369 protein-coding genes, 6 tRNA genes, 3 rRNA genes, 1 other RNA gene, 23 pseudogenes and 1 riboswitch (1 of these 403 cut by a window edge) are annotated in these 461,373 nt (G+C 59.2%); of the genes and pseudogenes, 194 read left to right on the forward strand and 208 right to left on the reverse strand.

From position 1 onward, the window contains the following. Positions 1-221: the start of a DUF1853 family protein gene (locus BLT55_RS04165; protein WP_055000895.1), read on the reverse strand. Its footprint begins 763 nt before the window's first position; only the first 221 of its 984 coding nucleotides appear in the window; the start codon lies at positions 219-221; the stop codon falls past the left edge of the window. A gap of 188 nt (positions 222-409) precedes the next feature. Here BLT55_RS04165 and BLT55_RS04170 point away from each other — a divergent pair, with 188 nt between their 5' ends. The 16 genes from BLT55_RS04170 (at position 410) to BLT55_RS04245 (ending at position 17,903) form a co-directional block, all read left to right on the forward strand. Next, entirely contained in the window at positions 410-1,300 is an 891-nt protein-coding gene (locus BLT55_RS04170; protein ID WP_003382947.1) for an NAD(+) kinase, read from the forward strand. After that, positions 1,300-2,271, forward strand: coding sequence for a metallophosphoesterase (locus tag BLT55_RS04175; RefSeq protein ID WP_055000891.1), 972 nt, complete (start codon positions 1,300-1,302; stop codon positions 2,269-2,271). Before BLT55_RS04170 ends, BLT55_RS04175 begins: the two co-directional genes overlap by 1 nt. Further along, positions 2,268-3,140, forward strand: a complete 873-nt coding sequence (locus tag BLT55_RS04180; protein ID WP_055000890.1) for a rhomboid family intramembrane serine protease — start codon at positions 2,268-2,270, stop codon at positions 3,138-3,140. Before BLT55_RS04175 ends, BLT55_RS04180 begins: the two co-directional genes overlap by 4 nt. A 28-nt stretch (positions 3,141-3,168) precedes the next feature. After that, entirely contained in the window at positions 3,169-3,429 is a 261-nt protein-coding gene (locus BLT55_RS04185) for a YeaC family protein (RefSeq protein WP_003368468.1), read from the forward strand. After that, positions 3,426-4,259: a DUF2797 domain-containing protein gene (locus BLT55_RS04190; protein WP_055000889.1), complete on the forward strand. Its 834-nt coding sequence runs from the start codon at positions 3,426-3,428 to the stop codon at positions 4,257-4,259. Before BLT55_RS04185 ends, BLT55_RS04190 begins: the two co-directional genes overlap by 4 nt. 12 nt (positions 4,260-4,271) lie before the next feature. Beyond that, entirely contained in the window at positions 4,272-6,938 is a 2,667-nt protein-coding gene (pepN, locus tag BLT55_RS04195; protein WP_055000888.1) for an aminopeptidase N, read from the forward strand. A 262-nt stretch (positions 6,939-7,200) separates the two neighbouring features. Further along, complete coding sequence (locus BLT55_RS04200; RefSeq protein WP_054079539.1) at positions 7,201-7,851, forward strand: YjfI family protein; 651 nt, start codon at positions 7,201-7,203, stop codon at positions 7,849-7,851. 26 nt (positions 7,852-7,877) lie between these two features. Continuing rightward, on the forward strand, positions 7,878-8,585 hold the full coding sequence (locus BLT55_RS04205) for a PspA/IM30 family protein (RefSeq protein ID WP_055000887.1): 708 nt from the start codon (positions 7,878-7,880) through the stop codon (positions 8,583-8,585). 18 nt (positions 8,586-8,603) lie between these two features. Beyond that, on the forward strand, positions 8,604-9,158 hold the full coding sequence (locus tag BLT55_RS04210) for a rhomboid family intramembrane serine protease (RefSeq protein ID WP_055000886.1): 555 nt from the start codon (positions 8,604-8,606) through the stop codon (positions 9,156-9,158). A gap of 79 nt (positions 9,159-9,237) precedes the next feature. Then, positions 9,238-9,903, forward strand: a complete 666-nt coding sequence (locus tag BLT55_RS04215; RefSeq protein ID WP_007250277.1) for a DUF2491 family protein — start codon at positions 9,238-9,240, stop codon at positions 9,901-9,903. A gap of 13 nt (positions 9,904-9,916) precedes the next feature. Continuing rightward, positions 9,917-10,342 (forward strand): DUF350 domain-containing protein, encoded by a 426-nt coding sequence (locus tag BLT55_RS04220; RefSeq protein WP_007250278.1) that lies wholly within the window; start codon positions 9,917-9,919, stop codon positions 10,340-10,342. Between the two features lie 27 nt (positions 10,343-10,369). After that, positions 10,370-11,116 (forward strand): DUF1190 domain-containing protein, encoded by a 747-nt coding sequence (locus tag BLT55_RS04225; protein WP_055000885.1) that lies wholly within the window; start codon positions 10,370-10,372, stop codon positions 11,114-11,116. Positions 11,117-11,127: 11 nt separating this feature from the next. Beyond that, on the forward strand, positions 11,128-12,285 hold the full coding sequence (locus tag BLT55_RS04230; protein WP_055000884.1) for a glutathionylspermidine synthase family protein: 1,158 nt from the start codon (positions 11,128-11,130) through the stop codon (positions 12,283-12,285). Between the two features lie 556 nt (positions 12,286-12,841). Then, a complete protein-coding gene (locus BLT55_RS04235; RefSeq protein ID WP_055000883.1) occupies positions 12,842-14,197 on the forward strand; it encodes a DUF1329 domain-containing protein in 1,356 nt (451 codons plus the stop codon). Between the two features lie 239 nt (positions 14,198-14,436). Further along, a complete protein-coding gene (locus tag BLT55_RS04240) occupies positions 14,437-15,486 on the forward strand; it encodes a WD40/YVTN/BNR-like repeat-containing protein (RefSeq protein WP_074800090.1) in 1,050 nt (349 codons plus the stop codon). Positions 15,487-15,512: 26 nt separating this feature from the next. Further along, positions 15,513-17,903, forward strand: coding sequence for an efflux RND transporter permease subunit (locus BLT55_RS04245; RefSeq protein ID WP_055000882.1), 2,391 nt, complete (start codon positions 15,513-15,515; stop codon positions 17,901-17,903). A 55-nt stretch (positions 17,904-17,958) separates the two neighbouring features. Here the strand turns inward: BLT55_RS04245 and BLT55_RS04250 are convergent, their stop codons facing one another. After that, complete coding sequence (locus tag BLT55_RS04250; protein ID WP_042913134.1) at positions 17,959-18,669, reverse strand: FadR/GntR family transcriptional regulator; 711 nt, start codon at positions 18,667-18,669, stop codon at positions 17,959-17,961. A gap of 106 nt (positions 18,670-18,775) precedes the next feature. Then, positions 18,776-20,518, reverse strand: coding sequence for an IlvD/Edd family dehydratase (locus BLT55_RS04255; RefSeq protein WP_007250285.1), 1,743 nt, complete (start codon positions 20,516-20,518; stop codon positions 18,776-18,778). A gap of 213 nt (positions 20,519-20,731) precedes the next feature. On the opposite strand from BLT55_RS04255, the gene BLT55_RS04260 reads away from it, so the two are divergent. The 5 genes from BLT55_RS04260 to BLT55_RS30780 all read left to right on the forward strand — a co-directional run bounded on the left by BLT55_RS04260 (position 20,732) and on the right by BLT55_RS30780 (position 25,423). Beyond that, entirely contained in the window at positions 20,732-22,039 is a 1,308-nt protein-coding gene (locus BLT55_RS04260; protein ID WP_007250286.1) for an MFS transporter, read from the forward strand. 92 nt (positions 22,040-22,131) lie between these two features. Continuing rightward, the gene (araD1, locus tag BLT55_RS04265; protein ID WP_055000881.1) at positions 22,132-23,124 is read left to right on the forward strand and encodes an AraD1 family protein; all 993 of its coding nucleotides are present in this window, start codon (positions 22,132-22,134) and stop codon (positions 23,122-23,124) included. Positions 23,125-23,528: 404 nt separating this feature from the next. After that, positions 23,529-23,813, forward strand: a complete 285-nt coding sequence (locus tag BLT55_RS04270; protein ID WP_042913190.1) for a DUF5629 family protein — start codon at positions 23,529-23,531, stop codon at positions 23,811-23,813. Positions 23,814-23,891: 78 nt separating this feature from the next. Further along, entirely contained in the window at positions 23,892-25,064 is a 1,173-nt protein-coding gene (locus BLT55_RS04275) for a lactonase family protein (RefSeq protein ID WP_055000880.1), read from the forward strand. A 176-nt stretch (positions 25,065-25,240) separates the two neighbouring features. Beyond that, positions 25,241-25,423, forward strand: a complete 183-nt coding sequence (locus BLT55_RS30780) for a hypothetical protein (RefSeq protein WP_055000879.1) — start codon at positions 25,241-25,243, stop codon at positions 25,421-25,423. A 287-nt stretch (positions 25,424-25,710) separates the two neighbouring features. On the opposite strand, the gene BLT55_RS04290 is transcribed toward BLT55_RS30780, so the two are convergent. The 10 genes from BLT55_RS04290 to BLT55_RS04335 all read right to left on the reverse strand — a co-directional run bounded on the left by BLT55_RS04290 (position 25,711) and on the right by BLT55_RS04335 (position 38,832). Beyond that, a complete protein-coding gene (locus tag BLT55_RS04290; RefSeq protein WP_055000878.1) occupies positions 25,711-29,355 on the reverse strand; it encodes an AAA family ATPase in 3,645 nt (1,214 codons plus the stop codon). Beyond that, positions 29,352-30,596, reverse strand: coding sequence for an exonuclease SbcCD subunit D C-terminal domain-containing protein (locus BLT55_RS04295; RefSeq protein WP_055000877.1), 1,245 nt, complete (start codon positions 30,594-30,596; stop codon positions 29,352-29,354). Before BLT55_RS04295 ends, BLT55_RS04290 begins: the two co-directional genes overlap by 4 nt. Positions 30,597-30,638: 42 nt before the next feature. Beyond that, the gene (locus BLT55_RS04300) at positions 30,639-32,297 is read right to left on the reverse strand and encodes a BatD family protein (protein WP_055000876.1); all 1,659 of its coding nucleotides are present in this window, start codon (positions 32,295-32,297) and stop codon (positions 30,639-30,641) included. After that, the gene (locus BLT55_RS04305) at positions 32,294-34,009 is read right to left on the reverse strand and encodes a VWA domain-containing protein (protein WP_074800097.1); all 1,716 of its coding nucleotides are present in this window, start codon (positions 34,007-34,009) and stop codon (positions 32,294-32,296) included. Before BLT55_RS04305 ends, BLT55_RS04300 begins: the two co-directional genes overlap by 4 nt. Beyond that, positions 34,006-35,067, reverse strand: a complete 1,062-nt coding sequence (locus BLT55_RS04310; RefSeq protein ID WP_054999054.1) for a vWA domain-containing protein — start codon at positions 35,065-35,067, stop codon at positions 34,006-34,008. Before BLT55_RS04310 ends, BLT55_RS04305 begins: the two co-directional genes overlap by 4 nt. Further along, entirely contained in the window at positions 35,060-35,554 is a 495-nt protein-coding gene (locus tag BLT55_RS04315; protein WP_054999053.1) for a DUF4381 domain-containing protein, read from the reverse strand. The genes BLT55_RS04310 and BLT55_RS04315 overlap by 8 nt, the downstream gene beginning before the upstream one ends. After that, positions 35,551-36,495, reverse strand: a complete 945-nt coding sequence (locus tag BLT55_RS04320; RefSeq protein WP_042913137.1) for a DUF58 domain-containing protein — start codon at positions 36,493-36,495, stop codon at positions 35,551-35,553. The genes BLT55_RS04315 and BLT55_RS04320 overlap by 4 nt, the downstream gene beginning before the upstream one ends. 4 nt (positions 36,496-36,499) lie before the next feature. After that, positions 36,500-37,459: an AAA family ATPase gene (locus BLT55_RS04325; protein ID WP_054999052.1), complete on the reverse strand. Its 960-nt coding sequence runs from the start codon at positions 37,457-37,459 to the stop codon at positions 36,500-36,502. A gap of 201 nt (positions 37,460-37,660) precedes the next feature. Continuing rightward, on the reverse strand, positions 37,661-38,425 hold the full coding sequence (locus tag BLT55_RS04330; RefSeq protein WP_054999056.1) for an amidohydrolase family protein: 765 nt from the start codon (positions 38,423-38,425) through the stop codon (positions 37,661-37,663). A gap of 47 nt (positions 38,426-38,472) precedes the next feature. Continuing rightward, positions 38,473-38,832 carry a hypothetical protein gene (locus tag BLT55_RS04335; RefSeq protein ID WP_054999051.1) on the reverse strand — a complete coding sequence of 120 codons (360 nt, stop codon included), beginning with the start codon at positions 38,830-38,832 and terminating at the stop codon, positions 38,473-38,475. A 353-nt stretch (positions 38,833-39,185) separates the two neighbouring features. Between BLT55_RS04335 and BLT55_RS04340 the strand changes: the two genes are divergently transcribed. Next, positions 39,186-44,042 (forward strand): NAD-glutamate dehydrogenase, encoded by a 4,857-nt coding sequence (locus tag BLT55_RS04340; protein WP_054999050.1) that lies wholly within the window; start codon positions 39,186-39,188, stop codon positions 44,040-44,042. An 85-nt stretch (positions 44,043-44,127) separates the two neighbouring features. Here the strand turns inward: BLT55_RS04340 and mntP are convergent, their stop codons facing one another. Both mntP and acnB read right to left on the reverse strand, forming a co-directional pair. After that, positions 44,128-44,700, reverse strand: a complete 573-nt coding sequence (gene mntP, locus BLT55_RS04345; protein ID WP_024676966.1) for a manganese efflux pump MntP — start codon at positions 44,698-44,700, stop codon at positions 44,128-44,130. Between the two features lie 6 nt (positions 44,701-44,706). Further along, positions 44,707-44,872: riboswitch (yybP-ykoY riboswitch) on the reverse strand. A gap of 106 nt (positions 44,873-44,978) precedes the next feature. Then, positions 44,979-47,579: a bifunctional aconitate hydratase 2/2-methylisocitrate dehydratase gene (acnB, locus tag BLT55_RS04350; protein WP_054999049.1), complete on the reverse strand. Its 2,601-nt coding sequence runs from the start codon at positions 47,577-47,579 to the stop codon at positions 44,979-44,981. Between the two features lie 402 nt (positions 47,580-47,981). On the opposite strand from acnB, the gene BLT55_RS04355 reads away from it, so the two are divergent. The 5 genes and pseudogenes from BLT55_RS04355 to BLT55_RS04375 all read left to right on the forward strand — a co-directional run bounded on the left by BLT55_RS04355 (position 47,982) and on the right by BLT55_RS04375 (position 52,713). Continuing rightward, a complete protein-coding gene (locus BLT55_RS04355; protein WP_054999048.1) occupies positions 47,982-48,452 on the forward strand; it encodes a DUF1289 domain-containing protein in 471 nt (156 codons plus the stop codon). A 95-nt stretch (positions 48,453-48,547) separates the two neighbouring features. Then, positions 48,548-49,171 (forward strand): MiaE family protein, encoded by a 624-nt coding sequence (locus BLT55_RS04360; RefSeq protein ID WP_007250304.1) that lies wholly within the window; start codon positions 48,548-48,550, stop codon positions 49,169-49,171. A gap of 149 nt (positions 49,172-49,320) precedes the next feature. Beyond that, entirely contained in the window at positions 49,321-49,809 is a 489-nt protein-coding gene (locus tag BLT55_RS04365) for a MarR family winged helix-turn-helix transcriptional regulator (protein WP_054999047.1), read from the forward strand. Between the two features lie 98 nt (positions 49,810-49,907). After that, a pseudogene (locus tag BLT55_RS04370) lies at positions 49,908-51,111 on the forward strand (EmrA/EmrK family multidrug efflux transporter periplasmic adaptor subunit). 18 nt (positions 51,112-51,129) lie between these two features. Next, the gene (locus BLT55_RS04375; RefSeq protein ID WP_223862748.1) at positions 51,130-52,713 is read left to right on the forward strand and encodes a DHA2 family efflux MFS transporter permease subunit; all 1,584 of its coding nucleotides are present in this window, start codon (positions 51,130-51,132) and stop codon (positions 52,711-52,713) included. A gap of 513 nt (positions 52,714-53,226) precedes the next feature. On the opposite strand, the gene lpxH is transcribed toward BLT55_RS04375, so the two are convergent. Both lpxH and BLT55_RS04390 read right to left on the reverse strand, forming a co-directional pair. Next, positions 53,227-53,973, reverse strand: a complete 747-nt coding sequence (gene lpxH / locus BLT55_RS04385; RefSeq protein WP_054999493.1) for a UDP-2,3-diacylglucosamine diphosphatase — start codon at positions 53,971-53,973, stop codon at positions 53,227-53,229. After that, complete coding sequence (locus BLT55_RS04390; protein WP_007250309.1) at positions 53,970-54,473, reverse strand: peptidylprolyl isomerase; 504 nt, start codon at positions 54,471-54,473, stop codon at positions 53,970-53,972. The genes lpxH and BLT55_RS04390 overlap by 4 nt, the downstream gene beginning before the upstream one ends. Before the next feature lie 207 nt (positions 54,474-54,680). Here BLT55_RS04390 and BLT55_RS04395 point away from each other — a divergent pair, with 207 nt between their 5' ends. Further along, positions 54,681-56,375 (forward strand): glutamine--tRNA ligase/YqeY domain fusion protein, encoded by a 1,695-nt coding sequence (locus BLT55_RS04395; RefSeq protein WP_054999494.1) that lies wholly within the window; start codon positions 54,681-54,683, stop codon positions 56,373-56,375. Positions 56,376-56,400: 25 nt separating this feature from the next. Next, entirely contained in the window at positions 56,401-57,783 is a 1,383-nt protein-coding gene (gene cysS / locus BLT55_RS04400) for a cysteine--tRNA ligase (RefSeq protein ID WP_054999495.1), read from the forward strand. Between the two features lie 280 nt (positions 57,784-58,063). Here cysS and BLT55_RS04405 read toward each other — a convergent pair whose 3' ends face one another. After that, positions 58,064-59,917, reverse strand: a complete 1,854-nt coding sequence (locus tag BLT55_RS04405) for a sigma-54-dependent Fis family transcriptional regulator (RefSeq protein WP_054999496.1) — start codon at positions 59,915-59,917, stop codon at positions 58,064-58,066. Between the two features lie 300 nt (positions 59,918-60,217). On the opposite strand from BLT55_RS04405, the gene BLT55_RS04410 reads away from it, so the two are divergent. The 6 genes from BLT55_RS04410 to BLT55_RS04435 all read left to right on the forward strand — a co-directional run bounded on the left by BLT55_RS04410 (position 60,218) and on the right by BLT55_RS04435 (position 66,241). Beyond that, on the forward strand, positions 60,218-61,312 hold the full coding sequence (locus tag BLT55_RS04410) for an ABC transporter ATP-binding protein (RefSeq protein ID WP_054999497.1): 1,095 nt from the start codon (positions 60,218-60,220) through the stop codon (positions 61,310-61,312). Continuing rightward, entirely contained in the window at positions 61,312-62,427 is a 1,116-nt protein-coding gene (locus tag BLT55_RS04415) for an ABC transporter ATP-binding protein (RefSeq protein ID WP_054999498.1), read from the forward strand. The genes BLT55_RS04410 and BLT55_RS04415 overlap by 1 nt, the downstream gene beginning before the upstream one ends. Then, complete coding sequence (locus BLT55_RS04420) at positions 62,420-63,286, forward strand: carbohydrate ABC transporter permease (protein ID WP_002552729.1); 867 nt, start codon at positions 62,420-62,422, stop codon at positions 63,284-63,286. The genes BLT55_RS04415 and BLT55_RS04420 overlap by 8 nt, the downstream gene beginning before the upstream one ends. A 10-nt stretch (positions 63,287-63,296) precedes the next feature. Then, positions 63,297-64,097, forward strand: coding sequence for a carbohydrate ABC transporter permease (locus BLT55_RS04425; RefSeq protein ID WP_003376266.1), 801 nt, complete (start codon positions 63,297-63,299; stop codon positions 64,095-64,097). Between the two features lie 12 nt (positions 64,098-64,109). Continuing rightward, on the forward strand, positions 64,110-64,382 hold the full coding sequence (locus BLT55_RS04430; protein ID WP_054999499.1) for a DUF2160 domain-containing protein: 273 nt from the start codon (positions 64,110-64,112) through the stop codon (positions 64,380-64,382). 86 nt (positions 64,383-64,468) lie between these two features. After that, positions 64,469-66,241 (forward strand): ABC transporter substrate-binding protein, encoded by a 1,773-nt coding sequence (locus BLT55_RS04435; RefSeq protein WP_054999500.1) that lies wholly within the window; start codon positions 64,469-64,471, stop codon positions 66,239-66,241. 62 nt (positions 66,242-66,303) lie between these two features. On the opposite strand, the gene folD is transcribed toward BLT55_RS04435, so the two are convergent. Beyond that, positions 66,304-67,158 carry a bifunctional methylenetetrahydrofolate dehydrogenase/methenyltetrahydrofolate cyclohydrolase FolD gene (gene folD / locus BLT55_RS04440; RefSeq protein WP_054999501.1) on the reverse strand — a complete coding sequence of 285 codons (855 nt, stop codon included), beginning with the start codon at positions 67,156-67,158 and terminating at the stop codon, positions 66,304-66,306. A gap of 293 nt (positions 67,159-67,451) precedes the next feature. On the opposite strand from folD, the gene BLT55_RS04445 reads away from it, so the two are divergent. The 3 genes from BLT55_RS04445 (at position 67,452) to BLT55_RS04455 (ending at position 67,796) form a co-directional block, all read left to right on the forward strand. Next, positions 67,452-67,528 (forward strand) — tRNA-Arg (locus tag BLT55_RS04445). A 51-nt stretch (positions 67,529-67,579) separates the two neighbouring features. Next, positions 67,580-67,655 (forward strand) — tRNA-His (locus BLT55_RS04450). A 56-nt stretch (positions 67,656-67,711) separates the two neighbouring features. Continuing rightward, positions 67,712-67,796, forward strand: a tRNA-Leu gene (locus BLT55_RS04455). A 174-nt stretch (positions 67,797-67,970) separates the two neighbouring features. On the opposite strand, the pseudogene BLT55_RS04460 reads toward BLT55_RS04455, so the two are convergent. Continuing rightward, positions 67,971-69,679 (reverse strand): annotated as a pseudogene (locus tag BLT55_RS04460) (rhamnan synthesis F family protein). A gap of 50 nt (positions 69,680-69,729) precedes the next feature. Beyond that, positions 69,730-70,209, reverse strand: a complete 480-nt coding sequence (locus tag BLT55_RS04465) for a hypothetical protein (protein ID WP_054999502.1) — start codon at positions 70,207-70,209, stop codon at positions 69,730-69,732. A gap of 916 nt (positions 70,210-71,125) precedes the next feature. On the opposite strand from BLT55_RS04465, the gene BLT55_RS04470 reads away from it, so the two are divergent. The 4 genes from BLT55_RS04470 (at position 71,126) to clpX (ending at position 76,403) form a co-directional block, all read left to right on the forward strand. Further along, entirely contained in the window at positions 71,126-72,550 is a 1,425-nt protein-coding gene (locus BLT55_RS04470) for an IS1182-like element ISPsy6 family transposase (protein WP_055001182.1), read from the forward strand. A 419-nt stretch (positions 72,551-72,969) separates the two neighbouring features. Then, positions 72,970-74,280: a trigger factor gene (tig, locus tag BLT55_RS04480; RefSeq protein ID WP_055001258.1), complete on the forward strand. Its 1,311-nt coding sequence runs from the start codon at positions 72,970-72,972 to the stop codon at positions 74,278-74,280. A 91-nt stretch (positions 74,281-74,371) separates the two neighbouring features. Continuing rightward, a complete protein-coding gene (gene clpP / locus BLT55_RS04485; RefSeq protein ID WP_002552734.1) occupies positions 74,372-75,013 on the forward strand; it encodes an ATP-dependent Clp endopeptidase proteolytic subunit ClpP in 642 nt (213 codons plus the stop codon). Between the two features lie 106 nt (positions 75,014-75,119). Continuing rightward, positions 75,120-76,403 (forward strand): ATP-dependent Clp protease ATP-binding subunit ClpX, encoded by a 1,284-nt coding sequence (gene clpX / locus BLT55_RS04490; protein ID WP_002552735.1) that lies wholly within the window; start codon positions 75,120-75,122, stop codon positions 76,401-76,403. A gap of 146 nt (positions 76,404-76,549) precedes the next feature. Here the strand turns inward: clpX and BLT55_RS04495 are convergent, their stop codons facing one another. After that, a complete protein-coding gene (locus tag BLT55_RS04495) occupies positions 76,550-77,974 on the reverse strand; it encodes an IS1182-like element ISPsy6 family transposase (protein WP_055001182.1) in 1,425 nt (474 codons plus the stop codon). A gap of 246 nt (positions 77,975-78,220) precedes the next feature. Between BLT55_RS04495 and lon the strand changes: the two genes are divergently transcribed. The 3 genes from lon (at position 78,221) to BLT55_RS04510 (ending at position 83,126) form a co-directional block, all read left to right on the forward strand. Further along, positions 78,221-80,617 carry an endopeptidase La gene (lon, locus tag BLT55_RS04500; protein WP_007250321.1) on the forward strand — a complete coding sequence of 799 codons (2,397 nt, stop codon included), beginning with the start codon at positions 78,221-78,223 and terminating at the stop codon, positions 80,615-80,617. Positions 80,618-80,763: 146 nt separating this feature from the next. Then, complete coding sequence (locus BLT55_RS04505) at positions 80,764-81,036, forward strand: HU family DNA-binding protein (RefSeq protein WP_002552737.1); 273 nt, start codon at positions 80,764-80,766, stop codon at positions 81,034-81,036. A gap of 206 nt (positions 81,037-81,242) precedes the next feature. After that, positions 81,243-83,126, forward strand: coding sequence for a SurA N-terminal domain-containing protein (locus tag BLT55_RS04510; protein ID WP_055000207.1), 1,884 nt, complete (start codon positions 81,243-81,245; stop codon positions 83,124-83,126). 93 nt (positions 83,127-83,219) lie between these two features. Here the strand turns inward: BLT55_RS04510 and fabI are convergent, their stop codons facing one another. From fabI to gloB, 8 genes are all read right to left on the reverse strand, one after another. Next, positions 83,220-84,014 (reverse strand): enoyl-ACP reductase FabI, encoded by a 795-nt coding sequence (gene fabI, locus BLT55_RS04515; RefSeq protein WP_005770759.1) that lies wholly within the window; start codon positions 84,012-84,014, stop codon positions 83,220-83,222. Positions 84,015-84,038: 24 nt separating this feature from the next. Next, positions 84,039-85,649 (reverse strand): ABC transporter ATP-binding protein, encoded by a 1,611-nt coding sequence (locus BLT55_RS04520; protein WP_055000208.1) that lies wholly within the window; start codon positions 85,647-85,649, stop codon positions 84,039-84,041. Between the two features lies 1 nt (position 85,650). Next, complete coding sequence (locus BLT55_RS04525; RefSeq protein WP_054079532.1) at positions 85,651-86,670, reverse strand: ABC transporter permease; 1,020 nt, start codon at positions 86,668-86,670, stop codon at positions 85,651-85,653. A gap of 1 nt (position 86,671) precedes the next feature. After that, positions 86,672-87,745, reverse strand: a complete 1,074-nt coding sequence (locus tag BLT55_RS04530) for a microcin C ABC transporter permease YejB (RefSeq protein ID WP_055000209.1) — start codon at positions 87,743-87,745, stop codon at positions 86,672-86,674. A gap of 1 nt (position 87,746) precedes the next feature. Further along, positions 87,747-89,603 (reverse strand): extracellular solute-binding protein, encoded by a 1,857-nt coding sequence (locus BLT55_RS04535; protein WP_055000210.1) that lies wholly within the window; start codon positions 89,601-89,603, stop codon positions 87,747-87,749. After that, positions 89,600-91,429, reverse strand: coding sequence for an extracellular solute-binding protein (locus BLT55_RS04540; protein ID WP_055000211.1), 1,830 nt, complete (start codon positions 91,427-91,429; stop codon positions 89,600-89,602). Before BLT55_RS04540 ends, BLT55_RS04535 begins: the two co-directional genes overlap by 4 nt. Before the next feature lie 137 nt (positions 91,430-91,566). Further along, positions 91,567-93,174 carry a LysM peptidoglycan-binding domain-containing protein gene (locus tag BLT55_RS04545; protein ID WP_055000212.1) on the reverse strand — a complete coding sequence of 536 codons (1,608 nt, stop codon included), beginning with the start codon at positions 93,172-93,174 and terminating at the stop codon, positions 91,567-91,569. Between the two features lie 99 nt (positions 93,175-93,273). Continuing rightward, entirely contained in the window at positions 93,274-94,053 is a 780-nt protein-coding gene (gloB, locus tag BLT55_RS04550; RefSeq protein WP_055000213.1) for a hydroxyacylglutathione hydrolase, read from the reverse strand. Positions 94,054-94,134: 81 nt separating this feature from the next. Between gloB and BLT55_RS04555 the strand changes: the two genes are divergently transcribed. The 4 genes from BLT55_RS04555 to BLT55_RS04570 all read left to right on the forward strand — a co-directional run bounded on the left by BLT55_RS04555 (position 94,135) and on the right by BLT55_RS04570 (position 96,853). Further along, positions 94,135-94,899 carry a methyltransferase domain-containing protein gene (locus tag BLT55_RS04555; RefSeq protein WP_055000214.1) on the forward strand — a complete coding sequence of 255 codons (765 nt, stop codon included), beginning with the start codon at positions 94,135-94,137 and terminating at the stop codon, positions 94,897-94,899. A gap of 69 nt (positions 94,900-94,968) precedes the next feature. Continuing rightward, the gene (gene rnhA, locus BLT55_RS04560) at positions 94,969-95,421 is read left to right on the forward strand and encodes a ribonuclease HI (RefSeq protein WP_007250330.1); all 453 of its coding nucleotides are present in this window, start codon (positions 94,969-94,971) and stop codon (positions 95,419-95,421) included. A gap of 73 nt (positions 95,422-95,494) precedes the next feature. Next, a complete protein-coding gene (dnaQ, locus tag BLT55_RS04565) occupies positions 95,495-96,274 on the forward strand; it encodes a DNA polymerase III subunit epsilon (protein WP_054079530.1) in 780 nt (259 codons plus the stop codon). Between the two features lie 21 nt (positions 96,275-96,295). Next, positions 96,296-96,853: a GNAT family N-acetyltransferase gene (locus BLT55_RS04570; RefSeq protein ID WP_055000215.1), complete on the forward strand. Its 558-nt coding sequence runs from the start codon at positions 96,296-96,298 to the stop codon at positions 96,851-96,853. Between the two features lie 32 nt (positions 96,854-96,885). On the opposite strand, the gene BLT55_RS04575 is transcribed toward BLT55_RS04570, so the two are convergent. Further along, a complete protein-coding gene (locus BLT55_RS04575) occupies positions 96,886-97,101 on the reverse strand; it encodes a hypothetical protein (RefSeq protein ID WP_007250352.1) in 216 nt (71 codons plus the stop codon). Positions 97,102-97,310: 209 nt separating this feature from the next. Here BLT55_RS04575 and BLT55_RS04580 point away from each other — a divergent pair, with 209 nt between their 5' ends. From BLT55_RS04580 to BLT55_RS04595, 4 genes and pseudogenes are all read left to right on the forward strand, one after another. Next, a complete protein-coding gene (locus BLT55_RS04580) occupies positions 97,311-97,880 on the forward strand; it encodes an NADPH-dependent FMN reductase (RefSeq protein WP_055000216.1) in 570 nt (189 codons plus the stop codon). 127 nt (positions 97,881-98,007) lie between these two features. Then, positions 98,008-102,564 carry a dermonecrotic toxin domain-containing protein gene (locus BLT55_RS04585; RefSeq protein WP_074800107.1) on the forward strand — a complete coding sequence of 1,519 codons (4,557 nt, stop codon included), beginning with the start codon at positions 98,008-98,010 and terminating at the stop codon, positions 102,562-102,564. 68 nt (positions 102,565-102,632) lie between these two features. Continuing rightward, complete coding sequence (locus tag BLT55_RS04590; RefSeq protein WP_055001182.1) at positions 102,633-104,057, forward strand: IS1182-like element ISPsy6 family transposase; 1,425 nt, start codon at positions 102,633-102,635, stop codon at positions 104,055-104,057. A gap of 98 nt (positions 104,058-104,155) precedes the next feature. Beyond that, positions 104,156-104,824, forward strand: a pseudogene (locus BLT55_RS04595) (dermonecrotic toxin domain-containing protein); the annotation flags it as partial. A 41-nt stretch (positions 104,825-104,865) separates the two neighbouring features. Here BLT55_RS04595 and BLT55_RS04600 read toward each other — a convergent pair. Both BLT55_RS04600 and BLT55_RS04605 read right to left on the reverse strand, forming a co-directional pair. After that, positions 104,866-106,017, reverse strand: a complete 1,152-nt coding sequence (locus BLT55_RS04600; RefSeq protein WP_055001184.1) for an acyl-CoA dehydrogenase family protein — start codon at positions 106,015-106,017, stop codon at positions 104,866-104,868. A 3-nt stretch (positions 106,018-106,020) separates the two neighbouring features. Beyond that, complete coding sequence (locus BLT55_RS04605; RefSeq protein WP_055001185.1) at positions 106,021-107,118, reverse strand: enoyl-CoA hydratase/isomerase family protein; 1,098 nt, start codon at positions 107,116-107,118, stop codon at positions 106,021-106,023. Between the two features lie 278 nt (positions 107,119-107,396). Between BLT55_RS04605 and BLT55_RS04610 the strand changes: the two genes are divergently transcribed. Both BLT55_RS04610 and BLT55_RS04615 read left to right on the forward strand, forming a co-directional pair. Then, positions 107,397-109,076, forward strand: a complete 1,680-nt coding sequence (locus BLT55_RS04610) for an MFS transporter (protein ID WP_055001186.1) — start codon at positions 107,397-107,399, stop codon at positions 109,074-109,076. After that, positions 109,073-110,236, forward strand: a complete 1,164-nt coding sequence (locus BLT55_RS04615) for an HlyD family secretion protein (protein WP_055001187.1) — start codon at positions 109,073-109,075, stop codon at positions 110,234-110,236. Before BLT55_RS04610 ends, BLT55_RS04615 begins: the two co-directional genes overlap by 4 nt. A gap of 531 nt (positions 110,237-110,767) precedes the next feature. Here BLT55_RS04615 and BLT55_RS04620 read toward each other — a convergent pair. The 9 genes and pseudogenes from BLT55_RS04620 to BLT55_RS04670 form a co-directional block, all read right to left on the reverse strand. Next, the gene (locus BLT55_RS04620; protein ID WP_055001188.1) at positions 110,768-112,384 is read right to left on the reverse strand and encodes an inorganic phosphate transporter; all 1,617 of its coding nucleotides are present in this window, start codon (positions 112,382-112,384) and stop codon (positions 110,768-110,770) included. A gap of 149 nt (positions 112,385-112,533) precedes the next feature. Further along, complete coding sequence (locus BLT55_RS04625) at positions 112,534-113,550, reverse strand: transporter (protein ID WP_024647110.1); 1,017 nt, start codon at positions 113,548-113,550, stop codon at positions 112,534-112,536. A gap of 162 nt (positions 113,551-113,712) precedes the next feature. Further along, positions 113,713-114,534, reverse strand: a complete 822-nt coding sequence (locus BLT55_RS04630; RefSeq protein WP_055001189.1) for an aldo/keto reductase — start codon at positions 114,532-114,534, stop codon at positions 113,713-113,715. 100 nt (positions 114,535-114,634) lie between these two features. Beyond that, positions 114,635-116,266, reverse strand: coding sequence for a methyl-accepting chemotaxis protein (locus tag BLT55_RS04635; RefSeq protein WP_074800110.1), 1,632 nt, complete (start codon positions 116,264-116,266; stop codon positions 114,635-114,637). Between the two features lie 364 nt (positions 116,267-116,630). Next, on the reverse strand, positions 116,631-117,239 hold the full coding sequence (locus BLT55_RS04640; protein WP_055001190.1) for a TetR/AcrR family transcriptional regulator: 609 nt from the start codon (positions 117,237-117,239) through the stop codon (positions 116,631-116,633). A gap of 178 nt (positions 117,240-117,417) precedes the next feature. After that, positions 117,418-120,284 (reverse strand): annotated as a pseudogene (locus BLT55_RS30800) (PAS domain-containing hybrid sensor histidine kinase/response regulator). Positions 120,285-120,690: 406 nt separating this feature from the next. Next, the gene (locus tag BLT55_RS04660; protein WP_055001191.1) at positions 120,691-121,374 is read right to left on the reverse strand and encodes a hypothetical protein; all 684 of its coding nucleotides are present in this window, start codon (positions 121,372-121,374) and stop codon (positions 120,691-120,693) included. After that, positions 121,371-122,105, reverse strand: a pseudogene (locus BLT55_RS04665) (hypothetical protein); the annotation flags it as partial. The pseudogene BLT55_RS04665 and the gene BLT55_RS04660, both read right to left, overlap by 4 nt. Before the next feature lie 350 nt (positions 122,106-122,455). Then, positions 122,456-124,972: pseudogene (locus BLT55_RS04670) on the reverse strand (toxin VasX); the annotation flags it as partial. 542 nt (positions 124,973-125,514) lie between these two features. On the opposite strand from BLT55_RS04670, the gene BLT55_RS04680 reads away from it, so the two are divergent. Beyond that, positions 125,515-126,147, forward strand: a complete 633-nt coding sequence (locus tag BLT55_RS04680) for a TetR/AcrR family transcriptional regulator (RefSeq protein WP_055002032.1) — start codon at positions 125,515-125,517, stop codon at positions 126,145-126,147. Positions 126,148-126,204: 57 nt separating this feature from the next. Here the strand turns inward: BLT55_RS04680 and BLT55_RS04685 are convergent, their stop codons facing one another. Together BLT55_RS04685 and BLT55_RS04690 are read right to left on the reverse strand one after the other, a co-directional pair. Next, entirely contained in the window at positions 126,205-128,895 is a 2,691-nt protein-coding gene (locus BLT55_RS04685) for a beta-glucosidase (protein ID WP_055002031.1), read from the reverse strand. Positions 128,896-128,954: 59 nt separating this feature from the next. Beyond that, the gene (locus tag BLT55_RS04690; RefSeq protein WP_054079527.1) at positions 128,955-129,203 is read right to left on the reverse strand and encodes a hypothetical protein; all 249 of its coding nucleotides are present in this window, start codon (positions 129,201-129,203) and stop codon (positions 128,955-128,957) included. Between the two features lie 451 nt (positions 129,204-129,654). On the opposite strand from BLT55_RS04690, the pseudogene BLT55_RS31625 reads away from it, so the two are divergent. Further along, positions 129,655-129,810, forward strand: a pseudogene (locus BLT55_RS31625) (IS91 family transposase); the annotation flags it as partial. A gap of 188 nt (positions 129,811-129,998) precedes the next feature. Here BLT55_RS31625 and BLT55_RS04695 read toward each other — a convergent pair. The 4 genes and pseudogenes from BLT55_RS04695 to BLT55_RS04710 form a co-directional block, all read right to left on the reverse strand. Beyond that, positions 129,999-130,670 carry a type III effector HopF2 gene (locus tag BLT55_RS04695; RefSeq protein WP_235810139.1) on the reverse strand — a complete coding sequence of 224 codons (672 nt, stop codon included), beginning with the start codon at positions 130,668-130,670 and terminating at the stop codon, positions 129,999-130,001. Between the two features lie 85 nt (positions 130,671-130,755). Further along, positions 130,756-130,944 (reverse strand): annotated as a pseudogene (locus tag BLT55_RS33865) (type III effector HopF2); the annotation flags it as partial. 12 nt (positions 130,945-130,956) lie between these two features. Continuing rightward, on the reverse strand, positions 130,957-131,352 hold the full coding sequence (locus BLT55_RS04705) for a CesT family type III secretion system chaperone (RefSeq protein WP_054999060.1): 396 nt from the start codon (positions 131,350-131,352) through the stop codon (positions 130,957-130,959). A 221-nt stretch (positions 131,353-131,573) separates the two neighbouring features. Then, entirely contained in the window at positions 131,574-133,742 is a 2,169-nt protein-coding gene (locus BLT55_RS04710; RefSeq protein WP_054999061.1) for a TonB-dependent siderophore receptor, read from the reverse strand. Between the two features lie 507 nt (positions 133,743-134,249). On the opposite strand from BLT55_RS04710, the gene BLT55_RS04715 reads away from it, so the two are divergent. From BLT55_RS04715 to BLT55_RS04735, 5 genes are all read left to right on the forward strand, one after another. Next, the gene (locus tag BLT55_RS04715; RefSeq protein WP_054999062.1) at positions 134,250-135,788 is read left to right on the forward strand and encodes a cryptochrome/photolyase family protein; all 1,539 of its coding nucleotides are present in this window, start codon (positions 134,250-134,252) and stop codon (positions 135,786-135,788) included. Beyond that, positions 135,785-135,928, forward strand: coding sequence for a DUF2256 domain-containing protein (locus BLT55_RS04720; protein WP_074800116.1), 144 nt, complete (start codon positions 135,785-135,787; stop codon positions 135,926-135,928). The genes BLT55_RS04715 and BLT55_RS04720 overlap by 4 nt, the downstream gene beginning before the upstream one ends. Before the next feature lie 146 nt (positions 135,929-136,074). Further along, positions 136,075-136,503: a DUF2231 domain-containing protein gene (locus BLT55_RS04725; protein WP_007251122.1), complete on the forward strand. Its 429-nt coding sequence runs from the start codon at positions 136,075-136,077 to the stop codon at positions 136,501-136,503. Further along, complete coding sequence (locus tag BLT55_RS04730; protein WP_054999063.1) at positions 136,500-137,792, forward strand: PQQ-dependent sugar dehydrogenase; 1,293 nt, start codon at positions 136,500-136,502, stop codon at positions 137,790-137,792. The genes BLT55_RS04725 and BLT55_RS04730 overlap by 4 nt, the downstream gene beginning before the upstream one ends. A gap of 331 nt (positions 137,793-138,123) precedes the next feature. Then, the gene (locus BLT55_RS04735; protein WP_054999064.1) at positions 138,124-139,323 is read left to right on the forward strand and encodes an MFS transporter; all 1,200 of its coding nucleotides are present in this window, start codon (positions 138,124-138,126) and stop codon (positions 139,321-139,323) included. Between the two features lie 13 nt (positions 139,324-139,336). Here BLT55_RS04735 and BLT55_RS04740 read toward each other — a convergent pair whose 3' ends face one another. Continuing rightward, positions 139,337-140,977 carry a methyl-accepting chemotaxis protein gene (locus BLT55_RS04740; protein WP_054999065.1) on the reverse strand — a complete coding sequence of 547 codons (1,641 nt, stop codon included), beginning with the start codon at positions 140,975-140,977 and terminating at the stop codon, positions 139,337-139,339. Between the two features lie 605 nt (positions 140,978-141,582). On the opposite strand from BLT55_RS04740, the pseudogene BLT55_RS34650 reads away from it, so the two are divergent. Both BLT55_RS34650 and BLT55_RS34655 read left to right on the forward strand, forming a co-directional pair. Next, positions 141,583-142,476: pseudogene (locus BLT55_RS34650) on the forward strand (methyl-accepting chemotaxis protein); the annotation flags it as partial. A gap of 201 nt (positions 142,477-142,677) precedes the next feature. After that, positions 142,678-143,382: a methyl-accepting chemotaxis protein gene (locus BLT55_RS34655; RefSeq protein ID WP_371745372.1), complete on the forward strand. Its 705-nt coding sequence runs from the start codon at positions 142,678-142,680 to the stop codon at positions 143,380-143,382. Between the two features lie 29 nt (positions 143,383-143,411). Here BLT55_RS34655 and BLT55_RS04750 read toward each other — a convergent pair whose 3' ends face one another. Further along, positions 143,412-144,344, reverse strand: a complete 933-nt coding sequence (locus BLT55_RS04750; protein ID WP_054999066.1) for a DMT family transporter — start codon at positions 144,342-144,344, stop codon at positions 143,412-143,414. 74 nt (positions 144,345-144,418) lie between these two features. Between BLT55_RS04750 and BLT55_RS04755 the strand changes: the two genes are divergently transcribed. Next, entirely contained in the window at positions 144,419-145,273 is an 855-nt protein-coding gene (locus BLT55_RS04755) for a LysR family transcriptional regulator (protein WP_054999067.1), read from the forward strand. A gap of 52 nt (positions 145,274-145,325) precedes the next feature. Here the strand turns inward: BLT55_RS04755 and BLT55_RS04760 are convergent, their stop codons facing one another. Further along, positions 145,326-146,342 (reverse strand): 1-aminocyclopropane-1-carboxylate deaminase, encoded by a 1,017-nt coding sequence (locus tag BLT55_RS04760; protein ID WP_054999068.1) that lies wholly within the window; start codon positions 146,340-146,342, stop codon positions 145,326-145,328. Positions 146,343-146,527: 185 nt separating this feature from the next. Between BLT55_RS04760 and BLT55_RS04765 the strand changes: the two genes are divergently transcribed. Both BLT55_RS04765 and BLT55_RS04770 read left to right on the forward strand, forming a co-directional pair. Then, positions 146,528-147,034, forward strand: coding sequence for an Lrp/AsnC family transcriptional regulator (locus BLT55_RS04765; protein ID WP_007251130.1), 507 nt, complete (start codon positions 146,528-146,530; stop codon positions 147,032-147,034). 146 nt (positions 147,035-147,180) lie between these two features. Next, positions 147,181-148,089: a DUF808 domain-containing protein gene (locus BLT55_RS04770; protein WP_054999069.1), complete on the forward strand. Its 909-nt coding sequence runs from the start codon at positions 147,181-147,183 to the stop codon at positions 148,087-148,089. Positions 148,090-148,270: 181 nt separating this feature from the next. Here the strand turns inward: BLT55_RS04770 and BLT55_RS04775 are convergent, their stop codons facing one another. The 6 genes from BLT55_RS04775 to puuE all read right to left on the reverse strand — a co-directional run bounded on the left by BLT55_RS04775 (position 148,271) and on the right by puuE (position 153,974). Next, complete coding sequence (locus BLT55_RS04775; protein ID WP_054999070.1) at positions 148,271-149,056, reverse strand: outer membrane protein OmpK; 786 nt, start codon at positions 149,054-149,056, stop codon at positions 148,271-148,273. Positions 149,057-149,421: 365 nt separating this feature from the next. Continuing rightward, positions 149,422-150,699, reverse strand: a complete 1,278-nt coding sequence (locus tag BLT55_RS04780; RefSeq protein WP_054999071.1) for a urate hydroxylase PuuD — start codon at positions 150,697-150,699, stop codon at positions 149,422-149,424. 5 nt (positions 150,700-150,704) lie between these two features. Further along, on the reverse strand, positions 150,705-151,217 hold the full coding sequence (locus tag BLT55_RS04785; RefSeq protein WP_054999072.1) for an ureidoglycolate lyase: 513 nt from the start codon (positions 151,215-151,217) through the stop codon (positions 150,705-150,707). A gap of 278 nt (positions 151,218-151,495) precedes the next feature. Next, a complete protein-coding gene (gene alc / locus BLT55_RS04790; protein WP_054999073.1) occupies positions 151,496-152,491 on the reverse strand; it encodes an allantoicase in 996 nt (331 codons plus the stop codon). A 26-nt stretch (positions 152,492-152,517) separates the two neighbouring features. Continuing rightward, positions 152,518-153,048, reverse strand: coding sequence for a 2-oxo-4-hydroxy-4-carboxy-5-ureidoimidazoline decarboxylase (uraD, locus tag BLT55_RS04795; RefSeq protein WP_054999074.1), 531 nt, complete (start codon positions 153,046-153,048; stop codon positions 152,518-152,520). Next, complete coding sequence (gene puuE / locus BLT55_RS04800; protein WP_007251137.1) at positions 153,045-153,974, reverse strand: allantoinase PuuE; 930 nt, start codon at positions 153,972-153,974, stop codon at positions 153,045-153,047. Before puuE ends, uraD begins: the two co-directional genes overlap by 4 nt. 369 nt (positions 153,975-154,343) lie before the next feature. On the opposite strand from puuE, the gene uraH reads away from it, so the two are divergent. Both uraH and BLT55_RS04810 read left to right on the forward strand, forming a co-directional pair. Further along, positions 154,344-154,697 carry a hydroxyisourate hydrolase gene (gene uraH / locus BLT55_RS04805; protein WP_055001349.1) on the forward strand — a complete coding sequence of 118 codons (354 nt, stop codon included), beginning with the start codon at positions 154,344-154,346 and terminating at the stop codon, positions 154,695-154,697. Positions 154,698-154,821: 124 nt separating this feature from the next. After that, a complete protein-coding gene (locus tag BLT55_RS04810; protein WP_055001348.1) occupies positions 154,822-155,571 on the forward strand; it encodes a GntR family transcriptional regulator in 750 nt (249 codons plus the stop codon). Between the two features lie 196 nt (positions 155,572-155,767). Here BLT55_RS04810 and guaD read toward each other — a convergent pair whose 3' ends face one another. From guaD to xdhA, 4 genes and pseudogenes are all read right to left on the reverse strand, one after another. Continuing rightward, positions 155,768-157,081 (reverse strand): guanine deaminase, encoded by a 1,314-nt coding sequence (gene guaD, locus BLT55_RS04815; RefSeq protein WP_055001347.1) that lies wholly within the window; start codon positions 157,079-157,081, stop codon positions 155,768-155,770. A gap of 26 nt (positions 157,082-157,107) precedes the next feature. Continuing rightward, a complete protein-coding gene (gene xdhC / locus BLT55_RS04820) occupies positions 157,108-157,947 on the reverse strand; it encodes a xanthine dehydrogenase accessory protein XdhC (RefSeq protein WP_055001346.1) in 840 nt (279 codons plus the stop codon). Next, a pseudogene (gene xdhB, locus BLT55_RS04825) lies at positions 157,940-160,318 on the reverse strand (xanthine dehydrogenase molybdopterin binding subunit). Before xdhB ends, xdhC begins: the two are co-directional and overlap by 8 nt. Then, positions 160,311-161,765: a xanthine dehydrogenase small subunit gene (gene xdhA, locus BLT55_RS04830; protein ID WP_055001345.1), complete on the reverse strand. Its 1,455-nt coding sequence runs from the start codon at positions 161,763-161,765 to the stop codon at positions 160,311-160,313. The pseudogene xdhB and the gene xdhA overlap by 8 nt, the downstream one beginning before the upstream one ends. 275 nt (positions 161,766-162,040) lie before the next feature. Here xdhA and BLT55_RS04835 point away from each other — a divergent pair, with 275 nt between their 5' ends. From BLT55_RS04835 to BLT55_RS04855, 5 genes are all read left to right on the forward strand, one after another. Continuing rightward, positions 162,041-162,700, forward strand: coding sequence for a GntR family transcriptional regulator (locus BLT55_RS04835; protein WP_055001344.1), 660 nt, complete (start codon positions 162,041-162,043; stop codon positions 162,698-162,700). A gap of 4 nt (positions 162,701-162,704) precedes the next feature. Continuing rightward, the gene (smc, locus tag BLT55_RS04840; RefSeq protein ID WP_074800118.1) at positions 162,705-166,193 is read left to right on the forward strand and encodes a chromosome segregation protein SMC; all 3,489 of its coding nucleotides are present in this window, start codon (positions 162,705-162,707) and stop codon (positions 166,191-166,193) included. A 251-nt stretch (positions 166,194-166,444) separates the two neighbouring features. Further along, positions 166,445-167,311, forward strand: a complete 867-nt coding sequence (zipA, locus tag BLT55_RS04845) for a cell division protein ZipA (RefSeq protein WP_007251146.1) — start codon at positions 166,445-166,447, stop codon at positions 167,309-167,311. Positions 167,312-167,442: 131 nt separating this feature from the next. After that, on the forward strand, positions 167,443-169,806 hold the full coding sequence (gene ligA / locus BLT55_RS04850) for an NAD-dependent DNA ligase LigA (RefSeq protein WP_054998775.1): 2,364 nt from the start codon (positions 167,443-167,445) through the stop codon (positions 169,804-169,806). 442 nt (positions 169,807-170,248) lie between these two features. Beyond that, positions 170,249-171,415, forward strand: a complete 1,167-nt coding sequence (locus BLT55_RS04855; RefSeq protein ID WP_054998777.1) for a zinc-binding metallopeptidase family protein — start codon at positions 170,249-170,251, stop codon at positions 171,413-171,415. 68 nt (positions 171,416-171,483) lie between these two features. On the opposite strand, the gene BLT55_RS04860 is transcribed toward BLT55_RS04855, so the two are convergent. Next, positions 171,484-171,972: a GNAT family N-acetyltransferase gene (locus BLT55_RS04860; RefSeq protein WP_054998774.1), complete on the reverse strand. Its 489-nt coding sequence runs from the start codon at positions 171,970-171,972 to the stop codon at positions 171,484-171,486. Positions 171,973-172,197: 225 nt separating this feature from the next. On the opposite strand from BLT55_RS04860, the gene ffs reads away from it, so the two are divergent. After that, an RNA gene (gene ffs, locus BLT55_RS04865) (signal recognition particle sRNA small type) lies at positions 172,198-172,294 on the forward strand. 259 nt (positions 172,295-172,553) lie between these two features. Continuing rightward, positions 172,554-173,679: pseudogene (locus BLT55_RS04870) on the forward strand (mechanosensitive ion channel family protein). A 9-nt stretch (positions 173,680-173,688) separates the two neighbouring features. Here BLT55_RS04870 and BLT55_RS04875 read toward each other — a convergent pair. Next, a complete protein-coding gene (locus BLT55_RS04875; RefSeq protein WP_054998773.1) occupies positions 173,689-175,371 on the reverse strand; it encodes an acid phosphatase in 1,683 nt (560 codons plus the stop codon). Positions 175,372-175,463: 92 nt separating this feature from the next. After that, complete coding sequence (locus tag BLT55_RS04880) at positions 175,464-176,258, reverse strand: substrate-binding periplasmic protein (RefSeq protein ID WP_054086732.1); 795 nt, start codon at positions 176,256-176,258, stop codon at positions 175,464-175,466. Positions 176,259-176,358: 100 nt separating this feature from the next. On the opposite strand from BLT55_RS04880, the gene dnaX reads away from it, so the two are divergent. Both dnaX and BLT55_RS04890 read left to right on the forward strand, forming a co-directional pair. Next, the gene (gene dnaX, locus BLT55_RS04885; RefSeq protein ID WP_074800121.1) at positions 176,359-178,518 is read left to right on the forward strand and encodes a DNA polymerase III subunit gamma/tau; all 2,160 of its coding nucleotides are present in this window, start codon (positions 176,359-176,361) and stop codon (positions 178,516-178,518) included. A 61-nt stretch (positions 178,519-178,579) separates the two neighbouring features. After that, positions 178,580-178,906: a YbaB/EbfC family nucleoid-associated protein gene (locus tag BLT55_RS04890; RefSeq protein WP_002552818.1), complete on the forward strand. Its 327-nt coding sequence runs from the start codon at positions 178,580-178,582 to the stop codon at positions 178,904-178,906. A 1,470-nt stretch (positions 178,907-180,376) separates the two neighbouring features. Here the strand turns inward: BLT55_RS04890 and BLT55_RS04905 are convergent. The 5 genes from BLT55_RS04905 to BLT55_RS04925 form a co-directional block, all read right to left on the reverse strand. Beyond that, positions 180,377-181,846, reverse strand: coding sequence for an aldehyde dehydrogenase family protein (locus BLT55_RS04905; RefSeq protein ID WP_055000761.1), 1,470 nt, complete (start codon positions 181,844-181,846; stop codon positions 180,377-180,379). Positions 181,847-182,001: 155 nt separating this feature from the next. Then, positions 182,002-182,859 carry a GNAT family N-acetyltransferase gene (locus BLT55_RS04910; protein ID WP_074800124.1) on the reverse strand — a complete coding sequence of 286 codons (858 nt, stop codon included), beginning with the start codon at positions 182,857-182,859 and terminating at the stop codon, positions 182,002-182,004. A gap of 29 nt (positions 182,860-182,888) precedes the next feature. Next, positions 182,889-184,073: an NAD(P)/FAD-dependent oxidoreductase gene (locus BLT55_RS04915; RefSeq protein WP_055000763.1), complete on the reverse strand. Its 1,185-nt coding sequence runs from the start codon at positions 184,071-184,073 to the stop codon at positions 182,889-182,891. Between the two features lie 19 nt (positions 184,074-184,092). Further along, positions 184,093-184,485 carry a RidA family protein gene (locus BLT55_RS04920; protein ID WP_055000764.1) on the reverse strand — a complete coding sequence of 131 codons (393 nt, stop codon included), beginning with the start codon at positions 184,483-184,485 and terminating at the stop codon, positions 184,093-184,095. Further along, entirely contained in the window at positions 184,475-185,611 is a 1,137-nt protein-coding gene (locus tag BLT55_RS04925; protein ID WP_055000765.1) for a DSD1 family PLP-dependent enzyme, read from the reverse strand. The genes BLT55_RS04920 and BLT55_RS04925 overlap by 11 nt, the downstream gene beginning before the upstream one ends. A 96-nt stretch (positions 185,612-185,707) precedes the next feature. Here BLT55_RS04925 and BLT55_RS04930 point away from each other — a divergent pair, with 96 nt between their 5' ends. Then, on the forward strand, positions 185,708-186,592 hold the full coding sequence (locus tag BLT55_RS04930) for a LysR family transcriptional regulator (RefSeq protein ID WP_055000766.1): 885 nt from the start codon (positions 185,708-185,710) through the stop codon (positions 186,590-186,592). Positions 186,593-186,701: 109 nt separating this feature from the next. Then, positions 186,702-187,304 carry a recombination mediator RecR gene (recR, locus tag BLT55_RS04935; protein ID WP_054080169.1) on the forward strand — a complete coding sequence of 201 codons (603 nt, stop codon included), beginning with the start codon at positions 186,702-186,704 and terminating at the stop codon, positions 187,302-187,304. A gap of 6 nt (positions 187,305-187,310) precedes the next feature. Here recR and BLT55_RS04940 read toward each other — a convergent pair whose 3' ends face one another. Together BLT55_RS04940 and fliK are read right to left on the reverse strand one after the other, a co-directional pair. Then, a complete protein-coding gene (locus BLT55_RS04940; RefSeq protein WP_055000767.1) occupies positions 187,311-187,634 on the reverse strand; it encodes an EscU/YscU/HrcU family type III secretion system export apparatus switch protein in 324 nt (107 codons plus the stop codon). Then, positions 187,634-189,268: a flagellar hook-length control protein FliK gene (gene fliK / locus BLT55_RS04945; protein ID WP_055000768.1), complete on the reverse strand. Its 1,635-nt coding sequence runs from the start codon at positions 189,266-189,268 to the stop codon at positions 187,634-187,636. The genes BLT55_RS04940 and fliK overlap by 1 nt, the downstream gene beginning before the upstream one ends. 190 nt (positions 189,269-189,458) lie before the next feature. On the opposite strand from fliK, the gene ccmA reads away from it, so the two are divergent. The 10 genes from ccmA to BLT55_RS04995 are packed head-to-tail and all read left to right on the forward strand — an operon-like array spanning position 189,459 to position 196,832. Then, positions 189,459-190,100 carry a cytochrome c biogenesis heme-transporting ATPase CcmA gene (ccmA, locus tag BLT55_RS04950; protein ID WP_055000769.1) on the forward strand — a complete coding sequence of 214 codons (642 nt, stop codon included), beginning with the start codon at positions 189,459-189,461 and terminating at the stop codon, positions 190,098-190,100. Continuing rightward, positions 190,097-190,768 (forward strand): heme exporter protein CcmB, encoded by a 672-nt coding sequence (gene ccmB, locus BLT55_RS04955; protein WP_055000770.1) that lies wholly within the window; start codon positions 190,097-190,099, stop codon positions 190,766-190,768. The genes ccmA and ccmB overlap by 4 nt, the downstream gene beginning before the upstream one ends. Positions 190,769-190,822: 54 nt before the next feature. Beyond that, positions 190,823-191,623: a heme ABC transporter permease gene (locus tag BLT55_RS04960; RefSeq protein ID WP_055000771.1), complete on the forward strand. Its 801-nt coding sequence runs from the start codon at positions 190,823-190,825 to the stop codon at positions 191,621-191,623. Then, the gene (gene ccmD, locus BLT55_RS04965; RefSeq protein WP_007251169.1) at positions 191,620-191,796 is read left to right on the forward strand and encodes a heme exporter protein CcmD; all 177 of its coding nucleotides are present in this window, start codon (positions 191,620-191,622) and stop codon (positions 191,794-191,796) included. The genes BLT55_RS04960 and ccmD overlap by 4 nt, the downstream gene beginning before the upstream one ends. Further along, the gene (gene ccmE / locus BLT55_RS04970) at positions 191,793-192,266 is read left to right on the forward strand and encodes a cytochrome c maturation protein CcmE (RefSeq protein ID WP_055000772.1); all 474 of its coding nucleotides are present in this window, start codon (positions 191,793-191,795) and stop codon (positions 192,264-192,266) included. The genes ccmD and ccmE overlap by 4 nt, the downstream gene beginning before the upstream one ends. Then, positions 192,263-194,236, forward strand: a complete 1,974-nt coding sequence (locus tag BLT55_RS04975) for a heme lyase CcmF/NrfE family subunit (RefSeq protein WP_055000773.1) — start codon at positions 192,263-192,265, stop codon at positions 194,234-194,236. Before ccmE ends, BLT55_RS04975 begins: the two co-directional genes overlap by 4 nt. Then, on the forward strand, positions 194,233-194,769 hold the full coding sequence (locus BLT55_RS04980) for a DsbE family thiol:disulfide interchange protein (RefSeq protein WP_055000774.1): 537 nt from the start codon (positions 194,233-194,235) through the stop codon (positions 194,767-194,769). Before BLT55_RS04975 ends, BLT55_RS04980 begins: the two co-directional genes overlap by 4 nt. Then, complete coding sequence (locus BLT55_RS04985; protein WP_007251173.1) at positions 194,766-195,236, forward strand: cytochrome c-type biogenesis protein; 471 nt, start codon at positions 194,766-194,768, stop codon at positions 195,234-195,236. The genes BLT55_RS04980 and BLT55_RS04985 overlap by 4 nt, the downstream gene beginning before the upstream one ends. Further along, entirely contained in the window at positions 195,233-196,414 is a 1,182-nt protein-coding gene (gene ccmI / locus BLT55_RS04990; protein WP_055000775.1) for a c-type cytochrome biogenesis protein CcmI, read from the forward strand. Before BLT55_RS04985 ends, ccmI begins: the two co-directional genes overlap by 4 nt. Positions 196,415-196,424: 10 nt before the next feature. Beyond that, a complete protein-coding gene (locus BLT55_RS04995; protein WP_055000776.1) occupies positions 196,425-196,832 on the forward strand; it encodes a hypothetical protein in 408 nt (135 codons plus the stop codon). A 61-nt stretch (positions 196,833-196,893) separates the two neighbouring features. Here BLT55_RS04995 and BLT55_RS05000 read toward each other — a convergent pair whose 3' ends face one another. Both BLT55_RS05000 and BLT55_RS05005 read right to left on the reverse strand, forming a co-directional pair. Next, positions 196,894-197,892: a sulfate ABC transporter substrate-binding protein gene (locus BLT55_RS05000; protein ID WP_055000777.1), complete on the reverse strand. Its 999-nt coding sequence runs from the start codon at positions 197,890-197,892 to the stop codon at positions 196,894-196,896. A 98-nt stretch (positions 197,893-197,990) separates the two neighbouring features. Continuing rightward, on the reverse strand, positions 197,991-198,824 hold the full coding sequence (locus BLT55_RS05005; RefSeq protein ID WP_007251176.1) for an ion transporter: 834 nt from the start codon (positions 198,822-198,824) through the stop codon (positions 197,991-197,993). A 295-nt stretch (positions 198,825-199,119) separates the two neighbouring features. On the opposite strand from BLT55_RS05005, the gene BLT55_RS05010 reads away from it, so the two are divergent. Further along, positions 199,120-199,668, forward strand: a complete 549-nt coding sequence (locus tag BLT55_RS05010; protein WP_055000778.1) for a GNAT family N-acetyltransferase — start codon at positions 199,120-199,122, stop codon at positions 199,666-199,668. 379 nt (positions 199,669-200,047) lie between these two features. Here the strand turns inward: BLT55_RS05010 and BLT55_RS05015 are convergent, their stop codons facing one another. The 5 genes from BLT55_RS05015 to BLT55_RS05035 are packed head-to-tail and all read right to left on the reverse strand — an operon-like array spanning position 200,048 to position 204,984. Then, positions 200,048-201,481: an efflux transporter outer membrane subunit gene (locus BLT55_RS05015; RefSeq protein WP_055000779.1), complete on the reverse strand. Its 1,434-nt coding sequence runs from the start codon at positions 201,479-201,481 to the stop codon at positions 200,048-200,050. After that, positions 201,478-202,362 carry an efflux RND transporter periplasmic adaptor subunit gene (locus tag BLT55_RS05020; RefSeq protein ID WP_055000780.1) on the reverse strand — a complete coding sequence of 295 codons (885 nt, stop codon included), beginning with the start codon at positions 202,360-202,362 and terminating at the stop codon, positions 201,478-201,480. The genes BLT55_RS05015 and BLT55_RS05020 overlap by 4 nt, the downstream gene beginning before the upstream one ends. Beyond that, positions 202,359-202,568: a DUF1656 domain-containing protein gene (locus BLT55_RS05025; protein WP_007251180.1), complete on the reverse strand. Its 210-nt coding sequence runs from the start codon at positions 202,566-202,568 to the stop codon at positions 202,359-202,361. The genes BLT55_RS05020 and BLT55_RS05025 overlap by 4 nt, the downstream gene beginning before the upstream one ends. Further along, the gene (locus BLT55_RS05030) at positions 202,565-204,535 is read right to left on the reverse strand and encodes an FUSC family protein (protein ID WP_055000781.1); all 1,971 of its coding nucleotides are present in this window, start codon (positions 204,533-204,535) and stop codon (positions 202,565-202,567) included. The genes BLT55_RS05025 and BLT55_RS05030 overlap by 4 nt, the downstream gene beginning before the upstream one ends. After that, positions 204,532-204,984, reverse strand: coding sequence for a MarR family winged helix-turn-helix transcriptional regulator (locus BLT55_RS05035; protein WP_055000782.1), 453 nt, complete (start codon positions 204,982-204,984; stop codon positions 204,532-204,534). The genes BLT55_RS05030 and BLT55_RS05035 overlap by 4 nt, the downstream gene beginning before the upstream one ends. A gap of 552 nt (positions 204,985-205,536) precedes the next feature. Between BLT55_RS05035 and BLT55_RS05045 the strand changes: the two are divergent. Further along, a pseudogene (locus BLT55_RS05045) lies at positions 205,537-206,205 on the forward strand (polysaccharide lyase family 7 protein). Between the two features lie 19 nt (positions 206,206-206,224). Here the strand turns inward: BLT55_RS05045 and BLT55_RS05050 are convergent. Further along, a complete protein-coding gene (locus tag BLT55_RS05050) occupies positions 206,225-207,613 on the reverse strand; it encodes a heavy metal sensor histidine kinase (protein WP_055000784.1) in 1,389 nt (462 codons plus the stop codon). Then, a complete protein-coding gene (locus BLT55_RS05055; protein ID WP_055000785.1) occupies positions 207,592-208,287 on the reverse strand; it encodes a heavy metal response regulator transcription factor in 696 nt (231 codons plus the stop codon). The genes BLT55_RS05050 and BLT55_RS05055 overlap by 22 nt, the downstream gene beginning before the upstream one ends. 170 nt (positions 208,288-208,457) lie before the next feature. Here BLT55_RS05055 and BLT55_RS05060 point away from each other — a divergent pair, with 170 nt between their 5' ends. The 3 genes from BLT55_RS05060 to BLT55_RS05070 all read left to right on the forward strand — a co-directional run bounded on the left by BLT55_RS05060 (position 208,458) and on the right by BLT55_RS05070 (position 210,535). Next, positions 208,458-209,063 carry a hypothetical protein gene (locus tag BLT55_RS05060; protein WP_007251187.1) on the forward strand — a complete coding sequence of 202 codons (606 nt, stop codon included), beginning with the start codon at positions 208,458-208,460 and terminating at the stop codon, positions 209,061-209,063. 84 nt (positions 209,064-209,147) lie between these two features. Beyond that, complete coding sequence (locus BLT55_RS05065) at positions 209,148-209,768, forward strand: cytochrome b/b6 domain-containing protein (RefSeq protein WP_007251188.1); 621 nt, start codon at positions 209,148-209,150, stop codon at positions 209,766-209,768. Then, positions 209,765-210,535 (forward strand): molybdopterin-dependent oxidoreductase, encoded by a 771-nt coding sequence (locus tag BLT55_RS05070; protein WP_055000786.1) that lies wholly within the window; start codon positions 209,765-209,767, stop codon positions 210,533-210,535. Before BLT55_RS05065 ends, BLT55_RS05070 begins: the two co-directional genes overlap by 4 nt. A gap of 244 nt (positions 210,536-210,779) precedes the next feature. Here BLT55_RS05070 and efeO (BLT55_RS05075) read toward each other — a convergent pair whose 3' ends face one another. Genes efeO (BLT55_RS05075) through efeU form a run of 4 tightly spaced genes read right to left on the reverse strand, consistent with a single transcriptional unit; the run spans position 210,780 to position 215,052 of the window. Further along, on the reverse strand, positions 210,780-211,604 hold the full coding sequence (gene efeO / locus BLT55_RS05075; RefSeq protein WP_055001931.1) for an iron uptake system protein EfeO: 825 nt from the start codon (positions 211,602-211,604) through the stop codon (positions 210,780-210,782). 29 nt (positions 211,605-211,633) lie between these two features. After that, on the reverse strand, positions 211,634-212,956 hold the full coding sequence (gene efeB, locus BLT55_RS05080) for an iron uptake transporter deferrochelatase/peroxidase subunit (RefSeq protein ID WP_055001930.1): 1,323 nt from the start codon (positions 212,954-212,956) through the stop codon (positions 211,634-211,636). Positions 212,957-212,980: 24 nt separating this feature from the next. Then, positions 212,981-214,189 (reverse strand): iron uptake system protein EfeO, encoded by a 1,209-nt coding sequence (efeO, locus tag BLT55_RS05085; RefSeq protein WP_055001929.1) that lies wholly within the window; start codon positions 214,187-214,189, stop codon positions 212,981-212,983. An 8-nt stretch (positions 214,190-214,197) separates the two neighbouring features. Next, the gene (gene efeU, locus BLT55_RS05090; protein WP_055001928.1) at positions 214,198-215,052 is read right to left on the reverse strand and encodes an iron uptake transporter permease EfeU; all 855 of its coding nucleotides are present in this window, start codon (positions 215,050-215,052) and stop codon (positions 214,198-214,200) included. Between the two features lie 277 nt (positions 215,053-215,329). Here efeU and BLT55_RS05095 point away from each other — a divergent pair, with 277 nt between their 5' ends. Then, the gene (locus BLT55_RS05095) at positions 215,330-216,028 is read left to right on the forward strand and encodes a DNA-3-methyladenine glycosylase family protein (RefSeq protein WP_074800127.1); all 699 of its coding nucleotides are present in this window, start codon (positions 215,330-215,332) and stop codon (positions 216,026-216,028) included. A 70-nt stretch (positions 216,029-216,098) separates the two neighbouring features. Continuing rightward, positions 216,099-217,175: a bifunctional DNA-binding transcriptional regulator/O6-methylguanine-DNA methyltransferase Ada gene (gene ada, locus BLT55_RS05100; RefSeq protein WP_055001927.1), complete on the forward strand. Its 1,077-nt coding sequence runs from the start codon at positions 216,099-216,101 to the stop codon at positions 217,173-217,175. Here ada and ampC read toward each other — a convergent pair. Next, entirely contained in the window at positions 217,168-218,319 is a 1,152-nt protein-coding gene (ampC, locus tag BLT55_RS05105; protein ID WP_055001926.1) for a class C beta-lactamase, read from the reverse strand. The genes ada and ampC overlap by 8 nt on opposite strands. 142 nt (positions 218,320-218,461) lie before the next feature. Here ampC and BLT55_RS05110 point away from each other — a divergent pair, with 142 nt between their 5' ends. Both BLT55_RS05110 and zapE read left to right on the forward strand, forming a co-directional pair. Continuing rightward, on the forward strand, positions 218,462-219,907 hold the full coding sequence (locus BLT55_RS05110) for a SulP family inorganic anion transporter (RefSeq protein ID WP_055001925.1): 1,446 nt from the start codon (positions 218,462-218,464) through the stop codon (positions 219,905-219,907). A 54-nt stretch (positions 219,908-219,961) separates the two neighbouring features. After that, complete coding sequence (gene zapE, locus BLT55_RS05115; protein WP_055001924.1) at positions 219,962-221,077, forward strand: cell division protein ZapE; 1,116 nt, start codon at positions 219,962-219,964, stop codon at positions 221,075-221,077. 3 nt (positions 221,078-221,080) lie between these two features. Here the strand turns inward: zapE and rarD are convergent, their stop codons facing one another. Beyond that, entirely contained in the window at positions 221,081-221,965 is an 885-nt protein-coding gene (rarD, locus tag BLT55_RS05120) for an EamA family transporter RarD (protein WP_055001923.1), read from the reverse strand. A gap of 272 nt (positions 221,966-222,237) precedes the next feature. On the opposite strand from rarD, the gene BLT55_RS05125 reads away from it, so the two are divergent. Further along, positions 222,238-223,389 (forward strand): MFS transporter, encoded by a 1,152-nt coding sequence (locus BLT55_RS05125; protein ID WP_055001922.1) that lies wholly within the window; start codon positions 222,238-222,240, stop codon positions 223,387-223,389. Between the two features lie 6 nt (positions 223,390-223,395). Here BLT55_RS05125 and BLT55_RS05130 read toward each other — a convergent pair whose 3' ends face one another. The 4 genes from BLT55_RS05130 to BLT55_RS05145 all read right to left on the reverse strand — a co-directional run bounded on the left by BLT55_RS05130 (position 223,396) and on the right by BLT55_RS05145 (position 226,900). After that, positions 223,396-224,229 carry a PhzF family phenazine biosynthesis protein gene (locus tag BLT55_RS05130; protein ID WP_055001921.1) on the reverse strand — a complete coding sequence of 278 codons (834 nt, stop codon included), beginning with the start codon at positions 224,227-224,229 and terminating at the stop codon, positions 223,396-223,398. Between the two features lie 101 nt (positions 224,230-224,330). Then, positions 224,331-225,011: a retron system putative HNH endonuclease gene (locus BLT55_RS05135; RefSeq protein ID WP_082438216.1), complete on the reverse strand. Its 681-nt coding sequence runs from the start codon at positions 225,009-225,011 to the stop codon at positions 224,331-224,333. Positions 225,012-225,016: 5 nt separating this feature from the next. Then, positions 225,017-226,342, reverse strand: a complete 1,326-nt coding sequence (locus tag BLT55_RS05140) for an AAA family ATPase (protein WP_055001920.1) — start codon at positions 226,340-226,342, stop codon at positions 225,017-225,019. A 75-nt stretch (positions 226,343-226,417) separates the two neighbouring features. Next, positions 226,418-226,900 (reverse strand): multidrug/biocide efflux PACE transporter, encoded by a 483-nt coding sequence (locus tag BLT55_RS05145; RefSeq protein WP_080378190.1) that lies wholly within the window; start codon positions 226,898-226,900, stop codon positions 226,418-226,420. Positions 226,901-226,999: 99 nt separating this feature from the next. Here BLT55_RS05145 and BLT55_RS05150 point away from each other — a divergent pair, with 99 nt between their 5' ends. After that, the gene (locus BLT55_RS05150; protein ID WP_007251206.1) at positions 227,000-227,884 is read left to right on the forward strand and encodes a LysR family transcriptional regulator; all 885 of its coding nucleotides are present in this window, start codon (positions 227,000-227,002) and stop codon (positions 227,882-227,884) included. A 77-nt stretch (positions 227,885-227,961) separates the two neighbouring features. Beyond that, entirely contained in the window at positions 227,962-228,186 is a 225-nt protein-coding gene (locus BLT55_RS05155) for a DUF6434 domain-containing protein (RefSeq protein WP_055001919.1), read from the forward strand. Positions 228,187-228,227: 41 nt separating this feature from the next. Here the strand turns inward: BLT55_RS05155 and BLT55_RS05160 are convergent, their stop codons facing one another. Further along, on the reverse strand, positions 228,228-228,794 hold the full coding sequence (locus BLT55_RS05160; protein ID WP_055001918.1) for an ankyrin repeat domain-containing protein: 567 nt from the start codon (positions 228,792-228,794) through the stop codon (positions 228,228-228,230). A gap of 60 nt (positions 228,795-228,854) precedes the next feature. Next, entirely contained in the window at positions 228,855-230,360 is a 1,506-nt protein-coding gene (gene katB, locus BLT55_RS05165) for a catalase KatB (protein WP_055001917.1), read from the reverse strand. Between the two features lie 662 nt (positions 230,361-231,022). On the opposite strand from katB, the gene BLT55_RS05170 reads away from it, so the two are divergent. The 4 genes and pseudogenes from BLT55_RS05170 to BLT55_RS05180 all read left to right on the forward strand — a co-directional run bounded on the left by BLT55_RS05170 (position 231,023) and on the right by BLT55_RS05180 (position 234,581). Then, complete coding sequence (locus tag BLT55_RS05170; RefSeq protein WP_055001916.1) at positions 231,023-231,733, forward strand: GNAT family N-acetyltransferase; 711 nt, start codon at positions 231,023-231,025, stop codon at positions 231,731-231,733. Between the two features lie 210 nt (positions 231,734-231,943). Beyond that, positions 231,944-232,726: pseudogene (locus BLT55_RS34660) on the forward strand (MCP four helix bundle domain-containing protein); the annotation flags it as partial. A 261-nt stretch (positions 232,727-232,987) separates the two neighbouring features. Further along, positions 232,988-233,584: pseudogene (locus BLT55_RS34665) on the forward strand (methyl-accepting chemotaxis protein); the annotation flags it as partial. Between the two features lie 139 nt (positions 233,585-233,723). Further along, positions 233,724-234,581: a CAP domain-containing protein gene (locus BLT55_RS05180; protein WP_055001914.1), complete on the forward strand. Its 858-nt coding sequence runs from the start codon at positions 233,724-233,726 to the stop codon at positions 234,579-234,581. 4 nt (positions 234,582-234,585) lie between these two features. Here the strand turns inward: BLT55_RS05180 and BLT55_RS05185 are convergent, their stop codons facing one another. The 3 genes from BLT55_RS05185 to BLT55_RS05195 all read right to left on the reverse strand — a co-directional run bounded on the left by BLT55_RS05185 (position 234,586) and on the right by BLT55_RS05195 (position 237,554). Beyond that, positions 234,586-235,014 carry a nuclear transport factor 2 family protein gene (locus tag BLT55_RS05185; protein WP_055001913.1) on the reverse strand — a complete coding sequence of 143 codons (429 nt, stop codon included), beginning with the start codon at positions 235,012-235,014 and terminating at the stop codon, positions 234,586-234,588. Between the two features lie 158 nt (positions 235,015-235,172). Beyond that, the gene (locus BLT55_RS05190; protein WP_055001912.1) at positions 235,173-236,801 is read right to left on the reverse strand and encodes a methyl-accepting chemotaxis protein; all 1,629 of its coding nucleotides are present in this window, start codon (positions 236,799-236,801) and stop codon (positions 235,173-235,175) included. 135 nt (positions 236,802-236,936) lie between these two features. Continuing rightward, the gene (locus tag BLT55_RS05195) at positions 236,937-237,554 is read right to left on the reverse strand and encodes a TetR/AcrR family transcriptional regulator (protein ID WP_055001911.1); all 618 of its coding nucleotides are present in this window, start codon (positions 237,552-237,554) and stop codon (positions 236,937-236,939) included. Between the two features lie 196 nt (positions 237,555-237,750). Between BLT55_RS05195 and BLT55_RS05200 the strand changes: the two are divergent. Then, a pseudogene (locus BLT55_RS05200) lies at positions 237,751-238,375 on the forward strand (DUF3237 domain-containing protein). Positions 238,376-238,435: 60 nt separating this feature from the next. Here BLT55_RS05200 and BLT55_RS05205 read toward each other — a convergent pair. After that, the gene (locus BLT55_RS05205; protein WP_162234999.1) at positions 238,436-240,502 is read right to left on the reverse strand and encodes a TonB-dependent siderophore receptor; all 2,067 of its coding nucleotides are present in this window, start codon (positions 240,500-240,502) and stop codon (positions 238,436-238,438) included. Positions 240,503-240,764: 262 nt separating this feature from the next. Beyond that, positions 240,765-241,709, reverse strand: a complete 945-nt coding sequence (locus tag BLT55_RS05210; RefSeq protein ID WP_055001909.1) for an alpha/beta hydrolase — start codon at positions 241,707-241,709, stop codon at positions 240,765-240,767. Positions 241,710-242,093: 384 nt separating this feature from the next. Here BLT55_RS05210 and BLT55_RS05215 point away from each other — a divergent pair, with 384 nt between their 5' ends. The 3 genes from BLT55_RS05215 (at position 242,094) to BLT55_RS05225 (ending at position 245,668) form a co-directional block, all read left to right on the forward strand. Next, positions 242,094-242,576: a GNAT family N-acetyltransferase gene (locus tag BLT55_RS05215; protein WP_054086661.1), complete on the forward strand. Its 483-nt coding sequence runs from the start codon at positions 242,094-242,096 to the stop codon at positions 242,574-242,576. Positions 242,577-242,979: 403 nt separating this feature from the next. Next, positions 242,980-243,246 (forward strand): DUF1652 domain-containing protein, encoded by a 267-nt coding sequence (locus BLT55_RS05220; protein ID WP_055001908.1) that lies wholly within the window; start codon positions 242,980-242,982, stop codon positions 243,244-243,246. Positions 243,247-244,237: 991 nt separating this feature from the next. Further along, positions 244,238-245,668 carry a pyridine nucleotide-disulfide oxidoreductase gene (locus tag BLT55_RS05225; protein ID WP_223862767.1) on the forward strand — a complete coding sequence of 477 codons (1,431 nt, stop codon included), beginning with the start codon at positions 244,238-244,240 and terminating at the stop codon, positions 245,666-245,668. 14 nt (positions 245,669-245,682) lie between these two features. On the opposite strand, the gene csrA is transcribed toward BLT55_RS05225, so the two are convergent. From csrA to BLT55_RS05240, 3 genes are all read right to left on the reverse strand, one after another. Continuing rightward, positions 245,683-245,871: a carbon storage regulator CsrA gene (gene csrA / locus BLT55_RS05230; RefSeq protein WP_002554157.1), complete on the reverse strand. Its 189-nt coding sequence runs from the start codon at positions 245,869-245,871 to the stop codon at positions 245,683-245,685. A 523-nt stretch (positions 245,872-246,394) separates the two neighbouring features. Next, complete coding sequence (locus BLT55_RS05235) at positions 246,395-247,747, reverse strand: GntP family permease (protein WP_007251225.1); 1,353 nt, start codon at positions 247,745-247,747, stop codon at positions 246,395-246,397. A gap of 241 nt (positions 247,748-247,988) precedes the next feature. Next, positions 247,989-248,477 (reverse strand): gluconokinase, encoded by a 489-nt coding sequence (locus tag BLT55_RS05240; protein ID WP_055000327.1) that lies wholly within the window; start codon positions 248,475-248,477, stop codon positions 247,989-247,991. Between the two features lie 282 nt (positions 248,478-248,759). Here BLT55_RS05240 and gntR point away from each other — a divergent pair, with 282 nt between their 5' ends. The 3 genes from gntR to BLT55_RS05255 all read left to right on the forward strand — a co-directional run bounded on the left by gntR (position 248,760) and on the right by BLT55_RS05255 (position 252,443). Further along, positions 248,760-249,776: an HTH-type transcriptional regulator GntR gene (gene gntR, locus BLT55_RS05245; RefSeq protein ID WP_055000311.1), complete on the forward strand. Its 1,017-nt coding sequence runs from the start codon at positions 248,760-248,762 to the stop codon at positions 249,774-249,776. A gap of 328 nt (positions 249,777-250,104) precedes the next feature. Then, positions 250,105-251,076 (forward strand): WD40 repeat domain-containing protein, encoded by a 972-nt coding sequence (locus BLT55_RS05250; RefSeq protein WP_042913626.1) that lies wholly within the window; start codon positions 250,105-250,107, stop codon positions 251,074-251,076. 158 nt (positions 251,077-251,234) lie between these two features. Next, positions 251,235-252,443 carry an acetate and sugar kinases/Hsc70/actin family protein gene (locus BLT55_RS05255; RefSeq protein WP_055000312.1) on the forward strand — a complete coding sequence of 403 codons (1,209 nt, stop codon included), beginning with the start codon at positions 251,235-251,237 and terminating at the stop codon, positions 252,441-252,443. Positions 252,444-252,562: 119 nt separating this feature from the next. Here the strand turns inward: BLT55_RS05255 and BLT55_RS05260 are convergent, their stop codons facing one another. The 5 genes from BLT55_RS05260 to glcD all read right to left on the reverse strand — a co-directional run bounded on the left by BLT55_RS05260 (position 252,563) and on the right by glcD (position 259,115). Further along, positions 252,563-254,749 carry a malate synthase G gene (locus BLT55_RS05260; RefSeq protein ID WP_055000313.1) on the reverse strand — a complete coding sequence of 729 codons (2,187 nt, stop codon included), beginning with the start codon at positions 254,747-254,749 and terminating at the stop codon, positions 252,563-252,565. 128 nt (positions 254,750-254,877) lie between these two features. Next, positions 254,878-255,285, reverse strand: a complete 408-nt coding sequence (locus tag BLT55_RS05265) for a heme-binding protein (RefSeq protein WP_055000314.1) — start codon at positions 255,283-255,285, stop codon at positions 254,878-254,880. Positions 255,286-255,321: 36 nt separating this feature from the next. Beyond that, complete coding sequence (gene glcF / locus BLT55_RS05270; RefSeq protein WP_055000315.1) at positions 255,322-256,554, reverse strand: glycolate oxidase subunit GlcF; 1,233 nt, start codon at positions 256,552-256,554, stop codon at positions 255,322-255,324. 3 nt (positions 256,555-256,557) lie between these two features. Next, entirely contained in the window at positions 256,558-257,616 is a 1,059-nt protein-coding gene (gene glcE, locus BLT55_RS05275) for a glycolate oxidase subunit GlcE (protein WP_055000316.1), read from the reverse strand. Next, positions 257,616-259,115, reverse strand: coding sequence for a glycolate oxidase subunit GlcD (gene glcD, locus BLT55_RS05280; protein ID WP_055000317.1), 1,500 nt, complete (start codon positions 259,113-259,115; stop codon positions 257,616-257,618). Before glcD ends, glcE begins: the two co-directional genes overlap by 1 nt. Before the next feature lie 137 nt (positions 259,116-259,252). Between glcD and BLT55_RS34670 the strand changes: the two are divergent. The 3 genes and pseudogenes from BLT55_RS34670 to BLT55_RS05295 all read left to right on the forward strand — a co-directional run. After that, positions 259,253-259,379: pseudogene (locus BLT55_RS34670) on the forward strand (glutathione S-transferase N-terminal domain-containing protein); the annotation flags it as partial. A gap of 299 nt (positions 259,380-259,678) precedes the next feature. Beyond that, positions 259,679-260,770 carry a 4-hydroxyphenylpyruvate dioxygenase gene (gene hppD, locus BLT55_RS05290; protein WP_055000319.1) on the forward strand — a complete coding sequence of 364 codons (1,092 nt, stop codon included), beginning with the start codon at positions 259,679-259,681 and terminating at the stop codon, positions 260,768-260,770. Between the two features lie 72 nt (positions 260,771-260,842). Further along, positions 260,843-261,931 (forward strand): DUF3616 domain-containing protein, encoded by a 1,089-nt coding sequence (locus tag BLT55_RS05295; protein ID WP_055000320.1) that lies wholly within the window; start codon positions 260,843-260,845, stop codon positions 261,929-261,931. A 32-nt stretch (positions 261,932-261,963) separates the two neighbouring features. Here BLT55_RS05295 and BLT55_RS05300 read toward each other — a convergent pair. Beyond that, positions 261,964-262,605 (reverse strand): annotated as a pseudogene (locus BLT55_RS05300) (IclR family transcriptional regulator); the annotation flags it as partial. On the opposite strand from BLT55_RS05300, the pseudogene hmgA reads away from it, so the two are divergent. After that, a pseudogene (hmgA, locus tag BLT55_RS05305) lies at positions 262,516-263,724 on the forward strand (homogentisate 1,2-dioxygenase); the annotation flags it as partial. The pseudogenes BLT55_RS05300 and hmgA overlap by 90 nt on opposite strands. Beyond that, positions 263,724-265,019: a fumarylacetoacetase gene (fahA, locus tag BLT55_RS05310; protein WP_055000321.1), complete on the forward strand. Its 1,296-nt coding sequence runs from the start codon at positions 263,724-263,726 to the stop codon at positions 265,017-265,019. The pseudogene hmgA and the gene fahA, both read left to right, overlap by 1 nt. A gap of 18 nt (positions 265,020-265,037) precedes the next feature. Here fahA and BLT55_RS05315 read toward each other — a convergent pair whose 3' ends face one another. Next, entirely contained in the window at positions 265,038-265,652 is a 615-nt protein-coding gene (locus BLT55_RS05315; RefSeq protein WP_055000322.1) for a TetR/AcrR family transcriptional regulator, read from the reverse strand. 194 nt (positions 265,653-265,846) lie between these two features. Here BLT55_RS05315 and BLT55_RS05320 point away from each other — a divergent pair. Beyond that, positions 265,847-266,934: pseudogene (locus tag BLT55_RS05320) on the forward strand (MBL fold metallo-hydrolase). Positions 266,935-267,047: 113 nt separating this feature from the next. Further along, complete coding sequence (locus BLT55_RS05325; RefSeq protein ID WP_055000324.1) at positions 267,048-267,983, forward strand: LysR family transcriptional regulator; 936 nt, start codon at positions 267,048-267,050, stop codon at positions 267,981-267,983. A 282-nt stretch (positions 267,984-268,265) separates the two neighbouring features. Here BLT55_RS05325 and BLT55_RS05335 read toward each other — a convergent pair whose 3' ends face one another. From BLT55_RS05335 to BLT55_RS05365, 6 genes are all read right to left on the reverse strand, one after another. After that, on the reverse strand, positions 268,266-268,415 hold the full coding sequence (locus tag BLT55_RS05335) for a hypothetical protein (RefSeq protein WP_074800137.1): 150 nt from the start codon (positions 268,413-268,415) through the stop codon (positions 268,266-268,268). Between the two features lie 120 nt (positions 268,416-268,535). Beyond that, entirely contained in the window at positions 268,536-269,213 is a 678-nt protein-coding gene (locus BLT55_RS05340; RefSeq protein ID WP_055000325.1) for a type 1 glutamine amidotransferase domain-containing protein, read from the reverse strand. A gap of 167 nt (positions 269,214-269,380) precedes the next feature. Then, positions 269,381-270,598 (reverse strand): aldose 1-epimerase family protein, encoded by a 1,218-nt coding sequence (locus BLT55_RS05345; RefSeq protein WP_055000326.1) that lies wholly within the window; start codon positions 270,596-270,598, stop codon positions 269,381-269,383. 460 nt (positions 270,599-271,058) lie between these two features. After that, on the reverse strand, positions 271,059-271,355 hold the full coding sequence (locus tag BLT55_RS05355; protein ID WP_054079398.1) for a DUF7693 family protein: 297 nt from the start codon (positions 271,353-271,355) through the stop codon (positions 271,059-271,061). Positions 271,356-271,448: 93 nt separating this feature from the next. Then, positions 271,449-272,369 (reverse strand): EthD domain-containing protein, encoded by a 921-nt coding sequence (locus BLT55_RS05360; protein WP_055000412.1) that lies wholly within the window; start codon positions 272,367-272,369, stop codon positions 271,449-271,451. 50 nt (positions 272,370-272,419) lie between these two features. Next, the gene (locus tag BLT55_RS05365; RefSeq protein WP_055000413.1) at positions 272,420-273,595 is read right to left on the reverse strand and encodes a TDT family transporter; all 1,176 of its coding nucleotides are present in this window, start codon (positions 273,593-273,595) and stop codon (positions 272,420-272,422) included. A gap of 137 nt (positions 273,596-273,732) precedes the next feature. Here BLT55_RS05365 and BLT55_RS05370 point away from each other — a divergent pair, with 137 nt between their 5' ends. After that, positions 273,733-274,686: a LysR family transcriptional regulator gene (locus BLT55_RS05370; RefSeq protein WP_055000414.1), complete on the forward strand. Its 954-nt coding sequence runs from the start codon at positions 273,733-273,735 to the stop codon at positions 274,684-274,686. Here BLT55_RS05370 and BLT55_RS05375 read toward each other — a convergent pair. The 11 genes from BLT55_RS05375 to BLT55_RS05425 form a co-directional block, all read right to left on the reverse strand. After that, positions 274,620-276,035, reverse strand: a complete 1,416-nt coding sequence (locus BLT55_RS05375; protein WP_055000415.1) for a lipid II flippase MurJ — start codon at positions 276,033-276,035, stop codon at positions 274,620-274,622. The genes BLT55_RS05370 and BLT55_RS05375 overlap by 67 nt on opposite strands. A 15-nt stretch (positions 276,036-276,050) precedes the next feature. Next, positions 276,051-276,872, reverse strand: a complete 822-nt coding sequence (locus BLT55_RS05380) for an acyltransferase (protein WP_055000416.1) — start codon at positions 276,870-276,872, stop codon at positions 276,051-276,053. Then, on the reverse strand, positions 276,869-278,296 hold the full coding sequence (locus BLT55_RS05385; RefSeq protein ID WP_055000417.1) for an O-antigen ligase family protein: 1,428 nt from the start codon (positions 278,294-278,296) through the stop codon (positions 276,869-276,871). Before BLT55_RS05385 ends, BLT55_RS05380 begins: the two co-directional genes overlap by 4 nt. After that, the gene (locus tag BLT55_RS05390; RefSeq protein WP_055000418.1) at positions 278,296-279,396 is read right to left on the reverse strand and encodes a glycosyltransferase family 4 protein; all 1,101 of its coding nucleotides are present in this window, start codon (positions 279,394-279,396) and stop codon (positions 278,296-278,298) included. Before BLT55_RS05390 ends, BLT55_RS05385 begins: the two co-directional genes overlap by 1 nt. After that, positions 279,387-280,604 (reverse strand): glycosyltransferase family 4 protein, encoded by a 1,218-nt coding sequence (locus BLT55_RS05395; protein WP_007251257.1) that lies wholly within the window; start codon positions 280,602-280,604, stop codon positions 279,387-279,389. The genes BLT55_RS05390 and BLT55_RS05395 overlap by 10 nt, the downstream gene beginning before the upstream one ends. Positions 280,605-280,607: 3 nt before the next feature. Beyond that, complete coding sequence (locus BLT55_RS05400) at positions 280,608-281,921, reverse strand: cellulase family glycosylhydrolase (protein ID WP_055000419.1); 1,314 nt, start codon at positions 281,919-281,921, stop codon at positions 280,608-280,610. 1 nt (position 281,922) lies between these two features. Further along, positions 281,923-283,101 (reverse strand): glycosyltransferase, encoded by a 1,179-nt coding sequence (locus BLT55_RS05405; RefSeq protein WP_055000420.1) that lies wholly within the window; start codon positions 283,099-283,101, stop codon positions 281,923-281,925. Next, the gene (locus BLT55_RS05410) at positions 283,101-285,092 is read right to left on the reverse strand and encodes a GumC family protein (protein ID WP_007251260.1); all 1,992 of its coding nucleotides are present in this window, start codon (positions 285,090-285,092) and stop codon (positions 283,101-283,103) included. Before BLT55_RS05410 ends, BLT55_RS05405 begins: the two co-directional genes overlap by 1 nt. Before the next feature lie 17 nt (positions 285,093-285,109). Continuing rightward, positions 285,110-285,886 carry a polysaccharide biosynthesis/export family protein gene (locus tag BLT55_RS05415; protein WP_055000421.1) on the reverse strand — a complete coding sequence of 259 codons (777 nt, stop codon included), beginning with the start codon at positions 285,884-285,886 and terminating at the stop codon, positions 285,110-285,112. A gap of 72 nt (positions 285,887-285,958) precedes the next feature. Continuing rightward, the gene (locus BLT55_RS05420) at positions 285,959-287,416 is read right to left on the reverse strand and encodes a mannose-1-phosphate guanylyltransferase/mannose-6-phosphate isomerase (protein ID WP_055000422.1); all 1,458 of its coding nucleotides are present in this window, start codon (positions 287,414-287,416) and stop codon (positions 285,959-285,961) included. Further along, positions 287,416-288,852 (reverse strand): undecaprenyl-phosphate glucose phosphotransferase, encoded by a 1,437-nt coding sequence (locus BLT55_RS05425; protein WP_055000423.1) that lies wholly within the window; start codon positions 288,850-288,852, stop codon positions 287,416-287,418. Before BLT55_RS05425 ends, BLT55_RS05420 begins: the two co-directional genes overlap by 1 nt. Before the next feature lie 473 nt (positions 288,853-289,325). Here BLT55_RS05425 and BLT55_RS05435 point away from each other — a divergent pair. Next, positions 289,326-290,566 (forward strand): IS3 family transposase gene (locus BLT55_RS05435; protein ID WP_167359962.1). Its coding sequence is split into 2 segments (ribosomal slippage): positions 289,326-289,677 and positions 289,677-290,566, totalling 1,242 coding nucleotides; the frame shifts between segments, so codons are not numbered across the junction. Positions 290,567-290,694: 128 nt separating this feature from the next. Beyond that, positions 290,695-291,615, forward strand: coding sequence for a lipid kinase YegS (gene yegS / locus BLT55_RS05440; RefSeq protein WP_042913632.1), 921 nt, complete (start codon positions 290,695-290,697; stop codon positions 291,613-291,615). Here the strand turns inward: yegS and BLT55_RS05445 are convergent. Further along, entirely contained in the window at positions 291,599-292,261 is a 663-nt protein-coding gene (locus BLT55_RS05445) for a response regulator (protein WP_055001319.1), read from the reverse strand. The two genes, yegS and BLT55_RS05445, sit on opposite strands and share 17 nt — an antisense overlap. Before the next feature lie 213 nt (positions 292,262-292,474). After that, a complete protein-coding gene (locus tag BLT55_RS05450; RefSeq protein ID WP_055001318.1) occupies positions 292,475-292,906 on the reverse strand; it encodes a hypothetical protein in 432 nt (143 codons plus the stop codon). A 570-nt stretch (positions 292,907-293,476) separates the two neighbouring features. Between BLT55_RS05450 and BLT55_RS05455 the strand changes: the two genes are divergently transcribed. Both BLT55_RS05455 and BLT55_RS05460 read left to right on the forward strand, forming a co-directional pair. Continuing rightward, complete coding sequence (locus BLT55_RS05455; protein ID WP_007251267.1) at positions 293,477-294,403, forward strand: chemotaxis protein CheV; 927 nt, start codon at positions 293,477-293,479, stop codon at positions 294,401-294,403. 100 nt (positions 294,404-294,503) lie between these two features. Then, positions 294,504-295,313 (forward strand): MOSC domain-containing protein, encoded by an 810-nt coding sequence (locus tag BLT55_RS05460; RefSeq protein ID WP_055001317.1) that lies wholly within the window; start codon positions 294,504-294,506, stop codon positions 295,311-295,313. Positions 295,314-295,371: 58 nt separating this feature from the next. Here BLT55_RS05460 and BLT55_RS05465 read toward each other — a convergent pair whose 3' ends face one another. Beyond that, positions 295,372-297,300: a transglycosylase SLT domain-containing protein gene (locus BLT55_RS05465; RefSeq protein ID WP_055001316.1), complete on the reverse strand. Its 1,929-nt coding sequence runs from the start codon at positions 297,298-297,300 to the stop codon at positions 295,372-295,374. 204 nt (positions 297,301-297,504) lie between these two features. Between BLT55_RS05465 and BLT55_RS05470 the strand changes: the two genes are divergently transcribed. Beyond that, entirely contained in the window at positions 297,505-299,415 is a 1,911-nt protein-coding gene (locus tag BLT55_RS05470; RefSeq protein WP_055001320.1) for an ATP-binding cassette domain-containing protein, read from the forward strand. Between the two features lie 68 nt (positions 299,416-299,483). Here BLT55_RS05470 and BLT55_RS05475 read toward each other — a convergent pair whose 3' ends face one another. Beyond that, complete coding sequence (locus BLT55_RS05475; protein WP_007251271.1) at positions 299,484-299,945, reverse strand: universal stress protein; 462 nt, start codon at positions 299,943-299,945, stop codon at positions 299,484-299,486. Positions 299,946-300,128: 183 nt separating this feature from the next. Between BLT55_RS05475 and BLT55_RS05480 the strand changes: the two genes are divergently transcribed. The 8 genes from BLT55_RS05480 (at position 300,129) to BLT55_RS05525 (ending at position 309,133) form a co-directional block, all read left to right on the forward strand. Beyond that, entirely contained in the window at positions 300,129-300,566 is a 438-nt protein-coding gene (locus tag BLT55_RS05480; protein ID WP_055001315.1) for a hypothetical protein, read from the forward strand. 855 nt (positions 300,567-301,421) lie between these two features. Then, entirely contained in the window at positions 301,422-301,622 is a 201-nt protein-coding gene (locus tag BLT55_RS33405; RefSeq protein WP_167359951.1) for a hypothetical protein, read from the forward strand. A gap of 157 nt (positions 301,623-301,779) precedes the next feature. Continuing rightward, positions 301,780-303,945: a fatty acid oxidation complex subunit alpha FadB gene (gene fadB / locus BLT55_RS05500; protein WP_055001546.1), complete on the forward strand. Its 2,166-nt coding sequence runs from the start codon at positions 301,780-301,782 to the stop codon at positions 303,943-303,945. 4 nt (positions 303,946-303,949) lie between these two features. Continuing rightward, positions 303,950-305,125 (forward strand): acetyl-CoA C-acyltransferase FadA, encoded by a 1,176-nt coding sequence (fadA, locus tag BLT55_RS05505; protein ID WP_055001547.1) that lies wholly within the window; start codon positions 303,950-303,952, stop codon positions 305,123-305,125. Between the two features lie 104 nt (positions 305,126-305,229). Continuing rightward, complete coding sequence (locus tag BLT55_RS05510) at positions 305,230-305,466, forward strand: DUF1653 domain-containing protein (RefSeq protein ID WP_055001548.1); 237 nt, start codon at positions 305,230-305,232, stop codon at positions 305,464-305,466. Positions 305,467-305,579: 113 nt separating this feature from the next. Beyond that, positions 305,580-308,192: a type I DNA topoisomerase gene (gene topA / locus BLT55_RS05515; protein ID WP_055001549.1), complete on the forward strand. Its 2,613-nt coding sequence runs from the start codon at positions 305,580-305,582 to the stop codon at positions 308,190-308,192. Positions 308,193-308,313: 121 nt separating this feature from the next. Continuing rightward, a complete protein-coding gene (locus BLT55_RS05520; protein ID WP_055001550.1) occupies positions 308,314-308,835 on the forward strand; it encodes a DUF6586 family protein in 522 nt (173 codons plus the stop codon). A gap of 64 nt (positions 308,836-308,899) precedes the next feature. Then, complete coding sequence (locus BLT55_RS05525) at positions 308,900-309,133, forward strand: hypothetical protein (protein ID WP_002554102.1); 234 nt, start codon at positions 308,900-308,902, stop codon at positions 309,131-309,133. 14 nt (positions 309,134-309,147) lie between these two features. Here BLT55_RS05525 and sulA read toward each other — a convergent pair whose 3' ends face one another. Both sulA and lexA read right to left on the reverse strand, forming a co-directional pair. Beyond that, complete coding sequence (gene sulA, locus BLT55_RS05530; protein WP_007251281.1) at positions 309,148-309,618, reverse strand: SOS-induced cell division inhibitor SulA; 471 nt, start codon at positions 309,616-309,618, stop codon at positions 309,148-309,150. Between the two features lie 9 nt (positions 309,619-309,627). Beyond that, on the reverse strand, positions 309,628-310,236 hold the full coding sequence (lexA, locus tag BLT55_RS05535; protein WP_007251282.1) for a transcriptional repressor LexA: 609 nt from the start codon (positions 310,234-310,236) through the stop codon (positions 309,628-309,630). Between the two features lie 257 nt (positions 310,237-310,493). On the opposite strand from lexA, the gene psrA reads away from it, so the two are divergent. The 3 genes from psrA (at position 310,494) to BLT55_RS05555 (ending at position 313,061) form a co-directional block, all read left to right on the forward strand. Then, complete coding sequence (psrA, locus tag BLT55_RS05545; RefSeq protein WP_055001551.1) at positions 310,494-311,210, forward strand: transcriptional regulator PsrA; 717 nt, start codon at positions 310,494-310,496, stop codon at positions 311,208-311,210. A 90-nt stretch (positions 311,211-311,300) separates the two neighbouring features. Then, entirely contained in the window at positions 311,301-312,311 is a 1,011-nt protein-coding gene (gene nagZ / locus BLT55_RS05550) for a beta-N-acetylhexosaminidase (protein ID WP_007251284.1), read from the forward strand. A gap of 9 nt (positions 312,312-312,320) precedes the next feature. Continuing rightward, positions 312,321-313,061, forward strand: a complete 741-nt coding sequence (locus tag BLT55_RS05555) for an S-methyl-5'-thioinosine phosphorylase (RefSeq protein WP_007251285.1) — start codon at positions 312,321-312,323, stop codon at positions 313,059-313,061. Between the two features lies 1 nt (position 313,062). On the opposite strand, the gene BLT55_RS05560 is transcribed toward BLT55_RS05555, so the two are convergent. After that, positions 313,063-313,602: a cytochrome b gene (locus tag BLT55_RS05560; RefSeq protein WP_055001552.1), complete on the reverse strand. Its 540-nt coding sequence runs from the start codon at positions 313,600-313,602 to the stop codon at positions 313,063-313,065. 204 nt (positions 313,603-313,806) lie between these two features. On the opposite strand from BLT55_RS05560, the gene BLT55_RS05565 reads away from it, so the two are divergent. Genes BLT55_RS05565 through BLT55_RS05575 form a run of 3 tightly spaced genes read left to right on the forward strand, consistent with a single transcriptional unit; the run spans position 313,807 to position 316,834 of the window. Continuing rightward, positions 313,807-314,592 carry an endonuclease/exonuclease/phosphatase family protein gene (locus BLT55_RS05565; RefSeq protein WP_055001553.1) on the forward strand — a complete coding sequence of 262 codons (786 nt, stop codon included), beginning with the start codon at positions 313,807-313,809 and terminating at the stop codon, positions 314,590-314,592. Beyond that, a complete protein-coding gene (clsB, locus tag BLT55_RS05570) occupies positions 314,589-315,839 on the forward strand; it encodes a cardiolipin synthase ClsB (RefSeq protein ID WP_054080151.1) in 1,251 nt (416 codons plus the stop codon). Before BLT55_RS05565 ends, clsB begins: the two co-directional genes overlap by 4 nt. Continuing rightward, entirely contained in the window at positions 315,836-316,834 is a 999-nt protein-coding gene (locus tag BLT55_RS05575; RefSeq protein ID WP_055001554.1) for a lysylphosphatidylglycerol synthase domain-containing protein, read from the forward strand. Before clsB ends, BLT55_RS05575 begins: the two co-directional genes overlap by 4 nt. Before the next feature lie 53 nt (positions 316,835-316,887). Here the strand turns inward: BLT55_RS05575 and BLT55_RS05580 are convergent, their stop codons facing one another. Further along, positions 316,888-317,778 (reverse strand): MurR/RpiR family transcriptional regulator, encoded by an 891-nt coding sequence (locus tag BLT55_RS05580; protein WP_055001555.1) that lies wholly within the window; start codon positions 317,776-317,778, stop codon positions 316,888-316,890. A 271-nt stretch (positions 317,779-318,049) separates the two neighbouring features. Here BLT55_RS05580 and BLT55_RS05585 point away from each other — a divergent pair, with 271 nt between their 5' ends. The 12 genes from BLT55_RS05585 to BLT55_RS05645 all read left to right on the forward strand — a co-directional run bounded on the left by BLT55_RS05585 (position 318,050) and on the right by BLT55_RS05645 (position 333,943). Next, positions 318,050-319,987 (forward strand): bifunctional 5-dehydro-2-deoxygluconokinase/5-dehydro-2-deoxyphosphogluconate aldolase, encoded by a 1,938-nt coding sequence (locus tag BLT55_RS05585; protein WP_055001556.1) that lies wholly within the window; start codon positions 318,050-318,052, stop codon positions 319,985-319,987. Between the two features lie 60 nt (positions 319,988-320,047). Next, on the forward strand, positions 320,048-320,953 hold the full coding sequence (gene iolE, locus BLT55_RS05590) for a myo-inosose-2 dehydratase (RefSeq protein WP_007251292.1): 906 nt from the start codon (positions 320,048-320,050) through the stop codon (positions 320,951-320,953). Positions 320,954-320,966: 13 nt separating this feature from the next. Further along, a complete protein-coding gene (gene iolB / locus BLT55_RS05595) occupies positions 320,967-321,776 on the forward strand; it encodes a 5-deoxy-glucuronate isomerase (protein ID WP_055001557.1) in 810 nt (269 codons plus the stop codon). A gap of 27 nt (positions 321,777-321,803) precedes the next feature. Beyond that, positions 321,804-323,306 carry a CoA-acylating methylmalonate-semialdehyde dehydrogenase gene (locus BLT55_RS05600; RefSeq protein WP_055001558.1) on the forward strand — a complete coding sequence of 501 codons (1,503 nt, stop codon included), beginning with the start codon at positions 321,804-321,806 and terminating at the stop codon, positions 323,304-323,306. 34 nt (positions 323,307-323,340) lie between these two features. Further along, positions 323,341-324,171: a TIM barrel protein gene (locus BLT55_RS05605; RefSeq protein WP_055001559.1), complete on the forward strand. Its 831-nt coding sequence runs from the start codon at positions 323,341-323,343 to the stop codon at positions 324,169-324,171. A gap of 63 nt (positions 324,172-324,234) precedes the next feature. Next, positions 324,235-326,172, forward strand: coding sequence for a 3D-(3,5/4)-trihydroxycyclohexane-1,2-dione acylhydrolase (decyclizing) (iolD, locus tag BLT55_RS05610; protein WP_055001560.1), 1,938 nt, complete (start codon positions 324,235-324,237; stop codon positions 326,170-326,172). A 67-nt stretch (positions 326,173-326,239) separates the two neighbouring features. Next, entirely contained in the window at positions 326,240-327,250 is a 1,011-nt protein-coding gene (iolG, locus tag BLT55_RS05615) for a bifunctional inositol 2-dehydrogenase/D-chiro-inositol 1-dehydrogenase (protein ID WP_055001561.1), read from the forward strand. A 53-nt stretch (positions 327,251-327,303) separates the two neighbouring features. After that, positions 327,304-328,164, forward strand: a complete 861-nt coding sequence (locus tag BLT55_RS05620) for a sugar phosphate isomerase/epimerase family protein (protein ID WP_003349149.1) — start codon at positions 327,304-327,306, stop codon at positions 328,162-328,164. A 65-nt stretch (positions 328,165-328,229) separates the two neighbouring features. Continuing rightward, positions 328,230-329,249, forward strand: a complete 1,020-nt coding sequence (locus tag BLT55_RS05625; protein WP_007251298.1) for a Gfo/Idh/MocA family protein — start codon at positions 328,230-328,232, stop codon at positions 329,247-329,249. A 1,064-nt stretch (positions 329,250-330,313) separates the two neighbouring features. Continuing rightward, the gene (locus tag BLT55_RS05635) at positions 330,314-331,243 is read left to right on the forward strand and encodes a sugar ABC transporter substrate-binding protein (RefSeq protein ID WP_054999435.1); all 930 of its coding nucleotides are present in this window, start codon (positions 330,314-330,316) and stop codon (positions 331,241-331,243) included. Positions 331,244-331,310: 67 nt separating this feature from the next. Next, positions 331,311-332,858: a sugar ABC transporter ATP-binding protein gene (locus tag BLT55_RS05640; protein WP_054999437.1), complete on the forward strand. Its 1,548-nt coding sequence runs from the start codon at positions 331,311-331,313 to the stop codon at positions 332,856-332,858. A gap of 59 nt (positions 332,859-332,917) precedes the next feature. Next, on the forward strand, positions 332,918-333,943 hold the full coding sequence (locus BLT55_RS05645; protein WP_054999436.1) for an ABC transporter permease: 1,026 nt from the start codon (positions 332,918-332,920) through the stop codon (positions 333,941-333,943). A 130-nt stretch (positions 333,944-334,073) separates the two neighbouring features. On the opposite strand, the gene BLT55_RS05650 is transcribed toward BLT55_RS05645, so the two are convergent. Further along, positions 334,074-335,498 (reverse strand): IS1182-like element ISPsy6 family transposase, encoded by a 1,425-nt coding sequence (locus BLT55_RS05650; protein ID WP_055001182.1) that lies wholly within the window; start codon positions 335,496-335,498, stop codon positions 334,074-334,076. Between the two features lie 358 nt (positions 335,499-335,856). On the opposite strand from BLT55_RS05650, the gene BLT55_RS05655 reads away from it, so the two are divergent. The 3 genes from BLT55_RS05655 to BLT55_RS05665 all read left to right on the forward strand — a co-directional run bounded on the left by BLT55_RS05655 (position 335,857) and on the right by BLT55_RS05665 (position 339,795). After that, entirely contained in the window at positions 335,857-336,261 is a 405-nt protein-coding gene (locus BLT55_RS05655) for a TraR/DksA family transcriptional regulator (protein WP_002554078.1), read from the forward strand. Positions 336,262-336,824: 563 nt separating this feature from the next. After that, positions 336,825-338,054, forward strand: coding sequence for a methyl-accepting chemotaxis protein (locus BLT55_RS05660; protein WP_397389528.1), 1,230 nt, complete (start codon positions 336,825-336,827; stop codon positions 338,052-338,054). A gap of 256 nt (positions 338,055-338,310) precedes the next feature. Next, positions 338,311-339,795: a T6SS phospholipase effector Tle1-like catalytic domain-containing protein gene (locus BLT55_RS05665; RefSeq protein ID WP_054998568.1), complete on the forward strand. Its 1,485-nt coding sequence runs from the start codon at positions 338,311-338,313 to the stop codon at positions 339,793-339,795. A gap of 19 nt (positions 339,796-339,814) precedes the next feature. Here the strand turns inward: BLT55_RS05665 and BLT55_RS05670 are convergent, their stop codons facing one another. Then, positions 339,815-340,054 carry a DUF2789 domain-containing protein gene (locus BLT55_RS05670; RefSeq protein ID WP_054998569.1) on the reverse strand — a complete coding sequence of 80 codons (240 nt, stop codon included), beginning with the start codon at positions 340,052-340,054 and terminating at the stop codon, positions 339,815-339,817. 444 nt (positions 340,055-340,498) lie between these two features. Here BLT55_RS05670 and BLT55_RS05675 point away from each other — a divergent pair, with 444 nt between their 5' ends. Continuing rightward, positions 340,499-340,966: a hypothetical protein gene (locus tag BLT55_RS05675; protein WP_054080147.1), complete on the forward strand. Its 468-nt coding sequence runs from the start codon at positions 340,499-340,501 to the stop codon at positions 340,964-340,966. A 17-nt stretch (positions 340,967-340,983) separates the two neighbouring features. On the opposite strand, the gene BLT55_RS05680 is transcribed toward BLT55_RS05675, so the two are convergent. The 7 genes from BLT55_RS05680 to BLT55_RS05710 form a co-directional block, all read right to left on the reverse strand. Next, on the reverse strand, positions 340,984-341,364 hold the full coding sequence (locus BLT55_RS05680; protein WP_007251307.1) for a Na+/H+ antiporter subunit G: 381 nt from the start codon (positions 341,362-341,364) through the stop codon (positions 340,984-340,986). After that, complete coding sequence (locus BLT55_RS05685; RefSeq protein WP_054998570.1) at positions 341,361-341,639, reverse strand: K+/H+ antiporter subunit F; 279 nt, start codon at positions 341,637-341,639, stop codon at positions 341,361-341,363. The genes BLT55_RS05680 and BLT55_RS05685 overlap by 4 nt, the downstream gene beginning before the upstream one ends. Continuing rightward, entirely contained in the window at positions 341,636-342,124 is a 489-nt protein-coding gene (locus BLT55_RS05690; RefSeq protein ID WP_054998571.1) for a Na+/H+ antiporter subunit E, read from the reverse strand. The genes BLT55_RS05685 and BLT55_RS05690 overlap by 4 nt, the downstream gene beginning before the upstream one ends. Continuing rightward, a complete protein-coding gene (locus BLT55_RS05695) occupies positions 342,121-343,806 on the reverse strand; it encodes a monovalent cation/H+ antiporter subunit D (RefSeq protein ID WP_007251309.1) in 1,686 nt (561 codons plus the stop codon). The genes BLT55_RS05690 and BLT55_RS05695 overlap by 4 nt, the downstream gene beginning before the upstream one ends. After that, positions 343,803-344,147, reverse strand: a complete 345-nt coding sequence (locus BLT55_RS05700; RefSeq protein ID WP_007251310.1) for a Na+/H+ antiporter subunit C — start codon at positions 344,145-344,147, stop codon at positions 343,803-343,805. The genes BLT55_RS05695 and BLT55_RS05700 overlap by 4 nt, the downstream gene beginning before the upstream one ends. Beyond that, positions 344,147-347,065: a monovalent cation/H+ antiporter subunit A gene (locus tag BLT55_RS05705; protein WP_054998572.1), complete on the reverse strand. Its 2,919-nt coding sequence runs from the start codon at positions 347,063-347,065 to the stop codon at positions 344,147-344,149. Before BLT55_RS05705 ends, BLT55_RS05700 begins: the two co-directional genes overlap by 1 nt. 162 nt (positions 347,066-347,227) lie before the next feature. Further along, positions 347,228-348,151 carry a DMT family transporter gene (locus BLT55_RS05710; protein WP_054998573.1) on the reverse strand — a complete coding sequence of 308 codons (924 nt, stop codon included), beginning with the start codon at positions 348,149-348,151 and terminating at the stop codon, positions 347,228-347,230. Between the two features lie 111 nt (positions 348,152-348,262). On the opposite strand from BLT55_RS05710, the gene BLT55_RS05715 reads away from it, so the two are divergent. Further along, the gene (locus BLT55_RS05715) at positions 348,263-348,832 is read left to right on the forward strand and encodes a helix-turn-helix domain-containing protein (protein ID WP_054998574.1); all 570 of its coding nucleotides are present in this window, start codon (positions 348,263-348,265) and stop codon (positions 348,830-348,832) included. Between the two features lie 43 nt (positions 348,833-348,875). After that, complete coding sequence (locus BLT55_RS05720; protein WP_054998575.1) at positions 348,876-350,288, forward strand: FAD/NAD(P)-binding protein; 1,413 nt, start codon at positions 348,876-348,878, stop codon at positions 350,286-350,288. A gap of 408 nt (positions 350,289-350,696) precedes the next feature. Here BLT55_RS05720 and BLT55_RS05730 read toward each other — a convergent pair whose 3' ends face one another. Beyond that, positions 350,697-351,803 carry a sigma-54 interaction domain-containing protein gene (locus tag BLT55_RS05730; RefSeq protein WP_054080145.1) on the reverse strand — a complete coding sequence of 369 codons (1,107 nt, stop codon included), beginning with the start codon at positions 351,801-351,803 and terminating at the stop codon, positions 350,697-350,699. After that, complete coding sequence (ssuD, locus tag BLT55_RS05735; protein WP_054998576.1) at positions 351,803-352,942, reverse strand: FMNH2-dependent alkanesulfonate monooxygenase; 1,140 nt, start codon at positions 352,940-352,942, stop codon at positions 351,803-351,805. The genes BLT55_RS05730 and ssuD overlap by 1 nt, the downstream gene beginning before the upstream one ends. Before the next feature lie 289 nt (positions 352,943-353,231). Between ssuD and ku the strand changes: the two genes are divergently transcribed. Together ku and ligD are read left to right on the forward strand one after the other, a co-directional pair. Next, positions 353,232-354,143 (forward strand): non-homologous end joining protein Ku, encoded by a 912-nt coding sequence (gene ku / locus BLT55_RS05740; protein ID WP_054998577.1) that lies wholly within the window; start codon positions 353,232-353,234, stop codon positions 354,141-354,143. Positions 354,144-354,194: 51 nt separating this feature from the next. Continuing rightward, positions 354,195-356,822 (forward strand): DNA ligase D, encoded by a 2,628-nt coding sequence (gene ligD / locus BLT55_RS05745; protein ID WP_074800147.1) that lies wholly within the window; start codon positions 354,195-354,197, stop codon positions 356,820-356,822. Between the two features lie 76 nt (positions 356,823-356,898). On the opposite strand, the gene pssA is transcribed toward ligD, so the two are convergent. Continuing rightward, positions 356,899-358,242 (reverse strand): CDP-diacylglycerol--serine O-phosphatidyltransferase, encoded by a 1,344-nt coding sequence (gene pssA, locus BLT55_RS05750; RefSeq protein ID WP_054998578.1) that lies wholly within the window; start codon positions 358,240-358,242, stop codon positions 356,899-356,901. A 217-nt stretch (positions 358,243-358,459) separates the two neighbouring features. After that, positions 358,460-359,602, reverse strand: coding sequence for a glycerophosphodiester phosphodiesterase (locus BLT55_RS05755; RefSeq protein WP_054998579.1), 1,143 nt, complete (start codon positions 359,600-359,602; stop codon positions 358,460-358,462). 247 nt (positions 359,603-359,849) lie between these two features. Here BLT55_RS05755 and BLT55_RS05760 point away from each other — a divergent pair, with 247 nt between their 5' ends. Both BLT55_RS05760 and BLT55_RS05765 read left to right on the forward strand, forming a co-directional pair. Then, positions 359,850-360,782, forward strand: a complete 933-nt coding sequence (locus BLT55_RS05760; RefSeq protein ID WP_054998580.1) for a 2-hydroxyacid dehydrogenase — start codon at positions 359,850-359,852, stop codon at positions 360,780-360,782. A gap of 95 nt (positions 360,783-360,877) precedes the next feature. After that, positions 360,878-360,991, forward strand: a pseudogene (locus tag BLT55_RS05765) (antibiotic biosynthesis monooxygenase family protein); the annotation flags it as partial. Between the two features lie 2 nt (positions 360,992-360,993). On the opposite strand, the gene BLT55_RS05770 reads toward BLT55_RS05765, so the two are convergent. The 3 genes from BLT55_RS05770 to BLT55_RS05780 form a co-directional block, all read right to left on the reverse strand. Beyond that, complete coding sequence (locus BLT55_RS05770) at positions 360,994-362,412, reverse strand: short-chain fatty acid transporter (RefSeq protein ID WP_054998581.1); 1,419 nt, start codon at positions 362,410-362,412, stop codon at positions 360,994-360,996. Positions 362,413-362,575: 163 nt separating this feature from the next. Next, on the reverse strand, positions 362,576-363,232 hold the full coding sequence (locus BLT55_RS05775; protein ID WP_007251323.1) for a CoA transferase subunit B: 657 nt from the start codon (positions 363,230-363,232) through the stop codon (positions 362,576-362,578). Between the two features lie 45 nt (positions 363,233-363,277). After that, complete coding sequence (locus tag BLT55_RS05780; protein ID WP_054998582.1) at positions 363,278-363,979, reverse strand: CoA transferase subunit A; 702 nt, start codon at positions 363,977-363,979, stop codon at positions 363,278-363,280. A 129-nt stretch (positions 363,980-364,108) separates the two neighbouring features. Here BLT55_RS05780 and BLT55_RS05785 point away from each other — a divergent pair, with 129 nt between their 5' ends. The 3 genes from BLT55_RS05785 to BLT55_RS05795 all read left to right on the forward strand — a co-directional run bounded on the left by BLT55_RS05785 (position 364,109) and on the right by BLT55_RS05795 (position 366,100). Then, a complete protein-coding gene (locus tag BLT55_RS05785) occupies positions 364,109-364,999 on the forward strand; it encodes a LysR family transcriptional regulator (RefSeq protein WP_054998583.1) in 891 nt (296 codons plus the stop codon). Positions 365,000-365,087: 88 nt separating this feature from the next. Beyond that, positions 365,088-365,369, forward strand: a complete 282-nt coding sequence (locus BLT55_RS05790) for a hypothetical protein (protein ID WP_054086573.1) — start codon at positions 365,088-365,090, stop codon at positions 365,367-365,369. 122 nt (positions 365,370-365,491) lie between these two features. Next, positions 365,492-366,100, forward strand: a complete 609-nt coding sequence (locus BLT55_RS05795) for a LysE family translocator (protein ID WP_054998584.1) — start codon at positions 365,492-365,494, stop codon at positions 366,098-366,100. An 18-nt stretch (positions 366,101-366,118) separates the two neighbouring features. Here BLT55_RS05795 and ssuE read toward each other — a convergent pair whose 3' ends face one another. The 13 genes from ssuE to BLT55_RS05860 all read right to left on the reverse strand — a co-directional run bounded on the left by ssuE (position 366,119) and on the right by BLT55_RS05860 (position 381,010). Further along, positions 366,119-366,700, reverse strand: coding sequence for an NADPH-dependent FMN reductase (ssuE, locus tag BLT55_RS05800; RefSeq protein WP_007251328.1), 582 nt, complete (start codon positions 366,698-366,700; stop codon positions 366,119-366,121). Positions 366,701-366,950: 250 nt separating this feature from the next. Next, the gene (locus tag BLT55_RS05805) at positions 366,951-368,039 is read right to left on the reverse strand and encodes a polysaccharide biosynthesis/export family protein (protein ID WP_054998585.1); all 1,089 of its coding nucleotides are present in this window, start codon (positions 368,037-368,039) and stop codon (positions 366,951-366,953) included. Between the two features lie 107 nt (positions 368,040-368,146). Beyond that, a complete protein-coding gene (locus BLT55_RS05810) occupies positions 368,147-369,556 on the reverse strand; it encodes an undecaprenyl-phosphate glucose phosphotransferase (protein ID WP_054998586.1) in 1,410 nt (469 codons plus the stop codon). Between the two features lie 11 nt (positions 369,557-369,567). Next, positions 369,568-370,797, reverse strand: coding sequence for a glycosyltransferase family 4 protein (locus tag BLT55_RS05815; protein ID WP_054998587.1), 1,230 nt, complete (start codon positions 370,795-370,797; stop codon positions 369,568-369,570). Next, a complete protein-coding gene (locus BLT55_RS05820; protein ID WP_054998588.1) occupies positions 370,794-371,885 on the reverse strand; it encodes a glycosyltransferase family 4 protein in 1,092 nt (363 codons plus the stop codon). Before BLT55_RS05820 ends, BLT55_RS05815 begins: the two co-directional genes overlap by 4 nt. A 1-nt stretch (position 371,886) precedes the next feature. Then, positions 371,887-373,098, reverse strand: coding sequence for a glycosyltransferase family 4 protein (locus BLT55_RS05825; RefSeq protein ID WP_054998589.1), 1,212 nt, complete (start codon positions 373,096-373,098; stop codon positions 371,887-371,889). Continuing rightward, positions 373,095-374,096, reverse strand: coding sequence for a glycosyltransferase (locus tag BLT55_RS05830; RefSeq protein WP_054998590.1), 1,002 nt, complete (start codon positions 374,094-374,096; stop codon positions 373,095-373,097). The genes BLT55_RS05825 and BLT55_RS05830 overlap by 4 nt, the downstream gene beginning before the upstream one ends. A gap of 81 nt (positions 374,097-374,177) precedes the next feature. Further along, complete coding sequence (rfaH, locus tag BLT55_RS05835) at positions 374,178-374,708, reverse strand: transcription/translation regulatory transformer protein RfaH (RefSeq protein WP_054998591.1); 531 nt, start codon at positions 374,706-374,708, stop codon at positions 374,178-374,180. A 62-nt stretch (positions 374,709-374,770) separates the two neighbouring features. Beyond that, positions 374,771-376,987: a polysaccharide biosynthesis tyrosine autokinase gene (locus BLT55_RS05840; RefSeq protein WP_054998592.1), complete on the reverse strand. Its 2,217-nt coding sequence runs from the start codon at positions 376,985-376,987 to the stop codon at positions 374,771-374,773. Then, positions 376,988-377,440 (reverse strand): low molecular weight protein-tyrosine-phosphatase, encoded by a 453-nt coding sequence (locus tag BLT55_RS05845; protein ID WP_054998593.1) that lies wholly within the window; start codon positions 377,438-377,440, stop codon positions 376,988-376,990. After that, positions 377,430-378,365: a glycosyltransferase family 2 protein gene (locus tag BLT55_RS05850; protein WP_054998594.1), complete on the reverse strand. Its 936-nt coding sequence runs from the start codon at positions 378,363-378,365 to the stop codon at positions 377,430-377,432. Before BLT55_RS05850 ends, BLT55_RS05845 begins: the two co-directional genes overlap by 11 nt. Before the next feature lie 3 nt (positions 378,366-378,368). After that, the gene (locus tag BLT55_RS05855; RefSeq protein ID WP_054998595.1) at positions 378,369-379,883 is read right to left on the reverse strand and encodes a lipopolysaccharide biosynthesis protein; all 1,515 of its coding nucleotides are present in this window, start codon (positions 379,881-379,883) and stop codon (positions 378,369-378,371) included. A 5-nt stretch (positions 379,884-379,888) separates the two neighbouring features. After that, on the reverse strand, positions 379,889-381,010 hold the full coding sequence (locus BLT55_RS05860; protein WP_054998596.1) for a DegT/DnrJ/EryC1/StrS family aminotransferase: 1,122 nt from the start codon (positions 381,008-381,010) through the stop codon (positions 379,889-379,891). A 711-nt stretch (positions 381,011-381,721) separates the two neighbouring features. Between BLT55_RS05860 and BLT55_RS05865 the strand changes: the two genes are divergently transcribed. Both BLT55_RS05865 and BLT55_RS05870 read left to right on the forward strand, forming a co-directional pair. Further along, positions 381,722-382,915 (forward strand): cysteine desulfurase family protein, encoded by a 1,194-nt coding sequence (locus BLT55_RS05865; protein WP_054998597.1) that lies wholly within the window; start codon positions 381,722-381,724, stop codon positions 382,913-382,915. Positions 382,916-382,972: 57 nt separating this feature from the next. Beyond that, on the forward strand, positions 382,973-384,781 hold the full coding sequence (locus BLT55_RS05870) for an aminopeptidase P family protein (RefSeq protein ID WP_054998598.1): 1,809 nt from the start codon (positions 382,973-382,975) through the stop codon (positions 384,779-384,781). Positions 384,782-384,808: 27 nt separating this feature from the next. On the opposite strand, the gene BLT55_RS05875 is transcribed toward BLT55_RS05870, so the two are convergent. Together BLT55_RS05875 and rhtA are read right to left on the reverse strand one after the other, a co-directional pair. Beyond that, positions 384,809-385,123: a hypothetical protein gene (locus BLT55_RS05875; protein WP_007251341.1), complete on the reverse strand. Its 315-nt coding sequence runs from the start codon at positions 385,121-385,123 to the stop codon at positions 384,809-384,811. Between the two features lie 166 nt (positions 385,124-385,289). Further along, positions 385,290-386,177, reverse strand: coding sequence for a threonine/homoserine exporter RhtA (gene rhtA / locus BLT55_RS05880; RefSeq protein ID WP_054998599.1), 888 nt, complete (start codon positions 386,175-386,177; stop codon positions 385,290-385,292). Positions 386,178-386,828: 651 nt separating this feature from the next. On the opposite strand from rhtA, the gene BLT55_RS05885 reads away from it, so the two are divergent. The 7 genes from BLT55_RS05885 (at position 386,829) to BLT55_RS33875 (ending at position 393,017) form a co-directional block, all read left to right on the forward strand. Beyond that, positions 386,829-388,367: ribosomal RNA gene (locus BLT55_RS05885) — 16S ribosomal RNA — on the forward strand. A 96-nt stretch (positions 388,368-388,463) separates the two neighbouring features. After that, a tRNA-Ile gene (locus tag BLT55_RS05890) sits at positions 388,464-388,540 on the forward strand. Positions 388,541-388,584: 44 nt separating this feature from the next. Continuing rightward, positions 388,585-388,660, forward strand: a tRNA-Ala gene (locus BLT55_RS05895). 241 nt (positions 388,661-388,901) lie between these two features. Further along, positions 388,902-391,793 (forward strand): 23S ribosomal RNA (locus BLT55_RS05900). A gap of 162 nt (positions 391,794-391,955) precedes the next feature. Further along, positions 391,956-392,071: ribosomal RNA gene (rrf, locus tag BLT55_RS05905) — 5S ribosomal RNA — on the forward strand. The 16S, 23S and 5S rRNA genes sit together here with 2 tRNA genes alongside, the layout of an rRNA operon. Positions 392,072-392,240: 169 nt before the next feature. Then, the gene (locus tag BLT55_RS33870) at positions 392,241-392,609 is read left to right on the forward strand and encodes a class I SAM-dependent methyltransferase (RefSeq protein WP_223862869.1); all 369 of its coding nucleotides are present in this window, start codon (positions 392,241-392,243) and stop codon (positions 392,607-392,609) included. Positions 392,610-392,624: 15 nt separating this feature from the next. After that, a complete protein-coding gene (locus BLT55_RS33875; protein WP_223862868.1) occupies positions 392,625-393,017 on the forward strand; it encodes a hypothetical protein in 393 nt (130 codons plus the stop codon). Between the two features lie 136 nt (positions 393,018-393,153). Here the strand turns inward: BLT55_RS33875 and BLT55_RS05915 are convergent, their stop codons facing one another. Together BLT55_RS05915 and queD are read right to left on the reverse strand one after the other, a co-directional pair. Further along, positions 393,154-394,578 carry an IS1182-like element ISPsy6 family transposase gene (locus BLT55_RS05915; RefSeq protein WP_055001182.1) on the reverse strand — a complete coding sequence of 475 codons (1,425 nt, stop codon included), beginning with the start codon at positions 394,576-394,578 and terminating at the stop codon, positions 393,154-393,156. Between the two features lie 109 nt (positions 394,579-394,687). Next, complete coding sequence (queD, locus tag BLT55_RS05920; protein ID WP_054085213.1) at positions 394,688-395,044, reverse strand: 6-carboxytetrahydropterin synthase QueD; 357 nt, start codon at positions 395,042-395,044, stop codon at positions 394,688-394,690. Positions 395,045-395,262: 218 nt separating this feature from the next. Here queD and BLT55_RS05930 point away from each other — a divergent pair, with 218 nt between their 5' ends. From BLT55_RS05930 to BLT55_RS05955, 7 genes and pseudogenes are all read left to right on the forward strand, one after another. After that, positions 395,263-395,571, forward strand: a complete 309-nt coding sequence (locus BLT55_RS05930) for a PepSY domain-containing protein (RefSeq protein WP_054998748.1) — start codon at positions 395,263-395,265, stop codon at positions 395,569-395,571. Further along, a complete protein-coding gene (locus BLT55_RS05935; RefSeq protein WP_007249109.1) occupies positions 395,571-395,879 on the forward strand; it encodes a PepSY domain-containing protein in 309 nt (102 codons plus the stop codon). The genes BLT55_RS05930 and BLT55_RS05935 overlap by 1 nt, the downstream gene beginning before the upstream one ends. After that, positions 395,879-396,547 (forward strand): response regulator transcription factor, encoded by a 669-nt coding sequence (locus BLT55_RS05940; protein ID WP_054998749.1) that lies wholly within the window; start codon positions 395,879-395,881, stop codon positions 396,545-396,547. Before BLT55_RS05935 ends, BLT55_RS05940 begins: the two co-directional genes overlap by 1 nt. After that, positions 396,544-397,863 (forward strand): sensor histidine kinase, encoded by a 1,320-nt coding sequence (locus tag BLT55_RS05945; RefSeq protein ID WP_054998750.1) that lies wholly within the window; start codon positions 396,544-396,546, stop codon positions 397,861-397,863. The genes BLT55_RS05940 and BLT55_RS05945 overlap by 4 nt, the downstream gene beginning before the upstream one ends. 227 nt (positions 397,864-398,090) lie before the next feature. After that, positions 398,091-398,822, forward strand: a pseudogene (locus BLT55_RS34675) (cache domain-containing protein); the annotation flags it as partial. A gap of 102 nt (positions 398,823-398,924) precedes the next feature. Then, on the forward strand, positions 398,925-399,680 hold the full coding sequence (locus BLT55_RS34680; protein WP_397389530.1) for a methyl-accepting chemotaxis protein: 756 nt from the start codon (positions 398,925-398,927) through the stop codon (positions 399,678-399,680). A gap of 157 nt (positions 399,681-399,837) precedes the next feature. Then, positions 399,838-400,902 carry an AI-2E family transporter gene (locus BLT55_RS05955; protein WP_007249114.1) on the forward strand — a complete coding sequence of 355 codons (1,065 nt, stop codon included), beginning with the start codon at positions 399,838-399,840 and terminating at the stop codon, positions 400,900-400,902. 116 nt (positions 400,903-401,018) lie between these two features. On the opposite strand, the pseudogene BLT55_RS05960 reads toward BLT55_RS05955, so the two are convergent. Further along, a pseudogene (locus tag BLT55_RS05960) lies at positions 401,019-401,941 on the reverse strand (alpha/beta fold hydrolase). Between the two features lie 119 nt (positions 401,942-402,060). Here BLT55_RS05960 and BLT55_RS05965 point away from each other — a divergent pair. Then, entirely contained in the window at positions 402,061-403,017 is a 957-nt protein-coding gene (locus BLT55_RS05965; protein WP_054998752.1) for an AraC family transcriptional regulator, read from the forward strand. A gap of 67 nt (positions 403,018-403,084) precedes the next feature. Here BLT55_RS05965 and nuoN read toward each other — a convergent pair whose 3' ends face one another. The 24 genes from nuoN to BLT55_RS31700 all read right to left on the reverse strand — a co-directional run bounded on the left by nuoN (position 403,085) and on the right by BLT55_RS31700 (position 428,984). Continuing rightward, entirely contained in the window at positions 403,085-404,554 is a 1,470-nt protein-coding gene (gene nuoN / locus BLT55_RS05970; protein WP_054085184.1) for an NADH-quinone oxidoreductase subunit NuoN, read from the reverse strand. Between the two features lie 7 nt (positions 404,555-404,561). Next, positions 404,562-406,094, reverse strand: a complete 1,533-nt coding sequence (nuoM, locus tag BLT55_RS05975; RefSeq protein ID WP_054998753.1) for an NADH-quinone oxidoreductase subunit M — start codon at positions 406,092-406,094, stop codon at positions 404,562-404,564. Between the two features lie 39 nt (positions 406,095-406,133). After that, entirely contained in the window at positions 406,134-407,987 is a 1,854-nt protein-coding gene (gene nuoL, locus BLT55_RS05980; protein WP_054998754.1) for an NADH-quinone oxidoreductase subunit L, read from the reverse strand. Continuing rightward, positions 407,984-408,292, reverse strand: a complete 309-nt coding sequence (gene nuoK, locus BLT55_RS05985; protein ID WP_003380111.1) for an NADH-quinone oxidoreductase subunit NuoK — start codon at positions 408,290-408,292, stop codon at positions 407,984-407,986. The genes nuoL and nuoK overlap by 4 nt, the downstream gene beginning before the upstream one ends. After that, positions 408,289-408,798 carry an NADH-quinone oxidoreductase subunit J gene (nuoJ, locus tag BLT55_RS05990; protein ID WP_054998755.1) on the reverse strand — a complete coding sequence of 170 codons (510 nt, stop codon included), beginning with the start codon at positions 408,796-408,798 and terminating at the stop codon, positions 408,289-408,291. Before nuoJ ends, nuoK begins: the two co-directional genes overlap by 4 nt. 10 nt (positions 408,799-408,808) lie before the next feature. Continuing rightward, positions 408,809-409,357 carry an NADH-quinone oxidoreductase subunit NuoI gene (gene nuoI, locus BLT55_RS05995; protein ID WP_054998756.1) on the reverse strand — a complete coding sequence of 183 codons (549 nt, stop codon included), beginning with the start codon at positions 409,355-409,357 and terminating at the stop codon, positions 408,809-408,811. A gap of 11 nt (positions 409,358-409,368) precedes the next feature. After that, on the reverse strand, positions 409,369-410,376 hold the full coding sequence (gene nuoH / locus BLT55_RS06000) for an NADH-quinone oxidoreductase subunit NuoH (RefSeq protein WP_054998757.1): 1,008 nt from the start codon (positions 410,374-410,376) through the stop codon (positions 409,369-409,371). Continuing rightward, positions 410,373-413,090 (reverse strand): NADH-quinone oxidoreductase subunit NuoG, encoded by a 2,718-nt coding sequence (nuoG, locus tag BLT55_RS06005; RefSeq protein ID WP_054998758.1) that lies wholly within the window; start codon positions 413,088-413,090, stop codon positions 410,373-410,375. The genes nuoH and nuoG overlap by 4 nt, the downstream gene beginning before the upstream one ends. A 121-nt stretch (positions 413,091-413,211) precedes the next feature. Beyond that, positions 413,212-414,570 carry an NADH-quinone oxidoreductase subunit NuoF gene (gene nuoF, locus BLT55_RS06010; protein WP_054998759.1) on the reverse strand — a complete coding sequence of 453 codons (1,359 nt, stop codon included), beginning with the start codon at positions 414,568-414,570 and terminating at the stop codon, positions 413,212-413,214. Further along, the gene (gene nuoE, locus BLT55_RS06015) at positions 414,567-415,064 is read right to left on the reverse strand and encodes an NADH-quinone oxidoreductase subunit NuoE (RefSeq protein ID WP_007249124.1); all 498 of its coding nucleotides are present in this window, start codon (positions 415,062-415,064) and stop codon (positions 414,567-414,569) included. The genes nuoF and nuoE overlap by 4 nt, the downstream gene beginning before the upstream one ends. Positions 415,065-415,066: 2 nt before the next feature. Further along, positions 415,067-416,848, reverse strand: a complete 1,782-nt coding sequence (gene nuoC / locus BLT55_RS06020) for an NADH-quinone oxidoreductase subunit C/D (RefSeq protein WP_054998760.1) — start codon at positions 416,846-416,848, stop codon at positions 415,067-415,069. A gap of 74 nt (positions 416,849-416,922) precedes the next feature. Continuing rightward, the gene (locus BLT55_RS06025) at positions 416,923-417,597 is read right to left on the reverse strand and encodes a NuoB/complex I 20 kDa subunit family protein (RefSeq protein ID WP_004884656.1); all 675 of its coding nucleotides are present in this window, start codon (positions 417,595-417,597) and stop codon (positions 416,923-416,925) included. A gap of 10 nt (positions 417,598-417,607) precedes the next feature. After that, complete coding sequence (locus BLT55_RS06030) at positions 417,608-418,021, reverse strand: NADH-quinone oxidoreductase subunit A (protein ID WP_002554011.1); 414 nt, start codon at positions 418,019-418,021, stop codon at positions 417,608-417,610. 458 nt (positions 418,022-418,479) lie between these two features. After that, on the reverse strand, positions 418,480-419,805 hold the full coding sequence (aceA, locus tag BLT55_RS06035; protein WP_054998761.1) for an isocitrate lyase: 1,326 nt from the start codon (positions 419,803-419,805) through the stop codon (positions 418,480-418,482). 277 nt (positions 419,806-420,082) lie between these two features. Continuing rightward, positions 420,083-420,820, reverse strand: a complete 738-nt coding sequence (locus BLT55_RS06040; protein ID WP_174518598.1) for a secretin N-terminal domain-containing protein — start codon at positions 420,818-420,820, stop codon at positions 420,083-420,085. Positions 420,821-420,911: 91 nt separating this feature from the next. Continuing rightward, a protein-coding gene (locus BLT55_RS06045; RefSeq protein WP_244158994.1) for an IS3 family transposase occupies positions 420,912-422,152 on the reverse strand; the annotation gives its coding sequence in 2 pieces (ribosomal slippage) (positions 420,912-421,801 and positions 421,801-422,152; 1,242 coding nt in all). A gap of 166 nt (positions 422,153-422,318) precedes the next feature. Continuing rightward, complete coding sequence (locus BLT55_RS06055; RefSeq protein ID WP_055000845.1) at positions 422,319-422,741, reverse strand: GNAT family N-acetyltransferase; 423 nt, start codon at positions 422,739-422,741, stop codon at positions 422,319-422,321. Beyond that, positions 422,734-423,900: a ribosomal protein uL16 3-hydroxylase gene (locus tag BLT55_RS06060; RefSeq protein ID WP_007249129.1), complete on the reverse strand. Its 1,167-nt coding sequence runs from the start codon at positions 423,898-423,900 to the stop codon at positions 422,734-422,736. The genes BLT55_RS06055 and BLT55_RS06060 overlap by 8 nt, the downstream gene beginning before the upstream one ends. Before the next feature lie 60 nt (positions 423,901-423,960). Beyond that, positions 423,961-425,331 (reverse strand): adenylosuccinate lyase, encoded by a 1,371-nt coding sequence (purB, locus tag BLT55_RS06065; RefSeq protein WP_055000844.1) that lies wholly within the window; start codon positions 425,329-425,331, stop codon positions 423,961-423,963. Positions 425,332-425,462: 131 nt separating this feature from the next. Next, positions 425,463-426,083, reverse strand: coding sequence for a high frequency lysogenization protein HflD (gene hflD / locus BLT55_RS06070; protein ID WP_055000843.1), 621 nt, complete (start codon positions 426,081-426,083; stop codon positions 425,463-425,465). Then, a complete protein-coding gene (gene mnmA / locus BLT55_RS06075; RefSeq protein WP_055000842.1) occupies positions 426,083-427,213 on the reverse strand; it encodes a tRNA 2-thiouridine(34) synthase MnmA in 1,131 nt (376 codons plus the stop codon). The genes hflD and mnmA overlap by 1 nt, the downstream gene beginning before the upstream one ends. A 60-nt stretch (positions 427,214-427,273) precedes the next feature. Further along, positions 427,274-427,720, reverse strand: coding sequence for an NUDIX hydrolase (locus BLT55_RS06080; RefSeq protein WP_055000841.1), 447 nt, complete (start codon positions 427,718-427,720; stop codon positions 427,274-427,276). Between the two features lie 61 nt (positions 427,721-427,781). Continuing rightward, positions 427,782-428,687 carry a LysR family transcriptional regulator gene (locus BLT55_RS06085; RefSeq protein WP_055000840.1) on the reverse strand — a complete coding sequence of 302 codons (906 nt, stop codon included), beginning with the start codon at positions 428,685-428,687 and terminating at the stop codon, positions 427,782-427,784. A 114-nt stretch (positions 428,688-428,801) separates the two neighbouring features. Beyond that, positions 428,802-428,984, reverse strand: coding sequence for a hypothetical protein (locus BLT55_RS31700; protein WP_139206377.1), 183 nt, complete (start codon positions 428,982-428,984; stop codon positions 428,802-428,804). A gap of 1 nt (position 428,985) precedes the next feature. Here BLT55_RS31700 and BLT55_RS06090 point away from each other — a divergent pair, with 1 nt between their 5' ends. Further along, positions 428,986-429,867 (forward strand): alpha/beta fold hydrolase, encoded by an 882-nt coding sequence (locus BLT55_RS06090; RefSeq protein WP_055000848.1) that lies wholly within the window; start codon positions 428,986-428,988, stop codon positions 429,865-429,867. 151 nt (positions 429,868-430,018) lie between these two features. On the opposite strand, the gene BLT55_RS06095 is transcribed toward BLT55_RS06090, so the two are convergent. Together BLT55_RS06095 and BLT55_RS06100 are read right to left on the reverse strand one after the other, a co-directional pair. After that, positions 430,019-432,241: an NADP-dependent isocitrate dehydrogenase gene (locus BLT55_RS06095; protein ID WP_055000839.1), complete on the reverse strand. Its 2,223-nt coding sequence runs from the start codon at positions 432,239-432,241 to the stop codon at positions 430,019-430,021. Between the two features lie 615 nt (positions 432,242-432,856). After that, entirely contained in the window at positions 432,857-433,162 is a 306-nt protein-coding gene (locus tag BLT55_RS06100) for a cold shock domain-containing protein (protein WP_055000838.1), read from the reverse strand. Between the two features lie 220 nt (positions 433,163-433,382). Here BLT55_RS06100 and clpS point away from each other — a divergent pair, with 220 nt between their 5' ends. Both clpS and clpA read left to right on the forward strand, forming a co-directional pair. Beyond that, positions 433,383-433,745, forward strand: a complete 363-nt coding sequence (clpS, locus tag BLT55_RS06105; protein ID WP_055000837.1) for an ATP-dependent Clp protease adapter ClpS — start codon at positions 433,383-433,385, stop codon at positions 433,743-433,745. 30 nt (positions 433,746-433,775) lie between these two features. Continuing rightward, positions 433,776-436,049, forward strand: a complete 2,274-nt coding sequence (gene clpA / locus BLT55_RS06110; protein ID WP_055000836.1) for an ATP-dependent Clp protease ATP-binding subunit ClpA — start codon at positions 433,776-433,778, stop codon at positions 436,047-436,049. Between the two features lie 116 nt (positions 436,050-436,165). Here the strand turns inward: clpA and infA are convergent, their stop codons facing one another. The 3 genes from infA to aat form a co-directional block, all read right to left on the reverse strand. Next, positions 436,166-436,384: a translation initiation factor IF-1 gene (gene infA / locus BLT55_RS06115; protein ID WP_002553999.1), complete on the reverse strand. Its 219-nt coding sequence runs from the start codon at positions 436,382-436,384 to the stop codon at positions 436,166-436,168. Between the two features lie 101 nt (positions 436,385-436,485). After that, entirely contained in the window at positions 436,486-437,193 is a 708-nt protein-coding gene (locus tag BLT55_RS06120; protein WP_055000835.1) for an arginyltransferase, read from the reverse strand. Positions 437,194-437,244: 51 nt separating this feature from the next. Next, entirely contained in the window at positions 437,245-437,934 is a 690-nt protein-coding gene (aat, locus tag BLT55_RS06125) for a leucyl/phenylalanyl-tRNA--protein transferase (RefSeq protein WP_055000834.1), read from the reverse strand. Positions 437,935-438,401: 467 nt separating this feature from the next. Here aat and ftsK point away from each other — a divergent pair, with 467 nt between their 5' ends. The 6 genes from ftsK (at position 438,402) to cysG (ending at position 445,913) form a co-directional block, all read left to right on the forward strand. Next, positions 438,402-440,807, forward strand: coding sequence for a DNA translocase FtsK (gene ftsK, locus BLT55_RS06135; protein WP_055000833.1), 2,406 nt, complete (start codon positions 438,402-438,404; stop codon positions 440,805-440,807). Between the two features lie 75 nt (positions 440,808-440,882). Continuing rightward, on the forward strand, positions 440,883-441,506 hold the full coding sequence (lolA, locus tag BLT55_RS06140; protein WP_007249145.1) for an outer membrane lipoprotein periplasmic chaperone LolA: 624 nt from the start codon (positions 440,883-440,885) through the stop codon (positions 441,504-441,506). 18 nt (positions 441,507-441,524) lie between these two features. Continuing rightward, positions 441,525-442,847, forward strand: coding sequence for a replication-associated recombination protein A (locus BLT55_RS06145; protein WP_055000832.1), 1,323 nt, complete (start codon positions 441,525-441,527; stop codon positions 442,845-442,847). Next, entirely contained in the window at positions 442,847-443,221 is a 375-nt protein-coding gene (gene crcB / locus BLT55_RS06150) for a fluoride efflux transporter CrcB (RefSeq protein WP_054085161.1), read from the forward strand. The genes BLT55_RS06145 and crcB overlap by 1 nt, the downstream gene beginning before the upstream one ends. 16 nt (positions 443,222-443,237) lie before the next feature. After that, complete coding sequence (serS, locus tag BLT55_RS06155) at positions 443,238-444,518, forward strand: serine--tRNA ligase (protein WP_055000831.1); 1,281 nt, start codon at positions 443,238-443,240, stop codon at positions 444,516-444,518. After that, a complete protein-coding gene (cysG, locus tag BLT55_RS06160) occupies positions 444,519-445,913 on the forward strand; it encodes a siroheme synthase CysG (RefSeq protein ID WP_054080034.1) in 1,395 nt (464 codons plus the stop codon). It abuts the gene before it with no gap. Between the two features lie 53 nt (positions 445,914-445,966). Here cysG and BLT55_RS06165 read toward each other — a convergent pair whose 3' ends face one another. From BLT55_RS06165 to tusD, 6 genes are all read right to left on the reverse strand, one after another. After that, the gene (locus BLT55_RS06165) at positions 445,967-446,965 is read right to left on the reverse strand and encodes a glutathione S-transferase family protein (RefSeq protein WP_055000830.1); all 999 of its coding nucleotides are present in this window, start codon (positions 446,963-446,965) and stop codon (positions 445,967-445,969) included. A gap of 108 nt (positions 446,966-447,073) precedes the next feature. Next, positions 447,074-448,075 carry a glycosyl transferase family protein gene (locus BLT55_RS06170; protein ID WP_055000829.1) on the reverse strand — a complete coding sequence of 334 codons (1,002 nt, stop codon included), beginning with the start codon at positions 448,073-448,075 and terminating at the stop codon, positions 447,074-447,076. Next, positions 448,072-448,407, reverse strand: coding sequence for a TusE/DsrC/DsvC family sulfur relay protein (locus BLT55_RS06175; protein ID WP_055000828.1), 336 nt, complete (start codon positions 448,405-448,407; stop codon positions 448,072-448,074). Before BLT55_RS06175 ends, BLT55_RS06170 begins: the two co-directional genes overlap by 4 nt. Then, positions 448,404-448,703: a sulfurtransferase complex subunit TusB gene (gene tusB, locus BLT55_RS06180; protein WP_055000827.1), complete on the reverse strand. Its 300-nt coding sequence runs from the start codon at positions 448,701-448,703 to the stop codon at positions 448,404-448,406. Before tusB ends, BLT55_RS06175 begins: the two co-directional genes overlap by 4 nt. Further along, positions 448,703-449,065, reverse strand: a complete 363-nt coding sequence (tusC, locus tag BLT55_RS06185) for a sulfurtransferase complex subunit TusC (RefSeq protein ID WP_055000826.1) — start codon at positions 449,063-449,065, stop codon at positions 448,703-448,705. The genes tusB and tusC overlap by 1 nt, the downstream gene beginning before the upstream one ends. 1 nt (position 449,066) lies before the next feature. Next, the gene (gene tusD, locus BLT55_RS06190; RefSeq protein WP_055000847.1) at positions 449,067-449,459 is read right to left on the reverse strand and encodes a sulfurtransferase complex subunit TusD; all 393 of its coding nucleotides are present in this window, start codon (positions 449,457-449,459) and stop codon (positions 449,067-449,069) included. A gap of 262 nt (positions 449,460-449,721) precedes the next feature. Here tusD and BLT55_RS06195 point away from each other — a divergent pair, with 262 nt between their 5' ends. Continuing rightward, on the forward strand, positions 449,722-450,501 hold the full coding sequence (locus BLT55_RS06195; protein ID WP_055000825.1) for a substrate-binding domain-containing protein: 780 nt from the start codon (positions 449,722-449,724) through the stop codon (positions 450,499-450,501). Here the strand turns inward: BLT55_RS06195 and BLT55_RS06200 are convergent. The 7 genes from BLT55_RS06200 to BLT55_RS06230 all read right to left on the reverse strand — a co-directional run bounded on the left by BLT55_RS06200 (position 450,487) and on the right by BLT55_RS06230 (position 459,391). Beyond that, positions 450,487-451,395 (reverse strand): LysR family transcriptional regulator, encoded by a 909-nt coding sequence (locus tag BLT55_RS06200; RefSeq protein ID WP_055000824.1) that lies wholly within the window; start codon positions 451,393-451,395, stop codon positions 450,487-450,489. The genes BLT55_RS06195 and BLT55_RS06200 overlap by 15 nt on opposite strands. Positions 451,396-451,470: 75 nt before the next feature. After that, complete coding sequence (locus BLT55_RS06205; RefSeq protein ID WP_055000823.1) at positions 451,471-453,663, reverse strand: DEAD/DEAH box helicase; 2,193 nt, start codon at positions 453,661-453,663, stop codon at positions 451,471-451,473. A gap of 43 nt (positions 453,664-453,706) precedes the next feature. Further along, the gene (locus BLT55_RS06210; protein ID WP_055000822.1) at positions 453,707-455,002 is read right to left on the reverse strand and encodes an ATP-binding protein; all 1,296 of its coding nucleotides are present in this window, start codon (positions 455,000-455,002) and stop codon (positions 453,707-453,709) included. After that, a complete protein-coding gene (locus BLT55_RS06215) occupies positions 454,999-456,723 on the reverse strand; it encodes a tellurite resistance TerB family protein (protein ID WP_244158995.1) in 1,725 nt (574 codons plus the stop codon). The genes BLT55_RS06210 and BLT55_RS06215 overlap by 4 nt, the downstream gene beginning before the upstream one ends. Before the next feature lie 64 nt (positions 456,724-456,787). Further along, positions 456,788-458,212, reverse strand: a complete 1,425-nt coding sequence (locus tag BLT55_RS06220) for an IS1182-like element ISPsy6 family transposase (protein WP_055001182.1) — start codon at positions 458,210-458,212, stop codon at positions 456,788-456,790. Further along, positions 458,193-459,038 carry a TerB N-terminal domain-containing protein gene (locus BLT55_RS33880; RefSeq protein WP_244158996.1) on the reverse strand — a complete coding sequence of 282 codons (846 nt, stop codon included), beginning with the start codon at positions 459,036-459,038 and terminating at the stop codon, positions 458,193-458,195. Before BLT55_RS33880 ends, BLT55_RS06220 begins: the two co-directional genes overlap by 20 nt. Positions 459,039-459,303: 265 nt before the next feature. Continuing rightward, positions 459,304-459,391: transfer RNA gene (locus BLT55_RS06230), tRNA-Ser, on the reverse strand. Positions 459,392-459,512: 121 nt separating this feature from the next. On the opposite strand from BLT55_RS06230, the gene BLT55_RS06235 reads away from it, so the two are divergent. After that, the gene (locus tag BLT55_RS06235) at positions 459,513-460,184 is read left to right on the forward strand and encodes a Bax inhibitor-1/YccA family protein (RefSeq protein ID WP_055001382.1); all 672 of its coding nucleotides are present in this window, start codon (positions 459,513-459,515) and stop codon (positions 460,182-460,184) included. A gap of 465 nt (positions 460,185-460,649) precedes the next feature. Then, a pseudogene (locus tag BLT55_RS06240) lies at positions 460,650-461,333 on the forward strand (matrixin family metalloprotease); the annotation flags it as partial. Positions 461,334-461,373 lie beyond the last annotated feature (40 nt).

Raw genomic sequence — 461,373 nt, forward strand, 5'->3', positions numbered from 1 at the left:
GCCAGCCATTCTTCAAGCGGCCTGCTGTCCTGATCGAGCTGAAAGAGAAAATCCGCCAGTTCCTGCGGCGCTTGCACCCAGTCACTGCCCGCCAGCGGATGACGCTGCGGCCAGGGCGTAGCATCGAGCATGGGCGGCGCCAGAATCACCCAGGCAAGGTCGCGCACTTCCGGGTGTCGCAATTGACGGGGCAGGTCGGTGAGGCTGGAGAATAGAGTCATGTGCCGAGGATAGCGTGAGTTGGGGGGCAGCAGGATGTCGATGTGTCTGGGCGTTTCTGCGTCACCTGGCTGATTGACACGCCTGGCCGTGCGGATTTTCATGTGATCTTCACTCGTCGGTTTGCCGCTGCCGGGCGGTTTCGCCCATAATCGCCTTTTAAGTCGCCTCGAACCGCAGCAGGAGCCCCATGGAGCAATTTCGCAATATCGGCATCATCGGCCGCCTGGGCAGTGTTCAGGTGCTCGACACCGTTCGCCGACTCAAGAGATTCCTGCTGGATCGGCATCTGCACGTCATTCTCGAAGAGACGATTGCCGAAGTGTTGCCGGGTCACGGTCTGCAGACCTCGTCGCGCAAGATGCTCGGTGAAGTCTGCGACATGGTCATTGTGGTCGGTGGCGATGGCAGCCTGTTGGGCGCAGCGCGGGCGCTGGCTCGGCATAACGTCCCGGTGCTGGGCATCAACCGCGGCAGTCTGGGGTTTCTGACCGACATTCGTCCTGACGAACTGGAGGTCAAGTGCGCCGAGGTGCTCGATGGGCATTATCTGGTCGAAAACCGCTTTCTGCTGCAAGCCGAAGTTCGTCGGCACGGCGAGGCCATCGGCCAGGGCGACGCGCTCAATGACGTGGTGCTGCACCCTGGCAAGTCGACGCGGATGATCGAATTCGAAATCTACATCGACGGCCAGTTCGTGTGCAGCCAGAAGGCCGACGGCCTGATCGTGGCCACGCCGACCGGTTCGACGGCTTATGCGCTGTCAGCGGGCGGGCCGATCATGCACCCCAAGCTCGACGCCATTGTCATCGTGCCGATGTACCCGCACACGCTGTCCGGTCGGCCCATCGTGGTGGACGGCAACAGCGAGCTGAAAATCGTGGTGTCCAAGGACATGACCATTTACCCGCAGGTATCTTGTGACGGGCAGAATCACTTCACTTGCGCGCCGGGCGACACCATCACGGTCAGCAAGAAGCCGCAGAAGCTGCGCTTGATTCATCCGTTGGATCATAACTATTACGAAGTCTGCCGCACCAAGCTCGGCTGGGGCAGCAGGCTCGGCGGCGGGGGCGATTAATGCTCGATCCGGCGCGTGGCTACGATCTGATCGGTGACGTGCACGGGTGTGCCCATACCCTCGAGCAGTTGCTGGAGCTTCTCGGTTATCGCTTTCAGGCCGGCGTGTGGCGCCACCCTGAGCGCGTCGCGATTTTTCTCGGTGACATCATCGACCGGGGCCCGTTGATCCGCGAGTCGCTGCATATCGTGCGCGATATGGTTCAGGCCGGTCAGGCCCTGTGCCTGATGGGCAACCACGAATTCAACGCGCTGGGCTGGGTCACGCCGGCCTTGCCTGAAAGCGGCCACTCGTTCGTGCGCGAGCACACGCCGCGCCACGCCCGGTTGATCGGCGAAACGCTGGCGCAGTTCGAGCGTTACCCGGACGAGTGGAACGAGTTCGTCAACTGGTTCTATGAATTGCCGCTGTACATGGACGCCGGACGTTTTCGGGTGGTGCACGCCTGTTGGGATGCGCCCTTGATCGACCCGCTGCGCAGCCTTTACAGCGACGGCTGCATCGACAGGCGCTTCGTTCAGGCTTCGGCAATGCCCGGCAGTTTTGCCAGTAACGTCTTCAACCGCTTGCTGCGCGGCACCGACATGCGCTTGCCGCACGGGTTGACGCTGACCGGCGGTGACGGCCTGACTCGCGAGTTTTTCCGCACCAAGTTCTGGGAAGATGACCCGCAGACCTACGGCGATGTGGTGTTCCAGCCCGATGCGCTGCCCGAGGGCGTGGCCAAGACGCCGTTGTCCACATCCGAAAAGAACGCGTTGCTGCGCTACGGCATCAATGAGCCGCTACTGTTTGTCGGCCATTACTGGCGCAGCGGCATCCCGGCGCCCATCCGGCCGAATCTGGCCTGCCTGGATTACAGCGCCGTGCTTTACGGCAAACTGGTCGCCTACCGGCTGGATCAGGAAACACAGGTCGATCCGGATAAATTCGTCTGGGTCGATGTTCAGCGTCCCGAGGTTTCACAATGAGTTCCGTTGCCGTTCTGCGTTTGCCGCTGACCACTGATCTGAGCGGGTTCGTCCGTCTGTTGCAACGCTTGCAGATCCCTCATCGGGTCAGCGAAGAAGTTGGTGAACAAGTGCTCTGGGTGCCTGACAGCGGGCGACTGGTCGACGATGTGCGTGAGTTGTATGCGCGCTTTCCGGACGGTGACGAGCATTTTCAGCCGATCGATGCCGGCCAGGCGCCCAAGTACAAGCCGCCGGGGCTGGTCGAACAATTGCGCAGCAGCCCGGTGACCGCGTTGGTGCTGCTGGTCACGTTGCTGGTGGCCGGCCTGACGCTGCTGGGTGACAACCTGGACGCCTTTCGCTGGCTGACCTTTCAGGATTTCCGGATCAGCGGCGAATACGCGACGTTCCTGCCGTTGTCGGAAAGTCTGGCGTCCGGGCAATGGTGGCGCATCGTTTCGCCGATGCTGATCCACTTCGGCATCCTGCACCTGGCCATGAACGGCATGTGGTTCTGGGAGCTGGGCCGGCGCATCGAAATTCGTCAGGGCAGCCTGTCTTTGCTGTTGCTGACCCTGCTGTTTTCGGCGGTTTCCAACTACGTGCAATATCTGTTCAGCGGCCCAAGCCTGTTCGGTGGATTGTCTGGCGTGCTGTACGGGTTGCTCGGCCACTGCTGGATCTTCCAGCTGCTGGCGCCTAACCCGGTTTATCGTCTGCCACGGGGTGTGCTGATCATGATGCTCATCTGGCTGGCGCTGTGCCTGTCAGGGCTGGTAAGCATGCTCGGCTTCGGCGAAATCGCCAACGGCGCGCATGTCGGCGGGCTGATCATCGGTTGTGTCACGGGCCTGCTGGGTGGTGCGCTGGCGCGCCGCAAGGCCTAGAATCACTGGCTACTTTCTGGAGTGCCCCATGTCGTCTTTTATTGAAATGATCGAAAACATCACCCCGGATATCTACGAGAGCCTGAAGCTGGCTGTGGAGATCGGCAAATGGTCCGATGGTCGCAAGCTGACTCAGGAACAGCGTGAACTGTCGTTGCAGGCGCTGATCGCCTGGGAAGCGCAGAATCTTCCGGAAGACCAGCGCACCGGCTACATGGGGCCGCAGGAATGCGCCTCCAAGTCGGCGCCGGTGCCCAATATCCTGTTCAAATCGGATGCTATTCATTGATCGAAATTGGTCGCGGAGCCGTTAATAAAATGTTGGCGCGTCAGGATGACGCGTCGTTCGTGCAATACGCTTTTCGCCTGGGCGACACCGAGATTGCGGTCAACCCGCTGATCGGCAAGACGCTGCGTCTGGAGTTTCTGGGCGCCATTCATTGCAGCCATTGCGGGCGCAAGACCAAGTCCAGCTATAGTCAGGGGTATTGCTACCCGTGCATGCTCAAGCTGGCGCAGTGCGATCTGTGCATCATGAGCCCGGAACGCTGCCATCACGATCAGGGTACGTGCCGCGATCCGTCGTGGGGCGAGCAATTCTGCATGACTGATCACATTGTCTATCTGGCCAACTCGTCAGGCGTGAAAGTCGGTATCACCCGTGCCTCTCAGCTGCCGACCCGCTGGCTGGATCAGGGTGCCAGTCAGGCCTTGCCGATCATTCGCGTGGCGACCCGCCAGCAGTCCGGCTTTGTCGAAGACCTGTTGCGCAGCCAGGTGGCGGACCGCACTAATTGGCGCGCCTTGCTCAAGGGCGACGCTCAGCCTGTCGATCTCAAAGCCATTCGCCAGGAACTGTTCGACAGCTGTGGCGCCGGGCTGCTCGGATTGCAAGAACGATTCGGTCTGCAGGCCATCCAACTGTTACATGAAGCCGAGCCTGTCGAGTTTCGTTACCCGGTCGAGGCGTACCCGACCAAGATCGTCAGCTTCAACCTGGACAAGAACCCGATTGCCGAGGGCACGCTGCTGGGAATCAAGGGCCAATACCTGATTTTCGACACTGGCGTGATCAATATTCGCAAGTACACGGCCTATCAACTGGCCGTGCATCAGTAAAAGGATCCCCGCATGCGCACCGAACAACCGAAAATGATCTACCTGAAGGATTATCAGGCTCCCGAATACCTTATCGACGAGACCAACCTGACCTTCGAGCTGTTCGACGACCACTCGCTGGTGCATGCGCAACTGGTCATGCGCCGCAACCCCGAGCGTGGTGCAGGCCTGCCGCCGCTGGTGCTGGACGGTCAGCACCTGGAACTGGTTTCGGTGAAACTGAGCGATGTCGAGCTGAGCGCTGCGGATTATCAACTGACCGAAGATCATCTGACGCTGCATCCACAGGCTGAAAGCTTCACGGTCGACAGCACCGTGCGCATCCACCCGGAAAGCAACACCGCACTGGAAGGCCTGTACAAGTCCAGCGGCATGTTCTGCACCCAGTGCGAGGCCGAAGGTTTCCGCAAGATTACCTACTACCTCGACCGCCCTGACGTGATGAGCACGTTCACCACCACGCTCAGCGCCGACAAGCAGAACTTCCCGATCCTGCTGTCCAACGGCAACCCGATTGCCAGCGGCGAAGAAGAGGGCGGACGGCACTGGGCGACCTGGGAAGACCCGTTCATGAAACCGGCTTACCTGTTCGCGCTGGTGGCCGGTGATCTGTGGTGCATCGAAGACACCTTCACTACCATGAGCCAGCGGCAAGTGACCCTGCGCATCTACGTCGAGCCGGAAAACGTCGACAAGTGCCAGCACGCCATGACCAGCCTGAAAAAATCCATGCGCTGGGACGAAGAGGTCTACGGTCGCGAGTACGACCTGGATATCTTCATGATCGTCGCGGTCAACGACTTCAACATGGGTGCGATGGAGAACAAGGGCCTCAACATTTTCAACTCCAGCGCCGTGCTGGCCCGTGCCGAAACCGCGACCGACGCCGCGCACCAGCGTGTCGAAGCCATCGTTGCCCACGAATACTTCCACAACTGGTCGGGCAACCGCGTGACCTGCCGTGACTGGTTCCAGTTGTCGCTCAAGGAAGGGTTCACGGTCTATCGCGACGCCGGTTTCTCTGCTGACATGAACTCGGCCACGGTCAAGCGCATTCAGGACGTTGCTTACCTGCGCACCCACCAGTTTGCCGAAGATGCCGGCCCGATGGCCCATGCCGTGCGCCCGGACAGCTTCATCGAAATCTCCAACTTCTACACCCTGACCGTGTATGAAAAGGGTTCGGAAGTCGTCGGCATGCTCCATACCCTGCTGGGTGCTCAGGGCTTCCGTAAAGGCAGCGACCTGTATTTCGAGCGCCACGACGGCCAGGCAGTGACCTGCGATGATTTCATCAAGGCCATGGAAGATGCCAATGGTGTCGACCTGACCCAGTTCAAGCGCTGGTATAGCCAGGCAGGCACGCCGCGTTTGGCGGTCAGCGAGTCGTATGATGCCGCAGCGAAAACCTACAGCCTGACCTTCCGCCAGAGCTGCCCGAGCACACCGGGCCAGCCCGGCGATCAGAAGCAGCCGTTCGTGATCCCGGTCGAACTCGGCCTGCTGGACAGCAAAGGCGGCGAGATTGCCTTGCGTCTGGCGGACGAAGCATCCGCCACCGGCACCACGCGGGTGCTGGCGGTGACCGAAGCCGAGCAGACGTTCACCTTTGTTGACGTCGCTGAACAGCCGCTGCCTTCGCTGCTGCGTGGCTTCTCGGCACCGGTCAGGCTGAGCTTCCCGTATGACCGCGATCAACTGATGTTCCTGATGCAGCACGACAGCGACGGCTTCAACCGCTGGGATGCCGGTCAGCAACTGTCGGTTCAGGTCTTGCAGGAGCTGATCGGTCAGCACCAGCAGGGTCAGCCACTGGTCATGGATCAGCGTCTGATCATGGCGCTGGGCACGTTTCTGGCAGACGAGCAACTGGATCAGGCCATGGTCGCGGAAATGCTCTCGCTGCCGGGCGAGGCTTATCTGGCCGAGATCAGCGAAGTGGCCGATGTCGATGCCATTCACGCCGCTCGCGAATTTGCCCGTAAACAACTGGCCGATGCGTTGTTCGACAGCCTGCTGGCCCGTTATCAGGCGAATCGTGAGCTTTCCAAAGCGACGCCTTACGTTGCTGAGTCCGCGCACTTTGCCCGTCGCGCGCTGCAGAACATCGCACTGTCTTACCTGATGCTCAGCGGCAAACCTGAAGTGCTGGCGGCGACCATCGACCAGTTCGACACCAGCGACAACATGACCGAGCGCCTGACGGCGCTGGCCGTGCTGGTCAATTCGCCGTTCACCGAAGAGCGTGACAAGGCGCTCGCGGTGTTTGCCGAAAACTTCAAGGGCAACGCGCTGGTCATGGATCAGTGGTTCAGCGTTCAGGCAGCCAGCACCCAGCCGGGCGGCTTGCAACGCGTGCAGGAACTGATGAAACATCCTGCTTTCAGCATCAAGAACCCGAACAAGGTCCGCGCCCTGATCGGTGCCTTCGCCGGGCAGAACCTGATCAACTTCCATGCGGCGGACGGCTCTGGCTATCGCTTCCTGGCGGACCTGGTCATCGAACTGAACGCCCTGAACCCGCAGATCGCCTCGCGCCAACTGGCCCCTTTGACCCGCTGGCGCAAATACGACAGCGCGCGTCAGACGCTGATGAAAGCCGAGCTGGAACGCATTCTTGCGTCCGGCAAACTGTCAGCAGATGTGTATGAAGTGGTGAGCAAAAGCCTGGCTGAATGAGGGCTGATGCTGTGCTGAGTGCGTAATGGGTACTCATGAGAAAGGCGCTATCTGCTGATGTGGGTAGCGCCTTTTTTTGTGTTTTTTGCATCGATTCATTCGGTGTCTGATGATCAGTCTTCGTGGACAAGTCCACTCCTACAGGGGCTCATACGCACAGGTTGTCCTGGAAAAAAATCTCACATGTGATGCATATCTATCTTCAAATACATCTGCTACGTTGCTCGTCTGATCAACGGCCTGCAGCAAGAGGGAAGCGCCAATGCCTCGTAAAAATCAGGGCGACGCAACTGTCCCGGCCAAGACGACCAAAAGCTCCACCGATTACATGCGTGAAATGCGTCTGCGACTCAAAGACGCCGGTCTGGTCAAGCGGGAATTCTGGATCCGGCCCGAGAATGTCGATGCCCTGCGTGGTATCGAAAAAGCGTTAAGACAGCCCTTTCTGGGCGAGAGGATCAAATTGGAGGATTTCATGACCGAGAACACCCACTGGACCATCAGCTCACTGCAGAAGGCTCTTTCCGAACTTGAGCTGGTGACGAACGGGAAGATCGAGCTCGACGTGACCGAAGGCGATGCATCGGGCATCAAGCTGACTATGGCCGATTATGGCGACCTGCCCATCTACATCGCCGTGGAAGGCGAGCAGATTCTGGCCGACGCGACCCTGATCGAAGTGAACAAGGTCAAGAACGTGCAGGCCTTCAACGATGTGGTACTGCGCAGCCGCGATCTGTTTCCACTGTCCTCGATCGGCATTGAAAAGCTGGGTGGCGATCAGGAAGTCTATTGCCTGTTCGGCGCACTGAGCGCCGCCTCGTCGCTCACCGTCATCGTGCAGGAAATTCTCACCCTCGCGGACAATGTGATCCGTGCGGCCGACGCTTTTGAAGATCATTTCATCTACTGAACAGCGCTGTCAGGCGGAGAATATTCATGACTACGAGTATCTGGAAAAAACTGGTAACCGCCGTTCGTGGTGGCGCTTCCGAAGTGGGCGAGTCGATCGCCGATGCCAACGCCATCCGCATCCTGGATCAGGAAATCCGTGACGCTGAGAACGCACTGGTCAAGGCCCGTGACGGGCTGATTACCATCAAGGCCAAGCACAAGTTGTCGGCACAACGCCTTGAAGAACATGCGACCAGCATTGCCAACTGGGAAGGCCGTGCCATGCAGGCCCTGAACAAGGGCGAAGAAGCCCTGGCGGTCGAATGTGCGAACAAGATTGCCGAGATCGAAGCCCTGCGTGATCAGGAGCAGGAACTGGCCGACCAGTTCAACAAGCAGGTTGGTCTGCTCCAGGAGCAGGTGATCAAGGCCGAGTCGCGGATCAAGAGCCTCAAGCAGCAGGTCGAGATGGCCAAGGCTCGCGAAACCGTGCAACGCGCCCGGGTCGCAACGGCCACTGCAACCGGTGGCGCCAGTGGAGCCGTGGAAACCGCAGTCGGTTCGCTGGCGCGCCTCAAGCAGCGTCAGGACGAACAGGACGCCAAGCTGGAAGCGGCTGAAGAGCTGGCCAGCCAGTCCAGCGGCAGCGATCTTGAGCGTCGCCTGCAGGATGCCGGCATCGGTGCCAAAAGTGGCGGTGCGGAAGATGTGCTGGCGCGCTTGAAAGCCAAAAACCTGACGCCTGCCCAGTAAGCCCGGCGAGGGCGGGTGATGGAGTTTTCAACACGACTCAAAGTCATCCTTGCCCTGTCGGCCGTGCTGATTGTGGTGCAGGTCATCAACTCGATTACCGGCAATGGTCTTGTTCATTTCGGTATCATGCCGCGCAACCTGACCGGGTTGCGCGGCATTGTTTTTGCGCCTTTTCTGCACGGTTCGATTCAGCACTTGCTCAGCAACCTGTTGCCGTTCATTGTGCTGAGCTGGCTGGTGGCCACCGAAGGGGTCAGGCGTTACGCGTGGGTCGCCGGGCTGATTTGCCTGTTGGGTGGCGCGCTGGTCTGGACCTTCGGCCGCAGCAATATTCACGTCGGCGCAAGCGGTCTGATCTTCGGTTTGTGGGCCTATTTGCTGGCTCGCGCCTGGTATCAACGCAGCGTCGCCAGCCTGTTGCTGGCCCTGATCGCGCTGGCAGGCTATGGCGGATTGATTTTTGGCTTCGTTCCGGTGGCTGGTGTTTCGTTTGAATCACACATCGCCGGGGCGTTTGCCGGTATTTGCGTGGCGTGGCTGATGCACTCCAGAGCATTGCTGGCACAGAAGTAAACCAGTCTTTCAAACAATGTGTTTATTCCGGGTGAGGACGTTTTTCATAGCGCCCCGGTCGTCTTCAAGGAAATCAGTTATGAGTTGGTTCAAACGTGCCATGGGTCTGGAAGCACCCAAGGCATCCGGTCGTGATGGCGAACAACCCGCTGGCACCGTCAGCCCGCTGGGGCTGGCATCTGGCCGTATGCTGTGCCTGGACAGTTCGTTGAAACTGTTGCTCGACGGTCATTCGGAAGTGGTCGTCCCGGCGGATGAAAAAGTCTGGGCCGTGGGCCGTGTCGATCTTGGCCAGTCGATGACGCTGCATCGTTTCTACCTCGATAACGAGGACTACTTCCTGCAAGTGGTCAGCAACGGCCCGAACCCGGAAGACGTGCAGGACATTATCCTGTTCGGCTATTACAGTGCCGTGCCGATCACCAGCAAGGATGAATTGCTGCGCCTGACCGGCCCGTCCTCGAAGATCGGCCTGCCGACCTACGAGCACGATGGCGAAGTATTCGAACGGCAGTGGGGCACGTCGCCTGGCCAGACCGAACTGACGCCGCTGGATGAAGACATCGTCAGCCCTGACGCTGCTTACCGGATCAAACACCTGAGCATGCTGTACGCCCGCGACACCGGCCTGATCAACCGCCGTGAGTTTCTGCTGTTTTCGGTCGAAGAAGACGAAGAGGGCAGCATCACACTCACCACGGCGGTTGGCATAACGCTGCAATCCACTGATATCAACGTTCTTTGACAAGGAAATCCTCATGATCGACGCGCTGCGTATGTCGCTCAATGCCACTGCCGTGTTCGGCTTCGTCATGTACATCCTGGTGGCGGCGATTCTGTTCGCCCTGTTCCAGTTCATCTACAGCAGGATCACGCCGCACAAGGAGTTCGCGCTGATCCGTGAAAACAACAGCGCAGCGGCAGTCGCTCTGGGTGGCTCGCTGATCGGCTTCGCGTTGCCGGCCAGCAACATCATCAGTTACAGCATCAGCATTCTGGACGTGGTGGTCTGGGCGGTGATTGCTGCCGTGGTGCAACTGCTGGCGTTCGGCGTCACCAGTGTGGTGCTCAAGGGCCTGTCGACCCGCATCGCCAGGGGCGAACTGGCAGCGGCTATCTATTCGGCCAGCGTCGCGATCAGCGTCGGTCTTCTCAATGCGGCCTGCATGACCCCGTCGGTCTGACGGCAGCTTTGAACAAGGAGACTCATGATGAGACGTAGTTCAGTAAAGCTGGTGCTCGCCAGTACACTTCCCTTGGCGCTTGCCGGGTGTGGTCCGTCTGAAAACAAGCAGAATTTTGAAGCGAAGGCCAATTTCAAGTCGGTGCAGGAATGCGTCGAAGCCAAAGTGCCGGTAGACGTGTGTTCGGATGCCTACATGCAGGCGCTGTCCGACCATCGGCGCATTGCGCCGACCTACGATGACAAGGCCTCCTGTGACGCGGACTTCGTGCCGGATTACTGCCAGGTCACCTCCGATGGCAAGTACATGCCGAAGCTCGGCGGCTTCGAACTGGGCTTCTCCGGGCAGGTGCCCAAAGAGGCGCTGGACCGGGCCAATCAGGAAGTTGCGCAGTCGGCCCCGGCAGGTATGAGCGGCACCACCGGGCTGATGGCCGGCCTGCTGATCGGCAATCTGCTCAGCAATGGTTTCGGTGGCGGCAGCCGTTATTATTCGCAGCCCATTTATCAGACGCGCGATGATCGCGGTGGCTATTACAGCTCTTCGCTGCCCAGCCAGATCGACCGCGGCAAGACCTTCGGTCGTTCGACCCAGGCGCAATCCAGCCCGGATCGCAGCTACGGCAAGAGCACGCTGGGACGCAACCTGGGCAACTCGGGTTCTGGTTCATCGTCGGTGTCATCGACCATTTCGCGTGGCGGCTTCGGCAGTCAGGCTGCGGCACGCAGCGGCTGGGGCGGCAAGAGCAGCGGCAGCGGCAGTTTCGGAGGCTGACGGAACGGTCCATGAAGAAGATCAGCATCGAGGAACGTCCGGACTGGCGCGCTACTGCCGAACGTGAAGGCTTCAACTTCCACACCATTGACGGCGAGCGCTATTGGGATGAACGTGGTTATTACCTGTTCACCGAACAGCAGATTACCCGCGATCTTGAAGCGCCGACTCAGGCGCTTCACCAGATGTGCATGGACGCCGTGGCGCGGGTAGTGGACAGCGAGGAACTGCTGCACCAACTGGCGATTCCGGAAGCGTTCTTCGATGTGATTCAGACGTCATGGAAACAGGGGCATCCGCATCTCTATGCACGCTTCGACTTTGCCTACGATGGCACGGGCCCGGCGAAGATGTACGAGATCAATGCCGATACGCCGACCAGCCTGATGGAGGCCGGGGCGTTTCAACTGCTCTGGCTGGAAGATCAGATGGCGCGCGGGGTGTTGCCTGCGCATGCCACCCAGTTCAATTCGATTGCCGAGGACCTGGTTCGCGCATTCGCCGAATTTCCGGGGCAATGCCCGTTTTATTTTTCGGCCATGTCCGGTTCGGTCGAAGACCGTGGCACCACCGATTTTCTGCGGCGCATGGCTGCCCATGTCGGCATTGAGGCCAGGCACATCGACATCGAAGACATCGGGCTCGATGCCGAAGGGCGTTTCGTCGACCTGGAAGGGCGCTGGATCGAGCGCTTGTTCAAGCTGCATGCGTGGGAACACATCTTTCACGAGGAATTCGGCAAGCATGTGCCCGCCAGCGGCACCCAGTTCGTCGAGCCTGCCTGGAAAGCGATTCTCAGCAATAAAGGCATATTGCCGTTGTTGTGGCAGTTCAACGAAGGGCATCCGAACCTGCTGCCTGCGCGTGTCGATCAGGAGACTGACCGACCGGTACCCAAAGGCTGGGTGCGCAAACCGTATTTTTCCCGCGAAGGTGCCAACATCGAGATGCGCACGCCGGGCGATCAGGTTATTGCAGTCGATGGGCCGTATACCGATGCACCGTACATTCTTCAGGCGTACTCGCCACTTCCGAAGTTCGGCGACAGCTACACACTGATCGGCTCCTGGGTTATCGGTGATCTGGCATCCGGTATCGGCATTCGCGAAGATGACAGCCTGATCACCAAAGACACCAGCCGCTTCCTGCCACACGTTGTCATCGACTGAGGGATTGCCTGTCAAGGTGTTACTTGCAGTCTGCCAGTAACACCTCTGCTGTTACCGTCCGTTTTAATGACCCTGTTTGATGGTTTCCTTATCAAGTGTGTGTCTGACAATCCAACAGGCCTGGCAAGGGTATTTTTCGGTAAAACAGTGTGACTGACTGTTTGCCATGAGGGGCGCCCTATAGTGTGCCCAATAACGACTTTAATCTGTCCCTTTTCATAGATTGGCACTCGCGTTGCACTGTCATTATTACTGTAGACGCTGTTTGAAAAAAATACAGTTCGCGTTACATCTTTCTATTTGCACTCTGTTTAATGCGATGAGCTGTGTGAAGTCGTTTCCTACGGGTCTGGTTTTCACGTCTTACAACTTATGCCTGCGATCAAACAGGATGAAGTGGGGGAGTCACTGTGCACTGAATATTGTGTTTTGGCACTACAACAGGCTGACAATCGCCGTGTGCGTTGTCTCGATAATAAAAAGCCGTTTTCAACGGAAACACTATTAGCCACGACGTCAGACTGTTGTGGCGAGCCAGTCATGCAAGGAGAGCAGCATGCTCATGAAACATCTGATGGGGATCGCGTTAGCGATGGGGCTTGCGATCAACACCAGTCAAGGGGCCGACGTTCGGTTACCTGAAGGTCCGTTAACTCCTTTGGGTGGCGAGAGGGCGGCAAACGCCTCCGGAACCATACCGGCCTGGAAAGGTGGAATCACCCGGCCGCCGCAGGGGTATGAAGGCTCCGGCAGGCGCCATGTCGATCCTTATGTCGGCGACAAGCCTGTGTTCACCATCACCCGTGCCACTCTGGATCAGCACCGTGAGCACCTGACGCCGGGGCAGGTCGCGATGTTTGAAACCTATCCCGCCAGCTATCGCATGCCGATCTACCCGACCCGACGTTCCGCATCAGCCCCGCAGTGGGTCTACGACAACACCCGTCGAAACGCCGGCACAGCACGGCTGATCAGCGGCGGTAACGGGTTTGTCGATGCGTATGGCGGCATTCCGTTTCCCGTACCGAAAAAAGGGATTCAGGCGGTGTGGAACCATATCGCCCGTTATCGTGGACATTACGTAGTAAGACGCGCATCCGAAGCCGTCGTGCAGCGTAACGGAAACTTCAGCCTTACCCACTCTCGGCAAGAAGTGTTATTTCGCTTTTATGATCCTCACGGCAGTTTTGCCGGCCTCGATAATGTGCTGTTCTATTACTTGTCGCGTTCCCACAGCCCGGCACATCTGTCAGGTTACGCCGTGCTGGTGCATGAAACACTTGATCAGGTGCAGGAGCCGCGTCTGGCCTGGGCGTACAGTGCCGGGCAACCGCGCGTGCGCCGCGCCCCGAGTCTCGCTTACGACATGCCAATGCCGACGTCCGATGGTTTGCGCACGGCAGACGACACTGACATGTTCAATGGCTCGCCGGATCGTTACGACTGGAAGTTGCTGGGCAAGCGCGAGATTTACATTCCCTACAATAACTATCGACTGTCCAGCCCTGATATCACGTATCGGCAATTACTGCAGCCTGGTCATCTCAACCCGGCTTATACCCGGCATGAGCTGCACCGGGTCTGGGTGGTGGAAGGGACGCTCAGGCCCTCATCGCGGCATGTGTACGCGCGGCGCACGCTGTATCTGGACGAAGACAGCTGGCAGGCGGCAATCGTCGATCAGTATGACGGGCGCGACCAGTTGTGGCGGGTCTCCATGGCCTACCTGAAAAACTACTACGAGTTGCCGACCGTCTGGTCGGCGCTGGATGTCTTCCATGACTTGCAGGCTCGGCGTTACCACGTACAGAACCTGGACAATCAGGAACCGCACACCAGTGACTTCTCCCAGCCGGTGCCCGGCGTCAGTGCTTTCAAGCCTGCTGCGCTGCGCCGTCAAGGTGTGCGTTGATCCGCAGGCATCGACAGGTCTCGGAGTCCGTTGCGGCGTTTTCGTATCAGGCCGGCTGATGACTCATCAATCACGTCTGCGTGCTTAACAAAAGATAACGACATGTCGATTGTCAGGCATTTGCAAAACTGCCTAGGATGGCCGTGCTTCCAAAAAAGCAGGGCCAGACGGCTCGCGGGCTTTCCCGGTTGATGCAAACGGGGCGAATCGTGCCCGATAACAATAAAGGGGAGAACTTCATGCGTGAGCCTTTCCAGCGGCGCACCCGGTTATGTGCGGTCATGTCACTGACCCTTCTGATGGGCTGCCCGCTTGCAGCCACGTTGGCGCTTGCATCCGATCCGGTGCCCACAGCTGCGAACGTTGCAGACACCTCCGGTTACGCCATCGAATCGGCTAAAGCCGCGCGCGGTCTGTTGCTGGATGTCGCCCATGCGGGTGCCCGGCTGGTCGTGGTGGGCGATCACGGGCACATTCTGTATTCCGACGATCAGGGCAAGACCTGGCGTCAGGCCAGAGTGCCCACCCGGCAATTATTGACCGCCGTGTTTTTCGTCGATGAGCAGCACGGCTGGGCGGTGGGCCATGACGCGCAGATTCTGGTCAGCAGCGACGGCGGCAAAAGCTGGAGCAAACAGTTCGAAGATTTGAAGCGCGAAGCGCCGCTGCTGGATGCCTGGTTCAAGGACCTCGACAACGGCTTGGCCATCGGTGCCTATGGGGCGTTGCTGAGCACGCACGACGGTGGCCAGCATTGGCAAGACATCAGCGACCGGCTGGACAACGAAGACCAGTACCACCTGAATGGCATCGCTCAGGTAAAGGATGCGGGTCTGTTCATCGTCGGCGAGGCGGGCAGCATGTTTCGCTCCAGCGACGAAGGGCAAACCTGGGAAAAGCTTGAGGGCCCTTATCAGGGCTCATTGTTTGGTGTGACCGGCACGGCGCAGCCTTCGACATTGCTGGCCTATGGTCTGCGCGGCAACCTGTTTCGCTCCAGCGATTTTGGCGACACTTGGCAGCCGATCGAACTCAAGGGCACACGCGGGCCTGTGGAATTCGGTCTGGCCAGCGCCACGCTGCTGGCCGATGGCTCGCTGGTGCTGGTCGGCAATGGCGGCAGCGTGATGCGCAGCACCGACGATGGCGAAACCTTCGAGGTGTTCAATCGTCCTGACCGCATCTCGCTGGCGGGCGTGACCGCCAATCTGCAAGGCAACCTGATACTGGTCGGACAGGGTGGCGTGCGGATGACTTCGCCCACGGGCAGCGAAACGAGCCAACAATAAGACCTTTCAGGGCGGGACATCCAGGCATGAGCAATCTTCAACACCCAGCACATTCAGATGAAAAGGCAACCTTTCTCGAACGCCTGATTTTCAATCATCGTCCGGCGGTGATCATTCTGTGCCTGCTGACGAGTGTCTTTCTGTTCTGGCAGGCCTTGCAGGTACGGCCTTCCACCAGCTTCGAAAAAATGATTCCGCTGTCGCATCCGTTCATTCAGAACATGATGAAGCATCGCAACGATCTGGCGAACCTGGGCAACACCGTGCGCATCTCCGTCGAGGCGGTGGACGGTGATATTTTCTCGCAAAAGTACATGGAGACCCTGCGGCAGATCAGTGACGAGGTGTTTTACATTCCCGGCGTCGACCGTTCCGGGCTCAAGTCGTTGTGGAGCCCCAGTGTGCGCTGGACCGAAGTGACCGAGGAGGGTTTCGCCGGCGGCGAGGTCATTCCGCAGAGTTACGACGGCTCGGAAGCCAGTCTCGATCAGCTGCGCAACAATGTGCTCAAGTCCGGGCAAGTCGGGCGGCTGGTGGCCAACGACTTCAAGTCGAGCATCATCGATGTGCCGTTGCAGGAGGCCTACCCGGACCCTGCCGATCAGGGCAAATTGCTAGCGCTCGACTACCAGCAGTTCTCGCATCAGCTTGAAGAAAAGATTCGCGATAAATACCAGGCGCAAAACCCGGATATCAAAATACACATTGTCGGTTTCGCCAAGAAGGTCGGCGACCTGATCGATGGCCTGTTCATGGTGGTGATGTTCTTCGGCATCGCGTTCCTGATCACCCTGGTGCTGCTGATCTGGTTCACCCGCTGCATTCGCAGCACCGTCGCAGTGCTGAGCACTACGCTGATCGCGGTGATCTGGCAGTTGGGACTGATGCACGTGGTGGGTTTCGGTATCGATCCGTATTCGATGCTGGTGCCGTTTCTGATCTTCGCCATCGGTATTTCCCACGGTGTGCAGAAAATCAACGGCATCGCCCTGCAGTCCGGCGAGGCGGACAATGCGCTGACAGCTGCACGTCGTACGTTCCGCCAGCTGTTTCTGCCGGGCATGATCGCCATTCTGGCCGACGCGGTCGGGTTCATCACCTTGCTGATCATCGACATCGGCGTGATCCGTGAACTGGCCATTGGTGCGTCCATTGGCGTGGCGGTAATCGTGTTCACCAACCTGATTTTGCTGCCGGTGGCGATTTCCTACGTGGGCATCAGTAAAAGGGCAGTCAGCCGGAGCAAACAGGATGCGGTCTCCGAGCATCCTTTCTGGCGTCTGCTGTCGAATTTTGCCAGCGCCAAAGTTGCACCGGTCTCGATTGCACTGGCAGTGCTGGCCTTCGGAGGCGGTCTTTGGTACAGCCAGAGCCTGAAGATCGGCGACCTCGATCAGGGCGCGCCGGAGTTGCGCCCCGACTCGCGCTACAACAAGGACAACGCGTTCATTATCAATCACTACTCGACCAGTTCCGACGTGCTGGTGGTGATGGTCAAGACGCCGCCCGAGGGCTGTTCGGCGTATCCGACCCTGTCGGCGATCAACGAGCTGGCCTGGAAGATGGAAAACACCCAGGGCGTGCAGTCGGCCATCTCGCTGGTGACCGTCTCCAAACAGGTCATCAAGGGCATGAACGAGGGCAACTTGAAATGGGAAAGCCTGTCGCGCAACAAGGACGTGCTGAACAACTCCATCGCCCGGGCTGACGGGCTGTACAACACGGATTGCTCGTTGGCCCCGCTGCTGGTGTTCCTCAATGACCACAAGGCCGAAACCCTCGACCGCGCCGTGCATGCGGTGCAGGATTTCGCCAGACAGAACGACAAACCGGACATGCAATTCCTGCTGGCTGCCGGCAACGCCGGGATCGAAGCGGCGACCAACGAAGTCATCAAACAGTCCGAGCTGATCATTCTAGTGCTGGTTTACATCTGCGTAGCGGCGATGTGCATGATCACCTTCCGTTCCTGGGCCGCAACCCTGTGCATCGTCCTGCCGCTGGTGCTGACGTCGGTGCTGGGTAACGCCCTGATGGCGTTCATGGGCATCGGTGTCAAAGTGGCGACCTTGCCGGTGGTGGCATTGGGGGTCGGCATCGGCGTCGACTACGGCATCTACATCTATAGCCGCCTGGAAAGCTTCCTGCGTGCCGGGTTACCGTTGCAGGAAGCCTATTACGAAACTCTGAAATCCACCGGCAAAGCCGTGCTGTTCACTGGCCTGTGCCTGGCCATCGGCGTGTGCACCTGGATCTTTTCGGCGATCAAGTTCCAGGCCGACATGGGCCTGATGCTGACCTTCATGCTGCTGTGGAACATGTTCGGCGCACTGTGGCTGCTGCCCGCGCTGGCGCGGTTCCTGATCAAACCGGAGAAGATGGCAGGGAAGGTGGGCAATTCACTGTTTTCGCATTGAGCCTGTCGAGCGTGGAGACCTGCGTTTCCGCGCTGCAGCGGGCGCATCGAGAGTCCTAGCCGCCCAACACCACACTCAACGCATTGCGCGCGTCATCCAGTTGCACCAGCGAGGCATGCCGTGCGCCGAGGGCGTCGCGGTTCTGGATGGCAGTGAGGATGGCTTTATGGCGGGGCATGGCCAGTTCGTGCAGGTTGGGGCGTTTGTTGGAGTATTTGAGTGCTTCACGCAAAGCCAGTGACAGCATGTTGCACAAATGCGCCAGCAAGTCGTTGTGCGTGGCATCGGCAATGCGGCTGTGGAAGTCGAGGTCCGGCTGCAGCAGGTCTTCCGGCGTCGGTGCCGCTTCCATGCGCAGGTAGGCTTCGTGAATCGATTCGATTTCTTCGTCGGTGGCGTGTTGCGCGGCCAGTGCCGCAACCGCCGGTTCGATCACCGCGCGCACGCTGGTCAGCAGGTTGAAGAATTCATTCTGCGGCGAACTCTGCATCACCCAATGCAATACATCCGGGTCCAGCAGGTGCCATTCGCGACGGGCCTTGACCACTGTGCCGACGCGCGGCCGCGAGTAGACCAGCCCTTTGGCGACCAGAACCCGCGTGGCTTCACGCAGGACCGGGCGGCTGACGGCATATTCTTCGCAGAGCAGCGCCTCGGCAGGCAACTTTTCGTCAGGTTTGAAACGGCCGGATACGATCTGCATGCCCAGTTCCTGGACGATGCGGGCGTGCATGCTTTTTCGGTCGGAGGGCTTTCGATAATCCATGGGAACGCTGGTCGGTTCTGACTGTGATTGCCGGGCATCATACCATCGCGTAACGATTACGGCGGTCGCCACAACAGGCGACCGTCGCTTCTTTTAGTGCAACTAACTAGTGCGAATGGCGGGGCACTTCGGAACCTCTGCACCCGACCAGAAAGTCGAAATCGCAGCCCTGATCGGCCTGCATCACTTTATCGACGTACAACTGGCGATAGCCGCCCAGCAGCAATTGTGGCGGTGCCTGCCAGTCGGCCAGGCGTGCGGCCAGTTCAGCTTCCGGGATATCCAGGTGCAAGCGGCCGCTGGCGCAGTCGAGCTCGATCCAGTCGCCTTCCTGAACCACGGCGAGCGGACCACCGGCTGCGGCTTCCGGCGCGACGTGCAGCACCACCGTGCCATACGCCGTGCCGCTCATGCGTGCGTCGGAAATGCGCACCATGTCAGTCACACCCTGAGCGAGCAGTTTGGCCGGCAAGCCCATGTTGCCGACCTCGGCCATGCCTGGATAACCCTTGGGACCGCAGTTTTTGAGGACCATCACCGAGCTGGCGTCGATGTCCAGATCCGGATCGTTGATCCGCGATTTGTACATCTCGAAATTCTCGAACACCACCGCACGGCCACGATGCTGCATTAACGCCGGCGTGGCAGCCGATGGCTTGAGCACAGCGCCCAGCGGCGCGAGGTTGCCGCGCAGCACGCAGATACCGCCGTCGGCGCGGATCGGATTGTCCAGCGCACGGATTACCTGATCTTCGCCATAGATCGGTGAGTTGCAGGTGTTCTCGCCAATGCTTTTGCCATTGACCGTCAACGCATCCGGGTTGGGCAGCAATTTGGCTTCGTTCATGCGACGCAGCACGGCGGGCAGACCACCGGCGTAATAGAACTCTTCCATCAGAAAGCGCCCGGACGGTTGCAGGTCGACGATGGTCGGCATGCCGCGGCCCATGCGCGTCCAGTCGTCCAGGTCCAGATCGACACCGATGCGTCCGGCAATGGCTTTGAGGTGGATAACCGCATTGGTCGAACCGCCGATGGCCGCGTTGACCCGGATGGCGTTTTCAAACGCGGCCTTGGTGAGAATCTTCGACAGGCGCAGGTCTTCGCGGACCATGTCCACCGCACGCATGCCGGACATGTGCGCCAGCACGTAACGGCGCGAATCCACTGCCGGAATGGCCGCGTTGTGTGGCAACGAAGTGCCCAGCGCTTCGGCCATGCACGCCATGGTCGAGGCCGTGCCCATGGTGTTGCAGGTGCCTGCCGAGCGCGACATGCCGGCTTCGGCGGAGAGGAATTCGTCCAGGCTGATGGTCCCGGCTTTGTAGGATTCGTGCATCTGCCAGACGATGGTGCCGGCACCGATGTCCTTGCCTTCGTGTTTGCCGTTGAGCATCGGCCCGCCGGTCACGACGATGGCCGGGACGTCGCAACTGGCAGCGCCCATCAACAAGGCAGGCGTGGTCTTGTCGCAACCGGTCAGCAATACAACGCCATCGATGGGGTTGCCGCGAATGGCTTCTTCGACGTCCATGCTGGCCAGGTTACGGGTGAACATCGCGGTGGGGCGCAGGTTGGATTCACCGTTGGAAAACACCGGGAACTCGACCGGCCAGCCACCTGCTTCAATCACGCCACGTTTGACGTGCTCGGCAATCTGCCGGAAATGCGCGTTGCAAGGGGTCAGCTCCGACCAGGTGTTGCAGATGCCGATGATCGGCTTGCCCTGAAACTGATGGTCGGCAATGCCCTGGTTCTTCATCCAGCTACGGTACATGAAGCCATTCTTGTCGGCAGTGCCAAACCACTGGGCAGAACGGAGGGTCGGTTTTTTATCGGAGTCAGACATGATCGGCTCTCTTATTGTAAGACTTAATGGCGATACTGCTGGCTAAGGTAAGCCTAAAAAACGCGCATTGGAAGAGTTGGCAGTTCAAATAGTATTACTATATAGTCAATTTTAGACGAGGGATCATCCTGACGCATGTGCAGCGTTACAAGCACCCCGGCACAGAGGCGGTCCCCGCAGGTTCCATAACAAAAACAATGGGAGACCGCCTACATGAGCCAGGAACTGCGGCTTATACGCCGCATCACGTTCAAACTGATTCCTTTCCTGATCCTGCTGTACCTGATCGCTTATGTGGACCGTTCTGCCGTGGGCTTCGCCAAGCTGCACATGGGCGCGGACATCGGTATCGGCGACGCCGCCTACGGGCTGGGTGCCGGGCTGTTTTTCATCGGTTACTTCCTGCTGGAGATCCCCAGCAATCTGATGCTCGAGCGCTTCGGTGCGCGTCGCTGGTTCGCGCGGATCATGATCACTTGGGGCGCGATCACCATCGGCATGGCGTTTGTGCAGGGGCCGCACAGTTTTTATGTGATGCGCTTCCTGCTCGGCGCGGCTGAAGCGGGCTTCTTTCCAGGCGTGCTGTACTACATCACCCAATGGTTTCCGGTTCGCCATCGCGGCAAGATCCTGGGGCTTTTTATCCTCTCGCAACCCATCGCCATGATGATCACCGGGCCCGTCTCCGGCGGTTTGCTGGGCATGGACGGCGTGCTCGGTCTGCATGGCTGGCAGTGGTTGTTCATCGTCATCGGCACTCCGGCGATTCTGCTCACTTGGCCGGTACTGCGCTGGTTGCCGGATGGCCCGCAGCAGGTCAACTGGATGGATCAGGCCGAGAAAGACTGGCTGACCGGGGAACTGAAAAAGGACCTGGAAGAATACGGCCAGACCCGCCACGGCAACCCGTTGCATGCCCTGAAGGACAAACGCGTGTTGCTGCTGGCGCTGTTCTACCTGCCGGTGACCCTGAGCATTTACGGCCTGGGCCTGTGGTTGCCGACCCTGATCAAGCAGTTTGGCGGCAGCGACCTGACCACCGGCTTCGTGTCTTCGGTGCCTTACATTTTCGGCATCATCGGCCTGCTCATCGTGCCGCGCAGCTCCGACCGCCTTAACGACCGTTACGGACACTTGGCGGTGCTTTACGTGCTTGGTGCCATCGGCCTGTTTTGCAGTGCCTGGCTGACTGTACCGGTGGCACAACTGGCTGCATTGTGTGTCGTGGCTTTTGCGCTGTTCTCGTGCACTGCCGTGTTCTGGACCTTGCCGGGACGTTTTTTTGCAGGTGCCAGCGCAGCGGCAGGTATCGCGCTGATCAATTCGGTCGGCAATCTGGGCGGTTATATCGGACCGTTCGTGATTGGTGCGTTGAAGGAAATGACCGGCAGCCTGGCGTCGGGCCTGTATTTTCTGTCCGGCGTGATGGTGTTCGGCCTGATGTTGACCGGCATCGTTTATCACGTGCTGGAGCGTAAACATGTGTTGCCGGCTTCTGATTTTGCGGCGAGTGCCAGATGAGGCAGTTGCGAGCTTCAAGCCACAAGCCACGAGCGACAAGAAACAGCGAGATGTCTTGCAGCCTCTAGCCATACAACAAAAAGGAGAATTTCATGCGGTTAGTACAGTTTGAATTGAGCAACGGTCAGCGTCGGGTCGGGCTGGTTGACGGTGATCAGGTGCATGAAGTGCAGGGTGTCGAGAGCGTTCGTGAGCTCGCTCTGGCGGCTATCGAGGCGGGTTCGGGGCTGGCTCGTCAGGTCGAGCAGCGTGGTGTTGGCGAGACGCACGACTACGTGCAATTGCTCAAGGATCTGCGGATTCTGCCGCCGCTCGACCATCCTGATCCGGCGCATTTGCTGGTCAGTGGCACCGGGCTGACTCACCTTGGCAGCGCGTCGGCGCGGGACAAGATGCATCAGCAGTCCGGCGATGAAGCGTCGATGACCGACACCATGCGCATTTTCAAATGGGGCGTCGAAGGCGGCAAGCCAGCGGCGGGGCAGACCGGTGTGCAGCCGGAGTGGTTCTATAAAGGTGACGGCAGCATCGTCGTGCGTCCGGGGCATTCGTTTTCACTGCCGCCGTTTGCCGAAGATGGCGGGGAAGAGCCGGAACTGAGCGGCCTCTATGTGATTGGCCATGACCGTAAGCCGTATCGCCTTGGGTTCGCCATCGGCAACGAATACTCCGACCACGTCATGGAGCGCCGCAATTACCTGTACCTGGCGCACTCGAAACTGCGCGCCTGCTCGTTTGGGCCGGAGCTGCGCGTGGGCGATTTGCCACAGAGCCTGTCGGGCACCAGCCGGATCTGGCGTGACGGCAAAATCCTGTGGGAAAAAGAATTCCTCAGCGGCGAGGCGAACATGTGCCACAGCCTGGAAAACCTTGAGTACCACCACTTCAAATACGCCCAGTTCCTCAGGCCGGGTGACGTGCACGTGCACTTCTTCGGCACCGCAACCCTGTCCTTCGCGGATGGCGTGCGCACACAGCCGGGTGATCGCTTCGAAGTCAGCCAGACTGAATTCGGCCAGCCGCTGGTCAACGGCCTTGCGCCGAGCGAAGTGGTGTTTCAACCGGGCGGGATTGGCAAGCTTTAACGGTGTTTTAGGCGCTACATTTTCGGCGACTACACCCGCCCTTTCGCGAACAAGTTCGCACACAGATACTCCCATCGTGGGAGTGAGCTTGCTCACGAAGAGGCCGGTGCAATCTCTGAGATCTACAGATCACTGCTAATCAGCCTTCGCGAGCAAGCTCCCACAGCACTCCCATCGTGGGAGTGAGCTTGCTCACGAAGAGGCCAGTGCAATCTCTGAGATCTACAGATCACTGCTAATCAGCCTTCGCGAGCAAGCTCGCTCCCACGGCCTTCGGCCAGAATCAAGAGCGGACTTGTACAACGATGAGTGCTCTGCGTCCGCTCTTCACCGTGGGACGTCGATCACCGGTGTATCTCATCCCGCCTTTTGCCCTATCATTCGCGCTTTTGCAGGCCGATCTAATGACCACAACACCCGCCACACTGCTCGCCGCCCTTGAAACGACCACCATGCTCGAAATCGACGGGCTGCACGCCTGGGACTTTTCGCTGGCCGATGAACTGAACATCGAATGCATGGACGGCCGCGAGCGCAAGGTATGGCGCTTCAGCAAAGCCCAGGTCGAAGCTGCAACCTTCGACGAATCCCTGCAAAGCTGGGTCGTCAGCGATGGCAATGCCGATCACCGCATCATCTGCCTGGACGCTTTTACTCCGTCTGATGAAGATGATTCAGGGCAGGATTGATTAAATTCGGGTGGGCGCTGTCATAGACCTGACGTGCCGTAACAGGCATCAATAACCTCAACAAAAAGGGATGCCCCCATGCCCCATAAATTTTTGCCGTGGCTGGCGATTGCCAGTGCCATGAGCGCATTCACCCTGCAGGCCCAACCCATGCCCGATACTGAATTACTGATGGGTTCCTACACGCAAGGCAAGAGTGAAGGGATCTACCGTTTTGGCTTCAACAGCGAAACCGGGATGATCGATGCCAAACCGCTACAGGTCATCAAGTCCGACAACCCATCCTGGCTGACGCTTTCCAAAGACCAGCGTTATCTGTTCGCGGTCAACGAGAACGGGCCAGGCCAGAAAGACGTCGTCGGCAAGGTCAGCAGCTTTGCTATCGACCCGAAAACCCGTCAGATCACGCCAGTCAATCAGGTGCAGAGCCGCGGTGAAGAACCGACGCACTCCAGCCTGAGTTACGACGGCCGCTACCTGTTCGTTGCCAACTACGCAGTGAACCCCGACCCTGGCGGCGCGCTGACGGTGGTGCCGGTAGGCAAGGACGGCACGTTGAGCGAAGCCGTTCAGGTTCTGCCGCTTGGCCCCGGAAGCAAGGTCAACAGTGAGCGGCAGATGTCGTCACATGTGCATCTGGCCGTGCCGACCCCGGATAACAAGTACGTGGTGAGTGCCGATCTGGGAGCCGACAAGCTGTTCGTGTATCGCTACGACGCGAGCCAGGCCAAACCACTGCAGCCAGCCAAGGTGCCGTTCGTGCAGTTGCCAGGCGGCTCGGGGCCACGCCATACCCTCTTCAGTGCTGATGGTAAACATGCCTGGCTGGTGCTGGAAATGACGGCGCAGGTCGCGGTGTTTGACTACCATGACGGCGCGTTCAAGCAGACCCAATTGGTCGATATGAAGAACAAAGGTGTGGAGGAGAAAAACGGTGGAGGCGCTTTGCACACCTCACCGGATGGCAAATTTCTGTATGTGACCAATCGGGGTGATGCGAACCAGGTCGTGGTGTTCCGGATCGATCAGGCCAGCGGCCAACTGGAAGAAATTCAGCGTCGCTCCCTGGAAGGCAAGGAGCCTCGCGAGTTTGCCTTTGATCCGACCGGCAAGTTCATACTGTTCGCCAATCAGAAGAGCAATCAGATTGTGACGGTGCGCCGTGATCCGCAAAGCGGAATGATCGGTGACACGGTGCAGAAATTTGATGCAGATTCACCTTCTTACCTGCGTTTTCTGACTGACAAGTAAGCCACCCCGGCTCCAGCCCTTAAAACACAAGGGCTGGAGCTGTTATCATTCTTGATGATATGGGTTAGTGCTACAAAAGATTTCTGCTGAACCTCCCTCGGGCGTAAGTTTGAGTCACGGCCAAGACGGCCAGGACATCAAATCAACGTACAGACAAACAATGAGGGGTGACCGACATGAACTTCAATCTTTTCTCCATCATCGCTGCATCCGCTATCTCGGCAAGCGTCGCTCTTCCGGCCAGCGCCAGCGTCGAAGTGAACGACAAAAAAACGCATACCACCCAGACCTACACCACCAAATACTTGCAACAGAGCGCCAATTTCTACGCCGCGCTGGATCATAAATCTCGCCAGTAAATAGTCAGCAGTCACGCTTTCGCGAGCATGTTCGCCTACACAGGTCCGTGCGACTTACTGCCCATTGCGCGGCAGGCCATGCACGGAATGTCAGGTGAGCTTGTTCGCGAAAGCACTGACGGTTACAGCACATCAAGATCGGACGCAGAGCGTCCAGAACGGCATGCCGACGCGGAGCGTCTCACGATAGTCAGGATTATCGTTCCGCACGCTCCAGCGTGGGAATGCCCTGGGTGACGCTCCGCGTCACAGATCTGCGCCGCGCCGCACATGGATTCGCAGGTCTGTCAGCTACCCACTTCTATTGTGCTCAACCCGTTGCCCTGTCGACGCACTCTGATTTGCACCGGAATTCGTTCCTGCATTTCCTGTACGTGGGAGATCACGCCGACTTTGCGGCCCTGTGCCTGCAAGCCGTCAAGGGCGTCGATCGCCAGTTGCAGCGATTCCGGGTCGAGGCTGCCGAAGCCTTCGTCGATGAACAGCGATTCGATGCGCAAGGTGCTGGAGGCCATCGACGCCAGGCCCAGTGCCAGGGCCAGCGAGACGAGGAAGGTTTCCCCGCCTGACAGCGAATGCACCGAGCGCAGTTCGTCGCCCATTTCGGTGTCCATGACCAGCAGGCCAAGCATGCTGCCGCCGCGTTTCAGGCGGTAGCGGCGCACCAGTTGCCTGAGTTGTGCGTTGGCGTGATGGACCAGCAGGTCGAGGTTGTAGGCCTGGGCGATTTTGCGAAACCTGTCGCCCTCGGCCGAGCCGATCAGCGCTGCCAGTCGTGCCCAGCGCACGTACTCGCTGTTGGCTTCGCTGATGCGCGTTTGCAGTTCACTGTTGGCCGTCCTGCGGCGTTGGTCTTCGCTGAGTTCTGCGCGCAGGTCGGCACACTGCTGTTCGCTCTGCGCCAGGTGTTCCTGAGCCTGTTGCAGTTCGGTCGACAGTTGTTGGTCGTCGCTCAAATCGCTGTGCTGCGCCTGATGCTGTTGCAGGCGTTGATCACGTTCCTGCAGCAACACTTTGTCCTGCTCCAGGGCTTTTTCCGCTGCGTGTAATTGCTGGCGGAGCTGCTCGACGTGCGCGTCATCGTAAGCCAGCAAGGTATCGAGCGCAGCGTCATCCAGTTCTGGATGCTGCCCGCGCCACTCGCTGATCTGCACCTCGAGTTCCGTCCGCTCATCCTGCAACGCTTGTTGCTGTTGCTGGCCGGATTTGAGCTCGGCAGCCAGCTGAATCAACTGACGTTGAGTGGCCTGAAGCGTCTGCGTTGCCGATGTCTCGTTCTGACGGGCCTGCTCGATGGCATTTTCCAGCGCCTGTTGCCATTGCTCGGCTGTGGCATGCTCGCCCAGCAGGTCCGCCAGTACCTGCTGACGGGCGTGTTGTTGCTTGCCGAGCCGAGTGACTTCAAGGGCCAGTTCGGTCTGGCGTTGCAGGCGGGCTTGCTGTTCGATCTGTTCCTTCTCGATCTTCTGCTGGCGTTCGCGCTGTTCCTGCTGCTCTTCGCTTTGCTGCTCCAGCTGATCCAGCCGCTGCGTCACTTGCTGCTCGAGCTGCATGACCGTAGCCGATGCGTCATTGCGCAGGCCTTCGAGCACCTGCGGCGAAACCAGCGGCTTGAATGCAGCCAGTTCTTCTTCCAGCCGCTGCTGATCGGCTTCCAGTTGCTTGAGCTGGTCGGCTACGTGGCGCGTGGCGGTCTGGCTGGTTTCGGTTGCAGTCTGGAGCTGCTGCTGCAAGCGAGCCGCGTCTTTCTGCAGGGTCAGCAAGGCCTCTTGGCGTTGCTCGTCGCGGGCGATGACGTCGTTCAACTGGCTCAACTGCTGGCTCAGCCAGGCGTCACGCTTGTCTGCATCGCGATCCAGCAATTGAGCGGCGAGCGGATGAGCCTCAAGGTCAGGTGCCAAGGCCTGGTGACGCTGAATCATTTGATCGTGCTGGCGCAGCAGTTCTTTCTGCCGGGCGATCACGCCGCCGACCTGTTCACGCAACTGATTGCGCTGCTCGGTCAGCAGGTCCATAGCCTTCTGCGCGCTGGCCTGCTCGTTGTCGTCGTGCCGAGTGAGGCTTTCGAGCAGCGCTTCCGGCTGATGCCAGGGGTGTTCGACGCTGCCGCACACCGGGCAGGGCTGGTCATCCTGCAACTGCACGCGCAGTTCCTCGACACTGGCACTGCGCGCCAGACGCTGACGTTCCAGCAGTTGCCGGGTGACGCTCAGGGTCTGCTCGGCGACGGCCAGTTCGTCGCGAACGCGGATGCCTTCGCTGTTGAGCTGGTCGCGTTGCTGCTGGGCGCTTTGCTGTTGCTGCGCCAGATCAGCGAGCTGACGGTCGACGTCCTGCTGGCTGGCCCACAGGCGGGTCAGCCCTTCGAATGCGCGCTGTTGCTTGCGATTGTCCTGCAGCAGGCTGCCGAGAATCTGCACCTGCTCGGTCACCGCTTCGACTTCGCAATCGGATTCCCGGTAGAGCAATTCCAGTGCGTTGCGCTGCTCGGTCAGTTGTTGATCGGCTTCGCTGGCGCGCTGTTGCAGGGCAGGCAGTTCCTGCTGCCCATGTTTGAGCCGGTTGGCGATCAGGGTCAGTGATTTCAAACGGTCACGCCACGCGCTCCACGCCTGGGCCAGCGGGGCCAGTTCGCTGCTGTGTTGCAGTTGTTCGGCGATACGCTCAAGGCGTTGCGCAACCTGTTGCTGCTGGTCGAGCAAGGTTTGCAGGCTGGCCTGGCCCTGAGTGCACAGCTGCCCGGTGTGATGATGCAGATCGGTGGCTTTGGCCAGCTCCTCGGCCAGATGGTTCAGGGTGTTCTGCGCGTCAAACGCCTGCTGCAACATCGGCTTTGCGCTGCCGTGCGCTTGCTGGGCCGTCAACAGGCTGGCTTGTGCATCTGTGCGGCGGGTTTCCAGTTGTTGCTGCTGGTTCTGCAACGATGTCTGCTGTTGCTGGTGTTGGCTGATTTGCTCGGCCAGCGGGGTGAGCTGGGCAATCAGCGTGGCCTTGCGGGTAAAGCGATGGCGCTGCGGGCCAAGGCGTTCCAATTGCGCAAGCGTCTGCCGCTGAACGCTCTGCTCGTCCCAGGTCTGCTGCGCACGGGTCAGGCTTTCTTGAGCCGCAAGTCGTTCATCACGCAGGCGGTGCAGCTCGATCAGCCATTGCTGCTTGAGCTCCAGTTGCCGTTGTTGTGCCTGACGGGCTTTGAGCTGCTGCTGAGCATCATTGAAGCGTTGTTCAAGTTCGGCCAGTTGTTCCGGGGCCAGCGGGACGATATGACTGGCCTGCGCAGTCAGGGTTTTCAGCGCTTCTTCAGCTTCTTTGCTCTTGCTGTAGGCGCGCCGACCGAGCTGGCTGTAGATCGCGGTGTTGGTCAGCTTTTCCAGCAGCTCGCTGCGTTCCTTGTCATCCGCCTTGAGGAAGGCGCTGAACTCGCTCTGGGCGAGCATCACGGCGCGGGTGAACTGTTCGAAGTTCAGGCCCAGACGGCTTTCGACCAGTTGTTCGAATTCACGCTTGCTCTGGTTGCTGAGGATCTGCTCGCTGTCCAGGTCGGTGAGAATCTGGCGGCTGGCCTGGAGCTTTTTAGTGGCGTTGTCGCGCGCGCGATTGGTTTCCCAGCGCGCACGATAGCGGCGCTGGTCGATACCGATGAAATCCACCTCGGCGTAACCACTGCCGGTGCCGCGTCGCAGCAGGGTGCGCGGGTCGCTGGTGGAGATGTCACCGTCGATGTCCGGCACCTTGGACTGGCCGATATTGCTCAGCCGCGGAATCGCGCCGAACAGCGCCAGACACAAGGCGTCGAGCAAGGTACTTTTACCCGCGCCGGTCGGGCCGGTAATGGCGAACAGCCCGGCGCTGGCCAGCGGCTCAGCGGTAAAATCCAGTTCGAACGGGCCTGCCAGCGAGGCGAGGTTTTTCAGGCGAATGGCCAGAATTTTCATGACTGTTCGCTCTCCTGCTGGACTTCACGCAACAGCGTGGCGAAGTCGGTAAGGGTCTGTTCGTCCACCTCGCTGCCATAATTGTCCAGCCAGGCACGACTGAACAGTTCCTGCGGGCTGAGCTGGTCCAGCTCGATCAATGCCGTGTCGCCGTCACTGCCGTCGGCGCTGCCTTTGCCGGCGTACTCAGCGCCAATGCGCACCAGCCGCACGGCTTTGCCTTGCAGGGCGGTCTCGATCTGGTTGCGCAGGTCCGGTTGCGGCTCGTCCAGACGCACGCGTACTTCCAGCCAGGGTTGACGATCCGGGTCAGCGAGCAGGTCGACGTCGGGCAGCGCCTTCAGTTGCACCAGCAATTCGGCCAGCGGTACAGGCCCGAAGCGTTGCAGGTTGACGGCGCGGGGGATCAGCAAGGGCTCGACGCTGGTCAGGGCTTCGCCGTCGCAATTGATTTCCAGAATCTGGTGCTGATAGCCGATTTCCGAAAACGACAGCGGGATGGGCGAGCCGCTGTAACGAATGCGCTCTTCGCCATTGACCCGTTGCGGCTTGTGCAAATGGCCCAGCGCGACATAGGTGATGCTCGGTCCGAATAGGCTGGCAGGCAGGGCTTCGGCGTTACCGATGATCAGACTGCGTTCGGAATCTTCCGAAACCGATCCGCCGGCCATGTGCGCGTGGCTGATGGCGATCAGGGCCTGACCCGGCTGGCGCTTGAGATTGGCGGCCTCGATGAGTAATTCATGCACCCGGCCGATACCGCGCAGGTAATCATCGCCCAGGGTCGGGCCGGTCACTTCGGCGGGGCGCAGGAAGGGCAGCGCCAGGCACCAGGCTTTAATGTCGCCATGGGCGTCGGGCAGTGGCAGCAGCAGGCGCTCGACATCCAGCACGCCGTCGTTCAGCCACATCACTCTGCCCAGCGCATGGGTGCGCAAGCGACGCATCAGCGGGGCAGGCAATTCGATGCGCGAGCCCGAGTCATGGTTGCCGGCAATCATCACGATGGTCAGTAACGGTTGTTGCTCGTGGGCGTTGACGATGAAGTCGTACAGGCGTTCCTGAGCTTTGACCGGCGGGTTGACGGTGTCGAAGATGTCGCCCGCGATCAGCAGCACATCAGGCTGTCGTTCGGCCAGACGGGCCAGCAGCCAGGTCAGAAAGCAGGCGTGTTCGAAATCCCGCTCCTGACCGTGCAGGTTCTGACCCAGGTGCCAGTCAGAGGTGTGAAACAGACGCATTGGTTTACCTTGTCGTGAAGAGGGAATGCCTGCGCTGCATCCTCACTTGGGATACAGCGGCGGCAACCCGGCATCGCCTGCCGGGTCTTGAATACGTTCGGCGGCGGGCAGTTTGCGCACGGCGCGCCACAGGTCCTGGCCCAGCCACAGTTTGCCGGTCTCGCTGTACAGTGCACCGTTCAGACCGTCCAGCGCATCGGACAGCGGCACGAAGCGTGCGGCCATTTCAGCCAGGGTTTCCGGCTGCTGACGGGCCCAGGCATCGAGTGCCTGGCGAGTGCCTTGCGGGTCATTGGCCATGCAGGCACGCTTGAGGTCGTCCAGCACGGTACGCGGGCTTGGCCCGGTCTGCACGGTCCGGGCGATTGCCGGTTGTCCGCGGGCGCGCCACCACAGGCCGAAACCCAGCAGCGTGGTGCAGGCAAACAGCAGGGTGCTCGCCTGCCATGGCCAGACGGGCGGACCGATCACGGTCATGCCGCTCATGTCATTGTTGACCGGCGTGTCTACCGCCAGACCGGGATTGCTGTTGATCTGCAAGGTGCGCGCGGGCAGGCTGGTGTGTTCCAGATAATCTTCGCGGGTATTCCACCAGGTCACTTCGACCGCGGGCAGGTCAATAGCCCCGGCACGCGCGGGCACCAGCGCTTCGCGTTCCTCACGGGTACCGATCAGGCCGCGCTCGCTGGGCAGGTTGCGCAGTTGCGGCTGGTCCGGATAACGCCGCAGGCCGGGCACGTCGGTGGCAGGCAGCGGCGGCAATTGCGCACCGGCCAAGCCTTCGGCCTTGAGGGTCAGGGTACGCGTCAGTGAATCGCCGACCTGAGTGCTGCCGGGCTCCGGGCTCCAGTTCTCTTCAAGGTTGATACTGCGCGCCGGCAGCCAAGGGGCATCGGCTGGATAGCTGGCGGGTTTGGGCTTGACGGTCAGCGTCACTTCGGCGGATTTGATCCGCACCGATTTGCCCGGCTGCGGGCCGAACGGATTGGCTTCCTGGCCTTGCGAGCCTTCGGCAGGCGTCTGTACCAGTGTCGCGCTAAACACTTGCGCCGGCAGGGTCAGCGCGCCGCTCTGCTGCGGGTAAATCGCGTAGCGCGTTTCGATCACGCCATGGCGCACGCCGTTGATCAGCTTTTCGTAGGTACGCGGGTCGCCCAGTTTTTCGACCCGCGCGTCCGGCACTTGCAGCGGGCTCAGGCTGCTGTCGTCGAACAGCGACACCGAATGGTAGACGCGCAGGGTCAGAACAGCCTGCGCCTGAACATAGACGCTGTCCTGATCCAGGCTCGATTCAATGAAGATGGGGGCCTGTTGATTGCTCGGCTCTTTGGCCTCGCTCTGCACGACCTGCAAGGTCAGTGGCTGGCTTTTCAGATCGCCCAGTTGCAGGGCCGGAATCACCACGCTGCCGGTTGCCCGCGGCAGCAGGGTGACGATCCAGCGCGTGGTCGCCTGGCTGTTGCCGTCCAGGGTTCTCAGGCTGTTGAGCTGACGCGTGTCGCGCACCTCGAAGCTGCCCTCCAGTACGCTCATGTCCGGCTTGCCGAACTGGGTGACGTCATCGGTTTCCAGTGTCAGTTCGACGGTTTCACCCGCGCTCAGGCGTGTGCGATCGACGCTGGCCGTCAGTTGTGCAGCCTGCAATGACAGCGCGACCAGGCCCAGGAGCAGGCCGGTCAATAGGGTGTACACGCGACTCATCGGGTCTTTTCCTGATGTTGCTGTTCGTAGCGGAACTTGCGCCGCAGCAGTTCGCCCGGATCGTCCGGAATCTGTCGCAGCCATTGTTCCAGTTCCTGACGCCGCTCTCCGGTGATCGCACCGTCAGCGGGCTGGATCGGCGGGCGAGTGGTTGGTTCATCGTCCGTCGGGTCAGCCGCCGTCGTCTGACCACGGGTGTCCGGTGGCAGGCTTTCACTGGTGCCTGTCTGACCGGACCGCGACGGGTTCTGATCAGCGGGCGCTGCGCTGCTGTTAGGGTCCTGCGAAGCTTGCTGACCTTCCTCGCCCTGATCCGCCTTGCTTTGCTCGTCCTGCGCCGGTTTCTGGACATTGGCCTGATCCAGCAGGCGTTGCACTAGTTCCCGGTTGCTCAGCGCGGCGGTGAGGTCTGGCTGGCGATCCAGCGCCTGCTCGTAGGCATCCAGTGCGGCCTCCAGTTCGCCACTGCGAGCCAGGGCATTGCCACGATTGTAGTGATCCGCCGCGCTGTTGCCCTCGGCGAAGCGCTGCGCGGCGCTGGCGTAGTCGCCAGCCTGATAAAGTGCCACGCCTTTCCAGCGTGAATCTTCAAAGCGCTGCGCGGCCTCGGCCGGTCGATGGTGTTCCAGCAGGCGCTGGCCCTGTTGATCGGGGCGCAGCCACAGGTCCTGGAATTCGAACGCCTGGCTGGTTTGCGGCACCATGAATAGCAACGGCAGGCACAACAACCAGCCACGCCGCCCGCCGAGAGCGGCGATCAGCAGCAGCGGTAGCAGGAACCAGTGGCCCTGATCGGCCCAACTGTCGAGCTGCACGATCTGGCCATCATTGCGCAGTTGCCGAGGAGCGGCCAGCAGTCCGAGGCTGTTCAGGTCTTCATCATCGGTGCGTACCTGACGGTAGTTGCCGCCGACCTGATCGGCAAAGTCGCTGAGGCTGCCGCTGTCCAGGCGTGGCACCAGAATCGCGCCCTGATCATCTTTGAGCAGGCTGCCGTTTTCCTGAGTGACTGGCGCGCCCTCGGCGGTGCCGACGCCGAGGATCAACAGCGGCGGCGATTGGCCGCGCAACGCTTCGCGGATGCCCTGACGCTCCTGTTCGCTCAGCGACGAGGTGATCAGCAGAATTCGGCCCTGTCCCAGCGCGCCCTGTTTAAGCAGGTGCAGTGCTTTGTGCACGGCCAGATCGGCGCGCTGGCCGGTCAACGGCATGATCGACGGCCTGACGGCTTCCAGCAGGTTATGGCTGGTGACCAGATCATCGGAAAGCGGCACCAGCGTGTGCGCGCTGCCGGCATAGACGACGACCGCCGTCTGCGCGTCGCTGCGTTTTTGCAACAGGTCCAGCAGTTTGCGCCGGGCCTGTTCCAGACGCGTGGGCGGCGTATCGGTGGCGAGCATTTGCGGGGTGAGTTCAAGTATCACCACCAGCGGGTCGACCGGTTTCTGGCTGATCTGTTCGACGCGCTGCCAGCTCGGGCCGAGCAGCGCAAGCAATGCCAGCAGCCAGGCCAGCCCCAGCGCGAGCCACGGCAGTTTGCTGTTGCCGCCGCGTCCACCATTGAGCAGCACGGCATGAAAGTGGGTCGGCAGCAGCATCTGCCAGCGCCCGGCGCGTTTCTGCCGGTGCCAGAGTCGCCAGATCAGCAGCGCCAGCAAGGGCACGATGAGCAACCATAACGGGCGGAACCAGTACGGCCAGAGCGCAGTCATCCGCGTGACCTCCAGAGTCGCCCGAAGCGCTCGCGCCAGCGAATGGCACGCAGCCGGGCGAGCAGGCGCTGCACCGCGTTGTTTGGCCACAACTCGCGCAATACCAGCAGGACACTGAGCAGCAGGGCGGCGCCCAGCGGCCATTGATAAAGCACCTGCGCCGGACGCGCCTGAGTGGGTTGTTGCGCGACGGGCTCCAGTGCGTCCATGGCGGTGCGGATCTTGTCCAGCTCGGCACCGTCGCGGGCGCGGAAGTACTGACCGCCGCTGAGGCTGGCGATGTCTTTGAGCGTCGGTTCATCGAGATCGAGGCTCGGGTTGAGGCCCAGCACGCCTTGAAGGGCGTTTTTATCCGGGTCCGAGCCGATACCGACGGTGTAGATTTTCACACCTTCGTCAGCGGCCAGGCGCGCGGCGGTGATCGGATCGATCTGCCCGCCGTTGTTGGCGCCGTCGGTGACCAGCACCAGCACCCGACTGTTGGCCGGGCGCATGCGCAGGCGTTTGAGCGCCAGGCCGATGGCATCGCCAATAGCGGTGTTCTTGCCCGCGATGCCTATTTTCGCCTCGTCGAGCCAGACCCGCACGGTGCGCCGGTCATAGGTCAGCGGTGCCTGAAGAAAGGCCTGAGTGCCGAACAGGATCAGGCCGACCCGGTCGCCTTTGCGGCCTTCGAGAAAGTCGCCTAGCAGTTGCTGAACCAGCACCAGTCGGCTGACTTCATCGTTTTTCCACTGCATGTCCGGGTAATCCATCGAGCCGGACACATCGACCGCCACCAGCAGATCGCGCCCGCTGGCCGCCACTGGCAGCGGTTCGCCGAGCCATTGCGGGCGCGCGCAGGCGATCAGCAACAGCAGCCAGATCAGAATCACCGGTGCCCGCTGACGCCAGATCGGCAGGTTGGTCTTGGCGCGACGTCCGCTCAGGCCTTCGAGTTCACTGAGGAAGCTGACCTTGAGCGCCGGTTCGCCGCTGTCGGCGACCGGCAGCAGAATCCGCATCAGCCACGGCAAGGGCAGCAGAACGAAGACCCAGGGCCAGGCGAACTCAAACATGCTTGCGAATCCAGGTGTCGACCGCCTGGGTCAGCCCGCTGATGGCCTTGTCGTCCAGTTTGCACTCGGGCTTGTAGGCGCCTTCGACCAGAATCATCCAGCGCGTCAGGCCGGCGGCGGGGCAGCGGTTATCCAGAAACGCCAGCCATTTCCGGCCATTGAGCGTGTGGCTCTGGCTGTGCGGGTAGTGGTTGCGGCACAGGCGCTTGAGCAGGCCGTTGATCTGTTGCAGCCAGGCACCGGCCGGCGCACCGTCATAGGGTTTGGGCAGGCTGGCCAGCTCCGCCAGAGCGGCGAGGCGTACCGGGTCCAGGGGTTGTTCGCTGCGGCTCTGGCTGGCCTTGACCGGTAACAGCACGCGCAGTCGCCACATGCCCCAGGCCGCCAGCGGAATCAGCAACAACAGCAGCCACCAACCGGGAGCGGGCGGCCAGAAGCCGACTGCCTCGGGGGCAATCAGCGGCTGAAGCTGATCCAGCGGGTTCATTTGCGTTTCACCGGGCTCTGGATGTTCAGGTACTCACGCAGTTGTTCGACCAGTTCGGCCTGAGTGCTCAACGGCAAGAGCAACACCCGCAGCTTCTGCGCCAGCAGCTCCCAGCGCGCAGAGCGCTCTTCGCCCTGTTGCCGGTAGGCCCGGCGCAATTCGGGGTTGAGGGTGTCGAGTTCCAGTTGCGCGTCGCGCTCGGCAAAGCGCAGCAGGCCGGCGGCGGGCAGGGCACGGTCAAGCGGGTCGGAGAGTGGCAGCAATAACAGATCACTGTGGCGCGACAGCAGGCTCAACTGTTGTTCGGCAGCATCGGACAGCGCGCGTTCGTCACACAGCACGATCACCAGGCTGCCGGGGCGCAGCACTTCCCGAGCCCGACGCAACGCAGTACCGAAGGCATCGCGGTCCGCCGGGATTTCGGTGTGCAGTGACTGATTAACCCGCACCAGGCGGTTGAGCAGTTGCAGCAGGCTCTGTTTGCTGCGCCGTGGCTTGATTTCGTAATGCTCGTTGTCGCCGAACACCAGCCCGCCGACCCGGTCGTTGTGCTCCAGCGCGGCCCAGCCGATCAATGCGGCAGCCTGAGCCGCCAGCACGGATTTGAACATCAGCCCGGAGCCGAAAAACAGCCGACGGCTCTGCTCCACCAGAATGAAGATGGGGCGTTCGCGCTCTTCATGGAACAGCTTGGTGTGCGGTTCCTGGGTGCGGGCGGTGACGCGCCAGTCGATGCTGCGCACGTCGTCGCCGGCCTGATAAACCCGCACCTGATCGAAATCCACACCACGCCCGCGCAGTTTGGAGTGGTGCAGGCCGATCAACGGACTGCGTCGACTCGGGGTTGAAAACAGTTGCACTTCCCGCACCCGATGACGCATCTCGATCAGCTCGCTGAGGCTGACACGAATGCCCGGCTGGGGGATCAGGAAGGGCTGCATGGGGTCAGGCGACGGCCACGACGTCAAGGATGCGCTGAATCACGCGGTCCTGATCGATTCCGGCGGCTTCGGCCTCGAATGACAGAATGACCCGGTGACGCAACACATCGAACAGCACCGCCTGAATGTCCTCGGGGCTGACGAAGTCGCGTCCGGCCAGCCAGGCATGGGCGCGGGCGCAGCGGTCCAGCGAAATGGAGCCGCGCGGGCTGGCACCGTAGGCGATCCACTCGGCCAGTTCGGGGTCGAACTTGGCCGGGGTGCGGGTTGCCATGACCAGCTGTACCAGGTATTCCTCGACCGCATCGGCCATGTACAGGCCCAGGATTTCCTTGCGTGCGGCGAAAATCGCCTGCTGGCTGACGCGGCGTTCGGGCTTGGTTTCGCCGTTGAGCGCTTCGCCGCGTGCCTGCTGGAGGATCTTGCGTTCGACCGCCGCGTCCGGGAAGCCGATTTTGACGTGCATCAGAAAACGGTCGAGCTGGGCTTCGGGCAGCGGGTAGGTGCCTTCCTGTTCGATAGGGTTCTGGGTCGCCATGACCAGAAACAGCGGCGACAGGTCGTAGGTACTGCGCCCGACGCTGACTTGGCGTTCGGCCATGGCTTCAAGTAACGCCGACTGCACTTTGGCCGGCGCGCGGTTGATTTCGTCAGCCAGCACCAGGTTGTGGAAGATCGGCCCTTGCTGGAACACGAAGCTGCCGGTTTCCGGGCGGTAGATTTCGGTGCCGGTGATGTCGGCAGGCAGCAGGTCGGGCGTGAACTGGATACGGTGAAACTGCGCTTCGATACCTTCAGAGAGTTCCTTGATGGCTTTGGTCTTGGCCAGACCGGGCGCGCCCTCGACCAGCATATGGCCGTCGGCGAGCAGGGCGATCAGCAGGCGTTCGATCAGCTTTTCCTGGCCAAGGATTTGCGTTGAAAGAAATGTTCGCAGCGCTATCAGCGCTTCACGATGTTCCATCGGTGACGGTTCCTGGCAGGGTAATCAGCTGTGTCTGGTGACCGCTGAGCTTGGGGCGTTACTTTAATCCATCCGGGCCGGTATCGACTAACGGCTGGAGCAATTTTTATTGCAATCAAGGACGCGTAGGTCAGTTATTAGGGAATTGTCCTACATGCTGTGTCTGCGTTTATGTAGGACTCGCATCTCGGGTGAGCGCATTCACGCTGTTTTCAGGTGCTCAAGGCGATAAAACTGTGCTGCATTCGCCCACAGCGCCTGACGCGCGCCGTGCTCACCCAGCGCATCGATCAGCAAATCGATGTCGTCAGCCTGGAACGGACGCGGTGCGCGGGTCGACGGCAGGTCGGTGCCGAACATCAATGCGTTCGGATTGGCGGCGTGGATATCCCTGAGCGCCTCGCGGACCGGGAAGTCGACACGTCCGAACCCGCAGGCTTTGACCTTGGCGCCACGCTCTGCCAGGCGCAGCACCGCAGGCAAACCTTCGGCGCTCAATCCCAGATGATCGATGCTGATGGCGGGCAGTGTGTGCAGGCGCGTCTCGATTACGCCCAGCTCTCGCGAGTCGATGTACAGCTCCGAATGCCAGCCAAGCCGTTCATGAACACGCATGGCCAGCGCTTCCAGCTGATCGAGCTGCTCCGACCCGCCGCGCTTGAGGTTGAAGCGCAGTGCTCGCACGCCGCCAGCATTCAGCGCGTCGAGCTCTTCATCGGCGACGCTTGCAGGGAGCTGGGTGACGCCGACAAAGCTTGGGCCCAGTCTGGCGAGGGCGTCCAGCAGGTAGCTTTGATCGAAGCCTTGAAAGGAACCGGAGACCACGGCACCGCCGACAATGCCCAAGGGCTTGACCAGCGAAAGGTACGCATCGACGCCGAACGGCTCGGGCAAAAAGCCGTTATTGGCGATCAACGGGAAGTGCGGGTCGATGATGTGGCAGTGGGCGTCGAAGATAGCGGTCATGATCATCTCCTCGGGGGCGAAGCGCTCACTCTACCGGCTTTTGTCCCTCAGGCGATTTCGCTGACGTACTCGCCGACGTTTTTCATGATGATTTGTAACGTTCTGTGAACCTCGGCCAGATCGTCCGCGTCTGTGGTGTGGACAATCTCAAAGTGCGCATGGCCGTTCAGTTGCTTCGCGTCCGCCGGGTCGATCTCTACCAGCAGACGCTGGGCGCTGACGGTCACTTTCAGACGGGACACGGTATGCGAGGTGTCATCGCCGATCGTGATCTCCACCTCGTTTTCATCCGGAAAGCGGGTCAGGGAAAACAGGTCGCCGCCCGCTCCGTGGCAGCAGAGCAGCGCCATGTTGTCGTATTCGTCGTCGCATGCGTTGGCAATGAGTGTGGCGGTCTTGATCTGCATAGGGTTTCCAGTGCTGTGGGGAAGCGTGGAGTGGATTTTGCCAGATTTGTCGTTCGGGGCTGGCAGCCTGGCGCGGATTCTACCGCGAGCTGATGACCGAATATGTCGCAGCCTCGTAAGCAGTGTGCGCTCAGCTCTCGTTAAGCTGCATGAAAGACGAGTGGTGTAGGGTGTATCCCCTGCGTACAGGTTTTTTTACCTGGAATTCAAATGTGACTACCCTGACACAGCAGGCGTTAGTACTTTAGCTTTACACTCGATCAGGTGGTGTCCGCGCAATTGAGTGCGAGGGCAGCCCGGTCACAACACCTTCTTCAAGCCTCCCCAATAAAAGCCAAAGCGGAGTACCACAGATGGCGTTCTTCACCGCAGCCAGCAAGGCCGACTTCCAGCATCAACTGCAAGCGGCACTGGCTCAGCACATCAGCGAACAGGCACTGCCACAAGTGGCGCTGTTCGCCGAGCAATTCTTCGGCATCATTTCTCTGGACGAGCTCACCCAGCGTCGCCTGTCCGATCTGGCAGGCTGCACCTTGTCTGCCTGGCGTCTGCTGGAGCGTTTCGAACACGCTCACCCGCAGGTGCGGGTTTACAACCCCGATTACGAGCGTCACGGATGGCAATCGACTCACACTGCCGTTGAAGTGCTGCATCACGACCTGCCGTTTCTGGTCGACTCCGTCCGTACCGAACTGAACCGCCGCGGCTACAGCATTCACACCCTGCAAACCACCGTGCTCTGCGTGCGCCGTGGCGTAAATGGCGAGCTGCTGGAGCTGCTGCCCAAAGGCACCAGCGGCGAAGACGTGCTGCAAGAGTCGTTGATGTATCTGGAGATCGACCGCTGCGCCAGTGCCAGCGAGTTGAACGTGCTGGCTCGCGAGCTGGAGCAGGTACTCGGTGAAGTACGCGTTGCGGTCGAAGATTTCGCGCCGATGAAAGCGCGTCTGCATGATCTGCTGGCGAGCATCGATGCCAACGAATCCAATACCGATGCGGAAGAGAAGGCCGAGATCAAGGTCTTCCTGCAATGGCTGGTGGACAATCACTTTACCTTCCTCGGTTACGAAGAATTCGAAGTGCGCACGGACGCCAATGGCGGTCAGCTGGTGTACGACGAATCGTCGTTCCTGGGCCTGACCCGATTGCTGCGTCCCGGCCTCACCCACGAAGACCTGCACATCGAAGACTACGCAGTGAAATACCTGCAGGAGCCGGTGCTGCTGTCGTTCGCCAAAGCTGCGCACCCAAGCCGCGTGCACCGTCCGGCGTACCCGGATTACGTGTCGATCCGGCAGATAGATGCGTCCGGCAAAGTCATCAAGGAATGCCGTTTCATGGGCCTCTACACCTCGTCGGTGTATGGCGAGAGCGTGCGGCAGATTCCGTACATTCGCCGCAAGGTCGCGGAGGTCGAGCGCCGTTCCGGCTTCGATGCCAAGGCGCACCTGGGCAAGGAGCTGGCGCAGGTGGTCGAAGTGCTGCCCCGCGACGACTTGTTCCAGACGCCGGTGGACGAGTTGTTCACCACCGTCATGTCCATCGTGCAGATTCAGGAGCGCAACAAGATCCGTGTGTTCCTGCGCAAAGACCCGTACGGCCGCTTCTGCTATTGCCTGGCCTATGTGCCGCGTGATGTCTATTCCACCGAAGTGCGGCAGAAGATCCAGCAGGTGCTGATGGATCGCCTGAAGGCCAGCGACTGCGAATTCTGGACCTTCTTCTCCGAGTCGGTACTGGCGCGGGTGCAGCTGATTCTACGGGTCGACCCGAAGATCAATCTGGACATCGACGTGGTCCAGCTGGAAAACGAAGTCATTCAGGCCTGCCGTTCGTGGAAAGACGATTACGCCAGCCTGGTGGTGGAAAGCTTCGGCGAAGCGCAAGGCACCAACGTGCTGGCCGACTTCCCGAAAGGCTTCCCGGCCGGTTATCGCGAGCGTTTCGCGGCGCATTCGGCCGTGGTCGACATGCAGCACGTGCTGAGCCTGAGCGAAAGCAATCCGCTGGTGATGAGCTTTTACCAACCACTGTCCGGCGGCCGCCAGCAATTGCATTGCAAGCTGTATCACGCCGACACGCCACTGGCGCTGTCCGACGTGTTGCCGATTCTGGAAAACCTCGGCCTGCGCGTGCTGGGTGAGTTCCCTTATCGCCTGCACCATGCCAATGGCCGCGAGTTCTGGATTCACGACTTCGCCTTTACCTACGGCGAAGGGCTGAATCTCGACATTCAGCAGCTCAACGACACCTTGCAGGACGCCTTCGTGCACATCGTGCGCGGCGATGCCGAAAACGATGCTTTCAACCGTCTGGTGCTGACGGCTGGCCTGCCTTGGCGCGATGTCGCGCTGCTGCGAGCCTATGCGCGTTACCTGAAGCAGATTCGTCTGGGCTTCGATCTGGGTTACATCGCGACCACGCTGAACAACCACACGGACATCGCCCGCGAGCTGACGCGTCTGTTCAAGACCCGTTTCTATCTGGCCCGCAAGCTGGGTTCCGACGATCTGGACGACAAGCAACTGCGTCTGGAACAGGCGATTCTGACCGCGCTGGACGACGTTCAGGTACTCAACGAAGACCGCATCCTGCGTCGTTATCTGGACCTGATCAAAGCCACGCTGCGCACCAACTTCTATCAGGCCGACGCCAATGGCCAGAGCAAGAGCTACTTCAGCTTCAAGTTCAACCCGCGCCTGATTCCCGAACTGCCCAAGCCGGTGCCGAAGTTCGAGATCTTCGTCTACTCGCCGCGCGTTGAAGGCGTGCATCTGCGCTTCGGCAACGTAGCGCGTGGCGGCCTGCGCTGGTCGGACCGCGAGGAAGACTTCCGTACCGAAGTGCTCGGCCTGGTCAAAGCTCAACAGGTGAAAAACTCTGTCATCGTGCCGGTCGGTGCCAAAGGCGGTTTCGTGCCGCGTCGCCTGCCGACCAACGGCAATCGTGATGAAATACAGGCTGAGGCCATCGCCTGCTACCGGATCTTCATCTCGGGCCTGTTGGACATCACCGACAACCTCAAGGAAGGCGTGCTGGTGCCGCCGGTCAACGTGGTGCGCCACGATGACGACGATCCGTATCTGGTCGTGGCTGCCGACAAAGGCACTGCAACCTTCTCCGATATCGCCAACGGCATTGCCATCGACTACGGCTTCTGGCTGGGAGATGCGTTCGCCTCCGGCGGCTCGGCCGGTTATGACCACAAGAAGATGGGCATTACCGCCAAGGGCGCGTGGGTAGGCGTGCAGCGTCACTTCCGCGAGCGCGACATCAATGTGCAGCAGGACAGCATCAGCGTGATCGGTATCGGCGACATGGCCGGTGACGTATTCGGCAACGGCTTGCTGATGTCTGACAAGCTGCAACTGGTCGCAGCGTTCAACCATCTGCACATTTTCATTGATCCGAACCCGGACCCGGCCACCAGCTTTGCCGAGCGCGAGCGCCTGTTCAATCTGCCGCGTTCGTCGTGGACCGATTACGACACCTGCATCATGTCCGCTGGCGGCGGAATCTTCCCGCGCAGCCTTAAGAGCATCGCCATCACCGAGCAGATGAAGACGCGCTTCGACATCAAGGCTGACAAGCTGACGCCGACCGAACTGCTGCACGCGCTGCTCAAAGCGCCTGTCGATCTGTTGTGGAACGGCGGCATCGGCACGTACGTCAAGTCCAGCGAAGAATCGCATGCCGACGTGGGTGACAAGGCCAACGATGCGCTGCGCGTCGACGGTAACGAGTTGCGCTGCAAGGTGGTGGGCGAGGGCGGCAACCTAGGCATGACCCAGCTGGGCCGTGTCGAGTTCGGCCTCAATGGCGGCGCGACCAACACCGACTTCATCGACAACGCGGGCGGTGTTGATTGCTCCGACCATGAAGTGAACATCAAGATCCTGCTCAACGAAGTGGTGCAGGCCGGTGACATGACCGAAAAGCAGCGCAACCAGCTGCTCGAAAGCATGACCGACGAAGTGGGCCACCTGGTGCTCGGCAACAACTACAAGCAGACCCAGGCGCTGTCACTGGCTGCGCGCCGCGCCTACGAGCGGATTGCCGAATACAAGCGTCTGATGAACGATCTCGAAGCGCGCGGCAAGCTGGATCGCGCCATCGAGTTCCTGCCGGCCGAAGACCAGATTGCCGAGCGGGTTGCGGCCAAACAAGGCTTGAGCCGTGCCGAGCTGTCGGTGCTGATCTCGTACAGCAAGATAGACCTCAAGGAAGCCTTGCTGGAATCCCGCGTGCCGGATGATGATTATCTGGCGCGTGACATGGAAACCGCGTTCCCGCCGTCGCTGGGTGCCAGGTTCTCCACGGCCATGCGCGGTCACCGTCTGAAGCGTGAAATCGTCAGCACCCAGATCGCCAACGATCTGGTCAACCACATGGGCATCACCTTCGTGCAGCGGCTCAAAGAGTCGACCGGCATGAGTGCTGCGGCGGTGGCCGGTGCCTACGTGATCGTGCGCGACATCTTCCACCTGCCGCACTGGTTCCGTCAGATCGAAGCACTGGACTACAAGGTTTCGGCTGAAATCCAGCTGGCATTGATGGATGAACTGATGCGCCTGGGTCGGCGTGCCACACGCTGGTTCCTGCGCAGCCGTCGCAACGAGCTGGATGCCGGTCGTGACGTGGCGCACTTCGGTCCGCACCTCGCTGCGCTGGGTCTCAAGCTCGACGAGTTGCTGGAAGGCCCGACCCGCGAGGTCTGGCAGACGCGCTATCAGGCCTACGTCGAAGCCGGTGTACCGGAATTGCTGGCGCGCATGGTCGCCGGAACGACGCACCTGTATACGCTGCTGCCGATCATCGAAGCCTCCGACGTCACCGGGCAAAATGCTGCCGATGTGGCCAAGGCGTACTTCGCGGTAGGCAGCGCGCTGGACATCACCTGGTACTTGCAGCAGATCAGCAGCCTGCCGGTGGAGAACAACTGGCAAGCCCTGGCGCGTGAAGCGTTCCGTGACGACGTCGACTGGCAGCAGCGGGCGATCACTGTTTCGGTTCTGCAAATGGCTGATGGCCCGTCGGATATCGAAGCGCGTTTGGCCCTGTGGCTGGAGCAACATTCGCTGATGGTCGAGCGCTGGCGTGCCATGCTGGTCGATATCCGTGCAGCGAGCGGTACCGACTACGCGATGTACGCAGTCGCCAACCGCGAGTTGCTGGACCTGGCCATGAGCGGGCAGGGCATTACGGTCTGATCCGCTTGTAACCGGTAGACCCCTTAAAAAACCGCATCGAGAGATGCGGTTTTTTTGTGCGCGTTTACAGGTCGCAGGCCGTTGATCAGGCCGCCGCAGACAAGTGCTCGTAAAGAATCGTTGCGCCGACCACGATCAGCACGATGCCGCCAACGATTTCAGCACGCTTGCCGACCATCGTGCCGAGTACCCGGCCCAGCATCACACCGATAGTAACCATAACGGTCGTGGCCAGGCCGATAGCCAGCGCAGCGACCATGATATTGACGTCGACAAACGCCAGGCCCACGCCAACCGCCAGTGCATCGATACTGGTGGCGAAGGCGGTCACGGCAAGAATCCAGAAGGAGTGTGAGCCGGGTTTTTCCTGCTCCTCAGCGTCGTCATGCTTGAGGCCGTTGTAGATCATGTGCAGGCCGAGCACCAGCAACAGCGTGAAGGCTATCCAGTGGTCCCAGCTCTCGGCGAAGCGCGCAGCCACCTGGCCGATGCCCCAGCCGATGACCGGTGTGATGGTTTCGATGGCACCGAATATCAGGCCGGTACGTAACGCTTCGATAAAGCGCGGTTTGTGCAGGCTTGCTCCTTTACCAAGGGCCGCAGCAAAAGCGTCCGTGGACATGGCAAGCGCAAGAAAGAGGAGGGAAATCGGGTTCACGGTTATATCCAGTCGGGCTATGAGTCAACGACGCAACCACACGCCCGACTTTAGGCATGGATGCATCGTTGGTCTCGCCAACCAGAAGGTGTTCGTACCACGGCATGCTGCCGAGAATGTTGATACGAACGCTCTGTGACCGGAGTCACGAGCAGGCTACTCCCCAACAAGGGCGGCTACTATAGCCATTTGAGTGTAAAAAATACATGCAGTGGTGCTTTGAGATCAAAAAAAACCCCATCACGAAGATGGGGGTCTTTTAACGCGTTGCGCTGTGATTACACTTGCAGCGCCGGGATGTTGGCGTTTGCAGCGGCTTCACGGAACTCGGCGATCTGATCGAAGCTCAGGTAGCGGTACACGTCCGCTGCCATGGTGTCGATCTGGTTGGCGTAGCCCATGTACTCTTCGACGGTCGGCAGGCGACCCAGAATCGACGCAACGGACGCCAGTTCGGCCGAGGCCAGGTAGACGTTCGCGCCGTCACCCAGACGGTTCGGGAAGTTACGGGTCGAGGTCGACACAACGGTCGAGTTCGGTTCTACACGTGCCTGGTTACCCATACACAGCGAGCAGCCCGGCATTTCCATACGTGCGCCAGCCTTGCCGTAGATGCCGTAGTAGCCTTCTTCGGTCAACTGGTGCGCGTCCATCTTGGTCGGCGGCGACAGCCACAGACGTGTCGGCAACTGGCCCTTGACCTGTTCCAGCAACTTGCCCGCAGCGCGGAAGTGGCCGATGTTGGTCATGCACGAACCGATGAACACTTCGTCGATTTTCTCGCCCTGTACCGACGACAGCAGGCGCGCATCGTCCGGGTCGTTCGGCGCGCAGAGCACAGGCTCTTTGACGTCGGCCAGATCGATTTCGATGATTTCAGCGTACTCGGCGTCTGCGTCGGCTTCCAGCAGCTCCGGATTGGCGATCCAGGCTTCCATCGCCTGAGCACGGCGCTCCAGCGTGCGCGGATCGCCGTAACCCTGTTCGATCATCCAGCGGAGCAGGGTGATGTTCGAGTTCAGGTATTCGATGATCGGCTCTTTGGCCAGCTTGATGGTGCAACCGGCAGCCGAACGTTCGGCCGATGCGTCGGACAGCTCGAAAGCCTGCTCGATGCTCAGGTTATCAAGGCCTTCGATCTCCAGAATGCGGCCGGAGAAGGCGTTCTTCTTGCCTTTCTTCTCTACGGTCAGCAGGCCGGCCTGAATCGCGTAGTAAGGAATGGCGTGAACCAGGTCGCGCAGGGTAATGCCGGGTTGCAGCTTGCCCTTGAAGCGGACCAGGATCGACTCTGGCATGTCCAGCGGCATGACGCCGGTGGCCGCGGCGAACGCGACCAGACCGGAACCGGCAGGGAACGAGATGCCGATCGGGAAGCGGGTGTGCGAGTCGCCACCGGTGCCGACGGTGTCCGGCAGCAGCATGCGGTTCAGCCAGCTGTGGATGATGCCGTCGCCCGGACGCAGCGATACGCCGCCACGGGTCATGATGAAGTCAGGCAGCGTGTGATGCGTCTTGACGTCGATCGGCTTCGGATAGGCTGCGGTGTGGCAGAACGACTGCATGACCAGATCGGTCGAGAAACCCAGGCAGGCCAGGTCTTTCAGCTCGTCGCGGGTCATCGGGCCAGTGGTGTCCTGGGAACCGACGGTGGTCATTTTCGGTTCGCAATAGGTGCCCGGACGGATACCTGCGACGCCGCACGCCTTGCCGACCATCTTCTGCGCCAGGGTGAAACCCTTGGTGCTTTCGGCTGGCTGGTCAGGGGTTTTGAACAGGTCGAATGCTGGCAGGCCCAGTTCGGCGCGCGCCTTGCTGGTCAGGCCGCGGCCAATGATCAACGGAATACGGCCGCCAGCGCGGACTTCGTCGAGCAGCACCGGGGTCTTCATTTCGAAGGTGGTGATGATTTCGTCGCTGTCGTGCTTGCAGACTTTGCCCGCATACGGGTAAACGTCGATCACGTCGCCCATGTTGATGTTCGAGACATCGAATTCGATGGGCAGAGCGCCCGCATCTTCCATGGTGTTGTAGAAGATCGGCGCGATCTTGCTGCCGAAGCAGAAGCCACCGGCACGCTTGTTCGGCACGTAAGGAATGTCGTCGCCGAAGAACCACAGCACCGAGTTGGTTGCCGATTTACGCGACGAACCGGTACCGACCACGTCACCGACGTAGGCGATAGGGAAGCCCTGGCCGCGCATTTCTTCGATCTGCTTCATGGGGCCGATGGAGCCCTGCACGTCAGGAACGATGCCGTCGCGGGCCATTTTCAGCATGGCGAGGGCGTGCAGCGGGATGTCCGGACGCGACCAGGCATCGGGTGCCGGGGACAGGTCGTCGGTGTTGGTTTCGCCAGTGACTTTAAAGACGCGCAGGCTGATTTTCTCGGCCAGGGTCGGGCGCTTCTTGAACCACTCGCCGTCAGCCCAGGATTGCAACACGGCTTTGGCGTGAGCGTTGCCGGTTTTGGCTTTTTCGGCCACGTCGTGGAATGCGTCGAACATCAGCAGGGTGTGCTTGAGCTGTTCGGCAGCAACGGGCGCCAGGGTGGCATCGTCGAGCAGTTCAACCAGCGTGACGATGTTGTAGCCGCCCTGCATGGTACCCAGCAGTTCGGTTGCACGTTTTTTGTCGATCAGGGGAGAAGTGGCTTCGCCCTTGGCCAGGGCAGACAGAAAACCGGCCTTGACGTAGGCAGCTTCGTCAACGCCTGGTGGAATGCGGTTGGTGATCAGGTCGACAAGGAAAGCTTCTTCGCCAGCCGGGGGATTTTTCAGCAGCTCGACCAGGCCTGCGGTTTGCTCGGCGTTAAGCGGCTGGGGCACGATGCCCTGGGCGGCACGCTCTTCGATGTGTTTACGGTAGGCTTCAAGCACAGTATTAACCCTCATCAGTGGTCCCAAATGGGTGTCCGGGACGCTCATCCAGAAATCGTCCGCGCCCACGCAAGGCTTATTGAACCTTGTTGGCAGGGTGTCGGCGATTCCTAACAGAAGCTGTTTTCAAAGTTTTACGCCTGCAGAACGGAGGGAGGGACGGTCGACACGGCCATTCGTGATGAGGGAATGGCCTGTCGACGCCGCAATGCGGGGTTAACCTGACTGTGCTCGTGACGCTTTGAAAACAGCTTCCAACGGACATTGGCGCCTTAAAAGGCTCGCTCATTCTACGCCAAAACTTCGCTAAAGGTAAGTTAGCCCCTACATCTTCGGGGGTGAACTTGCTTAGACAAAGGGCTAACATAAGCGCCTGTTTCGCCTTCCCCAGTCCTGCCTGACATGCCCGATTACATCATCAAGACACCTTGCGTCGGCCTTTGCTCCACTGTTTACGGGGATCTGGTCTGCCGTGGCTGCAAGCGATTCCACCACGAGGTCATCCACTGGAACGGCTACAACGAAGACGAAAAAAGAGCCGTCTGGCTGCGTCTGGAGCAATTGCTGGTCCAGGTGATGACCGCCAAGCTCGAAATCTTCGATGCCGACAAGCTGCGCATGCAGCTCACCCAGCGCAAGATCCGCTTCGTGCCGCATCAGTCCGAGTATTGCTGGGCTTATCAATTGATTGCACGCGGCGCGCGGGTCATCAGCCAGGTCGAGGCCTACGGTTTCGTGCTGTTGCCGGAGTTTCGTGACTGGACATTGCCGGAGCTGCGCGATGAAATCGATCGTGAGTTCTTCCTGCTGTCCGAGGCCCACTACCAGCGCTACATCGCACCAGGCTTTCTGAAAGATGCATTCGGCGCCTGACCCGGTTTGCTCCGCAGGCGGATGCATTTGTGTCGCGAGTCCCCGGTGCTGCTCGTATAATGCCGGGCCTTGTCTCTCCGTCATTCTGTGAGCTTATGTACCCGATCCCCGAAATCGAAGCCTTTCTGCTCTGCCGCACGCCCGACAGTTGGGTTCAGGCTGCACTGCGCAACCTGGACGTTCTGCTGATCGACCATGCGAACAACGAGAAGAAGGCTGCCGGGGCGGCATTTCAGTTCATGTTCCAGTACAATGATAAATTCGACCTGCTGAGCAAGATGTCGCGCCTGGCCCGCGAAGAGTTGCGCCATTTCGAGCAGGTGATCAGCATCATCCGCAAGCGCCAGATTCCGATGGTCAATATCAGCTCGTCGCGCTATGCCGGGGCGCTGCGCAAGCGGGTGCGCAACCATAATCCGTATCGGCTGACTGACGCGCTGATCGTCGGCGCGATTGTCGAGGCGCGTTCCTGCGAGCGTTTTGCTGCGTTGGTGCCGCATCTGGATGAGGAACTGGCCAAGTTTTATGGCGGTCTGCTCAAATCCGAGGCGCGGCATTTTCAGGATTACCTGAAGCTCGCTTACAGCTACGGCGACAAGGCTGATGTGGATGCCAAGATCGAAGAAATCCGCCTGGCCGAGCGCGAGCTGATCGAAAGCCCGGACGAAGAATTCCGTTTTCACAGTGGCGTGCCTGCTGACGTACCTGCCGCCGCCTGACGCTCGTCACGCTTAAAAAAAAACGACCGCCTCACCAGCGGTCGTTTTTTTATGGGCTTTTAGTAAGCAAGCTAATAAATGTTTTGACAATGGCTGTCTAGGCAGTAATATTTTGCAATCACTGCCTAAGCAGCTATCCGGGTGACCTCTTGAAACATTTCAGCCCCGAAAATTTCGACTCCACGCTGATCGGGTTGCTGGTCGGCCGTACCAATGCGCTCAAAGACCGTACGCTGGACAAGTACCTGTTGCCCTATGACGTGACGTTCGCGCAGTTCAAGGTGCTGATCATCATTGCCCAGTTCGCCACCGATACGCCGGTCGAACTGTGTCGGCACCTGTCTCTGGACAGCGGTTCGATGACTCGCATGCTGGATCGTCTGGAGCAAAAAGAGCTGATCGTGCGTGCGCGCTCGGCGACGGATCGTCGTCAGGTGCGCCTCGCGCTGACCGAGCAGGGGCAGAAACTTTCCGATCTGTTGCCGCAGATCGGGGCCGATGCCATGAACGAGATCTTTGCTCCGCTGAATGCGGAGGAGGTTGCGAGCCTGCAACGGATTCTTACCAAAGTGCTGGTGGCCGCTGATGACCACATCACGCTCACTCGCCTGAGCTTCAACCCCAAAGCCAAAGGCTGAACGGCTCGACAGGCGAGCGGGCGCCAGCCTGCTCGCCGGCCACTGCCCTGAACGGGCGTTGGCAACTGTCCGCCGTCGCTGACTAGAAGGTAATTGTCATGGCCACTGCCGCCACTGAAAACACAGCGCAACTGTCGCAACAGAAAGACGCCAACCCCGGCAAGCGCAAGTTTCTGCTGATCGGACTTGCGATCATCGTCGTGCTGTGCGGCCTGGGTATCTGGGCCTGGTACGAGATTTACGGGCAATGGAGCGAAGAGACTGACGACGCGTATGTGAACGGCAATGTGGTCGAAATCACGCCGTTGGTTACCGGGACTGTGATCAGTATTGGTGCCGATGATGGCGATCTGGTCCAGGAAGGGCAGGTGCTGCTCAAGTTCGATCCGAGTGACGCCGAGGTTTCGCTGCAAAGCGCCGAGGCTGGCCAAGGTCGTGCGTCAGGTGCGTGGCCTTTACAGCAATGTCGATGGCATGAAAGCGCAACTGGCCGCACAGCGAACTGCGGTGCAGACCGCCCAGGACAACTACAACCGACGCCGCAGCCTGGCTGCGGGCGGGGCGATTTCTCAGGAAGAGCTGTCTCATGCCCGTGACAGCCTGACCAGTGCGCAAAGTGCCTTGAACAGCCTTCAACAGCAGTTGAGCACCAGTGTCGCACTGGTCGACGACACCGTTGTTTCTTCGCATCCCGACGTCAAGGCCGCCGCCGCTCAACTGCGTCAGGCTTACCTGGCTAATGCCCGCTCCACACTGGTAGCGCCGGTTACCGGTTATGTGGCCAAACGCACCGTGCAACTGGGGCAGCGGATTCAGCCAGGCACTGCGACGATGGCGGTCATTCCACTGGATCAGCTGTGGATCGACGCCAACTTCAAGGAAACCCAGCTGGGCAAGATGCGCATCGGTCAGCCGGTGGAAATCAGCTCCGACCTGTATGGCAGCGACGTGAAATTCAGCGGCACCATCGACAGCCTGGGTGCCGGCACCGGCAGTGCCTTCGCGCTGTTGCCGGCACAGAATGCGACCGGCAACTGGATCATGATCGTCCAGCGTGTGCCGGTCCGCGTGCACATCAACCCTGAAGAGCTGGCGCAGCACCCTTTGCGTATCGGTCTGTCGACCACCGTCGAGGTCAATCTGCATGACCAGAGTGGCCCGGTACTGGCGCAGCAGCCGCGCAAACAGGCGGCGTTGAGTACTCGGGTTTATGCCGAGCAACTGGCCGACGCCGATGCGCTGATCAACCAACTGATTCACCAGAACAGTGCTTCCGGCGGCAAGACGTCCGCGCAGCGCTGAACCGCCAATCCGTGAGCCTTGGCCAAGCGGCCGGGGTGCCGCACTCGTTTTCAGGGATTTGCGATGAGTAACAACGCCCCCGCTTCCTTTACGCCGCCGAGCCTGCTGTTGTGCACCATCGGCCTGTCGCTGGCGACCTTCATGCAGGTGCTCGACACCACCATCGCCAACGTGGCGCTGCCGACCATCGCCGGTAACCTGGGGGTCAGTTCCGAGCAGAGTACCTGGGTGATCACCTCCTTCGCGGTCAGCAACGCGATTGCCTTGCCGCTGACCGGCTGGCTCAGCCGGCGCTTTGGTGAGGTCAAACTGTTCCTGTGGGCGACCATCCTGTTCGTGATAGCTTCGTTTTTGTGCGGTATTTCTCAATCGATGCCTGAACTGGTGGGCTTTCGAGCACTGCAGGGAATGGTGGCCGGGCCTCTGTACCCAATGAGCCAGACACTGCTGATTGCGGTTTATCCACCTGCAAAACGGGGTATGGCGCTGGCGTTGCTGGCGATGGTCACAGTGGTTGCGCCTATTGCCGGGCCGATCCTCGGCGGCTGGATCACTGACAGCTACAGTTGGCCGTGGATCTTCTTCATCAATATTCCCATCGGTCTGTTTGCCGTGCTGGTGGTGCGCTCGCAAATGGCCAAAAGGCCGGTCAGTACTGCTCGCCAACCGCTGGACTACATCGGCTTGCTGGCGTTGATCGTCGGTGTCGGGTCGCTGCAAGTGGTGCTCGACAAAGGTAATGATCTGGACTGGTTCGAATCGAACTTCATCCTGGGTGGCTCGATGATTTCCCTGGTTTCGCTGACGTTCTTCGTCATCTGGGAAATGACCGACAAGCACCCGATCGTCAACCTGAGGCTGTTTGCTTACCGCAACTTCCGGATCGGTACGCTGGTCATGATCGGTGGCTATTCCGGTTTCTTCGGCATCAACCTGATTTTGCCACAGTGGTTGCAGACCCAGATGGGTTACACCGCTACCTGGGCCGGTCTGGCGGTTGCGCCGATCGGCATCCTGCCCGTGCTGATGTCGCCATTTGTCGGCAAGTACGCGCACAAGTTCGACCTGCGCCTGCTGGCGGGGCTGGCTTTTCTGGCGATGGGGCTGAGTTGCTTCATGCGTGCTGGCTTCAACACCGACGTGGATTTCGAGCATGTGGCGATGGTGCAACTGTTCATGGGGATTGGTGTGGCGCTGTTCTTCATGCCGACCTTGAGCATTCTGCTCTCCGACCTGCCGCCGGAGCAGATCGCCGATGGTTCGGGTCTGGCAACCTTTCTGCGCACCTTGGGCGGCAGCTTCGCGGCGTCGCTGACCACCTGGATCTGGATCCGCCGCGCCAACCAGCATCATGCCTACCTGAGCGAAAACATAAGCACCTTCGACCCGACAACCCGCCACGCCCTCGACAGCCTGGGCGGCGCCAGCCCACAGGCCTACGCCCAACTGGAACGCACCCTCAACGCCCAGGCCTACATGATGTCCACGGTGGACTACTTCTACCTGCTGGGCTGGATATTCGTAGGATTGATACTAGTGGTCTGGCTGGCCAAACCCCCGTTCGCCGCCAAGGCCGGGCCGGCGGCGGGGGGAGGGCATTGATAAGGGATTTCTCCCTTGGCAACGAGGTGGCATGCGGTTCATGACGCTCGGGGCCACAAATCTTCCATGCGACGCGACGTTGTGTCTTGCCCATTGCTTGCGACGCAGTGCTTTAGATGTGCTTCTCGATCGCGATGGCACTGATGACGCCAATTGCGACGTAAGTGACGGCTGAGCCCTGACACTGAGCCGGTGGATGCGAGGCAGGACGCCGAGCAAGCTGCACCGGGCCATGGATGGCCCGGTGCGGCGGCCCCCGGATCAGTGTCAGGGCGAAGGAACCCGACGAAGTCGGGCCGGAAACGGAGCCAGGGGGTTTGCCTACTTTGGCCCCATCAAAGTAGGTCGCCGAGGGGCGAAAAGGTGCCCTGAGTCGTAAACAAACAGCGCTGACATCGCAGAACCGCTGTGCGACGCAGAGCGTGGGAACGAGAGTCAATGCCCTGTTTGCGGGGGTTGTACCGACCTCTTCGCGAACAAGTTCGCTCCCACAAAAGCACGGCGTTCGGGCCGTCAGTTCAGCAACGCAACCGTCTCCGGCACAAAATCGAATGAGCTCAGGTTCAAGCCCTGTTCATCGACCTGCAGCACCCAGCCCTGACGGTCCCAGTCACCCAGCACGATGCGTTTTGCCGACTGGTCGCCAATCTGCAATTTGTGAATCGCCGGGCGGTGAGTGTGGCCGTGGACCAGCGTACGCACGCCGAACTGCTGCATGATCCTCGGCACTTCCTCCGGAGTCACGTCGACAATATCGTTGGCCTTCATGCGCGTCTGGGCGCGGCTTTCGTTGCGCAACTTGCGCGCCAGCTTATGGCGAGTGCTCAACGGCAGATGACGCAATATGAACAACGTCAGCGGATGGCGCAGGTAACGGCGCATCCGCATATAACCTTCATCGCGAGTGCACAAGCTGTCGCCGTGCATCAACAGTACCGGCTTACCATTCAACTGCACGACGCTGGGGTCGCTCAACAGCGTACAACCTGCTGCCTTGCAGAAACCCTTGCCAATCATGAAGTCACGGTTGCCGTGCATCAGAAAAATTCGTGTGCCGCTGTCGCTCAGTTCGCGCAGGGCCTTGCAGATCGAAAGCTGGAACGGCGACATGGCGTCGTCACCGATCCAGGCTTCAAAGAAGTCCCCGAGGATATACAACGCTTCGGCCGTACGCGCACGGCCAGCGAGGAGAGTCAGAAACGCCCGGCTAATGTCCGGGCGCTCCTGCTCAAGGTGCAGATCGGAGATCAGCAGTATCACTCAATGATCTCGGCTTTCTCGATGATCACATCTTCTACAGGTACATCCTGGTGACCGGATTTGCTGGAAGTCGCGACGCCTTTGATCTTGTCGACCACGTCAGTGCCTTCGATCACTTCGGCGAATACCGCATAGCCCCAGCCCTGAGTGGTCTTGGCGCTGTGGTTCAGGAAGGCGTTGTCAGCCACGTTGATGAAGAACTGCGCAGAAGCCGAATGCGGCTCCATGGTCCGGGCCATGGCGACGCTGTATTTCTTGTTCGGCAGGCCGTTGTCAGCTTCGTTCTGGATGCTTGGGCGCTTGTCTTTCTTTTCTTTCATGCCTGGCTCGAAACCACCGCCCTGAATCATGAAGTTACCGATCACACGGTGAAAAACGGTGTTTTCATAGTGGCCGGCGTTAACGTATTCGATGAAGTTGGCTACCGTCAGGGGGGCTTTTTCTGCGTTCAATTGCAGAACGATGTCGCCGTGGTTGGTGGTCAGCTTTACTTTGGACATTGGAAAGTCGCTCTCTAGGCAGGTATGAATGGTCGCAGTATGACCCTGACGCGCAGTTTACAGGCGAGGTTACATTTTTCCCCGCTTTTGCAGCTTTTATACAGTCAAATACGCAGTCTGTTGTCAGGGGCTTGACCGCTTCGGCTATGATAAGCGCTTTGATTTAGTCGGCCTACCCCGGCCGCGCACTGTATGCCCAAGGATCTTATGAGCAAGCCGACTCCAGAACCCGCTGCCAACTCCAAGGCAGGCCCAGCCGTACCGACCAATTTCCTGCGTCCGATCGTGCAGGCCGACCTGGATTCGGGCAAACACAGCAAAATCATCACGCGCTTTCCGCCGGAGCCCAACGGCTACCTGCACATTGGTCATGCCAAGTCGATCTGCGTGAATTTCGGTCTGGCCAAGGAGTTCGGTGGTGATACGCACCTGCGTTTCGATGACACCAACCCGGCCAAGGAAGACCAAGAATACATCGACGCCATCATGAGCGACGTCAAGTGGCTGGGCTTCGAGTGGGCCGGTGAAGTGCGTTACGCCTCGCAGTATTTCGATCAGTTGCACGACTGGGCGGTCGAGCTGATCAAGGCGGGCAAGGCCTATGTGGACGATCTGACCCCCGAGCAGGCCCGCGAATACCGCGGCACCCTGACCGAGCCAGGCAAGAACAGCCCGTTCCGTGAGCGCAGCGTCGAGGAGAACATCGACCTGTTCGCGCGCATGAAGGCTGGCGAATTCGAAGATGGCGCTCGCGTACTTCGCGCCAAAATCGACATGGCCTCGCCGAACATGAATCTGCGTGATCCGATCATCTACCGTATCCGTCATGCGCATCACCACCAGACCGGCGATAAATGGTGCATTTACCCGATCTATGACTTCACCCACGGCCAGTCGGATGCCATCGAGGGAATTACTCACTCGATCTGCACCCTGGAGTTCGAAAGCCATCGTCCGCTGTATGACTGGTTCCTCGATAACCTGCCGGTGCCGTGCAAGCCGCGCCAGTACGAGTTCTCGCGCCTGAACCTGAACTACACCATCACCAGCAAGCGCAAGCTCAAGCAACTGGTTGACGAAAAGCACGTCAACGGCTGGGATGACCCGCGCATGTCGACGTTGTCGGGTTTCCGCCGTCGTGGCTACACGCCGAAGTCGATTCGCAATTTCTGCGAAATGATCGGCACCAACCGTTCCGACGGCGTGGTCGATTTCGGCATGCTCGAATTCAGCATTCGTGACGACCTGGACCACAGCGCCCCGCGTGCCATGTGCGTGCTGCGTCCGTTGAAAGTCATGATCACCAATTATCCGGAAGGCCAGGTCGAGAAGCTGGAGCTGCCGCGCCACCCGAAAGAAGATCTGGGCGTGCGCGAGCTGCCGTTTTCGCGGGAAATCTATATCGACCGCGACGATTACATGGAAGAGCCGCCAAAAGGTTACAAGCGTCTGGAGCCGAATGGCGAAGTGCGTCTGCGTGGCAGCTATGTGATTCGTGCCGACGAAGCGATCAAGGATGCCGACGGCAACATCGTCGAACTGCGTTGCTCCTATGACCCGGACACGCTGGGCAAGAACCCGGAAGGCCGCAAGGTCAAGGGCGTCGTGCACTGGGTGCCAGCGGCAGAAAGCGTTGAATGCGAAGTGCGTTTGTACGATCGCCTGTTCCGTTCCCCGAACCCGGAGAAAGCCGAAGACGGTGCCAGCTTTCTGGACAACATCAACCCCGATTCCCTGCAAGTACTGACCGGTTGTCGTGCCGAGCCTTCATTGGGGCAAGCGCAACCGGAAGACCGTTTCCAGTTCGAACGCGAAGGTTATTTCTGCGCGGACATCAAGGACTCGAAACCGGGTCAACCCGTCTTCAACCGCACGGTGACGCTGCGGGATTCCTGGACCTGATGCTGTACGTTTGAGGGGGGAGCCAGTGCTTTCTATCTACAACACGCTCACCAAGAGCAAACAAGTTTTCAAGCCGCTGGATGGCAACAAGGTGCGCATGTATGTCTGCGGGATGACCGTGTATGACTACTGCCACCTGGGCCACGGCCGCAGCATGGTTGCGTTCGATCTGGTGACCCGCTGGTTGCGCTTTAGCGGTTACGAGTTGACCTATGTGCGCAATATCACCGACATTGACGACAAGATCATCAATCGTGCGCGGGACAACGGTGAGTCGTTCGACGCACTGACGGCCCGCATGATCGATGCCATGCATGAGGACGAGGCGCGCCTCAATATCCTCAAGCCCGACATGGAGCCGCGTGCCACCGATCACATTCCCGGCATGCACGCGATGATCCAGACGTTGATCGACAAGGGCTATGCGTATGCGCCGGGTAACGGCGACGTGTATTACCGGGTCGGCAAGTTTCAGGGTTACGGCAAACTGTCGCGCAAGAAGATCGAAGACCTGCGCATCGGCGCGCGCATCGAAGTGGACGAGTCCAAGGAAGATCCGCTGGACTTCGTGCTCTGGAAAGGCGTCAAGCCCGGCGAGCCGAGCTGGGAGTCGCCGTGGGGCGCCGGGCGTCCGGGCTGGCACATCGAATGCTCGGTGATGTCCACCTGCTGCCTGGGTGACACCTTCGACATTCACGGCGGCGGCAGCGATCTCGAGTTTCCGCATCATGAAAACGAAATCGCCCAGAGCGAAGCGGCCACTGGCAAGACCTACGCCAATGCCTGGTTGCACTGCGGAATGATTCGCATCAATGGCGAGAAGATGTCCAAGTCCTTGAACAACTTCTTCACCATTCGCGATGTGCTGGAGAAATACCACCCGGAAGTGGTGCGTTACCTGTTGGTGTCGAGCCACTACCGCAGCGCGATCAACTACTCCGAAGACAGCCTGCGTGAGTCCAAGGCCGCACTGGAGCGCTTCTATCATGCGCTCAAGGGGTTGCCAGTTGCCGAACCAGCGGGTGGAGAGGCGTTCGTCGAGCGTTTCAGCGCTGCAATGAATGACGACTTCGGCACGCCTGAAGCCTGTGCTGTGCTGTTCGAGATGGTCCGCGATATCAACCGTCTGCGTGAATCCGACGTTGCGGCAGCGGCGGGTCTGGCGGCGCGTTTGAAGCAACTGGCCAGCGTGCTCGGCGTGTTGCAGTTGGAAGCCGACGACTTTTTGCGCGCAGGCGCGGAAGGGCGGGTCGATGCAGCAGAGGTAGAAGCGCTGATTCAGGCGCGTCTGGCAGCGCGTGCAGCCAAAGACTGGGCCGAGTCCGACCGAATCCGCAACCAGATCACCGCCATGGGCGTGCTTCTGGAAGACGGCAAAGGCGGCACGACCTGGCGTCTGGCGGACTGATAAACACAGGCTGAGCCCGGAAAAACCGGGCGACGCTTCGCTTGTCCGCGAACTGCCGATTTTTGTAGGAGCGGACTTGTCCGCGAACTGCCGGGAACCGGCAGCAAAACCTATGCATACGGTACATCAGACGGTACCGGGGTGAACGGTTTCAGGGCCGTTTCGCAGCCCATCGCGGACAAGCGAAGCGTCGCCCGGTCCGGCTCCTACACCCTCCGGGCAGAAGCCTGTTTTGCGGCCTTTTCAGGACCGTTGCATAGCGCAGGGCATTGGCACGAGACTAAACAATCCGCTGTTCCCGCAACCGCTTATACAGCGTGTTGCGGCTCACGCCCAACTGCTTCGCCAGCAGTGAAATATTTCCGCCAGCCGCCTGCAACTGGTGGCTCAGGTTTTCCGTCGATGGCTGTCTGCATGGCAACGGACCGGCCTCCAAAGGCCCCCGGCATTCCTCATCCATACTCATATCCAGCAGAAAATCTGCCGGCAAGTGTTCGGTACTGATCGGCTGTTCATCCGCCAATGCCAGCGCCACCTGAATCACGCTGTTGAGCTGGCGAATATTGCCCGGCCAAGGGTGATGTTCAAACAGCTCGAGCACTTCTCTGGAAAACCCCGTCCGTTGATGTGCGTCGCGGTGCCGCTCCCAGATACGCTGGATCAAGGCATGTTTATCAGTGCGTTCGCGTAAGGGTGGCAGCTCGATGCTCAGGCCGCTGACCCGGTAATAAAGATCCTGACGAAAGTGCCCCGCCTGCACCTGCTCGCGCAAACTGCGATTGGTGGCAGATATCAGGCGTATGTCCACCGGATACAATTCGCTGCTGCCCAACGGCTGAACGCAGCGTTCCTGCAACACGCGCAACAATCGCGCCTGCACCGGCATCGGCATGTCGCCGACTTCGTCGAGAAACAGCGTGCCTTTGTCGGCCTTGCGGATCAGGCCGATGCTGCCTTTCTGGTTGGCGCCGGTAAACGCGCCCCTTTCATAGCCGAACAGCTCGGCCTCGACCAGTTCGGCGGGGATCGCTGCGCAATTGACGGCGATCAACGGTTGACTGGCGCGTGAGCTGGACTGATGCAGCGCCTTGACGAACACTTCCTTACCCACCCCGGTCTCACCGTGAATCAACAACGGGATGTCTTTTTCCAGCAAACGCCGGGCTTGCAGCACGGCTTTTTCAACGTTCGCGTCGCCCAGGCTGATTGCTTCCAGATCTAGACTTCGCGGCACCACAGCAGGCTGAACAGACTGAACGCTGTACAGCTTGAGCGGCTTGCGGGTCGGACGCTTGAGCAAACATTGAAAGCGATTGTTGCCAAATGCATGCAGCGCGAACGGCCGCGCCTCCGTCTCGCTGAGCAATTGCAGGATCGGGCACTTGAACAGCGTTTCGATATTGACGCCTGAAAGCCTGGTCCCCAGCAAATTGTCGGCACGTCGGTTGGCACACACAATCCGGCCGCTCTCATCGAAAATCAGCAGGCCCGCCCACTGGCTGTCGAGGTTGTTCAGGCCGGTGTTGAAGATCAACTGGAAGTGGGTGTCGCGGAACTGATCGAGGATCAGGCGGTTTTCCACCGACTGACTCATCATCTTGACCATGCCCAACGTGTGCGAGGGCGGCAGGAAGCTGTCGCTGGACACATCCAGCACGGCGATGATGCGTCGGTCGGCATCGAAGATCGGCGAAGCAGAACCGGTCATGAAGCGGTTGGCCTTGAGAAAGTGTTCATCCGGCTCGATATGGATCGCCTGTTCGCAAGCCAGCGCTGTGCCGATGGCGTTGGTGCCGGTGCCGCATTCGCTCCAACTGGCCCCGGCCATGAAGCCTTGGGTTTGCGAAGCTTCGACGAAACGCTGATTGCCCCACGACCTGAGTAACTGGCCTTGGGGGTCAGCCAGCATGATCAGGCAATTCGAGTTGCTGAGGATGTTTTCATAGACCGGCAACACCTCCTGATGGGTGGTTTGCACCAGCCCGTGATGGCGTTCCAGCAGCCGGGAGACCTTTGCGCCGGGCAGTTGGCCAAACGACGGACGTGTCTGATGGCTGAGACCGAAGTCCCGGCAGCGAGTCCATGAATCCTGAATGATGATGTCGTGAGCAAGCGAAGCGCTGGATTGAGACATGAGGATGCCTGCGAAGATGACGTGTTGTTTTTGTTTTTAGGTCCCGTCAGCGTGACCATCCTTGCCCGCAACGTCCGTCCAGTGTCGTTCAGAATTGCTCAAAGTCAATGTTCATTTTGTTCAGTTGTTCAATATTTTCTGTTCAGTTTTGTTCAACTGCGAAATGGCTTTGGTCACCTGGATACGGGCGAACGCTCTGTTTCGGGCCTTGGCTCGAATATCGTTGATCTGGCACGAATGTCGCTATTGGCAAAGAGCCACGCATTCACCCTGAAGAAAAAAACAACAAAAGGGCACGCCATGTCACTCACGCTGGAGCATGTCAGTCGCGCCGTCGATGGCCAGATCTGGATCGACGACGCTTCCCTGAGCTTTGAGCCGGGATCATTCAACGTTCTGCTGGGGCGAACCCTGTCCGGCAAGACCAGCCTGATGCGCCTGATGGCCGGGCTGGACAAGCCCGATACCGGACGCGTGCTGATGAACGGCGTCGATGTCACACAACGACCGGTTCGTCTGCGCAACGTCTCGATGGTTTATCAGCAGTTCATCAATTACCCGAGCATGACGGTGTTTGAAAACATCGCATCGCCACTGCGCCAGGCGGGTCTGTCCAGGGACGTGATCCACAGCCGCGTGCAGGAAACGGCGAAGATGCTGCGTATCGAGAAATACCTGCAACGCCACCCGCTCGAATTGTCTGGCGGACAGCAACAGCGCACGGCGATGGCCAGGGCGCTGGTCAAAGATGCCGAGCTGATTCTGTTCGATGAGCCGCTGGTCAACCTCGACTACAAGCTGCGCGAAGAACTGCGTCAGGAGATGCGCGAACTGTTTGCAGCTCGTCACACCATCGCCATTTACGCCACCACCGAGCCCAACGAAGCGCTGGCGCTGGGCGGCACCACCACCATCCTGCACGAAGGCCGGGTGGTGCAGAGTGGCAAGACCCCTGAGGTTTACCACCGGCCCGCCACAGTGCTGGCGGCCGAGCTGTTCTCCGAGCCGCCGATCAACCTGATGCCGGGGCGCATTGAAGGCAATGAGGTCAGTTTCGCCAACTTCGTGCATTTCCCGCTCAATGTCGACCTGCGTGCAGTCGGCGACGGTGAGTACCGCTTTGGCGTGCGGCCCAGTCATCTGAGTCTGGTGCCTTCCAATGATGACGATCTGGAACTGGCGGTCACGGTCGAGCTGGCGGAAATTAGCGGCTCGGAAACCTTCCTGCATGTGCGCAACGAGTTGTTCTCGCTGGTCCTGCATTTGCCCGGCGTGCATGCCTACGACGTTGACGCATCGATTCGGGTGTACATCCCGACTCATAAATTATTTGTATTCGATCAGCAGGGCGGCCTGATTCAGGCGCCGGGCCTGCGTGTGGCGAGGGTTGCCTGATGGCCGAGATTCGCTTGCAGAACCTGGCGCACAGTTACAGCGCCAACCCTGGCCCCGAGGATTACGCGATCCGGGAAATGAGCCACATCTGGGAGCAGGGTGGTGCTTACGCGCTGCTCGGACCGTCCGGTTGCGGCAAGTCGACATTGCTCAACATCATCTCGGGATTGCTCAGCCCGTCTCAAGGGCAGGTGCTGTTCGATTCCAAAGTGGTCAACGAGCTGCCGCCAGAGCGCCGCAACATCGCGCAGGTTTTCCAGTTTCCGGTGATCTACGACACCATGACCGTGTTCGACAACCTGGCCTTCCCGCTGCGTAATCAGGGCATGGACGAGGCGCGGATTCTCACTAAGGTCAACGAAATTGCCGATGTGCTGGACCTGCAACCGCTGCTGAAAAAGAAGGCGCGCAACCTCTCGGCGGACGAAAAGCAGAAGGTCTCGATGGGCCGCGGTCTGGTGCGCGATGACGTGTCGGCGATCCTTTTCGACGAACCGCTGACGGTCATCGACCCGCACTTGAAGTGGAAGCTGCGCCGCAAGCTCAAGCAGATTCACGAGCAGTTCAACATCACCATGGTCTACGTCACCCACGACCAACTGGAGGCTTCGACCTTCGCCGACAAGATCGCGGTCATGTATGGCGGACAGATCGTGCAGTTCGGCACACCTCGCGAGCTGTTTGAAAAGCCTTCGCACACCTTTGTCGGTTATTTCATCGGCAGCCCGGGCATGAACCTGATCGACGTCACGCCGCAACCGGGTGGTGTCGGTTTTGCCGACATTCGCCTGCCGCTGCCTGAGTCTCTGCAGCAAAAGCTCGCCAATACCTCGTGGAAAAGTTTAAAAGTCGGCATTCGCCCCGAGTTTGTGCACGTCTGGGACGTGCCTTATGACGATGCGATGTGTGCTGACGTGACCTACGTCGAGGACCTGGGAACGTACAAGATCATCACCCTGAAACTGGCCGGCCAGTTGCTGAAAGTCCGTCTGCAGGAAGACAAGCCGGTGCCGCAAGGTCAGGCCTGGGTCAGTTTTCCGGGGCAGTGGCTGATGCTGTATGCCGACGATTACCTGCTTGAAGCCGGTCCTGCGAGTGAGGTGCCCCATGCGTAAGGTGCAGAACAACAAGGCCTGGTGGCTGGTGATGCCGGTGTTTCTGCTGGTGGCATTCAGCGCCATCATTCCGATGATGACCGTGGTCAACTATTCGGTGCAGGACATCTTCGACCAGTCCAGCCGCTATTTCGTGGGCACCGACTGGTTCAGGCAGGTCTTGCAGGACCCGCGCCTGCACGATTCGCTGTTGCGCCAGTTCATCTACTCGGGCTGCGTGCTGCTGATCGAGATCCCGCTGGGCATCGCGATTGCCCTGACCATGCCCACCAAAGGCCGCTGGTCGTCGTTGTGCCTGATCGTGATGACCATTCCGCTGCTGATCCCGTGGAACGTGGTCGGCACCATCTGGCAGATCTTCGGCCGTGGCGACATCGGTTTGCTGGGGTACACGCTGAACAACGTGCTGGGCATCAACTACAACTATGCCGCCAATGCCTCGGACGCGTGGGTAACGGTGCTGGTCATCGATGTCTGGCACTGGACTTCGCTGGTCGCGTTGCTCTGCTATTCGGGGCTGCGCGCCATTCCGGACGTGTACTACCAGGCGGCGCGGATCGATCGTGCGTCCGGCTGGGCCATCTTCCGGCATATCCAGTTGCCAAAAATGAAGAGCGTGTTGTTGATCGCGGTGATGCTGCGTTTCATGGACAGCTTCATGATCTACACCGAGCCCTTCGTACTGACCGGCGGCGGACCGGGCAACTCGACGACCTTCCTCAGCCAGACACTGACGACAATGGCTTTGGGCCAGTTCGACCTGGGCCCGGCGGCGGCGTTCTCGCTGGTGTATTTCCTGATCATTCTGTTGGTGTCATGGGTGTTCTACACCGCCATGACTCACAGCGAAAAGAATTAAGGGGCTGGTCATGAGTCTGCGCAAAATCATACCGCTGTGGATTTACCTGTTGTTCCTGCTAGTGCCGATCTACTGGCTGGTCAACATGTCGTTCAAGACCAATACCGAGATTCTCGGTGGCCTGACGCTGTGGCCGCAGGATTTCACCCTGGCCAACTACAAGGTGATTTTCACCGACGAGAGTTGGTACAGCGGCTACCTTAATTCGCTGTATTACGTGTGCCTGAACACGGTGATATCGCTGAGCGTTGCATTGCCGGCAGCCTACGCGTTTTCACGCTACCGTTTTCTCGGCGACAAGCACCTGTTTTTCTGGCTGCTGACCAATCGCATGGCGCCACCGGCGGTGTTTCTGCTGCCGTTTTTCCAGCTGTACTCGTCCATCGGGCTGTTTGATACACACATTGCCGTCGCCTTGGCGCACTGCCTGTTCAACGTCCCGCTGGCGGTGTGGATTCTGGAAGGCTTCATGTCTGGCGTTCCCAAGGAAATCGATGAAACGGCCTACATCGACGGTTACAGTTTTCCGAAATTTTTCGTGAAGATTTTCATCCCGCTGATTGGCTCGGGGATCGGTGTCACAGCGTTTTTCTGCTTCATGTTTTCCTGGGTCGAGCTGTTACTGGCGCGCACCCTGACATCGGTCAATGCCAAACCGATTGCCGCGGTGATGACCCGTACGGTCTCCGCGTCCGGCATCGATTGGGGGGTGCTGGCAGCGGCGGGGGTGTTGACCATCCTGCCGGGCATGCTGGTGATCTGGTTTGTTCGCAACCACGTGGTCAAGGGCTTTGCTCTTGGTCGTGTCTGAGGAGTCGAGAAAATGGAGTGGATGTCCTGGACACTGCCGACTGCGGCGTTCTTCATCAGTATCGGATTGCTGCTGGTGGGCATGACCGTGTGGGAATTGCGCTCGGCGAGCATCGAGCGCCGTGGCCTTCTGCCGATTGTCACCACGCGTGGCGACCGCTTGTTCATTGGCCTTCTGGGCAGCGCCTACCTGCATTTGTTGGTCATTGGCGTGACTGACTGGAATATCTGGGTCGCTTCAGGGATTTCCCTGGTGTGGCTTTTGGTGGTGATGCGTTGGGGTTAGGCGGCGGTCGGGCGTGATCAGCAACGTGATCCGCTCGGCAGTATTCGAAAAAGCGGGACTACATAAAAGCAACACTGGAGATGACTATGTTCAATAAGAAAAACAAGCTGCAACATAGCGTGACGCTGGCAACCATGATCATGCTCAGCGGGTTGAGTGTGTCGGCATGGGCGGATCAGTACGAGGATGCGGCGAAGAAGTGGGCGGCCAGCGAATTCAAGCCAAGCACGCTTTCCGATGCCGAGCAATTGAAAGAGCTGGAGTGGTTCATCAAGGCGGCCGAGCCGTTCCGAGGTATGGACATCAAGGTGGTGTCGGAAACCCTGACCACCCACGAGTACGAGTCGAAAACCCTGGCCAAGGCGTTCACCGAAATCACCGGTATCAAAGTCACCCACGACCTGCTGCAGGAGGGTGATGTCATCGAGAAGCTGCAAACCGCCATGCAGTCGGACAAGAGCATCTATGACGGCTGGGTCAATGACTCGGACCTGATCGGTACGCACTTTCGTTACGGCAAGGCCATGTCTCTGACCGACCTGATGGCCAGCCCTGAAGGCAGCAAAGTCACGTCTCCAACCCTGGATTTGAAAGACTTCATCGGCACCTCGTTCACCACCGCGCCGGACGGCAAGCTCTATCAGCTGCCCGACCAGCAATTCGCCAACCTGTACTGGTTCCGGGCCGACTGGTTCGAACGTCCTGACCTGAAGAAAAAATTCAAAGACAAATACGGTTACGAGCTGGGCGTTCCGGTCAACTGGTCGGCTTATGAAGACATCGCCAAATTCTTCAGCGAAGACGTCAAGGAAATCGACGGCAAGAAAGTCTTTGGTCACATGGATTACGGCAAGAAGGACCCATCACTGGGCTGGCGTTTCACCGATGCGTGGTTCTCCATGGCAGGCAGCGGCGACAAGGGCCTGCCTAACGGCCTGCCGGTGGACGAGTGGGGCATCCGCGTCGAGGATTGCCATCCGGTCGGTTCCAGCATCACCCGCGGTGGCGACACCAACGGCCCGGCTGCGGTGTTCGCCACTCAGAAATACATCGACTGGCTGAAAGCCTATGCACCGCCGGAAGCGGCAGGCATGACCTTCTCTGAATCCGGCCCGGTGCCTTCGCAGGGTAACGTTGCGCAGCAGATTTTCTGGTACACCGCCTTCACCGCTGACATGACCAAACCGGGGCTGCCGGTCATGAACGCTGATGGCACGCCGAAATGGCGCATGGCGCCTTCGCCTAAAGGGCCGTACTGGAAAGAAGGCATGAAGCTCGGCTATCAGGACGTGGGTTCGTGGACCTTCCTGAAGTCTTCCGATGAGAAAAAACGTCTGGCGGCCTGGCTGTATGCGCAGTTCGTGACGTCGAAAAGCGTTTCGTTGAAGAAAACCATCGTCGGCCTGACGCCGATTCGCGAGTCGGATATCAACTCCAAGGAGATGACCGCACTGGCACCGAAACTGGGTGGTCTGGTGGAGTTCTATCGCAGCCCGACGCGCATTCAGTGGTCGCCAACTGGCACCAACGTGCCTGACTATCCGAAGCTGGCGCAACTGTGGTGGAGCCACGTTGCCGAAGCGGTCACTGGCGAAAAAACGGCGCAGCAGGCGCTGGACGGTCTGGCCAAGGATCAGGATGCAATCATGACGCGCATCGAGCGTTCCAAGGTTCAGAATGAAAGCAAGTGTGCGCCGAAGATGAATCCTGAAACGTCGGCTGAAGAGTGGTATTCCAAAGCCGAGCAAAGCGGCGGCAAGTTCCTCGCGCCACAACGCAAGCTGGCCAACGAAAAACCAAAAGGTGAAACCATCGCCTACGCCGACCTGCTGAAAAGCTGGGAAGCGGCCAAGAAGTAAGGCTTTTCGGGAATAAAAAAACGGCACCTCAGGTGCCGTTTTTCATTGGGGCAACAGGTTGATCAGTCGTGCAGGGTTTCTGCCGCGTACAGCGTGTTTTCCAGCAGGCATGCGCGGGTCATCGGCCCGACGCCGCCTGGAACCGGGGTAATCCAGCCGGCGCGGGGCAGGGCAGTCTCGTAAACCACGTCGCCGACCAGCTTGCCATCGTCCTGTCGATTGATGCCGACGTCGATCACGATGGCGCCCGGCTTGATCCATTCGCCTTTGACCAGGCCCGGTTTACCGGCGGCAACCACCACCAGATCGGCACGGCTCACATGGCCCGCCAGATCCTTGGTGAAGCGGTGGGTCACGGTGACGGTGCAGCCCGCCAGCAGCAATTCCATCGCCATCGGGCGGCCGACAATGTTCGAAGCGCCGACCACCACGGCATCCAGGCCATACAGATCGACACCGGTGCTTTCCAGCAGGGTAATGATGCCTTTTGGCGTGCACGGTCGCAGCAGCGGAATACGCTGGGCCAGACGGCCGACGTTATAAGGGTGGAAACCGTCCACGTCCTTGTCCGGGCGGATGCGCTCCAGCAGCAGTGACGCGTCCAGGTGCGCAGGCAAAGGCAACTGCAACAGGATGCCGTCGACAGCCGGGTCTTCATTGAGGCGGTCGATCAGGTCGGTCAGCGCAACCTGGGTGGTGTCGGCGGGCAGGTCGTAGGCCTGGGAGATAAAGCCGACTTCCTCGCAATCCTTGCGTTTGTGCGAAACGTAAACCTGAGAGGCGGGGTCGCTGCCCACCAGAATCACCGCGAGGCCCGGCGTACGCAAGCCTTGCTGGCTACGTTCGGCGACACGTTTGGCGATCTGCTGGCGCAGGCTGGCGGCGATCGCTTTGCCGTCGATTAGTTTTGCAGTCATGACGCGTGATTAACCATCGAGAGGAAATAAAATGAGCGCGCATTCTCGCATGACATGGCGCGAGGGCAAAGGCGCATGCGGCGGTTATTCAGCTAACTCCTTTATCTAGCTGAATTTTTTTCAGAAAAAGGTTGACGACCCCAGGGGCCGTCTATAAGATTCGTCGCACTTGCCGGGCAGAGCCCAGCACTGGTTAAGCTAGCACTGGTTGATTCGGTCAGGCAGAGTTGCAAATCAGCTCGGTGTGATTGATAGCCTTTTAGTTTGTTATCGCAAGAATACGAATTATATAAGTGCCCGTAGCTCAGCTGGATAGAGCATCCGCCTTCTAAGCGGATGGTCGCAGGTTCGAGTCCTGCCGGGTGCGCCATTAAAGGCAGCTTTGGCACAGCAAGTAAGTTTTACCGTCACATGCAATATGGTGGGCGTAGCTCAGTTGGTAGAGCACAGGATTGTGACTCCTGCGGTCGTGGGTTCGAACCCCATCGTCCACCCCATATTAAAAAGGGCGCCAGATTCATAGTCTGGCGCCTTTGCTTTAACAGTTTGAAATGCGGATGTGGTGGAATTGGTAGACACACTGGATTTAGGTTCCAGCGCCGCAAGGTGTGAGAGTTCGAGTCTCTCCGTCCGCACCAGATATACTTTCGCCGGGCTCCATTGAGAGCCGCGAAAGCCCGGAAAAGCCCGCCTTGTGCGGGCTTTTTGTTGTGTTGAATTTCTCAGCTGCATCGCGGTGACCCCTCCGCTCCAGCCAGAGCGACGCAGGTCGCGGGCACAACAAGGCTCTGTGCCGCGGCCAACGCATGGCGCTATTCGTATTCGTTGAGCTGGGGGATGAGCGAGGTGTCATAAGACGCTGCGCTCAGCGTTGCTTTTATATGCTGCAGGTTCTGCTGGCTGGCTTTTTTTACCACTTCAAACTTCAGGAAAGGGAAGCCATCGTTCAGCAATTCTTCCCATTTGAAAATGGTGGCATTGTTTTCCCCTGCTTTCTGGAAAATACAGTCCGTCTCAAGTCCGGAGGCTTGAAGTCTGCTGGTGAACGTTATTTCGTAATCGCGAATGACTTTGCTCTTGTCGTTATGGTTGATCACCGTTGACCAGAAGTCTTTGAATGCCTTCGACTGAATGGTTTTCTCGCGAAACACCAAAAAAAGCTTTGCAGGTGTCGAGCATGTTCAATGTTTTCAACCAGTCCGATGACGTCAGCAGTGCTGGAGCGGATTTTCCTCATGAGCTCCGGCCCGCCAATGCCGACAGGACCAATGATGCTGTCGTTGGTCAGGGTGATTTCTTTGCAGTTCTGTAACCAGCTGTTTGCTTTGATGACGTGCGCCCATGCTGCAAAATCAAACCCGGTATTTTGTCTGGCAACAATGTTTGAGCAGGCGCTCGCCAGATGTTCGGGTATCACCACGTCGCTGACGTCGGAGGCCACTATCAAAAATACCGACAGTCCGCCGCTGGCAAGTTCTGTTGCATAGTGGCCTACATGCGGTTTTATGTGCCCATTAGCGCTGTGCGTGATCAGCAATGCAACGCGCTCGGCGGGCGCTGAAGTTTTAAGCACAGTCAGGGTCGCTGATTCTACTTTCTCATCCCATCGAAGAGGTTCGGCCCGCTGCAGGGGAGCACCGGCTTGCATGCCGGTTTCCAGGTAGTGCTTCAGTGGGTTTCCAGAGCAGCCTGTGGCTTTTATATAAGCTGCGGCATCGAACCTGGGCGACGGGTTCAGGCCTTCATGGCCGTGCTTGATGAAATGCGCCAAGGGTTCCTGAAGACCGATTTGGTCCTTGTATTTTGTTGAATAATATTCAGGTTCAAAAAAAGGGTTTGGCTCATACCCCAGGCGACTGCCTGTCTCCGAGTAATGAAACAGACAGTTCTTGTGGTGTGATCTGGACTCGGGATGGCAATCCATATACCAGTCGGAGCGGAAGAAAAGGCTGGCCCATCGGCCCTCGGCACATCCGCTTGACAGGAAATGCTCGGCCGGATCAAGGCCGGCGTTTGACACGTCCGGATACTGGCTCAGATAAAAGTCAGGATCAAAAATACCGAGATTGAGCAATTGCTTTTTTTCTACGGAAATATCCTGGTATTTGCGGCCCTCGGCGTGGCCGTAATCCAGATAATGCTGCGCTGGATGCAGGCCTGTTGAGGCTAGATCGGGGTTCAGACGCAGGTATTCTGCTGCAGAGAAATCAAAAGGAAGGGACTTCATAACACTCCTTTGGTTGTAATGTGTTGTCGGGAGTTGCACAGGTCGTACCCGGCTTTGCAGGGCGTGAAGGGTGCAGTTGGTGCTGAAATAGCCCGACAAATGAGCATCCTGATCTGCTGCCCAAGGCTTTGATGGCAGGCAAGCAGCCCTTGCAGTCGAAAGAGTAAGCCCATGAGTAAGCTGAGTAAGGGCTCGGAAAATTGAGCCGGGCAGGACAGGCTTAATGTGGCGTTGAGTTGCGTAGTCGATGATCTGAATATCTTCGAGTCGGGGCGTCACGAGCGGGGTGCTCATGCTCGCGACACTGTTGGTTGCGATTTCAACGCTGGCAGCAACGTTGCTGGTTATTCAATAACCAGCAGAACCTTGGTTTGGCACAGCGTGGATGAGGTCGTGCCAGGGATCTCAATGACAACGCTGTACCCCCCGGACTCCAGTGGCGACAAATCTGCCTTGAGCGCAAAACCTGTTTTCAACAATTTTTCATTGTTGAAAACCTTCACCAGGTCTGGGCGATCGACAATGACAGGGTCTTTGAATGTGGTGGGGGTACCTTTGTAGCCGGACAGGCGAAGTCTGATTTCCTTTGGAGCGTCCTGGTTGGCGGTATCGATTGCCCATCCGCTGAATTCCACCAGGCCTCGCGGTACATAAACGCTCGCGCCTGTCTTTCCGGCAATTGAGTCAATGGCGCATTTATCGGATGAGTAATAAGTAGTCTTGGCGGTTGCTGCGTTTCCCTGGCTTCCTTCTTTTTCATTGCATCCCGTAAGTGTTGCTGAGGTAATCGCGAGAAAAGTAAGTGCAGCCATTATCTTGTACATGGTTTTTCCTGGGGAATGACGCGGTGTATAGGGCATAGACTTCTTGACTATTCAAACGTTCGGAAGTGCTGTCGGCGCGACGCGAAAATTATGCGGCTCATCGGTAGCGAAGCGTTCGTACATGCAGCAGAAAGCGGCGAAATCAGGGTGTTGATTATGGAGTGGATAACCGTGCAGTACAAGGGCGCAGCAGCGCCTTGGCGGCGGCGCTGGCCCTGGTCGAGCATCACGTCGACTCGCGGGTAGCGGGTCGCCGGCCCTGCATAGCGTCCTGCGTGTTCTAAAACAAGGCTGCGTAACAGTGCGAACGAACGTCTTGCTGATGCGGGCGTGATACGAATGAAATGATGTTTCTGCAACTATTAATGTTTTTTTAGTAAGCGGTTTGCAGAGGGGCAGGTCGCACATTTTTGCCTTTGAAGTTGTGCTGCTTTTTTACAGTTTGAGGTGTGCTGGCTGCAGCGTTCAGCGAATATAAGTTGGCTCGACTGTCAAGTGTTCCCTGGGCGGAGAGGTCATTGATCGCCCACTGGGGTTGTTTTCGGTGCAGGGCTCCAGCCGGCGGGTTGCTGAAGTTATTCGTATGGAAAATGTCAGCCCTGTCAAATGCTTGCAATGGGTGGCGCGCCACGGCCACGTTGTGTACGATGCGCGCCGGGCCGGATCAGGCTCGAAGCTGCCCGGCGGATCGAATCAGTCGCGCAAAAGTGCATCGATTCCAGGCTTCGAGCCTGAAGCTTTGCATGGCAGGTCGATGGAGATTCTTTCGTACTCTCCTTTGGTCATTACACATGCGATTGCGAGTGAAGGCTCGGGTTGCAAGAAAGGCCGCTTTGCAGACTGTGTGAAAACCTAGCAATCTGCGCAGCGCTCAAAGAAAATGCTCCTTATCGAAAGATACAGAGCATTTTTCATTATGGCCTACATCCAAGGTGAGTCCCGCAGCCAGACCAGCCTATTCCCGGTCTCGCTGGAAGAGTTGATCCCCGAGGATCACCTCGTTCGTGTCATTGACCTGTACGTTGCCAGGCTCGATCTGGTGCAACTGGGCTTCGATAAAGCGATTCCAAAAAGCACGGGGCGCCCTGCTTATGATCCCGCCGATCAGCTAAAACTCTACCTCTACGGCTATTTTCAGCGGATTCGCTCATCGCGACGTCTTGAAGCCGAGTGTCAGCGCAACATCGAAGTGATGTGGCTGATCAACCGGCTCAAGCCCGACTTCAAGACCATCGCCGATTTTCGCAAGAACAATAAACCCGCCTTCATCGCGACCTGCCGTGCTTTCGTTCGGTTTTGTCGCACGGCAGGCTTGATCGCCGGTGAGTTGGTGGCCATCGACGGCAGCAAGTTTCAGGCGGTCGCATCCTCACGGCGTCATGTGAATTTGAAGCAGCTCAAGCGCCAGGAAGAAAAACTGGATAAGCGCATCGCTCAGTATCTGGCCGAGCTGGATGAGGCCGACAAGGCTGAAACCACAGATTCAATTGATCGCAGCGCAATCAAGGTAGCCCTGGCACAGCTTGAGGCTCGACAACAGGATAATCAGAGTTGCCAGGCACTGATGCGTTCGATGGGCATCGAGCAGTTCAACACCCATGAAAGCGATGCCCGAATGATGCGCACGGCCAAAGGGCCACGTGTGGCCTACAACGTGCAAACCGTCGTGGACGCCGAGCATTGCCTGATTTTGCATCATGAGGTCACCCAAGATGGCGATGACCGAAAGCAACTGGAGCCGATGGCCAAGGCCGCCAAAGCAGAGTTACAGCAAGATGATCTGACGGTCACTGCCGATGCCGGCTACTCCAATGGCAAGCAGTTTCAGGCCTGCGAGGATGCTTCGATTACGGCCTATGTACCGCCCAATCGTTCGAAAAACCCTGGCAGTCAGGAAGAGCAGCTCTTTGAGCGAAAAGACTTTATCTATGAGACCGGACACGATCGTTTCCAGTGTCCGGCAGGCAAATGGTTAACGCTAAAACAGCACAACAAAGGTGATCGGATCTATCAGGCTGAGGTCGATGACTGCGCCAACTGCGCGCTGAAAACGCAATGCACTCGAGCCCGGCGCCGTTATGTCTCACGACATGCCCATGAAGAGGCTTTCGAGCGGATGGAGCAAAGAATGCAGGCGCATCCTGAGATGATGGCCAACCGAAGATCCATCGTTGAGCACCCCTTCGGCAACCTCAAGCAATGGCTATTTGGTAATGGCCGTTTCTTGCTGCGACAACTGGAGGGTACAAAAGCTGAAATGGCCTTGGCGGTGAATGCCTATAACCTGAAACGAGCGATTAAAGTGCTCGGTGTGCGCCATCTGATGGCTTTGATGGGCTGAGCGGACATTTTTTTCGTCTGCTGCCAATACAAAAAAAACGCCCCGAACAAGTCGGGGCGTTTGCTTGGGCCTTCATCAGTGTGTTTTCACACAGTCTGTTTGAGCGGTTTTTTTGTTTCAGCGTATTCGCTCTACCGTCTCGCTGATCGGCTGGCTTCTCGCCGTCGGTCGAGTGGGGCGTGCTACGTGGACGGAGTCGGTCGTCTCCGGTGCTGATGCTTCCTTATATAGAAGCCGTGCCAGACGCGTCGCCGAGGGTGCAGGGCTTTTTTCTTCCTGGCACCGCAGTGCTCCGCTTTCGTCCTATAAATCCACCCTTTTTCAGTAGGGTGACTTCTTGAGTATGACCCACTAGAATGCATGCCCTTGATTCTGGGGTCGGAAACGGCCGGCTAACGTCTGTGCAACGAGGAATATCCATGCAAGTTTCTGTTGAAAACACTTCCGCTCTTGAGCGCCGCATGACCATTGGCGTGCCCGCCGAACGCATCGAGACTGAAGTCAACAAGCGTCTGCAGCAGACCGCGCGCAAAGCCAAGATCCCGGGCTTTCGCCCAGGCAAAGTGCCGATGAGCGTCATCCGTCAGCGTTACGAAGACGGTGCACGACAGGAAGCGCTGGGCGATCTGATTCAGGCGACCTTCTACGAAGCTGTGGTCGAGCAAAAGCTGAACCCGGCCGGTGCGCCTGCTGTAGAGCCAAAGTCCTTCGAGAAAGGCAAAGATCTGGAATACGTGGCTACTTTCGAAGTATTCCCGGAATTCACCGTCGCCGGTTTCGAGACCATCGCGGTAGAGCGTCTGTCCGCCGAGGTGGCTGACAGCGATCTGGACAACATGCTGGAAGTGCTGCGCAAGCAGAACGTTCGCTTCGAAGTCACCGATCGCGCCGCTCAGAACGAAGATCAGTTGAACATCGATTTCGTGGGCAAGGTCGACGGCGAAGTCTTCGCTGGCGGTTCTGCCACTGCAACCCAGCTGGTTCTGGGTTCCGGCCGCATGATCCCGGGCTTCGAAGACGGTCTGGTCGGCGCCAAGGCCGGTGAAGAGCGCGTTTTGAACGTAACCTTCCCTGAGGACTATCAGAACCTCGAGCTGGCTGGTAAAGCAGCCGAGTTCACCGTGACCGTCAATACCGTTTCCGAGCCAAAGCTGCCTGAGCTGAACGAAGAGTTCTTCAAGCAGTTCGGCATCAAGGAAACCGGCATCGAAGGCTTCCGCGCCGAAGTTCGCAAGAACATGGAGCGCGAGCTGCGTCAGGCGATCAAGTCCAAGGTCAAGAATCAGGTGATGGACGGTCTGCTGGCTGCCAACCCGATCGAAGTGCCTAAAGCGCTGCTGGAAAACGAAGTCAATCGTCTGCGCGTTCAGGCCGTTCAGCAGTTTGGTGGCAACATCAAGCCTGACCAGTTGCCGGCCGAGCTGTTCGAAGAGCAAGCCAAGCGTCGTGTCGAGCTGGGCCTGATCGTTGCCGAGGTCGTCAAGCAGTTCGATCTCAAGCCTGATGACGCTCGCGTACGCGAGATGATCCAGGAAATGGCTTCCGCTTATCAGGAGCCAGAGCAGGTTGTGGCCTGGTACTACAAGAACGAGCAGCAAATGAACGAAGTACGTTCTGTTGTGCTTGAAGAGCAAGTTGTAGATACTGTTTTGCAGAAAGCTAGCGTGACCGACAAATCGGTCTCCTACGAAGAAGCTGTCAAGCCGGTGGAAGCTCCAAAAGCCGACTGATTTCTCTTTTCGTGCGAAAACACCCACAAGCCAGCCTTCGCGCTGGCTTGTGCGTATTCAAGACTCGACTATTTGGGAGTGAATGCAGGACATGTCCCGCAATTCTTATATTCAGCAGAACTCTGACATCCAGGCCGCTGGCGGCCTGGTCCCGATGGTTATCGAGCAGTCCGCCCGTGGCGAACGCGCCTATGACATCTATTCGCGCCTTCTCAAGGAGCGAGTCATCTTTATGGTTGGTCCGGTAGAGGACTACATGGCCAACCTTATCGCGGCGCAACTGCTTTTCCTTGAAGCGGAAAACCCGGACAAGGATATCCATCTCTACATCAACTCACCGGGCGGTTCGGTGACTGCGGGCATGTCGATCTACGACACCATGCAGTTCATCAAACCCGACGTTTCGACCATCTGTATCGGTCAGGCGTGCAGCATGGGTGCCTTCCTGCTGGCGGGTGGTGCAGAAGGCAAGCGTCATTGCCTGCCCAACTCGCGGATGATGATTCACCAACCGCTGGGCGGTTTCCAGGGTCAGGCGTCGGACATCGACATCCATGCCAAGGAAATCCTGCACATCCGTCACCGCCTGAACTCGTTGTTGGCGCATCACACCGGTCAGAGCCTCGAGACCATCGAGCGCGACACCGAACGTGACAACTTCATGAGCGCAGAGCGCGCGGCTGAATACGGCCTCATCGACTCCGTGATCAACAAGCGTCAAATGCCTGCCTAAGCGGCTCAAAATGTAGGGGGTCGGCACAACCGACCGCCTGCGGACTTGAAAAAGCCCGCAAGAGCCTTCATCTTGTGTTGCAAGCCTACCGGATTGGATCGATCGAATGACTGACACCCGCAACGGCGAGGACAACGGCAAATTGCTCTATTGCTCCTTCTGTGGCAAAAGCCAGCATGAAGTGCGCAAATTGATTGCCGGCCCCTCGGTCTTTATCTGCGACGAGTGCGTCGACCTGTGCAATGACATCATCCGCGAGGAGGTGCAGGAAGCCCAGGCCGAAAGCAGCGCGCATAAATTGCCTTCGCCTAAAGAAATCAGCGGCATCCTTGACCAGTACGTCATCGGTCAGGAACGTGCCAAAAAGGTTCTCGCAGTAGCGGTGTACAACCACTACAAGCGTCTGAACCAGCGTGACAAGAAAAACGACGATGTCGAGCTCGGCAAGAGCAATATCCTGCTGATCGGCCCGACGGGTTCCGGCAAGACGCTGTTGGCCGAAACGCTGGCTCGTCTGCTCAATGTCCCGTTCACCATCGCTGACGCCACCACCCTGACCGAAGCCGGTTACGTGGGTGAGGACGTCGAAAACATCATCCAGAAGCTGTTGCAGAAATGCGATTACGATGTCGAGAAGGCCCAGATGGGTATTGTCTACATCGATGAAATCGACAAGATTTCGCGCAAATCCGACAACCCTTCAATCACTCGTGACGTGTCCGGCGAAGGCGTGCAACAAGCCTTGCTGAAACTGATCGAGGGCACCGTGGCTTCCGTGCCTCCTCAGGGCGGGCGCAAGCACCCACAGCAGGAATTCCTGCAAGTGGACACACGTAACATTCTCTTTATCTGCGGTGGCGCCTTCTCGGGCCTGGAAAAGGTCATTCAGAACCGTTCCACCCGTGGCGGCATCGGCTTCAACGCTGAAGTTCGCAGTAAGGAGGAGGGCAAGAAGGTGGGCGAGTCCCTGCGTGAAGTCGAACCTGACGATCTGGTCAAGTTCGGTCTGATCCCGGAGTTCGTGGGTCGTCTGCCGGTGCTTGCAACGCTCGACGAATTGGATGAGGCTGCTCTGATCCAGATCCTCACCGAGCCGAAGAACGCGCTGACCAAGCAGTACGCCAAGCTGTTCGAGATGGAAGGCGTGGACCTCGAATTCCGCACCGATGCGCTGAAATCGGTTGCCCGTCGTGCGCTCGAGCGCAAGACCGGTGCTCGTGGTCTGCGTTCGATCCTCGAAGGCGTTCTGCTCGACACCATGTACGAGATCCCGTCGCAAAGCGATGTGAGCAAGGTGGTGATCGACGAGAGCGTGATCGATGGAACGTCCAAGCCGTTGCTGATCTACGAAAACAGCGAGCCGCCCGCCAAGGTTGCTCCTGACGCGTAAACCACGGTGTGTGTTTGCGTGTGAAGTGACACAAAAGGGGGCCTTTGACAGACTGTGTGAAAACACACTGATGAAGGCCCAAGCAAACGCCCCGACTTGTTCGGGGCGTTTTTTTTGTATTGGCAGCAGACGAAAAAAATGTCCGCTCAGCCCATCAAAGCCATCAGATGGCGCACACCGAGCACTTTAATCGCTCGTTTCAGGTTATAGGCATTCACCGCCAAGGCCATTTCAGCTTTTGTACCCTCCAGTTGTCGCAGCAAGAAACGGCCATTACCAAATAGCCATTGCTTGAGGTTGCCGAAGGGGTGCTCAACGATGGATCTTCGGTTGGCCATCATCTCAGGATGCGCCTGCATTCTTTGCTCCATCCGCTCGAAAGCCTCTTCATGGGCATGTCGTGAGACATAACGGCGCCGGGCTCGAGTGCATTGCGTTTTCAGCGCGCAGTTGGCGCAGTCATCGACCTCAGCCTGATAGATCCGATCACCTTTGTTGTGCTGTTTTAGCGTTAACCATTTGCCTGCCGGACACTGGAAACGATCGTGTCCGGTCTCATAGATAAAGTCTTTTCGCTCAAAGAGCTGCTCTTCCTGACTGCCAGGGTTTTTCGAACGATTGGGCGGTACATAGGCCGTAATCGAAGCATCCTCGCAGGCCTGAAACTGCTTGCCATTGGAGTAGCCGGCATCGGCAGTGACCGTCAGATCATCTTGCTGTAACTCTGCTTTGGCGGCCTTGGCCATCGGCTCCAGTTGCTTTCGGTCATCGCCATCTTGGGTGACCTCATGATGCAAAATCAGGCAATGCTCGGCGTCCACGACGGTTTGCACGTTGTAGGCCACACGTGGCCCTTTGGCCGTGCGCATCATTCGGGCATCGCTTTCATGGGTGTTGAACTGCTCGATGCCCATCGAACGCATCAGTGCCTGGCAACTCTGATTATCCTGTTGTCGAGCCTCAAGCTGTGCCAGGGCTACCTTGATTGCGCTGCGATCAATTGAATCTGTGGTTTCAGCCTTGTCGGCCTCATCCAGCTCGGCCAGATACTGAGCGATGCGCTTATCCAGTTTTTCTTCCTGGCGCTTGAGCTGCTTCAAATTCACATGACGCCGTGAGGATGCGACCGCCTGAAACTTGCTGCCGTCGATGGCCACCAACTCACCGGCGATCAAGCCTGCCGTGCGACAAAACCGAACGAAAGCACGGCAGGTCGCGATGAAGGCGGGTTTATTGTTCTTGCGAAAATCGGCGATGGTCTTGAAGTCGGGCTTGAGCCGGTTGATCAGCCACATCACTTCGATGTTGCGCTGACACTCGGCTTCAAGACGTCGCGATGAGCGAATCCGCTGAAAATAGCCGTAGAGGTAGAGTTTTAGCTGATCGGCGGGATCATAAGCAGGGCGCCCCGTGCTTTTTGGAATCGCTTTATCGAAGCCCAGTTGCACCAGATCGAGCCTGGCAACGTACAGGTCAATGACACGAACGAGGTGATCCTCGGGGATCAACTCTTCCAGCGAGACCGGGAATAGGCTGGTCTGGCTGCGGGACTCACCTTGGATGTAGGCCATAACGAAAAATGCTCTGTATCTTTCGATACGGAGCATTTTCTTTGAGCGCTGCGCAGATTGCTAGGTTTTCACACAGTCTGTTTGAGGTCCCCTTTTGCATTTTTAGCCAGTTCATTCGTCTTGTATGAAGAATCTGATCTTGGCGGGTCACCTCACTAGAGCTTGTTTTTTTTGAACGCTACCCCCATCTTGGCTTCAAGCTAATTCCATCTGTCCCGGCCGATTGGCCGCTGTAGAGGCGAAATCATGAAGACCACTATTGAATTGCCTCTTTTGCCATTGCGTGATGTCGTGGTTTATCCGCATATGGTTATCCCGCTGTTCGTGGGGCGCGAGAAGTCTATCGAAGCCCTTGAAGCGGCAATGACAGGCGACAAGCAGATCCTGCTGCTCGCGCAAAGAAACCCGGCTGACGACGACCCTGACGAAAAGGCGTTGTACAGCGTAGGTACCATTGCCACGGTCCTGCAGTTGCTCAAACTGCCCGATGGCACCGTCAAGGTGCTGGTAGAGGGCGAGCAGCGCGGTTCGGTCGAGCGCTTCATCGAAGTCGATGGTCATTACCGTGCCGATGTGGCGCTGATCGACGAAGTCGACGCGCCGGATCGTGAATCCGAAGTGTTCGTACGCAGCCTGCTGGCTCAATTCGAGCAATACGTGCAGTTGGGCAAAAAGGTTCCTGCAGAGGTCCTGTCGTCGCTTAACAGCATCGACGAGCCCGGTCGCCTGGTAGACACCATGGCGGCGCACATGGCGCTGAAGATCGAGCAGAAGCAGGAAATCCTCGAGATTATCGACCTGTCGGCTCGTGTCGAGCACGTGCTGGCCTTGCTGGACGCTGAAATCGACCTGTTGCAGGTTGAAAAGCGCATTCGCGGTCGTGTCAAAAAACAAATGGAGCGCAGCCAGCGCGAGTACTACCTGAATGAGCAGATGAAGGCCATTCAGAAAGAACTGGGCGATGGCGACGAAGGCCATAACGAAATCGAAGAGCTGAAAAAGCGCATTGATGCTGCCGGTCTGCCGAAAGACGCACTGACCAAGGCGACGGCTGAGCTGAACAAGCTCAAACAGATGTCGCCGATGTCTGCCGAAGCGACCGTGGTGCGCACCTACATCGACTGGCTGGTGCAAGTGCCGTGGAAGGCACAGAGCAAAGTGCGCCTGGACCTGGCGCGTGCCGAGGCGATTCTCGACGCCGACCATTACGGTCTCGACGAGGTCAAGGAGCGCATCCTCGAATACCTCGCCGTGCAGAAGCGCGTGAAGAAAATTCGCGGTCCTGTGCTGTGCCTGGTCGGGCCACCCGGTGTAGGTAAAACCTCGCTGGCGGAGTCCATTGCCAGTGCGACCAACCGCAAATTCGTGCGCATGGCGCTCGGTGGCGTACGCGATGAAGCGGAAATTCGTGGTCATCGCCGTACGTATATCGGTTCGATGCCAGGAAGATTGATACAAAAGATGACAAAGGTGGGCGTCCGCAACCCGCTGTTCCTCCTCGACGAAATCGACAAGATGGGCAGCGACATGCGTGGCGATCCGGCCTCGGCGCTGCTGGAAGTGCTTGACCCCGAGCAGAACCACAATTTCAACGATCACTACCTGGAAGTCGACTATGACCTCTCGGACGTGATGTTCCTCTGCACCTCGAACTCGATGAACATCCCGCCAGCGTTGCTGGACCGGATGGAAGTCATTCGGTTGCCGGGCTACACCGAAGACGAAAAGATCAACATCGCCGTCAAGTACCTCTCGCCCAAGCAGATTCAGGCGAACGGCCTGAAGAAGGGCGAGATCCAGTTCGACGAGGAAGCGATCCGCGACATCATTCGCTATTACACCCGTGAAGCGGGCGTGCGCGGGCTTGAGCGGCAGATTGCCAAGGTCTGCCGCAAGGCAGTCAAAGAACACACGATGGAAAAACGTTTCTCCGTGCACGTCACGGCGGAGATGCTTGAGCACTTCCTGGGTGTGCGCAAATTCCGCTACGGCCTTGCCGAGCAGCAGGATCAGATCGGTCAGGTGACCGGGCTGGCGTGGACGCAGGTGGGCGGCGAATTGTTGACCATCGAAGCGGCTGTCGTATCGGGCAAGGGCCAGTTGATCAAGACCGGTTCGCTGGGCGATGTGATGGTCGAGTCCATCACGGCAGCGCAGACCGTGGTGCGTAGCAGGGCCCGCAGTCTGGGCATTCCGGCCGATTTCCACGAGAAGCACGACACGCATATTCACATGCCTGAGGGGGCGACTCCGAAGGACGGTCCGAGTGCCGGCGTGGGGATGTGTACAGCTCTGGTATCGGCGCTGACTCAGATTCCGGTGCGTGCGGATGTGGCAATGACCGGTGAAATCACCTTGCGCGGACAAGTGCTGGCGATTGGTGGTTTGAAGGAAAAATTGCTGGCGGCGCATCGCGGCGGCATCAAAACGGTGATCATTCCGGAAGAAAATGTACGCGATTTGAAGGAGATTCCTGACAACATCAAACAGGATCTGCAGATCAAGCCCGTTAAATGGATTGACGAAGTCCTGCAAATTGCGCTGCAATACGCGCCGGAGCCGTTGCCGGAAACAGCAACCGATCTGGTTGCAAAGGACGAAAAACGCGAGACTGACTCTAAGGACAGAATTAGCACGCATTAAGACTGGACAGGCTTCCTTGACAGCTTTTTAGAGCCCTTGTTATAAAGCGGCTCTTTAAAGCAAGCACCAGCAAGCCTTCCTGCGCTCGTTTTGCTTAACACCTAAAACTTAAAAACGTACTCAAAATAGAGATAAGGGGACTTAGAGTGAACAAGTCGGAACTGATTGATGCTATCGCTGCATCTGCTGATATCCCGAAAGCTGCTGCTGGCCGTGCGCTGGACGCAGTGATCGAATCCGTCACTGGCGCTCTGAAGGCTGGCGACTCGGTTGTTTTGGTTGGCTTTGGTACGTTCTCCGTTACTGATCGTCCTGCTCGCATCGGTCGTAATCCTCAGACCGGTAAAACGCTGGAAATCGCTGCTGCTAAAAAACCAGGTTTCAAAGCCGGTAAAGCCCTCAAAGAAGCTGTCAACTAAGCCTCTCGATGCCTTTGCCCGCTGGGTCGGACCAAGTCTGATCCAGTAGCGGAGCGGTGGTGCATTCGGTTGCAACACCGAAGGGTTCGAGCCCTCCCGCTCCGTCAGTTACGAGAAGGCGCATCCTCGGATGCGCCTTTCTTCTATCCGCTTTCTACCCACGCTCCGCGGTTGGTTAGTCAGTACCACCGTTTTGGGGGACGCAAATGCTGCAGAACATCAGGGACAATTCACAAGGCTGGATTGCCAAAACCATTATCGGAATCATCATCGCGTTGATGGCCTTCACCGGCATCGAGGCGTTGTTTACCGCTACCAGCAACAAGCAGAACGCAGCTGAAGTCAACGGCGAGGACATCTCTCAGAGCGAGTTGAGCCAGGCCGTCGACATGCAGCGTCGTCAGTTGGCTCAACAGCTCTCGCAGCAGTTGGGCAAGGATTTCGATCCTGCCATGCTCGATGAAAAGCTGCTGCGTGAATCGGCGCTCAAAGGCCTGATCGATCGCAAGCTGCTGCTGCAAGGTGCAGCGGACGCCAAATTCTCGTTTTCCGAAGCAGCGCTGGATCAGCAACTGTTGCAGACGCCTGAATTTCAGGTCGATGGCAAATTCAGCGCCGACCGCTTCGATCAGGTGATTCGTCAGCTCGGTTACAGCCGTCTGCAGTTCCGCCAGATGCTGGGCCAGGAAATGCTCATCGGTCAGGTGCGTGCGGGTGTTGCGGGCAGTGCCTTCGTAACCGACGCACAGGTTGAAGCCTTTGCCCGTCTGGAAAAACAGACGCGGGATTTCGCTTCGCTGACCCTGCCGGCCGACCCGGCGGCAGTGAAAGTGACCGACGATGAAGTCAAGGCTCACTACGACCAGCATGCCAAGGAGTTCATGAGCCCTGAGCAAGTCGTGCTTGATTACATCGAGTTGAAGAAATCGTCTTTCTTCGACAAGGTTCAGGTCAAGGATGAGGATTTGCAGGCGGCGTATCAGAAAGAAATCGCCAACCTCGCTGAGCAGCGTCGTGCAGCGCACATTCTGATCGAAGTGAACGACAAGCTGAACGAAGAGCAGGCCAAGGCGAAGATTGAAGAAATTCAACAGCGTCTGGCCAAGGGTGAAGACTTCGCTGCGCTGGCCAAGGAGTACTCGCAGGACCCTGGCTCGTCGAACAAGGGCGGTGATCTGGGGTACGCGGGCAAAGGCGTTTACGACCCGGCTTTTGAAGACGCGTTGTATGCGTTGAACAAGGACCAGGTTTCGCAGCCGGTACGTACCGACTTCGGCTGGCACCTGATCAAGCTGTTGGGCGTTGAAGCACCGTCGGTGCCGACCTTCGCCAGCCTCAAGGACAAGCTGACCAACGACCTCAAGTCGCAGCAGGTCGAGCAGAAGTTCGTCGAAGTGACCAAGCAGCTGGAAGATTCGGCATTCGAATCGTCCGACCTGAATCAGCCGGCTCAGGATCTGGGCCTCAAGGTTCAGACTACTGCGCCATTCGGTCGTGAAGGCGGTGAAGGCCTGACGGCCAACCGTGCGGTCATCCAGGCGGCATTCAGCCCGGAAGTGCTGGAAGAAGGCTCCAACAGCAACACGCTGGAGCTGGACCCGGAAACGGTCGTGGTTGTGCGCGCCAAAGAGCATCTGCAACCGCAACAGTTGCCGCTTGAGAGCGTTGCCAGCTCGATTCGCGCGCAACTCGTCAAGGAGCATGCTTCGGCGGCGGCCAAGGCCAAGGGCGAAGCACTGCTGGCCGGTCTGCGCGATGGCAAGATTCCGTTGGCTGCCAAACAGCAAGGTCAGGACTGGAAAGTCATGGAAGCGGTCACTCGCAGTCAGGAAGGGGTTGACCCTCAGGTTCTGCAGACGCTGTTCCGCATGCCCAAGCCGAATGGCAAGGACAAGCCGGAATTCGCCAGCATTACTGCAGCGGATGGCAGCTTAGTGATTGTCCGTCTCAATGGTGTGAATCAGGCAACCGCGCCGACTGATGCGGAAAAGGCGCAATATCGCCGTTTCCTCGCGTCGCGTGCCGGTCAGCAGGATTTCGCAGCGTACCGTGCACAGCTGGAAAGCAAGGCGAAGATCGAGAAGTTCTAAGCTCGAAACCCGCGCAAAAAGAAGGCCGCTCACTGAGCGGCCTTCTTTTTGAGTGCTGGAAAGTGCCGCTCGCGAGGAGCGGCGCTTGCCGTCTTACTCGTCCATGCTGCCCATCGCGGTGGTGTTGAAACCGCCGTCGACGTACATGATCTCACCGCTGATGCCCGACGCGAGGTCCGAGCACAGGAACGCGCCGGCATTGCCGACTTCGTCGATGGTCACGTTGCGGCGCAGAGGGGTCTGCGCTTCGTTGGCTGCCAGCATCTTGCGGAAGTTCTTGATACCCGAAGCGGCCAGGGTGCGGATCGGACCTGCCGACACGGCGTTGACGCGTGTGCCTTCCGGGCCGAGGCTGCCGGCCAGGTAACGAACGCCGGCCTCGAGGCTGGCCTTGGCCATGCCCATGACGTTGTAGTTGGGCATGGTGCGCTCTGCGCCCAGGTAAGACAGGGTCAGCAGGCTGCCATTGCGGCCTTTCATCATTTCGCGACCGGCCTTGGCCAGCGCCACGAAGCTGTAAGCGCTGATGTCGTGCGCGATGCGGAAGCCTTCGCGGGTGGTGGCGTTGGTGAAGTCGCCGTCCAGCTGGTCGCCCGGAGCGAAGCCAACCGAGTGAACGATGACGTCCAGGCCGTCCCACTTTTTGCTCAGTTCTTCAAAGACCTTGTTGATCTCTTCGTCGCTGGCCACATCGCAAGGGAAGCACAGCTCAGGGCCTGAACCCCAGCCTGCGGCGAACTCTTCGACGCGACCCTTGAGTTTGTCGTTCTGGTAGGTGAAAGCAAGTTCAGCACCTTCACGATGCATGGCGGCGGCGATACCGGATGCGATGGACAGTTTACTGGCGACACCGACGATCAGGACGCGCTTACCGGCGAGAAAACCCATGTGTTGTTCCTCTTCAGGTTCAGGTTAATCGACAGCTACGGGGGCCAGAAAAGCGGCCTCCAGCAGCTGCTGTGTATAAGGATGTTGCGGTGCCGCGAAGATTTCCTGCGCGGCACCCTGTTCGACCACTTGGCCTTGCTTGACCACCATCAACTGGTGGCTCAGCGCTTTGACGACAGCCAGGTCATGGCTGATGAACAAATACGTCAGGTTGTACTTGGTTTGCAGCGAGCGAAGCAGCTCGACTACCTGGCGCTGCACTGTCCGGTCGAGGGCCGACGTCGGCTCGTCCAGCAGAATCAGCTCCGGCTTCAACACCAGTGCCCGGGCAATGGCGATCCGCTGACGTTGACCACCGGAGAACTCGTGGGGGTAGCGGTGCCGGGTATCCGGGTCCAGACCTACTTCCCTGAGCGCTTCGATGATCGCTGTCTGTTGTTCGTCAGCTGTGCCCATGCCATGGATGCGCAGGCCTTCGCCGACGATTTCCCCCACCGACATACGCGGACTCAAACTGCCGAACGGGTCCTGGAAAACCACCTGCATCTGCCTGCGCAGCGGACGAATCTGCTGTTGCGACAGGGAGTCTAGCGGGTTGCCTTTGAAACGTATGGTGCCCTGGCTGCCGATCAGTCTGAGAATCGCCAGCCCCAGCGTCGATTTGCCCGAGCCGCTTTCGCCCACGATACCCAGCGTCTGGCCCTGAGGCAGGCTGAAGCGAATGCCGTCGACCGCCTTGACGTGATCGACGGTGCGCTTGAGCAGGCCCTTCTTGATCGGGAACCAGACTTTCAGGTCCTCGACTTCGAGCAGCGGAGCACCGGCCGGGTTGGTCGAAGGACCGCCGCTGGGCTCTGCGCTGAGCAGAACTTTGGTATACGGGTGCTGCGGCGAACGGAACAATTCTTCGCACGATGCCTGTTCGACGATGCAACCGCGCTGCATGACACATACTCGGTTGGCTATTTGCCTGACGACGTTCAGATCATGGCTGATCAGCAGCAGTGCCATGCCCAGTCGCGCCTGCAAATGCTTGAGCAGTTCAAGGATTTTCAGCTGCACCGTGACGTCCAGCGCAGTGGTCGGTTCATCGGCGATCAGCAGCTCGGGCTCGTTGGCCAGGGCCATGGCGATCATCACACGCTGACGCTGGCCGCCTGACAGCTCGTGTGGCAGGGCTTTGAGTCGTTTGCAGGGCTCGGGGATGCCGACCAGTTCCAGCAGCTCCAGCGTGCGCTCAGTGGCCGCTTTGCCGGTCAGGCCTTTGTGCAGGCCCAGCACTTCGTTGATCTGTTTTTCCACTGAGTGCAACGGATTCAGCGAGGTCATCGGCTCCTGAAAGATCATGGCAATGCGGTTGCCACGGATCGAACGCAGTGTCTTCTCTTCGACGGTCAGCAGGTCTTCACCCGCGTAGCGAATGGTGCCGCTCGGGTGGCTGGCGATCGGGTAGGGCAGCAGGCGCAGGATCGAGTGCGCGGTCACGGATTTGCCCGAACCGCTTTCGCCCACCAGTGCCAGGGTTTCGCCACGGCGGATGTCGAAGCTGATGTTCTCGACTACCCGCTGCCGCGCTTCGCCCGTCACGAACTCGACTGCCAGATCGCGGATTTCGATCAGATTGTCATTGTTCATCTTATTTCCTTGGGTCGAATGCATCGCGGGCGGACTCGCCGATGAATACCAGCAGGCTCAGCATGATGGCCAGCACCGCGAAGGCACTGATGCCCAGCCACGGCGCCTGCAGGTTGGATTTGCCTTGCGCCACCAGTTCGCCCAGCGACGGCGAGCCGGCTGGCAAGCCGAAGCCGAGGAAATCCAGCGCGGTCAGCGTGCCGATGGCGCCAGTCAGAATGAACGGTAGAAAGGTCATGGTCGAGACCATTGCATTGGGCAGAATGTGGCGGAACATGATCGCGCCATTTTCCATGCCCAGCGCCCGTGCAGCACGCACGTATTCCAGATTGCGGCCGCGCAGGAACTCGGCGCGCACCACGTCGACCAGGCTCATCCACGAGAACAGCAGCATGATGCCCAGCAGCCACCAGAAGTTGGGCTGCACAAAACTGGCCAGAATGATCAGCAGGTAGAGCACCGGCAGGCCGGACCAGACTTCCAGAAAACGCTGGCCCAGCAAGTCGACCCAGCCGCCATAAAAGCCCTGCAGGGCACCGGCGATCACGCCGATGATCGAGCTGAGAATGGTCAGGGTCAGGGCGAACAGCACGGAAATCCGGAAGCCGTAGATGACCCGCGCCAGCACGTCACGGCCCTGATCGTCGGTGCCCAGCAGGTTGTCTCGCGACGGCGGGGCGGGGGCAGGGACTTTCAGGTCGTAATTGATGCTCTGGTAGCTGAACGGGATCGGTGCCCACAAGGTCCAGCCGTCTTTCGCAGCGAGCAGTTCCTTGATGTAAGGGCTCTTGTAATTGGCTTCCAGTGGAAATTCGCCACCAAAGGTGGTTTCCGGGTAACGCTCGAACACCGGGAAGTACCAGTGGCCGTCATAGCGCACGGCCAGCGGTTTATCGTTGGCGATCAACTCGGCGCCCAGGCTGAGGCCGAACAGGATGAGGAACAGCCACAACGACCACCAGCCACGGCGGTTGGCCTTGAAGCGTTCGAAGCGGCGGCGATTGAGAGGAGACAGCTTCATATCAATGCTTCCTGCTTTCAAAGTCGATGCGCGGGTCAACCAGGGTATAGGTGATGTCGCCGATCAGCTTCACCACCAGCCCCAGCAGGGTGAAGATGAACAACGTGCCGAACACCACCGGGTAGTCGCGGTTGATCGCAGCCTCAAAGCTCATCAGGCCCAGGCCGTCCAGCGAGAAGATCACTTCCACCAGCAGCGAACCGGTAAAGAAGATGCCGATGAACGCTGACGGGAAACCGGCGATCACCAGCAGCATGGCGTTGCGGAACACATGACCGTACAGCACCTTGTGATTGCTCAGGCCCTTGGCCTTGGCAGTCGTCACGTACTGCTTGCTGATTTCGTCGAGAAAGCTGTTCTTGGTCAGCAGGGTCATGGTGGCGAAGTTGCCGATTACCAGCGCGGTGACAGGCAGCACCAGGTGCCAGAAGTAATCGAAGATCTTGCCCAGCGTGCTCAGCTCCTCGTAGTTGTTCGAGGTCAGCCCGCGCAACGGGAACCAGTTGAAATAGCTGCCACCGGCAACCACCACGATCAACAGAATCGCGAACAGGAACGCCGGGATGGCGTAGCCGACGATGATTGCCGAGCTGGTCCAGACATCGAACTGGCTGCCGTGGCGCGTTGCCTTGGCGATCCCCAGCGGGATCGACACCAGGTACATGATCAGCGTGCTCCATAACCCGAGGGAAATGGACACCGGCATTTTTTCGACAATCAGGTCGATGACCTTGGCATCACGAAAAAAGCTGTCGCCGAAATCCAGCGTGGCGTAGTTCTTGATCATGATCCACAGACGTTCCGGTGCCGACTTGTCGAAACCGTACATGCGTTCGATTTCCTTGATCAACGCCGGGTCCAGACCTTGCGCGCCGCGATAGTTGGAGCCCGCCACCGAGACTTCTGCGCCGCCACCGGCAATCCGGCTGGTGGCGCCGTCGAAGCCTTCGATCTTGGCGATCATCTGTTCCACCGGCCCGCCGGGGGCCGCCTGAATGATGACAAAGTTGATGATCAGGATGCCGAGCAGGGTCGGAATGATCAGCAGCAGCCGCCGCAGAATATAAGCCAGCATGTTATTGCTCCGCGTTCGCAGGCTTGGCCTGATCAGAGGCTGACGGGGTTGCGATCACCGGCTTGACGTCCGGTTTCGCCCACCAGGTCATCAAGCCGATATCCGACAGCGCTTTGGCCTTGGGGTGATCGAGATGGTTCCAGTAAGCCACCCGCCAGGTCTTGATGTGCCAGTTGGGGGCCACATAGAAACCCCACAGCAATACCCGGTCAAGGGCTTTGGTGTAAGTGATCAGACTGGCGCGGGAGTCGGCGTTGATCAGGCCATTCACCAGCGTATCGACAGCCGGGTCTTTCAAACCGATGACGTTGCGGCTGCCCGGATTATCAGCGCTGGAGGAGTCGAAATAGACGCGTTGCTCGTTGCCGGGCGAGCTGGATTGCGGAAAGCTGCTGACGATCATGTCGTAGTCCCGCGAACGCAGGCGGTTGATGTATTGCGACACGTCCGCCCGGCGAATCACCAGTTCGATGCCCAGATCACTCAGGTTGCGCTTGTACGGCAGCAGAATGCGCTCGAACTCGGTCTGCGCGATCAGGAACTCCAGCTTCACCGGATTGCCCTGCGTATCGACCATCTTGTCGCTGACCACTTTCCAGCCGGCTTCCTGCAATAACTGAAAGGCGCGGCGCTGCTGCGGGCGGATCATGCCGCTGCCGTCGGTGACCGGCAACTCGAAGGGCTCGGTGAATACCCGGTCCGGGATCTTGCCGCGCAACGGTTCGAGGATTTTCAGTTCCTCGGCAGACGGCAGGCCGCTGGAGGCCATCTCCGAGTTGTCGAAGTAACTCTTGGTGCGGCTGTAGGCGCCGTTGAACAGTTGTTTGTTGGTCCACTCGAAGTCCAGCAGCAAGGTCAACGCTTCACGCACCCGCACGTCCTGAAACACCGGTTTGCGCAGATTGAACACAAAACCCTGCATGCCGGTCGGGTTGCCGTTGGGCAACTCTTCCTTGATCAGTCGACCATCCTTGACGGCGGGCGTGTCGTAAGCCGTTGCCCAATTCTTGGCGCTGGTCTCAATCCAGTAATCGAACTGCCCGGCCTTGCCGGCTTCCAGCGCGACGGTGTTGTCGCGGTAATAGTCAGTGGTCAGCACGTCGAAATTGTAAAAGCCCTTGTTGATCGGCAGGTCCTTGGCCCAGTAATCCTTGACCCGCTCGTAGCGCACCGAGCGTCCGGCTTTGACATCGACCACCTTGTACGGTCCGCTGCCCAGCGGAAATTCCAGGTTGCCCTTGCTGAAGTCGCGGTCCGCCCAGAAATGCTTGGGCAGCACCGGCAACTGGCCGAGGATCAGTGGCATTTCGCGGCTGCCCTTGTGCTTGAACTTGAACAGCACCCGCAGCGTGTCTTCGACGATGACCTGATCGACGTCGGCATAGTAGCCCTTGTACATGGGGGAGCCATGTTCCATCAGGGTTTTGAAGCTGAATTCGACATCTTCGGCGCGGATCGGGTGGCCGTCATGAAAGCGCGCCTCGGGGCGCAGATAGAAGCGTACCCAGCTGTTGTCCGGCGCTTTCTCTATTTTGCCGGCCACCAGCCCGTATTCGCTGAACGGTTCGTCCAGGCTGGCGCGGGCCAGGGTGTCGTAGATCAGGCCGATGTCATCTGCCGGCACGCCCTTGTTGATGAACGGGTTGAGGCTGTCGAAGCCGCCGAAGCCCGCTTGCCGAAACGTGCCGCCTTTGGGCGCATCCGGGTTGACGTAGTCGAAATGCTTGAAGTCGGCCGGGTATTTTGGCGCTTCGTCGTACAGGGTCACGGCATGCTGCGGTGCAGCGTGCACCGCGCAGGCCAGGCTGGCCAGCAGCAGGGCAGCTGCCTGCGAGCGCAGAGAGTGCAATCGGTTCATCGGGGCTTCTCCAGAGTCTTGAGCCACCACGCGCGCAGCCCCAGGGTGTAGGGCGGGGTAGTGACCATGGCGAATCGGTTGCGATAGGCAAGCCGGTGATTGTTCAGGTACCAGTTGGGAATGCTGTAGTGCTGGGACAGCAGCACGCGGTCCAGCGCACGGGCGGCGGCGACTTGCTCATCGCGGGTCTGCGCGGCCAGCAGTTTGTTCAGCAGCGCATCGACCGCCGGGTTGGCGATGCCGGCGTAGTTCTTGCTGCCGTTGATCGTGGCCTGGCTGGAGTGGAAGTACTGCCACTGCTCAAGGCCGGGGCTCAGCGTCTGTTGTAGGGTCATGAGAATCATGTCGAAGTCGAAACGGTCCAGACGCTGCTTGTACTGCGCGCGATCAACGGTGCGCAGACCGGCATCGATGCCCAGGCGACGCAGGTCTTCGATGTAGGGTTGCAGGATGCGTTCAAGGTTGGGGTTGACCAGCAGAATCTCGAACCGCAGCGGCTGCTTTTCAGCGTTGAGCAAACCGCGATCGGTCAGTGTCCAGCCTGCATCGGTCAGCAGCGTAAGGGCTTTGCGCAGCGTTTCGCGCGGGATGCCGCCGCTATCGGTCTTCGACGGCGTGAACGGCTGGGTGAACAGGCTGGCGGGCAGTTGATCGCGGTAAGGCGCCAGCAGCAGCCATTCGGCGCCGGTCGGCAGGCCCGTCGCGGAAAACTCGCTATTGGGGTAGTAGCTGGTCGAGCGGTCATACGCGCCGCTGAACAGCGTGCGGTTGGTCCATTCGAAGTTGAACAGCAGGCCCAGGGCTTCACGCACCCTGATATCGGCGAATGCGGCCCGCCGGGTGTTCATGAACAGGCCCTGGGTCTGGGTCGGTATCCGGTGCGGGATCTGCGCCTTGATCACCTCGCCGTTGGTGACGGCCGGAAAGTTGTAGCCCGTCGCCCAGTTTTTGGCTTGATGTTCGATGTAGATATCGAACTCGCCGGCTTTGAAGGCCTCGAACGCCACGTCGCTGTCGCGGTAGAACTCCACTTCGACGCGGTCGAAATTGTATTTGCCGCGATTGACCGCCAGGTCCTTGCCCCAGTAATCCTTGACGCGCTCGAACACCAGTTGGCGTCCAGGCTGGACACGGGTAATGCGATACGGGCCACTGCCCAGCGGCGGTTCGAAGGTGGTGGCCTTGAAATCGCGGTCTTTCCAGTAATGCTGGGGCAGTACCGGCATTTCGCCCAGGCGCAGGATCAGCAGCGGGTTGCCGGAGCGCTTGAAGACAAACCGGATGCGATGCCGGTTGAGAATGTCGACGCGCTGCACTTCCTGTAAAGCGGTGCGGTATTGGGGGTGACCGTCCTTGAGCAACGTCCGGTAGGAAAACGCCACGTCGTAGGCCGTGATCGGTTTGCCATCATGAAAGTGCGCCTGTGGACGGAGGTTGAACACCACCCAGCTACGGTTTTCGCTGTATTCCACCGACTGTGCGATCAGACCGTAGCTGGAGGTCGGTTCATCGCCGGACGGGTCGTACTGGCCGGTGCCTACCATCAACGGCTCGTTGAGCTCGTTGACGCCGTATTGCAGGAAATTCCCCGTTGAAATCGGGCTGCTGCCTTTGAAGGTGTAAGGGTTGAGCGTGTCGAATGTGCCAAATGCCATCATTCGCAAGGTGCCACCTTTCTGCGCCTCGGGATTGACCCAGTCGAAATGAGTGAAACTGGCCGGGTACTTGAGCACGCCAAACTGCGCATAACCATGGCTTTCGGTTATGGCTGCGTTGGCGCAGAAGCTCAAGGCCAGACTGACGATTAGCAGGAAGGGACGTATCACGATCCAGGCGACTTGGGCTTTCGGGTCGCTAACAGTAACAGCTTGTCCTTGCAGGAAAAAGACTACAGGCGAGGGCGTTGCAACGAGTGTGAGGGCCGCCCGCCCCGAGCTGATTCGAGGGCAAGCGGCCGACGTCATCAATGCGGCAGGTAGACGGTCAGGGTCTGACCGGGCTTGAGGGCCTGGCCGCTGCGTGGATTCCAGCGCTTGAGATGTTGCATCTCGACGTTGAAGCGCTTGGCAACCAGGTACATCGAGTCGCCTTTCTGAATCTTGTATTGCATGGACTTCTTGTCACCGTCCTTTGTGCTGGCGCTGGCAACGGCCTTGCTGCCGGTTTTGCTGGCACTCTTGCTGGTGGTGTCCTGCATGACCAGTGTCTGACCGACGCTGAGTTTTTTGCCGGACAGCTTGTTCCAGCGTTGCAGGTCTTCGACGTCAACCTTGTTGGCCTGAGCGATGGTGGTCAGGTTGTCGCCGCTGCGGACTTTGTAGCTGCGTGTACGTGATGGCTTGTCGTTGCTGGCCAGTGCTTCAAACACCGGCTGCGAGGTTTCCATGCCCGGTCTGACCGGAATGCTCAGTGACTGACCGACTTTCAGGCGATTGCCTGCCAGTTTGTTATTGCCCTTCAGCGAACTGACCGTGACCTGATAACGGCTGGCCAGACTTTCGAGCGTATCGCCTCGGCGCACCCGGTAAGGCTGCCAGGCGACCAGCTCTTCCTGTTTCATGGTCGACAGGCTGGCCGTCAGCAGTTGCGCCTTGGACGTCGGCACCAGCAGATGCTGAGGCCCGTCGATGGTCAGGCGCTTCTTGTAGGCCGGGTTGAGCTGGATCAGCTCGTCTTCGTCGATGTCGGCGGCGCTGGCGACCTTGGACAGATCAACGCGCTTGTTGAGCTCGACCACTTCGAAATAAGGCCGGTTGGCAATCGGATTGAGGTTGACGCCATACGCCTCTGGCGAAAGCACGACCTGTGACAGGGCCAGCAGCTTGGGCACATAGTCACGGGTTTCCTGCGGCAGCGGCAGGTTCCAGTAGTCGGTCGGCAGGTTGAGCTTGTCGTTGCGCTCGATCGCACGGCTGACCGTGCCTTCGCCCGCATTGTAAGCGGCCAGAGCCAGCAGCCAGTCGCCGTTGAACATGTCATGCAGACGGGTCAGGTAATCCAGTGCGGCAACGGTCGAGGCCTGAATGTCGCGTCGTCCGTCATAAAAACTGGTCTGCCGCAGGTTGAAGTAGCGGCCGGTAGAGGGGATGAACTGCCACAGGCCAACGGCCTGGCTGCGGGACACCGCCATCGGGTTGTAGGCGCTTTCGATCACCGGGAGCAGGGCCAGCTCCAGCGGCATGTTGCGTTCTTCAAGGCGCTCGACGATGTAATGCATGTACAGGCTGCCGCGCTCGCCAGCGTTTTCCAGAAAGGAAGGGTTGTTGGCGAACCACAGACGCTGCTGGTCGATACGTGGGTTTTGATCGTTGCCTTGCTGCAATTGAAAGCCCTGGCGCATGCGCTCCCAGACATCCTGGGGCGGCGCCAGCGGGGTCGTGGGCTTGTGGGTCAGGAAAATCGGTTTTTGCTTGATTCCGGCGGCCAGGTTCTGCGTGCGGTGACTGCTGGCAGAGTCGACACTGGCGGTGCTCTGGCAACCGGCCAGAAGCGCACTCGCGGTGACGGCCATGGCCTGAGCCAACCGAGTCAATGCGTCCGGATGTGAAGGCTTGCTGATAGATGACGACATTGTTCGGGGGGTACATCCAGACGAAAATGTCGGGCGATTCTAGGAAGCAGCCCGCCGCTGGTCAACCATTCAGAATTTTATTGCGGTTTCACGGTCACTTCAGAACTTATCTTTCCAGGCCCTCAAGCAAGCAAAGACCGCACTCTGCGAGGTGTTTTGCGCGCCGTTCCGTTCGTCCGCTTTTTCTTTAACGGATGTTTCGTGGGTGCGCAGGAACGGGTTCGTGCGTTTTTCCAGGCCCAGCGTGGACGGCAGGCTGATGCGGTTTTCGGCACGCAGGCGGGTGACTTCCGCCAGGCGTTCGGCGATGTCCCGGTTGTCCGGTTCGACCGTCCGAGCAAAGCGCAGGTTGCTCAGTGTGTACTCGTGAGCGCAGTAGATCGACGTGCTGTCCGGCAACCCGGCCAGGCGTTGCAGCGAGTCGTGCATCTGCTGCGGTGTGCCTTCGAACAGGCGTCCGCAGCCCGCGGCAAACAGGGTGTCGCCGCTGAACAGCAGCGGTGTCGTGGCGTCTTCATGATAGAACGCAATGTGGCCCAGCGTATGGCCGGGCACGGCATGGACCACAAACTCGAGCCCGAGCACGTTCAGCCGGTCATGGTCGGCCAGTTCCACGTCGCGTGCCGGAATGTTTTCCGTGGCCGGGCCATGCACACGTGCCTGAGTGACCTGCTTGAGCTGCACCACGCCACCGACGTGGTCGTTATGGTGATGAGTGATCAGGATGTCGCTGAGCCGATACTCCGGATGCTGCGCCAGCCAGTCCAGGACCGGTTGCGCGTCGCCCGGATCGACCACCGCGCAGCGCTGGCTCGAAAGGTCTTGTAACAACCATATGTAGTTGTCATTGAAAGCGGGAAGGGCGTGTATCTGTATCATGGCGCAGTTCGCATAGCGGCGGACAATGGTGCATCTTAGAGTCAGTTGCCGCTGTAGGCGAGCACCTCTGGAGGAGAACTCATGACCGATGAAGCGTTCGCTCAGGCTGATCCTGAGTGGCTTGCATTGATCCGCGCTGCCCGTGAATGGCTTTCAGGGCCATTGGGACAGCTTCTGCTAGAAGAGGAGCGACGGGTGCTCGACGAGGAACTCGGGCGTTATTTCGGCGGCTATCTGGTGCATTACGGACCGTCGGCGGAGACGCCGCCGGTCGCGCCGCAGGTACAGCGCAACGTCAGGCTCGGCGCACCGCTGCCGGGTGTCGAGATTGTCTGTGAAGAACAGGCCTGGCCCTTGAGCGAGCACGCGGCCGATGTGGTGGTGTTGCAGCACGGCCTGGATTTCTGTTTGTCGCCCCACGGCCTGCTGCGTGAAGCCGCCAGCAGCGTGCGCCCCGGTGGGCATTTGCTGATCATCGGGATCAACCCCTGGAGCACCTGGGGAGTGCGGCACGTTTTTGCGCGTGACGCGCTGCGCAAGGCCCGCTGCATTTCGCCTTCGCGGGTTGCCGACTGGCTGAATCTGCTGGGCTTCGCGCTGGAGAAACGGCGCTTCGGATGCTATCGTCCGCCCCTTGCTTCAGCAGCATGGCAGTCACGCCTGGCAGGCCTCGAAAGCCTCGGCGACGGACGTCGGAGCCCCGGCGGCGGCTTCTATCTTCTGGTTGCGCGCAAGCTGGTGGTGGGGCTGCGGCCCGTGCGTCAGGTGCGCCGCGACCCGATCGGCAAACTGATTCCCATGCCGATGGCCAAGGTCAGTCGCAACGCTCTGGATCCGGAGCCCTGACGATAGAGCGCAAGCCCCGACGGCTGCGCGTGTCCTGTAACGAAGCCCATCATTGTGGAAAAGACTGTAATGAGTGATAGCGTTGAACTCTTCACCGACGGCGCCTGCAAAGGCAATCCTGGTCCCGGCGGCTGGGGAGCCTTGCTGGTCTGCAAAGGGGTCGAGAAAGAACTGTGGGGTGGCGAAGCCAATACCACCAACAACCGTATGGAGCTGACCGGCGCCATTCGCGGGCTCGAAGAACTCAAGCGTCCCTGTGAAGTCACGCTGGTCACCGACTCGCAATACGTCATGAAAGGCATCACCGAATGGATGCCCAACTGGAAGAAGCGCGGCTGGAAAACGGCCGCCAAGGAGCCGGTCAAGAACGCCGACCTCTGGCAATTGCTGGATGAGCAGGTCAGCCGTCATACCGTCAAATGGCAGTGGGTGCGCGGTCACATCGGCCACCCCGGCAACGAGCGTGCCGATCAGTTGGCCAACCGTGGTGTCGATGAAGTGCGCGGCATCAAACACGGCTGATCCCCGTCGGGGTTGCAGGCTTGCAGTGGCTGCGACGTGCTAAGATCGCGGCCTGTAGATGAGGCAAGAGTCAATGGCAGTGCAAAACCTGGATAACAGATCGATCGTACTCGATACCGAGACCACCGGTATGCCGGTCACCGATGGCCACCGCATCATCGAGATCGGTTGTGTCGAGTTGATCGGCCGCCGCCTGACCGGGCGGCATTTTCACGTGTATCTGCAACCCGACCGTGAAAGTGACGAAGGCGCAATCGGCGTTCACGGTATCACCAATGAGTTTCTGGTCGGCAAGCCCCGGTTTGCCGAAGTCGCCGATGAGTTCTTCGAGTTCATCAAAGGCGCGCAGCTGATCATTCATAACGCGGCGTTCGACGTTGGCTTCATCAACAACGAATTCGCGTTGATGGGTGCGCAGGACAAGGCAGACATCACCCGCCACTGCTCGATTCTCGACACCCTGATGATGGCCCGCGAGCGTCATCCAGGTCAGCGCAACAGCCTCGATGCGCTGTGCAAACGCTACGGCGTCGACAACTCGGGCCGCGAACTGCACGGCGCGTTGCTCGACTCCGAGATTCTGGCGGAAGTCTATCTGGCCATGACGGGCGGGCAGACCAGCCTGTCGCTGGCCGGCAATGCCTCTGACGGTAACGGTTCGGGCGAGGGCGGCAGCAGTCGTGGCAGTGAAATTCGCCGGTTGCCGGCGGATCGCCTGCCTTGCCGCGTCATTCGTGCCAGTGAAAGTGAACTGGCCGAGCACGAAGTGCGTATGAACACGATCGCCAAGGCTAGCGGGGCACCTGCGCTATGGGTTCAGATGCTGGAAGCCGAGGCGCAGGCCTCTTCCTGACGGTAATCGGCGAGTGTTGACATGAACCTGGCAAATCCTGCCTTGAGCATCCGGGTGGCAGACGAGTGCTTCGAGGACTACATCCTCAACAGCGAATTCACCTTCACGGTGTCCGGCTTTGCCCAGGCGCGGATCGGTGAAAGTGTCGAGTCGTGGCAGGTCGAACCGGTCGAGCCGTACCGCAAGAACTACGGCATCGACTCTCAGGAGTTCGCCGATCATCGCGATGCGGCGTCCAGCTCGGTCATGGTGGCCTGGCTGGACGGACGTGCGGTCGGGCACATCGTCATGAGCACGCACTGGAGCGGCTTTGCCTATATTGATGAACTGGCCGTGGATGAGTCGGCGCGGCGCCATGGTGTGGCCCGATCGCTGCTCGATGTGGCGCAGTTCTGGAGTCGCAAGCGCAATCTGCCCGGTATCGTTCTGGAAACCCAGAACAACAACCTGGCGGCCTGTCGTTTATACGAACGTTGCGGCTACGTGGTAGGCGGGGTGGACCACATGCGCTATCGAGGCATTGATCCACACACTCGTGAAACCGCTATCTTCTGGTACCTGATCTTTCCCGCTGCATGATGCGGGCGGGCCCAAGACAAGGAAAGCATTGATTACCCGGGAATACGGGTCATCTGCACGCCGGACCCGACCAACTCGAAACTGTCCCCACCCAGATGCCTGACCCGGTCACCGATCGCCAATCTGTAGGTGATCACCGGCTGACCGCTCTGTGCCTCATCCGGCTGCGATTCCTGGAACTCATGCACCGGGTAGACGCGACCTTCGACGTCTCTGGCATGAAATTGTCCGACGAGAACTGAAGCCATTTGCTCACTAACCTCTGAAACTGAATATAACTGCTGGTTTACAAAACTATCGAGGTTTGTAGACCACTGATCTATAGGGGAGTTTGCCCGAAGCGAAAAAATAATCGGGGCTGCGGGATAGTACTCGGGAATTGACCGGAGCGGGGGGCGTCTAAACCTTGCTTCTGTTCCCCACCCAACTTTCCCTTGAATCAGAGGACGATATTTTCATGAGCCAGGTTCATACCATTGCCGTATTGGTCGGCAGTCTGCGAAAAGACTCCATCAACCGCAAGATCGCGCTTGCTCTGGCAGATCTGGCACCTGCCAGCCTGAAATTGAACATCGTCGAGATCGGCGACTTGCCGCTGTACAACGAAGATATCGACGGCGCCTCACCGCCGCCAGCGTATAGCACCTTTCGCGAGCAGCTTGGCGCGGCCGACGGCGTCTTGTTTATCACCCCGGAATATAACCGCTCGGTACCGGGTGCATTGAAGAACGCCATCGATGTGGGCTCGCGTCCGTATGGCAAGAGCGCCTTCAGTGGCAAGCCGGGCGCTGTGATCAGTGCTTCGCCAGGCGCTGTCGGCGGCTTTGGTGCCAACCATCACTTGCGTCAGTCACTGGTGTTTCTGGACGTGTTGTGTCTGCAACAGCCTGAAGCCTATCTGGGCGGTGCCGGGAGCTTTTTCGACGAGGCTGGTGTGCTGTCCGAGAAAACCCGACCGTTTTTACAGACCTTCATCGACGCGTTCGCCGCCTGGGTCGAAAAGAACGCCCGGGTAGCGGCCAACTGAGCCGATACTGCTAAGCTGCTTTATGTAACGCAGTTGCCGCAGGTTATCGCAATAAGCTGTTTCCTTTTGTCCTCACCCATGCGCTCAGGTTTCGTGTGCAGTGAGGCTGGACCAAGGGAAACAGCAAATGTCAGACACACCTCCGTATTTTTTCAGCGACACCCTGCGTGCGCGCTTTGCCCTGGATATTCAGGACGCCGTCGAGCAGACGCGCATCAGTCTCAGTCAGGGCCAGTGGCTGCTTGGCTTGACGAGCGAACCTGCTACTCCAGATTTCTCAGCGCCAAAGCCTGAGGTCTACAGGCTGGTCACGAGCGATGGTTCGGCGGTCAATGCCGAACTGGCGGGCGCCTTGCTGTTCAGCAGTCAGGATGCAGGCGACACAGCGGTCTTTTTAAGCACTCTGACGTTCGGAATCGAGCGATTCGAGCAGCGCGCTGCGTTGCTCGCCGTCCTGCAACAGCGGTTCGATGAAATCGGTACTCAGGTCACGATCAATGCCGAGCTGGTGGAGGGGCCCCTGTTCGAAGCGCGAACCCTCTCGATCATGCGCCAACAGGCCGGGCATCTTGAGGGCCTCTGGTCACAGTTGCATGACCTTCCTGATCTGCGGATGGCAGCGGGCGTGGCTTTTCAGGCGGGTCTGACCCGGCGAGGGGCGGGAGAGGGCATTGATGTCTTCAGCCATCTTCTGCAAATCGTCGACAGCAGGCCGCTCACTGATCGGGTACTGACAGCCGTCGTGGGCGCCCAGTATCTGGCGGATTCGGCGCTGGATGCAATCGTTTCCGAGCGCTTGCCGCCCGGCCTTTTCCATCAGTTCATGGATCATGAGGGCCGCGAGCTGGCTGATGCGGAGGCCAGCCTGTTCCGGCAAGCACTGAGCGGTGCAGTCAGCGACATCGGTACTGTTTACGAACTGTTACTGGCGGACTACTGGACGTCGGCGCAGGCGGATGGCCGGACCCGGCGTGAATCGGTGATTTATGCGCTGGCCGAGTGTTTTCGTCAACATTTGCTGGCCAGCCGTGCAGACGGCTCGCTTGGCGATGCCGAATACCATCGCCTGCTTGACCTGTTGCCCTCGCATCGAGTCGCAAGCGATCCACAATCGATCAGGGGGCGACGGTTGTCAGCAATCGTAGCCGGTCAGGAACCCGTCAAGCTGGTCGGGCTTTTGTTGATCGACTTCCCGGCAGATGCGTCGTCTGGCATGTACCTGTATTCATCCCTTTCAGGTCTCAGTCATTTTGACGGTTCGGAGCAGTTGGTGGCCTTTCTGGCCAGTGACCCTGATCGCGCCGCGCTACTGTTTTACTCATCGTTGAACGATCACGTCACCGTCAGAACGCCAGGCAGTGTCGAGCTGTATCAAGAGCTGACCACGGCAGATTTTTTCAGCGAGTGCATGGATTCGCTGATTGCGCTGCAGCAACGCAATTTGCGCCATGTGCTGGGGCTACCTGCCATCGGTTTCGAAAAGACACCGGTGCGCATTGATGACGCCCTGGATATACGGGCTTATCTGGATGGTCGGCTGTTGAGCCTGCAAGACCCGGGGCGCTGGCGTTCTTCGCCGGTCGCCTTCGATCAGCTCTGGGGCGCATCCGCCGCAGCGGCGCAAAGTGCGGTGCGCATCAGCCACGAGGCGTCCGATACCTGGCTTGGCAAACTGAAAAAAATCGAAACGTTACTGGCGCGTCAGGATGCTTTGCACGTTGGGGTGGACGGCTGCATGCTGCACGCGCTGAACCGCTATCTGGCACAAGTTGACGGACCGCGCCTGGATGCTCAGGCGCTTTGGGTTACCGGGACCGCTGGCGATGAACAGCCATTGCCTCTGCTGTCAGTTGCACTCGAGCGGGCCTGTGGTCATGTGCAGACAGCGCGTTCTACCGGGCAGGTGCTTGAAGGGCTGGCAGCACCGATGTCAGACCGACCGGTGCGGCGTTTGCCTGTGTCTTTGCTCGAACAGATACTCACCTGTGTACTGACGGACTTTCCAGCGCGTTTCGAGCGGCAAGTGGGTGAGTTTTTCGTAAAATCGAGCCGCTATATGAACATGGCGGTGCACCCAGGCGTGTTATGCAGTCTGATCCGCGAGTACGCATTGCGTCTCGAGCTGCTGATGGAACAGCGCATCGCCACGTTGCCGGAGTCGACGCTGCAGAGCGTTCAGCAAGTGCTCGACAGGCCGCTGCGATCCATGCGTGCTGCGCTCGGCGAAGCGCGCGTGGAAGCCTATACCCTGTCGATCAGTTACGACGCGCACATGCCTTCCATCATGTTGCCCAACACCTTCGTGGTGGGCGGCCCGCTCGATCCGGTCCTGTGGTCGTTGGGCCGAGGCCTGACGCTGTTCGAAAACGTCGCGACGCTTGAGCAATATGTTCTTTCTCATTTGCTCGGCAGCACGGAAGGCGCACCACTGTCCGGCCTTCTGACCCCTGCGGACCAACAGGCGCTGCTCGCTTATTTCGGGCGAGTTCAAGCGCCGGAGGTCAAGCTGACCCTGCAGCGGATCGACGGGCATTTCATCAAGGCCTTGCAGCATCAGGAAGTCGAGCGTCAACAGCTTACCGCCGCTGACCTTTACCGGCAGGCAGTGACCTGGCAGTTGCCATCGAGCACTTTCACTTATCTGCTAAGTGCCGCCGAGCGCGACGACCGCAACCGTCAGGCGTTGAGCAATCTGGGTGTTGCCATTCAGTTCATTATCTACAAGGCGGTGGTACCCGTCTGGATCAGCGAGGCGCCGATGCTCGATCAGGTTTCTCTCGTCGAGGCCATGCGTCGGTTCTATGTCATCTGTGTCGGTAGAAAGGACTTTCTATTCGATATCCCCGGCCTTTACGAGTACTCGCTGGCACAACTGATCGCCCGCCTCAAAGCGGACTTTCCCGAGCAATACCTTGACCCCGAAGCGATCCAGGTCACGCTGACCCATTATGTTCCCGTGCCTGTCGCCCCGGGCCAGGTGCCTGCGTCGATACCTGCGGCGACTCAAAGAATCAATGAAAATCTGGTCGAGTTTGCGGCGAAGCGCTTCATGTCCAGGCAAGACGGCGTCATTTCACTGGCTTCTGCGGACGGTCGGCCCCTGCCTGCAACGCTGACACCGCTCTACATCCGCAGCCTGGCCGAGTCGCTGGATGTCGCCGCAGGTTATCGGGTGTTGCTGACGTCGGCGCTGGCGCAGACCTCCCCGACCTATCTTGAGCGCAAGCAGCTGTTCACCGAACAGATGCCAGCGCTGGACACCTTGCGGGCACTGGTCCTCAAGCTCAGGAACGAGCTGTCCGATCAGGCCTACCGTTTCATCGAAGGCGTACTGAATATGCCCGATGGAGTCGCACGTCTTCCGGTTCAGGGAGTGAAGGTGGTGCTCAGTCCGTTGCAACTGCTCCCGGCCACGCAAGGCTGGGCCCCGGCCGTGGTGGCGAACACTTACCTGATCGGACCTGCCGAGCCATACGTTGGCCCATGGATACTCTACACGCTGATGCATGACGAGTTTGTTTTCAGGGAATACCCGCATCAGGCCGCGTTGCTTGAAGACATTCGAACCTCCGTCAGTCTTCAGGCCTTCATTCTCAGTCGGATCGATCCCGAGGTTCGTAAGATCTATGACAACGGTGGGTTCGTGGAGCCGCACGTGCCGTTCAGCGTCGAGTCTTCGTTCGACGTGCCCTGGGAGAGACCTCCGTCGGTCAGCCTGAGTGTCGAGGCTTTTGAGGGCAATGCTACCGAGTTGCTGTTCAACGGCGCTTTGGATGCGTTGAAGCTGGAGGTTCGGCAGCAGAGTGTCACCAATGCCGAGCACCGACGCAGCGCCTCGCAATACCTGTTCAGCATGGGCGCCGAGCAGATCATGACACTCATGCCGGGGCGGCTGGGTGTGCTTATCGGAGTATGGCAAAGCCAGACGTTATTGAACTCGTCGGCGGTGTCGGCCGGGGAACAACGTTGGGGCAAGGCGTTTTCAGAGTTCATGGCGGCGCTGAGCGTAATGATTTCCGCCCGGCAAAACCCGCGTGCGCTGGTCGCCCAACTGGATGAGGAGGTGGGTACGCTGGCGGAAGAGGCTGCGTCTGATGACTCGGATGAAAATAACCCGTCACCGCTGGAGTTTTCATGGGGCAACAGTTCGCTGAGTCAGCAGGTACGGGCCCGGTTGCGCGAGTTCGAATTCCACACTGTCGCGCTGAACACACTGTCGCGCGATGAGTTGATGAATACCTACAACGATCTGGTGACCGGTAGCACCTATGCCGCTGTTGAGGGCAAAGTGTATGAGTTGCGCTCTGATGCGGAAGGCTGGTTCATCGTTGCTCATGGCAAAACCGGACCGTCTGTGCGCCTTGACGAAAACCAGCGCTGGAGACTCGATATTCATAGCGGGCTGAAGGGCGGCGGCGGGATGGTCACCCGCTTGTACCGCGATATCGTGGATGACGATGTCGATGAAGCAATGGTCGTCAATGCCAGAGGGATGTCAGAGATTCGCCGTATCTACCGGGAAATGGCGCAGTCGATCGAAGAGGCGCACGCTCAGGCGCAGCGCTATCTGGAAAACTGCCTGGCCAATCTTGCCCTTCGCTCGCCCGAAGGCGCGGTCGACGCACGGGTGGAGCGCATTCTTGCTGAATTTTTCAGCGAAAAGACACCGGATCAGACTGTGTGAAAACCTAGCAATCTGCGCAGCGCTCAAAGAAAATGCTCCGTATCGAAAGATACAGAGCATTTTTCGTTATGGCCTACATCCAAGGTGAGTCCCGCAGCCAGACCAGCCTATTCCCGGTCTCGCTGGAAGAGTTGATCCCCGAGGATCACCTCGTTCGTGTCATTGACCTGTACGTTGCCAGGCTCGATCTGGTGCAACTGGGCTTCGATAAAGCGATTCCAAAAAGCACGGGGCGCCCTGCTTATGATCCCGCCGATCAGCTAAAACTCTACCTCTACGGCTATTTTCAGCGGATTCGCTCATCGCGACGTCTTGAAGCCGAGTGTCAGCGCAACATCGAAGTGATGTGGCTGATCAACCGGCTCAAGCCCGACTTCAAGACCATCGCCGATTTTCGCAAGAACAATAAACCCGCCTTCATCGCGACCTGCCGTGCTTTCGTTCGGTTTTGTCGCACGGCAGGCTTGATCGCCGGTGAGTTGGTGGCCATCGACGGCAGCAAGTTTCAGGCGGTCGCATCCTCACGGCGTCATGTGAATTTGAAGCAGCTCAAGCGCCAGGAAGAAAAACTGGATAAGCGCATCGCTCAGTATCTGGCCGAGCTGGATGAGGCCGACAAGGCTGAAACCACAGATTCAATTGATCGCAGCGCAATCAAGGTAGCCCTGGCACAGCTTGAGGCTCGACAACAGGATAATCAGAGTTGCCAGGCACTGATGCGTTCGATGGGCATCGAGCAGTTCAACACCCATGAAAGCGATGCCCGAATGATGCGCACGGCCAAAGGGCCACGTGTGGCCTACAACGTGCAAACCGTCGTGGACGCCGAGCATTGCCTGATTTTGCATCATGAGGTCACCCAAGATGGCGATGACCGAAAGCAACTGGAGCCGATGGCCAAGGCCGCCAAAGCAGAGTTACAGCAAGATGATCTGACGGTCACTGCCGATGCCGGCTACTCCAATGGCAAGCAGTTTCAGGCCTGCGAGGATGCTTCGATTACGGCCTATGTACCGCCCAATCGTTCGAAAAACCCTGGCAGTCAGGAAGAGCAGCTCTTTGAGCGAAAAGACTTTATCTATGAGACCGGACACGATCGTTTCCAGTGTCCGGCAGGCAAATGGTTAACGCTAAAACAGCACAACAAAGGTGATCGGATCTATCAGGCTGAGGTCGATGACTGCGCCAACTGCGCGCTGAAAACGCAATGCACTCGAGCCCGGCGCCGTTATGTCTCACGACATGCCCATGAAGAGGCTTTCGAGCGGATGGAGCAAAGAATGCAGGCGCATCCTGAGATGATGGCCAACCGAAGATCCATCGTTGAGCACCCCTTCGGCAACCTCAAGCAATGGCTATTTGGTAATGGCCGTTTCTTGCTGCGACAACTGGAGGGTACAAAAGCTGAAATGGCCTTGGCGGTGAATGCCTATAACCTGAAACGAGCGATTAAAGTGCTCGGTGTGCGCCATCTGATGGCTTTGATGGGCTGAGCGGACATTTTTTTCGTCTGCGCCAATACAAAAAAAACGCCCCGAACAAGTCGGGGCGTTTGCTTGGGCCTTCATCAGTGTGTTTTCACACAGTCTGGGATGTCGGTCTTTACGAAATGACCAGAACACCAGTCACCGACGTCTATCAGGCGCTAATGGACCCGTCTCTGTCACCGATAGACTCGCCGCGCTATGTCGTGGGAATCAATCGGATTGGCCATGAGTCGACCAGCGGTTTTGTCATCCCGGCTGACCCCCACCAGAGGATTTTCCTGACCGAACTGTTCTTCCACGCCCCGGAGTATCGATTCAAGATCAGTGCGATGCGCTCGGGTGAATTCAGGTTCGGCAGCCATTATCGCGCCGCCATCCTGCTTCATGAGCTGTCTCATCTCGCGCTCGACACCGCTGATATTGCCTATGTCGACTCTCAGGCGCCGTATCTGGACCTGCTGGATGACGCATCGGAGCATCGCAAAAAGCTCATAAGCCAGCAGGTGACGCTCCAGCAGAAAACCTTGTCCTACAACACCGATCGCAGCCAGTTGTTCAGCAAGCTCGAAGATGGAGAGATTCGTGATCTGCGAAGGAGGGATGGCGATGGCAAGCAGTCGATTCTGCGCGTTACCGGCAAGCCGACACTGGATCAGGCCAAGGACGTGTTTTATTCCGACGTGCAGAAACGAGCGAAAATCATGCTCAAAAACGCCGATTCACTGACGTTGCTGGTTACGTTGCTGGGGCGAGTTCGATTCATGCGACGCTGAAAGCGTACCCCGGCGACAGACGTCGTCGGGGTGATCGCGCTTCATACCAGATAGTGGCGCAGTTCGCGGGCAATCAACAGGCGCTGGATTTCGCTGGAACCCTCGTATATCTGAGTAATACGGGCATCGCGGTAATAGCGTTCGACGGGGTAATCCTCCAGATAGCCATAGCCGCCATGAATCTGGATCGCCTTGGAGCACACCCATTCAGCCATCTCTGAAGCGAACAGTTTGGCCTGGGAGGCTTCCGACAGGCACGGCTGCCCGGCGCTGCGCAGACGCGCGGCGTGCAGGGTCAGCAGTCGGGCGGCATTGATCCGGGTGTGCATGTCGGCCAGCAGGTTGGCAATGCTCTGGTGCTCGATGATCGGCTTGTCGAACTGCACGCGTTCCCGCGCATAGGCCAGCGCCGCTTCAAAGGCGGCACGCGCGATGCCTAGCGCCTGAGCGGCGATGCCGATGCGGCCGCCTTCCAGGTTGGAAAGGGCGATGGACAGCCCTTTGCCGCGCTCGCCCAGCAGGTTGGCTGCAGGAATACGGCAGTCATTGAGCGTCACCGCACAGGTGTCAGACGCCCGAATGCCCATTTTGTGTTCGCTGCGGTCGACGGTGAAACCGGGGTTTTCAGTGGGCACCAGAAACGTGGAAAGGCCCTTTTTGCCCAGTTGAGGATCGGTCACGGCAAACACAATCGCCAATTCGGCGCGTTTGCCATTGCTGACGAACTGCTTGGCGCCATTGATGACCCATTCATCGCCCTGCAACTCGGCGCGCGTGCGCAGATTATGCGCTTCGGAGCCCGCATGCGGTTCAGTCAGGCAGAAGCAGCCGATTGCCCGACCGCTCGCGAGTTTTTCCAGCCAGGTGTGTTTCTGCTCGTCGGTCCCGAAGTTGAGGATCGGCCCGCAGCCCACCGAACTGTGCACGCTCATCAGCGTGCCGGTGGCGGCGTCGGCGGCGGAAATTTCCTCGACCGCCAGTGCGTAGGCCACGTAGTCGATATACGTGCCGCCCCATTGTTCCGGGACGACCATGCCCAGCAGGCCCAGTTCGCCGAGCTTTGCCACCAGCGCGTCGTCGATCCAGCCAGCCTTTTCCCAGGCCTGCGCGTGCGGGGCGATTTCGTTACGGGCAAACTCGCGCGCCATGTCACGAATCATGACCTGCTCTTCACTCAGTTCCAGATCGTGCATGGCTCAACCCTCCATGCCGCTGAAGAAACTGTCGACGTGCGCGGCACTGACGTCCTGCGCGCTGCGATGCTTCCATTGCGGCTTCTTGTCTTTATCGATAATCAGGGCCCGTATGCCTTCGATCAGGTCTCCGCGCTCGAACCACTGGCGGTCGAGATGCAGTTCCATGGCGAAACAGGCCTGTAGCGGCAGATGACGCCCGCGGCGCAGCATCTCCAAAGTGACTGCCATGGCCAGTGGCGAGTGCTTTTGCATGCGGGAGGCGGTGTCCAGCGCCCACTGGCGGGTGTCGCCGATGGCTACTTCCTGCAATTGTTCGAGTATGCCGGGGATGTCCCGTCGGCCGAAGAAATGATCGATGGCCGAACGCAGGGCTTCCAGCGGCGGCTCAGGCAGGCGCTGGGTCGCCAGTTTGGCCAGTGCGCCTTGCAGGTCCTTGAGGGGAGTCGATTTCCATTTCAGATGATCGAGCATGTGGTCAAGCCGCGGCAGTTGCTCGCTGTTGGTCGACCAGTTGGCCAGACCGCAATACAGCGCGTCGGCCGCGCCGATCTGTGATCCGGTGACGCCTAGCCACGTGCCGAGTTCGCCGGGCAGTCGCGACAGGAAATAACTGCCGCCCACGTCCGGAAAATAACCGATGGCGACTTCGGGCATGCCGATACGGCTGCGTTCGGTGACCAGACGCAGGTCCGCGCCCTGAACCAGCCCCATGCCGCCGCCGAGCACCAGGCCGTCCATCAACGCCAGAACCGGCTTGCGGTAGCGGTGAATGCTCAGGTCGAGCGCGTATTCTTCGGCAAAGAAAGTGTAATGCAGGTCCTGACCACTCTGGTGGCCTTCATACAGCGAGCGGATGTCGCCCCCGGCACAGAACGCCTTGTCGCCCGCGCCACGCAAAACCACTGCGTAGACCGACGGATCATCAGCCCAGCTGTCGAGCTGGCGTTGCAGCGTGCGAACCATGTCCAGATCGATGGCGTTCAAGCCTTCGGGGCGATTCAGGGTCAAATGGCCGATGTGATTGCGCACCTCGATAGCCACTGCATTACGGCTGGTGGGCTGCCGGACCGAGCGGGCGGATGAAACCTGTGAACTCATTCTGAACTCCTTGTTCGATTGCGCTTTCTTCTTGTTCTGGCGTTTGTCGCAGTGTCGCGGCATCGCAGCAGATCCTAGCAGCGCAAATGTGCAAAGCAAAACTGCGTTTAAGCATAACCAGAAGTTTCAAATAGCCATCATTTTTCAATGTTCGCCGACTGTATACGCGCTTGCACAGGAATCATTGCGAGCGGATGAGTATTCTCATGCTTGGCAGTGTCACACGAGGGCATTCCACAGGTCCTGACCATGCCAGACTTCTTCCATGAACGCGCTTCATGAGCGATAAATACGCGCCACGCGAATGGGCGGCCCACGAGCGCCCGACCATGCCGGGCTCGCCGTCGACGCCGCTGCATTCCACTGCGCTGCGCTGGGCGTTTGCGCTAGTCGGGGTGATCGTCGCGTTGACCGGCGGCCTCGGCAACGCGCTGGTCATCGCCAACCTGCCTTATCTGCAAGGTGCGCTGGGTGCGACGTCGCAGGACATCGCCTGGCTACCGGCCGCCTATATCATGACCAATGTGTCGATGAACCTCTTGCTGGTGAAGTTTCGTCAGCAATTCGGCTTGCGCGCGTTCACCGAGCTGTTTCTGGTGCTTTATTCGCTGGTGACGCTGGCGCATTTGTTCGTTAATGACATCGATTCAGCCATCGCCGTGCGGGCCGCGCATGGCATGGTTGGCGCTGCGCTCAGTACGCTGGGGCTGTATTACATGATTCAGGCCTTTCCGCAGAAATGGCGGCTCAAGGCATTGGTGCTCGGGCTGGGCACCGCTCAATTGGCCACGCCGCTGGCCCGACTGGTGTCCGAGGATCTGCTGCAAATTGCCCAGTGGCGGGGCCTTTACCTGTTTGAACTGGGGATGGCGCTGCTCTCGCTGGGTTGCGTGCTGCTCTTGAAATTGCCGCCAGGTGATCGCTTCAAGGCGTTCGAGAAGCTGGATTTTCGGACCTTCGGACTGCTGGCATCCGGTTTTGCGTTGCTCTGCGCGGTCTTGTCGCTGGGGCGTATCGAGTGGTGGCTGGAGGCGCCGTGGATCGGCATCGCCTCGGCGGCGTCGATTGCGCTGATCTGCGCCGGGCTGGCCATCGAACACAACCGCAGCAACCCTTTGCTGATCACTCGCTGGCTGGGCAGCGGGGCGATCCTGCGCCTCGGGTTGGCGGTCATCCTCTTTCGCGTAGTGCTGTCCGAACAGTCGGTAGGTGCCGTCGGGTTTCTGCAGGCGCTGAACATGGGCAGTCAGCAACTGCATACGCTGTATCTGGTGATGTTGCTGGGCAGCGTTGCAGGCCTGGCGGTCAGTGCGCTGACCATCAATCCCGCGCACCTGATCAAGCCGCTGTTGATTGCACTGGCAATGATGGCGGTGGGTGCCTGGATGGACAGCCACTCGACCAACCTGACACGGCAATCGAACATGTACCTCAGCCAGTTTCTGCTGGCCTTTGGCGGAACGTTTTTCCTCGGGCCGACGCTGGTGCTGGGCATCAGTGGGGTGCTGGCCAACCCGCGCAACATGGTGAGTTTCTCTGTGCTGTTCGGGATCGCTCAGAACATCGGCGGCCTGATCGGGTCTGCTGCACTGGGCACCTTTCAGGTCGTGCGCGAAAAATTTCATTCCAGCCACATCGTCGAGCACCTGACGCTGATCGACCCGTTGGTGCAGGCTCGGCTGCAAAGCTACAGCGCCAGTTACGGCTCAGTCATCGCCGACCCGACACTGCGCAACAGTCAGGGGATCCGCGCGATGGCCGCGGCGGCGACACGGGAAGCCAATGTGCTGGCCTATAACGACGTGTTCATGCTGATTGCGTTGATTGCCGTGCTGACCATGATCTGGATTTCACTGCGCATGCTGTGGCTGAAAATGACCACCCAACATCAGGCGCTGGCCCTGGTTGCACCTGCCGCTGCGCCTTCCGTACCCCATTCCGGCGTTAGATCTTCATGACTGAATCCACTACCCCCGACACTGAAGCACCTCGCAGCTCGTCTTCACCGGCCCCGGCACCGTTGAAGTCGCCGGTCACCAGCCGACCGCGCTCGGCGCGCAAGCGCATCGTCTCCTCGGTGATTTTCGGGGCTGTTGCGCTGGTCGGTGTGCTGGTGGTGCTGTACGCATGGCAATTGCCGCCCTTTGGCAGCCCGATCGAGAGCACTGAAAACGCCCAGGTGAAAGGCCAGACCACACTGATCGGCCCGCAACTCAGTGGTTATGTCTATGACGTGCCGGTGCAGGACTTCCAGTTCGTCAAGGCAGGCGACTTGCTGGTCCGTCTGGATGACCGCATCTATCGCCAGCGCCTGGATCAGGCCGAGGCGCAACTGGCGGTGCAAAAGGCCTCGCTGGCCAATAACCTGCAACAGCGTCGCAGCGCCGAGGCGACGATCGGTCAGCGTCAGGCCGAGTTGCAGAACAGCATGGCGCAGAGCCGCAAGAGCGCCGCCGACCTGCGTCGTAACAAGGCGCTGGTGACCGATGGCTCGGTGTCCAAAAGCGAGCTGGACGTGACCGAAGCTGCCGATGCCCAGGCCAACGCGGCGGTTGCACAAGCCAAAGCGGTATTGCTGATCGCCCGTGAGGACCTGCAAACGGTGATCGTCAATCGCGGCTCGCTGGAAGCGTCGGTCGCCAATGCGCAAGCGGCTTTCGAACTGGCACGCATCGACCTGGACAACACCCGCATCGTCGCGCCGCGTGACGGGCAGCTGGGGCAAATCGGCGTGCGTCTGGGCGCCTACGTCAATTCCGGTGCGCAACTGATGGCGCTGGTGCCGGAGCAACGCTGGATCGTCGCCAACATGAAAGAAACCCAAATGGCCAACGTTCGCCTCGGCCAGCCAGTGAGTTTCACCGTGGACGCGCTGGACGGTCGCGAAATGCACGGTCATGTACAAAGGATATCGCCTGCTGCGGGCTCGGAGTTCAGCCTGCTGCCCGCCGACAACGCGACCGGCAACTTCGTGAAAATCTCCCAGCGCATCCCGGTGCGCATCGTCGTCGACGCCGACAAGCCGATGCTCGATCATCTACGGCCGGGAATGTCAGTGGTGGTGAGTATTGATACCAGTGCCGAGGGCGATGTACCGCCGGACCCAGCGGCACGGTGATTCCCGTAACAATGTTCACTTTGTGACGCTCTGCGTCACAAATCTTCGATGCGTCCGCGAAGGCGGTAGTTCAGACGATGTATTTTTCGGAGAATGTATCGGCCCTTTCGCGGACAAGTCCGCTCCCACGGAGGCTGCGCTTTGCTGACAGCTCCCGGCAGATCGCGGACCAGTCCACGAAAGGCATCTGGCCCCTTGTCGGAGCGGACCGGGCGACGCTTCGTTTGTCCGCGAAGGCGGTGGTTCAGACGATATATTTTCGGGGAATGTATCGGCCCTTTCGCGTACAAGTTCGCTCCCACGGAGGCTGCGCTTTGCTGACAGCCCCCGGCAGATCGCGGACCAGTCCACGAAAGGCATCTGGCCCCTTGTCGGAGCGGACCGGGCGACGCTTCGTTTGTCCGCGAAGGCGGTAGTTCAGACGATGTATTTTTCGGAGAATGTATCGGCCCTTTCGCGGACAAGTCCGCTCCCACGGAGGCTGCGCTTTGCTCCCGCGGCCTTCGGCCGACATTACCCCCACAATAGACCTCAAAACAGCTTGCTGAACACCCAGTACAACGAGCCCGACAGCAGAATGGCCGCAGGCAGGGTCAGCACCCAGGCGGTGGCCAGGTTACGCAACGTGCGCATTTGCAAGCCAGAGCCATTGGCGACCATCGACCCCGCCACGCCGGAGGACAGCACGTGGGTGGTGGACACCGGCAAGCCGTACATGTCCGCCGCGCCAATGGTGAACATTGCCACGACTTCTGCCGACGCGCCCTGTGCGTAAGTCATATGGGTCTTGCCGATCCGCTCACCGACGGTCACCACGATACGCTTCCAGCCCACCATGGTGCCCAGCCCGAGCGCGATGGCGACCACAATCTTGACCCAAGTCGGAATGAAGCGCGTGGCACTGTCGATCTGCCCTTTGAAGGCTTCAAGCTTGGTTTTGGTGTCAGCGTCGAAATCACCCACCTTGTTTTTTTCCATCACCCGGATGGTTTCCGAGGTCAGGTACATGTCGTTACGCACGTTGGTCACGGCTTCTGCCGGCACCTTCGACAGCGAACCATAGCTGGCCACCTCGTTGCCGATCTTGCCGGCCATCACGGCCAGCGCCGGGATAAGCTCCGGGCTGGCCTGTTTGCTGACCAGGTAATCGGACAGCGTCTTGCGCGGGTCAGCCGGTGCCGGTTGAGAGACGTTGCGGATCAGCGCCTGCTGGGTGACTTCCGCCACGGCCGCGAACTGGGTGGACTGTTCGGCAGGCATGGTGCGGTTCAGCGCATAGGCCATCGGCAGGGTGCCGACCAGAATCAGCATGATCAGGCCCATGCCTTTCTGCCCGTCGTTGGAGCCGTGGGCGAACGACACGCCGGTGCAGGTCACAATCAACATGGCGCGAATCCACAACGGCGGCGGAGCGTTGCCCTCGGGTGCCTTGTACAGCGCGCGGTTCTTGATGAACATACGCATGGCCAGCAACAGCAGGGCGGCGCAGCCGAAGCCGACCAAGGGCGAGAGCAGCAGCGAGTAGCCGATCTTGGTGGCCTGTGACCAATCCACACCGCTGGTGCCGTCACGCCCGTGCATCAAGGCGTTGGCAATGCCGACACCGATGATCGAGCCGATCAGTGTGTGTGACGAAGAGGCGGGCAGGCCCAGCCACCAGGTGCCGAGGTTCCAGATGATGGCGGCGATCAGCAGCGCGAAGATCATCGCAAAGCCTGCCGATGAGCCGGTCTGTAGAATCAGTTCCACCGGCAGCAGGGCGATGATGCCGAACGCCACCGCGCCGCTGGACACCATGACACCCAGGAAATTGAAGAAACCCGACCAGACCACCGCAAAACCGGGTGGCAGGGAGTGGGTATAGATCACCGTTGCGACGGCGTTGGCGGTGTCATGAAAGCCGTTGACGAATTCGAAGCCCAACGCGATCAGCAGCGCCACACCCAGCAACACGAAGGGCGTCCAGGTGGTGACCACCGTGCCCATGTCGTCTACGTCCTGTTTGAGGCTGTAGCCAGTGAACAGCAGGCCCGAAACGAGTATCACGAAGAAAAGAATCATGGTGATCCGGCTGGGCTTGCGGCCGAATTGAGTGGCCGACAGGCTCGCCCGGCCGCCGGCATCGGGAGAAAGTGCATTGGTAGCCATGTGTGCAATCCTGGGTTGAAAGATTACTGACATGGTCATTGCAAAATGTGACAGAGATGCGACAAGTCACGAATGATCGCCCGCTTGTGGCGGTTTTCTGACAACCGGCGCAGCGTTGCAGCCGGTGCAAGAAATGCGCTTACGTTGACTTAATAGTCGCCGCGTTTACGGAAGGCCCAGCGCCCCGCGACCAGTGTGAAGGTCGCCACCAGTGCAACCAGAATCCAGAAGCCTTCAGGGTCCGAGGCCAATGGCACGCCGCCGACGTTCATGCCGAAAAAGCCCGCAACGATGTTGATCGGCAGCGCCAGCACCGTCACCACGGTCAGGGTGAACAGGGTGCGACTGCTCTGTTCATTGAGATTGGCGGCGATTTCTTCCTGCAACAGTTTGATGCGTTCGCCCAGGGCCGTGAGGTCGTTGATCACTAGCGACGATTCTTCGATGGACTGGCGCAGCGCCTGTGCATCCTGCTCGCGCAGCCACTGCGGCGGGCGATGCAGAAGGCGCATCAGCGAGCCCGGTTCCAGCGCCAGCAGGCGTTGCAGGCGCACCAGTACCCGGCGCATGGCACCGAGTTCGGAGCGGTTGTTGCTCAGACGTTGTGACAGCAACTGGTCTTCGATACGGTCGACATTGACGCTGGTCTTGCGCAGGAACTGGGTCAGAACTTCGCCCTGATCGCTGAGCAGATGCGCCAGCAACTCGATGGGCGAATCGAACTGCTCGCCATGCTTGACTGCCGAGCGCAGTTTGTCCACCGAGCGCAGCGGTTGCAGCCGCGCAGTGATCAGCAGGCGCTGGCGAGCGCAGACCCACAGTGTCGAGATATCGGTCGACAGGCGGTTGAAGTCGAACACCACATCGTTGACCACCGCCAGCAAGGTGGCGTCGACGTGTTCGATACGCGTCGACCGCGAGCCTTCATGCAGCGCCTCGAAGAATTCCTCCGGCAGATCCAGCGTGGTTTTCATCCAGCGCTCGCAGGCAGCGTGCGAGAGGTTCAGGTGCAGCCAGATAAAGTCATTTTCATCCGGCGGGTTTTGCAGGTAGTCCAGTGCGGCGGTCGCGCCGATTTCCTGACCGCTTTCACCGTGACGAAAGCGGAAGCCATAGAGCAGGCCGAAGAGGTCGGAATCCTGATGGTGCACAATGCTGTGATTCATGGCTGTCCACATGCTGCCCGGCCCGAACGGCGAGGCGATTGGCGCATGATGACAACGGGTTATTTCATATTTGTGACAGCTTGTTGCCGAGTATTTCCTCACCTGGCGTAATGCTGGCCGCGTTCAGCGTCCATTCAGTTGCCTGAGCCTGACCGCAAGCGGTCAAACCATCGCCAGTGGCTGCTTGCGTGTAGGCGCCGGCCACGCCAGGTCGATGTCGGCCAGGTCTTGCTCGGTCAATCGGATCTGCTCGGCCGCAATGTTCAGCCGAATGTGTTCCGGGTTGGTCGCCTTGGGGATGGCAATCATGTTGTCCTGACGCAACACCCAGGCCAGAGATATCTGCGCCGGGGTCGCATTGTGGCGTCGGGCGGTTTCATGCAGGGCAGGGTGGTAAAGCATGTCGCCAGCCTGGCCGATCGGGCAGTACGCCATCAGCGGAAGATGGCGGTCTGCACTCCACAACATCAGGTCGAACTCGATGCCACGCTGTTCCGGGTTGTACAGTACCTGATTGGTGGCGCAGCGCGGGTTGTTGAGCTCGATCATGTCCGGCACGTCGAAATTCGACACCCCCCAGGCGCCGATCTTGCCGGCTTCGCGCAGGCGCTCGAAGGCCTCGACGGTTTCGGTCAACGGGTACTGACCCGGCCAGTGCAGCAGATACAGGTCGATGTAATCGGTATTCATCCGTCGCAGGCTGGCCTCGCAGGCGGTCGGAATTCCGCTGCGGCTGGCGTTGTGCGGGTAGACCTTGCTGACCACGAACACCTTGCCACGTTGCCCGGCGATGGCCTGCCCGACGATTTCTTCGGCGGCGCCATCGGCGTACATCTCGGCAGTGTCGATCAGGGTCAGGCCCAGTTCGATGCCCAGACACAGCCCGGCGATTTCTGCCGAGCGCAGATGACCTTTTTCACCCATGTGCCAAGTGCCCTGACCCAACACTGGTACCGTGTTGCCTGCCAATTCCAGTGTGCGCATGTGACCCCCGCAGATAAATGATCAATATGTGAGCGGTTAAGCAAACAGGTCTCAGGCAACAGGAGGCGCACTAGGTTCCATGCGCCCACGGGAATAACGACTAAACCCTGAACTGTTTCAGCAGCGTGGTCAGTTCTTCGCTCAACCCTTTCAGATGCAGACTGGCGGAGGTCGACTGCTCGGCAGCCAGCGCAGTGCTCTGGGATAGCTGTGCCGCCTGCGTGACGTTCTGGTTGATGTCGTCCACTACATGCGACTGTTGCAGCGTGGCGCTGGCAATCGAGGCGTTCAGGCTGTTGAGGTTGCGCAGGGCTTGACTGATCGAGGTCAGGCTTTGCCCGGCCTGATTGGCCTGTTCGATGGTCAGTTGCGATGAGCGGCTACTGTCGCCGATGACCTTGACCGCTGCATCGGAATGCTTTTGCAGGCGCTCGATCATGGCCTGGATTTCTGCAGTCGACTTCTGCGTGCGCTGAGCCAGCAGGCGCACTTCATCGGCCACCACGGCAAAGCCGCGGCCCTGTTCGCCTGCGCGCGCGGCTTCAATGGCAGCGTTGAGTGCCAGCAGGTTGGTCTGCTCGGCAATTGAGCTGATCACCTCCAGTACGCTGCCGATCTGTGTGCTTTCGCTGGCCAGACTCTGCATCACGTCCACCGCCTGGCCGATGGTCCCGGAGAGGTGTTCGATCTGGCGCAGGCTGTTATCGATGTTGACCTGACCCTGGCGCGCCTGCGATTCGGCATCGCGCATTTCGCTGGCGGCGTGCTCGGCATTCTTGGCGACGTCTTGCACGCCATAAGTCACTTCGTTGACCGCCGTGGCCACCAGGTCCATTTGCTGCGATTGCTGCTGGCTGCGGTTCTGCGCCTGCTCTGCGTTGCCGCCCAGTTCGCCTGCCGCCTGGCCCAGCGCCACGGACGAGTTCTGCAACAGGCCGACCACGTTGCGCAGCTTGGCAATGAAGCCGTTGAAATGCGTGCCCAGCTCGGTGATTTCGTCTTTGCCGTGGGTTTGCAGGGTGCGGGTCAGATCACTTTCGCCGCTGGCGATGTTCGCCATGGCATCGACCGCCGCTCTCAGGGGCCGGACGATGCTGCGCACGATCATGACGAGCAGCAGCACCATCACCGCCACGATACCTGCAATGAAGATCCCGGCATTCCATAACTGGGCCTTGAACTCTGCCGCCACGTCATCCACGTACACGCCGGAGCCGAGAATCCAGCCCCATGGCTGAAACAGTTGCACGTAAGAGGTCTTTTTCACCGGCTCGCTGGCGCCTGGCTTCGGCCAGCGATAATCGACCATGCCAGCGCCTTTGCTTTTGACAATGGTGACCATTTCGTTGAACACCGCAAAGCCGTCCGGGTCACGGATAGCCGAGAGGTTCTGCCCTTCGAGTTTGGAATTGGTGGGGTGCATGATCATGACCGGCTGCAGGTCATTGATCCAGAAGTAGTCGCTCTGGCTGTAGCGCAGGCTTTTTATCTCTTTCAGCGCCTGCTGCTGGGCCGCTTCGCGGGTCATGCTGCCTGCCGCTTCAAGCCCCTGATAGAAGGTCAGGATGCCGCTGGCTGTCTGCACCACATGCATGGTTTTTTCAGCCTTTGCCCGATATAGATCTTCATGAGTCTGCCGGAGCAGGACCGCTGCGAGGACCAGAAGCATCAGCACAGAAACGATAAGAATCAGCCACAAGCGGCGGCTGATGGACAAACTGCGCATATTCATGATCTTCACCCTATCCGTTATTTTTCTTCTTGGCGGCTGACCGGCGCAAAGCCGGACCGCAGAGCCTTTCAAGCATCTCGGCGCGTTGGCGGGAAACATGAGATCAAGATCACATTTTTTATCGGAACAGGCAGGTATGGCGAATGGCTTACACCAAGAGACGCCATTGGCGCTATCGACTCACCTGCTGTCCATGTAGGATCCAATTCAACAGCTGCAGCGAAGGAACGCCGCAGTGATCAGGGAGGATCGACCATTGCCAGGAGGCTACTGACAGGATGTCGGAATGGTCATGTTGCAAAACCACCCGCTTCGGCGGGTTTTTTGCGTCTGCAGGAAAGCGGGTTGCTCGGCGGTTGTCTGTTCAGTGATCCGGCTCGCAGCCCTTGAGCACCAGCCTGAGAATGGTCTGCGTGGCCGCTTCATAATCCGCGTCCTCCAGCTTCGCCTTGCCGGTAACCGTCGCAATCTGCCAATCGAAGTCGGCGTAGGTCTGGGTTGCGGCCCAGATAGTGAACATCAGATGGTGAGGATCGATCGGGGCGATCTGCCCGCTGTCGATCCAGGCCTGTATGCACGCGATGTTGTGCCGGGCCTGGTCATTGAGTTGTTCGATCTGTTCAGGCGTGAGGTGCGGAGCGCCGTGCATGATTTCGCTGGCGAAGACTTTCGAGGCGAAGGGCAGCTCACGGGATATCTGGATTTTCGAGCGGATGTAACGGCTGAGCACCTCGGCCGGGATGCCGTCGGGGTTGAAGGGCGTCGACGCTTGCAAAATGGGCTCGATGATACTTTCCAGCACCTCGCGATAGAGGTTTTCCTTGGACTTGAAGTAGTAGTAGACGTTGGGCTTGGGCACACCGGCCTTGGCGGCGATGTCGCTGGTCTTGCTGGCAGCGAAACCCTTGTCGGCGAATTCCTCGCTGGCGGCACGCAGGATGAGTTCTTTGTTGCGCTCGCGGATACTGCTCATGACCCGGTTATTCCCTTGCCTGCATGGCGGTCGCGCATGTTAGCACCGGCTCTGCGCAGCGCTCAATGCACACGCGCAGGGCGGGGTTGCTGCCTGCCGGATCCGCTCATTTTCGACTGTTTCCACGGTATCAAGCGGCATGCGCTCACCTCCATCGGGCATGAGCGCCGCCAGTGGGTCAGGCGTTCATCAGTTCCTGCACGCGGGACGCCAGCACATCAATCGCAAACGGCTTGGTCAGCACGCGCATGCCCGGCCCGAGCTGCTCGTCGCCAATCGCCGCATTCTCTGCGTAACCGGTGATGAACAAAGTCTTCAGGTACGGGCGGACTTCGCGACCGGCATCGGCCATCTGCCGTCCGTTCATGCCGCCCGGCAGGCCGACGTCGGTGATCAGCAGGTCGATATGGACATCCGAGCGCAGCAGTTTCAGGCCGGCCAGGCTGTCGGCGGCTTCGATCAGCGTATAGCCGAGATCACCCAGCGCATCCGTGAGCAGCATGCGCACGGTGGGTTCGTCGTCGACGATCAGAATGTTTTCTCCGGACCGGGTGAACTCGACCGGCGCTTTGTCGACAGCGCTTTCATCCTTCACCGCCGCACCGTTGTAGCGTGGCAGATAGATGGTTATCGCCGTGCCCTTGCCCACCTCCGACTGGATACGTACCTGCCCGCCAGATTGATTGGCGAAGCCGTAGATCATCGAAAGACCGAGGCCTGTGCCCTGGCCGATGGGTTTGGTGGTGAAGAAGGGGTCGAATGCCTTGGCGATGACTTCCGGCGGCATGCCGGTGCCGGTGTCGGTCACACACAACGACAAATACTGCCCCGCCGGCATGTCGTGGACCTGCGCTGCACCGCCCTCGATCACTCGGTTGCCGGCCTCGATGGTGATGCGCCCGCCATCCGGCATCGCGTCGCGGGCATTGATGCACAGGTTCAGCAGTGCATTTTCCAACTGACTGGCATCAACCAGCGTAGGCCAGAGCCCGAGGGTGCCGACGGTCTCGACCAGGATGCTGGGCCCCACGGTGCGCTGGATCAGATCCGTCATTCCGCTCATCAACCGGTTCACATCGGTTGGCTGCGGGTCCAGGGTCTGGCGACGAGAGAAGGCCAGCAGCCGGTGTGTAATGCCGCAGCGCGCTTTGCCGCGCCCTGAGCGGTGACGATGTATTTGTCCACTTCGCTCCAGCGGCCTTGTTCGATCCGCGTGCCCATCAGTTCCAGCGCGCCGGAAATGCCCGCCAGCGAGTTGTTGAAGTCGTGGGCGAGACCGCCGGTCAATTGCCCGACCGCTTCCATTTTCTGTGACTGACGCAGTTTCTCTTCAGCCTGCATGAGCTCGGCGGTGCGGGCGGCCACGCGTTGTTCAAGCGTGTCGTTGAGCGAGCGCAGTGCGGCGGTGGCGCGGTCTCGTTCGGCTGCGATGGTGCGTCGTTCGTCAACGTTGATAAGCACGCCCGGGAAGCTCAGCGGTGTGCCGTCGACAGCCCGGTCGACGCGACCGTTCGCCTCGATCCAGTAGTAAGGGCCGTCGCCGCGGCGCACCCGATACTGATGGGCGTACACGCGGCCGTCGCGGATGACCGCGTTGATCGCATCGATCAGGCCCGGCCTGTCCTCGGGGTGCACGGTGGCAATGACGTGTTCCAGGTTCAGCCCTTCGCGGCCTAGCGCAGGGTCAAGGCCAAGCGCTCTGGCGAATGCTTCGTCGACCGTAAAGCGATCAGTCGGCAGGTCCCAGTGCCAGGTGCCGATGATCGCACCCGCCGCCAGGGCAAGCTGAACGCGGTCGACGTTCTCGCGCGCCAGCGCCTCGCTGGTGCGCAGGCGTTCCTCGGCGTCCCGTCGCGCCGTGACATCACTGAAGATGACCGCAATCTGTCGTTCCGCCGGATCACCGACCCGCACGGCCTTGACTTCGAACCAGCGCTCGAACGCTTTGGCATAGTTCTCGAAGCTGGCAGGTTCGCCGGTCTTTGCCACGTGGCCATAGGCTTCGAACCAGAAGCGTTCCAGGTCCGGTGCGAACTCGGTCACCCATTTGCCGCGCAGGTCGACGCCTGCCTGGCGTTCGAACGCAGGGTTGGCTTCGATGAAGCGATAGTCCACCGGGCTGTCGTCGGCGTTGAATTTGACCTCGATGATGGCAAACGCGGCTTCGATGGTCTCCAGCATGGCTCTGGAGCGTTCTTCGCTCCGGCGCAGCGCGGTTTCGGCCTTGCGCATCTGTGACATGTCGAGCATCGCGCCGATCATGCGCACGGCCTTGCCTTCGTCATCGCGGATCACATGGCCACGGTCCAGAACATCGGCGTACGACCCGTCCAGACGGCGGAAACGGTATTCATCGCTCCACGCCGTGCCGCTGCCATCGATCACCGCATGGATAGAGGCGTCAATGCGTGCCCGATCATCGGCGTGAATCTGGGCAATCCACCATTCGCTCGAGGTGTCCAGCGTGGCAAGCGGGTGGCCATAAGCCTGTTCCAGCGCGTCATTCCAGAGCACGTGGTTGGCGGCAAAATCCCAGTCCCATATCGCATCGTTGGTCGCTTTGGCGGCTAACCGGTATCGTTCCTGAGCTTCCTCGGTCGCGCGGCCCGCCAAGTGCTCTTTGGTCCGGTCGCGCAGGATTTTCACGAAACCAAGATGTTCGTTGCTGTCACCGTACAGGGGCATCATTTCGCCTGACGCCCAGAAAAGCTGACCGTCCTTGCGCAGATGCCAGCGCTCGTCTGCGGCATGGCCCGCGTGCAGAGCGACGTGCATTTCATGCTCGATCTGACCGCTGGCCCGATCTGCGGGCGTGAAAAAACGCTCGGCAGACTGACCGAGCATTTCCGCGGCGGTCCAGCCCAGAATATGCTTGGCCCCCGGGTTCCAGTCAGTGATGACGCCCACAGGGTTCGTCAGAATCATGGCAAAGTCCACCGCGCTTTCGAAGACTGCGCGATGGCGTGCTTCTTGGCTGGGGTCAGGCTCGCTATCGATGCCGGATTCTTCAAGAGCCTTTTGCAAGCGCGCAACCTGCGCTTGCAACTCTTCTCGGGTCAGGTATTTCAGAGCGCCTCCGGCTCACACGGGTAAATCGTATTGCAGGCTGTGGCGTGTCCACGACCTGCGTTGCGCAATGAAATCAGGATTGTCGAGGTCTGCGTTTGCTTTCCGTTGGACGCAGTTTAAAGCGTGTTGCGGTTCCGATCAGGTAAAGATGCTTGCTATTGCGATCACCATACAATGCCACTTGAGCACTGTGCTATGGATCGAAACCCCAAACGACCAAGGGGCGGCAAATTCAGTGTTTTTGCCAGTCCGTTGCGAAAACCGCTGTGATTCAGTTGGAAAATCACAGCCAGAGTTCGTCAGTAGCCATCGGCTTTTGGTCAGGTTTCTTTAGGAACGTGCTGCTCGAAGACCTGACCGATATCTGGATGATAGAAACCGGTCAGCCTTTCCAGGCTTTTTCGCTGAACCCAGCAGTAGAGGGAAGTACGGTGTGGAGGAAGTTCAGGTATTTGTTGAACAGCACGTCATGCTGGAATCGGGCCTCGAAACCCAGCGTGATGTCGGTACGGTGAGTGACGATCATCAGACGCTTGCGGTCGACGGTGACGAAGTTGTACTCGCCCCATGGCAGGCTGTGTTCGTGGTGGATCGGGTTTTCCCAGTTTAAGAGTTTGATGGCTGCGACAAACGCGATGGCCACCGGGCCGACCAGGAAGAGTAGCGAGCCGGTGATCAGGGCGACGAGAACGAACAGCATGATGACGAACAAAGCGATGCCTTTGAACAGGCCGGACGCGAAGTCGGGGTAGTGGAGGTAATACTCGACAGAGGCCCGGTCGGTCTTGATGGTGTAGTGGTAGATGGTTTTTTGGCGGATGAGCAGGCCTGTGTAGTAAGCAAGATTTCCCGCAAGCGTCAATAGTATAGTAATGAGAAAGTTAGGGCTTTCTAAAATGCGATTCCAGCCTCCCCAAATAAGAAATAAGCCGACGATTAAATGAATGGCGGTAAATCCAAGCTGTGTGAACATGATCTCTTTAGGTGACCTCGCAAGCGTTTTGATTTTCCAGTTTAGAATGTCGTTGCCTTTTGAAAGATCCAAGGCTTTTTCTTGCTGCGTCATACGGGTGTACTCTCTGCGACTTCCAGGGTCAGGGTGCCAATCCTGCTTGATGCCTTTACCTCGAGTTCCACTGCAGCCAAGCCATCAATGGCGATATCGCCTCTTGTGCCAAGCTCCATCTGAAACAGATAGCTTCTATCATCCTCGCCAGTCTTGAAAAGACTGGCCGGGTACCAGAATTGCAGCTCAAGATACGTTGCGTCCTTGTCGAGCGGCACCCAGGTTTCCCAGATGATGTCTTCGTCTTCAGGTGGCATCCGGGGGAAAGTGAAATCTTCACTCGCTTTGCCAGCAGGCTTGTTAGTGAGCGTTCCGAAGTGTTCGACGTTCCTGAATTGCCCACGGTCTAGAAAACTCTCATGTAGCGGGTGGTCTATTTTTTTCACAGGTAATACGCCCCATGGCCGTTTGCTGCTAATGACGTTGAAATGCACGGAGTGTCCACGTACCAGATTGGGCAAGCGCACTTGTACTGCTGCGCCATTTTGTACCGCCACGCTGTAGTAATCGCCCTTGCCAAGATAACGATTTTCATAATGCACGGTGCCTTTGACATGTATCTGCGGAGATAGTTGGATTTCCATCAGTGCGCGTATTTCTTAGCTCTCACCGTTGGTAGTTTCGGTATAGCGATAGTCTATAGTTCTGGACCAGCAGCACTTGCGTAGCCACCAGCCAACACTGTCTTGCTTAAAGTAATTGAGCGCCATCGTAGTAAAAAGATAAATTAAGGAGGCGCTGATTTATTCGATTTTTCGTCCCTGCAACGCTCTGGAGGCCTTGATTTATCTGGGGGCAACAGCTGGGTTTTAGAATAAATCAGCGTCTCCTTAAGCCTGTTACTAGTAGCGCTACGCTGAACCACGGATTCACAACGATAAATGTAAGAGTGCTAGCAGGAAAAAAACCTGCGATCAACTGAGCGGCTGACCCTATTCCCATTAAGCCTACAGAGATGATCTTTAAGGAGGCGCTGATTTATTCGATTTTTCGTCCCTGCAACGCTCTGGAGGCCTTGATTTATCTGGGGGCAACAGCTGGGTTTTAGAATAAATCAGCGTCTCCTTAAATCCAGCCAGTTTTTTTCTTCTGACGTTTTAACCCCCGCTGAATCATCCAAGATGTCAAATATTTCTAATATAGCCGCCGCTATCCCTAACGCCCCCATCGCTATCATTGAGCCTCTGAACCCACTTATCGCTTCGCCCCATACAACATTGCCCTTCGCCTTCCAGTACCCCGCCGACTTGTCGAGAATCCCGACATTCTTGCCATCGATCAGTACCGGCTTCGCATCCTTGATCACGTTCCACGGTGCCTCGACAAACACCGCCATCAACAGGTTGAAGCTGTACCCCAAACCGTAAGTAACCTTGCCGATATCCTTCACACTGAAATCGCCATCCGTGGTCAGATCACGATACGTCAGGGCAGTGTTGATGAAGTTGAGCATGATCACGCCCCAGGTGATCGAGCCTGCAATACCGCCCAGGTTGTCGAGCCAGCGTTTGGCCTGGGCGAGCCAGTCTTTGGTTATCGCTTTGCCGGTCTGGGTGTATTGGCGAATCTCGTTCTGCAACTGTTTTGCGTACTCGTTGTTCTGGAAGTCGAGCAGGGTGGGCAGGCTCAGTTCGTGCGCGCGCAGTTTCTGTTGATGGGCCGCCAGGTCGCGCGCGATGCTTTTTCGGGATTTGTAGGCAGTTGGGTACTGCCAGCTGCGGCGCGTATCACGGATCTGTTGGTCGAGCACCCGCCACTGGCGTAGCCACTGTTTCAATTGGGTAATGACGTGTTGATTGATCGCGATGTGCGCCGGCGAGTCGAGCAGCACCTGGCCGATCAGCAGCGTACGAATCAGTGCGACGATGTTTTGCTGTTTGCCCATCGCGAGGCGGCTGTCGATGGGCACCCAGGCCAGCAGGATGCTTTCGAGTGTCGCTTTGCCTGTGCCGCGAGCCAGTTCGCCGAGGGCTTTGAAGGTGTCTTGAACCGGCTGTTTCAGCGCCTTCATCCACGGCTTGTCGGCAAAGCCCTGATGATTCAGCGCGCTGTTGAGTTCGCCGATGCGGGTGGCCAGATTGGTGACGTCGCCGAGGCCGTTCAACAGTGCATCGGCTTCCTGATGCAGGGCATGTTTCAGCGCGGGCGAAAAGCCGTAGCTCAAGGTGCCGAACAGGCTGCTGGTGTTGGCTTCCTGCTCGGCGAGCCAGGCCGTGGCCGCGTCATCCTGGGCGTAGATGATTTGCAGGTTGAGCATGATCATCTGCAAATACAGCAGGTTTTTCGGGTTTGTGGTGTCGATGAACAGTTTGAGCGGTTCAGTGCCCAAGTGGGTCGCCCAGTGCTGGAAATCGCTTTGCGTATCACGCACCTGTTGCAGGAGTTTGTCTCCGGTCGGCAGGTGCTGCAACAGGTACTGACGCGCACCGCTCAGATCGACTTCGCGCCGCCATTTGTGGCGATCTTTCCACGCCTGCGCGCCCTCATCGGTCGGCGCGCTGCCGTAACGCGTGTGAATCGTCCTGCGCATGTCCGGGCTCTTGAACACGTCCGGCAGCAACAGCAGGCCTCCGGGGACGGTGTTGCCGCCGATCTGCGCCTCTTCAAAATCGCATTGCTCAAAGTAAGCTTCAATCTCGCTCAAATACTGGTGTGTGAGCAGCGCATCGCCACGCACCGAGGCGGGCAGTTTCTCCGGTTCGCCTTCTGCGCCGCACAGCGTGGTGACGGTCTGGGCGATCTGGATCTTGTGTTCGTGTTCGGCTTGCCAGCTGCGATAAGCCGCCTGATCGGTGGCCAGTTGCATGCCCAGGTCGTTGAAAACGGCGAGCGGGTCGTCTAGGGCGATGAACAGCGAACTGTCCTGATCGTCGACGCTGCCCCGCCAGAAAACGTCGGCGCCGAGCGGTGAAAACAGTGATGCGGCCTCGTCGCTTGATGAGGGTTGTAGAGTCGGAATCGCCGAATCTGCAAAGCGCCCATCCTCAACCACCTTGCCTTCGTCGATATCCGCGACCGCCTCGGCGATGCGATCCAGCGGCAGGGTGTCGGGCTCGGCCATGGTGATGCAATAGCGTTTCAGGTCCAGCGCCTTCATCCACAGCGCACGGCTTGGCGGGTTGGAGCGCATGTGCTCGCAAAGGCGCCATGTCCACTGCACGGGGGAAAAGGCGATGTGCAGGCGGTTATCGCGCGGGTAGAGCAGAAAGGGCTGACCGTCGCCGGTGCCGTTTCGCTGGTCGCTGCCGATGTGCGCGTCGGTCCAGACGATGCGGCTCAGATGGCCGTCGATGGCTGAGACCTTGTATTCATGCAGCATATCAGCCGTTTCGTCGAACACGTAAACGTAACCGTCGTACAGCTGGCGCAGGTTGTAACTGCGTGTTTTCAAGGTTGGCAGGCGTGTCCACTTGCCATCTTTGGACAGTGGCCTGAGCTTTTCGGGCGCGACGTCGTAACGCGAGCGATCCAGCGCATAGCGCACCGGCACGATGGCGATGTTCGGACCTCGGAAAGGGCAAAGACTGGTGGCAGTGGCGGGTGTTTTGGGGAAAAGGGTCGCCAGTCGCTGTTGGCGGGTGCCGTGTTTTTCGGTCATGCGAGGTGCTCTCTGCGCAGAAAACGGGTCATTTCGCCCGAGATAAGTGAGAGCTACGTTCCAAAATACGTGCCGCAAATGATTTTATTGTTTTAAAACAAAGACATAGCGAACAAGTGCGAAGAAGATGATCAGTTTCAAGCAAAAAAGCCCTGAATAGCGCGCAGACGTATGCGCACCTGTGCGCAAGTGCCGTTTATCTCCGTAGGGCGTGAGATGTATGTCGTTGCCTGTTTTTGCCAGGCTGGTGCATGCGCAGCATTTTGCGCATCAAAGCGTGCGGTCGTTAACACTTCTCATTGGCCAAGGACAGACGACGCAGAGCGTCAGGAACGGCATGCCAACGCATTGGCACGATAAGCGTTGTTCCGGCCACCTTTCTTCGCGCGCCGACTTTTCGTACAGAGCCTGGGACGGCTACGTGCTACGATTTCATATTGGCAAAGACGCGATATGGCCTCTCTGTCTGCCTGAGATCCAGAGTCTGAAGGCGGTTAACGAGGAGAAGGAATGATGACCCTGATGCGAACAGTACGACCCCTATGTCTGTGAAGTCCGATGCACCTCTGCCAGCCAAGCGTCGAATCCCCAAAGGCGATCTGCGCAAGGTCGAGATCATCAACGCTGCCATGATCATTTTTGCCCGTGATGGATACGCGGGTGCTTCATTGACGAATATCGCCAAAGTTGCAGGTATCTCACAGGTAGGCTTGTTGCATCACTTTCCAAACAAGTTGGCCCTGTTGCAGGCCGTTCTCGAGCATCGAGACCAGTATGTCGCGTCCCGATTGCAGGAGGCGGATCAAGACGGCTCATTGCAAGGTTTTGTGTCGTTCCTGAAGTTGGTCATGAGTTTCAGCATCGAGGACGCCGCAGTCAGCCAGGCGCTGATGATCATCAACACTGAAAGCCTGTCGGTCACTCACCCGGCGCACCGCTGGTTCAGCGAGCGTTTCGGGATTGTTCACGGTCATCTTCAGGCTCATCTGAGTTCGCTGATGCAAGCAGGTGCCATCCGGGCGGACATCGATGTGAAGCAGATCAGTATCGAGATTGCTTCGATGATGGACGGTATGCAGATTCAGTGGCTCAGGTCGCCGGGAGACGTGCCGATCGAAGGGGCGTTTGCGAGGTTTCTGGAGCGGCTGGAGCGGGATCTGACAAGCATCGATTGAAGGCCATGCAATCGGTGGTCTTTCGACCACCGATCACTGCTATTAAGCGGTTACAGCTTAATAAGCCTGTTCTGGCTTGACCTGCACTGCGTTGCGCAGCGGTATCGGCAGGGGGTTGGAATCGCGAGTGGTCAACTGCTCGGGGTAAAGTGCTACCACCGTGCGGTCGAGGGTCAGACTTTCCGAATCCTTGCCCACCAGCACTTTGAACTTGCCGGGGTCAACCTTCCAGCTCACCGAATCGGCCGAGTAATAAGCGAACGAGCGTGAGTCCAGCGCAATTGTGACTGTCTTGCTTTCGCCCGGCTTCAGGTAAACCTTGGAAAAGCCTTTCAGCTCTTTCTCCGGACGATCAACCTGAGGCTTTGACGGCTGCACATACAGTTGCGCCACTTCAAAACCGGCTTTGTCGCCCGTATTGGTGACCGTGAAACTGGCCTGGATGGTCGCGCCCGGTGCCAGTACGTTGCTCGACAGCTTCAGATCGCTGTACGCATACGTGGTGTAGGAAAGCCCGAAGCCGAATGGGTAAAGCGGCTTGGTGTGTTTCTTGTCGTAACCGCGGTAGCCCAGGTACAGGCCTTCGCTGTAAGTCATTTCAGTCGGCGGGTTAGGGCTGCTGAAGTAGTACGGCACCGGGTTTGAAAACGACGCGTAGCTCGGGTTGTCCTGCGCCTTCTTATCCAGCGTGATAGGCAGCTTGCCCGACGGGTTGACCTTGCCGTACAGAATCTCGGCCAAGGCCTGGCCACCTTGCTGACCCGGGAACCAGGCGTGCAGAGAGGCGGCGACCTTGTCGGCCCATGGCTGCATGTCCATACCACCACCGCCATGCATGACGACGATGGTTTTCGGGTTGGCTTTCTGAATGAAGCTGATCAGCTCGGACTGGAATTGTGGCAGTTCGAACGGATGGTCGAGCGACTCGCCTTCGTATTCGAAGTTGCTGCCTGCGGCTACCACGACAGCGTCGTAATCGGCCAGGTTTTTCGGTGGACGCAACGACGCCCAGCTCATCTGCACGCCGTTCATGCCGCCCAGTACCGGGGTGAAGTTACCCTTCATCCGGCGATATTCCAGACGCACGTTGTACTCGGTGCCGGCCTTGAGATTTGCCGTCTTGACGGTGCGCGGCACGACCGGAATCAGGTCGAACGAGACTTGCGCGCCGTCATCTTCAAGCACCAGCTCATCGTTGATCCAGAGTTTGTAAGGCCCGTCGGCACGCACCTTGAACACATGGGCGCCGGAGATCGTCGGTTTGATCTTGCTGGTGAAACGGGCAGAGAACGCACCCGGCGCAGGGGTATAACCGCTGACCGTGCTGGCACCGTTATCGGTCATGTTGGTACTGGTGATCCAGTCCAGATTGACACCCGGTTCGATGCGGGTTGCCACCGGATCGCCCGACAACGAGGTATTGGCATAATACTCGGCTTTCACACCGGTATTGCTGATCGCCTGTTTGTCGGTACCGGGCTGATACCACACGGACGACTTTGGATTCAGGCTCATCTGTGGCAGGTAGTCGACATTCGACGCGCTTGAGGCCAATTGCTTGAGCCCGCTCACTTCAGTGACGTAGCTGGCCGGTGCGGAGTACGCGGTGCCGAACGGCGCGGTGGGCGGCTGCACGGCCATGTCACCGATGACAGCAATCTTTGCGTTTCCTGGCAACGGCAACAGCGGCTTTTGACCGTCGACGGGTTCATTGCGCAGCAGCACGATGGCTTCCCGGGCAACGTTCAGTGCGGCCAATTGGCCGTATTCACGATGTTCGAGTGGTTGCGCCTTGTTGATGCCTTTGTCAAAGCCGTAGCTGACCAGTGCCCGCAGGTTTCTGCGCACTTTGTCGTCGATCACGTTCTGATGCAACTGACCGTTCCAGACATAAGGCAGCAGCTTGGCTTCGGTAAACTGGAGCCCGCTCGGCATGTCGATATCGGTGCCTGCCCAGGCACCCTTGAAGGCGTCCTGAACCGAGTTGAAATCGCTCATGACGTTGCCCTGAAAACCCCATTGGCCTTTCAGGATGTCAGTGATGAGGTGATGGTTTTCACACGCGTATTCGCCGTTGATCTTGTTGTAGCCGCACATGATCGACGCGATATTGGCGTTCTTGACCAGCGATTCGAAGCCGGGCAGGTACAGCTCCTGCATCGCGCGTTCATCGATCTTCACATCCAGATAGTGCCGATTCGCTTCCTGCTCGTTCATCAGGTAATGCTTGGCCGCGGCCTGCACGCCCTGCACCTGAATACCGTTGGTGACCGCAGGCGCCAGGACCGCGCCGAGGAACGGATCTTCACCACTCATGTACTCGGCTGACCGCCCGTTGAACGGCGTACGGTACAGATTGATGGCGGGTGAAAGCATTTGCTGGCCGCCCTCGATGCGGGTTTCATAACCAATGGCCAGGCCGAATTCCTTGGCGCGGTTGATGCTCCAGGTGGCTGCGAGGGCGGAGGGCGAAGGATATTGCGCGCCGAACGTCTTGCCGCCGACCAGTACACCCATTGCCGAGTCATAGGCGACCGTGCCTTGCAGGTTGAATTTATCCAGCTTGGGGATCATTCGCCCATCGTCGACGCGCGAGAAGTTGATCTTCTCCGACTGCGTCATGTTATCGAGCATAGCGCCTACGCGCGCCTCGACTTCGTTGCCGGTCATCGGCGTCACGGCAAGCACGGTGCTCGCCTGGGCCACACTGAGCGCGAGTACGCTCAAGCTTAAGCCTTGTTTGATCATGGACACGGAGCTATTCCTTACGTAAGGCCTTGGAGAAGTGGGGTGCAACAACGACCGGCTCAACGCTTTTCATTGCCGGCGGGGGCGTCTGCCGTCTCGATCGGGGCATCGACAATGGTCTGAGCGCCGCCGGGTGTTTTTTGAGCGGCGCTATCAGCCCCGGTGATGCGCTCGCGCTGGGTATCGACCTGCACGCGGCGCTCGCTGGATGTCTCGGGCAGAGGGTTATCCTTGTCAGCGGCGGACACGGAAAAGGCGCTGAGGCAAGTCAGCAAGGTGGCAACAACAGGCAGCAAGCGTCTGGCCATCGGGACAATCTCCGAATAGAAGTGTGAGGCACATGGGTAGGTCCGCCAGCAGCTCAGGACAGTTAGCGGATAGTTTCAAATACAGGTGATGAGCAAAAACTACAGAGGAATAAAAATACACGAATGCGATTTTAAATAGCTGAAAATTGATTTTTTGTGATCTTGATTTGTTTGCTAAATTCGATTTAATTTAATGGTTTTTTGTTTTTTACCGCAATAAGTCACCATCTTTATTGGTTTAAAAGAAATTATTATTCTTTTATCAAAACAGAGTGTTCGCTCTGTTTTTGCGGTTAATTGTCCTTTGCAGACGAGCGCGCACCGCGGATGAGCGCAAGTATGGCCAGCCCTTGAATACCGGCGGCCAGCGTCAATGTCAGCACGCGGGCCACCTGCTGAGGGGGAACTCGACCTGTACAATCAGCCCGAGCGATATCGCAGCGGCCAGGTTGCGCAGATGAGCAAAGGATTTTTAAACCGTGATCCGTTCAGCTGCGTGCTGTGCGGAGCGCGGATGGTTTATACCGGGGCGGTGGTGGGTCTGACAGTGCAGGGCTTGGTCAACAATGCCCAAAACATCGCGCAATTGAGGTACGTGCGGGACTGATGCGGGAGAGGTGCACCTGACATTCACGAAACACCCAGCCTCAGCGCCACGTTGGTATCACGCCGAGGGGCCTTTTCGTATGGGCATCATTGAAATTCCTATACATCAAGCAGACGACTGTCGATTGGACAGGTCATCGCCTTTTCCTGCACCGTGGTGTCCACGATCACCCGCGACCTCCAACGCAGCTATCCATCAGACCGAGAATAGTTGTTAAGGTGAACGTCGGTATGGCCGCTTGAAAGCGCTGTTGCGTAGTAATCTTCGAATGATCGGTAAACTGGCACGATTCCGCCGCCGTAGTCGTGTGTGGCGTACCACATCGACGGATTCCCATAGCCCAGTGATTCTATGACAGGTCGAGCCTCCTTAAAATAGTTGACCATGTCTTCGATCGTTCCATACTCTGCTCTTTCGGCGTTATGAGCCGCGCGCCGCTGACCTATTCGTCCCTGCTGGAAGCTGGAGCGGATCTCCGCAATTTCCTTGGCCCGGCTCAGGTTGGAGAGTTCAACCAATAATATATTGAGCGATTGATAGTGGCTTCCTTGAACGTTGCTTGCTGTTGTCTCTGTCAAGGCAATAGACCGAGTTGCCGGTACTGTTGCGGCATGCCCAAAGGAATGACCGATCTCACTGTCTGGCACGATCCTTATCGTGACACCCCCTTCGCCCGCAACGGTGTTCATTCTTTTTCTGAACGTGCTTGATGCTTTGTAGATCTCTTCTGCCATTGTCAGCAGATGGTCGATGCGCGGATCTTTGTCAGGATTTCTTACTTGCGCAATAACATTGCGCCAGCGGGTATCCGTTGTCCTGCGAAGCGGCGTTTCCGAGTTCAGGCCTAGGGAGACGCTGATTTATTCTAAAACCCAGCTGTTGCCCCCAGATAAATCAAGGCCTCCAGAGCGTTGCAGGGACGAAAAATCGAATAAATCAGCGTCTCCCTAGGTTTCGCATCTGGTCAGAGCGATCAAGAAAATCATCTCGTGCCTCGGCGGAAAGTTGATACGCCGAGGTCAGGGTTTGGCCGCTTACACTGTGCGCCGGTGTGAACGAACCCGATACGTGTCGAGGGCTGACTGGCGGACTGTATACATAATGGGAGCCGGAAGTGCCACAAACATTACCCATAGACAATACCTCTCAATCAAAGCCGAACGATTTTTTAATGTCAGCTGCTATGCCTAGCAAGTTCTCAAATATCTCTCGCATCTGGACGTTATCAACCTCCACCAAAGGGGTGCGCGCATGTAACTCGCCAATTTTTTTACTGTTCAAACCCAGTGTAAAAAAAGGCGTTCTAAAACTGAAACTGTTGAGATAAAGCATGCTCATCAACGCATCGGCATTGGTTTCGTGGAGCTGACCGATTTCGGCCACGAAATACACCCAGCGAAATGTGTCTTGGTAAATTTTGATTGAGACGCCGGTCTTGAATTCAAAACAATAAATTTCGTGCTCATGTTTTTTCTCAGGAAAACCAGGCATGCCATAGTCTTTTGCGAGCCCGTCGATTAAGCGGTCAAATGAGTTTTTCATGGAGTCCCCTTAGACAGTGATCCCGATGAGTGGTACGACACCCTATCTAAGTTCCAACCGTTTCATGTATCGGCATTATTGAAATTCCTGTACATGAACTCGCTGAGCGTTGCAGCAATGAACAACTGCCATGGCTGGGCGCTATGGCTAAAGTGTTTGGGGTGTAGGCGAGACACTGTTCACGTCGCTACCGAGCCTGCCCGGTAGCGACGTGTTTCCAGTCAAAAACTGTACTTCGCCGTCAACGCATAGCTGCGCGGGTTGCCGTAGGTATCAGTCGAACCCCAGACGCTGCTGCTGCCTATCGCGGTGTAGTACACGCGGTCGAAGATGTTGTTGGCGTTCAGTTGCAGATCCAGGTGCTTGCTGACCTGATAACCGGCCATCAGATCGGCGACTGCGTAGCTGCCCTGTTCCAGACGATAGCTGCTGTCGGTAAGGGCGATGTCGTGGTACATGCGGCTCTGCCAGTAAACGTTGCCGCCGACACGCATTTTTTCCAGAGCGCCCTGCAGGCGATAGACCGTCGAGAGCTTGAACAGATGCTCGGGGGTGTCGGTGTTAAAGCGCTGATTTTCTTTCGTCGGATCGAAGTCCTTGAGGTAGTGGGTACGGGCGTAGGTATAGCCTGCGCCGACCTGCCAGTTCTCGGTCAGTGCGCCTTGCAGTTCCAGTTCGATACCCTGGCTGCGCACCAGTCCGGCGGCGTCGTAACACGTCAGTACCGCGCAGCCCTGCTGGGTGGACGCCTGCGTTGCGAGGTTTTTCTGGTCGATCTGAAACACCGCCAGGCTGGCGTTGAGCGCGCCGTTGAAGTACTCGCCCTTGATACCGACTTCATAATTCTCGCCCACCACCGGGTCGAGCACTTTGCCGGACAGGTCCTGATAGTTCTGCGGGTTGAAGATGTCGGTGTAACTGGCGTACACGGAATGCTGCTCATCCAGTTTGTAGATCAGGCCCGCGTAGCGTGTCAGGTTGCGGGTGACTTTGAAGTCTTCGTCGCCCGAGCGGTCGTCGTAGTCGTACCAGTCCAGACGGCCGCCAAGAATCAGCGTCAGCGGATCGGCGAGGCTCAGGCGGGTGGTGAGGTACACCGCATCCTGCGTGGCGATGTTATGGATTTTGCCATCGCGAACGAAGTCCGGCTTCGGCGCACCGATGGGCAGGCCGGTATCGTAAGGGCTGTATTCCTTGCTGGTCTTGTCATAGACGCGCCTGCTGGTGCCGACCACCACTTCATGGGTGCGGCCAAAGGCTTCGACCGGGCCGCTGGCATAGACATCGAACGCGGTCTGCTGTTCATCCGCCTTTGACTGATAGGCCGTGGTCTCCAGCGGGCCGTTGTAGCGAGAGAGATAGGTGCCCGAAAACAGGCCGTCCAGCGAGGAACTGGAGCCTGCGACGCGCAGTTTCCAGTCGTTGTCGAAGCGATGCTCCAGCTCACCGAACACCGTGTCGATCTGGATTTTCTTGTTTTCCCAGTCGGAACCGGGATAGGTCGAGCGCGACAGGTTCAAGTGGTGGCCATCCGTGCCCAGCGGCAGACCGCCCCAGAACAGGTTGGTCTGGTCTTCCTGACGCGACAGGCCAAAGGTCGCCGTGGTCGCATCCGTCAGGTCCGCTTCGACCACGCCGTAGAACACGCCATGGTCACTTTTTTCCTTGTCGCGGAAGCTGTTCGCGTCCTGATAAGAACCTACGATCCGTCCGCGCACCGTGCGGCTGCCGTTCAACGGGCCGGAAGCATCAAAGACGCCGCGGTAATCGTCCCAGCTTCCAACTGTGCCGGTAAGGCTGACCTGCGTAGTGGCGGTAGGGCGTTTGCGCACCATGTTGATCGCTGCCGAGGGATTGCCCGCGCCGGTGATCAGACCGGTCGCGCCACGAATCACTTCCACGTGATCGAACATGGCCAGGTTCGGCTGCACGCCTGCGGTGTAGCCCGAGTACGAGGCGGGCAGGCCGTCGTACATGATGTTGTCGATATCGAAACCGCGTGACGTGTAGGTTTGACGGCCGGGCCCGCTGGATTGATCGAGAAACAGACCGGGCGTGTACCTGACCACATCGTTGATGCTGGTCATGGCCTGATCGTCCATACGCTGCCGAGTGACAACGGTCACCGACTGTGGGGTTTCACGAATGCTCAGCGGCAATTTCGTCGCCGTCTGCATGGGCCCCGTGGTGTAGGACTCGCTGCCCTCGGTGGTCGAGCCCAACTGATCGCTGCTGATTTGCGTAGCGCCCAGTTCCATCGTCGTGACTGGCGCGGCTTCGGCGTCTTGTACTTGCGCGGCGTAGGCCGTTTGAGAGGTTGCGAGCCAGATGCCCATTGTCAGCAGGGCTGGGGTGAAAAGAAAACGGCTTTGCGATTGTTGCCCCGGCATGAACCCGACACTCCCTGAAGCCGTCCGTGGCTGGATGATAATAATGTTGATAACTGTTCGCATTAGTGTGACAGGTTGTTTCAGCCAGAAAAAGACACTTCGGCCAAATAGTTGACAAAATTTTCACATTTGAAGCGCGCGTGCATTCAGGTGGCTGCGAACAAAGGTCTGGTCAGGGAGGCGCAGAAGGCGGCCTCAAAACCCGGGTTCCGGGAGGTTTTGTCTTGCAGAGGGTGTTTCGCATGTCACGCAAGAGCGGGCCATGGCATGTGAGCCATCAAAAACCGCTATGAAAATCTTGTACATGAAATTACATTGGTACAAGTTTTTGGCTGTGGCTGTGGCTGTGGCTGTGGCTGCTGGGTAGCGTGCTCCGGTTTACACGCCTGCATGCGTCAGCATTAGCCCGTCGACGCTTCAAACATTTCATCGGACAGATCCCATGGCAAGCATTCTTACCGTCGCGCCTCTTCAGTTGCTTGTCCAAGCCGTGCGGAGCATCAGTCAATGACCCAAACCCATCGCCTCCACCTCGTTCTCGGCGACCAGCTCTCCTTCGACCTCGCCTCCCTGCAAGACCTGAACCCCGAGCACAACACGGTCTTGCTGGTCGAGGTGATGGACGAGGCGAGTCATGTGCCGCATCATCCGCAGAAAATCGCGTTGATCTTCAGTGCCATGCGTCATTTTGCCGAGGCGTTGCGCGAGCGTGGAGTTCGGGTGCAGTACGTGACGCTCGATGATCCGGAAAACACAGGTTCGGTGCCCGGCGAATTGCGTCGTTGGCAGGCCTTGTTGAACGCTGACGAGTTGCACGTTACCGAGTGCGGTGATTGGCGGCTGGAGCAGTCTATCAAGGACTGCGGCTTGCCGATCCACTGGCATGTCGACACGCGTTTTCTTTGTTCCCGTGAAGAGTTCTCATCGTGGGCGCACGGCAAGAAGCAACTGCGCATGGAGTTTTTTTACCGCGAGATGCGCCGCAAGAGCAGGCTGCTGTTGAATGGCGACGGCACGCCGGTCGGGGGAGCATGGAATTTCGATGCGGAAAATCGCAAGGCGCTGCCCAAGGGCATGGCGGCGCCTTATCCGATGCGTTTTTCCGCGGATGCCATCACGCGCGATGTGCTGGTCCTGGTGGGGGAGCGCTTCGCCAGCCATTACGGTTCGCTGGAGGCCTTCGACTATCCGGTCACACACGTCGATGCTCAGGCGCTGTGGGAATACTTCCTGGATTTCGGCCTGGCAGGGTTTGGCGATTATCAGGACGCCATGGCCACTGATGAGCCCTTTCTGTTTCATGCGCGGATCAGTGCCGCGTTGAACATCGGTCTGCTGGACCTGCGCCAGATTTGCAGCGACGTCGAGTCGGCGTATTGGTCGGGCAGGGTGGCGCTGAATGCCGCCGAAGGTTTTATCCGTCAGTTGATTGGCTGGCGCGAGTATGTGCGCGGCGTTTACTGGCTGAAGATGCCTGATTATGCGAGCGGTAATCTGTTCGGCAACAGTCGACCGCTCCCGGAGTTTTACTGGACCGGCGAAACAAAGATGAACTGTATGAGCCAGGCGATTGGCCAGAGCCTGAAGCATGCCTACGCCCACCACATTCAGCGCCTGATGGTGACTGGCAACTTTGCCTTGCTCGCCGGTATCGTGCCGGAGCAGATCTGCGAGTGGTATCTGGCGATCTACATGGACGCCTTCGACTGGGTCGAGTTGCCCAATACGCTGGGCATGGTCATGCACGCCGACGGCGGTTATCTGGGCTCCAAGCCTTATTGTGCCAGCGGCCAGTACATAAAGCGCATGTCCGATTATTGCCGTGGCTGTGCGTACAAAGTGACTGAAAGCACGACCGACGATGCCTGTCCATTCAACGCGCTGTACTGGCATTTTCTGATGCGCCATGGTGACCTTTTGCGTCGCAATCAGCGCATGGCGATTATCTATAAAAATCTCGACCGTATGGCGGAGCCCAAGCAACAGGCATTGTGGGCGCGGGGCGAGCATCTGCTGGCCAGACTGGATGCTGGAGAGGCGCTTTGAAAAAGAGTGAGCTGCCGGTCAAAACCTGCGTGGTGTGCGGGCTGCCGTTCACTTGGCGCAAGAAGTGGGCGCGTTGCTGGGACGAGGTTCGCTACTGCTCGGAACGGTGCCGTCGGAACAAGTCGTCGGTCAGCCCGTAACGCTTTCAAAATATTTCGAAATGAAAAGCGCTGAACTATCGGTTCAGCAACATGATCCTTCCTTATGCGCAGTCAGCGTGACCCCGACAGGCCAGTGCATTCGCACTGAGTATCGATCCAGGGTCGCCGAACGATAAGGAGCTGTCATGACCGTTACCACCCATCCCGTCTACCGCTGCACGCCGGGCCCGCTACACGCGACCTTGCTGGCAGGCACTGTCCCGTTGTTTCTCGGCGGATTGCTGAGTGATATCGCTTACTACCAGACCTTTCAGATTCAATGGAGCAACTTTGCGGCCTGGTTGATTGCCGGGGGCCTGTTGTTCTGCGGGCTGGCGCTGCTGTTTGCGCTGGCAAATCTGATCCGTGCCACTCACAAGGCAGGGCGTCCCGTGGCGTACTTCCTGCTGTTGCTGGCGACTTTTTTGCTGGGGCTGGTCAACGCGTTCGAACACGCCAAAGATGCCTGGGCGGTCATGCCGTCGGGCCTGATTCTGTCAGTCATCGTTACTGTTCTGGCCTGCGTTGCGACGTGGACCGGGCTGACCAGCCTGCGTTCCGGAGGTGCAGAATGAGACATATCCACGCACTGACTGCATTGAGCATGGCGCTGTTGTTGAGCGCATGTGGTGGCGAGGCGGACAGCACCCAGGCACGCGGCCCGGACCCTAAGCTGCCCGAGCCGCAACGTGGCCTGTTGCCCAGCATGAAAATCGCCGACCCGGTTGCCTGGGGCGATCAGAAGCCGACTGTGCCTGAAGGTTTCAGCATTACGGCGATTGCCACCGATCTGAGTATTCCGCGTCAGTCCATCGTGCTGCCGAACGGCGACATCATCATTGCTGAAGGGCGCGGCGGTAGTGCTGCCAAGCTCAAACCCAAGGATGTGATCGCGAGTGTCATCAAGGCGCAGGGCAACACCAAAGTCAAAGGTGGCAATCGCCTGACGCTGTTGCGTGACGCGGATGGTGACGGCAAGTATGAATTGAAGACCGTCTTTGCTGAAAACCTCAATGCACCTTATGGCTTGGCGTTTGCGAACGGCAAACTGTATGTCGCCAATCAGGATGCGCTGGTCAGCTTCGATTATCAGGACGGCCAGACCAAGGCGAGCGGCGAGCCGGTCAAGGTGACTGACCTGCCGTCGGCAATCAACCACCACTGGACCAAAGCGCTGACCGTCAGCCCTGATGGACGCTTCCTGTACGTCGGCATCGGTTCGAACAGTAACGTGACCGAGCGCGGCATGGAAGTCGAGATCGATCGCGCGATGGTCTGGCAGATCGACGCTGCGTCGGGCGCTCACAAACCGTATGCGACTGGCCTGCGTAACTCGACTGCTCTGGCTATTCAGCCGGGCACCGGGCAGTTGTGGACGGTGGTCAACGAGCGTGACGAACTGGGGCCTGACCTGGTTCCGGATTATCTGACCTCGGTGAAAGAGGGGGCCTTCTACGGTTGGCCTTACAGCTATTGGGGCCAGAACGTGGACACCCGTGCCCAGCCGCAAAATCCAGCCAAAGTCGCGGCGGCGATCAAGCCTGATTACAGCCTGGGCTCACACGTTGCCGCGCTGGGCGTGTCGTTCTCCATTCCGGCCATGGGTGATAAGTTTGCCGACGGCGTCTTTGTCGGTGAGCACGGCAGCTGGAACCGCGACAACCCGGTCGGCTACAAGGTGATCTTCGTTCCGTTCACCAATGGCCGCCCCGCAGGTGAGCCGGTGGACTTCGCGACAGGCTTCCGCGGTGCTGACGGCAAGACTCGCGGTCGGCCAGTGGGTGTCACGGTTGACCCGCGCGGTGCACTGATCATCGCTGACGACCTGGCTAACACCGTCTGGAGAGTGACCCGTAATAAATAACCGGGCTTACGTTGTTCTCGACTATCATGCGACGCTCTGCGTCGCATGCCGGTCCAGACGTTCTGCGTGCTCTTTTGCGACGCAGAGCGTTGCGAGCTGCATTCCACACGCTGGAGCGTGCGGAACGATAATCTCAACTATCGTGCGACGCTCCGCGTCGCATGCCTTTCCGGACGCTCCGCGTCCTCTTTTGCGAAGCAGACCATCGCGAGCTGCATTCTCCACACGTTCTACAAGGTGGATTCAGCACCCGCTTACACGTTAGGGTTGTTCGCACCCATGCACTGGCCAAACCGGCCCGTTGCCGAAAAACCTGAATTCTGGAACTGCTGTGAGTCGCTTTGAAACTGCTGCAAACCTCGAAACCCGGCCCGCTTCATGGTGGGCCGTCGGCAGCGTATCGCTCGGATCGTTTGCCACCGTCACCACTGAATTTCTCCCCGTAGGGCTGTTGCCCGATATCGCTCGTGATCTTGAAACGACGGTCAGCCACGCTGGCTTGATGATGGCTGTACGCGGGCTTCTCGCAGCGATTTCTGCGCCTTCCTGTATCGCCCTGTTTAGCCATGTCGACCGCAAACGTCTATTGCTCGGCCTCTTGTCGATATTGCTGGCCTCCAACCTGATCGTGGCGTTCTCGGAACAGTTCTGGCTGACCCTGGCTGCCACGGTGTTGCTCGGCTTCGCATTGGGAGGGTTCTGGACGATTGCCGGCTCGCTCGGGCCTCGATTGAGGCCGGGCAGGGAGGGCGTGAAGGCAACGGCCTATGTCCTCGCGGGCGTCTCGATTGGCACAGTCGCCGGGATACCTGCCGGCACCTTGATCGGCGAGGCCTTTGGCTGGCGCACCGCGTTCGAAACGGCGGCGGTCGTGACAGTGATGGTGGGCATGCTGATTACAACGCTGCTGCCTGCGTTGCCGGGCGAGCGTTCTGCCGGTCTCAGCCAGATGCTTTCGCTGGCAGGCGAGCAAAAGATCCGCTGCATGTTCGCTGCCGCATTGCTGATCTATGTCGGGCACTTCGCGGCCTACACCTACCTTGCCCCCTTCGTGCAGGACGCCGCAAACATAAAAGGTCAGGCGCTGGGATTGTTGCTGTTTGCTTTCGGCCTCGCGGCGGTTGCAGGCAATCTGGCGGGCGGTGCGATGGCGGCCAGAAATGCGCCGTCCTCGGTTTTGATCATGACCTTGCTGATGCTGGGGTCATTGACTGCCTTGCTGCTGTTCGTCGGTATTCCCTGGCTGCTCTGGCCCGTCATTCTGGTTTGGGGATTTGCTTTCGGGATGATTCCGATCACCACGCAAATATGGTGTTTCGACGCCTCGAACGGACGTGTGGAAGGGGTTCAGGCGCTGCTGGTCTGTGTGGTGAACCTGTCGATTGGCGGCGGTGCCTTCATCGGCGGGCTAGTGTCCGAAGGTGCAGGCTTCAGCGCTGCGATAGTGACCGGCGCGGTGTGTGCCGCGCTGTCTGTGGCGACGGTGGGCATGTCGCTGCGTAGGTCAAAGCGAGTCACCTGCGCAGGTTGAGACAGTCCAGCCATCAGCCCGCTTTGAAAAACGCCACTTTCTGCGTCAGGCGGTCCGCGAGCAGTGCCAGGTCTTCGCTGGCGGTTGCAACTTGCTGAGAGCCACTGGCCGACTTGAGTGTCGAGTCATGGATGCTGTTGATATTCATCGCCACCTCTTCGGCCACCGAGCTTTGCTGGATTGAAGCGCTGGCGATCTGCGCGTTCATGTGGTTGATCGCGCCGACCTCCTTGCTGATTTTCGACAGAGCGCTCTGCGCATTACGCGTCTGCGCCACGGCCTTGTTGACCAGTTCGCAACTGTCACGCATGTTCTGCGCGGCGGTTTCCGTGCCGCCCTGAAGCGTGCTGATCATCGCTTGAATTTCCTGAGTCGACTGCTGGGTACGGGTTGCCAGGGAGCGCACTTCATCGGCCACCACGGCAAAGCCCCGACCGTGCTCTCCCGCGCGGGCCGCTTCGATGGCAGCGTTGAGGGCCAGCAGGTTGGTCTGCGAAGCAATCGAGTTGATCACTTCGATGACCGTCTCGATCTGCTCGCCATGCCTGGACACTTGTTCCACCGTGTTGGTCGTCTCGACCAGCGTCGCCGCCAGTTGTTCGATGGCGGCGGTCGTGCCTTCCACCAGACTGTTGCCGGTTTCCACCTCGGTGTCGGCCAGACGCGCTGCATCTGCTGCCTGGGCCGCATAGCCGGAGACTTCATTGACCGTGGCGGCCATTTGACTGATGGCGGTCGCGACCTGTTCGGCTTCGCGGGTCTGCACCATCACCTGCGCATTGTTGGTCGAGGACGCCGCCGACAGCACGGTCGATGACTGGCTGACTTCCTGCGCGGCCATTCGCACCTGGGTGATTGTCTCGGAAAGACGGCCCAGCGCGGTTTTCAGCACGCCCATCACACTGTCGGGGTGCTCCGTTGAGATGTTCTGCTGCAGATCACCATCGGCCAGACGCCTGATGGCCTGGGCAACGTCGAACGGTTCTGCCCCCAGGGTTTTTTTGACAAAGCGGATGATGAATACCGACAGCACGATACTCAGCAGCACGGCAAATGCAGTGGCCAGCAGCATCAGGCCACGGAACTGGCTGGCGGTGGCCTGCACGTCATCGAGTTGCGCCCTGATCGCAGCTTCTTCATGGTCGATGAGCGCGTTGACCCGTTTCAGCCACTCGCTGTAATCACCGGAAACCTGACGCAGTAACAACGCCTGAGCGCCGGCAATGTCACCCGCCCGACGCAGTTCAATCACGCTTTTGGTGGACGCCAGCGTCTGCTGCTCGATTTCCTTGATGCTGCGCAGCAACTGACGCTCTTCGCCCGTCACGCCCGGCTTGGTGAACAGCTGGTCCATTGGCACGGCCGAGTCGACGTAGTCTTTTTCAAGCCGGGTCATTTCTGCGAGGTGGGTAGCCACGTCCTGATCATTGTTGACCAGCACCGCGTCACGCAGAGCAATCGCCCGGTTGTGCACGCTGCCGCGAAAGTTGATTGCATAGCGCTGAACCTTCGCGGCATTTTCTCCGACGTCCTCCAGCGTGCTGTCGATAAAACCCACGCGCTGGATACCCACTGCGGTGATCAAAATTAGTAGCGACACCACGGCAGCAAATCCCAGGCCGATACGAGTTGCCAGAGAAACCGGTTTTTTCATGAGATAAGCTCGTGAAGGAATAAGCAAGGGGCGCCAGGATCATGGCGTCAGACTAATAGCGGAAAGCCAGACAGTATGCTTGAGCGGCGAGCCTGCCAAATAGATATTTACACACCATTGGATAGAGAGGCGTTATTGCAGGATTGAGCGGGCTGTACGACGGTGCCTCGGCATGACCCTCGTGCTCAGTCTCCAACCTCAAAGGGCAGGGCAGGTTTTACCCGGCATGCGCCAAATGACCCATCTGTCGACAGGCTTTCGAGCTTCACAGTACAAAGTGGCACACCACCGGTCATCCGAAACACAATGTTTCATATCGGTTAAATAAATCTTAATGATGCCGCCATCGCCCCTGAATACGGGGTGCTTGCAGCGTGCCACATTAGTTCCCCGGCCATTCAACTGAATATAACTATCAAGTTAACCCCCTCAGCGCCGATTCACGGGCATTCCGGAAAATCAAAGGCATACACGTCATGAGCGCAAAATGGTTGGATAACTTGAAGGTCAGCAAGAAGCTAGGGCTAGGCTTTGCCGCTATTTTGCTGGGTGTACTGACGGTCGCAGCCATCGGCTATTCCAGCACTAACCTGCTGATCGAGCGCATGGGCAAAAGCAGCAAGGTTGCCGAAATCAAGGCTGATGTGCTGAGTGCCCGCATCGCTGCCCAAGCCTACGCGACAGGCCCGAGCCCGGCTGGCGTGCAGACTTACGCAAGCGCACTGGACACGCTGAATCGCAGCGTCGATGAGGGCCTGGGGCTGTTCGTGGTATCGAGCAACCTGGAAAAACTGCGCGCCATCAAGGAGCAGGTAGGGGGCCTGAAGCAGACCTTCGAACAGTTGGTCGGCATCAATCAGAAGGTCGATGACGCGCTGAAACCGATCATCAAGGTTTCCGATGATGTCAGCGGGACCTTCGAGAACCTGTTGAACAAGACCATTGACGACACCCTGCGCGCGCCGGACGAAACCGGTATCAAGCAAGTCAAGATCGCTGGCGACCTGCGTAACGGCATGACCAACTTTCGCCTGGTGTTTCGGCGCTACTTGAGTATCCCGTCTGCCGATAACCGTCAGGCCACGTATAACGCGGCGGACGCACTGATCGCTCAGGTCGCTGCCGCGCGCAGTGAGCTGCCCAGCCAGGCAAATGCCGCTGTGGATGCCGCGCTGAACGCGCTCAAGCAGTACAAAATATTGATGACCTCGATCTCGGACATGCTGCAGCAAACCGATCAGATCCGTAACAGTCTGCAACAGCAATCCATCGCGACTGCAGCCCGTGCCGACGATCTGGCAGCCCAGCAGGTGATCAGTGCCAAAAAAGAACAGAACACCGCTGTCATGCAGTTGCTGAGTGTCGCGGTGGTCGTACTGCTGATCGGCATCTTCGCTGCGTTCCTGATTACCCGTCAGATCACCGTTCCACTGAACGAAACGGTCATCGCGGCGCGCCGGATCGCCGATGGTGATCTGACCCAGGACACTCACACGACCCGTCAGGACGAACTGGGTCTGTTGCAGAACACCATGCAGCACATGACCGTTTCCCTGCGCGGCCTGATCGGCGGCATCGGCAACGGTGTGACCCAGATCGCCACCGCCGCCGAGGAGTTGTCTGCAGTCAGCGAACAGACCAGCGCCGGTGTCACCCTGCAAAAAAACGAAGTGGATCAAGTCGCGACGGCCATGAACCAGATGTCGTCCACGGTGCAGGAAGTGGCGCGCAACACCGAAGATGCCTCACGGGCCGCCAAGCAGGCCAGCGAACGCGCCGCCCATGGCAGCAGCGTGGTGCAGCACGCCACGCGGGAAATCGGCCAACTGGCCGGTGAAGTGAAACAACTGGGTGAGGCCATGCAACGCCTGACCGAAGACAGCGGCAAGATTGGCAGCGTGATCGACGTGATCAAAGCGGTCGCCGAACAGACCAACCTGCTCGCCCTCAATGCTGCCATCGAGGCCGCGCGTGCGGGTGAGCAGGGTCGCGGGTTTGCCGTGGTGGCCGACGAAGTGCGCTCGCTGGCCCAGCGCACCCAGAACTCCACCACTGAAATCGAAGCACTGATCCTGACCCTGCAACAGGGCACGGGTGCCGCTTCGGGCCTGATGGACGCCAGCCTGCAACGCACCGAAGGCACCGTGATACTCGCTCGCCAGGCGGAGCAGGCGCTGGTGGAAATCAATCAGTCGATCGGTACGATCGAGCAGATGAGCCAGCAGATCTCTGCCGCCGCCGAGCAGCAGAGTGCGGTGACCGACGAAATCAACCGCAGCGTGCTCAGCGTTCGCGACATTGCTGACCAGTCTGCCTCGGCAACCGAGCAGAGCGCAGCGTCGACGGTGGAACTGGCTCGTCTGGGCAGCAATCTGCAGAGCATGGTCGCGCGTTTCAGGATTTAAACGTTTGCTCAGCGTGCCTCGTGATGCATTCACGAGGCACGCTGCCGCGCCTCCGCCCGCACAACCATCCACACCCCGAGGCCAGACACCGCCATGCCAAACGCGATCTGCCAGGACAGCGGTTCGTCGAACATCGCCCAGGCCCAGAGCATGGTCACAGGAGGGCTGAGGTACAGAACGCTGGCGACCCGGGTGGCCGTCGCGCGGCTCAGGCAGGTCCAGTACAGCCCGTAACCTCCCAGCGTCGCCAACCCTACCGTCCACAACACGCTCAGTGCAAAGCCGCTGCTGGGAATCGGTGCCAGACTGCCCTGTGTCCCCTGAATAATGGCGAATGCGACGCTTGAGACACAGCATTGCAGCCACAGATTGGGAAGCAGGTCCATCGCTGGTGATGCGCTGGAGCGTTTTTGCCACAACGTCGCGATGGCCAGCGAGAACATCCCCAGCAAGGGCAGGCCGTAGGCCCATAAAGGCGCATCACCCCAGGCCAGTGCGCTGTGAGTGACCAGCACCACGCCGACCAGACCCACCAGCAGTCCCGCCCAGATTTTCCAGCTCAGTCGCTGCCCGAGAAATACCGCAGCCAGCAGCGCCATGCCCAGCGGCAGCAGATCGGCCAACAGTGCCGCGAGCCCTGCCGGTACGCCCAGCGCAATACCTTGTGTGACGCCTGCCACGTAGCCGGTCATTGCCAGCAGACCAATGCCGGCATTTTTGAGCAGCAGGGCAGGCGCGATCCTTATCAGTTGGCGTGCCACGAAGGGCAGCAGAATCAAGGTGACCACCACACAGCGCCAGAACACCACCAGCAACGGCGGCGCATAGTCCAGAGAAAAACGCGCGCCGACGAAGCCGGAACTCCAGGTCAGCAGCAATGCCGCCTCGAGTAAGGGCAGAGGAATGGCCTGGTGCCAGGCAGGCCGCGATACGTTCGGGGAGATCGACAGGTAATGATTCATCGACACACGCTAAGTGATCGGCGTAATCTAATAAATCAAAATTATATGCATTAGTTATTCAGGAATACTAAAGAATGACGGCGATACTCGACATCGAACTGGTGCGCACCTTTCATGCCGTGGCGCGAATCGGTAAGTTTTCCGCCGCGGCAGAGCAGTTGCACAGAAGCGCTGCGGCGGTAAGCGTGCATATTCAGCGGCTTGAGGCCGTGGCAGGCGGGCGTCTGCTCAATCGCGACAATCAGGCGGTGTCCTTGACGGCGCTGGGCAAGCGATTGCTTTTGTCCACGTCCGAGTTGCTGTCCATCCATGACCGGGTGCTGGCCGACCTGCATGGCACCCATCTGGCGGGGCGCATCACGCTAGGCGTTCCGGACGAATACGCGGTGCATGTCATCCGCGACATCCTGCCAGTGTTCGCGGCGGCCTGGCCCAACGTCGTGCTGGAATTGAAAACCGCGCCCAGCCTCACCCTGCGCGAGCAGGTACTGCGCGGCAAGCTACAGGCAGCGGTCATCGCCCAGCCCAAAGGGCAACTAACGGCTGAAACAGTGTTTCTGGTCTCCACCAGGCCCGTCTGGGTCGGGCCAGCAAACACCATGCTGGCGTCGACAGACCCACTGCCGCTTGCCATGCATGCCGCGCAATGTCCCTATCGTGAAGCGATGGTGGAGACATTCAAACAGGATGGCCGCAAAACCCGCGTGGTACTGGAGAGCCCGTCCAATCAGGCGGTCAAAGCCTGCGTGGAAGCGGGGCTGGCGATCAGTCTCATTGATCGAAGCGGAGTGACAGACGCCATGCAGATCCTCAGTGACCTGCCTGAAATAGCCGAGCACGAGATCGTCTTTTTGCGAGCGCCTGCGTCACAGACCGACGAGGCGGTGAGTCTGCTGGCGCAGGCGATGCAGAAGCATTTTCGGGTTTAGTCACGGAGCCGGTTTTGCTGCAACTGTGTCTCAGGCTTACCACGCCGACGCCTCAACCATCCTTGAACAAAAAGCTGTACGCATTCAGCGCCGGAACGCCGCCCAGGTGGGCGTAGAGCACTTTCGAGCCTTCCGGAAATTCGCCGTTACGCACCATGTCGATCATGCCGTGCATGGATTTTCCTTCGTAGACCGGGTCGGTCAATACACCCTCGAGCCGCGCGCAAAGGCGGATGGCTTCCAGTGTACCGTCGTTGGGCAGGCCGTATTCGGGGTAGGCGTATCGGGTGTCGAGTACGACGTCTTCGGCAGTGATTTCGCGGCCGAGGTCGACCAGTCTGGCGGTGTTCTGGGCGATGCGCAGCACTTGCTCGCGGGTCTTGTCCGGTTTGGCTGAGGCATCGATGCCGATCACCCGTTGTGCACGGCCATCGGCGGCGAAGCCCACCAGCATGCCGGCATGGGTACTGCCGGTGACCGAGCAGACGACGATGTAGTCGAACTTGAAGCCCAACTCTTCTTCCTGCTGACGGACCTCGTCGGCAAAGCGCACAAAACCCAGTCCGCCGTAGGGATGTTCCGAACAACCGGCCGGAATCGGGAACGGTTTGCCGCCGCTTTCAACGACATCGGCCATGGCTTTTTCCCAGCTTGGACGAATGCCGATATCGAAGCCTGCCGAGTCCAGTCGGACGTCGGCGCCCATGATGCGTGACATCTCGATGTTGCCAACCCGGTCGTACAGCGCATCGGAGTAGTTGACCCAGTTTTCCTGCACCAGCACGCACTTCATGCACAGGTGCGCCGCCACGGCCGCGACCTGACGGGTCTGGTTGGACTGGATGCCGCCGATGGACACCAGCGTGTCGTACCCGCCCTCGATGGCTTCAGGCACCAGGTATTCCAGTTTGCGGGTCTTGTTGCCGCCAAAGGCCAGACCGCTGTTGCAGTCTTCACGCTTGGCATACAACTCGACCTTGCCACCCAGGTGCTCGCTCAGGCGTTTCAGCGGGGTAATGGGCGAGGGGCCGAAGGTCAGAGGGTAGCGTTTGAACTGGCTCAGGTTCATGTCGGGTCTCCGTTGAGAAGGGGCTCGTGCGTTAAAGGTCAGGTGTCAGGCGCAACTCGACGTGCCTGAGATGGCTCCTATCATAGAAAATCGCTCGATAATCGTGGTTGCAAAGAATTGTCTATTTGCAAAATCAGCGTTAGTGTCCGGGTATCAAAGCGAACTTTTATTTTGTGAAATTGACTATGAAAGCAATAAATGAACGCACTAAAAAGCCTGGTGCTGATACGGCACCGCTGCTGGACAGAATCGACCGCGCCATCCTCAAAACACTGCAGCGCGATGCTTCCATCTCCAATGTGGCACTCGCGGAAAAGGTCAAGCTGAGCCCGCCGGCCTGTTTGAGACGTGTCGAACGGTTAAAAGAAACGGGCGTTATCAAGGGCGTTGTCGCGCTGCTGAACGGCGAGGTGCTGGAGGCGGGGATGGTGGTGCTGATCGGCGTCGTGCTGGACCGCTCGACGCCGGACTCGTTTGCGCAATTCGAGGCGGCGGCGCAGAACGTTTCCGGTTGCATGGAGTTTCATGTGGTCACCGGCGAGTTCGACTATTTCATGCTGTTGCGCACTAAAGACAGCCAGAGTTTCAACCGCCTGCATGCCGAACAGTTGCTGTATTTACCCGGCGTCAGACAGATCCGCTCGTTCATGGGCCTGCGTCAGGTGTTGTCGACCACGCATTTGCCGATCTGATCATTGCTCAACGTGTCTGCGATGGAGCTTGTGGCGTCAAACGTTCGTGATTGCTGAAGGTCAGAGTTGTCTGGTGCAACACGATTGACCCTTGGCGTGTGTTTCAATAAACGCCGTTGTTTTTTATTTGCTCAAGGATTTTCATTTTGGCTGCTGGAAGCTTGCTTACTCTGCTTGACGATATTGCGACCCTGCTGGATGACGTGGCGCTGGCCACCAAGAAAACCGCTGGCGTGCTGGGTGATGACCTGGCGCTCAATGCCCAGCAGGTCACCGGCGTCACCGCTGATCATGAGCTGCCGGTGGTCTGGGCGGTGGCCAAAGGATCGCTGCTCAACAAGGCGATTCTGGTGCCGGCGGCGTTACTGATCAGCGCGTTTGCGCCTTGGGCTATTCTGCCGCTGTTGATGGTCGGCGGTGCGTTTCTATGTTTCGAGGGCTTCGAGAAAATCGCCCATAAATGGCTGCACCCTGAAACCGGCGAAGAGCACGACCAGCGCAAGCAGGCCGCTACGGATGCGTCAGTGGACAGGGTTGCGTTCGAAAAAGAGCGCATCAAGGGCGCGATTCGTACGGACTTCATTTTGTCGGCAGAAATCATCGTGCTGGCGCTGGGCGTGGTCTCGGCCCGGCCCTTCATGGATCAGGTCGGCGTGCTGGTCATCGTCGCGGTCCTGATTACCGTCGGCGTCTATGGACTGGTGGCGGGTATCGTCAAGCTCGATGATTTGGGCCTGTACCTGAAAAGGACCGCAAGTTCGGCGGCGCAAAAGATTGGCGGTGCTCTGCTGTGGCTGGCGCCGGTATTGATGAAAGTCCTGTCGATCGTCGGTACCGCGGCCATGTTCATGGTCGGGGGCGGGATTCTGGTTCACGGCCTGTCGTTCGCCCACCATTGGGTCGAAGGCGTGACCGAGGCAGCATCTGCTGCTGTAGGTGGCCTGTCTATGATCGTCCCGACCCTGATCGATGCCATCGCCGGGATTATCGCTGGCGCGGTGCTGGTGCTGATCGTGACGCTGGTAAGCAAGATCTGGAAAGCGGCGAGGGAGTGATTGCGGCTGCTTTTTGATCGCGATGGCATGAGCGCCGCAGATTGCGACGCTCTGCGTCCTCTTGCGACGCAGAGCGTCGAGAACTGCATGCCGACGCGAAGCATCGGCATGATAGTCATCTCAAGACCTGTGTATAACGCGGAGTGCGGGAACGATCGTCATCACCCACATCATTACGCGCTTAGAAAAACACTTTTACCAGCAAACTCGCGGTGTTCTGATCGGTATCGAAAGAGCGGGTGTCCTTGATGCCGTACTTGTTGGTCCAGTAGTCGTATTCGATGCCTACATACAGCTGACGCTCAGGGTAATTCAGTGCCTTGCCCAGGTCGTACTTGATCTGGGGGTTGAAGTGCAGGTTGGAATGGTAAGTACCACGTGAATTCTTGTCGTTGTCCACGACCCAGTCCATGAAGCCGTCGATCAGTACGTCCGATTTGCCGACAGGAATGGTGTAGGACCAGACCGGAGTGATCTGCCATACGCCATCACCCGGACGATTGCCTTCAGTCTGACGCTGATAGAAGTTCAGCTGGAAATAGTCGAAACCCGGAATCTTCAAATCGAACGCCGGACCGATCAGGTACGACTCGTTATCGCCTTCGCCAAACTCGTAAGTTGCCGCAATCAGCACATCAGTGATCGGGCCGAATTCAAACTTCTGACCGAAGATCTTGCCCAGCGACAACCGTGGCGAGAACTCGCCGTAGTACGTGTTATCGCCAGCCGTGGCGTCTTTCTTACCGTTATAGAAAATCTTGTCGACGAAAAAGAAGTTGTCGCCGTACTTCCAGCTGTCCGCATGCTCGAACGTGAACGTCTGCTGATTCTCTGGATTGACAGTGAAGTCTCGTCCATTGAGATAGGTCAGGCTATTGCTCTGCCACTGGAAGATATCCTCTGCCATGGCGGGTGCGGTGGACAGCAGACTGCTGGCCAGTAACACACTGGAAAACGTACGGTTCATGCGGTGAGCCCCTTGGTATGGATCGTGATTTTGCAGACCGGCGTTCTATGAATGACGCCTTGTCTGTCGTTGCAATTATTTGTCTGTCTGGTCAGCTTTGTGTTGTTAGCAAGAGCTGCGCCAATCAGTGAAAAAAGTTTAACCAATCGTGAAACCGGCACTGACGGGTCGGTTTCAAGTCAAATTTCGAGCGGATAGGATCCCGAATGCTCAGTTAGCCCGTTGGCTGCCCGCTCAGACTTGACGATGAGGAAAATCAGAAGGCGGGTTGGCAGCGGCGGCGGAGAATACTGACTCGCGTCGCCGTGCTCAAGTGCTCCAGAGCAGGGCGTCTGGAGCGAAAACAGGGCAAGTGCCCCGTGGTGTCAGTTGATGTGTGCGCCTTGATCGATCCAGGCACCCACGAGGTCACGTTCCTGTTGGGTCATCTGGGTAATGTTGCCCAGCGGCATGATCGGGGCCGTGATCGCCTGGGCCTTGATGCGCGGCGCCTGTTGCTGAATCTGTTCGGGCGTATCGAACATCACGCCTGCCGGGGCGACGCTGAACAGTTGGCTGGTCGGCGTGGCCGAGTGACAGACCGAGCAACGCTGCTGGATCACGTCGTGCACTTTGCTGAAATCCGCGCCCGCCAGTTTGGCAGGCTCTGCCTGGGCAGGCGGCGCCACCGGCTCGGGCGGTTTCTCGTCGGCCCGGTGCCCGCCGACAGCGGTACCCGGCAGCGGTTGATAGACGATCTTCGCAGGAGGTTGCGCCGGGCCGGTGACGTAAGCCAGACACATCATGCCCAGCGCGGCGACCGGCAGGGTCCAGGCAAATCGATGGCTGTCATGCCGGGTATTGAAATAGTGCCGCACCAGCACCGCCAGCAGCGCGATACCCGCCAGAATCAGCCAGTTGTATTCGCTGCCGTAGGTGCTCGGAAAGTGGTTGCTGATCATGATGAACAGCACCGGCAGCGTGAAGTAGTTGTTGTGCCGCGAGCGCAGCAGGCCTTTGGCGGGCAGGCTCGGGTCCGGGGTGCGATTTTCGGCGATGGCGGCGACCAGTGCGCGCTGGGCCGGCATGATGATGCGGAACACGTTGCCGACCATGATGGTGCCCATGATCGCGCCGACATGCAGGTACGCACCGCGCCCGCTGAATATTTTGCTGAAGCCGTAAGCAGCCGCCACCAGCAGCACGAACAGCACAACGCCCAACAGGGCAGGGCGCTTTCCTAATGGCGAGTCGCACAGAAAGCTGTAGATGAACCAGCCGACGAACAGCGAACCGAGGCCGATATGCACGCCTTCAGCGCCGCTCAGGCTGCTGCCCGGTGTCAGCAGGTACAGCGTCGGGTTGGCGTAAAACACCACGCACAGCAGCGCGACCCCGGACAGCCAGGTCGAATAGGCTTCCCATTTGAACCAGTGCAGGTTCTCCGGCATGGTCGGCGGCGCGAGCTTGTATTTTTCCAGGTGATAAATGCCACCGCCATGGATTGCCCACAGATCCCCCGACAGCCCTTCGCGCGGGTTGCTGCGGTTGAGGTTGTTTTCCAGCCAGACAAAGTAGAACGATGCGCCGATCCAGGCGACACCCACAATCATGTGAATCCAGCGCACGCCGAGATTCAGCCATTCCATCAGATGTGCCAGCACGGTGTTTACCCTTCCAGTGGGTTGGGATCGAGAACCAGCAACTGGTTCTCGGCAAAATAATGTTCGTCGCAGTTGTTACCGGAGCCGCTGCGATCAACCACCAGGAAGTCATCCTGTTTTTCGATGGTCAGCACCGGATGATGCCAGACGCCGCGATGATAGTTGACACCCTGCCTGCCGTTGGAAACGAAGGCGCGGGTCAGGGCCGATTCAGGTGCATCGCCCACTGGGGCGACCACGATCAGAAACGGATGACCAAGCAGCGGAATGAACGCCTGACTGCCCAGCGGATGACGCTCCAGCATGCCGATAGTCAGGGGCATCGGCAGTGCTTCGGCGCGGAAAATGCTGATGATTGCCTTGTCATCCGGTTGTGCGGTGTCGACTTCGGCCAGGCGATGAAAACGCATGGTCGAGCCGTTGTTGATCATGAAGTAATCGCTGCCATCGGTTTCAATGACATCACCGAAAGGGGCAAAGGCTTCCTTGGTCAGCGGCTCGATTGTCAGTGTGCGCATGCGGATTCTTCTTTAATGGTTTCAGGGTTTATCGCATTCGTCGCTGCCTGGAATGCGGTGCTCGCCTGCTTCTGCCGTCCGGCCAGAATCAAAAGCGGACTTGTGCATAACGCCGAGTGTGGGAGTGAGCTTGCTCACGAAGACGGTGGTCCAGACGACCCACTTTCAGGGGCTGTACTGGCCCCTTCGCGAACAAGTTCGCTCCCACGGCCTTCGGCCAGAATCAAAATCAGGCCTGTAGATGGGCGCGGAGCGTGGTGACGAGAGTTTAGGTGTCTTTATCTGGACACCTTACCCAACACCCGCAACCTGCTCACGCCACCGTCCGGAAACACGTTCAGGCGGATGTGGGTGATCGGGCCGATGGCTTTTACCTGCTCGGCGAACTCGTGTTCGGCGTGCATGGTGAGTTTCTGGCTTGGCAGCAGTTCGCGCCAGAACAGGCTCTGGGTCTCGATCTGGCTGTCGGTGCCGCCTTTGACGAATGCGCCCTGTATCGAGCAGCTGTCCGGGTAGTTGCCCTTGAAGTGCAGGGTGTCGACGATGACTTTCTCGACTTCGCCCTGATGCCCCAGCGCCACGATCACCCAGTCATTGCCCGGTGTGCGACGGCGCGCGGTTTCCCAGCCATCGCCCATGTTCACGCCACGGCCAGGGTTGAGGATGTTGCTCATGCTGCCGTAATGCTCGTCTGAACAGGCAATCGAGCGGCCGCCATTGAGTGCTGCGACCAGATCGATCTGCTCGCTTTCGCTGACTTTCGACCAGTCGCGGTGTGGCACGCCATACACCCGCAGGCGCGCGACGCCGCCGTCCGGATAAATATTGAAGCGCAGATGGCTGAACGGCTGGTCGTGGCTGATCTCATGGTAGTGATGGGTGTTGCCTTTCAACTCCACTGACGACAGCACTTCGGTCCACGCCGTATTTTCGTCCGGCTCGCCCGATGCCAGAAAGCAGGCTTCCAACGATGCGGAAGGCGGGAAGTTGCCAGTAAAGAAGGAAGTGTCGATGTCCACGCCCTTGAGGGTGCCGGCCACGCCGAGTTGAATCACTGCGCTGTCGTAACCTTCGAAACGCTTGCGCCGCGACTCCCAGCCGTCCATCCACTTGCCGTTGTCATCGAACACGCCTTCTTTCCAGACCGCAGGCGTTGGCTGGAACAAGCGGTTGGCATCGGCGAACCAGTCATCGGTGACCGACAGGATCTTGGTCCCTAAGCGCGCGTCGGCCAGGTTGACGAACTTCTCGAACGGTGCGGCGTAAACTTTCATGCTTTTTGTCTGCCTTCTGAATTCGGTTATGCCTGCGACGCGTGCAGCGCCTGGAGACGAAACAGTGCGATCTTGTTGATCTCGGCCAGGGCGCAAGCGAACTCGGCCTCGGGCGAGTGGTGGATGCGTTGTTCGAACGCGGCCAGAATCTTGTGTCTGTCGCTGCCCTTGACCGCCATAATGAACGGAAAGCCGAAGCGGGCCTTGTAAGCCTCGTTCAGCCCGGTGAAGCGCTGAAATTCCTCAGGCGTGCAGAGGTGGATGCCGGCACCCGCCTGTTCATCGGTGCTGGCCTGAGTCAGTTCACCCTGAACGGCAGCTCTGCCTGCCAGGTCCGGGTGAGCATTGATCAATGCCAGTTGTTGCTCGTGAGTGGCCTTGAGCAAAATGTCGCTCATGCGCGCGTGCAAGGTTTCGAGCTGATCCAGTTCGGGGCCTGCGCCTTGGTCAAATGCCCGTTCTGCGATCCACGGTGAGTGCTCGTAGATATCGGCGAAGGTCGCAACAAATTCGTCGCGGCTCAGCCTCGAGGGCTTCGGATTCTGCAACCCGCTCATTGCGCTGCCTCGCCGGTGAATGGGTGTTCAGTGTGCCAGTGCCGGGCAATGTCGACCCGGCGAGTGAACCACACCTGTTCATGGCTTTTGGCGTACTCAATGAAACGTTTGAGCGCGGCAAGGCGGGCAGGGCGACCAATCAGGCGGCAATGCAGGCCAATCGAAAGCATCTTCGGCGCGTCTTCGCCTTCGGCATACAGCACGTCGAAAGCGTCTTTCAGGTACTGGAAAAACTGCTCGCCGTTGTTGAAGCCCTGCACCTGGGTAAAGCGCATGTCGTTGGTGTCCAGCGTGTACGGGATCACCAGATGCGGCTTGCCGGTCGGGTTGTTCGGTTCCCAGTACGGCAGGTCGTCGTCGTAAGTGTCGCAATCATAGAGAAAGCCGCCTTCCTCCATGACCAGCCGGCGCGTGTTAGGTCCGGTGCGCCCGGTGTACCAGCCCAGCGGGCGTTCGCCACTGATTTCGGTGAGAATCTGAATCGCGCGGCGCATGTGCTCGCGCTCTTCGGCTTCGTCCATGTTCTGGTAATCGATCCAGCGGTAGCCGTGGCTGCAGATTTCGTGTCCGTCGGCGACCATGGCGCGGATCACGTCCGGATGACGTTGCGCAGCCATGGCGACGGCGAAGATGGTCAGCGGAATGTCGAACTGTTTGAACAGCTTGAGAATGCGCCACACACCGGCACGGCTGCCGTACTCGTACAGCGACTCCATGCTCATGTTGCGCTGGCCTTGCAGTGGCTGCGCGGCGACCATCTCGGAGAGAAAGGCTTCAGATTCCTTATCGCCGTGCAGAATATTGCGCTCGCCGCCTTCCTCGTAATTGAGCACGAACGACAAGGCAATGCGCGCATTGCCCGGCCAGCGTGGATGAGGCGGGTGGCTGCCGTAACCGATCAGGTCGCGTGGGTAGTCAGCACTCACTGCAAGCTTCCTTATGTGCGTGATATCAGGTGCATTGCGAGAAGCAGGCAAGGCACTGCAAAGTAAAGATTGTATACAATTTGATTTGCGGGTTGTAACCCTGAACTTTTCTTCATCGAATGCGATTGTTGCTCATGAGTGAAGCAAGAAACCTGCCTGACTGGTCAGTTAAAGCAAAAAAACCTGATGCTTTTCCTTGGCTTCAATGAAATCGACGATTTGGCGCTGCGCCGCGCGTAACTGGATAGCCCGCGATGATTTTATTGTGTACAGGTTTTTGCAAAGGTGTCTTAATCGGTCGCGATGGCGCACTGCCGGGCACCTGATTGGTGCGCTGATGTGATCACTCGGATACAAAGGGGCGAAGTTTTGGGAAAATTGACTACACACGTGCTGGACTCGGCTCGCGGCTGCCCCGGCGCTTCTATTCGCGTTGACTTGTATCGGGTGCAGGATCAGCAATTGCTGCACATTCTCAGCGCAGTCACCAACAGCGATGGGCGCTGTGATGCGCCTCTGCTGCAAGGCGACGACTATCAGTCTGGCGTGTATCAGCTGCACTTTCAGGCAGGCGATTATTACCGTGCACGAGGCGTGGCGTTGAACGAGCCGGCGTTTCTCGATGAAGTGGTGCTGCGCTTCGGTATTGATGCAGGTCAGGAACACTTTCATGTGCCGCTGTTAATCTCGCCGTACAGCTACTCGACGTACAGAGGCAGCTGATTCTCTTGCCCGCCCCACACTGCGGGCTTTTTTTCGCGTGCGTTTCGTCCAGACCTGCTTCCTGTTGCACCCCGTGTACAATGCGTCAGCCCCAAGGCCGCCCTCTATCCGCGCACGAGTATTCATGAACGATCAGTCCCTGCCTCTCAAGAAACAGCCGCGCAGCCTCGACAGCGTCCGCAGCGTGACCCAGGACGATATCGTTTACGAGCATATTTTCGATGCGATTCTGGAGCAGCGTCTGGCACCGGGCACCAAATTGAGTGAAGAGGCGCTGGGTGAGATTTTCGGGGTCAGCCGCACCATTATTCGCCGCGCGCTGTCGCGGCTGGGTCACGAAGGGGTCGTGCTGTTACGCCCCAATCGCGGTGCAGTGGTCGCCAGCCCCAGTGTCGAAGAGGCGCGCCAGGTGTTCTTCGCCCGGCGTATGGTCGAGCGGGCCATCACCGAACTGGCCGTCGAACACGCCAGCGCCGAACAACTGGCCGAGCTGCGGCAGATGGTCAGCGACGAGCGCGACAGCTTCGCCCGAGGGGACCGGGGTGCGGGCATTCGTCTGTCCGGGGAGTTTCATCTGCAACTGGCGGTGGCTGCAAAAAATGCACCGCTGATCAGCTTCCAGCGTAGCCTGGTGTCGCAGACTTCACTGATTATTGCCCAGTACGAAACCGGCAATCGCACGCACTGTTCCTACGATGAGCACAGCCAGCTGATCGACGCCATCGAAGCTCGCGATGCGCCGCTGGCCGTCGAGCTGATGATGCACCATATGGACCACATCGACAGCAAACTCAACCTCGACGAAGACAGCGCCTCGGCTGATTTGCATGCCGTGTTCTCGCACGTGCCGGGCAAGAAAAAGCCGGCGCGTTGAGGCGGCTCATCCATCCAGCTATCGTGCCGAGATTCTGTGTCAGTATGCCACCTCAACTATCGTGCGACGCTCCGCGTCGTCATGCCGTTCCGGACGCTCTGCGTCCTTTTTGCGACGCAGAGCGTCACGACCTGCATTCCCCACGCGTAGGGATCGATAAGTCACTATCGTCCACTGGCGCGCGCGAGACGAGGGTTCAGCCCCGCTCATGCACCAGCCGCCCCCCCGACCAAGTCTGTTTCACCGTCCGGTCGTCGCCAATCGTCATCAGCACAAACAGTATCTCTTCAATGCCCTTCGCCTGTTTCAGTCGATACGACAGCAACGGTGTGGCGTCGTAATCAAGCACAAGAAAATCGGCCTCGTTGCCGGGTTTGAGGCTGCCGACCTTGTCTTCCAGGCGCAACGCCCGCGCGCCACCCAAGGTAGCCAGATACAGCGATTTGAACGGGTTCAGGCGTGCGCCCTGCATCTGCATGACTTTGTAGGCTTCGTTCAGCGTCTGCAGAATCGAAAAGCTGGTGCCGCCGCCCACATCGGTGCCCAGGCCGACGTTGATCTTGTGCTTCTCGGCCATCGGCAGGTTGAACAGGCCGCTGCCCAGAAACAGATTGGAGGTCGGGCAGAAGGCGATGGTCGAGCCGGTTTGCGCCAGCCGCGCGCATTGTTCGTCGCACAAGTGCACGCCATGGGCGAACACCGAGCGCTCGCTCAACAGGTTGAAGTGGTCGTAGACGTCCAGATAGTGCTTGCGTTCGGGGAACAGCGCCTTGACCCACTCGATTTCCTGAAGGTTTTCGCTGATGTGGGTTTGCATGTACAAACCAGGGTATTCAGTCAACAACTGGCCCGCCAGGCCTAGCTGTTCCGGGCTGCTGGTCGGCGCGAAGCGCGGGGTCACGGCGTAGCTCAGGCGACCCTGGCCATGCCAGCGCTCGATCAGCGCCTTGCTGTCGGCATAGCCGGATTCGGGTGTGTCGATAAGATAGTCCGGCGCGTTGCGGTCCATCATCACCTTGCCGGCGATCATGCGCAGATCAAGCGCCTGCGCCGCACTGAAAAACGCCTCCACTGACTCTTTGTGCACGCTGCCGAACACCAGCGCCGTGGTGGTGCCGTTGCGCAGCAATTCCTTGATGAAGATACCCGCCACCTCGGCAGAATGCTCGGGGTCGGCGAACTGGCTTTCGCAGGGGAAGGTGTAAGTGTTCAGCCAGTCCAGCAATTGCTCGCCATACGCGCCGATCATGCCGGTTTGCGGCAGGTGAATGTGCGTGTCGATGAAGCCCGGCGTGATCAGCGCGTCCTGATACTCGATCAGCTCCACGTCACTGCCCAGGCTGCCCAGCAGGTCGGCGGCATGGCCCAGCGCAACGATCTTGCCATCCTCGACAAGCAGAAGGCCGTCGGCGAAATATTCATAAGACGCTTCAATTGCCACTTCAGCCGGGTCGGCAATGCTGTGAACGATGGCGGCGCGGTAGGCCTTACGGTTGGAAACTGAACTCATGGCATTCTCGTTGTGACTGACTGCGGCTATTGCGACTGGCTGCGGCGTGAGGCAGGCAGCAGTCTGGCGATAGGTTTGGCATTGGCGCTCTGTTGGCCAAAGCTGACGTTGTAAGTGGCGATGACCTCGGCGGCGATGGACACCGCGATCTCGACGGGCAGTTTGCCTTTGACCTCGGCCAGGCCCATCGGGCAACGCATACGTTGCAGCAGGCTGGCGTCGAACCCGCGTTCACGCAAGCGGTGTTCGAACTTGACCCGCTTGGTTTTCGAGCCGATCAGCCCGAAATAGCCGAAGTCCCCGCGCTTGAGGATCGCGGCAGTCAGTTCCAGGTCGAGTTGATGGTTGTGCGTCATGACGATGCAGTAAGTGCCGACGGGCAACTGCGCAACCTCATCGACCGGTTCGTCATTAAGGATCTTCAACACGCCTTCCGGCATTGTTTCGGGGAATTCGTGTTCACGGCTGTCGATCCAGCGTACCCGGCAGGGCAGGCTGGCCAACAGTGGCACCAGCGCGCGGCCGACATGGCCGGCACCGAATACCGCGATGTGCGCAACAGGCTCGCCCATCGGCTCGAACAGCAGCACGTTGACGCCGCCACAACACTGACCAAGGCTTGCGCCCAGACTGAAGCGTTCCAGCCGCGTCTGCCGGGTGCCGCTGGCGAGCATCTCGCGGGCGATTTCCATGGCTTTGTATTCCAGATGGCCACCGCCGATGGTGTCGTAGATGCGTTCGGCGCAGACGACCATTTTCGAGCCGGCGTTGCGCGGTGTAGAGCCCAGCTCTTCGATGATCGTCACCAGAATGCCGGGTTCACTGCGGGCCTGAAGCTCGGCCAGAGCGCTGATCCAGTTATTCATAGGGGTGAGCCTTTGCCGTGTGCAACTGACGCATCTGTTCACAGCCCCACAACACCTTTTCCGGCGTCGCCGGAGCGTCGATGTTCGGCTGATGACGATAATCACCGAGGCTCGCCACGGCGTCCTTGATCGCGCACCACGCCGCGATGCCGAGCATGAACGGCGGCTCGCCCACGGCCTTGGAATGGAACACCGTGTCTTCCGGGTTCTTGCGGTTTTCCACCAGCTTGACGCGCAAGTCCAGCGGCATGTCAGCCACCGCCGGGATCTTGTACGACGCCGGACCGCTGGTCATCAGCTTGCCTTTGTCGTTCCACACCAGCTCTTCGGTGGTCAGCCAGCCCGCGCCCTGAATGTAGCCGCCTTCGACCTGGCCGATGTCGATCGCCGGGTTCAGCGACGCGCCGACATCGTGCAGGATGTCGGTGCGCAAGGTCTTGTATTCACCGGTCAGGGTATCGACGATCACCTCGACGCAGGCTGCACCGAACGCGTAGTAGTAGAACGGTCTACCGCGCGCCTGGCTGCGGTCATAGAAAATCTTCGGCGTCTTGTAGTAGCCGGTGCTGGACAGCGACACCTGACCCATCCACGCCTGTTGAGCCAGCTCGGCAAAGGGCAAAACAATCTCACCGATCCGCACATGACCGTTGCGAAATTCAACCTCGGTTTCTGCCACTGCGTAATGCCGCGCGGCAAAATCAACCAGACGCCGCTTGAGGATTTCCGCGGCATTCTGCGCTGCCTTGCCATTCAGGTCAGTGCCGCTGGACGCCGCCGTCGGCGAAGTATTCGGCACTTTGTCAGTGTTGGTGGCGGTGATCTGGATACGCTCGATATCAACTTGAAACACTTCTGCCACGACCTGCGCGACCTTGGTGTTCAAACCCTGGCCCATCTCGGTGCCGCCATGGTTCAGATGGATGCTGCCGTCGGTGTAGATGTGAATCAGCGCGCCGGCCTGATTGAGAAAGCTGGCGGTGAACGAAATGCCGAACTTGACCGGCGTCAGTGCCAGGCCTTTTTTCAGGATCGGACTGCTGGCATTGAAGGCCCGAATGGCTTCGCGGCGCTCGGCGTACTGGCTGCTCTGCTCCAGGTCTGCGGTCATTTCTTCCAGCAGATTGTGCTCGACCGTCTGGTAGTAATGCGTGACGTTGCGCTCGGTCTTGCCGTAGTAGTTGGCCTTGCGCACCGCAAGCGGGTCCTTGCCGAGAAAACGGGCGATACAGTCCATGACTTCTTCGATGGCAACCATGCCTTGCGGCCCGCCAAAGCCGCGATAGGCGGTGTTGGACGCCGTGTGAGTCTTGCAGCGATGGCCATTGATCGTCGCTTCGCCCAGGTAATAGGCGTTGTCGGCATGGAACATCGCACGGTCGACAATCGAGGCCGACAGGTCTGGCGAATAGCCGCAGTTGGCGGCTAGATCCAGTTCGATGCCTTGCAACCGCCCATCGTCATCAAAGCCCACGTCGTACTCGATATAGAACGGGTGGCGTTTGCCGGTCATCTGCATGTCTTCGAAGCGTTGCAGGCGCATTTTGGTCGGCTGACCGGTCAGGCGCGCAATCACTGCGCACAGGCAGGCCGGGCTGGCCGCTTGGGTTTCCTTGCCACCGAAACCACCGCCCATGCGCCGCATATCGACCACGATGCGGTTCATCGGTACGTTCAGCACCTCGGCCACCAGCTTCTGGATTTCCGTGGGGTTCTGGGTCGAGCAATAGACAATCATGCCGCCGTCCTCAGTCGGCATGACCGAGGAGATCTGGGTTTCCATGTAGAAATGTTCCTGGCCGCCAATGTGCAGGTTGCCCTGCAAACGGTGGGTCGCACCTTGCAGAGCCGTCGCCGAATCGCCGCGCTTGTGGGTGTGGCTGTCGAGCACGAAATGCTTCTGACGCAGGGCCTGAACCACGTCCAGCACTGGCTCCAGGTCTTCGTATTCGATGATTGCCGCCATTGCCGCCTAGCGCGCAACGTCCAGATCCCGCGCGGCCACGGCAAGCACCGGCTGGCCGACGAATTCCACTTTGTCGATGGCCAGCAGCGGATCGCCCGGTAACAGCGGTCCGATGTCTTTCAGGCCGGGGATATCCTCGTGGGTGATCGCGATGCTTACGCCGGCGAAGGCGAAGCAGGGCGAGGTGTCGATGCTGATGATCCGTGCATGGGCGCGGTCCGACAGTCGTGCGTACACATGCAACTGATTGGGAAATTCCAGGCGGTCGTCGATATACACCGCTTCGCCGGAGACGTGCTTGTCGGCGCTGTCGTGCTTGACGCTGCGTCCCACGCCAGTGCTCAAACCCTGTTGAAACACAGCCAGCATGTCGGCCTGGGTCAGTGGGATTTTGTGCTCAGACATAGTCGGTCACCCGCGTTGCAACGGCTGGCTGCTGCACTTCGATGAAGTATTTGCGCAGCAGGTTTTGTGCGCTCAGCAACCGGTATTCCTTGCTGGCGCGGAAGTCCGACAGCGGGGTGAAATCGTCGCTCAGGGCCGCGCAGGCCTGCTCGACGGTTTCGTTGTTCCACGGTTCGCCGAGCAAGGCCCGCTCGCAGGCCGCCGCACGTTTCGGAATCGCCGCCATGCCGCCAAACGCGACACGCGCCTCGCGGATCACGCCGTCTTCGATCGTCAGGCAAAACGCCGCACAGACCGCCGAAATGTCGTCGTCCAGGCGCTTGGAAACTTTGTAGGCGCGAAAAGTCTGCTGAGGGTTGGCGGTCGGCACGATGATCTTTTCGATGAACTCGCTTTCCTGTCGGGCGGTGACCTTGTAATCGATGAAGTAATCTTCCAGCGCCAGGGTACGCCGGGTAGCGCCTTTGCGCAGCACGATCTGTGCGCCGAGGGCGATCAGCAGAGGCGGGGATTCGCCAATCGGCGAGGCGTTGCCAATGTTGCCGCCCAGCGTGCCCTGATTGCGAATCTGCAACGAAGCGAAGCGCTGCAACAATTCGCCGAAGTCCGGGTATTCAGCCTTCAGCGCGGCGTAGCAATCGGTCAGCGGTGTGGCGGCACCGATCTCCAGGCGGTCATCGAAGCGCTCGACGCGCTTCATGTCGGCGATATGCCCGACGTAAATCATGGCGGGCAGCGCTTTGTGGAATTGCGTGACTTCCAGCGCCAGATCGGTGCCGCCGGCCAGCAGCCGGGCGTGAGGGTTGGCCTGATACAGGTCGGCAAGATCGGCCACGGTCAGCGGAATCAGACAGTGTTTTTCACCGTCGTTGAGTTCGCCGGTCTGCTCCGGCGTGATTGCACGCAGGCGCTCGATGGTTTGCGCCTGGCGCTGATCGAACTGGTCAGGCACGCGCAGGGCGCAGGACTGTTCGGCAGCGGCCAGAATCGGTCGATAACCGGTGCAGCGGCACAGATTGCCCGCCAGCGCTTCATGGGCCTGATGCGCGTCGGCGTCGCTGCTGTTCTTTTGCAGGGCGAACAGCGACATCACGAAGCCCGGGGTGCAGAAGCCGCATTGCGAGCCATGACACTCGACCATGGCTTTCTGCACGCTGTGCAACTGGCCTTGATGTTTGAGGTCTTCAACGCTGATCAATTGCTTGCCGTGCAGCGACGCCACAAAGGTCAGGCAGGAATTGAGGCTGCGATAACGCAACTGTTGCTGGCCGTGCGCGTCGCTGTGCAGCTCGCCGACGACCACCGTGCACGCGCCACAGTCACCGCTGGCGCAACCTTCCTTGGTACCGGGCTTATGTGCCTGCTCACGCAGGTAAGTCAGCACGGTCATGTTCGGGTTCAGGGCGCGCTCGGTTTTTAGCTCTTGGTTCAAAAGGAACTGAATCACGGCGCAAAGCCCTCACACTTATTGTCATCAGACATGTCGATGAATCTATCAGCTCTGCTTAGGGGGTCAATTTGTTTCTGACCTGAAAGTCAGGAAAACGGATTTTTCGTCAATCTGCCGATCAAAGGCAGCGTGGTTCTTGCATCGTCCGCCGGGCGATGTTCAAGGTTTTGCTCATTTCATGCCAGTTTCCGCGTTTATGGCCCTGCGCCACTCATGCCGGTTGCGATACACTTCGCGGCTAGCAGCAAAACTGGTTTTTTTGAAGGATAGTCATGACGTTCAAGGCACCGGACAGCCTCGCTGAGCAAATTGCTCATCACCTTGCCGAGCGGATCATTCGCGGTGAGCTCAAGCCTGGAGAGCGAATCCAGGAGCAGAAAGTCACGCAGGCGTTGAACGTCAGCCGTGGCTCCGTGCGCGAAGCATTATTGATTCTGGAACGCCGTCATCTGGTGGTGATTCTGGCGCGTCGTGGCGCGCAGGTGACGGTGCTCAACGCGCACAACGTCACCAGCCTGTGCACGTTGATGAGCGAGTTGTACATTCTGCTGGCCAAGGCTGTGGGCGAACGCTGGCAGAGCGAAGAGGATCTCGCCCCGTTTCGGCAGATCCAGCAGCGCCTGCAGGCCAGCTTCGAGCAGCAGGACGTCAGGCTGTTCGTTGAAGAAAGCTTCAACGTGATGCGCGCGGCCTATCCGTTCGCCAACAACCCGTACCTGGAGGAAACCGTCGAGAATCTGCAGCCTTCGATGAGTCGCAGCTACTTTCTCGCGCTTGAACAGCGCAAGGCCGAAATGAGCGAATACCTGGTGCTGTTCGGCGACTTGCTGGCGGCTGTCATAGCGCGCGATCTGGCGCAGATCCGCGTGGTAGTGGCTAATTATTGCCAGCGCAGCTGTCAGCTCGTGCTGTCCGCTTTGGCAGCGAGCTGACGCCATGCGCCTGAAGTGCATCAAGCTGGCGGGGTTCAAATCTTTCGTCGACCCCACCACGGTGAACTTCCCCAGCAACATGGCGGCTGTCGTCGGCCCTAACGGGTGCGGCAAATCCAACATCATCGACGCCGTGCGCTGGGTCATGGGCGAGAGCTCGGCCAAGAACCTGCGTGGCGAGTCGATGACCGATGTCATCTTCAATGGCTCGACCAGCCGCAAGCCGGTCAGCCAGGCGAGCATCGAGCTGGTGTTCGACAACTCCGACGGCACGCTGGTGGGCGAGTACGCGGCCTACGCGGAAATTTCGATTCGCCGCAAAGTGACGCGCGACAGCCAGAACAGCTATTACCTCAATGGCACCAAATGCCGTCGCCGCGACATTACCGACATCTTCCTCGGCACCGGCCTGGGGCCGCGCAGCTATTCGATCATCGAGCAGGGCATGATCTCCAAGCTGATCGAAGCCAAGCCCGAGGATCTGCGCAACTTCATCGAAGAAGCCGCCGGGATCTCCAAGTACAAGGAACGACGCCGGGAGACCGAAAACCGCATCCGCCGCACCCACGAAAACCTCGCGCGCCTGACCGACCTTCGCGAAGAGCTGGAGCGTCAGCTGGAGCGCCTGCACCGCCAGGCTCAGGCCGCCGAGAAGTATCAGGAGTACAAGGCCGAGGAGCGTCAGCTCAAGGCACAGCTGTCGGCCTTGCGCTGGCAGGCGCTGAACGAGCAGGTCGGTCAGCGTGAGGCGGTGATCGGCAATCAGGAAGTCGGCTTCGAAGCGTTGGTGGCCGATCAGCGCAGTGCCGATGCCAGCATCGAGCGGCTGCGCGACGGCCATCATGATTTGTCCGAACGTTTCAATCTGGTGCAGGGGCGCTTCTATTCGGTCGGCGGCGACATTGCCCGCGTCGAGCAGAGCATCCAGCACGGCCAGCAACGCCTGCGTCAGTTGCAGGACGATCTGCGCGAAGCCGAGCGCGCCCGCCTGGAAACCGAATCGCACCTGGGCCACGACACCACCTTGCTCGCGACCCTCGGCGAAGAGCTGGAAATGCTCGAGCCCGAGCAGGAAATGACCAGTGCTGCCGCCGAAGAATCAGCCATCGCGCTGGAAGACGCCGAAGCCGCCATGCAGGGCTGGCAGGAAAAGTGGGACGCCTTCAATCAGCAATCTGCCGAGCCGCAGCGCCAGGCACAAGTTCAGCAATCGCGCATTCAGCAACTCGAACAGAGCATCGAGCGACTGGCCGAGCGCCAGCGACGTCTGGCCGAGGAGCGGCAGTTGCTGGCGGCCGACCCGGAAGACGCGGCCATTCTTGAACTGAGTGAAGACCTTGCCACCCGCGACCTGACCCTTGAAGAGCTGCACATGGGCGAAGAGCAGGCGGTCGAGCGTCTGGAACAATTGCGCGAGGCGCTGCAAAACGCCAGTCAGGCGCAGCAGCAGGCGCAAGGCGAGCTGCAGCGGCTCAATGGCCGACTGGCCTCGCTGGAGGCCCTGCAACAGGCGGCGCTCGATCCGGATACCGGCACTGCCGAATGGCTGCGCGATCAGCAGCTGACCGAGCGCCCGCGTCTGGCCGAGGGGCTGAGTGTCGAGGCTGGCTGGGAGCTGGCGGTGGAAACGGTTTTAGGGGCCGATTTGCAGGCGGTATTAGTCGATGACTTTGACGGGCTCGATCTGGCCGGTTTCCAGCAGGGCGATCTGCGTTTGCTGAGCGCCGGTGCTGACACGGTTCGCGTGCCGGGCAGCTTGCTGGAAAAGGTCGAAAGTACGGTCGATCTGTCGGCCTGGCTGGGTCAGGTGTTTCCGGTTGAGAACCTCGACGAAGCGTTGGCGCGGCGCACGCACTTGAGCGCCGGGCAAAGTCTGATCAGCCGTGATGGCTATTGGGTCGGTCGGCATTTTTTACGTGTCAGGCGCGCCAGCGAAGCACAGAGCGGCGTGTTGGCGCGTGGCCAGGAATTGCAGCGGTTGGGGCTGGAACGCGACGAGCGCGAAGCGACCCTGGCAACGCTGGAAGAACAGTTGCTGAGCCTGCGCGAGCAACAGTCGCAGCAGGAAGATGCCCGCGAGCAACTGCGCCGTCGGGTGCAGGACGAAACCCGTCAGCAAAGCGAGCTCAAGGCGCAATTGTCGGCGGCCAAAGTGAAGGTCGAACAGTTGACCCTGCGCCGCGCGCGTCTGGACGAAGAGCTGGCCGAACTGGCCGAACAGCGTGCCGCCGAGCACGAACAGCTCGGCGAGTCGCGCCTGCAATTGCAGGACGCGCTGGACGCCATGGCGCAAGACACCGAGCAGCGCGAAGTGCTGCAGGCGCAACGCGACTCGTTGCGCGAGCGTCTGGACCGGATACGCCAGGATGCCCGTCAGCACAAGGACCACAGCCATCAACTGGCGGTGCGCCTGGGCTCGATCAAAGCACAATACGATTCGACACGTCAGGCGCTCGAGCGCCTGCGCATGCAGTCCGAAAGGCTGACGGAAAAACGCGAACAGCTCAGCCTCAATCTGGAGGAGGGCGAGGCACCGCTCGAAGAGCTGCGCCTCAAGCTGGAAGAGCTGCTGGAGCGGCGCATGGTGGTCGACGACGAAATGCGCATCGCCAAGAACGCGCTGGAAGACGCCGACCGCGAGCTGCGCGAGGCAGAGAAGCGCCGCACCCAGGCTGAGCAGCAAGCGCAACTGCTGCGCGGCCAGCTGGAACAGCAACGGCTCGAATGGCAGTCGCTGACCGTACGCCGCACCGCCTTGCAGGATCAGTTGCAGGAAGACGGCTACGACTTGCACGGCGTGCTCGCCACGCTGACCCCGGAGGCCAGCGAGCAGGCCGCCGAGCAGCAACTGGAAAGCATCGCCGGGCGTATTCAGCGTCTGGGCGCGATCAACCTTGCGGCCATCGACGAATACCAGCAGCAGTCCGAGCGCAAACGTTATCTGGACGCGCAGGACGCCGACCTTGTGGAAGCGCTCGATACCCTGGAAAACGTGATCCGCAAGATCGACAAGGAAACCCGAAACCGCTTCAAAGATACCTTCGATCAGATAAATAGCGGAATTCAGGCACTTTTTCCGAAAGTTTTCGGTGGAGGCTCTGCTTATTTGGAACTGACGGGCGAAGATCTACTCGATACAGGGGTGACAATCATGGCGCGCCCCCCCGGCAAGAAGAACAGCACCATCCACTTGCTGTCCGGTGGGGAGAAAGCCCTGACTGCGCTGGCGCTGGTTTTTGCCATTTTCAAGCTTAATCCTGCGCCGTTCTGCATGCTCGATGAGGTGGATGCGCCGCTGGATGATGCCAACGTGGGCCGTTATGCGCGTTTGGTGAAAGAAATGTCACAAACGGTGCAGTTCATCTACATCACCCACAACAAGATCGCCATGGAAATGGCTGATCAACTGATGGGGGTGACGATGCACGAGCCCGGTTGTTCGCGGCTCGTGGCTGTGGATGTGGAAGAGGCCATGGCGCTGGTGGATGCCTGAGCGAATGTCGACAAGCGCGGCGAAAACCGCGTGAAAAAGCCGGAAAATGTCACGGTTGTGCGCCAGATGGCACTTCGGGTAGCAAAGAGACGTAACAGACGGTGTAAAGTTGCCTTTGGTCGTGCTAGTTTAGTGACCACTTTTTTATTTTTGCGTGGGCAAAATGCCAGTCAGAACATAGACTTGGCACCACGTTTTAAAGGGGTTTAGGCCCTTATTTTCAGATTTCTTCATTAGAGGCACTGGATTACATGGAAATCGGTCTGCGCGAGTGGCTGATCGTCATCGGCATAATAGTCATCGCCGGTATTCTTTTTGATGGCTGGCGCCGTATGCGCGGCAGCAAAGGTAAATTGAAATTCAGGCTGGATCGAAGCTTTTCCAACCTTCCCGAGGAAGAAGAGCCAACGTCGGCCGAGGTGCTGGGGCCGCCCCGTGTGCTGGATACCCACAAAGAGCCGCAGCTGGACGAGCACGACCTGCCGTCGATGAGCGCCAGCCCGCGCGACAACAAGCGCGGCAGCGAAAAACGTGGTGGCAGCGACAAGAAGCGCAAGGATGAACCGCAGCAGGGCGACCTGAATCTGGACATCGACGGCCCGAGCCTGTTCACGGGGCGTGACGATGATTTCCCGGACGACAAGCCAGCCCAGCGCATTACCGAAGACAAGGATCTGCCTCCGGTCGAAGAAGTGCTAGTCATCAGCGTGATCTCGCGCAGCGAAGGCGGCTTCAAGGGCCCTGCGCTGTTGCAGAACATTTTGGAAAGCGGCCTGCGTTTCGGCGAAATGGACATCTTCCATCGTCACGAAAGCATGGCAGGCAATGGCGAAGTACTGTTCTCGATGGCCAACGCCGTCAAGCCGGGCGTGTTCGATCTCGACGATATCGATCATTTCAGCACCCGTGCCGTGAGCTTCTTCCTCGGCCTGCCAGGTCCGCGTCATCCGAAGCAGGCATTCGATGTCATGGTGGCCGCAGCACGCAAGCTGGCTCACGAGCTGGATGGCGAACTGAAAGATGATCAGCGCAGTGTCATGACCGCGCAGACCATCGAGCACTATCGCCAGCGCATCGTTGAATTCGAGCGCCGTGCGCTGACCCAGCGTCGCGGATAAGCGCTTTCTTGCGCCGCTCCCTGACTGAAATCGCGCCCTGGCGCGCTTTCAAGGGGAGCCGGAGCGCAGCAGAACAGAACCAACAGATGAGCAGCCTCGGCTGCTTTTTTGCTTTTTGAGAGAACACCCTTATGAAGGCCGTCGAAACCCGAATCCTCGAACTGCGTGCAGAGCTGGATCAGCACAACTACCGCTATCACGTTCTGGATGAGCCAAGCATCCCGGATGTCGAGTACGACCGCCTGTTCCACGAGCTCAAGGCCCTTGAGGCAGAAAACCCGCATCTGGTCACGCCGGATTCGCCGACCCAGCGGGTCGGCAGCGCCGCGTTGTCGGCGTTCACTCAGGTGCGTCACGAAATGCCGATGCTCAGCCTGGGCAACGCCTTCGAAGAAAACGACCTGCGCGAGTTCGACCGCCGGGTGACCGAGGGGCTGGACTTGCCTGCTGGCGATCTGTTCGGCGCGGGCAGCACGGTCGAGTACAGTTGCGAACCCAAGCTGGACGGTCTGGCGGTCAGCCTGCTGTATCGCGACGGGGCGCTGGTGCGCGGCGCCACGCGAGGGGACGGCACGACCGGCGAAGACATCAGCGTCAATGTGCGCACGGTGCGCAACATTCCGCTCAAGCTGCAAGGCAAGGGCTGGCCGGAGGTGCTGGAAGTGCGCGGCGAAGTGTTCATGTCCAAGGCCGGTTTCGAGCGGCTCAACGCCAGCCAGCTGGAAGTCGGTGGCAAGACCTTTGCCAACCCGCGTAACGCAGCGGCTGGCAGCCTGCGCCAACTGGACTCGAAGATCACCGCCAACCGCCCGCTGGAATTCTGCTGCTACGGTCTGGGTCAGACCTCGGCAGAAATCGCCGACACTCACATCGGCGTGCTGAACGCGCTGAAGAAGTGGGGCATGCCAGTCAGTCGCGAGCTGAAACTGGCGAATGGCGTCGAGGAGTGTCTGGCCTATTACAAAGACATTGGCGAACGACGCCTGTCGCTCAGCTACGAGATCGATGGCGTGGTGTTCAAGGTCAACAGCCTGGCCGCTCAGCGCGAGCTGGGTTTTCGTGCCCGTGAGCCGCGCTGGGCGATTGCGCACAAATTCCCGGCCATGGAAGAACTGACCGAACTGCTGGACGTTGAGTTTCAGGTAGGCCGCACCGGTGCCGTGACGCCGGTTGCGCGTCTCAAGCCGGTCAAGGTGGCCGGCGTCATGGTCGCCAACGCCACGCTGCACAACATGGACGAAGTGGCGCGGCTGGGGCTGATGATCGGCGATACCGTGATCATTCGTCGCGCTGGCGATGTGATTCCGCAGGTGGTGCAGGTGGTTGCCGAGCGCCGTCCGCAAACCGCGAAGCCGGTCGAAGTGCCGCAGACCTGCCCGGTGTGCGGCTCGCAGGTCGAGCGCACGCAGTTGGTCAAGCGCAGCAAGGGCAAGGAAACCATCAGCGAAGGCGCGGTGTACCGCTGCGTCGGGCGTCTGGCCTGCGGCGCGCAACTGAAACAGGCGATCATTCATTACGTGTCGCGTCGTGCCATGGACATCGAAGGCCTGGGCGACAAAACCATCGAGCAACTGGTCGATGAAAAGCTCATCGGCTCGCCTGCCGACCTGTACACGCTGAAATACGAACAGATCATCGATCTGGAAGGCTTCGCCGAAATCTCCAGCAACAAGCTGCTCAAGGCCATCGCCGACAGCAAACAGCCGACGCTGGCGCGCTTCATCTATGCGCTGGGCATCCCCGACGTCGGCGAAGAAACGGCCAAGGTGCTGGCGCGCTCGCTGGCGTCGCTGGATCGCGTGAAACAGGCATTGCCGGAAGTACTGACTTACCTGCCGGACATCGGTCTGGAAGTCGCCTACGAGATTCACAGCTTTTTCGAGGACGAGCACAACCGTAACGTTATTGACGCGCTGCTGGGCGAGTGCGGTCTGCAACTTCAGGATCAGGGCGAGCTGGGGGCCGAGTTTGCCGCCAGCACCACGCTGGAGGGGCTGATCGACAAGCTGCACATTCCATCGGTAGGGCCGGGCGCTGCGCAGAAGCTGGCCGAAAAGTTCGATACGCTGGAAGCCATCATCAGCGCCGACTGGCTGGACATGCGCCAGGCGCTGCCCGAGAAACAGGCCAAATCGGTCCGCGACTTCTTCGACGCCAACGCCAACGCCGAGCGCGCCCGCGCTATCGAAGCCCAATTGAAAGACTTCGGCATGCACTGGCGCAGCGAGAAAAAGGCCGTCGAAGGCTTGCCACTGGCGGGCCAGACCTGGGTGCTGACCGGAACGCTGGAACGCATGAGCCGCGACGTCGCCAAGGAAAAGCTCGAAAGCCTGGGTGCCAAGGTGTCCGGCTCGGTATCGGCCAAGACCCACACCGTCGTCGCAGGGCCCGGTGCTGGCTCGAAACTGACCAAAGCCAACGAACTGGGCCTGACCGTGCTGGATGAAGAGGCACTGCTCAAACGCCTGACCGAGCTGGGCGTGGCGGTTGATTGAGCAAGGCCGGTGGTGTATCACCGCTGAGCGCATGGTATAGGCACGAAAATTTCACCCAAGGCATTCGTAAGCTGGAGCGCTCTTTGTTATACACAAATCCTGAAGAGCCCTTGAGCGCGGCTTTCAGGCTTTTCCCCGCACGCGTGGGAGCGGACTTGTCCGCGAAAGGGCCGGTAAAGTCACCGGACATGTATCGTCTGAACTACCGCATTCGCGAACAAGCGAAGCGTCGGCCGATTCGCTCCCACGGCCTTCGGCCAGAATCTAAAGCAGGCTTGTGTATAACGCTGAGCGTTGGAACGATGATCTCAACTATCGTGCAATGCACCGTTTTAGCCCATAAAATCGCCGTCAACCCGGTCCGCGCATGCCGCCCGATAATATTTTGAACCCCTGAACCATCGGTATGATCTAGTCCATGCAAGGTCAACGGGAGATCACCATGTATCGCTTTTTCGAGCAATTGAGTTCACGCATTACCGCCCCATTTGGCGGCGAAACCAAACGTAACAGCAAGGTCTGGCAGTGCACCTGTGGCCAGTCGGTGTTTTTCCCCAATTCCCAATGCCTTGCCTGTTCGGCAGCGCTGGGCTACCTGCCAGAGCAGGGGCGGGTCGCGACACTCGAAGCGGGTCCGGCGCCGACCACCTGGCGCCTCAGTGACGAGCCGGGCGCAGGGCTGTATCGACGTTGCGCCAACCTCGATACACCTGCGGCCTGCAACTGGCTGTTCCCGGAGCACAATGCGGGTGAGTTCTGCGTCGCGTGCAGCCTGAATCGCACCATTCCCGACCTGTCGATTGCCGAAAACGGCGAGCGCTGGCGCAAGGTCGAAACGGCCAAGCGTCGTCTGGTCGCACAACTGATCTCCCTAGGGTTGCAAGTCATCCCCAAGAGCGTTGACGAAGAGACCGGCCTGGCCTTCGATTTTGTCGGCGTCGATCTGGAAGGCAAGCTGCCGACCACTGGCCACGCCAACGGCCTGATCACCCTGAACATCGAAGAAGCCGACGATGCGCACCGCGAAGCAATGCGTGTGCAGATGCACGAACCCTATCGCACCTTGCTCGGCCACTTCCGCCATGAAGTCGGCCACTACTATTGGGATCGGTTGATCGCCGATACCCGCTGGCAGGAGGGCTATCGCAACCTGTTCGGCGACGAGCGTGCCAGCTACGCCGATGCGCTCGATCACCACTACAAGAACGGTGCGCCCGACAACTGGCAGGAAAGCTTCGTCAGCGCATATGCCACCATGCACCCGTGGGAAGACTGGGCCGAAACCTGGGCTCACTACCTGCACATGATGGACGCGGTCGATACCGCGCTGGGTTTTGGCATGAGCGCCCGCGACATGGAACTCGACTATCAGCCATTCCCGCTGGATGTCCTCTACGATCCACAGCACCCCGGTGGGCCGGCCTTCCTGTCGTTCGTCAACGCCTGGATCGAGCTGGCCAGCATGCTCAACGAACTATCACGCAGCATGGGTCAGCCGGATTTCTACCCGTTTGTGCTGCCACCTGCAGTGATTGCCAAACTGCACTTCATCCATCTGGTGATTCAGGATACAGGCGGCAAGGCTGACGAAGTCTTGCAGGCTCAGTAACCGGTCGAGCGCCTGACACTCTGACGTGTCAGGCGCTTGTTCAATCTCCGCGTCACAGCTTCACAATCTCAAAGCGTCAGCACCAATCTGCGCTCGAAACCGATTCGCCCGCGGTACGCCTCTCCGGTATCCATCCAGCCCTGACCCGTATACAGCCCGATGGCAGCGCTGTTGTCTGCGTCCACCGATAACATCATGTGCGTGATGTCCGGCCATTTCAGCCTGAGTGCTGCCGGCAGTGCTTGCAGGCACGCCTTGCCCAGCCCTTTGCCCTGTTGGCGGTGATCGATCTGCAGCGCATGCAGCGTCGCCGCCAGTTCTTTCCCTGCCCAGTGTGGCAGGCAGTCGCCACGCTTGAGCAGGAAAAAGCCGACCGGTTTTTCATCCGCCAGAAGCACAAAGCCCCGCACGTTCGGACTGGGGTTGACCAGAAGGGTATTGAGCGCGGTATAGATGTCGCCGGAGAACTGCGTCTGTTCCCGCGTGACCTCCAGTTGGTCCAGTTGCTGGCGCTGGGTGTGGGTAAGGTCTTCGTAGCCGACCAATCGAGTCTGCATGAGCGACCTGCTGGCTGATGATTGTTGAGGCGGGCAGGGTACCTGATCGGCGCCGGGTGTTTCGAGGAATTGCCGCGCCACCGGCGAACGTCGACTCCCGTTTCAGCCCCTGCACACAAGTGCTTGAGCCCTATCGAAATTTTTATCCGGGGCAACGGTTGTAAACTCGCGCAAGACCGGTACAATGGCGCGGCTCGCCACTGGCGAGTGTCGTTATGGTGACCCCATCGGTCCCCCCGCAACGATTACCCGTGAACCTGGTCAGATCCGGAAGGAAGCAGCCACAGCGGGAACATTGTGTGCCGGGGTGTGGCTGGTGGGGGCACCACCTTAACGAGTCTTCAGTCGGTCCTCGACGCAGCAGCACCTTCAAATATTGCTCATTTTCTAACACTGTATGTTGTATTGCGTCTTCTGGCGTCCAATCAGAAGCCAAATCAAACTGAACCCTCACCCCCACACACCACCTAACCCCCTTACGCGTCGCTTGAAACCGTTTTACGGCAAGGGGCAATTCAGGTCGCTGCGGGTGTCACAGGCTTTTCGGTCAGGCGTCTCGCAGCATTGGAGCCGGGGGCCGGATGGAACAGGACATCATCAGATTTTTTACAGACTCACAATTTCTGGGCATTTCGCTCGCTAACTGGCTACTCGCTGTCTTTGCTTCGACCATCAGCTTTGTGCTGGTGCGGGGTGTTATCGGCTTTGTGCTGAGAAAGATGCGTGCGCGACCCGCTGCGCCGAGTACGCACATGAGCTATATCGTGGTGCAGGTGTTGTCGGGCACCAGTAACACCTTGTTGCTGCTGGCATCGATTTTGATCGGGGTCGGCATGCTCGATCTGCCCGAGCGTTGGCTTGGGCGGGTCAGCAGCCTGTGGTTCGTGGTCGCAGCCTTGCAGGTCGGATTGTGGGCGAACCGAGCGATTGCGCTGGCGCTGCAGCGCTACTTCGTTCGACACAACACCAGCGGGACTTTTCAGGGCAGTGCCCTCGCGACGTTGACTCTGTGGGGGGGCGAAGGTGTTGCTGTGGGCCACCGTGGTCATGGCGATGCTGTCGAACGTCGGGGTCAATATCACGGCGTTCGTCGCCAGTCTCGGCGTGGGCGGCATCGCGGTGGCGCTGGCCGTGCAGAACATTCTTGGCGATGTGTTCGCGTCGTTGTCGATTGCCGTGGACAAGCCATTCGAGATCGGCGATTTCATTGTCGTCGGCGAGCTGGCGGGCACTGTGGAGCATATCGGTCTGAAGACCACCCGCATTCGCAGTCTGGGCGGCGAGCAGATTGTAATGGCCAACGCGGACATGATCAGCAACACCATCCAGAACTACAAACGCCTGCAAGAGCGGCGCATCGTTTTCGATTTCAGGCTGACCTATGACTGCTCGGTCGATCAGGTGCGGGAAGTGCCGAAGAAGGTCGAGCAGATCATCAATGCGCAGAAACTGGCGCGCTTCGACCGTTCGCATTTTCGGGGTTTTGGCGAGACATCACTGGAGTTCGAGACTGTCTTCATCGTTCTCGACCCCAGCTACAACGTCTATATGGATGTGCAGCAGGCCATCAATCTCGAGATCATGGAAGCCTTTGCCGAGATGGACGTGCGCTTCGCGTTCCCGTCGCGCACGGTGTACGTGGCGTCCTTGCCACCCGTGAAGACCTCACGGCACACCGCGCTGGAAGCTGCCGACGCCAATGCGTAAGCAGTAGTATCAGGCTGGAAAATGCAGCGCGTTGGTCAGGTCGCCCATGGGCGCCTGGCCGCGCGCGACCATGGCGTCGTCGCGGCGCTTCAGGCCGTCGAGTTTTTCCAGGCCATGGACGCGGGTGATCAGGCGCAGGATCGAGGCGGTGTCATAAACCGTGTGGTCGACCTTGCCCTTGCGGGCGAACGGTGAGATGACCAGCGCCGGAATACGTGTGCCGGGGCCGAAGCGGTCGCCTTTCGGCGGTGCGACGTGGTCCCACCAGCCGCCGTTTTCGTCCACGGTGACGACAATCACCATGTTGTCCCACTGCGCGCTGTTGCGCAGCACCTTGATGACCCGGTCGATGTGTCGGTCACCCGAGGCCACGTCGGCATAACCGGCGTGCATGTTCAGGTTGCCCTGGGGTTTGTAGAAAGTCACCGCTGGCAGCTTGCCCGCCTCGGCATCGGCGAGGAAGCGGTTGGTGCTGGACTCGTCACCCAGGCCGCCGTCGCGCAGGCGTTTTTTACGCTCGGTCGGGTTCTGCGGGCCTTGCTGCTTGAAGTAGTTGAACGGCTGGTGATGGTACTGAAAGTTGGGGATTTTCGGGATGCCGGTCGAGTCCTTGAACTCGTCGAGCGTCACCTGCCAGGCGCCGGCGTACCAGGCCCATTCGACACCCTTTTTCGACAGCTTGTCACCGATGTGCTCGTGGCTCTGTGGCACCAGCACGTTGGCCAGGTCAGGTTTCGAGTAATCAGGGTTTTGCGGATCGCGCAGCCAGGTTGGCCAGTACGGTGGGGCCATGGTGTTGACCGCGTAACCATCCGGCGTGATCGCGCTGGGGCCGAATTGCGGCGGACCTTCCATGGCGCTGGCGGGCGACTTGTCCAGCGGTTTGAGGCGCGGGTCCAGCGGGTTCATGCTCTGCAACGAGGCGATCTGGGATTTTGCAGGCGAATCGGCGGCGTTCGGATAGACCGGCGCAGTGGCCGAGATCAGGTATTGATGGTTGAGGAACGAGCCGCCGAATGCGCCCTGAAAGAAGTTGTCACACAGCACGAACTCTCTGGCGACGTCCCACAGGCGCAACGAGTACTGGCTTTGCGCGTAGTTGCCCATGGTCAGCCCGCCCGCATCGGCCCAGGCCACGAAGCGGTCGTTCTTGCCGTCGTTGATCTGCATCTGGTTCTGGTAGAACACGTGCCAGAGGTCGCGGGTGACCAGGCTCATCGGCAGGTCTTCGGCATTCGGGCCTTTGAGCGGGAAGGGCGCGTTGGGCAGGTTTTCCTGAAACTGCACGCCGACCGGATAGGTCACGCCGTCAACCGTCTGAGGCCCGACCTGCAACACGCCGCCCCAGGCTGGCGGCAGCTTGTCCAGCATCGAACCGTCGCGGTCGCGCTGCTGATACTCGGCAGGCCTGAGTGAAGACAGCGGTTTCTGCACGCCGGGGAAGTCACCGAACAGGTTATTGAAGCTGCGGTTTTCGGCGTAGATCACGACCACCGTTTTCACGTTTTCCCGCAGGGCCCGGTCGAGCGCCGGTCCGCTGAGATGATGCCGTTCCGGTTCGGCGGGGGGCCGTTCGTGAGCTGACACGTAGCCACTGAGGGTGACGCCCGCGCCCAGCGCTGCCATCCCGCCGAGAAAGCGACGACGGCTGGGGTTCTCGTTATTGTCTTCGTCGTCCGGTCTGTCGCTCATCGCCTGATACGTGCCTGAGTTTATGTGTTACCAAAGATCTCAGGCGAGCGTAACGGCGCAACATGACGGTATTACTACAGCCCGGATGAAGGTCAGGGCACTGGCAACGCAGTGTAATGATCGATGATTTGCTGAAGTTCGCCTGACAATTGCATCTGCACCAATGTACGCAGGACGGCGCCTGTCGGCAGGTCTGCATTGTTGCGAATCATGCACGCGGCAGGCTGTTCCGAGACCAGTGAGATGGGCTTGAGTCGCTTGTCGACTGGCAGGCTCCTATTGACCCAGTCGAGGATCAACTGGTTGGTCACGGCGTAGTTGTAGCGTCCGGCCATCAGCTTGCCCAGCGTCTGCGTCTGTGTGCGGGCGTCTTCACGCACCAATTGATGGCTGTCGAACAGGTGCTGCAGGGCCGGATAGTTGTAGCCCAGCACCGTGCCGACAGTTTCGTTGTCGAACTGCTCGGGATACGGCCCGGCAGCCGTCTGCGCAGACGCCACCAGCCAGTCGCGCTGGTAAAGGATCGGCGAGCTCCACAGGTAATCGCCGGACAGATCCGGATACCATGCCTGGGCGCTGTAACAATGCATGTCCACTTCGCCGCGTTCCAGCGCTTGCTGAATACGCAGGCGCGGCATGACATGGTATTCGGCTTCGCGGCCGACCTGACGCGCGATGCTTTGCATGATGTCGAACAGGATGCCGGCGCGCGGCTCATGGTTGACGATCTGCATCATCGGCATGGTCCAGCCTTCGTTCACCGCAAAGCGTAGCGGCGGCGGTGCGGCATTGCCCGCGCAGGCGCATAGCAACAGCACCGGCGCCGCGATCCCACGCAGCCGCCGAGGCATTGCAAAAGCACGAATACAGCGCGTCAATACGTTCATTTGCACAGCGTAGACATAATAGAGACGGACACCAGATGCAATTTTGCCCCTGCTCGGCTAGCATTGGCGGTCTTCCGCTTACCAGTCGCGACGGTTTTCAATGAGTTATCAGGTCCTTGCACGTAAATGGCGTCCGCGCTCGTTCCGCGAAATGGTCGGCCAGGCTCATGTGCTCAAGGCCCTGATCAACGCGCTGGACAGCCAGCGCCTGCACCACGCCTACTTGTTCACCGGTACGCGGGGCGTCGGCAAAACCACGATTGCGCGGATCATCGCCAAGTGCCTGAACTGCGAAACCGGCATTACCTCGACACCCTGCGGCACCTGCTCGGTGTGCAAGGAGATCGACGAAGGGCGTTTTGTCGACCTGATCGAGATCGACGCCGCCAGCCGCACCAAGGTCGAAGACACCCGTGAGTTGCTGGACAACGTGCAGTACGCGCCCAGTCGCGGCCGCTTCAAGGTCTACCTGATCGACGAAGTGCATATGCTCTCCAGCCACTCGTTCAACGCCTTGCTCAAGACGCTCGAAGAGCCGCCGCCCTACGTCAAGTTCATCCTTGCGACCACCGACCCGCAAAAACTGCCGGCGACCATCCTGTCGCGCTGCTTGCAGTTTTCGCTGAAAAACATGACGCCCGAGCGTGTTGTCGAACACCTGACCCATGTGCTGGGCGTCGAGAACGTGCCGTTCGAAGACGACGCGCTGTGGCTGTTGGGCCGCGCTGCCGACGGTTCGATGCGCGATGCCATGAGCCTGACCGATCAGGCGATTGCCTTCGGCGAAGGCAAGGTCATGGCCGCCGATGTACGTGCCATGCTCGGTACGCTGGATCATGGTCAGGTCTTCGATGTGCTGACCGCGCTGCTGGAAGGTGATGCGCGCGGTGTGCTGGAGGCCGTGCGCCATCTGGCCGAGCAGGGCCCTGACTGGAACGGCGTGCTCTCGGAAATACTCAACGTGCTGCACCGTGTGGCGATTGCCCAGGCATTGCCCGAAGGGGTCGACAACGGGCATGGCGACCGCGACCGGGTGTTGGCCCTGGCGCAGGCGCTGCCTGCCGAAGATGTGCAGTTCTATTACCAGATGGGCCTGATCGGTCGTCGTGATCTGCCGTTGGCGCCTGACCCGCGTGGCGGTTTCGAGATGGTTCTGTTGCGTATGCTGGCGTTCCGTCCGGCCGATAGCGAAGACGCGCCCAGGCAGCCACTAAAGCCGGTGGGGATCAGCCAGGCCACGGTTGATTCCCGAAAAGCAGTGGCTGATGCGACACCTGTTGCATCGGCGCCGCCGATAGCGCCGGTGATGGCCGCTCCCGATCCGGCTTTTGAAGCGGTGCCGCCTGCGCAGGCGGCGGCTATAAAGTCCGAGCCCGAGCCCAAGCCGGTGTCAGCGCCAGAAGCAAAGCCCGAGCCGGTCGAAGAAGTCGATCTGCCGTGGAATGAACCCAAAGCGTCGGTTGCCGAAAAAGCGCCCGACGCAGCGCCCGAAGTCGAGCCCGAGGCAGAGCCGGTCGCCGAGCCGGTACTGGAAACCGTTTCCGAGCAGCCCGACCTCACGCCGATGCCGACCCCTGCGCTCGCCAGCCCGGTGCCGGATGCGCCGGAGGCCGAGCCTTCGCCGGTCGAGGAACAGCAAGTCACGCCTGCGATGCTCGAAGCGATTCCGGATTCAGCCTACCTGTCAGCGCCTATGGATCGCGATGACGAGCCGCCAGCGGACGACGATTACGTCGAGCCGGATATCGACATCGATCCGGCCTCCTACAGCTATCTGGACGAACTGGCACACGAAAGTGTCGTGGAACTGGAAGCGGTCGAGCCCGAACCGGCGCCCGCTGCCATGCCGGCCACGGGGCTCGCTGCCGAGTGGCTGGAAGTGTTTCCAAAATTGCCGATCTCCGGCATGACCGGCAGTATTGCGGCAAACTGCACGCTGATGGCGGTCGATGGCGACAACTGGCTGCTGCACCTCGATCCGGCGCACAGTGCGCTGTTCAACTCGACGCAGCAGCGCCGTCTGAACGATGCGTTGAACCAGTACCATGGGCGCACGATCAATCTGAGTATCGAGCTGATCAAGTCCGAGCAGGAAACCCCGGCGCAGGCCGCGTCGCGCTTGCGTGCCGAACGCCAGCGCCAGGCTGAAGCCTCGATTCAGGCTGATCCGTACATCCAGCAGATGCTGCAACAATTTGGCGCGGTGATCCGCGAAGACACTATCAAACCAGTGGATGCGCCCGAAGTGCAGCCTCAATGACCCAGGATTTGGCGCCCTTGGCGCCGTGCAAACGAACCATCCATTTTCGAGGAGATATCCCATGATGAAAGGTGGCATGGCTGGCCTGATGAAGCAGGCGCAGCAAATGCAGGAAAAAATGGCCAAGATGCAGGAAGAACTGGCAAACGCGGAAGTCACCGGTCAATCGGGCGCAGGCTTGGTGAGCGTCGTGATGACCGGTCGTCACGACGTCAAGCGCATCAATCTGGATGACAGCCTGATGCAGGAAGACAAGGAAGTGCTGGAAGACCTGATCGCCGCCGCCGTCAACGACGCCGTGCGCAAGATCGAACAGGCCAGCCAGGACAAGACCGCCTCCATGACCGCCGGCATGCAACTGCCACCGGGCATGAAACTGCCGTTCTGACGGTAGTTGCGCGATGATCAATGCCAGGCCAGGTGCCTGGCATTTTTCTGCGTGCGTCTCTCATATACACATCGAACTCGTGCCAATGCGCTGACACTCTGTGCCGTTACGCCGGTCTCAACTATCGTGCGACGCCCCGCGTCCTCTTTGCGACGCGGAGCGTCGCGACCTGCTTGCCCACGCTGGAGCGTAGGGAACGATAAACGACTATCCGTGCTGCAGCACAATGGCATGCCTTGCTCGTAATCACTGCACATAAACGAAAGCGCTTTTTTATCACGATGTCACTGGCGACGGAGAGTGCGACGTAAGTGACGGCTGAGTCCTGACACTGATCCGGGGGATGCGAGGCAGGACGCCGAGCAAGCCGCACCGGGCCAAGGATGGCCCGTTGCGGCGGCCCCCGGATCAGTGACAGGGCGAAGGAACCCGACGAAGTCGGGCCGGAAACGGAGCTGGGACTTTGCCTACTTTGGTCCCTCAAAGTAGGGCGCCGTAAGGGCGCAAAGGTGCTTCGAGCCATAACCAAACAGCATTGACATCGCAAAACCGCTGTTTAACGCAGAGCGTCACGAAATGCATAGTCCGTGCGAAAGATAATATGTTTAAGACGAAGCATTTTCGGCGACTCTACCGGCCCCTTCGCGAACAAGTTCGCTCCCACGGCCTTCGGCCAGAATCAAAAGCGGATTTGTGCATGACGCTGGGCGCTCTCCTACTGCCTCCGGCCAGAATCCCAGGCAGACTTGTGTACAACGATAAGCGACTATCCGTGCTGCGGCACACTGTCATGCCTTGCTCAAAATCACTGCACATAAACGGAAAGCGCTTTTTTATCACGATGGCACTGACGACGCAGAGTGCGACGTAAGTGACGGCTGAGTCCTGACACTGATCCGGGGGATGCGAGGCAGGACGCCGAGCAAGCCGCACCGGGCCAAGGATGGCCCGTTGCGGCGGCCCCCGGATTAGTGACAGGGCGAAGGAACCCGACGAAGTCGGGCCGGAAACGGAGCTGGGACTTTGCCTACTTTGGTCCCTCAAAGTAGGGCGCCGTAAGGGCGCAAAGGTGCTTCGAGCCATAACCAAACAGCATTGACATCGCAAAACCGCTGTTTAACGCAGAGCGTCACGAAATGCATAGTCTGTGCGAAAGATAATATGTTTAAGACGAAGCATTTTCGGCGACTCTACCGGCCCCGTCGCGAACAAGTTCGCTCCCACGGCCTTCGGCCAGAATCAAAAGCGGATTTGTGCATGACGCTGGGCGCTCTCCCACTGCCTCCGGCCTGTGTGAGCGGACCGGGCGACGCTTCGCTTGTCCGCGAAGGCGTGGTTTCGGCACTGGAGCTTTTGTGGATGCACCGGCCCTTTCGCGAACAAGCTCGCTCCCACGCCCTCCGGGCAGAAGCATGAAAGTCCTGTTTTACGTACTCATCCAGGCTGTATAGCTATGAGCGCAGGCGTGCATCAGCCAGCCGGACCAAACCCCACAATCGCCTTGATCTCCAGATACTCCTCGAACCCATGCACGCCATACTCGCGGCCATTGCCTGAGCGCTTGTAGCCGCCAAACGGCGCCATCGGGTTCCAGGCAGGATAGTTCAGGTGCACCTGGCCGGCACGGATGCGCGACGCAACCGCGCGGGCCTGTTGCAGATCCTGGCCCTGAACGTGGGCGCCCAGCCCGTAAACCGTGTCGTTGGCAATCGCGATCGCTTCATCGACCGTGTCGTAGGCGATCAGGCACAGCACTGGACCAAAAATCTCCTCCCGGGCGATACGCATCGATGAATCCACCTCGGAAAACACAGTCGGCCGGGTATAGAAACCCTGCTCGTGACCCGGCACACGGCCCGGTCCGCCGCAGACCAGTTTCGCGCCTTCGCTAAGACCGGCGTCGATCATCGCCTGCACACGATGAAACTGCGCCTCGTTGGCGATAGGGCCCAGGACAGTGTCTTCCGATTGCGGATCACCGACGATGATCGTCCTGGCCGTCTCGGCAGCCAGCGCTTCGACCTCTGCCAGGCGGTTTCTCGGCACGATCATGCGCGTCGGTGCGCTGCATGACTGGCCGACGTTGCGCAAGGCAGCCATCACACCGGGCGGTACTGCTTTGGCGAAGTCGGCGTCGGGCAGCAGAATGTTCGGTGATTTGCCGCCCAGTTCCTGAGTGACACGCTTCACGGTCGGCGCTGCGGCCTGCGCGGCCAATGCCCCCGCACGGTTGGAACCGGTGATCGAGATCATGTCGATATCAGGGTGCGCAGCCATCGCGCCACCCACTTCTGCACCGCTGCCATTGACCAGATTGAACACCCCCGGCGGCAGGCCGGCGTCATGCACCAGTTGCGCGAACAGCAGGGCGCTCAACGGCGACAACTCGCTGGGCTTGAGCACCACCGTGCAGCCCGCCGCGATGGCCGGCGCGACTTTGGCGGTGATTTGATACAGCGGCCAGTTCCACGGCGTGATCAGCCCGCAAACGCCAATAGGTTCGCGATTGATCGCTGTGCCGTTTTCCACGGTCTGGAAGCGATACGTTGTCAGCAGATCACGCGCAACCCGCACGTGTTCGGCTGCGAGCGGCACCTGCATGGCGCGGGCAGAGCTGATAGCGGCGCCCATTTCCAGCGAGATCGCCTGGGCCAGTTCTTCCTTGCGCTCGATGATCAGCTCATGAATCCGGCCGATGACCTGCGCGCGTGCCTCAGGCGAGGTGCCGGACCAGCTCGCAAAAGCTGCCCGCGCTGCTGCCACTGCGCGGTCGACATCGGCGGCTGAACCACTGGCGACATGCGCCACGATCCCCTCGGTTGCCGGGTTGACCACCGCGATACTGGCCGGCTCGAGCGGCGCGCACCACTGACCGTCAATGTAGAATTTCTGCGCCGTGTTCGGATCAACGCGATGGCTGTTCAAGGACTGAGTGGTCATCCAGCGGGCTCCCCGGAGCGATAATGATTTGATGCCCATACGCTAACAAAGCGGTCTGGATAAAAAGCGCTGATCTGCCGGGCTGCAAAGAATAATCTGCTGTATGCCGCGCGCTGACGTTGCGGACCTGTTTCGGCACGCCATCCGGCCTGATTTCAGCCGATGGCCTGCGTCACCAGCGCGAACTGCTGCACTTCCGGGTTCGCTGGCGGAGGCGTGCCCAGAACCATGCGCGGCGCGCGGTCGACACAGGGCAAACCCAGGCTTTCCAGCCATGACGCCAGCCCGCAGTCGGCCAGAATGTCGAAGCGCACGAACTGCCCGGGTATGAGTTGCAACAGGTGGCTAATCATTTGCCTGGCTTGCCCGAGATTCCGCGCAACCAGTGGCCCGATGATATGCCCGCGACCGAAGCGTCGCAGCAGGGCGACACCTTGCAAGTGACCGTCATGCTCGATGCCGACCGCCTGTTCGGCGTCACGCAGCAGATCGGTCAGCACGACCGTGCGGTCCAGGCCGCTGCCTGCGTTGGCCAGCCGGATCAGTTGCGGATGGTCGGCAGAATCCAGCGTGCGAATCTGCAAACCGGCACACGGCATTTCAGTCTCGGGCAGTTTGGCAATGCCCTGATGTTGCTGAATCCGCGCGAAATCGACGAAGCCAAGGCTCCGGTAAAGTGGTGCGCCCAGCTCTGTGGCATTGAGGATCGGCGTGCGTGGCGCGGTGGCTTCCAGACACAGATTCATCAGGCGACGACCGATGCCTTTGCCCTGATGCTCGTCGCTGACAATCACCAGACCAATCGACGACCAGTCGCCCTGATGACAGGTGAAGGCGACGCCCACCAGTTGTCCGTCACACTCGGCGACAAAGCCTTCGGAGGTGCGCTGAACCATCGCCCAGTCCTCTTCGCGATGTGGCCATTTCAGATGAACCGAGAGGGCGTGGGCGGCAGGAATGTCTGCAGCTTCTACAGGACGATATTGATAGCGGGTATCGGAAGTCGTGGGCATGGCGCCTCCTTGGGAATGAATGGTGGGGCTCATATCAACTTGCCTGCACTCATCAGGCTGGAGACAAACGGCATCTCGATGGCGGCAGGGTCGGTAAAGCGGCGAATATCGAACGGGCTGATCAGGGTGCGGGTGCTGCCGGTGCTGATCAGTTCGGCCATCACGTCGCCGACGCCGGGGCCCAGCTGGAAACCGTGGCCACAGAAACCGAAGGCGTAGAACAGACCGTCGACTTTGCCGCTGCGGCCCATGATCGGCAGGGAATCCGGCGTGTAGCTTTCAATGCCGCTCCAGACCCGAATGATGTTGAGCTTCTCGGCACCGGGTAGCAGACGGCTCATCTGCTTCATTTGATTGATCAGGCTTTCCGGCTTGAAATAAGCACGCCGGTTGACCATGTCCGGCTTGTTGCGATTGCCGCCGCCAATGATGATGTTGCCGCGCGGAATCTGCCGGAAATAGATCACTTCTTCTTTGATTTTGGTGAATACCCCGATCACGGTGGGCAGGGCGTAAGGCACCGGTTCGGTCACCGACATCTGTGGCCCGTTGGGTTCCAGCGGAACCGGCTCGCCGAACTGTTCGGCCAGTTTCGCTGCCCAGGCTCCAGCCGTGATTAGTAGTTGCTCGGCCACGAACACTTGGCCGTCGGTGGTGGTGACGTGAAACTCGCCACCGACCTTCTGTAGTTCGGCCACTTCAGTGCGCTCTTCGATTCTTGCCCCGGCGCGAATCGCCGCACGGGCGAAGGCGGGCGCTGCCAGCCGCGGGTTGGCGTGTCCATCGTGGGGCGCATAAGAACCGCCTTTGACCTCCGGGCCGAGAAACGGAAAGCGCTCATGCAAGGCCTTGCCCCGAATCACCTGTAAATCCAGTTCGCGGGCTTCTGGCGCAGCGGCGTAGGCTTCCAGTTCGGCGATCTCGTCTTCGCGATAGCACACGCGCATGTGGCCGCTGGGAATGAACTCCAGGTCTTCGCCGATCAGTTCCGGCAGGCGCTTCCACAACGCCCAGGAGCGATTGGACAGTTCCAGCTGACCGAGAAACCGTCCCTGACGGCGCACGTTGCCGAAGTTGACGCCGCTGGCGTACTGGCCGATCTGGTCACGTTCCAGCAGGGTCACCGAGCGGCCGTGCTGGCGCAGGAAAAACGCCGATGACGAGCCCATGAAGCCGCCGCCGATGATCAGAACGTCGCTTTTTTGTGGGGGCATGAAGTGCTCCCGATAATAATCATCTTGCGCCGCGCGCCAGGGCTTCGATTTCAATCAGATAGCCGTGGTGCAATTCCGGAACCGGCACCACGGCGCGGGCCGGGCGATGCTCGCCCAGATAACCCGCATAGATCCGGTCGAAAGCGGGCCAGTGCTGGATGCCTGCGACGTAGACCGTCACTTTGAGCAGGTCATCTGTGTCGCCGCCTGCTGCGCCCAGTATCGCGACCAGATTGTCCAGCGCGATGGCCGCCTGTACCTCGAACGGCTCGTCAACGCTGTGGCTGCCATCGGCGCGTACCGGCAATTGCCCGGACACATGCAAAATGCCCTGATGCAGCACCGCCTGGGAATAATGCCCGCCCGGCGCGGCGGCGGAGGGTGTGCGAATCAGCTCGATATCACCAGCCATGCAGACGACTCCAGGTATGGACAGTGCCTTCGGCGTCGCAGGCGTGGTAGTCCGGAAATTGTGCGCCCGTCGCGCACGCGTGGTTGGGCAGAATGCGCAGACGGCTGCCGATGGGGAAGCGGCCCGTGATGTCGCTGCTGTCGCCAGCAGCCAGGGTGATGATGCCGTGCTCCTGATTGGCGCCGGTCACCCGTGCGCCGTCGATCCACTCGCCGGTCTCGGTGCAGACCTGGCCGTAACCGAAATCCTGGCGCTGGCGCTGGGTGCCGCGATCCCGGCTCATGGCCATCCAGCCGGCGTCGACGATGATCCAGCCCTTGTCCTGCTGATGACCGATCACCGTGGTCAGCACGCTCAAGGCCAGCTCGTCTGAACGGCACACGCCGATGTTGTGCATCACCAGGTCGAAGAACACATACACGCCCGCGCGCACTTCGGAGACGCCTTCCAGGTTCTGTGCGGACAACGCAGTCGGCGTCGAGCCGATGCTGACGTCAGGGCAGGGCAGCCCGGCGTCGCGAATGCGTTCGGCGGCGCTGACGCAAAGTACACGCTCCTGCTCGGCCAATGCCTGCAAGGCTTCCGGGGTGTCGAGGTCGTAGCTGGAGCCAGCGTGGGTCATCACGCCGCGCAGTTGCATGCCACCGTCGACGAGGGTTTTCGCCACGTCGATGAGCGCGCTGTCTTCCACAGCCAGCCCCGAGCGGTGGCCATCGCAATCGATTTCGATCCACACCTCGAAGCGTTCGTCATGCTGTTGGCCGAAGGCCACGATGGCCTGCGCTGCGACCACGCTATCGGTCAGGATGCTCAGGCGGCAGCCGTTACGTCGCAGCCTGAACGCTTGATCCAGTTTGCCGGGCGCGATGGCGACCGCGTAGAACACGTCTTCGATGCCCTCGGCGAAGCAGTGCTCGGCTTCTTTCAGGGTCGAGACCGTCACACCCCTGGCACCCGCAGCAATTTGCGCCTGAATGACCGGCAGCGACTTGCTGGTCTTGACGTGCGGGCGCAAGCGCACGCCCAGCTCATTCATGCGCTGCTGCATGCGCTGGATATTGCGCTGCATGCGTGGCACATCCAGCAGCGCCACGGGCGTATCGAGAGAGAACAAAGAGGCTGACATGAGCACGGCTCGCATGGCTGAGTACGAAAGCCACTCTACGGGTTGATGATAAAGCTGTGGTTCAATGGTTTGTCATCAATCCTTAAGCTGAACTGAATGATTGCCATCGAAGACCTGCGCCTGGCCGTAACCCTGTCGCGTTGCGAATCCCTCAGCGCGGCTGCCCGCGTCCTGAATGTCTCGCCGCCTGCACTGTCGATGCGCTTGCGCAAGCTGGAGACGCAACTGGGCATCACCCTGGCCAATCGCGACGCCAGACGCCTGAGCCTGACCGCCGATGGTGAGCGGTTCGCCCGGGAAAGTGCGCATTTGCTGGAACAACTGGAAGCGCTTCCGGAATCCTTCAAGCAGCGCGATGAACGACTGGTCGGCACCCTGCGCCTGGCTGCGCCGTTCGGTTACGGTCGGCAACGCATCGCGCCGCTGTTGTCGCGCTTTGCCAAACTGCACCCGCAGTTGCGTCTGCACCTGGACCTGCGCGAAACGCCTTGGCCGGATCGTCATGACAGCGACGCGGTGATTCACATCGGCAGCCTCAACGACAGTCTGTGGATCGCCCGGCCTCTGGCGCAGAACCACCGCTGGCTGTGCGCCAGCCCTGCGTACCTTGAGCAGCACGGCGTGCCTTCGACGCCGGACGAACTGTCCACTCATCGCTGCATCTGCATTCGCGAAAACGATGAGGACGTCACCCTTTGGCATTTGAGCAAGGGGCCTACGAAAAAGACCCTGCGCGTCGAACCTGCGCTGCTGAGCAACGACGGCTCGGTGGCCCGGCGCTGGGCCGAGCAGGGGCAGGGCATCGTGCTGCGCTCGCAATGGGATGTCAGCGATGCCATTGCCAGCGGCAGTCTGGTGCGCGTCCTTGCCGATTGGCAACTGGCCAGTGCGCCGATCAACCTGCTGGTGCCCGTGCGCAAGCATCGCAGTGCCAGGGTGCAGGTGTTGACGGAGTTTCTGGAAACGGCGTTGAAGGTGTAATTGCGCAACGACCTTCGCGCTGTTGGTCGCAGTATCGAACACCTCAATTGACGCTCACGCCAGCGCACGGGTATAAACCGCGTCTTGTGTTTTTGTCGGATTTTTCTCCATGAGCTTCAGCCCCCTGATTCGCCAGTTGATCGATGCCTTCCGCGTGCTGCCGGGTGTCGGTCAGAAAACCGCTCAACGGATGGCGTTGCAGCTGCTGGAGCGCGACCGCAGCGGCGGTTCGCGGCTGGCGCTGGCGTTGGGGCAGGCGATGGATGGCGTCGGCCACTGCCGGTCGTGCCGCACCCTGACTGAAGAGGAATTTTGCCCGCAGTGCGCCGATCCGCGTCGCGACGACACGCTGCTGTGCGTGGTCGAAGGCCCGACCGATGTGTATGCGGTGGAGCAGACCGGTTATCGCGGTCGCTATTTCGTGCTCAAGGGCCACCTGTCGCCCCTCGATGGTCTAGGGCCGGACGCCATCGGCATCCCGCAACTGATGGAGCGTATCGCTCAACAGGGCACGTTCACGGAAGTGATTCTGGCAACCAACCCGACCGTGGAAGGCGAGGCTACTGCGCACTACATTGCGCAGTTGCTGAACGACAAAGGGCTGGTCGCTTCGCGGATTGCCCACGGCGTACCGCTGGGTGGCGAGCTGGATCTGGTGGACGGCGGCACCCTCGCGCACTCGTTTGCAGGGCGCAAACCGATAGCGTTGTGAGCCCGGTCACCTGCGTGGCGTGATATCCCGCTCCACGGGCGGCGCGTCGGGGTCCTGACCTGCCGGAAACTTGCCTTTCAAATGCCAGGCAAAGGCGATGATTTCGGCGATCGTGCGATACAGCGGTTCGGGAATGCTGTCGCCCAGCTCCATGCGGGCCAGCAGTTTGACCAGCTCGGCATTCTCGTAGATCGGCACTTCATATTCGCGGGCAATCGCCAGAATGGCTTCGGCCAACTGGTCGTCGCCTTTGGCGCTGAGGGTCGGCGCGCTCTGCCCGTCATAACTGAGGGCGATGGCCTGGCGCGGGCTGTGGTCGGGTGGGGTCATCAGGCGTTCTCGTCGATCCAGCGTTGTTCGAGGGCAGTGCGTGGTCCCTGGGGCGGCGTGCCATGGTTGCAGGCCAGCTCACCGACCGTCAGACCGCAGGCGGTCAGCCGCTCGCGCAGATATTCCAGCTCATGATCGATCAACGCTGCGCTTTGCGCACGCTCGGCCCACAGCTGGCTGGACAGCGTGCCACGCAGCAGTTGTGCATTGACCTGCATAGGCCCGAGCGGTTCGAGATCGAACGCCAGATCGACTTTCCAGAGCCTTTCGCGGTTTTCGGTGGTCTCGCCAGCCTCCCGCTCTTCGCCGGTTTCCGCGTCCGGCTTGTCTTCGCGCTGCACTTTGACCTGCAACGGCACGATGTCATGGGCATTGCGCATCGGCACTTCCAACTGCCAGGTGGTCACCTGGGTGCCGTCAGCGTTGGTTCGCGTCTGTTCAAGGCCGCCCAACTGGTGGCTTTGCAGGCGTGAAACAGCAGCGGCGGCCAGCTTCAGCAGCAGTTCCAGATCGTCTTCCTGCTCACCGCCGCCGACCGTGCGTGAGGGCAGCGGAAAGCTGCTTGGCTGAGTCCGCGCGGCGACCATGCCCAACGTGCCCAGTGCATAGCGAACCGCGTTGGGCATGGCGCGCGCCAGGGTGTTGGAGGCCGCTGCCGCGCCATAAGACTGGTTTTCCGGCAGCCCCGGCAGAATCTGGCCAATCAGGCGCATCAGGTTGGCTTTCATGTCCGGAGCCTGCATCGGATTCAGCCCGGCCAGCAGCTTGGCTTCGAGAAATACACCACTGGCATTAAGCGCCTGAGCGACGCCTTTGGGCGTGGTCATCTGCTGAATATCGGGCAAGTCGTCCAGCAACTGGCTGATGCTCGCTTGCAACTGTGCGCTGATCGGGGAACTGGCCGGGTTGCCACTGACCGGCTGGCTGCCCGGCAGATTTTGCAGGGCGTTGATCAGGGTTTCCAGCGAGCCCTGGCGAGTTTGCTGGGTGGTCAGTTGCTGGGCCAGCGCCAGTTGATCGAGACGGCTGGGCAGGGCGACGAAGTTCAAAGCCTGACTGCCTTGCACCTGAGCGCTGAGCAGGCTGCCGACCGTCAACGGTTGCGGGCTCTCGATGGTCAGGCTGGAACCCGCCAGTGCGGTGTTGAGCAGCATGACGATAGAGCGATAAACCGGCGTCGTGGCGGCCGGGTTGGGTATGCTCGTCGGATTGGGCGCCGGGCTGAGTTCCTGGCTGGTCAACACCTTGCCTTGCAACAGCGTACCGGCGGGCAATTGCCGAGTGTCGATGCTGGTCATCGAGTTCTTCAGGGCGTTGTTGATCTGTTGCAGGCTCAAGGTCAGTTCGTTGGACGACGCCTGTGCCACTTGCAGCAGGCTGCCGGGCGTGAACGGCACGCTGCTGCTGACCGGCAGGTTGGTCTGGGTGCCGTTGGCAAGCACCAGGCGCAGCAGCAACTGGAAATTCTGGTTGACCTGCTTGAGGGTCAGCACTTCGGCGTCGACCGTTTCGCCTTCGGGAATCAGGTTTTCCGACGAGTGCAGCAGGGTCAGGACCTGCGCGGGGGAGACGCCGGCGCGCAGCAGTGTCGTGATGGGGGTTGTCGCCGGAACGCTGGTGATGTCGCCTGTCATTGAAATGTCGACCTGAGGAAATTGCCCCTTTGATAACAGGACTCGCATGTATAATACCGGCCGAAAGCGGGCCTGCCGCCATTAACTTCTCTTCATGTAACGGCTGCATCAACCCCGACTTGAACCGTCTTTTACTCCGTATGTGCCTGTTTTGACACATTTCGCGACGCAACAACACTGGAAATGCTCGATGACACCCGTCCCCCCATTTTTGCAAGCGAAGGCTCTGGCGTGTGAGCGGGACTGGCGGATGCTGTTCGAAAACCTCGATCTGCAATTACACGCCGGGGACATGCTGCAGATCAGCGGTCCCAATGGCAGCGGCAAGACCAGCCTGCTGCGGGTGTTGTGCGGGTTGATGCAGCCGAGCGCCGGGCGGGTACTGCTCAATGGGCTGCCGCTGGACCGACAGCGAGCAGAACCTGGCCGCAGCCTGTTGTGGATTGGCCACGCGCCAGCGCTCAAGGACCTGCTTACGCCACTGGAAAACCTGGCATGGCTGTGTGCCTTGCATCAGCCAGCCAGCGCCGGGCAGATTGCGCAGGCGCTGGATGCGGTGGGGCTGGCAGGTTTTGAAGATATGCCCTGTCACACCTTGTCGGCCGGACAGCAGCGTCGGGTGGCACTGGCCCGTCTGTATCTGCCCGGTCCTTCATTATGGATGCTCGATGAACCGTTCACCGCCCTCGACCGGCAAGGCATCGCGCAATTGGAAAACCATCTGGCAGCGCACTGCGAGCAGGGCGGCATGGTTGTCATGACCACCCACCACACCTTGAGCCGACTGCCTGCGGGCTATCGCGACATCGACCTGGCAAAGGGGTCGGCATGAACAACGTCTTCGTACTGCTGATGGTGCGCGAGGCGCGGCTGCTGGCACGGCGTCCGGCTGACCTGGCCAATCCGCTGGTGTTCTTTGCGCTGGTGATCGCCCTGTTCCCGCTGGCCATTGGCCCGGACGCGCAATTGTTGCAAACCTTGTCGCCGGGGCTGATGTGGATCGCGGCCCTGCTGGCCGTACTGCTTTCGCTGGACGGGCTGTTTCGCAGCGATTTCGAGGACGGCTCACTGGAGCAGTGGGTCCTTTCGCCGCACCCGTTGGCCCTTCTGGTTCTGAGCAAAGTACTGGCACACTGGGTTTTTTCCGGGCTGGCGCTGGTACTGTTGTCGCCGCTGCTGGCGCTGATGCTCGGTTTGCCAGGCAACTGTCTGCCGGTATTGATGCTGTCGCTGTTGCTGGGTACGCCGGTGCTCAGCTTGCTGGGTGCAGTGGGCGCGGGGTTGACAGTCGGTTTGAAGCGCGGCGGTTTGTTGCTCGCTTTGCTGATCCTGCCGCTGTACATCCCGGTATTGATTCTGGGCAGTGCGGCGCTGCAAGCTGCCCTGCAGGGCATGCCCGCGACCGGCTACCTTTTGTGGCTGGGCAGCCTGAGCGTGCTGGCGATCACCCTGACACCTTTTGCAATAGCCGCCGGCCTGAAGATCAGCGTCGGTGAATAAACGAGGTTCCGGGATCGGTAACGCCGAGGCCCGGTAAAACCCTGGAAACACCTGATGAAAAGCAACGCCATGAAAAGCAGCATCGGTTGGGCCTGGTTTCATACCTTCGGCTCGCCGAAAGGGTTCTACCGGATCAGCGCACGTTTGCTGCCATGGCTGAGTGTCGCCGCCTGTCTATTGCTGGGCACCGGTATTGTCTGGGGCCTGGCCTTCGCGCCGCCGGATTACCAGCAGGGCAACAGCTTCCGGATCATTTACATTCATGTGCCCGCCGCCATGCTCGCGCAGTCCTGCTACGTAATGCTGGCGGTGTGCGGCGTGGTCGGGCTGGTGTGGAAGATGAAACTGGCCGATGTCGCGCTGCACTGCGCTGCGCCTATTGGCGCGTGGATGACCGCACTGGCGCTGGCGACCGGGGCGATCTGGGGCAAGCCGACCTGGGGCGCCTGGTGGGTCTGGGATGCGCGGCTGACCTCGATGCTGATTCTGTTGTTTCTGTATCTCGGCGTGATCGCGCTGGGCAATGCGATCAGCAACCGCGACAGTGCCGCCAAAGCTTGTGCCGTGCTGGCCATCGTCGGTGTGGTGAATATCCCGATCATTAAATACTCGGTGGAGTGGTGGCATACCCTGCATCAGGGCGCCACGTTCAGCCTCACGGAAAAACCGGCCATGCCAGCCGAAATGTGGCTGCCGCTGCTGTTTACGGTGTCGGGCTTTTATTGTTTCTTCGGCGTTGTGCTGCTGTTGCGCATGCGCCTGGAAGTGCTGCGTCGCGAATCGCGCACCCAATGGGTCAACGCCGAGGTTCTGCGCAGCCTGGGGCAAACCCCTGCGCCGGAGGGCAAGCCTTGAGCTTTGAGTCATTCAGTGATTTTCTCGCCATGGGCCGTCATGGTCTGTTCGTCTGGTCGGCTTACGGCCTGTGTCTGCTGGTGCTGCTGATCAACGTGGCGCTGCCGGTGCTGGCGCGGCGGCGTTATCTGAAGCAACAGGCGTTGCGCCTGAAGCGGGAGAAGCTGTCGTGAACCCGCTGCGCAGAAAGCGGCTGCTGATCATTCTTGGCGTACTGGTCGGCGTCAGTCTGGCCGTAAGCCTGGCGCTCAGTGCATTGAAGGAGAATATCAATCTGTTCTATACGCCGAGCCAGATTGCCAATGGCGAAGCGCCGCTGGATACGCGTATTCGCGCCGGCGGCATGGTCGAAAAAGGCTCGTTGCAGCGCTCCGCGGATTCGCTGGACGTGCGCTTTGTGGTCACCGATTTCAACCAGTCGGTGACCATCGCCTATCGCGGCATCCTTCCCGACCTGTTCCGCGAAGGGCAGGGCATCGTCGCGTTGGGCAAGCTCAACGCTCAGGGTGTAGTAGTGGCCGATGAAGTGCTGGCCAAGCATGACGAGAAGTACATGCCCCCCGAAGTGACCAAAGCGCTGCGCGAGAGCGGCCAGCCGGCACCGGCTGCGCCCTCTATGCCCGCTAGGCAGGCTGATCGATGATTCCCGAACTCGGCCATCTGGCCATGATTCTGGCGCTGGGCTTCGCACTGGTGCAGGCCATCATTCCGCTGATCGGCGCGTGGCGCGGCGACCGTCTGTGGATGAGCCTGGCGCGTCCGGCGGCGTGGGGCCAGTTCAGCTTTCTGATCTTCGCGTTCGGTTGCCTGACTTACGCGTTCATGACCGATGATTTTTCCGTCGCCTACGTGGCGCAGAATTCCAATACCGAGCTGCCTTGGTACTACAAATTCAGCGCCGTATGGGGCGCGCATGAAGGCTCGCTGCTGCTCTGGGCGCTGATTCTCGGTGGCTGGACCTTCGCCGTGTCGGTGTTTTCCCGGCAATTGCCCCAGGTGATGCTGGCACGGGTATTGGCCGTGATGGGCATGATCAGCCTGGGTTTCTTGCTGTTTCTGATCCTCACGTCCAACCCGTTTGCCCGCCTGTTGCCGCAAATGCCAGCCAACGGTCGCGATCTCAACCCGTTATTGCAGGACATCGGCCTGATCGTGCATCCGCCGATGCTGTACATGGGCTACGTGGGTTTTTCCGTGGCCTTTGCGTTCGCCATCGCGGCGCTGCTTGGCGGGCGACTCGACGCCGCCTGGGCGCGCTGGTCGCGACCCTGGACGCTGGTCGCCTGGGCGTTTCTCGGCATCGGCATCAGCCTTGGCTCGTGGTGGGCCTATTACGAACTGGGCTGGGGCGGCTGGTGGTTCTGGGACCCGGTGGAAAACGCCTCGTTCATGCCCTGGCTGGTCGGCACGGCGCTGATCCATTCGCTGGCAGTCACGGAAAAGCGCGGGGTGTTCAAAAGCTGGACGGTGCTGCTGGCGATTGCGGCGTTTTCCCTGAGCCTGCTCGGCACCTTTCTGGTCCGTTCCGGGGTACTCACCTCGGTGCACGCCTTTGCCTCGGACCCGGCACGCGGGGTGTTCATTCTGATGTTCCTGCTGGTTGTGGTAGGCGGCTCGCTGACTTTGTTCGCGGTGCGGGCGCCGGTGGTCAAAAGTCACGTCGGTTTCGACCTGTGGTCGCGGGAAACCTTGCTGCTCGGTAATAACCTGTTGCTGGTGGTGGCCGCGTCGATGATTTTGCTCGGCACGCTTTATCCGCTGGTGATCGACGCCATCAGTGGCGACAAGATGTCAGTCGGTCCGCCGTATTTCAACGCTTTGTTCGTGCCGTTGATGGGGCTGCTGCTGGCGGTGATGGCGGTCGGCGTGCTGGTGCGCTGGAAGGACACGCCGCTGAAATGGCTGCTGGGCATGCTCGGCCCGGTGCTGATCGGCAGCGCCGTGCTGGCGGTGATCGCCGGGCTGGTCCTGGGCGATTTTCAGTGGGCGGTGCTGGCGACGTTCATGCTCGCCGCCTGGGTGCTGCTGGCCGGGCTTCGTGACCTGTTCGACAAGACGCGTCACAAAGGATTGTTCAAGGGCGCGCGCAGCCTGACCCGCAGTTATTGGGGCATGCAACTGGCGCATCTCGGTATCGTGGTGTGCGCGTTGGGCGTGGTGTTATCCAGCCAGAACAGCGCCGAGCGCGATCTGCGCATGGCCCCCGGCGAGTCCACCGAACTGGGCGGTTATGTGTTCGTGTTCGAAGGCGCGAAACACTACGAAGGGCCGAACTTTATTTCCGATCGCGGCACCGTGCGCGTCCTGCACAACGGCGCGCCGCTCACTGAACTGCACCCGGAGAAGCGTCTTTATACGGTGCAGCAATCGATGATGACCGAAGCGGGTATCGACGCCGGTTTCAGCCGTGATCTTTACGTGGCACTGGGTGAACCGCTGGGCGATGGTGCCTGGGCGGTGCGGGTTCACGTCAAGCCGTTCGTGCGCTGGATTTGGTTCGGCGGCTTGCTGACGGGGCTGGGCGGGGTGCTGGCGGCGCTCGACCTGCGTTATCGCACGCGGGTCAACAGCAAGGTGCGTGAGGCGCTGGGCATGTCGGGAGCGACCCCATGAAACGCTGGATTCTGCTGTTGCCGCTGGCGCTGTTTCTCGGCGTGGCGGCGTTTTTGTATCGCGGTTTGTATCTCGACCCTGCCGAGCTGCCCTCGGCGCTCATCGGCAAGCCTTTTCCTGAGTTTTCACTGCGTGAAGTGCAGAGCGAACGGGTGTTGAGCCGTGCTGATTTGCTGGGCAAACCCGCGTTGGTCAATGTCTGGGGCACCTGGTGCGTGGCCTGCCGGGTCGAGCATCCGCTGCTCACTCGTCTGGCGCAGCAAGGCGTGCTGATCTACGGCGTGAACTACAAGGACGTCAACGCCGATGCGATCAAGTGGCTCAAGGCATTTCACGATCCTTATCAGTTGAATATCCGCGACGAAGAGGGCTCACTGGGCCTGAATCTTGGGGTTTACGGCGCACCGGAAACCTTCCTGATCGACCGTCAGGGCATCATTCGTTACAAACATGTCGGGGTCATCGACGATGCGGTCTGGCGCGAAAAATTAGCAGCGCGCTATCAGGCGCTGGTTGACGAGGGCAGGCCATGAAACGCTGCCTGACCCTCCTGTTGCTGAACCTGTCTCTGTGCGGCATCGCCCATGCGGCCATCGACGCCTACACCTTTCGCGACGATGCCGAGCGCGCCCGTTACAGCGAGTTGACCCGCGAGCTGCGCTGCCCCAAATGCCAGAATCAGGACATCGCCGATTCCAACGCGCCGATTGCTGCCGACCTGCGCAAGGAAATCTACCGCATGCTGGGCGAGGGGCAGAGCAATCAGCAGATCATTGATTTCATGGTGGATCGGTATGGCGATTTCGTGCGTTACAAACCGAGCCTCAATGCCCGTACCTGGCTGCTCTGGTTCGGCCCTGCCGGTCTGCTGCTCGGCGGTGTTGTGGTGATCGGCTTCATTGTCGTGCGTCGTCGCAATCATCGTGCTGAGGACGCCGTTGGGTTGTCCGCAGACGAGCAGCAGCGCCTCGCCAGATTGCTGGACGATAACCGCCCATGATCGATTTCTGGATGGCAACCGGGCTGTTGCTGCTGGTGGCGCTGGGCTTTCTGCTGATCCCGGTACTGCGCGACCATCGTGCGCAGCGCGAAGAAGACCGCACCGCGCTCAATGTCGCGCTGTATCAGGAGCGCCTGGCCGAGTTGCAGGCGCAGCACGAGCAGGGCATGTTGTCGGTGCAGCAGCGACAGGACGCCCGCGCCGAGGCCGCTCGGGAGTTGCTTGCCGACACCGAAGGCGCAGAGCCTGTCCGTGCATCACGACTGGGCAGGCCGGTGTTGTTGCTGGCGGCCGCGCTGGTGCCGATGCTCGGTCTGGCGGGTTATCTGCATCTGGGGGCCAGCGACCGGGTCGAGCTGAGCCGCGAATTTGCCAAGCCGCCAACCTCGCTGGCCGACATGACCCGGCGGCTGGAGCGCAGCGTGCAGGCGCAGCCGGATTCTGCCGAGAACCTGTATTTTCTGGCGCGCAGCTACATGGCGCAAAATCGCCCTGGTGATGCGGCGCACCTGTTCGAACGGGCAGTCGCGCTGGCGGGAAGGCAGCCGGAACTGCTTGGGCAATGGGCGCAGGCGTTGTATTTCGCCAGTGACAAGCATTTCACGCCTCAGGTGCAGGCGCTGACCGACGAAGCGCTGCAGGCCGACCCGAAAGAAGTCACCAGCCTTGGCCTTCTGGGGATTGCCGCGTTTGAAACACAGCGTTATCAGGCCGCGGTGGATTACTGGAGCCGGCTGCTGGCGGCGTTGCCTGCGCAGGACGCCTCACGCTCGGCGCTGGAAGGCGGGATTGCCCGGGCCCGAGAGCATCTTGCGCAACAGGGCGCGTCGGTTAAACCCAAGTCACTCAAAGTGCGTGTTGCGCTGGCTGCATCGCTTGAAGGTAAAGTACAGCCAACTGACAGCGTGTTCATCTTTGCCCGCGCAATCAACGGCCCGGCCGCGCCGCTGGCGGTCAAGCGCATCACCGTGGCGGACCTGCCTGCCGAGGTCGAACTCAGTGATGCCGACGCAATGTTGCCGCAACTGAAACTGTCGACCTCTGCGCAAGTCCAACTGATGGCGCGAGTGTCTCGCGCAGGGCAGCCAACCACCGGTGAGTGGGTCGGCCGCAGTCAGCCGCTGGCCAGCGATACCCAGGCGCAGCAGGTAGTGACCATCGACAGTCCGGATAAATAGAGAATCGCTTATGTACCATACCGCACGCATCACCTTGTTGGGTCTGGTCGTTGGCCTGAGTGCCTGTGCAGTCCAGCATCCGGCACCGCCACACAGCCAGGAGCCGATTCCGACCCTGCCGGGCGGCCAGCAGCCCGAGGCTCCGCGTCCACCGCCTGCACCGGCGGAGCCCGCCAAGGCGCCTGTCGCAGGGCCGAAAACCTCGGCCAGTTTTGCGCCACCGCCGGGCGGTGGCAGCCATTGGGATCCGCGCTTGGGCGTCTATGTGATGGACGATCAGCCTAATACGTTTTACCGCCAGCGCACGTATTACCAGTGGAACAATGGCTGGAGCTGGGCCACGAATCCAGACGGCCCTTGGCAGGCGACCGATGCCAGTGGTGTACCCTCAGGGTTGGGTAAACAGTTTGGCAATTGATTCAATCTTCAAATTAAAACGGCGACCTCTTGAGGTCGCCGTTTTGCATTACGCAAGCTGCTTATTTGACCGGATAGATCTGATCGAACACGCCACCGTCAATGAAGTGGGTCTTCTGCACGGTGCGCCAGTCACAGAAGGTTTTCTCGACCGACAGGAAGTCGACTTTCGGGAAGCGATCCTGGAATTTGGCGAGAATTTGCGGATCGCGTGGGCGCAGGTAATTGTTGGCGGCGATCTCCTGACCTTCAGGCGACCACAGGTACTTCAGGTATTCCTCGGCCAGCGCTCGGGAGTTCTTCTTGTCCACCACCTTGTCGACCACACTCACCGGCGGCTCGGCTTCGGCCGACACGGATGGGTAAACCACTTCGAACTGATCGCGACCGAACTCGCGGGCAATCATTTCGGCTTCGTTCTCGAAGGTCACCAGCACGTCGCCGATCTGGTTGGTCATGAAGGTGGTGGTCGCGCCACGGCCGCCGGTGTCGAGCACCGGTACATGGTGGAACAGGTCGCCGACGAACTTTTTCGCAGCGGCTTCATCGCCACCGTTTTTCAGGGTGTAGCCCCAGGCCGACAGGTAGGTGTAGCGGCCGTTGCCCGAGGTTTTCGGGTTGGGCACGATGACTTCGACGCCATCCTTGACCAGGTCGGGCCAGTCTTTCAGGGCCTTGGGGTTGCCCTTGCGGACGATGAACACCGTGGCTGAAGTGAACGGCGCGCTGTTGTTCGGCAGGCGCGTGACCCAGTCTTTCGGCACCAGCCCGCCATTGTCAGCCAGCGCGTTTATGTCGGTGGCCATGTTCATGGTAATCACGTCAGCCGGCAGCCCGTCGATCACCGAACGCGCCTGCTTGCTCGACCCGCCAAACGACATCTGCACGGTTACGTCTTCATTCTTTTCGGCTTTCCAGTGTTTCTGGAAGGCGCTGTTGTAGTCCTTGTAGAAGTCACGCATGACGTCGTAGGAAACGTTGAGCAGTGTCGGGGCTGCCTGGGCGGCGCTGGCAAAAGCCAGGCCGGCGGCCAGTAGCGAAGCGGCGAAGAGTTTATTCACTGCAGGGTCCTTGAGATTGTTTTAATGAAGCTTGATGGCGTAATGCCGTGACACTATCAGCATCGTGTCTGCAGTTTAAAGACTGAAAAGGTCTTTGCTTATGCCGTGTGCTCTACTTTCGCAAACAATTGATTGCCGCAACGGGAACAGAACGCCGCGCCATGCTCGTGGACGTTCTTCGAACAGACCGGGCAATCGTGTTTCAACTGATCGCCGCGCATGGCATTGGCCAGTTCGGCGGTGAAAATCCCGGTGGGTACGGCGATGATCGAATAACCGATGATCATCACCAGCGACGAGAGCATCTGACCCAGCGGCGTTTTGGGTACGATATCGCCGAAACCGACGGTGGTGAGGGTCACGATAGCCCAGTAAATGCCTTTGGGGATGCTGGTGAAGCCATGTTCCGGGCCTTCGATCACGTACATCAGCGTGCCGAACACCGTGACCAGGGTCGAAACGGTGACCAGAAACACGATGATCTTCTGTTTGCTGCCGCGTAGCGCAGCCAGCAGGTAGTTGGCCTGTCGCAGGTAGGTGCCCAGTTTGAGCACCCGGAAAATCCGCAGCATGCGAATGATCCGCACGATCAGCAGGTATTGCGCGTCGCTGTAATAAATCGACAGCACGCCTGGCACAATCGCCAGCAGGTCGACCAGGCCGTAGAAGCTGAAGGCGTATTTCAGCGGCCGGGGCGAGCAGTACAGGCGCAGGATGTACTCAATCGCGAACAGCAGCGTAAAACCCCATTCGATCCAGGCGAACAGCATCGCGTAATCGCGGTGAATACTCTCGATACTGTCGATGATCGTGACCAGCAGGCTGAGCAGAATCGCCACCAGCACGATCTTGTCAAACGTCCGCCCGGCAGGCGTATTGGCCTCGAAAATAACGATATGCAACCGCTCGCGGCGGCTGAGAGAGGTGTCCATGATGCTTCCCGATGCAAAGATCGGCAGAGCCTAGGAGCATGGCTCGGCAAGTGCAAGCACCATGGCGAAGATCGGACGCGGAGCGTCCAAAACTGCGTTCCTACGCTGGAGCGTAAGGAACGATAGCCTCAACTGTCGTGCAAACGCTCCGCGGCATGCCGTTCCAGAAACGATTATCGTGCGACGCTCCGCGTCGTCATGCCGTTCGAGACGCTCCGCGTCCTCTTGCGACGCAGAGTGTCGTGAACGCACACTCAAGCGCGTATGACAAGCCAGGTGGGAGAGGGAAGGACACATGCAGCATTCAGGCGAAGGCTTTTCTCTCAGAACGTTGGCGTTTGATGACTCTGAGTTGATCCAACGTTATGAGCAGGCCAATCGCAGTCACCTGCAGCCCTGGGAACCGTTGAGGGGCGACGACTATTTCGTCCTCGAAAACGCCAGATCAAGGGTTCAGCAGCAATGGGAAAGCATGCAGACCGGCAACGCGATTTTTTTCTTGGTCACGGAGCCTGAGAGCGGCGAGCTGCTGGGGCGGTGCAGTTACACGAACATCGTGAGGGGCGCTTTCCAGGCCTGCAATCTCGGCTTCTCATTGGCGGAAACGGCTCAGGGCCGGGGCTTGATGAGAAGGGCGCTTGAGGTTACCAATCGCTATTGCTTTGAACAGATGGGCCTGCACCGGATCATGGCCAACCACATGCCGGCCAATGTACGAAGTGAGCGACTGCTGCAGTCGTTGGGCTTTGAAAAAGAAGGCTATGCGCGTGCCTACCTGAACATTGCCGGGGTTTGGGAAGATCATGTATTGCGAGCGTTGATTCATCCGGGTGACGTCATTTAGCTTCTGCCCGGAGTGCATTGGAGCTTCAGGAGGTTATGACGGCTGCGATGGGCTGCCTCGGGAGTGTCTGATGTATCGTATGCACCGGTTTTGCTGTCGGTTCCCGACAGATCGCGGACAAGCGAAGCGTCGCCCGGTCCGCTCCTACATTCCCGTGCATTCGGACAGATGGGACGTAACGATCGATCGCCTCAGCTATCATGCAGACGCTCTACGGCATGACGTTCGAAGAAACCACTATCGTGCGACGCTCTGCGGCATGGCGTTCGAGAAACCACTATCGTGCGACGCTCTGCGTCGCATGCCGTTCGGGACGCTCTGCGTCCTCTTGCTGCTGCAATTCCCTACATCCCGACAAATCGTGGACAAGCGACGCGTCCTATTTCCCGGCCGCGTCATCTTTCTCCCAGCCGCCGCCCAGGGCCAGGAACAGGTTGATCTGCCCCATCGCGACTTCGGTGTTGGCTTCGGCCAGTTGGGCGCGGACGTCGGTGTAGGTGCGGGTGGCTTGCAGGTCGGCGAGGAATGACGCGCGGCCGGCCTGGTAGAAACGGTGGGTCTGGTCAGCGGCCTCTTTGGCCGATTGTTCGGCATCTTTCAGCGCATCGCGACGGTCGAGCAGGGCGGTGTATTGCGCCAGCCCGGTCTGGGTTTCACGGATGGCGCTGAGCACCACGCCGTCAAAGCGCGCCAGTGCCGCTTGTGCCGACGCTTCTGCCTGATGGATACGCGCCCGCGAGCCATTGGACGGGAGGGTCCAGTTCAGCAGCGGCCCGAAGCCCCAGCGGTTGGCGGCCGGTTTGCCGAGGTTTTCGATCAGGCCGGTGGTGCCGATGCTCGCGCCGATGCTGATGTCCGGATAAAGCTCACCGGTCGCGACACCAATCTGGGCCGTGGACACCGCCAGTTGCCGTTCGGCCTGACGCACGTCCGGGCGGCGTTTGAGCAGCGCGGCGCCATCGCCCACGGACATGACCTGAGCAATATGTGGCAGCGCGTTGCAGGTGCTGACCCCGGCCGGCAATTGCTCGACCGGCTTGGCCAGGAGCATCGACAGGCGGAACATCGCCGCCTGACGCCGAGCCTCGTAACGCGGCATTTCGGCACGCAACGATTTGAACTGCGTCTGCGAGCGCGTGACTTGGGTTTCATCACCGCGCCCGGCATCGCGCAAGCGCTGGTTGAGGGTCACGCTCTGCTGTTGCAAGGCCAGCGACTCGTGGGCGATGTCGAGCTCTTCGTTGGCCGCGCAGATCTGCGTATAAGCCCGCACGACGTCAGCGACCACGGTGATACGCGCCGTATCGACCGCCGCCTGATTGGCATCGATATTGGCCTGCGCCGCTTCGATGCCCCGCTGCAAGGTGCCGAACAGGTCGAATTGATACGACGTGGTGATACCCACATCACCAACATTGGACACCGGCACCTTGTCGGTCAGCAGATACGCTTCGCCGGATTCCTGCACACGCTGCGCACCGATCTTCGCGCCATTGGTAAAGCCACCTGCCGCCTCGGCCTCGGCGTTCCGATAACGCGAGCGTTGCAGGTTGGCGGCCGCCACACGCAGATCGGTATTCGACGCCATGGCCTGGCGCACCAGCTCATCCAGACGCGCATCCTGATACAAGCGCCACCAATGCACGGGCACCGGGGCCGAAACGGTGTTCACCGAGCGGCCCGCCAGTTCGCCCTGTAAATCCGGGCGATTGATCGCGCCGTCTTTCGGCAGTTGGTAATCCGGCCCGACCATCTGACAGGCCGACAGCAGAGCGCTCAACCCCAGCGCACTCAGGCGTGCAGCGCGTTTCATCGGGTGGTCTCCTGCGTATCTTCGACGATCGACACCGTCGTGGTCCGCCCGGCGATCATGCGGAAGTCTTTCGGGACATCATCGAAAGCGATGCGCACCGGAATCCGCTGCGCCAGGCGCACCCAGCTGAACGCCGGGTTGACGTTGGGCAGCAGGTTCGAGCCGCTGGTGCGGTCACGGTCTTCGATACCCGCGACGATGCTCACCACATGGCCGGTCAAGCGCGCGTTATCGCCGATGACGCGGATGTCCACGCCCTGGCCGACATGAATGCCGTCCAGCTTGGTTTCTTCGAAATAGCCGTCGATGTGAAACGAAGCCGAATCGACCACGGACAGCACCGGACGCCCGGCGGTGACGAGTTCATGCTCGCGAGGCGCGCGGTCGTTGAGGTAGCCGTCCACCGGGCTGCGAATCACCGAGCGATCCAGATTCAGCTGCGCAGCGTCCACTGCCACCCGTGCTTCACCCAACGCCGACAGCGCGCGGGCTTCTCGAGACTGGCTTTCTTCCAGTTGCTCACGGGCGACCAGATTGCCCAGGCTGCGGTTACGCCGGTTCTCGCGGCGCGCCTGTTCCCAGGTTTCCTGACGCTCGGCGACAGTGGCCTGTGCCTGACGCAGCGACAGACGGAAGCGGTCCTGATCGATGCTGAACAGCACCTGGCCCTTGTGCACCGGCTGATTGTCAGTCACTTCGACCTTCTGGATCAGCCCGGACACGTCCGGTGCGATCTGCACGACATCGGCGCGAATGTGGCCGTCGCGCGTCCAGGGCGCATACATGTAATACATCACCATCCGCCACACGACGACGGCGGCCAGGGTGACAACCAGTAGGGTCAGGACCACGCGGCCCAGTGTCAGTATCGGTTTTTTCATGTCATCAGGTATCGACTGAGAGTATCCACGGCGCCGAGCAACAAAGCGTATAGACCTACGTTGAACAAAGCCCGGTGCCAGACCAGACGGTAGAAGTGCGCACGCAGCAGAACCGCGTGCACGCCGAGAAACAGCACATAGGCAACGCCCATCATTGCCAGAAACGTGGGAATGAAGATCCCGCTGATGTCCAGATCACCAATCACAGCGGCGCTCCATCGATGTTGTGTGGCAGTTGCTCGGTCATTTCCCCGGCCACAGTGACGATTTCCACGCCCGGCAACAGCGCCAGACGCAAGCCGCTGAGCGCATGCAGCAGATGGACGCGGGCCGGGTTATCGCCCATTTCCTGATCGGTCAGTGCGCGGCGCGCGCGGTCCATGGCCATTAACAGGCCTCGGGGGGCGGGCAGTCGCTCACCGGCCTTGCTGCAGTGTTTGAAATAGCCGCTGACCTCATCGATCACTTGGTGCAATTGCAGTCGTGCTGCCGGTGTCGCGCGCCGGGTGTAGGCAATCAGGTCAAGCATGTTCAGCGCGACCCGCAGTTCGCGCAGGGCAATGTCGCGCCAGCTGAAGCGGGTCAGGCGTTTTACCGCCAGTTCGATACCGAACGGGCGAAACACCAAAGTCCAGATAAACGCGAACAGCAATCCGGCCGGGCCGGCCAGATTGGAATTGAGGAAGTTCATGAAGTCCGCATCGTAGGCGCTCTGGATGCTGATGAAGGACGAGGTGTTGACGATGGTCAGCAACGTGCCGAGGAAAAAACGCGGCTGCACGGTCAGGGTGCCGACGCAGATGAATGGCACCGCGAAGGCCAGCACCAGCATCGGGAAGTCGTGCAGGTTGGGCAGCACCACGAACAGGTACAGGCTGGCGAACACCACGGAGAGCAGGGTCCAGAAGAAGAAGCGGTAGATTTGCGGGGCCGGGTCGTCCATGGCCGCAAAGAAACTGCACGACACCGCCGCCAGCGCCACCGCGCTGGCGCCGTCTTTCCAGCCGAGCAGAATCCACAGCACCGACGCCGCGATGATCGCCAGCAAGGTCGAGGTCACTGAATAGAGCATCAGGCCGCGGTCGAGAAAGGGTGTCAGCCGGCCCAGTCGCCAATGGCGATACACCGCGCGCCACTGCGACTGGTCGTCGGTCTTGATCGCGTATTGCAGAGTGCGGCAGTCCTGCCACAGGTCGATCCATTCGCAGAGACGGAACAGGGTGTTGGACAGCAGCAACTGATCACGATCGTCCAGTTGCGCGGAGCCCGGCTGTAACTGCTCCAGCTCGTTGTGCAACTGCTGCCATTGCTCGTCTTGCGGACCGTCGGCGGTGTTTTTCAGCCAGTCGCAGACGTGCTGCAACAGCGGCGAAACGCTGGCCAGTAGATCCGGCATGCGCCGTTCCAGCGCCCACAGTGCATCGTCCAGCGCATCGATGACCGGCAGCAGATGAATCATCCGGCCGCGCAGTTCGTTGGCGTTGCGCACGGTCTGTTTGCGCGCGCCTTCGTGGCGCAACTGGCCGATCATCATTTCCAGCGAGTTGAAGCTGCCGACCATCGCGTTGCGCAGCGTGCCGATTTCCTCGGCCTGACAGGTGCGGCTGATGAAGCGCTCGCTGTAGGTCGAGGCGTCACTGAACCACTTCTCCGTCGTCGCCAGAAACACCGGTGCCAGACGCCGTGGCCAGAACATCGCGCCGACCACAGAGGCGCAGATGATGCCAAGGAAAATTTCCTCGGTGCGCGACACGGCGATATCGAATACCGCCTGCGGGTTATCGACCACCGGCAGGGAAATCAGCGGCATGGTGTAGCCCGCCAGCATCAGCGCGTAGCTGTTCGCGGTGCGCAGGTGCAGGGACAGGAACAGCAGCGTGCCGGTCCACAGCCCGACCACGATGGCCAATAACAACGGTGTCTGCACGAACATCGGCACCAGCAGCACGGACGCCGCGGCACCGGCCAGCGTTCCGGCGGCGCGATACAGCGCTTTTGAGCTGGTCGGGCCGACGAAAGGGCTGGAGACGATGTACACGGTGGCCATTGCCCAATAAGGGCGAGGCATTTCCATCAGCAGCGCGATATACAGCGCCAGCATCGAAGCGCCGAAGGTACGCACGCCGTAAAACCAGTCGCGCGCCGGAGGCACGCTGGAGAAAAAACCTTTCAAGCCTGGCCCCCGTGTTCACGTTGCGCCGCTTCGGAAAACGCCTGCAACACGCGCAAGGTGGCTTCCAGGTCAGCGGGTTGCAGGCCTTGAAACACATCGGCGCGCAAGCGTGTCAGCTCGGTCTCGATCGAGCTGGCCAGCGCGCGGCCTTTCGGCGTCAGGCTCAAGGCCTTGGCGCGGCGATCGTTGGGGTCTTCGGTGCGGCAGACGATGCCGGCTTTGCACAACTGGTCGAGCAAGCGAACCAGTGTCGGGCTTTCCATGCCTGCCGCCTGAGCCACTTTCACCTGATGCGCACCGTCGCCCAGGCGCGCGATGGCCAGCAGCGGCCCTGCGCAGGCTTCGGAAATGCCGTAGGTCACCAGCGTGTTCTGACAGATGCGTCGCCATTGGCGAGAGGCCGCTACCAGACCACTGCTGATTGCTCTATGCAGTGATTCGACAGACATGAAGACACCAGGAATTAGTTAGGAGAAACATTGTTAGCAAGGATATAAATAGGCTGCTAACTAATATCTCGTAACAACTGCTTACAGTCAACCCGGAGCTGCCCAGCGGTGGGGGATTTTGCGTGGACGCCATGAATCAACCTTCGCCAGAAGCAGGCTTGGCCGCAAAACGCCGCAATAAAAGGGGCGCTTTGTCCGTATCCAGCGCCCGGAGTTCATTTATTCTGAAAATAATCGCTACCGTCTGTCGGTAATCTGCACGGTTTTAGCCTAGATTTTCCTCGCCATGTTCAAAAAAATGACGCTGTCGGCAAGAACCATTCTCACGTTAATCACAGTCTGTAGCTCAGTGGTGGCACTTGGCTTTTTCGTACAAATGATATTGAAACAATGGCATTGCGCATTTCTAGGCATTTTGTTGACGCCAAATCGTTGTCGCCGCTGTTTAAAAATTAAACGATTGAGCCGATAGTCTGGCTGAACGCAACGGACTTGCATGCCCGTTCCAGAGCCATCCTGCTGGTGCGCAACGCGTACCCTGCGAGCTACCCCATGATTGACCTTGCCACCTAGAATCTCTCCGTCCCTACCGGAAGTCCTGCCACCATCATCGAAACCCCCAAGCTGATGAAGGGCTATCGGGATGGTTATTTCCAATCAGGGGACACCCTGTTTTTCTGGGCACCGGTGACCGGCTCGACCACCGAGAACGCCAAGTACCCGCGTTCTGAATTGCGCGAGACAACGTCCGACGGCAGGGTCTTCAACTGGGCTTATTCCAGCGCCAACAATTTTCTGCGCGCGACCCTGGAAGTCGATCAGGTGCCGTCCAGCGGCAAAATCGTGATCGGCCAGATTCACTGCTTTCAAAGCACTGAGCCGCTGTTGAAGGTGGAGTACCAGTACAAGGAGAAGCTCAAGACCGGCAACATCGTCGCCAAGTTTCGCCGCACGCCAGACTCGGAAATCGAAGTCATCACCATTGCGCAGGGCGTACCGCTCGATCAGCAGTTCAACTACACCATCAACCTGTCGTCTACCGGTGATCTGACGGTCAATGCCTTTGACGCGGTCTGGTACGCCAAACTGGATGCTGCCTGGGCGAGCAAGCTGTTCTACTTCAAAGCCGGGGTCTACACCCAGGACAACACGGGCTACACCACTGAAGGCGGCTCGGCCACGTTCTACAAACTGGCGATTGCCCACGAGAAGAAGACTTGATCCTGATGCGCCGCACGCCTCACGTCGCTGGAAAAATCAGGCTGAAGCAGATGCTGCCAGCGGCGGGTTGAGCGACTTCGACCCGACCGCCATGCAAATGCATGATCGCTGTGACAATCGCCAGACCCAGACCATTGGAGTCCGAACTTTCATGGCGCGAAGCGTCGCCACGGTAGAAACGGTCGAACAGCCGGGCGAGGGTGGCCTCCGGCAGTACCGGCCCCCGGTTTTGCACATCGATTCTCCAGGTTCGATCAACAACTGCGACACGCAGCTGAATCTCGCTGTTTTCATCCGCATAGCGAATGGCGTTGGCCACCAGATTGCTCAGCGCGCGGCGCAGCAGGATCGGGTCGGCCCGCAACGTGCCGTGCCCATGGATGCTCAGTGTCAGGTCGCGCTCTTCCGCCAGCCCTTCGAAATAGCCTGCCACCCGCTGCAGCTCATCGTGCAGGTCCAGTGACTGACGTTCCAGCGCCGCCTGGGCTTCGTCGGCTCGCGCCAGAAACAGGATGCTTTCCACCAGCCGCGAGACGCGTTCCAGTTCTTCCAGATTCGACGCCAGCAGCGCCTGGTATTCATCGACGCTGCGGTTCTGCCTCAGGGCAACCTGGCAATGGCCCATCAGCGAACCGACCGGGGTGCGAATCTCGTGGGCAAGGTCGGCGGAAAACTGCATCAGGCGTCGATAACCGTCGTCCAGCCGGTCCAGCATGGCATTGAAAGCGTCGCTCAGTTGTTGCAGCTCGACCGGTGTATCCCGGCTGTCGAGGCGTTTATGCAGGCTGGCCGGGGTGATCGCCGCCGCGTGCGCGGCCATTCTGCGCAATGGCCGCAGGCCACGTCGCAACAGCACATAGCCGAGCGCCGCAGTGATCAGAAACGCCAGCGCCACTGCGATGTAGATGCGCTGACGAAAGCTGGCGAGCATGGCCATTTCCTTGACCATCAGGTGCGCGGCCTGCAAACGCACCTCGACGCCATTGGACATGAACTGTGCCGCCGCCGCGCGCAATGGCACACCTTGCAGGCTCATGCCGCTGCGCAGGTCATCGACTTGCAACGGTTGGTCTTGCGCCACGGTGGGCAGCTCCGGCAACGGCGCGTGTTGCGGGTTGACCGATATCACCGGTGGCTTGCCCGGCTCGCCAATGATGAAGATGTCTTCCTCGCTGTCGAGCATGTTCTCGAACAGTTGCGGGCTGCCTTTGAGGGTGTCCAGGCTCAGGTCGTAGCGCAGCAGCTTGCGGAAATGGTCGAGCCGCGCCAGTACCGCGTGGTCGCTGCGTTGCATGACGGTCTGCTCGATGGACTGATACAGGTACAGGCCCGCGCCGCTGACGGTCAGCATCGCCACCAGCGCAAAGGCGAGGGTCGAACGCAGTGTCAGGGAAGGCTGACGTCGCATGGCCGCACCTCGCACACGTAGCCGATGCCGCGCACCGTATGGATGAGCTTGACCGGGTAGGGCAGGTCGACCTTGCTGCGCAGGCGCTTGATGGCGACGTCCACCACATTGGTGTCGCTGTCGAAATTCATGTCCCAGACCTCGGAGGCAATCTGTGCCCGTGACAGCACGTCGCCTTCGCGGCGCAGCAACAGATGCAGCAGGGCGAACTCCTTGTTGGTCAGCACGATGACCTGTTGTTGACGTGTCACCCGGCGGCGCAGCAGATCGAGTTCCAGGTCTGCCAAATGAAAATGATCGGCCTCGCGCACCACGCCACGGCGCAGGATGGTGCGGATGCGCAGCAGCAGCAGCAGCTCAGTGAAGGAAAACGGTTTGACCAGGTAATCGTCGGCGCCCAGCTCCAGGCCACGAATCCGGTCCTGCAACTGGTCGCGGGCGGTCAGAAACAGCACCGGCACGTCCTGCCGGGCACGCAGCACTTCGATGATCTGAAAGCCGTCGATGCCCGGCAGCATCACGTCCAGCGCGATCAGGTCATAGCGGTTCTCCAGCGCCAGGTGCAGGCCGTCGGCCCCGTGCCGGGTCCAGTCGACCACGTAGCCGGATTCGCCGAGGCCCTTCTTCAGGTACTCGCCAGTCTTGGTGTCGTCTTCAATCAGCAGGATATGCATCGTTTTGTCCGCTACGCTGTTGCAGGCGCCCTCGCTGCGCCGATGCCGGAGTCTAACCAGTTGCCGACAAGGTGTCCGGCGAATGACAAAAATGTCATTGCCCGGTCATTTTGCGGTGCCGGTAGCGGTGCAAGGATGGCTTTCAGATCTCAACTGCCAAGGAAGTACTGATGAAGACTGCACTCTCCACCACGTTTGGCCTGCTGTTGCTCAGCGCCGCTGTCATGACCCAGGCTGCCGACATGCCGGTAGTCAAGCCGATGCGCGGGACCGTCGATAGCCTGCAGGCCGACACCCTCAATTTCACTACCCGTGCGGGCCAGCACCAGAGCATTCAACTGACCGACAAGACCGGCATCCGCCTGGTGTCCAAGGCTGATCTGGAGTCGATCAAGGCCGACAGCTTTGTCGGCTCGGCGGCTATCCCACAGGCCGACGGCACGCTGAAAGCGCTGGAGGTCACCGTTTTCGAGCCGAGCCTGAAGGGCAGCGGTGAGGGTCACTATGGCTGGGAAAATGCCGACGGCACGACCGGCACCATGACTAATGGCACCGTGGGCACGCTGTCCAAGGCCAATGGCCGCACCCTGACCGTTCAATACAAGGGTGGCGAGAAGCAACTGGTGGTGCCGGAAGACGTGCCGATTGCCTACGTTGAACCAGGCCAGCGCAGCGAGCTGAAAGCCGGTGCCAAAGTCGTGCTGTTCCCGGCTGACGACGGCAAGTCGGCACGTGGTGTGGCGGTCGGCAAAGACGGTTTCACCCCGCCGATGTAATTGCAGCCGACAGCGTGACGGCAGGCGGCGCTGGTCGCCTGCCCGCGCACAGTGCGGCTATGCCTGATTCAGAAGGATCTCGACATGAAAACCCGCCCCATTCATCCCTGGCCGGTGCGTCTGACTCATTGGGTCAACGCGGTGGGCATGGTCTGCATGTTCATGAGCGGTTGGGCCATTTACAACGCATCGCCGCTGATGCCGTTCACCTTTCCCAAATTCCTGACACTCGGCGGCTGGCTGGGCGGTTCCATTGCCTGGCATTTCGCAGTGATGTGGCTGTTGGTCATCAACGGCCTGATTTATGTGCTGTATGGCGTGTTCAGTCGCCATTTCAAACGCGACCTGCTGCCGGTCCGGCCTTCGGAAGTGAAGCGTGACATGAGTGATGCACTGCATTTTCGGCTGGCCCATGTCAAAGGTCGGTATAACGCCGTGCAACGTCTGATGTACTGGCTGGTGCTGATCATGGGCGTATTGGTAGTGGTGTCCGGGCTGGCCATCTGGAAACCGGTGCAATTTCAGGGGCTGGTTGCGTTGCTGGGCGGTTTCGATTTTGCCCGCTGGGTGCATTTTGGTGCCATGGCGGCGATCGGCGCGTTTGTTGTGGTTCACCTGCTGTTGGTAGTGCTGGTGCCCAGTACCTTGTTACCGATGATTACCGGCGGTCGCCAGCCGAACGAAGATGGAACTGCCAAACCATGAACGAACCTCGTAAACGCATCACCCAGCGCATCCGCCTGGAGCCCGCGCAGCAAAGCCAGTTGATCGATATTCAGCGTCGTTCTTTCCTGCGAGCAGGGCTGACCGTGGGGGCGATGTCGATGCTGACCGGCTGTAATCTGCAGGACGGCGATCAGGTCGATAAGGTGCTGTGGGCCATGTCGCGCTGGAACGACCGGGTTCAGGCCTGGCTGTTCAACGGCCAGAAACTGGCCCCGACCTACAGCAAGGCGCAGCTGACCAATCCGTTCCCGTTCAATGCGTTCTACCCCGAGTACAACGTGCCCGAGCTGGAACTCGCCGATTACCGGCTGGCGGTGTCCGGGCTGGTGCGTGACAAGCAGCCGTGGACGCTGGAAGCACTGCGCAAATTGCCGCAACGCACCGACATCACGCGGCTGATCTGTATCGAAGGCTGGAGTGCGGTAGGGCAGTGGGGCGGCGTGCCGCTGAAGACGTTTCTCGAGTACATCGGCGCGGATACCACCGCACGTTTCGTCGGTTTCAAATGCGCCGACCGCTATTACTCGAGCCTGGACATGCCCACCGCGCTGCATCCGCAAACCCTGCTGGCACTGGACTTTGGCGAAGTCGCCCTGCCGCCGGACTATGGCTACCCGCTGCGCGTGCGGGTGCCGACCAAGCTGGGCTTCAAGAACCCCAAGCACATCGTCGAGATCTTCGTCAGCAACGAAAACCGCGGCGGGTATTGGGAGGATCAGGGCTACAACTGGTTCAGCGGGATCTAGAGGCGCACCGGGCAACGCTTCGCTTGTGTGGGAGCGGACCGGGCGACGCTTCGCTTTTTTGTGGGAGCGGACTTGTCCGCGAAAGGGCCGATACATCCTCCGAAAATATATTGTCTGAACTACCGTCTTCGCGGACAAGTCCGCTCCCACGCTGCGGACAGAAACTCCAGGCTGCTGTGGGTAGCGGACCGGGCGACGCTTCGTTTGTCCGCGAACTGCCGGGAACCGGCAGCAAAACGTCAGCTCAATTCAACCCCAGCTTGCCGCGCAGGGTCGAGAGGTCTTCGGCCAGGGTGTTGACCGGGCCGACCAGGGCTTTGCGGTCGTTTTCCTTGACCTTGTCGTAGGTCTCGAAGCCGCCGTCCTGGGTCTTGTATTTGGCGAGTATTTTTTCCACGCTGGCGAAGTTCTTGTCGACTTTGGCGGAGAAGGCTTTGTCCTGCTGTTCGATCTGCGGACGGAACAGGTCGACGATTTTCTTCGCGCCGTCGATGTTGCCCTGGAAGTCATACAGGTCGGTGTGGCTGTAACGGTCTTCTTCACCGGAAATCTTGGTCGCGGCCACTTCTTCCAGCAAGGCTGCCGCGCCGCCGACGACTTTTTCAGGCGGGAAGGTCAACTCGGCCACGCGTTTTTCCAGGTCCTTGACGTCGCTCAACAGTTTGTCGGCAATCGGGCCTTGGTCCTTGGTACTGTTCTGCGAGAACAGCGCGTATTCCAGTCGATGGAAACCGGTGAAATCTTCAGCCGTCACACCTTGCTCGTGGTCGTCGACACGCGAGTCGATGGACGCATCCAGGTCACTGAACAGCTCGGCAATCGGCTCGACCGACTCGTAGTACACACGAGTCGGGGCGTAGAGTTTCTTGGCCGTCGCGATGTCGCCTTTCTTCACCGCATCGGTGAATTTCTGGGTGTGGCTGACCAGTTCTTCGATGTTCTCGGTCACGTAAATCTTGTAATCCGACACCGGGCCCACCAGGTCCAGTGGTGCGGTGGCGGCGAGGGCGGCCAGCGGGGTCTGAAGCAGGCCAAGTGTCAGGAGCAGGGCCAAAGGCGTTTTTTTCATGAGTGTCTTCCGGGTCAGGAGTGGATAGGTCATGCGGTTTGCCGGGTCGATGCGGCCGCCAGCAGCGAGCGGCCGATGAAATCCTGTTCGCCGGTAACCCCCGGCAGGGTGAAGAAATAGCCGCCGCCGACCGGCTTGAGGTATTCCTCCAGCGGTTCACCATTGAGACGGGTCTGTACCGTGATAAAGCCTTTTTCCAGATCGGCCTGATAGCAGATAAACAGCAGGCCCATGTCCAGCTGACCGTTCTTGTTCACACCGTTGGAGTAGTTGAACGGGCGGCGCAGGATCAGGTTGCGCTGGGTCTCGGCGGTGCGCGGGTTGGCCAGACGGATGTGCGAATCGAGTCGGGTTTTCTTGCCCTCCGGATCAGCCGCATAGTTCGGCACGTCAGTCTCGACCTTGCCGTCCATGGGCGCGACGGTGGTTTTGCTGCGGCCGAAGATTGATTCCTGTTCCTGCAGCGGCGTGCGGTCCCAGCGCTCGACGAAGTTGCGGATGATGCGCACCGCCTGATAGCTGCCGTTGGCCGCCCAGGCCGGTTCGTCGCTGCCCGGTTGTACCCAGACCAGTTCGTTCATGGTCTTCTGGTTGTTGGAATCGGGGTTGGCCGAGCCATCGCGGAAGCCGAGAAAGTTGCGCGCGCTTTCGGGCGGCTGGCCAGGTTTTTTCGGGGCCTGAGGCGGTACGCTGCCTTCCTGCTTCCAGCGCACCAGCAGCAGGTCGGGCAGGTTTTTGACGATGTCGCGCAGGGCGTGAATGTTGCTGTCTGCGCTGTTGGCGCAGAACTGGATACTCAGGTCGCCATGGCAGCTGGCCGGGTCCAGCGCATCGTTGGGAAAGCCGGTCATGCGGCTCAAACGCTTGGGTTTCACCGAGGCCAGACCGAAGCGCTCATCGAACAGCGATTCGCCCACCGACACCGTGATGGTCAGATTGTCCGGCGTCACCACCGGGCCGAGGATGCCTGAGTCCAGCGGCGGCAGTTTCGGATCGACTTCCGGCACCGGCCCGCCGGTCATCAGAAAGGCGATGCGCTCGTTGAGCGTGCGGAACAGGCGTTCCAGGTCGTCACGGTCGGCAGCCAACACGTCGAAGGCCACCAGCATGCCAGCGGCCGGGCGCGGGTTGACGATGCCGGTCTGATGCACGCCGTAATAAGTATTGCGATCCCGGGTTTTTTCGCTGTTCGGCGCTTCTGCGACCTGCGCGGGCGCTGCGGCAAGCGCGTTGCCACTCAGGCTGCTTCCAGCCAGCGCCGCACCGGCAGCGCCGAGGCCCATCAGGACTCGGCGACGCTGCAGGGAGGCGGGGGCGTTAGTGGCGTCTGGATTGCTGTCCGGATTTTTCATCGTGAGGTGCTGTGCTCCAGTGGATCAGAGGTCAGAAAGGCCAAGAGCCGAGTCGATACCGTCGAGTGCGTCAGCCAGTGCGCCAGCCTTGGCCGCGATTTGCTGACGTTGCGCGGCGTCCACCTGGTCGTAAGGGCGGTAGCCGTCCGCCGTGCTCAACGCATCGAGGGTGGTATCCAGATCGGCCATCGCGGCATCGATTTTCTGCAGCAGTTCCTCTGCACTGCGGGTCAGCAGCGGACGCAGCAGATCGACAATCTTGCGCGTGCCGTCCAGATTGGCAGCGAAGCCGTTGAGGTCGCTGTGGCTATAGCGTTCCTCCTCGCCGTTGCTGCGTACATCGGCCAGGCTGCGCAGTGTGCGGGTCGCAATGGCTGGCAGCTGTTCCGGCTTCAGGGATTGCGCCAGCAACTGTTGCTTGAGCTGGGTAACATCCGCCTGCAACCGTTGGGCGACCGTCGACAAACCCTCGACGCTGTGCCGCTCGAACAGCGCGTATTCGATGCGGTGGAAGCCGGTAAAGCCCGGATCCTGCTCACGCTTCTCGTAATAATCGGCGCGGGCGTTGATCGCATTGTCCAGTTCCGACAGGCGCTGTGCGGCAGGCGCAATACGCTGATAAGCCGCGCGGGCGGGCAGGTAGGCCGCCTGCGCGGCGCTCAGGTCGCCAGCGTCGATGGCCTCTTGCAACGCGGTGACGGCCTTGATCAGTGCCGAACCTTGCAGGCTCAGGTACACCCGGTATTCGGAAAGCGGGCCGATGAATGCGGTCATCGACGGGCGTGCCTTGGCCTTGGCGTCGGACTCGGCGGTCGGCGTGACGTGCAAAGTGCCACGCGGGTTGCTGAGCAGGCCGCAGGTAATGGCGTAATCGCCCGGTGCCAGATTGGCGTTGATCACTTGGCTCAGACCCGGCGCGATGTTTTCCCGCTCCTCGATCACCAGCACACCGTCGAGAATCTCCCATTCGACGGCCCGTTCGGAGCGGTTGACGATACGGAAGGCGTTCTTGCCTGCCGCCACGGTCAGAGCGTTCGGCTCGCAATTATGTGCGTGAATATTGACCACGGTTTCAGTGCCGGCATTGGCCGCACGTTTTTTGGCGGCCACTTGCGAGGCGTAATAGAACAGCCCGCCTGCTGCACTCATCAGGATTACTGAGCCTGCAACGGCCAATCGCAGGACACGGGGCGGCCGGGCTTTCCCGGAAAGCCCTGAGGGACGGTTAGACATGAGTGCCCTTATTCGTTCGTAACGGAAGATGGGTGCGGCTGAAGCGGTTTGCTGGCCTTTGGGGTGTGCGGCATGAAAAACAGCACCAGTGCCCCGATCAGGTAAATCAGATAAACGCTCAGCGTGCTGACCGTCGGCGCGTCCTGATAGCCGAACATGCCGGCCAGGACCGAGCCGGCCGGGCCGTCCATCGGCAGCAGCGCGCTGATGTCGAAGACCACGCCTTGCAGGTGATTCCACACGCCGGCTTCATGCAGCGCCTGCACGGAGTTGGCGAGTATGCCCGCCGCCACCACCAGGATGAACAGCCCGGTCCAGCGGAAAAACAGGCCCAGGTTCAGGCGCATGCTGCCGCTGTAGATCGCCACGCCGAAACCGACGGCCAGCAACAGGCCGAGCAGGGCACCCAGCGGCGCGCCCGAGCCTTCGCTTTGCTGAAATACAGCGAGCAGAAAAAATACGGTTTCCAGCCCTTCGCGGGCCACAGCAAAAAACACCATGGCGATCAGCGCGTAGGTCTGGTTTTTCGAGCCGGCGAGGGCGGCGTCCAGTGATTCGTGCAGCGCGTGCTTGATAGAGCGCGCCACTTTGCGCATCCAGAACACCATCGAACTGAGAATGCCTACCGCGATCAGGCCGACGATGCCTTCGAACAATTCCTGCTGCTTTTGCGGAAATTCGGCGCTCATCAACTCCAGCCCGCCACCGACAAACAGCGATAGCGCGGCGGCGAGGAACACACCAACCCACACCGCAGGCATCCACTCGCCGCGACCGGTCTGTTTCAGGTAGCTGGCGATGATGCCAACAATAAGCGCAGCTTCGATGCCTTCGCGCAGCATGATCAAAAACGGAACGAGCATATCCCACCGGGTCGAGACAGAAGAGTGAGCGTGGTTCGGCGAGCCGTCAGCCGGAAACACTGCGTAACATAATGATACTCATTCTTGAATGCGGGTAGTTGTTTTTGGTCTGCTTGTGGTTTTTGGCAGGTTGTTCAGGCGAGGTTCAGCTGGCTGATCGCCGGGCCTGCACTTTTTTCGTGCGCTTTTTACTGCTCTTTGCGGGATCTTCGTTGAAGTTGGGCATGATGTAGCACCGGGTGAGTGTGTCGTTCGCCTCAATTCATTTGGAAATCCGATGTCAGCAGAATCAGACACCTTTGGCAGCGACCGTAACCAGCACACTGACCAGACCGAGGCGCCGCATGCCCAAGCTGTCGAATCGCTCAGGGCCATCGACAGGCATTGGCAATCACTGATCGAGCACGTCGGCCCTTGTCTGCATCCGGTTACGGCGGCGCAGGATCCGTTTCAGGCGCTGGTCAAGGCCGTTGCTTATCAGCAACTGCACGCCAGGGCGGGTGACGCGATGGTCATGAGGCTACGTGCGCTGTTTACCGACGAGCGTTTTCCGGATGCTCAGTCGCTGGTAGCGCTGGATGATCAGGCACTGCGTTCCTGTGGTTTCTCGGCATCGAAATGCCGGGCGATCAAGGCAATTGCCGCTGCGCGGTTGGACGGTCTTGTGCCTGACGTCAGCGTAGCGCTTGCGATGAGCAACGATGAACTCATCGAACGCCTCATCCAGTTGCCGGGGGTAGGGCGCTGGACGGTCGAAATGATGCTCATCTATGGGCTTGGTCAACTGGATGTCATGCCTGCCAGCGACTTCGGCGTGTGCGAAGGTTATCGACGGCTGTATGCTCTGGCCCTCAAACCGAACCACCGGGAAATGTCACGGCTTGCCGAACGGTTCGCGCCTTACCGGACGATTGCTGCCTGGTATTTGTGGCGTGTACCGACGGACTTCAGCGAGATCGACGTTTCTCGAATTTAAAAGCAAGACCCGGAGTGTTTGACGGGCCGGGCAGGGATAGGCTCACCAGAAATCAAAGCGGGGGCACACGATGGACAGCATGAAACGGACTGAAGACGATCCGCGCTGGGTCATGCTGGTTAACCGCCGCTCGGCAGCCAGCGCTGATTTTGTTTACGGCGTGCTGACAACCGGTGTCTATTGCAGGCCCGACAGTCCGAGCAGGCTTCCGCGTCCGGAAAACGTCGTGTTTTTTGCCACCGCGGGCGAAGCCGAAGCCGCGGGTTTTCGTCCCTCCAGACGCAGCGGCAGTGACCGGCAAACGGTAGCGCTCAAACACGCGGCGGCCGTTGCCGAAGCTTGCAGGTTCTTGGATGCCGCCGTTTCGATGCCTGATCTGACTGAGCTGGCCGAGCAGGTCGGCATGAGCAGCTTCTATTTTCACCGTGTTTTCAAAAAGCTCACCGGATTGACACCCAAGGCCTATAGCCTGGCGTCGATGCGCTCGCGCACGAAGGTCCAGTTGGCCGACGACGTGACGATTACCCGTGCGCTTTATCAGGCGGGTTACAACTCCAGCAGTCGTTTCTATGAGGCTTCACAGGATATGCTCGGCATGAAACCTTCCGAATACCGCGCGGGCGGCGCCAATGTCGATATCCGCTTCGCGTTGGGCGAAAGTTCGCTGGGGTCCATTCTGGTGGCCACCAGCAGCAAAGGCATCTGCGCCATTTCGCTCGGCGACGATCCCGGCGCCTTGATCGAGCGCTTTCAGGACCAATTCCCCAACGCTAATCTGATCGGCGGGGACGCGCAGTTCGAAGCACTGATCGCGACGGTTGTGGGTTTTGTCGAATCGCCCGCCACGGGTCTCGCACTGCCGCTGGACATTCGCGGCACGGTGTTTCAGGAGCGGGTCTGGCAGGCGCTCAGAAACATACCTGCCGGATCCACCGCCACCTACACGGAGATCGCGACTCAGTTAGGCATGCCCAGCGCGGTTCGCGCTGTGGCCAACGCTTGTGGTGCAAACACGCTCGCCGTCGCCATCCCGTGCCATCGCGTGGTGCGCAGCGATGGCTCGTTGTCCGGTTATCGCTGGGGTGTCGAGCGCAAGCGCAAGCTGCTTGAAATCGAATCGGGCGGTAAGACAGGGCTGTTTAATTGAATGGCGCGGCTTGTTGCAGAATCCGGTAGGCCAGCTTGACCCGCTCTTCGTTCGGGTAGTTTTTGTTGGCCAGAATCACAATGCCGAACTGCTTCTCCGGTATGAACGCCACGTAACCACCAAAACCGTTGGTCGAGCCGGTCTTGTTGACCCAGGCGGCAGTTTGCGCTGCCTGCGGTGGTTCGATGGCATCGGCCTTGATGGTGTTCAGCATGGCACTGGCGTTGCCCTCAAGCAGTTGCTCCAGGCGCACCGGCATCGGGTACTGTTCCCAGATCAGGTCCTGGGTCATGCCGCCGATCTTGAAATAGCCGATTCGTGTGTCGTTAAGGGCTTGTCGCAACGGGGCGTCATACTGGCCGAGGCCTAGGTTGGCTTCGACGAAGCGGATCAGGTCGCGGCTGCTTGATTTCACGCCGTAGGCTTCAGCCGCCAGCGGACCCGGGTTGACCCTGACCGGTTCGTCGAGCTTGTTGTAGCCCTGCGCATAAAGCGCCTGCTTTTCATCAGGCACCGTGACATACGTGCTGTTCAGGCCCAGCGCCGGAAACAGCCGTTGTTGCAGGGCGTCTTCAAATGGCATCTTCATGCTGCGTGCCGCGACCATGCCGAGCAGCCCTACGCTGGGGTTGGCATAGGTGCGGTGGGTGCCGGGCAAATACTCAGGCTGCCAGGCTTTGAAATAAGCCATCAACTGGCGAGCATTCTGCACCTGGTCGGGCACCTGAAGCGGGAAGCCACCCGCCGTGTGCGTACCCAGATGGTAAACCGGTACTTTGCCCAGACGCGTTGCCTGCAACTGCGGAATATAAGTGTCGATGCTCTGCGCCAGTGATAGCTGCCCGTTGGCCTGCGCCCAGCTGACCAGCGTGGCGGTGAACGTTTTACTGATCGAGCCGAGTTCGAACAGCGTGTCGCTGGACACCGCCTGACCCTCGCCCTTCGAGGCCACGCCGTAGTTGTAAAACTGCTGTTTGCCATTGCGGGTGATGGCGATGGCCAGACCCGCAATCGTGTTTTGCTGCATCACCTTGCCGGCTTCTGTGCGCACGAACGTGTCAAAAGCGCCTGTGTCGTCCTCGGCACAAGCGATTGAGCTGACCAGCACCAGCCCTGCGCAGAGCAGCATTCCATGGCGTTGCATTCGATAATTCCTTGTTTTATGGGGAGGTGCCGATCATCAGGAGGCTTATGCATAAACCCGGCTGCGGTGGTCGGTCGTCAAAGGTTTGCGTAATATGCCCCCTTTTTTGCGCTTCCTCCAGGCAGCGCGGCGCAGGTAAACCATGAAAACTATCCGTATGCGTGCCGAAGTGCTGGCCGGGCTCACCACTTCCTTTGCCTTGGTGCCCGAGTGCATTGCTTTTGCGCTGGTTGCCCATCTCAATCCGCTGATGGGGCTCTACGGCGCGTTCATCATCTGCACACTGACGGCGTTGTTCGGTGGCCGTCCGGGCATGGTCTCGGGTGCAGCCGGTTCGATGGCGGTGGTGATCGTCGCGCTGGTGGTGCAACACGGCGTGCAATATTTGCTGGCGACGGTGCTGCTTGGCGGTTTGATCATGATCCTGTTCGGGCTGTTGCGGCTCGGCAAGCTGGTACGCCTGGTGCCGTATTCAGTGATGCTCGGCTTCGTCAATGGCCTGGCAATCGTGATCGCAATGGCGCAACTGGAGCACTTCAAAGTTGGTGAAGCGTGGCTCAGCGGTACGCCGCTGTACGTGATGCTCGGCCTGGTGGCGCTGACCATGGCAATTGTCTACCTGTTGCCACGCATCACCCGCGTCGCACCACCGGCGCTGGTGGCAATTCTGAGTGTCGGGCTGGCGGTGTACCTGCTCGGCCTGCCGACCCGCACCCTCGGCGACATGGCGCACATCGCCGGCGGCCTGCCGGTCTTCGTCCTGCCGGACATTCCGTGGAGTCTGGAGACGCTGCGCATCATCGCGCCTTACGCCATCCTGATGGCACTGGTCGGCCTGCTGGAAACCCTGCTGACCCTGAACCTCACTGACGAGATCACCGAAACCCGTGGCTACCCGGACCGCGAATGTGTGGCGCTGGGCGCTGCCAACATGGTGTCCGGTGCGTTCGGCGGCATGGGCGGTTGCGCGATGATCGGCCAGACCGTGATCAACCTCAGTTCCGGCGGACGCGGTCGGGTGTCCGGGGTGGTCGCGGGCATGATGATCCTGATGTTCGTGCTGTTCCTGTCGCCGCTGATCGAGCGCATCCCGTTGGCGGCGCTGGTCGGCGTGATGTTTGTGGTTGCCCAGCAGACGTTTGCCTGGGCCTCGCTGCGCGTGCTGCGCAAAGTACCGGTCAACGACGTGCTGGCGATCATTGCCGTGACCGTGGTCACGGTGCTGACCGATCTGGCCACCGCAGTGGTGTTCGGCATTATCATTGCCGCGATCAACTTTGCCTGGCAGCAGGCCCGTGAGCTGTATGCTGACAGCCATATCGAGCCGGACGGCAGCAAAGTTTATCACCTGCACGGCACGCTGTTCTTCGCCTCGACCACACCTTTTCTGGATCAGTTTCAGCCGGCTGAAGACCCGGCGCAGGTGACTCTGGACTGTCGCCACCTGAGCTTTGTCGATTACTCGGCCATTGCTGCGCTGAAAACCTTGCGTGAGCGCTACGCCAAGGCAGGTAAGCATTTGCGGGTGGTGCACCTGTCCGAGCGCTGCAAGCGGCTGCTCAAGCGCGCCGGTGTGCAGCACGCTTGATGGATATTCTCGTATAGGCTCAATCGTGCTCCCTGAACCGAAGGTGTATGCCTGATGGATGTGCTCTCTCCGCTGGATGCTTACGAACGTGCGGTTCAGCGTGGTTTTCAGCCCGACCAGGCGCAGCGGCAGGCTGTGCAGCAGTTGCAGGCGTGCTATCTGGCGCTGGCCGAGTCTCGTGGTCAGGCGCGCGGCGTCTACCTGTGGGGCCCGGTCGGGCGTGGCAAGACCTGGCTGATGGACCGCTTCTTCGACAGCCTGAGCGTGCCAGCCCGACGTCAACATTTTCACCACTTCATGCGTTGGGTCCACAAGCGCATGTTCAAGCTGATCGGCACGCCTCAGCCGCTGACCGTGGTCGCCAAAGAGCTGGCACGCGAAGTTCGGGTGATGTGTTTCGATGAACTGTTCGTGACCGATATTGGCGACGCGGTGATCCTCGGCGGGCTGCTGCAAGTGATGTTCGAACACGGCGTGGTGCTGGTCTGCACCTCCAACCAGCCGCCGGACCAGCTGTACAGCCATGGGCACAATCGCGAGCTCTTCCTGCCTGCCGTCGCTGCTATCCACAAATACATGGATATCGTTGCGGTGGACGGGGGCGAGGATCATCGCCTGCATCCTGGCCAGTTGCATCAGCGCTACTGGATTGCCGAAGCCGGGCAGCCGAGTGCCTTGCAAGGGATATTCGAAGCCTTGAGTGCAGGCCAGCCGGTTCACGATTCGCAGGTCATGCTGGGATATCGCAGTATCAATGTGATGCAGCATTCCGACACGGCAGTGTGGTGCCGTTATCGCGACCTGTGCGAGCAACCGCTGGCGGCCATGGACTTCATTGCCCTGTGTGATCGTTTTTCGGTGATTTTGCTCAGCGAAGTGCCGGTTCTGGGCGCCGCACAGCGCGAAGCGAAGATTGCCCGTGGCACCGAGGATGGCGTCGAGCAGGTGACGGCGGGGGATAGGGAACTGCCGCAGTTGTCGCCCAACGATGATGGCGTGCGGCGTTTCATCGCGCTGGTGGACGAGTGTTACGACCGACGTATCCCGCTGTATGTCGAAGCGCCGGTGCCGATGGACGAGCTTTACACCCAGGGTTATCTGTCATTCGCCTTCCGCCGCACCCTGAGCCCGTTGCAGGAAATGCAGCTGGAGCGCTTCACCGAAACGTGAGGCTCAGCTCGCATCCCGACGGCGCTGGGCCAGCATGTGCTTGGCGCCTTCGATCATCAGCACCACGACCGCCAGCCAGATCGGCAGATAGGTCAGCCATTCATCGCGGCTGATGCTTTCGCCCAGCAGCAAGGCGACCCCCACCAGCAGGATCGGCTCGACATAGCTGAGCAGTCCGAACAGGCTGAACGGCAGCAAGCGGCTGGCGATGATGTAGCTGACCAGCGCCGAGGCGCTGATGACCCCGAGCAACGGAATCAACAGATACAGCAGCGGTGTCTGCTGAATCGCCTGCGGGTGCCCGTTGCTGATGAACCACAGGCCGATGGGCAGCATCAGCAGCATGTCAAACCACAGCCCGCCCAGGTGATCGGTCTTGAGTTTGCGGCGCAACACGAAATACAGCGGGTAGCCACCCGCGACCAGCAGGGTTTCCCAGGAAAAACTGCCCAGCCGTACTATTTCATGGCCGACACCGAGCATGGCGAACCCGGCGGCGACTTTTTGCAGGTACGAGAGGTGTTCGCCATACACCAGACGGCCGGTGAAAATCATGCTCAGGGGCAGCAGGAAGTAACCCAGCGACACCTCCAGACTGCGCCCATGCAGCGGCGCCCACATGAAGATCAGCAACTGCGCGCCGAGCAGCAGTGACGACAGCAGCAGCCCGAAGATCAGCAGCGGCTGCTGCCGCAGTCGGGCAGCCAGCTCGCGAACGCGCCGCCAGTCACCGCTGACCAGCATGAACAGCGTGGCGCACGGCACGGTGAGCAGCATGCGCCAGCCGAAGATCTCCTCGCCATCCAGCGGGGCCATCAGCGAGGTATAGAAATACATGACCCCGAACAGCACGGAAGCCAGAACCGACAGCACGACACCTTTGTACACGACCGCCTCTTGAATCGAGTCTGCCCCGGTAGGGGGCAGGCGGTCGCCATTTTAGTGCGCTGGCGTACAAAAAGCTGTAAGTCCTGCGTCCGCAAGCGCTGTTCTTCGGCGTGCCACTATTTTTGCCTCACACACATCGATAGGCGGACTTGATGCAACCGCAACGGAACGCGCTCCCTTTCAGCGCATCAGAGGTTTTGGATAAACGATCAGCTTTGCTAGGCTGTCGCGCTGGCTGGCGCGATTTTGTCCGGCAATCACAAGGAGCATGCATGACCTCTTTCAGCACCGCAGCCCAGGATGCCAAGGCTCGGGCGGAACAGTCTTCGACGCGTATCGCATTTTTCATTGCTGGTTTCAGTGTGGCGTCATGGGCGCCGCTGGTGCCTTACGTCAAGCAACGGATGGGGCTCGATGAGGGCACGCTGGGCCTGTTGCTGCTGTGCCTTGGCGTGGGCTCGATCATTTCTATGCCGCTGGCGGGCGCGCTGGCCGCGCGGTTCGGGTGTCGGCGCTTGCTGGTCTGTTCAACGCTGTTGATCTGCCTGTGCCTGCCGTTGCTGGCGACGATCTCCAGTCTGCCGTTATTGATCGCCACGCTGTTTCTGTTCGGCGCAAGCATGGGCGGGGTGGATTGCACGGCCAACGTCCAGGCGGTGATTGTCGAGCGCAACAGCGGCAAGACCATGATGTCGGGGTTTCACGGCCTGTTCAGCCTCGGCGGAATCGTCGGCGCAGCCGGGGTTGCTGGCTTGCTCAGCCTCGGCATCTCGCCGTTCTATTCGATGCTGGTGGTGGTCGTGCTGACGCTGGTTGCTTTGGCCAAGGCTGCGCCGAACCTGTTGCCGTACGGCAGCCCATCGGATGGGCCGGCCTTTGCGGTCCCGCGTGGCGTGGTGCTGTTTATCGGGCTGCTGTGCTTCACTGTTTTTCTGGCCGAAGGTGCAATGCTCGACTGGAGCGCGGTGTTCCTCACCTCGTTGCGCGGCGTTGAAGCGTCCTATGCCGGGCTGGGCTACGCGGTGTTCGCCGCAACCATGACCCTGGGTCGACTGTTCGGCGACGCGGTCGTGAAACGGGTTGGCTCCAACCGGGTCATCATTCTGGGTGGCTTGTGTGCAGCGGCCGGTCTGGCCGTCGCTACGCTGATTCCGGTCTGGCAGGCGGCGCTGCTGGGCTATGCGCTGGTGGGCGCGGGTTGTTCGAACATCGTACCGGTCTGCTACAGCGCGGTCGGTCGACAGAAAACCATGCCGGAAAGCGTGGCAATTCCGGCGATCACCACTGTGGGCTACGCCGGGATTCTGATCGGCCCTGCGGCCATTGGTTTCATTGCCCACATCAGCAGCCTTGAACTGGCGTTCATGATCGTTGCCGTGATGTTGCTGGGCGTGGCAAGTGGCGGCAGCAAACTCAGGACCTGATAGACGCTACAACCTGCGTGCCATTCCCGAGACCCGGATCGAGCTGCCCGGTTGCTCCGGGATTTCGGCGCGCAGACGCGACGGGCTGCCCATGTCTTCGCCTTGCAGGATGTCGATCAGCCCGCCGTGCGGCCAGCCGATGTCACGCAGATAGCCGCCCAGCGCAGCTGTGGCGGCACCGGTGGCGGGATCTTCGTAAACCCCGCCGAACGCGAACGGGTTGCGGGTATGAAACATCTGATCGGTTTTTGCCCAGGCCAGCAGAATCGTTGCCCAGCCCTCACGCACCATCAACTCGCGCCCGGCCTGTTGGTCGTAACGCATGGCCTTCAGTGCTGCACGACTGTTCAGCGCCAGAATCAGATGCCCGGCACCGCCGTTGATGTGTGCCGGCGTGATGCGCTGATCCAGATCGCTGGACGTATAGCCGAACAGCGCCAGAGCTTCTTCCAGCAAGTGCGCATTGATTGGCTTGCTGAAGGTGGGCGGCGACTGCAGCGCTGCCGACGTCAGCGAGCCCCGAGCATGTCCTTCCACCGTGATCTGTGCCTGATTGAGCGTCAGATCGTACACGCCGTCGCCGTGTTGCGCGGCCAGCGCTGCACCCAGCGCGATGGTCGCGTGCCCGCAGAACGGCACCTCGGCCAGCGGCGAAAAGTAGCGCACCCGCCAGCCGTTTTCGGTGGGAGCGGCAAAAGCCGTTTCGGAAAAACCGACGTCGGCTGCAATCTGTTGCATGACGGCGGCGTCGGGCAGCGATTCGCCTATCCATACGCCTGCCGGGTTGCCGCCGCGCTCCCCATCGCTGAACGCGGCCAGTTTTATGATTTCAGTGTTCATGGGCCAAGGTCCTTGCCATGGTGGTCAGTGGCGGACAGTGTGCTTTGTAGACGGGGGGATAAGCCAGTGAGAAAGGCGGGAAGGATATGGAAACACTGCTGTCACTTCTGCAAGAAGTGTCTGATCGTCGTAGCGTAGGGAAGCCAGCGGGTGGCTTCAATCTCCTGACGAAAATAATCGTTACGGTCAGCGTCTGACCATGAAGCTATCTCATATAGATCCGCATCGTGCAGGTTGCGGTAGCTGCGCACTGCGTTCGCACGGGCACCTTCAAGCGCTGGATGGTCCAGACTAAACACGCGAATGGTCTCCGTCGCGCAGCTATTCTCGTGATCATTCAGGTTGTTACGGGCGAGTACCTTCCCGGAAGAATGAAAATGCAGGTAATGCTCTGGATCATGTTCGTCAGGTTTGATGAGAAGGCCGGGGTCATAGGCAGGAGCCGAGCGTCGATCCTTGTGATGGCCGCAATGTTGCGGACTGCCACATGCAAGAAAAAGGTTACTCCAGGCAAATGTCAGTTCTGGGTAGTGCGCAGGATTCTTTCGTCGAAAATGCTCGATATGTCCGTCATGAAAAATGGCCCTCTCACAATAAGCGCACCGGACGCCGTACTCAGCTGCGTCTTCTGTCGTAACACCCAAGATGCCTTGCAGCTGCACGAGCGCAAAGCGCAGCTGTTTTTTGCAGGTTCCGCGAAAATCTGACCATGTGTGGGTCAGATGATCGTAGTCGGCGAGGCAGGGCGGGGCATCTACAGACGCTCGATCCAGTTTGAGCACGACAGTCAGCCCTTGCTGTTAGAGTGTTTTTGCAATTTAAACGCCTGAAAGCGGACCAGCCTGTCGGCGTCCAGAAGCACCTGATGCTGCGCTCCATAGAAATCGAGCAGCTTTTTGCGCAATGCCAGGCCGTCGCGATCTTCATGGGTACCGCTCTCGATCTTTGCCATGTATTCGGCGACCCAGCATGCTTCATCGACTGGCGGAATGGGGTTTACACCCATGATGTCATTGAGCGCTACGGCACTTTCAACGCCTTTGACTTCCTGCGGCGGGTATGCAGCTTGCCAGTTTTCGTTGGCGTCCTGAAACACCATGCGTATGCATTCGCGCTTTACCGTCGAAAGTACCTGCGGACTTTGTGTGCTTACAATGAACTGGATCTTCGGGAACGCTTTGCGAAGACTGCCAATTACACGTTGCTGCCAGGCTGGATGCAAATGCAAGTCGACTTCATCGATCAATACGACGCCCGTTGTCTGCAGTGACGCCAATTCCTTGAAATGGCCATTCAGGCGGGAACAACGCAACGCCAGATCAGCAACGAGCGTAATCATGGCGCGCACACCGTCACTGAGAAGGCCAAGTGGCAGGGCCGCGTGATCAGGGTGAGACATGGACAACTCTTCAAACGTCAGACTGTAGTGGAAGTCACTCCAGCCTTCGTCTGCCATCACCTCATTTACTGCATTTCTGATGCCCTGCAAACGTGGTTCAAGGTTGGAATGCTCGTAACCGGCCTGCTGCTTTTGTTGAATGACGGCCAGCGTTGCCTTTCTCATCCATTCCTGTAACTGCGCATAAGTAGAGAACGCGGACAGGCAATCTTCGTAACCGGCAGTACGGCTCTCAGTCAGGACTGCTTTGCTGGACACGTTTTTATGACTGACCCAGAGGCGCCTGGAGCTGTAATAGCGCACAACGGGCAGCGAAATCGCCGAATCGCTACGCAGCATGGACTGGAGTTCTTTTCCCCAGGCAGCCAGTGGATCGGCTTCTTTGGTGGTAGTGCGGCTTTTCGGACCATTAAGCGCTCGCTGCCAACGCTTTGCAGGGTTGGACATTTCTGCACTGATGACCACTGGAAATTGCTGCTCGCTTTCAAACCCTTCACCTACCCGCGCATACCGAGCATCAGTACGCTCGATATGCCTGGACACTCCCTGATCGAACGAGCCGACGAAGGGGCCCAGAGCCGCAACAATGGCTTCCAGAACCGACGTCTTACCTTGGCCATTGCGCGCGGAAATTATCGTCAATTGCGGATCGAATTCGATATCGAACTCGGCAAAGCGGCGATAGTTCTTAAGGCAAAGTCTGGTCAGGTTCATAGGTCTCTTCTGGCTGAACGACGTTCGCACATACTAGCAGCGCAGACGCCTGAACGCCCGCGCAAACCCTTCCGCTCACAGCACCTCACACCTCGACAACCGCCGCTCGACCAGCCGTTCGCGCAAAGTGTCGTAAGCCCAGTTGAATAGCAGGGTGTACGGCAGAAACATGAGCAGCAGGCCGATGTCCAGCAGGAAGGCTTGCAGCAGGCTGATCGACAGCCACCATGCGGCCAGTGGCACCACGACGAGGATGAGTCCGGCTTCGAAGCCCATGGCGTGCAGGATGCGGATCGTCAGGTTCATGGCGAAGCCGAAGCGTTTCCGAAGGCGGTCGAACAGGGCGTTGTAGAGCATGTTCCAGAGCATGGCGACGGTGGAAATCATCACGGTCATGAGGCCCATCATGGCCAGTGAGTGGTCCATCAGCCAGGCGAGCAGCGGCGCGACCAGCAGCACCCCGCCGATCTCGAACAGGGCGGCATGCAGTGCGCGTTCGCGAAGGGTTTTAGGCGCCACGGCTGGGGATGATTCAGCGTGCAGTGTGTGTTGACTCATGATCGGGCTGTCCTTGATGTTCATTCATGGCAGCATTGTCATCGGTGTTTGCGTTAATCTGAAAATCACTACCATCGGTAAAGCCGATAAGAGACCGTCATGAGTTATTCCCCCGAAGCGCTGGAAGCGTTTGTGCAGATTGCCGCACTGGGTTCGTTCAGCGCTGCCGCACGCCGCCTGGGCAAAAGCCAGTCGACCATCAGTGAAGCGATTGCCCGCCTGGAGATTGACCTAGGGCTGGAGCTGTTCGATCGTTCGTCGCGGCAACCGGTGTTGACCGAAGCGGGGAGGGCCATGCTCGGTCGTGTCGACGATCTGCTGTGCGCTTCCGACCGGCTGCGCCGTGCTGCTGCGCGCCTGTCAGCGGGTGTCGAGCCGCGGCTGACGCTGGTGTTGTCCGATGCCAATCAGTTTGCGGATTTCGAGCGGCTGATGACCGAGCTGGACCAGCGTTTTCCGGAGCTGGAAATGGAGTGCGTATTTGCCGAGCACGGTGATGCGATCAATCTGGTGCAATCGGGCCGGGCTTCGCTGGGTCTGTTGTCGGCGCAAGCCAGTTACCCGCCGGAGATCGGCCATGCGACCATCGATGAAAGTGCCGATTTCGGTCTGTTCGTCTCGCACAAGCATCCGCTTGCTGCGCTGGAACGGGTCGATTACCAGCAACTGGCGCGCTACCGCGCGTTGCGCCTCAACACACTGGTCGAACACAGCATTCCTACCGATGACCTGCCGACCAGCGGCCACCGGCACTGGTCGGCACCGAATTATCTGTTGCTGATGGACATGGCGGCGTTCGGTTTTGGCTGGTCGGCATTGCCGCGCTGGCTGGTGTCGCGGTACTCGGGCGGATTGTTGAAGGAGCTGAACGTTTCCGGCTGGCCGCGACGTTCTGCAGTGGACATCATCTGGTCGTTTCAGCGCAGTCTTGGGCCGGCAGGCGCCTGGTTGCTGGACTCGCTGGTGCCGTTTGCGGGGGAGTGAGGCTGCTCTGCAATCGCGACGCTCCCGCAATTGCGCTATAAAAGAGTCTTCTCGCACCGACCGCACAGGATCTGCGCATGGCATTCGATTGGCACTCTGACCTGATCACACGTGACACGCCGGTGGATGCCCACTATCGGAATACGCAGAACGTACGGCGCTTCCTGCTCGAACAGTGCGGCCCGCTGTTCAGGTTCGATCGGGCCTTCATGGCGTGGATCAAAAACGCCGAGCCCAAAGACATGGGCCAGGTTGCAGACGAGTGGCTGAGGATTCGGGCGCAGGCTTCAGCGGTGGACTAAGGCCGGACCTGCGCGCCGTTAAATGTACATGCCGACTGATCTCAGCGCGTGGGCGGTGCCTGGAACTCGCCTTTGGACAAGCCTTGCACGTCGTTGCCCATACTGTCGCGGATGCTCAGGTCGGCGCCCTTGTCGGTCAACGCCTTGAGCACCTCAGTGCGTTTGAAAAGGGCCGCATACATGGCTGCGGTCTGTCCGGCATTGTTGGTCAGGTTCGCGCCGCAGTCGGCTTGCACCAGACGCTTGGCGATACTCAGTTCACCCTTGAAGATTGCGCCCATCAACGCAGTATTGCCGCGGTTGTCCTTGGCGCAGGGATCTGCGCCGGCATCGATCAGGCGAATCACCGAGTCTTCGTGGCCATGGTAGGCGGCCAGAATCAGGCCGGTGTAGCCCTGCGGGTCTCGTACGTTGAGGTCGTAATGAGCGTCGATGAAGGTGTCGAGCATCTGGTTGTTGCCTTCACGAGAGGCATCGAAGAACAGAGTGCGCAGCTGGCTGGCGGTCTGTTCAGGGGTAAGTTCTGGAGTAAGTTCCGGAGGTGGCGAAGGTTGCGCTGCGCTGGCAGCTGCGGCAATCAGCAGCAAACCGTAGATGAGGTTTTTCACGGCGTTCTCCTGGCTTGAACCGCCCCGACGCACCAGGCGCCGGGGCGGGACGTCAGCTCATCAGTCTTTGAGGCTGGCAGCCAGCGACTTGACTTTGGCCAGGTCGCCTTTGGCCACTTCGGTTACCCGAGTGCCGTAGGTAGGGTCGGCTTTGTAGAGGAACGACAGCATGATGTTTTTGCTTTCGGTATCGGTGTCGGCCAGCGACTCGCCGAAGCTCTGCACCAGATCAGTCTGCTCTTTCGCGTTGTAAGAACGGTACAGATCGCCCGCTTGCTTGAAGTTCTGCTCGCGCGTGATCTTCGCCTGCTGGGTGGTGCCACTGATCGGCAGTTCGCTGTAACGCGCCTTGTCATCGGATGGACGCGGTTCCAGACGGCTTGGCTCGTAGTTCACGCCGCTGGTGGTGTGGCCGCTGTTCATCGCGCCGTCCTGGTTGCCGTTGTTCACGGCCACTTTAGGCTGGTTGACCGGCAGGCTCAGGCCGTTGGCGCCAAGACGGTACATCTGGGTGTCGGCATAAGAGAACACACGACCCTGCAACAGGCGGTCCTCGGAAGGTTCGATACCGGGTACCAGGTTGGCCGGGGCCATGGCGACCTGTTCGGTTTCCTGGAAGAAGTTGTCGACGTTCTTGTTCAGCACCATCTGGCCGATTTTCTTCTCCGGCACGTCAGGCCAGATCTTGGTGGCATCCAGAGGATCGAATTCGAACTTGGCAAGGTCTTCAGGCTTCAGGACCTGGATGTACAGATCCCATTTCGGGAAGTCGCCTTTCTTGATCGCGCCGACCAGATCATTGGTCAGATGGCTGTAGTCCTTGGACTGAACCTGAGCGACTTCTTTCGGGTCGAGGTTCTTGATGCCTTGCAGCGTCTTCCAGTGGAATTTGACGTAGTGCACTTCGCCTTTGGCGTTGACCAGTTTGTAGGCGTGAACACCGTTGCCGTCCATGAAGCGATAGCCTGCTGGCGTACCTTCGTTGGAATACAACAGGGTCAGCGTACGAGTGGCTTCCGGAACATGGGAGAAGAAGTCAAAGCGACGCGAATCGTTGTCGAGGTTAGTGCGCGGGTCAGGCTTGAACGCGTGGACCATGTCCGGGAACTTGATGGCGTCGCGGATGAAGAAGGTCGGGAAGTTGTTGCCCACCAGATCCCAGTTGCCGTCAGCCGTATAGAATTTGGTGGCAAAACCGTGAGGGTCGCGCAGGGTTTCAGGCGAATGGTTGCCATGCACCACGGAAGAAAAACGCACGAAAACCGGTGTTTTCTCGCCTGATTTGAAGACCGTAGCCTTGCTCAGGTCGCTGATGTCGGCCGATGCAGTGAATTCGCCTTTGACGCCAGTGCCTCGCGCGTGAACCACACGCTCCGGGATGCGCTCACGATCGAACCGCTGCAGTTTTTGCAGCAATTGCACGTCTTGCAGCAGGACTGGCCCTTGGGCGCCTGCGGTCTGGGAATTCTGGTTATCGCCGACTTCGGCTCCATTGTCGCGAGTCAGGGTGTCGGCTGCGTAGGCGGCCGGCATGCTGATAAGGCCGACTGCAGTTAAACGAACCATGTGTCTGGACCAGTTTAATAACGGCATTTTGAATCCCTCATATTTTTTTAGTAAGCGGAGTGATCTTAGGCGGGCGAGGGAAAAACTGTGATTATAAAAATGCATCGGGTTGATTGATAAAAATGCGCTCAAGCGCCTGGAAAGTCGTTGCCTTTTCGCTGGAAAAGTTTAAGTAGCGATCAGTCAGGATCATGGCAAAGAGCCGCCTTGCACCGCTGTTAGTTCTCTATCTCTATGAATAAAAAAGGATTTATATTGAATGTCGCCTCTAATCAGAAACCTGATTTCTTGTGCCTATAAAGATTACATAATAATGATTATCAACTTTTCTTGCGGCCAATCGTTCGCCAGGCCAGTGATGTTATATGGAACGAACGTACTGATTACTGCCTGAAAAAGCAATGCCGTGATGGCTATTTGATGGTTGCTTAGGGAGGCGCTGATTTATTCGATTTTTCGTCCCTGCAACGCTCTGGAGGCCTTGATTTATCTGGGGGCAACAGCTGGGTTTTAGAATAAATCAGCGTCTCCTTAGATGGATGCGTGTCAAGTTGGAACGTGAGCAATCAGGGCAATACCGAATCGGCGTTGTGCTTCCGATAGCGTTATCATGCTTTTTGCGCCTGAACAGGCAAACCTCATATTGCGGAGTCCGCCTTCCCATGTCCACCGTCATGCTGCTCCAAACCCCGCCACCGGAGTTCATCCGCAGCCAGATTCAGCAAATGGTCGTCGATTATGTTACCGACATCAGTCTGGTCGCGATTGTGCCGAGCAATCCGCTGTACAACCTTTATCAGTATGGTGTGGGCTATGAGGTGCATCTATATCTGAATGCCATGGACGGGTCGCAAGACCTGACCGTCGAACTGATCGTGGCGCTGGACGATGACGACCCGGAAATCGTCTCGGGTTTTCTGCTGTACCTGCCCGTGCAGAACGACCCGCAAGCGTGCGCCGTGGCTTACATGGCGGTACGCGAAAGCCAGCGTCGGCAAGGTATTGCACGCGCGATGCTGGAGAAAATGGTCGCTCGTTATCCGCATGCCGAGTTGTATTGCACCGTCGACAAAGTGCCTTGCTTTGAAGCGTTGGGTTTTCAGGTGCAGGGCGCACGCGGGCCGCAGGTGATCATGAACACCAGAGACCACGGCACGGACGGCTTGCTGGCGGTCATGGACATCGCGCCCATCTACAGCTCGGTGGAGGTGCGGCAGATCCATGCCTACTTGCTCAAGCAGCATGGCGAGCAGGCGATGCTCGACGCGGAGAAACAGCGCGATCGCCATCTTGACGAACTGACGCGCCAGGCCAAGGCGTACGCCGAGGGGCGTCTCGGCAATGTGGCAACCAAGACGTTTCGGTTGCATTGACGGCAGGAGTCGAGCAGTAAGCGTCGAGCGCGGCGAACTGCGCTTCATTCTCATCTGCTAGTCGCAATTTTCGATTTGTCAAAGTTATTTTCAAATAACTTCGGGGTGTGGCTGAACGATCGATTTGGGGTGAAGTCATTATGATATCACTGCTGTTTGAAAAATCCTTTCAGCGCCCATGTCAGCCTTCATCACCCTCGGGTAAGCCTCATGAATCTCCTGCGTCAGTTAACGTTTTCGACCAAGCTTCTCTCGGCGTTCATCGCGTGCGCACTGATCACGCTGGCCGTTGGCGGCCTGGGTATGGTGGGTGTTACACGGCTGGCCGATGCGCTGGAGCGTACGTTCTCCAATAACCTGGTTTCTGTGAGCAACACCAACGAGACACTCACCAGCCTCACGGCGCATAACCGTGGCCTTTACCGCCTGCTGGACGCGCAGGACGGCGGCGTGCCCGAGACTGACAAGGAGCGTGTCCGTCAGGCGCTGGGCGATGACCTGGCGCGAGCGCAGAAAGTATTCGCGATCTACCGTGCAACGCCCCTGGAAGACGACGAACGCGTGGCGGGTGACCAGTTGGAGCAAATGCTGCCTGCTTACATCGCCGGCACCCAGCAAGTGGTCGAGTTGATGAGGGCTGGCGATTACGAAAACGCTCGCAACCGTTTGAACTCGCTGTCCTCGGAAGGCTTCGCCAAGGCGCGTGGTTACTTGCGGACCATGATCGAATCCAATAATCGTCAGATCAAGGAAGGGGCGGCGGCCGCTGCCGAACTCAAGTCCACCTCGGTGTCGATGCTGGAGGCGGGCGTGGTGATTGCCTTTCTGGTGGCGATCATGCTGGGCGTGTTGATCACTCGCATGATTACCCGGCCACTGGCCGTCGCGGTCGAGAGCGCTCGACGCATTGCCGGTGGTGACCTGACTCAGCCGATCGTTTCCACCAGCGGCGACGAGGCAGGGCAACTGCTCGATGCGTTGTCGGGTATGCAGACCGGTCTGAAAAACACCATTCTGCAGATCGCCAGTGCCGCTGACCAGTTGGCCTCCGCAGCCGAAGAACTGAGCGCGGTGACTGATGAAAGCACGCGCGGACTGACTCGCCAGAATGACGAAATCCAGCAAGCGGCCACTGCGGTGAACCAGATGACTGCCGCGGTCGAGGAAGTGGCGCGCAATGCGGTGTCCACGTCGGAAGCGTCCAAGGCTGCCACTGATGATGCCATCGACGGGCGCGGTCAGGTGGATCACACGGTCAAAGGCATCACGACCATGGTGCAGGAAATCACCCAGTCCACCGGTGCCGTTTCCGAGCTGGCCGGGCATGTGCGGGAAATCAGCAAGGTGCTGGACGTGATTCGCAGCATTGCCGAGCAGACCAATCTGCTGGCGCTCAACGCTGCCATCGAGGCAGCACGTGCCGGCGAGCAGGGGCGCGGTTTCGCGGTGGTGGCCGATGAAGTCCGCGCACTGGCTCACCGTACCCAGGCGTCGACTGTGGAAATCGAAGGCATGATCAGCACGGTGCAGTCCGGTGCCGACGGCGCCGTGGCGGCGATGGGTAAAAGTCTGTCGCTGGCGACCAACACTCAGGATCTGGCGCTACGTGCCGGTGCGGCGCTGGAAAAAATAACCCAAGGCGTGGCAACCATTAACGATCGCAACCTGGTCATCGCCTCTGCCTCCGAAGAGCAGGCTCAGGTAGCGCGTGAAGTGGACCGTAACCTGATCAACATTCAGGACCTCTCCACCCAGAGCGCGGCGGGTGCCAATCAGACCAGCGCTTCCAGCCAGGAACTGTCCCGTCTTGCAACATCCTTCAATACACTGGTTGCCAATTTCAAGCTTTGAGCCGGGCTTGCCGGGCGCTGGTCAGGCGCGATGGCGCACGTGAGCGGACGATGGCGTTCGTCGCGCGATGAAAAAGGCGTTGCGCTTGACCGGGTGATTTCGCGCATCATAGGCGTCATCAGCCCGAGAGAGACTTTTCATGCCTGTCATTGCATCCGTTCTGCGCCTTTCATTACTGTCACTGGGAATGATGTGTGCCAACGCTGTGTTGGCCAGTGAAGAGACGCAACTGGTCGACTCCCTCAACGCCTACCGGGGACAGGCGCAACGCTGTGGCGAGCAGGTCTCCATGGAGTTGCCGCCCCTTGCGCCCGATCCGCGACTGGTCCTGCCTGCCAACGGCAATCTGGACCTGCAGCAGTCGCTGGCCCGGGCGGCCTATCCGATGGTCACCGTACAAGCGATCAGCCTGTCCGGGCCGCGCGATTCGGCAGCGGCCATGAAAGCCGTTCAGGAAAGCTTCTGCCAAGTGGTGCTGGACCCGCAATTCGTCGATGTCGGTGTCAGCCGGGAAGGGCGCGACTGGCGCATCGTGCTGGCGCGCTCGCTGGTGGCCTCGCGGCTGGGCGACTGGCAGGCAGAAGGGCAGAAGATTCTGCAGATGGTCAACACCGCCCGCACTCAGGCGCGCCAGTGCGGTCCGCAATCCTACGCGGCCACCACGCCGCTGGCCTGGAACCAGGCCCTGGGCAGCGCAGCGCAAAGTCATTCGCAGGCCATGGCCAACAATAACTTCTTCGACCATAAGGATCGTGAGGGGCGCATGCCGGGTGATCGCGCCGAGCTGGCCGGGTATGCCGGCCAGCAGGTCGGTGAGAATATTGCCGCTGGCCAGGACACCGCCCGCAAGGTGGTTGATGGCTGGCTGGCCAGCCCCGGTCATTGCGCCAACCTGATGAACCCCGGTTTTCGCGAACTGGGCGCGGCTTATGCGATGGACCCGAAAAGCGATGCGGGCATCTACTGGACAGCGATGTTTGGAACGCAGCAGCAGTGAAGGGTTAGAAGCGGAACGCCTGGCGGCCAATCAATAGCCACTGGCCGTTCTGTTTCTGCCAGATCTGGAAGTTTTCGATTTCGGTCGGCACCACTTTGCCGCTGTTCACGGCTTGCGCCGAGAAGTGATTGCGAACCATCGCGACGTCGCCCGATAGCGTGATGTTCTGATTGAGCATTTTCAGCTCATTGAATGCGCTTTTGCCGGTTTCGATGTCGGCGATAAAAGCCTGTTTGTCCTGGATCGTGCCGCTTGAGTGGCCGTAGGTGAGGTTATCCGCAGTCAGCGCCTTGAGTTGCGTTATATCCTTGTGCCACATGGCCTGAGTCAGCTTGTCGACCGCCTGGGCCACGTCGGCCTCATCGGAGGGTGCGGCAGCGGCGTAGCCCGTGAACAGGCACAGCAAGCCTATCAGCAGTGTCAGCTTTTTCATGATCGTCCCTTTTTCTTGTCATTGTAGGTGTTGGCATTGTGGGATGCCTGAGCACACTCGAACAGACGCATATTTCATCTGTTGTCGTACAACTTAGAGGAGGGACGTCGATCTGACAAGCAGGTGTGCCGGAAAGCAGGCTTTCCGGCACGTGGCGGTTACACGCGGAACTGTTTGGTCAGGCGATTCAAGCCAGAAGCCAGCGTCGACAATTCGGCAGTGGCGATAGCGGTCTGATTCGATCCTTCGGATGTCTGGCTGGACAAGTCGCGGATGCTGACCAGACTTCTGTCGACCTCACGAGCGACCTGAGCCTGCTCCTCGGCAGCGGTCGCGATCATCAGGTTGCGCTCGTTGATCTGGCTGATGGAGTTGGTGATCTCAAGCAGTGCCTTGCCAGCGCCGTTGGCCATTTCCAGGGTTTTGTGTGCCTGCACGCTGGTTTGCTCCATCGCCGTCACCGCATTGCCGGTGCCGGTCTGAATCGAGCCGACCATCTGTTCGATTTCCCGGGTCGATTGCTGAGTGCGGTGCGCCAGTGCCCGGACTTCATCCGCAACCACGGCGAAGCCTCGCCCGGCTTCCCCGGCGCGCGCAGCTTCAATCGCCGCGTTGAGCGCCAATAGGTTGGTCTGCTCGGCAATGGCGCGAATCACATCCAGAACCTTGCTGATGTCGGTGGCCATGACGGCCAGACCTTGCACTTCGGTGGACGTGATCTGCACCTTGGAGACCATCAGATTGATTGCTGTAACCGTTTCATCCACTTGCGCACGCCCGGCCATGGCCGCCGCACTGGATTGCGAGGTCACTTCCGAGGCCGATGCGGCGTTACTGGCCACTTCTTCAACCGCAGCGCTCATCTGATTGACGGCGGTTGCAGCCATCTCGATCTCGTTGCTCTGACGCTGAATGGTGCGGGAGGCGTCTTCGGTCACTGCATGCATTTCTTCCGAGGTGGCGGCCAATTGCGTGGAGGAGTCGCCAATCAAGGTCAGGGCACTGCGCAGGTTAGTTTGCATGGCCGCGAGTGCAGCAATCAGTTTCGCCGCTTCATCGGTGCCATTCTCTGGAATGTCCTTGCTCAGGTCATTGCCGGCAATGCGTTGCGCGATGCTCAGCGACTCGCCAATCGGCCCGGTCAGGCTGCGGGTGTACAGCCAGGCGAGGAGCAGGGTGGTGATGACACCCACTGCGATGAAAATACCCACCAGCCACAAGGTTTGCTGATAGGCAGTGTCTGCGGCATCACCGGCTTTTTCAGCTTTACCGTCGTTGATCGCAATCAGTTTCTTGAGGGTGTTTTCGACCTGATCGGCCGAATTTTTCATTTCGCCGTTGGATATTAGTACTGCAGCTTCAAGGTTACCTGCGGCAACCAGGGCCAGATAGCGATCCTGTGTCACCTGGTAATCGCCATTGGCTTTAGTAAGCTCGCCGAAGGCTTCGCGTCCTTGCGGGGTCACGATCAACTTGCCCAGTGCATCAGAAAAGCCTGCGATCAGCGAGCGTGACTGCTGGATGTCGTTGAGCGCCTTGGTCTTTCGATCCTGCGGTTCGATCGGGTTTCGTACGCGAGCATTATTACCCCGGATAGTCACGAACTCGCGATCCATCGAAGCGAGCAGTTTCACGCTCGGCAGCACATTGTTTTCGATAAATTTTTCCGCAGCGTTGAGTTCAGCCGCTTGACGCAAAGCAAGCAGTCCCAAGGCAATGATCATCAGGCAGAAGACACCGAAACAAAGTGCCGAACGTGGGGCCAGGTTGAGTTTTCGCAGGATCATGGATATTTCTCCGGAGGGGGCAAAATGCTATCGCCCTCAAACGGATTAACTTGGCTGTAAAAGAGTGACCAAATGTTTCAGGGTGGTTGCAAAATCAGATTCCGCACCTGTAGCTATTGGGTGCAATCCTCTGAATCAACGTTTTTCCATACCCGCCATGAAGGTATCCACTGCACGCTCGACCATGGCGCGGATCTGCTCGATGCTCAGCGGCATGGGCGCCTGCTGGTACAGGCGAATGTCGGTCTCTGCAGTCAACAACGAGGTAAGCTGCAGCGCTGCAATGTGCGGATCAGTGTCACGCAACTGTCCCTGTTGCATGGCCAGGGTCATCAGCGAGGTCACCGTCTGGAGGCACTCTCTGGGGCCTGAGTCATAGAACATCATGCCGATGTCCGAGTGCCCTGATTCAGCGACCACCATGCGATAGACGGCAAGTGCCTTGTCATCATTGATAAGCACCATAAGCATACGCTCACCGAACCGGGTGAACAGCGTCCTTAAGTCGATCTCCGTATCTTCGCGAATCGCCAGCTCGGAGACTGCGTCGGCGAGGTGCGCTGTCGCAAGCCTGTTGACCACCGCAATGAACAGTTCTTCCTTGGAAGGGAAGTAGCTGTAGATCGTTGCTTTAGAGCCGCCCATGCGTTTGGTGACTTCATTCATCGAAGCGCGCTCGTAGCCCATTTCAAGAAAGACGCTTGCAGCCGCATCGATAATGGCTTCGCGGCGAGCTTCAGTACGCACCTTCATTGATATCCTCAATCCCTTAGTGAACCGTTCGGTACAGTAATCACAAAATTCTCTAGACTGGAACTGAACCGTTCGGTACGATTTCAGCCGGTTGCGTGGAGCTTACTGGAAAAGGAGGCCCAGATAAATGCCGATAGAGGGATGCTCCTTTAATTCTGCCAATTGACACGTGTTCAACGATGGAGTGAACAGGTCCATGAACATCATCGATTTCAAGAAACCCGTTAAAAGCTCCCTTCGTGGAAATACGTCAGCAGCACCGGTGCTCGAGAAAGTACTGACCGTGATCCTGAAAACCGACGTTCCTGTGCTCATGGGCATCTGCAGCGATGGTTTGCGCAGTAACAGCCTGATCCTGGGCGGTGAGTTCCACGGCGAGTTCATCAGCGGTACGGTACTTTCCGGCGGCAGTAACTCGCTTGTCGAGTTGTCATCCGAACTCGCCTTTCTGGACACTCGTTTTACGCTCATTACCCGACTGGGCGAACTGATCAACGTTGAAAGCAGGGGCGTGTTGTGCATGGATGAAGCCGGGCAGCAAGAACTGCAGAACGGCGTCTGGCCAATCAGCGAAGGCCATTATCAATGCACGTGTACGCCTCGCTTTCGGGTTTCCCTGGGCCCTAAGGAGGCGCTGATTTATTCGATTTTTCGTCCCTGCAACGCTCTGGAGGCCTTGATTTATCTGGGGGCAACAGCTGGGTTTTAGAATAAATCAGCGTCTCCCTAATGAATGGCTGGAAAAAAGCGCCTTCATCGGCAAGATCGACTACATCCATGCCAATGAAACCTTGATCAGCTTTTATAGAATGAAGTGCTGATTCCAGCAATGGCAAACAGTGCGCGCCTGAACTCATCGTTCAGGCGCTGAAGCCGGCCAACTAGAACGTGACGCTGGCGCTGAGGCGCGCAGTGCGGGGTTCACCGACGTTGACCTGCAGCTGGCTACCGGTGCTGGACGGGTAATACTGTTTGTCGAACAGGTTATCGACGTTCAATTGCAGACGTGTCTTGTAGCCCGCCATCGGCACGTCCCAGCGCAGGAACGCATCGGCCACGGTGTAGCTGCTCATGTAGAACGTATTGGCGGCGTCGCCAGCCCGCTCGCCAACGTAGCGTGCGCCGCCGCCGGCGTGCCAGTCGCCGAGTCCGGACGGAACTTGCAGGTGATGAGTGAGGTACAGGCTGGCGGTGTGTTTCGGCGCCTGACTCAAACGATTGCCCTTGGTTTCAGGGTCATCGAGCACTTCGGTGTGCGTGTAGGCGTAGGTGCCGATCATGTCCCAGCGCTCTGCGATACGGCCGGTCACGTCCAGTTCCACGCCCTGCGAGCCGACTTTGCCAGCCGCTTCGCTGACGCCGGTAACGCCGGTGGCAGTCTCGACGTTTTTCTTTTCGATGTCGAACACGGCGAGGTTGACGTTGAGCTCCGGTGCCAGCGCATATTTGGCGCCGACTTCGTAACTGCGGCCCTCTTCAGGGTCGAACGTTGTGCCGTCGTCGTTCACGTCTTCGTTGGGCACGAACGAGCGGCTGTAGTTGCCGTACAGCGAAAGATCGTCGTTGACCTTGAACACCAGGCCTGCCATCGGCAGGAAGATATCGTCATTTTTGTCCAGGTTGGTGTCGCGGCTGGCACCCATTCCCTGCGCGATATACTGGTCATAGTGCTGATAGCGGCCACCGAGGACCAGAATCCAGCGGTCGTTAAGGTGCCAGTTATCCTTGATATACAGCGACGTGGACGTCAGCTGATTGCTGAGGTTGCTGGTGGCCCGATTGACAGTGCTCGGTTCGGCCAGGCTGCCATAGCTGGGCGAAAAAATATTGAAACCGCCCTGAATCGCATTGCGATAGGTCTTGCCGCGATACTTGTCGGAGTCTTCCTGCTCGGCACCGATCAACAGATCATGTTGCTGGCCCAGAATGTCCTGCTTGCCGATGAAGTCCCAGCTGGCATAACGCGTTTCGTAATCATAATGACCGCCATTGGCCTGGCGACGCAGCACACCGCTGCTGGACAGGGTGCTGGGCTGAGCGATCGAAAGGCTGTAACGGTCGTTGTTCCAGCCGTAGGTGAGGCGGGTTTTCCAGTCGTCGCTGAGCTGGTACTCGAACCGTGCGGTCGCTGTTTCGCTGATGCCGACCGTGTTGGCCCATTTTTCGTCCAGCCGCTTTTTATAGCTGATATCGGCCGGATGACCGTTAGTGAAGACGGTGCCGCGGTCGAACGGGCTGATGTAATCGTTGTATTCATAGGCCAGCGTCAGGCTGGCGCGTTCGCCGGTCCATGACAGGGAAGGGGCGATCAGGGTGTGTTGATCAACGCCATAGTTGCGCCAGTAATCTTCGCTCTGACGTTCGGCCACCAGGCGGTAGGCCAGCCCCGAGTCGCCCAGCGGGCCGGTGGTGTCGACGCCAAAGCTGCCGCCGCCTTCGCTGTAGGCGGAACCACTCAGGGTGGTGCTTTGCACATATTGCGGCTGCTTGCTGATCACGTTGATCACGCCGCCCGGTTCCATCGCGCCGTAAAGCAGCGAGGCCGGGTCCTTGAGCACCTCGACACGCTCGGTGGTCGCGCCAAAGTTTTTCGACACCACCGAGCGCACACCGTCGCGCAGGATCGAGCCATCATCGTTGGTGCCAAAGCCGCGCTTGACCAGCGAGTCCTTGGTATTGCCCAGCGTGTTGCCTTGACTGACGCCGCTGACGAATTTCATGGCGTCGTCCAGCGAGCGCACGTTGTAATCGGCAATGGTCTGCGGCGTCACGACGTTGACCGACTGAGCTTCCTCCTTGATCGGCACATCGCTCTTGCTAGCGGTGCTGTTGCTCCTGGCGCTGTAGCCTTCCTGGCTTTCGGTGGCCGCAGCAGAAACCTGAGTGGCGGGCAACGTAGCGGTTTCTGCGGCGTTGACCAGGCCGCTGGACAGCATGGCCAGCGACATCGCGGACAGCAGGAAAGGGCCTTTAGGGCGAATGCGGTGGGAGGAGGTGCTCAAGGAAGGTGCTCTGTCAGGACGTTAATAGCAATAATTGTAATTTGATATTGATTCTCATGTAAATAAATGATTCTTTCTGTGTCCGCTTTCATTGGCCGTCGTAGCCGGCAAGAATGGTCCCGACCACTGCGCCGTTCAGCAGAGCCACAAAAAACAGCACAGTCTTTGAGTGAGGGCTGGCAGATTACTGTTCCATGCCTGGCGCTGTCTAACCGGCGTTCTGCTGCGCCTGATCGTGTGTGCTGACCTGTGGCGATGAAGCCGGAGCATTGAGTAGCGCCTGAATGGCCCGGCCATAGGCGGGTTGCCCGAGTTGCATGCTGTTGTTGTGCGTGCCGCCCGGTATCAGCAACAGTTTTTTCGGCTCCCTGGCCGCTTCGAACAGTTGCTCGCTGAAGCGCGAGGGCACGTACCTGTCGTTGGTGCCATGGACGATCAGTACCGGCATGTGAATGTCGGCGATCTTGTCCAGCGAGTCGAATTTTTGTGACAGCAGCCAGCGTACCGGCAGCGATGTGTTGGCCAGCGCGGTGGCGACGTCGGCCAGATTGGTGAAGGTCGACTCTATGATCAGCCCACGGGCCTGAAGCTGCGTGGGGGCTTTTTCGGCATCCTGGCCCAGCTCGGCAGCCAGATCCACGGCGACCGCACCGCCCAGCGAATGTCCGTAGATCAGTCTGCGTTGCGGGTCGGGCTGCAACTGCTTCAGACGTTCCCAGGCAATGCGCGCATCCTCATAAACGGATTTCTCGGACGGTAGCTGGCCCATGCTTTGGCCGAACCCTCGGTAATCGATGGCCAGTACCGAAAAGCCTTGCGCCTTGAGTTGCTGGATTCGGAACAGCTGGCCGGTCAGGTTCCAGCGTGAACCGTGCAGGTACAGCACGGCGGGGGCATGCTTGTCTGCCGCTGGCCACCACCACGCATGAATGTTCTGCGATGTCCCGAATGTCGGCGTACTGAGTTCGATCTCCTGCACATCGTCGGGCAGCCCGCTGTACCAGCTGGCAGTGCCGGGTTCGATGCGAAACACCAGCTCTCGTTCTTTATGTTCGAGCACCGAGCAACCGACCGGCAGGCCGAGAATGATCGCAGCAACGGCGATCCATCGAAGTGGACGCGCTTTGAAGCGAGCCAGAGGAGAAATCGGCATAGCGTGAACATCCCGGTTAGCAAAGTGAAATAAATGCCGTTTATGCGCCTTGGTTGCAAGACCAGCCATGAAACATCGGTTACAGGATATTGCGCGGTCGCGAGGTGAGTGGTCTGGCATCCGGGCGCTTTTTATTCCTCATGGTAAGCGCAGGGGAACGATAATTCTCGCCGGGTCAATACCTTGCACTGTCAGCTTGCCATCAGCGTCAACAAAGCCACTCGTTAGCACGATTCGTTATGGAGGTAGCCCTTTTAGATAGCCGGGGATTATGCTGTAGCGGCGCGGGCGCTGTGTTCTGGTCATTTGCCGACGCTCGATTCGCTGCTTCATCCACGCTGCCACTCATGGTTTTTTCCAATTTCTTCAAGAGGTTACCGCCTTATGTTCGATCACCGTCCCCTGGAAGAAAAAGACATAGCCGCGGTTTGCGAGCTGCCGCAGAACGCCGATGAACTGTTCTATATGTTCCCCAGAGCCACCTACCCGCTGGATGCCGCACAACTGCGCGACGCGCTGGAGACCCGGCATGATTCGATCGTCATCGAGATGGACGGCGAAGTCGTAGGTTTTGCCAACTTCGCGCAGTGCCATTTCCGGGGGCGCTGCACGCTGGGCAATGTCATCATCGCGCCCAAGGCCCGCGCCAAAGGGGTAGGGCGTTACATGATCACGACCATGATGGGCATTGCGTTCGACAAGCATGAGGCCACCGAGCTGATCGCCTCCTGCTACAACCACAACGTACCCGGGCTACTGTTCTACCCGCGAATGGGTTTCCGCCCTTATGCCATCGAAGAGCGACGTGACAAGCAAGGTGCCCGCGTGGCATTGATCCATCTGCGTCTTTCAGGGTCGGCTGAGTGAAACAGGCAACCTTTCTGACGACAGCCGGGTGAAAACCTGGCTGTCGCCGTGGTGTTTTCAGGATGTATTGAATGTGAATTCACAACCGTTCGTCGCCCGATTTTTTAAAAAGTGAGGGTGCGTTTAGACGCGTTGATCCACATCAAGCGGTTTACTGCCTGATAACACTACAGTGAATCGTTTTTTCTATTGTTTCTGTCAATGCCTGGTTGTAACCGTTCTATTTATATTCAGATGTGGAAGTTGCCTGGCAATCGGGTTTGGGCGTATAAGTGTTTTAAGAATCAGGCGCGTGGCGACAAATAATTGGCTGACCTTTCCGGGTTGCGTTAAAGTGTCAATTAATAATAAAAATCGCGAACAACCACTGTTTGATTGAACTTGACACATAAGGAGATAAAAAATGATTGCCAGTGGATTGTCTACGTTGGAACTTCGCAGCATTGTCGAAGGTGCTTTTCTGCCCTTACAGTGCACTTGCACCATCGCGCAAGACCAGTCAATGACGGTGCAGGTCAAAGACCCGTCTTCCGGGCGAGTGGAATTGCTGGAAACAGGCATCTCTTTAAACCGCTTGAAGAACAGCCGCGACATCTCCGCTCTGGTGGCAAAGCTTCGTGACGGGCTTGCTCACGATGGAACGGTTCAGGTCCACTACCGCACCGCGTGAATCAGCGCCAGCCCTTTAGCGACGCGGCATGACTTGCAGATAGACCCAAGCCCTTGTCTTCTTCGACCGGGGCTTTTTCATGTCTGCCGGATGCTCGGCCTTTCAGGTGATTTGCCTGCACAGGTAACGGATGACGAGCGCCGAACGGCTCGTCAAATTGTCGGCGCTGGAAGAAGGTGTTTTTTTACGGCTGCGATCAAAAAATATAAAGCACCTGGGCCGCGTCGCAACGTCATCAGCGCAACGTCCCTAAACACAATAAAAATAACAATGTCATTCAAAATCATCAGGTTGCAGGATGATCTCAAAGACGTCTGCCTGAACGGTCTTATTTGACACATTCTGTATTGTTTGCAACTATCAATGCGTGGGTTGCATCCGCAATACCTTGCAAGCAGGCAGTAGTTGCAAAAAACTTTAATTGAAGGGACTGGCGGTAGCCTTGGCGTTTGTTCCGTCAACATTGCAATCTGATCCCTCAACCCGTCAGTACCCCCTAAGGAGACGCTGATTTATTCTAAAACCCAGCTGTTGCCCCCAGATAAATCAAGGCCTCCAGAGCGTTGCAGGGACGAAAAATCGAATAAATCAGCGCCTCCCTAAGTATCCTCTGAAAAAGCCCATTTTTTTGGAGAGGAACCGGGCTGGAGCGCCTGTATTTACTGGCTTCGACTTTTGAAGAAAAGGCTTTTTCAGACCTTCCCTAAGGAGGCGCTGATTTATTCGATTTTTCGTCCCTGCAACGCTCTGGAGGCCTTGATTTATCTGGGGGCAACAGCTGGGTTTTAGAATAAATCAGCGTCTCCCTAAAGTATTATAACGTTCGGGCGTTTAACAGCCTGTAACATCTGCAACTACGCCCGGACCTTGAAGCCTGCCCTGTCTTTACCTGAATCGTGCATGGACGCTGGTTCGTCTCAATCAGTCGAGTATTCGATCATCCAGTCTTTCCGGATTGCACCAACGTACGCAATGACGATGGAGCATCACCATGTCTGAAAATCGTATGGAAACAACCTGCGCCTGTGTTGTGGGAGGCGCGGGCCTTGCCGGCATGGGATTTCTGTTCAATGCCCTGAAGAGCGGGGCAATGAAAGAGATTGCGGCAAACGGGCTGATTGTCATTGATGCCAGCGATCAGCCCGGGATGGGCACGCTGGGTCACTACCGGATCACGGCCAATTCGATCGGTAACGTATTCATCGATTGTCTGCGTGACCCTGCGTTACGTGACGTGCTTAAGCCATTGGAGCACTCAGCGGCCTACTGGCGGATCGCCGCGCAGGCGCAGAGCGCACCGCAACTGTCGGACGTCGGCCTGCTCATGGCCGAGGCTTCCAGGCTGGTACTGGACCATCTCGTGAATCATTACGGCGTGGAGGTCTGGTCTGGCACCGTTATTACTGAAGTCATCAGCGCCGACGATCTGTTCTGCCTGCGCGTCGAGAGGGCCGGCGTCACTCGCTGGGTGCGCAGCCGGACCCTGGTGCTCAATCCGGGTGGTCGACAGGTTCCACAGCACATGATCGCCAGCCTGGCGCGTCATGATTTGCCGCTGTCCGAGACCATGAATATTCAAAGCGCCGACAGGCTGCTGCGCATGAATGCCGTGCAGTTGCGTGAAGTGTTCGCGCTGGCGCTGGCCAGTGAAGGTCGAATCACGCTGGTAGGCGGGTCGCACACTGCGTTTTCCATGCTGGAAAACCTGGCAGATGCGCTCGAGTTCGCCGGTTTGCAGGAATTGACACTCATACACCGCAGCCGGATCAGGTTGTTCTATGAAAGCATCAAGGAGGCGCAGGCTGCCGGCTACGAGTTTGACCCGCAGCTCGACCGGTGTCCGGTGTCAGGGCGCATCAATCGCTCTGGCGGCTTGCGCTATCGCTCACTGGATATCGGACGTGAGGCGATGCTCAGTGGCCACGTGGGCAAAACCGGCGTGCGCGTGCAGTTGCTGCAGATAGCTGGAGGACGGGGCGGTGATCACCAGCAAGCCCGGCTGGCGCTGGCCGAGTCCAGTGTGGTGGTGCAATGCTCGGGGTATCAGCCGTTGCTGCCGGTCATGCGTGACGGCGATGGCAATCTGATCAGCCTGCGCGAGATCAAAGGCGGGCTTGACTCCGACCCTGCCGGATGCCCCATGGATCAGAGCGGGCGGCGACTCAGCGGGCTGCATCTGTTCGGTCTGGGCGCCGGGCTCGGGGTCAATCCACAATTGGGCAGCGAACCGGCCTTCGATGGGCGTATCTACGGTGTCTGGCTATTTCACCACGACGCCAGCCGGGCAGTGATCGAAGCCGTCCTCACCCGGCTACGTCAGAAGGCGTCCGCTGACGTTCGTATTACGCCAGGCATAAAAAACGGCGCCCCAGGGGCGCCGTACGGCAGATCCGCCAATGGCTGGCAGGTCTACATTGAATAAGGGGGTGGCAGGATTTATTGTGGGTCCTGGTTCGGAGCCAGTTCTGCCTGAATGCGTTTGTAGATTTCTTCGCGGTGCACAGAAACATTTTTTGGCGCGTTGATGCCCAGGCGGACCTGCAGCCCTTGAACGCCAAGAATAGTGACGGTGATTTCGTCACCAATGTTTATGCTTTCGCCTACTTTGCGAGTGAGTATCAACATAATCTTTTCCTTGATGGCCTCTTGAAAACGCCTCTATCAAGAGGCTGGCGTTTGCCTTTGCGTGGTGATTGTTGCCGAGTGCATCCAAATGCATCCGTCTTATGACGTTGCACAGGTGAATTTAATTCCCTCGGTTCATTTTCTTGTCATCGGGATTTGCATGCCCGATACGACGAGTGCGCCAATTCTGCCCGTTTTGACGTGAAAATGCCCGTGTTTACTGGCGCTACATGAAAAGTAACGCGAACGGATGAGCACGTTCAGGCAGCTCTCGCCGTGGTAGACGAGGTCAGGCTGGCCAAATTCCACATGAATGTAAGCGTAGGCTCGACTTGCGAAACTTGCCCGGGCTTTCTGAAAAATCGAATGGAATGAGGCGTAAGGAGGCGTAGGACGGGGGCATGGCTGTGCGGGGAATATCAACGCAGGTCGTGTAAGGCTGGCATTGTCGCAGCCCTGCGGCTTCAGGTGAGATACGGGCCTTCGCGGGTCGGAGTCCGCGAAGGCCGGTGTCTTTTGCGGGTTATACCAGCGTCGACAGCAGCATGATGAAGATCAGGCCGACCACCGAGAGCAAGGTTTCCATCACTGTCCAGGTCTTGAACGTCTCGGCAACCGTCATGTTGAAGTATTGCTTCACCAGCCAGAAGCCTGCGTCGTTGACGTGCGACAGGATCAGTGAACCCGCGCCGGTGGCCAGGACCAGCAGCTCACGGTTGACGCCGGGAATCAGGCCGACCACCGGAGCGACGATCCCGGCGCCAGTGATGGTCGCGACGGTCGCCGAGCCGGTAGCGATGCGAATCACTGCCGCCACCAGCCAGGCCAGCATGATCGGGTTGATCTGCGCCTGCACCGCCATGTGGCCGATGACATCGCCCACACCACTGGCGACCAGCATTTGCTTGAAACCACCACCCGCACCAACGATCAGCACGATGGCTGCAACCGGTGCCAGGCTCTGGTCGAGCAGTTTCATGATTTTCGAGCGATCGAAGCCGCGTGCCGCGCCAAACGTGTAGAACGCCAGCAACAGCGCTGCCAGCAGCGCGGTAATCGGGTGGCCGATCAGGTCCATCCAGATGCGGAACATGTTGTTTTCAGGCAACACTACGTCAGCAAAGGTCTTGAGCAGCATCAGGAAAACAGGCAGCAGGATGGTGACCAGCGTGATGCCGAAGCCAGGAAGGTTTTCAGTGCTCGATTCCTTGGCGATCTGATCCATCAGTTCCTGAGAAGGGGTACCGGGAATATGTTTGGAAATCCAGTTGCCGAAAATCGGCCCGGCAATAATTGCTGTCGGCAGCGCGACGATCAGGCCGTAGAAAATGGTCTTGCCGATGTCCGCACCGAAAATGCCGATGGCCAGCAATGGACCCGGATGCGGCGGTACCAGGCCATGGACCGCCGAAAGGCCCGCCAGCAGCGGAATACCGATCTTGACGATGGACACACCAGTGCGGCGCGCGACGATGAACACCAACGGGATCAGCAGCACGAAGCCGATCTCGAAGAACAGCGGGATGCCCACCAGAAACGCCGAGAACATCATTGCCCAATGCACTTTCTGCTTGCCGAAGACACGGATCAGGGTCTGCGCGATCTGGTCGGCACCGCCCGAATCGGCCATCAGCTTGCCGAGCATGGTGCCCAGACCAAGAATGATACCGACAAAGCCCAGTACGCCGCCGAAGCCGTCCTGAAACGACTTCATGACTTTTTCCACCGGCATACCGGAGGTCAGGCCGAGAAAGCCTGCCGCCAAAGTCAGCGCGACGAAGGGGTGAACTTTGAAAGTGGTGATCAACAGCACAAGGCCGACGATGGTCACCAGTGCATCGACGAGTAAAAACGTCTCATGGGTCATACCGAACATGGGTGTCTCTCCGGTTATTATTTTAGGCTCTGTACGAAAAGTGGCTGCGCTCGGTGATGCTGCGTTAAAAACAGGCGCGGAATGCTCATTTACAACCCGTAGACTCCGCTTCCTTGCCTGTTTTTGCCTTGTCTGACCTTCGCTCGCCGACTTTTCGTACAGAGCCTAGGTCGCTGCCAAGAGCGCCGTCGCTCTGTAGTGTGTACGAAAGACAGCGCTGTCTTTCGCGTTCACGCCTTTATCAGGCGTGGGAGCCTTTCCACCATGCTGCGGCTTGTTTGCCAATCACATCGATAGGCTGGGTCGCATCGACCACCAGTGTCAGCGGCTCGCCGGCCGGTGATTCGAGCGTTGCGAACTGGCTGTCGACCAGACTGGCGGGCATGAAGTGACCGGGCCGATGCGAGCAGCGTTCGGTTGCGAGCTCTTTGGTCAGTTGCAGAAAAACGAACCCCAGACCCGGTACGGCATCGCGCAAACGCTGGCGATAGATGAGCTTGAGGGCAGAGCAGGTCAGGACCGGATGTTCGCCATTGGCAAGGGCTGCAACCATCTCTTCGCCGAGGCGGGTCAGCCAGCCGGCGCGGTCTTCGTCGTTGAGCGGGGTACCGGCGCTCATCTTGTCGATATTGGCCTGGGGATGGAACGCATCGCCTTCGATCAGGCGCCCGCCGCTGTTGAGGGCAATTTCGGCACCGACGGCACTTTTGCCGCAGCCCGACACACCCATCACCACAATGGCGGAAATAGCAGTATTCGCAGTTGTCACAGTAGGCACCTCATCTGGAGACAGCGCTGTCTTTGTCCGGTGGACATCAGGCTCAGCCTGGGCTGTTCCAGTTCTTGTCGTTGTTTTGGGTTCATCATTAACCATCGGAGGCTGTTCTCCGGGGTAACTTGGCAGGGCACCCGAATGTGAAACCAGCGATAAAGCATTGTCACGTTCCATGAGACAGCGCTACCTTATGGGGCATTCGACATACTTGGCAACCCCTATGTTAGTTGGCAACGCATGACACGCATTGGTTCCCGCTCTACGGGTCGCCCGACCCTCAATGAAGTTGCACGACTGGCTGCCGTCTCGCCGATCACCGCTTCACGCGCCTTGCGCGGTGTCGCCACCGTGGCACCGGAACTGGTCGAAAAGGTCCGTGCTGCGGCGCAAAGCCTGGGTTACGTCGCCAATCCGGCGGCCAGAGCCCTGGCCTCTGCCTTCAGCCAGACGGTCGTGGTGCTGGTGCCCTCGCTATCCAATCAGTTATTCATCGAAACGCTGGAAGCCATTCAGGACGTGCTGCGCGTGCGCGGTCTGGATGTGGTGATCGGCAATTATCATTACTCGCCCGAAGAAGAAGAGAAACTGCTGCGCAACCATCTGGTCAATCGGCCACGTGGCATTCTGCTGACCGGTTTTGATCACACGCCCGCGGCGCGACAGATGCTGGAAACCAGCGGTGTGCCCTGCGTACACATGATGGAACTGGATGCGCGTCGTGGCGCTTACTGTGTCGGCTTTTCCCAGCAGCAGGCGGGGGCCGAGGCAGCCCGTCATCTGTTGGGCCGTGGCCGCCGTCGCCTGACCTATATGGCAGCGCAACTTGACCCGCGTGTGCTGCAACGCGGCGCAGGTTTTCGTCAGGTGCTCGAAGAGGCGGGGGTGTTTGACCCTCAACTGCAAGTCATGACCCGCGAGGCATCCTCGATTGCGCTGGGTGGTGAGCTGTTCGCGCGTTTGCTCGATGAACATCCGGATGTCGACGGGGTGTTCTTCTGCAATGACGACCTGGCACAGGGCGCCGCGCTGGAGGCGCTGCGCCTTGGCATCGCGATTCCCGAGCGGGTGTCGCTGGTAGGTTTCAATGACTTGCCGGGCTCTGCGCACATGGTCCCGCGCCTGACGTCGATCCGCACACCCCGGCAAGCCGTGGGGCAACGCGCAGCGCAATTGTTGCTGGGACTGCTCGACGGCATCACTCAGGAATCCCAGGTGGATCTGGGGTTCGAACTGGTGGTCCGGCAAAGTTCCTGAGCCACCTCGGCGGCTGCCGTTGCGAGCAACCGACACGGCATACGCCTGACCAATGGTTACCCCGCTTCGCACGTTGCACAGGGTCTGGCTGGATGGCCCCTGCGCTGTGCCTTTCAACGCATCCTGCACCCCCGTTCGAGCGTTTTTCGGGGTCTTCGACTGTTATTTCTGTCAGTACCCAACCCCTCTTGTTGAGTATTCAATGACCATATGTTTTTGGATCGGAGCGGCATAACTGTCTTGGCCGCATCGTTGGATGTTGGGGACATCTCTTCGTATCCAGTCCCCATTCTGGCGGTCTTGCAAGACCTATTGACTGGTGGGAAAAATGCAAAAAAAAGCATCTCAGGACGTTAGAGCTTTGATACACGTCGCAGATCCGGTCGGTGCAGGAGTACCCCTGGATATTGCATGGCTGACCGGCATCATTCCCTTGGGCTTCGTCCCCGGAGAGATCGTCATCAGCCCCGATGAAACAACGCTGTATGTCGCCCATGAAAGCGGTCGCGAGGTCAGCGTGGTCGATATTGCCTCCGCAAGCGTGGTGGGTGCGGTAAAGCGCGCCGGGGCAGGCGCCATTACGCTGAGTCCCGATGGAAAACGGCTGTACACGATCGGCCAGAAGAAGTGCTACGTGGTCGACACCCGTCTGCGCGAAGTGATCCGCATCATCCCTGCGGCCAACGTGAACAGGATTCTGTGCAGCCCGGATGGCCGATTCATCTGTCTGTCCTTTCAGGATGCGCCGGGGGGACTCATCCGGGTGATCGAAACGGAAAACTACACGGTCGAAAACGATTTCGATCTGGGCTCGCTGTCCATGGCTTCGCTGGCCCTGGCGGTCAGCCCCGACAATCGTCGGGTCTACGCCACAACCCTGCTGGATCGGCAGGCGCCAACCGACGTTCTCGCCATCGGCACGCTCGATTACCTGCAGCATGACATTCCCGGTTTTGCCGACCCTCGCTCCATGGTCATCAGTTCTGATGGTGACCGCCTTTACGTGGGTGGGATCGACGAGGTCTACGTGGTGGACGCCACCACCAACCGGATGTTCTACCGGGAAAAAATCGGTGCGCAAGGCTACCCGGTCAAAGTCATCGGCATCACCCCGGACAATCGCTATGTCTATGCCGTCTACACCTGTAATTACGACGTCTACAGAATCGATACGGTGAAGGGCGTCACGACCTGCATTGCTTATTTCCCTTCCGTGGGCGGTTCGGTGCTGAACAAAGCGGGTACTTACATCTACACCACCCACGCGGACATGAGCTGGATTTCGATCTACAAGTTGTAGGCTGTTATTTACTGGCTGCCAAGCGAGAGGCGGTGGGAGAGACGTGTCGGTAAGCTGAACATAGTTCGGTGTTTTTTTGGAAGGGATTCAGTCGTTATCGGGTGCTTGAATTGCCTGTCTTTACAGACTGCCGTTAAACTTCACAAGGAGTGATGTCCATGATTTTATTATTCGGGTTCAGGTATTTCAGAGCTGTCTGTGTTGCGTTATTTGTTTTGAACGTGCCGCTTGCAACGGTCAGGGCAGATGTTCAGCCAGAGACATGGCAGGTGGTTGTTGATGCCGGAAGCAGCAAAACGCGCGGTATTCTTTATCGGTTATCCGCCGACACAGTGACGCCGGTTGTGGAATACAACTCCAAACTGCCACTGGCCAGTTATGCACGTGTGCCTGACGACTCAGGCACCCTGTTAATAGCGCCCTTGCTGGACGCGCTGGAGAGGCTGGCCGCTGACAAGAAATACGCATTGGAGAAAAATACTGTTCTTGTGAATGTTCTGGGTACCGCTGGCATGCGCGAGTTGTCTGCGGGTCAGCAAGAGGCTATTTATAAGGCTGTGAACACGTCGATTCTGGCCAAGGGCTGGGCGTTGGGGGAAGTGGGCACGATAGACGGCAGGGATGAGGGAATATTTGCCTGGGTGCACCTCAACTTTTTAAAAGGGCTGGCAACGTCTGACAACACGTTGGGCATCATCGAAATGGGCGGTGCTTCGAGTCAAATCACTTTCGCGCTCAAGTCTCCATCGGCAGATGAAACAGACGTCAGTAAAAATGCCCGTACCGTAACGTGGAATGGAAAAACCTATTCAGTTATGAGTGAAAGCCTGCTGGGCTTGGGTGCCGATGCTGCCAGGACGTCCATGAACAAAATAAAGCTGCAGGACCAACGTTGTTACCCAGAAGGTGCGCCTGTAATGAAAGTGCCCACGACGGGCGAGTTTGATTTCGCAGAGTGCGACCGTGCTTACGATGATGCTATAGCCGCCCACTACCAGTCTGAAATCAACAAGCTGATCCCTATTGTCAAATCAAGTGACTATGCTCAAACTGATTTCGTTGGATTGAGTTCGCTGTACTACACGCTCAATTTTTTCAACAGCGATATTCCTGATCGAGAGAAACTGAAGTCTGCCCTTGAACAGTCTTGTAAGCGTTACGCGGATATTGAAGAAAGTCTCAGGCAGGATGACCTGAAAGACAAATACCAGCCTGAAAATAAATGTGCGAACGGCGTGTTTGTTTATGATCTTCTTTATGATTACTTACAGTTGGGGAACGGGCGGCTCACCGCCTTGAAAAAAGTTGAAAATATGGATATTCGCTGGACCGACGGGTTTTTATTGCTGGGTAAGCAAGCTCCATGAAACGCCACCGAACGGCACAGCGCCAGTCAGCGGATAACGCAGACCTCTACGAAGTGCTATTAGTCAACGGCAGGCGGGTTTGCAGCCTGCCGTTGATGTTCAAGTATGTCCGCAAACGATCAGTGCTGATCCTTGAACGCAAGCCGGAACTCATGCAACAGCGGTTCGGTATAGCCCGAGGGCTGTTCGACGCCTTTGAACACCAGCGCGCACGCGGCCTTGAACGCCGTGGAGTGCTTGAAGTCTCGGGCCATGGGACGGTAATGCGCATCTCCGGCGTTCTGTTTGTCCACCACTTTGGCCATACGCTCCAGCACGTTCTGCACGTCTTGCCGGCCAACGATGTCGTGCAGCAGCCAGTTGGCCATGTGCTGGCTGGAGATGCGCAACGTTGCCCGATCCTCCATCAGGCCGACGTTATGGATGTCCGGCACTTTGGAGCAGCCTATGCCCTGTTCGATCCAGCGCACCACATAGCCCAGCAGGCCCTGAGCGTTGTTTTCCAGCTCCTCGAGAATCTGCTCCCGCGTCCACGCCGGGCTGGCCACCACCGGGATGGTCAGCAAGTCGTCGAGCAGCGAATCGCTGACATCAGCTCGTGCCTGTTGCTCGAGCTGCTGCTGAATCTGCCGCACATCGACCTGATGGTAATGCAGCGCGTGCAGCGTGGCGGCAGTCGGCGAGGGCACCCAGGCCGTCGTCGCGCCGGCGTTGGGATGAGCAATTTTCTGTTCCAGCATGTCCGCCATGCGGTCAGGCATCGCCCACATGCCTTTGCCGATCTGCGCCCGACCGCGCAGGCCGCACGCGAGGCCGACCCGCACGTTATTGTGCTCGTACGCCTTGATCCACGGCGCGTTTTTCATCTCGCCTTTGCGCAATACCGGCCCGGCCTGCATCGCGCTGTGGATTTCATCGCCGGTCCGGTCGAGAAAGCCGGTGTTGATGAACGCTACCCGTGCCGACGCGGCCTCTATGCAGGCCTTGAGGTTGACGCTGGTGCGTCGCTCCTCGTCCATAATGCCCATTTTCAAGGTGTTGCGCGGCAGCTTGAGTAGGTCTTCGATGCGGCTGAACAATTGATCGGCAAACGCTACTTCGGCCGGTCCGTGCATTTTCGGTTTGACGATGTAAATGCTGCCCGCCCGCGAGTTGCCACGGCGGCTCAGGTCGTGCAAACCGATCAGGCTGGTGACGACACCGTCAAGGATGCCTTCGGGAATCGGGTTGTCGTCCTGATCGACAACGGCCGGATGGGTCATCAAGTGGCCCACGTTGCGAATGAACAGCAGCGAGCGCCCGCGCAACGTCAGTTCGCCGCCGGCTGCTGCGTGGTAGGTGCGGTCAGGGTTGAGGCGACGGGTGACAGGCTTGCCGCCCTTGTCCAGAGTTTCGGTCAGATCGCCCTTCATCAGGCCCAGCCAGTTGCGGTAGACCAGCACCTTGTCATCGGCATCCACCGCGGCGACCGAGTCTTCGCAATCGATGATGGTCGAGAGCGCCGACTCCAGCAGCAGGTCCTTGATTCCGGCAGGGTCAGTGCTGCCGACCGTGTGTTGCGGGTCGAACCGGATTTCGATATGCAGGCCGTGATGCTTGAGCAGCACCGCTTCTGGCTGACCCGGTTCGCCTTTGAAACCGACATACTTTTCCGGTTGTTGCAGAACGGTGTTCGAACCATCGGCCAGGGCGATGCGCAGTTCGCTGTGTTCGATGTGATAACCGGTGGCATCGTTGTGACTGCCCTTGGCAAGCGGCGCGCTGGTGTCGAGCAGGTTGCGGGCAAAAGCGATCACCTTGGCCCCGCGCAACGGATTGTAGCCGGCACGGATTTCCGCGCCGTTGGCGGTGGAAATCACATCGGTGCCATACAAGGCATCGTACAGCGAGCCCCAGCGCGCGTTCGCCGTGTTCGCCGCGTTCAGCGCATAGCGCGCATTGCTGGCAGGCACCACCAGTTGCGGACCGGCCTGCTCGCTGATTTCCAGATCGACGTTGGCGGTGGTGGCGCTGACGTGTTGCGGCTCGGGTTGCAGGTAGCCGATCGCACTCAGAAAATTGCGATACGCGGGCATGTCTCTGATCGGGCCGGGATGCGCCTTGTGCCAGGTGTCCAGCTCGGCCTGCAAGCGCTCGCGTTCGGCGAGCAGTTCGCGGTTGTGCGGGGCCAGGTCGTGGACCAGCGCATCGAAGCCTTCCCAGAATGCTTCCGTGTCCAGGTGAGTGCCGGGTAATACGTCCTCTTCGATGAATCGGTGCAGATTGACGGCCACCTTCAGGCGGTGGCATTTGACGAAATCGGTCATTCAGTTGGCTCCGTGTAGAGGTCGCGCTGCCTGTCGTGGGCATCGTTTGGTCGTCTGACAGGCAGTCTTCGTGAAGAAGGCGGATCGCCGCCCCGGTCGCTCCCGGATGGGGGGAGCAAGGTGAACCCTCAATCCGCATTCAGCGCGGCGATGCCGACTTTGGCGACCTGGGCATCCTGCTCGGCTTTCACGCCGGAAACACCGACTGCACCGATGATCTGGCCGTCGACGATGACCGGCACGCCGCCTTCCAGCGAGGTCAGCAGCGGGGCACTGAGGAACGCGGTCCGGCCACCGTTGACCATCTCTTCGTAGCCTTTCGACTCACGTTTGCCAAGTGCCGAGGTGCGGGCTTTTTCAATCGAGATGTAGCTGCTGATAGGCGTGGCATCGTCCAGGCGCTCGAAGGCCAGCAGGTGGCCGCCGTCGTCGACGACAGCGATGGAAACTGCCCAGCCATTGGTCTGGGCTTCATCACGCGCAGCGCCGAGCATCAGGCTGACTTCGGTCTGGGTCAGAACGGCTTTGATTTTCATGAGGGTTCTCCGCAGCAGGGGTTATTCAATAGGAGTTCAGCGCGATTCAGGAGTGCCAATGGCCTCGTCAATCAGTTCGATCCAGTGCCGCACGGGCGTTCGGCCAGCGCTTGCCAGATGGGTCTGGCAGCCGATATTGGCGGTGGCGATGACCTGGGGGTTACCGCTTTCCAGCGCGTTCAGGCGGTTGTCGCGTAACTGGCGCGCCAGCACCGGTTGCGTGATGGAATAGGTGCCCGCCGAGCCGCAGCATAGATGACCGTCCGGCACGCTGGTGAGGTTGAAGCCCAGCCGGAGCAGAAGCCTCTCGACCTCGCCGCCGAGTTTCAGTGCGTGCTGCAAGGTGCACGGGCAGTGAAAGGCCAGACGTGTGTCCGTCCTCAGCCCAAGGGCTTCCAGCGGCTCGTCGCGCAATACCTCGACCAGATCTTTGCTCCGGGCACTGATCACTGCGGCCTTGTCGGCATAGAGCGGATCGTCGCGCAACAGATGGCCGTAATCCTTTATAAAAGCCCCGCAGCCGCTGGCGGTCTGGATGATACTTTCGGCACCGTTTTCCAGGGCTGGCCACCAGGCTTCGATCGTGCGACGCGCGCGCTCGAGGCCGGCGTCCTGCGCATTCAGATGGTAATCCACCGCGCCGCAGCAGCCAGCCGTACTGACCGGACTGACGCTGATGCCCAGGCGGTCCAGCACCCGCGCAGTTGCTGCATTGGTATTGGGCGACAGACCGGGCTGCACGCAGCCTTCAAGCAGCAGCACCCGCCGAGCGTGCCGTGGCACCGGGCGCAGACCGGCGGCGGGCGTGGTTGCAGGCAGCTTGTCTTGCAGGTTGCCCGGCAGCAGAGGGCGAAAGGTGTTGCCCAGCCCGATCAGCACCTTGAACAGCCCGGCGTTGGGCACAACCCGGCGCAAGCCTTCGCGCAACATTCGCTGGCTTGTCGAGCGTGGCACGAGGGCATCCACCGCAGCGCGTCCGATGTCCAGCAGGTTGTGATAATCCACAGCGGACGGGCAAGTGGTTTCGCAGTTGCGACAGCTCAGGCAGCGGTCGAGGTGCAACTGGGTTTTCTCGGTGACTTCGTGGCCTTCCAGCACCTGCTTGATCAGATAGATTCTGCCGCGTGGGCCGTCCAGTTCGTCGCCCAGTAATTGATACGTGGGACAGGTGGCGTTGCAGAAACCGCAATGCACGCAGCTACGCAGGATGCGCTCGGCTTCTGCGGCGCGGGGCAGGGTTCTGGCGTGGTCGCTCAAGGTGGTCTGCATGCTTCAAAGCTCCGCGTACAGTCGGCCGGGGTTGAAAATGCCCTGCGGGTCGAGCCGGGTCTTGAGTGCCTGGTGGTAGCGCAGCAGCGGCACGGCCAACGGCTGAAAAGGGCTGTCGACATGGTTGTGGCGGTAACAGGTCGCATGCCCGCCAACGCTGGCCGTCAGGGTTCGAATGGTTTCACTGTCGGCATCCGATTTCAGCCAGCGTTGCGCGCCGCCCCAATCGATCAGTTGCTCGCCGGGCAAACTCAGCACGCCGGTGTCGGCAGGCAGACTAATACGCCATAGCGGGCGAGGGTCCTGAAAAAATGCCAGACGCTGCTCGTTCAGTTGCTGCCAGTACCCGGTATCGATCAGCTCACCTCCCAGTCGCTGATGCGCGGCCGCCACCGAGCCTTCGCCGCCCTCAAGGCGCAGCCGCAGCACCCGACCGTCGTGGCTGGCAGCGCTGATCGGCATGGGTTGCTGAGCCCATTCAGTCAGGCGGGCGAGGGCGCGGGCGCTGTCCATCTCCAGGGCGATGCTGTTGCACAGACGGGGTTTGGGCAGCACTTTGAGTGACACTTCGGTCAATAGCCCGAGGCAGCCAAAACTGCCTGTCAGCAGCCGCGAAACGTCATACCCCGCCACATTTTTCATCACTTCGCCGCCAAAGCGCAGGTGCTTGCCAAGACCGGTGATCACCCGCGTGCCCAGCACGAAATCGCGTACCGAGCCGCTCCATGGGCGGCGCGGTCCTGACAGCCCGGCAGCGACCATGCCGCCGAGCGTCGCCATGCCGAAATCGGGCGGCTCGCACGGCAGCATCTGGCCCGCCGCGTCCAGCGCCTGCATCAGTTCGTTCAATGGCGTACCGGCGCGGGCGGTGATGACCAGTTCGGTGGGATCGTAACTGACGATGCCTCGGTGCTCGCGGGTGTCGAGTGGCTCGCCGCTGACCGGGCGCCCGAGAAACGCCTTGCTGTTGCCGCCCTGAATGCGCAGCGGTTTGCCGTCGTGCAGTGCCTGACTGACCTGTTCGAGCAGTGTCTGGCTGGCGTCCCGGTCTGCTGTGCTCATCAGAAACGCTCCAGTTCAGGGAATGGCAACTGACCGGCATGGATGTGCATGGCGCCGAATTCTGCGCAGCGCTGCAAGGTCGGAATGTTCTTGCCGGGATTGAGCAGGCCGCTGGCGTCGAACGCTGCCTTGATGGCATGAAAAAAGGTCAGTTCGTCGCTGTTGAACTGCGCGCACATCTGATTGATCTTTTCGCGCCCGACCCCGTGCTCCCCGGTGATGCTGCCGCCGACCTTGACGCACAGCTCCAGAATCCTGCCGCCCAGCGCCTCGGCACGTTCCAGTTCGCCGGGTTGATTGGCATCGAACAGGATCAGCGGGTGCATATTGCCATCGCCGGCATGAAACACATTGGCGACGCGCAGGCCGTATTGATCGGAAAGCTCGCTGATGCCGCGCAACACACCTGGCAGTTCGCGCCGCGGGATGGTTCCGTCCATGCAGTAATAGTCGGGCGAAAGACGCCCGACAGCCGGGAAAGCGTTCTTGCGTCCGGCCCAGAAACGCACGCGCTCAGCTTCGTCTCTGGCCTGTCGCACCTCGGTGGCACCCGCGCGTTCCAGCACCTCGCGGACGCGTTCGCAATCGGCGTGCACGTCGACTTCGACGCCATCGAGTTCGCACAGCAGAATGGCTTCGGCATCGACCGGATAGCCGGCGTGGATGAAGTCCTCGGCCGCGCGGATCGACAGGTTGTCCATCATCTCCAGCCCGCCGGGAATAATGCCTGCTGCGATGATGTCGGCCACCGCGCGCCCGGCTTTCTCGACCGAGTCGAAGGCGGCGAGCAGCACTTTGGCCACCTGCGGGCGAGGCAGCAGCTTGACGGTGACTTCAGTGATGATGCCGAGCATGCCTTCAGAGCCGGTAAACAATGCCAGCAAGTCAAAGCCCGGCGAATCCAGCGTGTCGCCGCCCAGTGTCATGGGCTCGCCTTCAATCGTCAGGATCTCGACCTTGAGCAGGTTGTGCACGGTCAGCCCGTATTTCAGGCAGTGCACGCCGCCGGCGTTTTCCGCGACGTTGCCGCCGATGGAACAGGCGATTTGCGAGGACGGGTCGGGCGCGTAATACAGGCTATGTGGCGCGGCGGCCTGGGAAATGGCGAGGTTGCGCACGCCGGGTTGTACGCGTGCGAGGCGGGCCGCAGGGTTGATGTCGAGGATCTGGTTGAAGCGCGCCATGACCAGCAACACGCCTTTTTCCAGCGGCAGCGCGCCGCCTGACAAACCTGTGCCCGCGCCGCGTGCCACCACGGGAATAGCGCGTTGATGGCAGCGCTTGAGCAACGTTTGCAGCTCTTCGAAATGGCGGGGCAAGACCACCAGCATCGGCGTGCTGCGATAGGCCGACAATCCGTCACATTCGTAAGGCCGCAGCTCTTCGGGGCGATGCAGGATATCCAGATCGGGCAACAGGCGCTGCAGGTCATGCAGCAGCTGGTGCTTGTCGACAGCAGGCAACACGCCATCGATGCGTTCGTCGTACAGAATATTCATCAGGCCCCCAGCATTATTTTTATCGGGTCAACCCATCCTAGCTCATTCAGCGCGTGGCCAGAGTTGACAGCCTTGCAGAGATCGCTCAATTTACGCATTACGTAATGGAGTTATGAAAAAAACAACAGTCAGCACCCATGCGTTCAGCAAGCGACTCCGTGGACCTTTTCACTTATTACCGGTCAACCTCCAGTCATCGCGTGCGTATTGCACTGGCGCTGAAAGGGCTGGATCACACCGTGATCCCGGTCAACCTGATGCGTGTTGCTGATGTTTACCTGTTGCCTCGGTTGTACGCGGCACGTCGTTACGGTGCAGGGCTGGAGGTGTAGCCGCGCATTCAGCGGGTCGAGCGCCTGGCCATGCAGCACCGGCCTTTCAGCAAGCGCATCCTGATGCACAATCGGACAAGCCGGAGTAGGCTGCCCTCATGAAGATTCTTGGTCTGCAACTGATTTTCGGTGATTTCCTCGCTCGCAGCGTGCGAGGTATTCCGTGTGCGCCGCCCGCAGGACAGTGATTGCGTCGTTTATTCACCCTCACTTTCCTGCAAGGAGCCAGTCATGGCTGATCTTTACGAAGCTGACAAGTACGAAAATCCGATGGGCCTGATGGGCTTTGAATTCATCGAATTCGCCTCACCGACCCCCAGCAGCCTTGAGCCCGTGTTCCAGATGATGGGCTTCACCAAGGTCGCGAACCACCGCTCCAAGGACGTGACCCTGTATCGCCAGGGCGCGATCAACCTGATCCTCAACAACGAGCCGCACAGCTTGGCGTCGTACTTTGCCGCCGAGCACGGGCCTTCGGTGTGTGGCATGGCGTTCCGCGTCAAGGATGCTCAAAAAGCTTACAACCGGGCGCTGGAACTGGGCGCGCAACCGCTGGAAATCGCCACAGGGCCCATGGAGTTGCGTTTGCCGGCCATCAAGGGCATTGGCGGCGCGCCGTTGTACCTGATCGATCGGTTTGGCGAAGGCACGTCGATCTATGACATCGATTTCAATTTCATCGAAGGCGTCGACCGCCATCCCGTCGGCGCAGGTCTGAAATTCATCGACCACCTGACCCACAACGTGTATCGCGGGCGCATGGCGTACTGGGCGAACTTCTACGAAAAACTGTTCAACTTTCGTGAGCTGCGTTACTTCGACATCAAGGGCGAATACACCGGCCTGACCTCCAAGGCCATGACCGCGCCGGATGGCATGATCCGCATACCGCTGAACGAAGAGTCGTCGAAAGGCGCCGGGCAGATCGAAGAATTCCTGATGCAGTTCAACGGTGAAGGCATTCAGCACGTCGCCTTCTTCACCGATGATTTGATCAAGACCTGGGACGCGCTGAAAGCCACGGGCATGCGCTTCATGACTGCGCCGCCGGATACCTATTACGAAATGCTTCAGGGGCGTCTGCCCGATCACGGCGAGCCGGAAGCCGAACTCAAATCCCGCGGTATCCTGCTGGACGGCTCGTCCGAGGGCGGCGAACGCCGGCTGTTACTGCAGATATTCTCCGCCACCCTTATGGGGCCGGTGTTCTTTGAGTTCATTCAGCGCAAAGGCGACGACGGCTTTGGCGAAGGCAACTTCAAGGCACTGTTCGAATCCATTGAACGCGACCAGATCCAGCGCGGCGTGCTGACGCCGGATTGACTGGCCCGAGAGGTTTAGCCCGGCTGTCTTTTGTTCCGCGCTCTGTCGCCTTTACCTGAAAGGAGGATGTTTATGCTTAAACGGACTGCGCTATTGCGTTTCGATCCAGCGCTTGTCTCATTGCGCGACGGCATTTCGGCAGCTCAACGGATGGGTGCCACGCTCTGGGTCGCCAACGATGAAACCACAAGCCTGGAACGGCTGACCGTTAAAAATACTGCGCCAGGCGAGGAGGTGATATGCGATGAGCACCGATCATTTTCACTCATCGAATATTTGAAGTTGCCCATACCAAAGCCGGACGCGGAGATCGATATCGAGGGGCTGGCCTATGATCAGCACACGGGTTACCTCTGGGTGACGGGCTCCCATAGCCTGAAGCGCAAGAAGGCCAAAGCCGACAATCCCGTGCAGAAGAATATCAAGCAGCTATCGACGGTGGAGGCGGATGGCAATCGTTATTTGTTAGCCCGCATCCCGGTGGTTCAGGAGGGCGACAGCTATGTACTCGCCAAGAAGGTGGAGACCGATGCGCGCACGGCCGCGCAATTGAACGGTAATGAATTCGGCAATGACTTGATCAAGGAAATTGCAAAAGACGATCAACTGAAGGATTTTCTGCGCATCCCCGGTAAAGACAATGGCTTTGATATCGAAGGGCTGGCGGTCATCGGCTCGCGCCTGTTGTTAGGGTTGCGTGGTCCGGTACTCCGCGGTTGGGCCACCCTTCTGGAGATCGAACCCGAACTGAATAAAGACTCGACTGATACGCTGGTGCTCAAGAAGATTGGCCCAGATAGACGCAGATACCGTAAACACTTCTTCGAGCTGAATGGCCTGGGTGTGCGTGACCTGTGCACCACTGGCGACGACTTGCTGATTCTGGCGGGGCCGACCATGGAGCTGGACGGTCCGGTGAAAGTCTTTCGCTGGCGCGGTGGCTTTGCCGGCGAAGAGAGCGTGATCTTCTCGGATCAACTGGAGCTCGTGATGGAGGTGCCTTTCGGGCAAGGCGTCGATCATGCCGAGGGCATGTGCCTGTTCGGCACGGATGAACAGGCCGGTGATGAGCTGCTGATTGTCTACGATGCTGCCGCGCCGAGTCGCAAGCGTGGTGACACGGATGTAGAAGCGGACGTGTTTACGCCAGATCAGCGCTAACCCGTTGCAATCGAAGAGCGCCGTCCTCGCATTCAGCTCGTTTTCTGATAACCAGCGGGACGGCTACCCCCCATACGCTCACTGATCGCCACCGCTGTCTCCAAAAGACGCCTGGCCGCCAGGGTCTGCGCCTCATCAGTCAGCACTGACCCCGGCCCCACCACTGTAATCACGCCGACCAATTTGTTGCCCACGGCAAACAATGGAGACGACGCCGCGTTGATACCCGGCATCAGCATGCCCTGAATCTGGTGGACGCCAGTACTGCGGATCTGCTCGATGTGGCGTTCGATTTCGCGTAACTGACCGGCACCCAGATGCGGCGTTTCCTGCTTGCGCAGCAGCGCAGTTTCACCCTCGGCCAGAAAGCTGTCGAATACCAGCCCGGTCGACGAACTGAGCAACGGCAGCACCGAGCCGATTTGCGTCACCAGCGTCACTGCACCGGTCGAGGGCTCGACATAGACCACGGTCGGGCCTTTGTTGCCCCACACCGCCAGAAAACAGGTCTGGTTCAGTTCGTCGCGCAGATTGGCCAGCCAGGAGGCCGACACTTTCAGCACATCCAGCTTGCCCAGCGACGCCAGAACTCCCCGCAACGGCATCCGCTCGGGCTGTACGCCGAGCAATTCTCGGGCACCGCGTTTACCGTCGCGCGCAGCGAAGCCCGGCGCACCTGGCTGTACCGTATCAAACCTTCGGCGACGCATCCGCGCTATCAGCGCATGGACCGGCAAATCGTCGGCCATGCCCAGGGCCCGATCAATCCCAACCGCCTGCGCTGGAACGCTTTCGATATCCCGGCCGAGCCCACCGACTTCATTGATGGTCTGATTTGCCTGGCCAGCAGCTCGGCGGCCGATCAGGCCGAAGGCGTCAGCGTGTATGTCTATGCAGCCAACACCTCGATGCAACGAGCCTTTTTCAATGCCGATGGCGAGTGGCTGATCGTGCCGCAACAAGGGCGGCTGAGAATCGTCACCGAGCTGGGCGTGCTGGACATCGAGCCGCTGGAAATAGCCGTGTTGCCGCGCGGCCTGAAATTCAGCGTGCAACTGCTCGACGACAGCGCACGGGGTTACCTCTGCGAGAACCACGGTTGTGCCTTGCGCCTGCCGGAACTGGGGCCGATCGGCAGTAATGGTCTGGCCAACCCGCGTGATTTCTTGAGCCCGGTGGCCTGCTTCGAAGAGCTCGACGAGCCGCTGCCCCTGGTGCAGAAATTCCTCGGCGAACTGTGGGTGACGCAACTGGAGCATTCACCCTTCGACGTGGTGGGCTGGCACGGCAACAACGTGCCTTACAAGTATGATCTGCGGCGTTTCAATACCCTCGGCACGGTCAGCTACGATCACCCGGACCCATCGATTTTCACCGTGCTGACCTCGCCAGGCGTTGTTCACGGGCAGGCCAACATCGATTTTGTGATCTTCCCGCCGCGCTGGATGGTGGCCGAGAACACCTTCCGCCCGCCGTGGTTTCATCGCAACCTGATGAACGAGTTCATGGGCCTGATCGATGGCGCCTACGACGCCAAGGCCGAAGGCTTCATGCCCGGCGGCTCGTCGTTGCACAACTGCATGAGCGCCCATGGGCCGGACAATGTCACGGCCGAAAAAGCCATCGCGGCCGACCTGAAACCGCACAAGATCGAAAATACCATGGCCTTCATGTTCGAAACCGGCAAAGTGCTGCGCCCCAGCCGCCACGCGCTGGACTGCCCGCAATTGCAGACTGATTACGATGCCTGCTGGAACGGCATGGCCAGGACGTTCAATAAGGAATCGCTTTGATGAGCAGCTCTTCGAATCGACGCAGCTGGGTAGCGTCAGCCAACGGTCATGGCGATTTTCCATTGCAGAATCTGCCGTTGGGCGTGTTCAGTCACAATGGCGCAGAGCCGCGTGGCGGTGTGGCGATTGGCGATCTGATTCTCGACCTGCATGCCGCGGTAAATGGTGGTTTTTTTCAGGGGGCCGCCGCTGAAGCTGCCGAGGTCGCGAGCCGTGATCAACTCAACGATTTCTTTGAACTGGGCGCTGCTGCGCGCAGGGCGCTGCGCTCGGCACTGCTGCAATTGCTGGATGAAGACAGCCCGCAGCGCACAGACCTGCAAGCGGCAACGAATGTGCTGCTGCCGATGCGCGAGTGCGCCATGCACCTGCCGGCGCGGGTTGGCGACTACACCGATTTCTATGTCGGCATTCACCACGCGCTGAACGTCGGCAAACTGTTTCGTCCGGACAACCCGCTGTTGCCCAACTACAAGTACGTGCCTATCGGGTATCACGGCCGGGCGTCCACCCTGTGCCCGTCCGGCACATCGATCAAACGGCCTGATGGGCAGACTCTGCCGCCCGGTCAGCAGATTCCTGAATTCGGTCCGTGTAAACGGCTGGATTACGAACTGGAGCTGGGCGTGTGGATCGGCACCGGCAATGCGCAGGGCGAGGCCATTGGCATCGATCACGCAGCCGAGCATATCGCCGGATTCTGCCTGCTCAACGATTGGTCGGCGCGCGACATCCAGGCCTGGGAATACCAGCCGTTGGGGCCGTTTCTGTCCAAGAGTTTTGCGACCACGCTTTCGCCCTGGGTGGTGACTGCCGAAGCCCTCGAACCGTTTCGCAGCCCCCAGCCGCCGAGACCCGAAGGCGATCCGCAGCCGCTGGCATACCTGCTCGATCAGAACGATCAGTTACAGGGCGCGCTGGATATCGAACTGGAAGTCCTGCTGCGCACCGAACGCATGAGCGCGCTGGGGATGGCGCCGTATCGACTGGGGCTGAGCAACTCGCTGAACATGTACTGGACCGTTGCGCAGATGGTTGCGCACCACAGCGTCAACGGCTGCAAACTGCAACCGGGCGACCTGCTCGGCACGGGCACCTTGTCCGGCTCGCAACCGGGTCAGTTTGGCAGCCTGCTGGAGATGACCGAAGGCGGCAAACACATGATCACCCTGCCGGGTGGCGAGCAGCGCACGTTTCTGCAGAATGGCGACGAGGTGATCCTGCGTGCGCGCTGCCATCGGCAAGGGCAGGTGTCGATAGGCTTCGGCGAGTGCCGGGGCACCGTGTTGGGTTGAACCAGCGTTCGTGGCGTATCAGCGGGTTATTTCATACCAGCCGAGGAACATGTTCAGCGCCGATTCGACGACATTGTCCTGCTCTGCGGGGGGCAGCAATGGCGCGTTGAACGTGACCTGCGGCCAGAATGCGAAGGACTTGAGCAGGGCGTGCATCTGCGTGGCGGCGAAGCCCGGTTCGACGGGCCTCAGACGACCGTCCTTCTGCGCAGCGCGAATCCAGGCGCTGAAGGTTTCTTCGCGCTCATTGATGCGGGCCATCCACACCTGCGCCCGCTCGGGCGAATGAATGGTGGCGCCGACCACGACCCGTGCCAGATCAATGAAACTGCTGTTGGTGAGGTTGCGCATCTTGCCCCATAACAAGTCTCGCAATTGCTCGCGCAGGCCGGTTTCTGCGCGATAAATCACTTCCGATTGCGGCGGGGCGCAGTTCCACAGACGCTGCAGCATTTCCGCAAACAGCTCTTCCTTGCTGGGAAAATGGTTGTAGACCGTCCGTTTGGAAACCTCAGCCCGCGCCGCGATGCGATCCATGCTGGTAATCTCGAAGCCACGGTCACCAAACTCGGCAATGGCTGCCAGAACAATGGCTTCGCGTTTCTGATCGGTAAGGCGCATGGGTGCGGTCATAGGTTCGCTTCAAACGTGCGTTTAGAGAAATTTACACTCAGCAGTTTACTTGTCGCCAAGGATCATGCAAGCTTAAAACTACACCGTGTAGTGTAAAACACTGTTACATATTTTCATCGGACATCCCGCAACGGGATTCACGTACAAAGTATGCACGGCTGGAGCCTCAACCTGTCCCCAGGAGTCAGCAAATCATGGCCTCGACCCATCAGAAAAAGGATGTCTCTTCACTGCCTGTCCTGTCTCGGCACGGCGCTACCGCAATCATGCGCCTGTGAAGCCGCTGGGGTTTTTCCGCACGCTCGGTATTTTCTGGGACCAGACGTTCAACAAACCCAAGGATACGCGCCCGGCAGGCGAGATTCCGGTGCAACCGCTGTCGCGCCAGCAATTGCTCGCGGCACCGAACAACACGGTGTATCGCCTCGGCCACTCGACAGTGCTGCTCAAACTGCGGGGCCGCTTCTGGATCACCGACCCGGTGTTCGCCGAGCGCGCGTCGCCTGTGCAGTGGGCGGGGCCGCAGCGCTTTCACCAGCCGCCGATCAGCCTGCAAGACCTGCCGCCGATCACCGGGGTGATTCTTTCGCACAATCATTACGATCACCTCGACCGCACGGCGATCAAGGCGCTGACCGACAAGACCGAGCACTTCCTGGCACCGCTGGGCGTGGGCGACACGCTGATCGAGTGGGGCGTGCCCGCGCACAAGGTCCGGCAACTCGACTGGTGGCAGTCCACCGAGATTGAAGGCATCGAGTTTGTCGCCACGCCTTCGCAGCATTTCTCCGGGCGTACATTGCTCGACAGCAACCGCACACTGTGGGCGTCGTGGGTATTGATCGACGGTGATCAACGCATCTTTTTCAGTGGCGACACCGGCTATTTCAACGGTTTCAAGACCATTGGCGAGCAGTACGGGCCGTTCGATCTGACCCTCATGGAAACCGGTGCCTATAACGTGCAATGGCCTCAAGTGCACATGCAGCCTGAAGAAACCCTGCAGGCGCACCTGGATTTGCGCGGTCGCTGGTTGTTGCCGATTCACAATGGCACGTTCGACCTGGCGATGCATGCCTGGCACGAGCCGTTCGACCGGATTCTGGCACTGGCCTGGGAGCAGAACGTATCGATCACCACGCCGATGATGGGCCAGCCGTTCTATGTGCAGTTTCCGTGTCGCGGCATGACTTGGTGGCTGGGTGTCGATGAGGTCGTCGAGCCCGACGCAGGACGCGTCGACACGGCCAGGTCTTGCAGTTGCCGTCGGCAAAATGCCTGAAGACACTGTCGAAAGGCTGGACCGGTTTCGCGAAAGGGCAGTCTGATTGCCTTTTGATGCTATCTTGCTCGTGCAGACCTGATCCTCCGATCGCAGCGCCAGCGAGATGCCTCATGCTTAACAGTAATGCCTTGCGAAAGCTGGACATGCAGGACCTGATGGTCTTTGTTTCGGTGTATGAGCAGCGCAATCTGACCCTGGTCGCCGAGGCGTTGCAGGTCAGCCAGTCGACGGTCAGTTACTGCCTGAAGAAGCTGCGCGCCAACTTCGAAGATGACCTGTTCATCAGCACCCGCAACGGCATGCGCCCGACCCGCAAGGCACTGGCCATGCTCGATCACGTGCGGCAGATCCTGCGCACCGTCAATCTGTGTCATGACGGCCTGAAGCTGTTCGACCCGACCCGTCGGCAGACCACCTTCAACGTCTGCGCACCCGAGTATTTCGAGCTGCTGGTGTTACCGCACCTGATGCGCGATTTCGTGGCGGCGGGCTTCTCGGTTACGGTCAACGCGCAGACGCTGGACAGACAACTGCCGATCGAGCAGCTTAATGACGGTCGCGTCGATCTTGTCCTGTGCCTCGGTCCAGGCTTCCACCAAGTGCCCGAAAGTCTGCTGTCGCTCGTACTGTTGGAAGATGACCTGGTGGGTGTCATGGACACACGGTTCGCGCCGCAGAGTGCGCTGCTCGACACGGCAACCTTCGTCGAACGACGCCATGTGTACCCCAGACCGTGGATTTCCGACAGCAACATGGTCGAAGGCTGGTTGCAGCGGCAGGGGCTGGAGCGCGAAATCGTCGCCCGCGCCAACAGTTACCATGAGGCGCTGCAATTGCTGGAAGGCACGGATTTTATCCTGGTATTGCCACGGCGCATCCAGACCTTACTGGGTAACGAACCATGGGTTTCGGTTTTCGAACTGCCGCCTGACCTGACCGGTTTCAGTCTGGACATGGTCTGGAGTGCCCAGGCTGATCAGGAGGAGGCCAACGGCTGGTTACGCGAGCAAATCGTGAAAGTCTGTGCCGAACGCGGATTGCTTTGAGCAATTGTGTGAGCAGACGGGCGACGCTTCGCTTGTCCGCGAATTGCCTGAATGTACTGAGGAACAGGGGGCAGTCCACTTTGTGGGAGCGGACTTGTCCGCGAACTGCCGGGAACCGACAGCAAAATCATCCACCTCGGTGTATCAGACACAGCCGAGGTGGTCTGCCTTGGGGCCGCTTCGCAGCCCATCGCAGCCGTCGTAACCTCCTGAATCTCCCACGCCCTCCGGGCAGAAGCCCGTTCTTTGAACGCTTCAGAACTTATGCATAGCAACCAGCGTTCAACGACCAGATTTGTCTTTCTGCGGATCAGGTGAGGTCGCAGGCCGCGCCTGTTCACCTTGTTGATTGAGTTCTTTGTTTTTCTCGCCCACTTTGCCAGCGTTTTCCGGCTTGTGGTCGAGGTCTTCGCGTGTGGATTCATCTTTCATGACTGTTCTCCAGAAGGTTGGGCTATCTGGATATTGGGCTGTGGGCGCTCAGCATGATTCGATTTATATGACGCGCGGTCCGGTGTGGTCACTCCAGGCACCGAACCGCGCAAAAACGCCTCAGCCCAGCAGGGTCAACACGTCTTTGGCTGCCTGTGCAGAGCTGGCCGGGTTCTGTCCGGTGACCAGCTTGCCATCGGTCAGCACGTGAACGCTCCAGTCGTCACCTTTGGAGTAGTCACCACCCAGTTCCTTGAGGACATCTTCGACCAGAAACGGTACGACCTCGGTCAGGCCAACTGCTTCTTCTTCGGTGTTGGTAAAGCCGGTAACGCGACGGCCCTTGACCAGCGGTTCGCCATTTTGCGCTTTGACTTTACGCAGAACGCCGGGTGCGTGGCACACCAGACCATGCGGCTTGTCAGCCTTGGCGAATGCTTCGATCAGCGCAATGGAGTGCGGGTCTTCAGCCAGGTCCCACAGCGGGCCGTGACCGCCCGGATAGAACACTGCGTCGAAATCGGCGGCGTTGACCTCAGAGAGAAGCTCCGTATTGGCCAGCACTTTCTGAGCATCAGCATCTTTGGCGAAACGCTCGGTTTCAGCGGTCTGAGCATCAGGCTCGTCGCTTTTCGGGTCCAGCGGCGGTTGGCCGCCTTTGGGCGAAACCAGCGTGACCTCTGCGTTCGCGTCCTTGAACACGTAGTACGGTGCGGCAAACTCTTCGAGCCAGAAACCGGTTTTCTTGCCGGTGTCGCCCAGTTGGTCATGGGACGTCAAAACCATCAGGATTTTCATATTCATGCTCGTTTTTGAAGGGTTGAGAGGGTGTAGACAAGCGAAAATCTCAAGTGTTGTGAGAATTTTTCACTGCCTGAACGAACAAGGCCGGATATCGACGCAGCGGTTCGCGTCAAAATCCGGCCTTGTTTTGATGAGCAGCGCTGAGCAGCTTCAGGCGCCGATCATTGTTCCTTGGTCAGGTCCACCAGCGGCTCTTTGCGGACTTCGGTTTTGCGCCCGTCCTGGATCGTCTTGATCTGTCCAAGTGCCTTCTCGACTGCACCTTTGTCAGCCAGCAAGCTGTAGCTGATCTGGAACTGGCGTTGCTCCTTGGGTGCAATGGTCGGCACCAGATTCAACGGGCGCTGGAAGCGGCGGTTATAGGAAAAACTGGTGCCGGGTTCCAGCCCGGTCACGTAGCCTTGACCTTCGGTGTCGGTGTTTTTCCACAGCGAGAACACCGGCAATTGTTTGGTGTTGAAACCCACGGCTACGCCCAGGCTGCCTGCCTTGTTGTGCAGCACCGTCAGCGTGTCACCCTTGGCATCGCCATAGGGCACGACGTTGTAGACCGTTTCGTCATAGTCCGGCGTCGGTGCGCGATAGGTCTGCCAGTCACCCAGATCACCCTTGGCCTTCTCGTTGAACGGCGATACCTGCTTGACCGGTGCCTCGAAGCGCGCGCCTTGTTCCAGGAACGGCGTGCTGAAATTGCTGTGGTACAGCGCCTGATATTCCTTCGGATAGTCGCCGTTGTTGGTCAGCGTGTCGTTGAGCGAGAAACTCGTGCTGCCCGGTTCGGTGACCAGCTCGGTCTGTACCGAGAAATCGACTTTCTTGAACGCCTGCTCTTTCAGCTCACCCTTGAGGCGAATCGCGTAAGGCAGTTTCTCGTCAATCTGCAACGTCACCTTGCTGGCCGGAATATTGGCCGCGCGACCGTGCAGGGTCAGCAACTCGCCGTTATCCATGCCCGGATGGCCGACCCATTCATAGCCGCAGCGGGTCACCAGTTCATTGAAACCCTCCAGCCAGCCCAACCCGCCACGCCCGTTGAGCTCGATGAAGGCCGGATTGACCACATCCTTGACCGGCGAATCCCACCCCATGCGCACATCGCCAACCGACGCCTGCAACACATTCATGCCACGCGTCGGCACCACCGACAGCTTCATCGTACCGTTGTCGATATCGATGATGCTCACACCTTCCTGCCGCCCGCCGTGCAACGTACGCATCGTGATGGTGAACGGCTTGTCAGTCTTGACACCCAATTGCTGACTGGTGATCTGCTGATTCTGCGCAGCCTTGTCCGTGTCGAGCAGCACATAATCCCAGGCAAAAACACTGGAAGCGGCAGTCAACGCACCGAGGCCTACGAGCAGGGGAAGGGATTTCATGGCGGTGGTCCTTCTGAAATTATTGGAATTATGATTTTTGCGGAACTCGTTCGTCGAACAGTTAAACGATTCAGCAATCGATTGAGTCTAGCCAAAATGGTAGCGGCTGTGGAGTGGTATTTCAGAGTATGTGCCGGTATGCATCTACAGAAATGCTTTTGATGTGCTTTTCAACCACGATGGCACTGACGACCCTCGGATCAGCTTCAGGGCGAAGGAACCCGACGAAGTCGGGCCGGAAACGGAGCCAAGGGGTTTGCCTACTTTGGCCCCATCAAAGTAGGTCGCCGAGGGGCGAAAAGGTGCTTTGAGTCGTAAACATATCTAACTGACCTCGCAGAACCGCCGTGTGACGCAGAGCGTCACGAAAGGCATGCCGACGCGGAGCATCGGCACGATAGTCAGTTCTTCGAATCACTTCAGAGCCGCGGCACGACAGTCATAACTCGTGCCACAGAGTTCACTCTCCCGCCTCACCCAGCAACCGCTCAATCTGCGCATGCTCCCAGGCACTCAGCAAACTGACCGGATCAGTGCGCAGCCAGCTTTCGAACGAACCCTCCCGACCCTCCGGACAACGACAATAGCGACAGCGGCTCGGGCTGCTATGCGTCACCTCCAGCGTCAACAGCCAGCCGTCGATATCGACCTTCAGCAACCCATCCTCCGAAGAAAGGCCGACAAGCCGCAACGACCGCGTACCCATCGCGGCATCTCGCAGTTGCTGGTACACCTCACGCGTGGTCAACGCTCTCATCGGCTTCACCCAATCTCATTAGCCCAGAGTAAAGCACGATTTCGGATCATGCCGAATAACACTGATGAAACAGTTAACCTAAGCAAACTTCTTTCAAAGCATCGGCGACCCTGCACCAAACAGGCTGACGATCTCGGGCCGGGTCTGATTGATGGCGCCTAACTGACGAATCAACTCGGCCTGCCGACTGCCACGCACCCCGGCAGTGGTCATGATCGCGTCGCGGACATACGTGTAAACACCGCTGACACCGAACGGCGTCACATGACGCACATGCCCACTGAGGCCCTTGGTGATCGTCTTGAAGTGCTCGCTGGCGTAAAAGGTTCTGCGCGTCCAGGCCGATTCAAAGACCAGCTCCATCATCACAATGTGCAGACGGGACGCTTCGATTTGGTGGTTCACATCCGGCGCAGGCGGTGCTGGCTGCGCATTGTCGTAGGGCTGCGCAAGGTGCAGGCGCAGCTTGATAACGGCATCGGACGCGGCCATGTCGCGAGCGAGCTTTGCCACGGCTTCGCGTGCGGTCGGCAGGTTATCGCTGGCGAGGTGGAAGTGCAGGTGCATCTTGTCCTGCACGGCCGCATCATTGGGAATCGGATCGGGCAGGCGATCTACCAGCGTATTCGAACCATCGAGGACGTCGTAGGCGATGGTTTCTTCGAACATGTTCTGCTCGTCTGAAAACAGCAGCGAACTGGCCTCCTTGAACTGCTTCTGGTCTGCGGCAGACAGAAAACCGATTTCCACGCCGCCATCCAGCACGTAACCCGGCAGCGGCTCGACGCCCTCGATGACCGGCCACTGATGAGCGTCCTTCTCACGCGTCAGGTGATGCTGGACATACCAGCCCAGGCCCGGAAGCCGCGCGCACAACGGGCCGTGGACGTCGCGCCAGTACGTGGCGAACAGCTCGTGCGGCACGCCATTTCTGCGCAGTACCGTGGTGTAAGAATTGATGACGATGTTCTGGTCACGGTCGCCGTGATTGTCTGCAAGTGCTGAGGTATGCATGAATACTCTCTGTCCGGAAGGTGTCTATCTCAGGCGCCCTGGCCTTGAAGTTAGTTCAAGGAGATTGACCCACCGGCACAGGCGCCTGCTGCAATGCATGGCGAGACGAACAAATTGCCCCGCCAGGCACCTGCCAGGGTATGCACCGATACGATTGACCACATCACCGCCAGCAGCGCGACCAGCCCCATGCCGAAGAGGTCGAAAAAGCCCAGTTGCAAGGTCGCGCCAAGCTTTAGGGTTGCCAGCGCATATACGCCCAGCGGAAAGGTGAACGCCCACCAGCCCAGATTGAATTTCAGACCCTGCCTGAAATAACGCGCCGTGATCAGCACCGCCAGCGCCATCCACCACAGACCCAGGCCCCAGAACAGCGTGCCGACCATCACACCGATGCCTGCGGCCACCGTGCCGACCGACGCCAGCCCATGCGCGGCAAAGATCGCCGGGGCTTCGCTGCCCATGACCAGCATGCCCAGCGCGCCGGTGCCGATCGGCCCGAGTGCCAGCCAGCTCGACGCCGCCATGCTCTCGTGGGGCAGTTTGTGCAGCGCCAGACGCAACAGCAGGATGACCAGAATGCTCAACGCGACGGGCACCGAATAGGCCCACAGCACATAACTGGTGATCAGCACGGTGAACTGCGAATCCGCGTCGGCCAGATGCGCTGTCAGCGATCCCCCGCAAGCGGCGGCGACTTCCGCTGCGACCACGGGCAACAGCCACACAGCGGTCATCTTCTCGATGCTGTGTTCCTGGCGGGTGAACATCATGAACGGGATCAACACCCCACAGGCCATGGCCATCGCCACATCCAGCCACCACAAGGCCTCGGCAAGCGGCACGATTGCATTGCCCCAGCGCGCGGGTCCGTACACCAGCAGACCGCTGATAAGGGTCGCCAGCCCCATGGGAATGGTGCCGAAGAACATCGAGACCGTGGAATGGCCAAAGACCTGCCGGGCTTCGTCAAAGAACATCAGCCAGCGGCTGGCGTACATCACGCTGAACAGGACGAACAGGCCGATATTCAAAAACCACAACGCTTCACCTGCTGCACGCAACACGGCCAGATTCCCCGGCAGTTGCGCCAGAGCCAGCGACAGGATGCCGGTGCCCATGGTGACGGCAAACCAGTTGGGAGTGAATTGGCGGATAGCTTCGCGCGGGCTTGCCAGCTCGGCGAAGGGCGCATTGCGGGTGATGGCAGTGACAAAACTGCTCATGAAGTTCTCCTGCGGGCGGCGGTGGAAGCTGTGCGCAGTTTAAGGATCGACAATGAATTCTCTAAACGGGTAATCTCGGTCGTCGTTACCTGATTTTCAGGTTATTTGCTTTCAGCTAGATAAAGTGGAGTTCGGTCTTGAGGCTTAACCTGCGTCAGTTGCAGATTTTTTGCGCGATCACCCGCTTCGGCAGCACCACCCGCGCGGGCAATGCGCTGGCGCTGTCTCAATCGGCAACCAGTGCGGCGCTGAACGAGCTGGAAAGCGCGTTGGGCATCCGCCTGTTCGACCGGGTGGGCAAGCGCCTGCTGCTCAATGACAGTGGCCAGATGTTATTGCCCCGCGCCATGCAGATGCTGGAGAACGCCCAGCAGATCGAAGACAGCTTTTTGTTGCCCGACGCCGCCTTGAATGCGCGCTTGCGCATTGGCAGTAGCAGCACCATCGGCAATTACGACTTGCCGGCGATTGTCGGTGCACTGCGTGCCTCGGCACCGTTGCTGCGGGTGGACGTGGACATCGGCAACAGCGCGCTGATCGCTCACAAGGTCGCCCGGTTCGAGATCGACATGGGGCTGATCGAAGCACCATGCCATCTTCCGGAACTGATCGCCGAGCCGTGGCGGGTCGATGAGATGCTGATTGTGGCGGGCAGCAGCCATCCGCTGGCCCGTCAGAAACAGGTGTCGCTGGGCGAGTTGCAGAGCGCCGAATGGCTACTGCGCGAGCCTGGGTCGGGCACTCGCGAGGAGGTCGAGCACTTGCTGCTCAGGCACTTGCATGACCTGAAAGATATGCGTCAGATCGGCAGTTCCGAAGCGATAAAACGCACCCTGGCGCAGGGCATCGGCATCAGTTGCCTGTCCCGTCGGGTGGTGGCTGACCTGCTGGCGAGCGGGCAGCTGCAGACGCTTGCCAGCCCGTTGCCGCCGCTGAACCGACGCTTTTTCATGATCCGGCATCGCGACAAGTTCATTTCCCCAAGCCTGGAGAGGTTCCGGGAAGCCTGTCGCCAGGCCGCCGATCAGACGACCACGTTGCGCCACGGCTTGAGCCACAGCGCCAGCCCGACCAGCAGCGCTGCGCCGTAAGCGCAGCTCAGCCCCAGTTGCAGCCAGGTATTTTGCAGCGGATGCAGCAGCAGGGCGGCGATCACCATCAACAGGCTGGCCAGCAGCCAGTGACTGCGCCACGGCAAGGCGCGCAACAATGCCTGACGACGCATCAACAGCAGACCGGTCACCAGCGCGCCGCCCAGCGCTGCAATGGCAATGCCGGTCAGACCGAACACAAAAGGCAAGGTGCCGAGCAATACCGCATTGCACAGGCTGCCGATCAGCTCGCAATTGAGCGGCAGGCGCGTGTCACCGGCGGCGTAGGCATAGCGCGCCAGCAGCGCGTTCCACGCGCCGAACATCAGCGGCACGGCGAACCAGGCCAGCAGTCCCGGCAACGGGCCGCCATGGGTCTGGCCGGGCAGCAGCAGAGTGACCAGTGCGCCCGCCGCGCCGATCAGACCGGCGACGGCCGGCAAGGTCAGCAAGGTAGCGCTGCCCAACCCGCGTCTCAGCAGCGACAGGCGCTGGTCGCCTGCGCTGCCGCTCATTAGCCCGAGCAGCACCTGGTTCAGGCTCATCAGGGCGATCAGTGGCAGGTTGATCAGCTTGCGCGCCAGATTGACCCAGGTCACCGCGCCTTCACCGAGCAGCGAGGCGATCATGCGCTCCAGCAAGGCCAGGCCCTGACTGGCCAGATTGCTGCTTAACAAAGGCCCGATGCGCTGCAACAGTTCGCGCACTGCACCGGCTTCCGACTGCCATTGCCATGGACGCCAGCCCGAACGGTACACAGCGGGCAACAACATGCCCGGCATCAACGCGCTGCCCAGCACACAGGCGCTGGCCAGGCCGGTGGAGGTGGACGCGTGGCCGAATACAGCGAGGTAGATCACCGGCGGCAGGTTGAACAGCAAAGAGCCAAGCCCGGCCAGCACAAACCGTGAACGGGCCTGAAGTGGCACGCAGAACAGCGCATGCAGCAGGAAACCCGGCGCGCTCCAGGCCAGCCAGCGCAAACCGCTGGCCGACTGCGCATAGCCATCGGCGTCGAGCCCCGGGCCGATCAGGCGCACCAGTCCGTCTGCGCCGATTGCCAGTAACAGACTTAACGCCACCCCGACCAGCATCAGGCGCGGGGCCATGCCGCCCAGCCAGCGTTGTTGCCGGTCCGCAGAGCGCTGCTGATAAAGCGGTAAGGCGGCAGCGCTGAGCAGGCCCGCCGCCAGCGACATGCGCAGCGCTTCAGGCAAAAACATCGAGACCAGAAAGGCATCGCTCTGGCTGCCCGCACCCCAGGCCGCTACCAGCAGCCATTCACGGGCAAATCCGGCGGCCAGGCCGGTGAGGGTGGCCAGCGTCAGCCAAAGTGTCGAACCGAGCATCGCGCGCGCCGCTGATCAGTGAAACAAGGTGAACAGGCCTTTGCCGCCCACCTTGTAATTGAGGTTACGCGCACGTTCGCCTTTGACCTCGGCGTTCGGGCCGCTGACGATGACGTAAGGCGCGACGGGTTTGGACACCACGCTGTTGCCGCCGACCACCGCGCCTTCACCGATGTCGGCGCCGAACGAGAGCAGTGCGCGGCTGCAGATCCACGCGTAGTCGCCGATGAACACCGGCCCGCCCACGGCCCAGAACTCGGGCTCGTTGAGGTCGTGGCCGCCAGCGATGATCAGCACGTGCGAGGCGATGGTGACGTGATCGCCGATCACCAGCCCGCCGCGGGCATCGAGCTGGCAGTGCCAGCCCACGGTGGTGTCATTGCCGATGCGCAGGCTGTCGACACCCAGCACTTCGGTGTTGCGCCAGACGGTCGAACCCTTGCCGATCTTCGCCCCGCCCATGCGCAGCCACAGCAGGCGCAGGGTGTGGCTCGGAATCTTGCAGATCAGGATGTTGTAGGTCTGTTCCCAGACGCGCAGCATGCGGTCGCGCAGGGTTGGCCAGTTGATCCCGTACAAGGGAATCAGCGCGCCAAGGGTTTCGCTGGCCAGCAGTTTGTAGAAGCGCCGCGCCAGCGGGTGTTCGATTCGGGGCTCGATATTCAGGTAGCAGATGAACGACAGTGTGCGCTCTTTGATACGTGTCTCGAAACACACTTCGTTGTCCAGCATCCACTGGTAGGCCGCTTCCAGCTCTTCGAGCGGCACAGCCATCTTGCGTGCGTAGTCAGGCAGCGCCTCTCTGAGGTTGTGTGAGTGCAGCATGCGGTGTTTCATACGGAGGCTTCCAGCTTGGGTGAGGCAACAGGGTGGCTTTCAGGTGCAACGGCGCTTTTTGCGTTCAGGGTGCGCATGCGTCTGGTTTCGTGCAGGCTGATGCCGATGAACAGCCAGAACAATGCGGCCAGCACGCTGGTAAAACTGAAATAGTGGTCGAACAGGCCACTGAACAGCGCGGCCAGCACGCCGATCATGCAGCCCAGGGCGATGGCGTTGTCGCGGGTCAGGACGATCCGTCCGCTGAACGGGCGCACCTCTTTCCACCAACTGACCGTCACGGCGATGAACAACAGCATGCCGGGCAGGCCGATTTTGTAGATGAAGTTCAACCACAGGTTGGAGATACCGAACTGCGTGTAGCCGATAACCGGCGGATCGGTCTTGAAGCCGATGCCGAACGGGAAGGTGGCCATGGCGTCCGGAAAGTGGCTGTACTCCAGAAAGCGAATCGCGGTGCTGACGTCGTCATCGGTGAACAGCCCCATCAGCCGCTCTTGCAGCGGTGGGTAGAACATCAACAGCAAGACCCCGGCGACGTTGCCGCCCGTCAGCAAGCGTCCGAGGTGTGGAATGCGGCGGTGCGCCATCCATAACATCAAGGCCAGCAGACTCACCAGTGCCCCGCGTGAACCGGTCAACAACAGCCCGATGGCGCCCAGCATCGCCACCGCCAGGCCCAGCTTGCGCGCCGAGCCGCTGCGGGTTATGCCGAAGCAGAACGCCAGCGGCAGCAGCATCGCGAGCGCACCGCCCGCCACGTTGGGGTGCATCCACGGCGAGCCCATGCGGCTGGAAAACGATTGCAGGCTTTGGGTGAGGGTGTCCGCGCCGCTGTAGCCCAAGCTGCCGAGGATCGGGATGATGGCGGTCGCCGTGCCTTTGGCCACATAGAGCGAAATCGACAGCAGCAGCATCAGCAGGGTCCCGCCGAGCAGCGCCATGACCGCGTTTTCAAGGTTTTTGCTGTCGGTCAGCAAGCGCGGGACCAGAAACAGGATCGACAGGTTGAACAGCCAGCGCACCCAGTTGATCGGTCCGTTGCCCTCGGCAACCACCGTCAATTGGCCAACCAGAAACGGGAAGGCACTGAACAGCATCAGCGCCACCAGCAGCTTCTCGGTGCGCAGCATGCTCGGCACGCGGGCCTGTTCCTGAAACATGGCCTGCAACAGGTAGCTGCCCCAGGTCAGCATGATCAGCGCTTCGGACACCGTGGTGCGAATGCCGATCTGCACCGTGGAGTAGGGCAGAAATGTCCCGATCAGGCAAAACAGCAAGAGGCCCAACACCGGGCGACGAATCACCGTGGCGGCCGCCGCAAGGCCGATCGCGGCCAGCAGCACGAAAGGCGCTGGCAGCAGCCAGACCATCACGCCGAACATCAGGCTGAACAGTAATCCCACAGGCAAGGCCAACGGCATCAGCGTAATTCCTCCAGCGCGGCGCGCACGCGTGTGCAGAAGGCATCCAGGTGATAACGTTCGGTCCAGTCGCGAGCCACGGCGGGGTCCTCTTCAGGTGCCTGCGCCAGGGTACCCATCAGGCGAATCAGGTTGCCGCTGTCGGTGGGTGAAAAACGCGGACTGTCGGGTGGGGCGACCTCATCCAGCGACGAACCGCTGGCGACGGCGACCGGCGTACCCACATTGAGCGCCTCGATCACCGGCAGGCCGAAGCCTTCGCACCACGACGGCTGCCAGAGCCGCTCGGCATTGCGATAGACCGCATGCAGCTCAGCGTCGCTCAGGCCGGTCAGCACGTGCAGCCCCGGCAACTGACGCTGGGCTTCGGTCAGCGGTTCATCGCCACCGACCAGCACCAGCTCGGGCGTGTCGACGAACTGCATGCGTGCGGTCTGCCAGGCCTCGACGAACCATTTGATGTTCTTGCGCGGCTCGCGCGTGCCCACGCCCAGCCAGTAGCGCACAGGCAGACGCAGCTGACTGATGTCGGCCGGTTCGCCGTTGAAGTTTTCCACCAGCAGCGGCACAACGCGCAGCTTGTCCTTGATCTGTGGGAACAGACGCACGGCCTCGTCTGCGGTGAACTGCGACGGGGTCCAGATCTGGTCAGCGACTTTCAGCGACCAGGCAATCGACAGGTAATCGGTCAGCCGATAGATGCGCGCTTTCAGGCGTGAGCCGTGATTGTTCTGCTGAGTGAGCTGAAACAGGTCGTGCAGTTGCAACACGTAGCGCATTCCCGCCGGTTTGCGGCCCAGTGGCAAACCCATATTGATGTTGGCAACGTAGATTTCGATCCCGGCGTCGCGCAGTGCCTGTGGCAGCCAGGCGCCTTCGAAGCGCAGCCGGTCCGGCAGGCGATGCACCGAATCCAGTGGCGCGGCCCAGCGCGGTGCGTGCATCAGGCGGCGTACCGGATGGTCATAAGGCGCCACGCCGAACAGTTGCAGTTGGACGTCCGGCTGCGCGCGAAACGCCCGTTCGAGGGCCAGGTTCTGGCGGCCGATGCCGCAGATGGGATAACCGGCTGCCGCGCGGTAATCAAGTCCTATACGCATGAGCGCGATCCTTGCTTGGGGAGCGAAAAACGGTTGTAGATCACTTCCAGTTGAGCGGCCGACACAGACCAGTCGTGGCGGGCGCGTACGTAAATACGGCCAGCTTCACCGATCTGCTCGAGCCGGGCAGGTTTGTCGATATATTCGACGATCAGCGTCGCCAGCCCGGAGGCTTCTTCGCTGCCCAGATAATGTTCGCCATTGGTGACCGACAGGCCGGAAACACCTTGTGCCGTAGTGACCACCGGCAGCCCGGCGGCCATGGCCTCCAGCGTCTTGAGTTTGGAGCCGCCGCCCTGACGCAACGGCGCGAAGAACATCGCCGCCGTGGCCTGCAACGCGCGCAGATCCGGGACGAAGCCCAGCCATTCGATGCGCGGATCGGGCCAGCGCTCACGCCAGGTTTCAGGCATGCCGAAGCCGCCGATGGCGAAGCGCACCTCCGGTGCCTGAGCCCAGACCTCGGGCATGATTTCGTCCAGAGCCCACTCGATGGCGTCGATATTGGGGCCGTATTCATAGTTGCCGATGAACAGCAGGCGGTGGCTGGTGCGGTTGGCATGAACGCTGGCGTAGTGGCCGCAATCGACGCTGTTGACCACGTACGACGTCGCCCTGCCGCTCAGGCGTGAGAGCGCCTTGGCGTCGTCTTCGGTCACGGCAATCAGCTCGCCGGTCTGCTTGAATACGCGTTTTTCCCAGCGCCGGTAACGCCAGCGGTCGTACACGGCGAACAGCCCGGCCCAGCGCGGCAAACGGTCGTAACTGGCCGCGCCAAGGTCGGACTCAACGTTATGCTCGGTAAGCACGAACGGCTTGCCCGAGCGCTTGAGGGCGCGTTCGAAGGGTTGGAACGAATAGGTGTGCTGCAACTGGATGATGTCCCAGTCTTCCTTGAGCAGTTCTGCGAAAACCTGTTCCAGTTGTGGTGCGTAACCATTGATGCTGGCCAGCATGGGAGGCGGCGCAAAGGCTATGGCCAGCAAGGTGCGCAGGCTGAACAGCGGGCGGCGGTCGACCACGATCAGGCGTTCCAGCCAGGGCTCGACTGCGGCGCGGCAACTGTCATCCAGCGGGGTTTTGGACTGCACCAGCAAGGTGATGCGATGACCACGCGCCGCGAGGTTGCGCAGCAAGTGATATTCCCGGGTCTTGCCGCCACTGGTAGTCGGCCACGGCAGGTAGGGGAGTGTCCATAGAATTCGCATGCGTCAGGGTTTCCATTCCAGAATCTGTAGCGTCGGCTTGAGCAACAACGTAATGCCCTCGCTGCCGGACAGCGGCGTACGCCCGCCGGTGAGCGGATCGTGCACAACGGCGGCGGTGATGTCCGGAAAGGTCAGAAACGTGCCCGCGGCACTCCAGAACATCAGCAAGCGCGTGCCATCGGCGCGGCTCCAGGGCACAGCGTACAAATCATCGGGTACACGGCTGACGGCAGGCGCGTCGGCAGGTTGCAAACGCGGACCGGTGATCGTCAGAAAGTTTTTCAAGGCACCGTAGACAGCCTTGGGGTCGGCTTGCAGGTCAAGCAATCCGTAGCCCTGGTCGCGGGCCGAGGCGCGCTCATCGAGGTCGCTGAGGTTGAACAGAAAGATGCGCTGGAAATCCATCGCGCTCATCAGCGCCAGACGCCGCAGGGTGAAATCTGCCTGACCATTGGTGCCGATCAGGCGCTGCATTTCCACCGGGCCCGAGTAGCTCGACCAGCCCCATTCGGTGGCCCAGACCTGGGTGACGCCGTTGCCGTGCAGCAGGTTGTTCATGGCATTGGCGCGCACCAGAAAATCCCGGTCGGGCACCGAGTCGCCTTCCGGGTATTCGGAATACGGGTGGTAGGCGGCCACGATGTTCTGCTTGCCGAGGCCGTTTTCGAGCAAAGTCTGCAGCATGTAGCCAGAGGTGCTGTGCATCTGGCTGTAATAGGCCATGCCGGCGGTGACGATGGTCTTGTCCGGCAGCACCGAACGAATCGCGTTGGCCGTGGTGGTCAGCAATCGGCCATAGGCGGCCGGGTCTTCCTTGGGCAGCCAGATGATGTTCGGTTCGTTCCACACCTGCCAGTTGCCGACCTGCGGATAACGCTGGGCAAGGGCGGCCATGCGTGCCGCGAAGAGGTTGAAATCCGTGGGCGGGTACTGATCGCGGCTGGCCGCGTCGGCCGGAGCACTGCTGGCGAAGGGCGCCGAGCCCACCAGATACGCCAGTGTGTTGTAATTGCGGGCCTTGATCGCGGCCATGGCCGCGTCCAGTTCGGCCAGCGCGTACTGGTCCTTTTTGGGCTCGATGATCGGCCAGTGGATAGTCAGTCGCACCCAGTTCAGGCCCAGATCGTCGAGACGGTTCATCTGTTGCTGGTAAATGTCCGGGGCGAAATACTGGAACTGCACGTTGACGCCCAGAAAATCCTTCCAGACCACCTCGCGAGGCGCTTTCAGGACGGTCGCTGCCTGAACCGCGCAGCTCAGCAGGGTGGTCATCAGCGCAGCCGTGAGGGGCTGCCGGAATCTGGACGGACGTTGCATATCATTTCACCTCGCAGGCCTGTCGGAAAACATCCCGAAAACGTTCAGCAGTGAGGCTCCAGACCCGGGACCTGCCCATGTCCAGCGCCTTCTCCGCCCATTGCACAACCAGATCCGGTGTCGCGCAGACATGCGTCAAGGCATTCGCCAGGCCCTCGACGTCACCCTGCGGATAAATCATGCCGTTGCCATGCGAGACTTCTTCGGCAAACGAGCGGGCATCCGAGGTAATCACGCCGCGTCCGCAGGCCACAGCCCAGGACAAGGCGCCACTGGTGCCGCGCAGTTGGCCGAGAATCTTCAGTTTGCTCGATTCACGATAGGGCAGCACCATCACATGGTGGGCCTTAATCACCTTCGGGATCTGTTCGGCGGGCAAGTCCAGTTGCCAGTCGACGAGGTCGGTCAGGCCCAGCCGACGGATATGCAACCGCAACTGTTCCAGGTAACTGCCGGACGGACCGAACGCCATTTCCGGCTCGCTGCCCCCGGCGAGCGTCAGGCGCACGTTCGAGCGCAACGCTGGCTGGGCGGTGAACACGCTGGCCAGCGCGTCCAGCAGGTCTTCGATCCCCTTGCCGCGATAGATAAACCCGAAGTACAGCAGGCGCAGCGGTTTCAACGGTGGCAGGGGTTGCGGTTCAATGGCCACGTTGCCGTGATTGATCACCACCATTTGCTCCGGCTTGAGGCCCATGCGCTGCATGAGGCTGCGACTGCCGGCCTGGGTGAGGGTGATCAGGCGCGTCATGTGCCGGGCCAGTTGCCGTTCTTCATGCAAGCACAGCGGATCGGCCAGCACCGTGGCGATCTCCGGCAAGGGCGAGCGCATGCCGCTGGCGATGGACAGCGGCCAGGGCAGTTTTTCCCGACGCCAGACCAGTCGTTCGGGGTCATGAACGGTGGCGGTCAGTGGCAGTGTCGGAAAGCGCCGACGCAGGCTGCGCAACGCCTGAAACTCCGCAAGCCGCCCGCCACCCAGCTCGGCATGCACCAGATCGATGCCGCTCCAGTCGGTGTCCGCCACTCGCTGTCCGACCGCGCGAGGGTCGTTGCCGATCCCCTGCAATGGCGTGCTGATTTGCAGCCCGAGGCCTTCCAGCGCCTGGCGAAGGTGCCCGGCATAGTCGGCGATGCCGTTCTGCTCAGGAGGTAGCGGGGCCAGCAGGGCAATGCGCATCAGCCACGGCTCCCGATCCGCTTGAGAAACCTCAAGACCCGCTCCGGCACTTCGAAACGGCGGCGGTTGATGATGATGCCGTCGACTTTCTTGAAGGCGGTGTTGAGGTTATGCAAGGTGTCTTCCAGCATCGGCACCGTGGTTTCCTGAGCCCGTACCACCAGCACAATCAGATCGGCCTTGCGCAGCAACACGAAGGCATCCTGATTTGCGGCCAGGGCCGAGGCATTGATCAACACGATCTCGCCAGGGCTGGCCGGGCCGGGGCCTTCGGAACGCACCCGATGGCCCTGTTCGGTCAACAGTGTGCTCAGCCGCTCGATCACGAACGATACGCCCGCACCAGATTTGACCGACGTGAAACCGATGGTCAGTCCGTGCCCGTCGACCTGATCCAGCGGCAGAATGCCGTAGATCCGGTGCAGGTTGGAGGTGAAGGCGGCGCTGCGTTCCTGAGCCCGCTCCAGGTCCGGCAGGCTGGTCCAGACCGGCACGCCGAAGCTGCTTTCGATCTTGTCGCCGTCATGAATGCGCTGGTCGAGCAGGTAGAAGAAGTACAGCGCCAGAACGCCGACCACAAGGCTCAACGGAATCGCCAGCAGCAGCATCAGCAGGCTCTTCGGGAAGACCCGGCTGGGGTTGAAGGTGGCTTCTTCGATGGTCGCGATGTTGCTGATCTGGCTGTTGTCCAGTTCGCGGTCGATGCGCGACTTTTCCAGGCTGTCCTTGTACAACGCGTAGCTTTTCTGGGCTGCGTCCAGCTCGTTCTGCAGGCGCGACAGTTCCGGTTCCAGGTTCAGTGCCTGCTGACGGTCGTTTTCCAGTTGGGCAATTTGTGCGTTCTGCTGGGCCAGTTGAGTCTGCAAACGTGCATAGCTGGTCTGCTGGTCGGCATACACGTTCTGCATGCGGTTGTAGATCGGGTTGGGCGTGATGCTTTCCGAGCGCTGGACCGTCGCGTCCTGTTCGTTGAGCAGTTTCTTCAGGTTGGCAATTTCTTCATTGACCGCACGAATCGGTGGCGCCTGCTCCTTGAACGAGCGCAACATTTCCTGACGTTCCACTTCTTTGCCGTTGATACGGTTCTGCAGGTCCTGACGATTGGGATTGAGCGCCAGCTCGCGTCCGGCCGAAACGGTTTTGGGCTGCTCGGCCAGCTGCTTTTTCAGCAGGTCGAGGCCGGCTTTGGTCGAGGCGATGGAGCGGGTGGTGTTGTTGCGCTCGGTACGCAGGTCATTGAGCCCCTGCGACGTATCAGCCAGGCGCTGGGCGATGCTCACCGCGCTCAACTGATTGAGGTAGTTCTGGATCTGCTTTTTGTACTCGATGATGTTCTCGGCAGTGGTTTTGACTTCCGACTCGTAGAACGCATACAGGCTGACCCGGCCCAGCGTCTTGGTGCGCTGCAACTGGTACTCTTCGATCCAGGTCCTGAGCACGGTCTGCGCAGTAGCCGGGTCGTTCCAGGTGAAAGTCAGTTCCATCACCGATGAGCCCGGGTCGTGGCTCACCTTGAAGTTTTTCTCCAGGTCTTCGGCCAGTCGCTCCGCCTGCGAGCGTTTTTCCACCAGACCGATGAACTGCAGCACGCTGCGAAATCCTTCGACGATGCCGCCGACAACCGTCTTGATGCCGTTCTTCACCGAGGCCAGCACACCGGTTTGAGGTTGCGCCATGGACAGCTCGGCGAGGTATTTCTCGGATACCGCACGCATGATCGGGCGTCCGGTCAGCATGCGTTCCTCGTCCAGCAATGGATCACGCAGGCCGCTGGGCAGCACGATGGACTGGCGGTCGGAAAGCTCGATAGGCACGGTGCTGCTGTCACGGCCGGGCTTGACCAGCAACAGCGCAGTCGATTCATAGCGGTTGGGGAGCAGAAATGCGCCCAGCAGGATGATGACGAAAGTCGCCAGCACGGTAATCTGGACTTCGCGCTTGAAGATGAAAAACAGGCGCAGCAAGTCGCGGAATGAACGGATGTTGATCATGTCTGTTTCCCTGACAATTAATTGTTGTTGCGCAACTCGTAGTTCAAGCCCAGGCCGATTGACTTCGCGAAGGGAATCAGCTGGTTGAAATACAGGGAAACGCCGTCAACCTTGTTGCCGACCGATGATTTGGGAACGAACACGATGTCGCCGCGTTTCAACAGTACCGGCGCCGTGGGGCCTCCCGCACCTGCCCAGAGGAACTTGCTGTAGTCGAAGAGGTAGGTCTTGTAGAGCCCGTTTTCTTCCTGACGCAACAGTGCGACCTGACCGGCATCTGCATCCAGTGCCACACCGCCAGCGCCGACGATCGCTTGCTCCAGACTGGTGGCGATACTGGTAGACAGGGTGACCGAGTTGCGTACCGCACCGCCCACGAACACGGTATTGCCCGGAGACTGGGAGATATTGATGGTCAGCGCCGTTTCGCGGTAGACGTTTTGCAGTTTGCTTTCCAGCAGGTTATTGAGCTGTGGCAGCGTAAGGCCGGCTGCTTTGACGGTGCCGATGTACGGGTAGGAAAACGTACCGTCGTTGAGCACCTGAAACAGTGTCAGTTCATAGATGGAGTTGGCGGTGAACGCCGAGATGGAGGGCGCCTCGCCGCTGTTGCGCACAATCCGCAGCGTGTCGCCGGCCCTGATCCGCTCCGGTGGTAAAGGCTTGCCGGCCAGCGCCCGTCCCGCGGCCTGGCTGGCTTCAATCTGCGCGCGGTCATCGGGCAGGCCGATTCTCGAGGGGGTGTTGCACGCGCTCAACAGCAATAAGCTGGCGATCAGCATCATGCTCTTCATTGTTCCTGAACTCCTGTCATGCACAAATACGGCTCCCTTGCGGGTAATAAATTCATGGTGGCGGGGTGTTGCTCAGCTCTTTACAGCCTGCTCGGGTACACGTCCGTAAATGTCGGTGAAGCGTACGATGTCGTCCTCGCCCAGATACTCGCCGCTCTGGACTTCGATCATCACCAGATCGATTACGCCCGGATTGACCAGCCGGTGGGTAAAGCCCGGTTTGATGAACGTCGATTCGTTGGTGTCGAGCATGAATTCGCGCTCGCCATTGGTCACAGTGGCCATGCCACTGACCACGATCCAGTGTTCGCTGCGGTGATGGTGCATCTGCAATGACAGGGAGGCTTGTGGGCGAACCACAATCCGTTTGATCTTGAAGCGCTTGCCTTCCTCGAGCACTGTGTAAGTGCCCCAGGGGCGGGTGACGGTGCGGTGCAGACGATACGCATCGTGCCCCTGACGCTTGAGCTCCTGGGCGATGATCTTCACGTCCTGACTGCGTCGGCCGTCTGCGATCAGCAAAGCGTCGGGGGTGTCGATGATGATCAGGTTATCCAGGCCGATGGCGCCGACCAGGCGTTTGGGCGAGTCGATGTAGCAGTTGCTGACGTCATGCAGCACGGTTTCGCCATTGCACTGGTTGCCTTGCGCGTCGGCGGCCGTCAGCTTGCGCACGGCCTGCCACGAACCGATGTCACTCCAGCCGAGTTCGCACGGCACGACGGCAACTTTTTCGGAACGCTCCATCAGCGCGTAGTCGATGGAAATGTCGGGGACGAGGCCAAACGCGTCGCTGTCCAGTTCGATTTGCAGTTCGCGGTTGCCTTCCTTGCGCTGGCTTGCTGCCAGGCACGCCTGCACGGCACTCAGCACCTCGGGGGCGTGGGTTTGAAATTCGCGTAACACGGCATCGGCGCGCATGCAGAACATCCCGGCGTTCCACAGGTGCAGGCCACCATCCAGCCAGGCCTGAGCGGTGGCTGCATCGGGTTTCTCCACAAAGCGGGCCACCTGGCAGCCTTCTGCACTGAGCGCCTGACCTTTCTCGATGTAGCCAAAGCCGGTTTCCGGGGTGCTGGGCACAATGCCGAACGTCACCAGCCAGCCCTGGGCAGCCAGTTGCTGCGCAGCCGTCACGGCCCGGAAAAATGCATTGACATCGGTGATCAGGTGGTCGGCAGGCAGCACCAGCAGTTGTGCATTATCCCCGTAATGCTGGCTGATGTGCAGCGCGGCGGCGGCAACAGCGGCGGCGGTGTTGCGGCCGAAGGGCTCAAGGATGAAATCCAGACGTGCCTTGCCCTTGTTGAGCTGGCGATAGTCATCCACAGTGCGAAAGTACACTTCGCGGTTGGTGACGGTCAGCAGATGATCGACGCCGGGCAGGCCGACCGCGCGCTTGAAGGTTTTCTGTAACAGGCTTTCGCCGTCCGGAAGGCGCATGAACGGCTTGGGCATGGCTTCGCGCGAGACTGGCCACAGACGGGTGCCGGAGCCACCGGCGATGATGCAGGGAATAAGGATGCTCATCAATAAGCCTCGCGAGTGAAAATCACTGCCGGGACAGTGCGCATAAGGATGTACAGGTCGAACCAGACGGACCAGTTTTCGATGTACTCGAGATCGAATTCGACGCGTTTTTCGATTTTTTCCACGGTGTCTGTTTCACCACGATAGCCGTTGATCTGCGCCAGCCCGGTAATACCGGGTTTGACGCGATGGCGCGACGTGTACTCCTTCACCGCCTGTTCGAACAAAATGCCTGCCGCCTTGGTCGCGGTCGCATGCGGGCGCGGCCCGACCATCGACATGCTGCCGGCGACCACATTGAACAGTTGGGGCAATTCATCCAGGCTGGTCTTGCGAATGAAGCGGCCAACCCGCGTGATCCTGGCGTCGCCCCGGGTGGTCTGTTGTTCGGCGGTCGCATCAGCCTGGTGCTGGTGCATGGAGCGGAACTTGAACACCTCGATCAGGCGATTGTTGTAGCCATAGCGTTTCTGCCGAAACAGCACCGGGCCCGGGGAGTCGAGTTTGATCGCCAGGGCCACCAGTAGCATCACGGGCGACAAGGCCAGCAATGCCAGTGACGACAGGACGATGTCCTCGGCACGCTTGATGAACGGCGACCAGCCATTGAGCGGCACCTCGGACGCATTGAACATCGGCAGTCTGGCGACTTCGGTGATGCGGTTGTGGGTGTGCCGAAAGGCGATCATGTCCGGCACCAGCAGTACGTTCACCGGTAGCCTGCGCAGTTCACGAATGATGTAGTCCATGCGGTTTTCCGCCGTCCAGGGCAGGGCGACCAGCACTTGAGTGACTTTCTCTTCGCGAATCAGCCGCTCCAGATCGCTGGTGTTGCCGAGCATCGGCAGGTTGGCGACGGTCTTGGGCATGCGCCCGATGCGGTCATCGATAAAGCCGGTCACGCCCGAACGAATGTCTTGATGCTCGAGCAGGTACTCGGCCAGGCGCTGGCCGTTTTCAGTGGCGCCCAGAATCACCGCATGCTGCAGGAACACGCCTTTGCGCATCTGGTGCTTGAACAGCATCAGCAGCAACAGGCGGGTGATGGCGAACAAAGCGAGGCTGCCCAGATACCAGATGACTAGTTCTTCATGAGTGAGGTAGCCGAACATGCCCAAGGCCTGTTGCATGAACAGCAGCAGGCCGAATGCAGCCGACCAGGCCAGGGCAATTGTGCCCATGCGCAAGTCGTTGCTGAACAGCGCTTCGGAATAGATCCCCATGGCCTGAAACACCAGCACACCGACAAAGCCGAAGAACAACATGATGGCCAGGTAGCTCTCGGGTGCGTCGACTCTGCTTTCCTTGGTCAGCAGCATGATCAGCAGACCGGGGAGCATGCAGGCGATGCCGTGGGTCAGGCGAATACCGAAGAGAAAGTATTCGACCAGACTGGTACGGGTGAGCGAAAGACTGTCAACCGGTTGTAACCTCATAAAACTCCTCTACTTCCTGTAAACGCCCGGTTCCAGCTGATTCCCGAGGTTTCTGATCGCCTGCATGCAGCGTCGGAAAAGAATCTTTGTGCTGATTTCGTTGTAGCGTAGCCATTGCCATGTCAGCGTGGTGGCTAATTGGGACTGTCTTTTGTGAATAACACTTTATATATGTCGTCCGCTTCCGAATTTTATTTAAGACTTTTCAATCGTTTGTGGATGAAAATCCCTCAAATGAATGGTTTGTGCTGTCAGTAAAGCTTATGGATCCGAAAACGTCAGGCCTAACGTGTTTCATTTCTGAAACAAGCCCTAGTTCGAACGCCGCGCATTGTAATCAGGCCCCGCGCTGACGGGCGCAAACGCACATTGGCCAGGCCGGAAAAATTTTCTGACGTCGATGGGCTTTTTTCAGTTGGCTGTCCCGTCCTGAATAAGGTTTACACCTTCTGACCTTTCCTCAGGAGGACTCAATGAATTCGGGCAAAAGGCGCAGCCAGCGCGATTACACGCTAGCCTTTAAATTATCGGTCGTAGATCAGGTTGAAAAAGGCGAGTTGAGTTATAAAGAAGCCCAGCGACGCTATGGCATCCAAGGCCGGTCGACGGTGCTGGTCTGGTTACGAAAGCACGGTCGACAGGATTGGAGCCAAGGCGCATCAATTCGAGAGCCGAGGAACAGGTCCATGACCGAGCCAACACTCCCGCCGACACCTGAGCAGCGGATTAAAGAGCTTGAAGAACAGCTGGTGCTGAGCAATCAGAAGGCCCAGTTCTTTGAAGCTGTCGTGAACGTCTTGAAAAATGACTACGGTGTTTCCATCGTAAAAAAGCGACCCGGCAAGTCCTCTCGCAAGGGCAAATCCAAGACCTGAGCATTACCAGGGCTTGCCTGTTCATGGGTATTTCGCGTCAAGCGTATTACAAGCGTAATCGCGCTTTTGACGCGAAGGTCCGCCAAGACCAAGAGGTGGTGGACTTCGTCCTGGAAAAGCGGCGTCGCCAGCCCAGGCTGGGAACGCGCAAGCTGCACTACTTGATGAGCGTCGAAGCTCCTGCGTCGTTGTGCGTGGGTAGAGACCGTCTGTTTACCATCCTTCGTGATGCGCGCGAGCTGGTTCCGCGCAAACGGGCTTATCACAAGACCACTCATAGTCATCATCGCTTTCGCCGCCACCCCAACCTGCTCAAAGCAGGTCCTGAACAAGTCGTGGCCAATGGACCCGAACAGGTCTGGGTTGCAGACATCACCTATCTGCCTACACAGGAAAGCGTGGCCTATGTGAGCCTTGTGACAGATGCGTACTCACGCAAGATCGTTGGTCATCATGTGCATGAAAGCCTGCATACCCAGTCGGTGATAAAGGCACTGGAAAAAGCGGTAGGAGAGCGAAAAACCGATCAGATGCTGATTCATCATTCAGATCGCGGTGCCCAGTACTGTTCCGACCTCTATCAGCGGCTGCATACCAGGCATGAAATCCGGTGCTCGATGACTGATGGTTATGACTGTTACCAGAACGCTATGGCCGAGCGAATAAACGGAATTTTGAAGACCGAGTTTCTACTCCATCGGCCTAAAGACTTGGCAGATGCAGTGAAAATGGTGGATGAATCGGTGCAGATCTACAATGGGGAGCGACCACACTTATCCCTGAAATACAAAACGCCCGATGCGGTGCATCGGGCGTTTTTGAGCGTGAAACAGGTGTAAACCTATTTCAGGACTAGACAGGCTGGGGTCACACTCATGCGCCGCGACAGAATGCAGTCGCGCGCTTACGGACAGAAAAGAGCATTGCTCATCGGGTTTCATCTGCACGGTTCATCAGAGGAGGTGTCATGACACAACGCAGGGCAATGCTCATTCTTCACGGCAAACAGGCGCTCAACGAAGACGTGCGTGACGCTGTCGCCGACAAACGCAATCAGGGCTGGGAGCTCGACGTCAGGGTCACCTGGGAAGGCGGCGATGCACAGCGTCTGGTCAGCGAGGCGCTGGCCGCCGGGCATCGGCATATCGTCGCGGGCGGCGGCGACGGCACCTTGCGCGATATTGCCGAAGCTCTGGCGCTGGCCAATGAACCGCAGGCCAGCCTGACCATTCTGCCACTGGGCACGGCCAACGACTTTGCCCGCGCTGCCGGGGTGCCGCTTGAGGTGTCACAAGCCCTGCGATTGATGGATGTAGAGCCAAGCGCGGTCGATCTGGGTGAAGTGGGCGGCAAGCTGTTCCTGAACATGGCGACTGGTGGCTTCGGCAGCCAGGTCACCGCCAACACGTCGGAAGACCTGAAGAAGGTCCTCGGCGGCGCCGCGTATCTGTTTACCGGCCTGACGCGTTTCAGCGAGCTGCATGCTGCGCATGGGGAGCTCACCGGTCCTGATTTTCACTGGCGCGGCGACCTGCTGGCGCTGGGTATCGGCAACGGCCGGCAAGCAGGTGGCGGACATGAACTGTGTCCCACTGCTTTGGCCGATGACGGCCTGCTCGACATCAGCATCCTGCCCGCCCCGCAAGAGGTAGTCGGCACGTTCAGGCGGCTGCTGGAAGGCGGGCTGGGGATCGACAACATGTTCATCCGCGCTCGTTTGCCCTGGGTAGAACTCAAGTCTGCGCAGGGTCTGGACATCAACCTGGACGGCGAGCCGCTGTCCGGTGAGGATCTGCGTTTTGTCGCGCGTCCGGGCGCGCTGCACGTCCATTTACCGCTGGACTCACCGCTATTGAGTCGCACGCCGCTGCTCAATCATCCAGACTGATAATTCGCTCGCGGACGCAAAACAGCACCAGACCGGCGACATCGTAGATCTGCAAGCGCTTCATGATCTGCGAGCGATGAGTTTCGACGGTCTTGATGCTGAGCCCCAGACCAGCGGCGATCTCCCGAGTGGATTTGCCGCGCACGATCAGGCGCAGGATTTCAAGCTGGCGCGCCGTCAGGTTGTAGCGTTCCTTCGATTCCAGGCGCCCGTCGTGTGGTGTGGCGTCGTTGCTGCGCTCGATCACAACGTGGGCAATCGCCGGGCTCAGGTAACGCTCGTCGTTGCGCAGTGCATCCAGCGCCCGCTCCAGTTCGGTGGCTGTAGCATCCTTGAGCAAATAGCCATGAGCGCCTGCCTCCAGCGCACGCAAAATCATCTCCGGGTCGCTGAGCATCGAAAGAATCAGAACCTTGCAGTGCGGTTGCGTGCGTCTCAGCTCCCGCAATACGCCGAGGCCGTCGACGTTTTTCATGCAGATGTCGAGAAGAATGATGTGGGGCTGAAGTCGTTGCGCGAGGCTCGCCAGCTGCGCGCCGTCGGCGGTTTCGCCAATAATTGCGTAGCCCGGAATATTCGCAACCAGCGCTCGCACGCCGGCTCTGATCAGTGCATGGTCATCGATCAGCAACAGATTGCAGGTCATCGTGGCTCTTTGTGTAGATGGGCCAGCTCATGGCAGCGAGAAAACCGTCTGCCATTGCCGAGGGCAGCACGGACGTTTCTGATGCAGGCAATACTACCTCAGTGGCAAGGCAAGTCAGTGTTCACCTGTCGGACGCCGAATGATGTGCCTGCGACAATTGCTGAATGGCAGGCTGCCGTAATGATCGACAGAGAGCTGGCTGGGCGCCTGCGATTACTGGCGTGTGGCATCCGTGGAAGAAACAGGCGATCTGGAAGCGCTGGCAAGTTTTTCCAGCAGTTCGAGCTGTTCCTGATTATCCATTTTCAGCTCTCCCGTGTTCGGGTCGAGCAATTCGACCTGCCACGAGATGAGCGTCAGGCAATTTTTAACCGTCAGCAATGCCTCGTGAGACAGAGCGTGGGGCTGACTGTCCGTTTCCAGGCGCTGACACAGTTGCCGCGAAAAGTCGGCAATACAGGGCACCGAGGCGGCTTGTGCTTCCTGGGCGAGTTTGCGCAGGCTGGTCACGAGGCAGCCGATAGCGTCCTCGTCGTCGGAGATCAGTTCCAGATGCGCCAGGCACTCTTCTGATTTGTACAGAAGTGCCTGAGTCGTACTCAGGAACTGGTCGTGTTTCTGCTGCCAATCATTGCTGCTCAACATCCTTTGTCTCCACAGATCATGGATCGCAAACTTCCGCTTGAGGCGGATGGTTGACAGTAAATGTCGATTCCAAACAAAAGTCTGTAGGGCATTTCCGAATGTTGCAGATAACGGAGATGTAGGGGGGTCATACGGGCAGCCCTGAGTCACTCGATTGCTTCGCCGTGGTCGGCATATGGCATTCCAGAGGCTGCGCGACACTCGGCAGAACCGACGCACCAGACGACGATGCCGCTCGATTGCCGGATTTGAAAGCGACTACGCACGCTCTCTCCATTCAGGCAATGGGAATACCTGCACGATAGTGGCAATTATATGTCGATCATATCAGGTGATCCCTGATTGACTTTTTTGGCTTCACCAGAAAAGAAGCAGCGTCATGTCAGAAATCTCCGGCTGAAGCAGCGACCCTGGCAGCCTCGTCTGCACACAGGCAGTGCTGTACCCGCAGAGTGTAGTGCTAAAGTGACATCAATGCCTGGACATGACCTTTATCGCTATTAAGGTCCGGCGCTTTTCAGCCGATACAGCTTTTGCAGACTCATCATGACCATTGCTTCTGGAGCTAAAATGGCAGGCATTCTCGACACAGTAGATCAACGCACACAGCTGGTGGGCGAGAATCGCCTGGAAATTCTCATGTTTCGCCTTGCCGGTCGGCAGTTGTTCGCGATCAACGTGTTCAAGGTCCAGGAAGTCCTTCAGTTGCCCAAGCTGACCCTTATGCCGCAACGACACTCGTTCGTGTGCGGTGTGGTCAACCTGCGCGGTCAGACCCTTCCGGTGATCGACCTGTCCCAGGCCATCGGCATGCGTCCACTGGTGCCGGGGCCTGGCAGCACGATCATCGTCACCGAGTACAACCGCTCGGTTCAGGCCTTCCTGGTCGGCGGTGTCGATCGTATCGTCAACATGAACTGGGACGCGATCATGCCGCCACCGGCCAGTGCCGGTCGCCAGCATTACCTGACGGCGATCAGCAAGGTCGATGATCAACTGGTCGAGATCATAGACGTTGAAAAAGTCCTCGCCGAGATCGTGCCGTACAACGCCAAGGTATCCCGCGAGAAGCTCGAAGATCCAGTGCTGGAAAATGCCCGCGGTCGCGAAGTGCTGCTGGTCGACGACTCCAAGGTGGCGCTGGCGCAGCTGCGCGACACCCTGTCTCAGCTGGGCTTGAAGCTGCACGTGGCCAGCGATGGTCTCAAGGCGCTGAACATGCTCAAGGCCTGGGCGGACGCTGGCGAGAACGTGCAGGAAAAACTGCTGATGGTGTTTACCGATGCCGAGATGCCGGAAATGGATGGCTATCGTCTGACCACCGAAATTCGCAGCGATCCGCGCCTGCGCGCGCTGTACATCGTGCTGCACACCTCGCTGTCCGGCAGCTTCAACGAATCGATGGTCAAGAAGGTCGGCTGCGACAATTTCCTTTCCAAATTCCAGCCTGACAAGCTGGTCGAAGTGGTGCGCGAACGTCTTCTGATGATCATCTGAAGCGACAGCGCTCCATGCGCGTGATGCCCGCCGGGTCTGCTTCGTATAAGCTTTGATGTCTGCATCAAAGCTTATCGTGCCACTCAAGGAACCGGCCCTCATGTTACGTCTCAGCTCGCTCTATCGCTTCCCGCTCAAGTCCTGCAAGGCTGAGACGTTGCAGCGCGCATCCTTCGATCAGATGGGCCTGGCAGGTGACCGCCGCTGGATGCTGGTCGATGAGAGCACGGGCCGGTTCTTCACGCAGCGCGCCATCGCGCACATGTCGCAATTGTCTGTGCTGTGGAATGCCAGTGGCGGCGTGACGCTTTCTGCGCCCGGTTTCGATGCGCTGGATGTGGCGGTGCCGCTGGATATCGAGGCCAATCTGCGAGGCGTGACTGTCTGGCGCGATTCCCTGCAAGTGCCTGATGCGGGTGATATGGCGGCCGAGTGGGTCAGTCGCTTTATCGGCAAGCCCACGCGCATGGTGTACATGCCTGCCGAGCGGGCGCGCTGGATGCCCGGTGGCCATGGTCGCGACGAAGGTCAGGTGAATTTCGCCGATGGTTTTCCGCTGCTGCTGATTGGTCAGGGCTCGCTCGACGACTTGTCGGCGCGGATGAGCAGGCGCATGGAAATGCTGCGTTTCAGGCCCAATCTGGTGATCGAAGGGGCCGAGGCTTTTGCTGAAGATGGCTGGAAGCGCATCCAGATCGGCGACATCGAATTCCATCTGCTCAAGGCGTGTGCGCGCTGCATTCTGACCACCATCGACCCGTCTACCGGGGAGCGCAGTGCGGATCGCGAGCCTTTTGCTACGCTCAAAAGCTACCGGGAAGTGGAGGGCAACGTCATGTTCGGCCAGAACATGGTCAACGACGGGCCTGGAGAGCTGGAAGTAGGCATGCCGGTCGAAATACTGGAATAGCGCCGACCTCAGGGTAAAGCACTCGGATGAGGCTTTACCTGGTAGCGCTGCCGAGCAGTCAGAGGTCGTCGAAGAAACGCTCGTGCCAATCGACCAGCGGTTGAGGCGAGTTGAGCTTCTGGCCGTAGATCACCGAATAAGACAACACGTTCTGCACGTACTGCCGGGTTTCGTCGAACGGGATGCTTTCTACCCAGACATCGAAGGCCAGGTGGTTCGCGCCTTTGAGCCACTGCCGCACGCGTCCGGGGCCGGCGTTATAGGCGGCCGAAGCGAGCACCCGGTTACCGTTGAACTGGGCATGCACCGAGCTCAGATAGGCGGCGCCCAGCTGGATATTGGTGTCCGGGTCCAGCACCTGCTGCGGTGAAGCGAGCGGGATGCTGTACTTGCGCGCGGTCTCTTTGGCGGTCGCCGGCATCAGTTGCATCAGGCCGGCAGCGCCGACGCCCGAGCGGGCATCGTCCATGAACGCGCTTTCCTGACGGGTAATCGCAAACACCCAGCTCGAGTGCAGCCCTCGTACCCTGGCTTCGCGTACCAGTGTGTCGCGATGCGCCATCGGGAAGCGGATGTCCAGGTCGTCCCAATACTGCGCCTGACTGATGGTGCGGATTGCCGGGAAATACCATTGCATGTCGTAGGCCAGTTTGGCCTGCGCGACCATTTCGTCGCGATTGAACAGGCGGCTGACGTGATACCACTCGCGTCGGCCGTTGACGATCTCGCCACGGTCATGAAACTCCAGCGCGCGACGCACGCCCGGCGTGTTGCGGACCTTGTTGATCAGCGCCTGGCTGAGCACCAGTGGCTTGTTATTGAGTTGATACGGACTTTGGGTGCGGTCGGCAGCGAGAAACCCATAGAAGTCGCGTTCCTTGGCAACGTCCTTGTACAGCGCAGCAATCAGCGGGCTGTTGGGTTGGGCCAGTTCCAGCGAACGGGCTTCCCAGTAACGCCAGCGATTGGTCGCCGCCAGATCCTTGGGCAGCCGACGTGCCAGTTCGTAGGCGTCTTCCCAGCGACCCAGGCGCAGCAGCAGGCGCAGACGCCATTCGGTGACCGTGTCGTCGCGCAGCTCGGGGTCGTACCGGGTCATGACTTCGAGCGCGCGGTCGTCGTAACGACGGGCCAGGGTCAGGCCGATCTCCTTGGCGATCTCGACTTGCTCTTCACGCGAGAAGTGCATGGTCGCGGCGTAGCTGTCGAGCATCGACAGGGTTTTCTGCGGGTCCTGCTTGGCCAGACGGCGCAAGCCCAGACCGACCACATCGGACATGGCTTCGTCTACCGGTACGAATTGCCCGGGGTTGTTGACCATTTCCGGCTTCTGGGCGACCGCCAGCAGCAGGCGTCCTTGCGGGGCCAGTGAATTGAGGCTGTTGACCAGGATGGTGGCCAGGCTGTAGTTGCGGGCCTGCGCCGCCAGCTTGGCGCGCTGCCAGCGCTTCTGTTCCGTCAGCTGGCCTGCTGCGGCCCATTGGGCGAAGAATCCGTCACAGGCAGCCGGCAAGGTCTTGCCGGTCATCCAGAGCTTTTCGGCACTGGCGTAGCCTTCCGCGCGTTTATTGTTGTTCAACTGATACTGCCCATACAGGCAGTCCAGCTCGACGAACTTCATTTTCGGGTCGTAATACTTGACGAAGGGTTGCCAGTCACCGCGCTCCGCCAGCCAGCGTAACCAGCGCAGCTTCATCCAGTTGGCCTGGGGGAGGTCACCATGTTCGGCCAGAAACTTCTCGATCTCGGCGTTGCTCGCCGTTTTCAGGCGCGCGGTCAGCTCGTCGTATTCGAGATACGGCTCCAGCGGATAGTCGGCTAATGCCGTGGCGTACATCTGATAGGGCCCTGAATCGCCCTTGGCCAGTGCGCGCTTGGCCTCGTCGTAATACTTGCGTTGTTGGTTGAGGTCGGCCGCATGAGCAGTCTGAACGGCAGTGGCGGAGAGGAGCAGGCACGATAAAAAGCTGAACAAACGACTGCGCATGAGAATTCCGAGCAGATGAGTCGGTGAAAAGTATGACTAGCTTAGCCTTTTGCCAGCTCTTGGTGAAAGCATTGCCGACATGCTTGACTCATGTAGAAATAATTAGCGGTTATAAAGATGTTTTGATGTTGACACGGGTGCCAGGAAACCCGACATCCGCAGGCTATCTCAGGTAGAATGTGCGCCCGGTTTTTGGAGAAGCTCATGACCCTGCTCAAATTCAGCGATGTGTCCCTTGCTTTCGGCGCCATGCCGTTATTGGACAAGGTGTCCTGGCAGATCGCCCGTGGTGAGCGGGTGTGCATCATCGGCCGTAACGGCACAGGCAAATCCAGCATGTTGAAGCTGGTAAAAGGCGTTCAGAAGCCCGACGAGGGCGCTGTCTGGCGCGCGCCGGGCCTCAAGATCGGCGAATTGCCTCAGGAATTGCCGGTAGCCGACGAACGGACGGTGTTCGACGTCGTGGCCGAAGGTCTGGATGGCGTCGGCGCCTTGCTCGCTGAATATCATCATCTGGCCCAGAACTGCGTGACCGAGGAAGACCTGAACAAGCTGATGCATGTTCAGCAGGACCTCGAAGCCCGCGATGGCTGGCGCTTGCAGCAACTGGTCGACAGCACCCTGAGCCGTTTGCAGCTGCCTGCCGACAAGACACTCGCCGAGTTGTCCGGCGGCTGGCGTCGTCGCGTCCTGCTGGCTCAGGCGCTGGTTTCCGAACCGGACCTGTTGCTGCTCGACGAGCCGACCAACCACCTGGACATCGGCGCCATCGCCTGGCTTGAAGAAGCCCTCAAGGATTTCCAGGGTGCCGTGCTGTTCATCACGCACGACCGGGCATTCCTGCAAAACCTTGCCACGCGCATTCTGGAGCTGGACCGTGGTGGCCTGATCGACTGGAATGGCGACTACGCCAGCTTCCTGGTTCACAAGGAAGCCGCGCTGGCCGCCGAAGAGACCGCTAACGCGCTCTTCGACAAGCGTCTGGCGCAGGAAGAAGTGTGGATTCGTCAGGGCATCAAGGCGCGTCGTACCCGTAACGAAGGCCGCGTGCGTGCCCTGAAAGAACTGCGCGTAGAACGCAGCGAGCGCCGTGAGCGTACCGGCAAGGCCAACATCCAGCTGGATACTGCCGAGAAATCCGGCAAACAGGTCATGATCCTCGAGAACGTCAGCTTCGCTCACCCGGGCGGGCCGATGCTGATCAAGGACTTCTCCATGGTCCTGCAGCGCGAGGACCGCATCGGTCTGCTTGGCGCCAACGGTACCGGCAAGACTACGCTGCTCAAGCTGATGCTCGACAACCTGCAACCGACTGCGGGCAAAGTTGAAGTGGGCACGCGTCTGGACGTTGCCTACTTCGACCAGTTGCGTCACCAGCTCGATCTGGAAAAAACCGTGATCGACAACGTTGCCGAAGGCCGCGACTTCATCGACATCGATGGTCAGAGCCGTCATGTCCTGAGTTACCTCGGCGACTTCCTGTTCAGCCCGCAGCGTGCCCGCACGCCGGTCAAGGCGCTGTCCGGTGGCGAGCGTGCGCGTCTGCTGCTGGCCAAGCTGTTCAGCAAACCGGCCAACCTGCTGGTGCTCGACGAGCCGACCAACGACCTGGACGTGGAAACCCTCGAACTGCTCGAAGAAGTGCTGCTGACCTTCAAGGGCACTGTGCTGATGGTCAGTCACGACCGGGCATTCCTCGACAACGTCGTCACCAGCACCCTGGTGTTCGAAGGCGAAGGCAAGGTTCGTGAGTACGTCGGTGGTTATCAGGACTGGCTGCGTCAGGGCGGTTCGCCGCGTCTGCTGGGCGTTGCCGACACCAAGTCAGGCAAGGCCGAGCTTGCCAGTGCAGTGGTGCAGGCTGCACCGGTAGCGGCGCAGGACATGCCGGTGGCAAAAAAGAAACTCAGCTACAAGCATCAGCGCGAGCTGGAAGCCCTGCCGGCGCAGATCGATGAAGTGGAAGGGAAGATGGCGGCCCTGAATGCAGAAATGGCCGAGCCGGGCTTCTATCAGCGTTCGGCAGAGCAGGCCGCAGCAGTGCTGGCGCAGCTGGAAAACCTCCAGGCTGAACTGGATGCGCTGCTGGAGCGCTGGGCCGAGCTGGACGAGTAATCGTCCAGGGCGTCGCCATGATGCAAAAAAGCCCGGGTGACCGGGCTTTTTGCTAGTGCGACCTCAGGTCATTCAGGTTTCTTGTCTTCCTGCTTCTTGAGGCGCACGGCCAACACATCGCAGGGTGCGCCATGCACAACGTCATTGGTGGTCGAACCGAGCAGCAAAGCCAGACCGTGGCGACCATGGCTGCCGACCACGATCACGTCGCATCCCTTGTTCTTGGCCAACTGATGGATTTCCTGGCGTGGCTGACCGTAGACCAGATGGCTTTCGCCCTGGGCCACATCCAGGTTCCTGTACTTGGCTTCTACTTGCCTTAGTTTTTCCTTGGCTTGATCGAACTGCTGCTGTTGCAATTGGGACAGGTCCATGGGGACGTCGCCGCCAAAGGCCATGGCCATGGGTTCGACGATGTGCACGATCGACAATTTCGCGCCGTTGGTTTTTGCCAGCATGCTGGCGCGACGGATGACCGGGTCACACTCATCGGTGAGGTCAATGGCAACCAGAACGTGTGTATACGGCATGAAGGTGTCCTCCGGGAGAATTGCAATGGCAGGGAGTATGGCGCTTTCGTCGGCATCTGGGCAGACCCCAGAGCGGTTTCCGCTCAAGCACCGTGTATGCCGAAGCAGAAGCGGCGGGTTATGCAAGCCACTGTTTTCAAAAAATGTTGTGAAAGGCCTGATGACGGGCCGGGGGCAAGAAATATGACGGTCTGGATAATCCTGTCAATCATTTGTGTCATGTTGAGTCCGCTGGTTTGGTTGCGTCCCTCGCGTCATCAGAGCGGCAGAATGGCGCTGCGCATGGAGGCGCGGCGCATCGGGCTGGGCATGCAACTGGCGCCGCAGGAGTGGCCACACTGGCTCGCCCGGCAGCCGCCGAGCCCCTGCGCGCAGTACCACCGTCCGCGTCTGGGTTCGCATGCCGACGCCTGGGCATATTGGCAGAGCGAGCCTGGCGTGTGGCTCAATCGCTGGCGGGAAGTTTGCGAAGACGAGAAGCTGCTGAGCCATTTCGGCACGTTGCCAGCCGACGTCTTCAAGGTCGAAGTCGACCCGCAGATGGTCGCGGTGTACTGGGCGGAGAAGGGAGAAGCGGAAATCCTGCAGCGCATCAACGCCGTGCTCAGGGCACTGGCCTGACCCTGAATTGCAGGCAATAAAAAGCCCGATAGCAACATCGGGCCGGGGTTGGCCAGGCAGGCCGATAATTCGTCGCGTGCCGACAGGTATGACTACCATGTCGGCCATCGCTGTTGCGCACCCGCAAATCAGCTGCATTGCGAGCCTCTTGTGGCGCAGTGTTCCGACTCTAGACCTTTTGCTTCTTTTTGTCGCGGTTCCTGAAAATATATTTTCTCGGTGCTCTGTTATGGTGCATTTCAGCGGGGTTTCTTAACGCGCAATGCACTCATGGCCTGTGTTCGAAAGCACGAAAAGCCAACTGATTCTTGTGTTCGTAAGCTCCGCATCAATAGCAGCTGCAGCAAACGTAATGCCTTGCCTGCAACCGTTGCCACAGCATGCTTTTTATACGCGATGGCACTGACGACGCAGAGTGCGACGTAAGTGACGGCTGAGTCCTGGCGCTGATTCGGGGGATGCGAGGCAGGACGCCGAGCAAGCCGCACCGGGCCATGGATGGCCCGTTGCGGCGGCCCCCGGATCAGTGTCAGGACGAAGGAACCCGACGAAGTCGGGCCGGAAACGGAGCCAGGATTTTGGTGACTTTGATCCTTCAAAGTCACTCGCCGAGGGGCGAAAAGGTGCCTTGAGCCGTAAACAGATATCACGGACATCGCAGAGCCGCCGTATGACACAGAGCGTCACGAACTGCATGCCCACGCGGAGCGCTTGGCGTTACACATTGGTCTCGTGGTAGCGACCGGGGCAGCGATCCGCTTTGCTTTTGAGGAGGCCCGTACAGACTCCATAAACAGAGCGTATGGACCAACGTCTTCGTGAGCACGCTCATCCCCGCATGGATCTATCCGCCTGATGCTGCGGTTCAGCCGGGTCACTCCCCCAGGCGCTATTATCACTCCGGCGAATGATGGCGGATCGGAAGCGCTCGTGGGCATTATGAAGCGCCAGCATCTGCCAACAGATCTGCAATTTTCTGAGTGTTTTGTCGAATTGACAATCGACCTGTTTTGCCCGATGGTGTGCGTACCCAAATCAAACGGGCGTATGAAATGAGCGTTTGGTCGCCAGACAGCTCTTACAGAATCCTGGCTACCACGTCGCAGCGGGTGTACGTGTGATTTGGCGTGTTCATCGACGGCGACGTCGTAGCCTCGTCGGACGTTAACGTCCGGCGAGTATTGTTCAGCTTCCATATCGTGGAGATCAGTTGATGATTTACGAAGGTAAAGCCATCACGGTTAAGGCTCTTGAAAGTGGCATCGTCGAATTGAATTTCGACCTCAAGGGTGAGTCCGTCAACAAGTTCAACCGCCTCACCCTCAATGAACTGCGCCAGGCGGTGGATGCCATCAAGGCAGACGCATCGGTCAAGGGCGTCATTGTCAGCAGTGGCAAGGATTCGTTCATTGTCGGCGCCGACATCACCGAGTTTGTCGACAACTTCAAGTTGCCGGAAGCCGAACTGGTGGCGGGCAATCTTGAAGCCAACAAAATCTTCAGCGATTTCGAAGATCTGGGCGTGCCTACCGTCGTCGCCATCAACGGCATCGCGCTGGGTGGCGGCCTGGAAATGTGCCTGGCCGCGGATTACCGCGTCATCTCCAGCAGCGCCCGTATCGGCCTGCCCGAAGTCAAACTGGGTCTGTACCCGGGTTTCGGCGGCACCGTGCGTCTGCCGCGCATCATCGGCGCTGACAATGCAATCGAATGGATTGCATCAGGCAAGGAAAACGCCGCAGAAGACGCGCTTAAAGTCGGTGCTGTCGATGCCGTAGTCGCCCCTGAAAAACTCCAGGCCGCCGCACTCGACCTGATCCAGCGCGCGATTTCCGGCGAGTTCGATTACAAGGCCAAGCGCCAGCCGAAACTGGACAAGCTCAAACTGAACGCCATCGAGCAGATGATGGCCTTCGAAACCGCCAAGGGTTTTGTCGCAGGTCAGGCCGGGCCAAATTATCCGGCGCCGGTCGAAGCCATCAAGACCATCCAGAAAGCCGCCAACTTCGGTCGTGACAAGGCGCTGGAAATCGAAGCCGCCGGCTTCGTGAAAATGGCCAAGACCTCCGCAGCCCACAGCCTGATCGGCCTGTTTCTGAACGATCAGGAGCTGAAAAAGAAAGCCAAGGGCTACGACGAAGTTGCCCGCGACGTGAAACAGGCTGCCGTGCTGGGCGCCGGGATCATGGGCGGCGGCATTGCCTATCAGTCGGCTGTTAAAGGCACGCCGATCCTGATGAAGGACATCCGCGAAGAAGCCATTCAGTTGGGTCTGAACGAAGCCTCCAAACTGTTGGGTGGCCGACTGGAAAAAGGTCGTCTGACGGCTGCGAAAATGGCTGAAGCGCTTAATGCGATTCGTCCTACGCTGTCCTACGGCGATTTCGGTACGGTCGATCTGGTGGTCGAAGCGGTAGTCGAGAACCCCAAGGTCAAGCAGGCTGTGCTGGCTGAAGTCGAAGCCAACGTGGGTGAAAACACCATCCTCGCGTCCAACACCTCGACCATCTCCATCAGCTTGCTGGCGCAGGCGCTCAAGCGTCCGGAAAACTTCGTCGGCATGCACTTTTTCAACCCGGTGCACATGATGCCGCTGGTTGAGGTCATCCGTGGCGAAAAATCCAGCGAAGAAGCGGTCGCGACGACCGTTGCCTATGCCAAGAAGATGGGCAAGAACCCGATTGTAGTCAATGACTGCCCAGGCTTTCTGGTTAACCGCGTGCTGTTCCCGTACTTCGGCGGTTTCGCCAGACTGGTCAGCGCAGGGGTGGATTTCGTGCGCATCGACAAGGTCATGGAAAAATTCGGCTGGCCGATGGGGCCTGCCTATTTGATGGACGTGGTCGGCATCGACACCGGCCACCATGGTCGTGACGTAATGGCCGAAGGCTTCCCGGACCGTATGAAGGACGACCGCCGCTCGGCCATCGATGCGCTTTACGAAGCCAATCGTCTGGGTCAGAAAAACGGTAAGGGTTTCTACGCCTACGAAACAGACAAGAAAGGCAAGCCGAAGAAGGTCAACGATCCGGCTGTGCTGGAAGTGCTCAAGCCGATTGTCCACGAACAGCGTGAGGTGTCTGACGAAGACATCGTCAACTGGATGATGATTCCGCTGTGCCTGGAAACGGTCCGTTGCCTGGAAGACGGCATCGTCGACACGGCCGCCGAGGCCGACATGGGCCTGATCTACGGTATTGGTTTCCCTCCATTCCGTGGCGGTGCGCTGCGCTACATCGACTCGATCGGTGTGGCCGAATTCGTTGCCCTGGCTGACCAATACGCCGAGCTGGGTGCCCTGTATCAACCGACCGCGAAGCTGCGTGAAATGGCCCGCAATGGCCAGAGCTTTTTCGGTCAAGCGTCTTCCGAGGTATGAACGTATGAGCCTTAATCCAAGAGACGTCGTGATTGTCGACTTCGGTCGTACACCGATGGGCCGCTCCAAAGGCGGCATGCACCGCAACACCCGCGCTGAAGACATGTCCGCGCACCTGATCAGCAAGCTGCTGGAGCGCAACAGCAAGGTTGACCCGGCCGAGGTCGAAGACGTGATCTGGGGCTGTGTCAACCAGACCCTGGAGCAGGGCTGGAACATCGCGCGCATGGCGTCGTTGCTGACCCAGATCCCGCACACCTCGGCTGCCCAGACCGTCAGCCGCCTGTGCGGCTCATCGATGAGCGCGCTGCACACAGCGGCACAAGCCATCATGACCAACAACGGCGATGTGTTCGTCATTGGCGGCGTGGAGCACATGGGCCACGTCAGCATGATGCACGGCGTAGACCCCAACCCGCACAAGTCCCTGTACGCCGCCAAGGCTTCCGGGATGATGGGCCTGACTGCCGAAATGCTGGGCAAGATGCACGGCATCACCCGCGAGCAGCAGGACGCTTTCGGCCTGCGCTCCCACCAGCTTGCCCACAAGGCCACGCTGGAAGGCAAGTTCAAGGACGAAATCATCCCGATGCAGGGCTACGACGAGAACGGCTTCCTCAAAGTCTTCGACTACGATGAAACCATCCGTCCGGATACCACGCTGGAAAGTCTTGCGGCGCTCAAACCGGCGTTCAATCCAAAAGGCGGGACTGTGACCGCAGGCACTTCCTCGCAGATTACCGACGGCGCATCGTGCATGATCGTCATGTCTGCGCAGCGTGCCCAGGACCTTGGTATCCAGCCGATGGCGGTGATTCGTTCTATGGCAGTGGCAGGCGTCGACCCGGCTATCATGGGCTATGGTCCGGTTCCGGCAACGCAAAAAGCGCTCAAGCGTGCCGGTCTGAGCATCGCCGATATCGACTTCTTCGAGCTCAACGAAGCCTTCGCTGCACAGGCCTTGCCGGTGCTCAAAGATCTGAAAGTACTCGACAAGATGAATGAGAAGGTTAACCTGCACGGCGGCGCCATCGCGTTGGGCCATCCATTTGGATGTTCCGGTGCACGCATCTCCGGCACCTTGCTCAATGTCATGAAGCAAAATGGCGGCACGTTTGGCGTGTCGACGATGTGTATTGGTCTGGGGCAGGGTATCGCGACCGTTTTCGAACGCGTCTGATTTCCCGAGTGTGATGCAAGCCGGGGCTTCGTGCTCCGGCTTTTGTTTTTTGAAAAAACAGTTTTTTAACCAAATGTTTTGCACGTGTTACAAGAGGACGTCGCATGCGATTGCAACCAGGGCTTTATCGCCACTATAAAGGCCCGCAGTACCGGGTTTTCAGTGTTGCCAGGCATTCCGAGACCGAAGAGGAAGTCGTGTTCTATCAGGCTTTGTACGGCGATTTCGGTATGTGGGTGCGCCCCTTGAGCATGTTTATCGAGTCGGTCGAGGTTGACGGGGAGCACGTCCCGCGCTTTGCTTTGATTGAGGCCGAACCGAGCCTGTTTTCCCGAACATGAGACGGAACGGCACAACAGGCTGTGCTTGACCTCACCTTGTAGCCACTATATATAGCGTGGCCTTTACAAGCTCCTCATTGTCTTTCATCTAGTATTCAGGAATTTTCTGATCCATGGGCAAATCGCTGGTCATCGTGGAATCCCCGGCTAAGGCCAAGACCATCAACAAGTATTTGGGCAACCAGTACGTGGTGAAGTCGAGTATCGGCCATATCCGAGACCTGCCCACCAGCGGTTCGGCGAGTGCTGCCAAAGATCCTGCCGCCAAGCGTGGCAAGGCCGCTGCGGGCGAAGGCCCGGTATTGACGCCGAAAGAAAAGGCGCAGCGTCAGTTGGTCTCGCGCATGGGCGTCGATCCGGACCACGGCTGGAAAGCCAAATACGAGATCCTTCCCGGCAAGGAAAAGGTCATCGAAGAGCTGCGCAAGCTCGCCAAAGATGCCGACACCATCTATCTCGCGACGGACTTGGATCGCGAAGGGGAAGCCATTGCCTGGCACCTGCGCGAAGCCATTGGTGGCGATGACAGCCGCTACAAGCGCGTGGTGTTCAACGAAATCACCAAGAAAGCCATCCAGGAAGCGTTTTCCAGGCCGGGCGAGCTGGACATAGCGCGGGTGAATGCTCAGCAGGCGCGTCGCTTCCTCGACCGCGTCGTCGGCTACATGGTGTCGCCGCTGCTCTGGCAGAAAGTCGCTCGTGGTCTGTCCGCCGGACGTGTGCAATCGGTCGCGGTGAAGCTGGTGGTCGAGCGCGAACGCGAAATTCGTGCCTTCAACCCCGAAGAATACTGGGAAATTCATGCCGACCTGGGCACTGCCAAAGGTGCCAACGTGCGCTTTGAAGTGGCCCGCGAGAAAGGCGAAGCGTTCAAGCCGTTGAACGAAGCCCAGGCCATGGCGGCCCTGGAAAAGCTCAAGGCATCCAGCTACAGCATCGTCAAGCGTGAAGACAAGCCGACCAGCAGCAAACCGTCGGCACCGTTCATCACCTCGACTCTGCAACAGGCTGCCAGCAATCGTCTGGGCTTCGGCGTGAAAAAGACCATGATGATGGCTCAGCGCTTGTACGAGGCGGGCTACATCACTTACATGCGTACCGACTCCACCAACCTGTCGGCCGATGCCGTCAGCATGGCGCGCGACTACATCGAAACCGAGTTCGGCAAGAAGTACTTGCCGGAAGCAGCGAATGTCTACAGCGGCAAGGAAGGCGCGCAGGAGGCGCACGAAGCGATTCGTCCGTCCGACGTCAACACCCATCCTTCGAAGCTGACCGGCATGGAGCGTGACGCCGAACGTCTTTACGAACTCATCTGGCGTCAGTTCGTGGCCTGCCAGATGTTGCCGGCACAATACCTGTCGACCACCGTTACCGTTGCCGCCAGCGATTTCGAGCTGCGTGCCAAGGGCCGTATTCTGAAGTTCGACGGTTACACCCGTGCGCTGCCGCAAAGGGCCAAGCCCGGTGATGACGACGTGCTGCCGGACATGGCGCAGGGCGAAGTCCTGAAGCTGAACAAGCTCGACCCGAGTCAGCATTTCACCAAGCCGCCTGCGCGTTACTCGGAAGCGAGCCTGGTCAAGGAAATGGAAAAACGCGGGATCGGTCGCCCGTCGACCTATGCAGCGATCATTTCGACCATTCAGGACCGTGGCTATGTAGCGTTGCACAACCGTCGCTTCTACTCGGAAAAGATGGGCGACATCGTCACCGGGCGCCTGTCTGAAAGTTTTTCCAACCTGATGGACTACGGCTTTACCGCCGGCATGGAAGAAAACCTCGACGACGTGGCCAAGGGGCAGCGCGACTGGAAGAACGTGCTCGACGAGTTCTACGGTGATTTCCGCAAGAAGCTGGAAGTCGCCGAAGCACCAGACAGCGGCATGCGTGCCAACCATCCGGTGATGACCGATATCCCGTGCAAGGTCTGTGGTCGGCCAATGCAGATCCGCACGGCCTCGACTGGCGTGTTCCTTGGCTGTTCCGGTTACAGCCTGCCACCCAAGGAGCGCTGCAAGGCGACCGTCAACCTGACGCCTGGCGACGAGATTGCCGACGATGATGAGGGTGAGTCCGAGTCGCGTGTACTGCGCGGCAAGCATCGCTGCCCGATCTGCAGCACGGCGATGGACGCTTATCTGCTCGACGAAAAGCACAAGCTGCATATCTGCGGTAACAACCCGGATTGCACCGGCTACGAGATTGAGGAAGGGACTTATCGCATCAAGGGCTATGAAGGCCCGAGCCTCGAGTGTGACAAGTGCGGCAGCGAGATGCAGCTCAAGACCGGTCGTTTCGGCAAGTTCTTCGGCTGCACCAACGCTGAGTGCAAGAACACCCGCAAACTGCTGAAAAGCGGTGATGCGGCGCCACCGAAGATGGACCCGGTGAAAATGCCGGAGCTCAAGTGCGACAAGGTCGACGATACTTACATCCTGCGTGATGGCGCTTCGGGGCTGTTCCTGGCTGCCAGCCAGTTCCCGAAAAACCGCGAAACCCGTGCACCGCTGGTCATGGAGATCGCGCCGCACAAGGATGAAATCGATCCGAAGTACCACTTCCTCTGCGAAGCACCGAAGAAAGACCCGGACGGTCGCCCGACCGTCATCCGCTACAGTCGCAAGACCAAAGAGCAGTACGTCCAGACTGAAGTGGAAGGCAAACCTACCGGCTGGCGTGCGTTTTACGACGGCGGCGCCTGGAAGGTCGAAGACAAGCGTTGATCACGAGCGTCCGGTGCATGAGCGCCGGACGCGGTTTTCAACGGGGCTGGCGGCTGCCATGATGAGAACCTGATGGCACCGGCTATGCTGGTCTTATCCCATCGTTATGGAGCGTATCGCCATGGCTCGTGAACTCTATACCCGCACCAACCAGAAAATTTATTTTGCCGGGCTCGCGCTTGAAGCGCTCGGCAGAGCAGAGCAGGGCCAGGCGGTCAACTCGCCAGCGCTGTTGCAGGCCGAGCGTGAGTCGGCGCTGTTCCATCTGTACGGAGCGTTGCTGGGCCTGTGCCACGAAATTGCCGGGTACTACCGTCTGCCTCAAGCGAACGCCCGTCGCGCCGAAGACGTGCTGACCCAAGAAGTGCTGAGCACCCTCGCGATTCCCGAGCTGGCAGAACTCGTCGAGCTGGCCCAGCATCGTCATACCTGGCTGGCGCAATTGATCGCAGCTTACAACGCCCTGTTCGAGCCGCCGCGAGCACCGAGAAAGCCCAAAGGTGATGTCACCCAGCCGATGATTGTGGCGGTGAACCTGGACGCCGAGCCGGAGTCTGAACTTGAACGTGAAGAGCTGGAAAGCTGGCGCCAACAGTTGAAAGGGTTGGCGATTCGTTTTCGCGAAGGCCTGAGCGAGTGCTGAAAACCCATGAAGTACAGGCTGGCAGGCTGTTACAATGCCCGCCTACTGCGGAGTAACTGTAACAATGCCTACCTCTTTTCTTGAAATTGTCGAATTACCGGACGGCCGTATCGAGCTGCGTCGCGCTGACGACGAAGGTTCGCTGGTCACACTGGATTTCTCGGCTGATGCGAAAGCATTCATGCAAGGACAGCATGTTGAAGTTGCCAAGGCCATGTTGAGCGTGGGCGTGCAGATGGCTGGACGCCTGGCCGAAGGTGAAGTCGAGAAGGATGATGTGCCACACGTTCTGCACTGACCGTGACCGGGTTTTCAGCCCAGTCGGATGTTCAGGCTTTGCGCTTCACCGATTTTTGCTGCATTGATCAATAGCTGACGTGCTGCTGCGCCAAGCGGGTTGATCCAGCTCACCACTGTATGACTCCTTCCAAGCCTGAGCGCCTCGCGAGTCAGCTCAAGCACACTCTGTGTGCCGCGCGGCTGAAGCAGCAGGATGCGCTCACGGTTCAGCCCCGCATCGCGAAGCCAGGTCTGGGTCAGGCTTGAGGGCGGGGCGATCAGGGTCAGCCAGCGTGCGTTTGTCTCTTCACTCAGGTCTCTGAGGATCGGCGCCAGAAGGTTGAGGCAGTTCCCGGCTGCACCACGCAAAGACAGCTCACTAAAAACTTCTGGCTCGCTGCTCCAGGGTGTTTCGACTGCGTCTGTCAGCATCGGGGCGATGGGCTGAGCCAGAAACGCCTCGAACAATGGCAATTGCGAATGCGGTGCTTGATGGAACTGCATAACGTCTCCTTAGCGGCGAATGACGCCGACGCTCAAACCTTCTATCACCAGTTCCTGATCCTTGAGGTCGACCTCGATAGGGGCGAAATCAGGGTTTTCAGCCAGCAGCCAGACCTTGCTGCCTTCACGTTTAAAGCGTTTGACGGTGACCTCGTCACCGATTCGGGCAACCACGATCTGACCGTTGCGGGCCTCGCGAGTGGTGTGCACGGCGAGCAGGTCGCCATCAAGGATGCCGACGTCCTTCATGCTCATGCCATGAACGCGCAACAGGTAATTGGCGCTCGGGTGGAAGAAGGCAGGGTTGATGTTGCAGGACTCTTCTATGTGTTGCTGAGCCAGGATCGGCGCACCGGCTGCGACCCGACCGATGACCGGCAGGCTGCTTTCATCCGGACGCGCTTCGAAGCCGGGGATGCGGATGCCGCGTGACGCACCGGGCGTCATTTCGATGGCGCCTTTGCGAGCCAGTGCCTTGAGGTGTTCTTCCGCTGCGTTGGGCGATTTGAACCCCAGCTCCTGAGCGATTTCCGCACGTGTTGGCGGGAAGCCATTGTCTTCGAGGCAGCGTTTGATGAAACCCAGGATTTCAGCTTGGCGTGGCGTCAGTTTGATCATGAGGGGCGCTCTGGCTTTTTATACAGTGACTGGGATTATATACAGTGAAGGCCCGTTGGCAATCATCCATTTCAGTTTCCCCGCCGAGTGGTTACCGGCAAGCCGGTCAACACGTGTGTAAAAGGAGCTGATCGTGCCGTATTCCATCATGGACTGACCGTTTTCGTGACTGTTCGGCTACAAAATGAACGGGCCTGCTTGACAAGCGGGCTGCCTGATACGTATGTTTCAAACGTTCGTTTGTTAGGCAGAGAGCCATGGCCCAGTCGGAAACCGTTGAACGCATTCTTGATGCTGCGGAGCAGTTGTTCGCAGAGAAAGGTTTCGCTGAAACCTCCTTGCGTCTCATCACCAGCAAGGCCTCGGTCAACCTGGCTGCGGTGAACTATCACTTCGGCTCGAAAAAGGCGCTCATTCAGGCGGTTTTCTCGCGCTTTCTCGGTCCGTTCTGCATCAGTCTCGATCGCGAGCTGGAGCGTCGTCAGGCACAACCCGAGCGCAAGCCGAGTCTGGAAGAACTGCTGGAAATCCTCGTCGAACAGGCCCTGGTCGTGCAGCCGCGCAGTGGCAACGACTTGTCGATCTTCATGCGTCTGCTGGGGCTGGCCTTCAGCCAGAGCCAGGGTCACCTGCGCCGCTATCTGGAAGACATGTACGGCAAGGTGTTCCGTCGCTACATGACGCTGGTCAACGAGGCCGCCCCGCGTATCCCGCCCATCGAGCTGTTCTGGCGCGTGCATTTCATGCTTGGCGCTGCCGCGTTCAGCATGTCGGGCATCAAGGCCCTGCGCGCGATTGCCGAGACTGATTTTGGCGTCAACACCTCCATCGAACAGGTCATGCGCCTGATGGTGCCGTTTCTGGCTGCCGGCATGCGCGCCGACACCGGTGTTACCGACCCCGCCATGATCGCCGCGCAGCTCAAGCCGCGCACCAAGCGCAGTTCCGGCACGCCTGCGGTCGCCAAGGCCTGAGGACTGCGCGCCCGGTCGCATTGCGTCGCGCTTCAGGATCAAGCACCATGCCCGGATTGGACATTGGCACTGGTGTGTAAGGGTTTTTCTATGAGTTCTGGCCTGCAAGGCTCCCTGATGGTCGACGTCGCCGGTACCTGGCTGACCAGCGAAGACCGTCAGTTTCTCCGTCAGCCCGAAGTGGGCGGCTTGATTATCTTTGCCCGTAATATCGAGCATCCGCGCCAGGTTCGTGAGCTGAGTGCGTCGATTCGTGCCATTCGCCCCGACCTGCTGCTGGCAGTGGATCAGGAGGGCGGGCGGGTGCAACGTCTGCGTCAGGGCTTTGTGCGTCTGCCGCCGATGCGCGCAATTGCCGACAAGCCTGAGGCAGAGTCGTTGGCCGAACAGTGCGGCTGGGTGATGGCAACCGAAGTGCTGGCGGTCGGGCTGGACTTGAGTTTTGCTCCGGTGCTGGACCTGGACTACCAGCGCAGTGCAGTTGTCGGGACGCGCTCCTTCGAGGGCGATCCCGAGCGTGCAGCCTTGCTGGCCGGTGCGTTCATCCGTGGCATGAATGCGGCCGGCATGGCTGCCACCGGCAAGCACTTCCCCGGCCACGGCTGGGCTGAAGCCGATTCTCATGTGGCCATCCCGAATGACGAGCGCAGCTTGGAGCAGATTCGCGCCAATGATCTGGTGCCATTCGCGCGCCTGAGTCAGCAATTGGCGGCGGTGATGCCGGCCCATGTCATCTACCCGAAAGTCGATTCGCAGCCGGCCGGTTTTTCGAGGCGCTGGTTGCAGGACATCCTGCGCGACGAACTGAAATTCGACGGGGTTATCTTCAGTGATGATTTGTCGATGGCCGGTGCTCATGTAGTGGGTGATGCTGCCAGCCGGATCGAAGCGGCGCTGACGGCGGGCTGCGACATGGGCCTGGTCTGTAACGACCGTGCGGCTGCAGAGCTGGCACTCAGCGCAGTGCAGCGTATGCGGGTCAAACCTTCGCCGCGTATCGCGCGCATGCGCGGGCAGGCATCTGCCGGCACTGAATATCGGCAACATCCGCGCTGGCTGGCCGCGCTACAAGCGCTGCGCGGCGCTCAACTGATCGATTAAGGATTTGTGATGACTGTTTACGCGATTATTGGCGGTACGGGCCTGACCCAGCTGGAAGGTCTGAACATTCGGCAGTCGTTGCCGATGAACACGCCTTATGGCGCGCCGTCAGGTGAAATCCAGATCGGCGATTACGCCGGTCGCGAGGTGATGTTTCTCGCGCGCCACGGCCATCCGCACCGCCTGCCGCCGCATCAGGTCAACTACCGGGCCAATATCTGGGCCCTGAAGCAGGCCGGTGCCGAGGCCATTCTGGCGGTGAACGCCGTGGGCGGCATTCATCCTGACATGGGCACCGGGCATTTTTGTGTGCCACACGATCTGGTCGACTATACCAGTGGCCGTCAGCACACCTTTTTTGCCGATGATCTGGAGCAGGTCACGCACATCGACTTCAGCTACCCGTACAGCGAAGCGCTGCGGTCGCGGCTGATCGCGGCATTGGCTGCCGAAGGGTGCGCGTTCTCTGAGCGGGGCGTTTATGCCTGCACCCAGGGGCCGCGTCTGGAAACCGTTGCGGAAATCATCCGCCTTGAGCGCGATGGCTGCGACATCGTCGGCATGACTGGCATGCCCGAGGCGGCGCTGGCCCGTGAACTGGAGCTGGATTACGCCTGCCTGGCACTGGTGGTCAATCCTGCGGCGGGCAAATCGACGGCGGTCATCACCATGGCTGAAATCGAGCAGGCGTTGCGCGATGGCATGGGCAAGGTCAAGGCCACGCTTGCCCGGGTGCTGTCCGCCTCCTGATTTACAGCATGCGCTTGAGGGTATTGTCTTTGCGTACGAGGTGATGCCAGATCGCGGCCACCACGTGCAGGCCGATCACGTAGTAGAAGATCGAGCCCAGCAGCTTGTGCAGGTCTTCAAAGTATTCGGCCGTGCGGTCCGAGGTGGGCAGCGGCCAGGGTATTTGCAGGCTGGTGAACGGGATGGGCAGTGCGCCTTTTTCCACCATCACCGTCAGCAGGCCAAGCACCGGTTGTGCGAACAGAAACGCATACAGCGCGTAATGCGACAAGGTGGCTGCCACGTGCAGTACGCCTTCCAGCGGCGGCGTAATACCGGGCGGACGATGACGTCGACGCTCGGCAACGCGAAAAAACGCCATGACCAGAAGCACAATCCCTACCCAGAAATGGCTCTGCACGACCAGCGTACGGTAGTCGGAGCCCTTGCTGAACTGCGTGCGGCTCAGAATGAGCGTGTACGCCAGCACAATCAGAATGGCCATGATCCAGTGCAGCCACCGCGCGCGTTGGCTGTAGCGTTGAGAAGTCAGTGTATCCACGGTTGGATTCCTTGTGGCTTTTTACAGGCTCGGTTTGCAGCTTAGGCCTTCGCCTGAAGGCATGTGTTTCATTGCGGACAGATTTATTTCATTGTCGATACCGCCAAGGGCGAATATGGCTAATTAACAGCATGGTCGGCACAGAAGGGAACCTGTGTGCATGGGTGGCTTCATATGACGTGGATATTCACCCAGGAGCGAGTCTTGACCAGTGCCAACCCGCCTGTCGGCCCGGTAACGCCGGTATCGGCCAGTGTTTCATTGAATGTACTGACCATGAACATGCACATGGGCTTTGGCATTTTCAATCGTCGCTTCATTCTTCCAGAATTACGTGAAGCCGTGCGCAGCGTATCGGCCGATATCGTATTTCTTCAGGAAGTGCACGGCGAACAACAGAGTCACGCACGCAGCGTCAAGGGCTGGCCGACGATTTCACAGTACGAGTTTCTTGCCGACGCCATGTGGAGCGACTTCGCCTACGGGCGCAATGCCGTTTATCCGGACGGCGATCACGGTAATGCACTGCTGTCCAAGTACCCGATCATTCAACACGAGAACCTCGATATCTCCATCGACGGTACCGAGCAGCGCGGTTTGCTGCACTGCATTCTGGACGTGCCGAACGCGGGGCGAGTGCACGCGGTTTGTGTGCATCTGGGGCTGTTTGAAAGTCATCGGCGGCAACAATTGAAACTGCTCGCCGAACTGATGGCGCGGCTGCCTGAGGGCGAGCCGGTGATCGTTGCCGGTGATTTCAATGACTGGCGCCAGCGCGCCGATGCCTTGCTACAGGGCACCGGGTTGTACGAGGTGTTCGTGGAGCACTTCGGGGCGCCGGCAAAAAGCTTTCCGGCCCGCTTGCCGTTACTGCGGCTGGATCGGGTCTACGTCCGTAATGCCACTTCCCACCGACCGAAAGTGTTGTCCAGTCGACCGTGGTCTCATCTTTCCGATCATGCACCTTTGGCGGTGGAGTTAACGTTATGAAAAAACCGACAGGGCAATGGCGCGATGGCAATTCGGTAGAGCTGCTGATCAACGGCGAAGACTTCTACAGTCGGGTTTTCGAGTGCATCCGTGCCGCGCGCAAGGAAGTGTTGATCGAGACTTTCATCATTTTCGAAGACCGGATCGGCGAGGGCCTGCAACAGGCATTGATCGAGGCGGCCGGTAATGGCGCCAGGGTCGTGGTCACCGTGGATGATTACGGCACCTCGGACCTGAGCTCGACGTTCGTCAGAACCATGATCGATGCCGGTATCCAGATTCAGCTGTTCGACCCGCGCCCCCGGTTCATGGGGATGCGCACCAACCTGTTCCGCCGCCTGCACCGCAAGGTCGTGGTGATCGATGGCGAACTGGGCTTTATCGGCGGCATCAATTACAGCGTCGATCACATGACCGACACCGGCCTGACGGCCAAGCAGGATTACGCCGTGCTGGTGCGCGGCCCTATTGTCGGTGACATCCATAAGAGCGCGATGAGCATGCTCAGCGAGGCGGTGCGCTCGAAACTGACGCCGATCCCGCTCAAGCTCGAGCGTGCCGGGAATGCCAGCATGTTGCTCGCCGAGCGTGACAACAGCGAGCACACCAACGACATCGAAGAACAATACCTTGAGGCGATTCGCGGCGCGACCGAGCGGATTACCCTGGCCAACGCCTACTTCTTCCCCAGCTACCGCTTCTTGCGTGAATTGCGTAACGCGGCGCGGCGCGGCGTGAACGTCACGCTGATCCTGCAAGGCCAGCCGGACATGCCGTTCGTGCGGGTCTGCTCGCGTCTCACCTACACCTACCTGTTACGCGACGGGGTGGCCATTCATGAATACAAGCAGCGTGCACTGCACGGCAAGGTCGCGCTGATTGATCGGGAGTGGTCCACCGTGGGCTCCAGCAACCTTGACCCGTTGAGCCTGGCGTTGAATCTGGAAGCCAACCTGTTCATTCGTGATCCGCAACTGAATCAGCATCTGCAGGACCACCTGATGGAGCTTGCCGCTGCGCACAGCACCCAGATGAATTTGAAAGGCGCGGCCCGCGGTCAATGGTGGCGTGCACCGATGATCGTACTGAGTTTCTTTTTCCTGCGCCGCTTTCCGGCCATCGCCGGGCTGTTTCCGGTGCATGGCGTGCGTCTCAAACCGCTGCGTGCTGGCGATGTAGTGCCGGAGGCCAAAGTGATTGAGCAACGGCAAAACAACGACCAGATGGACCAGGAGAAAACGTCATGACCCGAGCCACAAGCGCTGCGCCGCAAAGCGCCCATGGAGCCAAGTGGAAATGGGCGAAACGGATCTTCAATGTGTTTTTCTTCATTGCCGTACCGGTGTTGCTGTTTCTGCTGGTCAAGAACCTGGACTGGCAAGAGGTCAAGAAGGCGCTGGCTTCCTACAAGGCCAGCACGCTGGCCATCGCCGCTGTTGTCGCGTTCGCCAGCTACGCGACCTATTGCGGGTTCGACATCCTGGCGCGCTATTACACCCGTCATAAGCTGGCGATCAAGCAGATCGTGCCGGTGACCTTCGTCTGTTATGCGTTCAACCTCAATCTCAGCTCGTGGGTCGGCGGGATCGCGCTGCGTTATCGGCTGTATTCAAGGCTTGGGCTCGACGTTTCGACCATCACCCGGATTCTGAGTCTGAGCCTGATCACCAACTGGCTGGGGTACATGCTGTTGGCCGGTTTCGTGTTTTCGATGCGCTTTTTGGAATTGCCCGAGGAATGGTCGATTGGCACCACAACCCTGCAACTGATCGGCTTCGGGCTGTTGGCCGTGTGTTTTGCTTACCTGCTGGCGTGCCGGTTTTCCAAACGACGTTCATGGACGATTCGTGATCAGGAATTCAATCTGCCGTCGATGAAGCAAGCATTGATGCAGGCCAGCCTGGGCGCTTTGAACTGGTCGTTGATGGCGGCGGTGATTTACACCCTTTTGCCGGACAGCGCGTTCTACCCGGCGATTCTCGGTGTGCTGCTGATCAGCAGCATCGCGGGCGTCATTACCCACATCCCGGCCGGGCTCGGCGTGCTGGAAACGGTGTTCATCACCTTGCTCTCGCATCAGTTTTCAAAAGGCAGCCTGCTGGCCGCGCTGATTGGCTACCGCGCCATTTACTTCCTGCTGCCATTGCTGATTGCACTGGTGGTGTATCTGGTTCTGGAAAAACGCGCGAAGAAAATGGGTGAAAAAAACCAGCAGCGGACGGGCGAGGAGGCGAAGTCCTGAGCGATCAGTTCCACAAAGTATGGCTATCTGTGGGAGCGACCGGGGCGGCGCCTTTAATCATCAAACCCCACCTGCTCATGTATTTCGTCAACTTTTAGCTCCAGCCGATAGGCCACGGCGATGAACAGCGCCTGGCACAGGCACAGGGTCGCGCTCAGGGAGCGAAAGGCGAACGAGCTGCCTTCGTTGACCAGCAACACCGAGTTGGCGCGCTTGGCCAAAGGCGACAGGTTGCTGTCGGTGATGATCAGGGTCTTGGCCTGATGGTGCTGGGCGATGCGCAGGCAGTGCTGGGTTTCCTTGCCGTAAGGCGTGAAGCTGATCGCGATCACCAGGTCATTGGCGCGCACGCTGCGCATCTGCTCACGATAACTGCCGCCCAGACCTGAAATCAGGTGAATGCGTTTGTTGGTGTGTTGCAGGTTGTAAACCAGATAATCCGCCACTGCGAACGAGCGCCGTACACCCACTACATAGATGTTGTCGGCGTTGACCACCAGATCCACGGCCTTTTCGAACTCGACGTCATCCAGCTCGGCACTCAGGCGTTCCAGCCCGGACAGGGTCGCGTCCACGCATTCGCGGGCCAGATCGCCTGCGCTGGCCTTTTGCGACTTGTTGGCGATCATGCTGCGGATGCGCTGCTGGTAATTCTGCACCGGCGTGGTCTTGTGGGTGTAAGCCTCACGAAACAGCGCCTGCATTTCGCTGAAACCGCTGAACCCGAAGCGCTGCGAGAAGCGCACGATGGCCGACGGATGAACCTCGCATTCACGGGCGATATCGCTGATCCGGTCGACCATGATCCGGTCGCTCTGCTGGCTCATGTAGCTGGCGATGCGCTTGAGCTGGCGGGGCAGGCTGTCGTACTCGTCGGTGATCAAGCGCAGCAAACCTTCGGCACTGCTGGGCGGCATGTCGACACTCGCCTCGGTGCTGGTCATATTCAAATCCTTCCTGCTTGTTCTTTTCGGGGCCACGCAGAGGCGTGTCCCTGATGATAGAGGCTGTGTTCACCAGCGCGGGCGACTATATAGCACCTGCCTGCGCATTGTGACAGCTCATGAATAGCGATGTAGAAAAAATATTCCACTAAAAATAATTATAGAATAAATATTGATTGATGCCGCGTGACGTTTTAGGCTGCATTCACAAAAGGTAGCGCGTGCACCCAGATGTGCGTGCTCCAGGCTGATAAAAATAACAGGAGCCACCATGGGCCAGACTCGCTTTGCCACCGGGCGTCAGTTGGATCTGATCTGCCTCGGACGCCTTGGCGTCGATCTTTACGCGCAGCAGGTCGGCGCACGACTTGAAGACGTTTCCAGCTTCGCCAAATACCTCGGCGGTTCATCGGCCAACATCGCCTTCCGCACAGCCAGGCTGGGGTTGAAAACTGCCATGCTCAGCCGGGTGGGCGATGACCACATGGGGCGCTTTCTGATCGAGTCACTGGCGCGAGAAGGCTGCGACGTCAGCGCCATCAAGCGCGATCCTGAACGCCTGACCGCCATGGTGCTGCTGGGCCTGAAAGATCGCGAAACATTCCCGCTGGTGTTCTACCGCGAAAACTGCGCCGACATGGCCCTGCGCGCCGAAGACATTGACGAGCAACAGATCGCGTCCAGCAAGGCGTTGCTGATCACCGGCACGCATTTTTCGACCGATCAGGTCTTCAAGGCCAGCAGCCAGGCACTGGAGTATGCCGAGAAGCACAACGTCAAACGGGTCCTGGATATCGACTATCGTCCGGTGCTCTGGGGCCTGGCGGGCAAGGCCGATGGCGAGACACGCTTCGTTGCTGATCAACAGGTCAGCCAGCACGTGCAACGCATCCTGCCGCGCTTCGATCTGATCGTCGGCACCGAAGAAGAATTTCAGATCGCTGGTGGCTCCACTGATCTGCTGACCGCGCTGCGCACTGTGCGTGAATTGACTGCCGCAACGCTGGTGGTCAAGCTCGGCCCGCAAGGTTGCACGGTGATTCACGGTGCTATTCCGGCGCGCCTTGAAGACGGGGCGATCTACCCAGGCGTACGGGTCGAAGTGCTCAACGTGCTGGGTGCTGGCGATGCGTTCATGTCCGGCTTCCTCAGCGGCTGGCTCAACGACGCCAGTGATGAGCGTTGCTGCCAGCTGGCCAATGCCTGCGGCGGTCTGGTGGTCTCGCGCCATGCGTGCGCCCCGGCGATGCCGACGTCGGCCGAACTCGATTACCTGTTCAATAGCCCCGAGCCGATCACCCGGCCTGATCAGGATGTCGCTTTGCAGCGCCTGCATCAGGTCAGCGTGGCGCGCAAACAATGGAAACAACTGTTCATCTTTGCGTTCGATCACCGCGGCCAACTGGTCGAACTGGCACAGCAGGCCGGGCGTGATCTGAGCAGCATCAGCCAGCTCAAGCAGCTGTTCGTGCAAGCGGTCGAGCGGGTGGAAGCCGATTTGCGCAAACGGGGCATCGAAGCCGACGTGGGCCTGCTCGCCGATCAGCGCTTCGGCCAGGATTCGCTGAATGCGGCCACCGGGCGAGGCTGGTGGATTGCGCGCCCGGTGGAGGTGCAGGGTTCAAGGCCGCTGGCATTCGAGCACGGCCGCTCCATCGGCAGCAATCTGATCAACTGGCCGCAGGAGCAGATCATCAAGTGTCTGGTGCAATATCACCCTGACGACGAACCGATGCTGCGTCTGGAACAGGAAGCACAGATCAAGGCGCTGTACGACGCTTCTAAAGTCAGCGGCCACGAACTGCTGCTGGAAATCATTCCGCCCAAGGATCACCCGTCGCCTCATCCGGATGTGATGTTCCGTGCAGTCAAGCGCCTGTACAACCTCGGTATCTACCCGGCGTGGTGGAAGATCGAGGCGCAGACGGCTGACGTCTGGCAGCAACTGGACGAGCTGATTCAACAGCGTGACCCTTACTGCCGTGGCGTGGTGCTGCTGGGCCTCAATGCGCCGGTCGAAGCGCTGGCCGAAGGGTTCGCACAGGCTCGTCACAGCCGTACCTGCAAAGGTTTTGCCGTGGGCCGGACGATCTTTCGCGAGCCAAGCCGGGCCTGGATGGCCGGTGAAATCGACGATGCGGCGTTGGTCAGCCGGGTGCAAGGCACGTTCAACTGGCTGATCGAGTCGTGGCGCGAAAGCCGCGCCTGAAGCGTTTTTGATTGGTGCAGCGAAAACTACAGAACGCGATAACAACAAAAAGGTGCAGCCATGCCTGTTTCAGCTTCCACGCCCAAGATCCGCATCGGTATCAACCCGATCTCCTGGAGCAACGACGACTTGCCGGCTCTCGGCGGAGAGACGCCTTTGAGCACCGCGCTGAGCGAAGGCAAAGCCATCGGCTACGAAGGGTTCGAGCTCAACGGTAAATTCCCCAAGGACGCCAAGGGCGTCGGCGATGTGCTGCGGCCCTATGACCTGGCGCTGGTGTCCGGCTGGTACTCGAGCCGGCTGGCGCAGCGATCCGTGGCCGAAGAGATCGAGGCCATTACCCCGCATGTTCAGTTGCTCGCCGAAAACGGCGCGTCAGTGCTGGTGTATGGCGAAGTGGCCGATTCCATTCAGGGTCAGCGCATTCCGCTGGTCGAACGGCCGCGTTTTCACACTGATCAGGCCTGGCGCGAGTACGCAGACAAACTGACCGAACTGGCGCGTTTCACGCTGTCACGCGGGGTGCGTCTGGCCTATCACCACCACATGGGTGCCTACATCGAGTCACCCCAGGACATCGACAGGCTGATGGCGCTGACCGGCGATGAAGTCGGGCTGCTGTTCGATTCCGGGCATTGCTACATGGGCGGCGGCGAGCCCCTGCAGGTACTCGGCAAACACATCGCACGCGTCTGTCATGTGCATTTCAAGGACGTGCGCAAACCGGTGGTGCAGCTGGCGCGCAACAATCTCTGGAGCTTTCCGGACTGCATCATCAACGGCACGTTCACGGTGCCGGGCGATGGCGACATCGATTTTTCGGCACTGCTCAAGGTGTTGTTGCAGGCCGACTACAGCGGCTGGCTGGTGGTCGAGGCCGAACAGGACCCGGCGGTAGCGCCCAGCTACGTGTATGCCAAAAAAGGCTATGACACCCTGCGCCAGTTGCTGGCTGATGCGCGATAAGGAGGATTGAACCATGAGTCTGTTGACCAAAAGCAAACCCCGGGGCCGCGACATCGTGGCGCTCGCGCCAGGCACGCTTGAATACGTGGGTTTCGCGGCCTATCGGCTGGAGGGAGGCGAGCACTTGTCTCTGAGCGCCGAAGAGGACGAACTGTGTGTGGTGCTGCTCGGCGGGCACGCCAGTGTCAGTGGCGAGGCGCCGGGGCAGGGCGCGTTCAGTTGGGAAAACATCGGTGACCGGCAGTCGGTGTTCGAAGAAAAGTCGCCGTTCGCGGTGTATCTGCCGCCGCACAGTCAGGTCGAGCTGGTCGCTCGCGGGCCGGTGCATCTGGGTGTCTGCCGTGCTCCCGGCGATGCTGGCAAACAGCTTGCGGCACGGTTGATCATGCCCGGCAGCATGAAGCGCAGCGTACGTGGCAAAGGCGCCAACACCCGCTACGTGTGCGACATCCTGCCAGACAGCGAACCGGCGCATTCGCTGCTGGTGGTCGAGGTGCGCACGCCTTCCGGGCATTCCTCCAGCTACCCGCCGCACAAGCACGACAAGGACAACCTGCCGCACGAGAGCTTTCTCGAGGAAACCTACTACCACATGGTCAACCCGCCGCAGGGCTTCGTGTTTCAGCGTGTGTACACCGACGACCGCAGCATCGATCAGGCCATGGCCGTGGAAAACAACGACCTTGTCACCGTGCCCAAGGGCTACCACCCGGTTTCGGTGCCTTACGGTTACGAATCGTATTACCTGAACGTCATGGCCGGCCCGACCCGTGCGTGGCAGTTCCACAACGATCCGCAGCACAGCTGGCTGCTGGATCTTTAATCCCCTTTTTGCTTTGGAGTCATGCCAATGAGCGAGTCACCGGTGATCGGCCATTACATCAACGGCCAGGTAAACGACGGCGATGGTCAGCGCTACAGCGACGTTTTCAACCCGGCCATCGGCACGGTTCAGGCGCGTGTAGCACTGGCCAGCGTCAAGACGGTGGATGAAGCGGTTGCAGCGGCCAAAGCAGCGTTTCCTGGCTGGGCCGATCAGTCGTCGCTGCGTCGCGCGCGGGTGATGTTCAAGTTCAAAGAGCTACTGGACCGGCACCACGATGAGCTGGCGCAGATCATCTGCCGCGAGCACGGCAAAGTGCTGTCCGATGCGCGCGGCGAAGTGGTACGCGGCATCGAAATCGTCGAATTTGCCTGCGGTGCGCCAAGCCTGTTGAAAAGTGATTTCAGCGACAACATTGGTGGCGGTATCGATAACTGGAACCTGCGTCAGCCACTGGGCGTTTGCGCCGGGGTCACACCGTTCAACTTTCCGGTCATGGTGCCGCTGTGGATGATTCCCATGGCGCTGGTAACCGGCAACTGCTTCATCCTCAAACCCTCCGAACGCGATCCTTCTGCCAGCCTGTTGATGGCGCGGCTGTTGAAAGAGGCCGGGCTGCCTGATGGCGTGTTCAACGTGGTGCAGGGCGACAAAGTGGCGGTCGATGCCTTGCTGCAACACCCGGACATCGAAGCCCTTTCGTTTGTCGGTTCGACGCCGATTGCCGAGTACATTTATCAGCAGGGCACCGCCCGTGGCAAGCGCGTGCAGGCGCTGGGCGGCGCCAAGAATCACATGATCGTGATGCCTGATGCAGACCTGGATCAGGCCGCCGACGCGTTGATCGGCGCCGCCTATGGTTCGGCTGGCGAGCGCTGCATGGCCATCTCCATTGCCGTGGTGGTGGGCGACGTGGGCCAGAAACTGATCGACAAACTGTTGCCACGCATCGACCAGCTCAAGGTCGGCAATGGCATGCAAGCCGATTCGGACATGGGGCCGCTGGTCACCGCCGTGCACAAGGCCAAGGTCGAAGGGTTCATCGATCAGGGCGTGAAAGAAGGCGCGAAGCTGATTGTCGACGGGCGCAATTTCAGCGTGCCGGGTGCCGAGCAGGGTTTTTTTGTCGGCGCAACGCTGTTCGACAACGTTACCCCGCAGATGCAGATCTACAAGGAAGAAATCTTCGGTCCGGTGCTGGGCATCGTGCATGTGGCGGACTTCGCCAGCGCGGTTGAACTGATCAACGCCCACGAATTCGGCAATGGCGTGTCGTGCTTCACCAGCGATGGCGGCGTGGCGCGGGCATTCGCCCGCAGCATCAAGGTGGGCATGGTCGGTATCAACGTGCCGATTCCGGTGCCGATGGCCTGGCATTCGTTTGGTGGCTGGAAGCGCTCGCTGTTCGGCGATCACCACGCCTATGGCGAAGAGGGGCTGCGCTTCTACAGCCGCTACAAAAGCGTCATGCAGCGTTGGCCGGACAGCATCGCCAAAGGGCCGGAATTCAGCATGCCGACCGCTAAATAGTCTTCATCAATGGAATGTGCGGAGAACAATAACAATGAGTCATCCCCTGCGTTTCGCTCTTAATCGAATGGTCGCGCCGCGCCTGTCGCTTGAGGCGTTTGTCGATCTGGCTGTGAAGCTGGGTGCCGATGCCATCGAGATCCGCAACGACCTTAAGGGCATCGAGATCGAAGACGGCACCGCGCCTGAGGCCGTCGCTGATCTGTGTGCTGCCAAAGGCGTGCAGGTGCTTTCAATCAACGCGCTTTATCCGTTCGATGTCTGGAATGACGAGCGCAGTGCCCAGGCCACCAAGCTGGCGCAATACGCACGTGCCTGCGGTGCCAAAGGGCTGGTGCTATGCCCGCTCAACGACCGCGCCGACCCACGCAACAGCGCGCAGCGTGCCGCCGGGTTGCGCACGGCGTTGACCGCACTGGCACCGATCCTTCGTGAGCACGGCATTCTGGGGTTCGTCGAGCCGCTGGGCTTCGAAGAATGCTCGTTGCGCCTCAAGCGCCAGGCCGTGGATGCAATCAAGGCCGTCGGCGGGCTGGATGTCTACCGTCTGGTTCATGACACCTTTCATCACCACCTGGCCGGCGAGGTCGAGCTGTTTCCCGAGCTGACCGGGCTGGTGCATATCTCCGGTGTCGAAGATGCGCAGGCACCGCTCAACAGCATTCGCGACGGCCACCGCGTGCTGGTCGGGGAGGCTGACATTCTGGGCAATGCCGCACAGATCGAACGGTTGCTGGACAGCGGGTATACGGGGCATCTGTCGTTCGAGCCGTTCGCCGAAAGTGTTCATGCGCTGCAAGACATTCCGCAGGCGATCTCGGCAAGCATGGCGCATTTGTCACGGGCCGTTTCGCAGCGTCACTGATTTGATTTCAGCCGTCAGGCCACCTCAAACCCCGGCCACCTCAAACAAGAACAAGGTGCGAACATGAGTACAACCCGACTGACCATGGCTCAGGCCCTGGTGAAGTTTCTCGATAATCAGTATGTCGAAGTCGACGGCGTGCAGAGCAAGTTCGTCGCGGGCATTTTCACCATCTTTGGCCATGGCAATGTGCTCGGCCTGGGGCAGGCGCTGGAGCAGGACAGCGGCGATCTGGTGGTTCATCAAGGCCGTAACGAGCAGGGCATGTGCCACGCCGCCATCGGCTTTGCCAAGCAGCACCTGCGCCGCAAGATCTACGCGTGCAGCTCCTCGGTGGGGCCGGGCGCGGCGAACATGATCACCGCTGCGGCAACGGCGTCCGCCAACCGGATTCCGCTGCTGTTGTTGCCGGGCGATGTCTATGCCAGCCGCCAGCCCGACCCGGTGCTGCAACAGATCGAGCAGTTTCATGACCTGAGCATCAGCACCAACGACGCCTTCAAGGCCGTGAGCAAATACTGGGACCGCATCAACCGCCCCGAGCAACTGATGAGTGCGGCGCTCAATGCCATGCGCGTGCTGACCGATCCGGCCGAGACGGGCGCGGTAACCCTGGCATTGCCTCAGGACGTGCAGGCCGAGGCTTACGACTACCCGGACAGCTTTCTGCAAAAACGCGTGCACCGTATAGATCGTCGCCCGCCGAGCAAGGCGATGCTCGACGATGCCTTGAAACTGTTGGCGGGCAAGCGCAAACCCTTGCTGATCTGCGGCGGCGGGGTGCGTTATTCGGGCGCGGCTGAAGCGCTGCAAGCCTTCGCCGAGCGCTTTGACATCCTCTTTGCGGAAACCCAGGCAGGCAAGAGCGCCATCGTGTCGGCGCACCCGCTGAACATGGGCGGGATCGGCGAAACCGGCACGGTGGCGGCCAATCGATTGGCCAAAGAGGCTGATCTGATCATTGGCGTCGGCACCCGTTACAGCGATTTCACCACGGCGTCGAAATGGCTATTCCAGAACCCGGATGTGCAGTTTCTCAATATCAACGTCGGTGCGTTCGATGTGCAGAAACTCGATGGTGTGCAGGTGCTGGCTGATGCACAGTTCGCCTTGCAGGCGTTGAGCGAAGCGTTGCAGACCAGCGACTACCGTGCGGCGTGGGGCGACGCCCCGCAACAGGCGCGTGCCGAACTGGACGCCGAGGTCGACCGCCTTTATGCGGTCGAGTACCAAAGCGAAGGTTTCGTCCCGGAAATCAACGACCACATGGACCCGGCCGTACTGCGTGACTTTATCGAGCTGACCGGCTCGTGCCTGACCCAGAGTGGCGTGCTGGGCATTCTCAACCAGAGCCTGCCGACCGATGCGGTCATCGTTGCCGCCGCAGGCAGCCTGCCGGGCGATCTGCAGCGGGCCTGGCGCAGCACCGGCGTTGATACCTACCACGTTGAGTATGGCTACTCGTGCATGGGTTACGAGGTTAATGCCGCACTGGGCGTCAAGCTCGCGGCGCCGCACCGGGAAGTCTTCGCGCTGGTTGGCGATGGCTCCTACATGATGCTTCATTCGGAGCTGGCGACCTCGATTCAGGAGCGGCGCAAGATCAACGTGGTGTTGCTCGACAACATGACCTTTGGCTGCATCAACAACCTGCAGATGGAACACGGCATGAACAGCTTCGGCACCGAGTTCCGTTTCCGCAACCCGCAGACCGGCAAGCTCGATGGCGACTTCGTGCCGGTGGATTTCGCCATGAGCGCGGCGGCTTATGGTTGCAAGACCTACAAGGTCAGCACCGCCGAGCAACTGCACCAGGCGCTCGCCGATGCCCGGCTTCAGACCGTCTCGACGCTGATCGACATCAAAGTGCTGCCCAAGACCATGATTCATAAATACCTGTCCTGGTGGCGGGTCGGTGTCGCCGAAGTCTCGACCACCGGTACCACCGCTCAGGTGTACGACAAACTCAACCGCGAGCTGGCCAAGGCGCGTCAGTACTGATCACTTTTATCGTTCAGCGCCCGTGATCCGTTCACGGCAACATCCAATAACAAAAAGGAAGATGAACATGGCATTGAAACTCGGCGTGATCGGCACAGGCGCAATCGGTCAGGATCATATCCGCCGGTGCAGCAAGACACTGGTCGGCAGTCAGGTGGTGGCCGTCACCGACATCAATCTCGAACAGGCAGCCAACGTAGTGCGTGACCTGGACATCAGCGCCGAAGTGTATGCCGGCGGGCACGCATTGATCGCCGCGCCGGATGTCGAGGCGGTGCTGGTCTGCTCTTGGGGTCCCAGCCATGAAGAGTACGTGCTGGCAGCGATTGCCGCGGGCAAGCCGGTGTTCTGCGAGAAGCCGCTGGCCGTCACCGCCGAGGGCTGCCGGCATATTGTCGAAGCCGAGATCGCCAGCGGCAGAAGGCTGGTCCAGGTTGGGTTTATGCGCCCTTATGACCAGGGCTATCGCGCGCTCAAGTCAGTGATCGACAGCGGCCAGATCGGCGAGCCGCTGATGCTCCATTGCGCCCACCGCAACCCGCGTGTGGGCGAGAACTACAAGACCGACATGGCGATCACTGACACCTTGATTCATGAGCTCAATGTGCTGCGCTGGCTGCTCAATGATGACTATGTGTCGGTGCAGGTGGTGTTCCCGCGCAAGACCAGCAAAGCCCTCGCGCACATGAAAGACCCGCAGATCGTGATGCTGGAAACCGCCCGGGGCACGCGCATCGATGTCGAAGTGTTCGTCAACTGCCAGTACGGCTACGACATCCAGTGTGAAGTGGTCGGCGAGAGCGGTATAGCCAGATTGCCCGAGCCTTCCCAGGTGCAACTGCGCAGCGAAGCCAAATTGTCGAACGCGATTCTGATGGACTGGAAAGACCGCTTCATTGCCGCCTATGACGTCGAGTTGCAGGACTTCATCGACGGCGTCAAAGCCGGGACGATTAACGGCCCCTCCGCCTGGGACGGTTATGCCGCCGCCGTTGCCGCCGATGCCTGTGTGCTGGCGCAGAATAATGGCGCCGTGGTGCCGATCAGCCTCGCTACGCGTCCGGCGTTCTATGCCTGACGGTTTTTACGGCAACCGAGACATTTCTCGACAAGCATAATAAGGGAGGCATCATGCGCATTGCACTGGACCCCTACATGTACCGCCATCTGTCCCTCGGGGCGATGGTCGATAAAACCGCAGAGCTGGGTTACGACTACATCGAGCTGTCACCGCGCGAAGACTTCATGCCGTTTTACAAATACCCACGCGTGGACCGGGCGAGGATCCGGGAGTTTCGCAAAGCCCTGAGCGATGCGGGTGTGAAACTCTCCTCGTTGCTGCCGCTGTACCACTGGGCTGCGCCGGATGAAGACCTGCGCATTGCCGCAGTACGCAACTGGAAACGCGCCATTCAGGTGGCGGTGGAAATGGACTGCGACCTGATGAACACCGAGTTCAGCGGGCAATCCGATCATGCGCTGGTCTGCGAGAACCAGTTCATGAAGTCGATGGACGAACTGATGCCGCATTTCGAGCGCGAAGGTATAAAGCTCGATATCCAGGCGCATCCCTATGACTTCTGTGAGCGCAATAACGAGTCGGTGGACATCATTCGCGGGCTTGATCGTGACTGGATCAACTACCTGTACGCCGCGCCCCACACCTTTTTCTACGATGACGGCGTAGGTGATATCGCCTCCATGCTGCGCTACGCAGGTGACAAACTTACGCACCTGATTATTGCCGACACTTATAATCACCGGGCTTCTTCCAACCTGCGCTACATCGTCAACCCGCCCGGCGTGACGGCGACGGTGCATCAGCATCTGGACATCGGGCAGGGCGAAGTGAACTGGGAGGCGTTTTTCTCGACGCTCAGGGACATCAAGTTCGACGGCATCGCCACGGTGGCCGTGTTTGCCTGGGAAGAGCGCGCCGACGAGTCGAGCCGATTCATGCTCGAACGGGTCAAAAGCGAGTTGCTGCGCTGATACAGTGGCAGTGAATACACAACCGATGGCTACGGCCTGAGGTTCATGGACCACAGGAGATATCCATGCGAGCAGGGCTGGTGGGCTACGGCAAAGGGGGGCGTTACTTTCATGCGACGCTGATTTCAAGTCTGCCCGGTGCCACGTTTGCAGGGGTCGTTACCCGTTCGCCAGAACGAAAACAGGACGTGGCCAAAGATCATCCGGGCGTTGCGACCTTCGACACGCTGGCCGAGCTGGTGGCTACCGGGGTTGATGTGGTGGTGATTTCCACACCGCTGGCCTCACGGCGAGCACTGATTCTGGAGGCTCTCGAACTGGGCGTGGCGGTGGTCAGCGATAAACCCTTTGCCCATGACGCCGCGCAGGCGCGTGAACTGGTGGAGGCTGCCGAAAAGCGTGGCGTGTTGCTCAGTGTTTATCAGAACCGGCGTTGGGATTCCGATTTCCTCACGGTGCGCAAATTGATCGACAGCCAGGCGCTGGGCGAGATCAGTCGGTTCGAATCAAGTATCGAGCGCTACTCGCCGCGCTCCGTGGGCAAGGCGAGCGGTGGTGGCATGTTGCGCGACCTGGGCAGTCACCTGGTGGATCAGGCGCTGGTGCTGTTCGGCCCGGTCGAGCGGGTGTACGGCGAGTTGCGTTTCGCCCCTGCGGACGAGGAGCTGGACCACACGTTTTTCGTTGCGTTGACCCACGCCAATGGCGTGGTCTCGCATTTGTCCGGCAGTTGCCTGCAAAGCAGCCCGAAACCACGGTTTCGGGTCAGTGGATCAAAAGGCTGTTACAGCGTCGACGGCCTGGACGGCCAGGAAGACGCGGCGTTTGCCGGGCTGACGCCACGGTCAGAAGGCGAGCGCTGGGGCGTCGAAGAGCATCGGCGCTGGGGCTGGTTCGAACAGGGTGATCATCGCGAGCGCGTGCCCTCGGAGCGTGGCTGCTGGCTTGAGTTCTACCAGCAACTGCAGCGTGCAGTGGACGAGCAGGGCAGCAACCCGGTCAACCCTCACGATGCCATCGCGTCAGCGCAAGTCATGGACGCAGCACGCCTGAGCGCCCGCGAAGGACGGATTGTGGTGCTGTAGGCATACATATTCATGATTCACTGCGCGCCTTGAGCCGTAACCAAACATTACTGCCATCGCAAAACCGCCGTGTGACGCAGAGCGTCACGAACTGCATGCCGACGCGGAGCATCGGCACGATAGTCATACTCGCACCACAGTGTTTTTGATGTGCTTTTCAACCACGATGGCACTGACGACGCCGATTGCGACGTAAGTGACGGCTGAGTCCTGGCGCTGATCCGGGGGATGCGAGGCAGGACGTCGAGCAAGCCGCATTCGGGCCATGGATGGCCCGTTGCGGCTACCCCCGGATCAGTGTCAGGGCGAAGGAACCCGACGAAGTCGGGCCGGAAACGGAGCCGGGATTTTGGTTACTTTGATCCTTCAAAGTCACTCGCCGAGGGGCGAAAAGGTGCCTTGAGCCGTAAACAACCATCACTGACATCGCAGAACCGCTGTGTGATGCGGAGAAGAGTTCGGTGCAGCCTCCAGGAATAGGGTGTTTGGACCAGCGTCTTCGTGAGCAAGCTCACTCCCACAAGTATCTATGCTCCGCCTGATGCTGTTCGCCGGGGTGGGGCGCAAAGGTGACCTGAGTCAGAAACAAACATCAATGACACCGCAGAACCGCCGTGTGACGCAGAACGTCACGAACTGCACCCGACAAAAAATGAAATGGAATAAAATTCTAAAATCAGTTGAATTGGAAAATATTTTCCAATAGAGTCGTTTTCAGGTTACCGACTATCGAATCACCCGGGCATGAAGTCATTTTTCAGGCTACGGGGAACAAGCCAACAAAAACAAAACAAAAGATAGGTACTGTCGATGAAAACCCCCACTTCTGGCTTGCCCGCCAAGCGTTCTGTCACCTCGTCATTCTGGATCCGCCTCATGGAGCGATTTCTCACGATCGTTGCTCGTGGCATGTGCGTACGGCACAAGGACGCTCAACTGTTCTGCATCCCGGGTGCAACAGGCATTCGTCTGCCTCACTGATCGCTTCACCGTCGTCCTGACAAGCAGCTCTAACACCGTGTTATCAGATCCAAACAACAACAAGAATCTGGAGACAGCCCCTCATGAACACCAAGCTTGCTTTCACTTCACTCGCCCTGGCATTGATGCTCGGCAGCGGCGCTGCGCTGGCCGATATCAAGGTCGGGGTTGCCATGTCGCAGTTCGACGACACCTGGCTGACCTACCTGCGTCAGGACATGGGCGCCAAGGCCAAAAGCATGCCTGACGGCGTGACCCTGCAATTTGTCGATGCCCGCGCCGACGTCAACAAACAGATCGATCAGGTCAAAGAACTCATCAACAAGAAAGTCGACGCCCTGATCGTCAACCCGGTAGACACCGCCGCCACGGCGCGTATCACCAAGGAAGCCGTCGCCGCCGGCATTCCGCTGGTCTATGTCAACCGTCGCCCGGATGACCCGAAGCTGCCGGCAGGCGTTGCCACGGTGACATCCGACGATACCGAAGCTGGCCGGCTGCAGGCGCAGTACGTCGCCGACAAGATGGGCGGCAAGGGCAGTGTGATGATTCTGCTGGGGGACCTGGCCAACAACTCCACGCAAAACCGTACCAAAGGCGTGAAAGAGGTGCTGGCCAAATACCCCGATATCAAGATTGACCAGGAGCAGACCGGCACTTGGCTGCGCCAGAAAGGCATGGACCTAACCAATGACTGGCTCACTCAAGGGCGCAAATTCAACGCGGTTTTCGCCAATAACGACGAAATGGCCATTGGCGCTGCGATGGCGTTGAAACAGGCGGGTGTCGACAAAGGCACGGTGTTTGTTGCCGGTGTCGACGGCACGCCCGACGGCCTCAACGCGGTCACCAAAGGTGATCTGACGGTATCGGTTTTTCAGGACGCCAAGGGGCAGGCCGACGGCGCGATCGATGCAGCGGTGAAGCTGGCTAAAAAAGAGAAGGTCGAGCCACAGGCAATCGTCATTCCGTATCGTCTGATCACGCCTGAAAACGTCTCCACCTTCAAATAACAACAGTCGACCGGCCAGGGAAGATCCCCCGATCTTCCTGGGTTTGCCGCTTGAGGAGTTTGTGATCATGTCCGGTTCTGCCACTGCCCATCCGCCCGCGCCAGCCAATGTAGAGGCCTCGTCCCCTTATCTGCTGGAAATCAGCCATATCAGCAAAGGTTTTCCGGGGGTCGTTGCGCTTGACGACGTCCAGCTCCGGGTCCGTCCGGGCAGCGTGCTGGCGCTGATGGGCGAGAACGGAGCGGGGAAATCGACGCTGATGAAAATCATCGCCGGCATCTACCAGCCCGACGCAGGTGAAATCCGTTTGCGCGGCAAGCCGGTGCGCTTCGAAACGCCCCTTTCAGCGTTGCAGGCCGGAATCGCCATGATTCATCAGGAGCTCAACCTGATGCCGTTCATGAGTATCGCCGAGAACATCTGGATCGGCCGCGAGCAGCTCAACGGCTTGCACATGGTCGATCATCGGGAAATGCACCGTTGTACCGCCGAGTTGCTGGAGCGCTTGCGCATCCGGCTGGATCCCGAAGAGCTGGTCGGCAACCTGAGCATCGCCGAACGGCAGATGGTCGAGATCGCCAAGGCGGTTTCCTATGACTCTGACGTGCTGATCATGGACGAACCCACCTCGGCAATCACTGAAACCGAAGTTGCTCATCTGTTTTCGATCATTGGCGACCTGCGCGCACAGGGCAAAGGCATCATTTACATCACCCACAAGATGAACGAAGTCTTCGAGATCGCCGATGAAGTGGCGGTGTTTCGCGACGGCACCTATATCGGCTTGCAGAGCGCCGACAGCATGGACGGCGACAGCCTTATTTCCATGATGGTCGGCCGCGAGTTGACCCAGTTGTTTCCGCAACGTGACAAGCCGGCGGGGGACCTGCTGCTGTCAGTCCGTGACCTGAGCCTGAACGGCATTTTCAAGGACGTGTCCTTCGACCTGCGTGCCGGAGAGATCCTGGGCATTGCCGGGCTGATGGGCTCGGGGCGCACCAATGTCGCCGAGACACTGTTCGGCATCACGCCCAGTGACGGTGGCGAGATTCACTTCGATGGCAAGGCCGTACGCATCGGCGATCCTCATCAGGCCATCGAGCTGGGTTTTGCATTGCTGACCGAAGACCGCAAGTTGACCGGGCTGTTTCCGTGTCTGTCAGTGATGGAAAACATGGAGATGGCCGTGCTGGCGAATTACGCCGGCAACGGCTTCGTGCAACAAAAGGCCTTGCGCGCCTTGTGCGAGGACATGTGCAAAAAACTCAGGGTCAAGACGCCGTCGCTGGAACAGTGCATTGATACGTTGTCGGGTGGTAATCAGCAAAAGGCACTGCTCGCACGCTGGCTGATGACCAATCCCCGCGTACTGATTCTCGACGAGCCCACGCGCGGTATCGATGTGGGCGCCAAGGTGGAAATCTACCGGCTCATCTCCATGCTGGCCAGCGAAGGCATGGCGGTGATCATGATCTCTTCCGAACTGCCGGAAGTGCTCGGTATGAGCGACCGGGTCATGGTCATGCACGAAGGCGAAATGATGGGCATCCTCGACCGAATTGAGGCGACCCAGGAAAAAGTCATGCACCTGGCCTCCGGTCATCGGGTTCATTGAGTATGCAGCACACGGTTCGGTAAATGGACTCGTAAAAAAAGAACAAGAGGGTTACGAACATGAGCAATGCGATTCTGCAAAACAAGCCGGCCCTGGCGCCGACCGGGAAAAAAAGACGACTGCCGACCGAGCTGAGTATTTTTCTGGTGCTGATCGGCATAGGCCTGATCTTTGAACTGTTCGGCTGGATCGTCCGCGATCAGAGCTTTCTGCTCAACTCCCAGCGCCTGGTCCTGATGATTCTTCAGGTGTCGATCATCGGCCTGCTGGCTATTGGCGTCACGCAGGTGATTATCACCACGGGCATCGACCTGTCGTCCGGTTCGGTGCTGGCGTTGTCGGCGATGATTGCCGCGAGTCTGGCGCAGACGTCGGACTTTTCCCGTGCGGTGTTTCCTTCGTTGACCGACCTGCCCGTGTGGATTCCGATCGTGGTCGGGCTTGGGGTCGGGTTGCTGGCCGGCGCGATCAACGGCAGCATCATCGCGATTACCGGCATTCCACCCTTCATCGCCACGCTGGGCATGATGGTCTCTGCACGCGGCCTGGCACGCTTCTACACCGAAGGCCAGCCGGTCAGCATGCTTTCTGATTCCTACACGGCTATCGGCCAGGGCGCGATGCCGGTGATCATCTTTCTGGTGGTGGCGGTCGTCTTCCACATCGCCCTGCGCTACACCAAGTACGGCAAATATACCTATGCCATCGGCGGCAACATGCAGGCGGCGCGCACCTCGGGCATCAACGTCAAACGTCATCTGGTAATTGTCTACAGCATTGCCGGGCTGCTGGCCGGGCTGACGGGTGTGGTGGCGTCGGCACGCGCCGCAACCGGTCAGGCCGGAATGGGCATGTCCTATGAACTGGACGCCATCGCGGCGGCCGTCATTGGCGGCACCAGCCTCGCCGGTGGCGTAGGGCGAATCACCGGTACCGTGATCGGTGCGTTGATCCTCGGCGTCATGGCCAGCGGCTTTACCTTTGTCGGCGTGGATGCCTACGTTCAGGACATCATCAAGGGGCTGATCATTGTAGTTGCAGTAGTCATCGATCAATATCGCAACAAGCGCAAGACCAAGCGCTGACTGGATTCCAGTGACACAAAGGGCCTTATACACAGACTGTGTGAAAACACACTGATGAAGGCCCAAGCAAACGCCCCGACTTGTTCGGGGCGTTTTTTTTGTATTGGCAGCAGACGAAAAAAATGTCCGCTCAGCCCATCAAAGCCATCAGATGGCGCACACCGAGCACTTTAATCGCTCGTTTCAGGTTATAGGCATTCACCGCCAAGGCCATTTCAGCTTTTGTACCCTCCAGTTGTCGCAGCAAGAAACGGCCATTACCAAATAGCCATTGCTTGAGGTTGCCGAAGGGGTGCTCAACGATGGATCTTCGGTTGGCCATCATCTCAGGATGCGCCTGCATTCTTTGCTCCATCCGCTCGAAAGCCTCTTCATGGGCATGTCGTGAGACATAACGGCGCCGGGCTCGAGTGCATTGCGTTTTCAGCGCGCAGTTGGCGCAGTCATCGACCTCAGCCTGATAGATCCGATCACCTTTGTTGTGCTGTTTTAGCGTTAACCATTTGCCTGCCGGACACTGGAAACGATCGTGTCCGGTCTCATAGATAAAGTCTTTTCGCTCAAAGAGCTGCTCTTCCTGACTGCCAGGGTTTTTCGAACGATTGGGCGGTACATAGGCCGTAATCGAAGCATCCTCGCAGGCCTGAAACTGCTTGCCATTGGAGTAGCCGGCATCGGCAGTGACCGTCAGATCATCTTGCTGTAACTCTGCTTTGGCGGCCTTGGCCATCGGCTCCAGTTGCTTTCGGTCATCGCCATCTTGGGTGACCTCATGATGCAAAATCAGGCAATGCTCGGCGTCCACGACGGTTTGCACGTTGTAGGCCACACGTGGCCCTTTGGCCGTGCGCATCATTCGGGCATCGCTTTCATGGGTGTTGAACTGCTCGATGCCCATCGAACGCATCAGTGCCTGGCAACTCTGATTATCCTGTTGTCGAGCCTCAAGCTGTGCCAGGGCTACCTTGATTGCGCTGCGATCAATTGAATCTGTGGTTTCAGCCTTGTCGGCCTCATCCAGCTCGGCCAGATACTGAGCGATGCGCTTATCCAGTTTTTCTTCCTGGCGCTTGAGCTGCTTCAAATTCACATGACGCCGTGAGGATGCGACCGCCTGAAACTTGCTGCCGTCGATGGCCACCAACTCACCGGCGATCAAGCCTGCCGTGCGACAAAACCGAACGAAAGCACGGCAGGTCGCGATGAAGGCGGGTTTATTGTTCTTGCGAAAATCGGCGATGGTCTTGAAGTCGGGCTTGAGCCGGTTGATCAGCCACATCACTTCGATGTTGCGCTGACACTCGGCTTCAAGACGTCGCGATGAGCGAATCCGCTGAAAATAGCCGTAGAGGTAGAGTTTTAGCTGATCGGCGGGATCATAAGCAGGGCGCCCCGTGCTTTTTGGAATCGCTTTATCGAAGCCCAGTTGCACCAGATCGAGCCTGGCAACGTACAGGTCAATGACACGAACGAGGTGATCCTCGGGGATCAACTCTTCCAGCGAGACCGGGAATAGGCTGGTCTGGCTGCGGGACTCACCTTGGATGTAGGCCATAACGAAAAATGCTCTGTATCTTTCGATACGGAGCATTTTCTTTGAGCGCTGCGCAGATTGCTAGGTTTTCACACAGTCTGTATACAGGCCCTTTTGTGCGTTACATATTGGAGGAACCGATGGGTGGTCTATGGGTCAGACTCTCATCACACCGCACGTGATCGGGTTTCATACCCGTGTTTCAAGGGGTTTTACTGTGACTGCTGTACGAAAACCCTTCAATTTGTGTTGCCGAGCCTGCAAGCCGGCCTTAGACTGCCGCCCCTCGTAAATTGAGTGCCAGGTGGCGCTTGGAGATTATTGGCTTTACGACAACGTCAAGCCGCTCCTCAATGCACGTTTTTTTATAGAGAAATAAATGACAAAGGAAAAGTTGCTGGCCATGCCGGCCGATGACTACATGAACGCCGAGCAGCACGCTTTCTTCGTCGAGCTGTTGCAGGGCATGAAGGTCGAGATCCACGAGCGAATCGAGCAGAGCCGTATTGCCATCGAAAGCCTGGACACCCCTGCCGATCCGGCCGACGCTGCCTCGGTTGAAGAAGAGCGTCACTGGTTGGTCAACGTGATCGATCGTGATCAGCGCATGCTGCCTCAGCTGGAAATGGCCCTGTCGCGCATTGCCGATGACACCTTCGGCTGGTGCGATGACAGCGGTGAGCCCATTGGCCTGAAACGCCTGCTGATCAGCCCGACCACCAAATACTGCATCGAAGCGCAAGAGCGCCACGAGCAGATCGACAAGCACCAACGCCAGGCCTGATTCTCAGGCGACAGGGGTTGAGCAACCAGACCGGGAGGCAAGCAATTGCCTCCCGGTTTCGTTGTGTCCGGAGTTTATTGAATCAACGCCGACCGATAAGACCATTAGCGCATGGCACATCGCCGTTATCTGACGTTTAATAGGTGCAATAACGATAAATACAGACGGGGTAACGCAACATGGCCGAAAACTTATCCATGGCTGCCGGATTGCCGCTGACCAGTGCGCCGGGCACTGCAGTAAGGTGGTGGGTGCCTGCGGTACAAAGTGTTGCGTTGTGCCTGTTGCTGGCAGCGATAAGCGTTGTCGGACTGCCCCTCTATATCGTTGTTCCCGGCGCTTTGCTGGTGATCTGGCTGCCGCGATGGTTACTCCGCCGGCCTGCAGCATTCTCGGCCGAGGCGGTCGACGCGGACATAACGCGCCTGACCCGCGATCTCTCCCGCACCACCAGCCATAACGCGCTGTCGGCCGCTCAGGTGGCGTTTTCCGTGCGCCAGTTGGCGGGGCGCGTGCAATCGCAGCTTGGGGCTGCCGGGCAGGTGGTCAACAGTGCGGAGCTGATGATCGCTACCGAGCAGCAGACCGCCCAGCTCAGCCAGCAGGCACTGGTTGCCGCCAGCGAAGCGCGGGCGCGCAGCGAGGCGGGCAGTGGCGTATTGAATGAGTCGATCGACCGTATGCACCAATTGAGCGAGCGGGCCGTCGCCAGTCGAGAGCTGATCGAAGCGCTCAGCCAGCGCAGTGAGGAGATCCAGCGGGTGACGCTGGTGATCCAGTCGATCGCCAGCCAGACCAACCTGCTGGCGCTCAACGCAGCCATCGAGGCTGCCCGGGCCGGCGAGCATGGGCGTGGTTTTGCAGTGGTCGCCGATGAAGTGCGCGGGCTCGCCGGGCGAACGGCGAGTGCCACCGGAGAAGTCGGGCAGATGGTGGCCGATATCCAGCAACGCACTGCGCAGGTCGTCGAACAGATCCGTCAGCTGTCTACCGACCTGGACAGCGGCGTCGAACAGGTTGAGCTTACCGGCGAGCACCTCGGTAACATCGCCCGCCTTGCCGTCGAGGTCGAAAGCCAGGTCAGCGAGATTGCCCAGGGCGCCAAGAGCAATCAGGATCAGTTGGCGAGCCTGTTCGAGGCCGTTGAGCACATGCGCAGTGATCTGGCGGTCAGCGACGAGCAGACCCGGCACCTGGCCAAGGCCGCGGTGCAGATGGAAGGGCAGGCCGAGACCATCAGTCAGCGTCTGGCCGAAGTGGGGCTCGACGACTATCACCAGCGCATCTACGATCTGGCCCGTGAAGGGGCACGACTCATCGGCCAGAAGTTCGAAGCCGATATCGACCAGGGGCGCGCCAGTCTGGATGATCTGTTTGACCGTAGTTACAAGCCAGTCGCCAACACCTCACCGACCCGGTTCACCACGCGCTTCGACCGCTACACCGATCAGGTACTCCCGGCGCTGCAGGAGCCACTGCTCGCGCGGCACGAAGGCCTGGTATTTGCCATCGCCTGCACCCAGCAAGGCTACGTGCCCACGCATAACAACGCGTTCAACCAGCCTCTGACCGGGGACGCGACGCTGGACAATGCGCGCAATCGCAGCAAGCGCAAGTTCGATGACCGGACCGGCATTCGCTGCGGTAGCCATCAGCAACCGGTATTGCTGCAAACCTACACCCGGGACACCGGGGAGCTGATGCACGACCTCTCCGTACCCATTATCGTCAAGGGGCGTCATTGGGGTGGTCTGCGCCTGGGTTATAAACCGCAGGGCGGTTCAAACCCGTAAACCGGTCTGGCAAGTTTGAGGGAGGCGAGCAGAGATGTTGAAGTCTGCTCGACCTGTTCTTTACCTTTGATATGCACTGCCGTGTAGGTATTTGTTTATAGATTTTTTAAGTATGTGGATGTGGGTTGTAGGAAACTTCTAAATAACTCTTATAGGCTTGACTGTCGATGCGCCCTGAGCAATCTCTTGAATCAATGGCATCAATTTTTGATTCATGAGCGGCCTTGCCAAGGGCGCCTCTACGGACGAAAGAGTTATGAAAAGTACATGGAGTGTCAAACAGTCATCCGAGATTTCGGGTGCAGTGGTTTTACAGGTTACGGCGCGTATCGGCATATTTTTCGACGGTACGGGCAATAATCGGGTCAACAGTCAGATCGGTGCTGATTGCCGCGCACTGCTGGAAGTCAATAACGGCAAGCATATCCAGGAGTGCGCCGGACGACATGCCGATCCGGGCAGTAGTTACAGTAATGAATTAAGTAATATCGCCTTGCTGGCAGGGCTTTATCGTCGACAAGCGGTCGCTGCCAACGACGGGCAGGGTTTGAACGTCTGCTACCCGATCTATATAAGCGGCGCCGGGACGACATCAGGTGAGCGTGATTCGGTATGGCCTGGGCAGAGTCTGGGCCGTGGCACCACGGGTGTGGTGGCCAAGGTGCAAAACGCTTTCAGAAAGCTCGAATCGGTACTCAAGATGTTTCCGGTGGATAATCCGGGCTGTGCGCTGGAGGCGCTGGAATTCGATGTCTTCGGCTTCAGTCGCGGTGCTGCGTCGGCGAGACATTTCGTCAACGAAATTCTCAAGCGTGAAGTCGGCATGCTTGAGCCGATACTGCGCAGTCGCAAAGTGCGGTTGAGCGAGAATTTTGCCTGGCACAACGGCTGTGTGCGGCTCAAGGTCATTGGCCTGTTCGACACTGTTGCCGCTATCGGCAGCGTCAAAGACCTGGGCAACACGAGCGACGCCAGCAATCGGCGGGTCAATCTGTACTTGCCGCCTGGCTGTGCCCAGCAAGTGCTGCATCTGGTCGCTCGCGATGAAAACCGGCGCAATTTTGCGCTCAATAGCATTACCCCCGGATGGCCCGCAGAAATCATCCTGCCGGGGGCACATTCCGATATCGGCGGTGGTTATCCGCCGCAAATGGATGAAAACGTCTTGTTGACCCGCCCACGTATGAGCACCGTGCGGCGCGGCAGCGCTCCTGAAACGGCGACCTGCTGGCAGGAAGCACAGGCCGAACTGAACAGGATGGAGTTGAATCACTGGATCGATCCGCTCGATAACCAGGCGTCATTACAGGTGCAGTCATGCGAAAGCAACGGTCATATCTGTAAGAATCCGCTCAGTGGCTTGGGGATGATTGTGGCTGCGGTGGGCATGCATCGGCAGGTCTTTGGGCATCTGTCACGGGTTTCGCTGCAGATCATGCATGCGCTGGCCTGTGATGAAGGCGTGCCGATCGGCCCCGTTCCGCAGGCACCGTACTTTCAGCTTCCTCCCGAGCTGGAGGGCATCGCTCGCAAGCTGATCGATTACGCGCGGGGCGGTCCTTACACGCTGACCAGCGACGAAGAGCAGGTTCTGCGCTGGCGCTACATTCATCAGTCCGCGCACTGGAGCGCGTCACTGGGTCGAACGGGCAGCCTCAGTGATGCAGTGTTCGTTCACGCACCTGAACCGGGCGGCCGGATACTGCACCCCAACATCGGGCAGCCCGGCTACCCGCAGTAAAAACCGATGCCCGGTCTGCTCACTCGGGTGCGTCATGCAACAGTACATTGAGATCGTCGATCACCGGTGCCCACTCGGCGTCTTGATGTAAGCCCTCTTTCAGAAACGCCGCCTGTGCCGGGGTCCAGAAGTCAGCGTCGATCAGCTTGACTCCGTCTTGCAGGCGGTGCGCCGCGACGAAAGCGTCAATGTCCTTGTCTTCGGAATCGAGCCCCAGTTGCGTGAACAGGTCATTCAGGGTGTTGGTGTTCAGTTCCATATCATCTCCTCGACGAGGGGGTCCCCGTATTGTCATCAGTCCTTTATGGGAGTGACCGTCGCGTGCAAGAGTTCGATGCATTTGCCGGTCGTGAAACAGCAATCTTTTTTGCGCCGAAAGTTAATGCTATGTTCCCGCTGCGCCGGATGTCTGCAGGAGCGCAGGCATGAGCCTGTCCAGCCACTGAACGAGGCCTGAATGACAGGGCATTCCTGTGCCGTCAGGCTGTGGTGACATCGATGTGTACAAAAGGAATATATCCCGTAGAGGCAATGAGCCGGTAGAATCCGCCACCAGCCTGCACGGTTCGGCAGTGGCCGACTCGTCGTCCCCGAGTGCAGCGCGTCAGCAGGTATCTGGCCGTGCCATACGGCCTGTGAATGAATCATTTATCGACTGCCTGAACTTCAGGCAGCCTCATTTTCATGTTTGAGGGTTTGGACTTTGGCTGTAAGTAACCTGGATACCCATGCTTTGTTCGTGCTCGGCGATCTTCGCGCACAGTTGGTCAAGCAGTTTCAATCCCGCTTCGTCTATCTCACCGAGCAATCAGCCGAAGGCATCTACATTGCTGAAATCGATACTGAAACTGCCTTGGTGGTCGATGACAAGCCGCGCCTGGAACTCAAGGTCGGCGATCATTTTCGGGCTGCGGTTCTGCCGAGCCGGGAAGGCGGAAAGCTCGAACTGAAGTTCCGTGAAGTCAAGGTCACGGTTTACGGACTGGGTGAATATGCCTTCGTCGACACGCCTGAAGGCCATGGCATCGTGTTCAAGGAAGGGCAGGGTGTGGTGATGGTTTTTGCCGCGAAAGAGCAACTGCAGACCGGTATGAGCAAGGTCCTGAAAAGCGCAGTGGGCAAGGCCGCCAAGTGGCGCAAGGGCGAACTGACCTTCAAGGCCAGCGAGTAACGCTCGCCCCTCCGCCTTCAGCCTCCGCTTGATTCGCCGTCGACGCGACCGCTGCTCACCTCGGCCGGTACATCGTCACCGGCCATGCGCTTGCGGAACAACGCAGTGCGCGCGAGCAACAGGGTCGTCACGGGCACGGTAATCGCCAGCAGCACCGGAATGAGCCAGGCATGGATGACCGGCTCTGACTTGAGTGCCGAGAAGTAGATGATCGACGCCAATGCCACGCACCACGCGCCCAGTGTCGACGCCAGTGCCGGTGGATGCATGCGTTGAAAGAAGTCTTTCAGGCGCAACAGCCCGATGGCGCCCGTCAGGGCGAACAGGCTGCTGACGATCAGCAGCCCGGCAGTGAGTATTTCAGCCCAGAAAGGGACGGAACCGGACAGTTCGTTCATTCGATCACTTCTCCGCGCAACAGGAATTTGGCCAGTGCGAACGAGCCAACGAAGCCAAACAGAGCGATCAGCATCGCCGCCTCGAAATAGGTGTCACTGGCGTAGCGGATACCCAATACCAGCATCATCAGCATGGCGATGATGTACAGGTAGTCCAGCGCCAGTACCCGGTCCTGCGCGGAAGGGCCTTTGATCAGGCGCAGCAGGGTGATAACCATGGTCAGGGCGAAGATCAGCAGGCTGATCAGAATCGCGTTGTCGAGCAGTGCACTCACTGAAAGATCTCCATCAATGGACGCTCATAGGTGGTCTTGAAGTGTTCGATGAATTGCGCCTCGTCCTCCAGATCGAAGACATGCATCAGCAGCACGCTGCGATCCAGCGCCAGTTCCGACCAGACTGTACCGGGCACTACCGTGGTCACTATCGCCAGTGCGGCAAGACCGTGGGCGTCGTGCAGGTCCAGCGGGATTCGCACGAAGGCCGAGCGCGGCGGACGACGCTTGAGCCGCCAGATGCTCAGGCCGACCTGCAGGTTGGACACCACCACGTCGCAGCCGACCATCCAGAAAAACTTCAGGATCGTTCCCGGTTTGCGAATGCGCACCGGCAGCGGACGCAACGGTGCCATCAACAGCGGTGCCAGAAACCCCAGCAGAGCACCCAGCAGCACGTGACCGGGGCTGAGCGACAGGTTCAGCACCAGCCACAACATCCAGAGCGCCAGTGAGAGCAGGGGGGCCGGAAACAGACGTTTCATGGTTGCCCCTCCGGGTTCACGTCACGACTGGTCGGGCCGGGGATCGGTCGTGTCGCGAGCACCGACTGCACATACTGTTTGGGCTCATGCAGTGCGGCAGCGGTGTCTTGCGTGTAACGCAGCAGCGGCTCGGCCTTGAAGGTCAGCGCAATGCACAAGCCGAGCAGGATGACGATTGGCAGGCACTCATTGCGCCGTAACAGTGGCGAAGGGCGCTCGTGGGGTGTCCAGAAGCGCTGCGTGCCGAGCCTGGAAAAGGCAATCAGTGACGCCAGTCCGGAAAAAATCAGCAGGCCGATCAACATCCATGAGCGGGGCAGCAGCGCCTCGTCCTTGGCAACATCCAGCCCCAGCGGGTTCAACAAGGCGCTGAGCAGCGTCAGCTTGCCGATGAACCCGGACAGCGGCGGCATGCCGATGATCAGCAGCGCGCAGATGATGAAGCTCAGGCCCAGAAAGGCCACGGTCATGGGAATGACCTGGCCGACCACGACTTTTTGCTCGTCGTCCAGGTTGGTGCCGGGCGGCGGATGCAGCGACTCCACGGCGCGTGGCAACTGGTCGGCGTCTTCCTCCAGCGGGATTTCGTTGGCCGAGCGCGAACGTTCGATCAATTCGCCCAGCAGGAACATCGCGCTCAGGGCAAGGGTCGAGCTGACCAGATAAAACAGCGCACCTGACGTCAGGCTGGGCTGAGCAAAACCGATTGCCGACAGCAGAATGCCCGCCGACACCAAGATGCTCAGGCTGGCCAGACGCTCCAGACGCTGGGCCGCAATGATCGCGATCGCCGCCGTAAAGATCGTCGCCATGCCGCCAAAGATCAGCCAGTCGCCGCCGAAAAACGCCGAAGCGCCGGCCTGCCCGGAAAACAGCAGCGTCCACAGGCGCAGCAGGGTATAGATGCCTACCTTGGTCATGATCGCAAACATCGCCGCTACGGGTGCGCTGGCGGACGAGTAGGCCGGAACCAGCCAGAAATTCAGTGGCCACATTCCGGCCTTTGCCAGAAAGGCCGTGGCCAGAATCGCCGCGCCGGCGTGCAGCAGGCCCAGATCGGCTTCCGACACCTGCGGAATCTTGATCGCCAGGTCAGCGAAATTCAGGGTGCCAGTCACGCCGTAGATCAAGGCGGCGCCGATCAGAAACAGCGACGAGGCCAGCAGGTTGATCGAAATGTAATGCAGGCCGGCCGATACGCGCGCCCGCCCGGAGCCGTGCAGCATCAGGCCATACGACGCCGCGAGCAAGACTTCGAAGAACACGAACAGGTTGAACAGGTCAGCGGTCAGAAACGCGCCGTACAGGCCCATCAGCTGGATCTGGAACAAAGCATGGAAGCTGGCCCCGGCCCGATCCCAGCGCGCCAGGGCGAAAAGCAGCGCGCAGACACCGACGATGCCGGTCAGCACCATCATCAGCGCCGACAGGTGATCGACGACCAGCACGATACCGAACGGCACGCCCCAGTTGCCCGGCAGATAGACACCGATCGATCCGCTGCTGCCGCTGTGCTGCACCCAGAGCATCAACACCACCGAGATGCCCAGCCCGAGGATACTCGAGAACAGGTTGATGCGCCCTTTGAGCGGCCGGTGCTTTTCGCCCAGCCAGAGCATCAGCCCGGCGGTCAGCAACGGCAGCAGGATCGGCGCGATGATCAGCTGATTCATCCAGCTCATGCCTTGGGCTCCCGGCCATCGACGTGGTCGGTGCCGGTCAGGCCTCGGGAGGCGAGCAGCACCACCAGAAACAGCGCGGTCATGGCAAAGCTGATGACGATGGCGGTGAGCACCAGTGCCTGCGGCAGCGGGTCAGTGTAATTGAGCAGGTCCTGGGGAATACCGTCCTTGATGATCGGTTCCTTGCCGATGAACAGGCTGCCCATGCTGAAAATGAACAGGTTGACCCCGTAAGAGAGCAGGCACAGGCCCATGACCACCTGAAAGGTTCGCGGGCGCAGGATCAGCCAGACTCCCGAGGCGGCGAGAACACCGATGGCGACTGCGATGACTTCTTCCATCAGAGAATTCCTTGCGGGTTGGCGACAGGCTTGGGCAGTTGGGTCGGACGATGGCTGCGTACCGACTGGTGAGCCAGCGCGGTAAGAATCAGCAAGGTCGACCCGACCACCACGGCATACACGCCGACGTCGAAAAACAGCGCGCTGGCAATGTGGATGTCACCCAGGATCGGCAGATCGACATGCGCAGTGTGGGTTGTCATGAACGGATAACCCAACGCCATCGAGCCGGCTCCGGTCAGCACCGCAACCAACAGGCCGGTGCCCATCCAGCGCAGCGGCCGCAGACTCATCTGCGCTTCGACCCACTGAGTTCCGGCGACCATGTACTGCAGCAGTAAGGCCACTGACATCACCAGCCCGGCCACGAATCCGCCGCCTGGCTGATTGTGGCCACGAATGAACAGGTACATCGAGATGATGAAGGCAATCGGCAGCAGCAATCTGACCAGTGCTGCCGGGACCATCATGAAACCGAGCGCCGTGTCACTGGCGCTACGCGGGTTGATCAGGTCGGTCACCACATCGCGTGCCAGCAGGCGTTGCTGCGCAGGCAACAGGATGCTTTCTTTGGGCGGGCGGAAGCGGCGCAACAGAGCGAAAACGGTCAATGCCACGGCAGCCAGTACAGTGATTTCGCCAAACGTGTCGAAACCACGGAAATCCACCAGCATCACATTGACCACGTTGGTGCCGCCGCCCTGAGGCAGCGCACGGCTCAGGTAAAACGAAGAAATGGCGTTCGGAGTCTGGCGAGTCAGCATGGCGTAGGACAATAGCGCCATCCCGACGCCGACCAGCACCGCGAGGCCGAAGTCGCGAATACGCCGGGTGCGGGCGCGCAGGCGGGCGCTGAGCGGGGCGACGTCTTCGTTGCGGCGCGGCAACCAGCGCAGGCCGAGCAGGATCAGCACCGTGGTTACCACTTCCACCACCAGTTGCGTCAACGCCAGGTCGGGAGCCGAGAACCAGACGAAGGTGATACAGGTCATCAGCCCGCAGACGCTGACCATCACCAGTGCCGCCAGACGATGGTATTTACCCTGCCATGCCGCGCCCAGCGCGCAGGCAATCGCGATCAGCCAGAGTGTGACGAACACCCCGGAACCCGGAATCTTCGGCCGGTCGCCCCACGTCAGGCCGCTGAAATACATCGGAATAAAGCCGCCCAGCGCTGCAGCCATCACCAGCAGAAACAACTGCGGTTGCAAGCGACGCGTGCTGACTTTGCGCTCGAAACGGCGTGCCCAATGCATCGCCACCACCAGGCTGCGTTCGAACAGGTGCTTGCCGTTGAGCCTGCCTACCAGCGGCGGGGCGGTGATACGCTCTTGCTTGAGCGGCTTGCGCAACAACAGATACAAAATGATGCCGCCCGCCATCGCCACCAGACTCATGATGATCGGCGCGTTCCAGCCATGCCAGATGGCCAGGCTGTATTCGGGCAGTGTGCCACCGACCACCGGCCGGGCCGCCGCTGCCAGCAGTGGCGCGACCGATTGAGCCGGGAAAATGCCGACCACGACGCAGGTCAGTACCAGAAACTCGACCGGCGCACGCATCCAGCGCGGCGGCTCGTGGGGCAGGTGCGGAAGATCCTTGGCGGCCGGGCCGAAGAACACGTCGACCGTGAAGCGTAGCGAGTAGGCGACGCTGAACACGCCGGCAATGGTCGCGACCACCGGCAGCGCCATCTCCACCCAGGCGGTGGCCGAGATGAACACCGTTTCAGCGAAGAACATCTCTTTGGACAGGAAACCGTTGAGCAGCGGCACGCCTGCCATCGACGCACTGGCGACCATCGCCAGGGTTGCGGTGTAAGGCAGCAGCTTGACCAGCCCGCTGAGACGCCGGATATCCCGCGTGCCGCTTTCGTGGTCGATGATCCCTGCGGCCATGAACAGCGAGGCCTTGAACGTGGCGTGGTTAAGGATGTGGAACACGGCGGCCACTGCCGCCAGCGGGCTGTTCAGGCCGAGCAACAGCGTGATCAGCCCCAGATGACTGATGGTCGAGTAGGCCAGCAGGCCCTTCAGGTCATTCTGGAAAATGGCCGCGTAGGCACCCAGAATCAGCGTGCAGGCACCCGCACCGCTGACCATCCAGAACCATTGTTCGCTGCCGGACAACGACGGCCACATGCGTGCCATGAGAAACACACCCGCTTTGACCATGGTGGCCGAGTGCAGGTACGCCGACACCGGCGTCGGTGCTGCCATCGCGTGGGGCAGCCAGAAGTGGAAAGGGAACTGCGCGCTTTTGCTCAGCGCGCCGATCAGGATCAGGGTCAGCAACACCGGATACAAGGCATGCGCGCGGATCGCATCGCCAGACGCCAGTACGCGGTCCAGATCATAACTGCCGGCTACATGCCCGAGAATCATCATCCCCGCGAGCAGCGCCAGCCCGCCAGCACCGGTGACCATCAACGCCATGTAGGCACCGCGCCGGGCATCGGCACGGTGGTGCCAGTAGCCAATCAGCAGGAAGGAAAACAGGCTGGTCAGTTCCCAGAAAAACACGATCTGGATCAGGTTGCCGGACATGACCAGCCCGAGCATGGCGCCCATGAACGCGAGGAAAAAGGCAAAAAAGCGTGGCACCGGATCGTCCGGCGACATATAATAGCGCGCGTACAGGGACACCAGCGCGCCGATGCCCAGCACCAGCATCGAGAACAGCCAGGCGAAGCCGTCGATACGCAGGACAAAATTCATTCCCAGGCTGGGCAGCCAGAAATACTCTTCCCGGATCACGCCACCATCGGCAATCTGCGGAAACCACAACGCCATCTGAATTGCGCCGACCAAGGCAACCAGACCCGCCAGAAAGGATTCTGCGTTACGTGCGTTGTGCGGCAAAAAGGCCGCCAGACAGCTGCCGATGAAAGGCAGAAGCAGTAGAACTATCAGAGACATAGGCTTCTAATCTGCAGGAGAATGTCAGGCATCATACGTGCCAGAGAACCCAATACCAAACGAACACTTTCCGAAATTTCCTACAAAAAGTGTCTGATATTTTTACATCAGACAATCCAGGCTGCGGTAAACAATCATTCTTCATCCATGACCCACGCCTTTTCAGTCGGTTTGTCGTGCGCCTGGCTCCCTGCTATCAAGCTCTTCGGTGGCAGGCGAGCGCCGTTTCAGTTCGCTGACAATGACGCCCGCCACGATCAACGCCGCGCCGAGCAAGGCAATCCCCGGCAGGCGCTCACCGGCCAGTCTTCCGACAATCCCGGCCCAGACCGGTTCACCGGCATAAATCACCGTCGCGCGGGTGGGCGAGACGCTGCGTTGCGCCCAGTTCATGGCAATCTGAATCGCTGCACTCATCGCCCCCAGGCCCACTGCGCTGAGCACCAGCAACCAGGAGAATGCCGGCAGACTTTCCTGGGTCGGCACGATCATCAGAAACGCCAGCACCGAAGCGGTCGCCAGTTGCACCACCGTCACTCGGCGTACATCGACCCTGCCAGCATAGGCACTGATCATGATGATTTCAGCGGCGATGGCCACAGCGCTGATCAGTGTGACGATTTCCCCCGAGCTGAAATCCATGGAGGCACCTTCGGGGCCCGAGACGAGCATCAGGCCGATGAACGCCAGGACAATTCCCAGGGTCGGCATCAGCCCCGGCCGCCGACCGAGTACCAGCCATTGCAGCAATGGCACGCAGGGCACATAAAGCGCGGTAACGAATGCCGACTGGCTACTGGGAATGGTCTGCAAGCCGATGGTCTGCAGACCATAGCCAAGCATGATCGCCGTGCCGATCACGACACCCGCCTTGAGTTCGAGCAATGTCAGGCCGCGCAGCACGTTCATCGAGAACAGTGCGACGATCACTGCTGCGGCGGCGAAACGCAGGCCGACAAAAAACATCGGGCCGCTGACCGTCATCGCATGTTGTACCAGCAGGAACGTGCCCCCCCACAGCATGGTGATCAGAATCAATACGGCTTCTGCTTTACTGATGCGGGGCAAGCGGCTGATAGACTTCATGTCGGCTTCAGATTCCTGTTCATTACGAGGCGCGGGATGAGAGACTGAGCACCTTGATGGTCGCCCAGAAGTGGGCAGTATACTGCGCAATGGTTTCACGTGAGTACATCCATGCACCCAGAACATCACCGCCGCGCGCCCGTGCTGCAACACGTCAGCCAGAACGTCCGGCGTCTGCGGAACGCGGCAGATCTCAGCCAGACTGCTCTGGCGGATAAGTCCGGCGTGAGCCGCCGCATGTTGGTGGCTATCGAGGCCGGGGAAAAAAACGTCAGCCTGGCGACCCTGGACCGCGTCGCCGAAGCACTCGACGTGGCCTTCAGTGACCTGATTCAGGCCCCTGACAGCCGCGATCATAGCCGCATCAACGAGTTGGCCTGGGAAGGTACGCGTGCTGGCAGCAAGGCGGTGTTGCTGGCCAGGGCGATTGCCCGGCGCGAAGTCGAGCTGTGGGAGTTCTGCCTGGCGCCCGGAGACATCTACGCATCGGAAGCCGACCCGGATGGCTGGAGCGAGCAGGTCTATGTCGTGGAAGGGCAACTGACCCTGCGCCTGGCCGAACCGGTTGCAGCGCAACTGATCGGGCTGGGTGAGTTTTTCATGTTTCCCAGCAATCAGCCGCACCGCTATTGCAACGAAGGCGCGCTGCCGCTGCGCTTCGTGCGCAACGTGGTGCTGTAACGTTCTTATTCTTTTTGTGGCATCCCGATCGAGGCGCTGTTCGATGAGCGACGAGCATAACCAGATGGCCGATATTCTGATCATCGGCGGCGGTTTGAGCGGCAGCATGCTGGCCGTACAACTACTCCGCAGGCCGGGTCAGCGTCGGATCATGATCATCGAAACCCGCAGCGAACTGGGGCGTGGCGAGGCCTACAGTGCTACCGAGCCTGGGCATACGCTCAATGGCAATGCGGCGCGCATGAGCGTTGATCCGGACAACCCCGCTGACCTGACCGAATGGCTGACCGGATACCTGGCCGAAGGCGGCTGGCCCGAATCCGCAGAGCAGCCAGTACCGGTGGCCGAGCTGTTTCCGCCACGAGGGGTGTTCGGTCTCTATGTGCAGCAGCGCCTGCGCGAGGCCCGCGTCGCCGGAGACGTTTATGGTTCGACGCTTGCGCATGTGCGCGGCGAGGCGGTCGATGTGCAGCCTGACGCTTCCGGTGTCAGCATCACGCTGGCGGATGGCAGTCTGCTGCGTGGCCGCCATGCCGTGCTGGCCACCGGCATGTACGCTGCTTCACGTACGCCGATGCGCGAGTCGAACGGGCTGAATGCAGCGGCGCTGGACCCGTGGGATGTGGCGGTCATGCGCCAGCTCGATCGGCAGGCGAGGGTGCTGATCATCGGTTCCGGGCTGACCATGGTCGACGCGGTGGTGTCTCTTGAAAAAGCGGGCCATCGCGGGCCGATTCAGGTTTTTTCGCGCCACGGCCTGTTGCCTCACGTGCGCCGTCAGCCGCCGGAATGGCCTGACTTTCTGGCTCAGGACCCGAGTATCCGTACCACCCGGCAGTTGCTGCGCAAGGTGCGCGAGCAGTGCGAGCTGGCCATCGAAAGCGGCATTGACTGGCAGGCCCCGCTGGATACCGTGCGCGGCAACGTCGGACGGCTGTGGCATCAGGCGACCGACAGGCAGCGCCGACAATTCGTGCGCCATGTACGGCCGTGGTGGGAAAGCCATCACCATCGCTCGCCGCCGCCGAGTGCGGCGTTGCTGGCCAGGCTGGTGCGGCAAGGACGGCTGAGCATTCAGGCTGCATCGTTGCAGAGTGTTGCCAGTCTGGCTTCGGGACAGGTGCAGATCAGCGTCCGCTATCGGGGCGAGAGTGAACCGTCGCAACTGGCGGGTGATGCGCTGATAAATTCCACCGGCATTGAATACGACTGGCGTCGCGTGGACCGCCCGCTGCCTCGCCAGTTGCTGGCACGCGGGTTGATCCAGCCCGGCCCACTGGCGCTGGGCATCGCCGCCGACGCTGGAGGCGCGGTGCTTGATGCGCAAGGTCAGTATTCCTCCCGGTTATTCGCCATGGGCCCGCCGTTGCGCGGCATGTGGTGGGAGAGCACCGCCGTCACCGACGTAGCGATCCAGGCCAAGGCGCTGGCAATGCGTTTGGCCTCCTTGAGCTAGCGTGCTGACCCGCAAGAGCGGACGCGGAGCGTCCAGAACGGCATGACAACGCGGACCGTTGTCACGATAAGTGTTTAGACACCTCTCGTTTCTCAGGCGCAAGCACGGGAATGCCCGTCGTGACGCTCCGCGTCACATGTCCGCGATAATGCCTTGGCTTTAGATGTGCTTTTCAACCGCGATGGCATTGACGACGCCGATTGCGACGAAGGAACCCGACGAAGTCGGGCCGGAAACGGAGCTGGGACTTTGCCTACTTTGGTCCCTCAAAGTAGGGCGCCGTTAGGGCGCAAAGGTGACCTGAGTCAGACGCAAATGCCGCTGACATCGTAAAACCGCTGTGTGACGCGAAGCGTCCAGAAATGCATGGCGAAGCGTGGGCACGAGACTCAAAAACCATTCTCAAGCTCACACCGACAAATGCAGCATACGGTCGCCCTGCACATTCTCGCCAGGCCTGCGCTTGTTGACCGCCAGTTCGCCGATCTTGATCAGACGCGTGCGCGTCACGTTCCGCGTCAGGCCCAGCAGGCTGGCCGTATGCACCTGATTGTGATGGCAGAAACGATAAGCCGTACGCAGTAACGTGTCCTCGACCTTTTCGTGCAAGGCGCCTGCCTGCTCCTCGAACAGCTTTTGAAACGCACGGTTGAGCAACTGCTCGGCAGACTCGTCAGCCGGGTTGTACTCGTCCTGACGCTCGATTCTCAGGTTCGACATGCGCAAGTCATCACGCTGAATCACCCCGTCACGGCAGACCAGCAGCGTGTGATGAATGACGTTTTCCAGCTCGCGAATATTGCCCGGCCAACTGTAGGTTTTCAGCTTGTGCTCGGCCTCCGGGCTGATGCGCACCGGACCATGCCGCAGGCGCTGGCTATATACCTCGATGAAATGCCGGGCCAGAGGCAGAATATCGCCCGGCCGCTCGCGCAAGGGGCTCAACTCCAGATTGACCACGTCCAGCCGGTAATACAGATCCTCGCGAAAATGCCCGGCATTGATGGCTTTTTCCAGCTGCACGTTGGTGGCCGCCAGCACTCGCACATCGATCGGAATGCTCTTGCGTGAACCCAGACGCACGACTTCGCGCTCCTGAAGCACGCGCAGCAGTTTGACCTGAAGCGTCATGGGCAGATCACCGATCTCATCGAGAAACAGCGTGCCGCCGTTGGCCTCCTCGAACCAGCCTGCCTTGGCGCTGATTGCACCGGTAAAGGCGCCTTTATCGTGACCAAACAACTCGGCCTCGATCAGGTTTTCGGAAAACGCTCCGCAGTTCACGGCCACGAACGGCTTGTCACGCCGGGCGCTCAACTCGTGGACATGCCTGGCAACCAGTTCCTTGCCGGTGCCGGTTTCACCGATGATCAGCACGCTGGCGTCGCTTGGCGCGACCTGGCGCACGTGAGCCAGCAAGGCTCTGGATTTCGGGTCTTCGAAGACCTGCGCGGTGGCCCTGATCGAGGTCGCCAGCGCAGGCGAGTGCGGTAAGGTCAGCAGTTGCCCGGACATCACTTGGCCTGCGGGGGCAAATCGTTGGCGATCATTTCGCCAAACGGCCCGGTCAGATTGGTGATGCCGCGCCCGGCGAGGCTGGCATAAGGCTCAGGCAACAGCGGGAAGACCAGCTCGGCAAAACGATACGCTTCTTCCAGATGCGGGTAACCGGAAAAGATGAAGCTCTCGATGCCCAGATCCGCATATTCCTTGATACGTTCCGCGACTTCCTGCGGGTTGCCGACCAGTGCCGTGCCTGCGCCGCCACGCACCAGGCCGACGCCCGCCCACAGGTTGGGAGCGATTTCCAGGTTGTCGCGACGCCCGTCATGCAGCGCTGCCATACGTCGCTGGCCTTCGGAGTCGAAACGCGAAAAGGATTTCTGCGCCGCTGCGATGGTTTCGTCGCTGATGTGTTCGATCAGGGTGCTGGCGGCTTTCCAGGCTTTTTCGCTGGTTTCCCGGACGATCACGTGCAGACGAATGCCGAACTTCACGGTACGGCCCTTGCGCGCGGCACGTTCCCGCACATCGGCGAGCTTCTGCGCGACGGCTGCGGGCGGCTCGCCCCAGGTCAGGTAGACGTCCACCTGATCGGCGGCCAGATCATGAGCCGCGTCCGAAGAACCACCAAAATACAGCGGCGGATAAGGTTTCTGGATCGGTGGGTACAGCGCCTTGGCGTTCTGTACGCGCAGGTGTTTGCCTTCGAAATCGACCGCTTCGCCCTGCAGAACGCGGCGCCAGATTTTCAGGAACTCGTCGGTGACTTCGTAACGTTCGCTATGGTCGAGGAAGCTGCCATCGCCGCGGTTCTCGTCCGGATCGCCACCGGTGACCACGTTGATCAGTAGGCGGCCGCCGGATAGGCGATCCAGTGTGGCCGCCATACGCGCCGAAACGGTCGGGGAGATGATCCCTGGACGGATCGCCACCAGGTACTTCAAACGCTCGGTCAGCGGCACCAGCGCCGAGGCGATCACCCACGAATCCTCGCAGGAGCGGCCGGTAGGGATCAGCACCCCGTAATAGCCCAGATCATCGGCAGCCTGCGCCACTTGCTTCAGGTAATTCAGGGTCACCGGGCGCGCGCCCTTGGTGGTGCCCAGATAATGGCCGTCGCCGTGAGTCGGAAGAAACCAGAAAACGTTCATGACAAATCCTTGGGAGTGATCAGCTCAATGAAGCTGACGGGACCTACTGTTGGAGTGCAGACAGTCTGCCAACAGCGTTCGAGGTGGGGCCAGTTATAGAACGTCTTGTTTATTCCGCAAAAGATCGTTAAACCATATTTTTAGATCTTAAAGGCATATATGGCGGTGCGGGTGACCTGTTTTCCGCTCCAGAGCCTTCTGCCACAGGGGTTTGGCAGCGCTCGTCAGCCTGTCGAAACTTTTCTCGGTTGTGCCCGGTCACCTGTTGAAGACCAACAGGAGTCAGACCATGGCAAGGGCAATCTGGAAGGGCGCGATCAGCTTCGGGCTGGTACACATCCCCGTCGCGCTGGTGTCTGCGACAACGTCGAACAGTGTCGATTTCGACTGGCTGGACAAGCGCAGCATGGACCCGGTCGGCTACAAACGGATCAACAAGGTCACCGGCAAGGAAGTCACCAAGGAAAACATCGTCAAAGGCGTGTTGCACGAGAAGGATCGTTATGTGGTGCTCAGCGAGGAGGAAATACGCTCTTCGCACCCCAAGTCGACCCAGACCATCGATATCTTCGCCTTCGTCGACAGCCAACAGATTCCGTTGCAGAACATCGACACGCCGTATTTTCTGACCCCGGACAAGCGCGGCCAAAACGTCTACGCACTGCTGCGCGAAACCCTGATCGATACCAAAAAGGTAGCGCTGGCCAACGTCGTGTTGCACACCCGCGAGCATCTGGCGGCGGTCATGCCGCTGGAGTCGGCGCTGGTGATGGTGATTCTGCGCTGGCCCGCCGACGTCCGCGAACTCGATGCGCTGGAACTGAGTGAGGCCGTCACCAAGGCGCAATTGAATAAAAGCGAACGCGACATGGCCAAGCGGCTGGTCAAGGACATGAGTGCCGACTGGGAGCCTGAAAAGTACCGCGATACGTTTCAGGAGAAGATCATGAAACTGGTCGAAACCAAGGCCAGCGAAGGCAAGATCGAAGACGTCGAAACCGATCCGGGCGAGGAAGAGCGCAAGAGCGCCGATGTCATCGACCTCACCGATTTGCTGCGTCGCAGCCTGGCGGGCAAGAGCGGTGCGGGCAAGGCGAGGGCTAGCAAACCCGCCGCCAAGGCCACCGACAAAGCTGCTGCCAAAGACGAGACCAAGCCCAAGCGGCCCGCTGCGCGTAAAAAGACCGGCAAAGCGTCTTGAGGCAAAACCGGTTGAGACAAAAGCCTCTCGATCCCTACGGAGAAACCGGCCATGGCCAAGCCAGCCAGTGAATACACGCGCAAACGCAACTTCGATGTCACTTCTGAGCCCGCCGAAAGCAAACGTAAAAGCAAAGCGCGGTCAAGTGCGTTGAGTTTCGTGATCCAGAAACACGATGCGCGCAACCTGCACTACGATTTCCGCCTGGAGCTGGACGGCACGCTCAAGAGCTGGGCGGTCCCCAAGGGGCCGAGCCTGGACCCGAAGCAGAAGCGCCTGGCGGTGCATGTCGAAGATCACCCGCTGGATTACGCCAGTTTCGAGGGCAGCATTCCGCAGGGGCAATACGGCGGTGGTGACGTGATCGTCTGGGATCGTGGCATCTGGCAACCCCATGGTGACCCGCAAAAGACCTACGAGGAAGGCAAACTCAAGTTCACCCTGGTCGGCGAAAAGCTCAGCGGCGAATGGGCGCTGGTGCGCACCCGGCTCAAGGGCAGCGGCAGCAAGGAGCAGTGGTTGCTGATCAAGGAGAAGGACTCGATTGCCCGGCCGGCTGACGAATACGACATCACTCAGGAACAGCCACAAAGCGTGATCAGCGGCGCGCAGGTCGGGGCAGGGCGTACAGCGCCTGTCAAAGGCAAATCCAAACCTGGCACGGCAACCGGCAAAGCCAAGGCCGTCAAAGCGAAAGCTGCAACGCCAAAGCAGGCAATATCGAAAACAGCTTTCCCCGAAGTGTTTTCTCCGCAACTGGCCACCCTGGTGGACGCTCCGCCCGCAGGCGAATGGCTGTACGAGATCAAGTTCGACGGCTACCGCATGCTGACGCGTATTCAGCATGACGACGTGCGGCTGTTCACGCGGAACGGCAATGACTGGACCGATCAGTTGCCTGAGCTGGTCAAGGCGCTCAAAGGCCTGAAATTGCAGGACAGCTGGTTCGACGGCGAGGTTGTGGTGCTCGACGAGCAAGGGCTGCCGGACTTTCAGGGGTTGCAGAATGCCTTTTACGGGGGGCAGAGCAAAAACATCCTGTATTACCTGTTCGATATGCCGTTTCTGAGTGGCGAAGACTTGCGCGAGGTGCCGCTGGAACAGCGTCGTGATGCTCTGAAGCAAGTGCTCGACAGCCAGCGCAGCCGTTTGCTGCGTTACTCCGATGCGTTTCAGGCCGGGCATCAGGACATTGTCAGCAGCGCGGCGGCGATGGGCCTCGAAGGAGTGATCGGCAAGCGCGCTGGCAGTGCTTATGTCAGCAAGCGCAATGCCGACTGGATCAAGCTCAAATGCCGTCTGCGTCAGGAATTCGTGATCGTCGGCTACAGTGCACCACAGGGCAGCCGCTCGGCGTTCGGCGCGTTGTTGCTGGCAGTCAACGACGACCAGCAAGGCCTGGTGTATGCCGGGCGGGTCGGCACCGGTTTCAACGAGACGACCCTCAAACAATTGCACAAACAGTTTCGCCCCTTGCAGCGCGACAGCTCGCCGTTGTGCAAAAAACTCACTGCAGCGCAAGCACGCGGTGTGCAGTGGCTGGAGCCGCAACTGGTGTGCGAAGCAGAGTTCGCCCAATGGACCCGCGAGGGTATTCTGCGTCAGGCCGCGTTTGCTGGCCTGCGCACTGACAAACCGGCTGGTGAGGTGGTGCGCGAACGGATCCAGCCTGGCAAGGCCGCAGGCCAGACCAAGGCAGCTTCTGCGCCTTCCACGTCCGCGCCAGCGAAAGCCAGGCCCGCTACGGCAACGCCCAGGGCCGGCAAAAAAGCTGCGCACGGCAGAGTTGATGTGGCAGGCACCGGTATCAGCCATCCGGATCGGGTCATCGACAGCCAGACCGGCACGCAGAAGATCGAACTTGCGCAGTTCTACGAGGCCATCGCCGACTGGATTCTGCCGTACCTGAGCAAGCGTCCGGTAGCCCTGTTGCGCTGCCCGGAAGGCATCGATGGCGAGCAGTTTTTCCAGAAGCATGCCGAGCATCTGGCCATTCCGAACATCAGGCAACTGGATCGCGCGCTGGACCCTGGCCATGCCGCGCTGATGGAAATCGATTCGGTGCAGGCGCTGGTCGGGGCCGCGCAAATGGGCGCCATCGAGTTGCATACCTGGGGCGCGACCCGCGACAAAATCGAGACACCTGATCACTTGGTGCTCGACCTCGATCCTGACCCGGCGCTACCTTGGCGCAGCATGATCGAGGCCACGCAGATGGTGCTCGCCGTGCTCGATGAGTTGCGGCTGGACGCTTTTCTGAAAACCAGTGGTGGCAAGGGCATGCACATCATCGTGCCGCTGGCGCGGCAGGCTGACTGGGACACCGTCAAAGCATTTTCCAAAGCGATTGCCGAGTTCGTCAGCGGTCAGTTGCCCGAGCGCTTTACGGCCACCATGGGGCCGAAAAACCGGGTCGGCAAGATCTTCATCGACTACCTGCGCAACAGTCGCGGCGGCAGCACGGTCACTGCGTATTCGGTACGCGCCCGGCCGGGTTTACCGGTCTCGGTACCGATAGCACTGGATGAGTTGGCGGGACTGACGTCGTCGGCGCAATGGGACATCACCAATTTGCACCAGCGTTTGAGCACGCTCAAGGATGATCCTTGGGCGGGTTACCGCAACCGTCGCAAAATCACGCAAAAAATGTGGAAGCAGCTGGGAGCCAGACAGCCTTGAACACTGCGGGTGTCGAAAATCGCCGTCAGCTGGCCAAAGGCCTGAAGAGCAATTATGTGCCCGCTGAGGTGAACGACTAGAGAATCCGGTACAACAAACGTTCGACCCTGACCCGACTGACCCTGCGCAGGAATTTGCGCACGCCTTCGGGGTAGTTGGCCAGCGTGTCCAGTTCATCGTATTGGTTGACGCGCTGAGTATTGCGCATCAGATGCGCGATTTCTGCCTCGCGCGGGTCGCTCCACTGGCCTTGCGGATCGTCGATCAGCAAGCCGTTTTCCAGGTCCAGATTGAAGGCCCGCGGATTGAGGTTGTTGCCGGTCAGCAACGTGTAACGCTGATCGACCCAAAGCCCCTTGAGGTGGAACGTGTTATCGCCGTGCTTCCATAAATGGACGTTCAGGCGATGCTGGGTAATTGCCTTCTGGTGCTTTTGCGCAAAGCGTCTCAGGCTGATTTCGTACAGATAGGGCAGGGCCGAGATCACCTTGAACGGCTCGTCCGGGTCGATGAAAAAGTCATTGGCGGTCTTGTCGCCAATGATGATATCGACATGCACGCCGCGTTTCAGCGCTCTGTTGATCTCGCGCGTCACGGCCACCGGCAGGTTGACATAGGGCGTGCAGATGGTCAGCTGAATCTTGCTGGAGGCGATCAGGTCGCAGATGGCGCGATTGAGCGCGTTGCGCGGGCCGACGCCCAGCAACGGGATCACGCGAAACTCACCGTTTTCCCTGTCGCCTGCCGAGGTGTCGTAGGCTGCGCGCTTCAGATCGCCACGAAACGCCCGAATTTCGCTGCGCAGGCTGCGAGAACTCGGCGGCGATTGCAGGTCCAGACGATGCACGGCAGGTGATGGCAGAATCTCCCGCTGCACCAGATTCACGAAAGAGTCGGCCAGCGCTGTACTTTCGATCAGGTGATAACGGTCGAGGCGGTATTTGTCGAGTTTGTGCAGATAAACGTTATTGAGGCTCGCGCCGGTGTAAAGCACGCAGTCATCGATCACACTGCCCTTGAGATGCAGCACGCCGAACAGCTCACGTGTCTGCACGGGCACGCCGTAGATCGGCACTTCCTCATCGTATTCGAGGTTTAGCGCCTGATACCACGTCGAATTGCCCGGCTGCCGCCCGGCACCGATCAGGCCCCGCTGCGCCCGGAACCAGTCCACCAGCACCACCACCTCCAGCTCTGGCCGTGCTGTCTTGGCGGCATACAAGGCGTCGAGGACTTCCTGGCCCGCCTCATCCTGTTGCAGATACAGCGCAATAATGTAAATACGGCGCGTGGCCGAAGCGATCTTCTCCAGCAGGCAGCGCCGATAATCGGCGGCAGACGGAACAATGGAGATAGCATCGCTCGGCAAGGCAAAACCGCGAAGCGCTGCCAGGGTCGAGCGTCGGAAAGTGGACTGCATAGGCCTCTCGATGGGAAAACCAACAGCGTACGAGCTTACACGAGAGTAAGGGGCAGGTGGCTGTCGTCGACCTGTTTCAAAGCGTTGCAAGGCATAGCGCCTGGATACACACCCCTTCGATCCTGCTGCGTCGCGCCGCACTCTGAGAGTGTCGTGCAAGATCGATTTCTGATGACTCGGTCACAGGCCGCATCGCCGGATGCGGCCTGTCACTCGATCAGTAGCCGTTACGCTTCAGGATCGAGTCGATGCTTTCCTTGGCCGGCCGACCATAGAACTTCAACAGTTCGGCGGTACGGTTGGTGAAGAAACCATCAACGCCGTCATTGCTGATCCGCTTGAAATCCGCTTCGTCGTCCAAGGTGTAAGGGTGAATCACCAGGCCTTTTTCATGGGTGAGGGTGTTCATCCATGGCTTGACCAGGTCCATATAGCTTTGATCGCCGCCTTGCGTCAGTTTTGATGATGGGCCGGTGCCGATGGCGCCATGGGCCTTGGCCCAGTCAATCCACTGCGCGAATTCTTCCGGCGATTTGACTTCCTGCGCCCCGTAATAGCTGGCCTTGTCCTTGAAGCCGGAATCCTTGAACGCGACGCTGGATTTGGGCTCGATCGAGCCTTCGCCAATCCACAGCAGCATGACTTTGGGCACGTTCGGCATTTCTTTCTGCAACAGTTCCAGGCTCTGCTTCTCGAAAGTCTGCAACACCACACGCCCGGGCATATGCGCGACGTTGACATGGCCCGCAGCGGCGGCCGGGCGCTCAGTCAGCCAGCCGCGCTTGGCCAGTGCCTTCTTCAGGTCGGCTTCGACGCCGGGAAACTTGTTCGGCACCTTGGTCTCGATATACAGCCCCGGCTTGTTGGCGCCGCCTTCGGCGATATCGATGACTTCGTCCAGGGTCAGAATTTGCAACCCGGCGTAACTGTCGCGCGCCCGATCCGGGTAGGCCTTGTTGAACCATGAACCGGCGTCCAGTTGCTTGAGCTCTGCCAAGGTAAAGGAACTGACCGGGTCCTTGACCCGCGTCGGGAATACTTGAGCAATGTTGGTCGTGCGTTCCAGCACGTCGTCGTGCAGCGCAATCAGCACGCCGTCCTGGGTGCGCTGGATGTCCATTTCCAGATAGTCCGCGCCCAGATCCCGCGCCAGGGTGTAGGCCGGGATGGTCTCTTCCGGCGCGTCGAACGAGGCGCCGCGATGGGCGATCGCAGCGGGCCACGGCAGGCCGTACTTCTCGCTCAACAGCTTGCCCGGCGATTCTGCCGCCGATGCCAGGCCTGATGACAGCATCAGGCTCGACATGACAGCGGCGGCCAACAGAGTGCGTTTCAACAGCGTGGTGGAAAATCCGTGCATGGGCGGTGGGTTCCTTGTCTGGAGAAGGTGTTCGACTGCGCCGGAGGGGCGTGTTACCGGTCTCGTCGCTGTGGGCAACGATAGCGCACAAGGGCGGTTGTGACCCAGTCTGTCCGGCAAATGCGTCCACTTCATGAACAGAACCTGGCCCTTGGCGATGTTTTTTCTCTGCCAACGCTGCGGGCCGCTGCACAAGCACGTCCAGTCGCGTTACTGTCAGTGTTTTACAGATCGAATGGGAGCGCACATGACAACGGTGTTGGTGCTGGTTGAAAACCTGGACACATATTTGCCGATTCTGGAAAGCAGTGGCTTCCAGCTGATTCGTGCGCCAACGGCCGAGCAGCGTGCCGAGGCGATTGCCACCCACGGTCAAGCCATCAGCGCAGTCGTGACGCGCGGGCCGCTGGGTTTTTTTGCAGAGGAAATGGATGCGCTGCCGCATTTGCGCATCATCTGCGTGAGCGGCGCGGGTTACGAGAAAGTTGATCTGCCCGCCGCCAGGGCGCGAGGTATCACGGTGACCAACGGCGCCGGGGTCAACGCCGCGACAGTGGCCGATCATGCGTTGGCGCTGTTGCTGTCGCTGGTACGCGATATCCCGCAGGCCGATGCCTCGGTCCGCCGCGCCGAATGGCGCAAGGCCGTGCGTCCGTCACTGGCAGGCAAACGCCTGGGCATCATCGGTCTGGGGGCCGTGGGGCTGGCCATCGCCAAACGGGCGGCCGCGTTCGACATCGTTATCGGTTACCACAACCGCACGCCGCGCAACGATTGCCGCTACACCTGGCACGCTTCGGCGCAGGCGCTGGCGGCCGAGTCGGACGTATTGGTGATTGCTACGCCCGGGGGCAACAGCACGCAACACCTGGTCGATGCGCGTGTGCTGGAAGCACTGGGCCCGGAAGGCTTTCTGGTCAACATTGCCCGTGCCAGCGTCGTGGATACCCCAGCGCTGGTCAGAGCGCTTGAAAACCAGCAGATTGCCGGGGCTGCGCTGGATGTATTCGATGACGAACCCAATGTGCCGGACGTGCTCAAGACCCTGACCAATGTCGTGCTCACGCCACACGTGGCCGGCCTGTCGCCCGAGGCATCGAGAGACAGTGTGCAAATGGTTAACGACAACCTGCTGGCGTTCTTTGCCGGGCAGCCGGTGTTGACGCCGGTCACTGAATAACGCCGTGCAGCGCTGCATGGATGAGTTGCCCGCTCGCCCATTCTGATTGCGTAGTGGGCTGTTTATAGTCGGTCCGGATTTCACAAGAACCGGACAGGGAGCAGGCCGAACACGCCGCAGTTCGCGAGCAGGGCCGCGCGCACTGGTATCAGGCGTTTACCACGCGGATCTGCAAGGTCGAGCGTGATTACGCGTTCGGTCCGCATTGAGGTCAGGGCATGACCGGTGGCGTGTAGGCCAACGTCGTGCCTAACGCCCACAGCAGAAACAGCACCAGCGGCGTATGGACCAGCAACTGGACGAACGAAAAGCCGATCAGGTCCCGCGCCTTCAGGTCCAGTACGCCCAGCAGCGGCAACATATAGAACGGGTTGATCAGGTTCGGCAACGCCTCGGCGGCGTTGTAGATCTGCACCGCCCACCCCAGGTGATACTGCAGATCATTGGCCACTTGCATCACGTAAGGTGCTTCGATGATCCACTTGCCGCCGCCCGACGGAATGAAGAATCCCAATATGGCCGAATAGACACCCATCAGGATCGCGTAGGTGTCGTGGGAGGCGATGCTGGTGAAGAACGTCGATATGTAATGCGCGAGGGTCTGGGCATCGCCGCCTTTGACGGTGGTCAACAATGCGGCAATCGAGCCGTACAGCGGGAATTGGATCAGTACGCCGGTGGTGGTCGGCACCGCTCGCGTCACGGCATCGAGAAAGCTGCGCGGCCGCCAGTGCAACAACGCGCCTAGCATGATGAACAGAAAGTTGTACGTGTTGAGTCCGGAAATCGCCGTGATCGCCGGTTTGCTGGAAAACTCGTTGAACAGCCAGCCGATGCCCAGCAGCACCATCAGGATAATCAGCAGCGGGCTGTATTCCAGCCATTCGCCAGGGCGGGTGCGCGCAGGCAGTGGTGGCAGATTGAACGCAGGGTCAACGCCACAGGCGCTGGCATCGCGGGCACTGTTGGGGCCGGGCGCGGTGGCGTAAGCGACGATCAGCGAGATGACCACCAGCGCCGCGAGCATGACGCCGGATTGCCAGAGAAAGATGGTTTCAGTGAACGGGATCACGCCGGTGATTGCGAGGATCGACGGCGGCAGGCTGGCCGGGTTGGCTTGTAACTGGGCGGCCGAAGACGACAGACCCAGCGCCCACACCGCACCCAACCCGAGGTAGGCCGCGGCACCGGCCGCGCGATAATCCATGCGCAGGTCGGTGCGGCGGGCGAGGGCGCGAACCAGCAAACCCCCGAATACCAGCGACAGCCCCCAGTTGAGCAGTGAGGCCAGCATGGCAATCAGCGCCACCCAGGCCACGGCCGAACGGCCATTGCGCGGCACCCGGGCTAACCGGTCGATCAGCCGCACGGCGGGCGGCGAACTGGCGACCACATAACCGCCGATGACCACGAAAGCCATCTGCATGGTGAACGGTATCAGGCTCCAGAAACCATCGCCGAACGCCTTCGCCGCTTCGGCCGGACGCGCGCCGATGGCCAGCGTTGCGAGCGTGACGATGACCACTGCGAGTGCAGCGAATACCCAGGAATCAGGAAACCAGCGCTCCGCCCAGGCGGCGCAGCGCAGGGCAAATCGGGCCGAGCGGCTTTCTTCGACGTTGGCGGTCATGAGGGGCACCTCTTTTTGTAATTATTATTGGGGAGATCGTAAAACGGTGTTAACACGCAACCGCGCGCCAGATCGGACGCGGAGCGTCCAGAACAGCGCTACCACGCTGGAGCGCTGGAGCGCTGGAGCGATACTCGCACTCAGATACATGAATGTGTATGGGTCAAAAACTCATCTCGATCACGTCATCCGGTACAACCAGTTTACCGGCGGTCTTGGCGACGATTTCTTCCACGCTGACACCCGGTGCGCGCTCACGGAGGATAAAGCTGCCGTTTTCGATTTCAAGGTATGCCAGGTCGGTCAGGACCTTGCGGATGCAGCCCGCGCCGGTCAGGGGCAGTGTGCAGCGCGGCAGCAATTTGGATTCGCCGTCCTTTGACGCGTGGGTCATGGTCACGATGATGTTGTCGGCACCGGCCACCAGGTCCATCGCGCCGCCCATGCCTTTGACCAGTTTGCCGGGGATCATCCACGAGGCGATGTTGCCTTCGACGTCGACCTCGAAAGCGCCCAGTACCGTGAGGTCGACATGGCCACCGCGAATCATGGCGAAGGACTCGGCCGACGAGAAAATCGACGCACCGATCCGAGCCGTCACCGTCTGTTTGCCCGCGTTGATCATGTCCGCATCAATGGTCTCTTCGGTCGGAAACGCACCCATGCCCAACAGGCCGTTTTCCGATTGCAGCATAACGTCGATGTCGTCCGGCACGTAGTTGGCGACCAGCGTCGGAATGCCGATGCCCAGGTTCACGTAATAGCCGTCCTTGAGTTCACGGGCGACGCGTTGAGCCATTTGTTCGCGGGAAAGTGCCATGGTCTGAAATCTCTTTGTTGTTATGGGCCAGAAGAGGCGTCGCAATCATGAGGCTCTGACGGTGCGTTGTTCGATGCGCTTCTCGAAGGTGCCCTGAATCACGCGGTCCACGTAAATGCCCGGCGTGTGAATCCGGGTCGGCAGCAGCATGCCCGGCTCGACGATTTCTTCGACTTCGACCACAGTGATTCGGCCTGCGGTCGCGACCACCGGATTGAAATTCTGCGCCGTGTGACGATAGATCACATTGCCGAAGTGGTCGGCTTTCCAGCCCTTGATCAGCGCGAAGTCGCCAGTGATGGCTTCTTCCAGAATCACATTGCGGCCATTGAACTGGCGGGTTTCTTTGCCTTCTGCCACGGGGGTGCCGTAACCGGTCGCGGTATAAAAAGCTGGAATGCCCGCACCGCCTGCGCGCAGTTTTTCGGCAAGGGTGCCCTGCGGGGTGAGCTCGACCTCCAGCTCGCCGCTGAGCAGTTGCCGCTCGAACAGCGCGTTCTCGCCGACATAGGACGAAATCATTTTACGGATCTGCCGGTCCTCAAGCAGGATGCCCAGGCCGAAACCATCGACGCCGCAGTTGTTGGACACCACAGTCAGGCCCTTGATGCCCATGCGCTTGATCTGCGCAATCAGATTCTCGGGAATGCCGCACAGGCCGAAGCCGCCGCACAGCACCGTCATATTGTCGGTCAGCCCGGCGAGGGCCTCTTCGTAGGTCGCTACGCGTTTGTCGAGCCCAGCCATGATGATCCGCCTTTTATAGTTGTTGACCGGCAGTCGTGTTGCCGGAGGATCGTATGGCTGGCATCTTCTCTCGGCAGCAGTGATTTGTTAATTTTGTTTTTCTGATCGATTGATAAGAAAGACAAATATATGAACGTCAAACAGCTTCGGGCCTTTCTGGCAGTCGCGCAGTACCTGAGTTTTGCTCAGGCCGGTGAGCGGCTGAATGTGTCGCAACCGGCACTAAGCCTGACGATCAAGGCGCTGGAGGAGGACCTGGGCGGGCAATTGTTGACGCGCACCACGCGCAACGTCGGCCTGACACCAGAGGGCGAAACCCTGCTGCCGCTGGCACGCCAGCTGTTGGCGGACTGGGACAACACCGAAGAATTGCTGCGTCAGCGCTTCACCCTGCAAACAGGCCGGGTTTCCATCGCCGCGATGCCGTCGTTCGCGGGCAACCTGCTGCCCGGAGCGCTGAAAGTGTTCCGCAGCCGCTATCCGCGGGTCAATGTCGCTGTGCATGACGTGGTCAATGAGCAGGTGCTGGAAATGGTGCGCCATCGGCGTGTCGAATTGGGTATCGGTTTCGAGCCGGAGTCCAGCAGTGCGCTGCTGTTCACACCGTTCTACCTGGATCGTTTCGTTGCCGTGGTCGCCCACGATTCGCCACTGGCCGAGCGCAACGAAGTGTCTTGGGGCGCGTTGCTGGGCGAAGATTTCATTGCGTTGCAACGACCGTCTGCCGTGCGCCTGTTGCTGGAACAGGCCATCGAGCCCACGCATGGCAAGCTCTCCGTGGCGTTCGAGAGTCATCAGCTTTCCACCATTGGCCGCATGGTTGCCAACGGACTGGGTGTCAGCGCGGTGCCGTCGCTGTGCATCGGGCAGATGCAGGAGCTTGGCGCACGTTGCATCCCCTTGATCGAGCCGCGCATCGAGCGTCGTATCGGCCTGATGATGCTGGCCGATCATCAGCTTTCAGCCGCTGCGCAGGCGTTGCGGGAGGTGCTGATCGAAAATGCTCGGGCAAGTCGATAGCCACTATCACGGCAGTTGATTTTTGCTGCAGCAGGCGCGGGCGTAACCTTGCTTCATTCCAGAAATGAAGCCCGCCCGGAGACCTCAGATGAACCAGTTGTTCGCTTTTGCGCTAGTCCTGACATTCAGCGTAGCGTTGCTCTCCGGTTGTTCCACGCATCATGCGGTCGAGCAGCGTCCGTTCAGTATTCAGGAAAGCCATCAACTGGCGCTCGAGGACCTGAACCGTCGTGGTTTGTCGTTTGACGAATACCAGGCACGCAAGGCGCAGCTGATGGCAGACCCGCAGATTCAGCAGGCACGTGACTTCGACAAACGCGGTGAAGTCAGCGTCGATCTGGGCTCGGTCACCCTGCAACCTCAGGGCTGACAGTTTGCGCAAATCCCCTTTCTTGTCGAACTGTATGGCTTAAAGTTTCGCCCAACTGTCCGTGTGTTTCCTGTCGAGCGTTCGATAGGTTGAGTGCTGACTCACTGATCTGGACAGTTTCGATGGTGTTCTCATTTGATTTACTGCTGGCGTTCGCGCTGTTCGCGTTCGTGACCTCGGTCACCCCTGGCCCGAACAACATGATGCTGCTCGCATCGGGCGTGAATTTCGGGTTCAGTCGCACCCTTCCGCATATGTTGGGTATCAGCGTTGGTTTCTTCGTTCTGGTGTTGGCCGTCGGCTTCGGGTTGGGCAGCGTGTTCAAGGCCTGGCCGGTGCTTTACACCCTTTTGCGTTACGTGGGCGCCGCCTATCTGCTGTACCTGGCCTGGAAGATCGCCACCTCAGGCCCGGCTGCCGAAAATGTAGAAAGTAAAGGCAAGCCTTTCAGCTTCATGAACGCCGCGCTTTTCCAGTGGGTCAATCCGAAGGCGTGGATCATGGCGATCGGGGCCATCAGCACTTACACGCCGATGCAGGGTTATTTTTACAACGTGGTGGTGATTTCGGCGGTGTTCGCACTCATCAACCTGCCCAGCGTAGGCATCTGGGCCGGTTTTGGTAGCCTGTTGCGCAACGTCCTGCGCGATCCGCTGGGCTTGCGGATCTTCAATGGCGTGATGGCCGCCTTGCTGGTGGCGTCGCTGTATCCGTTGTTTGTCGAGCATTAAGCAGATTGCAACCGGGCGTTACAGCGCCAGTTGCAAATGCCCGCCCGCCTGTTTGTGACGCGCCTGTAATCGGCGTTGCAGGCCGTGGTAGAAGTGTTCCAGCCCTTCATGCAGGCGCTCGGTGAGGATTTCATCCAGCGTGCCGCCTTCTTCGTTGTCGCCGTAGCTGACTTGCGTGTCGATGGCGAAAATGCCGTGCAGCACTTCCTGGGATTTGAGCGTTGAAAGCACCGGCTTGAGCGCGTAATCCACCGCCAGCATGTGCGCAATGCTGCCGCCGGTTGCCAGCGGCAGGACCACTTTGCCATGCAGGGCACGTTCCGGCAGCAGGTCTAGCAGGGTTTTCAGCGCGCCGGAAAACGACGCTTTGTACACCGGCGTGCCGATCAGCAGACCATCGGCCTGCCTGACCGCTTCGACAAATTCCACCACCTGCGGGCTGTCGAAACGGGCGAATAACAAGTCCTCGGCATTGAAGTCGCGAATGCGCAGCGTAGTGACTGCCACGCCATGGCTTTGCAACCAACTGCTGGCGTGGGCCAGGACTACGCCTGAGCGGGATTTGAGGGACGGACTGCCGGAAAGTGAAACAACGAGCATGCGGGAATTCCTTGCGATAAGCGTCACCCTGTAAAGCAGCTTGTGTGCCAGCCCCAGGCAATCGTCCCGATGCCCCGGCACTACGGGTGGAAAGTCGGTTGCTGCACAGCATCTGCGGGCACACATAACTGATGCGCCAGCCGATAACTGTTGAAACGCTGTTGCCAGAGCAACAGTGAGCTGCCGTTCGACAGGCAAAAAAATCCCCGCAACGTTTGCAGGGATCAGACATGGCTAACATCGCCCTCTATCAGTTGCGGAACGCAGCACCCGTCTGCACCACGCTGGCCGATCCCAACAATTGACTGATGAAGCGGCTCCAGCGAGTGATGTCAGCCGGGCCGACAAACACCACGTCTTGCGCTTTGAGTTCGAATTGCCCTGCGAGCAGATAAGCCGTGGGCTTTTTACCTTTCAACTGATACACGGTGGAAGGCGCCTCGGCGAAATTTTCCGCGCCACGTATCACATAAACCGCGTCGCCGTCGGCGCTGTCCGGGCTCAGCCCTCCGGCATTTCCCAGTGCTTCAAGCAGCGTCAAACGGGTGGTGCCGAACGAGATGACTTGCGGGTTGCGCACTTCACCCAGCACGTAAATGCGGTTTTTCGAGTTGCTGTTCAGGTGCAGATAGTCACCGTCCTTGAGAAAGATCCGGCTGAGTTGCGAGCCCTTGCGGTTGAGCGAATCGATGTCGATCAGAAAATCCTCGCCGTCGCGGCGCAGGGTCAGCCCGGCCAGGTTGGCATCGTTCAGCTCGACACCGGCGATGCTCACCGCCTGCACCAGGCTTAGCGGGATATTGGTGATCGATTGCGGGCCGGGCACTTTGAAGGAACCGGACAGCAACACACGCTGGCTGTTGTAACGCAGCACTTTGACGTCGACTTTGACCTCGGTGTATTGCGGCGCAAGGCCCATGCGCAATTGTTCGCGGATCTGGCTGACCGTCTTGCCACCCGCGCGGATGCGCCCGACGTAGGGGAAAAACAGAGTGCCATCAATCAGCACTTCCCGGGTATTGGCGTCGAGCTGATCCTGAGAACCCGGTGCAGTCAGCTCCGGGTGTTCGAACACCGTGACCAGCAAGGTGTCGCCGGGGCCGATCACGTATTCCGGGGTTTTGTAATCAAGCAGCTTTTGCGGCAAGGCATTGGCCTCGGCGGCCGCGCGCAATTGTTGCTGGCGCAGAGTGCCGGGGGTGATGGCAATCAGTTTTGCCTGTGGCTCATCCGGGTCGCTGAGGGTGACATCGTCGGGCGTCATGTGCTGGCCTGGTGCGAATGCACAGCCCTGCAGGATCAGGCTGAAAAGTATTACGGCGAGTAACGTCTGACTCATAGGAGCGTTCCTTCCTGGCGGTGTCTGGCACCTGACGGGTTGCGTGTGTCCTTTTGTAGCGGTGTTCTGTTCTCGAACGCGGCACTTCTGCTGTTTCTCTCAGCGAATCAGAAGGCGTTTTTGTTAAGGAAGCCTTTGAACAGCGTCAGCAGAATGATTTTCAGGTCCAGCCAGATCGACCAGCGCTCGATGTATTCCAGATCGAATTCGATCCGCATGCGCATCTTGTCCAGCGTGTCGGTTTCGCCGCGCCAGCCGTTGATCTGTGCCCAGCCGGTGATGCCGGGCTTGACCTTGTGGCGCAACATGTAGCCGCTTACCTGTTTGCGGTACTGCTCGTTGTGCGCCACGGCATGCGGTCGCGGGCCGACGATCGACATATCGCCGTACAGCACGTTAAAGAACTGTGGCAGTTCATCCAGCGACGTGCGGCGCAGAAACCCGCCCAGCGGTGTGACTCGCGCGTCATTGCGGGTGGCCTGATGCACCACGTCACCGTTTTCCTGCACGCTCATGCTGCGAAATTTCCAGACCATGATCGAACGGCCGTCCAGCCCGTAGCGGCGCTGGCGAAACAGCACCGGGCCGGGGGAGGTGAGCTTGATGGCGATGGCGATCAGCAGCAACGGCAGGGCGATCAGCAGCAGGATCAGGCTGGACAGGACAATATCTTCTGCGCGTTTCACCAGGCTCCAGGCACCGTCCATGGGTGAGTCGAAAATGCTGATACTGGCCAGACCATTGATGCTTTCGCTGCGCGCGTGCAGCAAATCGAACATGAACACGTCCGGAATCAAATACACCGACGCGGTGGTGTCACTGAGGCCGGTTACCAATGCGCTTAACTGCGGTTCGGCGCTGAACGCCAGCGTGATGTAAACCTTGTCAATCCGGCCTTCGCGGGCATCGTCGATCAACTGGTCCAGATCACCCAGCACCGACAGTCGACGTCCATGGTCATCCAGGTCCATCTGCTGCGGGTGCGAGTCATAGAAGCCCAGCAGGTTGAGCCCCATCCACGGCGCTACCGAAATCGAGCGCGCCAGCCGCTCGCCCACCTGACCGGTGCCGACGATGACCACCCGCCGCGTATTGAAGCCGTTGCGCCGCAGGCTATGCAGCGCCAGCCGGATCAGCAGCCGGTAGCCGCACAGCACCGCCAGCACCAGCGCGAACCAGCTCATCTGGGCGTTATCGGGCAGTTGCAGGCGACCCAGCAGCAGGCTGTTGACTGACAGCAGGCTGGCGAAGGTCAGGGCCCAGTAATTGAACACCTTGTTCAGTTCGCGAAGGATGCGTTCGCCGCGCCACGAGCCATAAAGCTGGTGGTATTCACTGACCCAGTGGAACACCAGCACGGCGAGGATGATGTGCAGCCAGGCTTCGGTGCTGTCAAAGGCAGTCAGGCGGTTTTGCCAGTGACCGATCAGCACGATCACTGTCAGGTCGAGCAGGCGATGGGCGACCGAGAGTGCCGACTGATGGGCGTGCAGAATGCCGCGAACCGGATTGCGCATGGGGTGCTCGCTCAGACAGATTTCAGGGGGACTGCGCGGATCGGCAAATCGCTGTTCGCGTCTGGCGAGTGCTGAGCGGCCAGCGGCGGCTGAGGCAGCCGCTCAAGATAGTTCGATCGGGCGGCGGCCAGTTGCTGGTCGACGAAAGCTTTGATTTCCCTTTCGAAGCGCGCCAGTGAAAAGCGCTCGGCATTGTTTCGGCAGGCCTGCGGCGTGATACGCGATTGTGCGGCCTCGAATTCATCGACGGCGGTAATCAGCGCGGCGCTGCTTTGCTGCCGGTAGAACACGCCGGTGGGCTGCGGGTGATCCAGGCCGCGCACGGTTTCCAGAACGTCGCCTTTGCCGAACGCGATGACCGGTGTGCCACAGGCCTGAGCTTCAACCGGAGTGATGCCGAAATCTTCCTCGGCGGCGAACACGAAGGCCTTGGCGCTGCGCATGTGTTTCAGCAGTATCGAGGCCGGCTGGAAACCCAGCAGCGTAATGTTGGGCACTTGACTGGCAATCGCTTGCGCCTTGGCCAGATCCGGCCCGTCACCGATCATGACCAGGCGTTTGTCCGGCATGGCGGCGAAGGCTTCGGCAATCATCGGCATCCGTTTGTAGGGCACCATGCGCGAGGCGCTGAGGTAGAAATCCTGGCGAGCGCCGCTCATGGTAAAGCCCAGTGTGTCCACCGGCGGGTAGATGACCGTGGAATCCCGCTGATACGCCTTGCTGATGCGCGCACCGATGAAGCCCGAGTTGGCAATCAATGCGTCTACGCCGGTCGAAGTGCGCTGGTCCCACAGGCGCATGTAATGCAGGATCAGGCGCGCCAGAGCGCCTTTGAACCCGTGGCTCAACCCCGATTCCTGCAGGTATTGGTGTTGCAGGTCCCAGGCATAGCGGATCGGCGAGTGGATGTAACTGATGTGCAGTTGATCCGGGCCGCTGAGCACGCCCTTGGCGACGGCATGGCTGCTGCTGATGATCAGGTCGTAGCCGGACAGGTCCAGTTGCTCGATGGCCAGCGGCATCAGTGGCAGATAACGCGGATAGTGTTTTTTGGCACCAGGCAGCTTCTGGATGAACGTCGTTCTGGCCACTTTGCCGTGCAGGTGCGCACGATCCTGATCACTGAAGAAATCGATGACCGAGAACAGGTCTGCTTCGGGCCATACATTGATCAGCGAAGCCAGCACGCGCTCTGCGCCGGAATACGACACCAGCCAGTCGTGGACGATAGCGATTCTCATGGTAGCTCCCGTTGGCTTTGCAGGATGGGGGCAGGTTGCAGCAGCAAATCGATCCGCTGTGAGAGCTGCTGCGCGGAAAGGTCCCAGGAGAAGCGCTGCACATTGTCCAGCCCCCGCAGGCGCAGGGCCTGACGCAGTGGCGCATCGATGAGCACGCGCTGCATGGCGGCGGCCATGTGGCCAACGTCCAGCGGATCGAAATACAGCGCGCTGGCTTGCAGGACTTCCGGTATCGAGGCGACATTGGCGGCCAGCACCGGGCAGCCGCAGGCCTGAGCCTCCAGCGGTGGAATCCCGAAGCCTTCGTACAGCGACGGGAAAATGAAAGCAGTGGCGCCCTGATACTGCTCGATCAGCTCGCTGTCGCTCAGGCGACCGAGAAAACGGATGCGTGGATCGCGACAGGCCAGGCGTTGCAGGTCTGGATCGGCAAACAGGCTGGTCGCCGCGCCGACGATGTGCAGTTGCAGATCGGTATGGTCACGCAGGCTGAGAAAGGCCTGAATCAGCCGCTTGAAATTCTTGTGCACTGCCGGAGAGGACACCGCCAGTAAGTACCGCGGCTCGGCGGATGGCGCTGCGCGAGGGGTGAAGTCTTCGCTGACCGCCGCCGGCGTGACCAGTACCTTGTCCTGGGCAAAATTGTAAAAAGCGCAAATTTCGCTGCGCGAGAAACGGCTGCCGGTCATCAGCGTTCTGGCGCGCGACAGCAGCATGGGCGTGATAATCCGATAGGCAAGCCTGAACAGCCGCGTGTAGCTCTGCGGGTAACGGACGTAGTTGATGTCATGGTGGGTGGCGATCTGATTGCCATACAGCATGGGGCCGGTGTTGCTGATCGAGATCAGCAGCGGACTGCCGCGATTTTTCAGGTAAAGCGGCAGATCGAGCTGTTCCCACAGGTGCCCGCTGTTGCGACCGATGCGCTGCGCGTCCAGCGCTTTGGCCGCGTCATGCAGCCTGATCCTGTGCGGCGCGACGAATACCAGATCGTTGCGCAATCGTCGCAGCGCTCTGCACATCTGCTCTGCATAACGTTGCACACCACTGACGTCCTGGGTGAGAAACCGTGAATTGATAAAGATCATCTCAAGCATCCTGCAAGTGATGGTGATGTGCCTGGGCGAAGATGCTTTCGTATTGATCGAGCATCAGGTCGAGGTTGAGCAGTGAAGCCACGCTGTTGCGCGCCTGAGCGCCGAGGCGTGCGAGCAATTGCGGTTGCTGATGCAGCTTGAGCATCGCCAGCCCCAGTGAGTCCGGGTCATCCGGGTTGCATAACAGGCCGTTGAGTGGGTCCTGAATGATTTCCGGCAGGCCTCCCATGCGGCTGGCGATGACCGGAAGCGAATGAGCGCAGGCCTCGACGGCGACCATGCCGAACGGTTCATTCCACATCGAGGGCACGACGGCCACGTCGATCTGGCGGTAGAAATCCTCGGGCTTCTGATGGCCGACAAAACTGATCGCGGGCGAAGTGGCCATGGCCTTGAAGCGTTTTTCGTCTTCCTGCTGCCCGCGCCCGGCAATCTTCAGCGTGGCGTCGAAGGGCAGGTGCTGAAATTGATCGATCAGCCAGCCCACACCTTTTGACTCCGACAGGCTGCCCAGATACCCGAAGCGCAGCGGCGCGTGGGCGGCACGGGCGTTGGCCTGCTCCGGCAGTGGCGGCACGAACGGGCTGGCGTTGTGCACCACATAGCTTCGCGCGCTCTCGAAATAGCCTTGCGCCTTCAGCGTGTCGAGCATGAAGCTGCTGACACCCACCACCGTGTCGACTTGCTCCGAGCGTTGCGCATGGTCCTTGCGAAATTGTTTGCACAACAGACACTGGCGCTGGCAACTGTGGCCTTTCTTGAACAACGTGCTGCTCGGGCAGAGCAGATAAAAATCGTGCAGAACCTGCACGATAGGGCATTGCGCCGCGGTGATTTCATCCCAGGCCGACACCGACCAGCCGGTCAGGTTGTGGCAGACCACGATATCTGGCCGCTCCAGATCCATCACCTGCCTGACAGGGGCGCGCATGCGTGCGTTGTAGCGATCGCGCCAGTGCCAGGCGAACCGCGCAAGGCGCCCCGGCCGTTGCGCCATGAAGTGCCAGTAAACGTTGTGCAGTCCGGCGCGGTAGACCTTGACTTGGTTGACTTCCGTCATCTGCAGTCCGGGTTGGTCGGTGGTGGCCAGGACCGCCACGCGGTAGCCGCGTTGCTGCAAGCCCTCGACGGTGCGCTGCAGAATGATTTCTGCGCCACCGCCGATATCGGGCGCGTAAAGGCTGCTGAGAAACAGGATTTTCATAGTGGGTAGGACTTGTGCAGACCCAGCACGCTGGCTTCGCCGTCGTGGATCGCGTCTTCGATAAGGCTCAGGCGCTGGCCTGCGTCGCAACGCAGCGCAACCAGGCGCAACAGGCAGAAGAACACCCAGCGATTAAAACGGTAGATCAGCGTGGAAGAGGTCCAGACGTGCTTGTCGAACCATGCCTGATTGCGCGCGGCGTAATAAGCGCGCAGATCCGTTCCCCCCAGCAAGTAGCTTTCATAAACATTGCGCGTGCGCGCCTTGATGTTCCAGGAGTTTTCCAGATCATCGAGTAGCGCGTCGGGCACCAGGAAAAGCTGTCCGCCTCCTGCGGTGATCCGCCAGGTGTATTCGTTGTCATCGGCATACAGCTTGAGGGCGTCCAGCGGCAGGCCGATTTTGCGGTACAGGCTGTGATGAGCCAGCAGCCCGCCGTAGGTGCCGAATGGCAGTTGCACCATGCCCGGCAGGCGCGAACCGGCCTGCGGGCTGCCCCAAGGCAGACGTCGCCAGATCTTGTACGGCGACTGGGCGATGTGAAAGCCGAAAAAGCTGGAGCGACGCTGGACAGCGAAACGTTTCGGCACGCCAGCGGCGATGTCCGCCTGATGCGTGGGGCGAAAGCCAAGCACGGCGGTCTGGTCTCGGGCGTGCGTCTGTTCCCGTTGATGCAGGCATTTGTGCAGCAGCTCGATGGCGTGGCAGGTCGGTGCGTTGTCATCGTCCATCAGCCAGATGTACTCGGCACCGGCCTCCAGCGCAGCCTGGATGCCGACCGCATAACCGTTGGCCGAACCGGTGTTGACGGGCAGCCAGATGATCTGCACCTGATCAGGCCACTTATCGCTCAGTGCCTGCAACGGCGCGACCGACGCATTGCTGACAACGATGACGCGCTCGATCTGCGGACTGTGCAGTGAGCGGCTGATCAGCATGTGCAGGTAGTTGAAACGATCACCATAAGTGAGCGTCACCAGAGTTGTCAGGTGGGGCATGGTCAGGTTCCGCTTCGTGTGGGGGCTGTCGGGGAGGAGGATTCGAACGAGCGCAGACTCAGGGCCGGGGCCGGGGCCGTGCTACGCCCGGGCTTCGATTCGCGACAGGCTGCTGATGGGCAACACCACTTTTTGCAGACGTTGCAACAGGTTGAGCAGAATCACCGCGCGCTCGTTGCCGTCTGCGGTCAGGAAGATCGCTTCCACGTCACAGAAACTACCCGCGGTGATCATGACCTGTTCGCCTTGAGCGAACGCCGTGTGCCGTTGTGGCATCGTGAGGCGGTCGCGGATCTGCTCGATCAACTGATCGCGAACCGGCACCGGATGCCCGCCGAAGGTCACGATGCGCGAGACGCCGCGGGTCGAGCGAATCGGATACCAGTTGTCATGCACTTGATCCATACGGATGAACAGGTAGCCGGGGAACAGTGCTTCCTCGCTCTGCACGTTGACCGATGACGGTTTAGCTGCTGCCTTGAGCGGCCGGTAGCACTCGAAGTGTTGACGTTGCAGGTGTTCCTCCGCACGCTTTTCCTGCCGCGGCCGGGTCTGAATGAGATACCAGCGAGCAGGCTGGTCGGAAAGGCGTGTGGCTGCGATTGCGGTCATGATCAAGTCCTTTTAAATGAGGCGCTGCGGGTGACGAACTGCGGGTAACGAGAACGATCGGCCTAACGTGGCGCACTGTGATAGTCGTAGCCATAAGCGGCGCTGTCGTAAGCGGAGGTTGCAGCTTTGCGCACCACTGCGTTGAAGATCGCGCCCTTGATCAGAATGCCGTTCTGGCCCAGACGCCGCTTGCAGGCTTCTATTTCCTTGACGGTGGTCATGCCGAAGCGCGCCACCACCAGGCAGGTGCCTGCCTGCCGACCGACCAGTGTGGCGTCGGTCACCGCAAGAATCGGCGGAGTGTCGACCAGAATCAGGTCACATAAAGGAGCGAGCTCGGCAAGCATCTTGTGAAAGTTATCGTGCATCAGCAGTTCCGACGGATTAGGGGCCGCGAAACCACAGGAGATGAGGTCCAGGAGCCGAATCCGTGTCGGCGTGATGACATCGGCACAGCGCCGACGGGCCGCCAGCGTGTCGGACAGCCCGTGCTTGGGTTGCAGGCCGAAGATGCGATGCAGATAGCCTCTGCGCATGTCGGCATCGATGAGCAGCACCCGTTTGCCGGTCTGGGCAATGATCACTGCCAGGTTGCTGGAGACGAATGATTTGCCCGCGCCCGGCGTCGGGCTGGAAATCATCAGGATGTTATTGCGCGCCTCAAGCATCGCGAAGTGCAGGCTGGTGCGCAGGCTGCGCAACGATTCGATGGCCAGGTCGTCCGGTACTGCAGCGCTGAGCAGTCTGATGCCCGGTCGGGCGGGAGCGCTTTTGCTGTTTTTCTCCAGACGGTCCTGCTGGCGCGAGTAGGGCAGCGAGGCGTAGACCGGCATACCCAGGCCTTCGATGACCTCGGCGCTTTCCACGCCGCGATAGAAAGCCTGGCGAACGAAGATGATCATCACCGCGATCAGCGCGCCGATCAGTGTCGCGATCAGCACGATCAGCTTCTTCATGGGCTTGACGGGTTTTTCGGTGTTGGCGTTGGCGTGGTCGATGACCCGCACGTTGCCGATGCTGCCCGCGCGCAGAATGTCCTGTTCCTGACTCTTGTTGAGCATCAGCGAGTAGGTCTGACTGGTGACTTGCATGTCGCGGGTCAGGCGCAACAACTCCTGTTGCGTCATGGGCAGCGCCTCGATCTTCTTCAGCAGGGCCTTTTTCTGTTCTTCCAGCTGGTTCATCTGGCTCATCAGGCTGCGGTAAGTCGGATGTTCCCGCGTATACAGCCGCTCCAGCTCGACGCGCTTGAGTTTCAGTTCGGAAAGCATCGAATCCAGCCCGACCACCTGATCGAGTACGCCTTTGGTCTCGATACTCAGGTCCACTGATTTTGCGCTGGTCTGGAAGTTGTTCAGCGCCACCTCGGATTCTTCCAGTTGTTTGCGCACCATGGGCAGCTGTGAACGTAGAAATTGCAGGCGCTGAGCGGCTTCGGCAGAACTGCGCTCGACGTTTTGGCGAACGTAGAGGCGGCTTACCTCATCAATGATGCGGTTGGCTTTCTGCGCATCCTGATCCTCGATGGACAGGTAGATAATCCCGGAGTCGCGCCCGGCTTCCATGATTTTCAGGCGTTCCTGATAGGCCAGTGCGGAACTCAGGGTACGCTGGCGGGAGACGATGAACTCAGTGCCCGGACGGGCTTGCAGGGCTGCGATCCGGATCTTGATACCCTTGCCTTCGACGACCCGGTTGGTGGCTCCGCTGAGCAGCAGATTGCGCTCTTCGTCGTAGAGTGAAAACTGGCCAGGCTTGCCGGCAATCAGCGTCAGCGGCTCGCCAAGCAAGTACTCCGGCACGTCCAGCTGAAAGACCTCGATCTTTTCGCCGCCCCAGGCGTATTGCGTCAGCCCGAACCAGGGCTGGGCCAGCTCGCCCGTGCGTTCGGGCGAAAAGGTACGGTACAGGTAGGGACCGATCACCGGAAACAACTCCGGGGTCTGCAACACGTTGAGTTGCAGAGTGTCGACCACTTCACCCAGCAGTGTTCTGGATTTGATCAACTCGATTTCGATAGTGGCCTGGGAAACCGACAAGGGCTTGTTGTTGACCTCCGGGATGCCCTCGATTCCGATTTTCTTCGCCTCTATCTGGATCATTGCGTTGGCCTGATACACCGGCGTGGCGAGCACCGCGTAGGCCAGCCCGAGCAGAAAAAAAAGGCTGACCGTGCACAGGATCAGGGCTTTGTGATCGAACAGCAGCCGCAGGACAGTGGCCAGATCGATCCGCGAGTCTTGGTAATAATCCAGGGAAGGATGGTTAATGACGGTCATTTATCCGGTCACTCCTGACTGAAGATGAGGTAGCCAGTCGTCAATGCAGCCCGAAAGGTGTGCGTAGGTTCGTTCAAAAGCTGACTTGGGGCGACGATAAGGATCGGCTACCTCGGAGGTCGGTTGCCATTTGCCGATCAGGAACGTTTTACCGCGCACTTCCGGGGCCAGTTCGAGGACCTCGCCCATGTGCGACTGCTCCATCAACAGGATCAGATCCGCCTGGCGCAGCAGCTCACGGTTCACTTGCCGCGCCTGATGATGCGCGTGCCGCACGCGGTGTAACTGCAGGACTTCCTGAGCCTGCGGGTCGAGTGGCGCGCCCGACAGTGCGGCAATGCCGGCTGACTGAATACGCACACCGCAAGCGTCCAGATGTTGGCGTAGCATGGCAGCGGCCATAGGGCTGCGGCAGACGTTGCCTACGCACAGCACCAGCACGTTACTGAACATGGGTTTTGCCGGTTGCCGATACGATGCGTCGGCTCAGATTGACAATGAAATTACGCGCCAGAATAAGCAGCGTTTGCACTTTGCGTCGCGGGCCAAGGGCCGCCAGTGACAGGCAGGCGGTCTGCGTCAGAAAATGCTCGTAGAGCACCTGATCGCCCAGACGGTTGTAATAATTGGCCAGGCTCGAGCAGGTCTGCAGATTCATGTGCACTTTGCATTTGTCACTGCGCATGGAAAATATCCCGCCGGGGTGGCGACGGTAGGCGGCCGGCTTGATCTCGGCGATGAATTTGCCCTTGCCGTGAGCCCCCAGCAGCGACCACCAGCACAGGTCGTTGAGTGGGGCGAGGCGGATCTGCAGTTCGGGCGGCATGCTGCTGAACACATTGCGAAAGCAGCTGGTCAGGGTCGAAATACGGCGGGCTTTTTGCATTTCCAGAGCGGAGGCGTCGCTGCGCAACCTGCCGGATAGCTGCAGGCCGTACTCACCGTTTTCATCGAAGACGATGGCATCGTGATAGGTGATGACATAGTCAGGATGGCTTTCCAGAAAATCCACCTGCAGTTGCAGCTTGCGCGGGTCGGTCCAGTAATCGTCGGCTTCGCAGAAAGCGATATAGCGACCGCGCGCCTCGGCAAACAGGCCCGGTACGCAGGCGATGCCTTGGCTGTACTGATTGACCTGCTGATAAAAGGCCCGAATGATCGTCGGGTGTCGTTTGGCGTACTGAGCGATGAGGCTGGCGGTGCCGTCCGTGGACGTGTCGTCGTGGATCAGGATTTCGTAGTTGAAGCGGGTCTGCTGGGCCAGAAAAGCATCCAGTGTCTGTGCGATGAAAGCCACCTGGTTGTAGGCCGGGCACACGATGCTCAGCAGCGGCTTCTGCTGCCCGATGCTTGATATTTTTTTTACGATGGCGTCCATGGCTCATGCGCTCGCTTTGCTGAAAAGGGTGTAGATTCTCGACGCCACCGGCTTATGGCTTGCAGCCACCAGCGTTAGCGTGATGAGTCCGCTGGCGGCCAGCGCGAGCAACAGGCTGATGCGGCTCTGATCGGCAATCAGGCGAAATACCGGCTCGCTGATAGTCAGCCCGACCGCGGTCATGGCGCTGATCCGCACGATGTCGGTCAGCCATTGCCGATGAATGTCCGGTGCCAGATGCCGGTGCACGATCATCGGCCAGATGGCAAACGACACCACGCGGATGGAAAACCAGGCCAGCGCCGCGCCATACGCACCTTGATAGTGGATCGTGATCACCATGACGGGCACGGTGATCACTGCCGACACCACGCTGTACCAGAGGTGCAGACGCATTTGCCCGTAGGCGTATTGCAGGTAGAACTGGAAAGCGCTGGCGGCCATGATCGCGCTGCCCAGTGCGTACCAGCCCAGAATCGGCTGACTCCAGCGCGCGGCCGTCGCATCCCCGGTCCAGGCCAGGATCAGTTGCCCGCCATGCAAGGCAATGACTGCTGCCAGTGGAAACAGCAAGGTGCATACGAAGCGATTGGCCGCCAGAAACAGCCTGTGCATGGCGTCACGTCGACCCTCTGCGAGCAGGATGGTCAGGCGCGGCAGCAGCGTCTGAATCAGCGGATTGGTCAGCATCATGATGCCGGTGGTGATCAACGCAACCACTGAGAAATAGCCGTATTCGTCCAGCGGCAGCCGGGCGGACAGCAGAGCCTTGTCGATCTGAGTCAGCACGATCCACAGTACGGCGCTGAGTGACAGGCTGGCGGCAAAGGGCAGAATCGGCTTTATCAGTTGCCAGTCCAGACCGGTCAGCCTGCGCGGCGCGGGCATCTGTTGCCACGCTTTACAGGCAAATACCAGGGTTTCGATCAGGCCGACCATGACCTGAAACTCAAAAAAATCCCGCGGGTCCTGCGAGAATTGAATGACCAACAGCAGCCCGCCGAAGTAACGCAGCGTTGCGATCAGCACATTGGCGGTGTTGAGCCAGGCATGCTGTTCGAGGCCCTGAATGCCGCTCTTGTACAGTGTCGAGTAGAGGCGCAGGGCAATGATCACGCCCATCAGGCCTACGCAGTGGATGACGGTTTCGGGTTGCAGTGTGTTGGCGTTGAGCCAGTGATGGGCGAGCCAGGGACTCATAATATAAACCAGCAGGCCGCTGAACACCGCCATCGGCAGAAATATCAGTTCGAACGAACGCAGCAACCTGCCTAGATTGCGTTCGCCCACTGCCGCGCCTTGGTGATGCGCCACCGCGCGTACCAGGCTGGGCGACAGGCCGGCATCGAGCAGTTGCAACCAGGCCTGCAACAGCGTGAAGAAACCAATCAGGCCATACGCCTCGGCGCCGAGATGGCTGAGGTAGAAGGGCATGATCAGAATGCCGATCAGCATTACATAGGCTTGCCCCATGAAGTTCAGGGCGGTATTGCGCATCACCGAGCGTTTCTCATGCATGACCGTCAGATGACCCGCGCCATTAGGGAATCAGGGTATCGCGTACCCACGGCGCTGCATTCTTCGATCAGCGTCTGAATGATCAGGTCCTGATCACGGTCTTGCAGGCCGGGATAGATCGGCAGGCACAGCACGCGCTCGCTCAGGGCCCGCGATGCCGTTTGGCAAGGCTGCGGTTGCAGGTATTCAAGGGTGTCCAGTGATGGATAAAAGTACCGTCGAGGGTTGATCTTGCGCAGGTTCAACGCTGTGCGAGCGCGCAACAATTGCGGCTCATCGCGCAGCGCAACCGGGTAGTAGCTATTGTTCAGCTCACTGTTGGCCGCCGGTTGTTGCAGGTCCAGATAATTCGCCAGGGACGAGGTATAGCGATCAGCGATTCGCGCACGCTCTTCAAGAATGTTCTCGATGTTATCCAGCACACACAGCCCCATGGCTGCGGAGAACTCATTGAGCTTGGCGTTGATACCGATGCCGTCGATCCGGTCGACGTCGGCGATACCGAAGTTGCACAGCAGATGCGCACTTCGCGCCAGCTCGTCATCATTAGTAATGATTGCGCCGCCTTCGATGGTGTGAAACAGCTTGGTCGCATGAAAGCTCAGGGTGCTGATATCCCCCCGATTGAGCACTGACTGGCCTGCATGGCGCACAGCGAAGGCGTGTGCGCCGTCGTAGATAACTTTGAGTCTGTACTCACGGGCGATCTGCTCAATGGCGTCGACGTCGCAGGGGTTGCCGAACACATGGGTAGCGACAATGGCAGTGGTGTCGTGCGCAATGCTGTTTCTGATGTGCTGCGCAGAGATGTTCCATGTGGCAGGGTCTATGTCGGCGAAGATCGGCCTGATCCCTTCCCACTGCAGGGAACTGCTGGTGGCGACAAAGCTGAACGGCGTGGTGACTGCACTGCCCTTCAGTCCCAGCGCGCGATAGGCCACCTGTAACGCAAGCGTACCGTTATTGGTCAGAATAATGTGTCTGACCCCGAGATAGTCCTTGAGGCGCTGCGCCAGTTCCTTGGCCAGCGGACCATGGTTGGTCAGCCAGCCTCGCGCATAGATGCCCTCGACGTAGTGTTTGAACTGATCGATATCGCCCAGATAAGCCTTGGTCACGTTAATCATCGAAGCCTCCATGTTTCTCTGAGTCGGTTGGCGCAGATACACCCTTCATACGTTGTCGACGATCATTACGTGGAACCGCGCGATCAGGCGCTGCATTGCTCCGGGCAATGCTACCGCCACACCGAACGCGTTCAGTAGATTCAAGGGTTTATGAGTCAACAGACATCCGCCGATGCGTTGTACGCACCGTGGAAACAACTAGAACTCTGGGTTGAACTGCCAGCTACGTCGATATGACTGCGCCCATCGCAATGCTCCGAGGCATGTGCGTACCAACCAGGACACGTTCGACAGTCCTATATATCGGTGTCATCCGTGACTCTGTCAAATAATTTCGTCAGCTTTCTGTTAGGTTTTTGATAAGAGGTAAGGGGCACGTTATAAGTGATTGATCTGTATGGGTGTCAAAAAAATATCAACTGCTGGGCTTATTTGATTGGCACGGTGATGATGCCTCATAGATCGAGTTGTGTTAACAGCCTGAACCAAACGGAGATGCTTGAGATTAATGAGTGAGCGTTCACTTTATATTTCTTTTGGTTATATTTAAATTCTAAATTAGAATTTTTGGTTCTATGTCGGGTGGTGCATTATCTCTTTCATGATCCGTGACGTGATGGCGGTGCGTCCGATACTCGCGTCATGCACGCACGGAGCGCTGTTTGCTGAGACGAACGGGGTATCCGGACGTTGCCATTCAGAGGAAATCTCATGAAAGATTCAGCGCTGTACTTTGATTATGCGGCTACCACGCCGGTGGACGAGCGAGTCATCAAGGTGATGGTCGAGTGTCTGGGCATGTGGGGCAATTTCGGCAACCCGGCCTCCAGCTCGCATGCGTTCGGACAAAAGGCCCGGCTGGCGGTAGAGCAGGCCCGCCAACAGGTTGCGAGCCTGGTCAATGCCGATGCTGCGCAGATCATCTGGACCTCTGGCGCGACCGAATCCAGCAATCTGGCCATCAAGGGCGTGGCCCAGGAACGTGCAAAACGCCTGGCTCCAGGCATCGGGCGCGTAACCGGCCATATCATCACTAGCCAGATCGAGCACAAGGCGACACTCGATACCGTTCGGCAGCTGCAGGAAGAGGGCGCCGACGTCACCTGGCTGGCCCCGGACGCCGACGGGCTGATCAGTCCCGATGCTGTCAGCGCAGCATTAAGTGACGACACGTTTCTGGTGTCGCTGATGCTGGTCAATAACGAGCTGGGTACGGTCAACGACATCGCCGAGACCGGCAAGCGGGTGCGTGAGCACGGCGCGCTGCTGCATGTCGATGCAGCCCAGGGTGCTGGTAAATTGCCGATCGATCTCAGCCAACTCGCGGTAGACCTGATGTCGTTCTCGGCGCACAAGGTCTATGGCCCGAAGGGCATCGGTGCCCTGTACGTCGGCCCGCGTGCGCAACAACGCGTACTGGCGCAGATCCACGGTGGCGGGCATGAATGCGGCATGCGCTCAGGCACTCTGGCCACCCACCAGATCGCCGGAATGGGCGCGGCCTTTGCGCTGGCGGCCGAAACGCTACATGCGGATATTCTTGAAACAACGCGGCTGAACCAGCTTTTGATCGAACGCCTCGCGGACATTCCCGGGCTGTGTATCAACGGCAGTCCCACACAGCGGATTGCCAATATCGTCAGCCTTACGTTTGGTCACAGTGATCTGGACATCGAGGCGCTGGGCACCAGACTCGCATTTTCCTCTACGTCGGCCTGCAATTCGGCGAAGAATGCGCCCTCACACGTGCTCTTGGCATTGGGGCACAGCCTGCAAGCGGCGGGTCAGACCATTCGCCTGAGCCTGGGGCGATTCACTCGGGAGCAGGATATCGAGCGCGCCGCCGAGGCTATACGGGACAGTCTTGCTCAGCCAGCGTTCTGGGCGGTTGCTCAGGCTCGATGAGTGCTCCATTATCTGAACCGATAACAGCCGTCAATTTCCGGTTCAGCAGGAGAGTCAATGAGTACGCAATCCAATGCCAGTTCAGACGTGGCAGAACGTTTGGCGCGAACCCGCGCCTTGATGAGGCGGGAGCGCATCGATGCCTGGCTGGTACCTTCAGCGGACCCTCATCTCTCCGAATACCTGCCCGGCTATTGGCAAGGGCGTCAATGGCTGTCCGGTTTTCACGGCTCGGTCGGTACGCTGATCATCACTCATGACTTCGCGGGTGTCTGGGCTGACAGCCGTTACTGGGAGCAGGCAACCAAGGAGCTGGCCGGCAGCGGCATTGAACTGGTCAAGCTGTTACCCGGCAAGCCCGGACCGCTGGAGTGGCTGGCTGATCAGGCGCAGGCCGAGAGCGTGGTTGCGGTCGATGGTGCAGTTCTGGCAGTTGCCTCTTCGCGCACGCTGGCCAGCAAGCTGTATGAGCGGGGTGCCCGGTTGCGTACCGACATCGATCTGCTGATAGAACTCTGGCAGGATCGCCCTGCATTGCCGACGCTTCCGGTGTACGAGCATTTGCCGCCGCAGGCGTCCCTGACCCGCGTTGAAAAGCTGGCTCAGGTGCGCATGGTCATGGCCGAGCGCAATGCCGACTGGCACTTTATCGCCACACTGGACGACATTGCCTGGTTGTTCAATCTGCGGGGTTCGGATGTTTCCTACAATCCTGTGTTCATATCCTTCGCTGTCATCGGACCGATCGGCGTCATGCTGTTTGTGGATGCGAAGAAAGTCCCGGATGCCGTACGCTCCAGTCTCGAACATGACGGGGTGAATATCGCCGACTACACGCAGATCGGTGCGACCCTGCGCAAAGTGCCGAAAGACGCCCGGCTGTTGATCGACCCGGCGCGCGTCACCTGCGGTCTGCTCGATTATCTGGACAGTGAGGTCACACTGGTCGAAGGACTGAACCCGAGCACGCTTCTGAAAGCGCAGAAGACCGAAGCCGACGCCACTCATATCCGGGAGGCAATGGCGCAGGACGGTGCGGCATTGTGTGAATTTTTCGCCTGGCTGGACAGTGCCTTGGGGCGCCAGCCGGTCAGTGAGCTGACTATCGATGAAATGCTGACGCAGGCGCGAGAGCGGCGTCCGGGCTACGTATCGCCCAGCTTTGCCACCATCGCCGGCTTCAATGCCAACGGCGCGATGCCGCACTATCGCGCAACTGAAACCGAGTATGCACGGATCGAGGGTGACGGATTGTTACTCATCGATTCGGGCGGGCAGTATCTCGGCGGTACGACCGATATTACCCGCATGGTAGCGATCGGAACGCCCAGCGCTGAACAGAAGCAGGATTGTGCGCGAGTGCTCAAGGGGCTCATCGCCTTGTCTCGCACCCATTTTCCGAAAGGCATTCTCTCGCCGCTGCTGGATGCCATTGCACGCGCTCCCTTGTGGACGGAAGGTGTCAATTACGGGCATGGCACCGGGCACGGCGTCGGTTATTTTCTGAATGTGCATGAAGGGCCGCAGGTGATTGCCTATCAGGCACCGGCAACGCCGCAGACGGCGATGCTGCCGGGAATGATCACCTCCATCGAGCCCGGGACCTATCGACCGGGTCGTTGGGGCGTGCGGATCGAGAACCTGGTGATCAATCAGGAGGCGGGGAGTACCGAGTTCGGAGATTTTCTGCGTTTCGAGACCCTGACCCTGTGCCCGATCGACACTCGCTGCATCGAGATCTCGATGCTGAACGACGAGGAGCGTCACTGGCTGAACAGCTATCACGCTCACGTCAGGGCCCGGTTGAGCCCGTTGCTTCGCGGCGAAGCATTGCTCTGGCTGCAGGCCCGCACCGTGGCGGTCTAGAGAAGCTTTTCCATCGCTGCAGGGGACTTAGTCCTGAGGCGATGGATCGACCAGGGCAGGGCGTTTTTTACAGACGATGATCATGCTGCGACTGGTGTAGCCTGCCGGATTGAGCCCGAACGGATAATCTTCGGGCTCCTCTGCAACATCGCCGGATTTGGCGATGACCTTGAACGCTTTCGACGTACAGGCGTTGGCCGCCAGGTCATAGCATTTCGCCCACGACGATGAGAGCCCCGAGCAGTTGATATGAATCCCGCGCTTGCCTTGAATGACCGGTTTGGATGTCGCCGCACAGCCAGCCATAACAAGCATGGCCAATACGATAAAAATGAATTTCATTCCTGTCCTTAGAAGATCAATAGGTGCTGCGGGCCACCACAGTGAGTGAAACGCATGCCGAGGGGACCTTTACGCAAAAATCTTAAACAGACGAATCAAGTGGTTAACATGGCCCAAGCGCGTGACAAATGCTAGTGCCATGTTGCGTCACCCTGTCAGGCTGGATTCAATCGGCCGGAACCAGTTGAGGTTTTTCCTGTGCCGAGGTGAGCGTCGCACCGATGGAGGCGATGATGATCGCGCCAATTGCCAGCCACTGTGTCAATGACAAGTTCTCGTGCAGAAAGATCAATCCCGACAACGCTGCGAAGACCGGCTCCAGGCTTGCAAGTGTGCCGAACGTGCGCGCCGGCATGCGGGTCAGCGCGACCATCTCCAGACTGTAGGGGAGGGCGGTCGACAGGATGGCCACGCCCAGCGCGGCGGGAATCAGTGTAATGTCCAGCAACGCTGAACCCGCGTGGACCATGCCGACAGGTCCGATGAAAATCGCCGCAATGATGACCCCGAGCGCCGCGGTCTGCACGCCGTTGTCTGCCCCCGCTTTGTGTCCGAACATAATATAGATGGCCCAGCACACACCAGCGCCCAATGCGTAGCTGGCACCGAGCAGGTCGATTGATGCGCTGGAGTGCCCCAGCGGGATCAATAACAGCAGGCCGATGACTGCGAGCGTAACCCACAGGAAGTCAACGGGCTTGCGCGAGGACAGCAGGGCAACCGTCAGCGGGCCGGTGAATTCAAGCGCCACGGCAATGCCCAGCGGGACGGTCTGCAGTGACATATAGAAAAGGAGGTTCATGCTGCCGAGGGCGATGCCGTATATCACGACAGTGCGCAACGACTTTGCGGTCAGGCGTGCGCGCCATGGGCGCAGTACGATCAGCAGAATCAGGCTGGCGAATACCAGCCGCAATGTGGTGGTGCCTTGCGCGCCCACCACAGGGAAAAGTGTCTTGGCCAGCGATGCACCGCTCTGGATGGATGCCATGGCGATAATCAGCAGTCCCAAGGGGAAGAGCGCGGAAGCAATGTTGAGGGGTTTGTCAGGCATTTCGGTTATTTGTCCCGGGTGATCTGTAAGCATGATGATCATGCATGATGCGGAATATATTCGGCTTGAGCAATATACTGCGCAGTCATCGGTGTTCTTCTATATAGGTAATCACAGATCAGCCGATTTCAGGGTTTTTGAAATTAACGGTTGACGCCTTCTGTGATGTGTCTATAATTCGCCCACTTCCGGCGCAGACGGAAACGAAAAAGTCTTGTAGATCAATGGTTTACAATAGTTTGGAGTGGCAGGTCAGCGAGGAAGGAGGTCGAGTCTGGAGTGATCGACAGCGGTGAGAAAAAAGAGTTTGACACGCGGTTGTAAAGCTGTAGAATTCGCCTCCCGCTGACGAGCAACCTGGGGTTGATCGAAGCGCAAGTGGTTGAAGTTGCAAAGGAAACTTTGAAAGCTTCTGAAAATAACCGCTTGACAGATAAAAGAGACGCTGTAGAATGCGTGCCTCGGTTGAGACAAAAGCTCTTAACCACCCGCTCTTTAACAACTGAATCAAGCAATTCGTGTGGGTGCTTGTGGTGTCAGACTGAAGTCAACAGATTATCAGCAACCCAAGTTACTCCGCGAGAAATCAAAGATGTAACCAACGATTGCTGAGCCAAGTTTAGGGTTTTCTCAAAACCCAGTTAGATGTTTGAACTGAAGAGTTTGATCATGGCTCAGATTGAACGCTGGCGGCAGGCCTAACACATGCAAGTCGAGCGGCAGCACGGGTACTTGTACCTGGTGGCGAGCGGCGGACGGGTGAGTAATGCCTAGGAATCTGCCTGGTAGTGGGGGATAACGCTCGGAAACGGACGCTAATACCGCATACGTCCTACGGGAGAAAGCAGGGGACCTTTGGGCCTTGCGCTATCAGATGAGCCTAGGTCGGATTAGCTAGTTGGTGAGGTAATGGCTCACCAAGGCGACGATCCGTAACTGGTCTGAGAGGATGATCAGTCACACTGGAACTGAGACACGGTCCAGACTCCTACGGGAGGCAGCAGTGGGGAATATTGGACAATGGGCGAAAGCCTGATCCAGCCATGCCGCGTGTGTGAAGAAGGTCTTCGGATTGTAAAGCACTTTAAGTTGGGAGGAAGGGCAGTTACCTAATACGTATCTGTTTTGACGTTACCGACAGAATAAGCACCGGCTAACTCTGTGCCAGCAGCCGCGGTAATACAGAGGGTGCAAGCGTTAATCGGAATTACTGGGCGTAAAGCGCGCGTAGGTGGTTTGTTAAGTTGAATGTGAAATCCCCGGGCTCAACCTGGGAACTGCATCCAAAACTGGCAAGCTAGAGTATGGTAGAGGGTGGTGGAATTTCCTGTGTAGCGGTGAAATGCGTAGATATAGGAAGGAACACCAGTGGCGAAGGCGACCACCTGGACTGATACTGACACTGAGGTGCGAAAGCGTGGGGAGCAAACAGGATTAGATACCCTGGTAGTCCACGCTGTAAACGATGTCAACTAGCCGTTGGGAGCCTTGAGCTCTTAGTGGCGCAGCTAACGCATTAAGTTGACCGCCTGGGGAGTACGGCCGCAAGGTTAAAACTCAAATGAATTGACGGGGGCCCGCACAAGCGGTGGAGCATGTGGTTTAATTCGAAGCAACGCGAAGAACCTTACCAGGCCTTGACATCCAATGAACTTTCCAGAGATGGATGGGTGCCTTCGGGAACATTGAGACAGGTGCTGCATGGCTGTCGTCAGCTCGTGTCGTGAGATGTTGGGTTAAGTCCCGTAACGAGCGCAACCCTTGTCCTTAGTTACCAGCACGTAATGGTGGGCACTCTAAGGAGACTGCCGGTGACAAACCGGAGGAAGGTGGGGATGACGTCAAGTCATCATGGCCCTTACGGCCTGGGCTACACACGTGCTACAATGGTCGGTACAGAGGGTTGCCAAGCCGCGAGGTGGAGCTAATCTCACAAAACCGATCGTAGTCCGGATCGCAGTCTGCAACTCGACTGCGTGAAGTCGGAATCGCTAGTAATCGCGAATCAGAATGTCGCGGTGAATACGTTCCCGGGCCTTGTACACACCGCCCGTCACACCATGGGAGTGGGTTGCACCAGAAGTAGCTAGTCTAACCTTCGGGGGGACGGTTACCACGGTGTGATTCATGACTGGGGTGAAGTCGTAACAAGGTAGCCGTAGGGGAACCTGCGGCTGGATCACCTCCTTAATCGACGACTCAGCTGCGCCATAAGCACCCACACGAATTGCTTGATTCATTGAAGAAGACGATGAGAAGCAGCTTTTGCTTTGCACACCCGATTTTGGGTCTGTAGCTCAGTTGGTTAGAGCGCACCCCTGATAAGGGTGAGGTCGGCAGTTCGAATCTGCCCAGACCCACCAGTTACCTGGTGAAGTTGGTCAGAGCGCGTACGACACCCGGATACGGGGCCATAGCTCAGCTGGGAGAGCGCCTGCCTTGCACGCAGGAGGTCAGCGGTTCGATCCCGCTTGGCTCCACCACTTACTGCTTCTGTTTGAAAGCTTAGAAATGAGCATTCCACCCCGATGATTGAAGGGTGCGTGAATGTTGATTTCTAGTCTTTGATTAGATCGTTCTTTAAAAATTTGGGTATGTGATAGAAAGAAATATAGACCGGGCACCTCTTTCACTGGTGCGTGTCCGGGCTAAGGTAAAGTTTGTGAATGCAAACTTTCGGCGAATGTCGTCTTCACAGTATAACCAGATTGCTTGGGGTTATATGGTCAAGTGAAGAAGCGCATACGGTGGATGCCTTGGCAGTCAGAGGCGATGAAAGACGTGGTAGCCTGCGAAAAGCTTCGGGGAGTCGGCAAACAGACTGTGATCCGGAGATGTCTGAATGGGGGAACCCAGCCATCACAAGATGGTTATCTTACGCTGAATACATAGGCGTAAGAGGCGAACCAGGGGAACTGAAACATCTAAGTACCCTGAGGAAAAGAAATCAACCGAGATTCCCTTAGTAGTGGCGAGCGAACGGGGAGCAGCCCTTAAGTTGTATTGAGATTAGCGGAACGCTCTGGAAAGTGCGGCCATAGTGGGTGATAGCCCTGTACGCGAAAATCCCTTTGCAATGAAATCGAGTAGGACGGGGCACGAGAAACCTTGTCTGAATATGGGGGGACCATCCTCCAAGGCTAAATACTACTGACTGACCGATAGTGAACCAGTACCGTGAGGGAAAGGCGAAAAGAACCGCGGAGAGCGGAGTGAAATAGATCCTGAAACCGTATGCGTACAAGCAGTGGGAGCCCACGTTGTTGGGTGACTGCGTACCTTTTGTATAATGGGTCAGCGACTTATTTTCAGTGGCGAGCTTAACCGAATAGGGGAGGCGTAGCGAAAGCGAGTCTTAATAGGGCGTCTAGTCGCTGGGAATAGACCCGAAACCGGGCGATCTATCCATGGGCAGGTTGAAGGTTGGGTAACACTAACTGGAGGACCGAACCGACTACCGTTGAAAAGTTAGCGGATGACCTGTGGATCGGAGTGAAAGGCTAATCAAGCTCGGAGATAGCTGGTTCTCCTCGAAAGCTATTTAGGTAGCGCCTCATGTATCACTGTAGGGGGTAGAGCACTGTTTCGGCTAGGGGGTCATCCCGACTTACCAAACCGATGCAAACTCCGAATACCTACAAGTGCCGAGCATGGGAGACACACGGCGGGTGCTAACGTCCGTCGTGAAAAGGGAAACAACCCAGACCGTCAGCTAAGGTCCCAAAGTCATGGTTAAGTGGGAAACGATGTGGGAAGGCTTAGACAGCTAGGAGGTTGGCTTAGAAGCAGCCACCCTTTAAAGAAAGCGTAATAGCTCACTAGTCGAGTCGGCCTGCGCGGAAGATGTAACGGGGCTCAAACCATGCACCGAAGCTACGGGTATCACCTTTGGTGATGCGGTAGAGGAGCGTTCTGTAAGCCTGTGAAGGTGAGTTGAGAAGCTTGCTGGAGGTATCAGAAGTGCGAATGCTGACATGAGTAACGACAATGGGTGTGAAAAACACCCACGCCGAAAGACCAAGGTTTCCTGCGCAACGTTAATCGACGCAGGGTTAGTCGGTCCCTAAGGCGAGGCTGAAAAGCGTAGTCGATGGAAAACAGGTTAATATTCCTGTACTTCTGGTTATTGCGATGGAGGGACGGAGAAGGCTAGGCCAGCCTGGCGTTGGTTGTCCAAGTTTAAGGTGGTAGGCTGAGATCTTAGGTAAATCCGGGATCTTAAGGCCGAGAGCTGATGACGAGTGTTCTTTAGAACACGAAGTGGTTGATGCCATGCTTCCAAGAAAAGCTTCTAAGCTTCAGGTAACCAGGAACCGTACCCCAAACCGACACAGGTGGTTGGGTAGAGAATACCAAGGCGCTTGAGAGAACTCGGGTGAAGGAACTAGGCAAAATGGCACCGTAACTTCGGGAGAAGGTGCGCCGGTGAGGGTGAAGCATTTACTGCGTAAGCTCATGCCGGTCGAAGATACCAGGCCGCTGCGACTGTTTATTAAAAACACAGCACTCTGCAAACACGAAAGTGGACGTATAGGGTGTGACGCCTGCCCGGTGCCGGAAGGTTAATTGATGGGGTTAGCGCAAGCGAAGCTCTTGATCGAAGCCCCGGTAAACGGCGGCCGTAACTATAACGGTCCTAAGGTAGCGAAATTCCTTGTCGGGTAAGTTCCGACCTGCACGAATGGCGTAACGATGGCGGCGCTGTCTCCACCCGAGACTCTGTGAAATTGAAATCGCTGTGAAGATGCAGTGTATCCGCGGCTAGACGGAAAGACCCCGTGAACCTTTACTATAGCTTTGCACTGGACTTTGAATTTGCTTGTGTAGGATAGGTGGGAGGCTTTGAAGCGTGGACGCCAGTCTGCGTGGAGCCAACCTTGAAATACCACCCTGGCAACTTTGAGGTTCTAACTCAGGTCCGTTATCCGGATCGAGGACAGTGTATGGTGGGTAGTTTGACTGGGGCGGTCTCCTCCTAAAGAGTAACGGAGGAGTACGAAGGTGCGCTCAGACCGGTCGGAAATCGGTCGTAGAGTATAAAGGCAAAAGCGCGCTTGACTGCGAGACAGACACGTCGAGCAGGTACGAAAGTAGGTCTTAGTGATCCGGTGGTTCTGTATGGAAGGGCCATCGCTCAACGGATAAAAGGTACTCCGGGGATAACAGGCTGATACCGCCCAAGAGTTCATATCGACGGCGGTGTTTGGCACCTCGATGTCGGCTCATCACATCCTGGGGCTGAAGCCGGTCCCAAGGGTATGGCTGTTCGCCATTTAAAGTGGTACGCGAGCTGGGTTTAGAACGTCGTGAGACAGTTCGGTCCCTATCTGCCGTGGACGTTTGAGATTTGAGAGGGGCTGTTCCTAGTACGAGAGGACCGGAGTGGACGAACCTCTGGTGTTCCGGTTGTCACGCCAGTGGCATTGCCGGGTAGCTATGTTCGGAAAAGATAACCGCTGAAAGCATCTAAGCGGGAAACTTGCCTCAAGATGAGATCTCACTGGAACCTTGAGTTCCCTGAAGGGCCGTCGAAGACTACGACGTTGATAGGTTGGGTGTGTAAGCGCTGTGAGGCGTTGAGCTAACCAATACTAATTGCCCGTGAGGCTTGACCATATAACACCCAAGCAATTTGCGACTCCCCCAAGGAGCATCAGATTGCGGTGACTGTGGAGATGACACGAACCGAAGGTTTGCGTCACGAACGACACCAATGCTTGCTATCACATACCCGATTTGCTGAAGCGCGCCGCAAGGCACGACTCGGTACCCGAATTTCTTGACGACCATAGAACTTTGGAACCACCTGATCCCATCCCGAACTCAGTAGTGAAACGATGTATCGCCGATGGTAGTGTGGGGTTTCCCCATGTGAGAGTAGGTCATCGTCAAGATTAAATTCCAAAAACCCTCATCGCTTACGCGTTGAGGGTTTTTGTTTTTCTGCTCTCGGAAAATCCTGCATGCCTGATTGAAACAGACCTGTTATCCGACACGTATGCTCATTGTGTTTGGAGGCTGGCGTGCTTCAGACTCCGGGCACACCCTCCTGGAGCCCATCGAATGGCTAATGCCAGACATGATTTCACTACCCAACTTCTCATGGATGCAGGCATTTGCAGTGGTATGCGGATACTGGACGTTGGATGCGGATCCGGTGATGTCGCTTTTTTGCTAAGCGACCTGGTTGGAAGTGCTGGAGAAATCGTCGGAGTGGATCACGACGGCGCTGCGCTGGCTAATGCACGTAGCCGCGCAGGTCAGCGAACTTCTCCAGCGTTCATTCAAAGCGATCTGCTCGACCTTCCGGCATCTGTGGGTATGTTCGACGCCATCGTGGGCCGGAGGGTACTCATGTATCAGACTGACACAGTAGCGGTGGTGAAGGCATTGGCCGTCCACCTTCGTCCTGGAGGCGTCATGGTGTTCTAGGAGCACGACACGACGATGGCCCCCGCCAGCATCGACGCGTTTATCCTGCACAAAAAAGCACAAGGCTGGATACGGCAGATGATCGCTCGCGAAGGCGCCGACCTGCATATAGGGTTCAACCTGCACGGAATTCTCAACAGGGCCGGACTGATCGTCCAGTCTGTGCGTGCGGAATGTGTCGTACAAACGCCAGACAACGCCTACGCACTGGGCTATATAGTGCGCGCCTGCATGCCACGCATTATCGCGCTGGGCGTGGCGACGGCAGACGAAATCGGTATTGATACCCTGCAACAGCGTCTGGACAAAGAGCGCACGCATTCTACCGGTATCTATATAGGTGACGTCATGTTCGGTGCCTGGGCTCACAAGCCCGACAACGGTCACACGCCGATATCGATTGGATGAGGACAGGCTTATACCTGATATAAAAAAACCACCTTCAACAGACTGTGTGAAAACACACTGATGAAGGCCCAAGCAAACGCCCCGACTTGTTCGGGGCGTTTTTTTTGTATTGGCAGCAGACGAAAAAAATGTCCGCTCAGCCCATCAAAGCCATCAGATGGCGCACACCGAGCACTTTAATCGCTCGTTTCAGGTTATAGGCATTCACCGCCAAGGCCATTTCAGCTTTTGTACCCTCCAGTTGTCGCAGCAAGAAACGGCCATTACCAAATAGCCATTGCTTGAGGTTGCCGAAGGGGTGCTCAACGATGGATCTTCGGTTGGCCATCATCTCAGGATGCGCCTGCATTCTTTGCTCCATCCGCTCGAAAGCCTCTTCATGGGCATGTCGTGAGACATAACGGCGCCGGGCTCGAGTGCATTGCGTTTTCAGCGCGCAGTTGGCGCAGTCATCGACCTCAGCCTGATAGATCCGATCACCTTTGTTGTGCTGTTTTAGCGTTAACCATTTGCCTGCCGGACACTGGAAACGATCGTGTCCGGTCTCATAGATAAAGTCTTTTCGCTCAAAGAGCTGCTCTTCCTGACTGCCAGGGTTTTTCGAACGATTGGGCGGTACATAGGCCGTAATCGAAGCATCCTCGCAGGCCTGAAACTGCTTGCCATTGGAGTAGCCGGCATCGGCAGTGACCGTCAGATCATCTTGCTGTAACTCTGCTTTGGCGGCCTTGGCCATCGGCTCCAGTTGCTTTCGGTCATCGCCATCTTGGGTGACCTCATGATGCAAAATCAGGCAATGCTCGGCGTCCACGACGGTTTGCACGTTGTAGGCCACACGTGGCCCTTTGGCCGTGCGCATCATTCGGGCATCGCTTTCATGGGTGTTGAACTGCTCGATGCCCATCGAACGCATCAGTGCCTGGCAACTCTGATTATCCTGTTGTCGAGCCTCAAGCTGTGCCAGGGCTACCTTGATTGCGCTGCGATCAATTGAATCTGTGGTTTCAGCCTTGTCGGCCTCATCCAGCTCGGCCAGATACTGAGCGATGCGCTTATCCAGTTTTTCTTCCTGGCGCTTGAGCTGCTTCAAATTCACATGACGCCGTGAGGATGCGACCGCCTGAAACTTGCTGCCGTCGATGGCCACCAACTCACCGGCGATCAAGCCTGCCGTGCGACAAAACCGAACGAAAGCACGGCAGGTCGCGATGAAGGCGGGTTTATTGTTCTTGCGAAAATCGGCGATGGTCTTGAAGTCGGGCTTGAGCCGGTTGATCAGCCACATCACTTCGATGTTGCGCTGACACTCGGCTTCAAGACGTCGCGATGAGCGAATCCGCTGAAAATAGCCGTAGAGGTAGAGTTTTAGCTGATCGGCGGGATCATAAGCAGGGCGCCCCGTGCTTTTTGGAATCGCTTTATCGAAGCCCAGTTGCACCAGATCGAGCCTGGCAACGTACAGGTCAATGACACGAACGAGGTGATCCTCGGGGATCAACTCTTCCAGCGAGACCGGGAATAGGCTGGTCTGGCTGCGGGACTCACCTTGGATGTAGGCCATAACGAAAAATGCTCTGTATCTTTCGATACGGAGCATTTTCTTTGAGCGCTGCGCAGATTGCTAGGTTTTCACACAGTCTGTTCAAGGTGGTTTTTCATATCGGGATAAATCAGTCGCCGCGATATTCACAGCCGCTGGTGCAGGTTTCGTGGATACGAACGGCAGACAACTCAGGCAGCAAGGGTTTCAGTTCCTCCCAGATCCACTTCGCCAGGTTTTCGCTGGTTGGGTTTTCCAGGCCTGGAATATCGTTCAGGTAGTGGTGATCAAGACGCTCATACAGCGGTTTGAAAATAGCCTTGATCTCGGAGAAGTCCCGAATCCAGCCTGTGTGAGGGTCTACCTTGCCAGCCAGATGAATGCCGACACGAAACGAATGCCCATGCAGACGTCCACACTTGTGCCCCTCTGGAACGTTGGGCAGAAGGTGTGCCGACTCGAACGTAAACTCTTTGAAGATTTCCACTGTGTATTGGCCCCGAAAAATGGCGATCGCTGACGCGATAAATGCTGGCGGCGAGTTTAACAGCAATGCTCCGAAACGCCACGCGAGGCCCTCACCAATGTTCACTTCCGCGCCAGGCTGTTTGATGGCACTCGGCCAGAACCCTTCAGCTTGAATTAAGTTGTTCCGGTTAAAGTAATCCTCATAAAAGCATCGAACTGCCATGGATTTATTCGCTGATGAAAACGCTGACCACTCTGCTGCCGGCTTTGCCTCTGATTATGATGACCTGTGTCGTTCAGGCACGGGGCATTGATCCTCAGGAAGTGTTGCGCCTGAGTGATGAGGGCACCCTTCATACCAGCGAAAAGCTCGATGCCAAAGCGTTGAACGAGCACCCCGGCGCCAGAATTATTGGTACACAGCTCAAGAACATCTACCGCCGGTACGTTTACAATGTCGAGCTGCGTGATGCGCAGGGGATTGAGTGGGACCTCGAAATAGATGCCGCCACGGGCCATGTCTACAGGAATCGTCAGGATAACTAATGAATGTCGACAAGCGTCTCTGTGCCATCCTCGGTTTGAGCCTGGCCTGCTCCTTTGTGTATGCCAGAGATCTGAATCAGGATGAAGCGCTGAGTTTGCGGCAGCGCGGAGTAATCCTGCCTCTCGAACAATTCATCGAGCGGGCGCTTGGGCTTCACCCAGGGGCTCGTTTGCTGGAAGCCGAGCTTGAAGAAAAGAACAATATGTACGTATATGAATTCGAATTGCTGACGCCACAAGGCGTTGTCCGCGAACTCAAGTTCGACGCGCGTGACAGCCGATTGCTGAAAGATGAGGATGACGACTGATGCGCTTGCTACTGGTTGAAGACCATGTGCCTCTTGCGGATGAACTGCTTGCGGCACTGGGACGGCAAGGCTACGCAGTCGACTGGCTGGCTGACGGGCGCGATGCTGTCCATCAGGGGGCAAGCGAGCCCTACGACCTGATCGTGCTCGATCTGGGGTTGCCCGGCATGTCCGGGCTTGAAGTGCTCGAACAGTGGCGTAGCAAGGGGCTGGCGACGCCAGTGCTGATCCTGACCGCACGCGGCTCGTGGTCTGAGCGTATCGAGGGGTTGAAGGCGGGTGCCGATGATTACCTGACCAAACCGTTCCACCCTGAAGAACTGCAGTTGCGCATTCAGGCCCTGTTGCGTCGTTCGCATGGCATGGTCAATCAGCCAACTCTGGAGTCCGCCGGCCTGAACCTCGATGAAAGCCGCCAGTGCGTCAGCCGGGATGGTGTCGATGTACAGCTCACCTCCGCAGAATTTCGGCTGTTGCGTTATTTCATGCTTCATCCAGGCCAGATTCTCTCTAAAAGCCATTTGTCCGAGCATCTGTATGATGGCGAGAACGAGCGAGATTCGAATGTCATCGAGGTACACGTCAATCACTTGAGGCGCAAGCTGGGCCGCACGGTGCTCGAGACCCGCCGTGGTCAGGGCTATCTGTACGGTGGAGCCGGAGGTTGAAGTCCATCCAGCGACGTCTTAGCCTGGGGCTGATTGCGGTCATGGTGATCGTTGGTCTGGTGATGGCGCAGACCAGTCTCTGGCTGTTTGAAGTCGGTTTGCAACGCTATCTGGAATCCGGACTGCGCAACGAAAGCGAGAATCTGCTGGTGGCGCTGGTTCGCGGTCCATCCGGTCTTCAGCTCGATGACCATCGCCTGTCAGGTGCTTATCAACGTCCGCTGTCTGGCCACTATTTTCGTGTCGACCTGCCGCAGGGGCACTGGCGATCTCGCTCCTTGTGGGATTTCGAGCTGCCTCAGCCAGGCACGGGGCTGCACGCCAATCTCGAACTGGGCAAGACCGGTCAGTCGTTGTTGATGCTGACAACGGAATACCGCAAGTTCGGCCAGCAGATCTCAATTACTGTCGCGCAGGACTACACCCCGGTCAGGGCCAGTTTCCGGCGGATGCAGCAGATCGGTCTGGGCCTCGGCCTGGCGGCGCTGATTCTGGTGCTCGCGCTGCAACGCGTGACGGTGCGCAGGGCGCTTCGGCCGCTGGAGACTGTTCGCGAACAGATTTTTCAGCTTCAACAGGGGCAGCGTTCACAGCTGGATAATCAGGTCCCGCTGGAACTGGAACCGCTGGTTGCCCAGATCAACCACCTGCTCGCACACACTGAAGACAGCCTCAAGCGCTCACGCAATGCGCTGGGCAATCTAGGGCACGCGCTGAAGACTCCGCTTGCCGTCCTGCTCAGCCTGGCCCTCAGTGGTCAACTGGATGCCAACCCGTCGCTGCGTAAAATTCTTCAGGAGCAACTGGAAAACATCCGTCAGCGTCTGGAGCGTGAACTCAATCGTGCGCGCCTTTCAGGGGATGCCTTGCCCGGTGCGTGCTTTGACTGTGATACCGAGTTGCCGGGCCTGTTTTCCACGTTAGGGATGATTCATGGTGGTCATCTCGATCTGGTCAACGATGTTGAGAGCGGCATGTACCTGCCTTGGGACCGGGAAGACATCCTCGAGCTGCTGGGCAATCTGCTGGACAACGCCTGCAAATGGGCCGACAGCCAGGTCCGCTTGAGTATCCTGCGAGAGGGTCAGGGTTACTCCCTGCTGGTCGACGACGATGGGCCGGGCATTCCCGAGTCTCGACGCGCTGAAGTCTTCAGCCGCGGTGCCCGTCTTGACGAGCAGATCACCGGGCACGGTCTGGGCTTGGGCATCGTGCGCGACATCGTTGAAGTCTGGGGCGGTCAACTGCAATTACTGGAAAGTCCTGCGGGCGGTCTTCGGGTGCGTATAGACCTTCCGGAACGAACGGCTCCGTAACCTCCCTTGGGCTCGTGAAAAACGCCAGAAAAAGGCGCTTTCGTACAAAAAACCGGATGGGTCTTAATGTAGGTCTGGTGATGCCGATAACCTGATGGGCACCTCTGACTTATAAAAATAACCATAAGGCCAATCCTATGCGTCTCAGTCTGAAAGCCAAGGTTCTGTCGCTGGCGGTCTTGCCGGTCCTGATGTTCGCGCTGGTGATCAGCGCCACGACGGTATTCATGCTGCACAAGCAGGCCGAGCGAGAGGTCAGCGATACGCGAGAGCGCCTGCTCTCCGAAGCCAAGGCAACCCTGCAGAACTACGTGGCAATTGCCATGACCGTTATAAAACCTCTCTACGACGCGGCAGCGCCGGGTGATGAAGCCGCGCGCGCCAACGCCATCAAACTGCTTTCAGCGGTCAGTTACGGCAAGGACGGTTACTTATTCGGCTACGACTCGCAGGTCATCCGCATCTTTCGCAGCACCAGCCCGGATGGCGTGGGAAAGAGCTTCAGTGAAGCTCGTGACGCCAACGGGGTGTATCTCAACCGCGAGTTGGTGGCGGTCGGCAAGGCGGGTACCCACTATGTAATGTACTCATCGGCCCTGCCGGGCAAGACCGAACCTGTTCCCAAGATCGGCTACACCGATTACCTGCCCAAGTGGGATCTGGTCATCGGTTCTGCCGTCAACCTTGATGGTATCGACGCTCAAGTGGCGGTGGTCAGGCAGAACGTCGAAGCGCGGTTACAGGAGATGCTCTACAGCATTCTGGGGATTACCGTTCTGGTGTTGGTCATCATCAGCGCCATCGGGATAGTGATGACCGGCACCTTGCTGCGTCCGCTGGGTTTGATGAAAAACAACCTGGACGACATCGCTGCGGGTGAAGGTGATCTGACCAGGCGTCTCGCCATTACCAGCAACGATGAACTGGGTGATCTGGCGAGTTCGTTCAACCGGTTTGTCGACAAGATTCACGGCATGGTTCGTCAGATCAGCAGTATGACCGGGCAGCTCAACGGTCTGGTCGGTGAAGTTTCGGCACAGGCGCAACGTTCAGAAACCGCCATGGATCGTCAGCGCCACGAAACCGGTCAGGTGGCCACCGCGATCAACGAAATGTCGGCTGTTGCACAGGAAGTCGCCAAAAGCGCACAAGGTGCTTCGGTTGCCGCGCAGCAGACCGACGAGCAAGGGCGTACCGCCAAACGGGTAGTGGATGGCAGCATCAAGCAGATTCATGCGCTGGCGGATGACATCCGTAAAAGCGGTTCTTCGCTGGATGTCTTGCAGAAGGATGTATCTTCAATTGTCAGCGTGCTGGGGGTCATTCGCTCGATTGCCGAACAGACCAACCTGCTTGCACTCAATGCCGCCATCGAGGCCGCAAGGGCAGGGGAAGCGGGGCGTGGCTTTGCCGTGGTGGCCGATGAGGTTCGGGCCCTGGCCAGCCGCACCCAACAGAGCACCCAGGAAATCCAGGGCATGATCGACCGCCTGCAACAAGGTACTCAGGAGGCGGTCACTGCCATGCGCCGATCCAGCGAGGCTGGTGATGGTACGTCAACGCAAGCCAACGAGGCAGGCCAGTCGCTGGTGACCATCGGTGAGCTGATCGCGACCATCAATGCCATGAACGCGCAGATTGCCAGCGCCGCCGAAGAACAGACGGCAGTGGCTGAAGAAATCAATCGCAGCGTTCACCAGATCGCCGGTGCGGTTGAAAGCGTCGCTGACGAGACGCGGCAGAGTGCCCAGGCTTCGCGCAGCCTTGCCGAGCTGGGCGCAAGCCTCGACAGGCTGGTCGGTCAGTTCCGGGTTTGAATCGGGTTTGCAGTGTCGATGAACCCTGAAAACGCCAGCCGACGCGCTTGTCGAAACGCTGGCTTCATATTGCCTTCATCCGATGGCACTCGTACGCCCATGTGCTGACTAAGCACTAGACCGCGCGCAAGGCGCGGTTTACCGACATGGACAGGACATGAACGAAACCACGTTGCAATACAAAACCCTCATTCTGCTATTGGTGCTGGTGACCATTGCCTTCATCTGGATTCTCCTGCCGTTCTACGGCGCAGTGTTCTGGGCGGTCATCCTCGGAATCATCTTTGCGCCGGTGCAGCGCAGGTTGCAGATCAAGTTCAACTGGTCACGCAATCTGACCTCCCTGTGTACCTTGACGATCTGTCTGGTCATCGCGATTCTGCCGGTGATCGTCATCAGCGCCTTGCTGGTTCAGGAAGGCACCATGTTGTACAAGAACGTCGAAACCGGGCAGCTGGATATCGCCGGCTATCTGGCTGAGTTCAAGGACCTGTTGCCACACTCGATTCAGGCATTGCTCGACCGTCTGGGCATGGGCGACCTCGAAGGACTGCGCGACAAAATCACCAAAGGCGCGATGCAAGGCAGCCAGTATTTGGCGACTCAGGCATTCAGCTTCGGCCAGGGCACTTTCGACTTCGTGGTAAGCGTCTTCATCATGCTCTACCTGCTGTACTTCTTCCTGCGCGATGGTCAAGAGCTGGTTCGCAAGATACGCACTGCCTTCCCGTTGGGCGAACAGCAGAAGCGTCGCCTGCAGCTCAAGTTCACCCGCGTCGTGCGTGCCACAGTCAAAGGCAACGTAGTGGTTGCCGTGACGCAAGGTGCGCTGGGTGGTTTCATCTTTTGGGCGCTGGATATCCCGAGCGCTCTGCTCTGGGCGGTGATCATGGCTTTCCTGTCGCTGTTGCCGGCAGTGGGCGCGGGCATCGTCTGGGCGCCAGTGGCGGTCTACTTTCTGCTCAGCGGCATGATCTGGCAGGGTGTGGTGCTGGGCTTGTTCGGGGTATTCGTGATCGGACTGGTGGACAACGTACTGCGCCCGATCCTGGTCGGCAAAGACACCAAGATGCCGGACTATCTGATCCTTATTTCTACCTTGGGCGGCATGTCGGTCTTTGGCTTGAATGGCTTTGTGATCGGGCCTCTGGTGGCCGCCCTGTTCATCTCCAGCTGGGGACTTTTTAGCGGTGACAAGAAAACGGTGAAGCTGCCAGGCTAACGCGCAAGGTAGTGCGGACGATCAGGCACCGCGCTCGCCCTGCGATTATTCGTCTGGTGCGGGCGCGGGACTTTCAATGACGTCTGGCCGTAATGGTCAGGCTGCAAGAACACGTTTCAGTCAGAATTCTTCCCGGCGGCCACGGCCGATTCCACAAAGGTCGCCGGATCATGGTTGAAGCGCTGTGCCTCTTCCAGAAATGGTGCATGGCCTGAGTGTTCATACACGGTCGACTGGATGCGCGCATTGAGCTGCCTGGCGCGGGCGATGCTCGGCTGTACGTTTACAAGCGAGTCCTTGCCGCCGTACAGCAGCAAAACCGGCACCTGTGCCTTGGGTAGTCCCTCAGCTACGGCAACCGTCATGGATGGCGTGGCGCGTGTCATCGTCCAGGAGGCCATGGCGGCGTTCGCCAGCAGCCGTTCGAACGTTTCTGTGTCCGGCCGGACCTGAAAGCACAGCCCGAGAAAAGTACGTACAGCATCAAGATGCGTTTTCAGATCGTCGGCGGCCAGCCCCGCATAGACCTGAGGGTGGGCGGTGATCAGCGCAGCATTGAGCTCGATCACACCGTCGACATACATGACCCGCCAATCTGCGAATCACCATAGGCAGCAAGGTAATTGGACATGACCGCGCCCCCCAGTGACCAGCCGACCAGTATTGGGTGCTTGCTCCCGGTAGCCTCGATGATCGCCGCCAGATCGTCCGCGTAGCGACGTCCGTCACGATACGCGTCGGTATTTTCGGGCTTATCGGAAAGGCCATGACCCCGCAGGTCATAAGTGACCATTCGGTAGCGTTGCGACTCAGGGCTGATGGTCTGCTTTTCCCAATTCAGGCGACTGCCAAGCAAACCGTGGATGAAAATGACGGTAGGGCCGGTTGGATCTCCTGACTCCTGCACCGCGAGCTTGACCCCGTCGGGTGCGCTTACCGTGTAGTGCTTGTCCGCCGCCATCGCCATCGACGAAAGCGCAGCCAACAGCGCGACCCGCGAGATGTTGCGTAATGTTCGGACAAAAAGACCGTGTTTCATGAAGGTGATTTCCAGACGCCAAGGGTGATGAGTTCAATGTAGGTGGATGACTCAGGACGGTCTATGACGTAAAGTCCGGTAAAATTGATTATTCGTCCGAACTCATCAAGGCAGATCCCATGCAGTCCAGCTCCAGCGAGCTGATCAGCGAATTGCTGCTCGGCATGCGCCTCTGCGGCGTTCAATTTCGCCGGATTGAAGTGTCACTGCCCTTGGGCGTCGGCTTCAGCAACGCAGTGGGGCGCGCACAGTTTCATTTCGTCGGGCGCGGGCCGGTCTGGCTGCACAGACCCGACGACGGCCTGCACAGGCTCGAGACTGGCGACGCAGTGCTCATCCCGCGTGGAGGTCCCCATGCAATGTTGACCGTCGAGAAGACGCGCACAGGCGATGTAACGCCGTTTGATCCGGCAGTTGCCATCGAGAATGAGTTCCGTGATACGAGTGGTACTGACGAGGGCAGTGCGTTTCCCGACGCCGTCATCTTCAGTTGTTGCATGGAGCTGCAACTGGGCGGTATGCAGCCACTCGTTGCCGCCATGCCAGACGTGGTGCAGGTGAGCACGATACTGGAAACCTCCCCCGAGCTACGACCGATGCTGGCTGCAATGGAGCGCGAAACCATGACGCGGCAGGCCGGACACGCCGGGATTCTGGCACGCCTTGCCGAAGTAGTTGCCGCGCTGCTTATCCGTGGTTGGGTCGCGAGCGGATGCGGCAATACCGTGGGCTGGTTGGGCGCTTTACAGGACCCCCGATTGAGCCGGGCTATTGTCATGATGCACAGACATCCGGGTAGAAACTGGACGGTAGCCACGCTGGCCAGTGAAGCCAGGCATTCCCGCACGGTGTTCGCTCAGCGTTTTCTCGGCGCAACAGGTATTCCTCCACTTCGATACCTGACAGAGCTGAGGATGCGCCTGGCGTTACACAGCCTGAGACATGAGCACCAGCCTCTGGAGATTATTGCCGGACAACTGGGCTACGCCTCTCTGGCGGCGTTCAGTCGTGCATTCAAACGCGCTGTGGGGGTTTCTCCAGGCGCGGTCCGAGCTGCGACCCGCATTGCCGCGTAGCCGGACCGAGTGATCTCAACACCAAAAAAAACCCTGCTCGAAGGCAGGGTTTTTTGTTTCCGGATGATCAGCCTGCTACGTGCAAACCGGCATTGACCACCAGGTCCAGCAGCGGTTGCGGGTAAACACCCAGCACGAAGGTCAGGATCGCAACGGCCAGCAGCATGACGCCGCCAGTGCGCTGTGCCCAGTTGATCGCTGCATCGTGACGCGGCATCTTGTTGTCGACCAGGTACATGGTGACCATCACCCGCAGGTAATAGAACAGGCCGATTGCGCTACCGATAACCAGTGCACCCACCAGCCACCACAGCTGCGACTCGACGCCGGTGGCCATGATGTAGAACTTGCCGATGAAGCCTGCGGTCAGCGGAATACCCGCCAGCGACAGCATCATCAGGGTCATGACGGCTGTCAGGTAAGGACGACGCCAGAACAGACCGCGATATTCGAACATCGCATCGGCATCACGCCCGCTGTAAGGCGAGGACATCATGGTGATCACACCAAAGCTGCCCAGCGAAGTCAGAACGTAGGTCGCCAGATAGACACCGATGGCCTCGACCGCCATGCCCTTGCTCGCGACCAGCGCGATCATCAGGTAACCGAAGTGCGCAATGGACGAGTAGCCCAGCAGGCGCTTGAGATTGGTCTGCGTCAGCGCCAGCAGGTTACCGACCAGGATCGACGCCACTGCAATCACGGCCAGTACGTCATGCAACACGCCGCTGCTTGCCGCCGGAGAGATCTGAAAGAGTCGTACCAGCACCGCAAACACTGCAACCTTGCTCGCCGTCGCCAGGAATGCTGCAACAGGAGCAGGCGCGCCTTCATAGACATCCGGCGTCCACAGGTGAAAAGGCACCAGCGACAGCTTGAAGGCAAGCCCCACCACCATCATGCCCAGACCCAGACTGGCAATCGGGCTTGGCAGGCCGGTAGCGGCAATGGCTTTGCCGATGCCTTCGAAACTCAGCGAGCCGGCTTCTGCGTACAACAGCGCCATGCCGAACAGCAAAAATGCCGAACCGGCTGCCGACAGCACCATGTACTTGATGCCGCCTTCCAGCGAACGCTTGTTGAAGAAGGCGTAAGCCACCAGACCGTAGACCGGCACCGACAGCAACTCTAGGCCGATGAACAGACCCGCCAGGTGCTGCGCGCTGACCAGCACCAGGCCACCGGCGGCGGCCAGCAGGATCAGCAGGTAAAGTTCTTCGCGGTTACCCGGATAACCCGCCTTGCCATCACCCAGATAGGCATGTGCCATGGTTACGCAGGCCAGCGTAGAGGCGAGAATGATCGCCATGTACAGGCAGGCGAAGTTGTCGATGTGCAGCAGCGGTGTGACCACCAGCGGGGCAACTTGCAGTGCAGGGTAAATCGACAGCAGTGCCAGGTTGAGGCCTGCTACCGACAGCAGGAACGTTTGCGAGTGATTGCGGCGCCATGCAATCGCCAGCATCACCACAACAACGGTGAGGCTGGTAATCAGCAGTGGCGCAAGCGCAATAAAGTGTTGAATCGTCAGGTCCATAGCGCTCTTACCGGGCCGAAGCGAGTTTAGTGAAGGCAGTGCCTAGCCATTGCTGCACGCCGTGCATGGTCGCTGCCGAAGTGTCGAGGAACGGCTGCGGGAAAACCCCGAGCACGACCAGCAACACGGCAAGGCCCAGCACCATGATCATTTCCCGTCCATCCATGCCTTTCAGAACTTCGTCGGATTTCGCCGGGCCGAAGTAGGCGCGGTGGATCATGATCAGCGAGTAGACAGAACCAAACACCAGACCGGACGTGGCAATTGCCGTGATCCAGGGTGCGCTGGCAAAACTGCCCAGCAGAATCAGGAACTCACCGACGAAGTTGCCGGTACCCGGCAGACCCAGAGAAGCTGCTGCGAAAAACAGGCTGATTGCCGGAATGTAAGCGATGCGCGACCACAGTCCACCCATTTCACGCATGTCCCGAGTGTGCAGGCGCTCGTACAACTGGCCGCTGAGGATGAACAGTGCAGCGGCTGACAGGCCGTGCGCGATCATCTGGATCAGCACGCCTTGCAGTGCCTGCTGGCTGCCCGAGTAGATACCGATGAGCACGAAGCCCATGTGCGACACGCTGGAGAACGCGATAAGGCGTTTGATATCGGTCTGGGCAAACGCCAGGAACGCGCCGTAAAAGATACCGACCAGCCCCAGGCCCATCGCGATCGGCGCGAATTCGGCCGATGCATTCGGGAACAGCGGCAGAGCGAAGCGCAGCAGGCCGTAGGCAGCGGTTTTCAGCAGAATACCGGCGAGGTCGACGGAACCGGCGGTCGGTGCCTGAGCATGCGCATCCGGCAGCCAGGAGTGCAGCGGCACCACCGGCAGCTTCACCGCGAAGGCGATGAAGAAGCCCAGCATCAGGATGTACTCGGTACCCGGCGCCAGTTTGGTCTTCAGCAGATCGGCGTAGGCAAAGGTAATCACGCCGGTCTGGTTGAAGTGCACCAGCACCAGACCGAGGATCGCCACCAGCATGATCAGACCGCTGGCCTGAGTGAAGATGAAGAACTTGGTCGCTGCATAGATCCGGGTCTTCTTGCCGTCCGAAGAGCTATGCCCCCAGAGCGCGATGAGGAAATACATCGGCACCAGCATCATCTCCCAGAAGAAGAAGAACATGAACAGGTCGATGGCCAGGAACACGCCGACGACGCCGCCCAGAATCCACATCAGGTTAAGGTGGAAGAAACCCACCTTGCGCTGGATTTCCTTCCACGAGCACAGCACCGACAAGACGCCGAGCAGACCGGTCAGCAGAATCATCAGCAGCGACAGGCCATCGAGTGCCAAGTGCACGTCGATGCCGAAGCGGGTGATCCATGGGTGGTGGAATTCCAGGGTCCAGGTCGGATCGGCGCCCGGCATCGGCGCGTAGCCGAAGTTGCCGGTTGCCCACAGCCAGAGGCCGAGGACCAGTTCGAGGGTCATTGTCAGCAGCGCAATCCAGCGCGGCAGGGTAGGGCCGAAGCGCTCACCCAGCCAGCACAGCAGGCCGCCGATAAAAGGGATCAGGATTAGCCAAGGCAGAATCATGACGGGCTCAATTCCTTTCGCAAATTCGCAAGGTTCATGTCAGACCGCAACCAGAACGACGGCACCGAGTACCAGAACGGCACCTATGGCAATCGAGGCAGCATACCAACGCAACTGGCCGGTCTCGGTGCGGCTCATGGTGTCATGACCGCCTTTGACCAGACGTGGGATCAAGCCGATGGTGCGGTCGAACGGATCGCTACGCAGCACATGGCTGATCGCCAGATAAGGTTTGACGAACAGCTTGTCGTAGATCCAGTCGAAGCCCCAGGCGGCGAACCACCAGGCTGAAAGGAAGCGACCCGGAGCGCTGTTGGCGATCGCCGTTGCCACGCGACGCTTGCCGAGAAACAGCAGCGCTGCCAGCAGGATACCGGCCAGGGCAATGGCACCCGAAGCGATTTCCAGGCTGTGCTTGGCTTCGCCACCGGCATGGCCCACGCTTTGCGGCAGAACACCGGCCAGCGGCGGGGTGATCAGTGCGCCGATGAATGTCGACAGCACGATCAGCACCGACAGTGGCAGCCAGTGAGCAACGCCATGGCCCGCGTGTGCTTCGGTCTTCGCTTCACCGTGAAAGGCGATGAAGATCAGGCGGAAGGTGTACAGCGACGTCATGAACGCGCCGACCAGACCGGCATACAGCAACGCGTTGTTGCCGCTAGCGAACGCTTCCCAGAGGATTTCATCCTTGGAGTAGAAGCCGGCCGTCAGCAGCGGCAGAGCGGACAGTGCGGCACCGCCGACGATGAAGCTGGCATAGGCCAATGGCAGTTTCTTCCACAGGCCGCCCATCTTGAAGATGTTCTGCTCGTGATGGCAGGCAACGATCACCGCACCGGACGCAAGGAACAGCAGTGCCTTGAAGAAGGCGTGGGTCATCAGGTGGAAGATCGCGCCGTCCCAGGCACCCACGCCCAGCGCCAGAAACATGTAGCCGATCTGGCTCATGGTCGAGTACGCGAGGATACGTTTGATGTCGGTCTGTACCAGTGCTGCAAAACCTGCCAGCACCAGCGTGACGCCACCCACGATGCCGACCAGATGCAGAACGTCCGGGGCCAGCACGAACAGACCATGGGTACGCGCGATCAGGTAGACACCCGCAGTGACCATGGTGGCGGCGTGGATCAGTGCCGAAACCGGAGTAGGACCGGCCATCGCGTCTGCCAGCCAGGTTTGCAGCGGCAACTGCGCGGATTTACCGACAGCACCACCCAGCAGCATCAGCGTTGCCAGCACGATCCAGAAATCGCCGACCTTGAAGTGCTCCGGCGCCTTGACCAGCAGTTCCTGCACGTTGAGCGTGCCCAGTTGCTGGAACAGGATGAACATGCCGATGGCCATGAACACGTCACCGATACGGGTAACGATAAACGCTTTGAGCGCTGCGTTGCCGTTGTTGCGGTTGCTGTAATAAAAACCGATCAACAGGTAGCTGCACAGGCCCACGCCTTCCCAACCGAAGTAGATGAACAGCAGGTTGTCGCCCAGAATCAGGAACAGCATGCTGGCGATGAACAGGTTAGTGTAGGCGAAGAAGCGCGAATAACCCGCTTCACCGCGCATGTACCAGGACGCGAACAGGTGGATCAGAAAGCCGACGCCGACCACCACGCCCAGCATCGTGACGGCCAGACCGTCCAGATACAGCGCGAAATCGGGCTGGAAACCGGCGACATCCATCCAGCGCCACAGCACCTGGGTGTAATGACCACCCTCTGGCGGAGCAACGTTGAATTGCCATATGACCCACGCTGTGACGATGGCTGACAGACCGATGGAGCCGACGCCGATCAGCGCCGCGAGGTTTTCCGAAATGCGTCCACGAGAGAACGACAGCAACAGAAAGCCGATGAGGGGGAATGCAAAAGTCAGATAGAGAAGATTCATCCGCGCATCTCGCTGGCAGCATCGATATCGAGAGTGTGGAAGCGGCGATACAGTTGCATCAGGATCGCCAGGCCGATACTGGCCTCGGCTGCCGCAAGGCTGATCACCAGGATGAACATCACCTGTCCATCCGGTTGCGCCCAGCGACTGCCGGCCACTACGAACGCCAGCGCAGCCGCGTTCATCATGATTTCCAGGCTCATCAACACAAAGAGAATGTTGCGGCGCACCATCAGGCCGACCAGACCCAGGCAGAACAGGACCCCGGCGACGGCCAGACCATGTTCAAGAGGGATAGCATTCATTGGCTTGGCTCCTTGGCCTCGTTGCGGCCCAGATGGAATGCCGTGATGGCTGCGGCAAGCAGCAGCATCGAGGCGAGTTCCACCACCAGCAGATAAGGCCCGAACAGGCTGATGCCGACCGCCTTGGCGTCGACCGTGGTGTGACCGACGGCAGCGCCGGTCGGGTTGGCGAACAGCACGTACAGCAACTCGGCGAGCAGCAGCGCGCCGAGAATGACCGGGCCAAGCCAGATGCCAGGCTTGAGCCAGGCACGCTCCTGCTGAACCGAGGCCGGGCCGAGGTTGAGCATCATCACCACAAACACGAACAGGACCATGATTGCGCCCGCGTAAGCAATGACTTCCAGCACCCCGGCAAACGGCGCGCCGAGGCTGAAAAAAGTCATGGCGACGGCGATCAGCGAAATGATCAGGTAGAGCAGGGCATGCACCGGATTCGTGTTGGTGATCACCCGGAGGGTGGACACAACAGCGATACCGGATGCGAAATAGAAAGCGAATTCCATCTTTACTTCCTTAAGGCAGCAAGCTCTTGACGTTGATCGGCTCGGCTTCATTCTGCGCAGCGCCCTTGGGCTTGCCGCCAATAGCCATACCGGCAACACGATAGAAGTTGTATTCAGCGTTCTTGCCGGGGCCGGAGATCAACAGATCTTCCTTTTCGTAGACCAGATCCTGGCGCTTGAAATCGGCCATCTCGAAGTCCGGCGTGAGCTGGATCGCAGTGGTCGGGCAGGCTTCTTCGCACAAGCCGCAGAAGATGCAGCGCGAAAAGTTGATGCGGAAAAAGTCCGGATACCAGCGTCCGTCTTCCGTTTCAGCCTTCTGCAACGAAATGCAACCGACCGGACAGGCCACGGCGCACAGGTTGCAGGCCACGCAGCGCTCTTCACCGTCAGGGTCACGGGTCAGGACGATACGACCGCGGTAGCGCGGTGGCAGATAGACCTGCTCCTCGGGGTATTGCAGGGTGTCGCGTTTGCGGAAGCCGTGACCGAATACCATCACCATGCTGCGCAACTGGGTACCAGTACCCTTAACGATGTCGCCAATATATTTGAACATGGGTCAAATCCTCACTGAACCGAGCCTGCCGGTGTGTTCAACAACACAATCGCAGCAGTCACCAGCAAATTGATCAGGGTCAGCGGCAGACAGAACTTCCAGCTGAAATCCATGACCTGGTCATAGCGCGGGCGCGGAATGGAAGCGCGCAGCAAGATGAACAGCATGATGAAGAACGCGGTTTTCAAGGCGAACCAGAAGAACGCAAGCGACGGCAGAATATCGAACGGACCGTGCCAGCCACCAAAGAACAGCGTGACCAGCAGCGCCGAGATCAGGATGATCCCGATGTATTCACCGACGAAGAACATGCCCCATTTCATGCCGGCATATTCAATGTGGTAGCCGTCAGCCAGTTCCTGCTCGGCTTCCGGTTGGTCGAACGGGTGACGGTGAGTCACGGCCACGCCTGCGATGAAGAACGTACAGAAGCCGAAGAACTGCGGAATGATGAACCACAGGTTCTGCGCCTGATATTCAACGATGTCGCGCATGTTGAACGAACCGACCTGAACCACGATGCCCATCAGCGCCAGCCCCATGAACACTTCATAGGACACGGTCTGTGCCGAGGCACGCAGGCTGCCCAACAGGGCGAACTTGTTGTTGCTCGACCAGCCAGCGAACAGCACGGCATACACCGACAGACCGGCCATTGCGAAGAAGAACAGCAGGCCGATGTTCAGGTCCGCCACGCCCCAGGTCGGGGTGATCGGGATGACGGCGAATGCGATCAGCAACGCGCTCATGGCCACGACCGGTGCCAGGGTGAAAATCACCTTGTCGGCAAACGGCGGCGTCCAGTCTTCCTTGAAGAACATTTTCAGCATGTCGGCGGCGATCTGGAATATGCCGAACGGGCCTACGCGGTTCGGACCATAACGGTCCTGCCACCAGCCCAGCAGACGACGCTCCACGAAACTCAGCAATGCGCCGCAGACCACCACGGCGAGCAGCACAACGATTGCCTTGACCACCGCAATGATCGCGTCAATCACATCAGGTGTGAACCAGGTCATTGCGCTGCCTCCTGCAGACCGTCAACGGATTTGCCGAATATCGCGGGAGGAATGCCCGCAAGCCCGGCAGGCAACGCCGCCAGACCTGCACCGAGTTCTTCGTTGATACGCAGCGGCAGTGTCAGCGACTGGCCCGCAACGCTCAGCGAGAGCAGGGCACCTTCATTGACGCCCAGCCGGTCGGCTTCGGATTTGGCCAGCGCAACGTAAGGCTGCGGAATGCGTTCCTGAACCGGCGCGGCCAGTGACGAGGTTTCATCGCTGCCGAACAGGTGGAAGAACGGCACGACCTGCCAGGTGCCGCGCTCTGGAGAGAAGGCACGTGGAACGCTGGAGAACCATGACAGACCATCACCCTGGCTTTCGATCAGGCGTGTTCCGGGATCGCCAGCACGCAAATGACCACCGACTTCGTCCTGGAACTTGTTCCAGGCTTGTGGCGAGTTCCAGCCCGGAGACCAGGCGAATGGCACCTGCTGGCGCGGTTCTGCAGAACCCGAATAGCCTTCCATGGAAAACGCGAAGGCGGTGTCTTTGTCTTGCGGAATACGCGGCTCGTGCACGCTGATGTTGGCGCGCATCGACGTCCGGCCGCTGTAACGCAGCGGCTCACGCGCCAACTTCAAGCCTTTGATACGGAACGAGGCAGACGGCGCTGCATTGACGATTCCGGCCAGTTGCGCAGAGCTGCTGGCGCAGGCTTCGGTCACGTGATCGAGTTGCGTCCAGTCCACCGGCTGATTCAGCAGCGTGGCGCGTAAGGCATGCATCCAGCGCCAGCCTTCGTGAACGAGAATGCCCGGGTCCAGATAAGTGGGATCGAACACTTGGAAGAAACGCTGGGCGCGACCTTCCTGACTGACCAGCGTGCCATCGCCTTCAGCGAAGCTGGCGGCCGGCAAAACCAGATGCGCCCGATCAACAGTGGGCGTTTTCTGGTGATCCGCAACGATCACGACTTTCGCCGCGCTTAGTGCGGCATCGACGATTTTAGCGTCAACCCGTCGATACAGATCGTTTTCCAGCACAACGATGGCGTCGGCCCGACCGGAGATCACGGCGTCCAAGGCAGCATCGACAGACTCGCCACCGAACATCGCCAGCCCCATGCTGTTGGCTTCCGGCACGATCAGGCTGATGGAACCCTGTTTGTCGCGCAGTTTGAGCGCCTTGGCAATGTTGGCCGCCGCTTCGATCAGCGCTGTCGAACCCAGCGAGCTGCCGGAAATGATCAGCGGACGCTTGGCCGCGAGCAGGGCGTCTGCGATACGTTGCGCCAGTTCCAGCGCTTCGCTGTCCAGACCTTCGACGGCCGGTGCGCTGGCATCCAGTGCGTGGGCAACCGCGAAGCCGATGCGCGCGAGGTCATCCGGTGCGGCGTGGACGCATTCTTCTGCGATGTCATCCAGCCGGGTCTCAGCCAGGCTGGCGATGAACAGCGGATTCAGCTCGTGCTGGCCGATGTTCTTCACCGCCGCATCGAGCCATGGCTGGACTTTCATCGCTGCGGCCATGTCTTCTGCCTTGCCCTTGACGGCCTGACGCAGGCCGAGGGCCATACGCGCCGCGGTCTGGGTCAAGTCTTCGCCGAGCACGAAAATGGCGTCGTGATCTTCGATGTCGCGCAGGGTCGGGATCGGCAGCGGGCTGTCGTTCAGAACCTTGAGGATCAGGCGCACGCGCTCCAGCTCACCGGCTTCGATGCCGCTGTAGAAATGCTCGGCACCGACCAGTTCACGCAGCGCGTAGTTGCTTTCCAAGCTGGCGCGAGGCGAGCCGATACCAACAATATTGCGCCCGCGCAGCAGGTCTGCGGCCTTGTCCAGCGCTTCGTCAAGGCTCAGTTTGACCTGGCCCGCAGCCAGTAATGGCTGACGTGGACGGTCAGTGCGGTTGACATAGCCGTAACCGAAGCGGCCCCGGTCGCAGAGGAAGTACTGGTTGACCGAACCGTTGTAGCGGTTTTCGATGCGGCGCAGCTCACCGTAACGCTCGCCCGGGCTGATGTTGCAGCCGCTGGAGCAACCGTGACAGATGCTTGGCGAGAACTGCATGTCCCACTTGCGGTTGTAGCGCTCGGAGTGGGTTTTGTCGGTGAACACACCGGTCGGGCAGACCTCGGTGAGGTTGCCGGAAAACTCGCTTTCCAGTGTGCCGTCTTCAACGCGGCCGAAGTATACGTTGTCATGTGCGCCGTAAACGCCCAGGTCGGTGCCGCCCGCGTAGTCTTTATAGAAGCGTACACAGCGATAACAGGCGATGCAGCGGTTCATCTCGTGTGCGATGAATGGCCCCAGCTCCTGATTCTGGTGGGTGCGCTTGGTGAAACGATAACGGCGCTCATTGTGGCCGGTCATCACCGTCATGTCTTGCAGGTGGCAATGACCGCCTTCTTCGCAGACCGGGCAGTCGTGCGGGTGGTTGGTCATCAGCCATTCGACGACACTGGCACGGAAGGCCTTGGATTCATCGTCTTCGATGGAAATCCAGGTGTTGTCGGTGGCTGGCGTCATGCAGGACATGACGATACGACCACGGGTGTCGTTTTCGTCGGTGTACTGCTTGACCGCGCACTGGCGACAGGCGCCAACGCTGCCAAGGGCGGGATGCCAGCAGAAATAAGGGATGTCGAGGCCCAGCGACAGACATGCCTGTAACAGGTTGTCTGCACCATCGACTTCGAGCGCTTTGCCGTCTACGTGAATAGTAGCCATGGTTCAAAGGTCTTCGTTGGCCCGTTGTCAGCGGGCGTGGCTAATGGAATCTCGGTAGTACCCGTATCGTTCAACCCGTGAGGGCGTCAGCAGGTACGCAGTCGGCGGTTCGAACCGCCAATTATGCGCCGGCCATGGTCGGACTTTTACCCGGGACAAGCGTGTCAGCGCTGAAAGGCGCTATACCTGCTTCGAATTCCGGGCGGAAATACTTGATTGCGCTGCCCAGTGGCTCCACTGCACCGGGGGCATGCGCGCAGAAGGTCTTGCCAGGGCCGAGGAAGTTGACCAGACCCTGCAGGGTTTCTATATCACCCGGCTGGCCCTGGCCTTTCTCGATGGCGCGCAGGATTTTCACGCTCCACGGCAGGCCGTCGCGGCACGGAGTGCAGAAACCGCACGACTCCTGAGCGAAGAACTCTTCCATATTGCGCAGCAGTGAAACCATGTTGACTGAGTCGTCGACTGCCATCGCCAGACCGGTGCCCATCCGGGTGCCGACCTTGGCGATGCCGCCTGCGTACATCTGCGCGTCCAGGTGTTCCGGCAACAGAAAGCCAGTGCCGGCGCCGCCGGGTTGCCAGCACTTGAGTTTGAAGCCGTCGCGCATGCCACCGGCGTAGTCTTCGAACAGCTCGCGAGCCTGAACACCGAACGGCAGCTCCCACAGGCCAGGGTTTTTCACCTTGCCGGAGAAACCCATCAATTTGGTGCCGTGGTCTTCACTGCCTTCGCGGGCCAGCGACTTGTACCAGTAGTTACCGTTGTTGACGATGGCGGGCACGTTGCACAGGGTTTCGACGTTGTTGACGCAGGTCGGTTTGCCCCATACGCCTACTGCGGCAGGGAAGGGCGGCTTGGAGCGTGGATTGGCGCGACGGCCTTCCAGTGAGTTGATCAGCGCGGTTTCTTCACCACAGATGTAGCGACCGGCACCGGTGTGGACGAACAGCTCGAAATCGAAGCCGGTGCCCAGAATGTTCTTGCCCAGCAGACCCGCAGCCTTGGCTTCAGCCACTGCACGGTTCAGATGCCTGGCCGCGGTGACGTATTCGCCGCGCAGGAAAATGTAGCCGCGGTAGGCTTTCAGCGCCCGGGCACTGATCAGCATGCCCTCTACCAGCAGATGGGGTAGTTGCTCCATCAGCATGCGGTCTTTCCAGGTGTTGGGCTCCATTTCGTCCGCGTTGCACAGCAGGTAGCGGATGTTCATGGACTCGTCTTTGGGCATCAGGCCCCATTTGACGCCTGTCGGGAAGCCCGCACCGCCGCGCCCCTTGAGACCGGAGTCCTTGACCGACTGGACGATATCGTCAGGCGTCTGCTGAGCGAGTGCCTTGCGCGCGGCCGCGTAACCGTCCTTGGCCTGATATTCTTCAAGCCAGACCGGTTCGCCGTCGTCGCGCAGACGCCAGGTCAGCGGGTGAGTTTCTGCCGTGCGCGCAATGCGGTTGGCAGGGCCGAAGGACGTAATGGTCATAGGTAACCCTCCAGCATCTTGGCTACGCCAGCAGGCTGTACGTCGCCGAAAGTGTCATCGTCGACCATAACGGCCGGCGCCTTGTCGCAGTTGCCGAGGCAGCAGACCGGCAGCAAGGTGAAGCGTCCGTCGGCTGTGGTCTGGCCCAGGCCGATACCCAGTGAGCTTTTGATCTCGTCCACGACATTCTCGTGGCCGCCGATGAAGCACACCATGCTGTTGCAGACGCGGATGATGTGGCGGCCGACCGGCTGACGAAAAATCTGGCTGTAGAACGTGGCCACGCCTTCGACATCGCTGGCAGGAATCCCCAGCATGTCGCCAATGGCGTAGATCGCGCCGTCCGGCACCCAGCCGCGTTCCTTCTGAACGATCTTCAGGGCCTCGATGGACGCCGCGCGCGGGTCCTCGTAGTGATGCAACTCGTGCTCGATGGCCGAGCGCTCTGTTTCGCTCAGGGCGAAACGGTCTGTCTGGATTAGCGGGCTGTTCATGCTTAGCGGTCCACGTCGGCCATAACGAAATCGATACTACCCAGGTACGCGATCAAGTCCGCGACCATGCTGCCTTTGATCACCGAAGGGATCTGCTGCAGATGCGGGAAGCTTGGGGTGCGAATCCGGGTACGGTAGCTCATGGTGCCGCCGTCGCTCGTCAGGTAATAGCTGTTGATACCCTTGGTCGCTTCAATCATCTGGAAGGCTTCGTTGGCTGGCATGACCGGGCCCCACGAGACTTGCAGGAAGTGCGTGATCAGGGTTTCGATGTGCTGCAAGGTGCGCTCTTTCGGCGGCGGCGTCGTCAGCGGGTGATCCGCCTTGTACGGCCCGGCCGGCATGTTGCGCATGCACTGGTCGATGATCTTGATGCTCTGGCGCATTTCTTCGACACGCACCATGCAGCGGTCATAGGCATCTCCGTGCACGGCCAGCGGGACTTCGAACTCGAAGTTCTCGTAGCCGGAGTACGGGCGTGCCTTGCGCAGGTCGAAATCCAGACCGGTAGCGCGCAGACTCGGGCCGGTAACGCCCCAGTCGAGCGCCTCTTTGGTGTTGTAAGCGGCAACGCCGACGGTACGACCTTTGAGGATACTGTTCTGCAAAGCGGCTTTGGTGTATTCGTCGAGGCGCTTGGGCAGCCAGTCGACGAAATCCTTGACCAGTTTTTCCCAGCCGCGTGGCAGGTCGTGGGCAACGCCGCCGATGCGGTACCAGGCCGGGTGCAGGCGGAAGCCGGTAATGGCTTCGATCACGGTGTAGGCTTTCTGACGGTCAGTGAAGGTGAAGAACACCGGTGTCATGGCGCCCACGTCCTGGATGTACGTCCCCAGAAACAGCAGGTGGCTGGTGATGCGGAAGAACTCGGCCATCATGATGCGAATCACGTTGACGCGATCCGGCACGGTAATGCCCGCCAGCTTCTCTACCGAAAGCACATACGGCAGGTTGTTCATCACCCCGCCGAGGTAATCGATGCGGTCGGTGTAGGGAATGTAACTGTGCCACGACTGGCGCTCGCCCATTTTCTCGGCACCGCGGTGGTGGTAGCCGATGTCCGGAACGCAATCGACGATTTCTTCGCCGTCCAGTTGCAGAATGATGCGGAACGCACCGTGGGCCGAAGGGTGGTTCGGACCCAGGTTGAGGAACATGTAGTCCTCGTTCTTGCCGGAACGCTTCATGCCCCACGCTTCCGGATCGAAGCGCGCGGCTTCTTCTTCCAGTTGCTGTTTGGCAAGGGTCAGGCTGTACGGGTCGAACTCTGTCGCACGGGCAGGGAAGTCCTTGCGCAACGGGTGACCTTCCCAGGTCGGCGGCATCATGATCCGGGTCAGGTGCGGGTGGCCCGGGAAGTCGATCCCGAACATGTCCCACACTTCACGTTCGTACCAGTTGGCATTGGGCCAGATACCGGTAATGGTCGGTACGCTCAGGTCACGTTCGGACAGCGCTACCTTGATCATCACGTCGCTGTTACGTTCTACCGACAGCAGGTGGTAGAACACGGTGAAGTCGGCGGCCGGCAGATCGCGGCGATGGGTGCGCAGGCGCTCGTCGACGCCATGCAAGTCATAGAGCATCGAATACGGCTTGGGCAGCTGACGCAGGAACGTCAGGATTTCAACCAGTCTGGCGCGGTCAACCCACAGCACTGGCATGCCGGTGCGAGTCGACTGGGCTGTAAAGGCCTCGGCACCAAAACGGTTGTTCAGTTCAACGACGACATCTTGGTCGTCAGCCTTGTAAGGCGGGATGTACAGAGCGTTGTCTGCAGTCATAGGTCTCAATCACTTCGGTCAACGTACAGAATCAACCCCGGTTCCTGTCTTTTTTATAAGAAGAACGGGCTGGATCAGACTTCGTCGGGGCTGCGCAGGTTGGTGACCTGGATACGCTGTTCACGACGCTGTTCCTTTTGCGACGGCATGTCGGCGCGATACACGCCTTGATCACCGACGACCCAGGAAAGCGGGCGACGCTCCTGTCCGATGGATTCCTGCAGCAGCATCAGGCCTTGCAGGAAAGCTTCGGGGCGGGGCGGGCAGCCGGGCACGTAAACATCCACAGGGAGGAATTTATCCACGCCCTGAACAACGGAGTAGATGTCGTACATGCCACCGGAGTTGGCACAGGCGCCCATCGAAATGACCCACTTCGGTTCGAGCATCTGTTCGTACAGACGCTGAATGATCGGGGCCATCTTCAGGAACGGCGTACCGGCGATTACCATGAAATCCGCCTGACGCGGCGATGCACGGATAACCTCGGCGCCGAAGCGGGCGATGTCGTGGGGGGCCGTGAAGGCAGTGGTCATTTCCACGTAGCAGCAGGACAAGCCGAAATTGTACGGCCACAGGGAGTTCTTGCGTCCCCAGTTGACCGCGCCATTCAGCACGTCTTCGAGCTTGCCCATGAAAATGTTTTTGTGGACTTGATCTTCTAACGGATCGGAAACGGTTTCCCGCTTGCCGATGGGGTACTGCTCGTTAGGAGCATCCGGGTCGATCCTGGTGAGATTATATTGCATCGCCAAAGCCTCATTGTTTCAGCTTCGCTTGCCGATTACGGCGACCTTCAGGAGCCCAGTCAAGTGCTCCAACCCGCCATAGGTAGACAAGACCTGCCAACAGAATTGCTATGAAAACGAGAGCTTCGACGAATCCGGTCCAGCCGCTTTCGCGGACGGACACAGACCAGGCAAAGAGAAAGAGGGCTTCGATGTCAAAGATCACGAAAAGCATCGCGACCAGATAGAATTTTGCGGAGAGCCGCAGGCGCGCACTGCCGGTGGGTAGCATGCCGGACTCGAACGGTTCGTTCTTGCTGCGGCCCCACGCCTTGCTCCCGAGCAGGCTGGAGAGGCCGAGCATGAAGGCGCAAAGGCCTACTACACCCAAAAGGAAAATGGCGAAGCCCCAGTTGTGGGCAATCAGACCTGTCGATTCGGGCATGCTGGCAGTCCTTGTTAGAGAGCAAAGGTCTCTGTGCTTGATAAAGAGTCGAGGCAGTGACGAAATGTCGCAGTGCGGTCAACGGATTGATTTTATGTGCAAACACTTGGCAAGTAAATTTTCTACATCAAATTTATTCACGCAATCAATCATGGACAGGCCCCCGAAGCGCTTGCAAGGCCTGCCAGGCGGGCATTACGGGTGTTTTCTTTAATTATATCCGGTTGAGACGAAAAGGAATGAAAGGTAATTTGAATGATAATTGATATCATTTAAAAGGCTCTCCTACTTGTCGCCTCGGTAATTAAAGGGCTAGTTAAGGCTCATGGCCTCTATCAAAGGACGCTTTGTAACACTTTTAGCGGTGTTGCCATTTGTCCAGGATCAATACAGGCAAAATCCGACACAAAAAAAGACCGCCCTTACGGACGGTCTTGTTTTGCACAGTGCGAGGCGATTTAGTGAAACTGCTCTTCCTCTGTCGATCCGGTCAGTGCAGTGACTGAAGACACACCGCCCTGAATCACTGTGGTCATGTCATCGAAGTAGCCAGTCCCCACCTCCTGTTGGTGAGCAACGAACGTGTAGCCCTTGGCTGCGTCGGCGAACTCCTGCTCCTGCAGTTTGACGTAAGCGGTCATGTCGTTGCGAGCGTAGTCGTGCGCCAGGTTGAACATGCTGTGCCACATGTTGTGGATGCCCGCGAGGGTGATGAACTGATGTTTGTATCCCATGGCCGAGAGCTCGCGCTGGAATTTGGCGATGGTCGCGTCGTCCAGATTTTTCTTCCAGTTGAAAGAAGGGGAGCAGTTATACGACAGCAACTGATCCGGGTACTCCTTCTTGATCGCCTCGGCAAAGCGGCGTGCCTCGTCCAGGTCCGGCTTCGCGGTTTCGCACCAGATCAGATCAGCGTAGGGCGCGTAGGCCAGACCGCGTGAAATGGCCTGATCCAGACCGGCGCGGACCTTATAGAACCCTTCGTGAGTGCGCTGGCCGGTGACGAACGGTTTGTCGTAGGAGTCGCAGTCAGACGTCAGCAGATCGGCGGCGTTGGCATCGGTGCGCGCCAGAATGATCGTTGGCACACCGGCAACGTCTGCCGCCAGGCGTGCCGCCACCAGCTTCTGTACCGCTTCCTGAGTCGGCACCAATACCTTGCCGCCCATGTGGCCGCATTTCTTTACTGACGCCAGCTGATCCTCGAAGTGCACACCCGCCGCGCCCGCTTCGATCATGCTTTTCATCAGCTCATAGGCATTGAGCACGCCACCGAAACCTGCTTCCGCGTCGGCCACAATGGGCGCGAAGTAGTCGATATAGCCTTCGTCGCCCGGTGTTTTACCCGCTTTCCACTGGATCTGATCGGCGCGGCGGAACGAGTTATTGATGCGCTTGACCACCGTGGGCACTGAATCCACCGGGTACAGCGACTGATCCGGATACATCGACTCGGCGGAGTTGTTGTCGGCGGCGACCTGCCAGCCGGACAGGTAGATGGCCTGAATCCCGGCTTTCACCTGCTGAACGGCCTGACCGCCCGTCAACGCGCCCATGCAGTTGACGAAATCCTTGTCCGGGCGAAAAGAAGGTTTGGCACCTTGGGTCACCAGGTCCCACAGCTTGTCGGCACCCAGCCTTGCGAAGGTTTGTTCGGGTTGAACCGAGCCACGCAGGCGGACCACATCAGCTGCGGAATAAGTACGGGTGACGTTTTTCCAGCGCGGATTTTCAGCCCAGTCTTTTTCCAGAGCCGCTATTTGTTGTTCGCGTGTCAGTGCCATTTTATAAACCCCAGGAAGTAGGTCTCGATGAAAGTCCTGCTCCGCCAAAATGCCCTATGTAACGGCACTGTGCATGGCTGCTCGCTGTGCAGAAAAAGCGTCGATTCAAAGGCGTGTCACGCAGCCTCTGAACAGCGGGAGCGAGGCGATCATGCCTCGGGGTCCGGAAGGGCGTCAATTGTTTTGTAGTGCTTTTTTAAATTCACTACATATCTGGAAAATCAGACTGGACAGTCACTAAAAGTCCCGCAGGTGCTGGCTTTCACGCCAGCCCGCGTTATTCCAGTGTTTCGACCTTGACCCGTAAAACCATGTCGTTACGACCCTGGGTCGAGTAGCGTTGCGCGATGCCCCTCTGATCGGCCACAGACTGATCGCTGTTGCTCGCCAGCGTGATCCATTCGCCCAGTCTCCCGCTGACCTGGCTATCGGTACTTTGCACCTTGATGGCGTCAGGCCGTTCCTGGCTCATGCGGTCATGGTTGGTGCTGATGCTCAGGTGAACGGTATCGCCCGTCACACTCGCGGTGACGTAAAAGCCTTGAGTCACGTTGCGGTATTCAGTGTTGTTCTGCGAGTAGCCGTAGGAGTCGGTCGACGAGGAGGTCAGCGGAACGCTCTGGCCGACCTGGATCAGTGCTGGTGTGCCTTCGCTGGTCTGTATCTGTTGCACGCCACCCTCACGGCTGGCAGTGCCGTATTCAATGACCTGCGAGCCGTTGCTACTGCGGGTGGCGGTGTCACTGGTATCGACGCTGATCAGCAGACGCTTTGGCGCGGTGTCCAATTGCGCGATAAGGGCACGAAGTTCTTCGATTTTGTGCGATTCGGCATTAATGATCAGCTGGTTGCCATACGCACTGACCGTTCCGTCAGCGCCGATAAACGACTTGGCGACCGGCAGCAGGTCTGCGCTGGTGCGGTAATTGAGCGGGACTACCTCGGTTGCCGCCAGTGCGCTGGCGCTAAAGGCGATAAGCAGTGAGGTAAGCAGAATGCGTAATGCCATGTTCATTCTCCGCGAGGGGCGCCTAAGGCATGAGTGTGCCACTGTGTCGGCCGTTGGGAACGCAAGCTGAACAGCCATGTCTAGTCCTGAAATAGGTTTACACCTGTTTCACGCTCAAAAACGCCCGATGCACCGCATCGGGCGTTTTGTATTTCAGGGATAAGTGTGGTCGCTCCCCATTGTAGATCTGCACCGATTCATCCACCATTTTCACTGCATCTGCCAAGTCTTTAGGCCGACGGAGTAGAAACTCGGTCTTCAAAATTCCGTTTATTCGCTCGGCCATAGCGTTCTGGTAACAGTCATAACCATCAGTCATCGAGCACCGGATTTCATGCCTGGTATGCAGCCGCTGATAGAGGTCGGAACAGTACTGGGCACCGCGATCTGAATGATGAATCAGCATCTGATCGGTTTTTCGCTCTCCTACCGCTTTTTCCAGTGCCTTTATCACCGACTGGGTATGCAGGCTTTCATGCACATGATGACCAACGATCTTGCGTGAGTACGCATCTGTCACAAGGCTCACATAGGCCACGCTTTCCTGTGTAGGCAGATAGGTGATGTCTGCAACCCAGACCTGTTCGGGTCCATTGGCCACGACTTGTTCAGGACCTGCTTTGAGCAGGTTGGGGTGGCGGCGAAAGCGATGATGACTATGAGTGGTCTTGTGATAAGCCCGTTTGCGCGGAACCAGCTCGCGCGCATCACGAAGGATGGTAAACAGACGGTCTCTACCCACGCACAACGACGCAGGAGCTTCGACGCTCATCAAGTAGTGCAGCTTGCGCGTTCCCAGCCTGGGCTGGCGACGCCGCTTTTCCAGGACGAAGTCCACCACCTCTTGGTCTTGGCGGACCTTCGCGTCAAAAGCGCGATTACGCTTGTAATACGCTTGACGCGAAATACCCATGAACAGGCAAGCCCTGGTAATGCTCAGGTCTTGGATTTGCCCTTGCGAGAGGACTTGCCGGGTCGCTTTTTTACGATGGAAACACCGTAGTCATTTTTCAAGACGTTCACGACAGCTTCAAAGAACTGGGCCTTCTGATTGCTCAGCACCAGCTGTTCTTCAAGCTCTTTAATCCGCTGCTCAGGTGTCGGCGGGAGTGTTGGCTCGGTCATGGACCTGTTCCTCGGCTCTCGAATTGATGCGCCTTGGCTCCAATCCTGTCGACCGTGCTTTCGTAACCAGACCAGCACCGTCGACCGGCCTTGGATGCCATAGCGTCGCTGGGCTTCTTTATAACTCAACTCGCCTTTTTCAACCTGATCTACGACCGATAATTTAAAGGCTAGCGTGTAATCGCGCTGGCTGCGCCTTTTGCCCGAATTCATTGAGTCCTCCTGAGGAAAGGTCAGAAGGTGTAAACCTTATTCAGGACGGGACACCAGACAGAAAAAAGCCCTGCCTTTTTGCAGTCTGGTATGAGCAATACCAGCCTGCAACGGGCAGGGCATCCATTATGTAGTGCTTCTGAAAGCGCCTACATAATCAGGTTGGTCATACCTGACGAAGCATATCGACATGAGGCAGACCGGCTTCGAGAAACTCTTTGCTAGTGACCATGAAGCCGAAACGCTGGTAGAAATCGACGGCTTGTACCTGGGCACTGAGCTTGAGCGGCTTGAGCCCACGCTTCTCTGCTTCATCGATCACTGCGCTGAGCAACGCTTCGCCGACCTTCAGGCCGCGCCAGTCCTTGAGCACCGAGAGCCGACCGATTTCACCGTCTGCCAGCAGGCGCGCAGTGCCTACCGCATAGTCGCCTTCCCAAGCCAGAAAATGCACGGCCTCCGCGTCATCGGCGTCCCATTCCAGCTCCGGCGGCACCGACTGCTCGGCAACGAACACTGAGTCGCGTATGCGCCGGATATCGGCGTTGTTCTTCTGCCATTGGGCGACAGATACAGTGATTTTATTCATCGGCAAATCCCAGGCTTCCTTGTTTTACGAGTTCGCAAAGCAGATTGCGACCCTCATCATCGGCCAACCATTGACCGAGGTTTTCACTGTGCAGCGCATCAGCTGCACAGATCATTTTGAGCAGTTCACGCAGGCTGCCGGGCAACAGGCGGCTCTGGCCGCTGGCAAACAGTAGCAGATCGTCGTCGACTTCAGACCAGGCCAGGCGGGCTGCCGGGTTGCGAATCAGCACGGCGCCCTGTTCGAGGCTGTCGAGCAGTTCCTCTTCAGCCAGCTCCGGCCCGGTGACCAGTTCCGGGTAGCGCGGTTCGGTCATGAACTGGCCGAACCAGGTCAGCAGCAGGCGCTCGTCGCTCATGTGCTCTGCGAGCAGGGCCTTGAGGCGATCAAGCGCGTCGCGCTGGATCTGATGAGGATCGCTGGCCGGTTGCGCGTCGGCATCAGTGTAGCGCTCTTCATCGGTAATGAACTGGGCGAGGAAGTCGGTGAAATGAGTGAGCACTTCAGCCGCACCGGGGGCGCGGAAGCCGACCGAGTAGGTCAGGCAGTCATCCACGGCAACGCCGCAGTGAGCCAGTCGCGGCGGCAGGTAGAGCATGTCACCCGGCTCCAGCGTCCATTCCTCAGTCTTTTCAAACTCGGCGAGAATGCGCAGATCGGCGTGCTCCAGCAGCGGGCTCTCGGCGTCGCACATCTGGCCGATCTGCCAGTGACGTTTGCCATGGCCCTGAAGCAGGAATACGTCATAGTTGTCGAAATGCGGGCCGACGCTGCCGCCCGGTGCTGCGTAGCTGATCATCACATCGTCAATGCGCCAGCTCGGCAGAAAACGGAAGTTTTCCAGCAGCTCGCTGACTTCCGGGACGAACTGGTCGACCGCCTGCACCAGCAGGGTCCAGTCACGTTCAGGCAGTTTGCTGAACTCGTCTTCGGCGAATGGGCCGCGACGCAATTCCCATGGGCGCTCGCCGTTCTCGATGACCAGGCGCGACTCGACTTCTTCTTCAAGGGCCAGACCAGCCAGCTCGTCGGCATCGATCGGGCTTTGGAAGTCTGGCAGTGCCTGACGGATCAGCAGCGGTTTTTTCTGCCAGTAGTCGCGCATGAAAACGCGCGCGCTGATGCCGCCCAAAAGTTGAAGAGGAATATCAGGATTCATGTGTAAGCCCTTGAAATGAAAACGCCCGGCACAGCCGGGCGTGTGCAATATTTTTGCGTGTCAGATGCGCTTGGCTTGAGCGGCCGCGTTGCCGATGTAATTGGCAGGCGTAAGCTTCTTCAGTTCAGCTTTCGCTTCAGCAGGCATCTCCAGTCCGTCGATGAAAGTCTGCAGCGCTTCCGGGCTGATGCCCTTGCCGCGTGTCAACTCTTTCAGTTTTTCATACGGGTTTTCAATGTTGTAACGGCGCATCACGGTCTGGATCGGCTCGGCCAGTACTTCCCAGCAGGCGTCCAGGTCGGCGGCGATGCGTTGCTCGTTCAGTTCCAGCTTGCTGATGCCCTTGAGGCTTGCCTCGTAGGCGATGACGCTGTGAGCGAAGCCGACGCCCAGGTTGCGCAGCACGGTGGAGTCAGTCAGGTCGCGCTGCCAGCGGGAGACCGGCAGTTTGCTGGCCAGGTGCTGGAACAGTGCGTTGGCGATGCCCAGATTGCCTTCAGAGTTTTCGAAGTCGATCGGGTTGACCTTGTGCGGCATGGTCGACGAGCCGATTTCGCCCGCGATGGTGCGCTGTTTGAAATAGCCCAGGGAAATGTAGCCCCAGATATCGCGGTCGAAGTCGATCAGAATGGTATTGAAGCGCGCCACGGCGTCGAACAGCTCGGCAATGTAGTCGTGCGGTTCGATCTGCGTGGTGTAAGGGTTGAAGCCCAGACCCAGCTCGTCTTCGATGAACGCGCGGGCGTTGGCTTCCCAGTCGATATCGGCATACGCGGAAAGGTGCGCGTTGTAGTTGCCGACCGCGCCGTTGATCTTGCCCAGCAATGGCACAGCAGCGACCTGGCTGATCTGACGTTCCAGGCGGTAAACGACGTTTGCCAGTTCCTTGCCCAGCGTGGTCGGGGAGGCTGGCTGGCCGTGGGTGCGCGACAGCATCGGCACGTCGGCAAAACGAATCGCCAGCTCGCGAATGGCGTCGGCGATCTGACGCATCAGCGGCAGCATCACGGTGTCGCGACCTTCACGCAACATCAGGGCGTGGGACAGGTTGTTGATGTCCTCACTGGTGCAGGCGAAGTGGATGAACTCGCTGACCTTGTCCAGTTCAGGCAATTTGGCAGCCTGTTCCTTGAGCAGGTACTCCACGGCCTTGACGTCGTGGTTGGTGGTGCGCTCGATTTCCTTGACGCGCTCGGCATGCTCCACGGAGAAGTCTTCAGCCAGGGTGTCGAGGATGGCGTTGGCCTGCGCGGAGAACGCCGGGACTTCAGTGATCTGCGGGTGCGCCGCGAGACGCTGGAGCCAGCGGACTTCGACCATCACGCGAAAACGGATCAGGCCGTATTCGCTGAAAATAGGGCGCAAGGCCTGGGTTTTGCCGGCGTAGCGGCCATCAACAGGGGAAACCGCGGTGAGCGAAGAAAGCTGCATGGGATGCTCTCGGACAGTCGGGCACGAAAAGGGGCGCGTATCATACATGAAAAGTCGGCCGGACCGGAGCCCGCCTACCAGCGTAGACAGCGCCGTGCCTGTGGTGGTGAGGAACATTGCGGCGTGGCGGATCAGCCGTGCAGCAATGGATACAGTTCTTTCAATAACTTGCGACGGCTGAATACCAGTTGCCAGCGATGCCCGCCAACTTGTCGCCACAGTCGCGCCGAGCGGATACCTGCCAGCAGGATGGCGCGGATCTTCGACGCGTTGTTGGGTTGCTGCAGGTTACGCATGTCGCCTTGCACCTGAATGCGCTGGCGCAGAGTGCTGAGCGTGTCCTGATACAGGGCACCGGTGGCGGCAATCACGTTTTCGTGTGCCACGCCGAAATGTTCGACCTGAGACTGAATGACCGGAATGCGTTTGCCGATGATTTCAAGCATGTCATCGCGCTTTGCCAGTTGGCGCTCGAGGGCAAGCATCGACAGAGCATAGCGTAGCGGTTCGCGTTGCAGCGTGGCCGGATCGCGTTCCAGAGCGCTGGCCATGGCGCGATAGCCCTCGTGCAGGTTGAGGTCGTCGCCGCCGTAGACGTCCAGCGTATCCTTGGGGTCAACCACCAGCACGCTGCCCAGCATGCAGCTCAGCGCTACCTCGCTGATCTGCCCGGTCTTGGCGATCCGGTCGACCAGCACGGCGGCCTGGAATACTGCACCCAGAGCGATCAGTTGTTCCTGAATCGGGGTCATCAACGCTTGTCCTTGCTGGTCCAGGGTTCGGCAACTTCAATTACGCCGCCGCCCAGACAGATTTCGCCATCGTAGAACACGACCGACTGGCCGGGTGTGACCGCGCGTTGCGGGTCATCAAATGTGGCCCGGTAGCCATCAGCGGTTTTTTCCAGCGTGCAGGGCTGGTCGCTTTGGCGGTAACGGACCTTGGCGGTCAGCCTGCGCGGGCTGCTCAGATCGATCGGGTTGACCCAATAGATTTCCGAACTGACCAGCGCGCTGGAGAACAGCCACGGATGGTCATTGCCCTGGCCGACGATCAGCTCGTTGTTTTGCAGGTCTTTGACCAGCACGTACCACGGATCGTCGCTGGCGTCCTTGAGGCCGCCAATTCCTAGGCCCTGACGCTGGCCAATGGTGTGATACATCAGGCCGCTATGGCGACCGATGACTTCACCTTCAGTCGTTTTGATCTCACCGGGCTGGGCCGGCAGGTACTGGCGCAGGAAGTCAGTGAAACGCCGCTCGCCAATGAAGCAGATGCCGGTGGAGTCCTTCTTTTTGGCTGTCGCCAGGCCGTGCTTCTCAGCAATCGCGCGCACTTGCGGCTTTTCCAGCTCGCCGACCGGGAACAACGTGCGGGCGATCTGCTCGCCGCCCACCGCATGCAGGAAGTAGCTCTGGTCCTTGTTCGGGTCCAGGCCCTTGAGCAGTTCGGTGCGCCCATCGGTATCACGACGGCGCACGTAATGGCCGGTGGCAATCAGGTCGGCGCCCAGCATCAGGGCGTAATCGAGGAAGGCCTTGAACTTGATTTCCCGGTTGCAAAGGATGTCCGGGTTTGGAGTGCGGCCGGCTTTGTACTCTTCGAGGAAATGTTCGAACACGTTGTCCCAGTACTCGGCTGCGAAGTTGGCGGTGTGCAGCTTGATGCCGATCTTGTCGCACACCGCCTGGGCATCTGCCAGGTCTTCGCGTGCCGTGCAGTATTCCGTTCCGTCGTCTTCTTCCCAGTTCTTCATGAACAAGCCTTCCACCTGATAACCCTGCTCCATGAGCAGTACGGCGGAAACGGAAGAGTCCACGCCGCCGGACATGCCGACTATGACGCGCTTCATTGCTGAGTTCGAGGGGGCTGGATCACGCATGGGGATTCAACGGCTGACCTGTAAAAGGACGCGATTCTAACAGGCTGGAGGCGTCGAGTCTCACGCCTTGTCGCGCAGCAGGTCAAGACTGAAATGTTCGGCATTCAGGTAATCGTCCAAGCAGCGCAAGACCAGTTCGCTACGCCAGCGCGTCTGTTCGGCCAGCAGTTCGTCGCGGGTCAGCCAGACCGGGCCGACGATGCCGTCATCCAGCACGTAGTCCGGGTTGTGGCGCAGGGCCTTGGCGGCGAAGCAGATGCGCTGGTAAGTCACGCCATTGCTGGGCGCTGTGTACAGATAAATACCTGTCACGCTGGTCAGTTCGACGTCCCAGCCGGTTTCTTCAAGGGTTTCCCGAACGGCGGCGTGCTGCAGGCTTTCGTTCGGGTCGAGATGCCCGGCCGGTTGATTGAGTACGCTGCGACCACCTTTCATTTCTTCAACGAAAAGAAAGCGGCCCTGATCTTCGACAATGGTCGCGACGGTAACGTGGGCTTGCCAAGTCATGGAAAGGGGCTCTTGGGTAAATTCAGTCAACCGTAACAGACAGTACGGACAGCGTTGCACGCTATTTTTGCGCGAAATGCAGATCGTGCCTCAGGGCGCTGACGCAGAAGTCGACAAATGCGCGCACCTTCGAGGAGCCGCGGCGGCCTTCCAGGTAAACAACGTGCACCGGCTCCGGCGTGATTTCGAAAGCGTCCAGTACGGATTCAAGCCTGCCGTCCTGCAAATGCTCGCGTATCTGGTAAAACGGCACCTGAGTCAGCCCCCAGCCCTGTAACGCCGCGCCAATGGCCGCCTGATAGGAGGTCAGGCTGAGTCGGGAGCCCACGTCCACTGAATAATCCTCGTTGGCGATCCGGAATAGCCAATGGGGCGGACGTTCAAAGGCGGTGGTCGAGATGGTCGAATGGCGTCGCAGGTCATCAGGATGCTGCGGGACGCCGTGCTTCGCCAGATAGGCGGGAGACGCGCAGACCATGCGCCGCACGCTGCCGGTCGGGATCGCAATAAGGGACGAGTCGGGCAGGGTGCCGATCCTGACGGCTACGTCGATCCCTTCGTCGAGCATGGACACGACTCGGTCCACGAGTATGGCGCGGACGTCGACAGAGGGGTGTTGGTCGAGAAAGCTCGTCAATACCGGCACGACATGCAGCGCGCCGAACATCTGCGGGGCGGTGACCGTCAACGAGCCGGATGGAAGCGCGTGCAGGCCGCCGGCTGCGTTTTCAGCCTCGGCGAGATCGCCAAGCAGTCGACGGCAATCGACGGCGAACCGTTGGCCGGCCTCGGTGAGCCGCATGTTACGGGTGGTGCGCACGACCAGCAGGATTCCCAGGCGGCTCTCCAGGCTTGAGACTGCCCGAGTCACCGTGGCGGTCGACAGGCCTGACTGGCGAGCCACGGCGGCGAAACTGGTGTGTTCGGCCAGGCTGGCAAAAAGGGTCATTTCCTGAATACGGTCCATGCCTCGCCTGCACGCTCTTGCGCTGTCTGATTTGCGCCAGTATTTCAGATATTGAAAGGGTGAATTGATTTTTATGGTGATTCTGCCTGATTTGCGCAACAACTAGGATGGCGGTCAATTCATCCAGTCGGGTTCTGCTATGAACAACTTCGATCCAGCCAGCGCCGAATACGCCGTGGCTGGCGTCAGTCGGCGCAAGGTTTTACAGGCGTCTGCATTAGGCGCGGCCTCGGCGCTCGGTGCGTCGCTGGCGAGCGCTGCGTCTTCCGGAAACAAAACTTTGATCAGGGGAAACACGATGCCTGTTGACGATGCCTTTCGCGTCACGTTTCACAGCCGGAAAGTGGGTGAAGTGGACGTCTTCTATCGCGAAGTCGGCCCCAAGGATGCGCCAGTGCTCTTGCTGCTGCATGGTTTTCCGAGCTCCAGCCACATGTTTCGCACGCTGATGCCGTTGCTGGCGACGCAGTACCGCCTGATCGCCCCGGATCTGCCCGGTTTCGGTAACACCAAAGCGCCGCCACGCGGACAGTTCGATTACACCTTCGACAATCTCTACACCGTGATCGAAGGATTTACCGAGGCATTGGGGCTGAACACGTACGCGTTGTACGTCTTCGACTACGGCTCACCGGTCGGCTTTCGGCTTGCAGCAGCCAACCCGGACAAGGTGACAGCGATTATCAGCCAGAACGGCAACGCTTACCTGGAAGGCTTCAGTGATCAGTGGGGGCCATGGCAGGCCTATTGGCGCGAGCCCTCAGCGGCCAATCGCGAGGCGTGTCGCGCTTCGTTGTCGCCGCAAACCATTCGCGACTGGCAGTACGGGACGGGCGCCGATCCTGAAAAGCTTTCGCCGGATGGCTACAACCTGGACATTCTGTACATGTCGCGGCCCGGTGCAGAGGAAATCCAGCTGGACCTGATTCTCGATTACCGAAGCAATGTGGCGGCGTATCCGTCGTTCCAGGCTTACTTGCGCACGTATCAGCCCGCGTTGCTGGCGGTCTGGGGCAAGCACGATCCTGCGTTCATACCGCCGGGCGCGGAAGCCTTTCGCAAGGACGTCCCGAAAGCTGAAGTGCATCTTCTGGATGCTGGACACTTCGCGCTGGAAACACATGCGCCGGAAATCGCCGAGTACATCCGCGATTTTCTGTCACGTACGCTTAAGGGTTAACGGACCGAATCATGTGTTTCATGGATTATTGGCCAGGCGTCTGAAGTCACGCCTGTTGCTTGCAGGTTCTACGCAAATAAAAATCCCCGGCACCAGGCCGGGGATTTTTTCGAGGCAGTGCTTTATAAAAAGCGCTGCGCCGGTTTGCTGCTTACAACGCGGCGATGGCTGCGTTGAATGTTGCGCTTGGGCGCATGGCTTTGCTGGTTACTTCCGGGTTAGGGAAGTAGTAGCCACCGATGTCCACCGGCTTGCCCTGAACAGCGTTCAGCTCGGCAACAATTTTTTCTTCGTTGTCGGTCAGGGTTTTGGCCAAAGGCGCGAACTGCGCCTTGAGGGCTGCGTCTTCGTCCTGAGAGGCCAGTGCCTGTGCCCAGAACAGGGTCAGGTAGAAGTGGCTGCCACGGTTGTCGATGCCGCCGACCTTGCGCGATGGCGATTTGTTGCGATCCAGAAACTCGCCAGTCGCCTGGTCGAGGGTCTTGGAAAGCACCAGCGCTTTCGGGTTGTTGTACGCGTTGCCCAGGTGTTCCAGCGAAGCTGCCAGAGCCAGGAATTCGCCCAGAGAGTCCCAGCGCAGGAAGTTCTCTTCGACGAACTGCTGAACGTGCTTTGGTGCCGAACCGCCAGCGCCGGTTTCGAACAGGCCGCCACCGTTCATCAGCGGGACGATCGACAGCATCTTCGCACTGGTGCCCAGTTCCATGATCGGGAACAGGTCGGTGAGGTAATCGCGCAGCACGTTGCCGGTCACCGAGATGGTGTCCTTGCCGGCACGAGTACGCTCCAGGGTCAGTTTCATCGCTTCGACCGGCGACAGGATCTGGATGTCCAGACCTGAAGTGTCATGGTCGCCCAGGTACTTCTGCACTTTCTCGATCATCACGCGGTCATGAGCGCGGGACGAATCCAGCCAGAAAATCGCGGGTGTGTTGCTGGCGCGAGCGCGGTTGACAGCCAGTTTTACCCAATCCTGGATCGGTGCGTCCTTGGCCTGACACATGCGCCAGATGTCGCCTGTTTCGACATTCTGCTCCATGAGCAGCTTGCCCTGGCTGTCGGTGACGCGAACCACACCATTGGTCTGGATGTGAAAAGTCTTGTCGTGCGAACCGTACTCTTCGGCTTTCTGCGCCATCAGGCCAACATTTGGCACGCTGCCCATGGTGGTCGGATCGAAGGCGCCGTTTTTCTTGCAGTCGTCGATGACAGCTTGATAGATAGTGGCGTAGCAGCGATCCGGGATCACCGCTTTGGCATCGTGCAACTGACCGTCTGTGCCCCACATCTTGCCGGAGTCACGGATCATGGCCGGCATCGATGCGTCGACGATCACGTCGCTCGGCACGTGCAGGTTGGTGATGCCCTTGTCGGAGTTGACCATCGCCAACTGTGGACGGACCGCATAAACCGCTTCTATATCAGCCTTGATTTCAGCCTGCTTTTCCGCTGGCAGAACGCCGATGCGCTCGTACAGGTCGCCGATGCCGTTGTTCAGGCTGAAGCCGATCTGTTTCAGCGTGTCAGCGTGCTTGGTCAATGCGTCCTTGTAGAACTCGTCGACGATCTGGCCGAACATGATCGGATCGGAGATCTTCATCATGGTTGCTTTCAGATGCACCGAAAACAGCACGCCTTGCTTGCGGGCGTCTTCGATTTCAGCGGCGATGAAGCTGCGCAGCGCCTTGGCGCTCATGACCGAGCAATCGACGACTTCGCCAGCCTTGACGGCGGTTTTTTCTTTGAGGACGGTGGTGGTGCCATCCTGAGCGACCAGTTCGATCTTGACGGTGTTGTCGGCTTCGATCTGAGTGGCTTTTTCGCTGCCGTAGAAGTCACCGTTGCTCATGTGCGCAACGTGGGCTTTGGAATCGGCTGACCAGGCACCCATCTTGTGCGGGTGCTTGCGTGCGTAGTTCTTGACCGACAAAGGTGCGCGGCGGTCGGAGTTGCCTTCACGCAGAACCGGGTTTACGGCGCTGCCCTTGGTCTTGTCGTAACGTGCGCGGGTTTCTTTTTCCGCGTCGGTGGCAGGGTTCTCAGGGTAGTCAGGAATGTTGTAGCCCTGATTCTGAAGCTCCTTGATGGTCGCCTTCAATTGCGGGACCGAGGCACTGATGTTCGGCAGCTTGATGATGTTGGCTTCTGGCGTGGTGGCCAGCTTGCCCAGCTCGGCGAGATGATCCGGCACTTTTTTATCAGCAAGCGACTCCAGGAAGCTGGAAAGAACACGGCCCGCCAGAGAAATGTCGCGTGTTTCCACGTCGATATCGGAGGTTGCCGTGAACGCTTCGATAATAGGCAACAGGGAGTAGGTGGCGAGGGCCGGAGCTTCGTCGGTGAAGGTGTAGATGATCTTCGAGCGGTTGGACATTCGTATTAACTCTCTTTTGCTGAGCATGCACAAAATCTCGATACGCGCAGTCTGTGCGCGTTTGCCCACGGTTCGGCCATGAGCCAGGTCGAGGTTTATTCGCGGTGATGTTGGGTGCATCAGTCGAGCGTCAAGCTGTCGGGTCAGGTTGCGACCCGACGCATAAGGAAGGCCGAGGGTCAGAATAGAGACGGGTCGGCCTTGATGACTCTGCGGTCACGGGGCGAGTATATCAAACCATTGGCACCACGCATAAATGCTATGCGAGCTATCGAAAAATGAATATCCGCCGTTGGTCGAACGAGCAGCCGATGGACCAGGCGTTTGAACAGGCAGGCGCGAGGGGCGAATGGGCGCAGTAGCGGGCAGGTCTTCATAGACGCAGGGGAGAGTATTCTGTTGCACAGCTCGAAGAATGGCTGCCGACTCAGGTGTTTTGGAGTCGGGGCATCAGCGGTGCAATAACCGCTAATTCGATACCCTGGGGAGTCGTGGCGGTACGAGGAAACCGAGCTGCAGTTTCTTCAAGGGCCGACACAAGCTCATTGCATGCCTGGCGATTCAGTTAGCGTGAAATATCCCGTATCAACAATTTTTTGCTACAAACATCTGGCATCAGATGTCGACAGGAATGCGTTCCTGCTGACGTGCGGTCTGCGTATCCTTTGCCGGACTTTCCTGATCGTCTTTTACTGCCCTGATGTTGACCGCATGTTGGCCTTTCGGGCCTTCAATGATGTCAAAGCTGACCTTTTGGCCCGCTTTGACGGTTTTATAGCCGTCCATCTCGATGGTCGAAAAATGAACTAAAAGGTCGTCACCACCGTATTCGTCCTTCTCCGGGTTTTTGCCGTTAACCTTCGCGTTTATGAATCCATACCCTTTTGCATTGTTGAACCACTTGACTTTTCCTTCCTTCATCACAATCTCCCTCTGCAAAGGACTCCCTCAGGAGTATTATCCACTTCAATCCGCCGACCCAAAAAATTTAGGTTGACTGCGCGGACCCTTTTTACCCAATGTGGGCTCTATTGTTTGTAACACCGTTTAGCTGATAGTCAAGGTCATGCGGCATTCCATTTGAAAACCGGCCAGACTGTGACTAGTCGCTCAATCCGCCCTCACACGAACGTTTCTTTCCATGCATGCATTCAGCAAGATTCGACTAACATTCAATCAGGATGGTCCGCAGTCACACGAGGACGACTCGGCAGGCATCGCGGTGCAGGACGCCAAACCGACCCTGCAGGCGCCACCGATTTACAAGGTGGTTTTGTTCAATGATGACTACACCCCGATGGATTTTGTCGTAGAAGTACTCGAGGTGTTTTTTAACCTGAATCGTGAGCTGGCCACCAAAGTCATGCTGGCCGTCCATACAGAGGGACGGGCAGTCTGCGGATTGTTTACCCGCGACATCGCCGAGACCAAGGCAATGCAGGTCAATCAATACGCCAGGGAGAGCCAGCATCCGCTACTCTGTGAGATCGAGAAGGACGGTTAAACGCCGACCACTTGGGTATGAGGTGAAGCTATGTTAAACCGTGAGCTCGAAGTCACCCTCAATCTTGCCTTCAAGGAGGCACGTTCGAAGCGTCATGAGTTCATGACGGTCGAGCATCTCCTGCTGGCTCTATTGGATAACGAGGCTGCAGCCACTGTCCTGCGTGCCTGCGGCGCAAACCTCGATAAACTCAAGCATGATCTGCAGGAGTTTATCGACTCCACCACTCCGTTGATTCCCGTCCACGACGAGGATCGCGAGACTCAGCCGACGCTGGGCTTCCAGCGCGTGCTGCAACGCGCAGTCTTCCATGTACAAAGCTCCGGCAAGCGCGAAGTCACGGGCGCCAATGTGCTGGTTGCGATTTTCAGTGAGCAGGAAAGCCAGGCCGTATTTCTGCTCAAACAGCAGAGTGTGGCCCGGATCGATGTCGTCAATTACATCGCCCATGGTATCTCCAAGGTTCCAGGGCACGGCGAACACTCTTCTGAAGGTGAGCAAGATATGCAGGACGACGAGGGCGGTGAAGCATCTTCCTCAGGCAATCCTCTGGATGCCTATGCCAGCAATCTGAACGAATTGGCGCGTCAGGGACGCATTGATCCGTTGGTCGGTCGCGAAGTCGAAGTCGAACGCGTCGCGCAGATTCTGGCTCGTCGTCGCAAGAACAACCCGCTGCTGGTGGGCGAGGCCGGGGTCGGTAAAACGGCCATCGCCGAAGGTCTGGCCAAGCGCATTGTCGACAACCAGGTCCCTGATCTGCTGGCTAACAGCGTCGTCTATTCGCTCGATCTGGGCGCGTTGCTGGCCGGGACGAAATACCGTGGCGATTTCGAGAAGCGCTTCAAAGCGTTGCTCAATGAACTGCGCAAGCGGCCACAGGCGATCCTGTTCATCGACGAGATTCACACCATCATTGGAGCGGGTGCGGCTTCCGGTGGCGTTATGGATGCGTCGAACCTGCTCAAACCGTTGCTGTCTTCCGGTGATATTCGCTGCATCGGTTCGACCACGTTCCAGGAGTTTCGCGGGATTTTCGAGAAGGATCGCGCCCTGGCGCGACGTTTTCAGAAAGTCGATGTGTCCGAACCGTCGGTTGAAGACACGATTGGCATCCTGCGTGGTCTGAAAAGCCGTTTCGAGCAGCATCACAGCATCGAGTACAGTGATGAAGCCTTGCGCGCGGCGGCAGAACTGGCCTCGCGCTACATCAATGATCGTCACATGCCTGACAAGGCGATTGACGTGATCGACGAGGCAGGTGCCTACCAGCGCCTGCAACCGGTCGAGAAGCGCGTCAAGCGTATTGACGTGCCGCAGGTCGAGGATATCGTCGCCAAGATCGCGCGTGTTCCGCCAAAACACGTCAACAGTTCCGACAAGGAGCTGCTGCGTAATCTGGAGCGTGATCTCAAGCTCACCGTGTTTGGTCAGGATGCGGCGATCGATTCGCTGTCGACTGCGATCAAGCTGTCGCGTGCAGGCCTTAAATCGCCTGACAAGCCGGTCGGTTCGTTCCTGTTTGCCGGTCCTACGGGTGTCGGCAAGACGGAAGCGGCTCGCCAGTTGGCTAAGGCGCTGGGTGTCGAGCTTATACGTTTCGACATGTCGGAATACATGGAACGGCACACTGTGTCCCGTCTGATTGGCGCGCCTCCGGGCTACGTCGGTTTCGATCAGGGCGGCTTGCTGACAGAGGCCATCACTCGCCAGCCGCATTGCGTGCTGCTGCTCGACGAAATCGAGAAGGCGCATCCGGAAGTCTTCAACCTGCTGTTGCAGGTGATGGACCACGGTACGCTCACCGACAACAACGGGCGCAAGGCGGACTTCCGCAATGTGATCGTGATCATGACTACCAACGCCGGTGCCGAGTCGGCCGCGCGGGCTTCGATAGGCTTCACGCATCAGGACCACTCGTCTGACGCGATGGAAGTCATCAAGAAGAGCTTCACACCGGAGTTCCGCAACCGTCTGGACACCATCATCCAGTTTGGCCGTCTCAGCCACGAAGTCATCAAGAGTGTGGTCGACAAGTTCCTCACCGAGCTTCAGGCCCAGCTGGAAGACAAGCGCGTATTGCTCGAAGTGTCCGAGGCAGCGAGAAGCTGGCTGGCGCAGGGCGGTTACGACGCGGCGATGGGTGCCAGGCCGATGGCGCGCCTGATTCAGGACAAGATCAAGCGTCCGTTGGCGGAAGAGATCCTGTTCGGCGAGTTGTCCGAGCACGGCGGCGTTGTGCATATCGACATCAGAGATGGTGAGATCACCTTTGATTTCGAGACCACAGCAGAAATGGCCTGACGCCGCAAACCTTGCCCCGCGCTGTTGATCGATGCGGGGCAGGTCGGCAGCAACGGCTGTTAAAACACGCAAACAAAAACGCCCGGCTTATGCCGGGCGTTTTCGTCAATGACCGATTAACGAGCGCGGTAGGTGATGCGCCCTTTGCTCAGGTCATAGGGCGTCAGTTCTACGCGCACTTTGTCGCCGGTCAGAATACGGATGTAATTCTTGCGCATCTTGCCGGAGATATGCGCGGTTACGACGTGCCCGTTTTCCAACTCCACACGAAACATGGTGTTGGGCAGGGTGTCGACGACAGTGCCTTCCATTTCGAAGCTGTCTTCTTTCGACATGCAGTAAAGCCCTCGGTATACAAATGAGTGGCCCGGTGCAAGTGGCGCCAGGCAAAAGCGGCGTGCATTGTGCCCGAAAAAACATAGTTAAGCCAAGGGGTTCAGTACAGAGTGACCCATCTTTGATTGGTGAGCAGTTCGATAGGGCGATATTGAGTCTTGTAATTCATCTTTTTGCAGTTCTTTATCCAGTAACCCAGATAGACCGCTTGCAACTGAAGCCGCGCGGCCTCGGCGATTTGCCACAGAATGGCGTAGCGGCCCAGACTGCGGCGCTCTTCGTCAGGTTCGTAGAAGGTGTAAACCGCCGAAAGGCCGTTCGGCAATAGATCGGTCACGGCTACCGCCAGCAGGCGCTGTTCGAGGCGAAATTCATAGAATCGCGAAAAAGGCAGATCGCGTACCAGAAATGTCGAAAACTGCTCGCGACTGGGGGGAAACATATCGCCATCGGCATGGCGTTGCTCGATGTAGCGCTGATAAAGATCGAAGTATTCCTGGGTGAACACCGGTTTGGCGCTGCTGACCTGAATATCCGCGTTGCGCTTCAGGATGCGCTTTTGCTGCCGGTCAGGCACGAACAGGCTGACCGGAATGCGCGCAGGCACGCAGGCACTGCAATTTTGGCAGTGCGGGCGGTAAAGATGATCGCCGCTGCGACGAAAGCCCATGTCGGACAGGTCGGCGTAGACTTGAACGTCCATCGGCTGGCTGGGATCGAGAAACAGCGTAGTCGCCTGCTCTTCGGGCAGGTAACTGCACGTGTGGGGTTGGGTGGCATAAAACTTAAGCCTGGCCAGCTCTGTCATCGTTGCCCCCCTTTTGTGGGTGAGTCCATACCTTGAGTGTATGCCAGCCTGTCAAACTCGCCTAGGTGACCAGTCGGCATCGGTCGGCTGGTCCAGATGTCGTGCGAGATAATCGGCGAACGCCTCGCGGGGAATCGCGCGGGCGCCGAAGCTGTGCAGGTGCTGAGTGGGCATCTGGCAATCGATCAGTACGAAGCCCCAGGCAGTCAGGCGCTCTACCAATGTGGCAAATCCGAACTTGGAGGCGTTGTCTGCGCGGCTGAACATGGATTCCCCAAAGACCAGCTGGCCCATCGCCAGGCCATACAGGCCGCCGACCAGCTCGCCCTGATCCCAGACCTCGACACTGTGCGCATGACCGCGCCGGTGCAGTTCCAGATAGGCGTCCTGCATCGAATCGGTGATCCAGGTGCCGTCAGCGTAGCTGCGTGGCGCGGCGCAGGCTTCGATCACACGAGCGAAGTCCTGATCGAAGGTCACCGTGTAACGTGCCTGACGCAGGAGTTTGGCAAGGCTGCGCGAAACGTGCAGCTCTGCGGGGAACAGCACGGTGCGCGGGTCGGGCGACCACCAGAGAATCGGCTGACCATCCTGAAACCACGGGAAGCAGCCGTGCCGGTACGCCTGGATCAGGCGATCGGCAGACAGATCGCCGCCTGCTGCAAGTAACCCGTTGGGTTCACGAAGGGCCTTGTCCAGGGGCGGAAACTTGAGGCTGTTGCGTTGTAACCAGGTCAGCATGGCATCACGACTTTTCGGAAGGGGAGGGCGCCGGGCGCCCGGGAATGCAACTCTGTGCGGCAAGCGTGGTCACAGACGGTTGCCATTATGGCGCGCACCTCACGCTTGCGGTAGGGTGCGGCCACGACAGTCCGGTCGACAGTTCTGGAGGTGTGGACAGTTGGTAAAATCGCACCATAAGCCTTTGTCACAAAACGGAATGCATGCTCAAATTGAACGTTACCGATGAATACCAAGGCTAGCCTGATATTTCCGTGGTTGCAGATCGGTCTGACGCGTTTTCGTACAGACCCCGGCGCACGTAAAGCCGTACAATGCTCGCGTCGGGCGTTATCATTCAAGCGTCTGTCATGCATGTCTTGCAGGCTCTGTCTTCCGTTTTCATGCGGCAGCAGGCCATGCGGTCCGACAGCCGTTTCTGCTCAATCAACGAGATGTTCGCGCTACAGCGCAGGAAATAAAGCGTTTTGAAGAAATCCACCCCAGCACCCAGCGCTGTTCCGCTCTGGCGACAGCAACTGCACTACAGGCTCAAGGAAGGGGCCCTGATCGCCTTTGGCGCCCTGTGCCTTTATCTGATGATGGCTTTGTTGACCTACGATCAGAGCGACCCCGGCTGGAGTCACACCAGCAGCAATGCCGCGCAAGTTCAAAATGCTGCGGGGCGCGCGGGTGCGTTCTGTGCCGACATTCTGTTCATGGTGCTGGGGTATTTCGCCTACATATTCCCGCTGTTGCTGGCAATCAAGGCCTGGCAGGTGTTTCGCCATCGTCATGAACCGTGGCAGTGGAGCGGCTGGCTGTTTTCCTGGCGTCTGATCGGGCTGGTGTTCCTGATCCTGGCCGGTGCAGCGCTGGCGCATATCCATTTTCATTTTTCGGCTGGCTTTCCCGGTTCTGCGGGCGGCGTGCTGGGTGAAGTGCTCGGCGATCTGGCCAAGAAGGCCTTGAATATCCAGGGCAGCACCTTGCTGTTCATCGCGCTGTTCCTGTTTGGCCTGACCGTGTTTACCGACTTGTCGTGGTTCAGGGTGATGGACGTCACCGGCAAGATCACGCTGGACCTGTTCGAGCTGTTCCAGGGCGCCGCCAATCGTTGGTGGACTGCCCGCGCCGAACGCAAGCAGATGGTTGCGCAACTGCGCGAGGTCGACATGCGGGTCAACGATGTGGTGGCGCCCGTCGCCCCGGATCGCCGTGAGCAGGCCAGGGCCCGAGAGCGCTTGATCGAGCGCGAGGTATCGCTGAGCAAGCACATGACCGAGCGCGAGAAGCATGTGCCTGCAGTCATTGCGCCAGCACCGACCAAGCCTGCCGAGCCCAGCAAGCGTGTGCAGAAGGAAAAACAGGCGCCGTTGTTCGTCGACAGCGCTGTGGAAGGCACGTTGCCGCCGATCTCCATTCTTGACCCTGCAGAAAAGAAACAGCTCAACTACTCGCCGGAATCGCTGGCCGCAGTGGGCCATCTGCTGGAAATCAAGCTCAAGGAGTTCGGGGTCGAAGTGTCGGTGGATTCCATTCACCCCGGCCCGGTCATTACCCGTTACGAGATCCAGCCTGCTGCCGGCGTCAAGGTCAGTCGCATTTCCAACCTGGCCAAGGACCTTGCGCGCTCGCTGGCGGTGACCAGCGTCCGGGTGGTTGAAGTCATCCCCGGCAAGACCACCGTCGGTATCGAGATTCCCAACGAAGACCGGCAAATCGTGCGCTTCTCCGAAGTGCTGTCGACGCCGGAGTACGACAATGCCAAATCGCCTGTCACCCTGGCGCTGGGCCACGATATCGGTGGCAAACCGGTGATCACCGATCTGGCGAAAATGCCGCACTTGCTGGTGGCCGGCACAACCGGTTCCGGTAAGTCGGTAGGTGTGAACGCCATGATCCTGTCGATCCTGTTCAAGTCCGGTCCGGAAGACGCCAAACTGATCATGATCGACCCGAAAATGCTGGAATTGTCGATTTACGAAGGCATCCCGCATTTACTGTGTCCGGTCGTGACCGACATGAAGGACGCTGCCAACGCGTTGCGCTGGAGCGTTGCCGAGATGGAGCGCCGTTACAAGCTGATGGCGAAAATGGGCGTGCGTAACCTTTCCGGCTTCAACCAGAAGGTCAAGGATGCTCAGGACGCTGGCGAGCCATTGGCCGATCCGCTGTACAAGCGCGAAAGCATTCATGACGAAGCGCCGTTACTGACCAAGCTGCCGACGATCGTGGTGGTGGTGGACGAGTTTGCCGACATGATGATGATCGTCGGCAAAAAGGTCGAAGAACTCATCGCCCGTATCGCGCAGAAGGCCCGTGCAGCAGGTATCCACCTGATCCTCGCGACCCAGCGTCCGTCGGTGGATGTGATTACCGGCCTGATCAAGGCCAACATCCCTACGCGAATGGCGTTCCAGGTATCCAGCAAGATCGACTCCCGGACCATCATCGACCAGGGTGGCGCCGAGCAGTTGCTGGGTCACGGGGACATGCTGTACATGCCGCCCGGCACCAGCCTGCCGATTCGTGTTCACGGCGCATTCGTTTCCGATGAGGAAGTGCATCGCGTCGTGGAAGCCTGGAAACTGCGTGGCGCTCCGGAATACAACGACGATATTCTTGCCGGCGTGGAAGAGGCCGGTAGCGGCTTTGACGGCGGCAGCAGCGAGGGCAGCGACGACAGCGAGAGCGACGCCCTTTACGATGAAGCCGTGAAGTTCGTGCTCGAAAGCCGTCGTGCCTCTATCTCTGCCGTTCAGCGCAAGCTCAAGATCGGTTATAACCGCGCTGCACGCATGATCGAGGCGATGGAAATGGCTGGCGTCGTAACATCGATGAACACCAACGGCTCGCGTGAAGTCATCGCGCCAGCCCCTATGCGCGACTGAGTCGTACCACCCCCGACTTGCGGCGGCAGCGTGTTTGCACGCTGCCGCATCATCTTCGACACAATGAGGAATCCCATGCGCCTTATCCGCATGCTATTGGCCACTGCACTGACTTTTTCCGTGATCTCCGCCCACGCCGACAGCAAGGACGTGGCACGCCTGACTCAGTTGCTGGAAAAATCCCAGACACTGACTGCACGTTTCTCGCAGCTGACCCTTGATGGCGGCGGCACGCAATTACAGGAAACAGCGGGCGAGATGGCCTTGCAGCGCCCGGGTCTGTTCAACTGGCACACCGACGCCCCGCAGGAACAGTTGATGGTGTCCGACGGCAAGAAGGTCTCTTTGTGGGACCCGGACCTGGAGCAGGTCACCATCAAGAAGCTCGATCAGCGCCTGACCCAGACACCGGCGCTGCTGCTGTCCGGTGATGTTTCGAAAATCAGCGAAAGCTTCGACATCACGGCGAAAGAAGCCGGCGGCGTGATCGATTTCGTACTCAAGCCCAAGACCAAGGACACGCTGTTCGACAGCTTGCGCCTGTCGTTTCGTAACGGTGTTATCAACGATATGCAGTTGATCGACAGCGTAGGCCAGCGCACCAACATCCTGTTCACCGGGGTCAAGGCCAACGAGCCGATTCCTGCGAGCAAGTTCAGGTTCGACGTGCCCAAGGGCGCCGATGTCATTCAAGAGTAAAAGGGTTTAATCCTGACCATGGACCTGTTTAGCCGCGAACCGATTGCTCAGCCGCTGGCTGCACGCTTGCGTGCCACCAATCTGGATGAGTATGTCGGGCAGGAGCATGTGCTCGCGCATGGCAAGCCGTTGCGCGAGGCGCTGGAACAGGGCGCGTTGCACTCGATGATTTTCTGGGGCCCGCCGGGTGTAGGCAAGACCACCCTGGCGAGGTTGCTGGCCAAGGTTTCGGACGCGCATTTCGAAACCGTTTCTGCGGTGCTGGCCGGGGTCAAGGAGATTCGCCAGGCGGTGGAGGTTGCCAAGCAACAGGCCGGGCAATACGGCAAACGCACGATCCTGTTCGTCGATGAGGTGCACCGTTTCAACAAGTCGCAGCAGGATGCGTTCCTGCCATACGTTGAAGACGGCACACTGATCTTCATCGGCGCAACCACCGAGAACCCTTCGTTCGAACTCAACAACGCCTTGCTGTCGCGTGCCCGCGTCTATGTGCTCAAGAGTCTGGATGAAGCAGCCCTGCGCAAGCTGGTCAATCGCGCCCTGACGGAAGACAAGGGCCTCGGTCAGCACAAGCTGAGACTGAGTGAAGAAGGCTTCGCGATGCTCATGGCTGCTGCCGATGGTGACGGTCGCCGCATGCTGAACCTGCTGGAGAACGCCTCCGATCTGGCTGAAGACGGTAGCGAGATTGATATCGAATTGTTGCAGAGCCTGCTCGGTGACAGTCGGCGTCGCTTCGACAAAGGCGGCGAGGCGTTCTACGACCAGATATCGGCCCTGCACAAGTCCATCCGTGGCTCGAACCCTGATGCATCCCTTTACTGGTTCGCCAGAATGATCGACGGCGGCTGTGACCCGCTGTATCTCGCCCGCCGCGTGGTGCGCATGGCCAGCGAGGACATCGGCAACGCCGACCCGCGTGCCTTGCCGTTGTGCATGTCTGCCTGGGATGTGCAGGAGCGACTGGGCAGCCCCGAAGGCGAGCTGGCGGTGGCGCAGGCGATTGTCTATCTGGCCTGTGCGCCTAAAAGCAACGCGGTCTATATGGCGTTCAAGGCGGCGATGCGCGAAGCGGGTGAGCACGGCTCGCTCGAAGTACCGCTGCACCTGCGCAATGCGCCGACCAAGCTGATGAAGCAGCTAGGTTATGGCGAGGAATACCGTTACGCCCACGACGAGCCGGAAGCCTACGCCGCAGGCGAGGACTATTTTCCGGACGAACTGGAGCCGCGTCAGTATTACCAGCCCGTGCCGCGAGGTCTGGAATTGAAAATCGGTGAAAAACTCAAGCATTTGACTGCACTGGACCATGCCAGCCCACGCAAACGGAGAAAGTGATGTTTCAAACTATTCTTGCGGTGTCGATTGCCGGGATCGCTGGTACATTATTGCGCTTTGCTGCGGGTACATGGGTCACGGCCAACTGGCCTCGCTATTTCTATGCGGCGACGCTGGCCGTCAACCTGGTTGGCTGCCTGATCATCGGGGTGCTGTACGGCCTGTTTCTGCTGCGCCCGGAAGTGCCCGTCGAAATTCGTGCCGGACTGATCGTCGGCTTTGTAGGGGGTCTCACGACCTTTTCATCTTTTTCACTGGACACGCTGCGCCTGCTGGAAAGCGGGCAACTACCGCTGGCGCTGGGCTATGCAGGTATCAGCGTATTCGGCGGGCTGCTCGCAACCTGGGTTGGCCTGTCCCTGACCAGACTTTGATAGACGAGAGAACGATATGCTCGATTCCAAACTGTTACGTACTCAACTTCAGGACGTAGCGGATCGCCTGGCTTCCCGTGGCTTTACGCTGGATGTGGCCCGTATTGAAGCGCTGGAAGCTCAGCGTAAAGTGGTGCAGACCCGCACCGAGCAGTTGCAGGCCGAGCGTAATGCCCGATCCAAATCCATCGGCCAGGCCAAACAGCGCGGCGAAGACATTGCACCGTTGATGGCCGACGTCGAGCGCATGGGTAACGAACTGAGCGAAGGCAAGGTCGAGCTGGACGCGATCCAGGCCGAACTGGACGCACTGGTGCTGAGCATCCCGAACCTGCCGCACGAGTCCGTCCCGGTGGGTGCCGACGAAGAAGGCAACGTCGAAGTCCGTCGCTGGGGCACGCCGACTGTGTTCGATTTTGAAGTCAAGGATCACGTCGCGCTGGGCGAAAAATTCGGCTGGCTGGATTTCGAGACCGCCGCCAAGCTGTCCGGCGCACGTTTCGCGCTGCTGCGTGGTCCGATTGCGCGTCTGCATCGCGCGCTGGCGCAGTTCATGATCAACCTGCACATCAACGAGCATGGCTACGAAGAGACCTACACGCCTTATCTGGTGCAGGCACCTGCGCTGCAAGGCACGGGTCAGTTGCCGAAGTTCGAGGAAGACCTGTTCAAGATATCGCGTGAAGGCGAAGCCGATCTGTACCTGATCCCGACGGCTGAAGTGTCGCTGACCAACATTGTGTCGGGCGAAATTCTCGATGCCAAACAACTGCCGCTCAAATTCGTGGCACACACACCGTGCTTCCGCAGCGAAGCCGGTGCGTCGGGTCGCGACACGCGCGGGATGATTCGCCAGCACCAGTTCGACAAGGTCGAGATGGTCCAGATCGTTGCGCCTGACGAGTCCATGGCCGCTCTCGAATCGCTGACCGGCAACGCCGAGCGTGTTCTGCAATTGCTGGAGCTGCCGTATCGCACGCTGGCGCTGTGCACTGGCGACATGGGTTTCAGTGCCGTGAAAACCTACGACCTGGAAGTGTGGATTCCGAGCCAGGACAAGTACCGGGAAATTTCGTCGTGCTCCAACTGCGGCGATTTCCAGGCGCGTCGTATGCAGGCGCGCTGGCGCAACCCGGAAACCGGCAAGCCGGAGCTGGTCCACACCCTCAACGGCTCTGGGCTGGCAGTCGGCCGTACCCTGGTTGCCGTGCTGGAAAACTATCAGCAGGCGGATGGTTCGATTCGCGTGCCGGACGTGCTCAAGCCGTACATGGGCGGCCTTGAGGTCATTGGTTAAATGGAATTCCTGCCGCTGTTCCATAACCTGCGTGGCAGCCGCGTGCTGGTGGTCGGCGGCGGCGAGATCGCCCTGCGCAAATCGCGTCTGATCGCTGAAGCGGGCGCTGTGCTGCGCGTCGTCGCGCCGGAAATCGAAACCCAGCTACGCGAGCTGGTCGCTCAAAGCGGCGGAGAGATGATTCTGCGCGGTTACAGCGAAAGCGATCTGGACGGCTGCGTGCTGATCATCGCGGCAACGGATGACGAGCCACTCAACGCGCAGGTGTCTCATGATGCCCGGCTGCGCTGCGTGCCGGTCAACGTGGTGGATGCGCCAGCGCTGTGTACGGTGATCTTTCCGGCAATCGTCGACCGCTCGCCGCTGGTCATTGCGGTCTCCAGTGGGGGCGATGCGCCGGTGCTGGCGCGCTTGATCCGCGCCAAGCTGGAAACCTGGATTCCGTCCACTTATGGTCAGCTTGCCGGGCTGGCGGCTCGTTTTCGCAACCAGGTCAAAGGTCTGTTTCCGAACGTACAGCAGCGCAGGGCGTTCTGGGAGGAAGTTTTCCAGGGGCCGATCGCAGATCGCCAGCTGGCCGGGCAGGGCGCCGAGGCCGAGCGTCTGCTGATCGCTAAGATCGCAGGCGAGCCGCCTTCGGAAACCGGAGAGGTCTATCTGGTAGGAGCGGGTCCTGGTGATCCGGACCTTTTGACCTTCCGTGCCTTGCGCCTGATGCAGCAAGCGGACGTGGTGCTGTACGACCGTCTGGTTGCGCCGACGATTCTTGACCTGTGCCGACGCGATGCCGAGCGTGTCTACGTCGGCAAACGGCGTGCGGAACATGCCGTTCCTCAGGAGCAGATCAACCAGCAACTGGTCGCGCTGGCCAAACAGGGCAAGCGAGTGGTGCGCCTCAAAGGCGGCGATCCGTTTATCTTCGGCCGTGGTGGCGAGGAAATCGAAGAGCTTGCAGCCCACGGCATTCCGTTTCAGGTCGTTCCGGGCATTACCGCGGCCAGCGGTTGTGCAGCGTACGCGGGCATCCCGCTGACGCACCGTGATCACGCGCAGTCAGTGCGCTTTATCACGGGGCACCTGAAAAACGGTACGACTGACCTGCCGTGGTCCGACCTGGTGGCGCCGGCCCAGACGCTGGTGTTTTACATGGGGCTGATCGGTTTGCCGGTCATCTGCGAACAGTTGATCAAGCACGGCCGCTCTGCCGATACGCCTGCGGCACTGGTCCAGCAGGGCACGACGGTAAATCAGAGGGTGTTTACCGGCACTCTGGCCAATCTTGCCCAACTGGTTGCCGAGCACGAGGTGCATGCACCGACGCTGGTAATCATTGGTGAAGTGGTTCAGTTGCGTGAAAAGCTGGCGTGGTTCGAAGGCGCACAGGCAACGCTCTGAGGTTGAAAACGGATAGCCCGTTCGGGCTATCCATCTCGCTGCAGGCTAACAGGTTACTGTTGCCAGATGCCTTTCCCTGACAGGCGCTCCCGGTCGTGAGTGGCCTGCAGATTCAGCGCAGGCCCCTTGGGAATGATCCCGGTCGGGTTGATGGTGCGGTGACTTCCGTAGTAGTGGCCTTTGATGTGCTCGAAGTCCACGGTCTCGGCAATGCCCGGCCATTGATACAGTTCGCGCAGCCAGTTGCTCAGGTTCGGATAGTCGGCGATACGCCGCAGGTTGCATTTGAAATGGCTGTAATACACTGCATCGAAACGCACGATGCTGGTGAACAGGCGCACATCGGCCTCAGTCAGGTGCTCACCCGTCAGATAGCGCTTCTCGCCTAACAGCGTTTCCAGTGCATCCAGCTCGGTAAATACATCGTCGAAGGCCTCTTCATAAGCACCTTGCGACGTCGCGAAACCTGCCCGGTAGACGCCATTGTTGACGTTCGGGTAGATCTGCTCATTGAGTTCGTCAATCGTAGGCCTTAACGCTTGGGGGTAGAAATCCAGCGTGTTGCCGGTCAGCCCGTCGAATGCAGTGTTGAACATGCGGATGATTTCCGCCGACTCGTTGCTGACAATGCGTTGCTGCTGCTTGTCCCATAACACCGGCACGGTCACGCGCCCGGTGTATTCAGGGTCATCTGCGGTATAGCGCTGGTGAAGGAACTGCACTCCATCCAGAGCGTCGCCGCTGGAGCCTTTATGCTCATCGAAGGTCCAGCCGTTTTCCAGCATCAGCCAACTGACCACTGAAACATCGATCAGGCTGTTCAGGCCCTTGAGTGTGCGCAGGATCAGCGTGCGATGCGCCCAAGGGCATGCCAGTGACACGTAAAGGTGGTAGCGACCGGCTTCAGCCGCAAAGCCGCCTTCACCGGACGGCCCTGCTTGCCCGTCGCGCGTGACCCAGTTACGTCGCTGAGCATTTTCGCGCTGAAACGCGCCGTCTTTGCTGCTTTCGTACCACTGGTCTTGCCAGCGTCCTTCGACCAGAAGGCCCATGTCTGACTCCCGTTACTGAGTGATGGAACTTGGAGGTCAGTTCAAGCGCGTCGGTTCGATCTGAAAAGCGCAAGATTATGGGCGCTGGTTATCGTCGCAGCCGATAGATCACAGGGTCTTGTCGCGACGATCCCAGAATGTTTGAGCTTGCTCGAAAGCCTCGTCGCGAGCGACACCCAGGCCGCGCAGGGCAAGCGCCACGGTTGAAATCAACGCCAGTTGCGGATAACTGTCCTCGATCTCGCCACGCCATAAGGCCAGCAGTTGCTGCGGTTCAAGGGTTGCTGGTTTGACGTGCCGACGCGGCGAGAGCGCCGGCCATTCCTCGTCCCAGGGCTGTCCGCCGGTGGTGCCATACAGATGGCTGATGGTGTCGGGGTTGATCTCGATTTCGCCGCCGTCACCTTTGACCACGATGGCGTTGTCGCCCAGCAAACTGCTGGCATCGCGATGCACGCTCTGATAGCCCGGATGAAAGATGCTCTGCAGGCCACAGCGTGCCTGTAACGGGTTGAGAATGCGCGCCAGCGAATGAATCGGAGAGCGCAGGCCCAATGTGTTACGTAAATCGATCATGCGTTGCAACTGCGGTGCCCAGTCGGCGAGCGGGATAAACGCCAGGTTTCCTTGATCGAGCGCGCTTTCGACGGCTGCCCAGTTACGGCACAGTGGAATATTCAGCAAGCCCAGCAGTTGCTCGGTGTACAGGCGCCCTGCGGTGTGCGCGCCGCCGCCGTGAAGAAGGATTTTCACGCCGTTCTGCGCTAGGCACTTGGCCGCCAGCAAGTACCACGGCAGATGGCGCTTCTTGCCTGCGTAGGTCGGCCAGTCGATATCGACCGCTATTGGCGGGGCGTTCAGGCGTTGGCGCAGTGCTTCAGTGAAGCCGGCCAGTTCCTCGGGGCTTTCTTCTTTGTGGCGCAGCAACATCAGGAATGCACCAAGCTGGGTGTCTTCGACCTTTTCGTCGAGCAGCATGCCCATGGCCTCCCGCGCTTCTTCGCGGGTCAGGTTACGTGCACCGCGTTTGCCTTTGCCGAGGATGCGCACGAAGGGGGCAAAAGGATGTTCTTCTGGCGTTTCGGTCACCAGTGGGGCGTAGTCGTTCATATGCAGTTGGTCGGCTTTGGCAGGCCCGCCAGCTTGGCGGCAAGTTTGGCAGGGGTGCCGTTGAACAGGCGGTTGAGGTGCAGGCTGTTGCCTTTCTCCACGCCCAGCTTCAGCGCAGTGTATTTGATCAATGGCCGAGTGGCCGGCGAGAGCTGAAACTCGGCGTAGAAATCCCGCAACAGCTGGAGGATTTCAATGTGTTCGGCGCTCAGGGCAATACCTTCCTCGGCTGACAAGGCCTGCGCAACGTCCATTGACCAGTCGTTGAGGTCCTGAAGACACCCGTCCTTGTCCAGATCGATGCTGCGGCCGTCGATGATCAACTGTTTCATAGCCAGGTATTGACCTTGTCGAAACGCAACGACAGCTCCACGAAGGCCGGGTAGTCGATGCTGTTAATGCCCGCAGCAAGCGGCAGATTGCGCGCCTTGACGTCTTCATCGAGCGCAAACAGCTGCGATGAGCCAATCAGGGCCTGCAGGCTCTGCCACTGAGTGCTGGTCGATGTCAGTGCATACGTGGCGTCGCCACACAGCAAAACGCCGTCATCGCCGCCAAGCAGACGCAAGCAGCTGTCCAGGCGGGTGTCGGCAAAGGGTGAATGAGAAACAACGTGCAAGGTAGCCATCAGATCGTAATCACCTCGTCATAGCGGTCAAACAGTGCCGACAACTCGGATCGTGCGGCCAACGGGTTGATTTCGTCACCCAGCGTGCTGGCTGAAATGCCGCGCTCAGCCAGGCTCTGCCCACAGGCATACAGATCTTCGACGCCGAACATCGATAACGCTTTAAGGTTTGCAGTCAGGTCCTTCTGTTGCAAGGCCCTCGGAGCCTGCTGCGGCGCTAACTGAAAAACACCGTCATCCATAAACAGCAGGCCGACCGGCAGATCGAACGCGCCGCCCGCCAGTACGATGTCCAGCGCTTCCCGGGCACCGGGACCGGACCACGGTGACTGACGGCTGACAATCAATAATGATCGAGGCATTTCACGGCCCTCCAAAGCAGATCAGGCGGTCAGCGGATTGCACGGCGTCATGCAACTGACCCAGCCCGGACAAATCCCACGGCTCAAGCAGATTCGCAGCTGGCCGCTGATAGCGCTCGGCTTCCTGGGCATTCAGTACGCCACGGCGCAACGCAGCGGCAATGCACACCACGCCGTCCAGATTGTGCTCGACGATGAAGTCGCGCCATTGCAGCGCCAGGTCCTGCTCGTCCTGAGGCGTCACGACGTTGGCCGACGCGCTGTGTACTCCGTCCTGATAAAAGAACAGCCGGACGATTTCATGACCGCCTGCAAGCACCGCCTTGGCGAACAGCAGCGCACGCCGCGAGGAGGGTGCATGCGCGGCGGAAAAAAGCGAGATGGCGAATTTCATGATCGGCTCTGCCAGCAAAACATGCGCAATGATAAAGAATTCGGGGGCGGGCGTGTGGGTTTGGCGAGATGAAGAAGGCGTTCATGCAATGAACGCCCGTTTTTCATGTGCGTAGTGCGCACCTGTTGAGTTGACTGGACGACATTGATAACAAAAAAGCATCAATCGATGAAAACGTAGCATTTATCTTTTCAAAGAGTGCCCGGCAGACTTCGCTTTCACAAGAGCCCCCACGGGGCTGTGTAATAAAAGGAAGCCGAACATGAAATCATCGCGTAAACATCAACTGGCTGTGCTTTTTCTGGGCTGCGTCGCAGTGAGCGCTGCGGCTCAGGCCGAACAACTCAAGGTCATGACGTCAGGTGGGTTTACCGCAGCGTACAAGCTGCTTGGGCCGCAATATGCGGCGTCTTCCGGGGATTCTCTGGACACCATACTCGGCCCCTCGATGGGCCAGGCGCCGGAGGCGATCCCGAATCGTCTGGCCCGTGGCGAGCATGCCGACGTGGTGATCATGGTCGGCTATGCGCTGGATGAGCTGATCAAACAAGGCAAGGTCGACCCCGCGTCGCGTGTCGAACTGGCCGATTCACGGATCGGCATGGTCGTGAAGCAGGGCGCTGCCAAACCCGCCATCGCTACCGACAGCGAGTTGAAGGAGACACTGCTCAACGCCAGATCGGTCGCTTATTCCGACAGCGCCAGCGGCATGTACATCGAGAAAGAACTGTTCAAAAAGCTCGGCATTCAGCAGCAGCTGGCGCCCAAGAGCGCGATGATCGAACGCATTCCGGTCGCCTCGGTAGTCGCCAAGGGTGATTACGAACTGGGCTTCCAGCAGGTCGCCGAATTGCTGCCGATTCCCGGCGTAACCTTCGTGGCGAAGATTCCCGAGGACGTGCAGTCGGTCACTCGTTACGCCGCGGGTGTCCCGGTCAATGCCGAGCATCCGAAGCAGGCCAGGGCGTTGCTCGACTATCTGGCATCACCCCAGGCACAGGCGACCGTGCAGTCAACGGGGCTGGATTCAGTGCCCCGCTGATCGGGACGGCATCTGCCTGACCAACCGTTCCAGCTCCAGCGCAGCGGGTGTCAGCGTTCGCCCGCGGCGCTTGATCACCCCGACGTTGCGGATCACCTCAGGCGCAACCAATGGCACGCTCACCAGAAACGGGTGGGCGGTCATCGGCATGGCAATCGAGGGCACCGCTGCCACCCCAAGCCCGGCTTCTACAAGGCCGATCATGGTCGTGACATGCCGCGTTTCGCAGATGCTGTCCCTGAGCGGGCGCGTGGGCGCCAGCGCCTTGTCCAGCACCAGTCTGTTGCCAGAGGTAATACCCAGGGAGATGTAGTCGTGGCGGTACATCTCCTCCCAACTGACGCTGTCACACAACGCCAGCGGATGATCGCGGCGACAGGCCATCACGTAGCGTTCCTGCAGAAGCTCTTCAAAGTCCACTTCCGGCGCCAGATTGCCGCTGAAACTCACCCCGAAGTCCGCTTCGCCCAGTGCAACGGCGCTATTGACCTCATTGGCGCTCGCGTCCAGTAACTTGATTCTGATTTTTGGAAACAGCTGATGGAACGTGCTGATCACCTGCGGCATGAAGTAATAGGCCGCCGAGGGCACGCACGCGATGGTGATATTGCCCATCCGGGTGGAGCCGACCGCACTGATCGTCATCAGTGCGCTGTCGAGATCGTCGAGGATGCGCTCGACCTGTGGCAGAAAGGCGCGACCGATGGTGGTTAGGCTGACCTTGCGCGTGGTGCGCTCGAACAGCTTCACATTCAGCGCCGACTCCAGCTTTTCTATCCGCCGACTGAGCGCCGGCTGCGTAATCTGCACGGTGTCGGCGGCCTTGTGAAAGCTGCCGGTCTCGACCACGGCCCGAAAAGCCTGAAGGTCGTTGAGATCGAAGTTGATGGGCATAAGGCAATCAGATCTATTGATGCGAGATGCGCATCAATATATCAGACCGCATGAGGCGGGTAGGGAGCGCGGCGATTATCCGGGGCCGCCCTGATTAGGCTCGGCAATAATCAGGACCTTCGCAAGCGCAATGGCTTTCGGGATATCCAGTTGGCTGGAAGCGAACGACTTGATCAGCAGCGATTTTGGCAGAGCCCAATCCCACTTCTCCCGGATCAGATTCTTTACATCCTTCAAAAGCGGCTCGACATCGTTGGCGTCCAGCTCGGCAATCCTGCCCAATGCTGCTAAAGCGCTTTCCCGAGAGGCACCTATTTCAAGAACCAGCCCCGAGCCTGTGCACATCACCCCGGACTGATTGAGCAAAAGGCACAGCGCGTCATTGGTGTAATCACCCGCCCAGGTCAGCAGATAGCTGCTTGAGGCCGAGCCGGTCAGATACTGGTCTGCCAACCCCAGCCTGTGAAATGCCTGACGTGCTTCTCCGAGCAGGGCTTGCGCATTGGCATCAATGAACGGGCAGGGATCGCTCTCTGCAAGTACGGCGCGCATCTCTTGCCTTACGCGGTCATGAATCTTGGCTCCGAGCCCATCGAATACGGGCGGCTCGCCGCCACGTGCAGGCATGACGACAATGACTTTCTTTTCCAGGTTTACATCCAGTACCTGCCAGCGTCGGCCGCCGAATATGATTCGTTGGCCAATGGTCAGCGGGCGGCTGACAGGAACGGACCCGAGCGGTTTGCCATCCCGGACCAGTCTGAACTCTTCATCGGTGGTAAATGCGCTGTAAAACTCGTAGTGATTGACCAGCTTCTCGCCAATTTCACCTGGCAGCAGCAGGCCCGAACTGTCCTGAACGATCAGTTTCTTTTCACCCAAAGTCTTGAGGAGGGTCATAAAGTCGGTTTTGCTGATGGCTGCAAATGTCCCGCTTGCGACCAGGCTACTCCATAGCTCTGTTGCACTGGCGCCGCCTTGCTGAGCGATCATCGACAAGCATTGCTGCACCAGTGTCGAGGCGTGCAGGCCGTTCGCTCTGGGTGGCTCAAACCATTTTTCGATCAACAACCGAATCATGGCGATTGTCTGTACGAGATTTTGCCGGAGTTGATCCGAGAGGTCTGATTCAGGTGTCAGGGTATTTTCCTGGCAGTAGGCGCGCAGTGTTGCGGGCTCTCCGTCACGGCGTCCTGATCGGCCCAGTCGCTGGCGCAGACTGGCTACCGATGGCGGCGGTCCGATCTGCGCAACGGCTTTGATGTTGCCGATATCGATACCCAGCTCAAGGGTCGTGGTACAGACAGCAGACGCGGTCGGGGTGCCCGCTTTCAATGCTCGCTCTGTGTCTTCACGCAAGTCTCTGGACAGGCTTCCGTGGTGCGGTAGAAATTCATTGGGCAGACCATCGTTTTCACACAAACGGCGCAGCCTGTCGGCGTACCACTCCACTTTGTCGCGACTGTTGGGGAAAATCAGGTTGTTGCTGCCGCGCAAAACCTTGTACAGGTGTGCCGCGATAGCGTGTCTGGTCCCGGATGCGTCCTCTTCTTCGTCATCGCCGTCTTTTGTTATGGACGTCTGCTTGTCTGCAACGAGCTTTTTCAGCGGCAGCATCGTATAGCCGCGCACTTGAACCTGGAGGTCTTGGCCCGTTGCTCGAGAAATGATTTCGTCCATGCGCCGGGTTTGTCCCGGACGCAGAAACTCGCGGGCGAGTGCCATTTCCCCCAAGGTCGCGGACAGACCTACACGCGGAAGTTTCCTGTTGGTAACGCTCTCGACCCGGTGCATCAGCGATTGCAGTTGCTTGCCGCGTTCACTGCCGATGAAGGCATGCAATTCGTCGATCACAATGTAACGCAGGTTGTGAAAAAGACCCGCCAGGGCCGAGCCGCGGTTGACGAACAAGGCTTCCAACGACCCTGGGGTAATGAGCAGAATGCCGCTGGGCGATTTAAGAAACTTATGCTTTTTGCTTGCTGATACATCGCCATGCCAGCCGACGACCGGAATTTCCAGTCGTTCGCACAGACGCGTCAATCTGTCCCACTGGTCGTTGATCAGGGCCTTCAGCGGGCTGATGTAAAGCACCGCGCCAGGCGGATCCGCGCTGTTGAGCAGGTTGGTCAGAATGGGTAAAAAAGCCGCTTCGGTCTTGCCTGCTGCCGTTGACGCCGCAATGATCACGTCACGATCAGCCTTGATCAAGGCAGGGATAGCCCATTCCTGAGCATCCCTGAGCGAGGTCCAGCCTTGGGACCACACCCATTGCTGTACATCGGGGTGAAGCTGTTCGAACGCCGATGAGTCAGAGCTTGAAACGGGTGAGTTCATCGTCGGCCTCTACGTTCAGATCGTTCTGTCCGCCGTCGTCTCTGGCAATCTCCACAGCGCCCAGAAGTGCTCTCCAGTCTGCGCCCGGATTTTGTTCCAGGACCGCCAGCAGGTTGATGAAAGCAGTAATGGTGGTCCGTGGCGTACGGAAGTAAGCCTCTCCAAGCCGCTGGCCACAGTGTTCGATGAAGACGGGGATCGCTTCATCCGGGAGCAGGTATTTTTCCGGATCGCCGTAGGCATAAACGTTGCGCAGATTCTGCAGGAGGACGTAGAAGTCCTCGGGAGTCAGGCTGGTCAGACGGATGACCGGGCCAGAAAGGTCGACATAACCTGTCTTGGCAAAGGTGTTTTCTGCCAGCCTGGACTGAAGGGCAGGATAGCTGTACAAGCCTCGGCGGGTATCCATCAGAAATTCCGGGGTACCGCCCAGAACAAAACCGAGTCCGTCCGTCGATCCTTGCAGAGAATCATTGAGGATGCGCAGGATCTGTTCGTAGTTCGCATTGCGTGCCTGGGTATTGGCAAGCTTGTACAGATTGACCAGTTCGTCCAGGCACACCATCAGCCCGCCGAAGCCTGCCAGGCGCACGAATCGGGAAAGCAGCTTGAGCTGATCGTAAACAGATGCATCATCAATGCAGCTTCTTACGCCAAGCGCCGCACGCGCATCCGTCTTCGTAGTGAACTCGCCTCTTAGCCAGCGAATGGCGTCGGCTTTGAGCTTTTCGTTACCTTCATCAAAGCCACGGCAGTAGGCGGCAATGACTTCGGCAAAATCATAACCGTTGACCATTTCGGTCAGCTCGGCGAGGTACTGACGGATCACTGTCTCGCTGTCGATGCCCTTGCTCCGGGCTTCGGTTTTAGCCTGGGAAATGAATTTTTCCACAATGCCCTGAAGCGCGCCGCCATCCGGTTTGGTGCGTGTGGACATGTTTTTGGCAAGCTCGGCGTAAAGCGAGCGCGCCTGGCCGCCCGAAGCGTGCAAACGCCGGTCGGGGTTGAGGTCGGCGTGCATGGTTACCAGCTTGCGCTCCATCGCAATGCCTCTGACCAGATTGAGGAAGAATGTCTTGCCTGCGCCATATTCGCCGATAACGACGCGGAATGCGGAGCCACCCTCGGCCAGGCGGCCGACATCCTTTATAAGGGCGCCCAGTTCACCGACCCGGCCTACCTGTATCAGGTGCTGTCCGACACGAGGAACAACCCCTGCGCGCAGTGACTGAATGACCGCATCGCGATCCTTGGCTCGTATCGTACTCATAGAGTTAGCTCGCTTAAGATATCCGGGTTGATTTCGATCGGGTCATCGCCCTCGGAAACCGGCATGTCGAACAGATCGAATGCCATGTCGTTGATCTGCTCCAGTGCGCCATCGAGCATCAGGTCCATGTCGGCCGTTGCGTTTTCCAGTGCTTGTCGAGTCCATTCCTGGCGCGAGACCAGTAAGCGCAAGAACGCAGAGTGCCCGGCATCGAGCCCGTAAAGATGTATATCTGTGCTGGAAGCGCTGTGCGCGGAGGGTTCTGCGCTGGTCTGCACGTCTTCCTGTTCCTCCTCCAGACCGTCTCGAAAGACGTCAGCCAGAAGCGCCGATACCGCAGCCGTCTCACGTTGCAGCCGAGCGATCTTGTTCATGTCCAGCACGATTCCGGAGCCCGGCTTTTTGATGTCGGATCCTGTCGGAACGAGTGCAGCCGGACCTGCCGAGACTGTTGCGAAACGCGAACTGGCCGCAGCAACATGAAGGTCGCTGTACAGCGCTTGCGAATCGAGTTGAAGTGCCTTGTAAATACGTTCCAGCGATCTGACTTGCTCAGGCGTGACCGGCCCGTCAGCATGGGCGAGATAGGTCAGACAACACACGATGGCCTGTTTTTCATCTGGCGTGAGCGCGCCCAGCTTTCTTTTCAGGCTGGCCAAGGGAGGCGGTTGCCGCAATTGCATCAACAGGTAGGCCCCAAGACGTTTTCGGTGCGCGCTGCTCAAATGGGTCCACGAATCGATATGCTGTTCAAGCGCTGCGACTGCGGGTTGGCTCGTTTTTCCATTAACGATTATAACGATGCTGGCCAGATCCAGCGTGACGACAGCGGCGGCGTAGGCGGCGGTCACGCGTGACATACCGGCGTCAGGCTCCGTCGCGAACAGAACGATGTTGTCATCGGCTTTAGGTGCGCGGCTGCCAGCCAGCACATCTGGCTCCATGCCGATGTTTATGTCCCCAAGAATTTTTGTCAGCGCGACGATCTGGTTGCGTGCCTGAGCACCGTCGGAATTGAAGCGTGCAGCCAGCTCGTCAAGCGTCATCAGAATCGCGCCGGTGCCAACGTCCGATTGAAGTCGTTGCAGCTCATGCTTTGAGTCGTCAGGCCATAGCGATGGCGGCAGCAGCAACAACGCGTCCAAGGCATCATGCATGTCGACATTATCGGCGTTGCGCCCTATGTAACGACTGAATGGCGCCAATACTGCAGTGCATGCCTGGACGAGAAGTTGAAGTTTTTTACGAGTGCCAGACGTCATGCTGACATCCGGCAGATCGCCTGTCGCTATTCTCGGTACATTGAGGAAGGGCGAAGACGGGTTATAGCCGATCCAGCGTCTGGCCTTGTTGTTCGGGAGCTTCAGGCCGTCAGGGAATTGCTTTTCGTATTCTGCCGTGAACAGGCGCTGGAACAGGTCCATGCACCTGGCGACAGGTTTACCGCGCGAGATAGCTGGATCCGTCAGGGCCCACGCCAACGCCCAAGCCGCATTCAAAGGGTATTTGTCGATGGCCATCTGGCCCAGGGCGACGCGCAACATCATTGGCATTTCATAGGCATCATATGATTCCATCGGCGGTTGGCGCAGATACATCCGCTCCGAGATGGCCTCCATGTTCAGGTATTCAAGAAGCTTTGAGGCTTGATTGAAAAACGAAAAATCCCGGTGATAAAGCGCCTTCACAGACTGTGTGAAAACACACTGATGAAGGCCCAAGCAAACGCCCCGACTTGTTCGGGGCGTTTTTTTTGTATTGGCAGCAGACGAAAAAAATGTCCGCTCAGCCCATCAAAGCCATCAGATGGCGCACACCGAGCACTTTAATCGCTCGTTTCAGGTTATAGGCATTCACCGCCAAGGCCATTTCAGCTTTTGTACCCTCCAGTTGTCGCAGCAAGAAACGGCCATTACCAAATAGCCATTGCTTGAGGTTGCCGAAGGGGTGCTCAACGATGGATCTTCGGTTGGCCATCATCTCAGGATGCGCCTGCATTCTTTGCTCCATCCGCTCGAAAGCCTCTTCATGGGCATGTCGTGAGACATAACGGCGCCGGGCTCGAGTGCATTGCGTTTTCAGCGCGCAGTTGGCGCAGTCATCGACCTCAGCCTGATAGATCCGATCACCTTTGTTGTGCTGTTTTAGCGTTAACCATTTGCCTGCCGGACACTGGAAACGATCGTGTCCGGTCTCATAGATAAAGTCTTTTCGCTCAAAGAGCTGCTCTTCCTGACTGCCAGGGTTTTTCGAACGATTGGGCGGTACATAGGCCGTAATCGAAGCATCCTCGCAGGCCTGAAACTGCTTGCCATTGGAGTAGCCGGCATCGGCAGTGACCGTCAGATCATCTTGCTGTAACTCTGCTTTGGCGGCCTTGGCCATCGGCTCCAGTTGCTTTCGGTCATCGCCATCTTGGGTGACCTCATGATGCAAAATCAGGCAATGCTCGGCGTCCACGACGGTTTGCACGTTGTAGGCCACACGTGGCCCTTTGGCCGTGCGCATCATTCGGGCATCGCTTTCATGGGTGTTGAACTGCTCGATGCCCATCGAACGCATCAGTGCCTGGCAACTCTGATTATCCTGTTGTCGAGCCTCAAGCTGTGCCAGGGCTACCTTGATTGCGCTGCGATCAATTGAATCTGTGGTTTCAGCCTTGTCGGCCTCATCCAGCTCGGCCAGATACTGAGCGATGCGCTTATCCAGTTTTTCTTCCTGGCGCTTGAGCTGCTTCAAATTCACATGACGCCGTGAGGATGCGACCGCCTGAAACTTGCTGCCGTCGATGGCCACCAACTCACCGGCGATCAAGCCTGCCGTGCGACAAAACCGAACGAAAGCACGGCAGGTCGCGATGAAGGCGGGTTTATTGTTCTTGCGAAAATCGGCGATGGTCTTGAAGTCGGGCTTGAGCCGGTTGATCAGCCACATCACTTCGATGTTGCGCTGACACTCGGCTTCAAGACGTCGCGATGAGCGAATCCGCTGAAAATAGCCGTAGAGGTAGAGTTTTAGCTGATCGGCGGGATCATAAGCAGGGCGCCCCGTGCTTTTTGGAATCGCTTTATCGAAGCCCAGTTGCACCAGATCGAGCCTGGCAACGTACAGGTCAATGACACGAACGAGGTGATCCTCGGGGATCAACTCTTCCAGCGAGACCGGGAATAGGCTGGTCTGGCTGCGGGACTCACCTTGGATGTAGGCCATAACGAAAAATGCTCTGTATCTTTCGATACGGAGCATTTTCTTTGAGCGCTGCGCAGATTGCTAGGTTTTCACACAGTCTGTTCAGGCGATTTATTTCTTCTTCGATCAGTGGAGTGTCTTCTCGTGCATCAGCCTCAGAGAGGGTGTCAATAAGCACGCGTCGTTCAAGACCGTGGAAAAACATGAACCCATAACCGTTGGGCACTTCCGGATCGCAACGACCTCCCGCCAGCCATTGCAGATAGCCTCGACGTGCCTCCGGTTCAAGGTCTTTGTAAGTGGACCAGTAGAACACCAGCCTGGCTGCGGGGTGAGCGCTGGAACTCGCTATCGGCAGGGAGGTATCGATGAACGAGGGCTCGGACTGCCTGTATTCTGCGTGTTCCGTCCCTATGTAGAGCATGCCACCTGGCAACGTGCTTCCAGCGATGGTGACGGGCTCGCCCGGACGCAGCCATCTTGCTGTCAGCGGGCGATCAGTTGCTTTGGGAATGTTGAAGGAGCTGCTGCCAGGCGAATCATGCCTGTCGGTAAAGAACTCTGACTCGCTCTTCTGGTGGGAGGGTTGCCGGGAGTAGGGGAGAGGCACTTGCTCTAACGTCTGATCAGGCTGTGGTTGAGTACCGCCAACGAGGCGGGTGGATTCTCTGCTGAAACGCGCATAGCGGCCTATCGCGAAGTTGGCAGGGTCTTCGCTCCCGGAAGTCGTCATCCGACTATGATCGGGATGAGGCCGGGTGCCGCCTACGAGCGTGTCAGAGGCTCGACTGAAGCGGGCATATCGACCGATCGCAAGCGTTTCAAGCGCTACATCGATACCGCGCATCTGAGCAGTTGCCGACACTGAATCGTGTTCGCAAGCCTCGGCATTGCCACGATTCTCGTCCGACTGGAGAGATGGGTCTCCAGCAAGAGGGGAGCGCGTTCGAGTGGGTGCCATCGGGATCTTCCATGGTTCATCAGCTGGCAAACTGGCAGTATCCACACTTTGTCAGCGCGGGCCAAGCACGGGCGTGTGCTTCCCCGTTTGCGTTTTCCGGACCCCGGAAACGACAAAGCCCTGAATAATCAGGGCTTTGCGCTTTCAAATATGGCGGAGGCATAGAGATTCGAACTCTAGGACCTGTTACAGTCGGCAGTTTTCAAGACTGCTGCCTTAAACCACTCGGCCATACCTCCACTTCGTTGCGGGCGCCATAATACCGGAATGAAACAAGCTGTCAAACTCTGTGACTAGCCAGTTGCAGCGCCTCTGTTATGATCTTTGCAACTCAACATTTCAACAGGAAGGAGTTTCGCCATGCGCGAACAGGATTACAGCCTTAAAACCGGCATGCAGGCCGACCAGCTCGAGGTTAGTCGTGTCCTGCGCAACACATATGGTCTTCTCGCTCTGACGCTGGCGTTCAGCGGTGTCATGGCCTTTGTCGCTCAGCAGATGCGTGTCGGCTACCCGAACATCTTCGTGGTGCTGATCGGCTTTTATGGTCTGTTCTTCCTGACCAACAAGCTGCGTGATTCGGTCTGGGGGCTGGTTTCGACATTCGCCCTGACCGGCTTCATGGGTTTCCTGCTGGGCCCGATCCTCAATCGTTATCTGGGCATGGCGGGCGGTGCTGAAGTGGTCAGCTCCGCTTTCGCGATGACCGCACTGGTGTTCGGTGTTTTGTCGGCCTATGTGCTGATCACCCGCAAGGACATGAGTTTCCTGGGTGGTTTCATCACCGCCGGTTTCTTCGTCCTGCTGGGTGCGGTGCTGGCCAGCATGTTCTTCCAGATCAGCGGGCTGCAACTGGCGATCAGCGCAGGATTCGTACTGTTCTCGTCGGTCTGCATTCTGTTCCAGACCAGCGCGATCATTCAGGGTGGCGAGCGTAACTACATCATGGCGACGGTCAGCCTGTATGTATCGATCTACAACCTGTTCGTCAGCTTGCTGCAAATCTTCGGCATCATGAGCCGCGACGACTGATCCGGATGATCACGGCGGCCTGAGCGTTCAGGTCGCTTCGCTGCAAACAGAAGCCCCGACTTGTCGGGGCTTTTGCTTTTCTGCGATTTGAAAAACATCAGGGTGCTGGCGTCAGTCTGGTTTTCACCCTTCTGGCGTGTCAGTCAAAGTCAGCCACACCGCGTCATCCAGTCCCGTCCAGAGCGTTAATATTCTTTGACCGATCAGTCATCTTTATCAAGATTGTTACAGTCTTATCAGGCGTTTATCGATTTTTCATCATCACTGAAACAAATATCAGACTATTCCCCAGAGTTTGTGGGTGTTTCGACGTTTTGGCCAATTGACATCACGGAACAGGGATAGACACATTTTTTCAGGATGTGTCAGTTTTGTTACGCAACACAAAGGCGAGTGACAGGATTTCCTCGCCACAGGTGGAGTCCTGTCGTACCAATCTGTTCTATCAGCAAACAAGGAAGTGTCATGACGAAAGTCAAAGAAAATGCTGCAATTCAACTCTCTGCTGCTACCAGCAGTTCCTACGACCAGATCAATACGTTCGCTCACGAGTATGACCGTGGTGGCAACCTCACGATCAACGGTAAGCCGTCTTATTCGGTCGATCAGGCTGCCAACTACATTCTTCGCGATGATGCCTCCTGGGCGGACCGCGACGGTAACGGCACCATAAACCTCACTTACACCTTCCTGACTGCCAAGCCTGCCGGTTTTGACAACTCGCTGGGGACGTTCAGCGCGTTCAACGCGCAGCAGAAAGCTCAGGCAGTGCTGTCGATGCAATCCTGGGCCGATGTTGCCAAGGTCAGTTTCACCCAGGCCGCTTCCGGCGGTGACGGGCATATGACCTTCGGTAACTACACTGATGGCAGCAGCGGCGGGGCGGCTTTTGCTTATCTGCCCAGCGGCAACAGCCGCACTGACGGTCAGTCCTGGTATCTGATCAACAGTTCCTACCAGCAAAACGTCTCCCCGGACAACGGCAACTACGGTCGTCAAACGCTGACGCATGAAATCGGTCACACCCTGGGCTTGTCTCATCCTGGTGATTACAACGCTGGCGAGGGCAACCCGACTTACAACGACGTCAGCTACGCCGAAGACACGCGCGGTTACAGCGTCATGAGTTACTGGAGTGAATCCAATACCTGTAGCGGCCTGCAATCGAAATGGCCCGGACCTGCAATCA

Source organism: Pseudomonas cannabina (assembly GCF_900100365.1).
Classification (GTDB): domain Bacteria; phylum Pseudomonadota; class Gammaproteobacteria; order Pseudomonadales; family Pseudomonadaceae; genus Aquipseudomonas; species Aquipseudomonas cannabina.

Excerpts from the sequence above, each read along its gene's own strand:
- BLT55_RS04170 (WP_003382947.1), top strand. The coding sequence starts at position 410 with ATGGAGCAATTTCGCAATATCGGCATCATCGGCCGCCTGGGCAGTGTT.
- BLT55_RS04175 (WP_055000891.1), top strand. The coding sequence starts at position 1,300 with ATGCTCGATCCGGCGCGTGGCTACGATCTGATCGGTGACGTGCACGGG.
- BLT55_RS04180 (WP_055000890.1), top strand. The coding sequence starts at position 2,268 with ATGAGTTCCGTTGCCGTTCTGCGTTTGCCGCTGACCACTGATCTGAGC.
- BLT55_RS04185 (WP_003368468.1), top strand. The coding sequence starts at position 3,169 with ATGTCGTCTTTTATTGAAATGATCGAAAACATCACCCCGGATATCTAC.
- pepN (WP_055000888.1), top strand. The coding sequence starts at position 4,272 with ATGCGCACCGAACAACCGAAAATGATCTACCTGAAGGATTATCAGGCT.
- BLT55_RS04200 (WP_054079539.1), top strand. The coding sequence starts at position 7,201 with ATGCCTCGTAAAAATCAGGGCGACGCAACTGTCCCGGCCAAGACGACC.
- BLT55_RS04205 (WP_055000887.1), top strand. The coding sequence starts at position 7,878 with ATGACTACGAGTATCTGGAAAAAACTGGTAACCGCCGTTCGTGGTGGC.
- BLT55_RS04210 (WP_055000886.1), top strand. The coding sequence starts at position 8,604 with ATGGAGTTTTCAACACGACTCAAAGTCATCCTTGCCCTGTCGGCCGTG.
- BLT55_RS04215 (WP_007250277.1), top strand. The coding sequence starts at position 9,238 with ATGAGTTGGTTCAAACGTGCCATGGGTCTGGAAGCACCCAAGGCATCC.
- BLT55_RS04220 (WP_007250278.1), top strand. The coding sequence starts at position 9,917 with ATGATCGACGCGCTGCGTATGTCGCTCAATGCCACTGCCGTGTTCGGC.
- BLT55_RS04225 (WP_055000885.1), top strand. The coding sequence starts at position 10,370 with ATGAGACGTAGTTCAGTAAAGCTGGTGCTCGCCAGTACACTTCCCTTG.
- BLT55_RS04230 (WP_055000884.1), top strand. The coding sequence starts at position 11,128 with ATGAAGAAGATCAGCATCGAGGAACGTCCGGACTGGCGCGCTACTGCC.
- BLT55_RS04235 (WP_055000883.1), top strand. The coding sequence starts at position 12,842 with ATGCTCATGAAACATCTGATGGGGATCGCGTTAGCGATGGGGCTTGCG.
- BLT55_RS04240 (WP_074800090.1), top strand. The coding sequence starts at position 14,437 with ATGCGTGAGCCTTTCCAGCGGCGCACCCGGTTATGTGCGGTCATGTCA.
- BLT55_RS04245 (WP_055000882.1), top strand. The coding sequence starts at position 15,513 with ATGAGCAATCTTCAACACCCAGCACATTCAGATGAAAAGGCAACCTTT.
- BLT55_RS04250 (WP_042913134.1), bottom strand. The coding sequence starts at position 18,669 with ATGGATTATCGAAAGCCCTCCGACCGAAAAAGCATGCACGCCCGCATC.
- BLT55_RS04255 (WP_007250285.1), bottom strand. The coding sequence starts at position 20,518 with ATGTCTGACTCCGATAAAAAACCGACCCTCCGTTCTGCCCAGTGGTTT.
- BLT55_RS04260 (WP_007250286.1), top strand. The coding sequence starts at position 20,732 with ATGAGCCAGGAACTGCGGCTTATACGCCGCATCACGTTCAAACTGATT.
- araD1 (WP_055000881.1), top strand. The coding sequence starts at position 22,132 with ATGCGGTTAGTACAGTTTGAATTGAGCAACGGTCAGCGTCGGGTCGGG.
- BLT55_RS04270 (WP_042913190.1), top strand. The coding sequence starts at position 23,529 with ATGACCACAACACCCGCCACACTGCTCGCCGCCCTTGAAACGACCACC.
- BLT55_RS04275 (WP_055000880.1), top strand. The coding sequence starts at position 23,892 with ATGCCCCATAAATTTTTGCCGTGGCTGGCGATTGCCAGTGCCATGAGC.
- BLT55_RS30780 (WP_055000879.1), top strand. The coding sequence starts at position 25,241 with ATGAACTTCAATCTTTTCTCCATCATCGCTGCATCCGCTATCTCGGCA.
- BLT55_RS04290 (WP_055000878.1), bottom strand. The coding sequence starts at position 29,355 with ATGAAAATTCTGGCCATTCGCCTGAAAAACCTCGCCTCGCTGGCAGGC.
- BLT55_RS04295 (WP_055000877.1), bottom strand. The coding sequence starts at position 30,596 with ATGCGTCTGTTTCACACCTCTGACTGGCACCTGGGTCAGAACCTGCAC.
- BLT55_RS04300 (WP_055000876.1), bottom strand. The coding sequence starts at position 32,297 with ATGAGTCGCGTGTACACCCTATTGACCGGCCTGCTCCTGGGCCTGGTC.
- BLT55_RS04305 (WP_074800097.1), bottom strand. The coding sequence starts at position 34,009 with ATGACTGCGCTCTGGCCGTACTGGTTCCGCCCGTTATGGTTGCTCATC.
- BLT55_RS04310 (WP_054999054.1), bottom strand. The coding sequence starts at position 35,067 with ATGTTTGAGTTCGCCTGGCCCTGGGTCTTCGTTCTGCTGCCCTTGCCG.
- BLT55_RS04315 (WP_054999053.1), bottom strand. The coding sequence starts at position 35,554 with ATGAACCCGCTGGATCAGCTTCAGCCGCTGATTGCCCCCGAGGCAGTC.
- BLT55_RS04320 (WP_042913137.1), bottom strand. The coding sequence starts at position 36,495 with ATGCAGCCCTTCCTGATCCCCCAGCCGGGCATTCGTGTCAGCCTCAGC.
- BLT55_RS04325 (WP_054999052.1), bottom strand. The coding sequence starts at position 37,459 with ATGGAACATCGTGAAGCGCTGATAGCGCTGCGAACATTTCTTTCAACG.
- BLT55_RS04330 (WP_054999056.1), bottom strand. The coding sequence starts at position 38,425 with ATGACCGCTATCTTCGACGCCCACTGCCACATCATCGACCCGCACTTC.
- BLT55_RS04335 (WP_054999051.1), bottom strand. The coding sequence starts at position 38,832 with ATGCAGATCAAGACCGCCACACTCATTGCCAACGCATGCGACGACGAA.
- BLT55_RS04340 (WP_054999050.1), top strand. The coding sequence starts at position 39,186 with ATGGCGTTCTTCACCGCAGCCAGCAAGGCCGACTTCCAGCATCAACTG.
- BLT55_RS04355 (WP_054999048.1), top strand. The coding sequence starts at position 47,982 with ATGCCCGATTACATCATCAAGACACCTTGCGTCGGCCTTTGCTCCACT.
- BLT55_RS04360 (WP_007250304.1), top strand. The coding sequence starts at position 48,548 with ATGTACCCGATCCCCGAAATCGAAGCCTTTCTGCTCTGCCGCACGCCC.
- BLT55_RS04390 (WP_007250309.1), bottom strand. The coding sequence starts at position 54,473 with ATGTCCAAAGTAAAGCTGACCACCAACCACGGCGACATCGTTCTGCAA.
- BLT55_RS04395 (WP_054999494.1), top strand. The coding sequence starts at position 54,681 with ATGAGCAAGCCGACTCCAGAACCCGCTGCCAACTCCAAGGCAGGCCCA.
- BLT55_RS04405 (WP_054999496.1), bottom strand. The coding sequence starts at position 59,917 with ATGTCTCAATCCAGCGCTTCGCTTGCTCACGACATCATCATTCAGGAT.
- BLT55_RS04410 (WP_054999497.1), top strand. The coding sequence starts at position 60,218 with ATGTCACTCACGCTGGAGCATGTCAGTCGCGCCGTCGATGGCCAGATC.
- BLT55_RS04415 (WP_054999498.1), top strand. The coding sequence starts at position 61,312 with ATGGCCGAGATTCGCTTGCAGAACCTGGCGCACAGTTACAGCGCCAAC.
- BLT55_RS04420 (WP_002552729.1), top strand. The coding sequence starts at position 62,420 with ATGCGTAAGGTGCAGAACAACAAGGCCTGGTGGCTGGTGATGCCGGTG.
- BLT55_RS04425 (WP_003376266.1), top strand. The coding sequence starts at position 63,297 with ATGAGTCTGCGCAAAATCATACCGCTGTGGATTTACCTGTTGTTCCTG.
- BLT55_RS04430 (WP_054999499.1), top strand. The coding sequence starts at position 64,110 with ATGGAGTGGATGTCCTGGACACTGCCGACTGCGGCGTTCTTCATCAGT.
- BLT55_RS04435 (WP_054999500.1), top strand. The coding sequence starts at position 64,469 with ATGTTCAATAAGAAAAACAAGCTGCAACATAGCGTGACGCTGGCAACC.
- folD (WP_054999501.1), bottom strand. The coding sequence starts at position 67,158 with ATGACTGCAAAACTAATCGACGGCAAAGCGATCGCCGCCAGCCTGCGC.
- BLT55_RS04465 (WP_054999502.1), bottom strand. The coding sequence starts at position 70,209 with ATGTACAAGATAATGGCTGCACTTACTTTTCTCGCGATTACCTCAGCA.
- BLT55_RS04470 (WP_055001182.1), top strand. The coding sequence starts at position 71,126 with ATGGCCTACATCCAAGGTGAGTCCCGCAGCCAGACCAGCCTATTCCCG.
- tig (WP_055001258.1), top strand. The coding sequence starts at position 72,970 with ATGCAAGTTTCTGTTGAAAACACTTCCGCTCTTGAGCGCCGCATGACC.
- clpP (WP_002552734.1), top strand. The coding sequence starts at position 74,372 with ATGTCCCGCAATTCTTATATTCAGCAGAACTCTGACATCCAGGCCGCT.
- clpX (WP_002552735.1), top strand. The coding sequence starts at position 75,120 with ATGACTGACACCCGCAACGGCGAGGACAACGGCAAATTGCTCTATTGC.
- BLT55_RS04495 (WP_055001182.1), bottom strand. The coding sequence starts at position 77,974 with ATGGCCTACATCCAAGGTGAGTCCCGCAGCCAGACCAGCCTATTCCCG.
- lon (WP_007250321.1), top strand. The coding sequence starts at position 78,221 with ATGAAGACCACTATTGAATTGCCTCTTTTGCCATTGCGTGATGTCGTG.
- BLT55_RS04510 (WP_055000207.1), top strand. The coding sequence starts at position 81,243 with ATGCTGCAGAACATCAGGGACAATTCACAAGGCTGGATTGCCAAAACC.
- fabI (WP_005770759.1), bottom strand. The coding sequence starts at position 84,014 with ATGGGTTTTCTCGCCGGTAAGCGCGTCCTGATCGTCGGTGTCGCCAGT.
- BLT55_RS04520 (WP_055000208.1), bottom strand. The coding sequence starts at position 85,649 with ATGAACAATGACAATCTGATCGAAATCCGCGATCTGGCAGTCGAGTTC.
- BLT55_RS04525 (WP_054079532.1), bottom strand. The coding sequence starts at position 86,670 with ATGAAGCTGTCTCCTCTCAATCGCCGCCGCTTCGAACGCTTCAAGGCC.
- BLT55_RS04530 (WP_055000209.1), bottom strand. The coding sequence starts at position 87,745 with ATGCTGGCTTATATTCTGCGGCGGCTGCTGCTGATCATTCCGACCCTG.
- BLT55_RS04535 (WP_055000210.1), bottom strand. The coding sequence starts at position 89,603 with ATGAACCGATTGCACTCTCTGCGCTCGCAGGCAGCTGCCCTGCTGCTG.
- BLT55_RS04545 (WP_055000212.1), bottom strand. The coding sequence starts at position 93,174 with ATGTCGTCATCTATCAGCAAGCCTTCACATCCGGACGCATTGACTCGG.
- gloB (WP_055000213.1), bottom strand. The coding sequence starts at position 94,053 with ATGATACAGATACACGCCCTTCCCGCTTTCAATGACAACTACATATGG.
- BLT55_RS04555 (WP_055000214.1), top strand. The coding sequence starts at position 94,135 with ATGACCGATGAAGCGTTCGCTCAGGCTGATCCTGAGTGGCTTGCATTG.
- rnhA (WP_007250330.1), top strand. The coding sequence starts at position 94,969 with ATGAGTGATAGCGTTGAACTCTTCACCGACGGCGCCTGCAAAGGCAAT.
- dnaQ (WP_054079530.1), top strand. The coding sequence starts at position 95,495 with ATGGCAGTGCAAAACCTGGATAACAGATCGATCGTACTCGATACCGAG.
- BLT55_RS04570 (WP_055000215.1), top strand. The coding sequence starts at position 96,296 with ATGAACCTGGCAAATCCTGCCTTGAGCATCCGGGTGGCAGACGAGTGC.
- BLT55_RS04575 (WP_007250352.1), bottom strand. The coding sequence starts at position 97,101 with ATGGCTTCAGTTCTCGTCGGACAATTTCATGCCAGAGACGTCGAAGGT.
- BLT55_RS04580 (WP_055000216.1), top strand. The coding sequence starts at position 97,311 with ATGAGCCAGGTTCATACCATTGCCGTATTGGTCGGCAGTCTGCGAAAA.
- BLT55_RS04585 (WP_074800107.1), top strand. The coding sequence starts at position 98,008 with ATGTCAGACACACCTCCGTATTTTTTCAGCGACACCCTGCGTGCGCGC.
- BLT55_RS04590 (WP_055001182.1), top strand. The coding sequence starts at position 102,633 with ATGGCCTACATCCAAGGTGAGTCCCGCAGCCAGACCAGCCTATTCCCG.
- BLT55_RS04600 (WP_055001184.1), bottom strand. The coding sequence starts at position 106,017 with ATGCACGATCTGGAACTGAGTGAAGAGCAGGTCATGATTCGTGACATG.
- BLT55_RS04605 (WP_055001185.1), bottom strand. The coding sequence starts at position 107,118 with ATGAGTTCACAGGTTTCATCCGCCCGCTCGGTCCGGCAGCCCACCAGC.
- BLT55_RS04610 (WP_055001186.1), top strand. The coding sequence starts at position 107,397 with ATGAGCGATAAATACGCGCCACGCGAATGGGCGGCCCACGAGCGCCCG.
- BLT55_RS04615 (WP_055001187.1), top strand. The coding sequence starts at position 109,073 with ATGACTGAATCCACTACCCCCGACACTGAAGCACCTCGCAGCTCGTCT.
- BLT55_RS04620 (WP_055001188.1), bottom strand. The coding sequence starts at position 112,384 with ATGGCTACCAATGCACTTTCTCCCGATGCCGGCGGCCGGGCGAGCCTG.
- BLT55_RS04625 (WP_024647110.1), bottom strand. The coding sequence starts at position 113,550 with ATGAATCACAGCATTGTGCACCATCAGGATTCCGACCTCTTCGGCCTG.
- BLT55_RS04630 (WP_055001189.1), bottom strand. The coding sequence starts at position 114,534 with ATGCGCACACTGGAATTGGCAGGCAACACGGTACCAGTGTTGGGTCAG.
- BLT55_RS04635 (WP_074800110.1), bottom strand. The coding sequence starts at position 116,266 with ATGAATATGCGCAGTTTGTCCATCAGCCGCCGCTTGTGGCTGATTCTT.
- BLT55_RS04640 (WP_055001190.1), bottom strand. The coding sequence starts at position 117,239 with ATGAGCAGTATCCGCGAGCGCAACAAAGAACTCATCCTGCGTGCCGCC.
- BLT55_RS04660 (WP_055001191.1), bottom strand. The coding sequence starts at position 121,374 with ATGACGCAGCAAGAAAAAGCCTTGGATCTTTCAAAAGGCAACGACATT.
- BLT55_RS04680 (WP_055002032.1), top strand. The coding sequence starts at position 125,515 with ATGTCTGTGAAGTCCGATGCACCTCTGCCAGCCAAGCGTCGAATCCCC.
- BLT55_RS04685 (WP_055002031.1), bottom strand. The coding sequence starts at position 128,895 with ATGATCAAACAAGGCTTAAGCTTGAGCGTACTCGCGCTCAGTGTGGCC.
- BLT55_RS04690 (WP_054079527.1), bottom strand. The coding sequence starts at position 129,203 with ATGGCCAGACGCTTGCTGCCTGTTGTTGCCACCTTGCTGACTTGCCTC.
- BLT55_RS04705 (WP_054999060.1), bottom strand. The coding sequence starts at position 131,352 with ATGAAAAACTCATTTGACCGCTTAATCGACGGGCTCGCAAAAGACTAT.
- BLT55_RS04710 (WP_054999061.1), bottom strand. The coding sequence starts at position 133,742 with ATGCCGGGGCAACAATCGCAAAGCCGTTTTCTTTTCACCCCAGCCCTG.
- BLT55_RS04715 (WP_054999062.1), top strand. The coding sequence starts at position 134,250 with ATGACCCAAACCCATCGCCTCCACCTCGTTCTCGGCGACCAGCTCTCC.
- BLT55_RS04725 (WP_007251122.1), top strand. The coding sequence starts at position 136,075 with ATGACCGTTACCACCCATCCCGTCTACCGCTGCACGCCGGGCCCGCTA.
- BLT55_RS04730 (WP_054999063.1), top strand. The coding sequence starts at position 136,500 with ATGAGACATATCCACGCACTGACTGCATTGAGCATGGCGCTGTTGTTG.
- BLT55_RS04740 (WP_054999065.1), bottom strand. The coding sequence starts at position 140,977 with ATGAAAAAACCGGTTTCTCTGGCAACTCGTATCGGCCTGGGATTTGCT.
- BLT55_RS34655 (WP_371745372.1), top strand. The coding sequence starts at position 142,678 with ATGTCGTCCACGGTGCAGGAAGTGGCGCGCAACACCGAAGATGCCTCA.
- BLT55_RS04750 (WP_054999066.1), bottom strand. The coding sequence starts at position 144,344 with ATGAATCATTACCTGTCGATCTCCCCGAACGTATCGCGGCCTGCCTGG.
- BLT55_RS04755 (WP_054999067.1), top strand. The coding sequence starts at position 144,419 with ATGACGGCGATACTCGACATCGAACTGGTGCGCACCTTTCATGCCGTG.
- BLT55_RS04760 (WP_054999068.1), bottom strand. The coding sequence starts at position 146,342 with ATGAACCTGAGCCAGTTCAAACGCTACCCTCTGACCTTCGGCCCCTCG.
- BLT55_RS04765 (WP_007251130.1), top strand. The coding sequence starts at position 146,528 with ATGAAAGCAATAAATGAACGCACTAAAAAGCCTGGTGCTGATACGGCA.
- BLT55_RS04775 (WP_054999070.1), bottom strand. The coding sequence starts at position 149,056 with ATGAACCGTACGTTTTCCAGTGTGTTACTGGCCAGCAGTCTGCTGTCC.
- BLT55_RS04785 (WP_054999072.1), bottom strand. The coding sequence starts at position 151,217 with ATGCGCACACTGACAATCGAGCCGCTGACCAAGGAAGCCTTTGCCCCT.
- alc (WP_054999073.1), bottom strand. The coding sequence starts at position 152,491 with ATGAAAGTTTACGCCGCACCGTTCGAGAAGTTCGTCAACCTGGCCGAC.
- uraD (WP_054999074.1), bottom strand. The coding sequence starts at position 153,048 with ATGAGCGGGTTGCAGAATCCGAAGCCCTCGAGGCTGAGCCGCGACGAA.
- BLT55_RS04810 (WP_055001348.1), top strand. The coding sequence starts at position 154,822 with ATGAACGATCAGTCCCTGCCTCTCAAGAAACAGCCGCGCAGCCTCGAC.
- guaD (WP_055001347.1), bottom strand. The coding sequence starts at position 157,081 with ATGAGTTCAGTTTCCAACCGTAAGGCCTACCGCGCCGCCATCGTTCAC.
- xdhC (WP_055001346.1), bottom strand. The coding sequence starts at position 157,947 with ATGAATAACTGGATCAGCGCTCTGGCCGAGCTTCAGGCCCGCAGTGAA.
- BLT55_RS04835 (WP_055001344.1), top strand. The coding sequence starts at position 162,041 with ATGACGTTCAAGGCACCGGACAGCCTCGCTGAGCAAATTGCTCATCAC.
- smc (WP_074800118.1), top strand. The coding sequence starts at position 162,705 with ATGCGCCTGAAGTGCATCAAGCTGGCGGGGTTCAAATCTTTCGTCGAC.
- zipA (WP_007251146.1), top strand. The coding sequence starts at position 166,445 with ATGGAAATCGGTCTGCGCGAGTGGCTGATCGTCATCGGCATAATAGTC.
- ligA (WP_054998775.1), top strand. The coding sequence starts at position 167,443 with ATGAAGGCCGTCGAAACCCGAATCCTCGAACTGCGTGCAGAGCTGGAT.
- BLT55_RS04855 (WP_054998777.1), top strand. The coding sequence starts at position 170,249 with ATGTATCGCTTTTTCGAGCAATTGAGTTCACGCATTACCGCCCCATTT.
- BLT55_RS04860 (WP_054998774.1), bottom strand. The coding sequence starts at position 171,972 with ATGCAGACTCGATTGGTCGGCTACGAAGACCTTACCCACACCCAGCGC.
- BLT55_RS04875 (WP_054998773.1), bottom strand. The coding sequence starts at position 175,371 with ATGAGCGACAGACCGGACGACGAAGACAATAACGAGAACCCCAGCCGT.
- BLT55_RS04880 (WP_054086732.1), bottom strand. The coding sequence starts at position 176,258 with ATGAACGTATTGACGCGCTGTATTCGTGCTTTTGCAATGCCTCGGCGG.
- dnaX (WP_074800121.1), top strand. The coding sequence starts at position 176,359 with ATGAGTTATCAGGTCCTTGCACGTAAATGGCGTCCGCGCTCGTTCCGC.
- BLT55_RS04890 (WP_002552818.1), top strand. The coding sequence starts at position 178,580 with ATGATGAAAGGTGGCATGGCTGGCCTGATGAAGCAGGCGCAGCAAATG.
- BLT55_RS04905 (WP_055000761.1), bottom strand. The coding sequence starts at position 181,846 with ATGACCACTCAGTCCTTGAACAGCCATCGCGTTGATCCGAACACGGCG.
- BLT55_RS04910 (WP_074800124.1), bottom strand. The coding sequence starts at position 182,859 with ATGCCCACGACTTCCGATACCCGCTATCAATATCGTCCTGTAGAAGCT.
- BLT55_RS04915 (WP_055000763.1), bottom strand. The coding sequence starts at position 184,073 with ATGCCCCCACAAAAAAGCGACGTTCTGATCATCGGCGGCGGCTTCATG.
- BLT55_RS04920 (WP_055000764.1), bottom strand. The coding sequence starts at position 184,485 with ATGGCTGGTGATATCGAGCTGATTCGCACACCCTCCGCCGCCGCGCCG.
- BLT55_RS04925 (WP_055000765.1), bottom strand. The coding sequence starts at position 185,611 with ATGTCAGCCTCTTTGTTCTCTCTCGATACGCCCGTGGCGCTGCTGGAT.
- BLT55_RS04930 (WP_055000766.1), top strand. The coding sequence starts at position 185,708 with ATGATTGCCATCGAAGACCTGCGCCTGGCCGTAACCCTGTCGCGTTGC.
- recR (WP_054080169.1), top strand. The coding sequence starts at position 186,702 with ATGAGCTTCAGCCCCCTGATTCGCCAGTTGATCGATGCCTTCCGCGTG.
- BLT55_RS04940 (WP_055000767.1), bottom strand. The coding sequence starts at position 187,634 with ATGACCCCACCCGACCACAGCCCGCGCCAGGCCATCGCCCTCAGTTAT.
- fliK (WP_055000768.1), bottom strand. The coding sequence starts at position 189,268 with ATGACAGGCGACATCACCAGCGTTCCGGCGACAACCCCCATCACGACA.
- ccmA (WP_055000769.1), top strand. The coding sequence starts at position 189,459 with ATGACACCCGTCCCCCCATTTTTGCAAGCGAAGGCTCTGGCGTGTGAG.
- ccmB (WP_055000770.1), top strand. The coding sequence starts at position 190,097 with ATGAACAACGTCTTCGTACTGCTGATGGTGCGCGAGGCGCGGCTGCTG.
- BLT55_RS04960 (WP_055000771.1), top strand. The coding sequence starts at position 190,823 with ATGAAAAGCAACGCCATGAAAAGCAGCATCGGTTGGGCCTGGTTTCAT.
- BLT55_RS04975 (WP_055000773.1), top strand. The coding sequence starts at position 192,263 with ATGATTCCCGAACTCGGCCATCTGGCCATGATTCTGGCGCTGGGCTTC.
- BLT55_RS04980 (WP_055000774.1), top strand. The coding sequence starts at position 194,233 with ATGAAACGCTGGATTCTGCTGTTGCCGCTGGCGCTGTTTCTCGGCGTG.
- BLT55_RS04985 (WP_007251173.1), top strand. The coding sequence starts at position 194,766 with ATGAAACGCTGCCTGACCCTCCTGTTGCTGAACCTGTCTCTGTGCGGC.
- ccmI (WP_055000775.1), top strand. The coding sequence starts at position 195,233 with ATGATCGATTTCTGGATGGCAACCGGGCTGTTGCTGCTGGTGGCGCTG.
- BLT55_RS04995 (WP_055000776.1), top strand. The coding sequence starts at position 196,425 with ATGTACCATACCGCACGCATCACCTTGTTGGGTCTGGTCGTTGGCCTG.
- BLT55_RS05005 (WP_007251176.1), bottom strand. The coding sequence starts at position 198,824 with ATGGACACCTCTCTCAGCCGCCGCGAGCGGTTGCATATCGTTATTTTC.
- BLT55_RS05010 (WP_055000778.1), top strand. The coding sequence starts at position 199,120 with ATGCAGCATTCAGGCGAAGGCTTTTCTCTCAGAACGTTGGCGTTTGAT.
- BLT55_RS05015 (WP_055000779.1), bottom strand. The coding sequence starts at position 201,481 with ATGAAACGCGCTGCACGCCTGAGTGCGCTGGGGTTGAGCGCTCTGCTG.
- BLT55_RS05020 (WP_055000780.1), bottom strand. The coding sequence starts at position 202,362 with ATGAAAAAACCGATACTGACACTGGGCCGCGTGGTCCTGACCCTACTG.
- BLT55_RS05035 (WP_055000782.1), bottom strand. The coding sequence starts at position 204,984 with ATGTCTGTCGAATCACTGCATAGAGCAATCAGCAGTGGTCTGGTAGCG.
- BLT55_RS05050 (WP_055000784.1), bottom strand. The coding sequence starts at position 207,613 with ATGCGACGTCAGCCTTCCCTGACACTGCGTTCGACCCTCGCCTTTGCG.
- BLT55_RS05055 (WP_055000785.1), bottom strand. The coding sequence starts at position 208,287 with ATGCATATCCTGCTGATTGAAGACGACACCAAGACTGGCGAGTACCTG.
- BLT55_RS05060 (WP_007251187.1), top strand. The coding sequence starts at position 208,458 with ATGAAGACTGCACTCTCCACCACGTTTGGCCTGCTGTTGCTCAGCGCC.
- BLT55_RS05065 (WP_007251188.1), top strand. The coding sequence starts at position 209,148 with ATGAAAACCCGCCCCATTCATCCCTGGCCGGTGCGTCTGACTCATTGG.
- BLT55_RS05070 (WP_055000786.1), top strand. The coding sequence starts at position 209,765 with ATGAACGAACCTCGTAAACGCATCACCCAGCGCATCCGCCTGGAGCCC.
- efeO (WP_055001931.1), bottom strand. The coding sequence starts at position 211,604 with ATGAAAAAAACGCCTTTGGCCCTGCTCCTGACACTTGGCCTGCTTCAG.
- efeB (WP_055001930.1), bottom strand. The coding sequence starts at position 212,956 with ATGAAAAATCCGGACAGCAATCCAGACGCCACTAACGCCCCCGCCTCC.
- efeO (WP_055001929.1), bottom strand. The coding sequence starts at position 214,189 with ATGTCTAACCGTCCCTCAGGGCTTTCCGGGAAAGCCCGGCCGCCCCGT.
- efeU (WP_055001928.1), bottom strand. The coding sequence starts at position 215,052 with ATGCTCGTTCCGTTTTTGATCATGCTGCGCGAAGGCATCGAAGCTGCG.
- BLT55_RS05095 (WP_074800127.1), top strand. The coding sequence starts at position 215,330 with ATGTCAGCAGAATCAGACACCTTTGGCAGCGACCGTAACCAGCACACT.
- ada (WP_055001927.1), top strand. The coding sequence starts at position 216,099 with ATGGACAGCATGAAACGGACTGAAGACGATCCGCGCTGGGTCATGCTG.
- ampC (WP_055001926.1), bottom strand. The coding sequence starts at position 218,319 with ATGCAACGCCATGGAATGCTGCTCTGCGCAGGGCTGGTGCTGGTCAGC.
- BLT55_RS05110 (WP_055001925.1), top strand. The coding sequence starts at position 218,462 with ATGAAAACTATCCGTATGCGTGCCGAAGTGCTGGCCGGGCTCACCACT.
- zapE (WP_055001924.1), top strand. The coding sequence starts at position 219,962 with ATGGATGTGCTCTCTCCGCTGGATGCTTACGAACGTGCGGTTCAGCGT.
- BLT55_RS05125 (WP_055001922.1), top strand. The coding sequence starts at position 222,238 with ATGACCTCTTTCAGCACCGCAGCCCAGGATGCCAAGGCTCGGGCGGAA.
- BLT55_RS05130 (WP_055001921.1), bottom strand. The coding sequence starts at position 224,229 with ATGAACACTGAAATCATAAAACTGGCCGCGTTCAGCGATGGGGAGCGC.
- BLT55_RS05140 (WP_055001920.1), bottom strand. The coding sequence starts at position 226,342 with ATGAACCTGACCAGACTTTGCCTTAAGAACTATCGCCGCTTTGCCGAG.
- BLT55_RS05145 (WP_080378190.1), bottom strand. The coding sequence starts at position 226,900 with ATGAGTCAACACACACTGCACGCTGAATCATCCCCAGCCGTGGCGCCT.
- BLT55_RS05150 (WP_007251206.1), top strand. The coding sequence starts at position 227,000 with ATGAGTTATTCCCCCGAAGCGCTGGAAGCGTTTGTGCAGATTGCCGCA.
- BLT55_RS05155 (WP_055001919.1), top strand. The coding sequence starts at position 227,962 with ATGGCATTCGATTGGCACTCTGACCTGATCACACGTGACACGCCGGTG.
- katB (WP_055001917.1), bottom strand. The coding sequence starts at position 230,360 with ATGGTTCGTTTAACTGCAGTCGGCCTTATCAGCATGCCGGCCGCCTAC.
- BLT55_RS05170 (WP_055001916.1), top strand. The coding sequence starts at position 231,023 with ATGTCCACCGTCATGCTGCTCCAAACCCCGCCACCGGAGTTCATCCGC.
- BLT55_RS05180 (WP_055001914.1), top strand. The coding sequence starts at position 233,724 with ATGCCTGTCATTGCATCCGTTCTGCGCCTTTCATTACTGTCACTGGGA.
- BLT55_RS05185 (WP_055001913.1), bottom strand. The coding sequence starts at position 235,014 with ATGAAAAAGCTGACACTGCTGATAGGCTTGCTGTGCCTGTTCACGGGC.
- BLT55_RS05190 (WP_055001912.1), bottom strand. The coding sequence starts at position 236,801 with ATGATCCTGCGAAAACTCAACCTGGCCCCACGTTCGGCACTTTGTTTC.
- BLT55_RS05195 (WP_055001911.1), bottom strand. The coding sequence starts at position 237,554 with ATGAAGGTGCGTACTGAAGCTCGCCGCGAAGCCATTATCGATGCGGCT.
- BLT55_RS05205 (WP_162234999.1), bottom strand. The coding sequence starts at position 240,502 with ATGTCGCTGGCCATGCTGTCCAGCGGCCTGGTCAACGCCGCAGAAACC.
- BLT55_RS05210 (WP_055001909.1), bottom strand. The coding sequence starts at position 241,709 with ATGCCGATTTCTCCTCTGGCTCGCTTCAAAGCGCGTCCACTTCGATGG.
- BLT55_RS05215 (WP_054086661.1), top strand. The coding sequence starts at position 242,094 with ATGTTCGATCACCGTCCCCTGGAAGAAAAAGACATAGCCGCGGTTTGC.
- BLT55_RS05220 (WP_055001908.1), top strand. The coding sequence starts at position 242,980 with ATGATTGCCAGTGGATTGTCTACGTTGGAACTTCGCAGCATTGTCGAA.
- BLT55_RS05225 (WP_223862767.1), top strand. The coding sequence starts at position 244,238 with ATGTCTGAAAATCGTATGGAAACAACCTGCGCCTGTGTTGTGGGAGGC.
- csrA (WP_002554157.1), bottom strand. The coding sequence starts at position 245,871 with ATGTTGATACTCACTCGCAAAGTAGGCGAAAGCATAAACATTGGTGAC.
- BLT55_RS05235 (WP_007251225.1), bottom strand. The coding sequence starts at position 247,747 with ATGTTCGGTATGACCCATGAGACGTTTTTACTCGTCGATGCACTGGTG.
- BLT55_RS05240 (WP_055000327.1), bottom strand. The coding sequence starts at position 248,477 with ATGGGTGTGTCGGGCTGCGGCAAAAGTGCCGTCGGTGCCGAAATTGCC.
- gntR (WP_055000311.1), top strand. The coding sequence starts at position 248,760 with ATGACACGCATTGGTTCCCGCTCTACGGGTCGCCCGACCCTCAATGAA.
- BLT55_RS05250 (WP_042913626.1), top strand. The coding sequence starts at position 250,105 with ATGCAAAAAAAAGCATCTCAGGACGTTAGAGCTTTGATACACGTCGCA.
- BLT55_RS05255 (WP_055000312.1), top strand. The coding sequence starts at position 251,235 with ATGATTTTATTATTCGGGTTCAGGTATTTCAGAGCTGTCTGTGTTGCG.
- BLT55_RS05260 (WP_055000313.1), bottom strand. The coding sequence starts at position 254,749 with ATGACCGATTTCGTCAAATGCCACCGCCTGAAGGTGGCCGTCAATCTG.
- BLT55_RS05265 (WP_055000314.1), bottom strand. The coding sequence starts at position 255,285 with ATGAAAATCAAAGCCGTTCTGACCCAGACCGAAGTCAGCCTGATGCTC.
- glcF (WP_055000315.1), bottom strand. The coding sequence starts at position 256,554 with ATGCAGACCACCTTGAGCGACCACGCCAGAACCCTGCCCCGCGCCGCA.
- glcE (WP_055000316.1), bottom strand. The coding sequence starts at position 257,616 with ATGAGCACAGCAGACCGGGACGCCAGCCAGACACTGCTCGAACAGGTC.
- glcD (WP_055000317.1), bottom strand. The coding sequence starts at position 259,115 with ATGAATATTCTGTACGACGAACGCATCGATGGCGTGTTGCCTGCTGTC.
- hppD (WP_055000319.1), top strand. The coding sequence starts at position 259,679 with ATGGCTGATCTTTACGAAGCTGACAAGTACGAAAATCCGATGGGCCTG.
- BLT55_RS05295 (WP_055000320.1), top strand. The coding sequence starts at position 260,843 with ATGCTTAAACGGACTGCGCTATTGCGTTTCGATCCAGCGCTTGTCTCA.
- fahA (WP_055000321.1), top strand. The coding sequence starts at position 263,724 with ATGAGCAGCTCTTCGAATCGACGCAGCTGGGTAGCGTCAGCCAACGGT.
- BLT55_RS05315 (WP_055000322.1), bottom strand. The coding sequence starts at position 265,652 with ATGACCGCACCCATGCGCCTTACCGATCAGAAACGCGAAGCCATTGTT.
- BLT55_RS05325 (WP_055000324.1), top strand. The coding sequence starts at position 267,048 with ATGCTTAACAGTAATGCCTTGCGAAAGCTGGACATGCAGGACCTGATG.
- BLT55_RS05335 (WP_074800137.1), bottom strand. The coding sequence starts at position 268,415 with ATGAAAGATGAATCCACACGCGAAGACCTCGACCACAAGCCGGAAAAC.
- BLT55_RS05340 (WP_055000325.1), bottom strand. The coding sequence starts at position 269,213 with ATGAAAATCCTGATGGTTTTGACGTCCCATGACCAACTGGGCGACACC.
- BLT55_RS05345 (WP_055000326.1), bottom strand. The coding sequence starts at position 270,598 with ATGAAATCCCTTCCCCTGCTCGTAGGCCTCGGTGCGTTGACTGCCGCT.
- BLT55_RS05355 (WP_054079398.1), bottom strand. The coding sequence starts at position 271,355 with ATGAGAGCGTTGACCACGCGTGAGGTGTACCAGCAACTGCGAGATGCC.
- BLT55_RS05360 (WP_055000412.1), bottom strand. The coding sequence starts at position 272,369 with ATGCATACCTCAGCACTTGCAGACAATCACGGCGACCGTGACCAGAAC.
- BLT55_RS05365 (WP_055000413.1), bottom strand. The coding sequence starts at position 273,595 with ATGAGCAGTTTTGTCACTGCCATCACCCGCAATGCGCCCTTCGCCGAG.
- BLT55_RS05375 (WP_055000415.1), bottom strand. The coding sequence starts at position 276,035 with ATGCTCGGTTCGACACTTTGGCTGACGCTGGCCACCCTCACCGGCCTG.
- BLT55_RS05380 (WP_055000416.1), bottom strand. The coding sequence starts at position 276,872 with ATGAAACACCGCATGCTGCACTCACACAACCTCAGAGAGGCGCTGCCT.
- BLT55_RS05385 (WP_055000417.1), bottom strand. The coding sequence starts at position 278,296 with ATGCCGTTGGCCTTGCCTGTGGGATTACTGTTCAGCCTGATGTTCGGC.
- BLT55_RS05390 (WP_055000418.1), bottom strand. The coding sequence starts at position 279,396 with ATGCGTATAGGACTTGATTACCGCGCGGCAGCCGGTTATCCCATCTGC.
- BLT55_RS05395 (WP_007251257.1), bottom strand. The coding sequence starts at position 280,604 with ATGCGAATTCTATGGACACTCCCCTACCTGCCGTGGCCGACTACCAGT.
- BLT55_RS05400 (WP_055000419.1), bottom strand. The coding sequence starts at position 281,921 with ATGCAACGTCCGTCCAGATTCCGGCAGCCCCTCACGGCTGCGCTGATG.
- BLT55_RS05405 (WP_055000420.1), bottom strand. The coding sequence starts at position 283,101 with ATGCGCATTGCCCTGCTGGCCCCGCTACCTCCTGAGCAGAACGGCATC.
- BLT55_RS05410 (WP_007251260.1), bottom strand. The coding sequence starts at position 285,092 with ATGATCAACATCCGTTCATTCCGCGACTTGCTGCGCCTGTTTTTCATC.
- BLT55_RS05415 (WP_055000421.1), bottom strand. The coding sequence starts at position 285,886 with ATGAAGAGCATGATGCTGATCGCCAGCTTATTGCTGTTGAGCGCGTGC.
- BLT55_RS05420 (WP_055000422.1), bottom strand. The coding sequence starts at position 287,416 with ATGAGCATCCTTATTCCCTGCATCATCGCCGGTGGCTCCGGCACCCGT.
- BLT55_RS05425 (WP_055000423.1), bottom strand. The coding sequence starts at position 288,852 with ATGAGGTTACAACCGGTTGACAGTCTTTCGCTCACCCGTACCAGTCTG.
- yegS (WP_042913632.1), top strand. The coding sequence starts at position 290,695 with ATGACACAACGCAGGGCAATGCTCATTCTTCACGGCAAACAGGCGCTC.
- BLT55_RS05445 (WP_055001319.1), bottom strand. The coding sequence starts at position 292,261 with ATGACCTGCAATCTGTTGCTGATCGATGACCATGCACTGATCAGAGCC.
- BLT55_RS05450 (WP_055001318.1), bottom strand. The coding sequence starts at position 292,906 with ATGTTGAGCAGCAATGATTGGCAGCAGAAACACGACCAGTTCCTGAGT.
- BLT55_RS05455 (WP_007251267.1), top strand. The coding sequence starts at position 293,477 with ATGGCAGGCATTCTCGACACAGTAGATCAACGCACACAGCTGGTGGGC.
- BLT55_RS05460 (WP_055001317.1), top strand. The coding sequence starts at position 294,504 with ATGTTACGTCTCAGCTCGCTCTATCGCTTCCCGCTCAAGTCCTGCAAG.
- BLT55_RS05465 (WP_055001316.1), bottom strand. The coding sequence starts at position 297,300 with ATGCGCAGTCGTTTGTTCAGCTTTTTATCGTGCCTGCTCCTCTCCGCC.
- BLT55_RS05470 (WP_055001320.1), top strand. The coding sequence starts at position 297,505 with ATGACCCTGCTCAAATTCAGCGATGTGTCCCTTGCTTTCGGCGCCATG.
- BLT55_RS05475 (WP_007251271.1), bottom strand. The coding sequence starts at position 299,945 with ATGCCGTATACACACGTTCTGGTTGCCATTGACCTCACCGATGAGTGT.
- BLT55_RS05480 (WP_055001315.1), top strand. The coding sequence starts at position 300,129 with ATGACGGTCTGGATAATCCTGTCAATCATTTGTGTCATGTTGAGTCCG.
- BLT55_RS33405 (WP_167359951.1), top strand. The coding sequence starts at position 301,422 with ATGCTGCGGTTCAGCCGGGTCACTCCCCCAGGCGCTATTATCACTCCG.
- fadB (WP_055001546.1), top strand. The coding sequence starts at position 301,780 with ATGATTTACGAAGGTAAAGCCATCACGGTTAAGGCTCTTGAAAGTGGC.
- fadA (WP_055001547.1), top strand. The coding sequence starts at position 303,950 with ATGAGCCTTAATCCAAGAGACGTCGTGATTGTCGACTTCGGTCGTACA.
- BLT55_RS05510 (WP_055001548.1), top strand. The coding sequence starts at position 305,230 with ATGCGATTGCAACCAGGGCTTTATCGCCACTATAAAGGCCCGCAGTAC.
- topA (WP_055001549.1), top strand. The coding sequence starts at position 305,580 with ATGGGCAAATCGCTGGTCATCGTGGAATCCCCGGCTAAGGCCAAGACC.
- BLT55_RS05520 (WP_055001550.1), top strand. The coding sequence starts at position 308,314 with ATGGCTCGTGAACTCTATACCCGCACCAACCAGAAAATTTATTTTGCC.
- BLT55_RS05525 (WP_002554102.1), top strand. The coding sequence starts at position 308,900 with ATGCCTACCTCTTTTCTTGAAATTGTCGAATTACCGGACGGCCGTATC.
- sulA (WP_007251281.1), bottom strand. The coding sequence starts at position 309,618 with ATGCAGTTCCATCAAGCACCGCATTCGCAATTGCCATTGTTCGAGGCG.
- lexA (WP_007251282.1), bottom strand. The coding sequence starts at position 310,236 with ATGATCAAACTGACGCCACGCCAAGCTGAAATCCTGGGTTTCATCAAA.
- psrA (WP_055001551.1), top strand. The coding sequence starts at position 310,494 with ATGGCCCAGTCGGAAACCGTTGAACGCATTCTTGATGCTGCGGAGCAG.
- nagZ (WP_007251284.1), top strand. The coding sequence starts at position 311,301 with ATGAGTTCTGGCCTGCAAGGCTCCCTGATGGTCGACGTCGCCGGTACC.
- BLT55_RS05555 (WP_007251285.1), top strand. The coding sequence starts at position 312,321 with ATGACTGTTTACGCGATTATTGGCGGTACGGGCCTGACCCAGCTGGAA.
- clsB (WP_054080151.1), top strand. The coding sequence starts at position 314,589 with ATGAAAAAACCGACAGGGCAATGGCGCGATGGCAATTCGGTAGAGCTG.
- BLT55_RS05575 (WP_055001554.1), top strand. The coding sequence starts at position 315,836 with ATGACCCGAGCCACAAGCGCTGCGCCGCAAAGCGCCCATGGAGCCAAG.
- BLT55_RS05580 (WP_055001555.1), bottom strand. The coding sequence starts at position 317,778 with ATGACCAGCACCGAGGCGAGTGTCGACATGCCGCCCAGCAGTGCCGAA.
- BLT55_RS05585 (WP_055001556.1), top strand. The coding sequence starts at position 318,050 with ATGGGCCAGACTCGCTTTGCCACCGGGCGTCAGTTGGATCTGATCTGC.
- iolE (WP_007251292.1), top strand. The coding sequence starts at position 320,048 with ATGCCTGTTTCAGCTTCCACGCCCAAGATCCGCATCGGTATCAACCCG.
- iolB (WP_055001557.1), top strand. The coding sequence starts at position 320,967 with ATGAGTCTGTTGACCAAAAGCAAACCCCGGGGCCGCGACATCGTGGCG.
- BLT55_RS05600 (WP_055001558.1), top strand. The coding sequence starts at position 321,804 with ATGAGCGAGTCACCGGTGATCGGCCATTACATCAACGGCCAGGTAAAC.
- BLT55_RS05605 (WP_055001559.1), top strand. The coding sequence starts at position 323,341 with ATGAGTCATCCCCTGCGTTTCGCTCTTAATCGAATGGTCGCGCCGCGC.
- iolD (WP_055001560.1), top strand. The coding sequence starts at position 324,235 with ATGAGTACAACCCGACTGACCATGGCTCAGGCCCTGGTGAAGTTTCTC.
- iolG (WP_055001561.1), top strand. The coding sequence starts at position 326,240 with ATGGCATTGAAACTCGGCGTGATCGGCACAGGCGCAATCGGTCAGGAT.
- BLT55_RS05620 (WP_003349149.1), top strand. The coding sequence starts at position 327,304 with ATGCGCATTGCACTGGACCCCTACATGTACCGCCATCTGTCCCTCGGG.
- BLT55_RS05625 (WP_007251298.1), top strand. The coding sequence starts at position 328,230 with ATGCGAGCAGGGCTGGTGGGCTACGGCAAAGGGGGGCGTTACTTTCAT.
- BLT55_RS05635 (WP_054999435.1), top strand. The coding sequence starts at position 330,314 with ATGAACACCAAGCTTGCTTTCACTTCACTCGCCCTGGCATTGATGCTC.
- BLT55_RS05640 (WP_054999437.1), top strand. The coding sequence starts at position 331,311 with ATGTCCGGTTCTGCCACTGCCCATCCGCCCGCGCCAGCCAATGTAGAG.
- BLT55_RS05645 (WP_054999436.1), top strand. The coding sequence starts at position 332,918 with ATGAGCAATGCGATTCTGCAAAACAAGCCGGCCCTGGCGCCGACCGGG.
- BLT55_RS05650 (WP_055001182.1), bottom strand. The coding sequence starts at position 335,498 with ATGGCCTACATCCAAGGTGAGTCCCGCAGCCAGACCAGCCTATTCCCG.
- BLT55_RS05655 (WP_002554078.1), top strand. The coding sequence starts at position 335,857 with ATGACAAAGGAAAAGTTGCTGGCCATGCCGGCCGATGACTACATGAAC.
- BLT55_RS05660 (WP_397389528.1), top strand. The coding sequence starts at position 336,825 with ATGATCGCTACCGAGCAGCAGACCGCCCAGCTCAGCCAGCAGGCACTG.
- BLT55_RS05665 (WP_054998568.1), top strand. The coding sequence starts at position 338,311 with ATGAAAAGTACATGGAGTGTCAAACAGTCATCCGAGATTTCGGGTGCA.
- BLT55_RS05670 (WP_054998569.1), bottom strand. The coding sequence starts at position 340,054 with ATGGAACTGAACACCAACACCCTGAATGACCTGTTCACGCAACTGGGG.
- BLT55_RS05680 (WP_007251307.1), bottom strand. The coding sequence starts at position 341,364 with ATGAACGAACTGTCCGGTTCCGTCCCTTTCTGGGCTGAAATACTCACT.
- BLT55_RS05690 (WP_054998571.1), bottom strand. The coding sequence starts at position 342,124 with ATGAAACGTCTGTTTCCGGCCCCCCTGCTCTCACTGGCGCTCTGGATG.
- BLT55_RS05695 (WP_007251309.1), bottom strand. The coding sequence starts at position 343,806 with ATGAGCTGGATGAATCAGCTGATCATCGCGCCGATCCTGCTGCCGTTG.
- BLT55_RS05700 (WP_007251310.1), bottom strand. The coding sequence starts at position 344,147 with ATGGAAGAAGTCATCGCAGTCGCCATCGGTGTTCTCGCCGCCTCGGGA.
- BLT55_RS05705 (WP_054998572.1), bottom strand. The coding sequence starts at position 347,065 with ATGTCTCTGATAGTTCTACTGCTTCTGCCTTTCATCGGCAGCTGTCTG.
- BLT55_RS05710 (WP_054998573.1), bottom strand. The coding sequence starts at position 348,151 with ATGAAGTCTATCAGCCGCTTGCCCCGCATCAGTAAAGCAGAAGCCGTA.
- BLT55_RS05715 (WP_054998574.1), top strand. The coding sequence starts at position 348,263 with ATGCACCCAGAACATCACCGCCGCGCGCCCGTGCTGCAACACGTCAGC.
- BLT55_RS05720 (WP_054998575.1), top strand. The coding sequence starts at position 348,876 with ATGAGCGACGAGCATAACCAGATGGCCGATATTCTGATCATCGGCGGC.
- BLT55_RS05730 (WP_054080145.1), bottom strand. The coding sequence starts at position 351,803 with ATGTCCGGGCAACTGCTGACCTTACCGCACTCGCCTGCGCTGGCGACC.
- ssuD (WP_054998576.1), bottom strand. The coding sequence starts at position 352,942 with ATGAACGTTTTCTGGTTTCTTCCGACTCACGGCGACGGCCATTATCTG.
- ku (WP_054998577.1), top strand. The coding sequence starts at position 353,232 with ATGGCAAGGGCAATCTGGAAGGGCGCGATCAGCTTCGGGCTGGTACAC.
- ligD (WP_074800147.1), top strand. The coding sequence starts at position 354,195 with ATGGCCAAGCCAGCCAGTGAATACACGCGCAAACGCAACTTCGATGTC.
- pssA (WP_054998578.1), bottom strand. The coding sequence starts at position 358,242 with ATGCAGTCCACTTTCCGACGCTCGACCCTGGCAGCGCTTCGCGGTTTT.
- BLT55_RS05755 (WP_054998579.1), bottom strand. The coding sequence starts at position 359,602 with ATGCACGGATTTTCCACCACGCTGTTGAAACGCACTCTGTTGGCCGCC.
- BLT55_RS05760 (WP_054998580.1), top strand. The coding sequence starts at position 359,850 with ATGACAACGGTGTTGGTGCTGGTTGAAAACCTGGACACATATTTGCCG.
- BLT55_RS05770 (WP_054998581.1), bottom strand. The coding sequence starts at position 362,412 with ATGACCGCCAACGTCGAAGAAAGCCGCTCGGCCCGATTTGCCCTGCGC.
- BLT55_RS05775 (WP_007251323.1), bottom strand. The coding sequence starts at position 363,232 with ATGGCACTTTCCCGCGAACAAATGGCTCAACGCGTCGCCCGTGAACTC.
- BLT55_RS05780 (WP_054998582.1), bottom strand. The coding sequence starts at position 363,979 with ATGGCTGGGCTCGACAAACGCGTAGCGACCTACGAAGAGGCCCTCGCC.
- BLT55_RS05785 (WP_054998583.1), top strand. The coding sequence starts at position 364,109 with ATGAACGTCAAACAGCTTCGGGCCTTTCTGGCAGTCGCGCAGTACCTG.
- BLT55_RS05790 (WP_054086573.1), top strand. The coding sequence starts at position 365,088 with ATGAACCAGTTGTTCGCTTTTGCGCTAGTCCTGACATTCAGCGTAGCG.
- BLT55_RS05795 (WP_054998584.1), top strand. The coding sequence starts at position 365,492 with ATGGTGTTCTCATTTGATTTACTGCTGGCGTTCGCGCTGTTCGCGTTC.
- ssuE (WP_007251328.1), bottom strand. The coding sequence starts at position 366,700 with ATGCTCGTTGTTTCACTTTCCGGCAGTCCGTCCCTCAAATCCCGCTCA.
- BLT55_RS05805 (WP_054998585.1), bottom strand. The coding sequence starts at position 368,039 with ATGAGTCAGACGTTACTCGCCGTAATACTTTTCAGCCTGATCCTGCAG.
- BLT55_RS05810 (WP_054998586.1), bottom strand. The coding sequence starts at position 369,556 with ATGCGCAATCCGGTTCGCGGCATTCTGCACGCCCATCAGTCGGCACTC.
- BLT55_RS05815 (WP_054998587.1), bottom strand. The coding sequence starts at position 370,797 with ATGAGAATCGCTATCGTCCACGACTGGCTGGTGTCGTATTCCGGCGCA.
- BLT55_RS05820 (WP_054998588.1), bottom strand. The coding sequence starts at position 371,885 with ATGATCTTTATCAATTCACGGTTTCTCACCCAGGACGTCAGTGGTGTG.
- BLT55_RS05825 (WP_054998589.1), bottom strand. The coding sequence starts at position 373,098 with ATGAAAATCCTGTTTCTCAGCAGCCTTTACGCGCCCGATATCGGCGGT.
- BLT55_RS05830 (WP_054998590.1), bottom strand. The coding sequence starts at position 374,096 with ATGCCCCACCTGACAACTCTGGTGACGCTCACTTATGGTGATCGTTTC.
- rfaH (WP_054998591.1), bottom strand. The coding sequence starts at position 374,708 with ATGACCGCAATCGCAGCCACACGCCTTTCCGACCAGCCTGCTCGCTGG.
- BLT55_RS05840 (WP_054998592.1), bottom strand. The coding sequence starts at position 376,987 with ATGACCGTCATTAACCATCCTTCCCTGGATTATTACCAAGACTCGCGG.
- BLT55_RS05845 (WP_054998593.1), bottom strand. The coding sequence starts at position 377,440 with ATGTTCAGTAACGTGCTGGTGCTGTGCGTAGGCAACGTCTGCCGCAGC.
- BLT55_RS05850 (WP_054998594.1), bottom strand. The coding sequence starts at position 378,365 with ATGGACGCCATCGTAAAAAAAATATCAAGCATCGGGCAGCAGAAGCCG.
- BLT55_RS05855 (WP_054998595.1), bottom strand. The coding sequence starts at position 379,883 with ATGCATGAGAAACGCTCGGTGATGCGCAATACCGCCCTGAACTTCATG.
- BLT55_RS05860 (WP_054998596.1), bottom strand. The coding sequence starts at position 381,010 with ATGATTAACGTGACCAAGGCTTATCTGGGCGATATCGATCAGTTCAAA.
- BLT55_RS05865 (WP_054998597.1), top strand. The coding sequence starts at position 381,722 with ATGAAAGATTCAGCGCTGTACTTTGATTATGCGGCTACCACGCCGGTG.
- BLT55_RS05870 (WP_054998598.1), top strand. The coding sequence starts at position 382,973 with ATGAGTACGCAATCCAATGCCAGTTCAGACGTGGCAGAACGTTTGGCG.
- BLT55_RS05875 (WP_007251341.1), bottom strand. The coding sequence starts at position 385,123 with ATGAAATTCATTTTTATCGTATTGGCCATGCTTGTTATGGCTGGCTGT.
- rhtA (WP_054998599.1), bottom strand. The coding sequence starts at position 386,177 with ATGCCTGACAAACCCCTCAACATTGCTTCCGCGCTCTTCCCCTTGGGA.
- BLT55_RS33870 (WP_223862869.1), top strand. The coding sequence starts at position 392,241 with ATGGCTAATGCCAGACATGATTTCACTACCCAACTTCTCATGGATGCA.
- BLT55_RS33875 (WP_223862868.1), top strand. The coding sequence starts at position 392,625 with ATGGCCCCCGCCAGCATCGACGCGTTTATCCTGCACAAAAAAGCACAA.
- BLT55_RS05915 (WP_055001182.1), bottom strand. The coding sequence starts at position 394,578 with ATGGCCTACATCCAAGGTGAGTCCCGCAGCCAGACCAGCCTATTCCCG.
- BLT55_RS05930 (WP_054998748.1), top strand. The coding sequence starts at position 395,263 with ATGAAAACGCTGACCACTCTGCTGCCGGCTTTGCCTCTGATTATGATG.
- BLT55_RS05935 (WP_007249109.1), top strand. The coding sequence starts at position 395,571 with ATGAATGTCGACAAGCGTCTCTGTGCCATCCTCGGTTTGAGCCTGGCC.
- BLT55_RS05940 (WP_054998749.1), top strand. The coding sequence starts at position 395,879 with ATGCGCTTGCTACTGGTTGAAGACCATGTGCCTCTTGCGGATGAACTG.
- BLT55_RS34680 (WP_397389530.1), top strand. The coding sequence starts at position 398,925 with ATGGATCGTCAGCGCCACGAAACCGGTCAGGTGGCCACCGCGATCAAC.
- BLT55_RS05955 (WP_007249114.1), top strand. The coding sequence starts at position 399,838 with ATGAACGAAACCACGTTGCAATACAAAACCCTCATTCTGCTATTGGTG.
- BLT55_RS05965 (WP_054998752.1), top strand. The coding sequence starts at position 402,061 with ATGCAGTCCAGCTCCAGCGAGCTGATCAGCGAATTGCTGCTCGGCATG.
- nuoN (WP_054085184.1), bottom strand. The coding sequence starts at position 404,554 with ATGGACCTGACGATTCAACACTTTATTGCGCTTGCGCCACTGCTGATT.
- nuoM (WP_054998753.1), bottom strand. The coding sequence starts at position 406,094 with ATGATTCTGCCTTGGCTAATCCTGATCCCTTTTATCGGCGGCCTGCTG.
- nuoL (WP_054998754.1), bottom strand. The coding sequence starts at position 407,987 with ATGAATCTTCTCTATCTGACTTTTGCATTCCCCCTCATCGGCTTTCTG.
- nuoK (WP_003380111.1), bottom strand. The coding sequence starts at position 408,292 with ATGAATGCTATCCCTCTTGAACATGGTCTGGCCGTCGCCGGGGTCCTG.
- nuoJ (WP_054998755.1), bottom strand. The coding sequence starts at position 408,798 with ATGGAATTCGCTTTCTATTTCGCATCCGGTATCGCTGTTGTGTCCACC.
- nuoI (WP_054998756.1), bottom strand. The coding sequence starts at position 409,357 with ATGTTCAAATATATTGGCGACATCGTTAAGGGTACTGGTACCCAGTTG.
- nuoH (WP_054998757.1), bottom strand. The coding sequence starts at position 410,376 with ATGACCTGGTTCACACCTGATGTGATTGACGCGATCATTGCGGTGGTC.
- nuoG (WP_054998758.1), bottom strand. The coding sequence starts at position 413,090 with ATGGCTACTATTCACGTAGACGGCAAAGCGCTCGAAGTCGATGGTGCA.
- nuoF (WP_054998759.1), bottom strand. The coding sequence starts at position 414,570 with ATGACCATTACGTCCTTCGGCCCTGCCAACCGCATTGCGCGCACGGCA.
- nuoE (WP_007249124.1), bottom strand. The coding sequence starts at position 415,064 with ATGAACAGCCCGCTAATCCAGACAGACCGTTTCGCCCTGAGCGAAACA.
- nuoC (WP_054998760.1), bottom strand. The coding sequence starts at position 416,848 with ATGACTGCAGACAACGCTCTGTACATCCCGCCTTACAAGGCTGACGAC.
- BLT55_RS06025 (WP_004884656.1), bottom strand. The coding sequence starts at position 417,597 with ATGCAATATAATCTCACCAGGATCGACCCGGATGCTCCTAACGAGCAG.
- BLT55_RS06030 (WP_002554011.1), bottom strand. The coding sequence starts at position 418,021 with ATGCCCGAATCGACAGGTCTGATTGCCCACAACTGGGGCTTCGCCATT.
- aceA (WP_054998761.1), bottom strand. The coding sequence starts at position 419,805 with ATGGCACTGACACGCGAACAACAAATAGCGGCTCTGGAAAAAGACTGG.
- BLT55_RS06040 (WP_174518598.1), bottom strand. The coding sequence starts at position 420,820 with ATGAACATGGCATTACGCATTCTGCTTACCTCACTGCTTATCGCCTTT.
- BLT55_RS06055 (WP_055000845.1), bottom strand. The coding sequence starts at position 422,741 with ATGAATAAAATCACTGTATCTGTCGCCCAATGGCAGAAGAACAACGCC.
- BLT55_RS06060 (WP_007249129.1), bottom strand. The coding sequence starts at position 423,900 with ATGAATCCTGATATTCCTCTTCAACTTTTGGGCGGCATCAGCGCGCGC.
- purB (WP_055000844.1), bottom strand. The coding sequence starts at position 425,331 with ATGCAGCTTTCTTCGCTCACCGCGGTTTCCCCTGTTGATGGCCGCTAC.
- hflD (WP_055000843.1), bottom strand. The coding sequence starts at position 426,083 with ATGACCCCGATTCAGGAACAACTGATCGCTCTGGGTGCAGTATTCCAG.
- mnmA (WP_055000842.1), bottom strand. The coding sequence starts at position 427,213 with ATGCGTGATCCAGCCCCCTCGAACTCAGCAATGAAGCGCGTCATAGTC.
- BLT55_RS06080 (WP_055000841.1), bottom strand. The coding sequence starts at position 427,720 with ATGACTTGGCAAGCCCACGTTACCGTCGCGACCATTGTCGAAGATCAG.
- BLT55_RS06085 (WP_055000840.1), bottom strand. The coding sequence starts at position 428,687 with ATGGACCGTATTCAGGAAATGACCCTTTTTGCCAGCCTGGCCGAACAC.
- BLT55_RS06090 (WP_055000848.1), top strand. The coding sequence starts at position 428,986 with ATGCCTGTTGACGATGCCTTTCGCGTCACGTTTCACAGCCGGAAAGTG.
- BLT55_RS06095 (WP_055000839.1), bottom strand. The coding sequence starts at position 432,241 with ATGTCCAACCGCTCGAAGATCATCTACACCTTCACCGACGAAGCTCCG.
- BLT55_RS06100 (WP_055000838.1), bottom strand. The coding sequence starts at position 433,162 with ATGAAGGAAGGAAAAGTCAAGTGGTTCAACAATGCAAAAGGGTATGGA.
- clpS (WP_055000837.1), top strand. The coding sequence starts at position 433,383 with ATGCATGCATTCAGCAAGATTCGACTAACATTCAATCAGGATGGTCCG.
- clpA (WP_055000836.1), top strand. The coding sequence starts at position 433,776 with ATGTTAAACCGTGAGCTCGAAGTCACCCTCAATCTTGCCTTCAAGGAG.
- infA (WP_002553999.1), bottom strand. The coding sequence starts at position 436,384 with ATGTCGAAAGAAGACAGCTTCGAAATGGAAGGCACTGTCGTCGACACC.
- BLT55_RS06120 (WP_055000835.1), bottom strand. The coding sequence starts at position 437,193 with ATGACAGAGCTGGCCAGGCTTAAGTTTTATGCCACCCAACCCCACACG.
- aat (WP_055000834.1), bottom strand. The coding sequence starts at position 437,934 with ATGCTGACCTGGTTACAACGCAACAGCCTCAAGTTTCCGCCCCTGGAC.
- lolA (WP_007249145.1), top strand. The coding sequence starts at position 440,883 with ATGCGCCTTATCCGCATGCTATTGGCCACTGCACTGACTTTTTCCGTG.
- BLT55_RS06145 (WP_055000832.1), top strand. The coding sequence starts at position 441,525 with ATGGACCTGTTTAGCCGCGAACCGATTGCTCAGCCGCTGGCTGCACGC.
- crcB (WP_054085161.1), top strand. The coding sequence starts at position 442,847 with ATGTTTCAAACTATTCTTGCGGTGTCGATTGCCGGGATCGCTGGTACA.
- serS (WP_055000831.1), top strand. The coding sequence starts at position 443,238 with ATGCTCGATTCCAAACTGTTACGTACTCAACTTCAGGACGTAGCGGAT.
- cysG (WP_054080034.1), top strand. The coding sequence starts at position 444,519 with ATGGAATTCCTGCCGCTGTTCCATAACCTGCGTGGCAGCCGCGTGCTG.
- BLT55_RS06165 (WP_055000830.1), bottom strand. The coding sequence starts at position 446,965 with ATGGGCCTTCTGGTCGAAGGACGCTGGCAAGACCAGTGGTACGAAAGC.
- BLT55_RS06170 (WP_055000829.1), bottom strand. The coding sequence starts at position 448,075 with ATGAACGACTACGCCCCACTGGTGACCGAAACGCCAGAAGAACATCCT.
- BLT55_RS06175 (WP_055000828.1), bottom strand. The coding sequence starts at position 448,407 with ATGAAACAGTTGATCATCGACGGCCGCAGCATCGATCTGGACAAGGAC.
- tusB (WP_055000827.1), bottom strand. The coding sequence starts at position 448,703 with ATGGCTACCTTGCACGTTGTTTCTCATTCACCCTTTGCCGACACCCGC.
- tusC (WP_055000826.1), bottom strand. The coding sequence starts at position 449,065 with ATGCCTCGATCATTATTGATTGTCAGCCGTCAGTCACCGTGGTCCGGT.
- tusD (WP_055000847.1), bottom strand. The coding sequence starts at position 449,459 with ATGAAATTCGCCATCTCGCTTTTTTCCGCCGCGCATGCACCCTCCTCG.
- BLT55_RS06195 (WP_055000825.1), top strand. The coding sequence starts at position 449,722 with ATGAAATCATCGCGTAAACATCAACTGGCTGTGCTTTTTCTGGGCTGC.
- BLT55_RS06200 (WP_055000824.1), bottom strand. The coding sequence starts at position 451,395 with ATGCCCATCAACTTCGATCTCAACGACCTTCAGGCTTTTCGGGCCGTG.
- BLT55_RS06210 (WP_055000822.1), bottom strand. The coding sequence starts at position 455,002 with ATGAGTACGATACGAGCCAAGGATCGCGATGCGGTCATTCAGTCACTG.
- BLT55_RS06220 (WP_055001182.1), bottom strand. The coding sequence starts at position 458,212 with ATGGCCTACATCCAAGGTGAGTCCCGCAGCCAGACCAGCCTATTCCCG.
- BLT55_RS33880 (WP_244158996.1), bottom strand. The coding sequence starts at position 459,038 with ATGCGCGGTATCGATGTAGCGCTTGAAACGCTTGCGATCGGTCGATAT.
- BLT55_RS06235 (WP_055001382.1), top strand. The coding sequence starts at position 459,513 with ATGCGCGAACAGGATTACAGCCTTAAAACCGGCATGCAGGCCGACCAG.